Origin of the sequence: Corynebacterium pseudogenitalium (genome assembly GCF_024453815.1) — a bacterium.
GTDB classification, from domain to species: Bacteria; Actinomycetota; Actinomycetes; order Mycobacteriales; family Mycobacteriaceae; genus Corynebacterium; species Corynebacterium pseudogenitalium.
Genome location: NZ_CP072934.1, coordinates 1,144,370 through 1,605,742, shown reverse-complemented (window position 1 = coordinate 1,605,742; position 461,373 = coordinate 1,144,370). Strand labels below are relative to the sequence as shown.

The window sequence follows — 461,373 nt, the reverse complement described above, 5'->3', positions numbered from 1 at the left end:
CCTCGCGCTTGCCGGTCACCACGGTCCTGATACGTGGTTTCGTCACGTACTCGCAAACGCCCCACTGCTCCCACTCGGGGTCGCCCTTGCGAATACCTTGCTTGGACAGCGCCGCAGCCTTCTTACTTCCTACCTCGTTGTTCGTCACCACAATCGCGCTGCGCTTAGAGTGCGACCGCTCGTTTATCAACATGACGGCTTCCAGTGTGGAACCGGAGCCGCCGAAGAAGTCCAAGACCACGCCGTCTTTCGGGGTACAGACCTCAATCCAATCCGCAAGCACAGTGACGTCCTTCGGGTTGGGAAAACGGTTCTCCGCGAACACACCGCGCACCTCGCCCTTGTTGTTCCAGTGCAGGTGCCGCGAGCCGTGCGTTCGCTGCCGGTCAAACGTGGACATTGGGACGATTCCGCTGGAACGTTCCAAAGGGTTCTTCAACCTAATCGGCCTGCTGTGGTCTTTACGGAAGATAACCTGTCCCGCGTTAATGACTTCCCGCATACGCTCCGGGGTGGGGAAACGCCAGCCAAGGTCGGGAATGGGGACGGCACCTCCTGTATCTGGGTGGTACACGTCGTATCGGGGACCGCCAGATTTAGGCCACGAAATATCGGAATCGCAGCAAAGGGTTCCGTCGGGCAGGAAATAGTTGTACCTTCCGAACGTCTTTCGTATGCGGTCGTCAGTGGGGAACTGCCGGTAGAACGCACGCATACGCTGTTCTCCGTCCAGTTCCGCGCGTCGAAACAGTTGCTTCTGGTCGTCGGCGGGCAACGCCTCGTTAATCGACGCATACATAGTGTCGAAGTCGGTGTCGTCTCCCGCGCTCGCTAGGCGTGAGAACTCGGTGCTATCGGAGCCGAACTGTTGCTCAACCGCAGTAAGGCGTGCCTCGCGCCAGACCTCGGCGCCCTTCTCAAGCACGGCCTCGTATCCCTCTTTCGGGGCGCGCCAGCGGGCACCATTGGCCGCAATATCCGCTGCTGTTTCAAGACTGCTCACGTCGGGAGCGTCCTTGACTTTCACGCCCTCTTTAATCCACGCAGTCTTGTCGTTGGCGTAAATGAGCATGTAGTCCTCGCCATTGGAGACGAACCGGGAATCGTTCTTCCGCCCACCGTTCCAAGTGACGTTGGAGATGAAGTTCGACTCCCCAAACACATCGTCCATCAACATTCGCAGACGGTGTTGCTGCTCGTTTCCAATAGCCACGATGATGATTCCGGTCGGGCTAAGTAGGTTCCGTGCCACCCGCAGTCGCCGCTCCATGAACGCGAGCCACTTGGAGTGCCTGAATACGTCGTCTGCGTCAACGTACCGGTCACTGTAAATCCAGTCGTCTTTCCCGGTGTTGTACGGCGGGTCAATGTAAATGCAGTCGATGGAGTGGTAGTGCGTGTAGGTCAGCATTTTCAGCGCGTGGTAGTTCTCCGCGTTAATCACGCTGTGGAACGGCGCGCCGGAGTCCTCACTGCCAATAACCTCGCCGGTCTGCACCAGGCCGGGGTAAATCACATCGTCGTGTTCGGCGGTGACAACCAGGTCCACAACTGGCACAGCGTCCTGCGTCTCCGGCTGCTCGTCCACCTCCGGGTGGGCTTCGACCAGGCGGGCAACACGTTCGTCGTCGGTGCGGGTGATACCGGCAACGCGCCAAATGCGTGGGTCCGGCTTGTCGCCCGTCCCGCGCGGCGGGAGTACATGCACGTTGTCGCCGCGTCGCACTGGCCGGCCCGGTAACTCGACTTCTTCGGGTAGGTACTGCTCAAACACCAGCCCAAAGGTGCGCGAGGTCCGCGCGTGGAACTCTTGCTCTAGGGCAGCGCCAAGGCGCGGGTTTTCCTTCTTGGCCTGCGTAATCAGGTCGTTGAGTCGTGACATTGTGGTTGTTCTCGCTTAGTCGGTATCGGTGTCGCCGGAGCGGGCGGGGGAGGACAGTTCGGGGGACGTGACGGAAATCGGCCCGTTCCACAGCCGTCGGCCAGCCAGGTGCTCGAAGCGGGCGACGGTGACAGAATCGGGCCACACTTCGCCGCGTAGTACCTTGCTCAAGGTGGCTTTGGCTACGTCGGCGCGGCGAGCCAGTTCGGCCTGTGATACGCCGTGGCCTGCTTGTTCGTTCACGTACGCGGCCAGGTTGCGCACGAACACCTGCACCAGCGCGTGCGCACCAATGGCGGCGGGGTCCTCGGGCCATGCGGGGTACAGCGCGCGTGGTTTTTGCCGTGCCGCGCGCCCGTGAGTTGGCTTGGTTTCCGTCATGTCCCCAACACTACCGCTCGTGTCCCGAAAGAAACGGGGTGGCGGTTGTGGCGTGGCTGTGGGCAAGAGAAAACCCCGCTGCGTTGGGCGGGGCTGCGTTGCTCTAGTCGATTGGTGCTACTCGGAGGAGATTGCCGTCCGGGTCGGTCGCTACGAATGTAGTACCGAAAACTTCCTCGTACGGTTCGCGGACAATGGTGACTCCCTGCTCTTTCCATCGCTCGAACACGGAGGATACCTGGGCGGCCGGAACGTTCATGCACACTTCCGATGTGCGTCCTACCGCTCCCTCCAGGGCGTCTGCGTTGCCGGTCCACAACGCGAGCGACACACCATCGCCCAATGAGAACGTCACATAACGCGGAGAGACGAAGTCGGTCTTTAGTTCGAGTAGGTCGCTATAGAAACCGACGGAGGTGTCTATGTCTGATGCGTAGATGATAAAGACGGTTTCGCGGTTCATGTTTTCCTTATTTGAGTGTCGGGGCCGTGGGTGAAACCCAGGATAGGTCAGTTATGTAGCACAATGCTTTCCGGCTCGCCGGAAGGTGGTCGTGTGTGCTAGTTATCTCGCGGCTCGGCGGTCACTGTGGGGGTATGCGAAGTTTCTTCTCCCGAACCCGCCACAGGTGGTGGCCGGTGCCGTGCTCCAACTTGGCAAGCGTGAGCGTGCTCGGCCACGCAGCGCCGCGCACCACGCTCGATACGGTGGCTACCGGCACGTTGCACTTGCGTGCCACATCATTTGTCGAGGTCTGTAGTGTCAGCCGTTCCACAGCGCGGGCAAAGCGCTGTACGACCTCGTGGGCGGGGTTGGTCACGTGCTCGTCATGCGGCCACGCCGGGTACAGGGCGCGGGGTGACTTCGGTGACTCTGGCACGGCCACTGATTATGCCTCGGGGGACACGAAAACGACTGCCAACACGCCGAATCGGGTGCGAGTATGTCAGAACTAGGAACCCTGGAACAACAGGCCCGTCGTTACCGGCCACGGCGCAACAGGGTCACCGATGATGTGGCCGAGGTGATACAGCACGTGCTGCTGTGTGGTGTGGCCTTCGGGCATGACGGACCCGTACGGGGGATTGATACCCGCAAGCGGTTGCAAACCGTCGGTGGTTTGCTTGCGCGCTATTTGACCAGCGTGAAGCAGGTCTGGGGCAGTGTCAATGAGGGCGACGTACACGACCTGTTTGGCCACGACCTCGTGGACTGGTGGGTGGCCGAACAAGTGCGAGAACACCCAGCGTCGCGGCACGAGCGCTCCCTGCTTCGGTTGTGTTGGGCGTGGACATCGCCGGACCCGCGCATGGCAGCACGCGAGTTGTCGGAATTGCCGCGAACACGCCCGTTTCAGGTCCACAAGACGGTGCCAGAGTCGCGGCCGCTTTCGCCTGACGAGTTGCGCAAGGTCTGTGACTGGTTGGAAGTCGCACCGACGATACAGAGCCGCGAGCGGGCCACGTTTGCGGTGGCACTGACCATCGGCGCGGGCTTGCGGACCTCGCAGCGTAGAGCACTTAGGACCAGCGACCTCGACCCGCACGGCGAGTTCGTGCGCGTGGACGGCGAGCAGGTCCCGGTTCGTCCCGAAGCACGTGCGGCCGTGGCGAGTCTGTACGAGCGTGGGGTCAATGGTGCCAGCCAGGCGTTTCCATTTACGAACATGCAGCCACTCGGGTTCGACCTGAAACCGACAAGGCTCATTGACACGTGGGTGGTCATGCAGTTGCGCGATGGGGTGGAGGTTGCCGAGTTGGAACCGCGCTCGAACTACGCGCAGATTTGCCGGGCCGCGATTGTGGCCTTGCGATTCGACGCCGACTACTCCGGCATTGTCGTCCCGCCGTTGGAGGGCCACACGCGGCCCGGTTATGGGCACCTTCGCGTGGTCTCCGACACAGGGGAGGTTGGCAAGTGACCCCGTTGAGCAGGCATGTTCTAATCGGTGTTCGAGTAGGTCGTCCGGCGTCGGGGTTGCCGCGTAGTGTTTCTTTTAAGAAACGTTGCAGGGCAAGGGGAGTGACCAACATGGGAACTAGGGACGAACTACGCGACGCGGCGCTGCACTACACACCGCGCTCGATGAACAAGGACGACTGGGTACAGGTCCGCGACTTCACGCAGTCCGTGACCCTCGAACACGTGATACCAACCGAACCGGACCGGGCCACGCTGCGATTAACCATGCTGGCGGTGGCACAGGCAGCACACGTGACACTCAACCAGGTCGGTGGGGAACTGACCTACGCGGACGTGTTCGACCCGCTGGTGGTGGAATACGTCGTCTCGCAGACCGGATTGACCGACAGGGCCAAGGGCGTGCGCCGGTCCCTGCTGTACCGACTGGGCCGCGAACTCAACCCGAACTGGCCGTTTGACGACCGCACCACCAAGTACGGCTACAAAGCACCAGACGCGCCCTATACCGAGCAGGAACAGCACTTCCTGGCTCAATGGGCACAGGGGTTGTCCACTGACTACCAGCGCGCCGGTGCCACGCTCACGCTCGCACTCGGCCTGGGTGCCGGGCTTCGCGCCGGTGAAATGGCACGGCTGTGCGGGCGCGACGTCACCGTCCACAGCGACGGCGGTGTCACCATCACCGCCCACGGCTACCGCGACACCGCGCCGCGTGAGGTACCGGTGTTAGCCGAGTGGGAACAGGTCGTGCGCGACGCGGCGGGCAACGTCGGCGTGCACGGTCTGGTGCTCTGGCCGAACCGCGCGCACGCCACCACGGAGTCCGTGGCCGCGATTCTTGGCCGTATTGGCAAACCGCACGCGGTGGCACTGGATACGCGGCGGCTGCGCACAACGTGGATTGTCGGCCACCTCCACCACAACGTGCCCGAGGCCGTGGTCTGCCAGGCAGCGGGACTGACGGACCTACAGCACTACGCGCGGTGGTACCACACCGCCGAGGTGCCAGCCGAGCAGGCGCGTGCGCTGCTGCGGCGAACGCCGTACCCAAGCCTCCACATCGCCGAATAACCGAACACAGACCAGGGACGAACCACACAACCGAGGGAGGTGAACACCATGACAACGCACAACCCGGCAACCTACGAGGGCACCATTTCGCTCGATATGCTGAAAATTGCAACCGACGTGGTGGACACCTCCGGTGTGGTTGAGCAACTAGCCGAATGGGATAGCGCGGACCGCGCCGGGCGTGGCCTGGGTGGCCGACCCGCGCACATTCCGGTGCGCGCCGCGTTGATTCTGTTCATTCTCCCGGCACTGCTGGGTAAACCGATGTTCGTCCGCGAGTCCTCCGAGATTCTGCGCTACCGTCTCGACGGCAAGGCGTGGAATGCCCTCGACATTGACCTGCGCAAGTGGGACTCTCGCACTGCGACCACGTGGTACGACCGGCTCTGGCGGACCCTGCGATACCGCGTGCGCGACGTGATTGACCCGTTCCCGGAAACACCACACTGGCGCCGGTTGAGCAAGGAAGAATACGCCGAACTTGAGGCCAGCCGGGACCCCGAGTTTGTGGCGTCGCGCCACGCACGTACCTCGATTTTCATGTCCATGCTGGCACTGGCGAGTGCGAAGGTGCTCAACGAGAACATGTTTGACGGCTGGGACGGGGATATTGCCATTGACGGCACACCAATTGAAGTCACCGGCTACGGGCGCACCGCTCGTTCTCGCCGTGAACCGTCTACGCCGGAAGCAGGGTGGTATATCCGCAATGGCGACCACAAGGGCGATGGTGTTAGCGGTGTTGAGAACATCAAGAAGTCTGCCTGGGCGTTTGAGGCCACCGCCGTTGTTGCTGTCGGTGGGGAGTTCGGCAAATCCCTGCCAGCGCCTGTGGTCGGTCTGTCGTTGGATAGGCCGGGCTACAAGCCGGGCTACAACGCTCGTGTGGCGCTGGCCCATTTGGAAAGGACGAACCTGCCCCGGCGCTATGCAGTCACCGACATGGCGTATTACCCGCTGTCGAAGGCCGAGCATTACCAGATTCCTATGCGGGAGAAGGGCTGGAAATTGGTCGGTGAAGTACCAAACAGGGCGGAGACCAAGGGTGTGTCCGCTGCATATCGTGGCGTGACACTGGTGGACGGCACTGGGTATTGCCCGGCGATTGCCAAGCGCAAGGACCTACTCGACCCAAAAGGCGAGTTCGATAAAGGACACATTACAGAGGAACAGTTTGCGCAAGCACTAGAGCAGCGCAAGCGGTTGCAACTCGACATTAAGGAAGCCGAAAAAGACGGCACCGTGCGGTTTTCGTGTCCCGCATTATCTGGCAAGGTGGCGTGCCCGCTGCGTAAAAACGACGAGCAGGCGAAAAAGAACGCGGCACGAAAAGGTGCTGCCGGAAACCCGGCGCTACCACTGTCGGTACGCCAGGTACCAAGCCAAAAGTCATGCGGTGATGTGTGCCGTCAAAAGTCTGTCTCCGTAGGTGTCAACGACCCCGACGCCACGCGCTTTAACAAGTACCACCAGCAAGGACCTGCCGCGTATACCGAGGATTGGAGGGCACTGTACAAGGTCTACCGTGCAAGGAATGAGGCGGCGAACGCGTTTATCAAGGGCGAGTCGCACCTTGGCACAGGGGATAGAACCAAGAAGGCCATGCGTGGTTTTACAGGCGTGGCGCTGCGTACTGTGCTGGCGGTGGTGGCGTCGAACGTTCGTCTTTACATCAACTACCTCAAGCGGCTTCGTGACGGGCTTGTCACACCGCCACCGACAAATCCGGGCGGTGGCAAACCGTGGAAGAAACAGGCAGTGGACTTTATCTCCATTGCCGGACCTAACGCGCCGCCGAATCCAGGCCGAGAAGTTGCCTAAGACCGTCGCCCACTAAGGCCACGGTCTCGAAGTGCTGGCTAGGTACTGAAAACAGCCCGGTTCGTCCCAAAAACCTCCCCGTTTCCACGGCCAGAACACAAGAAAACCCCCGGTTTCCGTGTTGGATACCGGGGGTTTTGGTTTTCGGGTCAGTTTCGCAAATAACACCAGGTCAGTTACGCAAAAGTCCCTCAGAATCTAGCAGTCAAAGTACAGCTCAAACTCCAGCGGCGTCGGGCGCAGGCGTGCCGGGGTGATCTCACTGTCGTACTTCAGCTTCACGTACGTGTCGATGAGGTCTTCGGTGAAGACGTCGCCTTCGGTGAGGAATTCGTAGTCGTCCTGCAGCGCCTGGAGCGACGCCTCGAGCGAAGTCGGCGCCTGCGGGATGTCCTTGGCTTCCTCCGGTGGCAGCTCGTAGAGGTCCTTGTCCACCGGAGCGTGTGGCTCGATGCGATTCTTCACACCGTCGAGGCCTGCCATCATCATGGCAGCGAAGCCGAGGTACGGGTTGCCTGATGGGTCCGGTGCGCGGAACTCGATGCGCTTCGCCTTCGGGTTGGTGCCAGTGATCGGGATGCGGATCGCGGCAGAGCGGTTGCGCTGGGAGTACACCAGGTTGATTGGGGCCTCGAAACCTGGCACCAGGCGGTGGTAGGAGTTCAGCGTCGGGTTGGTAAACGCAAGGACAGCGCCGGCGTGCTCAAGGATGCCGCCGATGTACCAGCGGGCGATGTTGGAGAGCCCGCCGTAGCCGTTCTCGTCGTAGAACAGTGGCTTGCCGTCCTTCCAGAGGGACTGGTGGGCGTGCATTCCGGAACCGTTGTCACCGGCCAGGGGCTTCGGCATAAAGGTGGCCGTCTTGCCGTACTGGGTGGCGGTGTTCTTGACGATGTATTTGAAGTCCTGCAGGTCGTCAGCCGCGTGCAGCAGGGTGTTGAAGCGGTAGTTGATCTCCTGCTGGCCGCCGTTGCCTACCTCGCGGTGGAAGCGTTCGATTTCGAAGCCGGATTCGCGCAGGTTCTTGACCATGGCGTCGCGCACGTCGACGGTCTTGTCGTGTGGTGGGACGGGGAAGTAGCCGCCCTTGACGCGGTTGTGGTAGCCAAGGTTCGGGCCGCCGACTGCATCTGTTTCCTTGCCACGATTCCACCAGCCTTCTTCGGCGTCAATCTCGTAGAACGCGCGGTGGCCTTCGACCTCGTATCGGATGGAGTCGAAGAGGTAGAACTCGGCCTCGGCGCCAAAGCTACAGGTATCGGCGATGCCGGTGGAAGCCAGGTACTGCTCCGCCTTGCGCGCAACGTTGCGCGGGTCGCGGGAGAACGCTTCGAGGGTGAATGGGTCGTTGACGAAGAACTTCACGTTCAGGGTCTTCGCTGCGCGGAACTGGTCCAGCTTCGCGGTGGCGAGATCCGGCATGAGCGTCATGTCGGACTCTTCGATGGTGGTAAAGCCACGAATCGATGAGCCGTCGAAGGCGAGGCCTTCTTCCATGACGGTTTCGTCAAACATGGAGGCAGGGATAGAGAAGTGGTGCTCGATGCCGGGGACGTCGGTAAACCGGACGTCGACAAACTCCACGTTCTCGTCCTGAATGAACTTCTTTACGTCTTCGATAGTTTCGAAAGACACGACCTTTTCTCCTTCGGACGGCGTTGGGAACTTCGCACAATTCTAGCGTGTAGCTCCCGCTCTGTAACAGCTTTTCGGGAAAAGAGGATAGGCTATGTCGCATGTCTGCACCCCAAGGAAAACGATGGCTCGACGGCCCGGAGCTTCCCGGCCAGTTCAAAGGCGATGATGCGATCCCTGACTACCCGGGGCAGTTTCTTGGGCTGCCGAAGGAGGGCGCGGGCGCGCAGGCGTCGGTGGCGCGACGCATGGGAGGCGTCGCGATCGACTGGGCAATTGCCTGGGCGGCTGCAGCGATCATTCATGCCAACACCACCGTTTTCGGTGGCACGTCGACGTTGACGTATCTGTTGTGGATCGTGTTGGGCATCATTTGCGGTTGGCTATTTGCACGCACGCCGGGCATGGCGATCCTCGGGATGGGGGTGGCCCGCGTCGACGCGGAAGAGCCCGTCGGGCTGTGGCGCGCGGCAGTGCGCACGCTGCTCACTGCGTTCATTCTGCCCGCAGCGCTTGTCGACGCCGACGGCCGCGGCATGCACGATCGTGCGACCAACACGACCGTGATCCGCAGCTAGGGTTCCTCCAACGGGCGGAATTCCACGGTGCGCTGGAACGCCCAGTTCTTGTCAGTGAGCAGACGGGCCACCGTCAGGCCTCCAGAGAGGAACAATACCGTGAGCACGACGGCGGTAGTCGAGTCGATTGCCGCGGAGATATTGCCGTTCGTGATCTGGTGCAGCGCCGCGTAAATGGTGGGGCCGGGGATCATGACCACGGCTGCGGGGATGGTCACCGTGGTGCGCGGCACCCGAAAGTGCTGGCCCAGCCAGGACCCAAGAATGCCGATCACAAGGGTCCCCAGCAGGCAGGCGAGGAAGTATTCCACGTGGGCGTCGACAAGCATGAGACGCAACACATTGGCGACAGTGCCGAGCGTGGCTGCCAAAAGTGTCATCCTGCGTGAGGCATTAAACAAAATGGCGAACCCACCCACGGAGACGAAGCTGGCGAGCGCCGCAGCCCCGTAAAACGCAGGATCCGGGGTTGCGCTGACCGTACTGGGGGCGGGCGCATCGGTGACCATCGCGATGACCGCAACCGTCAGCATCATGGTGAGGACCACTTCGAGCGCGAAGAAGAGCCTCGGCAGCCCCGAGGTGAAGTCGAAGCGGGAGAGATCCATCAAAGAAACGAACAGGGGAAAGCCCGGCACCAGGTACAAAATAGCGGGGACGAAGCCCGCGGAGAGCTCAAAGTCGGAGTGGGGAAGCGCCCACGCGAGCGCCAAGAACAGCAGCGTCGAGACGAGCGCCGCAGCCATTACCACACCCAACTGCAGGAGGTGTTGACGCGCCAAGCGCAGCCGCACGTACTGGCCCACACCAGCCGCAATAATCACGAGCAGCGCGGTGAAGTAGGAAAAGTGGTTCAGCACCGCGAAGCCGCCACATGCAAGGCCAGCCGCGCAGCTGGAGGTCAGCGGACCCCAACGAGGGGTAGGGATTGCCTCAATCTCGTCGATGGCGGCGTTGATTTCTTCCGCGGTGGTGTAGCGGTGCATCTCGTGCTTGGTCAGATTCTCGAGCGCCTCGATGCGCGACGCGTTCACCCCTGGCAGCGGAAGATCAGCCACGAGCGTGCGGAAATTATCACCGCGGTGGACAGTGCACGTGATCGTGTCGAAGCCGACGACCACGTCGGCGTCGTCGAAGTGCATCGCGCGGGCACAACGCTTCACGGCCCGTGTGACGCGGTAGCCGGGAGCACCCGCGGACAACAAAAGAGCGCCGAGGCGCAGCGCGGTGCTGGCCTCGACGCCCATGTCGAAGGAAGACATACTTACTTGCCTTGACGCTGCTGCATTCGGCGCATACGGCGGTTCATACCCGCCATGTTCTGGGCCTGCTTCGGCAGCGGGCCGCCAGGCAGACCAGGCATCTGGCCAGGCTGCGTACGAGCGTCCATGGCCTCGAGCTTCGCGCTCATGGAGTAGACGTCATCCTTGCGGTAGTGGCGTGGCAGCTTCATCAAGTGCTTCTGCAGGTCACGTACTGCAACCTGGCCTTCGCCTTCGCCCACGTACACCTCGTGGATCGGCACGCCTGCCAGTAGGCGGTCCACGCGGCGGGACTCCTTCTTCATCAGGGTGCGCAGGCGGTTCTCGTTGCCCTCACCGACCAGGATGACGCCTGGTAGGCCAATCACGCGGTGCACGGTATCCATATGGGTGTTGGCCTGCACGCCGGTCTTGGTGATCCACACCATGCCGATGGTGTTGCGCAGGTTCTCCAACGTCCAACCAGCAACGCCCGGGGTGTCACCGACCTCGTCGTACATCGAGCGCTCCAAGCGGCGGGTGAACATCCACATCGCCAGCACGGTACCGAATGCCAAACCGAGCGCCAGCATGTACCACTGGCCGCCCCAAATGAGGCCGATCAAGAAGAAAAGCAGACCCATGCCAAGCAGGCAGGCCAGCATAATCGGGATGAGCTTCTTATCCCGCTTGCGCTGAATCTGAAACGCCTGCCAAATCTGGCTACGTGTCTGCTTTCCCTTTGCGCGCTTCGCGGCGCGCTCCTGCTTCTTCGCAGCCTTCAGGGCTGCCTTATCCTTCGACTGAGCCATGCCGTCAACTCTATGTCACGAACATGGCCGGACCAAAGTGGCCAAAGCGGGTTAGGAACGTGTTGCTACCGGGTGATCCTTCGAAGCACCGTACTTCTCCAGGAGCGTCGAGGCTTCCTGGGCAGTGTCGCCCTTCGAGGTTTCCGCCAGGTGGCGCAGGTTTTCCGGCAACTCCAGGCCGCGGTGCTCCATCGCCTCGACGTAGAGCTTGCCCGCGCGGTATGAGGAGCGCACCAGTGGACCCGACATGACGGCGCCGAAGCCCATCTCGTAGGCCGCGTCGCGGTACTCGATGAACTCTTCGGGCTTTACCCAACGGTCGATCGGGTGGTACATCGGGCCGGGGCGCAGGTACTGGGTGATCGTGATGATGTCGGTGCCGGCGTCAACAAGGTCTTGCAGCGCCTGCAAGACCTCTTCCTGGGTCTCACCCATGCCCAGGATCAGGTTGGACTTGGTGATCAAACCGAAGTCGCGCGCCTGGCGGATGACGTCCAGAGAGCGGTCGTAGCGGAACGCCGGGCGGATGCGCTTAAAGATGCGCGGGACCGTCTCCACGTTGTGCGCGAAGACCTCCGGACGAGCTTCAAAGACCTCCTGGAGCAGATCCGGCTTGCCGGAAAAGTCCGGGGTGAGATTTTCGACGCCAGTATGCGGGTTGAGCTCGTGAATCTTGCGCACAACCTCCGCATACAGCCACGCGCCCTCATCCTCGAGGTCGTCGCGGGTCACACCGGTGATGGTGGAGTAGTTCAGGTTCATCTCGCGAACTGACTCCGCCACACGCTGTGGCTCGTTGACGTCGAGCGGCTCGGGCTTCGCCGAGTTGATCTGGCAGAAGTCACAGCGACGAGAGCAGTTCGCGCCACCGATCAGGAATGTCGCCTCGCGCGACTCCCAGCACTCGTGAATGTTGGGGCAGCCGGCCTCCTGGCACACGGTGTGAAGGGACGCGCCCTTCACCTTCTTTTTCATGTCCTCGTACTCAGGGCCGATCTTGACCGCGTTGCGGATCCAACGCGGTTTCGACTCGATAGGGGTCTGGGCGTTGCGTTTTTCTACGCGAAGTAGTTTGCGTCCTTCTGGTGCAATAGTCACGCCGTCCACCGTAACGGACAGCCCCTCCAAAGTCGAGGTTTAATGGGAGGCTCGCCTTACATCTCGACGTTTGAGCCCCTTCGTCGGATCCGGTGCCGAACCAAAGCTGTGGTCGGCCACCACGAGCTCGCCTGCAAGGGCGCGCTTGAGGGCGTCGAGCAGCGGAGCGGTCATCTCCTCAGGTGTGACGTCGCGGCCGAGCTCCAGGCTCATCGTGGTCACGTCGGCGTCGTCGATGCCGCACGCAACGATGTGGCCGTAGTGCTCCAAGGTGTTGTCGCAGTTCAGCGCGAGCCCATGCATGGTCACTCCGCGGGTGATGCGGATACCCAGCGCCGCGATCTTCCTATCGCGGTGCGACGCCGAGCTATCCGCCGCGTCGACGGTTTTTGGCACCCAGACGCCGGAGCGGCCGTCGATACGCCCGGCGGCATGTACCCCCGCCTTGCGCACCGTCTCGATGATCGCCTCCTCCAGGCGGCGCACGTAGTCCACGACGTCTACCGGTTGGGCAAGTTTGATGATGGGGTAGAGGACAAGCTGGCCCTCGCCGTGCCACGTGATGCGTCCTCCGCGATCAACGTCCACGACCGAGACCGGGTACGACGGATCCGGCAAGTCCTCCGGCTGGGTTCGCTTGCCCGCGGTAAACACCGAGGGGTGCTGCAGCACCAACACCGTGTCCGGGATCTCGTCCGACGCACGCTGCTTGGCCAGCTCAGCCTGGAGGTGCCAGGCTTCCTCATAATCAACGAGCCCCAGCTCGCGCACATCAATAGGCGCGGCTGAGGCCCGAATGGATTTGTCGGCAGGGAAGAACGGATCGCGTGGAGCTGTCATGCCTGCCAACGATAGTCGCTAGTTTTCGACACCGTTAGCGGCAGCGTACTCGTCCGCCGTCATCAGCGGACCAACCTCCTCGACCTCAACCTCGAAGAGCCAGCCAGCACCGAACGGGTCCTCGTTGATGGCCTCGTAGGCGCCATCAATGTCCTCGTTGACCGCGGTCACCGTGCCAGTCACCGGTGCGTACAGGTCAGACACCGACTTCGTCGACTCGACCTCGCCACAGGTTTCACCCGCCGTGACCTGGTCGCCGACCTGCGGCAGCTCAGCGAACACGACCTCGCCGAGGCGATCCGCCGCAACGTTCGTGATGCCTACGCGCACCTTGGTGCCAGCAGCATCCTCAGGGCGAGCGTTGATCCACTCGTGGTCCTCCGAGTAGTAAAAATCAGGGTTCAAAGACATGATTACTTGTCCTTTCGGGAATAGAACGGTGTGTCCACAATAGTAAACGGATAGCGGCGCCCACGGATATCAATTTCCACATCCGTGCCAACCTCGGCGTGCGCTGGGTCGATGTGCGCGAGCGCCACCGGACGCTGCAGCGTGGGCGAAGGCTGCCCGGAGGTGACGACGCCGATGCGCGTATCGCCCAGGTAGATCTCGGCACCCTCGCGAGCGGCGCGACGCTGCTCCGACGACAGGCCGGCAATAACCACCGAGGGCTCGCGGCTGACAAGCGCGTCCTTGCCCACGAAGTCCGCCTCTTTCTTCGCAAACGCGCGGCCCATCCCGGCCTCGACCGGGGTGATCTCGCGGGAAAGCTCGTGGCCGTACAGCGGCATCGACGCCTCGAGCCGCAGGGAGTCGCGCGCAGCCAGGCCGCACGGCGTCGCGTTCGGTGCGAGCGCGTCCCAGATCGCGCGAACGCCCTCGCGGTCGCAGTAGAGCTCGAAGCCGTCCTCGCCGGTGTAGCCGGTTCGGGCGACCAAGACGTCGCAGTCACCGAAGCGCATCGGTGCCGCCGAGTAGTACGCCAAGGCGCCGGCGTCGCCGTCGAGGTGCGAAGCGATCGTCGATAAGGAATCAGGGCCCTGCACCGCAACAAGCGCGACGTCCGCGCTACGGTTCGTCAGCTCTACATCGAAGTTCGTTGCGCGCTTTTGGAATGCCTCCCACACCGCGGGCGTGTTGCCAGCGTTCGGCACGACCAGGAAGTGATCGTCTGCGAGGCGGTAGGAGATCAAATCGTCGATGATGCCGCCATCTTCGGCCACGATCATCGAGTACTTCGCCTTGCCAACACGCAACGTAGACAGCGTGGAAATCAACGTGTAGTCCAAAAACTCCGCAGCCTGGGGGCCGCGTACATCAATCTCGCCCATGTGGGAGAGATCAAAGATGCCGACGCGCTCCCGCACCGCACGGTGCTCCGCAAGCTCGTTGTCATACTTCAGCGGCATGTTCCAGCCACCGAAGTCCGTAAAGGAAGCACCAAGCTCCTCATGCGCTGCAAACAAAGGGGTCTCAGCCATCACAATCACTCCTTACTTTTCCGCACTCGCTGAACTCTCAGAAATATCAAACGCCTCCGGCGGCGGGCAGGAGCACACCAGGTTGCGGTCGCCGTACGCCTCATCAATGCGGCGCACAGGCGGGAAGTACTTCTCGCGCACCAAGCGCTCTACCGGGTAGGCGGCCTGCTCGCGGGAAAACTCGTAGTCCCACGCAGTGCTAGCGACGCTGTGCGCGGTAAACGGCGCATGGTGCAGGACGGAGGCCTCGTAGGATACCTTGCCGTCGATGATCTCCTGGATCTCCGTGCGGATGGAACGCATCGCCTCGATGAAGCGATCCAGCTCGTCCAGATCCTCGGACTCGGTCGGCTCCACCATCAGCGTGCCCGCCACCGGGAACGCCAGGGTAGGGGCGTGGAAACCGTAGTCCACCAGGCGCTTCGCCACATCCGCCGCGGTCACGCCCGAGCGGTCCGTCAGCTCGCGCAGGTCAAGGATGCACTCGTGGCCCACCAGCCCATGCTCGCCGGTGTAGAGCACCGGGAAGGAATCGTGCAGCTCGTGAGCCACGTAGTTCGCCGCCAGCACCGCATGCGCAGTTGCGGACGCCAACCCCTCCGCACCACTCATCGCGATGTAAGACCACGCGATCTGCAGCACGCCCGCCGAGCCGAACTTCGCCGCGGCAACCGGCACGCCCTCGCCAACTGGGGCAGGGAAGGCCGCATGCGTTGGGTCGACGTTCGGGTCCGTCGGCAGGAACGGAATCAGGTGCTCCGCCACACCAATCGGGCCAACGCCCGGGCCGCCACCGCCGTGCGGAATCGTAAACGTCTTATGCAGGTTCAGGTGCGATACGTCGCCACCAAAGTCACCCGGGCGCGCAAGCCCAGTCAGCGCGTTCATGTTCGCGCCATCGATGTAGACCTGACCGCCCACCGCATGCACCTTCTCCGCGACGGCCTGCACCGTGTCCTCATACACACCGTGCGTGGACGGGTAGGTGACCATAATCGCTGCGACGTGCTCGCCGTGCTGCTCAAGCTTCGCATCCAAGTCAGCCAGGTCGATCGAGCCATCCTCCGCAGTCTTTACGACGACCACCCGAAGGTTCGCCAGCGTCGCCGACGCAGCGTTCGTACCGTGCGCCGACGCCGGGATCAAGCAGATGTCACGGCCATGGTCACCACGGGAAACGTGGTAGCGGCGAATCGCCAACAGGCCAGCCAGCTCGCCCGTCGCACCCGAGTTTGGCTGCATAGATACCTCGGCGTATCCGGTGATTTCGACAAGCCAGGCGCGGAGCTCGTCGATAAGCTCCCTCCAACCAGCCGTGAAGCGATCCGGTGTGTACGGGTGCACGTTCGCGAATGCTGGCCACGTGATGGTCTCTAGGCCCGCGGTCGGGTTCAGCTTCATCGTGCAGGAACCCAGCGGGATCATCGTGCGATCCAGCGCGAGGTCCTTGTCGCCGAGCTTGCGGATGTAGCGCATCATCTGCGTCTCAGAATGCACCGAGTTGAAATTGGGGTGCGTCATGAACTCCGTTGTGCGGCGCAGCGCCTCGGGCAGCGCGGACGGCGCCTCGTGAGCAACCGTGTCGACACCGAAGCCAGCGAGCAGCGCCGCGAGGTCGTCCTCCGACGTGTCCTCACCGAAGGAGACACCCACCGTGGTCGCGTCAATCGGGCGCACCAGGTAACCGGCATCCGCCAAGCGCTCGCACACTGCCTCGGAGCTGTCCACGACGACGGCCACCGTGTCGAAGAACGCGTCGTGCTTGACCTCGATACCCGCGTCACGCAGGGACTTGGCGAAGCGCGCCGCCCAGTCATGCACCTGAGCAGCGATAGCCTCAAGACCGCGTGGGCCGTGGTACACGGCGTACATCGACGCTGTCACCGCGAGCAACGCCTGCGCGGTACAGATGTTGGAGGTCGCGCGCTCGCGACGAATATGCTGCTCACGGGTCTGCAGGGCCAGGCGGTAGGCAGGAGTGCCCTCCGCGTCCTTCGACACACCCACCAGGCGGCCCGGCAGCTGGCGCTTCATCTTCTCCTTGACCGCCATGTACGCGGCGTGCGGGCCACCGTAGAACAGCGGAACGCCGAAGCGCTGCGTGGACCCGATCGCGATATCCGCGCCAAGCTCACCAGGGGACTCCAGCAGCGTCAGCGCAAGAATATCCGCATCCACCGCGACCAAGCCCCCGCGCTCGTGCACCGCCTCGACCACCACGCGAGGATCAACCACGTCGCCCTCGGTGCCGGGGTAGGCCACGATGGCACCCACGAGGCCCTCTCCCACGACCCCCTCACGCAGGTCAACGACCTCCACCTCGAGGTCAAGCGTGCGAGCACGCTCCGACGCGACCCGCAACACCTGCGGGTGCAGGCGCGCATCCAGCAGCACCGTCCGACCCTTGCGCACTGCGCGAGCCATCAAGCCGACAGCCTCCGCAGCCGCCGAAGCCTCATCCAGCAGGGAAGCGTTCGCAATGTCCAGGCCGGTCAGGTCCTGCACCATAGTTTGGAAGTTCAGCAGTGCCTCAAGACGACCCTGCGAAATCTCAGGCTGATACGGCGTATACGCTGTGTACCACCCAGCATCCTCGACCACACCGCGCCGAATTACCGGCGGCGTCAACGTCGACGAGTACCCCTGGCCGTAGAACGCCTTGAGCACCTCATTTTTCGACGCCAACTCCCGCAACCGATCCTGCGCCTGGTATTCCGTGAGCGGGGCGGGAAGGTTGAGTGGCCCTTGAAGTAGCAGATCGGCGGGGATCGCGGCAGTGGTCAGCGCCTCGAGTGAGTCGTAGCCGACTTTCGCGAGCATCGCCTCCGTTTCCTGCGTGTCCGGACCGATATGGCGGGTGATGTAATCCAAGATCTACTCCTTTGGTAGTTCTGAACCTGATGTCGTGAATAGTCTACGGGGCAAAACTGGCCTGGGTCGGCCAGTCAGCTGAAAATATGCAGAGGTGAAAACAGCGGTGGCCCCAACACCGTATTGGCATTGGGGCCACCGCTAAGATTCCTCATCTTGACCTGTTTTAGAGGTCTAGGTCGTCTTCAAAGTCGCCGGTTTCGATGCGGTCCTTGATCGTGGTGACGAAGCGGCCTGCATCTGCGCCGTCGATCAGCTGGTGATCGTAGGTGAATGGCAGGTAGCACATCTGGCGGATCGCGATGGAGTCGCTACCTTCCTCTGTAACGATGACCGGGCGCTTCTCAATCGCCGCGGTACCCAGGATGCCTGCCTGTGGCGGGGTGAGCACCGGCGTATCCAGCAGTGCACCTTCGGAACCGATGTTGGTCACCGTGAACGTTGCACCAGACAGGTCGTCCGGGCGCAGCTTCTTGTTGCGTGCGCGGGTCGCCAGGTCGTTGATAGCTTGCGCGATCTGCGCCAGGTTCAGGTCCTGTGCACGCTTGATCACCGGCACGAGCAGGCCCTGTGGCGTATCCACTGCGACACCAATATTGACGTCCTCGTGGTAGGTGATCTCCTTCTTCTCCGCATCGTAGGACGCGTTGACGTTCGGGTGGGAGACCAGGGCCTCGGCCGTCGCCTTGATGAAGAACGCGAGGTAGGTGATGTTGGCGTCGTGCTTCTTGATGAACTCCGGCTTCACGCGCTTGCGCAGCTCTGCGATGCGGGTGACATCGACTTCCTGAACGTGCGTGAGCTGAGCCGTGGTCTGCAGCGACTCGACCATCTTCGCAGCGGTGATCTCGCGGATGCGATTGACCTTCTGGGTGGTGCCGATCAGCGACTGCTTCTCCGGATCCACGGACTTGGTGGACCAGTTGGAGCGTGCGCCTTTCTTTTCCTCGGACTTCGGAGCCGATGCCTCGGTCTTGTCGTCGGATCCACCCTTCGCCGCAGCGATCACGTCCTGCTTGCGGATTCGGCCACCAACGCCAGTGCCCTCGACCGTGGAAAGATCAACGCCGTGCTTTTCTGCCAGCTTGCGCACGAGCGGGGTGACGTACGGGAGGGAACCGTCGGACTTGTTCACCTTGGTCGAAGCCTGCGATGCAGGCTTCTCGTCCTTCGGCTTCTCCTCCTTAGGCTCTTCAGCCTTCGGGGCTTCCTTCTTTTCTTCCTTGGGTTCTTCCTTTGTCTCTTCGGCCTTTGGAGCTTCCTTTTCAGCTGGCTTGGCGTCAGCGTCGCCGATGCGGGCGATGACTTCGCCGACCTCGACGGTGTCGTCTTCCTCAGCGAGGATCTCTACGAGGGTGCCTGCGACAGGGGAAGGAATCTCGGTATCGACCTTGTCGGTGGAGACCTCGAGCAGTGGCTCGTCGACCTCGACGGTGTCGCCGACTTCCTTCAGCCAGGTGGTGATGGTGCCTTCGGTGACGGATTCGCCGAGCTCAGGCATGGAGACGTCGGTAGCGTCGCCGGAGGCTGGCTTGTCAGCCTTCTCTTCCTCCGGAGCTTCCTTCTTTTCTTCCTTTGGCTCTTCGGCCTTTGGAGCTTCCTTTTCAGCTGGCTTGGCGTCAGCGTCGCCGATGCGGGCGATGACTTCGCCGACCTCGACGGTGTCGTCTTCCTCAGCGAGGATCTCTACGAGGGTGCCTGCGACAGGGGAAGGAATCTCGGTATCGACCTTGTCGGTGGAGACCTCGAGCAGTGGCTCGTCGACCTCGACGGTGTCGCCGACTTCCTTCAGCCAGGTGGTGATGGTGCCTTCGGTGACGGATTCGCCAAGCTCAGGCATGGAGACGTCGGTGGCGTTGCCGGAGGAAGGCTTGTCAGCCTTCTCTTCCTCCGGAGCTTTCTTTGGCTCCTCTTCTTCCTGAGGCTCCTCGTCCTTTGCCGAGTCCGATGCCGGGGCTTCGCCTTCTTCGCCGATAATCACAATCACGTCACCGACATCAACGGTGTCGTCTTCCTCGGCCTTAATCTCGAGGATTACACCGGCGACAGGGGAAGGAATCTCCGTGTCGACCTTATCGGTGGAAACCTCCAGCAATGGTTCGTCGACCTCTACCTTGTCGCCGACTTCCTTCAGCCAGGTGGTGATAGTGCCTTCCGTGACGGATTCGCCCAGCTCAGGCATCTCGACAGAGTGCGCCATAATTTAGTCTCCTCGCAGATACATTTTCGTAGAAGCTATACAGGTCAATAGCGTACCTGTCACCGAAGACTTTCGTGCCTTTCGGGGGCAACTAATTTGTTGAAGGCCACCAAACGCAGAATTGGGGCGTCGAGAAATATCCGTATGATGAGAGAAGTGTTTAACCTGTTCGGCAAGCGGAAGAAGCAGACCACCTTCAAACCCCCACGCGCGCCCGGCGAAACCATCCGGCCGGAAGACGCTGCCTACCTCCAGGAATGGGTTGCGCAGCGTGCCTTCGTTGAGGGGTTTGTTGAGCCGGAAACGATGGTCAACGAGATGTCCGTCGTGCTTGTCGATGAAGAGGGCAACTACACCCGCCGGCGCATCGGAGGTCCCAAAGGTATCGACGCCGTCGCTACGCTGCTGAATATATCTCTTTATGACGTCGAAGAGACCGGGTACCCGGACCGGATGCGTCGCAAGATGGAGCAAGAACGCATCCTGCGGAAGCGAGCGGAACAGAAAGAACGCCGCGCCAAGTTTGAGCGCGGCGAACATCCCTTTTCCTAAATCCGGGGACTAGTTGGCTTCAGCAATGCTGCGAAGCGTTGCAACGATCGTGCGCAGCGGGGCGCCGGTCGCGCGCTTCGGCGTGTAGCCGCGTGGCGAGCCACCGTTCCACGCCGGGCCGGCGACGTCGATGTGCACCCACTCGGTGTCCTCGCCGACGAAGCGAGACAGGTACAGGCCAGCGAACAGCATGCCGCCGGTACGGGCATTGTGGACGTTGCGGATATCGGCGACGGGGGACTTCAGCTCTTCTTCCTGTTCCTCCAGCAGTGGCATCGCCCAGGCCTGCTCGCCAACCTCGCGGCCCAGCGCAGCGACGCGGTCGCGGAACTCATCAGAGCCCATGACGCCGGCAGTGCGGTTGCCGAGGGCGACGAGCTGAGCGCCGGTCAGCGTGGACGTCTCAATCATGAAGTCAGGGTTATCTTCAGCCGCGCGTGCAATCGCGTCTGCCAGCACGAGGCGGCCTTCAGCATCGGTGTTGAGTACCTCGCTGGTGATGCCGCCGTAGTGGCGAATCACGTCGCCTGGGCGGGTGGCAGTGCCGGATGGCATGTTCTCCGCGAGTGGCAGCCAGGCGTCGACCGCAACATCCAGGTTGAGGCGGGCAGCTGCAACAATTGCGCCGAACTGAGCAGCAGAGCCGCCCATGTCGGAAATCATGTCCTCCATCTTTGCACCCGGCTTGAGGGAGATGCCGCCGGTATCGAAGGTGATGCCCTTGCCAACCAACGCGACAGAGGACTTCGACGCGGAAGGCGTCCACTTCAGGTGCACTAAGCGAGGTGCGCGGGCGGAGCCTTTGCCGACCGCGAGGATGCCGCCGAAGCCCTGCTCCTCAAGCTGCTTTTCGTCGAACACATCGACCTCGAGTCCAACCTGCTTGCCGACGTTCTCGATGAGCTCCGCATACACGGCAGGGTAGAGGTGGTTCGACGGCGTGTTCACAAGATCGCGCGCCAGCATGACCGACTCGGCGAGAATCACTGCCTGGTCGAATGCTTCCTTTTCGTCGTCCTTGCCTACAACGGTGACGTCGGTAAGCCCGTGCTCGCCGTCGCAGCCGCACTGGCACGGGGCCTTGAAGCCTTTGTACTTGTACGCGCCGAGCAGCAGGCCCTCCACGACGGGGGCGACGCCGAACTCAGTCGAGATCACCGCAGACTCCGTGCCATACAGTGTGCGAGCCAGGGAACCGACAGCGCGACGGACAGTCTCGTCATCAATCTCATCGGCGTTGCCCAGGCCAAAGGCGATGACCAACTTCCCATCAACGACCACGCGGGTGATCTCGCCGGCGGTGCCCTTCGCGCCGACTGTCTCCAGCGCCTCGAGTGCACCCTTCGGTGCCAGTGAGGTCACTGGGACTTCAACCTTCGAGTCATCCGAGGTCACGGGTAGCAAGAGGGCAGCGGTGTCGCTCGGAGCGGACGTCGAAAAGTTGAGGGAGACGGAGTCGCCCCGGACCGGGAGCAGCGATTCAGGAACCGAAAAAGTCATGAGTACATGCGCCTTTCTTAAGATTATTGAACATCGCCAAGGGTACCTGGAATAAGGGACGCGTGGCGCGGGGCAAGCTATTTGTGCGTGGAAGAAAATATGGAATTCCGGTTCCAAAGAGTGGAATCGGGGAGTAGGGTGGTCTGCATGACTCAAGGCACACCATTTGAAATTATCCCGAATCCGAACAAGGCAACTGACGAAGAGCGCAATGCAGTGCTCGCAAACCCAGCCTTCGGGCAAGAGTTTACTGACCACATGGTCTCCATCGACTGGGACGAGGCCAACGGTTGGCATAACGCGCAGGTCCGCCCGTACGGGCCGATCTCGCTGGACCCGGCGACCAACGTCTTCCACTACGGGCAGGCGATCTTCGAAGGCCTGAAGGCATACCGTCACCACGACGGCTCGATCACGACGTTCCGCCCCGAGCAGAATGCGACGCGTTTTGCCCATTCCGCGCATCGCCTGGCAATGCCTGAGTTGCCGGAGGATCTGTTCATCGAGTCGCTGCAGCAGCTGGTGACGATTGATAAGGACTGGGTCCCCGAAGCTGGTGGGGAAGCGGCGCTGTACCTGCGTCCATTTATGATTGGCACCGAGAAGACGCTCGGGGTGAAGCCCTCGAGCACCTACACCTATTACCTCATTGCATCCCCAGCTGGCGCCTACTTCTCCGGCGGCGTCAAGCCCGTCAGCGTGTGGATCTCCGAGGAATACGTCCGCGCGGCGCCCGGCGGCACCGGTGACGCCAAGTTCGCTGGCAACTACGCGGGTTCCCTGCTCGCGCAGGCCGAGGCAGAAGAAAAGGGCTGCGACCAGGTTGTCTGGCTCGACGCCATTGAGCGCAAGTACATCGAAGAGATGGGCGGCATGAACCTCATGTTCGTCGAGGGCAGCGGGAAGGACGCGAAGTTGATCACCCCAGCACTGTCCGGTTCCCTCCTGGCGGGCATCACCCGCAAATCGCTGCTGCAGGTTGCGGAAGACCTCGGCTACAGCACCGAGGAGCGCAAGATCACGGTGGAGCAGTGGCACAAGGGCGCTGAAAACGGCACCATCAGTGAGACGCTTGCATGCGGTACCGCAGCGGTGATCACTCCGGTCGGGCGCGTGCTGAGCCGCCACGGTGAGTTCACCGTAAACAACAATGAGGCCGGCACCATCACCATGCAGCTGCGCGAGCGCCTGCGCGGTATCCAGGACGGCTCGGTCGAAGACGTCCACGGCTGGAACCACACGCTCGTCCCAGCCGAGAACTAGAGGGATCTCAGGCCGGGGCGCCCTCTGGGGCCTCCGGCCCGAGCACTGTAGTAACGAGCTCAGAAGCCAGGTTGATTTGCGGCAGCGCTGCGAGCGCGCCCACTCCCTGGTTGAGCGACAAGTCCAGTGCCAGCACCGGAATGATATCGAGGGCCTGGAGCGCCAGCATCTGGGCGGGCTCCGGACTGAGCTGGCCCGCCATGATCCACCGCTTCGTGCCGGGTGCGAGGCGCTCGGCGGCGTAGGCGGCGACGGTGGCGTAGAGGCCGTCGAAAAGTACGGGGGTTCGACGAACCGCGGCCTGCGCGAACATACCGACAAGGAACGCGAAATCTGGCCCCGAAAGCTCGGCAAGGACGCGGGGGACGTCGTCACTAAAGGTGCGCACCCGGAACATGGCGTCCCGAATTGCCGCAACTTTCACCTTCCAGACGTTGTCGTCGATGCCCGAGCCGCGCCCGATGACCTTGACCGGCTCGGTGCGCGACAGCGCGCCATAGACGGCGGCGGCGACCGTCGAATTGCCGACGCCAATGTCTCCAGGAATGAACAGGTCAACTCCACTGTCTACGCCCTGGTCAACGACGCGAGCACCGTGCGCGACTGCCTGCTCGAACGCCTCGGGCGTCATGGCGGCTTGCCGGTCTATCGCGCCTGTCGGCAGCGTTAAGTAGTCATTAATCTGAATAATCGACGCGCCCGCGGCTTCCGCAGCAACGCGAGCGACACCGCTACCTGCCGCAATCTGCTTTACAGCGGTCCAGGCGGCGTCGTGCGGCTGCGCGGAAATACCGCGTGCTGCAACACCGTGGTTACCGGCGACAAGCACGCACTGCGGCTGACGGAACGCAACCGGGCGCGTACGGTTTTGCACCGAGGCAGTCCATTCCGCAATCGTTCCCACGCGACCGAGACCGCGCCCCTCCGGGCTGCGCAGTAGTTCGCGGGCAAGCTCGCGGCGCAGGGTTTCGCTTGGATGCTCAATCGGGTCGAATGCAACAGCCATGAAACGTCCTTTGTCCGTTTAGTTCACGGTCTCGCCGATGCGCACCTGTGGCTTCGGCGAGCGCCACTTCCGCGGCTGCGACGCGCGCGAAAACGCGTACATACCAAGACCGAAACCGGTATCTGCAGTGCCCGGGAACTTCGCGCGCACAGCGTTGTTCGCACGCTTGCCGATCAGGAATGCCTCACCAAGAATCAGCACGATAAACACCATCGGCAAAATGGCGATGGCTCCGGCAATCTCGGGGTACCAAGAACCGATAAAGAGGATGAGGAACAGCAGGATCGCCAGAGGCATCGCGTAGTTGTTCATGAAGCGGCGAGAATCCACCCAGTCGCGGACGAAGCGGCGGGTTTCGCCACGGTCGCGGTCCATGAGGTAGCGCTCGTCGCCGGCGTCCATCTTGGCTTGGACCTCACGGTTGTGCTTCTTCGCCTCTTCGCGCTGCTGCTTCTTATAGGCTTTCCACTCCTCCTTCGACATCGACTTCTTTAACTCTTTGTTCTTCTGGTACTGCTGAGCAGGAGTCGTCGCGTTGGGGTCGCGCACTACGCCGCGCTTGATCTCCTGATCGATGCGCTTCGGCGTCGGCCGCCCCTTTGGAGGGGTGTAGCCCTTCGGGTACTTTTTCGCGGGTTCCGCGTCGGTTTCGGGAGTCTCCGCTCGATTCGCTGCGGCAGCAGCGGCGGCTGGAGCCTCATCAGATTTCTGCCAAGGAAGTTTCACGCTATACAGGCTACAAGGCCGTCCCCGAAAGTGGGGAATAAGCGCCCGCTCCCATACGCTGTAGACGATGACGGTGTGATGCGAGTACGCTAGTGCCACACTCCGAAGCACGCATCTTGCGTGAAGATATTCGCTAAGCAAGGAGAAAGAATGACTGCACCTACCTCTGCCACGGGCGTGACCCTTACTGAAGCAGCGGCTGCAAAGGCGAAGGCTCTGCTCGACCAGGAAGGCCGCGACGACCTTTCGCTTCGCATTGCTGTTCAGCCAGGTGGCTGCGCTGGCCTGCGCTACCAGCTGTACTTTGACGACCGCGAGCTCGACGGCGACAAGGCTGACGTTGTCGGGGGTGTGCGCCTCGTCGTGGACAAGATGAGCGTGCCGTACCTCACCGGTGCAACGATCGATTTCGCTGACACCATCGAGCAGCAGGGCTTCACCATCGATAACCCGAACGCTGGCTCGGCCTGCGCGTGCGGCGATAGCTTCAACTAAGCAGTAGCTTTTCGACGCCAACACCCCGCGCCCACCTCATGATTGAGGGGAGCGCGGGGTGTTTCGTCTGCGCGGACTATTTACAGCCGTACTCGGTGTCGAGCCACTGCTTGGCCTCCTCGAACGGCACATCGGTTTCGACGTCGGGCTGCACCGGATCTTCGGCGAACTCCTCGCCAGTGCGTGCCTTGTCCTTCGCGATAGTCAGCATCAGCAGGCTGCCGTCCGGGAAGTCGTACACCATGTTTGCCGACGCGTAGCCCGCAGTAGGGGACCCGAAACTGCGGGAGTGCTCGAGCCCCCGGAACGACAGCATCGTGGCCTCGCCCGACGAAGCAGTGTCGCCATCGACTAAGACCGCCACCGGCGCATCCCACTTCCCGCCAGAAGTCGTGATCGGGGTGCCGCCGCCGGTCACCGAGTTCCCCTCAACCGTGACCTGGGTAGTGTTCGTCCGAGAGACGAATTCGAGCACCGCGCCATCCGGCAACAGTGAGGAGAGGCCTGAGACCATTGGACCCATGTCGCCTCCGTCGTTGCCACGCAGGTCAACGACCGCCCCGCATGCCCCGGCATCACGTGCGGAAGCCAGACCTGTTGCGAGCGTGTCTGCGTAGCCCTGCACATCATCGTGCTGATCGACGCCAGGCACGGTTGCCACCGCAACGCGGCCCTCGACGCTGACTGCGGCTTCCGACTTCTCTTCCATAGTCCAGCCGAGGTTAGGGTTACCAGGTTCAATCAGACGGGAGTGCTTCCCGCCAGCAGCTTTGACTGCGTCCTCGAGGGCGGGGTAAACGTCGTGAAGCGTATCAGCCTGCTTTGCGGCCTCCTTTGCGCGGGCCTTCGCCTCCTCGAACTCTGTCGAGTCGGCGTAGATGCCCTGCTCGGCGAGCGCGAGCACCGTCGCGCTATACCGCTTCGGCGTCTGTGTCCCCGCGAAACGAGCGGTGCCCGTCAGCATCGCGGTGAGCGTCGGACCGTAGACGAACGCCACGGCGCCAACTGCAAGCAGTAACGCGCTGAGCATCGCAACGATGGTGGTCAGTACTCGTTTCTTGGTCCACATGAGCAGGTCCTCCTTAAAGCTGAACCGGGTATTCCTTGTGCTCGATGCCCGGATCAATGCGATGCTCGACAAAAATGCCGTGCCAGATCATAAACGCAAGCACCGTCCAAAGGCGACGCGAATGATCGGAAACACCGTCACGGTGCTCCTTGAGCATCTCCAGCACCTGGTCCTTGGCGAAGATATGGTCGGTCTGCGAATCACGGATCGTGTCCTGCGCCCAACCAAAGAGCTCATCGCCGGCCAGCCAGTGGCGCATCGGAACAGGGAATCCCAGCTTCTTGCGGTGGAGAACATGCGGCGGAACGATCTGCTCCATCGCCTTACGCAACGCGTACTTGGTGGTGCCGTGCGCGATCTTCTGGTCGTACGGGATCGTCTGCGCGACTTCAAAGACCTCTTTATCCAGGAACGGCACGCGCAACTCCAGCGAGTTCGCCATGTTCATCTTGTCCGCCTTGACCAAGATATCGCCGCGCATCCAGGTAAACAGGTCCAAGTTTTGCATCCGGGCAACTGGATCCATCTCTGTCGATGTGGCGTAAATCGGCGCGGTGACCTCGCGGTGGTCCCACTCATGCTTCGCCCACGGCAGCACACGCTGTAGTTGCTCGAAGTTAAAGGAACGAGCGTTACCGTAGTAACGGTCCTCCATTGGGGTCGTACCGCGTTCGAGTAAGCTCTTGCCCTTCATGCCTTCCGGCAGCACACGGCTTAGCCTGTTCAGTCCCCGTAGAAGAGGCGTCGGCAACTTCTCGAACGGCGCGAGCGACAGCGGTTCCTTATAGATGGTGTACCCACCGAACAGCTCGTCGGCACCCTCACCCGAGAGCACCACCTTGACGTGCTTGCGGGCCTCCTGTGCGACGAAGAACAGCGGGACAAGCGAAGGGTCCGCGACCGGATCATCGAGGTACCACATGATCTTCGGCACCGCGTCCGCGTACTCTTCAGGCGAGACAATCTTCACGATGTGCTCAACACCAATCGCCTCAGCGGACTCCGCAGCCACGTCTACCTCGGAGTAGCCCTCGCGCTCGAAGCCGGTGGTAAACGTCAGCAAGTTTGGATTGTGCCTCTTCGCCAGGGCCGCAATCGCTGTCGAATCAATGCCGCCGGAGAGGAAAGAACCGACGGTGACGTCCGCACGCATATGCTTCTCGACGGAGTCTTCGAGCGCCTGAGCGATCCTGTCGTAAAGCTTCTGTTCTTGACCTTGTGGGACTTGCTGTGGTTTGAAGTGTGGTTTGAAGTAGCGCTCCGATTTGACTTCACCGCCAGGCGTCAGTGACACCGTGCAGCCAGACTCCACGCGTCGAATGCTCTCGTGCAACGTTTCTGGTTCGGGAACATACTGCAGGTCAACGTAGTGCTCGATAGCTCGCCGATCTAGGTCGAGACCAATCTCCAGCTCTGGAGCCATTTCTAGGATGGACTTTTTCTCGGAAGCGAACACAGTGCCCACTGGGGTAGTAGCGTAAAACAAGGGCTTAATGCCGAATTGATCACGTGCCGCGAACATACGCTGTGTCTCGGTGTCCCAAATGACAAACGCGAACATGCCTCGCAGGTGTTCGACAACCCTCTCTCCCCAGTGGTGGAAGCCAACAACGATTGGCTCGCCGTCCCCCGAGGTATTGAAATCGTAGCCTGCCTCCTGCAGTTCCTCGCGAAGCTCGATGTAGTTATAAATCTCGCCGTTGAACGTCAGCGCGTAGCGCTCCGGATTCTCCTTCGGGCCCCAGCGTAGGGGTTGGTGAGAATGCTCGAGATCGATAATGGCAAGGCGGTTGAAACCAAAAACGGCGTGGTCGTCGTTCCAGGTGCCGGCGGCATCAGGGCCACGGTGATACATGCAGGGCAACGCACGTTCCGCGGCTTCCACGAAGCTTGCGGCATTGCTGTTTGTGGTGAGTAGAGCCAACAGGCCACACATAGACTTGAAAACCTCTCCTATATATAAGGTGTACGCAGCCGTGCGGAGTGCTGGGCCACGAAGCATTTCTTCCAATCAACAATAGGGTTTTCTGTAGGAGATGCGCGAACCAACGAAACCAGCGCCAAAATGCGGAAATTCTTCATCCTTTATTCGGTCCCCAAAAGGGGGCCAACTTATGGTTGAGCAATTTGAGTGAAAAATAAAGCTCTTACCAGGACGTTTGTACCGTTTTATGCAAAACCCGTTGAGTGCACGGCTTTTGCATACACGGTAAAAGATGTCAGCTGACCACGAATGCTTACCTCGACTCAAAATCAAAAGAATTCAGAGGCGATGCGCCCTATCCACTATTCTGACGGAGTAACAATGCTTGGGCGCACCTGTTTGTGCGTCCTGCCGTAAACAGCGAGTGTGGACAGGAAGGCAGACACACGTGGAAAAGGTAAAGGACCGCAACTTCGCGAAGAAAATCGCAGTTGCCGGATCGCTCCTGCTGGGCGGTCTCGCGCTGACGGGCTGTGAGGTTGCACCGCCAGAGGCGCTCTCGAAGGTGCTGGATATGGGTTGGCCAGATCCTGTTACCCCTGAGGGCGAGCAGATGTACAACTTCTGGGTATGGACCTGGGTTGCAGCATGGATTATCGGCATCATCATGTGGGGCTTGTTCCTCACCGCGATTTTCAAGTGGAACGCGAAGAGTCAGGAGAAGCGCGGCAAGTCTGAGTTTCCGAAGCAGCTCCAGTACAACGTGCCGCTGGAACTTGTACTGACGATCATTCCGATCGTCATTGTTATGGTGCTCTTCTTCTTCACCGTCCAGGCGCAGACGAAGACTACAGCCCTCGGCAAGGACCCGAAAGTGACGGTTGACGTAACCGCATACCAGTGGAACTGGAAGTTTGGCTACGCAAACGTTGACGGTGAGTTCACCTCGAACGGTCAGGCATATGACGGTGTTGACACCGAGCGTCAGGCCAAGGCTGAGGCAACGAAGTACGACGACGAGAATATTAAGAACCCGAACCCAATCCACGGCACTTCTACCGGTGACCTCTCGTACCTCAATTTCAATGAGATTGAGACTCTCGGAACCACCGAAGAGGTTCCGGTGCTCGTCCTGCCAACCGATCGTGCGATTGAGTTCCGTCTCGCATCCGGTGACGTGAACCACGCATTCTGGGTTCCTGAATTCCTCTTCAAGCGTGATACCTACGCTCACCCAGAGGTGAACCAGCAGCAGCGTGCATTCCAGATTGAGAAGATCGATAAGACTGGCGCATTCGTTGGTCGCTGTGCCGAGATGTGCGGTACTTACCACTCGATGATGAACTTCGAGGTTCGTGCCGTGACCCCAGAAAAGTTTGCTCAGTACATTCAGTTCCGTATTGACAACCCTGAGGCGCCAAACTCCGATGCGCTCGCATCCATCGGCGAAGCGCCGTACGCCACCTCCACACGTCCGTTCGTGTCTGACCGCCACGGCACCCGCGACGGCAACAACACCAACGACCCTAACGCGACGGTATAGAAAGAGAAGGCAGAGAAATGGCAACTGGTTCAAAAGTTTTCTACGCAATCGGTACCTTCCTGGCGCTGATGGCAGTCTTCTACATGATCAGCACAGCGTGGATTGGTGAAGATGCTTACCTCTACGGGCTCGAATGGGTCGGTGGCGTTGGCTTGGTTCTCGCTACTGCGCTCTGCTTCATGCTCGCTGTCTACCTCGACATCACCGAGCGTCGCATGGACGTTGTTCCGGAAGACTGGGAAGAGGCAGAGGTTGAAGATGGCGCAGGCGTGCTCGGCTTCTTCTCGCCAAGCTCCATCTGGCCGTTCGCAATGTCTGGTGCGGTTATGTTCCTCGGACTCGGAATTGCATTCTGGCAGCTGTGGCTCGTCGTGTTTGGCGCAGTATTCCTCGTGTGGACCACTACGCAGCTGAATCTGCAGTACGGTATCCCGCGCGAGAAGCACTAAAGATTCGCTGACCTCCCCGCCTTCGGGAGGTGTCGGCGAAAACTGATCCCCTTCAGCTAAGGCTGAAGGGGATTTTTGCTTGCTATTTTCATCCTTTCGGTTGAACTCATTCGTAACACTTGGGGGTCATACGAAAGTAGGTCTGCAGGCGGAAACGGCAGCGGTGGAATGTGAGTCCCATCACTATTGGGAACTTTTGAAACACCGCAAAGAATCGATGAAAAAGAATCCTGGATTGCCTAAAAATCAGCCGAAAGTGAGCTGAATGAAGTCGAGAAAGTTGTGACCTGCATTGATGTAGTCGGATGAGTGGCTAGAAAAGTTCCCGGTATTGCAGAAAGTTATTTCCTTCGAGCGCTATTAGGCCAGAAAAGGCAGGTTAGCGCGAAATCTGCCGAAAAGTTTGTGGGTGAAAGGAGATGACTTTGACCCGAAAACAGGGGATAATCACATGCGTGACGACCGCAATTTCTAACCAAGGTATGGCGACACCGCAGAATCGTGTCCCGGCGCTGAACCGACCAAACATGGTCAGCGTTGGCACGATCGCGTTCCTCGCCCAAGAGTTGATGTTCTTTGCCGGTTTGTTCGCGATGTATTTCACCTCGCGTGCAAACGGTATGACCGCAGGCGACTGGGATAACCAGACGGCACACCTGAACGTGATGTTCGGCTTGATCATCACGATCGTGCTCGTGTCTTCTTCCGTGACTTCTCAGTTCGGCGTATTTGCAGCAGAAAGGGGTGACGTTTTTGGGCTCCGCAAATGGTTCACGGTAACTATCGCGCTTGGCGTTGTCTTCCTCGGACTCGTGGCTTTCGAGTGGGGAGAAATGATCATGCACGGCGTGACCATTCAGGCGAGTGTCTTCGGGTCAGTGTTCTTCATCATCACTGGCTTCCACATGGCGCACGTGACCGCCGGCATCATTGCCTTCGTGGTTGTGCTGCTCCGCGTATCTAAGTCGAAGTTCACTCCGGCACAAGCTACTGCAGCAATGGTGACCTCTTACTACTGGCACTTTGTTGACGTAATTTGGGTCGGCGTCTTCATTACTCTGTATATCGTTCAATAGGTATCTGATACGTAGAGTCGCCGTCGAAATGACGGAAGGCCATTTATCTGTATTAGACACTGACGCTCAAAGGGAACAAGATGGAAAAATCACCTAAGAAAAAGCGCAGTCGGCGCAAGGCGCAGCGCACCTTTGCTGGTGCAGCAGCCTTGACGCTCGGCCTCACGGGTGCGGGTTTCCTCGCATCGGCGCTTGCCCCGAACGCGCAGGTCGCTACTGCGCAAAAAGATGACCAGGCAATGATTCAAGAAGGCAAGGACATTTACGACGTCGCTTGCATCACTTGCCATGGCGCAAACCTCCAGGGTGTTGAAGGCCGCGGCCCGTCCCTGATCGGCACCGGCGAAGGTGCTGTGTACTTCCAGGTCAACTCCGGACGTATGCCGATGATGTCGAATGACGCTCAGGCTGAACGCAAGCGTCCTCGTTACACCGAGTCTCAAGCACTGGCACTGGCTGCCTATGTTGCTGCCAACGGTGGGGGACCGGAGCTGGTGTACAACCCAGACGGATCACTCGCGAAGGAAGAGCTTCGCGGTAAGAACTACGATGGCCAGATTCAGGCTGGCGACGTCGCACGTGGCGGCGAGCTCTTCCGCTTGAACTGCGCGTCTTGCCACAACTTCACCGGCCGCGGTGGCGCACTGTCTTCTGGTAAGTATGCGCCGGAGTTGGACCCAGCGAATGAGCAGGAGATCTACCAGGCGATGCTGACTGGCCCGCAGAACATGCCAAAGTTCTCGGACCGCCAGCTCAGCGCCGACGAGAAGCGCGACATCATTGCGTTTATTAAGTCCTCGAAGGAAACCCCAAGCCCTGGCGGTTACGCCCTTGGTGGCCTTGGCCCAGTTTCTGAAGGTATGGCTATGTGGATGATCGGCGTAACGCTCGTTGCTGCCGCAGCTATCTGGATTGGATCGCGCTCATGAGTGAAGTAAACAAGAACTACACATCCCAAGATTTGGACCGCATGAATAACGCGGAGCTCGCTGCTCTGGGCACGGAACTCGACGACGTCACCGTTGCGTACCGCAAGGAGCGGTTCCCAGTTGATGGCGACCCACGCGAGAAGTCTTCCGAACTCGGAATCAACATTTGGTTGATTATTTCGGTGCTCTGCGGAATCGCGTTCCTCGGTGTCTACCTCTTCTGGCCATGGGAGCCACGCTTCCACGGCGATGAAGGACTTTGGGTTTACACGCTTTACACGCCACTGCTCGGCCTTACTTCTGGTGTCGGTTTTGCCGCCCTGGGTATCGCGATTGTCCAGTACGTGAAGAAGTTCATCCCTGAGGAGATCTCCGTACAGCGTCGTCACGACGGCCGTTCTTCCGAATTGGACCGTCGCACGACGACCGCTCTGCTGAATGATGCCTGGGAGACTTCCACCCTTGGTCGTCGTAAGGCAATGAAGGGTCTGCTTGGCACCGCTGGTGTTCTCGCCGGCCTCATGGTCGTTGCACCCCTCGGTGGCATGATCAAAAACCCGTGGAAGAAGCGCCACGACCTTAACTACTTAGGTGATGGCACGCTTTGGACACACGGGTGGACCATGCAGGAGAAGGGCGTCAAGGTTTACCTCGGTCGCGACACTGGCGCGATCGCCGAGCTGCACGAAGGCGTAGCTGGCTCGCACTACTCCACGGCAGGTGTTTCCCGCCTGGTGCGTATGCGTCCAGAAGACCTCGCTGCTGCTTCCATGGAGACGGTATTCCCGCTCTACCCGGAGGATGTCAACGATGGTGACATTTACGACCCAGAGCGCGACGTATACGAACACCACATGCACTCGCTGCATGGCCCTCGTAACGCAGTTATGCTGATCCGCCTTCGCTCTGAGGACGCACGCCGCGTCGTTGAGCGTGAAGGTCAGGAAGATTTCCACTACGGGGATTACTACGCATACTCCAAGATTTGTACGCACATTGGTTGCCCGACCTCGCTTTACGAAGCGCAGACGAACCGCATCCTTTGTCCGTGCCACCAGTCGCAGTTCGACGCACTGCAGTACGGCAAACCGATCTTCGGACCGGCTGCCCGTGCTCTGCCTCAGCTTCCTGTGACTGTTGACGAAGACGGTTACCTCATCGCCAACGGAAACTTCATCGAGCCCGTCGGCCCGGCATTCTGGGAGCGTAAATCCTAATGAGTACTAAACTTGCACAAGCCGCGGACAACGTTGATTCGCGGTACACGGTAGCCGGTTTCCTCCGGCCACAGTTGAATAAGGTCTTCCCGAGCCACTGGTCTTTCATGCTCGGTGAGATGGCGCTGTACAGCTTCATTATCTTGCTGCTGACAGGTATTTACCTCGCGCTGTTCTTTGACCCTTCCATTACGAAGGTGATCTACGACGGCGGGTACCTACCGCTCAACGGCGTGGAAATGTCACGCGCGTACGCCACGGCTCTGAATATTTCATTCGAGGTCCGCGGTGGCCTGTTCGTTCGTCAGATGCACCACTGGGCTGCGCTGATGTTCATGATGGCGATGTTCGCCCACATGATGCGTATCTTCTTCACCGGTGCGTTCCGCCGCCCACGTGAGGCTAACTGGGTCATCGGCGTTACCCTGATTCTCATCGGCATGGCCGAAGGCTTCATGGGTTACTCCCTGCCAGACGACCTGCTCTCTGGTGTTGGCCTCCGTATTATGTCTGCCATTATTGTTGGTATCCCGATCATCGGTACCTGGATGCACTGGGCAATCTTCGGCGGCGACTTCCCGTCTGACCTGATGCTGGACCGCTTCTACATCCTGCACGTTCTGATCCTCCCGGGCGTGATCCTGGCTCTGATCGCAGCGCACCTGCTGCTCGTCTGGTTCCAGAAGCATACCCAGTTCCCAGGCCCCGGCCGTACGGAGAACAACGTTGTTGGCATCCGCATTATGCCGGTCTTCGCAGTCAAGGCGATCGGCTTCATGATGGTTGTCTTCGGTGTCCTCGCTGCTATGGCTGGTCTGACCACCATCAACGGCATTTGGAACATCGGCCCATACAACCCGTCGCAGGTCTCCGCCGGTTCGCAGCCTGACGTTTACATGCTGTGGACTGACGGCGCAGCTCGTGTCATGCCAGCGTGGGAGCTCTACCTCGGCCCATACACCATTCCGGGTGCCTTCTGGGTTGCCCTCATGTGTGGCGTCATGGTCGTCCTGCTGATCAGCTACCCGTTCATCGAAGCGAAGGTGACCGGTGACACGGCGCACCACAACCTGCTGCAGCGCCCACGTGACGTTCCAGTGCGTACCGGCCTCGGTGTGATGGCACTCGTGTTCTTCCTGTTGCTGACCGTTTCCGGTGGCAACGACCACGTTGCTCACTTCTTCCAGATCTCGCTGAATGCGATGACCTGGTTCGGTCGCATCGGTCTCATTGTCTTGCCGCCGTTCGCATACTGGCTGACCTACCGTATTTGTGTTGGTTTGCAGCGTTCCGACCGTGAGGTTCTGGAGCACGGTATCGAAACGGGCATCATCAAGAAGCTGCCTAACGGTGCGTTTGTGGAGATCCACCAGCCGCTTGGCCCAGTCGACGAGCATGGACACCCAGTGCCACTCGATTACGCTGGTGCTCCGGTTCCGAAGCGACTCAACCAGCTCGGCTTCGCTGACTCCGAGACCATCGGTAAATTCAAGCCTGCTGAGCTTGGCGTTTCCGAGCGCGTCCGGGACGAGCAGCGCGAGAACCATCATGAGGAGATCGAGACGTTGCGCAAGCTCGAGGAAACCAAACACCTCGATGACCGCAATGCTTCTGAATAGGCTCTAACACACTAGCGGTCGCTCAAGGCGCCCTGGTTGGTTGTACGAGAGTACAGCTGGCCAGGGCGTTTTTGTATGTCCGGTCGGTCCACTTTTGGAACCCAGCACCTTTATCTCGCCCGTGCTATGACACGAGCCCACTTCTGGCTTCGTTCTGCTACGGCCCGCGGTATCAACGCGCCGCAATGGCTCACCGCTTCACGTCTGAAGTCGGAGGAATTTGGAGCCATTTCGAAGCGTTATGGAAGCGTTATACAGTAGAAGTGAGTAATGTCACATAAGAGTGATTTAGTGCATTCTTACCAAATTGGCGCTCTGGGCACAGGTGGGGAAGGTTGGCAAAAGAGCAGGTAGGGGGTCATTTGTCTGGTTGGGCACATTGTGGCGCTCGGCTTGCAGTTCTCAGGAACATTCGCGCGAAATGGGGGAGAGGAAAAATAACGGAACGATAACGGCCGTGTCGTTGGACAAAGATGTTTCCGTTTCGTAACCTAATCGAGACATTGCAGCAACAGCCGTTGAAAGCAAACAGTAAGTACATATAGCGCCTAATTCCCTGAGCCTTAGTGGCTTCAGGAAGCCGGGGACCCAAGCAGGATTTTCTCTCTGGGGTGAATGCGAACGAGAGCGGAGTTTTCCGTGGAAGTCGTAAGGCTGGTTCTCTAGCCCAACCCGTCAGCTAACTCGGTCGGCAAAAGAGAAGATATGGAGTTTTACAATTATGGCTAAGCACCGTCGTCAGGCACACAGCACTGCACGTAACGTCGCGGTAGTGACCGCAGCAGCTGCAGGTGCCTCGCTGCTCTCGCCAATCTCTGCAGAGGCGGCTGAGGTTCGCGTCCCGAACTCGCCGGTAGCTGTTCAGGTCCCAGGTATTGAGAACGTGCCGGGCATCGCTGCGATTCCTGGCATCGAGGCTTGGATCCCATCCCTGGCAGGTCAGAAGTCCAATGCTGATGTCCCTACGGCAATTGCGCAGGTTCGAGCGGTTCCTGGCGTCAACAACGTACCTTCGTTTGGTGCATGGCTGGCAAACGTCGAGGCTCAGTTCAAGGCGCCAGTCGCGAAGGCATACTCCGCAAACGTTGCTGCGCCGGCAGTTGCTCCAACGCCGCAGGTCTCCGCAGGTCAGCGCCTGGTCGATATTGCACGTACAAAGATTGGTGCTGCATACGTATACGGCGCTGCGGGCCCGAACGTGTTCGACTGCTCCGGTTTCACCTCCTGGGTATATGCGCAGGCTGGTAAGTCCATCCCTCGTACCTCGCAGGCGCAGGCGGCTGCGGGTACTCCGGTTCCGCTTGATCAGCTTCAGCCTGGTGACATCGTGGCTTACTACGGTGGCGCTTCCCACGTTGGTATCTACACCGGCAACGGCACCATCATTGATGCACTGAACACCAACGCACCGGTCGCTGAGCGTCCGCTGCACATGATGCCAGTGCACTCCGCTGTGCGCTTCTAAGCACGGTATTTATCGGCCGATCCAAACGATTGTGGTGGGGGTCGGCAGAAGAATTACAAGATTGTAACTTTAAGCCCCTCTCGCTATATTGGTGATAGTTTTTCTTGCCAGCGAAGGGGCTTTAAGTGGCTAAACACTCTTTACATGCGCGTCATGTTGCAAATGGGCGTTCCTGGGGGAAGCGCGTGGCGCTGGGTGCATCGCTCTCTGTCGTTGTGGGCAGTAGCGTTGCTGCTCCGTCCGCAGTAGCGGATGATGTCGAGGAACTGATTCATCAGGTTGATGAGCTTTCGCATGAGGTCACCGCAAAGGTAGAAGAGCTCAAGGGCGTCGAGGATGATATTGCCGCGAAGTCGGAGGAACTTGAGCGCCTGCAGTCTGAGGTGGCGGATGCACGTACCCAAGTCCAAGCTGCGACAATCGCTCGTGATGATCTCCAAAGGGAAGTAGACCGCCTCGCTGCGTCCCGGTACCGCAACGTCCAGGCCGATGTGATCCTTACAACGCTGGACTCTGGTAGTCCCCAGACTGCTATTGACCGTGCTGCGTACCTGGATTCGCTGTCCCGCAAGCAGCAAAGTGTGCTCCGCGAGTACGAAGGCGCTGCCCAGGACGCGGCAACGAAGGCGAATGCTGCAAACGTAGCCCTTGCGGAAGCGCAGTATCTCCGCAATGACCTTGATTCAAAGCGTTCGAAGCTCGAGCGTGAGCGCGAGGCGCTGCAGGGACAGATTGAGGAGATTGAGGCGCGCGTCGATAATTTGTCGCCGGAGGCGCGTTCGTTGTGGGAGGGACGTCTGCACCCCGTTGATGCTGGCTCGTTGCCTCCGGTGGGGGATGGGGTTGTCGGTGCCGCGCTCGCGCAGGTTGGCAAGCCTTATGGCTGGGGCGCGACGGGGCCGTCGGCGTTCGACTGCTCTGGGCTCATGGTGTGGGCTTACGGGCAGAACGGTAAGGCGATCCCGCGTACCTCGCAGGCTCAGCTTGCTGGTGGCATGCCGGTGAGCATGGGGGACCTGCAGCCAGGTGACATTGTCGGTTATTACCCGGGAGTGACGCACGTTGGCATGTATATCGGCGACGGCATGGTTGTGCATGCCTCTGACTACGGTATTCCGGTTCAGGTTGTCCCGTTGAATTCGATGCCGGTCCAGGGCGCTGTCCGTTATTAGGCACCATGACTGTTTTATTGGTGACGAATGATTTCCCACCGACTGTCGGTGGGATTCAGTCGTACTTGCGGGACTATGTGCAGGAAGTCGTTCACCGTCGGGGGGCGCAGAGCATCATTGTGTTTGCCTCGATGCAGGATAAGGCGGCTGCTCTCGCTTGGGATGCGGAACAGCCGTACACGATTATTCGCTGGCCCTTTCCAGTAATGTTGCCTACTCCTGCTGTCCGGAGGATGATGCAGCGAATTATCAGGCAGCAGCACGTCGATACGGTGTGGTTTGGTGCTGCAGCTCCTCTTGGAGCGATGGGGGGTGCTGCGAAGCGTGCGGGTGCTTCGCGGGTTGTGGCGACGACGCATGGCCATGAGGTCGGGTGGTCAATGTTTCGCGTTGGTCGTCGACTGCTGCGAACGATTGGCGGTAGTGCCGATGTAATCACGTACATTTCGGAGTACACACTGGGGCGATTCAAGGATGCATTTGGTCCGAATCCTCAGTTCGTTGCGCTTCCCTCAGGCGTATCGACGTCCCGCTACGCGCCCGCAACGCAGCAGGAGAAGTTGGAGACCAGAGCTTCGTTCCGAATCGGCGCGGAGTCTCCGCTGATTGTGTGTGCGTCGCGTCTGGTGAAACGCAAAGGGCAAGACCGGTTGATCCGCGTCCTGCCTAGGGTGCGCGAGCAGGTGCCGGGTGCACAATTGGTGATTGTTGGGGAGGGGCCGTATGCCCGTCGGCTTCACGCGATGGCGGAGGGCGTCGACGGTGTCAGGTTCACCGGGCGGGTCAGCGACGATGACCTGTGTCGAATCGTTGCGGCTGCAGACGTGTTCGCGATGCCGGTTCGTACCCGCGGCGGAGGCCTCGACGTTGAGGGTCTCGGGATTGTGTTTCTCGAGGCCCAGGCGTGTGAGGTGCCGGTGGTCGCTGGTGATTCGGGCGGTGCGCCGGAAACGGTGACGGACCACAGCGGAGTGGTCGTCGATAAGAATGATGATGCACTTGTCGCGGCGTTGGTGCGTCTGCTGCGTGATCCCCTGCTGCGGGAATCGATGGGGGAGGCCGGGCGACGCCATGTGCAGCGGGAGTTTTCGTGGCAGGTGTTGGGGGAGCGGTGTGAGAAATTATTATTTTCTCAGGCTCTCGGCGACTAGCATGGTCATGTATGTCTACTGAATCCAAGCTGACTGTCGGTTTTGATATCGGCGGGACGAATACTCGCGCAGCAGTGGTTGATGACTCTGGGCGCATCGTTGCATCGATATCTACTGGTACTCCGCAGACTGGTGATGAGCTTATCGACGGCATCGTCGATATGGTGCGGCAGCTGCAGCGGGAGTACGTGGTTGATGCTGTCGGCTTGGCTATCGCCGGCTTTCTTGACCCGGACTGCGAGATCGTGCGGTTCGCCCCGCATTTGCCGTGGCGCAACGACCAGCCGGTTCGGGCGCAGCTTGAGGAGGCTCTGGGGCTACCGGTCCGCCTTGAGCACGACGCGAACGCGGCAGCCTGGGGTGAATACCGATTTGGCGCAGCAAAGGATGCGGATATCTGGGTGTTCTTTGCCGTCGGTACCGGTATCGGCGCAACGCTGATGATTGATGGCAAGATTTACCGCGGATCGTTCGGCACTGCCCCCGAGTTCGGGCACTTGACTGTTGTGCCAGATGGGCGCGTGTGTTCCTGCGGTAAGCAGGGCTGCTTGGAGCGGTACGCCTCGGGCACGTCGTTGGTGGACTGTGCTTTGGAGGTCGCAGCGCACGGCGGTTTTAAGAAGTGCGGTTTGTACCGGAAGGTCGTCGATAAGCGGGCGACGGGCCATGACGTGATGGAGGCTGCACGCGAGGGCGATGAGCTTGGCGTGAAGGCGCTTGCCAGTTTTGCCGAGTGGTTGGGCCGTGGCCTGTCGATTGTGGCTGACGTTATGGATCCGGGCCTGGTGGTTCTTGGCGGTGGCGTGAGCGCCGACGCAGACCTCTTTATGGAAGATGCCAAGGATTCGTTGCGTCGTAACATGGTTGGCTCCGGGTACCGTCCTGTTCCGGAGATTCTATGCGCAGAGCTGGGCCCGCAGGCAGGTATGATCGGTGTCGCAGACTTGGCTCGTGAGGATCTAGCAGGGAGACAGCGTGCATAACAAGTGGTATTCGGCGTTTAAGGCGTTGCTAGGTCCAGCGCTGCTCGTGTGGAACCGTCCCACGATTGAAGGCGCGGAGCATGTGCCGGACGAAGGCGGCGTCATTCTTGTCTCGAACCACCAAGCGGTGATGGATTCGTTCTATCTGCCGCTGATGCTGCGTCGGCAAATCACGTTTCCGGCGAAGAGCGAGTACTTTACGCAACCTGGCTTGAGGGGCAGGTTCAAGCGGTTTTTCTTTACCGCTGTTGGTCAGATCCCTGTGCATCGCGGTGATTCGAATGCGGGCGCGAACCTGCAGCAGGCTGCGCGCGAGGTGATTGTTGATCGCAACGACGTGTTCGGTATCTACCCGGAAGGCACGCGTTCACCGGATGGTCGCATCTACAAGGGGCGCACCGGTATGGCTCGTGTCGCGATGGACACGGGAGCGCCGGTGATCTTGGTGGCCATGATTGGCACCCGCGAGGCGAACCCGATCGGGTCGGTACTTCCGCGCCCGGCGAAGGTCCGCATCAAGCTCAGCGAACCTATTGACCCGCACGCTTGGGCGACGGAGCACGGATTTGATCCGCACTCGCGGGAGGTGATGCGTCCGTTTACGGACTTCGTGATGCACAAGATGTCTGCGTTGTCCGGGTACCCGTACGTGGATGTGTATGCTTCGGACGTCAAAAAGCATCTGGAAGAGACGGGGCGCTACCCTGAGGGCGCCGAGCCCGAAGAGGATTAAGTAAGGACGTTTGATGGACCGGGACCTCGTTACTCGTATTGTGCTCGTGTGCTGCGCGGTGGGAGCGTATCTCGTCACGAGTGATCTTGAGATAGCCAGGAATGTGATTTCGCCGCTACTCGTACTGTTCGTTGCAGCGGTGATGTTTTGGCCACGCAAACCTGAGGGCCCGGAGGGTGAGGCGAACTAGTGCGTTACTTTTACGACACAGAGTTCATCGAAGACGGCTCGACCATTGAGCTAGTCTCCATCGGCATCGTCGCGGAGGACGGCCGTGAATACTACGCGGTGTCCAATGAGTTTGACGCCACGCGTGCGAACCAGTGGGTGCGCGACAATGTCTTGGATAAACTGCCCGGTGCGGGTCACCCCGCATGGAAGTCGCGGGAGCAGATCCGCAGCGAGGTCTACGATTTCTTGACGACGCCCCGCTCTGCCCCGGAGCTTTGGGCATGGGTGGGGGCGTACGATCACGTTGTGCTGGCGCAGCTGTGGGGTGACATGACCGGGTTGCCGAAGAACCTTCCGCGCTTTACTCGTGAGCTGAAGCAGTACTGGGAAATGGCGGGGCGGCCGAGGCTGCCACAGGTGCCGCGCGGGAACCACGATGCATTGGTAGATGCGCGCCATAACCTGAAGAAGTACCGCGTATGCGCGGAATATTTGCCGCTTGACCGGCTTGGCCGCGCGTCTAGATCGTGAGACGCGCGTTTCACACTTTGAGTCTGTGCAGGTATTCGCGCCGCAAAGTTGTGGTATTCGTCGCAGCTTCGTGCTAAACATTAAGTGTGAGTTGGACAGTAGATATCCCCAAAGAAGTTCTCCCCGATTTGCCACCGCTCCCGGGAGACCTCAATGCACAGTTCCAGGACGCGTTGTCGCGTGACGCGAAGCAGCAGCCGAGCTGGGACCGTCATGAGGCTGAGTATGTGCGGAAGATTCTCGAATCTGTACCGCCGGTAGTTCTTGCCCCAGAGGTTGAAGAACTCAAGCAGAAAATGGCGAAGGTCGCTAACGGTGAAGCGTTTTTGCTTCAGGGTGGTGACTGCGCGGAGACATTTGAGTCCAACACAGAGCCTCATATCCGCGCGAACGTGCGTACACTCCTGCAGATGGCGGCAGTGTTGACGTACGGCGCGTCGATGCCCGTAGTGAAGCTCGGGCGTATCGCCGGGCAGTACGCAAAGCCACGTTCATCCGATCTCGACGGCAACGGCTTGCCGAATTACCGCGGTGACATCGTCAATGGCGTCGAACCGACTCCGGAGGCGCGTCGCCATGATCCCGCTCGCATGGTCCGCGCGTACGCAAATGCGTCTGCGGCTATGAACCTGGTTCGTGCACTTACTGCGTCCGGTACCGCGGACCTGCACAACATCAACACTTGGAACCGCGAGTTTGTGACCAACTCTCCGGCGGGTGCACGCTACGAGGCGCTCGGCCGTGAGATTTCGCGCTCGCTTGCCTTCATGGATGCTTGTGGCGTGAGCGACGAACACCTCCGGACCTCGGAGATTTACGCCTCCCACGAAGCTCTGCTTGTGGACTACGAGCGCGCAATGCTGCGCCTCGCCGAAGACGATCAGGGGGAGACGCGGCTGTATGACCTGTCCGCGCATCAGCTGTGGATCGGCGAGCGCACCCGCGATCTCGATGACTTCCATGTGAACTTCGCCGCGATGATCGATAACCCGATCGGCATCAAGTTGGGGCCGACGACCACTCCGGAAGAAGCCGTGGCGTACGCGGATAAGCTCGACCCGAATTTCGAGCCTGGCCGTTTGACGATGGTGATCCGGATGGGGCACGACAAGATTCGCGAAGTGTTGCCAGGCATCGTCAACGCCGTCGAGGCATCTCGCCATAAGGTGATTTGGCAAAGCGACCCGATGCACGGCAACACGTTTACGGCGTCAAATGGTTACAAGACCAGGCACTTTGACAAGATTCTGGATGAGGTCCAGGGCTTCTTCGAGGTGCACCGTCAGTTGGGCACGCACCCGGGTGGCATCCACATTGAGCTGACCGGCGAGGCGGTCACCGAGTGCCTCGGCGGTGCGCAGGACATCACTGACGTTGACCTGCCAGGCCGCTACGAATCTGCCTGCGACCCGCGCTTGAACACTGAGCAGGCACTCGAGTTGGCCTTCCTCGTAGCGGAGATGTTGCGCTACTAAGATTGCGCGCGGCGGTGGCGCCTTAGGGCATCGGTAGGAGGATCTGCGGAATCTCGCCGTACATGCCGGACCCGAGCCACCAGCCGCCCACCGCAACCAAGCCTGTGCAGATTGCGCTGAACACTAGGAAAACTGCCAGGCCGATTCCCGAGCGGTTGCTCACCGGCTTGCGAGGTCGCGCCGGGGAAAGCGGGGCTTGCGGTGGAGCCGGGGCTGGCACCTGTGGTGGTGGCGGTGCAGGCGCCGGGGGCTGGACTGTCGGCGCATCCACACGTGTTCTCGGGGAATCATCTGTTGAATTCGGCCGGAGGCGAAACTGCGTGGGGTGAGCTGCGGCACGATTCGCTGCGGAATGCCTTGGTACGGGTACCGCGTAGGGTGGTAGCTCAAGCGCGTCCGCTACGTCGTTGAGCGCAGCGAGGAACTCCGATGCGTCATGGAAGCGGTCGTGGGGGTCGGTCGCGGTGGCGGTGGCCACGAGTTCGTCGAAAAGCTTTGGTACGCCTCCGATCCGAGAGCTGGGCGCGGGCACCACATCATGTAGCCGTGCGAAGGCGTGCGCGATGGGGGTATCGCCGTTGAAGGGCTGCTGGCCGGTGAGTAGCTCAAAGAGCACGATGCCTGCGGAATAGACGTCGGAGGCCTGCGTGATTGGTGAACCGTCCACTTGCTCGGGGGAGAGGTAGGCGACCGTACCTACGATCTGGCCGGTGGAATGCGTGATGTCTGAGACCGCACGCACAAGGCCGAAGTCCGCAAGCTTGACACTGTGATCGCTGTTAATCAGGATATTGTCCGGTTTGATATCGCGGTGCACCATTCCTTTTTGGTGCGCGACCGCGAGGCCAGTGAGCACAGCCCGCATTACCTCGGCGGCGGCGTGCGGCGGCATGGGACCGCGCTCGGCGAGCAGCTCACGCAGTGTTCCACCGGTGATGAGCTCCATGATTAAAAATACTTGGTTCGTGGGTTCGCCTTGGGCAGCGAAGTCGTACACGTTGACCAGGTTGGGGTGGGAAAGCTGGGCCATCGCCCGAGCTTCTCGACGAAACCTCTCACGAAACACGCTGTCATGCACATAGGACTCGTGCATCACCTTGGCGGCAACTTCACGGCCTAAACGCGTATCGACGCAGCGGTATACCGTCGCCATGCCACCGCGTGCGATGGGGCGATCGATGATGTACCGGTTGTCCAGCGTGTCTCCAACTGCGAGCTGTGCCATGCGCTCCAGTATGGCCCAAACGTGCTCTCGACGCGTAAACTGTCGGTCGTGAGTGCTCAACAGACTATTGATTCTTTGCTCGAACACGATGAACTGCTGACCTTTCCCGAAGTTGCGGAAACACTCGGCGTTCCAGTCACAAAAATCCACGACTATGTTCACGCCGACAAGCTCCTCGTTTACCGCAAGGACGGCGTGAATTACATTCCTGCGCTCCTGCTGGCGGACGGCGAAATGTCAAAGTTCATCAGCGGTGCAATCACCGTGCTTGCGGACGGCGGCTTTTCCCCCGAAGAGTCGCTCCAGTACCTATTCACCCCCGATGAATCACTGAGCGGCCGTCCAATCGACGCGCTGCACGGCCATGGTGCCCGCGAAGTTATTCGCCGAGCACAGGCGATGGCGTTTTAGCCTGCTTAAACGGCCACACCGCAAGCACTGCAGCAAAGGCCACGAACGGTGCCGCGACGAGGAACCAGGCATCGTAAAAGCGGTGGTTACCGCCGCCTGTAAACGCCAGCACGATGATCACGCTCGCACCCACGGCGACCTGTTGCACCCACCGCGGTGCCCGGAAAGTTCCCACGAGTGCCAAAATCGACGCGTAGTACCAGGGGAGCGTGACCGCATTCGTGATGAACGCGGCGACGTACGCGGCGGTCGTGCCCTGGACAGCGCGCACGTCGTTCGCTGCACCCGGTTTCGGGCGGAACCACCACCACACAACGGCTAACGCCACCAACATCAGGATGGAAGCGGCCGCGCGCACGACAACGAGCAGGCTGTTGTAGTAGAAGTGGTCGTCGAAAAGCTGGAACCCGGGAGTGAGTATCTCGGTGACCAGCGTGGGCCCTGCCAACGGGTTGATCACCTTCGAGTTGCCGGAGATCTCGGCCAGCCAGCCCCACGACGCGCCAGACGCCGCGGTGACAACATAAAGCACCCCGCCTGTCAGCGCGATAGACCAAGCCGTGGCAAGGATGAACACGCCGCACTTCTTAAGCACAGATGCTGATGCACCCGCGAAATGGGCAACCATCAGCCACACGATGAAAGGCATCGCCACGGCAGCCGTGGCCTTGAGCGAGACCGCAACAGCCACCACAGCGATGGCGCCACTAAAAGTGGCGAAGGTTGCTGGGCGGCGTAGTGCCCACACGATGCCGACGCTGACGAGCCCCACCATCACGGCCTCGTTGTGCATGCCGCCAACCATATGCAGCAGCATCAAGGGGTTCGTCGCTCCAATCCAGAGCGCAAATGCACTGTCGCCGCCGAGCTGCTGCGCAATTTTCGGGACCGTGATGATAATCAGCGCGAAACCCGCCAGCGCTAGGAGCCGATATGCAACGATGCCGGCGCCTACACTATCGCCAGTTACCAGTGTGATCAGCTTGCCTAACCCCAGGTGCAGCGGACCGTACGGGGTGGTGGTGTTGCGCCAGTCGTGCGAGACTTCCCACAGCAGCGGGCCGGGGTTGACGGCCGCACCTTCTGAGTATGGGTCGAAGCCGTCGCGAAGCATGGCGCCTTGCATCAGATAGGAGTACACGTCGCGCGAGAGCATCGGTGCGCTCAGAGCGAGTGGTGCGGTCCACAGCCAGGTGGTGCGCCGTACCGTATCGAAGGTGGGACGCGTACGCCACAGCCACAGCCAGGCAAGCAACAACAAAACGATGCCGACGCTCATCGTGATGTCCATGAGCGCACGCCCGTGCCCGTACGTCAGATTGTCGACACCCAACATACGCATCACGCCGCCACGGTTGCGGGTGGCGCCGGCCCCAAAGGAGCCAAGGGCCACCAAGATACTTGCCAGCAGCCCTAGTCGTGTCGGCGAAAGAGACTTCATTGCTACATACGCCTAGCCGTGGCTTTGATAGCTAAGTCACGCATGAACTGCGCAACTGCATCATCAATCCCTGCGTCCGAAAGGTGCTGCAGGCCTGATTCAGTGAGGCGGTCGATGCGCGCCTCTACTGCCTCGACGGCGCCACTTTCTTGAATAAGCTCTGCGAGTTCGGAAAGCTCCTCGGGCGATGCTGCGACGCCAATCCCGTCGCGAAGGCGTTGCGCTGCGGCAGGATCGGACGCGTCCAAGTTTGCCAGCGCAGTGGCGAACAAGACGGTGCGCTTGCCCTCACGGATATCGTCGCCAGCAGGCTTGCCGGTCACCTCAGGTTCGCCGAAGACCCCAAGGATGTCGTCGCGGAGCTGGTACGCAATGCCAATATCACGTCCGTAACCACGGAACGCGGCGATCGTTGCATCCGGTGCGCCGGCAATCGCGGCGCCAAGGTGGAGCGGCCGTTCAATCGTGTACGCAGCGGTCTTGTACCGATTCACCTTGTCTGCGAGCTCAACAGATTCGCTGCCCTTAGCCTCTAACATGATGTCCAGCAGCTGGCCGCCGATCACCTCAGTGCGCATCCCCACCCACGGCTTCGCCGCGCGGTCGAGGGCATCATTCGTGAGCCCCGAGTATCGCCACATGTCTTCTGCCCACACCAGCGCAAGATCGCCAATCAAAATGGCCGAGTGCTCGCCGAACGAAGCGGCGTCACCACGGTAGCCTTCGTTGCGGTGCGTAGCCTCAACCGCGCGGTGCACTGTTGGGTTGCCGCGCCGGGTGTCGGAGGCGTCGATAATGTCGTCGTGGATGAGCGCACATGCCTGAATGAACTCGAGCGAGCTCACTGCGCGCAGCACTGCGTCGGGGTTCTCCTGGCTGTGGTCAAGCCCTCCTGCGCCGATGAAGCCAGCCCAACCGTAGAGTGGCCGTATCCGCTTGCCTCCACCGAGGACAAACTTGCGCAGGTAAGAGACTGCGTCCTCCACCGGGGCACCAATTTCCGCGACTACCGATTCCTGGCCGTCGAAGAACACGCGAAGTTGCTCCTCAACAAGCGCGGGGATGGCCTCGAGCGTTGGCCCTTGTGAGGATACTTCAGACACGTTGTGCTCCATTCCAGAATCTGTCGTAGACGTATGCACCTAGAGACTACCGAGTTACCACGACAAACCTACAACATTGGTGAGGCGCTGAGTGGCAGCGATCGCCCAAGAATCGCAAATGGCCGCGGATCAGCGGGGTAGAGGTAGTTACGTGCGACGTCGGAGAACCCAAATTTGCGGTAGAGCTTGAACGCACCGTTGTCCTCGTGCTCGACCTCAGGGGTAGACAGTAGAGCAAATTTTGCCGGCGCAAGGCGCAGGAGCTCCCGGAGCAACCTCGCGCCGATACCTCTCCCTTGATAGCTAGGGAGCACATGGATTTCAGCGACCTCAAAGTAGCTTTGGAGTAACTCCTTTTCGCTTTTCGACGGCCCCCCTTGCATGGCAAGCGCCCGCCTGAGCTGCTGATCCCACCATCGTTCACGCTGTCCCAACATTCCGTATGCAATGCCGATGATCGTGTCGTCAGCAACTGCCGCGATTGCAGTGAAGCCTGGGGAGAGAGCCTCTTGGCGCCAGGAGGAGATGCGTTGTGCCCGAACATTGACCGGGTAGTCCATGGCTGCTATATAGAGGTCGACGAGTGCAGGCGTTGCAAGAAGGTACTCGGCCGATGTGAGTCGGCGGATTTCGGTCTTCATGCCTTTATCGAACCATGAGTCCGGGAAGTTTCGCCATATTCGAACAAATGAGCGAAGTTCTGGGGGGTTTGTCGGACCCATTTTCTATATTCATCTCAAATGTGAAAGGGAAATGAAGGAGAAATCAACATGAACAGCGTTATCTCTGCGACAACGAACGAAGTTTACGGTGCTCGCGTCCGTCAATCGAAGCGTGACCAGTTTCTTGAAACCGCCGATGGTTGCCTCACGTATGCCTATGAGCGATTTGAGGAGGGGGCGTACGACGAGGCTATGGAATATGCCTACCGTGCAGCGCTGCGGACTGCGGGTGCGGTGTGTTCCGATAGTCCGGTAATTCAGAAGCGAAAGCGGCTGCCAAGTAGCGCGTGGAAGAAGCTTGCACTCACGGGGAAGGGTGGTGAACGGTGGGCGAATGTGTTTGAGTCGTTCTCGCGGGAACGCGGCCGCGTTGCCTCGGGGATTGAGCATATGCCGCCAGCTGACAGGGTTGCGCAGTTGCTTGAGCAGGCGGAACAGTTCTACCTCGAGGCACTTCCTGCCGGAAATGGTGTTGCGGCTTAGCCTGGGCAATCTTGCCCTCGTCTCCCGGGGAACAAAGGCGCTAGGATGGCCGTTGTATGGATAGCAACGTCCGCTTTGGAGCTTGGGAGTAGAGCAGTGTCACTTTCTGAACAGGAGCAGCAAGCACTCCGCGCAATTGAGCAGTCACTCATGGCAGATGACCCTTCATTTGTGCAAAGCGTCGGCCGAAACGCCGACTATGCGGCTCCTTCGTCCACAGGCCGGATTACGATGCGCAGCGTTGCGTTAATGGTGCTTGGAGTGGTGTTGTTGCTCGGCGGTGTTGCGCTTGCCTCGCTTTCCATTTGGACAGTAATCATTAGCGTTATCGGGTTCGGCGTCATGATGGCTGGTGGAATCATGGCGTTGCGCACCCCAGCGCATGGCCCATCTGTATCGCAGTTGCGGAATGTTTCCCGGAACCAGCCGAAGTCTCCTCGAGTGAGCTCGATGGAGCAGAACTTTAAACGCCGGTTCGAGGATCGGCCTTAATCCTAAAAAGGACCACGCCCCCTTTACTGGGGGCGTTTTTATTGCCTGGGCGAAACGCCCCACTTTCACCCACAGTCTCCACTTTTGCCCACACATGTATGCGGAGATGGACTTTTGTGGGTATTTCTTTGCGTATCTAGTCGACTAGTGGGGTGATTGTGGCTATTGTGAAGCGCGAAAGGGGGAGGGAGCCCCACCGTTTTCTTACTTGTTGACCTGCGGTTATGTTGAAGTCGGTAATCTTTTTTGTGTGTGGTGTGGCATTTGTGGGGCACAGTGGGTTAAAGTGGGGCGTAGCGGAAGGCGCGGTGGTGTGCTGACTACACACCTTTGTCGCACGAAGCAGAGAAAACTACATACATCACGTGTCTGACGGCGTAGAGGAAGGTGGGTCGCCCGATGTTTCTGGGAACCTACACTCCCAAGCTTGATGACAAAGGACGCTTGACGCTGCCTGCGAAGTTCCGAGAGGACCTCGCGGACGGGCTGATGGTGACCAAGGGGCAAGATCACTCTTTGGCGGTCTACCCCCGTGCGGAGTTCGCAGCGCGAGCCAAAAAGGCTGCTGCAGCATCCCGTACGAACCCGAAGGCTCGAGCGTTCATTCGTAATCTGGCTGCCAGTGCGGATGAGCAAACGCTTGACGGTTCTGGTCGTATCACGTTGTCGGCGTCGCACCGGGAATACGCAAACCTTTCCAAGGAGTGCGTGGTTATCGGTTCTGTAGATTTTCTCGAGATCTGGGATGCACAATCCTGGGCTCAATATCAAGAAGAGACTGAAGCCGCCTTCTCGGCGGCGGATGACGACGACATACTCTCCGGTCTGCTGTAAGGCTGACTACCTGACAGTGGACATCGACTACTGACGGAGAGCGTGTACGGACTCTATCCCGGGCGTGAAGCGTTCTGGTGTACTTCCCCGACATCAGAGCAGCCGCCCGGGGTAGGGCTCTATACGCTCCCCAAACATGGGTGTAGGTAATTTTCAGAACAACGCAGTGAAGGGAGTGTGCCCGACAATGGTAGAAGCCGCGATGGACTTTGATCCGGTGGCAAACCGTGGCCACGTTCCCGTGATGCGTAACCGGATGGCGGAATTGCTCGCACCAGCAGTTGAGCAATTCGGCGATCGCGCAGTGATTGTCGACGGCACCCTCGGGGCAGGCGGCCACACTGAGTACTTTCTTTCTACATTTCCAAACGCGTACGTTATTGGAATCGACCGAGACCCAAACGCGTTAGCTGCGGCAACGCAGCGACTGGCTCCATTCGGCGACCGTTTTGTTCCGGTGCAAGCCCGTTTTGACGCAATTGGCGAAGTTGCGGCTTCTGACGAGCGGGTGCCTTTCGGCATCGTCCGCGAAAATGGAGTTGCCGGGGCGCTGTTTGACCTTGGCGTTTCTTCGATGCAGCTCGATCAGGAAGAACGCGGTTTCGCGTACAAGATTGATGCCCCGCTAGATATGCGGATGGATACGACGCAATCGCTCACTGCAGCTGACGTGCTGAATACCTACTCGCACGGTGACTTGGCACGCATTTTGAAGACGTACGGAGACGAGCGTTTTGCGGGAAAGATTGCTCGGGCGATTGTTCAGCAGCGTGAACAGGAGCCATTCACAACGAGTGCGCGTCTGGTGGAGCTGCTGTACGACACGATTCCGGCAGCCACACGTAGGTCGGGCGGGCACCCGGCAAAGCGAACGTTTCAGGCGCTGCGAGTCGAAGTGAACCGCGAGCTCGAAGCGGTCGAGCAAGTTCTCCCCGTCATTACTGACCTCCTAGGAGTTGGTGGCCGTGCGGTCTTCATGAGCTATCAATCGCTGGAAGACAAAATCGTCAAGGCGGCGTTTCGGGAACTCACGGAGTCGAAAACCCCACCGGGGCTCCCGATGGACTTACCCGGTACGCAGCCGCTGTTTCGATCTATCACAAATGGGTCGGAGAAGGCGTCGAAAACTGAAATTGACCATAACCCTAGAGCGGCGTCCGTACGGGTACGTGGTGTCGAGAAACTAGCACAAGGCAACTAAGGAACTGATCAATCATGGCAGCACGAGAGCACAGCGGATCGAACATGACGCTGACGCGCGGTGATCAGGCGCGCCCGCAGACGCGGCGCTCCGGTCAGCAGCGTAGCGCGAACACTCGGCTGCTCAATCCTGGAATTCGGCCACACGTCCCACACCCGCGTACTCACGGGCGGTTGGGGTCGAAGCAGATTGTGTCCTACCGCGGCAGGAGGATTGCGCAGCCGGCCGTCGCTAAGAAACAGTTGTCGCTGACGTTCACAGTGACGGTGGTACTGCTGGTATTCGGGGTTGTTGCTGCGATGGGGCTCAGCGCTTTGTCGACGACGCAAACGTTTACCATTCAGCGCCTTCAGGCGCAGGAGCGAGAGCTGACCAACCGTGTCGAATCGCTGACCCGCGACCTTGAGGACCGCAAATCATCCGCAGAGATTGCACAACGTGCAGGTGACGCAGGCCTGTTGGTTCCATCGGCTCCAGGAATCGTTGCGGTGCATGAAGATGGCAGTGTGCATGAGCAGCGCCCGTTCGATCCGAACGCAACTGTCGGTGTGGTGGACGTCAATGAGTCTCACGCACGATCTGGGCGCGCGTCGAGTGACCAGCAAGCAACCCGCGAAATCGGTGATTCTTTGACGCAGCTTCCTGGCAATAATGTGCTTGGCAGCACTTCTCGTTTGGACAACGTGGCGCCGTATGCGCCGAATGTCCCACCTACGCTCTAAGCTCTAAGGGCACGAATCGTTTCTTACCTGTTGAATGCAATTGAGTGAGGTGAAAATAGGGCAGTGGTCGAATCGCACCCGGACCGGAGAAAACGAACTGCTCGGCCTCGTGCCCTGCAAGCACCTCAAGCGCCTAAGACACGGCGAAGTGTGTTGCACCAGCGGTCCCAATGGGCAGTAATTCTGTTTCTTGTAGTCAGCGTATTTTTGGTCGGCAGGCTGTTTCTTGTGCAGGTGGTGTGGGGCCCACAGCTGCGCGAGCAGGCGCAGTCGCAGCGCGCCAGGATTTACACTGACCCCGCGCGGCGCGGTGAGATCGTGGACCGCGAAGGTAACCACCTTGCGTACACGATGCAGGCGCGGTCGTTGACTGTGTCGCCGGTGACGCTTCGTAAGGAACTGCGTGAGCAGGTCATGCTCAATGAAGACGTTCCGAATCTCGACGATGACGCGACGCGAGCCATGGTTGACGCGAGAGTCGAGGATATTCTGCGCACGATGGCCAACGAAATTCCCGTCATGATTGGCGAGGCAATGGGCGAAGAGGACGTCGATAGGCGACGAGACAATGACGATATGCGTAGTGTGGGCAAGGTCGACGCGCGCGATATCCTCGAGAAGCTGCACGCGGATTCGAACTACGAAGTGCTTGTCCGGAACGTGGACCCTGATGTGGCGTCGAACATTGCTGCTGAGTTCCACGGCGTGGCCTCGGACCACCAGGACATCCGGCAGTACCCGAACGGGGCGATTGCTGAAAACATCCTCGGCAAGGTGTCGATGGACGGGCAGGGACAGTTTGGGCTTGAAGCATCGAGTGATGCGGTGCTCACCGGGATCAACGGGCGCAAGACAGAGGACGTGTCGAACGACGGGCAGTCCATCCCCGGTACGCTGCGCGACGTTGTACCCGCGGTGGATGGCGCGAAGATCACCTTGACGATCGACCTGGACCTGCAGTCGTTTGTGCAGCAGACTCTGGAGAATGCGAAACGGAACTCGTTGGCAAAGGACGCCGAGGCAGTAGTGCTCGATGCCCGCAGTGGTGAAGTGCTAGCAATGGCGAATACCTCCACTATTGACCCGAACGGGGACATCGAGCGCCAGCTGCGCGAAGGGAAGGACTTCAGCAATAACGCGATCTCGCACCCGTTTGAGCCGGGTTCCGTGGCGAAGATTATCGCAGCGACTGCGGCAATTGAGGAGAAGGTGACTACTCCGGAAGAAGTACACCAAGTGCCGGGCTCTATCGACATGGCTGGTATTACTGTGCGCGACGCGTGGGAGCATGGCGTGATGCCGTACACCACAGCGGGCATCTTCGGGAAGTCCTCGAATGTGGGCACCTTGCAGATTGCGCAGAAGCTGGGCGAGGAGCGCTATTGGGATTACCTGCAGCGCTTCGGAATCGGAAACACAACCGGCATTGAGCTGCCCAACGAGTCCGCCGGTCTGTTGCCAGTGCTAGAGCAGTGGTCCGGAGGAACGTTTGCGAACCTACCAATTGGGCAGGGAATGAGCTGGACAGCGCTTCAGATGGCCAGCGTCTACCAAACGCTTGCCAACGGTGGCGAGCGGATTACGCCTCGCATTATCCGCAGCATTGAAAGTGCAGAGGGCACACCGCTGGAACAGCCCGAACCTGAGCGGCATCGTGTGGTGTCGGAGGCGACGGCACGCACAGTCGTGGACATGTTCCGGTCCACGTTCCAAAACGACCCGGCAGGGATCAACAACGGTACCGCCCAGAACAGCCAACTTCCTGGCTATCAGCTTTCGGGCAAGACTGGTACCGCGCAAAAGGTGAATCCTGAGACTGGCGCCTACTCGCAAAACCAGTTCTGGATTACGTTTGCTGGCATCGCGCCTGCGAACGATCCGCGATTTGTCGTGGCCGTCATGCTTGATGAGCCGCAGCGAGGTACACGAGAAGGCGGAGCCGGTGGACAGTCGGCAGGTCCGGTGTTTACTGAAATCGCCAGCTGGCTGATCAATAGGGAGAACTTGCCGCCTAGCCCAGAAGCGGACCAGTACGTTTTGCAAGCCCAGTAGGGAAGTTTCACAATGAATGACATGACGCAGACAACACCGAACTCGCCTACCCTGGAGGCGCTCGCAGCGCTGTCTGGTGGGACGCTCCACAACGCCCCAGATCAGCCGCTGCACATTGAAGAGATTGCACTCGATTCGTCGAAGATTGCCCCAGGCGGACTGTTCGCAGCTTTGCCCGGCACCCGCGTGCATGGTGCAACGTTTGCAAAGCAGTGCCCAGCGGGCGCCATCTTTACTGACAATGCAGGCGCGAAGATCCTCGAGGGCCAAGGGGAAACGCGGCCGGTGCTGGTCGTCGAAGACGTTCGCGAAGTTCTCGGCGATGTGTCAGCCGAGGTGTATGGTCACCCATCCGAGCACATGACGCTGCTCGGGGTTACCGGCACGTCTGGCAAGACTACCGTGACGTACATGCTGGAGAAGGGGCTTGAGGCAGCAGGAGCGAAGGTAGGTCTGATTGGCACCACCGGCACGAAGATTCTCGGCGAGTACGTTCCAACGTCCCTGACTACCCCGGAAGCCCCGACGCTGCAGGCTCTGTTCCGCCGCATGCTGCAGGCTGGAGTGACGCACGTAGTGATGGAGGTTTCTTCCCACGCGCTCATGCTTGGCAGGGTGAGTGGCACGTCTTTCGATGTCGCTGGGTTTACAAACCTGAGCCAGGATCACCTGGACTTCCATAAAACAATGGAGGAGTACTTTGAGGCGAAGGCGCTCTTCTTTGACCCGACGTCGCGCAGTGCCGCGAAACGCGCGGTAGTTTGCGTCGATGACGAGTGGGGCGAGCGCATGGCTGACCGGGCACAGCACCCGGTTCGCGTTGGCACCCACGGCCAGGTTGGGGTCGACGTGAGCGCGAAGCAGCTGTCCGCAGACAAGACTGGCGCGCAAGAGATTTCCTTATCGACGCCCACTTCGACTCACACGTTGACGCTGCAAATGCCGGGCGCGTTCAACGTGGCTAACGCTGCCTTGGCAACCGCTATGGCGTACACCGCCGACGTTGATGTAGATGCATTCATGAAGGGCCTATCAAAAGCGCAGGTCCCTGGACGTATGGAACGCATCGACTGCGGGCAACCGTTTGTTGCAGTCGTGGACTACGCGCATAAGCCTGCGGCCATCGCAGCCGTGCTGGATACGCTCCGAAAGCAAGTGGCTGGGCGCGTCGGCATTGCTGTTGGCGCCGGCGGGGACAGGGATGCGTCGAAACGCGTCATCATGGGCCGCGAATCTGCGCAGCGTGCTGACTTTGTGGTGGTGACTGATGATAACCCGCGTACAGAGGACCCAGCATCGATCCGCGCGGAGGTGCTGCGTGGTGCATTGGAACTCGCGGATGCTCCCCACCACCCGGAGGTGCGTGAAATCGGCGACCGCGCTGCGGCGATTGACGCTCTGGTGCAGTGGGCACAGCCGGGAGATGCGGTCATTGTCGTTGGCAAGGGGCATGAAGTCGGCCAGATTGTTGGCACTACGACGCACCACTTCGATGATCGGGAAGAGATGCGTCGCGCCCTAGAAACTTTCGCGAGGTAACAGTAGATAATGATTGCATGTTCGTTGGGTGAGATCGCCGAGATCGTCGGGGGAACGCTGTCGAAGGAGGCGGACCCCGAGGCGAAAGTATCGGGTGGCGTCGAGTTTGATTCGCGGAAGGTGTCTGAGGGCGACCTTTTCCTTGCGCTGAAAGGCGCGAGGGTTGATGGACACGACTTCGTCGGCACGGCATTGGAGCAGGGCGCGGTAGCCGCCATAACCACGCGCGACGTGGGTGCTCCTGCGGTGATCGTTCCGTGCGCCGAGATTCGGCCAGATGACAACTCTGACTTGGCTGCGAGCGACCCAACGGGCAGTGCACTCGGTGTTGTCGCGGGCCTTTCGAAGCTCGCAGCGCACGTGGCTCGCCGCCTAGTTCGCGAACACGGACTCACAATTGTCGGCGTGACCGGTTCGGCGGGGAAGACCTCGACGAAAGACCTGATCGCTGCGGTGCTTCGCCACAAAGGCGAGACCGTGGCTCCTCCGGGATCCTTTAATAACGAGATTGGTCACCCGTACACGGTGCTGCGCTGCACACAGGAGACGGCGTTTTTGGTGGCGGAGATGTCCGCGAGGGGCATTGGGCACATCGCGCATCTTGCAAAGATTGCCCCGCCATCAATCGGCGTGGTGCTCAACGTTGGCTCCGCACACCTTGGGGAGTTTGGCTCACGCGAGGCGATTGCTCAGGCGAAGGGCGAGTTAGTCGAATCACTCCCTGATGCGGATCACGGTGGAATCGCCATCTTGAACGCCGATGACCCATTTGTTGCAGGTATGCGCCCCCGCACAACTGCGAAGGTGTGGATGTTTTCGGCTGAGGGCTCGCCCGAAGCAGACTTTTTTGCCACAGACATCTCATTGGACGAGGTTGCCCGAGCATCGTTTGTGATGCACACGCCAGACGGGCAACAGCACAGAGTTCGCCTGGGCGTGCACGGCGCCCACCAGGTTGGCAACGCGCTTGCTGCGGCGGCAGTCGGTTTCGGTGCGGGCATGCAGCCTGAAGCGATCGCGGCAGCGCTGAGCCAGGCACGGACCGTATCCGTGAACCGCATGGATGTGCGCACCCGCGAGGATGGCGTGACTGTCATTAACGACGCGTACAACGCAAACCCTGAATCAATGCGTGCCGGTATCGCAGCGCTTGCGTCGACGGCTGCCGCACACCCGGGGGCGCGCTCGATAGCGGTGCTCGGTGAGATGGGCGAGCTCGGCGAGGAGTCCGCGTCAGCCCACGCTGAGCTCGCCGGAGAACTGGTAAAGCACAACATCACGGACCTCGTAGCAGTGGGGCAAAGTGACGCGATGGAATCGCTGGCGCAAGCGGCACAGCAGCAGGGCATCGCCACACAGTCTGTTGCCGATAGTGCCGAGGCAAGCAACGCTGTTGAAGCTACGATTGCCACTGCCACACCCCCGCCAGCAGTGGTGCTGGTCAAAGCGTCGAACGCCCAAAAGTTGTGGGTGGTGGCTGAACAACTCATGCGCACCCGTACGCTTGACAGTCAAAGTAAGTCAACCAATGAGAATGAAGCAAGGTAGCAGTCTCACATGATTCAAGTAATTGTCGCAGGAGTTATTAGCTTCCTCGTTTCCATTTTTGTCACACCTTTGTTGATTCGGTATTTCCACCGCCGCGAGATCGGCCAGGAAATTCGGGAGGACGGGCCGCAGTCGCACGCGCGGAAGCGCGGCACCCCAACGATGGGTGGCATCGCTATTTTGCTCGCGATCACGCTGGGCTACTTGGCTAGCTCGATTGTCGCGCTGGCCACTAACCACGCGGCGTTTACCGCGAGCGGCGTCATCGTGCTGGGCTTGACATTGGCGCTTGGCCTGGTCGGGCTTGCCGACGACGGTATTAAACTCTTCATGAAGCGCAATCTCGGTTTGAATAAGACTGCGAAGCTTGTGTCCCAGTTTGCAATTGCCATTGTTTTCGGCCTGCTGATCACGCGATTCCCTGACGAGAACGGCTTGACGCCAGGCTCGACCCTGCTCAGTTTTGTACGCGATATCGAAACGATTGACATCGCGGTCGGCGGCGGAATCCTTGGCGCAATTCTGTTCCTGATCTTTATCTACATTCTGCTGGCTGCTTGGTCGAACGCGGTGAACCTCACCGACGGGCTCGACGGGTTGGCCGCTGGTACGACTGCTCTGGTGATGGCCGCGTACACCATGATCACGTTCTGGCAGTTCCGGAACTCTTGCGAGGCAGCGCTGGCAGCGGGCTGCTACAACGTCCGTGACCCGCTTGACTTGGCGGTGCTTGCGGCTGCAGGCTTCGGTGCCTGCGTTGGATTCCTGTGGTGGAACGCGTCCCCGGCCAAGATTTTCATGGGTGATACGGGTTCGCTGGCGCTCGGTGGCCTCGTAGCGGGCCTGTCAGTGGCATCCAAGACCGAGCTTCTGATGATCATCATTGGCGCACTCTTCGTGCTCGAGGCAGCCTCGGTGGTCATCCAGGTGGCATCGTTTAAGTCCACCGGCAAGCGCGTGTTCCGGATGGCGCCGTTCCACCACCACTTTGAGCAAGGAGGCTGGGCGGAGACAACCGTGGTTGTGCGTTTCTGGCTCATCGCTGCGATGGCGGTCGCGCTCGGCACCGCAATTTTCTACGGTGAGTGGCTCACACAGAACGGAGTGACGCTGTCATGACCGATACGAGTATGATCCCCGCAGAGATTTCCCGCGGCGTGCTGCTGGCTGGTGCGGGCGTTTCGGGCCGAGGGGTGCTCGGCATGCTCCAGCAGGTCGGCGTTCCATGCATCGTCGCGGACGACAGCGAGGAAAACCGCGAGTTCGCTGAGCGCACGTGGGGAGTGCGGGCCGTCGATACGCAGCTGGCACACGAGTACTTCGGTGAGGTCGGGGTAGTAGTGACGTCTCCAGGGTGGAGGCCCGACACGCCGCTGCTTGTCGACGCCGCCTCGGCCCAACTCGATGTCATCGGTGATGTCGAGCTGTGCTACCGGTTGGATCGCGCGGGCGTGTTCGGGCCACCGCGCGAGTGGCTCGTTGTGACAGGCACGAACGGTAAAACCACCACCACTGGCATGCTCGCAGCCATGATGCAGGAGGCATCTGCCCGCACTGGTAAGCGTGCGCTGGCGTGCGGAAACATCGGTACCGCCGTGGCTGACGCGGTGGTGGCTCCCCAGCGTGTCGACGTGCTCGTGGCCGAGCTGTCCAGTTTCCAGTTGCATTGGTCGAGCCAGCTCGTTCCCAACGCGGCAGTTCTACTCAACCTTGCGGACGACCACATTGACTGGCACGGCTCATTCGAGGCGTACGCGGCTGCGAAGGCGAAGGTGCTCAAAGCTTCCAACGCCGTGGTCGGCATCGATGACGAGCACGTGCAAGCGATCGTGGCACAGAATGACCGCAAGCAATTCTTCGGTTTTACGCTCGGCCAGCCCGAAGAGGGCCAGGTCGGTGTTATCGACGGCAAGCTCGTTGCGCACCGCGACGGCTCGGTCCTTGAACTGGCAGATACGAATGGCATTGAACCCGCGGGTGCTGCAGGCGTGCTGGACGCAGGCGCCGCCGCTGCCGTGGCGTTGCTGTGTGGTGCGACACCCTCTGAGATTCGTGAAGCACTCGCAGGCTTCCACGTTGCGGGGCATCGCGGAGCCGTGGTCCACGAGGCGAATGGCGTTCGGTGGATCGACAACTCGAAGGCGACGAACCCGCACGCGGCTGATTCGGCGTTGACCGGGGCGGGCACCGTCGTGTGGGTTGCAGGTGGTCAGCTGAAGGGCGCTGCGATTGATGAGGTCGTCGAAAAACATGTGGGGCACATGCGTGCCGTAGCGCTGCTTGGGGTCGACCGCATGGAAATTTACGACGCCGTCAAGCGGCTGGCACCTGACCTGCCTATCTTTGCGACTGACTCGACTGACCCCGAGGTGGCAATGGACGCCGTGGTTCGCTTTGCTGGAGAGCATGCGCAGCCTGGCGATAGCGTTGTGCTGGCACCGGCTGCCGCGAGCCTGGACATGTATCCGGGTATGTCTGCGCGCGGCGACGCGTTTCGTGCGGCCGCCAGGCGACACTTTTCACTACAGTAACTTGAGACACAGCAGTGTTCGAAGCGAAGGGTAATGAGGTGCCATGAAGCGAAATCGTCGACAGCAACCGCCGGCGCGTGCGCCAAAGACTGGCACCCGCGACGTGCCTCAAAGCGCACTGGGCCGGGCACATACGTCGTTCATTGCGGCGCTTGAGCAGCGGCCCCTCATTGACTACACCGTGATTCGGACCGTGGTGCTGGTGCTGGCTGCGTTGGGCATCGTGATGGTGATGAGCTCGTCGATGGCGTCATCGTTCGCTGCTTCGAGTAGCGTGTGGTCGACTGCGCTTCGGCAATCCCTGATGGTGCTGGCGGGCCTTGTCTTGTTTTGGGTTTCGCTGTTGGTCCCGCCCGAGCGCATCCGGAAGCTGGCCACGCCACTATTCCTCTTCGCGGTGTTCCTGCTGGTACTGGTGCTGCTAATCGGTACCGGACGTGAGGAAGTCGGTTCGCAATCGTGGCTGATGTTCGGCTCGTTGACGATGCAGCCTTCTGAGTTCGCCCGTGTGGCTATTGCAATTTGGGGTGCTGCGGTGCTGTCGAAGAAGCAGCCGCCAGCATCGGCGCCTGCGTGGCAGTCGCCGACCGCACAGTTCTTGCTTGGAGCGGGCGTGTGCATCCTCCTGATTGCGAAGCAGGGTGACGCCGGCATGACCATGTCGTTTGCCGCCATCGTGATCTTTGTGCTGTGGTTCGCAGGCTTCCCGCTCAAGGCCATCGGCATCCTCTGCGGGCTCATCGGTGCCGCAGCGGTCATGTTGTTCCTGCTTGGCGGCTTCCGCTCGCAACGCTTCCACGTCTACTTCGAGGCGCTGTTCGGAAACTTCAGCGATACTCGCGGTGCTGCGTTCCAGACGCACCAAGGATTCCTTTCTCTTGCCGACGGCTCCCTCTTCGGCGTCGGCCTCGGACAGTCCCGCGCGAAGTGGTTCTACCTCCCAGAGGCTCGAAACGACTTCATCTTCGCCGTCATCGGCGAAGAGCTCGGTATGTGGGGCGGCATTATGGTGATCGCCCTGTTTGCTGCCCTTGGCTACTTCGGTTTGCGCACTGCGCAACGCGCACAGACATCGTTCCAGGGACTCGCCGCTGCCTCGTTAACAGCAGGCGTAGTTTCGCAGGCGTTCATTAACATCGGGTACGTCGTCGGCCTTGTGCCGGTGACGGGTATTCAGCTGCCGATGTTGTCCGCCGGTGGTACCTCGGCAGTGATTACCTTGTGGTCGATGGGCATGCTGGCCTCCATTGCCCGCCACGAGCCCGACGCAGTCTCGGCCATGCAGAACTACGGGCGCCCACGCTTCGACAGAATGCTGTTCGTCCCGGAGCCGAAGGCGACGGCACAGCTGCGCGCGACTCGCGCGGAGCGAACTCGTACACATGAGCAGTCACGCCGAGAGCAACGGTACGGAGTGCCTGTTGCTCACCGAGTTGCCCCAGACGACCGTGCTCAGCGGCACTCGCCCCGGCCCACCAGGAATGTCGAGGTAACGCAACGGAGACCACGACCGAACCAATCAGAGCGACGCCGGTACCGTTAGGTGGCCGTCGAAAAGGAAAGGACGGGATCCATCATGGACAAGACCCAGCACACAGTGGTGCTCGCAGGGGGAGGCACCGCGGGCCATATTGAACCGGCACTCGCGGTAGGCGAGGTGCTTCGCGAACAGTACGGCGCAAATGTGGTTGCGCTCGGAACTGAGCGTGGCCTGGAAACCACTATCGTCCCCGCGCGCGGCTTTAACCTTCAACTCATTGACCCTGTGCCGATCCCGCGCAAGAAGCCATGGAAGCTTCTTGGCGTACCGTTCAAACTTGCGCGTTCCGTGCACCAAACACGGAAGGTGATGAAGGATTCAAAGGCTGAGGCAGTCTTTGGTACGGGTGGCTATGTGTCGGCGTCTGCGTACCTTGCCGCGGCATCGTTGCGCCTACCATTTTTCGTCTTGGAAACGAACGCGTTGGCGGGTATGGCCAATAAGCTTGGCGTCAAGCTAGGTGGTGTCGGGATTAACGCCGTGGCGAACTCGGGGATGCCGGGTGATGTCGTGGGGATCCCGGTGCGTCCGGGAGTGGGCGTCGATACGGATGGAGCGAAAGCGCTGCGTGGGTACAAGATGTGGGACCTTGATCCGGACAAGCCGGTGGTTCTGATTACCGGTGGGTCCCAGGGTGCGGTGAGCATCAACCGGGCTGTTGCCGGGGCCATCGAGGACATCACGGCGCGCGGGTACCAGGTGCTGCACGCCTACGGCAGAAAGAACGACGCCCCGAAGCCACACGAAGGCTACACGGCGGTGCCGTACATCGACGACATGGAAGCTGCGTATGCCGTGGCGGACATGGTTGTGTGTCGCTCCGGCGCCATGACCGTGGCGGAAAACTCAGCCGCTGGCCTGCCAGCCGTTTACATCCCACTGCCGCACGGCAACGGCGAACAGGGGCTTAACTCGGCGCACCTGGTAGCTACCGGGGCGGCAATGCGTATCGATGACGCCGAGCTCACCCCAGACGCGCTTGCCCGCAGCGTCAACGAGATTTTGGGTCGGCCAGAGCACATGCAGCGCATGCGAGAAGCGCTCGAGCACTCTGGCGCGGGTAGTGTGGCAGAAGATCTCGCTGCACGGATCATTGCGACTATCACAAAGGAGTAACACCGTCATGTCTTCCGAACACACCACCGCGCCTGGTTCTGTGGATCTTTCCCGCGTACATCTGGTTGGTATCGGTGGCGCTGGCATGAGCGGTGTCGCCCACATCCTGCTTGACCGCGGGGCAGTAGTGACCGGGTCCGATGTGAAAGACTCCCGTCCAGTGCGTGCGTTGCGCTCGCAAGGTGCACAGGTCGCAGTTGGACACGACGCCGCGAACCTCGAGCTGACGGGGCAACTTCCGACCGTCGTGGTCACCAGCTTTGCTGCGATTCCGAAAGATAATCCGGAGTTGGTGCGTGCGAAGGAGGAGGGGATTCCTGTGATTCGCCGCTCAGATCTGCTCGGCGAGTTGATGGACGGTTACACGCAGCTCCTGCTAGCAGGCACGCATGGCAAGACGTCCACGACGTCCATGACCGTGGTGGCGTTGCAGGCTGCGGGGGAGGACCCTTCCTTTGCAATTGGCGGCCAGCTCAACAAGGCCGGCACCAATGCCCACCACGGTGCGGGCGATATTTTCGTGGCGGAGGCGGACGAGTCCGATGCTTCGTTGCTTCGCTACAAACCAAATATCGCCGTTATCACCAACATTGAGCCTGACCACCTGGACTACTTCGGCACGCGCGAGGCATACTTCAAGGTGTTCGACGACTTCGCCGATCGCGTGCAGCCCGGCGGTTTCCTCGTCGTTTGTATGGATGACGAGCACGCTGCAAGCTGTGGTGAGCGCGCATTGCAGCGCGGCATCAACGTCGTCGGCTACGGCACTGAAGCAGCGGCTGCAGCGCACCCAGACATTCCGGCAGGTGCAGTAGTTATAGAAGAGCGTATCGACGGCTCCTACGTCGACGTGCGTGCTCGACTCAACACCGGCGGCGCATCTGCTGAGTACTCCTACCGCCTGTCGATCCCCGGCCGGCACATGGTGCTCAACTCCCTGGCCGCGCTGTTGTCCTCGACGCTGGCGGGTGCGGAACCTGAACGGATTGCAGCGGGGCTGAGCGGGTTCTCCGGTGTCCGGCGCCGCTTCGAGTTTAAGGGCCTCGTAGAGGACGGGCCGTTCGCAGGTACCCGTGTCTACGACGACTACGCGCACCACCCAACCGAGGTCACCGCTGTGTTGACGGCGGCGCGGGAGAAAGTCGAGTCTGAGGGCAAGGGTGCGCGCGTCGTGGTGTGCTTCCAACCGCACCTGTACTCGCGCACACAGAACTTTGCCCAAGAGTTTGCTGACGCCCTCTCACTCGCGGATGTCGTCATGGTGCTGGACATCTTCGGCGCACGCGAAGCGCCCGTTGAAGATGTGACCAGCAGGCTCATTACTGACAAGATGGATAGCTCGGTGCCGGTAGTGCTTGAGCCCAATTTCCTCGCAGTACCGGTGACACTGGCATCAATGGTTCGTCCTGGGGACGTCATCCTAACGATGGGCGCTGGGTCGGTGACAATGCTCGCCGATGAGATCCTCGCGCAACTTCGGCAGACGGAGGTTTAGCGTGACAGAGCAGACAGAGCAGGAAGCCTTCGAGTCGGACCACCTCGACGAGTTTGGTGATGAGGACGCTCAAACGCGCAGCAAGAGCAAGCGCAAGCGTCGCTTCGCTATCGCGGGAGCTGTCATCGCTGGTCTCGCTGTGTGCGGAATTGCGTTGCCGTTTACACCGTTGATGCCGGTGAAGGGTGTGGTTGTTGATGGCAACGACGTGCTCACGCCCGAGGCGGTGCAAGCCCAGTCCGACATTGAGCTGGGCACGCCTATGGGGCTGGTCAAGGTGCGCCGTGCTGCTGAGAACATCGTGCAGGACCCGTGGGTGGACGTTGTCACGGTGCACCGCGACTGGCCAAGCACTGTGAGAGTTGACCTCAAAGAGCGTGTCGCAGTGGCGTACTTGCAGCAGCCGGACGGGGCGCATCTGATCGATACTGAGGGCAAGGATTTTCTGATCGCTGAACCGCCGGTTGGGGCGATGGAGCTCGTGGGGGTCGACGTCGAGAACAAGGAGCAGATGCGGGACGCTGTGGCGATCGCGGCGTCGATAAGCAGTGGTGCGCGTGCGCAAGTTGCCGCTTTGGAGGCGAATGGCCGCTACTCATTCGTGCTGCGGTTACACGACAACCGCCGCGTGGTGTGGGGCGCCTCAGAAGACAATGCGAATAAGTCACTGGCCTTTGAAACCGTTTTGCAACGCGAGGGCGCCGAGTTCAATATTTCTAATCCGGAGCTGATTACCGCGCGGTAGCGGTGTAAAACCCCAGGTCAAAACCCTAAAGTAAAGGTTTAGGGTCGAGACACGCCGAGGGAAACAATAAATTTTTTCGTGTTTTCGCCCATGATGGGATGCGTTACCGCAATTGTTGAAGTTCTAAGAAGTTTTGAAAGGCGAGACACTACCCATGACCTCTCCCGCAAACTACCTCGCCATGATCCGCGTCGTCGGTGTCGGTGGCGGTGGCGTTAACGCTGTCAACCGCATGATCGAAGAGGGCCTGAAAGGTGTGGAGTTCGTTGCGATCAACACGGACTCGCAGGCACTGCTCTTTACGGATGCAGACACCAAGCTCGACATCGGGCGTGAGGCGACTCGCGGACTTGGCGCCGGAGCAAACCCTGAGGTTGGCCGGACCTCCGCTGAGGATCACAAGCAGGAAATCGAAGAGTCGCTGAAGGGCTCGGACATGGTCTTCGTGACCGCTGGCGAGGGCGGCGGTACGGGTACTGGCGCTGCACCAGTTGTCGCGGGTATCGCGAAGAAGATGGGTGCGCTGACCATTGGCGTTGTCACCCGTCCGTTCACGTTCGAGGGCAAGCGGCGCACCCGTCAGGCGCTCGAGGGCATCGCGAACCTGAAGGAAGTGTGCGACACCGTCATTGTCATTCCGAACGACCGACTGTTGCAGCTGGGTGATTCGGACCTGTCCATGATGGATGCATTCCGCGCTGCGGATGAGGTGCTCTACAACGGTGTTCAGGGTATTACGAACCTGATCACCATTCCGGGCATGATTAACGTCGACTTCGCAGACGTGCGCTCGGTGATGGCCGACGCCGGCTCCGCCCTGATGGGCGTCGGCTCCTCCCGCGGTGAAAACCGCGTGATGAATGCGATGGAGCAGGCGATCAACTCGCCACTGCTGGAAACCACGATGGAGGGCGCGAAGGGCGTGCTCATTTCCGTTGCTGGTGGTTCCGATCTCGGCCTGAACGAGACGAGTGCCGCAGCGTCCATCGTCGAAGAGAAGGCAGACGACGACGCGAACATCATCTTCGGCACGATCATAGACGACAACCTCGGTGACGAGGTGCGCGTCACGATTATCGCAACTGGCTTCGACGAGAAGGCCAACGCTCGCCCGGATGCCCAGCAGCCGGTCGATGCTGCAGCCGCATCGGCGGAAGAAGGCGCGGCGCCGTCTCCATCGCGTGGTTCACTGTTTGAGGATCGAGCTCCGGAGACGGAACGCGACGACTCCTACCAGGCGCGTCACCGCTACGAGCCGCACCGCTCGGGCCTCTTCACCGGCGGGGAGTCCGAATCCTCCTATGAGCGTCGTGGACGCGAGGAGCGCGGCGGCGATGATTTTGACGTCGATGTCCCTGATTTCTTGCGTTAGTCTGGGAGCATGACTGACTCTCTTCTCGACGTAGAACAACGCCCCGTCCGCATGGTGTTTACAAGCCGTGCGGGCGGGGCGTCGTTGTCCCCATACGACTCTTTCAATCTTGCGCTGCACGTCGGGGATGACCCGGAGGCCGTACGCGCGAACCGCGCGCGGTTGGCGTCGCTGCTCGGGGTAGATGCGGGGCGCTTCGTGTGGATGGAGCAGCTCCACACGCCGAACGTGACGGTCGTGGACGGGCCGCAGTCTGAGCCTGTCGAGGCTTCTGATGCCATCGTAACCACGACCCCGAACCTCGCCCTGTGCGTGCTGGTCGCTGACTGTACGCCGGTGCTGTTGGCAGACCCCGTCGCTGGAGTGATTGCCGCGGTGCACGCTGGGCGTCTTGGGGCGCGAAACGGCATCGTGAAGAAGACCGTTGAAACAATGCGTGACCTGGGTGCTCAGCCTTCACAGATGCAGGCGCTGCTCGGCCCTGCAGCTGCGGGAGCGTCATACGAAGTGCCCGCTGATATGGCAGCGGATGTTGAGCGCAAGCTGCCAGGCTCCCGGACCACTACGCATGCAGGGACCACTGGGCTTGACATCCGTGCCGGTATCCGGCGCCAGCTCACGGAGCTCGGTGTGCAGCGAATTGACGTAGATCCGCGCGATACCATCGCGGACGAGGACTTCTTTTCGTACCGGAGAGAATCCACAACTGGGCGCCAAGCAGGCGTTATTTGGCTAACTGGAGTGAAATAAATGAGCACAACTGATATTGCAAGCAACCTTGCCAAGGTGCAGGAGCGTATCCGCTCCGCGGAGCGTGCCGCGGGTCGCGAGCCGGGAAGCGTGGAACTGCTACCAGTGACGAAGTTTCACCCGTGCTCGTCGATTGAGGTACTTGCCGCGGAAGGTATTCGCCTGGTGGGGGAGAACCGCGAGCAGGAAGCGAGCGCCAAGGTCGCGACTCTGCGCGAGCACGGGGTCGACTGTGGTATCGCGATGATCGGGCAGATCCAGTCGAAGAAGGCGAACGCAGTGGCGCGATGGGCGAGTGAGGTTCACTCGGTGGATTCCTTGAAGTTGGCGAAGGGACTCGAGCGTGGCATGGCGCTCGCCCTTGAGCGGGGTGATCGGACGTCCGAAATCCTGCCGTGCCTTGTTCAGGTTTCTGCAGACGGCGACGAAAGCCGTGGCGGTGTCGCGGTGGAGAAGATCGCCGAGTTGGTTGAAGCGCTCGAGGGGGCTGAGCACCTCCAGTTCGACGGGTTTATGGTTGTGCCACCGCTAGATGCAAACGCCAGCGAGGTATTCGACCAGGTCCGCGAGCTGCGAGACACCTACGCGGCCAAGCTTGGGCGGCCCCTGCGTTTCTCGGCGGGGATGTCCGCGGACTTTGAAGAAGCCATCGCGCATGGCTCGGATGTCGTGCGTGTCGGAACGGCGGTGATGGGGCCGAGGCCCGTAGTCTAAAAACCTAATCCGGAATTACATAGAGGTAATTTCTGCCCCGTCAGCACAGGCAACAAACGAGGAGCACCCAGATGTCTATTATCGGCAGCGCGAAAGAATTTTTCGGTCTTGGCCCGTTCAACGAAGATGACCCCTACTTCGATGAAGTGCAATACGACGAGCGCGAGAACACTCGCGAGGAATCGACGAGACCTTCGCGCACATCTGAGTACGGCAGCGAGGACCGCTACCGCTCCTCAGCTACCCGTGACTACGCGGATCGCGCACCGAAGTCCTACACTCCCCAGGTCGTGTCCACTGCTCCGCGCAATTACAACGATGCGAAGGATATCGGCGAGCCGTTCCGTGATGGCGATGCCGTGATTATGGAGCTGACGGATCTCGACCCCCACGATGCAAAGCGCATCGTCGACTTTGCCGCTGGTCTGTGCTTCGCACTTCGTGGCAACATGTACAACCTGAGCAGGGGCGTTGAGACCCGCCGACGAGTCTTCGCGATCGTTCCGGAAAACGCCCGTTTGACCGAAGTTGAGCTGCAGCACACAGCGCGTCTTCGCTAATCGACGTCCAGCTCTGCGAAACATCAAGAAGAACAGGTAGTGTGTGACCCGTGTCTTTATTAGGAGCAATTCTTTACGCTGCGCTTGGGTTGTACTCCCTGATTGTGGTCGTCCGCATCATTGTCGAGATGGTGCAATCCTTCTCGAAGCAGTTTGATCCACCAAGTTGGTTTATGGTCGTTGCGGAAGGCATGTTCGTGGTCACGGACCCGCCTGTGAAGTTCTTCCGCAAACTCATTCCGCCCATGCGTATGAGTGGCGGCGTTGGGATAGACGTCAGTGTGATCGTACTGTTCGTGGCGATTATGCTGCTCCAGATGCTGGTACGGGTCACCATGTTGTAATAGTGAGCTTGGATTGAGGCACCTACATTGGTAGGTGCCTTTTTGCTTAATTTTCCCGTAATTTATGCCCGGATCGACATCAATTATTGGGCATCGGGGGCAGAAAAGGGGTATAACTGGCGGTGATGCCTGGTGCGTGTGAACCTATGCGTTACTATGGATCGATAAAAGAATGACGAACTATTAGATTTTAGGGTTCGCTTCCCGTAGCGTGGGAGGCAATCTGTGTTCGCGACATTGCGGACACAATATCGACATCGAAGGGAACGCCAATGCCGCTGACACCAGCAGACGTGCACAATGTCGCTTTCAGCAAACCACCAATTGGTAAGCGGGGCTACAACGAGGACGAGGTTGACCAGTTCCTGGACCTCGTGGAAGACACGCTTGCGCAACTGCAAGATGAGAACGATGACCTTCGGGCCCGTGTCGAAGAGCTCGGTGCTGGTGGGTCTGCTGCCCCGGTTGCTCCTGCGGCCGCGTCCAGCGATGTCGACGAAGCTGAGATTGAAAAGCGAGTTGAGAAGAAGGTTCGTGCTGAGTACGAGCAGAAGCTCCGTGCTGCGCAGGAGGCAAAGGTAGCGGCTGAGAAGGATGCTCAGGCTGCGAAGCAGGAAGCGGCAAAGGCTCGCCAGGACGCGGAGCAGGCTGCAAAGCAGGCTAAGCAGGCGCCAAAGGCTGCCGCCGCACCGCAGCAGGCTGCGGCTGTCGACCAGAATGCAGCATCCGCCGATACGCACATGCAGGCGGCGAAGGTGCTTGGGCTCGCGCAGGAGATGGCAGACCGCCTCACCAACGACGCGCAGGCAGAGGCCCGCTCGATGCTCGACGAGGCCCGTGGTTCCGCAGAGCGTCAGCTGGCAGATGCCGAGGCACGCTCGAAGAAGCAGCTGTCTGAGGCAGAGACGCATTCCCGCGAGCAGATCCAGGCGGCTGAGCGTAAGGCTGCTGAGACGAAGCAGTCGGCTGAGGCTCGTGCACAGCAGCTCGTTGCAGACGCCGAGAAGAAGGCTGAGGAAACCACCAACGAAGCTAACTCGCGCGCTGAGGCGCAGATTCGCCAGGCTGAGGAGCAGGCAACGAAGCTGCGCACCGAGGCTGAGCGTAAGCACACCGAGATCATGAACACGGTGAAGCAGCAGCAGACCGCCCTCGAGAACCGCATCGCTGAGCTGCGCACCTTCGAGCGCGAGTACCGCACTCGCCTGCGCACACTGCTCGAGTCCCAGCTGGAGGAGCTTGAGACCCGTGGCACGTCCGCTCCGAGCGGCGACGCTGGCAATAAGTAGTTTCTTTCAAACATCAGCCACCATTCACTGCGGTGAGTGGTGGTTGTTGCCATTTCTGGGGGACAAAGGGCTAGAATGAGACAAGCTACGTGCTTCACCACCTGGTGGTGCGGTAGCGCGTGATGATCCGACCATCATCGGGGAGCGTTTCCGGAAGAACAGCTGTTGCGCTACAGCGCGCTATTGCTTAGTAGAACCGGACGTAATTAGGAAGCGTTATTTCTTTCACCGCAAATGAAGCGGAAGTTCGTCTCACGGCGGACTTCAAGCAGGGTGGTACCGCGTGGCGTTGTTCGCTGCGTCCCTGTGACAAGGTAAGCATTGTGCGTGAAGGAGAGACGGAGATGAGCAAGGTCGGAAGTGTCTACCCAAAGGTAGATCTGACCGGGGGAAGTGCCGCGTTTCCAAAAATGGAGGAGCAGGTACTGAAGTACTGGAACGAGGATGATACGTTCCAGGCATCGCTGAAGCAGCGCGAAGACTGCGAAGAATATGTGTTTAACGACGGCCCTCCGTTCGCCAACGGTTTGCCACACTACGGCCACTTGCTGACGGGCTACGTCAAGGACATCGTGCCACGCTACCGCACGATGGCTGGTTACTACGTTCCGCGCGTGTTTGGTTGGGACTGCCACGGCCTTCCCGCGGAGCTCGAGGCTGAGAAGCAGCTCGGCATCAAGGATAAGGCTGAGATCGAAAACATGGGTCTGGCACAGTTCAACGAGTACTGTGCCAAGTCCGTGATGCACTACGCCGATGAGTGGAAAGAGTATGTGACTCGCCAGGCTCGTTGGGTGGACTTCGATAACGGCTACAAGACGATGGAACTGCCGTACATGGAGTCCGTCATGTGGGCGTTTAAGACCCTGTATGACAAGGGGCTGATTTACCAGGGCTTCCGCGTGCTGCCGTACTCGTGGGCGGAGCATACGCCGCTGTCGAACCAAGAGACGCGTCTGGATGATTCTTACCGCAACCGCCAGGATCCGACCGTAACTGTAACGATGCCGTTTACGGGTGGGCGTGAAGGATTTGCTGCTGCGGAGACCTGGAAGCAGCACCCTGAGCTGCACGACGCAGCTGCGATCGCCTGGACCACTACGCCATGGACGCTGCCGTCGAACTTGGCGCTTGCGGTCCATCCGGACGTTGAGTATTCGCTGGTCCGTGTTGGTGCGGACGGTGAAGAGGTGGTCGTCGGCAAGAAACTGCTGCTGGCGACGGAGCTCATCGGCGCGTACGCGAAGGAGCTCGGCGAGGAGCGCGAGGTTGTCGCCACCTTCAAGGGCTCCGAGCTCGAGGGCTTGGAGTACGAGCCGGTCTTCGACTACTTCCGTGACCAGGAAAAGGCGTTCATGGTGTTGAACGCGGACTACGTGACCACCGAGGACGGCACGGGCGTTGTTCACCAGGCGCCTGCGTTCGGTGAAGACGATATGTACACCTGCCAGGAGTACGGGATCGACCTAGTCATCCCGGTTGATGCTGATGGTAAGTTCACCTCGCTGGTGCCGGAGTACGCAGGCAAGCTGGTTTTTGACGCGAACCGTGACATCATCCGTGACCTTCGTGCGAAGCACCGCGTGGTCCGTGACCAGACGATTGAACACTCCTACCCGCACTCCTGGCGTTCGGGCGAGCCGCTGATCTACATGGCGCTTCCGGCGTGGTTTGTGAAGGTCACTGAGTTCCGCGACCGCATGGTGGAGCTGAACCAGGAGATCGACTGGATCCCATCGCACATTCGCGACGGCCAGTTCGGTAAGTGGTTGGAAGGCGCGCGTGACTGGAACATTTCGCGTACCCGCTACTGGGGCTCACCGGTGCCGGCGTGGGTGTCGGATAACCCGGAGTACCCGCGTGTGGACGTCTATGGGTCGCTCGAAGAGCTGGAGAAGGACTTCGGCGTTCGCCCGAAGTCGCTGCACCGCCCAGACATTGATGAGCTGGTCCGCCCGAACCCGGACGATCCGACCGGGAAGTCGATGATGCGTCGCGTGCCGGACGTGTTGGACTGCTGGTTTGATTCTGGTTCGATGCCGTTTGCGCAGTACCACTACCCGTTTGAGAATGTTGAGGAGCACGACGCTCGTCAGCCTGCGGACTTCATCGTGGAGTACTCGGGCCAGTCGCGTGGTTGGTTCTACGTGCAGCATGTCTTGGCGACGGCACTCTTCGACCGCCCGGCGTATAAGAAGGTCGTTGCGCACGGCATCGTGCTGGGCAATGACGGTCTGAAGATGTCGAAGTCGAAGGGGAACTACCCGAACGTCAACGAGGTCTTCGACCGTGATGGTTCCGACGCGATGCGTTGGTTCCTCATGTCTTCGCCAATTCTTCGTGGCGGCAACCTCATCGTGACGGAGCAGGGCATCCGCGAGGGCGTGCGCCACGCGTTGCTGCCGATCTGGAACGCGTACACCTTCCTGCAGTTGTACTCCTCCGAGGAGGCGAAGTTCAGCGTCGATTCGCAGGATGTGCTGGACCGCTACATCTTGGCGAAGACGCATGACCTCGTGGCTGCGGTGAAGGAGGCGCTCGACGACACTCGCATCGCGGACGCCTGTGACGAGGTCCGTCGCTTCGCTGACTCGCTGACGAACTGGTACGTGCGCCGGTCACGCGACCGTTTCTGGGCGGGTCAGGAGGAGCATCCTGAGGCGTTTGACACGCTGTACACGGTCCTGGAGATCCTGACCCGTGTGACGGCGCCACTGCTGCCGTACATCAGTGAGGTCATCTGGCGTGGCCTGACCGGGGGTCGCTCGGTGCACTTGGCGGACTTCCCGTCCGCGGATGCAATCCCGGCGGACCCTGCACTAGTCAGCGCGATGGATGCAACGCGCGCGGTGTGCTCCGCTGCTTCGTCGGTGCGTAAGTCGAAGAAGCTGCGCAACCGCTTGCCACTGCCGAAGCTCACGGTGGCGCTGGCGGGCTCGGACCAGCTGCAGGACTTCGCGTCTGTGATCAAGGATGAGGTCAACGTGAAGGAAGTCGTGCTGACTGACGACGTCGACTCCGTTGGTTCCTTCGAGGTTGTGGTGAACGCGAAGGTCGCGGGTCCAACGCTGGGCCGTGACGTACAGCGCGCTATCAAGAACGTCAAGGCTGGCAACTACGTCCGTGAAGGCGAAAACGTTGTTGTCGACGGCGACATCGTGCTCACCCCGGAGCTCTACACCGAGCGCCTGGTGGCTGAGGACCCGACGAGTACCGCTCGGGTTGACGCTACCGATGCCGTCGTTGGCCTGGTCGTGCTTGATACGGAGCTGACCGAGGAGCTCGAGGCCGAGGGCTGGGCAGCAGACGTGATTCGTGGTCTGCAGGATGCTCGTAAGCAGGAAGGATACGAAGTCTCTGACCGCATCTCGGTACAGCTGTGCGTACCTTCCGACAAGGTCGAGTGGGCGCAGCGCCACGCTGAGCACATCGCGCATGAGACGCTCGCGACGTCCTTCGAGATCGTCGAGACGCTCAACGGCGAGGCGCACTCGATTCACGAAGGTGTGAGCGCAGCGATTGCTAAGCAGTAATTTGCGATGAAACGTTGGGTCCTGCACATCGACATGGATGCGTTCTACGCATCCTGTGAGCAGCTCACACGCCCAACGTTACGTGGACGCCCCGTCCTCGTTGCTGGTGTCAACGGGCGGGGCGTTGTCGCGGGCGCAAGCTATGAAGCCCGCAAGTATGGGGCGCGTTCCGCAATGCCGACCCACCAAGCTGCGAAGCTGGTGGGTCCGCGAGCGGTGCTCGTTGCCCCGCGGCGCCCGGTGTACAAGGTGGCGTCGCAACGCGTGTTTGAAATCATTGAGCGCAGGGTCAGCGTCGTGGAGCAGCTCTCTATCGACGAGGCGTTCATGGAGCCCGAGGAGCTCGCGGGAGCGAATCCGGAGACCGTGCTTGAGTGGGCCAACGAGCTACGTGGACGCATTAAGGATGAGACAGGCTTACCAAGCTCGATTGGTGCGGGCAGTGGTAAGCAATACGCGAAGACCGGCTCGGGCCTGGCAAAACCCGACGGGGTGTACATTTTGCCTCACGAACAGCAGGAAGCGCTGCTGCACCCTCTGAACGTCAACGAGTTGTGGGGCGTTGGGCCTGTCACTGAGGCGAAGCTTGCGCAGGCAGGGATTGAAACGATCGGGGACTTCGCGGCGCTGAGCGAGAAGGAAGTCGATATCGCGCTCGGAGGGGTCGTCGCGAAGCAGTTGTGGCAGCTGGCGCGGGGGCACGATGATCGTCCGGTGGCGCCGAGGGCCGTGGCGAAGCAGATTTCTTCCGAGCACACTTTTCCCCAGGACCTGACCACTGCGGCCGAGGTTGACGCCGCGGTCGAGCGCGCCGCCGAGGAGTCGCACAGGCGCTTGCTGAAAGATGGGCGCGGTGCGAGGACTGTGACGGTGAAGCTAAGGATGGCGGACTTCCGCATTGAGTCGCGTTCTGCGACGCTGCCTTACGCCACTGACGATGCGGAGACACTGCGCGCGACGGCGTTTCGCATCGTGCGCTACCCGGACGAGGTCGGCCCGATCCGGCTCGTAGGTGTGTCCTACTCAGGACTCGAAGATGCGCTGCAGGACGTGCTGTTTCCGGAGCTAGACCAGGAAATCATCCGGCCTGTACCCGCTGACAGTGATTACGAATCCGGGGTCAGCGACCACGTGGCCAGCAGCGATGTTGCAGTCGAGCTATACGACGGGCCTACCAACGGCGTGTGGCGCGCCACCCAGGACATTTACCACGAGGACTTCGGCCACGGCTGGGTCCAAGGCGCGGGCAAAGGCTGGGTGAGCGTGCGTTTTGAAACGAGGGCCACGGGACCTGGGAAGATGCACACATTGCGTATCGACGACCCCAAGCTCCAGCCAGCGGACCCGGTGGATTCCCTCGCGTGGCAGGACTGGCTCGACTCAGAACACTGACGCCGGATCCACGCCGTTGGCCAGCGCTGTCGCGAGCGCGATGCGCGCCTGACCAGCGCGTAGGAACCCCGCGGCGATCGCCCCTTGGGAGCCGAGGGTAGCGCCACCACCGGTGCCGCCGTAGGCGAAGGTGACCTCGCCGTAGGGTACGGAACTGGTGATTACGACGGGGATACCCGAATCGAGTGCGCGGGTGATTGCCTCACCCATGCCGGGGCCAACATTGCCGGATCCGAGCGCCTCGATCACGATGCCATCCGGGTTCATACTGGTCACGGCATCCACGATCTCGCCGTCCGCGCCGGGCCATGCGCGCAGGATGGGAATGTGAATGGCTGCCAACGGCGTGCAGGCAAGTGCTGCGGGGCGGGGAAGTGGGCGTTCGCTGCTCAAGGTGAAGGCTTCGAGGGCGTGTGTGTCGCGCTTCAACAGCCCGCGGGCGGGCAGGGTGGCGCCGCCGAAGTGGAGGAGTACGCCGTTGTTGCGTCGAAGCGGATCTGCGGCAGCGGCAATTGCGCCCGCGAGGTTCCCGGGGCCATCGGGGTGTTCGTGGTCGGCGGCGTGCTGGGCACCGGTAAGCACAATAGGGCGGGGGTCGTCGTGCACGATGTCGAGTGCGAATGCGGTCTCCGCCATGGAGTCGGTGCCGTGGCTAATTACGATGCCACTGATCTGCGGGTCTTGCAGTGCTTGTGCAGTGAGGGAGCGAAGCTTGTCGATGTCAGCGAAGGTGATCGCGGACGAGTCGAGACGCAGCGCGTCATACACGCGGACGGGCTCGGTGGTGCCACTGGAGTGGACGAGGTCTTCAGCGCTAAGGCTTGGAACGAGTGCGCCTTCAGAGTTTGCGGTGCATGCGATGGTGCCACCGGTGGCGATGAGCAGTACGAAAGATTCCATAACTCACAGCGTGCCAGAGTGGCGTATTGGTGCCAAGGTAAAAACGCCGGTAACGTTGGCAAGGTTAGAGCGGTGTCGGATCGCTAACTGTGACCGTGAGCCGCTGAAGACAATGCTTCAAGGAGAAATCGTGAAAGCAGCACCGATCGTAGCTGTCGCCGCCGCGCTGGGCCTCGGGCTCGGCGTGAGCGCATGCTCTGGAGACAACAGCCAGGATGATCCCGCGACCACGGCAACGCAGGCCACCAGCGAGTCTGTCGCGCCCGCCGCGCAGCAGCCAACCGCTGAGGAACTCAACGCAGTGCTCATGCGCGCAACTGATGCAAGCCTGCCGATTGAGGAGCGCGTGAACACGGTCCAGGGTGGAGAGAACGTCCCTGAACTGTTCGACGTGATGGCGCAGTCCCAGGAGGAGTCCGGCGCGAACTTCCAGGTCGTACCGCCTGTGCTCCCTGGCTACACCCCGGATACCGTTCTGGCAACGGTCAGCTTCACCCGTCCCGACTCCCAGCCGCAGCTCGCGGAGGACGTGGAATTCGTCTTCGAAGACGGCGTGTGGAAGCTTTCTCAGGTCTGGGCATGCACCCTGATCAACAACACCCTGCCGCCTGAGCAGGTGCCAGAGATGTGCAAGAGCTCCGCTCCGCAGCCGGCAGCCCCGGCTGAAGAGCAGCCAGGTGAGCAGCCTGCGGAAGGCTACCAGCAGGCGCCGAACCTCTAAGCAGACACTACTGCTTATCCGCGCGCCAGAGCTCCTCAGTCCACAACGTGGCGAGAGTCAGAGTTCTGGCGCGTGCGTCTTTCTTGGCCTGGCGCTCGTGCCACTGGCGGCGTACCCAACGGTCATGGCTGGTGATGATGACGGTGCCCTCGAATGCGAGCAAGGCGTGCTCCAGCTCTTCGGCCAGTGCAAGCGAGAGGTGGTTTGTCGGCTCGTCGAGCAGCAGCAGGTCAGGCGGGCACGCCAGGATGATACCGAGTGAGACGCGGCGACGCTGGCCGAGCGAGAGGTCGTCGAGCTTCTTCGCCGCCTGCTCCTCGGTCATCAGGCCCATTTCTACGAGGTCTGGCACACCCTCTGGGGTGAGCTCCGCGAACACTTCGGCCGCGGTTTTGTCGAGGTCAGTCCACGAGTCGTCCTGCTCGAGGCGTGCGACGGTCATCTCTTCCGGCATGATGATCTCGCCCTCGTAGTCGCGCAGCTGGCCGTCGATAATTTTCAGCAGCGTGGACTTGCCGGAGCCGTTGGGCCCCTCGACGAGGAGCTGCTGGCCGGGCTGCACTTTGATACTCAGTGGGGCGAGGCGGTCAGGCACGGAGAGGTTCTGGGTGACCAGCGCCGGGAGCCCAAGCGAGGTCGCGGTATGCGGCGGGAGGCCACGGAAGCGCAGCCGCGCCGGTGGCTCCGGAATCTCCGTTCGCTCCAGCGCTTCGAGGCGTTGCGACGCCGAGCGCCTGCGGTTGCCCACCGTCTTCGCCGCGCGGTCCGCCTGGTACTTTGCCGCCATTCGGATGTCAGAAGAAGCTTCTTGGGAGTGGAAGATGTCCTCGCCGGTTTGCTCAGCGGCCTTCTCAAGCCTGGCGCGCTCGTGCTCTTGCGCTGCGTAGTCGCTTTCCCAGCGGCGGCGTCGGTCCTCGCGGGCCTTGAGGTAGTCGCTGAACGCGCCACGGTAGCGGGTGCCCTGGCGGGTCTCCTCGCCGAAGCCGCCCTCGGCTCCAAGGCCGGGGTCGAGGTCGACGATGCCGTCGCAGGCGGTGTCGAGGAAGTAGCGGTCGTGCGACGCGGCGAGTACAGGCCCTTTGAATGCCTCGAGCTCGCCGATGAGGAAGTCGACGGCTTCGTCGTCGAGGTGGTTGGTCGGCTCGTCGAGGACCATGGCGTCCACCGGGTGTAGCAGCAGCGTGGCCAGTGCAAACCGTCGGCGTTGCCCGCCAGACATCTCGCCCAGTGGGGTGGCCAGGTCGACGTTCGCAAGGCCGAGGCCAGCCAACACGGTAGCGATGCGGGCATCTAACTCCCACACGCCGGAGTTTTCCGCGCGGGACAACGCCCGGTCGTATGCGTCGGCCGCCTCCTGGTCGTCTGGGTTGTCGACCATGCGCTGCGCAAAGGTTGAGATGTCTTCCTCGACAGCGCGAAGCTCTTTTACGGCTTCGTCGATAAGTGATTGGGCGGGCTCGCTGAACGGCAGCGAGGTTTCCTGCGGGATGAAGCCCGTGATCGGGGGCGTGATAAGCACCCCTGCGTCGGGTTTCAGCTCTCCGGAGATGATGCCGAGCAGCGTCGATTTGCCGGCGCCGTTCTCTCCGATGAGCCCGGTGACAGACCCGGATGGCACCGCGAAAGAAATGTCGGTGAGGACGCGGTGTCCGCCTGGGTACGAAAACGAAATGCCGTCAAGGCCAATATGCAGTGGGGCAGTCATGGGATGTTCCTCGTCATCAAATGTGGGCCGTCTCTTATACGTTATAGTCCACAACGCTCGTGGTGTCTTGGGCCACACGGGTATCGGCTTCGTCACTGCCGTAGACAAGCCGCGTAGCGGTAAGCACAGAACCGCCCACCGGAAGTGGCGAATGCAGGTCCACCGTCAGCGAGCCGTCCGAGTGCGAAGTGTTGCTCACCACGTGCAGCGTCGTGCCGTCTAGGGCGCCAGCGACCTCGTTATCAATCGTGATGGATCGCTTCAGCGGGCGTTCCTGGACATCTACTTTCAGCTCGAGTGTTGCGTCCTGTGCGGATTCCAGCGTGTACGTGGTGGTCCGTAGCATGTCCGAGGCACCAAGTCCTCGCTGCTCAACTTTCCAGGAGCCGCCTACGCCGACTGGCTCATCCGGGAAGACAACTTGCCACGACATCAATTCGAGCAAGTTCTGCTCGGCGATGGCCCGGCCTTCCTCATCGGAATCCGCCGTAGGCATCAGTTGTACCGCCGATACTGTGCCGTTAGGGTCGCTGTGCCAGCGCATCTGGAAGCCCTCGTTTGACGTCAAGCTGTTCTGCATCGCTAAATCCGAGTGCTCTAACCCTTCTGCGACAAGGTCTACCTGGCGCACAGCACCCTCGTTGTTGCTTTCTGAAGTGTGCGTCGAAACGGTCAGCGTGACTGTGTCGCGCTCGTGCTCGCGCGCGATGACCGGCTCCGAGCCCTCCTCGCCGGGGTACTGCGCAATCGCGTGCGACAGCGCGACCCGCTGCGGCGCCGTAGTTTCGCTGTCTGCTGATGCGCCGTCCTCGTACTTCCACACCTGCGGGTTTTGTCCTTGTGAAAGTACCTGCACGACTGGTGACTCAACGGCGAACTCGGGAATGTCAGCGAATGGATCCGGCTCCTCGGCGCTGCATGCAGTGAGCGCAAAAACCGCGGCGGTGATGGTCAGAGGGCTGAACAATGAACGTTTGGGATGAGCGGAGTACAACACAACTTCACAAGCTACAGCATTTGCATACTACAGTTATCTGCGATGGGTAATTCAAAGGAATCACGTGTGCGCGGCGGGGCGTCAGCGAAGCGTCGCTCGCTCGGTGTCATCGTCGGCGTCATGCTCGCTATTGCTGCTGTGGATCAAGTAGTCAAGCAAATCGTGGTGACATCCTTGACACCCGGTGAGCCCGTGCCAGTGATCGGTGATTGGGCTCGACTGTATTTATTGTTTAACCCTGGCGCGGCCTTTTCGATGGGGCAGAACTCGACGTGGCTGTTCACGACGATCCAGCTTGTGTTCGTCATCGGTGCGTTGATCTATGCCCCACGCCTTGCTGGCAGGTGGGAGACACTTGGGGTGGCGTTGATCGCGGGAGGGGCGCTTGGCAATCTCATCGATAGGCTCGCGCGCGAGCCGGGCTTTTGGTTCGGCCATGTCGTTGACTACATCTCCATCGGTTCGTTTGCAGTGTTCAACCTTGCCGACGCCGCCATCACCATCGGGGTGGCCGTCGTCGTCATCTCGATGTTTGCAAAGGAGGCGCGGTCGTGAGTACGGGGTTTCGCGCGCTTCCGGTGCCTGAGGGGCTGTCGGGGATGCGCGTTGACGCGGCAATTGCAAAGCTCTTTGGGGTCTCGCGCAGTGTTGCGGCAGAGATGATCGCCGACGGCAGCGTACTTATCGACGCCTCCCCAGTACAGAAATCCGATCGTGTTACTGCGGGCGCCCTGCTGGAGGCCACGCTGCCACCGCCGAAGCGCGCGCCGGAGCCTGTGGCCGAGCACGTCGACGGACTCGACGTGATCTACCACGACGCGGACGTCATCGCTGTGGACAAGCCGGTAGGCGTTGCCGCCCACCCAACACTGGGTTGGGAGGGGCCAACCGTGGTCGGTGGGTTGCAGGCGATGGGTTTTACACTGCCAGATGCTGGCCCCCCGGAGCGCAAGGGGATTGTGCAGCGATTGGACGTCGGCACGTCCGGAGTGATGGTTGTCGCAAATAGTGTGCGTGGCTATTCGGTGCTGAAGCGTGCGTTCAAGGAGCGAACGGTGCACAAGACGTACCACGCGGTGGTGCAGGGGCTGCCTGACCCGATTGTCGGCACGATTGACGCGCCGATCGGGCGCCATCCGTCGGCGGGGTGGAAGTTTGCTGTCACGGCGGATGGGCGCCAGAGTATTACGCACTACGAGGTGCTCGAGGCGTTTCGCCAGGCAAGCCTGCTTGAGGTCCATCTGGAAACAGGGCGCACACACCAGATTCGTGTCCACATGTCTTCGGTAGGGCACCCGTGCGTCGGCGACCCAATGTACGGGTGTGACCCGAACCTTGCCGCCAAACTTGCGCTCAACCGACAGTGGCTGCACGCCACCAGCTTGACGTTCGACCGCCCAAGTACCGGAAAGCCAATGACGGTGAAATCTTCCTACCCAGACGACCTGCAGCACGCCTTGGACATGTTGCGATCGGCGAACCGTGGCTAACCAGGCAAAGAGGTGGCGCGGCGCAATCGCGGCGTTGCTTGCCGGTGCTGTGCTTTACGGATGCTGCTACCTTGTTGGCGTCAATAATCCACCAGAGCAACCTGTGCTGCAAGGGGACGCTCTGGGGGCAGAACAAGGCGAGACTGCGCCGGAGTACGCGGCGCGCGCGGAGCAGAGCCTCGAAGAGGCATTGCAGGAAGGTGAACAGGCTCATTTCGCGCTTGTATCGTTTAGCCATCCTTTAAGTCCAGAAGAAGCAGACGCAGTACTACGCCCGATTGGGCGTGTGAATGCCGTGATCACCAAGTTAGGCGCGAATCCAGTCGGAGAGCCTGCGCCCGGAGCGTCGCGCGCCGAGATATTCCGAGGAGTCTCTGCACACATTGAAGGCGCAGTCGTCTACGACGCTGTTGCGCATTTGGCTGATGTGAACGATGTGAACGATGTGTTTGCTGTGGAAGTTTTACCAGCTGACGCGGTATGGGGCGCGTTCGCAATCCGGCCCGTAAGTTTCGTAGACGCACAGTGAAGGCGTGTATAGTTTTCCGGGATTGCACCTATACGCGCATCCAAAAGGTGCGCGGAAAACAACACGAGGAGAGACATTGGTTTCCGACCCTGGAGTCAACGCCCGAAGCCCGCAGCGTCAGCGATTTTCGAAGACACGAATTGCGGGGGTAGCGTTGGCTACCACCGCGGCGTTATTCGCTGCCTCGTGTGGCGCTATTGGCGGTGGTGATGATGGCGGGCACGATGGTTTGCTCGCCGGAGATTACACGATCGCTGCAGAGGAAAACCTCACCAATAGCATCGTGGTCAATGGCAACATTGCGCCGATTCGCTCAGTGAGCATCACGACCGCGCTGCAGTCCGAGGTCGAACGGCTCGCAGTGCAGCCAGGCGACCGCGTCGCTAAAGATCAGTTCTTGGTGCAGATGAACACCGACGCGCTGCAGCGCCAACTTGCCAAGCAAGAAAAGCAGCAGGCGAGTGCCCAGGCAGAAGCGATGCAGGGCGTCGAGCAGGCCAAGAGTCAGCTCAACGCGTACGACCAGGCGATGGCAAACGGCTCCAACCCGGCCGTGGCTCAGGCGCAGGCCCAGGTGGATCAGGCGCAGGCAGCGCTTGATGCTGCGCTTGCCGCGCAGGGTGGCGCACGGATGATCGCTTCGCCGAAGATCGCAGCCCACGTTCAAAAGATGGCCGGCGATTTGTCCTCCCGTCTGCCAGGCGGTTCCGGCCACGGCATCCGCACGGCACCTCCTGCAGCCCCGGCCGCGCCGGGTCAAGTTCCGGGTGGCGGCCAGGGTGCTGTCCCGATGCTGAGCGTGGAGCAGGCTCGAGCTGCACTTCAGGAGTCGCAAGCCGCGCTGGAGGCCGCCAAGGCGCAGGCCGGGCAGGAGCGGCAGCAGCTCCAGGCACAGGTTGATTCCGCGTGGCGCGCAGCAGAGAATGCTTCTGCCGCTGACGACGACGGTACGCTGCAGCTCCAAGTGCAGGAAGCAACGATTAACGCTCCAATGGCTGGCGTAGTCACAAACGTTGACGTGCAGGTAGGCGATATCCCGCAGGGTCGCGTCCTTGGCATCGCAGATGACTCCCGACTGTTGATCCGCGCTAACGTGCGCGAGGCGGACGTCCCGGCGATCAAGCAGGACAACCGCGTTGAGTTCACCTCGACTGCGACGGGTAAGAAGAAGTTCACTGGGCGCGTCACGCGAGTTTCCCCGGTCGGTTCCACAGGCGCGAGTGCTGGTAGTGGGGCAGAGGCTGCAGCCGCAATGTCCGCAGGTGGCAGCGGCGGAGGCTCCTCGGTGATGTTCCCCGTTGAGATCGAAGTCACCGGTGACAAGGAAGGCCTGCTGCTCGGTGGCAGTGTGCGTGCTGAAATTATCACTGAAGAGGCGAAGAACTCCATCAACATTCCTCGCGACGCCGTCTACGACGAGAACAAGATTTTGGTGCTCGCAACGGAGAATCCCGGCGACACCAGCGGCGTCGTAGAAGAGCGCACTGTCAAGACCGGTGCGAAGAATGACGTTGACGTCGCTGTCACGGGGGGCGAGCTCAAGCCAGGCGACATCGTGATCAACTGGCCTGAGAACTTCAAGGACAAGGTTGGCTCCACGGTGAAGGTCAACGATGAAAATTTTGATCCTGAGCAGGTAAAGGACGCAAAGGACAAGAAGCCGACAGGCAGTGCCGCTGCAACCACTCCGGCGACGTCTTCTGCAGCGCCGAAGTCTTCCGCGCCAGCGGAAAAGGAGGGGTAGGCGATGGCACGGAATCCCTTCCGAAAGCACTCCCGACAACGCGTACAGGACGATGCCACCGACGCAGAGTTCGACGAGTTGTTTGAGGCCGCCGAGCCTTCGACGGAGGAGCTCGAAGTACCAACGCCGACAGAGCCAGTTGCGCAACCTCAACCAGCACTGCACACACCTGCAGGGCAAGAGGCGATGTCGAAGAGTGGTCTGCTCATTGACATGCGCAGGATCGTCAAGACGTACAACGTCGGCGAGCCCAGCGAGCTGACCGTGCTGCATGGCATCGACTTCCATGCAGAGCAGGGCGAATTTGTCTCTATCGTCGGCCCGTCGGGTTGCGGCAAGTCGACGCTGATGAACTTGGTTGGCATGCTCGACCGGCCGACAGACGGCGCGTACGCGTTCAACGGCGAGCCGGTGTACGCCAAGTCGGACAACGAGCTGGCCGCGTACCGTAGCCAGAACATCGGCTTTATCTTCCAGAACTTCAATCTGATTGGTCGAATCGACGCGTTGCAAAATGTGGCGATGCCAATGATGTATGCGGGCGTCGATAAGAAAGAGCGCGAGGAGCGCGCCGCTGAACTTTTGAACATGATGGGCATGGGCGACCGCTTGCACCATAACCCGAACGAACTGTCGGGTGGGCAGAAGCAGCGCGTGGCAATTGCTCGCAGCCTTGCCAATGACCCTGACCTGTTACTCGCCGACGAGCCCACAGGCGCGCTTGACTCCAAGACGGGCCGCATGGTGATGGACCTCTTCCACGAGCTGCACGACGACCTTGGCAAAGCCATCGTCTTCATCACGCACAACCCTGAGTTGGCAGAAGAAACCGGCCGCATTGTAGAGATGATGGACGGGCGCATCGCGCAGGTTCGCGCCCCACTGGGGGCGAGGCCATGAACGTAGGAGAGTCAATCAAGCTTGCCTCCTCGTCGCTTCGGAAGAACAAGCTTCGCTCGTTGCTGACGCTGCTGGGCATCATTATCGGCATTATGGCAGTGGTCATTATTATGACGCTGGGTCGTGGTCTGGAGCGCCAGGTGATGTCGGGGCTTGAAGGCGTCGGCACTACGACGCACCCGGTGATGGTGCATGAGCGTCCCGATGACGCGGATGCATCCGAGGATCCCTTCGCGGCGTTTTCTTACGCGCCACCATCCGATGAGCGCAACGCAGTCACTCCCGAGCAGCTCGATGAGCTGCGTCAGGCATTTGGGGACCGTATCCAGGGCGTGGACATCGATGTTTCCACGAGTGGGGAAGTGGTCTCCGATGACACAACTGTGTCCACGAACGTCAAGCCGGTTCTTGCAGACTCGATGAAGGTGCGAAACATCGAAGTGCAGTTCGGCCGCGAGATTTCCCAGGATGACATCGATGGGCACCGACCGCTCGCAGTGGTGAGCCCCTCGCTTATCGACGCCCTCTTCGACGGCAACGCTCAAGCCAGTTTGGGCAAGCGCATCGATGTGGTCGTAGACGACCAGCCGGCAGTGTTCACTATCGTGGGCGTGCTCGATGGCGAGGAAGATTCCCGAGGCGGCGGAATGTTTGGTGCCGCAGAACAGTTTGCGGACATCTATATCCCGCTCACCGCTGCAGATCGCGTTGGGCTTGACAGCGACTGGTTCACGTCATTTTCGGTGCAATCGGTGCCGGATGAAGACGCGAAGACCTTCCAGGCCGACCTGCAACACTACATGGACCGTTGGTACGCCAATAACGAGGATTACACCATTGAGGTGGTGGATCTTTCCTCGAGCTTGGAAGAGCTGACGAGCGTATTCCGCATCATGTCGACGGTGCTTTCCGCGATCGGCGGTATCTCTTTGCTGGTCGGTGGTATCGGTGTGATGAACATCATGCTGATCACCGTCACTGAGCGCACGCGGGAGATCGGTGTGCGCAAGGCGCTGGGCGCCAAGCAAAGCGATATCCGTACACAGTTCATCGTCGAGGCGATGCTGGTGTGCCTGATTGGCGGCATCATTGGTGTAATTCTGGGCGGGGCGATTGGCATGATCGCGACGGCCGCGTTCGATGCCTTTACTTGGCCGCCGCTCGGCGCAATTGTGTTGGCGCTCGGGTTTTCGCTGGCAACCGGTATTTTCTTCGGTGCCTATCCGGCCGCGAAGGCTGCAAAGATGCAGCCTATTGATGCTTTGCGTTACGAATAAGTTCGCTGGTTGCTGGCTCTTTTGGCCGTGTCCGAAGTCTGGATAAGATGAAGCGCATGGCCAAAAAATCTTCCTTCGTCCACCTGCATAACCACACCGAGTTTTCGATGCTCGACGGCATGGCGAAAGTTGACATGCTTGCGGAGGAGGTTGTGCGCCAGGGAATGCCCGCGGTGGGCATGACTGACCACGGTAATATGTTCGGCTCGAACGCGTTTTACCGCCAGATGGTGGACGCGGGGGTGAAGCCGATCATTGGCATCGAGGCCTACTTGGCGCCGGAGTCGCGCCTGAATAAGAAGCGCGTGCTGTGGGGCACCCCTGACCAGAAGCGCGACGATGTGTCCGCCTCCGGTGCGTATCTGCACCAGACGATGCTGGCAGAAAACGCGACCGGCCTGCGCAATCTGTTCAAGCTCTCGTCGCTGGCTTCGTACGAGGGGCAGCTTGGTAAGTGGCCGCGCATGGATGCGGAGCTCGTCGCCGAACATGCCGACGGCATCATCGGCACCACGGGGTGTCCGTCGGGTGATGTGCAAACCCGTTTGCGGCTTGGCCAGTACCGTGAGGCCCTTGAGGCCGCGGCGATGTGGCAGGACATCTACGGCCGTGATAACTACTTCCTCGAGCTCATGGACCACGGTCTGGATATTGAGCAGCGCGTACGTAATGACTTGCTGCGCATCGGCAAGGAGCTCGACCTTCCGCCACTGGTGACGAACGACTGTCACTACGTCCTGGAGTCCCAGGCGCCGGCGCACGAGGCCATGTTGTGTGTGCAGACCGGCAAGACGCTGATGGACCCGGACCGCTTTAAGTTCGACGGCACCGGCTACTACATCAAGTCAGCTGAGCAGATGCGCGACCTGTGGGACTCTACGGTGCCTGACGCCTGCGATAACACCCTGTGGATTGCGGAGCGTGTCGGTGACTACAGCGAGCTGTGGGAGGAACATCCGCACGACCGGATGCCGGTGGCTGACGTGCCGGAAGGGGAGACCCCAACAACGTGGCTGCGCAAGGAAGTGATGCGTGGTTTGCAGGCGCGCTTCGAGGGCAGGGAGGTGCCGGAGGAATACATCGAGCGCGCGAACTACGAGATCGACGTCATCGATATGAAGGGCTACCCGTCCTACTTCCTCATCGTTGCCGAGCTGATCAAGCATGCGCGCGAGGTCGGCATTCGCGTCGGGCCGGGCCGTGGCTCCGCGGCGGGTGCGCTTGTGGCGTACGCGCTGACCATCACGAACATTGACCCGATGGAGCATGGCCTGCTCTTCGAGAGGTTCTTGAACCCGGAGAGGCCGTCGGCACCTGATATTGATATCGACTTCGACGACCGCCGCCGCGGGGAAATGATCACGTACGCTGCAGAGCGCTGGGGCGAGGACAAGATCGCACAGGTGATTACCTTCGGCACGATTAAGACGAAGCAGGCTATTAAGGACTCGGCCAAGGTGAACTTCGGCCAGCCCGGCTTCCAGATGGCGGACCGTATTAACGCGGCGCTGCCTCCTGCGATCATGGCGAAGGACATTCCGCTGGCAGGTATTACGGATCCGGAACACCCGCGTTATAACGAGGCAACCGAGGTGCGCTCCATGATTGAGACTGACCCGGATGTAGCCCGCATCTACGAGACTGCGCGTGGCCTTGAAGGTACTGTGCGCCAGGCAGGCGTGCACGCTTGTGCCGTGATTATGGCGTCGGTACCTTTGATGGACCACATCCCGATGTGGAAGCGGCCTGCCGACGGTGCGATCATTACTGGTTGGGACTACCCAGCGTGTGAGGCCATCGGCTTGCTGAAGATGGACTTCCTTGGCCTGCGAAACCTCACCGTGCTTGGCGACGCACTGGAAAACGTGAAGAAGAACCGCGGCGAGACCATCGACCTTGAGTCGTTGAGTACTGATGACCCGAAGGTATACGAGTTGCTCTCTCGCGGCGATACGCTTGGCGTGTTCCAGCTGGACTCGGGTGGCATGCAAGAGCTGCTCAAGCGCATGGGACCGACTGGTTTTAAGGACATCGTCGCTTCGCTCGCGCTGTATCGCCCAGGCCCGATGGGCATGAACGCCCACTGGGACTACGCGGACCGCAAGAATGGCCGCAAGCCGATTACGGCCATCCACCCGGAACTTGAGGAGCCACTGAAGGACATCCTGGACGAAACCTACGGTTTGATCGTGTACCAGGAGCAGATCATGGAGATCTCCCGAAAGGTTGCGAACTACACCGCTGGTGAGGCAGACGGCTTCCGTAAGGCCATGGGTAAGAAGAAGCCAGAGGTGCTGGCGCAGCAGTACGAGAAGTTCTGGTCGGGGATGCAGGACAACGGCTATTCCAAGAGCGCGATGGACGCACTGTGGCAGATTATTGAGCCGTTCGCCTCGTACGCGTTTAACAAGTCTCACGCTGCAGGTTACGCGCTAGTGTCCTACTGGACGGCGTACATGAAGGCGAACTACACCGCTGAGTACATGGCAGCGTTGTTGACCTCGGTGGGCGATAAGAAGGACAAGTCGGCGATCTACCTTTCCGACTGCCGCCACCTTGGCATTTCCGTGCTCCAGCCAGATATTAATGCTTCCGAAGAGAACTTTATGGCTGTTGGCGAGGACGTTCGATACGGCCTCGCGGCGGTGCGTAATGTCGGCGTCGAAGTTGTTGAGTCGATTAAGGAGACACGCCGGACGAAGGGCGAGTTCACGAGCTTCTCTGACTACCTCGACAAGATTGACCTACTGCCATGTAATAAGCGAATTACTGAATCTCTAATTAAGGCCGGTGCGTTCGACTCGCTTGGTCACCCGCGTAAGGGGTTGATGCTCATCCAGGAGGATGCCGTCGATTCTGTGCTTACCACGAAGAAGGCTGCTGACAAGGGGCAGTTCGACCTGTTCGCCTCCTTCGGAGGTGACGACGCTGTTGCTGCTGACAACGCGTTTGCGCTGCAGATCCCGGATGAGGAGTGGGACAAGAAACACAAACTTGCTCTCGAGCGTGAGATGCTGGGCTTGTATGTCTCGGGCCACCCGCTTGACGGCTTCGAGGAAGCAATTGACGCACAGACCGATACTCAGTTAACGACGATCCTCTCCGGCGAATTGCGAAACGGCGCCGAGGTAACGATTGGCGGTCTGATCTCTTCGGTCGATCGGCGTTTCTCGAAGAAGGACGGTTCCCCTTGGGCGATCGTCACGATTGAGGATCACCACGGCGCCTCCGTTGACGTGTTGCTGTTTAACAAGGTGTATTCGCTGGTTGCGCCACAAATTGTGGAAGACAATATCATCCTTGTGAAGGCGCACGTCTCGATCCGTGACGAACGCATGAGCCTGTTCGGCGACGACGTCAAAACGCCGGAGCTCGGGCCTGGCAACGGTGCTGGGCTGCCACTGCGTCTCACGCTGCGCACCGAGCAGTGCACTGTGGATAATATCCAGCGTTTGAAGGGCGTGCTGCAGAACAACCCGGGCGACTCGGATGTGTACCTGAACCTTGTACATGGCGACGAGACGCAAATGATGGTGTTAGGCGACCATCTGCGGGTGGAGCGTTCGGCGAGCTTGATGGGCGATCTGAAGGCGACGATGGGGGTTGGGATCCTCGGCTAGTGGAGGGGAGTGAATATATTCCCCGGTGTGAAAATAAGCTTGGCTACACTCTGTCGTTGGAATCAATACCAGCTAAGAGGCGAATGAGTGGAGCATAATATATGTCCGAGCACAAGATTTTGACAACACATGTTGGGTCCCTGCCGCGCACCCCTGAGCTGCTCGAAGCGAACCAACTTCGTTCGGAGCAGCAAATCAACGACGAGGACTTTAAGGAGATCCTTGAGCGCGCGATCGACGACGTGGTGCAGCGCCAGGTTGACCTGGGCATCGACATCATCAACGAGGGCGAGTACGGGCACATCACCTCTGGCGCGGTCGACTACGGTGCTTGGTGGAACTACTCTTTCTCTCGTCTTGGTGGACTGACCATGACCGACGAGGACCGCTGGGCCTCGCAGGAGATCAAGCGTTCCACGCCTGGAAACATTGAGTTGACCAGCTTCGCTGATCGCCGAGACCGCGCACTCTTTTCCGAGGCGTACTCCGACCCACACTCCGGCATTTTCACTGGCCGTGCGAAGGTTGGTAACCCGAAGTTCACGGGTCCGATTACCTACATTGGCCAGCAGGAAGTTGAGACGGACGTTGCACTGCTGAAGCGCTCCATGGATCGCGCCGGTGCCACGCAGGGGTTTGTCGCAGCGCTTTCGCCAGGCTCCGCCGCCCGTCTGAAGAATGAGTATTACAACACCGACGAAGAAGTCGTACAGGCGTGTGCTGCTGCGATGGCACACGAGTACAAGGCAATTACCGACGCCGGTTTGACCGTGCAGCTCGACGCACCTGACCTTGCGGAATCCTGGGATCAGATTAACCCCGAGCCGACCCTGGAAGACTACCGTGCGTGGCTGCGTATTCGTATCGACGCCATCAATGAGTCCATCCGCGACTTGCCGAAGGAACTGACTCGCCTGCACATTTGCTGGGGTTCGTGGCACGGCCCGCACGTTACCGACGTACCGTTCGGTGACATTATCGAGGAGATCCTGCGAGCAGAGGTTGGCGGCTTTTCCTTCGAGGGGGCGTCGCCACGCCACGCGCATGAGTGGCGCGTTTGGCAGGACCACGCGTTGCCAGAGGGCAGCGTTATTTATCCGGGCGTTATTTCGCACAGCACGAACGCTGTCGAGCACCCACAGTTGGTTGCGGATAGGATCGTTCAGTTCGCTGAGGTCGTCGGCCCAGAAAACGTTATCGCTTCGGCAGACTGTGGCTTGGGTGGGCGCCTGAACCACCAGATCGCCTGGGCGAAGCTGGAATCACTGGTGAAGGGCGCAGAGATCGCGACGCGCCATCTGTTTGGCTAATCGCAGTAGCCAAATGAGCTAAGGCCGGTGCCCACTCTGTGAAAGGAGGGCACCGGCCTTAGCGTTGTGTGCTACGCAGCTACTTAAGCATGGACTTCAGCTTGTCCTGCGCTCCAGGGATCGCCTTGATCGCCGCGGTGATCATCTGAATCAGCCCGACGAAGAGTGCGATGCCAGCCGAGATATAGCTGAAAATCTCGCGAGTTTCATCGGTCATGATGCCTTTGTTGATCGCTTCGGAGCTTGGGCCTTCAGCTTTTCGTGGCTCCGTGGTCTTTGGTACTGGCGAAGCGGTAACCGTCACGGTCACAGCAGGTGCTGTTTCTGTGGCAGTAACACGTGATTGCGTGGTCGGCGTGTCTTGCTTCTCTTGTGCCATCAGTGGGCTTGCCGTGAGGCATGCTCCGCCGAGTGCGGTAGTGATTGCAAGCGCGACCAGTGAGCGTGTATTCACGTTCAACTCCCTGTTTATCTGAAGTAGTGGTGAAGCTTAGAACACCTTCGGCACGTGGACGTGTCCGAGACCCAGGTGGAACTGCGCGTTTGCCATGTCGATGAGCTTGTTGAGGCCAGTCGGGTCGGACAGGACGATCAAGCCGGTGGTCAGGACCGCAGCGAGGATACCTGCGAAAGCGCCGAGGGCGTGGCCTTTGGAGCTGCCGGACGTCTTCGTGTTGTTGTTGGTGCCAGGATTCGTGTTGTTGTCGCCTGGTTTCTCGGTCTCGCCTGACTTTTCGGTCTCGCCTGGCTTCTCCTCGTCCTTCTTGTCGGACTCCTTGCCGGTGTCAGGGGTTTCCTGGGTGTTCTGATCCTTGGTGTCACCAGGGGTCTGCTCGGCGGTTGGAGCCGTGGTGTCCTTCGCTGGGGCGTTCTCCTCTGCGAACGCAGGGGCGACGGTCAACGAGATTGCGGTTGCGGCGGCAACGGCAACGGTGGAAATGCGCTTCATGAAATCTCCTGAAGTTGTTTGAAAGGATAGGAATTCGAGGCGAAACCACAGCAATGTCAATGAAATGCCACGGTCTCCACGAATTGTTGCTAGAAAATCTAGCAGATAATTGACGCTTTTAATAGTTAGAACGCCTGGACTGGCTACGGCAAAGTATCACCTAGACGTGGTGCAGCGGTATACACTTTGCTGTTATGAGTGAACAGGAACAGCCAGCTTTCCACGCGGTACACGCCGCAGACGTTCAAGCAGCGCAGTCGAAGATTTCTGCGGTGATTGAGCCGACACCGTTGCAGTACTGCCCCCGTTTGTCGCAGCAGTACGGTGCCGAGATTTTCCTCAAGCGGGAAGATTTGCAAGACGTTCGTTCCTACAAGATTCGCGGTGCGTATTACAGCATCTCACGGCTCAGTGACGAGGCGCGTGCAGCCGGCGTCGTTGCGGCGTCAGCGGGCAACCACGCTCAGGGTGTGGCCTACGCATGTCGGGCGTTGGGGATCCATGGCAAGATTTTTGTGCCGAAGCCAACGCCGAAGCAGAAGCGAGACCGAATCCTGGTGCACGGTGGCGAAAACATCGAGTTGGTCGTCGTGGGGGATACGTTTGACGCCGCTGCGGAGGCCGCCCGCAAGGACGCTGCTGAGCGCGGTGCAACCATGGTTGAGCCTTTTGACGCCCGTGATACCGTCATCGGGCAGGGGACAGTTGCGGCGGAGATCGTGTCGCAGTTGTCAGTTATGGGCCGCGAGCTGGACACCATCTTCGTGCCAGTCGGCGGGGGAGGCTTGCTGGCTGGCGTGCTTTCCTATGTGTCCGACATGGTGCCTGGCACTGCGGTCGTAGGCGTTGAGCCCGAGGGCGCACCGTCGCTTGAGGCCGCCCTGGAGGCAGGACATCCGGTAACGCTGAAGGAAATTGAGTCCTTTGTGGACGGCGCTGCTGTGAAGCGCACCGGCGATTTCCCGTTCGCTGTTATTGAGGAAAACCTTGCTCGCACGCACCTGCTGCGTTGCAAAGAAGGCGCGGTGTGCACGTCGATGCTGGAGCTGTACCAAAACGAGGGCATCATCGCGGAGCCTGCGGGCGCGCTGTCTGTGGCGGCACTATCGCAGATGAAGCTGCAGCCGGGCAGCACGGTGGTGTGCATCATCTCTGGTGGCAACAACGACGTGTTGCGCTACGCAGAGGTCATGGAGCGTTCGCTTGTGCACCGCGGACTGAAGCACTACTTTTTGGTGAACTTCCCTCAGGAGCCAGGGCAGCTGCGCACGTTCCTTACCGACATCCTTGGGCCTAACGACGATATCGCCTTGTTCGAGTACCTGAAGAAGAACAACAAAGAAACCGGTGCTGCACTGGTTGGCCTGGAGCTTTCTTGCGCTAGCGACCTCGAGCCGTTGCTTGAGCGGATGGAGGCGTCGGTCATTGATTGTCGACGCCTCCTGCCAGGCACACCAGAGTATGACTTTATTGTGTCGGCATAACCAGGGCGAATGCCCACGGTTCTAAGCGGGTTTCGTCGGCAGAGACCTCGGCGCCACCGAAGGTGTACAGCAGTGTTCCGCCCACTGGGGCGACGGTGCCCTCCGACCCAAAGTTTGCCACCAGCACTGCCTGGTCACCCATGGTTAGCCACGCGTCGTCTGCGCCCTGGGCTGGGCCGTGATCTACGGTCAGCTGGCGAAGGTCGTCGCGTGCCATCGGGTATTGCCGGCGCAGCTCGATGAGTTTCTTGTACGCCGCGAGGATCTCGCGTTGCTCCTCGTCGAAGTTCCAGTCGAGCTTCGCGGAGGTAAACGTTTCCTCCGCGGCAGGATCCGGGACGGCTGAGGAGTCCCATCCCATGCGGGCGAACTCGTTCATGCGCCCCTGGCGGGTCATTTCCAGGAGCTGTGGATCGCTGTGCGAGACAAAGAATGGGAACGGCGTGCGTGCACCGAACTCTTCGCCCATGAAAAGCATCGGGCTGAATGGAGATAGGAGTACGACGGCCGCCTTGAGGACCTGCTTGCGCGCACTGAGATACTGCGACGGGCGGTCACCCTTCGCGCGGTTTCCGGTCTGGTCGTGGTCGGTGGTGTAGGTGACCATCTGCCACGGTGCGACGCGGTCAAGGTCGAGCGCCTTGCCGTGGGTACGCTGGCGGTACACGGAGTAGTCCTCGCGGAAGCGGTAACCGTTGCGCAGTGTATCCGCCAGGATTTCGAGCGTGCCATAGTCGGCGTAGTACCCGGCACGCTCGCCGGTGACCAGCGTGTGGATCCCGTGGTGGACGTCGTCAAGCCAGTGTGCGTCGAGCCCGTAGCCGCCGCGCTCCGGGGACTCGAGGAGCCGTGGGTTGTTTTGCTCCGATTCGGCGATGATGGTGCGGGGGATGCCGGTGGAAGCTTCAACTTCGTTGGCAACGTTCTTGATTTCCTCCATGATGGAGAAGGCCAGGCGATCGTCGTAGGTCTGCACCGCGTCGAGTCGCAGGCCGTCGACGTGGAACTCGTCGAGCCATTGGAGCACGGCGTCGAGTACATATGCGCGGACCTCATCCGAGTGGGCACCGGACAGGTTGATCACGTCACCCCAGCCGGTGTGCCCTGCGGTTGTGTACGGACCGAAGTTGCCGTTGTAGTTACCTTCGGGGCCGAAGTGGTTGTACACCACGTCGAGGATGACGGCGATACCGCGGGCGTGAGCAGCGTCGATAAGGGTCTTGAGGCCCTCGGGGCCGCCGTACGATTCCTGCACGGCGAACCAGTCCACGCCGTCGTAGCCCCAGTTGCGGGCGCCCGCGAAGGGCTGCACCGGCAGCAACTCAATGGAGTTGACGCCAAGTTCGGCAAGATAATCAAGCTTTTCGACGGCCCCCTCGAACGTCCCCTGTGGCGTGAAGGTGCCCACGTGGAGCTCGTAGAGGACTTGGTCGCGAAGTGCGATGCCTCCCCACGAATCATCCGTCCAATCGAACGTGCTGCTGGTCACCTCTGATGGGCCGTGGACGCCCTCGGGCTGGAAGCGCGAACGAGGGTCGGGTAGTGGCTGTGACCACTCGCCGTCACGAAGCAAGGAGAAGCTGTAGCGCGCACCAATTTCGGGTTGGGCGACTTCGCGCGGAACCACCCACCAGTCCCGGCGGGTCTCGTCACGCTGCATCTCGAGCGTGCGGGGCCCTTCGCTGTCGTGGAGGTGCAGGCGCGCGCCGTGCGCGTTCGGAGCCCACACCCCAAATTGTTGGGGCATCGGAGTGTGCTTGCTAGACATACCACCAACTGTATGGAAGTACCATAACCGTCGCAATGGATTTAGAGTGGAAGCACTATGCGCACATCGTACGAACTGCCCGCCGCCGGTGACATCACCACTCACGAGATCGAGATCAAACGATCCCGATTCATCACTTGGATTGGCCGCACCCAGTCTGAAGCCGAGGCGCGGGCCCTGATCCAGCAGGCCCGTGAGACCTACACCGATGCACGTCACCATTGCTCCGCATATATTCTGCACGTCGACGACGCCCTGCCCGTCGAACGCTCATCCGACGATGGGGAGCCCTCCGGCACCGCAGGCAAACCGATGCTCGATATGCTGCACGGCTCCGAAATGCTTGACCTCACCGCTGTCGTGATCCGATATTTCGGTGGTATCAAGCTGGGTGCAGGAGGGCTGGTTCACGCCTACTCTGACTCGGTTGGGCAGACGCTTCCACTGGTACCGCGGGTGCTGCGTAGTACAAAGGAACTCGTGCGCGTCGATCTGCCGCACGCGGAGGCAGGTCGCATCGAGGCCGAGCTGCGCAACGCAGGCTTTGACATTGTCAACGTCGAGTACGGCGCCGCCGCCACGTACACGCTGGCGCACGACCCCGGACAACGCGAAGCACTCGACGCGCAACTCGCAGCGAGCACCCAGGGCCGAGCGGAGGCAGAAGAAGCAGGCCGCCAATGGATTGAATCTGCACGCTAAACTGTGAACCATGACTATGCAGCCTCGTCCATCGAATCCGATTGAATCCCGCAAGCAAGCGGTACGCCGTTACTCCAAGAACGCAGTCGTGTGGGCCGGCGGTGGCCTTGGCGCTGGTGTAGCGCTCGGCCTGATTGCCGGTTCGTGGCAACTGTTTATCGTGTGCCTTGTCATTGGCGTGGTTGGTGGCTATATCAACTGGAGCAAGGTGCAAAAGATCGTAAACCATCACGACAACTACTAAACAAGCAAGATGACTAGCCCAAATATCACCGCGACGAGGATCGACGTCTGGCTCTGGGCTGTCCGCATCTTTAAGACGCGCTCGTTGTCCGCAGAGGCGGTTCGCGCCGGACATGCCAAGCTCAATGGCAAAGCAGTCAAGCCCTCAGCACAAGTCGTGCCAGGGGATCGGCTCAAGGTGTGGAAGGACCACCGCTACCTTGACCTGGAAGTCACCCAGACGCTGCAGAAGCGCGCCGGGGCGAAAATCGCCACGGCCTGCTATGTAGACCACTCCCCACCTCCTGTGGCATCGGAGGTGTTAGGTGCGCTGCCCGTACGGGATCGTGGGGCAGGCCGTCCAACGAAGAAAGAGCGCAGGCAGCTCGACCGCCTGCGGGGGCGCAACAGTTTCTAGGCGTTCTCGCCCGAGTTTGTTTGCGGGGCGCCGCCCTCACGGAGTTGGGTGAGCCTGCGTGTAAGTTTGCGTTTGCGTAGTAATGGCCGGTTTCCGCTTTCCCACGTGCGGTTGATGTGCTCCTGCCCGTACTTGTTCAGCAGGAGGTCGTCGACAAGCCTGACTTGGCCTGGGGTGAACCGCGTCTGCAGCGTGTTCTGCACGGCTTCGATGTCTGCCGGGTTCGCTAACTCCGCGAGAGCAGAGACTGTCTCGATGCCGTCGGCGCTGAGTAGCTCGTGCAAGAATCTGTAATCATCAACGCGGGACAGGGGAAACGACGCCCCAAGGATCACGGTGAGCACGCCGGGGAGCGTCTCTGGTGCCAATGCCGCTGCGGTATCGGGAGCGCTCGGGCTCTGTTTTTGCGGGTTGGACAGCTCTGCGATTTGGTCGAACTGCTGATCCGCAAGTTCGATAAGCCCGGCTGCGAGCGTGAACGCGCGATCAATTTGTGGGTCCAGCTCGCCGTGGGAGCGCTTATATCGCACATCGTGCTCGAACTCCGCCCACGCGTGCTGTAGCACCGTCCGTACTTGCACCTCGAAGACTTGCCCGCGGTAGTGTTCGAGCTCCTCGTTATGCTCACCTACCTGGAGCACCAGGTGGTGCGAGCCGTATCCGAACGTGCCCGACACCCTCGTCTCTTGCGCCTTGTCCACGCTACGAAGCACGTCGAACTGATCCGCAAGCAAGCGAAGCACTGCTGGTATTTCGGTGGAATGCATCACGGTGATACGGGCCCCGATGAGGTCACGGATGTCGTTCCACGGGTCCGGGTACACAATCTTTCCACCACGACGCTTCTTCGCTTTTTCTTTCAGCGAAGGCCAGCTTTTGATGCGGACATCGACGCGGTCAAAGTTGATACCGGCGTCGATCATGAGCTCGTGGAGCGCATGACGAAACTCCTCGGCAACCCCTTCGTGTTGCCGCAGCCACGCGAAGTAGGTGTTGCCGAGTTGCGCGATTGTGTCATTGTGCTTCGTGTTCATCGGCACAACAGTGTACCGATTCTTCCTAGTCGAGGGCCTCTCGACGCTCCAACAGCGCAGTAGGAAGGTACTCGAGCAGGACACCGACCGGGACAGTGCCGTGAAACTCTCTACCGGTGAACCGCTCGAACCAGGAGCCCTGCGGCAACGTCAGTGTGGTGTCCTCCCAGCCACCCCGGCGCGCAAGTTCAAGGGGCTTTCGGGTTGCAACCGCAATCATGCCAATCTCGGCCGTATCCCGGTGCTCACGAGCGAATCCGACAAAGTGCTGCTGGGATGGGCCGACCGCAAACACCGCGCGGTGCTTCCCCTCGGTAAACAAGGTCGGCGTGGTCTTTCGTGCCGTAAAGCATTCACGGATAACCAGCTGCTTGGCGGCGTCAACAGACTCGGATAGGCCGGGCCAGGACCGGCCCGGCGAACCGTCTTGCTCGCAGCCCAAGAAGTCACCCAGATTGAACTGCGGTTGCTGCCGTGCATCGAGATACCGGTGCAGCGTTTGCGTGCGTGCGGTGTAGTCGATGAAGCTTCGGTTATCTGGGTCGACAAGCGTCGTTTCGAAGAACTCCATGCCCTGGTAGGTATCAGGGATGCCAGCGCCGGCAAGCTGGAGAACTTTACGCCCCAGCGTTACTGCGACCGCCCCCTCATGGATGGTTGACACGAAGTCCGTGATCAGTGACGTTGCAGGCCCCGCCAGCACTGCGTTTACCCAATCGAGCACCTGCTGCTCATACGCCTCATCAGCGTCGAACCAGCTCGTATGCAGCGCTGCCTCACGCACTGCTTTGATCGCGTAATCATGCAGCCGCTGCGAAAGCGACTCCGTAACAATCCCATCCGCAGGCCAAACCCCCACGATATTCTGCAGTAAGAAATGCGCCGTGGCGTGGTCTGGCGGAGGCAACAGCGCTGTCGTCGTGTTCACTAACTCCGCAAACGCGTTTGGTACTTCGGCGATCTCCAGCATCCGCGCGCGCGTATCCTCGGAACGCTTCGTGTCGTGGGTGCTCAACGTCGTCATCGTCTGCGGCCACAGCTCAGCACGCTCTTGCTGCAACAAGTGGAACTCTGCCGCACCAACCCCGAAACGGCCAGGAGCGCCGCCTACTTCCTGCAGCGCCACCAACCGGTTCGCCCTATAGAACAACGTGTCTTCGACCCCCTTCGCCATGACCGCACCACACACCTGCGCAAAGCGGGTGCTTGCCTCACCTTCAGCGAGCAGGGCAGCCGCGATGAGGTCGAGGGCGTCGCGCCGGGAAGGGAAGCGTTGTGCCATATCGGCCACCACGGTGGCCGTGATCCTCGACAGTGATCGGTAATCGGCGCGGTAGACGGGGATGGCTGCGACTAATGCAATGACGGTGTCAACGAGGATTTCGTCAGAGACGGCGGAGCCGGCCGTCGAAAAGTTATCGCGCCGAATAGCGCGCGTGAGACGGCGAACCTCCGCCTGAAGCTCGTGCGTTGCCACCTCACGCTTGAGCTGTAGCGCCGCGGCATCAAGCGCCGCCTGATCCCACGTGGAGCCCGATTGGCGCAGTGCGAGCATACTGAGTGTATCCTCGGCCGTCTGGTTGACGAAGATGCCGTCGAGCTCGCGAAGCGCGTCGTAGCCAGTTGTGCCGTTGACGCGCAGGCGTGGGTCGAGCGGCTCGTCGGCCTCCAAGATCTTCTCGACGACCAGCCAGCGATCGGGACCAACAACATCACGAAGCCGTGACAAGTACCCGAAAGGATCCGTGAGTCCATCCGGGTGGTCGACGCGGACGCCGTCAATCAGATCCTCAGCCACAAGCTGGCGGATGATCGCATGCGTGTGTTCAAAGACCGCGGGGTCCTCTTGTCGGATGCCCGCAAGCCCGTTGACAGAGAAGAATCGGCGATAAGAAATGATGCCGTCGCGCCAAAACATCAGCTTGTAGGACTGACGCTCGTAGACCTCCTTCGGATCGTCGTCGAGGGAAGAGCAGGTGCCTGGCTTGAGTGGGAATACGTTGTCGTAGTAGGCCAGCACGATGCCGCTTTCGGGGTTGTCCTGATCTAAATAGCGCAGCGTGAGAGCATCTTCGTCGTGTTCCTTCCCGAAGATCGGCAGGCCGAGCTTCCCGCCCGCCCCGTTGTCAGCGTGCCAATCGATATCGAAGTAGCGCTCGTACTCAGAGTCGCGACCATGCTTGAGAACGTCCCACCACCAGCTATTGAGCTGCGGGGAAGCGACACCCAGGTGGTTCGGCACGATATCGATTATCACGCCAAGGTTGAGTTTTCTGGCTGCCTCCACGAAGCGCCGGAAGCCTGCTAGTCCACCCAGTTCCGGGTTGACCACAGTCGGGTCAGTGACGTCATAGTTGTGATTCGATGTCGGCAGTGCCTGCAAGATAGGAGAGAGGTACACATGGGAAATACCGAGTGACTCCAAATAGGGCAGACACTGCGCTGCCTGGTCGAAGCCGAACGCGCGACCCGACGGATCGGCTTGTGGGCCACGCAGCTGGAGACGGTAGGTTGATGTAATTGGGGCTTGCAATACGTCCTCCTTGAAGTTACCAGCCACCCTAGTAGCTCAAGACGCACTTAGCTGCGGACGCGAGAATCACAAGAGAGAGGGAAGCCAACCGAATAGCGCATGACGTGCTCCGGATTGGCGAACGCCAGAACTTCCTCCAAGGTGGCGTCGAAGACGAAGAGTTCTTGCTGATCGCGGGAATAGAACAGCAATTCGTTGTGCGGCATGAGTACGCGATCAACGTGAGCATAGAGCGTCGAGAAGAGTTGCGGGTGAGCGAGCCAAGACGCCGCATACCCAGCAGAGCTTTGCACCTGAACTCCCTTCGGTGCTCCGAACCCTAGCGAATTTTCCGCTGGCAGGTAGTCCAAGATCACTCGGCCCTCGAGAAGATCGGTGCTCAGCATGCGCGCAGCTGAGTTCCACGCCTGGTGGACCGTCAAGCCCATCGCGCCAATGGACTGGTGCGTCAGGCCCTCCACCGAATCTGAGTCAAAGACGCACACCAACCCGGGCGCCAAACTGATGTAAGCGGTCGAAGCCCCGAAACCTGGCGTGAGCCACGCACGCGAAGAACTCGACGTGACTTCACAACGTCGGGCCAGACGGGGGAAAATGGGTACAAGCATTGAAGGGGCGCACGGAGCGGGCATATGAGTAGTCATATGTACTTAGACCGTTCAAACCCGCCGATGGTTCCCAAAAAGTTTTAAAACGGTGGCTGCTCGTTCAACCCCAAGGCGTCCAACAACTTGTCGGCCTTCCAGAGTGCTATGTCTTGGCCCTGCTCAATAAGCTGCCGAGCGCGTTTTTCCTTCGAGGTCATTGACCCCCATTCGCCAACAACGAGGATGGTGGTCTTCTTCGTCACGTTCTTGCCCACCTGGCCACCCTGAGCAGCAATGCCTTGCCACAGCGCACCCTTATCAAATGGAGAAAACTCACCGGTCAGCGTGACGTGCTGCCCAAACAATGGCGAGGAAGCATCAGCATCGAGCGCCGGTTCTGGCACCGTGTCCGGGGTTGCCACCGCTTGCCACGGAGCTGGCTTGCGACCCTTGCTCTGCTTCGGCGTGCTCTTTCTAGAGGGGCCCGCTTGGTTGCTTCCAGCAGGTGCAGGAACTGCAGCGGCAGCTGCCTGCATGCCTCCCTTGGCGATGCTTTCTGCTTGCAGTGCACGCCCCGCGCCGGATCGGTCCCTGAGCACTGGAGTCACCCGATGAGAATCGATCGAGCCCAAAGTGAAGCCAGCGTCATGGACAAACCCAACAAGTGAACCCTGGTAGTGCGCCCGACGGGCCAGGCCAACCATGATGCCCGCACAGGCTGCAGCATCCGCGCAGGCGTCGTGGTGCTGCTCCAGCGGCACGCCGAAGTGAGACGCCAAGGTGGGCAACTTGTGGTTCTCAACATCAAGGTCGCACGAGCGCGCCTGCGCCAACGAGCATGCGAAGAGCAACTGTGGCGCATCAATCCCGACTGCACCAGCAGCTTGAAACAGTGCAGTGCTATCAAAATGCGCATTGTGAGCCACAAGGGGGAGGGAACCAGCGAACTCGACAAGTTGCGCAATACAGTCAGCCACACTTGGTGCGTCTGCCACGTCCTCCCGACGAATCCCATGAATAGCGACGTTGTGGGGGTCAAACTCGGCCCACTGCTCCGGAGGCATACACAACCAAGAAACGCGGTCAGTTTCTACACCATCAATGACTTTCACTGCACCGATCTGACAGATAGAACCCCACCTCTGGTTGGCAGTTTCCACATCAAACGCAACGAAATCAAAGCCAGGAAAACCGCTTGAACCGCTTCGCTGCGCGTCCTGCGTCGGGGCGTCGCCACGCTGTGCAGCAGAAATAGCATCCTCGAGCTCGCGCATCGCAGCGCCCGCGCCAGGCGCAAAAACAACGTTTACAACGATGTCGCTACACGTGATACTGACGGTGCCCGTGCTCCAGTCATCGCCTTCGGTCAAGTCAACCTTTGTGATTGCCTCTATCGGAATGCGCGTGGGCTCGCTGGAGCCAGCCAGCGCCGCCTCCAAGGGGGTTGGGGTGACGACCAGCTCCGTATTCGAAACACTCAACGTCGCACGGCTAGCAGTAATCACAGCGTATGGCTCCAATCAAAAATCCGGTAGGCGGGTAGCACACATACTACTCACCCACCGGACATGAAACTGACGGCGGTCAAGCCCCTGGAGTTAGGCGTCCTCGCGAACCGGGGCACCTACCTGCTTCAGCACAACGGTAGAGCGCGCCGGGACGACTGTGGTCTCCGAGGCGCCGATTGTCAGCGTGCTCGCCGGGTAGCCAAGTTGCTCAGTTGTATCGATGAGCACCTCCCAGCTTGATCCGAACTCCTGTGGCAGAAGCGTGAATTCGATGTCTTCGTAGTGGGCGTTGAACATCAGAATGAACGAATCATCTCGCACACGCTGACCGCGAGCATCCGGCTCGGCGATAGCGTCGCCGTTGAAGTACACCATCAAGGCCTTGCCGAAGGCGAAGTCCCAGTCGGACTGCGTCATGAGTTCGCCGGAAGGAACTAGCCAAGCAATCTCGCGGTCGACCACATCCGCGCCAAGCGCACCGCCTTCCAAGAACCGACGCCTGCGGAAGACCGGGTGAGCCTTGCGGATCGCGATCAGGCGCTTTGTGAATTCGTGCAGCTGCTCGCTGTCGTCGAGCTGTGTCCAGTCCATCCACGCAATCTCGTTGTCCTGGCAATAGACGTTGTTGTTGCCACCCTGGGTACGTGCCAGCTCGTCTCCATGAGAGATCATGGGCGTGCCTTGGGAGAGCAGGAGCGTCGTCAAGAAGTTGCGACGCTGCTGGGCGCGCAACTGATTCACCTCGGGGTCATCCGTCGGGCCCTCGACGCCACAGTTCCAGGAACGGTTATGGCTTTCACCGTCGCGATTGTCTTCGCCGTTCGCTTCGTTGTGCTTGTGGTTGTAGGAAACCAAGTCATTGAGCGTGAAGCCGTCGTGTGCAGTGATGAAATTAATTGACGCAGTCGGGCGGCGATCGTTGTGCTGGTACAGGTCCGAAGAACCGGTCAGCCGCGATGCGAACTCACCAAGTGTCGCTGGTTCACCACGCCAGAAGTCGCGCATTGTGTCGCGGTACTTACCATTCCACTCGCTCCACAGCGCAGGGAAGTTACCAACTTGGTAGCCGCCCTCGCCGACATCCCACGGCTCGGCGATCAGCTTGACCTGGGATACAACCGGGTCCTGCTGGACCAGGTCGAAGAACGTTGCCAGACGATCGACGTCAGAGAACTCACGCGCAAGGGTCGAAGCTAGATCGAAACGGAAACCATCGACGTGCATCTCGGTGACCCAGTAACGCAAAGAGTCCATGATGAGCTGCAGCGAGTGAGGGTCGCGCACGTTGAAGGAGTTTCCGGTGCCTGTGTAGTCCATGTAGTGGGACTTGTCGTTGTTCACGAGGCGGTAATAGGCCTCATTGTCGATGCCGCGGAAAGCAATGGTGGGGCCGAGGTGGTTGCCTTCAGCAGTGTGGTTGTACACGACGTCAAGGATGACCTCCATGCCTGCTTCGTGGTACGCCCGCACCATGCCCTTGAACTCGGCGACGGCGTCGCTCGGCTGTGCAGCAGCTGCGTAGTTGTTCTCGGGGGCAAAGAAGCCAAAGGTGTTGTAACCCCAGTAGTTACGCAGACCAAGGTCGCGCAGACGCCCATCCTGCAAGAACTGGTGGACAGGCAGGAGCTCGACAGACGTCACACCCAGATCCTTGAGGTAATTGACCACTGCTGGGTGTGCCATGCCTGCGTAGGTGCCGCGGAGGTTTTCGGGTACGTCAGGGTGCGTCTGGGTCATGCCTTTGACGTGGCATTCGTAGATGACGGTTTCCTCATCCGGGATGCGTGGTGCGCGGTCATCGCCCCAGTCGAAGAACGGGTTGATGACGACAGAGAGCATCGTATGGCCCAGCGAGTCTTCTTCGTTGCGGCCCGTTCCGGGAGCGTCTGCGTTGATGTCATAGGAAAACAGCGAAGAATGCTGTGAGAACTCGCCGTCGAAAGCGCGCGCGTAGGGGTCGACGAGCAACTTGTTCGCGTCGCAGCGCTTGCCGTTCGCTGGATCCCACGGACCATGGACGCGGTAGCCGTAGCGCTGTCCAGGTGTAATTCCTGGAAGGTAGGCGTGCCACACGTGGTTGTCTACCTCTTCAAGTTCGATGCGAGTTTCGGCGCCTTCGTCGTCGATAAGGCAAAGTTCAACCTTCTCCGCAACTCCTGAAAAGAGCGTGAAGTTTGTTCCGGCACCGTCATAGGTAGAACCTAGCGGGTATGGGGAACCAGGCCACACGACGATATCGTTCGCGGGCTTTGGGGAAGTAGAGCTTTGAATCATAAGGAATCACCATAGTGCACCCCCGGGGGTTCCCGCATTGCGAAACCCTCACCAGCCTGGCAATCAGCAGCCCGCTTGCAGCCCCCGAATGATGAGATCGACGGAAAATGCGAACGAGTCGTCCCTCTCAATGGTCTGTGATTGTGGCAACGTTTCGCTTGCATTCGTAGCCGCTACCAGCTGGGATTCAGTTTGCTGGACGAAGGCACTGCCAAGGATCAGGTGTAGGAGAGCATCGGCGGTTGCGCGGAGCTGAGGTGTCGACGCCCCTTCGATTTCCATAGCCAATGATGTGATGAAAAAGCGCTGGAGTTGGGAGTGTATCGGAGACTCCGGATTGCCTACTGCTGTGACCGTCACCTCAGCGCCATCTCGAATGCTGAGCAGGCAGTTACGGAGCATTCTGGCTGCTTCACTCGTGGATGCGGCTGGTGAGGAGGGGGTTGTGAGCGGCGCAACGATGTGCTCTGCCAGGCGAGCCACAAGGTCCTGTTTGCTTGCCACATGCCAATACAGCGCTGACGGTGCGACGTCGAGCTCCTTGGCGATCCTGCGCATTGACACATCGGCTAAGCCATATGACCTGAGTAAATCCATCGCAGTGATCGTGATCTGATCCACGGACAGGTGCATGTGTGCCTATGTTACCTGTCTCACGGTGGAGAGGGGGTGGACGTTTACAACGAGTTCACAGAGAGTGTTCAGATACTTTGTACCGGAGCGTAATTGGGCCAGCAGAAACGAGTGGTTAAAATTGGCATCAACGATTTTTAACGTAACAGGCCGGGTACAACCGTTGTGCTGGTCGCTGTAAGGAGAGATACGTCGTGAGGATTTCCACCACTGGTTCCAAGGTTGCTGCAGCTGCAGTAGTTGCGTTGGCGATGTCATTGACTGCGTGTGGCTCTGATGACGAGACCGCGGGCGGCGGACTGTCCACCGCTGCCAGCGCTCCGAATTCGACGGCTTCCGAGAAAGATAAGTCCGAGAATTCGGCGAAGGAAGAGCCGAAGAAGGACGAAAAGGGCGAGAAGAAGTCCGACGACAAAAAGCAGACGGAGGCACAAGGGGAGCCTGGCGCGATCCCAACGATTGCGAACCCGTTTGAGGACGGAGAGTTCGCTGTTCCAACCTTCGAGCCAATCGAGGGCGGTAAAGAAGGCACCGAAGAGCAGCGCAAGGAAATGGAGGAAGTGGTTCGCAAGGTGACCAACCCGGAGTCCTTCGAAAAGTGGACGCGCGTCATCTTGGATAACTCCTGTAAGAAGATCACCGAACCCGCACTGGAAGAGATGGAGCGCCAAGGCGTTTCCCTCGAGGTGATTGAGCAGGCTGCCCGTATGCAGGAAGAGGCCGGTCAGGCGATTGAGATCCCGAAGACCGAAATTTCCCTGAGCGACGTCCGCGTTGATGGCAACCATGCTTCGGCGACAGTGAAGTCGAATAACTCCGAGGGCGAAAAGACCCAGACCCAGCTCTTCACGCACGAAGACGGTCGCTGGAAGCTGTGCAACTAGCACAGCGGCTCGACTCCAGGCCGCGCGCCACGATCCACGCTGGCGCCGGCCTGCTTTTCGTTGGGCTTGTCAGCGGTGTAATCGGTGGGGCAGCGTGGGCGTGGTTGCGTCCCCCGATAGTGACCGTTGTGTCGGATGGATCGTTCATGATCGATGAAACGGAAACGATCCAGAATGCGCAGTTTGCTGGGCTGGGCTGGCTAGCGGTGGTGTTGTTGGTAGTCGGGTTGGTTGTCGGTGCTGCGGGTCGAGCGCGTCAAGGCGGGGGCCAGCTCGCATGGTTTGTCTGGCTGCTCATCGTTGCCGCGCTCGCCGGATACGTTGTATTGGCGGTTGGCGGAATGGTCTCGGGCTGGCTCACAGCTTTGCCTGAGCATGCAGACGGCTTCCAGGACGGTCAACGCTTCAGCGTGTTTCCGATAGTTGCCCCGGGAGTGGCGTTGTGCCTTGCGCCATTCGTCACAGGACTCGTCGCGTGGTCGAGGATGGTGATCCGCGCAGTCGACACCCCCGAAATAGTGTGAACTACCTTATTCCCTTGGTGAAAGCTCTGGGGTGACGCCTTTTTTGGCCTGAACAGCTTTTTCGCGCCTGTCGGAGAATACAATGGCTGCGGTACGTATTGTGCTCATTTGTTGAATCTGGGAGACACGAAAATGCTGAGAGTTACCGACCTCCGGGGGACAACCCCAACGACCGCCGAACTTCGCAGGGCACTGCCACGTGGTGGCGTTGATGTCCATGCCGTGCTTCCCGCAGTTACGCCGATCGTTGAAGAGGTTCGCGTAGGCGGTGCCGAAAAGGCACTCGAATACGGAGAGAAGTTCGACGGGATCCGTCCAACATCCGTGCGGGTGCCGTCGGAGGTGATCAAAGAGGCCGTCGACAAGCTTGATCCTGCGCTGCGCTCCGCGCTTGAAGTCGCGATCGAGCGGATTCGCAAGGTACATGCTGAGCAGAAGCCGCAGCCACACACTACGACGCTTGCGAATGGCGCAACTGTCACCGAGACATTTATTCCTGTTTCGCGCGTGGGACTTTATGTTCCAGGTGGAAAGGCAGTGTACCCCTCGAGCGTGCTCATGAACGTGATTCCTGCGCAGGAGGCGGGGACGGACAGCATGGTGGTCTGCACTCCTCCTCAGGAGGAGTTCGGCGGCTGGCCGCACCCAACGACGCTCGCCGCGTGCGCGCTGCTCGGCGTCGATGAAGTGTGGGCAGTCGGTGGTGCCCAGGCGATTGCATTGCTGGCGTACGGCGATGATGCCCACGGCCTGGAACCAGTTGATATGGTGACCGGACCGGGGAACATCTACGTTGCTGCCGCGAAGCGCGTAGTCAACGGCACGGTGGGCATTGACGCGGAGGCCGGCCCAAGCGAGATCGCGGTTATCGCCGATGATAGCGCGAATGCGGAATACGTGGCGCTCGATCTGATTTCGCAGGCAGAGCACGACGAGCAAGCAGCTAGTGTGCTTATCACCGACTCAGAGGCCCTGGCGCAGGAAGTCGGCCAACTCGTTGAGCAGCGCTCGAAGGAAACGCTCAACGCTGAGCGCGCCTCTACTGCGCTGGGCGGTAAGCAGTCCGGCATCATCCTGGTCGATGATATTGAGAAGGCTGTCGCAGTCGCAGACGTTTACGCAGCAGAGCACCTGGAGGTGCACACGCGCGATGCTCGCGCGGTTGCGGAGCGAGTTCGAAACGCGGGCGCAATTTTCGTCGGGCCATACTCACCGGTCCCACTCGGTGACTATGCGGCTGGCTCGAACCACGTCTTGCCGACATCCGGGACGGCGCGCTTCAACCCCGGCCTGTCCACCCTGACGTTCCTGAAGCCTGTCAATCTCATCGAGTACGACAAGGCAGCGTTGGCGGAGATCGCTGAGGACATCATGGTGCTGGCTGCGGAAGAGCAGCTTCCTGCACACGGTGAATCCATTAAGGCACGAGGAAACGGAGCTAAGTAAGTATGTCTACTGATCCCTCGACGATCGCGAAGGGCGTCACGCTCGAATCGCTACCACTTCGCGACGAGCTGCAAGGAAAGAACCCATACGGCGCCCCACAGTTGAAAGTGCCTGTCGCGCTGAACACCAACGAGAATCCGTACCCGCCCTCTGAGGCGTTGATTCAGGACCTGGTTGCCGAGGTTGAAGCAGCGGCACGGTCGCTCAACCGCTACCCAGAGCGCGACGCCGTGTTGCTTCGGGAAGACTTGGCTGCATACGTGTCGAAGCAGACGGGCGTCCAGGTCAGCAAAGACAACATTTGGGCCGCAAACGGTTCGAACGAGATTTTGCAGCAGCTGTTGCAAGCTTTCGGTGGCCCCGGACGCAGTGCCATGGGGTTCGTGCCTAGCTACTCGATGCACCCAATCCTTGCGGCGGGAACGCAAACCGAGTTTATCCCGATTGATCGCAACGAATCTTTCGATATCGATGTGCAGCAGGCCGTGCAGGCCGTCGAAAAGCACGCGCCGGACGTCATCTTTATCACTACGCCGAACAATCCAACTGGCGGTGAGACTGCACTCGAAGACATCGAAAAGATTGTTCAGGCTGCACCTGGCATCGTGATTATTGACGAGGCGTACGCTGAGTTCTCGGATTCCCCGTCCGCAACGACGCTGCTGGCAACGTATCCAGAGAAGCTCGTTGTGTCGCGCACGATGTCGAAGGCGTTCGATTTCGCAGGCGCGCGCCTAGGGTACTTCGTTGCAGCACCGGCGTTTATCGACGCCGTCATGCTGGTTCGCTTGCCGTACCACCTCTCGGTGCTCTCCCAGGTCGCTGCACGCGTGGCGCTGAAGCACGCCGGGGACACGCTCGCGACGGTTGACAAGTTGGCGCAGGAGCGCGTGCGCGTGCAAGCAGCGCTGGAAGAGATGGGCTACAAGGTTGTGCCGAGCTCGTCGAATTTCATCTTCTTCGGCCCGTTTGGCGACGCCACTTCGACCCATGCAGCGTGGCAGCAGTTCCTCGACTGTGGCGTACTCATTCGTGACGTTGGCGTCGCAGGTCACCTGCGAGTGACGGTTGGACTTGATAGCGAAAACGATGCCTTCCTAGAGGCAGCAAGAAAGGTACTTCATGGCGAATAGGGTAGGGACCGCACACAGGAAGACGTCTGAATCCGACATCACTGTGTCCATCGATCTCGACGGCACAGGCGTGACTGACATTGACACCGGATTGCCGTTTTTCGATCACATGCTCACCGCATTCGGAGCCCACGGTGCTTTCGACCTCACGGTGAAGGCGAAAGGCGACACGGAGATCGATGCCCACCACACGGTGGAAGACACCGCCATCACGCTCGGGTGGGCGCTACTGGATGCGATCGGGGACAAGCGTGGCATCCGCCGCTTTGGCTCGATGCTGTTGCCGATGGACGAAACGCTCGTTGAGGCAGTTGTAGATCTGTCTGGGCGTCCGTACTTTGTGATGAACGGTGAGCCGGAGCATATGGATTGGCAGGTCATCGGCGGACACTACGCCACGGTGATAAACCGTCATTTCTTTGAGACGCTTGCGTATAACTCCCGAATGACCTTGCACGTGAATGTGCGCTATGGTCGCGATCCGCACCACATTACGGAAGCCGAATTCAAGGCTGTGGCCCGCAGTTTGCGAGCTGCAGTGGATGCAGACCCAAAGATTACGGGTGTGCCGTCGACAAAGGGTGCGTTGTAGGTGGGAGGCATTCCAGCAAGTATGGGAGTGCTTGGCCTCTTCGTGTTGGCGGGTGTGCTCGCAGGCGGAGTGTGGTCAACGTACCAGCGTGGATTGAGGGTGCCGACTGCAGTGTTAGCCTTGGCTACTGCGCTGGCGCTCGCATTCGCGATCATGGCAATGATGGAGGTTATGTAGTTTGAAGTTCTTCCCACCAACACCGCTTACTGTTGAGGAAATCAACTCGGTCTCGAGCGTTTGGAAGGCACGCGGCATGAAGCCCGTCCTGCTCGCGGTGATGGCAGCGTTCGCCGCATGGGCGGTGCTGCTACCGGTGATTCCTACGGCGGTGCTCGATGCAGGAGGAACCGAAACGCTGGCCGGGCTTACCACCGGCGTGTTCATGCTCGCTACAGTGCTTACACAGATGGCGACACCTGCGCTGCTGCGCAAGTTCGGGTTTGGCCTGATTATGGGGCTGTCTTCCTTGCTCTTGGGTGTTCCGGCGTTCGCCTACGCGTTGGGAATGGAAGCTGGAACAGTGCTGACTGTGAGCGCGATCCGCGGTGTTGGGTTTGGCGCGCTGACGGTAGCGGAGGCAGCCGTCGTCGCTGAGTTGGTACCGCGTCGCTTGCTGGGGCGGGCGACCGGCACGCTGGGCATCATGGTGGGCTTGTCTCAGATGGTCGGCTTGCCGACGGGCCTCGCCCTGGTCAACGTCATTGGGTATAACGCGGTGTATTACATTGCAGCGGGCGTAGGCCTCATTTCATTGGTGGCATGCATGTTCATCCCAGCTGTGCCACAAGCAGACCGCGACGAGCTGAGCGTGGCGCACGTCCACGTACCGATGTGGCGGCTTGTGTTTGTTCCGGGCATGGCCTTGATGTTCGTCACCTCAGCGTATGGCGCAATTACTAACTTCCTTCCCGCGGCGATGCGCGATCTCGATCCGGCCAAGGGAGCGGCGCTTGGCGGTGTGATGCTGGGCGTGATGAACTTCGCTTCTATGTTGTCGCGGTACGCAGCGGGTCAGGTCATGGACCGCAAGGGATACCCAGGCAGCATTCTCATTCCGTGCCAGTTCATTGCTGCAGGTGGTGTCTTTCTCATCGCGCTCATTCTGCTTCTTGATCTGCCGGTGTGGTGGATGGCGTTGGCAGCGTTGATCTACGGTGTTGGATTCGGCGCGGTACAGAACGAGGCGCTCACCCTGATGTTCTATCGCTTGCCCCGTTCGAAGAGCTCTGAGGCCTCTGCGATTTGGAATATCGCATTCGACGGAGGAACAGGTCTGGGGTCGACGATGTACGGCATGTTGCTGACAATGATGATGTTTACTCCGATGTTTGGTTTGGCGGCGGCCGTGATCCTTATTGGCGTAGTTATTACGTTGCTGGATAGGCAGCTGGGCAAGCACCGTGTCGTCGAAGTTAATAACTTGTCCGTGCGGCTGAAAAATGTTCAGCCCCCGCGCCTTTATCGGCGGAACGGGCGCTAGAATTAGTCTTCATGACTGCTAACGACATGCCACAACCCCATGTTGCGCTGCTCGACTACGGGGCAGGAAATATCCGATCCGCTCAGCGTGCGCTAGAACAAGTTGGCGCGCGCGTCAGCGTTACTGCCGATCCAGCGATCGCGGTGGAGGCTGACGGCCTGTTAGTGCCGGGGGTTGGCGCGTTTGATGCATGCATGCGTGGGTTGCAGGCGATGCAAGGGGGGCGCATCATCGGACAGCGTCTTGCAGGTGGTCGTCCTGTGCTGGGTATCTGCGTTGGTATGCAAATCCTTTTTGAGCATGGAGTCGAGCATGGCATTGATACCGCTGGATTAGCAGAGTGGCCGGGGACCGTTGAAAAGCTCCAGGCTCCTGTGCTTCCACACATGGGGTGGAACACCGTCGACATAGTTCGCGGCTCGCGCATGTTCGACGGCATTAATATAGACGAGCGCTTCTACTTCGTGCATTCGTACGGCGTTCGCGAATGGACACTGAAAGCGGATGAGTTCATTGCGCCGCCACTTGTGCACTGGTCGGAGCACGGTGGAGATAAGTTTGTGGCTGCCGTCGAAAATGGCCCGCTCTGGGCGACGCAGTTCCACCCCGAGAAGTCTGGTGACGCAGGACTTCATCTCCTGGAAAACTGGGTGAAGACTCTGTAGCGAGCGCCGAACCTGGCTGAGTTAGATTGGATAAGATGAGCACCATGACTTTTACCTTGTTGCCTGCTGTTGATGTTGTTGAAGGTCAGGCCGTGCGGCTGGACCAGGGGGAAGCTGGGACGGAGAAGAGCTACGGGGATCCCCTGGAGGCTGCTCGTCGCTGGGAAGAGCAGGGGGCGCAGTGGCTGCACTTCGTGGATTTGGACGCCGCGTTTGGGCGTGGCTCGAACCATGAGTTGATGGCGGATATCACTGCGAAGCTGGGTATCGCTGTCGAGCTCACGGGTGGTATTCGTGACGACGCCACGTTGGAGCGGGCCCTTGCCACCGGAGCGAAGCGCGTCAATATTGGTACCGCGGCGCTACAGGATCCGGAGTGGACCTGTAAGGCAATTGAGCGCTACGGCGACAAGATCGCGATTGATATCGCGGTGCGTGAAACTGATGGTGAGTGGCGTACGAAGGGGAACGGCTGGACGTCCGACGGCGGTGATCTGTGGGAGGTTCTGGAGCGGTTCGATGCCGCTGGCTGCAGCCGTTTCGTGGTGACCGACGTGAGCAAGGACGGCACGCTAGCGGGGCCGAATGTTGCACTGTTGCGGGAGGTCGCCGCAGCGACGGACGCTCAGATTACTGCCTCGGGCGGAATCGCGACTCTCGACGACGTCGTAGAAGTGGCCCGGTATACCGATGAAGGGATCGACTCCGTCATTATCGGCAAGGCTCTCTACGAGAAGCGCTTCACGCTGAGTGAGGCGCTGGAGGCCGTCGCAAAGGTATCGAAGGGCGAGTAAACAGCGTGCGGGATCTGCAGGCATACCGAGCTATTGCGTTAGAGGCGGTCGATGAAGCCGCCGAGCTGTTTCGAACACATATCGGTGCAGCTCCAGCGCTCTTTAAGGGCGAAGGTGACTTTGCCACGGAAGCGGATCTCGCCATTGAAACGTTGCTGAGGAAACGCTTGACGGAAGCGACCGGTATCCCCGTGTTCGGGGAGGAACACGGCGGGGACCTCAACGCTGAGGCGTGCTGGGTGCTCGATCCTGTCGACGGCACCTCGAACTACTCGTGTGGCAACCCGATGTGCGCGATCTTGGTAGCGCTCCTTATCGACGGCCAACCGGTCGTCGCGGTGACCGACATGCCTTTGCTGGGGCACCGCATGCATGCGATCTCGGGTGAGCCCGTTGTGCTTGATGGCGACCCATTGCCTGCGCTCCCACAGGGCGTTGATCCTTCGACGACGGCCGCTCAGGTAGGCGTTGCAACCGTTGGTTCGGATGATCGCGCTGCGTTTCCAGCGGAAGGCCGATTGGCCTTCGTCGGTGAATTGGCTGCCACCTCACTGCGACCACGCATGACTGGCTCAGTGGGCGTGGACTTGGCGTTTGTGGCGTCGGGTGTGTTCCAGGCCAGCGTGAGTTTCTCCCCGCACGTGTGGGATAACGCGGCCGGTGTCTTGTTCGGTCGCTGCGCGGGCGCGACGGTGACTGACGTGTACGGGCAGCCATGGGAGATGTCGTCGATGGGGGCTGTCATTGGTACGAATGCTGCCCATGCGACTGCGCTCGCGACGGTCCAACGGTGCTTTGAAAGCCCTGATAGGCAGAGTGCTTCGCGGTAGTATGTAGTTTCCGGAACGTATTTGCGGGCTGGAGTAGCGTGGCACAAAACATGTATGGAGGGTAATTACCTTGTCTGTTGCAATCCGTGTGATTCCTTGCCTCGACGTGGACGACGGGCGGGTAGTAAAAGGCGTAAATTTTGAAAACCTGCGGGACGCTGGTGATCCCGTAGAACTTGCTCAGCGGTATGGACTGGAAGGCGCTGATGAGCTTACGTTTTTGGACGTAACTGCGTCGCGTGAGGGCCGTGGAACGATGCTTGAGGTCGTCCGTAAGACCGCAGAGCAGGTATTTATCCCGCTGACCGTTGGCGGAGGCGTTCGAAGCGTCGAAGACGTCTCTGAGTTGCTGCGTGCTGGCGCGGACAAAGTCAGTGTGAATACAGCGGCGATTCACCGGCCAGAGCTACTGCGTGAGCTCAGCGAGAAGTTTGGAGCGCAGTGCATTGTCTTGTCTGTCGACGCGCGTCGCGTGCCGAATGGTGGGCTTCCGCAGCCGTCTGGGTTTGAAGTGACCACGCACGGTGGTACGCGTTCGGCTGGTCTCGACGCGGTGGAGTGGGCTCGCACTGGACAAGACCTGGGTGTGGGGGAAATCTTGCTGAACTCGATGGACGGAGATGGGACCAAGGAAGGGTTCGATCTCGAGCTGTTGGAGAAGGTTCGAGCAGCGGTAAGCATCCCGGTGATTGCTTCCGGTGGCGCTGGCAAGGCTGCAGACTTCCCGCCAGCAGTAAAAGCGGGCGCAGACGCCGTACTTGCGGCGTCGATCTTCCACTTCGGCGAAGTGAGCATCGCGGAAGTAAAGGATGCGCTTCGGAATGAGGGCTTTGAGGTTCGCTGATGACTGAACTACGACCAGAAGATGCCGTATTGGATCCTGCAATTGCTGCTCGGCTGAAGAAGAACGACCGCGGCCTGGTTCCCGCCGTGGTGCAGGCTGCTGACACCGGTGAGGTCCTCATGATGGCCTGGATGGATGAGCGGGCGCTGGCGTACACGCTGGAAACGCGACGAGGGACGTACTTCTCTCGCTCCCGTAACGAATACTGGGTAAAAGGGCTCACCAGTGGCGCTGCGCAAGAGGTCCGCGAGGTGCGCCTCGACTGCGACGGCGACACCTTGCTGGTGAAGGTGATCCAGACGGATGGTGCCTGTCATACGGGGGACCGTACGTGCTTCGATGCAGATCTGCTGTTGGAGGATATCTAGGTGAATACGGCGAACCGCGTCGGCGCACTGCTGGTGGGCGTCGGTGGCGCGCTGGCGTGGGTGGGGTCCAGGATGGACTGGTTTACTGTCGAAGTTTTCGACGACCGCGCTGGAGCCAGTACCACTACCGTCGATGGTTCAATGTGGTCTACGGAGATCGCGGCAGTGGCGCTCATTCTGATCGTTGCAATGATTGCGATATTCGCGCTGCGGCGAGTTGGGCGTCGAATAGTAGGTGTGGTGGCCGCACTAGGCGCTGTGGGCGCCGGCGTATCGGGCTTGCGAACCTTATTAGCTGAGCCTGACTTGGAGCGTTTGCACACACTGCTGAGTGCCGGAAGCGGGGAGCAGGGAGGAGCAGCCAGTGACGGGGCGATTGCCGCGTGGGCGGAGATCACACAGGTGCAGCAGCATAGCGCTGGCATTTACCTGGTCATCTTGGGGGCGCTCCTGGGGCTTATTGGAGCGCTCACGGTAGTAATGCGGCCCGGTGTAGATTCCGCGAAGCTCAACAAGTATGAGACAGAGGCTGTGCGCCGTGAAAAGCTCGGTGAAGATCTCGAAGCTCGGCCGGACTCTGGGCGCGTGATGTGGGATGCCTTGGACTCTGGAATTGACCCTACGGATGATGAGGCAGGCCGATAAATATTCGGTATACCCCCGTGAAATTTCATGAACTAAATACGCGCGGGCTACGCTGGCAACTGCAACAATAGGCTTTCACCTCGGAGTCACGCGGGAGGCGAGTATGTGTGCCACGGATGTACACAGCGATCTCTTCGCTGCAGTGCAGCGGCAGGTCGCGCGCCGTGAGTCCTTGGTGTCGTTCCAAGAGGTGAAGGATCGCTCGCGGGCAGCTGCATCTGCGCGCGACGCATACGCGGCCGTTGACTCAGACGGATGCGCAATTATTGCCCAGGTACAGTACAACCAGCACGGCGTCCGGACTACGCAGCAACGGATTCACCGAGCGGCACTTGCCGCAGTGGAGCTTGAGATGCAGGGGGCGCAGCTGCTCGCGTGTTCGGGTGCGCTGTTTGGCCGTGAGGTTGCGAACATTGAGATGGACGCAGCGAGGGCAGCAGTGCATATACCGGTGGTGAGCTTGGATACGATTGTTGATCCGTACCAAGTGCACGAGGCTCGCTGCTATGGATCCGATGCGCTTGTGCTTCGTGCAGATATTCTTGAGCAGCCGCGACTGGAGGCGTTGCTAGATAGAGCGGAGACGCTTGGCATGTCGGCCTTCGTACAAGTCGGAGACGCTGAGGAGGCGGCACGTGCGCTTCGGGCGGGCGCATCGGTGCTGGCTGTTGTGCCACCGAAACGTCCATCGGGGGAGACTGATCACTTCGCACTGGGTGAGCTTGTTGCAGGCCTTCCGAGCAAGATCCGCGTGGTGATGATGGCGGATGTGTTGACTCCGCGTGATCTGTTTAACGTCGCTGCCGCAGGAGCAGACGCCATTTTGGCGAATGCCGAAGCGGCTATTCCTTCACTTGCTACCGCCGGGCGACACCCCGCGTGCGCTTCCCGCCGATAATCAGGCACACTAGGGGGCGTGCAAACTACGATTCTGGCAAACATTCCCTCGCCACCACAGGGTGTGTGGCACATTGGCTGGCTCCCGGTGAGGGCGTACGCGCTGTGCATCATCACCGGCATTCTGCTTGCAATGTGGGTGGGCACGCGACGCTATCGTGCGCGTGGTGGTGATCCCGACGTGATTTGGGACGCGGCAATTGTCGCTATCCCCATGGGCATCATTGGCGGTCGGCTCTACCACGTGCTGACGGATCATGATAAATACTTCGGCCCCGGCAAAGATCCACTGCAGGCGCTGAACATTACTGCGGGTGGTTTGGGCATCTGGGGCGCAGTCGCACTGGGCGCGGCGAGCGTGTGGTTGCTGCTGCGGTGGAAGAAGATTGCTGTTGGGCCTGTTGCGGATGCGCTGGCGCCAGGCATCGTGTTGGCCCAGGCCGTGGGACGCCTTGGGAACTGGTTCAATCAGGAACTCTATGGTGCTGAAACGACGGTACCGTGGGCGTTGGATATCTACTACCGCGTTGACGAGCAAGGGGCGTTCGCTCCGCTGACAGGGCGTTCTACCGGTGAGGTCATCGCGAGCGTTCACCCGACGTTCCTCTACGAGTTGGTGTGGAATCTGCTTGTGTTTGCTTTCCTGCTTTGGGCAGATAAGCACTTCAGGCTCGGACACGGCAGGGTATTTTGGCTATACGTTGCTGGCTACACGATGGGCCGATTTGCAATCGAGTTGATGCGTACTGACGCCGCAACACTAATTTTGGGGTTGCGTGTGAACACGTGGGTTTCAGGCCTGCTTTTTGTTGTTTCACTTGGGATTTTCTTCCTATTGCCACGTGGGAGAGAAGCCGAGAAAGAACTCGTTCACAACGATAATGATGATACGAATCGTGATTCGGGGTAGGGTGGTATCCGAAGTGGAAGATAGGCCACACGATACGGCAGTGGAGAATTCACACACTATCTGGCCTTGAAACCACCGGTAATTGTTGAATCGCTACTAGGTTGGATCTCGTGGATAGAAGAACAAAGATCGTATGTACGCTTGGCCCTGCTGTGGCCAGCAAAGAAGCAATCCTCGGACTTGTGCGCGACGGCATGGATGTCGCCCGCCTCAACTTCTCCCACGGCGACTATCCGGACCACGAGCAGAACTACCGCTGGGTCCGCGAAGCCACCGATGAAACGGGACACGCAGTTGGCATCCTCGCCGACCTTCAGGGTCCGAAAATCCGTCTTGGGCGCTTTGAAGAAGGCGCCACCGTCTGGGAGACGGGCGAAACGGTCCGCATCACAGTCGATGACGTGCCAGGCACGCACGACCGAGTCTCGACGACTTACAAGAACCTCGCCAAGGACGCGAAGCCGGGCGACCGCCTGCTCGTCGACGACGGCAAGGTCGGTCTGGTCTGTGTCGAAGTCGACGGCAACGACGTTGTCTGCCGCGTGACCGAAGGTGGCCCTGTTTCCAACAACAAGGGTGTTTCCCTGCCGGGGATGGATATCTCCGTCCCGGCGTTGTCTGAGAAGGACAAGGCGGACCTGCGGTTCGCACTCAAGATGGGTGTCGACGTCGTCGCGCTGTCCTTCGTGCGCTCGCCGGCAGATGTTGACCTGGTTCATGAGATCATGGACGAAGTTGGCCGTCGTGTCCCAGTCATCGCGAAGCTGGAGAAGCCAGAAGCAGTCGACGCCCTGGAGTCAATCATCCTGGCATTCGACGCCGTGATGGTTGCCCGTGGCGACCTCGGCGTTGAGATTCCGCTTGAACTTGTTCCAGGTGTGCAGAAGCGCGTCATCCAGATCGCTCGTGAAAACGCGAAGCCAGTCATCGTCGCTACGCAGATGCTGGATTCGATGATTGATAACTCGCGTCCGACGCGCGCTGAGGCTTCCGACGTTGCGAACGCCGTGCTCGACGGTGCAGACGCCGTCATGCTCTCCGGTGAGACCTCCGTTGGCGTTGACCCGCACAACGTGGTCCGCACGATGAGCCGCATTGTCCGCTCCGCTGAGGCAATGGACAAGGTGCCGCCTCTGAACCACATCCCGCGTACCCGCCGTGGTGTGATCTCCTACTCGGCGAACGATGTGGCAAACCGTCTGCACGCACGCGCAATCGTGGCGTTCACCGCTACTGGCGACACCGCTCGACGCGTCGCGCGCCTGCGCCCAGACCTGCCGCTGCTCGTGTTTACTCCGAAGCAGGAGGTTCGCTCGCAGCTCGCACTGACCTGGGGCGTGGAGACCTTCCTGTGCCCTCCGGTGCACAGCACGGATGACATGATCGCCACCGTCGACAAGTACTTGCTGGCGATGGATGAGTACCAGGAGAATGACACCATGGTGATGGTTGCAGGTACTCCTCCAGGAGTTGCAGGTTCGACCAACACGGTCCACGTCCACCAGCTGGGCGAGGAGGCTTACTGGTCGAAGAAGAAGGAAGAGGAACAAGACTAAGTTCCAAATCGGAGAACACCCCGGGCAGCTGCTCCGGGGTGTTTTTCATCTCGGCTTGTAGCTCGCTAAATACATGGGGACATATAAAAGGCCTGCCGCGAAGCAACAGCGGCAGGCCTTTTGTAGTAGGAGCTACAGGCTAGTTAATCGGCGTCGGCTCGATCTTCCAGACCTCGTTCGCGTAATCGCGGATCGTGCGGTCAGAGGAGAAGCGACCGGATTCGCAGATGTTGATCCAGCACTTGCGTGCCCATGCATCTGGGTCCTCGTAGTACTCCTTGGCCATGCGGTCGCGGGTTGCGCGGTAGTCCGCGAAGTCGCCCAGCACGTAGTAGACGTCAGCTTCGTCGAAGCCGAAGCCCTCGAGCAGGGAAGCACGGATGTTGTGGAACGCGCCGGTGCCGCAGTCGTCCAGGGTGCCGTCGACCAGTGCGTTGAGCACACGGTGCAGGCCTGGGGTCTGCTCGGCGGTAGCCTTCGGGTCATAGGAGCGCTGCAGCTCAGGCAGATCCTCCTCGAGAGCGCCGAAGATGTAGGCGTTTTCTTCACCGACAGCGTCAACGATTTCCACGTTTGCGCCGTCCATCGTGCCCAAGGTCAGCGCACCGTTCATCATGAACTTCATGTTCGAGGTGCCCGACGCCTCCTTGCCGGCCGTCGAGATCTGCTCGGAAACATCCGTTGCCGGGATGATGTGCTCAGCAGGGGAGACGTTGTAGTTCTCCACGAAGACCACATGCAGGTACTTCGAGACGACTGGGTCGTTGTTCACCAGCTCGCCGATGGCGTTGATGAGCTTGATGATCCCCTTTGCCATCGTGTAACCAGGTGCAGCCTTCGCGCCGAAGATAAAGGTGCGCTTCGGTACGTCGGTCTCGCCGTCTTCCTTGATACGGAAGTACAAGTCGATGATGTACAGCGCGTTCATCAGCTGACGCTTGTACTCGTGCAGACGCTTGATCTGCGTATCGTAGACGGAGTCCGGGTCGATGACAGAACCCTGACGCTGCTCGATCCAACGAGCGAAGTCTTGCTTGTTAGCAGCCTTGATCTCCCGCAGTTCCTTGAGCACTGCAGGATCATCAGCGTACTTGCGCAGCTCCTTCAGCTTGGACAGGTCCGTGGTCCACTCATCAGAACCAGACAGGCGGTCGAGCAGGGATGCGAGACGCGGGTTGCACATACGCAGCCAGCGACGTGGGGTGACACCGTTGGTCTTGTTGTTGAAGCGCTCTGGATACATGGAGTACCAGTAGTTGAGCGTGTCGCGCTTCAGGATCTCGGTGTGCAGCGCAGCCACGCCGTTCACGGAGTACGAAGCGTAGCAGGCGATCCACGCCATGTGCACCTTGCCGTCGTGGACTGGGGAGTAGTGGTGTGCGTCCTCCGGGCCAATGCCACGGGACTCCATGTCGAGGCGGTAGCGGCGGTCAATCTCAAGGACAATTTCCCAGATACGCCAGAACAGCTGCTTGAAGATGGACTCGTCCCAGGTCTCCAGAGCCTCCTGGAGCACGGTGTGGTTCGTGTACGCGAAGGTCTGGGTGGTGACGTTCCACGCCTCTTCCCAACCAAGACCGTGCTCGTCCATGAGCAGGCGCATGAGTTCCGGAACCGCCAGCACCGGGTGGGTGTCGTTGAGCTGTACCGAGTTGTACTCGTGGAACTTGCTCAGATCCTCGCCGTGGTGCTCGATGTAGTTGTCGATCATCTCCTGCAGCGAAGCGGAAACGAAGAAGTACTGCTGGCGGACGCGCAGTACCTTGCCTGCGTACGTGGTGTCGTTCGGGTAGAGCACGCGGGTGATGTCGTGGACAGCCTCGCGCTCCAGGATGGCGTCGGAGAAACGCTGCGAGTTGAACGCATCGTAGTCGAACTCGTGGATTGGGGATGCGTCCCACAGACGAAGGGTACCAACGTTATCGGTGCCGTAGCCGGTAATCGGCATGTCGAACGGTACTGCTCGAACCGTCATGTCGTCGAACTTCACGATGCGCTGCTGGGAGGTGCGCTCAACAACGAACGGGTAGAACGATTCCTTCCAGGAATCTGGGTGCTCCTTCTGGAAGCCATCGACGAACTCCTGGCGGAACAGGCCGTAGCGGTAGAGCAGGCCATAGCCGGTGACCGGGTAGTCCTGCGTCACTGCGGAGTCCAGGAAGCACGCTGCGAGGCGGCCAAGGCCACCGTTGCCCAGCGCGGCATCGTGCTCTGCCTCGAGGACATCGGTCAGGTTGTGGCCGAGCTCTGCTGCTGCAGCCTCAGCCTCTTCCACCATGCCCAGGTTCGTGAGGTTGTTCAGCAGTGCACGGCCTTGCAGGAACTCTGCGGAGAAGTACGCCTGCTGACGAGTAGCCGAGTAGGCCTTTTGGGTTGCATCCCACTTGTCGGCAATCTGCTCCACAACGGCGGCCGAGAGGCCAGTCCAAAACTTGTTATTGGTGGATGCCTGCGGGCTGCGTCCAGAGAAACCACGAACATGGCCGGCGACAGTGTCCTGCAGTGCCGGTACCGATGTTCCTACAGTGTTCTTCATAAAAACCTCAGATCTCTTGATGTGTCGAATTGGAATGCGTCGTGCTCAGCCGGAACGGCGTTGCGCTATGGCTGAGCAAGATACGTCAGAACTGCCGTGAGTCCGGCATTGGTAGCTGCTTTCACCGTGGGTGCGTAGTCCGGCAAGAAGGTCGGCATGTGGTTGACTGGAATGTCTTCCGCGACTCTATTTGCCGCAACGGCTTCATCCCACTGTGCCTTCGGGGTGCACCCGATAAGCCAGTAGAAGTACGGCACGTCAAACGCCAGGGGGATGACTGGGAAGTCCTCAGACACTGTCTTTCGGTCGGCTTCAGCAGACTCATGCTTGAAAACCTCGTCGAAAGACTGGCGGACCTTTGCGTACACCTCGGCGTCATTGCTCATAAGTTCTCCGTGAGCGAAGTACTCGAACGTAGGCGCTTCGGTGGCACCCGATGCTTGCACCTCTGCGCGAACAACCCGCTCGATGGAGGCGTACATCTGCTCTTTTGTCTTGTTTTGATAAAAGCGACAGTTGAGTACGAGTTCCGCGGAGTCGGGGATAATGTTGTTCGTCGTTCCAGCGTGCAAACTGGCAACGGTGACGACTGCGAAGTCAGAAGGATCGACTTCCCGGCCCACGAGACCTTGCAGGCGGGCAATGATCATCGCTGCCGTAAACGTTGGGTCTATGGCGTTGTGTGGCATAGAGCCGTGCGCACTTCGCCCCGGGATCGTAATCCTGATGGAGTCACATGCCGCGAACTGGGGACCCGCTTTTGACATCACGGTTCCCGCAGGTCCGGGCATTACATGCTGGCCAAAGCAGACGTCAGGACGCGGGATGCGTTCCAGAAGTCCGTCATTGACCATCGCTTCTGCCCCTACCCCCAGCTCTTCTCCTGGCTGAAACAGCGCAATGAACGTCCCACGCCAGGCGTGGCGGGTGTTGTCCATAAAACTGCACATACTGAGAAGTGCCGTGGTGTGCATGTCATGGCCACAAGCATGCATAGTGCCGACGCTCGTGCCGTCCTCAAGACGCACCTTTTTCTTTGAAGCGTATGGAACTTCGGTAGATTCCGTAACTGGGAGCCCATCGAAGTCGGCACGGAACAGTACAGTTGGCCCGTCACCGTTGCGGAAGACCGCACAGATTCCGTAGCCCCCAATCGGTGCAATTACTTCGCAGTCGAACTGGGTAAGTTCGGCGAGGAGCCGTTGGTGCGTCTCCTCTTCTTGCATCGATAGCTCGGGCGTGGTGTGCATGAATTCGTAGAATGCACGCTGCCACGATTCGTCAACGACGTAACTGTTGAGAATATCGTTGATGTTGATCATGTACGTCCCTCTGTGCGTCACTCCGCACGTGCTTGCTTAACTACCATCACATTAAGTAATACCAGTCTTTTGGGAGGAAGGTATAAACAACTTTGGTCTAAAGGACTGGGTTGTAGAGGAGAGAGTTGCGTGACGGGGCACATTCTGTGGCAATACGCAGCGACTTTGTCACATTCCCGGCATCGCGGAGTCGGTAGAGTTTGTCCACCATTTTGTCACGAACATCAAACGGGGAAAGCGTATTGACGTAGATTTTAGTGCCGCCTTCGAACCCCGCGAGTGTAGAAATACGCCACTTAATGTTCACCCTCCATGGCATCGGAAGGTCCAGATCCACAGGCCGGTAGTGCCACTCCTCGTTGCACGCGACCTCAGGTCCCATCGCTGCGTGGATCGCGTGCACGAGGTCCGACAGACCGCGCACTTCCTGCTCCGACTGCTCCCAAGGTGCGCAGGTTGCGGACTTGGAATAGATGGAGACAGTGGGGTAGCGGTGCCCGATGCCTGCGATGGCGATTGCGAAGTCGTTCTCCGCGATCACCAGGTTGTGGTAGAACGCGTAGTTCACTCCCCATTCGTTGTACATGTTGATGTTCTGGCGCAGCTTTGCAATCTCCATCTCGGCCTGCACGCCACGCGCGTCGACGGTGACGAGCTGCTTGTGCAGGTGGTCGAAGGAGGCGCCAGCAGGCGCAAGCCAGTTTTGGAAGACCACGACGTACGGGGAGTAGGGATTCTTTACGACGAGGTCGTGGAGGGAATCAACTGTGAACTTGAAGAAAGCCCCGTGCTCGTCTTCGGTGAGTGTTCCGGAGCTTGCTAGCTGTGTGTCGTCGGTGGCGCCGTCGACGAAGTGGCGTCGAGCAATAATGACGTCGTGACCGCCGCCGAAATACGCGGGCGCGATCTCCAAGAGTGACGCCTCGTCGCGGTCGGGATTCTCTCCGGAGGCCTTGAGGCGGGTGCGAACGATGTCGAGGACGTGGGCCTTGCCAGCGGGGTCCGCGAGGTAGCGGTCCATGTGTTCCTGCTGGGACTGGGGCATGCTGTAGCCGTAGTTCTTTGCCCAGTAGTCGTAGGAGACTATCTCGAAGAGGTTCGGTACACGGCGGAACTCGGCGGTGGTGGCGTCGAGCTCTTCGGGCATCGCGTTGCGGACGATCTCCCAACCATCCCGGGTGCGAACCATGCGTGACTTCTCTGGTGGGGTGCGAAGCTGGTGGGCGTCACAGAAGTTGCAGTGCTCGTGAAAGTCGGAATCGCTGAGCGGGTGCGGGGTTCCTGAGGGGTGGGAAAGGGGCCGGTTTCCTCTGCCTGGGACCGTCCAAACCTCGGTGCCGGAAAATGGGTTGACTTGCTTGATCGTGCCGTCAGCCATGGTCGTCAGGGCGTCACGATACGAGTGCACTGGAAAAGTCATACCTGCTACGTTACTCCCCGGTGTATTAGCCTGTTCGTCATGGCGATCATTCAGTTCCATGTGCTGGCCCCCGATGCGTCGGCAGAAAAGTTGGCGGAGGCGTACCAGCGCGCAATCGATATTTTGGTGCGGCGCGAAAAACTCACTGCCGGAAATGTTGTGTACACCCCGCATGTAGCGTTGCCTAGCGAGGTCACCGAGGAACTGGAAGCAACATACGTGCAGGACAGGCAGGTCTCGGCTGAAGAAGAGGGTGCCGCCCTCCAGCGCTACGACATCGAAGTTGAAGGCGCGAGGAGTCTGAACAGCCTGGCGATGGGCCTGTCGCGGATTCTGACCCCGCGAGCGCAGCTTCCATCAGACCCCGTCGCGTTGGAGCAGCAAGACCAGTTTGAGACGCCTGCGCTTTACCCCTGGACCGTCGAGGTGTTCAGGTAGCGAATCGCCGCCTCGCGGCCTGCGCGGCGGAGTTGCTCACTGGTGTCAGCGATGTTTTCAAGGGGGACTGCGATTGCTTCACCAGCGGGTTCGGCGTCGAAGCTACCCGCCACAATTACGCAGACAGCACCCGCATCAGCGGCAAGGTCGCTTACCGTGCGGGCAACCTTGCCAGCGGCGGTTTGGGCGTCATAGCGTCCCTCGCCGGTGATGACGAGTCCGGACTGTGCGATAAGATCTGCGAGCCCGCTGGCGTTCGCGATGACGGGCGCACCGGGGGAGATGGAGACGTGGCTGGCATCGCCGTGCAGGAGCGTTGATAACCAGGTGATGCCGATCGCGATTCCGCCCGCAGCCCCGAAGGCCGCGGTAGTGGGGTCGAGACCTGCTACTTCGCACAGCCTGGCCAGCCCGCGGTCGAGCTTGGCCACGTCTTCTTCGGAAGCGCCCTTCTGAGGTCCAAATACAGCGGCGGAGCCTTCCGGTCCCGTGGCGGGCGAATCCACATCGGTGAGTAGTACCCAGTCGAGCGCGCCTGCGGGAATGTTGACCTTTGCGGTATCGAGGTCCGCGAGGCGCTCGAGGTCGCCGCCGCCAGGCTTGAGTTGATAGCCCTCAGCGTCGACGGGGTTCGCGCCAAAGGCTACGAGAATGCCGGTGCCACCATCGGTGGTTGCCGAGCCGCCCAAGCCGAGCACGATCCGTGTTGCGCCACGGGTTTGTGCGTCGGCGATGAGCACTCCGGTGCCGTAGGTATCGCCGGTCAACGGAACTGGTGAATCTGCGACGGCGGGTAGCCCAGAGGCGGCAGCGACGTCGATAAACGCTGTGGTTGAAGCGGCATCATAGGTGTAGGTAGCCTCCGTGAGGCGCCCCGCGGCGTCCGTGGTGGGCAGGGTGATGCGCTCGCCCTTGAACAGTTCGGAGGTGCCTTCGCCGCCGTCGGCCATTGGGGCGAGTTTGATGGTTGCGTCCTTTAATATCTCGCGGACGCCTTCTCCGATCCACGTTGCGGCCTGCTCAGCCGACGCCGTGCCTTTGAATGCGTCTGGGGCGATGGTGACTGTGGTTGGGGTACGCAATGCTTCATCCATGAGGGCAAAGTGTAGTGCATACCTTCCGTTGTGTTGCACACTCAGCGCAGTGGTTCTCGGGTACGATGACCGACATGTATCGCGTTTTTGAAGCACTTGATGAACTCGTCCAAATCGTCGAGCAGGCCTACGGCGTGCCAATATCAAGCTCTTGCCTCGTGCCGCGCAACGAAGTGCTTGCGCTGTTAGACGATATTCGTGACGCAATCCCGAATGAGATGGACGACGCTCAAGATGTCCTCGACCGGCAGGACGCTATCTTGCATGGTGCACAGGAACGCGCGGACGATTTGGTGGCTCAAGCCAATGCAGACGCGAAGCACATTATGGATGAGGCAAACGAGCAGTCTCAAGAAATGATTGACGACGCCCAGTCCCACGCGACCATGCTGGTGACCAACGCTGAAGAGGACTCCCGCGATATGGTCAGCCGCGCACGCGAAGACGCGGAAGCCACCGTGGCGCGAGCACAGGAAGAAGCTCAGCGCCTGGTTGAAAACGGTCAGAAAGAATACCAGCGCTCAATTGATGAGGGCTTGGCGCAGCAGGAACACCTTGTTTCCGAGGCAGAGGTCATGCGTCGCGCAGACGAGGAGGCGCACCGCCTGGTCGAGCAGGCGCACGCGGAGTCCTCGCGTCTGCGCGGGGAGTGCGACGAGTTTGTGGATTCCAAGCTTGCGGAGTTTGAGGAGTCACTTTCCGCAGTGCTTCGCACAGTATCTAAGGACCGTTCTGCGCTCCGGCGTGGCGCCGGCGTCTCAGGCGGCAGCCAACGCGCGGAGCGTTACGACTACGGCGAGCATTAGGAACGCACAAGAGAAAACCAGGTAGCACTTCCGGAAGAAAACCGATGTAGAGTTTGGGTTGCTATGGCTAAAAATCCTTTCATTATTCAAGTAGCTGACGCTCTGCACGGCGACGGCATGCCGGTAGTTGTCCACAACGTGGGCCCAGCTCCTTCCCGCATCGGGCCGGAGATGATCGCAATTCCGGAAGGCCAGGAGGTGGCCGTTGACGCTACCGTGACCCCGCTTGGTTCTGGCGTGATGGTCGACGCCACCGTGACCGCGGTACTGGAAGGGCAGTGCGTACGCTGCCTGCGCACCCTGCAGCCGACGGAAACGCTGCGTGTCTCCCAGGTGTTTTCTAACGGCGACGACTTCATCCAGGGTGATGAAGAAGTAGAGGAAGACGCAGGATCCGGGGATGAGATCATGCGCATCGTGGAAGAAACGGTTGATCTCGAGCAGGCCTTCGTCGACGAAGCTGGCCTCACACTGCCGTTTAACCCGACCTGCCAGCCTGCATGCCCCGAAGACAGCGACGTTCCGGCACCAGACGGCATCAGCGGCGAAGCAACCGACGCGGTGGATCCGCGCTGGGCTGGATTGGAGAAGTTCCTATGAGCCGGCGTTCAAAGAAGAATCGCGTCAGCGGCGAAGAAGCGTGGAACAGCGCGTTCTCCGAAGTAGACCATGCGCCTCTGCTCGAGTGGCTGGGTGTGGATCTGGACGACGAACTGTTGCGACTCGCCTTGACACATCGCTCCTTTGCCAACGAGCACGACTACCTGCCAAATAACGAGCGGCTTGAGTTTCTCGGAGACGCAGTGCTCGGTCTGACCGTAGCCACGAAGCTCTTCGAGATCTACCCTTCGAGCTCCGAGTCGGTGCTCTCCCCGATGCGGGCCTCAATTGTGTCACGCTACGGGTTGGCGGATGTCGCCCGTGGCATCGAGCTTGGTAAGTACGTGCTGCTTGGAAAAGGCGAGTTGCATACCGGTGGCAGGGACAAAGAGTCCATCCTCGCCGATACGACGGAGGCGCTCTTTGGCGCGATCTATCGGCAGCACGGATTCGAAGCAGCCCGCGACGTAATTCTTAAGCTCTTCCACGAGAAGCTCCACAACGCGACGGCACACGGCCACAGGCAAGACTGGAAGACTGTGCTGCAGGAACGCCTCGCGGAACGTGGCATCCCAATGGTCGAGTACGAAACGACGTCTGAAGGCCCCGAGCACGACCTCGAATTTACGTCGTACGCGATCATTCTTGGTGAAAACCGCGGACGTGGAGTGGCGCACAACAAAAAGCTCGCCGAGCAAGAAGCAGCCAGGGAAGCAGTGGCGTTCCTCCAGAAGCACCCGGAAGCGCTCGTTCTTGAGCAGCAGACCCAAGACAAGGCGTAGCTGATGCCCGAACTGCCGGAAGTTGAGGTCGTGCGTCGTGGCCTGAACGAGCACATTGTTGGCAGGACATTCGACAGTATCGAGGTCGCGCACCCCAGGGCGGTCAGGGAGAACACCGTCGATTTGGCAACAACTCTCCCCGGGCTCCGCGTCACGGGCACCGGACGCCGTGGCAAGTACCTCTGGCTGACGCTGTCCGACGGAGCCTGCCTCCTGGTGCACCTTAGAATGAGCGGCCAGATGCTCGTCGGCGCGCCGGGCAGCGTAGATAGCCCGCATGCGCGAATTCGCGCCAGAATGGGTGCCGTTGAGCTGGTATTCGTTGACCAGCGGACATTCGGCTCGTGGCAGTACTGCGAGCTTGTCGATGGCATCCCAGAACGTGCAAGCCACATTGCGATGGACCCGTTCGAGGAAGGCTTCGACGTTGATACAACTGCAGAGTTGATGCGGCACAAGCGATCTGCGGTCAAAACGGTGTTGTTGAATCAGGCCGTAGTCAGCGGTATTGGATCCATCTACGCTGACGAGGCAATGTGGGCGGCACGCGTCGCGCCGTGGCAGCGGGCAGATACGCTCAGCCAGGAAACTGCGGTTGAACTCCTCAACGCATCGCGTGCTGTCATGGAGCGTGCACTCGCCCAAGGCGGAACGAGCTTCGACTCCTTGTACGTGAACGTCAATGGTGCCTCGGGGTATTTTGCCCGCTCGCTGAATGCCTACGGGCGCGCGGGTGAACCTTGCGCCCGCTGCGGGGACGCCATTGTGAAGACGGTCGTGAACCAGCGGTCGAGTTATTACTGCCCAACATGCCAAGATCCTGAGCAAAATCGCGAATAATCCTGTCATTGCGACTAGGATTCTCCGCATGGAAAAAGCAACCGAGTTCATTGACGGAACTCTCAACGGCATCATCTGGGACATTGTCCCGTGGCTCCTTCTTGCTGCGGGTGTCTACTTCGGGCTACGTACCTTGTTCGTACAGGTCCGACTGCTTCCGGAAATGTTCAAGGCGGTCACTGAGACCCCGAAGGGCAAAGACCGCGACGGGCGCGATTTGGACGAAGAATACGGCGGTATTTCTGCGTTCAAGGCGTTTACCATTTCCGCTGCTTCCCGCGTGGGCACGGGCAACATCGCTGGTGTCGCTCTCGCGATCTCGGTTGGCGGGCCTGGCGCAGTGTTCTGGATGTGGATGATCGCCATTGTGGGTGGCGCCACCGCGTTCGTCGAGTCCACGCTGGCACAGCTGTGGAAGACGAAAGACGAAAGCGGCAACTACCACGGTGGTCCCGCCTACTACATGACGCGCGGACTCGGGTGGCGCCCGCTCGCCGTGATCTTCGCTGTTGCGCTCTCGTTCACCTATGGCTTTGTGTACAACGCAATTCAGACGAACTCCATCGTTGAGGCCGTCGGCGGTTCTGTTGGCTCCGACTCGATGACGCTGAAGCTGATTGTGGCAGTGATCCTTGCTGCCCTGACTTCTGCCATCATCTTCGGCGGTGTGACCCGTATCGCGAACTTCACGCAGGTCGTCGTTCCTTTCATGGCGGTCGCCTACATCCTGGTTGGCCTGCTGGTAGTCATTCTGAACATTCAGGAAGTTCCAGGGATGATCGCGCTGATCGTCGGCCACGCCCTGGGGCTGAAGCAGGTTGGTGGTGCGACGCTGGGTATGGCGTTTGTCTGGGGTATGCGCCGTGGTCTGTTCTCGAACGAGGCCGGCCAGGGGTCCGCTCCGAACGCAGCGGCTACTGCGACGGTATCGCACCCGGTGAAGCAGGGACTGGTGCAGACGCTCGGCGTGTACTTCGACACCCTCGTTGTGTGCTCGATTACGGCGTTCGTCGTGCTGCTCGGCCCTGAGATCAACTACGGCTTGGATGATGTACAGGGTGCATCGTTGACGCAGTCCGCCTTGGCGGCAACGGTGGGTGCGTGGGGCACGCACTTCATCACGTTCATTCTCTTCTTCCTCGCCTTCTCGTCAGTGATCGGTAACTACTACCTTGCGCAGGCGAATATTGAGTACCTCTCGGACTCGAAGACGGTGCTGAACATTTTCCGCTGCGGTGTCATCGTCTTTGTGTTCTTCGGAGCGTTCGGCTCGATTCCGCTGGTGTGGTCGCTTGGCGACACGATGGCGGGCACGATGGCCATCATCAACATCATCGCGATCGTCCCGCTTGCGGGTGTCGCCATCAAGCTGCTCAAGAACTACAACGAGCAGCGCGTCCAGGGCATCGACCCGGTGTTCCACCGCGACATGATGCCTGAGGTCAAGAACGTAGAGTTCTGGGACGGCTCCGACCCGGTCACGCGCCGCAGCCTGGAGGACCGCATCACGGCTTCCGAGGCCCGCGCCGTAGGTGAAGACAACGAGCAGGGCGGTTTGAAGTAGCCGATGGCCACCATTCGTATGACCGCGTTTGTGCACGGGCACGTTCAAGGCGTCGGGTTCCGCTGGTGGACCCGCTGCCGGGCCTTGGAGCTCGGCCTACAGGGGTATGCGAAGAATCTTGTCGACGGCCGCGTTGAAGTAGTCGCGGAAGGCGACGAAGGGGACGTCGATACGCTGAAGCGACTACTGGAAGAACAGCCCTCCTCAACGCAACGACCGGGCCACGTGGACATAGTAGTCGCGCAGTACGGTGAGCCTCGTGGGGCGGAAGGCTTCCACGAACGGTAAACTCACCACAATGCATTTGAAATCGTTGACGCTGAAGGGCTTTAAGTCTTTCGCTTCTTCAACGACGATGAAGTTCGAGCCCGGCATTTGCGCTGTTGTCGGACCGAACGGCTCAGGTAAATCGAACGTCGTCGACGCGCTTGCCTGGGTGATGGGGGAGCAGGGTGCGAAGAATCTACGCGGTGGGAAGATGCAGGATGTCATCTTCGCGGGAGCGGGGGACCGCAAGCCACTAGGGCGCGCAGAGGTAACACTCACCTTCGACAACAGCGATAAGCACCTTCCAGTGGACTTCACGGAGGTTGCGATCACGCGACGTATGTTCCGTGATGGAGCCTCCGAGTACGAAATTAACGGCTCGAAAGCCCGGCTGATGGACATTCAGGAGCTGTTGTCGGACTCCGGTATTGGCCGCGAGATGCACATCATCGTCGGGCAGGGCAAGCTGTCTGAGATTTTGGAGTCGCGCCCTGAGGAGCGCCGAGCGTTCATTGAGGAAGCCGCGGGTGTGCTGAAGCACCGACGTCGTAAAGAGAAGGCGCAACGCAAGCTGCAGTCGATGCAAGGCAACGTCGACAGGTTGCAGGATCTGACAGATGAGCTTGGCAAGCAGCTCAAGCCGCTGGAGCGCCAGGCCGAAGCCGCGAAGCGCGCCGCGACTGTGCAAGCCACGCTTCGCGACGCCCGGCTCCGCCTCGCCGGCCACCAGATGGTCACGCTGCAGGCAGCGCATGCACAAAGTGACGAGAGTGCGAAGCTGCTCGAAGAACAGGTTGAGACCGTGACCGCGTCGCTCGAGAGCGCTGAGGAACAGTACGCGCAGCTCGAGGAAGAACAACGGGAGGTACAGCCGCGTGCCCAGGAGTCACAGGAAACTTGGTTTGCACTGTCATCTCTCGAGGAACGGGCGAACGCGACGTTGCGCATCGCACAGGAACGCGCGCACAACCTGAACACGCAGACTGAGTACCACGGGCAAGACCCAGAGGAGCTGCTCGCTCGGGCAGCAGCAGCGGACGAAGAATATGAGGTGGCCATTGAGGCTGCCGAGGAAGCCGCGGAGCGACTTGAGGTTGTTCGGGAAGACGTTGCCGAATACCAGGTTGCGTTCGATGAAGCTGAACGCGAACACGTGGCGCAGATTCAGGCGGTAGCGGATCGCCGTGAGGGCGTTGTGCGGCTGGTGGCGCAAGAGGAGGCGCACCAGCAGGCCGTGCTCGGAGGTGAGCAAGAGGCAACCCGGCTTGAAGAGCAGCTTTCACTCAGCAGCGAGCGGGCCCACAGTGCCCGCGGCGAAGCCGAGGAGGTAGCTGAGAAGATTGCTGAGCTTGAAGCCCGCCGAGGGCCACTCGTCCATGAGTACGAGCAAGCAAGCTCAGAGCTCACTGCCGCCGAGCAGCGCTTTCAGGAGCTACAGACGCAGCAGCGCGAGCATGAGCGGGCGGTGTTTACGCTGCAGTCGAAGATAGAGACGCTGCAGCACCAAATGCCAACACGTACCGCGGAGGAGATGCTCGGGGGCTATCCCGCGCTTGCATCACTGGTGAAGGCTCCTGCTGACCTGGCAGGAGCGCTGGCTGCCGCGCTTGGTGGCTTCAGTGAGGCATTGGTGGGCGAGCGCGACTTGGACGTTGTGGAGCAGCTGCAATCCGCAGATCGTGCCAGCATCGTTGAGGCAGTCGGCGGCGCGCTGTGGCGTGTTGAAACCGACGGGTGCTATGACTGGCTCCTCGACCACCTCGACGTCGACGTTTCGGTCGCGGGCCCCGTGGCGCGCCTGTTAGCAGACGTTGTTGTAGTGGAGACGCCGCAGGAGGGCGTGGACGTCGTGAAGGCAGACCCACGACTGCGTGCTGTGACGCGAGAGGGGGCACTATTCGGCGAAGGCTGGATGTCGGTAGGCATCGCGAGCGCGTCTACGGTCGAGGTGAGTGCGCAGGTTGAAGTCGCACAGCGAGACCTACGCACCGCAGAGCACGCGTTGGCGGAGCTCTCGGGCACGTTTGAGGGAGCGCAGCTCGCAGCCGAGGACGCGCGGGTGAATGTTGCGGCGGCGAAGGCAGCGCTGCGCGAGCACGACACGGTGGTTGCGTCGTGGCAGCGTGAGCATCAGCGCTTGGCTGCGCAATCGGACACGGCCGAGCAAGAGCGCGTCCGTGCCGCGCAGCAGCTTGAGGAGGCAGAGCAGCGGCTCGCTCAGCGCCGTGAGCAACTGCTGGAAACCCAGGAGCGTCTTTCTCGCATCGACGACACTCCTGCTGCGGAAGGTCCTTCGCCCGAGGCCCGTGATGCTGCATCCCAGCAACTGACGCAGGCGAAGGCGATCGAACTGGAAGCGGTTCTCGCTGCTCGTGAGACGCAACAGCGCGCTCAGACAATTGCGGGGAAGGGCGATGCGTTGCGGCGCCAGGCGGAAAACGAGCGCCAGGCAAAAGCGCGTCATGACGCAGCCGTTGCACGTCGGCGGTCCCAGGCCCTGCTCGCCGGAGCCGTGAAGGAACATACGGAGGTTCTGATCTCGCGAGTCCAGGATGCATTACAGCGAGCCACCGCGCAGCGCGATGAGCTGCAGCGCACGCTTGCTGCGCTGCAGGGCAGGATTCAACAAGAGCGATCGCAGGTCAGCGCTGCTCGTCAGCAGCTGAATCGGTTGAGTGACCGCGCGCACGCCGCAGACATTGCAAGGTCGCAGGCGAAGGTGCGTCTTGAGGAAGCTCAGCAGAAGATCGTCGAGTCGCTCGGTATTTCGGTCGATGACTTGCTCGCGAACTTCACGCCGGGAGAAGACTTTGACGAGTCCACTGAGACCCAGCGACTGCGCCAGGCCGAAAAAGACTTGCGCTCTTTGGGGAAGGTGAACCCGCTGGCTCTCGAAGAGTTTAAGGCGCTTGAGGAACGCTATACGTTCCTCTCTACCCAGCTTGCCGATGTGATTCAGGCTCGAAAGGACTTGCTCGACGTCATCGAGGATGTCGACGCCCACATCCTGCAGCTCTTCACGGATGCATGGCACGACGTGGAGGAGGAGTTTCCACGTGTGTTCCATACGCTGTTTCCCGGTGGGGAAGCCCGCCTGATACTCACGGAACCAGATGACATGCTGCTCACCGGCATCGAGATTGAGGCGCGCCCACCGGGCAAGCGCGTCAAGCGGCTGTCACTGCTTTCAGGTGGGGAGAAGTCGCTGACTGCTCTGGCGTTTCTGGTGGCGATTTTCCGAGCGCGCCCGAGCCCGTTCTATGTGCTGGACGAGGTGGAGGCAGCGCTCGATGACGTGAATCTGCGCCGATTGATCGCGCTGCTCGAGGAGCTGCGGCAGGACTCGCAACTGATTGTGATCACGCACCAGAAGCCGACCATGAATGTGGCGAACGTGCTCTACGGTGTCACCATGCGCGGTGATGGTGTAACGAGGGTGCTCTCACAAAGAATGCGCCCGGCGGGGTCAGCTCCTGACTCCGATCCGGACGCGTAAATAGGGGTGCGGGGGTTAGTTCTTTACAACAAGCTCCAGTGTTCCCTCAGGACCAACTGCGAAGAGTTTATCCTGGCCGAGCACTTTCAGGCTCGTGGTCTGCTTCAGCAAGTCGCTGGTGGTATTTTCCCAGATGGTGTCCTCAGACGGGCATGCCTTCCTCGTCGTCGGCGTCTTGAACGTGGAGACCGCACCAGTTGCTTCGTCAATGGTGAAGCCGACGCCGTAGCCGTTGCATGGACCGCCTACAAGCACGTAGCCCTTATCTTCCTTGACAAATTGGACAGTAGCGCCGTCATACAACGGCAGCGGTGCCCAGGTGGTGTTCAGCGCGGTGGTGAGCGCCTCACCAGTCGCTGGCACTGCCTCCTTCGGCGCGTCGGTGCCAACGCTCGGCACGTCTACCTTTGAGCTGCCAAGCTGGCCACTTGAGGCAATGATGCCAAGTCCGACGGCCAGCGAAATCAGCGTTGTGAGGACTGGCAGGATCCATTGGGCAACGTCTTGTGGCAGATTCTTCAAAAATGGGGGAGTATTCATAAACCTTATTCAACCACGTTGTTGGCATAAATGGGGTATTCCACACAGTTATTGAGCGCCTTTGGCACTATGGAAGTCATGACTACGTACTCGTTATGGATTGCAATCGCAGCTGTGGTGCTCGTGATTCTCATTGTGGGCATCATCATTGTTGGCAATAAACGGAAATCGGCAAAGTCTGTTTCCTTTGAAAAGACCGAGGAGCCGAAAGAACTTACCCAGCAGGAGAAGTCTGGAAACTACCAGGCAAAGGGGGGGTTTAATTTCGCTCAAGCAGGAGTGAAGGAAAAGGAACCTATCCCGCGTGTCGACGCCCCCTCCGATCCGAAGCCCGCTCAGGCTGTGCCAATGCCGGAGCCTGAGCCGCTTGTAGAGGACGGGTCGGCGCCTGAGCCTGAGCCTGCGCCTGAGCCGGAGCCAGTTGAGGAAACTCAGTCCGAAAAGCCTGAGCCGGTGGTTGTACCGGAACCGCAGGCCGACCCTGAACCTGCAGTAGAACCGAAACCTGAGGTTGAGAAGGAGCCGGAACCGACACTGGTCGCGGAAGAGCCAAAGGCGCCCGCGCCTGCAGAACCCGCCTCCGACGAAGCAGACGTCGAACACCAAGACATCGAAGAAGCACAAGAGGCAGCGGACGCAGCCGCAGCAACGGTCGACGGGGCGGAACGTGCCCTGGAAGACGGCGCCGAACCGACCGAGGACGCAATTGTCAGCGAACCAGTCTCCTCCGAGCCTGTCGAGGCAATCGCGCCAGCCGCAGGCCGGATGGGCAAGCTGCGCGGGCGCCTGTCGCGCTCGCAGAACGCGATTGGCCAAGGGCTGCTTGGCATTCTTACCGCGGGCGACCTCGACGAGGACGCGTGGGAAGAGATCGAAGACACCCTCATCATGGCGGATATCGGTGCGGATCTGACCATGCGCATTACCGATGCACTGCGTCAGAAGATTGCCGAGCGAGGCGTGGCATCTGAGGCTGAAGCACGCGCAATGCTGCGGGAAACCCTGATCGAAGCCGCGAAGCCAGAGCTCGATCGTTCGATTCACGCAATGCCGAACGAAGGCAAGCCCGCTGTGATCTTGGTAGTCGGCGTCAACGGCACGGGTAAGACCACCACGACGGGCAAGCTTGCACGCGTACTCGTAGCGATGGGCCACTCGGTGGTACTTGGCGCTGCGGATACATTCCGCGCTGCTGCGGCAGACCAACTGGAGACGTGGGGGCGTCGGGTAGGCGCCTCTACGGTCCGCGGATCAGAAGGCGCGGACCCTGCCTCTGTCGCGTTCGACGCCGTGGCGACCGGCGTGCAAGAGGGTGCGGATGTCGTGCTTGTCGACACAGCGGGCCGTCTGCACACCTCGACTGGCTTGATGGATCAGCTGGGTAAGGTGAAACGGGTCGTCGAAAAGAAATCCACTGTTGATGAGGTGCTCCTGGTACTGGATGCAACGGTTGGACAAAACGGCATTGCGCAGGCGCGAGTGTTCCGTGAGGTCGTCGATATCACCGGTGTGGTGCTGACGAAGCTGGACGGTACCGCGAAGGGCGGCATTGTGTTCCAGGTACAAGAGGAACTGGGCGTGCCGGTCAAACTTGTGGGTCTTGGCGAAGGCGCCGATGACCTCGCGCCGTTTGAAGTAGAGAGCTTTGTGGATGCTCTGCTGGGATAGCCTGGCGTGATGTGAACAGTTGGGCGGAAAGGCGCTAGGCTAGGTGCGTTCTGTCTCATTACCGAAGAATGAATTAGTTAAGGGAGCAACGCACTGTGTTCGAGTCACTGTCTGACCGCTTACAATCAGCGCTTGGAGGCTTGCGCGGCAAAGGCAAGCTCACCGAGGCTGACATTAACGCCACAGCACGTGAGATTCGGATCGCGCTGCTGGAGGCTGACGTCTCGCTGACTGTCGTACGCGCCTTCATTAAGCGCGTGAAAGAGCGCGCTTTGGGCTCCGACGTTTCAGAGGCGCTGAACCCGGCACAGCAAGTGGTCAAGATTGTTGACCAGGAGCTGACCGCCATTTTGGGCGGAGAGACTCGACGCCTCAACTTTGCAAAGACACCGCCGACCGTCATCATGCTGGCAGGTCTACAGGGTGCTGGTAAGACCACCCTGGCAGGTAAGCTGTCCCGCCACCTGGCAAAACAAGGACACACACCGCTGCTGGTGGCCTGTGACCTCCAGCGCCCGGGCGCTGTGCAACAGCTCCAGATTGTGGGTGAGCGCGCCGAGGTTGCAACGTTCGCTCCGGATCCTGGCACGTCCATCGACTCGTTTGAGCACGAGATGGGCACTTCCCACGGCGACCCTGTCGCGGTAGCGCAGGCTGGTATTGAGCACGCGAAGCAGAACAAGCACGACGTGGTGATCATCGATACCGCGGGCCGTTTGGGTATTGACGAAACGCTGATGACGCAGGCCCGTAACATCCGTGATGCAGTCCAGCCTGATGAAGTCCTGTTTGTGATCGATGCGATGATCGGTCAGGACGCGGTCACGACTGCGCAGGCCTTCGCAGACGGCGTGGACTTTACCGGCGTTGTGCTGACGAAGCTCGACGGTGACGCCCGCGGTGGTGCAGCTCTGTCCATCCGCGAAATCACCGGCAAGCCGATCCTGTTTGCGTCCACAGGTGAGAAGCTCGACGACTTTGATGTCTTCCACCCGGAGCGCATGTCGAGTCGCATCCTAGGTATGGGCGACCTGCTCTCACTCATTGAGCACGCGGAGACCGTCTTTGACCAGAAGGAAGCTGAGGAGGCCGCGAGCCGACTCGGCACTGGGGAGCTCACGCTTGAAGACTTCCTGAACCAGATGCTGATGATCCGCCGCATGGGCCCGATCGGCAATCTGCTCAAGATGATGCCTGGCGGCAAGCAGATGAACCAGATGGCGGACATGGTTGATGAGAAGCAGCTGGACCGCATCCAGGCAATCATCCGCGGTATGACGCCTGAGGAACGCGCGAACCCGAAGATCCTTAATGCGTCGCGCAGGAAGCGCATCGCTGCTGGTTCCGGCGTGAAAGTCTCTGACGTCAACCAGCTCGTTGAACGCTTTTTCGAGGCGAAGAAGATGATGGGCGCGATGGCCAACCAGTTCGGCCTACCAGGAATGCCGGGCATGGGTGGCGGACGCTCTGCGACGAAGAAGAAGCCCAAGGGACGCAGGGGCAAGAACGGGAAGCGCAAGCCCGCGAAGCGCCGTGGTGGAGGCCCGAAGATGCCGGGCATGCCACAGATGCCGGGCATGCCTGGCATGGAGGATCTGCAGAAGATGCAGGAACAACTTCCTCCGGGTATGGAGGGGCTTGACCTCAACAATCTTGACTTCGGCGCAGCGATGAAGCGCATGGGCAAGAAGAAGTAGTCAGCAAAACACTGAAGGGCCGGTACGGGCATCCGTACCGGCCCTTTGCTATCGTGCTCGCACGCTACTGCGTAGCGGGTGCGTCCATCTCCAAGCTCGGTGTGGGATCCGTGGCGGGCCCCGGGAGCAGGCCTAGCTCTTCGAATATCGGCATCAGCTCAGCCCACAGAAGCGGAGCGAGCGTTGCTGCGTAGGCGTTCGAGATGTGGTTCTGGTCGCGGTAGATGTACACGTTGCCACGCTGTGGCGGGCAAAACTTGTCGTCGCAGAACCAGTCAGCGGTATCGATAGACCACTGGTGATTCTCGGGCAAGAGGTACGAGGTTGCTGGGTCCTCGGGCCCGTAGACTGTGCTGCGCAGTGCTGAGCAGTCGCGTTCGGAGGCACCAGCAACGATGCAGAGGTTCGGGTCCATAGGATCGCCTTCTGGGGTGAACATCCATGGGTTATCGCGCAAACCAACGAACGGGATGCCGTTGTAGGCGAAGTTCTGCCACAGGTTCGCGTAGGCGTCGGGGACCTTGTCCGTGGAAAACGCTGCACCGCCCGCGTGGCCCTCGGGGCGTGTGGAGTTTGAAATCACCAGGTCCGGGTTCATTTCGACGATGTTCTGGAACGCAAGCTCCGACCATTGAGCGCATACATCGCTGACGAACTCGTCTCTGTCGGCACCGCCGATGACAATCGGGCACTCCTGCCGGACGTACGGAATGACCCGGAAGTGGTGCTCTTTCCCGAGCTTGTCGAGGGGCACGACGTACGGCTCGATGTGGGACCCGCCGGTCATCACTACAGTGACGTCGGACTCGAGGTCGCCGTACTGGCAGTCGGGACGAGGCATGTCCGTTGCCGGCTGGGGGATCATGATCATGCACTCGTCTACGCCGATAGGTGGGTAGATGCCCGCAATCAGGGCCGGATCGGGCTGTGGCTTGACGTCTGGGACTTCAGCACCAGCAATGGCGAGGGCGCCCGGGTAAAGGTCCTCCGGAAGATCGCGGTCTGCGTCCTCGATGCGCTGATTCCAAAGCGGTTGGATTGCAAAAATAGTGGCAACGAGCACGGAAACCAGCACGCCGCCGCCTGCGCGGCCAATGCCGGTGCGGGTGCGCAGCGTCGAGCGGGCGTCGATAACCGGTGTATCGGTCGATTGCGGGCGCTTGCGGTGTTGACGCAGCGGGTCTTCTACCAGCAGGTGTGTGACGTGTGCGAGTCCGAGCGAAACCGCGATGACGAGGGTGCCAACCCACCACGGAGGAGTCCCGAACCCTCCAGCAAGAGTGACAATGATGAGCAACGGCCAGTGCCAAAGATAGAGGGAATAGGCGATGCTGCCTAGCCACGTCATCGGCTTCGACGCAAGAATGTTTGAGACCGAGTTCTGGTTGCCACTCATGACAATCAGCGCGGCGCCAGTGAGTGGCAGCAGCGTGACAGGGCCGGGGAACGCGAGTGAAGTGGTGACGACGATGCCGGTAATCGAAATCATCACAACGCCAAGGCCCGCAGTCCACGCGGCTGTGCGCTGTGGCAGGAAACGGCTGGTTGGAACGAAGGCAAGCAACCCACCGAGCGCGAGCTCCCACGCACGGGAGAAGGTGGAGTAGTAGTTCTGGCCCGTACCGACGAAGCCGAAGCGCGCAGCGTATGCGAACGAAGCAACGGTGATAATGGCGAGCAGCGTGATCGCGCCTCGCTTGGCGATGACAGCCGGGACTTTGCACTTCCAGATCAAGAAGGCCAGCAGTGTCCCCAACAAAATCGCGAAAACGTAGAACTGGCCCTGCACACTCATTGACCACAGGTGTTGCAACGGAGACGTGTCCTGGCTTGCCGCCGCATAATCCGCATCTTGGGCGATCAGCTCCCAGTTTTGGTAGTACAGCATGGAGGCGGTGAACTGCTTGGAGAGTTCCACGCCCATCAGCTCGGGGGCGAGCAGCATCACGCCAAGCATGGTTGCCAGGACAGTGAGCGCAAGTGCTGGAACGAGGCGTCGAATAGTGCGCCACAGTGGCCACCAGGGGTTGAGGCTTGGGTTTGGGCGCATTGCGTAGCGGATCTGGCCGCCGAGGAAGAAGTATCCAGACAGCAGCAAGAAGACGTCGACGCCGCCTGAGACTCGGCCGACGTAGACGTGGAACAAGACGACTAGTGCGATAGCAAAGCCTCGAAGCCCGTCAAGGTCGACGCGGTATGCGGTTGAGCGTTTCGTGCTCGGTGCAGGCATGCTGAAAAACCTCGTGTACTCTCAGATTGTTTCGCGCCCTCATTACGCTTCATGCTATTTTTCGGCGGGCAACTGAAAAGACGATACCCGCAACAGGCAGGCAAATGGTAACTATCTGCCTAGATAACAAGTCCTGTTTGGGAATTGGTTCGCTATGGGGTAACCTCTTTCAGGTTGATTATCTGTGTATGCAGGTTTTGAACAGGACCAAACTGCGTTCGCGTTGGACCCGTCACGTGCAGAGATGTGCGATGTCGCCCAACCAGTCACGCGCAGGGTAAAGAAGAAGGGTTGAACCGGCCCGCCTATCGTGTTGGCGGGTGTCTGTACTGCCCGGTGACCGTAAAGGAAGATTTTCATGGCTGTAAAGATTAAGCTGCAGCGCGTCGGTAAGATCCGTAACGCGCAGTACCGTGTTGTTATCGCTGATGCGAAGGCTCGTCGTGATGGCAAGGTTGTCGAGAACATCGGTATCTACCACCCGAAGCAGGAGCCTTCCCTCATCAAGATCGACTCCGAGCGTGCTCAGTACTGGCTCGGCGTTGGTGCGCAGCCGACCGAGCCTGTGCTCGCTCTGCTGAAGATCACCGGCGACTGGCAGAAGCACAAGGGCCTCGACGGTGCTGAGGGCACCCTCAAGGTTGCTGAGGAGAAGCCATCCAAGCTTGACCTGTTCAACAAGGCTCTCGAGGAGGCCAACAACGGCCCGACCGCTGAGGCGATCACCGAGAAGCGCAAGAAGGCGAAGGAAGAGGCTGAGGCCAAGGCTGCCGCAGAGGCTGAGGCAGCTGCAGCTGCTGAGGCTGCGGAGTCCGCTGAAGAGGAGTCCCCGGCTGAGGAGTCCGAGGACTAATCTGAACCTCGCAACGGCACGTTCCCGATCCGTGTGGTCGGAGGGCGTGCCGTTTTTTGTTTGCGAAGTGGGCGTCGAAAAGTAGGGTAATTGAGCATGGAGCTACTGATTGGTCGGGTCGTGAAGACTCACGGTATTAAGGGCGAAGTCGCGGTGGAAGTGCACACGGACCAGCCCGAGGTCCGCTTCGCGGTGGGCAGCAAGCTGCGTGGCACGCAAACGGGGAAGGAAATTGAACTCACCGTTGCGACGGCCCGCCCGCACAAAGGACGCCTGTTGCTCAGCTTCGAAGAGGTGCCGGACCGTACCGCCGCTGAGGGGCTGCGAGGGCTGAAGTTTTTCGCGACGCCGCTTGAACGCGGGGAGGACGCGGACCCGGATGAGTTCTACGATCACGAATTGATTGGACTGAATGTGCGTCTTGATGGGGAGGAGATCGGGCAGGTCACAGGTGTGATGCATACGCCGGGGCGCCAGATTCTGGAGGTTGAGTACGACGGCCGTGAGGTCCTCGTGCCGTTCGTGAGCGATATTGTGCCCGAAGTAGATCTGGAGAAGGGCTTCCTGTCCATCACCCCGCCTGAGGGTTTGCTCAATGTCTAGGCACACCTTGAGGCTCGACATTGTCACCATTTTCCCCGAATACCTTGAGCCGCTGCGCCACGCGTTGTTGGGCAAGGCGATTGAGCAGGGGATTGTGAGCGTCCGCGTGCATGATCTTCGACAGTGGGGGCTTGGTGTACATAAGTCTGTCGACGCCCCTCCGCTCGGCGGCGGGCCTGGTATGGTGATGCGCCCGGATGTGTGGGGCGAGGCGCTTGATGCCGTGGCAGCTGGCAACGAAGGTGAAGGGTTGCGTTCCGCCGCACCGCACCGCAATGACAAGGCCCGCCACGATGAGGTCCACGCCGTCGCGCCGCGGCCGTATGAAGTTAGTGATGTCCGCGAAGGCGAGTCTGCTGAGCAACCACTGTTGATTGTGCCTACTCCGGCGGGATCTCCGTTTACGCAGCAGGATGCGCAGGCGTGGTCGCGCGAGTCCCACATCGTGTTTGCTTGTGGCCGCTACGAGGGTATTGACCAGCGAGTCTTTGTTGACGCCCAGCAGCGGTACCGGGTGCGCGAGGTCTCTATCGGCGATTACGTGCTAATCGGCGGGGAGGTGGCTACGTTGGTGATCGCGGAGGCCGTCACCCGTCTGATCCCCGGGGTGCTGGGCAATACGCAGAGCCACGAGGACGATAGTTTTTCCGATGGGTTGCTTGAGGGACCGAGCTACACAAAGCCACGAACGTGGCGCGGGATCGGCGCCCCTGACGTGCTCTTTTCGGGTGATCACGCCAAGGTGGAGCGCTACCGACGTGATGCATCGCTGCTGCGCACGCAGCAAGTCCGCCCGGAGCTATTGGACGCCGCCGAGCTCGATGAGGATGACGAGTTTGCGCTGTACGGCCGCGACGTCGTGACGGCAATGCAGGTGCTCGTCGACGAGAAGCGCTGGCCGAAGGCGCGCAAGTCTTTGGCCCGTGCGTTGCGCAAGGCTGGCTACCGCGAGCCCAAAATCTCACTGGAGCCGATCGGCCCGCACTGCGAGGATGAGTCGATTCTTGAGACCGATTACCTGTTGAAGGAGGGGCATCCGCCTCTTGAGTCTTTGTGCAGGCTCGAGGTGCGCGGCCGCACCGCGCTCGAGCTGGACGCTGCGACGCAAGCGGTGGTCGCAGGCCTGCCCAGAGGCACCTACTGGTACGGATCGACCCGCCTCGTGGATGGGAACGCATAAGCATTAGAATGTCCGGAATGACGTTCATTGCTGAGACCATTGCATCGGAACTCCAGGTAGCGCCACGCCACGTTGAGGCTGCGCTGCAACTGTTGGCAGAGGGGAATACGGTCCCATTCATTTCTCGCTACCGGAAGGAAGCTACCGGTGGCTTGGATGACACACAGCTGCGCCACATTGAGCAGCGCAATGCGTATTTGATCGAGCTTGAGGAGCGCAAGGCTTCGGTCATTGAGGCGATCGAGGAGCAGGGCAAACTCACTGATGAGCTCAAGGCGCTCATCATGGGTGCGGATACGAAGGCGCGCGTCGAGGATCTCTACCTGCCGTATAAGAAGCGCAGGAAGACCAAGGCGGATATCGCGCGTGAGGCTGGTCTCGAGCCGCTCGTAGAGTTGCTTATTGACGCCCCTTCGGCCGACGCCGAGGCTGAGGCGGCAAGCTATGTCTGTGAGGGGTTCGCCGACACGAAAGCGGTGCTGGACGGTGCCCGCGCGATCTTGGTTGACAGGATTGCCACCGATGCGGATCTCGTCGGCGAGGTCCGCGACAAGGTGTACGAGTCCGGAACGATGCGTTCGAGCGTCGTCGAAGGCAAGGAGAACGAGGGTGCGAAGTTCCGAGACTATTTCGACTTCAGCGAGCCATTTGCCTCGTTGCCGTCGCACCGCATTTTAGCGCTGCTGCGAGGCGAGCAGGAAGGTGTGCTTTCGCTGGATTTGGACGCCGGAGATGATGCGGCGTACGAGGGGATGATCGCGAACCGTTTCGACCTTAACTGTGAAACGAGCCCGTGGTTGGCGAAGGCCGTGCGGTGGGCATGGAAGACAAAGCTGCAGGTCTCTTCTAATTTGGATACACGGATGCGTCTGAAGGAGCGCGCGGATGAGGCGGCTCTGGACGTCTTCAGTACGAATCTTCGCGATGTGCTGCTGGCCGCTCCTGCCGGTCAACGCGCGACCCTGGCGCTGGATCCGGGTTACAGGAACGGCGTAAAAACAGCGACCGTAGATGGCACGGGGAAGGTGCTCGCAACCGCGATCGTCTACCCACACCAGCCGCAGAACCAATGGCAGCAGGCGGTGCAGGTGCTCGCGAACACTGTGGCGGAACACGGCGTGGAGCTCATCGCGATTGGTAACGGCACGGCGTCGCGGGAGACGGAGAAGCTTGCACGAGAGGTCGCGGACATGATCGCAGCAGCGGGCGGGCGCAGGCCTGTTCCGGTGGTGGTGTCGGAATCGGGTGCGTCGGTGTACTCGGCTTCGGAAATCGCGGCTCAGGAGTTTCCGGACATGGATGTGTCACTGCGTTCCGCGGTCTCGATTGGGCGGCGCCTCCAGGACCCGCTTGCGGAGCTGGTCAAGGTCGACCCGAAGTCAATTGGCGTGGGGCAGTACCAGCACGATGTGAATCAGGCGGCGCTCGCGCAGTCGTTGGACGCCGTGGTGGAGGACGCGGTGAACTCAGTCGGGGTGGACGTCAATACGGCGTCGGTACCGCTGCTGGAACGAGTCGCTGGCGTGACGCCGACGATCGCAAAGAACATCGTTGCCTACCGCGATGAACATGGTGTGTTTGCTTCGCGCAAGGAGCTGAAGAAGGTGCCGCGACTTGGGCCGAAGGCCTTCGAGCAGTCGGCCGGCTTCCTACGCATCCAAGGCGGAGAGAATCCGCTTGATGGCTCCGCTGTGCACCCGGAGGCCTACCCCGTTGTGGAGCGCATCGCTCAGCAATCTGGGGTGGACACTGCGGCACTCGTTGGTAACAGCAGAGTGCTGTCGGGTCTACGTCCGCAGGACTTTGCCGACGACACCTTCGGCGTCCCAACCATCACGGATATCTTTGCCGAGTTGGAAAAACCAGGACGGGATCCGCGTCCGGAGTTTAAGACGGCCACTTTTAAAGAAGGCGTACACAAGGTGTCTGACCTCCAGCCGGGCATGATTCTGGAAGGGACGGTCACCAACGTCGCCGCGTTCGGCGCGTTTGTGGACGTCGGCGTGCACCAGGATGGCCTCGTGCACGTGTCTGCGATGAGCCATTCTTTTGTGAAGGACCCGCACGAGGTCGTGCGCTCGGGTGAAGTGGTGAAGGTGAAGGTCCTCGAGGTGGACGTGCAGCGCCAGCGAATTAGCCTCACGCTGCGCCTGGATGATGAGCCGGGGAGCGAACAGAAGCGTGAGTCTTCACGCGGGAAGAAGCCGCAGCAGAAGCCGAGCCGTCAGGGTGGGAAGCGCCAGCGAGGTCGCGCTGGAGGTGCGCCGCAGGGCGGTTCGATGGCGGATGCACTCAAGCGTGCCGGATTTGGGAAGTGACGTGCTCGCATGTAAAATCGTGCGGGTTATTGTAAGCGACATGAACCAGCCGAGCGTCCACCTGTGGAAAAAGCCGCTAGGGTCCTCTGTCCAGAAACGTAAAGGATTGCTTCAATGAGCAACGGCATTATTGATCTTGTAGACGCAGGCCAGCTGCGTGACGATATCCCTGACTTCCGTCCGGGCGATACCCTCGACGTACACGTCAAGGTTATCGAGGGTTCGGTCACCCGTACCCAGGTCTTCACTGGCTTCGTCGTTCGTCGTCAGGGTGACGGCATCCGTGAGACGTTCACGGTCCGCAAGGTTTCCTTCGGTATCGGTGTTGAGCGTACCTTCCCGGTACATTCCCCGAACCTGGAGAAGATTGAGGTCGTCCGCAAGGGTGACGTACGTCGCGCGAAGCTGTACTACATGCGCGACCTGCGCGGCAAGGCTGCCCGCATCAAGGAGCGTCGCTAAGCGCATACCCGCTTCTTGCGCAGCACCCCGCACACTTACGCTTCGTAAGGTGCGGGGTGTTTTGTTGCGCTGCTAGAGTGTTGCGGGTGAACGAAAAGAGCGCATCCGAAGAAAAATCCATGCCGTGGTACATCGAAATCCCGATGGTTGTTGTACTCACCTTGGTGTTCATCTTCATTATTCAGACATTCATTGGCCGCCTCTATGTGATTCCTTCTGCGTCGATGGAGCCGACGTTGCATGGGCAGGACGGCAAGGGTGATCGCATCTTCGTGGAGAAGGTGTCCTACTACTTTTCTGATCCGGAGCCGGGTGACGTTGTCGTGTTTAAGGGGACTGACTCGTGGAATACCGGCTTCGTCACTAACCGCTCCGACAACCCGGCCATTGCCGGTCTGCAGGAGGTGTCCTCCTGGGTGGGGCTGGTGCCGAAGGATGAGAACACGTTGGTCAAGCGCATCATCGCGAAGGGTGGCCAGACGGTGTCTTGCCAGGAGGGGGATCCGGCGGTGATGGTGGACGGCAAGCCAATCGACCAGTCGTACACGCTGCAGCCGAACTACTACCCGGTGGATCCTGAGACTGGGTCCGACGCTTGCGGTGGTAATTATTTCGGCCCGGTAACTGTCCCTGAGGGGAACTACTTCATGATGGGTGATAACCGCACGAATTCCGCTGATTCGCGCTACCACCTTGGTGATGAGTACCAGGGCACGATCCCGGAGGAGAACCTTCGCGGAAAAGTTCTTGCGATTGTGTTCCCACTCCAGCGTTTTGGTGGCGTCGACGACCCGGCGATCCAGCAGTAGCCCTACGCTTGGTGTGTGAGCTGTGGTGCGTCGTTTGAAGCAGCTTCGGACGTACGAGGTGGCGCTCGAAAAAGCAGGGCTCGGACCAGTCGTCGGGGTTGACGAGGCCGGCCGGGGCGCCTGCTTCGGGCCACTGACAGTCGCCGCGTGCGTGCTACCACCGCAGCCGATACGGCAACTTGAGGGGTTGACGGATTCCAAGCAGTTGACGGCGAAGCGTCGAGAAGCACTCTTTGACATCATTTGCCAGCACGCGCTCGCATATTCGATCGTGCACGTGCCTGCCAGCGAGATTGATCATCGCGGGGTGCAGCATGCCAACATTGACGGGGCCCGGCGCGCAGTTGCGCAGCTAGAGACGGAGGCGCGGTACGCGCTTGTCGATGCCTTCCATATCGCGGGTTTGCCCGTACCACAACTGCCGATTATCGGCGGTGACGCGAGTGCCCGGTGCATCGCCGCCGCCAGTGTGCTAGCTAAAGTGAGCCGCGACCGTCTCCTCGATGGCTACGCGGAGCAGTACCCGGGGTATGGCTTGGAGCGCCACAAGGGGTATGGCACGAAGGCGCACATGGATGCGGTGCGCCGCCACGGGGCGACGCCGCAACATCGTTATAGTTATGCCAACGTGAGAACTGCCGTTGAGATTTACGAAGGGGGCACCGCATGAGTGCTGAGGATCTGGACAATTACGAGGCTGACGTCGAGCTGTCGCTGTATCGCGAGTATCGAGACGTCGCGAGCCAGTTCTCGTTTGTCGTTGAGACGGAGCGTCGTTTCTACCTTGCGAATGCTGTCGAGTTGATCCCGCACAAAGACGGCAACGATGTGTACTACGAGGTCCGTATGTCGGATTGTTGGGTGTGGGACATGTACCGCGCGGTGCGTTTTGTTCGCTACGTCCGCGTAATTACGTACAAGGATGTCAATATCGAGGAGCTAGACAAGCCGGACATCACGTTCCCTAATTCGTAGTCTGCGTTTCGACGTCCCCTCCGCCCCTCCCGCGTGTTGCCTGTAAGGAACCGCGGGAGGGGTTTTTGCGTCTAAACACTTACGCCTCTGGTGCGTCTGGAGGTGTGTGCAAACGAACAAGGATGTGAAGAAGGGAACGAAGTTATGCAGAAACCGTGCATGGACCAGTACCAGCTTGGCCGTCTAGGGGAAGATGCCGTACTGGAGGAGTATTTAGCGTTGGGCTACACATGCCTTGGTAGGCGGGTGCGATTACGGCATGGCGAGATTGACCTGATTATGCAGGACTCTTACGGCACCGTGGTGTTCGTAGAGGTGAAAACTCGTCGTTTACCGGGGTTTGGTTCGGTTGAGGCGGTGCACGCGAAGAAGATGATGGCAATGCGTAACGCGGCTGCTGAGTGGTTGCGCAGCACTGAGGGGTTCTACGAAGTCCGGTTCGACGTCGTGGAGGCGATGTATCACGAGGACGGCTTCGAGTTTGAGTTCATCATGGGGGTCGAAGATGCCGCTTGCTAGTACGTTGAGTGCCACGGTTGAGGGCATTCGGGCGCGCATCGTACGCGTGGAGGCCAACGTCGGGCCGGGGTTACCAGGAATGCATATTGTTGGGCTCGCCGATGCTGCCGTGAAAGAATCCCGCGAGCGAATCCGTACCGCCTGCCGTAATAGTTCACTGCCGTGGCCGAAGACGAAGGCGATGGTGTCGCTGTCGCCGGCGCACCTGCCGAAGGCTGGTTCGCAGTTTGACTTGCCGATTGCGTTGGCGGTGATGGGGAGCCTAGATCCACGCGCTCAACGGGCACTATCGCGAACATTTTTTGTAGGAGAGTTGGCGCTGGATGGCAGCTTGCGGCCTGTACCGGAAGTGCTGCCGATGCTGCTGGCGGCCCAGGAGCTGCTTGTTCAGGAGGGTGGAATTGACCGCATTGTGGTTCCGCGCGCGAACGAGCACCAGGCACAGCTCGTGTCACGCGGAGACATCGTGCTGGCGGACTCGCTGGCGCAGGTGTGGGCGTGGCTGGTCGGGGAAGAGGTGCTTGAAGTAGCTTCTGTGGGTGCGCCAAGCATTGAGCAAGGACGACAGCCGGACTTCGCAGACATCGCAGGGCAAGGCCCCGAGCGAAGGATTATGGAAGTCGCCGCGGCCGGTGCGCATCACATGCTAATGATCGGACCACCCGGCTCAGGCAAGTCCATGCTTGCAGAGCGTCTCCCATCCATCCTCCCCGCAATGGACGTCGAAGAAATGGTCACGTCCACAGCGATTCACGCAGCTGCCGGGATCGCCGGGGGAGAGCTGATTGCGCACCGCCCGTTCATCGCGCCGGACCCGTCGCTTTCCAAGGCGCAACTCATCGGGGGAGGCAGCGGGATTCCTCGCCCCGGCGCGGTCAGTCAAGCCCATAACGGTGTGCTGTTTCTCGACGAAGCCTCTGAGATCGCGTCCGCTACCCTCGATGCGTTGCGCATTCCCCTGGAGAAAGGCGAGGTGCGCCTGCGACGCAGCAACCGCGACGTCATCTTTCCAGCCGACTTCCAGCTCATCCTCGCGATGAATCCATGCCCGTGTGGAAAACCAGCGAACCGCTGTCGGTGCTCCGGGGCGCAGCGTGCGCGGTATGCGCGAAGTATATCGGGTCCGCTGAGGGACCGCCTGGACATTGTCTGCAGGACTTCGCTGGATAACGCCGTGCTGAACCCAAACGGGGCAGAGTCTTCCACGGCCATCGCCCAGCGTGTGGCAGAGGCACGGGACCGTGCGGCACATCGGTGGCGGACGTGCGAGGAACACACGAACGGGGCGTTGACGAATGCGCGCGTGCCGGGGCCGTGGCTGCGTCGATACTTCCCGGCGGAAGATTCCGCGATGATGTTCCTCTCCTCGATGCTTGCGCGCGGGGAGGTCAGCCAGCGCGGTATCGACCGCATCCTGAAATTGTCGTGGACTTTGGCGGATCTCACTGGCGCACAATGCCCCCACCTCGGGCACGTCGCTGAGGCCGTCGATCTTCGAGACGACCAGACCTTGCTTTCAGCACGTGAGGAGGTATCGGCATGAGCGCGCTTGAATCATGGGCCTACCTCAACCGTGTCATCGAGGGTCCGTCGACGGCGCTATGGGCACTGCGAAACGAAGGCTATACCGCTGACGAAATCGCCGAAGGCGTGCGCACACGAGCGCCCTGGCTCGGTGACCTCGCCGCTGACACCGATGCGAGATACACCTGGGACCAGCCAGCAGAAGACCTAGCCACTGCAGCGGAGCATGGGTACACACTTATCACACCGGAATCGCCCGAGTGGCCTCGCGAACGGATTTATGACTCCTTCAATCTCGGCGCAAAGATGAGTCGGGATGGCGAAGGTGCTCCGATACGTGCAGACGGGGTTCCGCCACACGCCCTCTGGGTTCGAGGCAATACCAACCTGCCGGAGCTATTGGAAAACTCGATCGCGATCGTCGGCACACGAGCGCTGAGCGCATATGGGCATTCAGCCACCCTTGACATCGTGCATGGACTGAAGCGCTGGGGATACACCATCGTCTCCGGCGGTGCACTCGGTATTGATGCGGCAGCCCACGATGCGGCCCTCGAGGCGGGACTGCCAACTGTGGTGTTCGCCGCATGCGGGCCGGGTATCACCTACCCGAGGCGCCACAAACAGCTATTCGATCGCATCGTGGCGGCAGGGGGAGCGATCATCACCGAATACAGCCCTGGCATGGCCCCTGAGCGACACCGCTTCCTCACCCGAAACCGACTCGTCGCTGGGTTCACCCAGGCCACGCTAGTGATAGAAGCCGCCTACCGCTCCGGGGCGCTCAGCACGTTGCGCTGGGCGCAGTACTACCAACGCGGGACGCTCGCAGTACCAGGGCCGATAACCACCGCCGGATCTGTCGGCACCAACCTCGCCATCTATAAGGGGGAGGCCACGATGGTGCTCAACGCGACCTACGTCCACGAGGCGATCCGCCTCGAGAACGGACTGGATGCAGAACAAGAACTTGCGGACAACAATGTAGCTTCGCCCCTCCAGCTCCTGACCCGCACCGAGATGCGCATCTACGATGCCGCGCCAAAACATCATCGCGACGGGCTTGTAGCGGAGGAGATTGCAGGTGCCGCCGCGCTATCCCTCCAAGTCACCATCAACACGCTCATTGAGCTGCAAGGAAAGGGACTGATCCAGCGGGAAGGCCAACTGTGGCGACGAAGCGACACAGCCAAACCCTAAGGTACCGATACAATACGGGACATGAGTAGCAGCCACGATCAGTCGTCCACCCAGTTTCTCACCGCGGTGGACGACTTCATCGACTACTGCCAACACGTCAAAAACCGCGCCGCGGCGACCTGCAAGAGCTACAAATCGGATCTCACCACACTCGCGCCGTACACACCAGATCTCAACGCATTCACCATCGACGCTCTACGCCACTGGCTCGCCGACGCAGTCCAAGCCGGCAAAGCCCGCTCCACCATCTCGCGCCGCACCGCATCCGCGCGCGCCTTCTCCACCTGGGCTTATCAACACGGCTACATCGCAAAGGACGAAGCAGCCCGCCTGCGCACCCCGAAAGAACAGCGCAAACTACCCACCGTGCTCAGCGCCCCCGCTACCGAGGAACTCATCCGCCCCCACGGCGACACACCAGAAGACATCCGCGACACCGCCATCCTCGAACTGCTCTACGCCAGCGCAATCCGCGTCGGCGAACTCGTCGCCCTCAACATCGACGACCTCGACTTCCATACCAACACCGCAAAAGTCACAGGCAAAGGCAACAAACAACGCATCGTTCCCTTCGGAAACAACGCACACGAGGCACTCACCACATGGCTTCACGACGCCCGGCCAGCCCTCGCCAATAGTGCTAACGCGGGGGCCGAACCGCTGTTCGTTGGCACCCAGGGAAAGCGCATCGACCAACGCCAAGTTCGCCGAATCGTCGAGCGCGCCGGGCTGCAAGCGGGGCAGGCGAGTATCACGCCGCACTCGTTGCGACACACAGCGGCCACGCAAATGCTTGAAGGCGGCGCCGACCTACGAATGGTGCAAGAAATGCTCGGGCACTCTAGCCTGCAAACCACGCAGATATACACGCACGTCTCCTCACAGCGGCTCACGCAGATTTACACCCAAGCGCACCCCAGGGCATGAGCCTTTAACGGGTTGGCTTCAACCGAATGGTGGGCGTCGATAAGAGGGAAAGCGGATTGATGTAGGTGTCTTTCGCAATGAGTGCGCCCCAGTGCAGCCCGTCCTGGAGATGTGCCTGCGGCCCCGTCGGCCGTGCCAGCGTCCCAATCGCATCGCCGAGTTTAACTTCGTCGCCTTGCCGCACACGCGCGTGCACAGGCTGGTACGTCGTACGGATGCCATCTGGGTGATCAATACTGATAATGGGTGTGCCTGCTACCTTGCCCACGAAAGCGACTGTCCCGTTGTCTGCTGCTAGAACAGTGGCTCCGACGCGTAGCGCAAGATCAACCCCGCGATGCCCCGGCATCCAGTTCTTCTCCGGGATCTCTGCGGGCCGTGTAATCCGGGTTGCGTAGGGCAGCCCCGTGGTGGGGTCGACGTACGCAAGAGCCTGAGGCGCCAAGCACCACGTGCAAAGTAGGGGAGTAATGGCCGCGAGTAAGCGTGTGAACATGTGCATGTTGTCATTGAGCCCTGAAACCGCGGTAGTGGACAAGGCTGTGGGCATGCAGCCTGTGGAGAAAAACTGGCCTGTGGATAAAGCTCAGGGTTTGTGCAGGTCAAATTAGGTAATCGAGGGATAGTCGACTATGCTTGGCAAGGCAACTTTTCGAAGTTGACTACGCGCGCCGAATAACGCCAGCTCAGCGTTGGTCCCACAGTATGAGGGTGTTGAGCGGGTGCGGTGCTAGGGCGAGGGATAAAAACCCTTGCAGTACATGAACATTAACCGAACGAGATTACTCCAAAGGAGAAATTCCCATGGCAGTTGTAACCATGCGCGAACTCCTCGACGCAGGTGTCCACTTTGGCCACCAGACGCGTCGTTGGAACCCGAAGATGCGTCGCTTCATCTTCACCGACCGCAACGGCATTTACATCATCGACTTGCAGCAGACGCTGACCTACATTGACGAGGCTTTCGAGTTCGTCAAGGAGACCGTTGCACACGGCGGCACGATCCTGTTTGTTGGTACGAAGAAGCAGGCGCAGGAGCCTATTCAGGAAGAGGCTCAGCGCGTTGGTATGCCATACGTAACGCACCGCTGGCTCGGTGGCATGCTCACCAACTTCCAGACCGTTTCCAAGCGTATCGCCCGTATGAAGGAGCTCCAGGCTATGGACGCTGCTGAGAACGGCTACGCAGGTCGCGGCAAGAAGGAAGTTCTGATGCTGACCCGCGAGCGCCAGAAGCTCGAGCGTGTCCTCGGTGGCATCGCTGACATGACCAAGGCACCTTCTGCTCTGTGGGTTGTTGACACGAACAAGGAGCACATCGCGGTCAACGAGGCAGAGAAGCTGCGTATCCCGGTTGTTGCTGTTCTTGACACCAACTGTGATCCGGACGACGTCAACTTCCCAATCCCGGGTAACGACGACGCCATCGGCGCGGTCAAGATCCTGACCCACATCATCGGCGAGGCAGTCATCGCTGGTAAGCAGCAGCGCGAAGAGCGTCAGCTGGCTTCCGCACGTGAGGCTGCAGGCGACACCGACGCTAAGCACCAGGCAGAGGTTGCAGAGGCCGCTGCTCAGGCAGCCGCATCCGCTGAGGTTTCCGCTGCAGACGCTGCGAAGGCAGCCGCTGAGGCTGAAGCTGCTGCGCCACAGGAGGTTGCACCAGTCGAGCAGCCACACGCTGTTCGCGCTGCAGAGCAAGCTCAGCAGGCTAAGTAACTCCGCTCGCAGGACGCGCGAAACGTGTATCCTGCATAAGCGAGTGTGACACCCCGCGTCCTGTTCACGTCCTGGATTATGGGCGCGAATTGGGCGTGGGGTGTTTTGCTTGAAGCATAATTTTACGACGTATTTATCCACTACTGTACGAGGAGGATCGCCCGAATATGGCGAACTACACTGCTGCTGACGTAAAGAAGCTGCGCGAAACCACCGGCTCCGGCATGCTCGACTGCAAGAAGGCGCTGGAGGAAACCGGCGGCGACTTCGAGAAGGCTGTCGAGCTGCTCCGCATCAAGGGCGCAAAGGACGTGGGCAAGCGCGCAGAGCGCAATGCTCTCGAGGGCCTCGTCGCTGTCTCCGGCAACACTATCGTCGAGATCAACTCGGAGACGGACTTCGTTGCTAAGAACGACGAGTTCAAGACCATCGCTGGCAAGATTGCTGATGCTGCTGCAGCAGCGAAGGCAAACAGCCAGGAGGAGCTGGCAAACGCTGATGTCGACGGCGAGACCGCACACGACGTTCTTGAGCGCCTCTCCGCAAAGATTGGCGAGAAGCTGGAGCTGCGCCGTGCTGCCACCATCGAGGGTGAGCAGCTGGCGAAGTACCTGCACCAGCGTTCCGCTGACCTGCCACCAGCTGTCGGCGTTTTGGTTGCTTACAAGGGCGACAACGCTGAGGCTGCACACCAGGTTGCGCTGCAGATCGCCGCGATGAAGGCTCGCTACCTCAAGGAAGAGGACATTCCGGCAGAGGTCGTCGAGAAGGAGCGCGCTGTTCAGGAAGAGATCACCCGCAACGAGGGTAAGCCTGAGGCAGCTATCGAAAAGATCGTCCAGGGCCGCATGGGCGGCTTCTTCAAGGACGTTGTTCTTCTGGACCAGCCGTCGCTTGCTGACTCCAAGAAGACCGTGAAGCAGTTCACGGAGGAGAGCGGCATTGAGGTCACTGACTTCGTTCGCTTCGAGGTTGGCCAGGCATAAGCCTGATGCTTTTTACCGTCGGCGTTGAGGGGTTACCCTCCGCCGGCGGTTTCTTTATGCCCGGTTGCTACAAACCGGACTGAGATCGCTAAGATCGGTCGAGAACAGAATTGTCCTCTACGGCTCGAATTGGCCAACTCTCAAGGAGTGTCCTCACAGTGTCAGAACTTGCGTCTACCCGCACAGGATTCAAACGCGTCATGCTCAAGCTGGGCGGTGAAATGTTCGGCGGTGGAAAGGTTGGTATCGATCCGGACGTCGTCGAAAGCGTCGCTGCACAGATTGCCGAAGTCGCCCAGTCCGGAACCGAAGTAGCGGTAGTAATTGGCGGCGGCAACTTCTTCCGTGGTGCAGAGCTGCAAAAGCGTGGCCTTGACCGTGCACGCTCCGACTACATGGGCATGCTCGGCACGGTGATGAACTGCCTGGCGCTCCAGGACTTCCTGCAGCAGAAGGGCGTCGACTGCCGCGTTCAGACTTCCATCAATATGGCGCAGATCGCTGAGCCGTATTTGCCGCTTCGTGCAGTGCGTCACCTGGAGAAGGGGCGTGTCGTCATCTTCGGTGCTGGCATGGGCATGCCGTACTTCTCTACGGATACCACGGCCGCGCAACGCGCCCTGGAAATTGGTTGCGAGGTGCTCCTGATGGCGAAGGGGGTTGACGGAGTCTATGACGACGACCCTCGAACCAACCCAGACGCACAGCTCTACAGCGAGGTTTCTCCCCGCGAGGTGCTCGAAAAGGAACTCAAGGTTGCCGATGCCACCGCGTTTTCGCTGTGTATGGACAACAACATGCCGATCCTGGTGTTCAACCTGCTCAAGGAAGGCAACATTGCCCGCGCGGTATCCGGCGAGCAGATCGGTACCCTTGTTTCCTAAGAATTAATCGGGCAGCCCAAAATGTTCGACGGTGCGCGCTACCGAAAGTAGCGCGCGTCCGCCAACTGTGACTGACCCAAGGTGGAGCGCCCCGACTGCGACAGCGGGGCTGCCCATCACATTGAACAGCGTGCACCAGGGCGTCCACACTGTTTGTTGGTAAAAGCTCTCATCCGGGGCGAGGGAAGAGAAGTAGCCAATCGGTGGGGGATCAAATGCAATCGTGGGGGTGAGCACGATATCAACGTCCCACTCGTGTTGTACGTGTCTAAGTAGGTGCGCGAAGTGGTCATTCGCCGCAAATAGTTCTTCTGGGGTTACCTCGCAACCTTGTGTGTGCATCCATGCGAGGTAGTGATTGTCGAGCGGGTCTACGTTGCGGAAGCTGCTCGTGATGCGGTGTCTGAAGTGCTCAAACGTTGATTGTGCATCCGCATAGGGGCGAAGTGACACTACATCGTGGTGTTTCCCGAGCTCACGTGCAGCGGCCTCAAGGGCATCACCGCGGCTCGTTGAGACGGTGGTGTTGGCGAAGAGGCCGTCGATAAGTACTCCGATGCGCAGTTTGCGTACCGCGGTGGGGTGATGTCCGTACAACTCAAACTGGTCTGCGACGTTGCGCGTGATAAAACCATTCGCGACTGCCGCGCGTGTTCCCGGCTTGTAACCAACGGCACCGCAGGCTGCAGCCGGGACTCGCAAGGACCCTCCAGCGTCCGTGCCGTGTGCAGCACGGTATAGCCCACTGCCCACGAGCACTCCGGCGCCTGCCGAAGAACCGCCGGGCGTGCACCCAGGGAACATGGGGGACTCTAAAAGTGGAGAGTGGGCTTCTTCGGCGTAGCACGTCGCCCCAAGCTCGGCTGTCAGTGACTTTCCAGGGATGGCTGCCCCAGACTCAAGCAGTGCTGCGACGATTGGGCTGTGCTCTTCCGCGATGACGCTGCGTGACGGGTTGCCGTGCGTGGTGGGCATTCCAGCGACATCCGTTCCGTCTTTGATGGGGATTTGCCATGATGAAAGTCGGCCCTCAGCAGTGCGCAATGGAGTCGGGTGTGTATAGACCATCGCGGCACTGGCGGGGGAGTAAAGCATGGGGACAGTCTAGGCGTAACTTGCCTTGAATTCTGCCGTTCCCCGTCAAGCCACGACACGGCTGGGAGTGAAACGCTGGTAGATTGGTGTGCGACTTATTTGTCCCGAACGCTTTGTACAGAAGAAGTGGAGTAAAAATGATTGATGACGTGTTGCTTGATGCCGAAGAGCGTATGAGCGCTTCTGTCGATTTCACCCGCGATGACCTCGTAACGATTCGGACTGGTCGCGCTAACCCTGCCATGTTTAATGGCGTCATGGCTGATTTTTACGGTGCCCCAACCCCGATCAATCAGATGGCGACGATCTCTGTTCCGGAGCCACGCATGCTGCTGATCAAGCCGTACGACATGTCAACGCTCAAGGAAATTGAGACTGCCATCCGCAACTCTGATCTCGGCGTCAACCCGACCGATGACGGGCAAGTCATTCGCGTCACGATCCCACAGCTGACGGAAGATCGTCGCCGTGACCTGGTCAAGCAGGCCAAGCAGAAAGGTGAGGACGGCAAGATCGCTATCCGTAACGTCCGCCGCCACGGTATGGAAGCACTGAAGAAGATCCAGAAGGACGGCGACGCCGGCGAGGACGAAGTGCAGACCGCAGAAAAGGCACTGGACAAGACCACCCAGGGCTACGTGGCACAGATTGATGAGCTAGTTCAGCGCAAGGAAGCCGAGCTGATGGAGGTCTAAGCAGACCTTTCGATGAATAGAAAGCACCGCTACGTGAAACACTCGACAGATCAGTCAGGACCATCGGGCTGGCCCCGCATCGCGCCGCCCAAGCCGAAAAATGATGCGGGTCGCGACCTGCCAGCCGCCATCACGACCGGGGTCATCCTCGGTGCTGTGGTGATCGCTGCTGTGTGGGTTGGCCCTATGGCCTGGTATCCGCTTGTTGCCATCGCTGTAGCAGGTGGGATGTGGGAGGTGCTTACCCGTTTGCGGGAAGCGGGCTACCAGCAGCCGCGCACACTGCTGATCATCCTCGGTCAGATCATGGTGTGGTCCTCCGCTGCCTACAAAACCGCTGGCGTAGTTGGCGCTTTCGCGTTCACAGTGCTGTTCCTGATGTTTTGGCGGCTGTTCGACCACGGCAGGCACCAAACGCCAACCAACTATCTCCGCGACACCGCCGTGGGAGTGTTCGTCCTGGCGTGGATTCCACTGTTTGGAAGCTTCGCTGCGATGGTTTCGCTTATCGACGAAGGCTCCGTCAGCGGTTCAGCGTTCATTGTCGCGTTCATGTGCTGCGTGGTGGCGTCTGACGTTGGGGGATACGCTGCTGGCGTGATGTTTGGTGCGCACCCGATGGCGCCGGCTGTCAGCCCGAAGAAGTCCTGGGAAGGATTTGCGGGCTCGATGATATTCGGGATCATTGCAGGCGTCGCGGTGGTCACGCTACTGATCAAGGGCCCGTGGTGGATGGGGATCCTTTTGGGTGCCGCACTGGTTATGTGCGCCACTATGGGTGATCTCGTCGAAAGCCAATTCAAGCGCGAACTCGGTATCAAGGATATGTCCCAGATACTGCCTGGACACGGCGGAATCATGGATCGCTTAGATGGTATGTTGCCAGCAGCGTGCGCAACGTACATTCTGCTCAGCGCTTCCGCATTGATGAATCCGTTCTAACGTGCAAAGATGGGGCAATTATGACTGAGACCCCAACACTGCCACTTCTGACCCCAAAGTTTGGTATGCCACCGAAGCACTTCGCTGATTTGTCGAGCGAAGAGCGCATCGAGGCCCTGAAGTCCCTCGGCCTGCCGAAGTTCCGTGCGGACCAGATTGCGCGCCACTACTACGGCAAGTTTGAAGCAGATCCCCTCACAATGACGGATCTGCCTGCCGCACAGCGCGAGAAGGTAAAAGAGGCTCTTTTTCCGACGCTGCTGACCCCAGTACGTCGGGTAGAGACCGATGAGGGGGACACCACCAAGACGTTGTGGCGGCTGCATGACGGCATTCTCCTGGAGTCTGTGCTGATGCGGTACAAGGACCGCGCGACGCTGTGTATCTCCTCACAGGCGGGTTGCGGAATGGCTTGTCCGTTCTGCGCGACCGGTCAGGGCGGTCTCGACAGAAACTTGTCAACTGCGGAGATCGTCGATCAGGTGCGAGCTGCAGCAGCCATGATGCAGGAGGAAGGCTCCCGTCTTTCCAACATCGTCTTTATGGGGATGGGAGAGCCGCTGGCGAACTACAAGCGCGTGGTCAGCGCAGTACGCCAGATCACGAGTCCAGCGCCGCAGGGCTTCGGGATTTCTCAACGCAACGTCACTGTGTCAACGGTTGGTCTCGCGCCGCAGATTCGAATGCTTGCCGACGAAGGCCTCTCCTGCACGCTCGCGGTTTCCTTGCACACCCCTGATGACGAGCTGCGCGACACACTGGTGCCGATGAACAACAGGTTCTCCGTGCAGGATGTGCTGGATGCAGCCCGCTACTACGCGGATACAACAGGGCGCCGCGTATCGATTGAGTACGCGTTGATTCGTGACATCAACGATCACGATTTCCGCGCCGACATGCTCGGCAGGAAGCTGCATCAGGCGTTGGGGCCGCTGGTACACGTCAACCTCATTCCACTGAACCCAACTCCGGGTTCGAAGTGGGACGCGTCCCCGAAGGCGCGCCAGGATGAGTTTGTTCGTCGTGTGATTGCGCAGGGTGTGACGTGCACTGTCCGTGACACGAAGGGCCAGGAGATCGCTGCGGCCTGCGGGCAGCTCGCGGCGGAAGGCGAGTGACGTTGCGCCGAATTTAGGTGCGCGAAAACGGCGCCACCCTCAACCTGTGAGTGGGGTGGCGCCGTTTATTGCTATTCGGTGTAAAACGCGAAACTAGTGAATGCTCTGCTGCTGTGCACCGCGCAGTGAATTGAGACGCGCCGGATCGATGTTGAGGGCGCGCAGCTCGCGCTCATCGAGCTCGGCGTACGGGCCGGTCATCGTCTGCTGCGCGTAAATCCAGTCCGGCTCCTTGTGGCCAGCAGGCTTGTTGTGCGAGGTGACCGTGCGCACCTGGCTGAGCTTCGGCTGCAGTCCGTGGAAAATCAGTGCAACTGCAATCAAAACTGCAAATGCGAGCAGCCAAATCGTTTCTACGTGGCCGTGGTGGTTACCGAAGTTGTACGCGAGCAAGAAGATCACCGAGATCCACCCTGCGAGTTGAATCGTGCGCGGCTTGAACGCGCTCCACCCGAAGCGGGCGGAAGGGACGTCAGCTTCAGAAACGCCGTTATATACCTGTGGAGCTTTGTCCTGAGGGTGAGCCACTGCCATTCTCCTTGAGCTGTAGTCGTCCGCATCGGTTCGCATTATTGTGTATGCGCCCGACGGCGGACATGCTAAATCTGTGTGTACTGTGCATTATCTTTTCATATTGCAGGGCGCGATGGCACTGTGTAGCCCCCAATGAGTTCAAACTTTCGCACCATGTACGTGAGGGCGGCGGGGGAGGTGCGCCTGTGGGTGCGATGTGTGGTGATGGGAATGACAGAGTATCCCCACGGTCGTATGTGCACATCTTGTGTATGCACCACGACGAGCGGTGGTCAAAAATACTTTAAGGAGAAACTAAGTATCTATTTTTGCCGTGACGTGCCACAATGGAGGTTGTGAAAAAGGTTCTGATTCTTGGATCGACAGGCTCTATCGGCACACAGGCTCTCGATATCATTCGGAAGCACCCTGAAGACTTTGAGGTTGTCGGCATCGCGGCAGCAGGGCACAACCCTGAGCTTGTTATCCAACAGGCACAGGAGTTCAATCTGCGCCCAGAACAAATTGCAGTGCAGCAGCTCGACCCTGCGAAAGACGTTTCTCGCGCTGTGGGTGATGTCATTATCACAGGTGAGGACGCCGCTGCGGTTCTTGTTGAAATGCAAGATGCAGACATCGTGTTAAATGCGCTTGTCGGTTCCGCCGGTCTTGAGTCGACGCTTGCGACGCTTCGCAAGGATGGCGTGCTAGCTCTGGCGAACAAGGAATCGCTGGTCGCTGGCGGTCAATTCGTCATGGAGAAGGTGAAGCCTGGACAGCTCGTGCCGGTCGATTCTGAGCACTCTGCGATGGCCCAATGCCTGCGCGCAGGGAGCCGTGCTGACGTTTCACGGTTCGTCCTTACTGCTTCGGGAGGCCCGTTCCGGGGGTGGACCCGCGAGCAGATGATGGAGGCAACTCCGCAGCAGGCCGGGCAGCACCCGACGTGGTCGATGGGCACTATGAACACCTTGAACTCCGCCACGATGGTGAACAAGGGACTGGAGCTGATCGAGGCGACGCTGCTGTTTGGTATTGCGCCCGACATTATTGATGTCGTGGTGCACCCGCAGTCGATTGTGCACTCGGCTATCACATTTGCCGATGGAGCGACGATTGCACAGGCTTCGCCGCCGTCGATGATGTTGCCGATCTCCCACGCTCTTGCTTGGCCGGAGCGTATCCCGGGTACACAGCCAGCGCTGGACTTTTCGCAGGCGAGTGAGTGGACGTTTGAGCCGCTCGACGACGAAGCTTTCCCCGCCGTGCGTCTTGCTCGGGAAGCTTCAGCGATGGGGGACCCATACCCGGCGGTGTACAACGCCGCGAATGAGGTGGCGGTGGAAGCATTCCTTGCTGGCAAGATTCGTTTCCCGCACATCGTTGACGTGATTGGCTATGTCCTTGACGCGGCAGGGGCGTTTGCTTTTGCGCCGACATCTATCGAAGATATTCTTCACGTGGATGCTGGTGCACGCCGGGCGGCAAAGGAAGTAATCGCCCAGCTGTAAACCAGCCTGAAAGGCAAGGAGCAGCGAGTGGGCGTTGTAGGAATCATACTTTTTGCCCTGGGTATTACAGTCTCTATCGCGCTCCACGAGGCAGGCCACATGTTTACCGCACGCGCGTTTGGGATGCGCGTGCGGAGATATTTTGTGGGCTTTGGGCCGAAAGTGTGGTCCGTCAAGAAGGGGGAGACGGAGTACGGCATTGCGGCTCTCCCTCTCGGCGGATTTTGCGATATCGCAGGGATGACCGCGCAGGATCCTGTCACCGCTGACGAAGCGCCTGTTGCGATGTACCGCAAGCCGTGGTGGCAGCGAATTGCGGTGCTCAGCGGTGGCATCGCTATGAATCTACTGATCGGCGTTGTGGTGCTGTACTTCGTGGCGGTTTTCGCGGCGATTCCGAATCCGTACGCCGACCGGACACCAACCGTGGGTGAGCTGCAGTGCGCTCCCGACCAGATTGATGAGACTCATCTGGCAGAATGCACCGGTAATGGGCCTGGCTATGATGCAGGTTTGCGTGAAGGGGATAAGCTACTCGCCGTTGATGGGGAGGAGCTCACTACGTTTCCAGCGTTGAGGGATTATGTGATGCAGCGTCCGGGGGAAACAGTCACGCTTACTGTGATGCGTAACGAGCAAGAGCTTGATATTGCAGTTCCACTCGCGACCGTGTCTAGGATCGATCCAGCGACCGGTGTGTCCTTTGAAGCGGGGGCGATCGGTGTCACAAGCGCGCCAGTGGAAGACGCGATGCGCCAGTTCGGTCCGCTCGAGGCTGTGCCAGCTACGGCTGCGTTTACGGGCCAGATGCTGAATGCGACTGTCCAGGGCCTTATCGCGTTCCCGTCGAAGATTCCTGGTGTTGTGGCTTCAATTTTTGGTGCTGAGCGAGAGCTTGACGGTCCAGTTAGTGTCATCGGCGCTTCTCGCGCAGGCGGGGAGTTAGCGCAACAAAGCATGTGGTCGATGTTCTGGATGATGTTGGCGAGTCTCAACTTCTTCCTCGCGCTGTTCAACTTGATTCCCTTGCCGCCCCTGGATGGTGGGCATATAACAGTAGTCCTGTATGAGAAGATTAGGGATGCGCTTCGCAGGCTGCGGGGGCTCGAGCCTGGTGGCCCCGCGGACTACCGCAAGCTGATGCCGGTGACATACGCGATGGCCGCTGCACTGCTGACGATTGGCGTATTTGTGATGCTTGCGGATGTGGTCAACCCAATCAAGCTGTTTGGGTAGCAGTGCTAGAGTAAGCAACTATGAATCTTCCCATCGGTTTAGGCATTCCTGAAGGCCCAGCGCCAACGCTCGCACCTCGTCGAAAGACTCGTCAGCTGATGGTTGGCGGTGTGGGAGTTGGGTCGGATCACCCGATCACGGTCCAGTCCATGACCACGACGAAGACGCACGACATTAACGCTACGCTGCAGCAGATCGCGCAGCTGGCTACCGCGGGCTGTGACATTGTGCGCATTGCCTGCCCGAAGACCGTTGACGCAGATGCTCTTCCAGCGATTGCGGCGAAGTCACCTATCCCGGTGATTGCCGACATCCACTTCCAGCCGAAGTACATCTTCGCAGCGATCGATGCCGGGTGTGCTGCCGTGCGAGTGAACCCGGGCAACATTAAAGAGTTTGATGGTCGTGTGAAGGAAGTCGCTAAGGCTGCAGGGGACGCTGGTATCCCGATTCGCATTGGTGTCAACGGTGGCTCGCTCGATAAGCGCCTGCTGGAGAAGTATGGCCGGGCCACCCCTGAGGCGTTGGTTGAATCCGCGATCTATGAGGCTGGCCTGTTCGAGGAGTACGGATACGGCGATATCGCCATCTCCGTGAAGCACTCTGACCCAGTGCTCATGGTGGAGGCGTACCGCCAGCTCGCTGAGAAGACCGACTACCCGTTGCACCTCGGCGTGACTGAGGCCGGCCCGAAGTTCATGGGCACTATTAAGTCCTCCGTCGCATTTGGCGCGCTGCTCTCGCAGGGCATCGGCGATACAATTCGCGTTTCGCTCTCTGCGGACCCGGTGGAGGAGATCAAGGTCGGTGACCAGATTTTGCAGTCGCTGAACCTGCGCCCGCGAAAGCTTGAGATTGTCTCCTGCCCGTCCTGTGGCCGCGCACAGGTGGATGTGTACAAGCTCGCTGAGGAAGTGACTGCAGGCCTCGAGGGCATGGAGTACCCGCTGCGCGTAGCTGTCATGGGTTGCGTCGTCAATGGTCCTGGCGAGGCCCGCGACGCCGATCTGGGCGTGGCTTCCGGCAATGGCAAGGGGCAGATCTTCGTGAAGGGTGAGGTCGTTGAGACTGTTCCAGAGTCGAAGATCGTTGAGACACTCATTGCCCACGCTCAGCGTATTGCTGAGGAAGAGGGGCTCGAAGAGGTCGAGGGCGCACGCGCGGAAGTCAAGGTTACGCGCTAGATAGTCTGCTCGCGGGGAGTGGCGGAGGCGACGTTTCACTGTGGTCTTGGTACTTTAGGTCCATGCAACGTCTCCTCGCTTTGCTCCTAAGCGTAGTTTTTACGGGCGCGCTGGCCACTGCCTGCACACCACGCCCGAATGATGTTGAGCCCGTCGCTCGTGAGTTTCTTGACGCCCTCGTGAGCCTTGACGGGTCTAATTTTCAAGATCTTGTCGACGTCCCCTCCGACGCCAACGCATCATTCCAAGAAACGGTCGAAGGGCTCCAAGCTGAGGCGCTGGAGGCGACGATCAACGACGTCAATCAAAGTGACAACCTAGCTACCGTCTCGTACCACTTGAAGTGGGGTCTGCCGAAAGAACGCATGCTTGAGTATGACTCGCACATGACGCTGACCCAGATCGGCGAGAAGTGGACCGTTCGTTGGCAGCCCAGCATTTTGCACCCACGTCTTGGCGCGCAGCAACATCTGGAACTGCGCCCTGTGGCCGCATCCAAGGCGAGCGTTGTCTCCTCCGATGGGGTAGAACTCCTGCGGCCTGGTACTGCGTTCCGCATTCTGGTTGAGAAGCATGCCGTGCGTGACATTCCGGACACCGCACGCCGTATTTCGTCCTTCCTCCAGGATGCCCGTGGCAAATCTTCTGCCGTGGCAGACATTCCGGCCGACGAGCTCGAACAAAACCTCGCCCAGGCCCAGGGAACGTATTCGGTTGCGATGGTGCCTGCAGAGTTCGGTGACGCCGCTAAGGCGGCGTTTAGCTCCGTGCCGGGAGTGCGCATCAACGAAGAAGCGGCCATGGTCAACATCGAACCTGATTTTGCGCCGGATATGCTTGCCCGCGTTGGTGAGTTGGTTCGCGAGGACCTTATCGGCGATGACGGCTGGAGCGTGAGCGTGGTCAACGAGCACGGCGCCGTGTTGGAAGACGTTGAGCGACACGCACCTGCACCCGCTCCAACTATTGAGGTAAGCCTTGACCACAGCGTGCAATTGGCGGCTGAACGAGCGTTGGAGCCCTACGCGGGGCGGCAGGCAATGATTGTTGCTATCCGCCCGTCGGATGGTGCGGTGCTTGCTGTTGCACAGACTCGTGACGCTGACCGTGAAGGCAATCTTGCCACGATGGGCCAGTACCCACCGGGATCGACGTTTAAGATCATTACCGCCGCGGCAGGCCTCGAGCGCCAGGCCCTTACTCCGGGTAGTACCGTGCCCTGCCCGGGTACCATGAACCTCTATGGCAGGACCGTGACGAACTACGCCGGATTCTCTCTCGGCAACGTGTCGCTGCAGTCTGCCTTTGCACACTCGTGCAACACGACATTCGCCGACATTTCGACGAAGCTCGCCCCGGGTGAGCTTCGAGATATCGGCAAGCAGTTCGGGCTCGGGCTCGATATGAAGATTCCAGGCCTGGAGACGATCACCGGCTCCATCCCGGTAGGCGAGGAGCCACTCGACCGAACAGAGGCCGGGTACGGGCAGGGCCATGACCTTGCGAGCCCGTTCGGGATGGCACTCGTGGCTGCGTCTGCGGCGAATGGCTCAATGCCGATCCCCTACCTGATTAAGGGAGCGGAGACTGAGCTGAGCGAGTCTGCGCCGCGTATGCCGGATGAGGCATGGCACCAGCTCCAGGAAATGATGGCGGCGGTGACCGCCCCGGGTGGTACTGCGGCGGGGATGACCGCCGGTGGTGATATCCGTGGCAAAACCGGTGAGGCCGAAATCAACCAGGGGTCGCATTCGTGGTTCACCGGCTACCGTGTCGACGATGACATAGCATTCGCTGCTTTGGTCGTGCTTGGTGGTGGCTCGGAGGCTGCTGTCGCGTTGACGAATTCGATGTTGGTGAATCTTGACCAGTCGCGCGGGGGTTAGTCAGACCTCAGCCGGCAGGTACTACTATGGGGCGCATGAGCAAACGAGGAAAACTACAGCAAGAAGCGTCCACCCCAATCCGGAAGGTTCCGAAGGACATTGAGCGTCCCGAGTACGCCTGGAAGGGCGACGTACAGGAAAACATCGGCGAGCCGTACGTGCAGGACGCCGAGACGATCGAGAAGATGCGCGAGAGCTCGAAGATCGCAGCGAATGCACTGGCGGTTGCGGGCGCAGCAGTGAAGCCTGGCGTGACGACGGATGAGATCGACCGCGTGGCCCACGAGTACATGCTTGACCACGGAGCGTACCCGTCCACGCTCGGCTACCGTGGCTTCCCGAAGTCCTGCTGCGTGTCTTTGAACGAGATTGTGTGCCACGGCATCCCGGATAGCACTGTGATTGAGGACGGCGACATCGTCAACATTGACGTCACCGCGTATAAGAACGGCGTCCACGGTGATACAAATGCGACGTTCCTCGCTGGCGATGTCACTCAGGAGCATAAGGATCTGGTCCAGCGCACGTATGAGGCGATGATGCGGGGCATCAAGGTGGCGAAGCCCGGCCGTGAGATCAACGTGATCGGCAGGGTTATCGAGTCCTATGCGAAGCGCTTCGGCTACAACGTGGTGACCGACTTCACTGGTCATGGTGTTGGTCCTACGTTCCACAACGGACTCGTGGTGCTCCACTACGACTCGGATGCATACCGGGACATCTTGGAGCCAGGCATGACGCTGACGATCGAACCGATGATCAATCTCGGCGCACTGCCGTACGATATTTGGGATAACGGCTGGACTGTGCAGAACCGCGACGGCAAGTTCACAGCTCAGTTTGAGCACACCTTGGTGATTACGGAGGACGGCAACGAGATCCTCACCATTCCGGACAAGGATGTTGCGGAGGGGCAGCTGATGTTGGGAGTGTAACCAACTCTCAGATATAGCTGATTCGCTGTTGGTGTCGTTGTAAGGCACCAACAGCGATTCTTTTTACCCAAAAGAAAACTGCCCTGTCGCGTGTTGCGACAGGGCAGTGGCGTTTCCTAAGAGGCAGATCTTAGAGCTTGATCAGGCCGTTGTAGGAAGCGAAGTTGAAGCCAGCGATGATCAGGCCAACCAGTGCGCCGATAGAAGCGATGACAGTGCCGTCGATCCAAGCGCGTGCCCACTGAGGGACAGCCGCAGCGTCAGTCTCTTTACCGAACGCATCGGTGACGTAGAAAGGCTTGTCGGTGTCATCGTAGTAGTGGGAAGAACCCTTGCCGGAGAACAGGCCCTTGGTGCCCTCGGAGATGACCTTGCCGGCTTCCTTGTCGCCTTCCTGCTTGCCCGTGAAGATTACCTGGCGGTCAGCCTTAGGCTTAGGCGTCTCGGTGGCGGTTGGGACGGTCTCTGGCTTTGCAGGAGTATCGGTCTTCTCTGCTGCGGAAGCGGTGGCAATGCCACCAAGAGCGACAGTCAGTGCGGTTGCGGAAGCAACAGCTGCGGTGCGGAAGTTACGCATTGAGTTTCCTTCTTTCGAAATTTATTGATTCAGGTGCGGAAATCCGCGATTACTTACTTGGCTGCTGGCAGACCGTGAACAACGAAGTTGTATGCAGGTCCAACGATCAGGCCGACTGCAGCAGCAACGGAGGTGAACACGGTGAGGACGTAGCCCAGCTGTGCCCACTTTGGCTGCCCTTTAAAGTTATCCTTGGAGGAGCCGAAGATCTCGCGACCGTCTGCAGGGTTTGCCTGGACCTTGCCGTCCTTTTTCTCCCAGGCTTCAAGGCTGTGGCCGATCTTGGTGGAGGAGCCGCCCAGACCCTTGGAATCTTCAATCACCTTCGGGGCGTGGGTGGTGGTCGGAGCTGGTGTGCTCTCTTCAGCAATAGCGACGGTTGCGGAGCCGAATGCTACAGCGACAGCGGTAGCGCCTGCGAGGGCTGCCTTACGGAAATTACGCATGAAACGAAATCCTTCTCTGATAGATACTTACAAGACGTCCGGGTGGAAGTTCGGAGAAATCCAGAACCTGTGAAGGCCCTAGGACCGATAGCAAGCCCCATGTGGACTCTGCCCGGTGTCGGTGACCTACTTTAGACCAACGCGGGCAAGATTGCACAAGTTATCCCAAAAAATCCGTGAGAGAACTGTCAGTAAGCCCACGTATGGCCTGCTGCACCAACAGGGGAATCGTCGCGCGTGTCACGTGCGTTACACGTGGTGAAGTCACCTGGGAAAATGCCTGTAGCTATTAGGGGTGCCTTGCCTAAGCCTAGAGTCACCCCGTTTTGGGGTGGCGGCAAGTTTTACTCGCCGATAAATGCAAGGTCAAGACCAAGAATCGCGTTTTCGATGACTTCTGGCAGGGCGGGGTGGATCCAGTATTGCTTACGTACAACTTCTCGAAGGTCCATGTCGAACGCCATGATGGTGATCAGCTGCTGGACGAGCGTGGAGGCTTGTGGACCAATAAGATGGGCACCCAGGAGTCTCCCAGTTTTCTTGTCGGCGACAAGCTTTACGATGCCTGAGGTGTCCTCGAGTGCCCACCCGTAGGCGACGTCGCCGTAGTTCTGTTGTTTCACGGTGATGTCGTAGCCCGCCTTCTTTGCTTCCTCCTCTGTGAGGCCAACTGTGGCGATCTGTGGCTCGGTGAAGACGGCGAATGGGACATGCTCGTGTGGCATGGTGCGGTACTCGGATTCTGGGGCGCCATTCATCGCCGCCAGTAGGTTGTGGCGCACGGCACGCATCTCCGCGTTAGCTACATGCTTGAGTTGGTACGGAGAGGACACGTCACCGAGTGCCCACACGCCCGGGCAGGTGGTGCGCCCGTAACTATCGACGGCCACGCGACCGTCTTTTTCCATATCGATGTCCGATGCCTCGAGCGACATTTGGTCGCCGTTCGGGATACGGCCCATGCCAATCAGGAGGTGCTCGCTGGTGATGGTGGTGCCGTCGTCAAGAGTCAGCGCTATGCCGTCTGCGTTGTGCTGGGCGTCGCGGACGGTGCCGAAGTGGACGTCGAAACGCTCTTGGGCGAGTTCATTGAAGCGCTGGTTGATGTCCTCATCTAAGGTGCGCAGGAACGGTGAGCGGTTCACCACCGTGACTTTGGTGCCGAGTGCATCGAAGACGTGGGCGAACTCCATTGCGATGAAACCGCCGCCAACGATCGTCAGGGACTTGGGGAGCTCCGGCAGGCGCATGATGTCTTCGTTGGTGTGGAAGGGCACCGCTTTTGCCCACTCAGGGATGAAGGGGCGTGATCCGGCGGCAATCACGATCTGGTCAGCGGAGATTGTGCGCGCTTCGTTGCCGATGCCGGTGGAGATTGTCTTTGGGGCGACGAACCGCGCGTGTTGGTCGAAAACGGTGACGTTGGGGCACTCGTCGCCGCGGCGGTAGGCTTCGCCGCCCTCAGCAATCTTGTCGATGCGCTCGGTGAAGACACGGTCGATGATGGATGGCCAATCGACGCCTCGATATTCGAGGTCAACACCGAGCTTCTTGGAAGTGCGGGCCTGGTAGGCGGCGTCGGCGGCGAGGACGTACATCTTTGTAGGAATGCAGCCGACGTTAAGGCACGTGCCGCCAAAAGTACCTTCCTCGACGATGGCTACCTTTTTATCGTCGAAGTCTGGGGTGAGGATCGAGTTGCCGGACCCGGTGCCGATAATAATGAGGGCAAAGTGTTCGTCTACGTGAATGCTCATTGGTTACTCCTTAGGTGTTGTGAGGGTCTGCAGCCATTGGATGGAGGCACGGTAGGCAGCTGTGCGCGAGTAAGGCTCGGAAAGGAAGACGTCGTGGCGGGCGCCATCGATGGCGACGGTGGTGGTGTCGTCCGCAACGTGGGGTGCCCAGTAGCTGATCTGGTCGACGTCCAAGATGGTGTCCGCGGTATCGGCCGCCGGGGTGTATTCGTTTTTCAAAAAAGAATGCGAGGAATGCAGGACCAGGGTTGGAACACCAGCGTTGACTGTTCCCGAGTGAATCTTTGCCTGCGCCTGAAGTACAGCGCGCATCCAGCCGAAATATTTCCGATGCCCGGAGATCGGTTTCCACTGCTTGTTGAAGGACCATGAACCATGATCCTCGTAGTGGAGAGATTTACCGTAGGCGGTGAGACTTCCTCCTGGGAGTGGCAGCAGCGGAACAACTTTGCCGAGAGTATTGATGACTGGCTTGAACACCGTCGTCATTGATTTCGGAAACTGCAGGTCCAACCAGGGACTGTTCAGAATGATGCCGGCTACAAGTTCGTGGACTTCGGGGTTGTTGCGGCGCATCTCATCGGCCCACAGTGGCGCGATAAGCCCGCCCGTTGAGTGTGCGAGTAGTACTACCTGGCCGTGTTCCTGGGCTACGTACTGCACCGCTTTCGTGATTTCCGGGAAATAGTGGGACATATCCCGGGTGTAGTGCCAGCGCTCACCTCGCTGTCGAGAGCGCCCGCAGCGACGAAGGTCGAGTGCATAAAATGGATAACCCTGTTCGTGGAAATACTCGGCCGCATGATCCTGGAAAAAGTAATCGGACATGCCGTGAATCCACAGTAAGGCTGGTTGTCCAGGTTTGGACGGTGGCGCTGGGCTCGTTCTTACGAGTGTTGCTACGACCGGCTGGTGGGTATCAGGGTCTTCCCCGAGGGGGAGCGTAAGTTGTTCGAATCCGTCCCCCAATATGTCTGGTTGCCAGTGGTTGCTCCTAATTTTGGCCATGTAGGAATGGTAACGGACTGGCTAGGAACTTGCTTAGGCTGTGCAAGTAGCCATGTTTACCATTTGGTCTAGGGGGTGGGGGCGGGTGTAGGGGGTGGGGTGGCTGCAAGTATGAAGCAAAAACAAAATGTGGGCATAAGGGGTAACGTAAGGTGGAAACTGTTCAGCCAACAAGCGTATGGTTAGAGAGGTTACGCACCTGCCTGAGGTGTGCGTTGCACTCGTACAACGATATGGATCGAAGAGGGAATATTACTAATGTCTGAGACGGGCAACATCCAGTACGTTGATGAGGTTGACGTACTGCATATCGGCGCCGGAATTATGAGTGCCACGCTGGGAGCAATGATCCGGGAGCTTGAGCCGGAGTGGACTCAAGCGGTGTATGAGCGACTTGAGGGGCCAGCGCAAGAGTCCTCGTACCCGCTCAACAACGCGGGTACCGGGCACTCTGCGCTGTGTGAGTTGAACTACACGCCTGAAAAGAATGGGCAGATTCAGATTACAAAGGCGCTCGCGATTAATGAGAAGTTCCAGATCGCGCGCCAGTTCTGGTCCCATCAGATCGACAATGGCAAGTTGGGGGACCCAAGCGAGTTCATTCACCCAGTCCCACACGTTTCGTTCGCGCAGGGGCAGGACCAGATAGACTACCTGCGTCGCCGTTACGAGGCCTTGTCTGCGAACCACATGTTCCCGGGCATGGAGTTTTCGGCAGCGGAAGACAAGTTTGCTGAAAAGCTTCCGTTGATGGCGAAGGGCCGCGACTTCGGTGCTGAGCCGGTCGCGATCTCCTGGATGGATGCAGGCACTGACATTAACTACGGGGCGCTGACCCGCCAGTTTTTCGACGCCTCCGTGAAGGCTGGCACCCAGATCCACTATGGGCACGAGGTGCTCAACCTGAAGCGTGAGGGCAAGCTGTGGAATGTCACCGTCCGCAACGTTCGCACTGGCGATAAGCATGTTGCACGTGCACGCTTCGTGTTCGTGGGTGCAGGTGGCTACGCCCTCGACCTGCTGCGTAAGGCAGGCGTGCCGGAGGTGCACGGATACGCAGGGTTCCCGATTTCAGGTATGTGGCTGCGGACCAACAACCAGGAGCTCGTCGCGCAGCACCAGGCAAAGGTGTACGGCAAGGCAAAGGTCGGTGCGCCTCCGATGTCTGTCCCGCACCTCGATCTGCGCGTTGTTGACGGTGAGCAGTCCTTGCTGTTCGGCCCGTACGGTGGTTGGAGCCCGAAGTTCTTGAAGAAGGGTTCCTACCTGGACCTGTTCAAGTCGATTCGTCCCGACAACATTCCTTCTTACCTCGGTGTTGCGGCCTCAAACATCGGCCTGGTGAAGTACCTGGTGGAGGAAGTCTTCCGCGACTTCGACGGCAAGATCGACGTGCTGCGCCAGTACTACCCGGAGGTCAACCCGGCTGACTGGGATGTTGCAGTTGCTGGCCAGCGTGTCCAGGTGATTAAGCCAGCGCGCGCACCGAAGTTCGGTTCCCTTGAGTTCGGTACCGCGCTGGTCAACGACCAGGACGGCACGATCGCGGGCATCTTGGGTGCGTCGCCGGGTGCGTCGATTACCCCGGCTGCGATGATTGAGCTGCTGGAACGCTGCTTCGGCGAGCGCATGGTTTCCTGGGGCGACAAGCTGCACGAAATGTTCCCGACCTATGGCGTATCGCTGCGCGACGACAAGGCGGCGTATGAGAAGCAGTGGGAGTGGACGCAAAAGACGCTTGGTCTGCAGGCGTAGTAGCAGCTTGAAAGTATCGGCCACACGGCTTCCGGTTGTACCGGCGCCGTGTGGCTTTTACGTTCCGCAGAACGTCGTGAATGCGCCGTCAGGTTCCTTCTCGAGCATCCACGGCTCCCCGGCGTCCGGGTCGTATGGGTGGGTGACTGCCTGGAGCAAAGCGGTGAACGGACTGTAGTCGCCAACGTGCTCGACCGCGTCGAGTGCGTCTTGTAGCGCGAAGTTTTTCGGCACATACAACGGACCTGGGCGTCCGTTCACACCGTGTTTACGGTTGTAGGCGGCGAGGTCGTCGACACCTACTACCGCATCGAGGCCTTCCGGTCCGAACCAGCGCTTGGTGGCGCCCTCCCAGCGCTCAGGGATGGTGGCAAGGATCTCGTTGGTGACTGACTCCGGCATCAGTGGCAAGAGCGCTTCCGCGAGTCGGACCAGGTTCCATGCGATCACGTTCGGCTGGGCTCCGAAGCAGTAGCGCCCATGCCGATCGATGGATGAGAAGCATGAGTGCGGGTCAAACCCTTGGGTGAAGGCGCAGGGTCCGTAGTCGATGGTTTCGCTGCTGAGCGCGGTGTTGTCCGTGTTCATGACGCCGTGCACGAACCCGTAGCGCATCCACTGCGCTACCAGTTCAAGTTGCTTGTCGACGACCCCTTCCAGCAGCCTTTCCGCAGCATCGAAACCCGCGGCGTGCACGACGGCCTCCAAGAGTTCATGGGACTGAGTTGCTGCGTACTGCACCGAGCCAACGCGTAGGTGGGAGCGCGCGACGCGGACCACGATGCCCGCTGGAACGGGGCCGCTGCTGCGCATGACTGTCTCACCTGTGCTGATAACGGCGAGGGCGCGTGTGGTCGGAACTCCGATCGCGTGCATATGTTCCGAGACCAGGTACTCGCGCAGCATTGCGGTCAGTGGGCCTTGCCCGTCGGAGCCTGGGCGGGAGAAAGGGGTGCGCCCGCTTCCCTTGAGCTGGATCTCGTACCCGTTGCGGTCGCCGAGGAGGGTTGCGCGGCCGTCGCCAAGCAGGGGCACGAACGCGCCGAATTGGTGGCCTGCGTAGGCGGTTGCAACGCCGCCCGTCGCACCTGTCATCCAGGCGATGCCCTCATCGCTTCGGAGCCACTCCGTGTCGAGGTCGAGCTCGGACGCGACTGACTCGTTGAGGTAGCTCACCTGGGCGTTGGGGAAGTGCGTGGGCGCCACCGTGTCGGCCATGCCTGGGAGTGTTTCCGCAAAGTGTTGGTGGAGCTCGGGGTAATGCATGCCAACAGCCTAAACTGTCTGGGCAAGGAGCAAAAGGAGAGAACATGCAGCAGTACCTGGTGTTGACGCAGTGGGAGGTAAGTGGCCGTGCGCGCGCTTGACCGGCTGATCTGGGAGCAGGCGAGTGAACTCGAGGGGTTCGAGTCAGCCGACATCCTCAACGTGTGCAACGACCCGACCGGGGCGCTTGTGCGTGCCGGGGTGGAAAGCGGGAAGCGTGTCGTCGTCGCGGACACGGACTACTCCCGCTGCCGGCAAGCAGCAGCGTTGGGCGCAGAGGTCGTCGGTGATCAGCGCCTCGATGAGTACCTGGCGGGGTTGTCCGGTTCGTGCGTTGCGTTGGGAGAGATGCCGAAGTCGCTCGCGCGCCTTGACTACCTCGCGCGCAGTATCGCGGGTGCAGGGTTTACGCAGGCGGACGTCGTGTTGGGGGCGAACAACAAGCACCTGAGTCGGACCATGAACAGCGTGTTGGAGCAGTCCTTCGTTGAGGTGCACGCCACGCGGGGTAGAGGTAAATTCCGCTGCCTCGCGGCGCGTGGCCCAAAGCCTGTGTCCTACACGCCGGTAGAAGAAAACGGGTTCGTTGCCATCGGAGGCGTCTTCGCGGGGGCGCGGGCGGACTACGGCGGGCAGCTGCTGCTGTCGTGTCTTCCGGACGCCCCCGGCGCGCTATTGGACCTCGGTTGCGGTAATGGGGCTGTTTCGAAGGGGCTTGAGGGGGAGGTGTGTGCCACGGATGCTGATGCGGACGCGGTGCTTTCCGCCCGCGCGATCGGTATTGACGCGACCTGGGATGATGCCGGAAGCAAGTTTGCCGACGCCTCCTTCGACACCGTGGCGCTCAACCCTCCATTTCACGCGGGCACGACCGTGGACACGACGCTGGTGGAGCATCTGCTGAACGCATCGCATCGCCTGTTGAAACCGGGCGGTCAGCTCTTCATAGTGTTCAACTCGCACCTGCCGTACCGTGCCCAGGTCGCGAAGCGTTTTGCACAGGTGGAGCAGGTGGCGAGGAACTCGAAGTTTACGGTTTTGACAGCTCGTCGATAAGGCGTTGCTGTTCGTCGAGGTACTCCATGGCGGGCTCGCGGAACGTGAAGTTTCGCGTGCGCTTCACGCTGTCGCGCAGTGCGTCGACGTAGTGCTGGCAGCGGCCGACAAGCCCGCGGTCACCGGGGGAGCGCTCGAGCTCCTCGATGCCGGTGGTGAGCATCTCGAAGGTGACCTGTTGCGTGGGTTCGGTAAACCAGCACTCAGGCCCAAGACCGTAGATGCCGAGGGAATCGCGCACCGCAGGTGCGGCCTCTGCCTCGAGGCGCTGCGTGAACTTCGTGTTCGGCGCGTACTCGACGACGCGGGCAAGCCCCTCGGACACCATCACGGCGTTGACGAATTGGCCGTCGCGAAACACTCCGGCAAGTGTGCGCCCGTAGCGGTCGGTGCGCTCCTGGTCGTATTCGAGGCGTACGCCCGTGCCTTCGGGGAGGAGCTCCTCGAGTCGCCGGGTTGCGTCGTCAGCTAAGCACTCGCCGCGCTCCGGAGTATCAATCCCGAGCAGGCGAACGCGCTCTTGCCCAGCGGGGCCGTCGACAACGATCGTGTCGCCGTCAACAACCTGTGCGACGTGAAACTCAGCCTCCGGGGCGTCGACCTGCTGCCAGACCCAGCTACCGGCAGCGAGCAGCACAATCGCAGCGAGGAGCCCAAACACCTTTTTCATAGCATGGCCACCAGCACCGTGAAGAGCGTGTACACCACGACAGCGGCCAGCATCCGTACCAAGTACCGTTTGCCCAGCTGCTGCCCACGGTTGATGATGAGGCGAGTCGGCCGGGACGGAACTGAAATTGCGGCCATCGGATCGCTCGGGGCGTTGTAGACGCCTAAGAAGAATTCGTCATCAGCTCGGGCAATCTCCTCCGCATCGGGCTCGACCTTCTTCGAGGACGTCAGCCGCACCATCAGCACGAGACTGCCGACGACAACCAGGATGGTGAACGCCACCCAAACAGCGGGGGCCAACCACTGTATGTGAGCAAATGCTGGCAGGCGCGTTGTCACGTCGCTGACGAGAAACGCGACAGCAACCGCTACCGCGAACCATCCCAAGAAGCGCCACGTCAGGTGCACAACCTGTTCTACCCGCTGCGCAACACTCACCGAGTACGGTACGGAGGGACTCCCAGGGACCGGCTGTGGCTGTGCAAGTCCACGTGGAGGAAGGCACGCCAACATTAGCAGGGCAGTTCCTGCTGAATACAGCGGCATCATCAGCACGTGCCGTGGCGTCTTCGGCTCCCAACTGTCTGCCTGTCCCGCCGCGTCAAAATGCACCGCAATAGGGTCAGGAATACTGTCCCAGTACAGCAGCAACAGCGCCACGTGCGCTAGCAGCACAATGGCGGCAACACCCCACGGTTTCCAGTTCACCGGCGCACCCATCTACGTCCCTTCCACCACAAGCGTCAGCACCAAACCATTCACCTCGACAGCATAGCCCGCGGCCTCGGCAACCTCGGCGATTTCACTTATCGACGCCACCTCTGGCCCACACGCCAGCGCCCTGGCCAACAGCCCCTTGTAGTGCTTATTAAAGTGACTGACCACCTTGCGCGACCCATCCGGGGCAACGGACTCCACCCGGACCGTCACCGCGCCATCGACAGGCCCAAGCTTCTCGTAGGCACCAGAACGCATATCCACCACGAACGGCTCCTGCGAAAGCGCTGACGAAACCGCTGACCCCCAACGCGCCCGCATTGTCGGCAGTGACCCATCCGCAGCCGGAACCTTGGACGAGGCAGAGACCCGATAGCGCGGAATCATGTCACCAGCGCGCACAACACCGAACAGCGCTGAGCCAACCGCCAAACGGCGAATCGCATCATCCGGCAACGTCTCAGGATCAAGCGCGTCATACAACACCCCCGTATAGCGATAAATCGCAGGCATCACCGGACCCGACCGCAACGATTGATTCTCCACCGCCTCCTCCCGCTTCGTCTTCGGGATCTTCAGCAGCGCCATCATCTCGTCCACGTCCATTGCGGAGAGGTCGTCGAAAAGCGAAGCACGCACCGAATCCAGGGCAGGGAAGGAGACAGACATGGCGTCGCGCTCGCCGCCAGGCGCCTTCGTCTCGGAAGGAGGGAGCAGGATCAACATGCAACTCACCCTAGCGCTAAGATATGCCCCATGATTACACGCCTGTCAGAGCTCTTCCTGCGCACGCTGCGCGAAGACCCAGCCGATGCCGAAGTCCCAAGCCACAAACTGCTCGTCCGAGCAGGCTACGTCCGCCGCGCCGCGCCGGGCGTTTACAACTGGCTCCCACTTGGGCTTCGCACGCTGCGCAAGATCGAAGGCATCGTCCGTGAAGAAATGGACGCCATGGGCGCACAAGAGCTGTTGTTCCCAGCCCTTCTTCCACGCGAACCATACGAGCTCACCAACCGCTGGACCGAATACGGCGATGACCTTTTCCGCCTGCAGGACCGCAAGGGCGCCGACATGCTGCTTGGTCCGACCCACGAAGAGATGTTCACCGCGGCGGTCAAGGACATGTACTCCTCCTACAAGGACTTCCCGGTCACCCTCTACCAAATCCAAACCAAGTACCGCGACGAAGCACGCCCCCGCGCCGGCATCCTGCGCGGCCGCGAGTTCGTGATGAAGGACTCCTACTCCTTCGACATGTCGGACGAGGGCCTGGACAACGCGTACGCCAAGCATCGCGAGACTTACCAGCGCATTTTCAACCGCGTTGGCATCCGCTACGAGATCTGCAAAGCAACCTCCGGAGCGATGGGTGGCTCCGCATCCGAGGAGTTCCTTGCGTACTCCGAGAACGGTGAGGACACCTTTGCTGTGTCGACCGCGGGAGATTACGCCGCCAACGTTGAGGCAGTGACCACGGTTGCACCTGAACCACGCCCGATTGAAGGGCTGTCGGAGGCCGTCGAGCACGCCACCCCAGCTTCCGAGACCATCGCGGCACTCGTGGAGTGGGCACAGGAGGCAGGAGTGCTTATCGACGGCCGCCCTGCCGAAGCCTCCGACACCCTGAAGTGCATGATGATCAAGGTCGACGACCCACGCGTGCTCGACGACAACGGTAAGCCGGTCGGCCCGCAGCTCGTCGGCGTTGTGATCCCGGGCGATCGCGAGCTCGACGAAAAGCGCCTGGAAGCTTCCCTGGAACCAGCGACGTTTGAGCTGGCCAGCGACGAGGACTTCACCAAGAGCGACTTCCTGGTGAAGGGCTACGTCGGGCCACGTGCACTGCAAGCCAACGGTGTACGCGTCCTCGCGGACCCGCGCGTGGTGGAAGGTTCCGCGTGGATCACCGGTGCAGACGCTCCTCAGAAGCACGTCGTCGGCCTCGTTGCCGGCCGCGACTTCACCGTCGACGGGTTTATCGAAGCCGCCGAGATCAAGGAAGGCGACCCCTCACCGTCCGGCAACGGCACAGTGAAGCTTGCCCGTGGCATCGAACTGGGCCATATCTTCCAACTCGGACGCAAGTACACCGAGGCAATGGATGTGCAGATCCTGGACGAGAACGGCAAGCGTGCTGTCCCTACCATGGGTTCCTACGGCATCGGCATCTCGCGCATGATGGCCGTCGTCGCGGAGCAGAAGCACGACGAGAAGGGCCTCGTGTGGCCAGTTGCAGTCGCGCCGTACCAGGTACACGTTGCCGTCGCGAACAAGGACAAGGCAGCCATGGAGGCTGGAGACGCTCTCGTACAGGAACTCAGCGACAAGGGCATTGAGGTTCTTTACGACGACCGCCCAAAGGTGTCCCCGGGCGTCAAGTTCAAGGATGCCGAATTGCTCGGCATGCCGTTCGTTGTGATCCTTGGCCGATCGTTCGCCGACGGCATTGTTGAGCTTCGCATCCGCGGCGGCGAGACCCTTGAGGTCCCAGCTGGTGAGGTTGTGGCGAAGCTGCAGCAGCTCATCGCCGAAAGCTAATTCGGCAGTAGCAAGGAGCCTTATGCTTGCTGCGCGTGCGCGGCAAGCATAAGGCTTTGTTGTTTCCACTCGGAAGAGCTGGCCTGGGATACGGTTCCCCTCCAGGTGTTGGTGAGCTGGGCGGAGAGGGCGTCGACAAGCGCTTCGGCGTCTGCTGCATCATTGAGCGCATCATCGTGGGCGAGTTGATACCCAGCTGCTGCGACTGGAATCGAGTCAGCGTCGCGCAGTGCGGTGCGCAGGAACGCGACGCGCACATTGGAGGCGTCCTCCAACGCGGCGATACGCGCGTGCAGCGGCGCATCCGCATATGCCTTTGCCAGCCCCAGCCCATAGAGGAACTCGTACTCTGTATTGAGCGCCGCACTGGCAAGCTCGATATCGCCCTTGTTTTGCAGTGCGGCGACGTCCTCAGCGTCGAGTTCGGGGCCGATTGCCGCGATGATGTCGACGGCCTGCGCCGCAACTAAGTCTCGCGACTGCGCTGGAACCTTCTCCAAAGAAGCTGTCACGGACTGCTCGACGAACTCTTGCAGAGCTGCATCGCCGCTGACACCCACGGCTTCACCAGGACCGGTGGAAAACTCGCAGCTGCGCGGCAACTCCGCGTCAATGTTGCCGCAGAGTCGCGCAACCTCTCCAAAAAGCTCATCCGCCTGCTTGCCACGAAGCTCAGCGAGTGCTGGATCCGAAAGACTGCGCGCATCCGCAGTCGCCTGTTGCGCAAGGCCAAGCACTGCTTTGTCGGGGCGGGGCCCAACAACACCGAGAAGGTCGCACGACGAAAGCGTCAGCGACAACGGCACCGCAAGAACAGCAACCAGCAATTTTTTCACGGGGAAAACGCTAGCACGTTTGCGTCGCGCTATGGTGGGCACATGGCTTTTCCAACTCCCCAAGAATTAGAGACACTCATTGAGCCGCTGGCCCAACGCCACAACATGGACATCGAACACGTCAAGGCAGTGAAGGCTGGCAAGAAATCCCAGATTGTCATCGCGCTTGATGCCGATGCGCGTCCAACGCTGGACGAGCTCGAGGTAGTGTCCAACGAAATCGGGGAGTTCCTCGACGAGCAGGAAGAAGTCGGAGCGTTCTCATTCGGTGCTGGTTACACGCTGGAAGTTACGACCCCAGGCGTCGACTTACCGCTCACAGCACCGCGCCACTGGCGTCGTAACCGCGGACGGTTGGTGAAGCTCAACGACACCAACGGCCAGAGTTCTATCTGGCGCATTGGCGCGATGAACTCCGCGGAAACGAAGGTCGCGCTGATCGAGGCAGGGAAGAAGACCCCGGCGGTGCAAATCTTGGAAGTTTCCGAAATGCCGAAATCGGTGGTAGAAATTGAGTTCAACACGCCGCCCGCTGCTGAGCGAGAACTCAGCGAGGCGACGTTTGAAGAAGCAGAAGTAGCAGCAACCCTGTAAGGGATCCGGAGGAAGACAAGTGAATATTGACGTCCAAGTCTTGAAGAACATCGAAGCACAGCAAGGAATTGGGTTCGACGAACTACTCGAGACCATCGCCTCGGCGCTGCTCTTCGCGTACACGGACAACCTGGAGCACCCCCAGGATGAACACCACAAGGCGCGCGTCGACATCGACTCCGAAACCGGTGACGTTGCCGTCATGGTTTCTGAGCTCGACGCTGAGGGCGAAATTATCTCGGAGTACGACGCCACCCCGGTCAACTTTTCTCGAATCGGTGCGAGGGCCGTGCGCGACGCCATCAAGGGCAAGCTATTGGCCGTCGAAGCTGGTCGCGTGTACGAGGAGTACTCCGGCGCCGAAGGTACTGTTGTCTCAGGCATCGTGCAGCGGGACGCGCAAGCGGAAGCACGCGGAATCTCCGTGGTGCAGCTTGGAACCGAAGCCGATCCACAGGATGGCCTGCTCATCCCGGCAGAAAAGATCCCTTCCGAAACGCTCAAGCACGGTGACCGCATTAAGGCGTACGTAGTCGGCGTCAATAAGTCTGACCGTCGTGTGCAGGTAAGTTTGTCGCGCACGCACCCTGAGCTCGTGCGCGGATTGTTCGCGCTTGAGGTCCCGGAAATCGCAGATGGCACCGTTGAGATCGTGGGCATTGCCCGTGAGGCGGGGCACCGCTCCAAGATCGCTGTACGGGCGACGGTGAAGGGTGTCAACGCGAAAGGCGCTTGCATCGGCCCGCGCGGCTCGCGCGTCTCAAACGTGATGAAGGAGCTCGGCGGGGAAAAGATCGACATCATCGACTGGGCAGAGGATCCGGCTACGTATGTTGGAAACTCACTGGCGCCATCGAAGGTTGTCAAGGTCGAGGTCGTCGACCCAGTGGCGCAAGTAGCGCGCGTTACCGTGCCTGACTACCAGCTGTCACTTGCGATTGGCAAGGAGGGGCAGAACGCACGTCTGGCTGCCCGCCTTACCGGTTGGAAGATCGACATCCACTCCGACGCAGCCGCAGATTAACGACGCCACATCCTGGCCTCTGTGTTGGGAATTCACACAACGCTTATAAAAACTTGGCAAAGTGGCGTAGGCTGGTCCGTGGCTAATTTTCCCATCGTGGTGTTGGCCACGCGATAGCCGTTCAGCAATGTCGAGTATGTGGAAGAAGGGTGTGGATGACTTCAGCGAGCAAACGCTCAATCCGTCGTCGCACCTGTATAGCCACAGGCCGGAAACTTCCAGATAGGGAATTGCTCCGGGTTGTTGCTGACGGTACTGTTCCAGGTGTTGTTCTTGCAGATCCCACCCGATCATTACCTGGGCGGGGAGCGTGGATAACCCCTACATGGGATGCATTAAAGCTGGCGGAAGAGCGTAGAGCTTTCTCTCGCGCCCTCCGTCTGTCCGCTCCGGCGGACGTAGGTCATGTACACAAGTACCTCGCTGAAAAGGCGAAAGACCCAACAGAAGTAAGGAAGACCGAACACTGATGAGAACGCAACAATGAAGCAGCATCAGCGATGAAAGTCATAATCAACGTCTAGAGGCCGGTCGCCGTTTCCGGTGCCGCCCTCTAGCCCAACTAAGAGGAGACACGTGCCCGGAAAGCTACGCGTACACGAGCTCGCAAAACGACTCGGCGTAACAAGCAAGGAACTACTCGCCACTCTGAAGGAAGAGGGCGAATTCGTAAAGACAGCTTCCTCCACCATTGAGCCTCCCGTCGTCAAGAAGATGACGGCACTGTACGAGCAAAAGAATGGTGGCGGAGAAGAAGCATCCGCGAAGGATAAGGATGCAGCGAAGCCCGCTGGTAAGGCGTCGAAGCCTGCAGCAGCAAAGCCTGCGGCACCAAAGCCAAGTGCTGCAAAACCTGCAGCACCAAAGCCCGGCGCTGCCACACCAGCCGCTCCAAAGCCCGGCGCTGCTAAGCCAGCTGCCCCGAAGCCTGCAGCAGCAAAGCCTGCGGCACCAAAGCCAAGTGCTGCAAAACCTGCAGCACCAAAGCCTGCCGCAGCGAAACCTGCAGCACCAAAGCCGTCGGGTATGCCGCGGCCGATGCCGAAGCCGGGTGGCCGCCCACGGGTAGCCAACAACCCATTTTCTTCCAACACTGGTGGGGCACGACCAGCTCCACGTCCAGGTGGTCGCGGTGCACAGGGTGGCCGTGGTGGTCAGCCTGGTCGCGGTGGCCAAGGTGGCCCACGCCCAGGGCAGAACCAGGGCCAGGGTCGCGGGACTGGCGCGCAGCGTCAAGGTAGCCGTCGTCCGTCCCCAGCAGATATGGCAGCGGCACCGTCGCCAACGCAAATGCCACGCAAGGCGGCTGGGTCGGACAACCGTGGTGGTCGTGGGCACGGCCGCGGCCGTGGTGGACACGGCCCGGGCGGCCCACAGGGCGGCGGTTTCCGCGGTCGCGGTGGACGTCGTGGCGGAACCGCTGGTGCATTCGGCCGTCCAGGTGGCGCACCAGGGCGTCGTCGTAAGTCGAAGGGTCAGAAGAGGGCCGAGTACGAAGAGATGCACGCACCAAACGTTATCGGTGGCGTACGTCTTCCCGATGGCGGTGGCAAGACTGTGCGTCTGCGTCAGGGCGCGACCTTGGCTGACTTCGCTGACAAGATCGGTACCGAAGCATCGAACCTGGTGCAGGCGCTGTTCAACCTTGGTGAAATGGTAACGGCAACGCAGTCGGTTCCTGAGGAGACGCTGCAGCTACTCGGTGCCGAAATTAACTACGAGGTTAAGATCGTCTCTCCTGAGGACGAGGACCGCGAACTTCTCGAGTCCTTCGACCTCCAGTTCGGTGAGGATGAAGGCACCGAAGAGGACCTTGAACAGCGCCCACCAGTGGTGTCTGTCATGGGTCACGTGGACCACGGTAAGACCCGCTTGCTGGATACAATTCGTCGCGCCAACGTTGGGCGCGGCGAGGCCGGCGGTATTACCCAGGGCATCGGTGCGTACCAGACCACCGTTGAGCTGGAGGGCGTTGAGCGTAAGATCACCTTCCTCGATACCCCAGGTCACGAGGCGTTCACGGCAATGCGTGCCCGCGGTGCGAAGTCGACCGACCTCGCTATCCTCGTTGTCGCTGCTGACGACGGCGTGATGCCACAGACGGTTGAGGCTATCAACCACGCCAAGGCTGCAGACCTGCCTATCGTGGTTGCAGTGAACAAGGTGGATAAGCCGGAGGCTTCGCCGGAGAAGATCCGTGGTCAGCTGACCGAATACGGACTGGTTCCGGAGGAGTACGGCGGTGACACCATGTTCATCGACATCTCCGCGAAGCAGGGCACCGGCATCGACGAACTGCTCGAGGCAGTCTTGCTGACCGCCGACGCAGCTCTCGAGCTGCAGGCGAACCCGGACATGGATGCACAGGGCGTGGCTATCGAGTCGCACCTCGACCGTGGCCGTGGCCCAGTCTCCACCGTTATCGTGCAGCGCGGTACGTTGCGCGTCGGCGACTCCATCGTTGTGGGCGGCAACTTCGGCCGTGTCCGCCGAATGGTCGACGAGTGGGGCAACGACGTTGAAGAGGCTGGCCCGTCCCGCCCGGTACAGGTACAAGGCCTCAATGGCGTTCCTGGTCCAGGCGACAACCTCCTGGTAGTCGAGGACGACCGTGTTGCCCGCCAGATCGCTGCGCAGCGCGACGCTCGTCATCGCGCTGCTATGCAGGCACGCAACAAGAAGCGCGTCTCTCTGGAGAACCTGGATCAGGCGCTCAAGGAGACCAGCCAGCTCAACCTCATCCTCAAGGGCGACAACGCCGGTTCGGTGGAAGCTCTGGAGGAGGCGCTGCTCAAGATCGAGGTCGACGACGAAGTCGAGGTAAACATCATCGACCGTGGCGTCGGTGCTGTTACCCAGACCAACGTCGTGCTCGCGGCCGCTTCCGACGCTGTCATCGTGGCATTCAATGTCCGTGCTGAGGGCAAGGCTACGGAAGAAGCCAACAACGAGGGCGTCGAGATCCGTTACTACTCGGTGATCTACAAGGCGATCGAGGAAGTCGAGGCAGCCCTGAAGGGCATGCTGAAGCCGATCTACGAAGAGAAGGACCTGGGCAAGGCCGAGATCCGTCAGATCTTCAAGGCATCTTCTGTCGGCCTCATCGCAGGCTGCATGGTTACCGAAGGCAAGGTCAAGCGTGGAGCGAAGATTCGCCTCGTGCGCGACGGCAATGTTGTTACCTCGGACGCGACCATCGACTCGCTGCGACGCGAGAAGGACGACGCAACAGAGGTTGCAAAGGGCTACGAGTGCGGCATGGTGCTGTCCTACCCGGACATCCAGGTCGACGACATCATCGAGGCATACGAGATGGTGGAAGTCCCCCGCGACTAGTCGGTAGAGAGAAAACGGCCCTGCTCTTTCGCAAACGCGAAGTGAGCAGGGCCGTTTCTTTTCTTGAAGTAGTGGGCTGCGTCGTAGCAGGGTAGACTGTTCGGAGGTTTAGTGCCAATGAAGTAAAGGAGACGAAATGTCAGAGAACCCTCGCGCGCAGCGCCTGGCGAAGCAGATCCAAATGATCGTCGCTTCGGCGATAGAGCGTGAAGTGAAAGACCGTCGCCTCGAATTGGTGACTATTACGGACGTCCGGATGACCGGCGACCTACATGATGCGACTGTCTACTACACGGTCCGCGGAAAGAATATCGACGACGAGCCGGACTACGATCAGGCTGCAGAGGCGCTGCACCGTCACCGAGGGCAGATCCGCAAGATTGTTGGCGACCAGTTGAGCGTCCGCTTTACTCCTACGATTGAGTTCAAGCTTGATACGGTTCCGGAGTCCTCGGCGCGGATGGAAGAGCTGCTGGAAAAAGCTCGTCGTCGCGATGAGGAGCTGGCGCGACTGCGAGAGAACGCCCAGCCAGCAGGTGAGGAAAACCCGTATAAGACGATTGAAGAGTAGGCACTATGGCGTTGTTATTTCCCCAAGCAGAGGCCGAATTTAGCAAAGTTGCTGGCGCCATCAAGAGCGCATCGAATGTTGCGGTGCTGGCCCATATCAAGCCCGATGCTGATGCGATTGGATCGGCGTGCGCTCTTGTTCGCGGATTGCGGCAGATCGGAATTGAAGCCAGTGCTTACATCGGCCAGCCATTCCCGCACGCAAATAACCTGCGCTCTATTCCGGGGGTTGATGAGGTCGTCTATGGGGAAGCGTTACCAGCGGATGGGCTGATCGTCACGGTTGATTGTGCCTCGGTAGACCGAACGGGATGCTACCAATCTGAGCTTATGGCGCAGCAAGAGCGGGTGATCGTGCTTGACCATCACCGTTCGAATGACGGGTTCGGAGCGCGGAACCTCATTATCGATTCTGAATCGACGACGACTATCATCCGGGAGCTGTTCACGTACCTCGGCGTCGAGTTAGATGCTGAACTGGCCTACTGCCTGTATTCCGGGCTTGTCACCGACACAGGTAACTTCCGTTGGGGTTCCCCGAGAATGCATACGCTTGCTGGAGAGTTGTTGGAATTCGGGCTCAATCCAAGGAACATATCCCTGCAGCTTTCGGACGAGATGACGGCCGATGACCTACGTTTGATGGGTAGTGCATTAGCAAGCTTGGAATCACGCCAAGTCGATGATCTCACAGTTTCGTTCATGTGTATTGATGAAGCTGCGATGCAAGCGATGAGCCAAACTGCCGTTGAAGCCGTAATTGATTACGCGCGTGTCCTCGTTGGCAGTGACGTCGGGGTTGTACTCAAGCAGTTCCACCCGGAGCGGTGGGGGATTTCCTTGCGCTCGACAAAGGTAGATGTCTCCGTCGTTGCAAGTGCGCTCGGCGGGGGTGGTCACCGCCCGGCTGCGGGGTACTCAGCGCAAGGAACGAAAGAGCAGGTACAAGATCAGCTTCTGGCTGCATTGCATGACGCATACGTTGCGGAGTAAGGCTGCTCCTGTATGACGAATACGCATGGTGTGCGGGCGCGTGACATTTTTGCCCTGGCGCTACCGGCCCTCGGCGTGCTTGCGGCGAATCCTCTGTATTTGCTGCTGGATACTGCTGTGGTTGGAAGGCTGGGCACGGTTGAGCTTGCGGCGCTCGCTGCTGGTACTGCGGTGCAATCTACGGTGACCACGCAGCTGACGTTTCTTTCCTACGGCACTACCGCGCGTAGCTCGCGTCTTTACGGCGCAGGTCGGCGTGCTGATGCGGTCGCGGAAGGCGTCCAGGCTTCGTGGGTGGCAATACTCGTGGGCCTCGGATTGGCGTCGATTATTTGGCTGTTCGCCGAACCCATCGCGTTTGCGTTGACTCAGAATGCGGAAACGTCTGCTGACGCGGCGCAGTGGATGCATGTCGCGGCGGTCGCTATTCCGCTGACGCTGCTGATTATGGCAGGTAATGGTTGGATGCGAGGAGTGCAAAACACCAGGCTACCGTTTGTGTTGACGCTGTGCGGTCTTGTACCCGGGGCGGTTCTATTGCCTTTGCTTGTTGACCACTTTGGGCTGGTGGGCTCTGCTGTGGCCAACGTAATAGGAATGGGAATTACCGCTTCACTATTCGTTGGGGCGCTTGTAAAGGAACATCGAGGAGAGGGCGCTGTTTGGCGCCCACAGTGCAATGTCATTGCCCATCAGTTGGTGCTTGGACGTGACTTGATTTTGCGCTCCGCCTCCTTTCAGATTTCGTTGCTCGCCGCTACTGCAGTCGCTGGTCGTTTTGGTGTCTTCGCATTGGCCGCGCACCAGGTATTGCTGCAGTTGTGGAACTTCCTGAGCCTCGTGCTGGACTCGCTCGCAATTGCAGCTCAGACGCTTACAGGGGCTGCACTTGGGCAGGGAAACGTGGAGCGCGCAAGAGGGACAGGTGCAGCTGTTACGCGCTACGCTACGGTGTTTGCGGTTGTGCTCGCTGCGGTTTTTCTTGTGTTCGATGGGCCAATCCAGTCGATTTTTACGCATGATCCTGGCATGGCAGACGCGCTGGCTGTCCCTTGGCGGTGGTTGGTGGCGATGATCGTTGTGGGGGGTGCGGTGTTTGCGCTCGACGGGGTGCTGCTTGGAGCGAGTGACGCTGTCTTCCTGCGCAACCTTTCGATTGGCGCAATGCTCGGTGGATTTTTGCCTTTGACGTTGTTGTCCATGTGGCTGGGGTGGGGTCTCGCGGGTGTGTGGGCCGGCTATTTTGTCTCAGTCGTGTTGCGTCTGGTGGGAGTGCTGTGGCGGTTCCGTTCGATGAAGTGGGCGCGCACCGGGGTAGAGGAGTGAGTACGTCATGCTAGGTCCGACACTGTGGGCGGTCAGCGACCTGCATGCTGCAGTGAAGGCGAATCAGGCCAAGATCGACCTCATTCAACCGCGGCATGAGGGGGATTGGCTGATTGTCGCGGGTGATGTTGCAGAGAAATTTGAGCTGATAGTCAACGTGATGGGTGTACTTGCTCAACGGTTTGAGAAAGTCATCTGGGCCCCTGGAAACCACGAGCTGTTCTCTAGCGAGCGATCACGCTACAGAGGCCGTGATAAGTACGTTGCGCTAGTCCAGGCAATGCGAGAACTCGGCGTTGTAACGCCTGAGGACCCGTACCCGGTATTCCACGGCATTACGGTGGCGCCACTGTTTACTCTGTACGACTACTCGTTTCGCCCTCAGCATTTAAGTGTCGACGCCGCGCTGAAGAAAGCTCGCGACAACAACATTCTGATGACGGACGAGTTTGCTATCCGCCCATTTGTAGATACTCGTGCGTGGTGCTGGGAGCGCTTGGCGTACACAACGAAGCGCCTTTCTCGCGTGCACGGGAAGACGATCTTGGTCAACCACTGGCCACTGGTAAAGGAGCCAACGCACCGCCTGTTCTACGGGGACATTGCCATGTGGTGCGGGACCCGGCACACGCGCAGTTGGCCTAAGCGGTTCCAGGCACAGGCCGTAGTCTACGGACACCTTCATATCCCGGGGACCGTACATGTAGACGGCATTCCGCATATTGAAGTGTCGTTGGGGTACCCCAGGGAGTGGCAGCGCTGGCCAGAGGAACATCGTTGGCCGTACCCAGTCTGGGAGGTGAACCGCTAGTGCGCGATCTGTCATTATTCCCTCCCTCTGCGCGGTTCGTCTCTCTTCGAACCGATGACGGCCATAATCTCCGCAATTACGATAATCTCGACGAGCAGGAGAAAGGCGTTGTCCGCGGAGCGGTCGATATCCGGAAAGGGGAGTTCGGCGATGCCCGTTGGTGTGCGCACCGCGCCCTCGACGAACTAGGGGTCGAAGGTCCTCACCGCATCATGCGGGGCGAAGCTGGGATGCCGTTGTGGCCCGACGGCGTGTGCGGCTCCTTGACGCATACGGATGGTTTTCGTGCGGCGGTCGTTGCGCCACTCAACAAGGTGCGCTCTATCGGTATTGATGCTGAGCTGGCGGAGCCGCTTCCGGAAGGCGTATTGCCCCAAATCGCGTGCCCAACCGAGCTTGAGATGTTGGACGCACTTCGGGCAGAGGGCTGCTTCTGGGCTGATCGGCTGCTGTTCTGCGCGAAAGAGGCCACATATAAGTGTTGGTTCCCGTTGGCGCGAAAGATGTTGGAATTCGATCAGGCGGAAATCTATATCCGGCCGAACGGAACATTTGTTTCGTACATTCTCGAGCGGCCGACGCCCGCTCCGTTCTTTGAGGGGCGCTGGGTGCACCGGGCTGGCTACGTCATCACTTCTGCGTTTCTGTTGTAGCGACAAACGCGAAAAACGGCGTTAGCGCTGACTACAGCGTGGATGGGCGCGCGACAAACACCGTGGCAAGACGCTTCTTGGATTCTTTCACAAGGGCGACGACGCGGCCGTCGTCACGTTGTGCAGCGTGTACACCCGAAAGTCCGCGAGGTTCGAGCCATTTGCCCATAGCGAGGGCGTCGTATTCATCGTTGGTGACGGGCAGTACCGGCCAACAGGTAGCGCAGGCTTCGTCGAGGGTGAGGCTGAAGCGCGGGTGAGCCTGGATGTCTTCCAGCTCCAATGCGTGCTCGAGGTTAAAGGGCCCGACTGTGGTTCGGCGAAGCGCAGTCAGGTGCCCGCCGGTGTGTAGGGTCTCACCTAGATCGCGTGCGAGCGCGCGAATGTACGTCCCCGAGGAGCAGTGCACACGGACATCGACGTCAATCCAGGTATCGACGCGAGCGATGCCCAAAATGCTGTACTCATGAATTGTTACTGGTCGGGCTGGGATCTCGACATCGTGTCCTTCGCGGACGAGCTGATGTGCGCGCTTGCCGTCGATTTTGATTGCGGACACGCTTGAGGGGCGCTGCATGATATCGCCGCGGAAGCTGTCGATGGCGTCGATAATGTCGGCGTCAGTGACTGCATCGGTGGGGGAGGTGCTGACGACCTCGCCCTCGGCGTCATCCGTCGTGGTGGTGGCGCCGAGCCGAATGGTTGCCTCGTACGTTTTGGTTTCCGCGACGAGGTGGGCGAGGAGCTTTGTGCCGCGCTCGATACCGACAACCAGTACTCCAGTCGCCATCGGATCCAAGGTGCCGGCATGACCAACTTTGCGGGTCCCGAAAGCACGGCGAAGGCGTGCGACCACGTCGTGGCTTGTGAGACCTTGTGGCTTATCGATGACAACAATTCCAGATGTAGCGAGGGGATCACTCATAGCTCTTTAGTATGCCGTACGCTATTGCACGTGGATATTTTGCACGGTCTTAATGCTGTCCCGGAATCGTTTGGTGCCCTCGACGGCACCGTGCTGACGATAGGGGTCTTTGACGGAGTCCACCGCGGTCACCAGATGCTGATCAAAGCAGCTGTTGATGAGGCGAAGCGTCTCCAGGTGCCATGCGTGGTGATGACATTTGAGCCGCACCCGGTAGCAGTATTTCGTCCGGAAGCCGCACCCACGGCGCTGATGCCACTCGAGGAGCGGGCGCGGCTCATCGCTGAGCTTGGCGTGGACGCGCTGATTGTTATCGATTTCCGCAAAGAGCTTGCGGGGGAGAGTGCACAAGACTATTTCGACAAAGTAGTGATGGGCACCTTGCATGCTCGTCATGTCTTTGTGGGCGAGAATTTTACGTTCGGACGTAACGCTTCCGGCACGTCGCAGACGATGGTGCAGCTCGGTGAGCAGAATGGTGTTGATGTGACGGTAGTCCGCCTGCTGAAAGAGGGTGCGACAAGAATTTGTTCAACGGCGATTCGGGACGAGCTTGCGCAGGGCAACATCAGCGTGGCTAAGGACTACATGGGCAGGCCGTTCTCCGTTGTGGGTCCGATCGAGCGGGGTGCTGGGCGAGGAGGTCGCGAGCTCGGTTACCCGACCGCGAATCAGTATGTTGCTGATGTCTCTGCCCTCCCGAAGGATGGGGTGTACGCGGGGTGGCTCACAATTATCGACGATGCCCCCATCGGCGGGAACATGGTTCCGGGAAAGCGCTACCCGGCTGCGATTTCAGTCGGCACTAATCCGACGTTCGGTGACAAGCGGCGCAGTGTCGAGTCCTACGTGCTTGATAGAGATGCTGACCTTTACGATCGGATGGCCCGCGTCGAATTCGTGGCGAAGGTTCGCGACATGGTCAAGTTCGATTCCGTTGACGAGCTTCTGGAGCACATGGCTCGGGACGTTTCCCGGACCCGCGAGCTCTTAAGCGAGCCTGTTGCTGATTCCGTAGAATAAAGCCGTTGCTGATCTGTGTTGCTTGAAAGGTTTTTGCTGTGACCATCAAGATGATTCTCGACGTAGACACCGGTATCGACGACGCGTTGGCGTTGGCATATGCTATGGCTTCACCTGAAGTGGAACTTGTCGGCGTGACATCGACATATGGAAACGTCACGGTGGCTGATAGTGTTCGCAACAGTCTCGCGATTCTCGAGTTATTCGGGCGCACCGATATTCCCGTGTTCGCTGGCCCGACGCATGCTCGTGCCAAGGATAGCTTTGAAGTTCTGGAGATTTCGCAGTTCATTCACGGCGTAAACGGTATAGGGGAGGCGCAACTTCCGGATGCCCATCGCGCTGTCGAGGAAGCCTCCGCGGTGGACTTCATGGTCGACGCGTTCCACCGCTACGGCGACGAGTTAGTGGTTGTTCCTGTCGGGCCTCTGACGACGGTCGCAGCTGCCATGGAAGCCGATAAAGACTTTGCAGACAGTGCCAGGATTGTGATGATGGGCGGTGCGTTGACCGTGCCGGGAAACGTCAATACGTGCACTGAGGCGAACATCAATCAGGACCCCGAAGCTGCTGACTTTGTGATGCGCAGGGCACAGAACCTCACCATGATCGGGCTCGATGTCACTTTACAGACGTTGTTGACGTCGAAGGAAACCGCGGTGTGGAAGGAGTTGGGCACGTCTCAAGGCAACTTCTTGGCAAAGGCGACTGACTTTTACATCAAGGCATATGAAACAACTTCGCCGCATCTTGGTGGGTGCGGGCTGCATGACCCGTTGGCGGTAGCAGTTGCGATAGATCCCAGCCTGGTTGACTGCATTGGTATAAACCTGCGCACGGACCTCGAAGAGCCAACTCGTGGACGAACGATCGGGGACCCGGAGCGTCTGAATGACCCGAAGAAGACGAGTCAGGTTGCAGTTGGTGTCGACGTTGATCGATTCCTCGATGAGTTCATGACACGTTTGACCAACCTGGCGCGCAGCAGCTAAAGTAGTCCAGGCTTTGTGCGAGTTGAGACTGTGGTTCGCAGCAGTTGCAGCACAAAGTGGTCAAAGTATATGCGGACTGAAACAAATGAGGAGTTTTTCATGGCGCTGAACGCTGAGAAAAAGGCAGAGATTCTGAAGACCTACGGTGTGCACGAGACTGACACCGGTTCCCCGGAGGCGCAGGTTGCGCTGCTCACCGAGCGCATCAACAACCTGACTGAGCACCTGAAGTTCCACCAGCACGACCACCACTCCCGTCGTGGCCTGCTGCTGCTGGTTGGTCGCCGTCGTGGTCTGCTGAAGTACCTGCGCGAGAACAACGTGGAGCGCTACCGTGACCTGATTGCTCGTCTCGGCCTGCGTCGTTAAGACAATCACGTCATAAGGCTTCAAACCCCCGCTCTGGCTTTCAGGGCGGGGGTTTAGCTGTGTCTGGAGCGTGGTGAAATCCCTGGCAGGGTGGTAGAGTGTGCTTCGTTCTAAATGACACAAAAGCGGCGACATCGATGATCGCCCGGAGATCCAAGGAGAGGGATCAATTGAGCAGTTTTAAGCCGAGAAATTCGTACGAAATCCACGTTGATGAAGAGTATGGGGTTACCGAAGCAGTAGCGTCGCTCGACAATGGTGATTTCGGTTCTCGCACCATTCGTTTTGAGACGGGCCAGTTGGCTCGCCAGGCAGATGGCTCGGTGACGACCTACCTGGACGATGACACCATGATGCTTGCGACGACGACGGCGTCGAATAACCCCCGCGAAGGCTTTGATTTCTTCCCTCTGACCGTTGATGTCGAGGAGCGAATGTATGCCGCGGGCCGTATCCCGGGCTCGTTCTTCCGCCGCGAAGGCCGCCCATCCACCGAGGCGATCCTGGCTTGCCGTCTCATCGACCGCCCACTGCGCCCAACCTTCGTGAAGGGGCTGCGCAACGAGGTTCAGGTCGTGATTACCGTCCTGTCGATCGCCCCGGAAGAGTACTACGACGTTGTCGCTATCAACGGAGCTTCCGCGGCAACGCAGCTTTCTGGCCTGCCGGTTTCCGGCCCCGTTGGTGGTGTGCGTATGGCATTGATCGCTGACGATAAACACCCAGAAGGCCAGTGGGTTGCATTCCCGAATCACGAGCAGCACCAGCGTGCCATCTTCGAGATGGTTGTTGCGGGCCGCATTGTTGAGCGCAAGCGTGGCCGTAAGACGGAAGCGGATGTTGCAATCATGATGGTTGAGGCAGGAGCTGGCGCGAACGTCGTCAAGCTGATCGCTGACGGCGCACCTGCACCTACCGAGGAAACCGTCGCAGACGGTCTGGAGGCTGCGAAACCGTACATCAAGACGCTGTGTGAGGCGCAGCGCGACCTTGCAGCTCAGTTCGACAAGGAACGCAAGGAGTTTCCGCTATTCCCGGCATACACCGATGAGGTGTTTGAAGCAGTGGAGAAGAAGGCATCGAAGAAGCTCGCTTCCTTCCTGACCATCGCTGGCAAGCAGGAGCGCGAAGAGAAGATCAACGCGTACATCGAGGACATCGAAGAAGATGTGCTTGACCGCCTCGACGTCGACGAAGATGACGACGATGTTGCTGCTGTGGTGAAGGAGATTCGCGCGGCGTACAACGCACTGCAGAAGGAGATTGTTCGAGGCAAGATCCTGAAGGATGGCTACCGTATCGACGGTCGCAGCGTGACCGCGATCCGTGACCTTGGTGTTGAAGTCGAACTCGTCCCGCGTGCGCATGGTTCGGCACTGTTCGAGCGCGGCGAGACCCAGATCCTTGGTGTGACGACGCTTGACATGCTGAAGATGGAACAGCCAATCGATTCGCTGAGCCCTGAGACTTCGAAGCGTTACATTCACCACTACAACTTCCCACCGTATTCGACTGGTGAAACAGGTCGTGTTGGCTCCCCGAAGCGCCGCGAAATCGGTCACGGTGCGCTTGCAGAGCGCGCGTTGTTGCCAGTGATACCTTCGCGCGAAGACTTCCCGTACACGATTCGCCAGGTTTCTGAGGCGCTGAGCTCCAACGGTTCGACGTCGATGGGCTCCGTGTGCGCATCGACGTTGTCGCTGTACAACGCTGGTGTGCCACTGGCTGCTCCGGTCGCGGGTATTGCGATGGGCCTTGTGTCGGGTGACGTCGATGGTGAGACGAAGTACGTCGCTCTGACGGACATTCTGGGCGCGGAAGATGCGTTCGGCGATATGGACTTCAAGGTGGCAGGCACCCGCGAGTTCATCACCGCCCTGCAGCTTGATACCAAGCTGGACGGCATTCCTTCTGACGTGCTCGCTTCGGCTCTGAAGCAGGCGCATGATGCTCGAGAGACCATCCTGGACACGATGGCAGAGGTCATTGATTCGCCGGATGACATGAGCTCGTTGGCGCCGAAAATCACCACGGTGAAGGTTCCTGTTTCCAAGATTGGTGAGGTCATTGGCCCGAAGGGCAAGATGATCAACTCGATTACCGAGGAAACCGGCGCGGACATCTCGATTGAAGAGGACGGAACCGTGTACGTCTCGGCAACCAGTGGCGAAGCAGCAGACGCCGCGATCGACAAGATCAACGCAATTGCTAACCCACAGTTGCCGAAGGTAGGCGAGCACTACCTGGGTACCGTGGTCAAAACCGTTGCATTCGGCGCGTTCGTTTCGATCGTCCCGGGAACCGACGGCCTGATTCATATCTCGAACTTGGGTGGCAACAAGCGCATCGAGAAGGTCGAGGACGTTGTCAACGTCGGTGACAAGATCGAGGTCGAGATTCGTGATATTGATAATCGCGGCAAGATCTCCCTTGTTCCTGTTGAGCAGGACAAGTAGTCTCACCGCTTAAAGAAGTGGCCAGGGCATTTACGCCCTGGCCACTACGCGTTTGCCGAGCTAACGGTGGACGTCAATAACTAGCCGTGTTGGACTTTCCAACACCGTGGCCTCAAACGAACGCTGCCGGTCGAGTCCGATGAAGAACTGCGACTGGTTCTCAAACGTGCCGCCGTTGGTGATCCCAGCGACGTTGCCGGTTGCCAGCTGATATGGGCCAGCGGAGATAAGGTCAGGGTTGCTCGGGAGTCGATCCATCGGTGTGCCGTCGATGAGCACCTCCAAGATATTGTTACCGGTGACCGCGAGCTCGTGGCCGGAGGCCTGCTGGAGTGCCTTATCGGTGTACTGAATTCGGTATCCAGGTAGGCCATTGCCTGAGAACTCGAAGACGACGCGGTCATAAGTCTCATGGCTACCGACTCGAACATCCTGGAGCGTTAGCTCAGGGGCACCTTCGGGCGGAGCGAAAGCGTTGAGAGCGACTGGGGCTGCGGGAGATGCGGCAGCCGACACCGTTGACTCCGTAGCAGATGCGTCTTGCGTAGTGGTAGCTGTAGCGCTTTCAGTGGACGCGGTTGCTGTGGACGGCTCTGTCACTTCGGAGCCCGTGCCGCACGCGGTGAGCAGTGCAGCCACGGTGAGGACACCGGGGAGGATCAAGCTTCTCTTCATGCTTTTCGAGTGTACCGAACCACACCTGCCTCACGGCGCGCTACAGTGACAGCAGTAGATCGAATGTAACTCGTATGTAGAGAATTGAGGAATGAAAATGTCAATCAAAGTCGGTGTATTAGGGGCGCATGGGCGCGTTGGTACCGCAGTTGTAGCGGGCGTGCGCGCTGCTGATGATCTTGAACTTGTCGCCGAAATTGATAAAGACGACAGCTTAGACAAACTTCTGGACGCTGGCGCCGAAGTTATCGTTGACTTCACCACTCCTGACTCCGTTATGGGCAACCTCGAATTCTGCATCAAGCACGGTATCTACTGTGTTGTCGGTACAACAGGCTTTGACGACGATCGCTACGACCAAGTACGCAGCTGGTGTGCTGCTTCGCAGGGCACTGGCGTTCTCATTGCGCCTAACTTCGCCATCTCAGCTGTATTGACGATGTCCTTTGCTCGCCAGGCGGCCAAGTTCTTCGAGTCAGCCGAGGTAGTTGAGTACCACCATCCGAACAAGCTGGATGCACCGTCCGGCACTGCGGTAAAGACAGCGCAAGGGATTGCAGAGGCCCGAAAGGCCGCCGGAATGCAACCTTGTCCGGATGCCACTGTGCAGGAACTCGATGGAGCGCGCGGCACAGATATCGATGGTGTCCGAGTCCACGCTGTGCGTATGACCGGAATGGTTGCGCATGAGGAAGTTATCTTCGGCACCGTCGATCAGTCGTTGACTATCCGCCAAGATTCCTATGGGCGTGATTCGTTCGTACCGGGTGTATTGCTCGGCGTACGAAACGTCATGGATCATCCAGGCCTCACGATTGGCCTTGACAAGTTCCTCGGGCTGTAACAGATGCAGCCGCAGCGCCAACTCAGCATCCAGCTCGTGGCAGCATCAACGTTCGAACCGCCAGCCGGATTGGGCTGGTGGCCTTCATCTGGTGCAGCGACGGCGGATGCTGTCGTCGAATTTGCAGGCAGGGCAAGCTATGACTCCTTCGGCGACAATGAGTCTCACACTTCGAGCACGGACGCCTTCCTGCATCACATCATTGATGCCGGCAACCTCTCGCTGCTCGAGCATGCAAGCGTGACGCTGTATATTCAGGGAATCTCAATGGCCACCAGCCATGAGATATTGCGACACCGAGACTTTTCAGTCAGCGAGCTTTCACAGTACTCCTTACCTGAAGAGCAAAGAGGAGTCGTGGTTCCTAGCGTTGTGCAGCGGGACGAGCAACTTCAACGGTTTTTCGAGCACGCGATTGAAGACGCTGCGTTTGTGCACGACGAATTGCATAACGCGGTGGAAGCAAGTCTGACGGATGAGAAGAATGTGTTACTGCGCAAGCAACAGGTACGCGAGGCAGCTATGGCACTTGCTCCGGCTGCGAGAGAAACCCGACTTGTTGTCAGCGGCAACCTCCGGACTTGGCGGAATTTTGTTGCGACCAGGGCAGCTGAGCACAGTGGGGAGGAACTACGAGCAGTCGCCGTGAGGTGTCTGGAACTTTTGAGTGAGTGCGCACCCGTCTTGTTCGAGGACTTCGTTGTCACAACGCTGCCGGACGGGACTAAGAAGGCAACAACCCAGTACAAAACGTAGCGGTGGAGTTACATTCAGCCAGCAAAAAGGGTACGCTCTTTTGGCATGGGCACTTCTATGAAAGCTAGTATCGGTGCTGACGTTTTCGGCACAGTCTGCGTCGCAATGGTCACGCCGTTCGATAAGCATGGCGAGCTAGACGTTAAGGCAGGACGAGCATTAGCTGCCCACCTTGTCGGCAATGGCATTGATGCCCTCGTGCTTGCGGGCACGACGGGCGAATCGCCAACGACAACCAGTGAAGAGAAAGTCGCGTTACTGAAAGCGGTGCGTGAAGAAGTTGGCGATAGCGCCAAACTTATCGCCGGAGTAGGCACGAACGATACCCGAAAGTCCGTCGCATTGGCGAAGGAAGCTGCTGAGGCAGGGGCTGATGGCCTCTTGGTTGTCACGCCGTATTACTCGAAGCCGTCTCAAGACGGCGTGTTTGCGCACTTCCGGGAGATCGCGTCTGCAACTTCGTTGCCGATCTGCCTCTACGACATTCCAGGACGCTCTGCGATTCCGATTGCTTCGGACACCATTGCGAAGTTGGCGGAATTGCCAACCGTAGTTGCGATGAAGGACGCGAAAGGCGACTTCTTCCAGGCAGCACCGTTGATCCAATCAACAGGTCTGGCATGGTATTCGGGGGACGACCCTCTGAACCTGCCGTGGCTGGCCATGGGGGCAACCGGTGTGATCTCGGTTGTAGGCCACGCAGCACCGCAAGCATTGCGCGAGCTCATCACAAGCTTCGAGGAAGGCGACCTCGTCCGTGCGCGGGAAATTAACGCCAACGTCATCGATGTTCTCGCACATCAACAGGCGATTCTCGGTGGCACAACATTTGCAAAGGCTGCCCTGCGTCTGCAGGGCATTGAAGTAGGCGAACCACGCCTGCCAGTGGTCGGAGCGACCTCTGAGCAGGTAGAGGTTCTCAGAGAAGATTTGAAGAAGGCTGGAGTCCTTTAAGTATGAACGAACCCCGTACACGCTCACGCAAAGTGACGCGTAAAGCAGGGCCACCTGAGGCCACTGAACAGAAGCCGGTGTTTCAGGCACCGAAGCAGGCCGCAGGAACTGCAAGTAATGAAGATGACAAGGGCTCTGAGAAGTCACAGCGGGATAACAAGTCCCGGAACTCGAACGGAAATGGCGGTAACGGCAGGAATCGCCGCCGCGGCCGTGGACGCGGTAACAACGGCGGTGGCCGCCGTAACCCGGTGAAGTCGATGCAGGGCGCAGACTTGACGAAGCGCCTCCCGGCTCCTCCGAAGGCACCGAAGGGAACCCTGCGTATTTACGCCTTGGGTGGTATTTCCGAAATCGGTCGTAATATGACGGTGTTTGAATACAACGGACGCCTGCTCATCGTTGACTGTGGTGTGCTGTTCCCGAACTCCGGTGAACCAGGCGTTGATCTTGTGCTGCCTGACTTTGGTCCGATTGAAAAGAAGTTGGACAAGGTCGAGGCCCTGGTTGTCACTCATGGACATGAAGACCACATTGGCGCAATCCCGTGGCTGTTGAAGCTGCGCCCGGATATCCCGATTTACTCGTCGCGTTTCACCAATGCGCTGATTGCTGCGAAGACGAAGGAGCACCGTCAGCGTCCGAAGTTGCATGAGGTGAACAAGGATTCTTCCGTCAACTTGGGCCCATTCCACGTGCGTTTCTGGCACGTGAATCACTCCATTCCGCAGTGTCTCGGCCTGTCTATTAAGACCGGCGCGGGTCATGTTGTGATGACTGGTGATGTCAAGGTGGACCAGACTCCGTACGACGGAATGCCGACGGACCTGCCGGCGCTGTCGCGTTACGGTGACGAAGGCGTCGATCTGTTTATGTGTGACTCCACGAACGCTACGGTGCCGGGTATTTCTGCATCCGAGGCCGGTATCGAGGAGACACTGACGCGTTTGGTGAGCCAGGCGAAGCAGCGCGTTGTGATTGCTTCGTTTGCTTCCAACGTTGCTCGCGTCCAAATGGCAGTCAACGCGGCTGTAGCGAATGGTCGCAAGGTTGCCTTCAACGGCCGCTCCATGTTGAGAAATATGGAAATCGCCGAGAAGATGAGCCTGCTGAAGGCTCCGAAGAACACGATTATCCCTATCGAAGAAGCTGCCAAGATGGCGCCGCATAAGGTTGTGCTGATCACAACGGGTACGCAGGGCGAGCCGATGGCTGCGCTTTCGCGTATGTCGCGCCGTGAACACCGCCAGATCACCATCCGCGACGGTGACATGATCATCCTGTCGTCTTCCCTGATCCCAGGTAATGAGGAAGCTGTGTTCGCGGCGATCAACAACCTCGCACAAATCGGTGCGACTGTGGTGACGAACTCCGAAGCTCATGTCCACGCTTCTGGCCACGGCTACGCCGGTGAGCTTCTCTTCCTGTACAACGCAGCACGCCCGACTTGCGCTATGCCTGTGCACGGTGAGTGGCGCCACATGCGCGCGAACAAGGAGCTCGCTATTGCGACCGGTGTGAAGCCGGAGAATACCGCACTTGCTCAAAATGGTGTTGTGGTTGACATGACGAAGGGCAAGATCAAGGTTGTTGGCCAGTACCAGGTCGGACAGCTTTATGTTGATGGCGCGACGATGGGCGACGTAGACCCGGACGTGCTGGCAGACCGCAGCTCGCTTGCCTCAGGTGGCGTTGTCTCGATTACCTGCGTGATCGACGACCGCACGAGTAGCCTCATTGAGGTACCGCGCGTCTCCACCACTGGTTTCTCTGAAGACGACCGTGACTTCAATAAGAAGGTCGTCGAGCGTGTCCAGGAAGTTATGGGTGATTTGGCTGCAGAAGGGGAGAATGACCCGTACCGCATGGTGCAGCAGCTTCGTCGTCAGCTCTCGCGAACGATTGAGCAGAAGTACAAGCGTGAGCCAGTCATTCTTCCAACCGTGGTTCCAACCGCGGCGGATATTGGACCGGCAGAAGACGCTGATGTTCAAGCAACACGAGAGTCGCTTTAATACCTGACACTTTTGTGAGCAGAACTATGGGCCCTGGCACTATGCTAGGGCCCATGTCATTTGCAAAGACTGAACGAAATCAACTCGCTGAACTGTTACTCGAAGTCGGGCCTGAAGCACCGACGCTGTGCGAGGGCTGGAACACTCGCGATTTGGCGACGCACCTCTATATCCGTGAACGAAGGCCATTAGCTGCCATCGGAATATTCGTAAAGCGAGCGAGGAAGTTTTTGGAGGCGGAGGAAGCCCGACTTGCATCATGGTCGTACGAGGATCTTGTGCGTCTCTGGGCCATCGGTCCGCCTTCGCTTTTCAAGCCGAGTGACGACACGTTAAATACAGCCGAGCACTTTATTCACCACGAAGACGTTCGTCGAGGTAGAGGTAAGGTCGAGCCTCGGCAGTTTAGTGCCGTCACCAACAAAGAACTTTTGAAGCTTGCGAAGCGGTTTGGTTCAGTCACGCTGAAAGGTGTTGCGGTACCTGTGATTTTGACGCCCCCGGACTTGCCTCCTGCGGTCATTGGCGAAGGCGTCGGCGTTTCAAAGCAGGGCGATAACGTCGTCCGCGTATATGGCGAACCCGGGGAACTATTGTTGTGGGCCGCCGGTCGCAGCGCGGTCGAAGTGGATGTAACCGGTGCGGTTGAAGCTCTTGCTGGAGTAGATATCAAGTTGTAGTACTTGATTCATTCGCCTGTAACAATATCTGTGGTTTTAGAGTGGCGGATGGTAATAATGGTGCGCAAGGTACTAATGTGTAGCACATGTCTGCCAGGAAACCAGCGCCACGAAATACGCGAGCTTCGACAGGCCCGCGGGACCGTGCACGTTCAACGACGAGCCGTTACGGTGCCCCAGCGTCGATGACGCATCCACCGACCTCGTCCATGGTCGCGGCAGAGACTGCCGATGAACGGGTCGGGTCCGCGACGAGAGTCGTCGGAAGCTCAATTGGCAGTGCAGTTCGCGGAGCTGGTTCGTTGCTTACCAAACTTCGACCACGCCGTAAGGAGAGTTTTGACAGCGTGCCCGACGCAAACGGATACGATGACGAGGACGACAACTTCGATTTTCTTGACGACGGCCCCTCTGCTGAGGCGCCGCAACGTGAAGAGCACTCACGAAAGTCCAGTCGCTCGTTGGGCATCTCGCGTGGCAACGTTGACGCGTACGGTTTAGTGCTCATTGGCCTTGCCGCGATCCTGGGCGCCTCCGTGTGGATGGATATCGCTGGCCCGATAGGCAACGTCATTGCGCAGGGTGTTCACTGGGCAATTGGTGCTGGTGCGCTCCTGCTTCCTGTGATTTTGGTCTGCATCGCTATCGCTCTCATGCTGAACGTGAAGGCAGAACCGGCAGTACGTGCCAGGGTGGCGTCGGGCCTGTTGATTATTGGTATTGCGATGCTTGGCATGATTCATGTCTTCGCTGGCAACCCTGCCGATTGGGAATCTCGCAAGATCGCCGGTGGGGTAGTGGGCACGTTCACCGGTGGCTTGCTCGCCGCTGGATTCTCCTCATATGTGGCAGTTCCGCTGCTGGGACTTGTCATTGTTTATGGTGCGCTTCGTACAACCGGTATTACTGTGCGTGAGGCGTATGATTTTTTCACTGCGTGGCTTAGCTCGGTATTCCAGCGGCCCGAGACTGACGATGAGTCGGATCCTTACAGTGATGTAGGCCGGGACATTGACGCTATCGCAGAGGGGTGCCCGCGCACGTCGGCAAAGCGCTCGCGGGTTGAGCCTGAATCGAGGAGCCCACGTACCGGTCTTTCTCCACGTACAGCGGCAAAGAAACCAAGGGTTTCTGGGTTTTCGTCTTTCTCGGAGAAGTTGCGAAAGGCCTCCACGCCACTGGATAACTACCCGGCGAAGCCAGCATCAGCGCCTCAAACATCGGGTGATGAGACAGAGGTTATCGATTTCGGTGAAGACTTCGACACGCAGGAAGGCAGCGACGCCACTGCGGTCATTGAACGTCCTGCGACGAAGGCGGCGTCGAAACGTCAGCCTGCGCAACCCGAGGAGACGAAGATTCTGCCTCGACCTACGCTCGAGGAGGCTCAAAGGGATGCCGTCGATCAGTCGCGAGACGCAGTTCGCCAGGCGGTCGTAGCGCGTTCAGGGAAGGACCCAAGCACAACTCCACCTGAGGCGCCGAAGGATGGCCACGCGAAGAAGATCGACAGGAATTCCACCTACGTCGTTCCAACAACCGATTTGCTGCTCGCTGGCCAAGCGCCGAAGACACGCACCGAAGCTAACGATCGCATGATCGAAGCCATCACAGAGGTCTTCGAGGAGTTCAAGGTCAATGCTATGGTGACGGGCTTCTCCCGTGGTCCGACCGTGACCCGCTACGAAGTAGAGCTTGGGCCCGGCGTCAAGGTGTCGAAGATTACCAACTTGCAGTCCAATCTTGCCTATGCAGTCGCGACCGATAACGTTCGTTTGTTGACGCCAATTCCCGGCAAATCTGCCGTCGGCATTGAGGTGCCGAATCAGGACCGTGAGATGGTTCGTCTGCGCGATGTCCTCGAAGCGCCGAATGTTGCTGCGGACGATGACCCTATGCTCATCGGCTTAGGCAAGGACATCGAGGGCGACTTTATTGCATCTTCGGTGCAGAAGATGCCGCACTTGCTTGTTGCGGGTTCTACGGGCTCCGGTAAGTCGGCGTTCGTGAACTCGATGTTGGTTTCCTTGCTGACGCGCGCAACACCTGAAGAAGTACGCCTGATCCTCATCGACCCAAAGATGGTGGAGCTCACTCCGTACGAGGGGATTCCACATCTGATCACGCCAATTATCACGCAGCCGAAGAAGGCATCAGCGGCACTGCAGTGGCTGGTGGAGGAGATGGAGCAGCGGTACATGGACATGAAGACCGCTCGTGTCCGCCACATCAAGGACTTCAACAAGAAGGTGAAGAGCGGTGAAATCACTGCTCCTGCAGGCTCTCAGCGCGAGATGCGACCCTACCCGTTCATCGTCTGTGTCGTCGACGAGCTTGCCGACCTCATGATGACCGCGCCGAAGGAGATCGAGGACTCGATCGTCCGCATTACGCAGAAGGCCCGCGCAGCAGGTATCCACCTTGTCTTGGCTACGCAGCGACCTTCGGTGGACGTCGTCACGGGCTTGATCAAGACGAACGTGCCGTCCAGGCTCGCGTTTGCAACATCCTCGCTTACTGACTCACGCGTCATCCTCGACCAGGGTGGCGCGGAGAAGCTCATTGGCATGGGCGACGGTCTCTTCATCCCGCAGGGCGCCGGCAAGCCGCAACGCATGCAAGGTGCGTTTGTGTCTGACGCTGAAATCCAAGCCGTCGTGGACGCTGCCAAGAGCCAGGACGAACCACAGTACGTCGAGGGCGTTACGGAAGAGAAGGAGTCCGAGAAGAAAGTTATCGACGACGACATCGGCAAGGACCTGGACGACTTGCTGGAAGCCGTTGAACTCGTTGTTACGGCGCAGCTCGGATCGACCTCCATGCTGCAGCGCAAGCTGCGTATCGGTTTTGCAAAGGCCGGCCGACTGATGGATTTGATGGAGTCCCGTGGCATCGTTGGGCCATCGGAAGGCTCCAAGGCCCGTGAAGTGCTGGTGAAGCCAGAAGAGCTCGAGACCATTCTTTGGATGCTCAAGGGTGCGGATCCCGCGGACGCACCGAAGGACGTCGACGCGCAACTTGGTGATGACGCCACTGCAGATGAAGATGACGTGAAGACGGTCGAAGCAACCTACAATCCCACCGGTGGAGCCGTATAACTGGTAGCGACTCCCCCTGATGGTGTAGCCTGGCATTCGCATTGGAGGGGAGTACCCCGCAAGTGCCTCAGATCGTCAACACGGAACAAACGTATCCCGGTTGAGGCAGCCGCGTAGCTACGTGGTGGGGGAGACCTCCGGTCTTTCTTTGTCCTATGCAACGACCGGAGGTAACCACGTTGAGTGTCCCCCTATGGATATGGCTGCTCACTGCAGCAATCATTCTGGGCTTTTTCGCCTTTGACTTTCTTACTCACGTTCGCCAGGCCCACGAGCCAACTATCAAAGAATCGGGCTTTTGGACGCTGTTCTACATGACGATGGCAGCGATCTGTGGCGGTGCGATCTGGTGGGAGTGGGACGGCGAGCACGGCGTCCAGTTCTTCACTGGCTACATCACTGAGCTTGCGCTGTCCGTGGACAACTTGTTCGTCTTTGCGCTGATCATGGGTGCGTTCAAGATTCCAAGGAAGTACCAGCAAAAGGTGCTGCTCTTGGGCATTGTTATCGCGTTGGTATGCCGCCTGCTGTTTATTCTGCTCGGCGCAGCACTTATCGAGGCGTGGAGCGACGTCTTCTACATCTTCGCAGCGTTCTTGATCTACACGGCTGTCAAACTCGTTTACGACGAGGCGACTGATGCACCTGAAACAGATCCGAACGATATGGCTGTCGTGAAGGCACTCCGTAAAGTCGTCCCTGTCACGAGCTCCTACCACGGTGACAAGCTGTGGTCGAAGACGAAGGAAGGTAAGACCGCAGCGACCCCGCTGTTCGTCGCACTGCTCTCCATCGGGTTTATCGACGTAATGTTTGCGTTTGATTCGATCCCAGCAATCTACGGTATTACCTCTGAGGCGTACATTGTGTTTACCGCGAATGCGTTCGCGCTCATGGGCCTTCGCCAGATGTTCTTCCTGCTTTCTGGCTTGTTGGACCGTGTGGTGTATCTGCCGTACGGGTTGGGCGTGATTCTTGGCTTTATCGGCATCAAACTGTTGCTTCACGCGCTACACGAGAACAACCTGCCGTTTGTCAATGGCGGTGAGAATGTGAGCGTACCGGAGGTTGGCACCGTTGCATCGCTCGGCTTCATTGTGGCAGTACTGGTGATTACCGTGCTGTGCTCCTTGGTGAAGGACCGAGCGGATATCAAGGCAGGGCGGCGGGACCCAAACGGTCCGAGCTGGCACATCGACTACGACGACCACGGGAACCGTCGCAAGGTCGATAACCAGGGCCACCACATCGAGTGGATTGATGACCCTGCAACGTCGGGCAAGGGCGACCACACCGCCACTGGTTCCCGCGAGACGGATCACCTCCATGTGCAGCGCGGGAGGAAGTAGAACTTCCGCGGTTTAAGGGAACACCCGGGAGACCGGGTTCCACTCGTGGACCTCGCGGCTGAGTAGGGCGTTGTTCTGCCAGTAGGGGTCCTGGTTCATGAGTGATACTGCCTCCGCAGCGTCGGCAGTATCTGGTAATTGCACGATGATGAGGGCCTTGCCGGCGTCGACTAGCGGGCCAGATCCGACAATCCTTCCGAGCTCTATCTGCTTCGCGATGAACTCGCGGTGTGCGGGGCGCGTAGCATCTACGACGTCCGTATTATCTGAGTACGTGTAATGGAATGCAAAATATTTCATAACACGCAGTCTAAGGGAAAGCATGGGATAGGTAGGGTAGAGGGCGTGACTGAAAAACCATCGAACTGGAACGTACCCAACGTCTTGACGTCGTTGCGAATCATTTTTATCCCCGTCTTCGCATGGTTGGCACTGGACCAGCGATGGGGTGCGGCGTTCGGTGTGTTCGTTGCGCTGATGCTCACGGACAAGCTAGACGGAACAATCGCCCGTACCTACAACCTGATTACCGACTTCGGGAAAATTGCGGACCCGATCGCGGACAAGGCCCTGATGATTACGGCACTTGTAGTACTCAACGTGGCGTCCAACCTTCCTGTGTGGATGACTATCGTCATCGTGGTCCGCGAGCTCGGCATCACCATGTGGAGAATGTGGATGCTGCGCAACGACCATGTCGTTCCCGCGTCCAAGGGTGGCAAGGTGAAGACGGTGCTCCAGACCGTCGGCGTTGCTCTCTACCTGTGCCCGCTGCCTTCCTGGATGGACGCGCCTTCCTACGTTGTAATGGTGTTGGCCGTAGTCGTCACCGTGGTGACCGGCGTGCAATACCTTGTCGATGCTCGCAAGGTGAATAACTAATGCGAGGTACTGCATCCGATGTGATTGCGGAACTTACTAAGAGGGGTGCAACAGTTGGGCTTTGTGAATCGCTCACTGCCGGTTTGGCAAGTGCCGCACTCGCAGGCGTTCCGGGTGCCTCCGCAGCGCTACGAGGCGCGATGGTGACTTACGCGACTGAGTGCAAAGTTACCTTGGCCGGCGTTCCCCAGGACGTCATCGATGAGTTTGGACCTGTTTCTCCGGTGACCGCGAAAGAGATGGCGAAGGCGGCAAAGCGGAAGCTCGACGCGGACTGGGGCCTTTCGCTCACTGGTGTGGCCGGGCCCAGTGAACAGGATGGCCACCCTGTTGGTGAGGTCTGGGTAGGGATCGCCTCAAGTGATGGTTGTGAAGCAGTTCTCGCAGGCGACATACTTTCCGACGCCCCTCTCGTACGCGGAACCATTCCAGGATTCAGACAGGCCCGAAACTTGCTACAGGCGCCGCGCAACGAGGTACGCGAGTGGGCTGTTGAAGCAGCGCTTCGCGTCCTGTTGCATGCCGTGCGGGAACAAAAACACGTTGAGGGGAGTTATACCAAGTGATGACTACGACACTTCTAATCGATACGCCGCTTGAGCCCTCGTTCGATGCACAGGATGAGGTCGCTTTTCCATTTCGCGAGTCTGGAACCCGCCAGAAAGAACCGCTGCTGAGAGAGGCGCTAGGAATGTCACTGCGAGCTTTCCGGGCGGATAAAGGCGTGACGTTGCGATCTCTTGCTGCTCAAGCCCGCGTTTCTTCTGGTTACCTCTCTGAGCTGGAGCGTGGGCGCAAGGAAGTTTCCTCAGAGCTGCTCGCATCGATTTGCGAAGCACTGGACACAACGGTTTCAGAAGTTGTTCTCGAGGCTGTTGCGAACCTTTCACTGCAATCGATGAACGATGAATTCGCTACGGCTGATGCGATTCACGCATAGCGGAGCAGCGCTGTAACAGATAGAATACGAAACAGTTTGGCCGTGGACACGGCCAATTTCAATGCTCAGCGAAAGGTAAAACGCAACACTATGGCAAACCCGTTTTCAAAATTCTGGAACTACCTGATGGCACTTTTCGACAACAAGATCGAGGAGAATGCTGATCCAAAGATCCAGATTGAGCAAGCAATTTCCGAGGCTCAGCGCCAGCACCAGGCGCTTTCGCAGCAGGCAGCCGCCGTTATCGGTAACCAGCGTCAGCTGGAAATGCAGCTGAATCGTCGCTTGGAGGAAGTCGAGAAACTTCAAGCGAACGCTCGCCAGGCGCTCCAATTAGCAGATAAGTCCCGCTCCAACGGTGACGCACAGAAGGCGACCGAGTATGAGAACGCTGCTGAGGCGTTCGCGGCGCAGCTTGTTACCGCAGAGCAGGGCGTTGAAGACACGAAGGCGCTGCACGACCAGGCACTCCAGCAGGCAGCACAGGCAAAGCAAGCTGTGGAGCGCAACGCGGCACACCTGCAACAGCAGGTCGCTGAGCGCTCGAAGTTGCTGTCGCAGCTTGAGCAGGCCAAGATGCAGGAGAAGGTTTCCGAGACCATGCGCTCGATGAACTCGTTGACCGCCTCCGGCCCGAACTTGGACCAGGTTCGCGACAAGATTGAGCGCCGCTACGCGAACGCACTGGGTGCTGCAGAGCTCGCGGAGAACTCGATCCAAGGCCGCATGGCTGAGGTGGAGCAGGCTGGAATCCAGATGGCAGGCCACAGTCGGCTCGAGCAGATTCGCGCAGAGATGTCTGGCGAGTTGACCTCGGGAAAGGAACAGCAGTCGATTGAGCAGGGCAAGACCGGCGCCCCGCAAGCAAGTGAGGACGCCGTCGCACGTCGGATGCGTGAGCTCCGCGGCGAAGCCTAAAGCGTGGTAAAAAAGCTCCAGGATTTCTATAGAAACCTGGAGCTTTTTGCTTTGCCCTGCGAAGGATTGAACGCGGTTAGTCGAGCGCGCCACGAGCGACAAGTGCATCGCCGATCTGTTCCGCCCTTCGGATACTTCGCACGATGAGCGGTACGCCAAACGCGAGGGGAGAAAATCCCAGTCCTCGGGCCTTGCGGGCGTCGAGAACTTCCTGCGACGTCTGCAAGATGAGCGGAATGAGACGGAGCGTGAGGGCGATGGCGAGGCTGATTTTCTCAGTTGATATTCCGAAACGGCCGAGCGGTTTGAGGCCCTCCTCGAGCGATACAAGGAGCGCTTCAACTGTTGTGGTCAGAGTAAGAAGGTTTGCGGCGAGAATCGTTGCGAACAACGTAATCAGCGTGACGCCAGCAAGTCCGATGCCATTTTGCCAAACAAGGAAAGCGCCCAGCATTGCGAGCAAGGGAAGAATTGGCACGAGCTGATTGGCAACGATTCGGATCGGAATTCTTGCCACGATGTACAGAACGAAGATCAAGCCTAGCAACGCGAGCGCGATTGGGAACGTACGCCCGAAGTTGGTCGCTATGAGGATATACAGTATGAGCAGTACGAATTTCTTCTTTGGGCTCATACGGTGGAGCAGCGTTTTGCCTGGGATGTACACGCCCATTGGTAGCGAGTCAATCTTCACTGTTCGGCTCCATTAGCTGAGTGTAGAACTGAATCGTGTCTGCTGGTGTGCCGTCGTATGCAATGACGCCGTCGTTGACACAAATTACTCGGTCGAAGTCACTGAGTAGCTCTAGATCATGGGTCACCACGATTGTTTGTTGATCAAGCGAGTTCAATTCAGCGATTATTCGCCGACGGTTTCGCAGGTCAAGCAATGTTGTTGGCTCGTCTGCGATGATGGTGGTCGGTTCAGTCACCAGTACCGCGGCCAGCGCGAGAAGCTGTTTTTCACCGCCAGAGAGCGTATGAGGTGATTGTTCTGCCTTGTGCAAGAGTTTGAAGCGTTCCAGTACCTCATCGACGCGTTGCTCTTTCTCTGCCTTAGAGAGCTTGAACTTCTTCAATGAAAACGCCACGTCATCGTGGACTTGGGGCATGACAATCTGGCTTTCTGCGTCGGAGAACACGAACCCGACACGTCGGCGGACTTCAGAGCTACGAGTTGCAAGCGAAATCCCGTCGTAGAATACCTCGCCTGTGCTCGGCTCTTCGAGCCCATTGATAAGCCGGACGAGCGTTGACTTACCAGAACCGTTCGAGCCAATGATGCCGATCCGATGTTCCTGCAACGTAAGTGAAAATGGTTGGAGCAGTGTGTTGTCATTACGTACGACGCTCACGTCGTTGAAGCTGATCTGCGGCATGGAAATAATCCAGTTTATGCGCGACGGAGTGAGGGGAGTGCAGCGCGAACTGCGAATGCGATGAACACAATCACTAGCACCTTGGCGGTGTCAGGGATGACAAACGGTAGCTGTGCTGCCCATGCAGCGCCAAAGGTCATGTTTGCGCGTGCCATCAATCCAAACACCCCAAAGAAGTACTGCAGGAACAGGCCAGCGAACCCGGCTCCAAGAAGGAGGGCGATATTCACGAAAGAGCTCTTGCTGGAAGCGCGGTAGGCGATGAGACCTGCAACAAATGCGCTTGCGATGTAGCCAACCAGATATCCGATTGTAGGGCTTCCCAGGGCATAGACGACGGTGCGTCCACCTGCGAGAACGGGAAGAGCAAGTCCGATGAGGAGGAACAATAGCACTGTGTAGGTTCCCCGTTTAGGGCCGAGCACGAGCGCCGCGAGAATACAAGCAGCGTTCTGCATGACGATTGGAACGCCGGCAGCGCCGACTGGAATAGAGACAAACCCGAGTACGATGATCACCGCCGCGAACACGGCGATGTATGCGAGGTCTTGGGCTTCAATCTTTGATTGCGGAATGCTTTTTGACATAGCGAGAATAGTACTTGAACAGTGTTCAGTTCGCTATGAAATCGTATTGATTTTTCTGCGCGTATATTTGAGGCCATGCGATTAACGGAGTTTCACCAACTCGTCCAGGATGAATTTGGGTCTGATCGGGCGTCATGGATTATTGAGGCGCAACTTTTGCCTCGTCATGGGTGTACCGCCGCAGAGGTTATCGAAAATGGAGGCGATTTGCGTCAAGCCTGGGACGAACTTTGTGACGCCTTTGATGTTCCAGAGGCGCGTCGCCTTGGCGTAGATCGGCCGGGTTTCTAGCTGCTCTCGCCGTTTTGCACTTTTAATTCGAACATGTATGCGTGTACACTCTGGTGATGTCTCGGCACTTGCCTATAGTCAGATCCAGATTTAGAAGTCATCGGGAACCGTAACCCTCGAAGGTGAGTCTAAACATGTGTGTGGGCGATGGCGTATGCAAAAACGCCGCCGCCGAACTCGAACAGAATGAACATTAAGGAGAACATGTAAATGGCTGCGAAAAAGAAAACCGCATCAGCCGCGAAAGATCGCCAGAATGCGCTAGATGCTGCACTCGCAATGATCGAGAAGGATTATGGCAAGGGGGCTGTGATGCGTCTCGGTGATGAGAACAGGCCTCCAATTCAGTCGATTTCATCTGGGAATACGGCTATTGACGTCGCTCTGGGGATCGGTGGGTGGCCACGCGGCCGCATCGTTGAGATTTACGGACCTGAGTCTTCCGGTAAGACAACTGTTGCGCTTCACGCCATCGCTTCCGCGCAGCGGGCCGGCGGAATCGCAGCTTTTATCGACGCCGAGCATGCTCTGGACCCGGATTATGCCCGCAAGCTGGGCGTCGATACTGATAACTTGCTCGTTTCTCAGCCAGATACAGGGGAGCAAGCACTGGAGATCGCGGACATGCTTGTCCGATCTGGCGCGATTGACATCATCGTCATTGACTCGGTTGCCGCACTGACGCCTAAGGCTGAAATTGAAGGTGAGATGGGTGACTCTCACGTTGGCCTCCAGGCTCGGTTGATGTCGCAGGCACTGCGGAAGATGACAGGTGCGCTGTACAACTCCGGCACTACAGCGATTTTTATTAACCAGCTGCGTGAGAAGATCGGCGTCATGTTCGGTTCACCCGAGACAACTACGGGCGGTAAAGCGCTGAAGTTCTACTCCTCGGTTCGTTGTGATGTCCGACGTATCCAGACGTTGAAGGACGGACAGGATTCCATCGGAAACCGAACCCGCCTCAAAGTAGTGAAGAACAAGGTTTCGCCACCATTCAAGATCGCAGAGTTTGACATTATGTACGGAGAGGGCATCTCTCGGGAATCGTCCATTATTGACATGGGCGTAGAGAACGGCTTCGTGAAGAAGTCAGGTTCCTGGTTTACCTACGAAGGCGATCAACTTGGACAGGGCAAGGAAAAGGCGCGCAATTTCCTGAAGGAGAACCCGGACCTTGCGGACGAGATCGAGCAAAAGATTTTCCGTGCATTGGGGGTTGGCGAATTTGCCGATGATGATGCGCTGACTGATGACCCAGTAGACATGGTGCCAAACATTGACTTCGACGACGAGGAAGAGCCAGCGAAGGCGAAGTAATACGTGGCAACACCAGATCCGGAAAAGATTCAACGCCTGCAGGACGCACTTGCCGAATGGGAAGCTACCGGTGGGAATGGAGAACTCTTCAACTACGAACGTGAAGAAGCCCTCGCTCCAGTACGGCGGCGTGCATTAAGGTTGCTGGATCAGCGACCGCGATCAGAGCATGAACTCAGGGAGCGTCTTGTCAAGGCTGAGTTCCCAGCGCCTCTCGTTGATGAGGTACTGGCGTCTCTTCGCGCGTCCTCGCTTCTCGACGATCGGCGCTTCGCCCATGAATGGGTTCGACAGCGGGCGAAACGTCGAGGAAAGTCGAGAAGCTTTCTGGACCGCGAGCTCAGGGAAAAAGGAGTCTCAGAAACAGATCGGCGCGCCGCGCTCGCACAAATCAGTGACGAGGACCAACACGCAATTGCTGAAGCCCTCGCGGAAAAGAAGGCGCGAGAAGTGAAAACACCACCAGCGGGGCACGCGGAGTACACCCGCGCGCTGCGCAGGGTTGTCGGAGTGCTGGCGCGTCGAGGCTTTCCACAAGGTATGTGCATGTCTATCGCAAGAACTGCACTAGATACAAGGGTTGAATCACTTCGAGAGACTTCCTAGGGAGCAATTTGCGGCGTTTGGGCGGGGTAGTTGGCAGTGGCTAGAATGTTCAGCCGTGCCTGCGTAGGCCCGCGTAATCAACCAGGAAAGGCGAACCAGATGGCTGCATCAAGGACATACGAAGTACGAACCTTCGGATGCCAAATGAACGTTCATGATTCGGAGCGGTTGTCGGGTCTGCTGGAAGATTCGGGGTACGTGGCAGTTGAAGATGGGCAGGCCCCAGACCTCATCGTTTTCAACACCTGTGCCGTGCGTGAAAACGCAGACAAGCGTTTGTACGGAACGCTTGGACATTTGAAAAAGGTTAAGGAATCGCAGCCTGATTTGCAGATTGCGGTTGGTGGATGTCTGGCGCAGAAAGACAAAGACCACGTTATCCAGAGAGCACCGTGGGTAGACGCGGTCTTCGGGACCCACAATATGGGCTCACTGCCGGTACTGCTGGAACGTGCACGAGTACAGGGCGAGGCGCAAGTTGAAATTGCAGAAGCGCTCGAAGTATTTCCTTCTGTTCTTCCAGCGAAACGTGAAAGTAGCTATGCGGGCTGGGTTTCGGTGTCTGTCGGGTGCAATAATACGTGTACATTCTGTATCGTTCCGAGTCTGCGTGGCAAAGAAGTTGATCGCCGTCCGGGCGATATCCTCGCCGAGGTACAGGCGCTCGTGGATCAAGGCGTCTTAGAAGTCACTTTGCTTGGCCAAAACGTCAATGCTTACGGTGTGCATTTCGTTGACGAGGAAATGGAGCGAGATAGGTCCGCGTTTTCAAAACTGCTACGAGCGTGTGGCGAGATCGAAGGCCTCGAGCGTGTTCGCTTCACCTCCCCGCACCCCGCAGAGTTTACATCTGACGTCATCGACGCAATGGCAGAAACCCCGAACGTTTGCCCGCAGCTACATATGCCGTTGCAGTCGGGGTCTGACAAAGTACTCAAGGACATGCGCCGTTCGTACCGATCCAAGAAGTTTTTAGGCATTTTGGATGAGGTCCGTGAGAAGCTTCCTGAGGCTTCGATCACCACCGATATCATTGTCGGATTCCCAGGCGAGACGGAAGAAGACTTCCAGGCAACGCTTGATGTAGTTGAGAAGGCACGATTCACGTCCGCCTATACATTCCAGTACTCACCGCGCCCTGGGACCCCGGCGGCTGAAATGGAAAACCAGGTTCCGAAAGCTGTGGTGCAGGAGCGGTTCGAACGACTGCTTGAACTCCAGGAACGAATCAGCCTGGAAGAGAATGAAAAGCTCATTGGATCTGTGCAAGAACTCCTTGTTCAGCAGGACGAAGGTCGAAAGCACGAGACGACTCACAGAATGTCAGGACGCGCTCGCGACGGCAGGCTCGTGCACTTTGCTGTCGATGAGGCCAATCGATCTGCCATCCGTCCGGGTGACATTGTTACCGCTCGTATCACCGAAGCAAAGTCATATTTTCTGATCGCGGATTCTGGTGTGCTTTCACACCGACGCACACTCGCGGGTGATCACGCTGAGGCAGGCGAGGTACCAACGACTGCACCTGTTGGGGTGGGACTTGGAATTCCTACGGTTGCACGTCCAGACATCGTTCCAGTGACTAACGTAAGCAACACTGGCTGCTGCACGACTCCTGAAGCGTAAACCACGCGACTACTGGAAGGGAGACTTCAATGAAAATGGAATTAGGATCCGCGCGCTGGGTACTCGGTATTGCAAGTATTGGGTGGCTTGTTGCGCTGTTTTTGCCCTTCGTTGGTGACATTCCCGGATGGCAGGTGCTCGCGGTGGGCGAAGGCGCCCGCAGTGCAGATACCAAGATCACGGAGTACGTATTTGTATGGCTAGGCTTCTTAGGCGTAGGCGTTTGCACGTCGCTAGTGACGGTTTCGCGACGTTTCGGAATGGCCACAGCCGCGTGGATGATTTCAACAGTTGCCCTGGTTAGCTCGTTGCTGGCAGTGTGGCTGCGGAAGTCGAGTACCGGTGTTGCAGGAACGTTTCAGCACGGGCCCGGGTTTTACCTAGAAGTTGTCGCGGTACTCCTGGTCGTGTTGACGTACATTCCGCTGTTCGTGCGAAAGACAGCGGTTGCCCCGGAACTGCTCCGGAATCAGCCAAGCGAAATCGACGCGGATATCGCGGATGCGCAATTGAATGCGACGCGGACTCATCAGGAGCAAGAAACGAACCCACTGCTTGTCGATGACCGACGAGCGAACGCGGCACGACGCCACAAAAGAAGCAACTAGCTATCGAGCTTTGGTACGCCCTTCTGCCAGGCCGTCGCCTGGCTTATCCCGGTTGGGGCATAGTGGTCGAGAATGTGGCTCGCACCCGGCTGCGGGTTGGGATAAGAAGCGTAGATCTGCTTCGTTTGTGGCCAAATCGAGAGCGCGGCTGATATCGCAGAAGCCAAGGCGCGCTTGCCTAAACCGAGTCCCCGGCTTGCCTCCCGTACGTACACCAGCCCGATTTCTGCAACAGAATCTGCGTCATTCTCGAATTTTGCTACCTCTGCAAGCCCGACCGGTTTCCCTGAGACATCACGGGCAATGGCGGTGATCTGGGAACCGCCGCGGTCCTTGAGACGTGCAGCAGCGTCCTGAAGACGGGACGCAGACCACTGGACAGGCTCGAGCGATAGTGAACCACGAGGGTATTTCGCTGCGGACTCCTGGAGAGTAGCTAAGAAGGAGGGCAGATCAGTAGGGTCGAATGCCATGTCTTCAATCACGTCGCACCTATCATTCTGGTCAGGCGCCACGATAGCGTCCGCGTTGATAATTGCCTGTCGCTCACAGTGCGCCGGCGTGTAGCCGTCAGCGCGAAGGAATGGGTGCTCCGGTGCCCCCAATGGCTCCGTGATCCAAATCTGACGGATGGGACGGTGCAACTCTGCAGAAAGCGCGTCAATCAGCGCGAGCGCACTTCGCCACACGTGCGCCGGCTGCTCCTCCCCGGGAAGAGGAGCGATGGAGGCGTCGATAGTGACGTTCGCTTCTAACACATCGACGTCCTCAAGTAGAGGAAGCGATATGAGCACCCAGCCTTCGACGTCGTACAGATCATCCTCAGTCAGCACTGGGTAACCGAACGCTCCAAGGGACCGTGGCGCTGGTTTGCTACACAGCGCGAAGAGAAGCGCTAACGATTCTTCGGATCCCTCCAGGCGTTTCGCGAGATGGGCTGCACTCACTCCGGAGTGCGCTTCTCCCGTAATGTCCTGGATAGCAAGCGTGACTGAGAATGCGTAGGAGGAGACTGCGGCGTGTGACGGGTCGGCACTCCCTACGATCAAGGGATATAGCACTACTGCTCGTCGACGGCCTTCGCTGCGACGTTGGCAAACTCCTGCCACTGCTCAGCCTGTTCACGGAGCTTCGCCGCCTTGGAGGAATTCCCGGCTGCCTCAGCTTCCTGAGCCTGCTGCAGGAAGTGATCAGCTTTCTCCTGGAACTGATTCACCCGCGCTTGTGCCTCAGGGTCTGCTTTGCGCCATCGTGATTCCTCTGCATCCGCTACGCGCTGTTCCAGCCGAGCAATCTTGTCTTCGTACGTACGGACCTTGTTGCGAGGCACAAATCCAATTTCGTCCCACTTCTCCTGGAGCTCACGCAGCTTGGCACGTGCCGCACCTAGACCCTTCTCTGGAGTGATGAGCGCATCGTACTCATCTATAAGTGCGTCCTTAGCTGCAGCATTTGCTTCAAATTCGCGGTCGCGCTCCGCGTTTACGGCGTTGCGGGCGGCGAAGAAGTGATCCTGAGCAGAGCGGAACTGTGCCCACAGCTCATCGTCGACGCCACGTGGGGCGCGTCCGGCTGCTTTCCACTCATCCATCAGAGAGCGGTAGGCACGGGCGGTGGCGTTCCAATCCGTTGAGTCCTGGATTGCCTGCGCGCGGGCGATGATATCCTCCTTGATACGACGAGCCGTTGCGCGATTCCTATCGAGCTCAGCGAAGTGAGCCCCACGACGGCGATTGAAGGCATCGCGTGCACGCGAGTAGCGCTTCCAGAGCGCGTCGTCGGTTGTGCGATCGATACCGCGGATCGTCTTCCATTCTTCGAGGATCGCTCGAATCCTGTCCCCGGCAGCCTTCCAGTCCGTAGACTTCTCGGCGATCTCCTCAGCCTCGGCCGCTAGACTTTCCTTTTTGGCAATTGCGTTAGCCCGTCGGGTCTGCTTGAGTTCCTTTGCTTCGTGTTCCGCAACCTCTGTTTTGCGCAGTAATTCTTCTAGGCGTGCCTCGAGCGCTGCGAAGTCGCCAATTGCGGCGACGTCTTTCAGCGAGTCTTTCAGCTCAGTCACGCTGCGATGCAGAGTGTGTGCGTCCTCTGGGTGTGCAGTGAGTCGCGCCTCCAGGACTTCAGTTTCGACGATGAGGTCGTCGAAACGCTGCCCGTAGTGGCGAAGTCCTTCCTCGGGAGACCCGGCCTGCCAAGATGCGATCTGACGCTCAACGCCGTCACGGGTGACAAAAACATTGCCGGCATCATCGACGCGCCCGAACTTCGACGGATCAGTGTTCGCTGATGACGACTGAGCATGCGCGAGTGGAACAACCCGCTGTGAAGGAACAGACTGTGCCGCACCTGGACGAGGTCCGGGCTTCGGCGTTTGCTTCGGCATGGCAGCCGGGTTCGGACGTCCAGCTGGTGGCTGTGGCTTTGGAGTCGAGGAAGTCATGAAACAGTCCTTTCACAAATAGCTGTGCCGCGCGTCACGGCGCCGAGATACATAATCGACGGCATTCTCGTCTTCATAACTCTAGCGTGTTGCAGACGAACATGCGTCATGTGTCATGGTTTCAACTCCGAGAAAACCCCACTATGGTGGGCGAGGTGAATGAAGCCCGTGCCTGCCTACTTGTCATGCCTGGTTCGCCAGCTCTCGTGCGAGAACTCGCACCTGCTGACGAACCGTCGCAGCGTTTGCTGAACTCAATTAGAGAGACAGCCGGAAAACTGACGAAAACTATTGACATTGTGTGCAGCCACGACAGGAGATGGGCAACGCACCTTGCTGGCTCGTTTGCTGCCTGGGGAGCACCACACGTCGAAGTAGGAGGTGGGCACGTATTAGGCGAACTTGTCGCCAGATACTGCCTTCACGGGGCTACGGTGCGTGAGAGTCGTGAGCACCTGTTGCCGTTAGATCCTTCAGTGCTCACAGTGTTGGTAGTCGATGGACCTGCAGGGCTGACAACTCGCGCCCCGCTAGCGTTAATCCCTGCGGCTGCTGATACGAACGACAAACTCCAGGCTTTGTTGTCAGGAAAGCAAAGCTCCCTGATCCGTGAGCAGGAAATGCGAGACGCAGGAGTACTGGAACCAGATATTTGGCTTGAGCTACAAACACTGCAGCCAACGAAGGCCACACTCGTAGACGTAGACGACACGTTGGGCGTTGGTCGGTATGTTGCTTACTGGGAGGTAGAGCAGTGAACAAGGAGATCGGACACCAACCAGTAGCAATCGTCGGCCCGACGGCTTCAGGTAAGTCCTCGCTGAGTCTCGCGCTTGCGCACGAACTCGATGGTGAGATTGTCAACGTTGACTCGATGCAGCTTTACCGCGGGATGGATATCGGCACTGCCAAATTACCTCTCGCGGAGCGACAAGGAATACCGCACCACCTGCTTGATATCTGGGAGGTTACGAAAACCGCCAGTGTCGCAGAGTATCAGCAACGAGCGGTGGAGACCGTTGAGGAGATCTCCAATCGAGGAAAGCTGCCGATTCTCGTTGGTGGGTCCATGCTGTACATGCAGTCACTTGTCGACGCTTGGCAGTTCCCGCCAACCGACCCCGAAGTCCGCGGGCGCTACGAGTCTCTATTGAAGGAAATCGGAATAGATCGCCTTCATGCGCAGCTAGCTGCAGTTGACCCTGTGGCGGCGTCGATAATTGAAGACCGTGACCCCCGGCGCACAGTGCGTGCACTCGAAGTCATTGAGCTTACTGGTAAGCCTTTTCAGGCATCTCAACCCCCCAAAAACGCCCCTACACGCTGGGGTACGCGCATGATTGGGCTGGAGACAACCCCAGAGTGGCTCAACCCGCGGATTGCGCAGCGTACTGATGCGATGTTCGAGCAGGGGCTCATCGATGAGATTCATCGGTTGGTGGGCCAGGGATTAGCGAAGGATTCGACTGCTGGCAGGGCTATCGGATACGCCCAAGGACTTGGAGTTATCGACGGCCACCTCACCATCGACGAAGCCTGCGAGGACACCAAACTGCGAACGCGGCGCTATGTGCGGCGTCAGAAATCCTGGTTTAGGCGCGACAAACGAATCACTTGGATTGACGCGGCGAACTATGACGTTGCGGAACTAGTAGCACAGCTTGGTTGATTACGACGGACCAATTTCTCGAGCAGCGTTACGGGCAGCCACCCAGGCGTCCTCAAGCTCGAGGGCGCGCTCGTCCGCAATTCGAATGAGTTTTTCAAGGTGGACGCGTTCCAAGTCCGGTGACTGCAAGTAGGTGTCAACGCGCGCGAGAAAGCGCTGTGCCGCACTGTACTTGAGATGAAATTCGCTGATTTCTGGTACAGAAAGATCGGTGTTCGCAAGCGCGGGAAAATGAAGCGTGCGGTCGGCCAACGCCTGCGTCGAGCTACCATGTTGCAAGTTATCAAATGCTTCAACGATGTCGCGGATGTCATCGCACGCAATCAGAAGCGATGAGCGAAGCGACTCTACTTCCGGGTTAGGAATAAAACGCCTGCGGGTCAAAAGCGCCGTGACACCAATCAGCCCGGCGATGATGGCGCCAGGAGTCTTGAGGAGCAGCACAAGCAGCACCATGACGGCGAAGATCAGGGCGCCCCACAGTGCTATGGAAAGATCACGACGTGCTGGATCCATGAGTAGTGCCTAGTTCCTAGCAGCCGCCACCGCAACCGCAGGAGCCACCACAACCACCACATCCGCCACCTGTAGGCACCGGGATGGTACCGACCATGACGGCGTTGCCTGCGATGACTTGGTCGCGTTGGGGGAGATCGCCATCAGGTAAGCAAACGTCGAATGGAAACGCCCCGTCGACTGAAACATGAATGAAGCGGTCACCCGTCAACTCCGACGTGCGGTATTCAGCTTCCAGCACGCGTGCGGAAAAAGTGGCTTTTGCATCGGGGGAGGAGGCTGCCCCAGTTGCAATCGCTTCGGCTCCTGCAGAAATGACTGTGCCAACCGTGCTACCAGGGTGCTCCTCAAGATAAGCAGAGGTGGATTCGTACGTGCTCACATCGAGTGCAAGGGCGGTCACGCTGAGCTCTTGCCACTGGATTGTGGGCTCATCGACGATCAATGGCTCCTGCGCCAGGTTTAGCGTCAGAGATCCGATTGGATTCCCATGTGGATCCACAACCTCAGCAAGCGCAACCACATCGGTTGCCGGGGTGATGTGCGCGTTTGTGCGTGTGATGCCCTCAAAGCCGGCAAAGGTGGCGAAAGGCTCAACTGCCAAGATATTCAGCTGCGCACCAGAGTGGTCCTGGTATTGGACCATTTGGCCGCCACGTACCTCACCGATAACACCGAGGCGACCGGATGCGATTGCAGCTTCTACCGCGTCTTGCCACTTAGGAAAGCTCAGGCCGATCGCTGCCAGATCCTTGTTTTCAGTCAGAGGTTGTTGGTTCATAAATGTGAAGCCTAGTCGAATGCGCTCTGAGGTGAAGAAATGTGGTGGAAGAAAAATGGGTGGGCTACCGTTGAGCAAGGAAGAAAGCGAAAAAAGTTACGTATACCCACTATTTTTGAAAGCTTGCATGAATTCGAAATCAACCACTCCTGATTCGCATGAGGCGTTGCTGGATGAAGCGTTTCGCCATAACGCACAGACGCGCACCGAAACCTCGGGAACAGACCTATCGACGCCAACACAGGGCGCACTCGACCTAGAGGAACGAAACTCGTTTCGTCGCGTAAACACCACGACAGAGCTGCGCAACGAAGACCGGGAAGACATCTACGAAGTCGAGTACCGTAAACTGCGGCTCGAGCGCGTCATCCTTGTTGGAGCATGGACTGAAGGTTCCACTGCCGAAATGGAAGCAAACATGCGGGAATTGGCAGCACTGACCGAAACCGCAGGCGCTGAAGTTATTGACATGCTCTATCAAAAACGAGATAAGCCGGATCCAGGGACATACATTGGTTCCGGAAAGGTGAAAGAGCTGCGCGAGATTGTCGACGCCAGTGGAGTGGACACCGTCGTATTCGACGGTGAGCTATCCCCTGGTCAAATGGTGGCGCTAGAGGAAGCCCTCAACTCTAAAGTGATCGACCGAACGATGCTCATTCTGGATATCTTTGCTCAACACGCAAAGAGCAAGGAGGGCAAAGCACAAGTTAGCCTCGCGCAGATGGAGTATCTCTACACCCGTACCCGTGGTTGGGGCGGCAACCTTTCGCGCCAGGCCGGTGGTCGTGCGGGTTCGAATGGCGGCGTTGGTTTGCGCGGTCCTGGTGAAACCAGAATTGAGGCAGACCGGCGAAGGTTGCGCTCAGAGATGGCAAAGCTGCGTCATCAATTAGCAGACATGGAGACTGTTCGTCAGATTAAGCGCGCGAAGAGGCAGAGCTCGACGACACCCAAGATTGCGATTGCCGGATACACGAACGCAGGGAAGTCCTCACTCATTAACGCAATGACGGACGCCGGCGTGCTTGTGGAAGACGCATTGTTTGCAACGCTTGACCCATCCACGAGACGCGCAACGCTGGCTGATGGGCGAAACGTCGTTTTGACGGACACAGTTGGTTTCGTTCGGCACCTGCCGACCCAGTTGGTCGAGGCGTTTAAGTCGACGCTGGAGGAAGTGAGCAATGCAGACCTTTTGCTACACGTCGTTGATGGAGCAGACGAGTTCCCACTCAAGCAGATTGCTGCCGTGAGCGAGGTGCTGGCAGAGATCACGCGAGATAAAGATTCCGAATTGCCTCCGGAGATTGTGGTCGTCAACAAGATTGACTCCGCTGACCCTGTGGTTTTGGCAGAGTTACGCCACGTGTTTGACGCGACCGGTCGGGAAGCGGTGTTTGTCTCAGCGCTCACGGGTGAGGGTATTGCTGAACTCGAGGGAAAAATCGAGATGTTCCTGAACACGCTCGATGAGCATGTAGTCATGCTGATCCCCTACACCCGAGGAGATGTTGTCTCACTCGTCCATGAACACGGGACGATTCGCTCCGAAGAATATGAAACCGACGGCACCAGGATCGATGTCCGCTTGCCACGAGTTCTGGCGCGCCAGTATGACGAGTTTGTCCAGCAGGTCTACTAGAGACTGCTGGAGTGGTGAATTAACGCCAGTAGGCGTCGATCTCCTTGTAGAACTCCACATCGCCGAGGCCGGATGCTGCGGCTTCGTCGAGTAATATGCACACATCGTTGTGCATTTGCAGCGATGAGGCAGGGCAGAAAGAGCTCAAGGGCCCTTCGATCATTGCTTGGACAGCCTCGGCCTTCGCTGCACCGGTAGCGATGAGGAGGATCTTCTTCGCTTCCAAGATGGTGCCGATGCCCTGTGTCATTGCCTGGCGAGGCACTTCATCTTCTGACTCGAAGAAGCGTGCGTTGTCAGCAATGGTCCGCGGGCGTAGATCAATCAGTCGGGTCCGGGAACTCAGCGAGCTGGTCGGCTCGTTGAAAGCGATATGGCCGTTCGCGCCGATGCCGAGCAGCTGAATGTCGACACCACCGGCGTCTTTCATCATGGACTCATACGTCGCAGCCTCTTGCTCCGGATCGGCCGCTGAGCTGCTAAGCGAGTGCACGGCCGCGTCATCGATATCGATTGATGCCGTCAGCTCGCGTCGGATTGTGGACCAGTATGACTGCTCGTGGTGTTGATCGATTCCGTAGTATTCGTCGAGCAAGAATGCGTCACAGTCGGCGAAGCTGAGGCCTTCCTCGCGGTGCTTTCGGATTAGTGCCTGATACGTTGGACTCGGTGTCGAGCCAGTAGCAAGACCAAGCGTTGCACCTTGCTTGACGAATGGTTCAATCATGTTTGCAGCGAAATCGCCAATTTCGTCTGCCGTGCGGCGAATGAAAATCTCCATGCGTATTACGCTACTTTGCCCAATTCGCTTTCGGCAATTATCTAGCGACATAATATGAGCCTGTGAGTAAAACTATTGGATGGACCTTGCATGGCGACGGGCGCCGCGTTCTGCCCGGCGCGGTGGTCGCCCCTGATGAACGCCTTTCTTGGCCTCGAACAATTGGCATCGGCATGCAGCATGTCGTAGCAATGTTCGGAGCCACACTTCTCGTTCCAACGTTGACGGGATTCCCTGTAAACACAACGCTGCTGTTTTCAGGACTGGGAACCATCATCTTTTTGCTGATTACCCGTAATAAACTGCCTAGCTACCTTGGCTCGTCATTCGCTTTCATCGCGCCGCTGTCTGCGTCGTCCCAGTACGGAATCGGCTCTCAGTTGGGCGGGGTACTCATCACGGGTCTGACGTTGATTGCAGTTGGCTTTGTTGTTCAACTTGCAGGCAAGAAAGTTATCGACGCCGTCATGCCTCCCACGGTCACTGGTGCCATCGTCGCGTTGATCGGTTTCAATCTTGCGCCGACTGCCGTTTCTAATGTGGAAACTCAGCCCGGGGTCGCGTTTGTCACGCTCGGCACGATTGCTCTGCTGACTGTCGCTGCGAGGGGAATGCTGTCTCGTCTGAGCATTCTGATCGGCGTCATCGTCGGCTGGGTGTTTGCGGCGCTCACTGGCGGGTTATCGGATGATGCACTGGACACAATTGGCGCTAGTCCTTGGATCGGCTTGCCGCAGTTCCATACGCCAGAGTTCCACCTCTCAGCGATTTTGGTGACGCTTCCTGTCATCGTCGTGCTGATCGCGGAGAATATTGGTCATGTCAAGGCAGTTTCTGAGATGACGCAACGCGACCTGGACCCATACCAAGGCAGGGCGTTGATCGGTGACGGTATCGCGACGACATTGGCTGGTGGCTTTGGCGGCTCTGGTACAACGACTTATGCGGAGAACATTGGCGTGATGGCTGCTACCAAGGTTTACTCGACGGCTGCGTATTGGGTCGCATCGTGTTTCGCGATCGTTTTGGCGTTCATCCCGAAGTTCGGCGCAGTCATCTTCACAATCCCAGCCGGTGTGCTGGGCGGAGCGTGCCTGGTTCTTTACGGCCTGATTGGAATGCTTGGTGTACGTATTTGGCAGGATAACAAGGTAGATTTCACGAACCCGGTGAACCTAACAGTTGCGGCTGTGGCACTCATTGTTGGTATCGGCAACCTGTCGTTCACTGTCGGTCAGGTGACGCTTGAGGGCATTGCCCTGGGGTCGGTCGGCATCATCGTGTTCTATCCTCTGTTGAAGTGGATTTACAACACAGTGGGTGAGGGGCAGTTCAACGCTGCATCTCGAAAATAGCTCGAACAAGCAAAAGCCCGAGCGCTCAGATGTAGCGCCCGGGCTTTTGTTGTGGGATTTACTCTTCGTCGAGGTTCTTCTCGATCAATGCGGCAATCTTTTCAACTGCCTCACTGTTGTCAGAGGTAACGGTGACCTCATCACCGAACTCGGCGCCCATTGCCATGATCATCAACGAGGAAGCAGCATCCGTCTCTTCCTCGTCCTCGTCACCGACAAGGGTCAGGATGACCTCGTCATCGTATTCACCGGCGGCGTCAGAAATAATGGTTGCTGGACGTGCGTGCAGTCCAACGGTGGATCCGACTTTAACTGTCTTTGAAGCCATGTGCTTCATCCTTTCTGCTTTGAAAGTATCTATCGAGTTTCTGTATTCAGTTTAGGGGCCTGTGTCCTTAGTTCGCCACCGCTGCAGGTTCTGCTTGGGCAGCGACCTTCTGGATCTCCTCGTTTGGCCAGAACTGCTTAGCGACGATGACCGCTACAGTTGCGACCGCCACGCCTGCAATGAGCGCGACGAACAGTCCCCACCAAGGCTCGTAGGCAAAGAGCACGAAGAGACCACCGTGTGGAGCCTGCACACCAACATTGAGTGCCATGCTGACCGCGCCAGCAGTGGCGCCACCGAGCATCATCGAAGGGATAACGCGGAACGGGTCAGCTGCAGCAAACGGGATTGCGCCCTCGCTGACAAACGACAGTCCGAGGAGCCATGCGGATTTGCCGTTCTCTTGCTCCGCCGGGGTAAACAATCCTTTGCGGAGGAACGTCGCGATTGACAGTGCGATCGGGGGAACCATGCCAGCAATCATTACAGCCGCCATAATTTGGAAGCTTGCCTCCGTTCCCGCAGACAGACCAGCGGTTCCGAAGAGGTACGCCGCCTTGTTGACTGGGCCACCTAGGTCAAAGCACATCATGAGCCCGATGATGACGCCGAGCAGGACCGCAGAGGATCCGCTCATCGACTCAAGCCAGCCCTGCAGTCCCAGCATGAGAGACTCAAGCGGACGCCCCAACAGTAAGAACATGATGAGGCCGATAGCAAGGGAAGTCAGCAGCGGGATGATGACCACTGGCATCAGGGACCCGAGCCAGCGCGGAACCTTCCATGTCTGGATCCAGTATGCGATCAAACCAGCCAGCAGACCTGTGACAAGGCCGCCGATAAAACCTGCGCCAACCATGACGGAGATAGCACCGCCGATAAATCCTGGCGCGATACCTGGACGTCCTGCAAGGCCATACCCGATGTAGCCGGAGAGCGCCGCAACAACGAAGCCCATGCCCATCTGGCCTGTCGCGAACATGACAGCACCGAGATACAGAAGCCAGCCGGAACGGCGGAACGTCATCATTTCACCGTCGACATCGATTGTATGTCCAGGCAGGTGGGTCGGGGAGAAGTTCGTGACGAGGGACTGCCAGCCATTCGCCATGTCGTATCCGCCGAAGAGGAAACCAAGCGCGAGGAGCAGGCCGCCTGCTGCAACGAAAGGCACCATGTACGACACACCGGTCATTACAGCTTGCTGGATCTTCTTTGGCCAGCTTTCACCAGAGGAAGCGGAGTCTTCTCGCTGCTCCGATCCCGCCGTGGTGACTCTTGGTGCATTCGGATCGTTTGCAGCGGCAATGGCCTCGTCGATCATCTTGTTTGGCTCGTTGATGCCACGCTTTACTGGACTATCAACGACCGGCTTGCCTGCAAAACGTGCTTTGTTACGCACAGCAACATCATGGGCGAAGATTACGGCGTCAGCACTGTCGATGTAGGCCTGATCCAGAGGATCGCCGCCGGAAGAACCTTGCGGCTCCACCTGAAACTCGACATCATCGCGAGCCTGCGCAGCTTGTGTCAGAGCGTCGGCTGCCATGTATGTGTGGGCAATGCCGGTCGCGCACGATGTAACAGCTGCAATCCTAAACTTTTTCACGCCATCGGTCTTGCCCGTCGCAGCGGGAGTAGGTGCTGCGGCAGTTTTCTTCTTAGGAGCAGCGTTGACGACGTCCAGCACCGCGTTGACGACCGTTTGCTCATCCTTTGCCTCGCGGAGCTGAGTTACGAAGTCGCCGCGTACCAAGGCACGTGCGAGCTTGGAAAGGATCTTCAAATGCGCCTTACCGCCGCCTTCAGGAGCAGCGATCAAAAATACAAGCTCTGCGTCTCCATCTGGCCCCGAGAAGTCAACGGGCCGCTGTAACCTGGCAAAAACCAACGTTGGGGTTTCGACTGCTTCGGTGCGGCAGTGGGGGATTGCAACACGGCCATTCACACCGGTGCCAGCTTTCTGCTCACGGGCGTAAGCTGCGTCGGCTAGCTTCAAGCTGTCGCTTGCTCGGCCTGCGTCCTGGGCTTGCTGCGCGAGGTGTTCGATGACCTCTCTTGGCGTCGACCCGTAGTCCACATCGAGACTAACGAGTTGTGGAGTGATGATGTTGTCACTCATGGTGGACTCCTGTTCTCTTAAATTATGAATCGATTTCTACGACTTGGGTTTGTTCCAAGTTGATGTCGTCAGGGCTTGGAATCCCGGTACCTGGTAGGCCTGCTGCAGCAGAGCCATAGGCGACCGCGGTTTGGAGGCACTGGTCCAACGGCAGGCGTTGAGTGCGAGCCATAACATATCCAGCAAGTGAGCTGTCGCCTGCTCCAACGGTAGATTTCACAACAGTCGGTGGGGGCGTTGCTGCCCAGGCAGAGTCTGCGGTGACCAGGCAAGCACCTGCGCCACCGAGGGTGACGAGAATTTCTTTAGCCCCTCGCTGAATCAAGCGTTTCGCTGCCTGAACAACCTCGGAGTAGTCTCCGGCTGAAGCGCTAGTCTCTAGTACATGCCCATCGGCTCCCACCAATTGCGCTAATTCAAAAGCGTTGGGTTTCAGGATATCGGGGGCTGCAGATTCAAGCTGATCTCCCAGCTTTACCAGGGGTTCGTCTGATGTGTCGACGGCCACCAGTACGTCTTCGGCGAGCCTCAATCGGATTTCTCGGGTCAACGTTGCGTAGAGATCCGCCGGGGCTCCACTTGGCAGCGACCCTGCCATGACGACGGCCTTACATTCGCTGCTATGCGAATCAAGCGCGTCGAGGAACCCCTGCTGGACATCAATGGTGTATTGAGGGCCAGGCTCATTGATTTTGGTAGTCGTACCGTCGGATTCAGTAATCGCAGTATTGGTACGGATATTGCCCTCAACCGGGATGAAAACAAAAGGAAAACCGAGTCGGTTAGCAGCGAACTTGAAAGGGTCGCTTTCCCCGCAGGGAACTACAGCGAGTGCCGCTCTTCCAGCCTTCGCTACGGCGTGGGCCACGTTGACGCCTTTTCCGCCAGCTTCTCGCGTAGCGGTAATGGCACGGGCGACTTCGCCGCGACGCAACGTTGCTACAGAAAGCGTTGCATCTGTACTTGGATTCGGAGTGAACGTCAGAATCATGTGGCGCATCCTTAGAGTAATTGGTGCTCTGTGGGGTAGCGCCTACCGAAAGTCTGTTGTGCAGCTGCAGTATCGAAAAGCGCTACTAAAGCCATAATGCCCGATTATGTCCGTTAATGCAATAGAACGGGCACAATCGGGCATTTGATTCCTTTTGTTTCACTCTTCGGCAAGGACGACCTTGATTCCACGCTCCCGCAATTCGCTGACAAAGCTCTCTGGTGCGTCTGTGTCGGTAACAACGACGTCAATTGCGTCTAGCGGCGCAAAGCTAACTAGATAATCATTGCCGAGCTTCGTGGAGTCGCAGAGCACAACTACCTTGCGTGCATTGGTGACCATTGAAGATTTGACCGCAGCCTCTTGGGCGTCGGCGGTAGAGAGGCCGTGGTCAATAGTCAAGGCATTCGTGCCAATAAAAGCAACATCTGCACGCATAAGCGCGAGAGTGCGTAATGCCGTATCGCCTACAACAGCTTGGGTGATTGCACGGACTGTCCCCCCGAGGAGCTGAACGTCTGTAAGCCCGCAGGATGATAGGTCTAGCGCGATCGGGAGGGAGTTCGTAACTATAGACCAATGTTGTGTTTTTCCTGCTGCGGCAATAAGATCGGCCAGTCCATTGATGGTGGTGCCGGCGTCGAGAAAGATGCCAGCGCCAGGATCCTCTGGGAGAAACTGTGTCGCAGCGCGCGCGATCGCCGATTTGGCGGTCGGTGCCGACCGGAACCGGGCATCAAGAGAAAACTCTGTGGTGAGAAATGATTGGCTAGCGACGGCTCCGCCGTGAACGCGGTGGACAATTCCTTCATTATGGAGAATTGCCAAGTCCCGCCTGATGGTCTCGGCTGTTACATCAAACCGTTCGGCCAGCTCCGTAACATTCACGCGTCCTTCGACTGCGGTAAGTGACGCGATCTGCCTTCTTCTCTCTTCGGCGTACATACAACTCCTCCGTGGGGCAACCACGAATCAGCAGGGTTCAAAAATTAGGTTGCCCCTATTGTTGCAAAACCGTGCGCCCGAATGCTTTTACATGTGTTTGATAGCCCCCGGTTGGGGGCGAAATGGCGAAAAATGGCTACAGGGTCCGGAAAACAGAGACCACTTTGCCCATAATCTCGGCGTCGTTGCCTTGTATCGGAGAAAAGGCATCGTTATGAGGAATGAGCCATACTCCGGAAGAGTCCTTATGAAACTCCTTGACAGTTGCCTCCCCGTCAATTAGCGCTGCTACGAACTCGCCCTCTTCGGCAACATGTTGTGAGCGGATGACTACCCAGTCACCATTGAGAATGCCTGCATCGCGCATTGATTCTCCAACCACCTGAAGCATGAAGAGGTCGCCGCTATCGAGTAGTTCTTCCGGCAGGGGGTAGTAGTGTTCAATGTTTTCCTCTGCCAGGATCGGAGTTCCAGCGGCGATTTGGCCGAGGACAGGGATCATCCGTGCTGGAGAAGTTCCATCAATGTCCGCATCGTCTTTCGGTGTAACCGAACCTCCCATAGATTCTGGCAGGTGGCGGAGGTCTACGGCTCGTGGCTTGTTTGGGTCACGGCGAAGGAACCCTTTCTTTTCGAGCTCCTTCAGCTGGTAGGCGACAGAAGAAGTTGATTGGAGTCCTGCGGCGTCGCCGATCTCTCGAATGCTTGGTGGATAGCCACGTAATACGACGGCGTCGCGAATGACTTGAAGGATTCGCTTTTGTCTGTCTGAAAGTACGCTCATATCGAACTTTTCACTGGTTGTGTTCTTGCGTGCCATGGGTCCTCACATTGAGTCTCGATAGTGTCTTCTGTACAGAATATATCAAAGAGGGCAAATATGTTCGATAGTTGGGGGGGTTGTGGGGATCTGATATGAGATGGTATAAATCGAACATAGAAGTTAAATCGAACAAATACGCTAAAAATGTTTCGCGTGAGATGAGAAACCTTCGAATTCGCGAAATGAAGTAAGGGGCATTTTATGAGCATCATTGACCAGGCGAAAATAATTTCTACTCGTGCTGATATGGCGGGAGCTCCACTTGCACCACGGTCTTCAATGCCAGCTGAAGTGTGGGATTTTGTACCCATGCGGGGTGATCGAGGGGGTGAGCCGTCACGCCACGAGCAGGTTATCAACCAGAACTTTCGTTGCCGCTGGGCGGCTGCAGATGCTCCCGAGCCAACCGTTTATTCTTCCGCCGAGCCTCAAGAGCAGCGAGCAAACGTTCTAATGGGAGCCCTTCTTGGGGTAACTATGTTCGTCGCTGTACTTATCTCGGGCGATTTCGGTAATAGCGAGTGGGACTCGGTGTCGCGGGACGATTCGAACGTTGCTCATAGCTATGAAGTCGCTTCTGCAGCGCAACGTTAACCCGCTAATGTAGGGGGTGATAACTGTTCTCCGAGAAAGTGGGGTGTAGATGTACTGTCCGTTTTGTCATCACGAACAATCGCGAGTTACAGATTCTCGTGTTGTAGACGGGGGCTCTGCTATCCGGCGGCGGCGAGAGTGCACATCGTGCGGGGGCCGATTCACAACGATCGAGAAGGCCGTGCTGACCGTTGTGAAGCGCAATGGAGTAACTGAACCGTTCGACAAGGAAAAGTTGATCGTTGGTGTTCGGCGTGCTTGTCAAGGCAGGAACGTTAGCGACGACGCATTGAAGCGGCTAGCGCAGCAAGTAGAGGAGACGGTTCGGGCCCAAGGAAGTTCTCAAGTTGCGGCAAATGACATTGGACTGGCGGTATTGGAACCGCTTCGCACACTGGACGAAGTTGCGTACCTGCGATTTGCCTCGGTGTACAAGTCTTTTGAAAGCGCCGAAGATTTTCAGTCGGAAATCCGCTTGATGAAACGACGCGAGCGAGAGGGACTGGAATAAAGTCCGAGGCTCACTAGCGAAGTTTATCGACCATTTTTTCAATACGACGCACGCTCACAGGCTTTTGGGTGCCAAGGTGTTGTGCAAACAAACTCACTCGCAGCTCCTGAATTCGCCACATCACGTCCTTGTATGCGCGTGTCTTCCTGCGTTGGGCAGGGAGCTGTTCCAATCGTCGCTCTAGGTAAGCCTTAGCATTTGCTACTTCAGCCTGCCGCTCTTCGTCACGTTCCGGTTCCGCTTCTAGATGCTCAAGCCGTATCTGGATTGCCTCTATGTAACGGGGGAGGTGCTGTAGGTGTTGCATGCCATGAACCGTGATAGCGTTCGCGGGCAGCATGAATGCTAGTTGCTCCCGAATATCGTCAATCGCAGGACCAGACCAATTCTTGAGCTCTTGCATCAAATCTGAGTATGCAGCGAGACCTGGCGCGATCGATACAATTGATCGTCGGACAGCTCCCGGAATAGTCGGTTTAATTTTCGCACATAGTGCGTCGAAATCAGCAGGTGACCTCACAGGGCCGCCGGCTTGAATCATCGCGTCGCGGATTGCTGCAACGCGAGCGTCTTCGACAAGGCCGGAAGCCCCGCCATGTGGATACCTATCAACAGCGACACGTTGCTGTAGTGGCAGTCCCTTCGTCATCTGAGTATCGGAAACCTCGATTGCCCGCAGCAGCAACGTGAGCGTTGCCGTCATCATTGATGCATCAGCACTCGCCCGGGTTGGATGCACAGCAACGCGAACGCCTTTGGGAGTCACCTCGAGCGCAGGATAGGCCTCGACTTTGTTGCCATCAATGGTTGTGGTCGTACTTTCGGGAATATCGCCGAGTGTGTCTTCGGTCCATACAGGAACTTCGGCAGTTTCAGAGTGGCGGCTTGCTTTCGCGACTGAAGAACGAATCTGTGTGGCCCGACGCTTCTTCAAAGCAAGGAGACTCTTGTCTGAGTCGACAATCTTCCCACGTTTATCAATGACTGCAAACGTTATGAGCAAGTGCGGTGGCAGCAGGTGCGTGCGGAAATCATGCCCGCTAATGCCGCTGGCACCCAATTCAGTGAGGGCCTGAGCCAGTGCTTCGGTAACCGACGTGCGTGGATCGAACGTCATACGCTCAAGTGCACGGTCAGCGAAGTCTGGAGCGGGGACGACGCCCTTGCGTAGTGGTTTCGGCAGTGAACGAATGAGTTCAGTCAGCAACTCTTTACGTAGCCCAGGTACAAGCCAGTCAAATCCGACTGATTCAACGCTGGCCAGTAGAGGCAGGGGAATTGCGATGGTAACGCCGTCGTAGGCGGTTCCAGGCTCGAATTTGTACGACACATCGAACCGCATCGACCCTTGTGACCATGACATTGGAAAGTCTTCTGCAGAGATAGTCTGGGCAGAATCGTCAACGAGTTTACTTGGATCAAAGTGAAGATATCCGGGATCGAGCTGCTGTTGCTTCTTCCACCAACTGTCAAAATTGTTCGCTGTTGTGACTGAATCCGGCAGTTTCACGTCGTAGAAATCGAATAGAGTGTCTTCGTCAACGACGATGCCCCTACGCCGTAGCTTTTCTTCAACTTCTGCGGCTTCGCTTAGCAACAAGCTGTTGTGTTCGAGAAACTTATGAGTCCTCGTCCAATCGCCGTCAATGAGTGCGTGACGAATAAACATCTCGCGCGCAGCCGTAGGATCAACGCGGTGGTAGGGGATAAGTCGGTCTCGCACGATAGGGATGCCGTACAATAACGATTTTTGATGGACCATTGCGCATGCGCGTTTCCGTGACCAGAACGGTTCTGAATAGACATGTTTCAGGAGTGATCCTGCCGCGTGCTCGATCCATGAGGATTCTACTTTTGCCACGTCTCTGGCCCAAAGCCGCGAGGTTTCTACAAGCTCGCTTGCCATCAAAAACTCTGGTGGGGTCTTGGCCAGCGATGACCCTGGGAAAATCAGGAAACGGGTACCACGAGCACCTTGGTATTCCTTGCTGTTTCCGTCGCGAGCACCGATATTCGAAAGTAAGCCAGTGAGCAATGCTCGATGAATCGAGTCAGCGTCACGTTTCGTTGTCATTGTCATTGCTTTGTCGACGTCCCAGCCCAGTCGACGTTCGACGTCGCGGAGCTGACGAACGAGGTCGTGCCATTCACGAATTCGCATATAGTGCAAATACTCACGCTTCATGCGCTTTCTGAACTGATTGCCTGAAAGCTCTTCACGGAGACCTCCGACGTAATCCCAGAGCTTGAGCGCTGAAAGAAAGTCGGATGTCTTGTCTTTGAAGCGTGCATGGGCTTGGTCTGCTTGTGCCTGAAATTCCAGGGGGCGTTCGCGCACGTCTTGAATCGACATATGGGCGACAACTGCGGTGACATCCTCCAACACCCGGTAGCGTTCGGCCTCGACGAGCATGCGAGCCATCTTGGGGTCGACTGGGATTTTCGCAAGCGTATGGCCAATTTTCGTGAGTTTTGGAAGTTCACCCTTTGGTATTGCTTTGATTGCACCGAGCTCGTACAAGAGCGTAAGGCCATCGCGAATAGCTTTGTCGTCTGGGGATTCCACGAATGGAAAGTGCCGCATGTCGCCGAGATTGAGAGAAATCATTTGCAGGATCACACTTGCCAAGTTGGTCCGCAATATTTCAGGGTCAGTAAATTCCGGGCGTGAATTAAAGTTCTCTTCCGAGTACAAGCGGATAGCGATACCGTCAGCAACACGTCCACAACGGCCCGAGCGCTGGTTTGCTGAGGCTTGGGATATTTCCTCAATCGGAAGACGCTGTACTTTAGTCCGCGTTGAATACCGTGAAATGCGAGCGAGGCCAGTGTCCACAACGTAGTGAATTCCCGGCACTGTGAGCGAAGTTTCGGCGATGTTCGTAGAGAGGACGATCCTACGCCCGCTATGTGGGGAGAAGACGCGGTGCTGTTCTGCGTTCGAAAGGCGTCCGAAAAGTGGCGCGACTTCAACATTCTTCCAATGCTGCTTTTCAATTGCTTCCATGCAGTCACGGATGTCACGTTCTGAGGCGAAAAAGCAGAGGATGTCACCGTCGCCTTCTGCCATCAACTCCTTGATGGCGTTGATAACACCGTCAATCATGTCAATATCAATTTCACGATCGCCGGCATTTTCGACGAGCGGACGGTAGCGCACCTCAACCGGGTAGGTACGACCTGAAACCTCAATAATCGGGGCGGGGTTGCCTTCTTCGTCACAGAAGTGCTGCGCGAAGCGTTCGACGTCAATGGTGGCGGACGTGATGATGACCTTCAGGTCGGGGCGTTTGGGGAGAAGCTCCTTGACGTATCCAAGCAAAAAGTCGATGTTCAGGGAACGCTCGTGCGCCTCATCGATAATGATGGTGTCGTACGCGTTGAGGAACCGATCACGCTGAATCTCCGTAAGGAGAATTCCGTCTGTCATGAGCTTCACTGAGGTAGTGGTGCTGACCTTGTCGTCGAAGCGAATGGCGTAGCCGACCGATTCTCCAATGCTCTGACCTAATTCGTCTGCTATGCGTTCAGCGACAGTTCTAGCAGCGAGACGGCGCGGCTGAGTATGCGCTATACGTCCTCGTCGACCGCGGCCGAGCTCGAGCAGCATCTTAGGAATCTGGGTGGTCTTGCCGGATCCAGTTTCACCAGCAATAACAGTCACTTGGTGGTTCGCGACAGCTTCTAAGATGTCATTCTTGCGTTGAGAAACCGGGAGTGCATCTGGGTACTCGATGTTCGGAATGAGTTCATCCCGCGCCCGAACTACGTGCAAGCTTCGGGCAATTGCCTCTTCAACTTTGTTAAGTTCCTTGCCGTTCTTGGCCTGTCGAATGCGACGGCGAAGACGTCGGACGTCGCGTAGTTCCACGTTGTCTAGTTGGCGGAAGAGTTCTTTCTTAGGTGTTTGTTCCTGGTCCTTCATAACTAGCGTCCCAGTTTAGCGGGACAGAATCGCATCACTGGTTTTCGCTACCTCTTTGTACGCCTTTCTACACAACGCTCCAAGTTCCTCAAACTCATGGATGCGGGAAGAAGAAGAGCGGTAGGCCAGTCCAATTGTACGCTTCGCGTCGACACTCTTCTGGAAGGTAGAAAGCCCCAAACCAGGACGTGTGCACTCAGCTGCAATAGCTGACTTGGGAACGAGGGTTGATCCAAGGCCAGCAACAACCAGCTGCATGATGGTAGTCAGTGACGCAGCCCGTGTATCTGATTGGCTTGAATTTGAGGGCGTGGTTTGAACGTTCTTGCAAAGATCAACTATTTGGTCGCGCAGGCAGTGGCCGTCGTCGAGAAGAAGCAAATCGAGTTCTTCCAGGACATCGAGGGTAAGGTTTTGGAGCCCAGACAACTTGTGTTTCTCATTCGTTACGACGATGAAGTCTTCGTCATAGAGTTCCAGTTCACTGACTCCAGGCGCGTGCGTAGGAAGGGCTAGCAGCGCCACATCGACGTTGCCGTCGCGCAATTTAGCGAGTAGGTGTTTGGTGGGCTCTTCGATGATTCGAGGAGTTAAATCGGGGAACTCGCTCTGAATCAGTTGTAAAAGGGTGGGCAGGATATACGGTGCGATGGTGGGGATGATGCCGATATTGAGAGGCCCGGAAAGGACCCCATGTGCACCGCGGGCATGTGCAACAAAAGCATCGGCTGCTTCAAGCGTTGCTTTCGCATAGGGGAGGAGCGCCTCCCCAGTTGGAGTGACGATGACCTTTCGGGTGGATCGCTCGATAAGTTGAATCCCTAAACCGGTCTCTAGCGCGACCAATGCCTGGGATAATGACGGTTGAGAAATGTTGAGCTTGCTCGCAGCAGTGCCGAAGTGCCTATTCTCGGCGATGGTCACAAACGTACGAAGTTGGGCCAAGGTTGGTTTATATTCTTTATTGTTCATTCTTATAACCATACGGCATTGCAATAGGTTTTGCTGTTGAAATTGCGCGGCGTTTCTGGCACAATGTTTGTCAGAGTGCGAGCGATTGCATTCCAAGACCGTATATATACGACATCTCACATTCGGAGGTTAAGCTATGGCAATTCTGACTGTAGGCGAGCGTTTCCCTGAGTTCGATCTGGTAGCGCTGAAGGGTGGCGACCTTCATGAGGTCGACGCAACAAGCCCAGAGGACTACTTCGAGAATGTATCCCTGGAAAAGTACGAGGGTAAGTGGAAGGTCGTTTTCTTCTACCCGAAGGACTTTACGTTCGTCTGCCCAACCGAGATCGCAGCGTTCGGCAAGCTGAACGAAGAGTTCGAAGATCGCGATACGCAGGTCCTTGGTGGCTCCACTGACAATGAGTACTCCCACTTCAACTGGCGTGCAACGCACCCAGATCTGAAGACCGTTCCGTTCCCAATGTTTGCTGATGTCCGCCACGACTTGATCCGTGCACTGGGCGTTGAAAATGAGGCAGGCGTCGCTGATCGTGCAACGTTCATCATCGACCCAGACGGCGTCATCCAGTTCGTGTCTGTCACCCCGGATGCTGTTGGCCGTAACGTCGAAGAGGTCCTTCGCGTTTTGGATGCTCTCCAGTCCGAAGAGGTCTGCGCCTGTGACTGGCAGAAGAACGACCCAACGAAGAATATCGACAAGTTGGCTGTCGTTCAGGAATCCCTGAAGTAAATGAACTCCGAGTCCCCGTCACTAGTTCAATACTCAGTGACGGGGATTTATTAATAAACAATAGAGAGGAAAGAGAAAAGAGATATGTCGATCGATAACCTGCGCAGCGCTTTGCCTGAATATGCAAAAGACCAGAAGCTGAACCTTGGCTCCTTGACACGCTCTACAGAGCTGAACGAGCAGCAGCTGTGGGGCACTCTCGTTGCCTCCGCTGCAGCGACAAAGAACCCCACCGTGATCTCTGAGATTACGGACGAGGCCAAGGAGCACCTGTCCGAAGAGGCTCTCGATGCCGCTTTCGGCGCAGCAACTGTTATGGCAATGAACAACGTTGCCTACCGCGCAAAGGGCTGGCTCGGCGATGACTTTGCACAGGTAAAGTTTGGCCTTCGCATGAACATCATCTCGAAGCCTGGCGTCGAGAAGGCAGACTTTGAGCTGTGGTCGCTCGCAGTATCTGCTGTCAATGGCTGCGAGCATTGCGCTGTAGCACACTCCAACGTCGTGCGCGAAGAGGGCCTGACCAAGGAGCAGGTCTGGGAGGCAGTAAAGATTGCTGCTGTTATCCAGGCCATTGCGCAGACCGTAGTGGCAGAAGACGCACGCTAACTGTTACGTCTTCTGCACGATAGTCGGCTGAGGGACTACATCTGGACAACGTCCAAGTCCCTCAGCCGAACTTCTCCCGCCTCATCAGAGGCATCGAGATCGACGACGCCGTGGAATTGGAAGCTGCGGTCCCCGTCTGGATCTTTCACGATCTGTACGACTTCCCAGAGCCGCGAGCTTTCATCCTTAACTCGGAAATACTCTGGCCCGCGAGCATCTGCGTCTATCATGACATCGTCGTACTCGTCGAAGTAGTCGTCGAGAAGCGAGGGCCAGTCGGGCCGAACATCGGGGTCGAGATATTCAAGCATCGACTCCAGGGCTTCTTCCTTTTCGAACGCAAACAGTTCGACAAGCCTAAAGAAGTAGTTGCGAACCATGATTTTGAACGCCCTGCGGTTCGCTGTGAGCGCCGTAGGATCCTCAACACCGAATGCAAGCTCGCGGTCGAGAACGTCCTGGGAGATTGGGGCGTCGTCATCAGCTAGCGTCGCCCATTCGTCAATGAGCGACGAGTCCACCTGACGGATCAGTTCGCCTAGCCATACGATGATATCTTCGAGCTCTTCAGTCATGTATGCCTCGGGCACAGAGTGGGAGAGGGTGCGCCACGCATCGGTAAGGTAGCGGAGCACCACACCCTCAGAGCGGGATAGCCCGTAGGTTGCGATGAGATCCGAAAACGTCATCGCATGCTCGATCATGTCGCGTACCACCGACTTTGGCGAAAGCTGCCACTCTTTCGCCCACGGGTTACTGGAGCAGTAGGTTTCAAATGCATCTTCCAGTTCCTCCGCGAGCGGCTGAGGGTACGTCACATCTTCGATGAGTGCCATGCGCTCCGTGTAGTCGACGCCCTCTGCCTTGAGAGCTGCGATCTCCTCGCCGCGAGCTGCTGACTGCTGAGCTTGCAGCACCTGACGGGGGTCATCCAAGATTGCCTCAAACGCTGAGATTACATCCAACGAATACGTTGAAGACTCGGGGTCAAGCACCGTGAGAAATGCCAGCGCGAACGGGGAAAGCGGTTGGTTGAGCGCAAAGTCCCTGTCCAGCTCTCGCGTGAGAGTATAGGGGCGATACGCTGGAGAATCAGGAGTGCGTTCTACAATGTCAGCCTGGATGAGCCCGCGAAACAGATCGACTGCCGTAAGAATGTCACGGTTCTGCTTAGCGCGTGTGTCATGGTTGCTCCGAATCAAGTGCTTCATGTGCTCGTAGCCGTCACCCGGGCGAGCAATAACATTGAGCAACATGGAATTCGATACTTGGAACTGGCTAGTGAGTTCCTCCGGTTCTGCCGTTGTGAGGCGCTGGAAAGTTTTTTCGGACCAGGTAACTTCGCCATCACGAGCTGACTTCTTGTTGAGCTTCTTAAGCCGCTTCGGATCGTCGCCGACGCGACGCCGAAGCTTTGCATTCTCAATCTCGTGTTCTGGCGCTTCGACGACGACCGTGCCCTCGGTGTCGTACCCAGCTCGCCCCGCGCGGCCGGCGATTTGGTGAAACTCCCTCGATTTAAGGATGCGTTGTTTCGTCCCGTCATACTTTGCCAGGCCGGTAATCAGCACAGTACGAATTGGCACATTGATACCGACGCCGAGGGTGTCCGTTCCGCAGATCACCTTTAAAAGCCCTGTTTGAGATAGTTTTTCGACGAGCCGTCGATACTTCGGCAGCATTCCGGCATGGTGAATGCCAATGCCTTTTCGAAGTAACCTCGACAACGTTTTACCGAAGGTAGTCGTGAACCTAAAATTCCCGATCTCCTCGGCGATACGTTGCTTCTCCTCTGCGGTGATGATTTTCATACTGGTCAGTGCCTGCGCGCGCTCTGCTGCCTCGCGTTGTGAGAAGTGCACAACGTAGATCGGCGCTTTGTTATCCGCCAGTAGTTCTTCGATCGTCTCATGGACGGGGGAGAACACGTAACTGAAATCGAGTGGCACGGGACGCTCCGACCCACCAACATACGTGGTTGGGCGGCCAGTGCGCTCGGTGAGATCCTTTTCTATCCAGGCAGTTTCTCCAAGCGTGGCAGACATCAAAAGGAACTGGGCCTGGGGGAGTTCCAGTAGCGGCACCTGCCATGCCCATCCGCGGTCCGGCTCCGAATAGTAGTGAAACTCATCCATGATGACCTGCTGAATCTTCGCGTGCTCACCTTCTCGCAGCGCAATATTCGCGACGATTTCAGCGGTGGCTGCGATAATAGGGGCGCCGCTGTTCACTGTGGCATCACCGGTCATCATCCCTACGTTTTCTGCTCCGAAGATCTCACACAGTGCAAAGAACTTTTCGCTCACAAGCGCCTTAATTGGGGCAGTATAAAACGAGCGCTGCCCTCGAGCCATGGCAATGAAGTGCGCAGCGTTTGCCACCATCGACTTTCCCGAACCGGTTGGCGTCGCCAGGATCACATTATCCCCAGCAAGCAACGCAAGCGAAGCTTCTTCCTGAGCTTCATAAAGCGAGATTCCACGACTCTGTGTCCACGCAGTGAAAGAGTCCCAGACGGCCTCTTCAAAAAGGTCTGCTGGAACGTCGTCAAGGTCTGCCAAATACGTCGAAAGAGTCACGCCAACTACCGTAGCCGAGTTCGTCGCGAAAAGCCGCTACTCGTCTTCCTCATCGGTTGGCTGAGCTGGGTCAATATAGTAAAAATCCTGCAAAGCCTGACTGAGATCATCGCCAAAAGGCAGTCCCCGTTGTCCGTCGACAAGCGGACGACTCTGCTGGTCCTCGATCGCCGTGAGATAGTTCTCGAAGGCTTCGCTGATCTCATCGCCGGAAGGAACCTGTGCCTCACCGGGCATCTTTGCGTTGGGATTGTTCCTGCGGTACTCCTCAACTTCACGGTCGTAATGCTGTTCGAGAGCCGAGACGACTTGCGCGATCTCCTTTGACGCAGCCGTTTGCTCTGCTAATTGACGCTGAACACTTGTTATCTCTTGCTCGAGCGCGCGGAGTGGCAACTGAAGATTTGCTGTATCCTCGAGCGCCTGCATGAGCTGGAACGCCGCCATCGGGTAAGGAGAGTTTGCAATGTAATGAGGTACATGCGCAGTAAAACCAGCGACCTTTTCGCCTCGCTTATCTAGCTCTCGCTCGATCATGATGGAGGCAGCCCCGGGCACAGTAATAATTCCGTCGAAGAGATACTTGTCTTTCACCAAGCTCTCATCATTTCCGTGTGTGGAAACCACTACTGGGCGGGTATGGGGAGCGGCAACAGGGGCAGCGTAGAGGCACAGCGTTTGCTGAACTCCAAACTGCACTGCAAGGTCAGCCACAGACTTGCTAAATGCCTCCCAACGCAGATCAGGCTCTGGCCCGCTCAGCAGCAGAAACGGCATATCCTTTGTGTCGCGGACAACACGCAGCTCAATGCCGATCTCTTCGACGTCGGCCACCGTGTGATTCGCCAGGGTTACAGCAGGCCTGCGAGAGCGGTAGTCAATGAGTTCATCGTTATTGAAGGTGGCTAAAGTGCGGGTTTCCAACGCCGCGTTGAGATGATTCGATACCCCTTCAACCGCATGGCCCGCATCTGCGTAACCCTGTAACGCAACGACGAGCGTTGGCCCCTCAGGAGATTCGCCAAGACTCGAGGGAGACGGGTACTCAAGTTCATACATGCGATTATTCGTTGGCATGACCGCTCCTAGGATAATTTGAAAGGATCTAACTTTGTACTTACCCACAACGTCTGGGGTGAAGAAATATTCCTGCTGAAAATAAGGAATTCTAGCAAAGCGGGAACCGATGCTGTGTTGGCTACGTCTAAACTGTATGAAAATAAATGCAGCTAATTCATCACTTTTTGGACCATCAGATATCATCGCAGCCCTGCCCGGGGTTCTAGGGTTTTATCCTCAAGAATCGGTCGTGGTGCTCGGCATCATTCCGGACAGCGAAGGAACACGTGGGCTTCAACTTGGACCTGTAGTTCGCGTTGACCTCACGCGCCTTGAAGCATTCATAGAAAGCCTCAAGACCGACGTGACGCAATACCTACTGGGGGATGACGTCATCGCGTACCTTGCAGTCATTGTGAGCCGTATTCCGAACTCAGAGCTCGTCAAAGACGCAGTTGATCGCTTGCAGTTCCTCGAAGAAGAAACCGGTTTCAAAGTCGACCTGTGCTGGCATGTTTCCGAAATTGCGCAGGGTACCCCATATACATTGCTTTTTGGACCGCCATTGAATGCGGCCGAAGAATGCGATCGCGCGTCCTCCCTCATTGGTGGCTGTGTATCGTCAGTGATTTCCTCTCCATCGATGCGCCCATACGTTGAGCAGGGGATACTCCCAGAACTCGATAGACAAGACACGTTTAGCTATTTTGAGCCGGTCGATTCGGAGTCCGTCCAACTGGCGCAACAAATCCAGGCACAGACACGCAAAGACGGGTTGCAGCTACTGAAAGACTTGTGGGGCGGTAGCCACGCTGGGGAGGAGGAACACCCGGCAAAACTGGCGAAAGAAGAAATTGAAAGCATTATCGAGGTTCTGCTTTGCTTGCCCGAGACTTGCCTCATCGGCCAGCGCGATGCTAATCCAATCGGCGAAATCTCGAATGAAATGAGAATCGCGCTCGAAGGCTTGACGGCTCTGCTCACCCATGCTCTACTGCGGGATACACTTATCCCCACGATTATGCAGAACCCAAAGCGACTTGCTGCTCCACTACTATTCTTGTCGCGCCATGCTGTGGGGACAGTGCGGGCAAACGCGTTAGCGTTGTGGGCTGTGATCGCTGTGCGGTGCGAGATCGGGTCTTGGGCAGGGGTCGCACTACAGTGCGCGCTGCAAGAAATGCCGGACCACTCATTAAGCGACGTGCTCCTGCAGTTACTCGCGATCGGTCAATATGAGGGTCTCCTGCACGCAGTTGAAGAAGGCGGGGAAGCAGTCTGGATGGAGCTAGAGATGCTTGCAGGTTCCTAACAGCAGATCGGCTCTACTGAAGCTCAATGCGCACGGCATGCGCGAGGTCATCAGGAATGACGAAATCTTTTTGGCCAGGAAGTGATAGCTGTAGCCCCCCATCATCCGGAAGGCTCACTATGACTTTTTGGCCGACGATATCGCCTAGGCCTGCCAGCTCCGGCAAGCGCTCTGCTTCGAGCTGCAGAATCTCACTGATTTGGACCACTACAGCTTCGCGGCCCTCGGAGAGATCTAAGTCCGTTGCGCGAGTGCCAAGCTCAGGCTTAGCAACATTTGAACCGCCAATTTCATCCAACGCAGGGATGGGGTTGCCAAACGGAGATACCTGAGGGTGGTTGAGTACCTCGTATACGCGCTTTTCCACGGCTTCACTCATCACGTGTTCCCAGCGACATGCTTCGTCGTGCACTTGTTCAATATCCAACTTGAGGATGCTGGTGAGAAGGCACTCTGCGAGGCGGTGCTTACGCATCACCGCAGTCGCACGGGCGCGTCCCTCGTCGGTAAGGGAGAGCGAGCGATCTGTTTCAACAACAATCAGGCCGTCGCGCTCCATGCGGGCGACGGTCTGGGAAACTGTCGGGCCAGACTGCTCGAGCCGCTCTGCGATTCGTGCGCGGAGCGGCACAATGCCTTCCTCCTCAAGTTCGTAAACTGTACGTAAATACATTTCTGTTGTGTCTACGAGATCACGCACGTGGAACTCCCTTGCCTAAAAGTCGCTCTGAAGCGTTGAGGCTGCATCAACATTCAACGCAGTCCAAGAATCGACGCCTATTAACGATTGCTATGGTAACCCAAAAAACTATTAGTTGCGGAACGCTTCGTCGCGGTTGTTACATTGCGTAATCCCTAAGGCGCTCTGCCCGGTCACCTACGCGAAGCTTCGCCATGACCTCTCGTTCGATTTGGCGAACGCGCTCACGAGACAAGCCGAATTTACGCCCAATCTGGTCCAATGTGCGGGGAACACCGTCGGTCAGCCCATAGCGCATACGGATGACGTCCTGCTCGCGCTGCTCCAAACCGTTGATGACATCTTGGATGTCATCGTGACGGAGCACGGATACCACCGCGTCTTCGGCGTCTGTAGCTTCTGCATCTTCAATGAAGTCCCCCAGGGGGGCCTCTTCATCCGCTCCGACCGGCATGTCAAGACTCACGGGGTCTCGGGATTGACGCAGGAGGAGCTCAATCTTGTCCTCTTCGATGCCAGACTCCTCTGCCAACTCCTCATTCGTTGGTTCGCGGCCAAACGACTGGTACATCTCGCGGCGAATTCGGGAGAGTTTATTGACTTGTTCTACAAGATGCACAGGGAGACGGATAGTACGAGACTGGTCTGCCATGCCGCGAGTAATGGCCTGGCGAATCCACCACGTCGCGTACGTTGAGAATTTAAAGCCCTTGGCATAGTCAAATTTCTCCATCGCGCGGATCAGTCCGAGGTTGCCCTCTTGGATCAGATCGAGCAGTGGCATCCCGCGTCCTGTGTAGCGCTTTGCCAACGACACAACCAGACGAAGATTTGCCTCGAGGAGGTGGGCGCGAGCTTTCCGTCCTTGCTTCGCCAGAATTTTATAGTCACGTTTCTGGGCTCGGGTGAGCTTGCAGTCTGGATCATCAAGAAGCTGCTGGGCATAGAGTCCAACTTCGATCTGCTGGGCTAGTTCGACCTCTTCTTCTGCATCGAGCAGGGCAGTCTTGCCAATGCCATTGAGATACACGCGAACAAGGTCAGCCGATGGATTGTCGTTCGTTTGATTGCGACGACTACCGCGGTCAACTTTTTCTTCGTTGTCCGCTGTTAAGGTCTGACTCTTCGACGTCATTGAGCACTGCCTCCTTGGACGAGTGGAACAGGTAATCTTCTACACCCTCAACGATCTTGGACACATTTTTGTTCCCAATGATCAAAAGAGTGCTAGGCCTCGACAATCACCGTGAATGGGCCGTCGTTGATGCTCTGCACCTTCATATGGGCACCAAACTTTCCTTCAGCGACCGTGATGCCCCGGTCCCGGAGGTAGGCTGCGATTTTTTCAATGATGGGTGCTGCTTCATCTGCGGGGGCTGCGTCACTCCATGATGGCCTCCGTCCTTTTGCCGTGCGACCCATCAACGTGAACTGACTCACAAGCAAAACAGGGGCTTGTGCGTCCACTACAGACTTTTCGCCCTCCAGGATTCGCAGTTCCGCGATTTTGCGAGCAACCGTTTCCCAAGCGTCGTCGCTATCCTTACGTCCTGCTCCGACAAGGGCCAGAATTCCACCAGTCGCCTCGCAGTCGATTGCTCCGACGACTTCACCGTCGACGGTGACGCTCGCGCTCGTAACTCTTGTCAATACAGCCTTCATTCCTACTCCACCTCTGCAATTTCCGACGGCAGCACGATGCCGTGGCGGATAAGATCCACAACAGCTGCAACCGTTTGGTTTTCCAATTCTTCAAGGGCCTGCTGGTCGTCGACACCTCGAGATGCTGCTAGGATGCCCACCACGTCACGCAGTGGCAAGCCGGCGGGATGCAATCCTGCAAGGACGGTTTTCAACGCCTCATCCAATGAATGAGAGAATCGTGGGCCATCCATTCGAGTAATGCGCAGCTCTTCGCGCGTGAAACCCAGCCCCTCTTCAGTATTTGGCACAGCGATGTCTTCGATCGCGACTGTGGGCCGGACCAGGAACGAACTATCTAAGAGTTCCTGGACGGATTTTTGCCGTAGCCACGCCTGCCGTAGATAGTATTCTTCGACCTCAGGCCCAAGCGGGTCCGTGAACGGGTGTGTTAATTCTTCCGCAGTAATCTCGGAGGGCTGGTCGCCGATGTGTTGCATGAAAATCCAACCGAAACCAATAGCGTGAACACCCGCGGCTTGGAAGTAATCGAGCCACTGTTGTGTGCGGGCTATGCCGCTTTCAGTCCTGAGGTCGACTGATTCATCTTTCAGCCACGTGGCGACGTAGGTCTCGGGGTCAACCACTTCTCGTTGAAGCACCCATGCGCTGACTCCTTGCGAAGGGACCCAACTCGCAACTCGCGACTGCCACGCCTCACCATCAATATGGGCCCATGAGCCCAGCATGCACAGCATCCCACCTTCTGCGAGATATTCAGGTGCGTGCTCTGCCACGAGGCGACTTGCTTCATCCAGTGGCATGCCGGAGTCGCGGTAAACATGCCCCACCTCCGGAATGCCGACTACAAACGGCGGGTTGGCAACGATCCTGTCAAACTGCTCGCCCGCGACAGGCTTAAACCAAGATCCTTCGCGGAGCTGAACGCTAGTGATGCCATTCATCTCGAGCGTGGCCTGAGCCAACTCGATCGCTCGATGATGAATGTCAGTACCGACGATCTGATCGGCAAGGCCAGATTGTGCTACCGACAGCACCCCTGAACCGGTTCCAAGGTCCAAAACCGTTCCAGTCGGTGACTGCGGGATCGCGTGCAACAGGGATTTCGACGCCGCTCCGACTCCAAGTACGTGATCTTTGCCGGGAACGATTGCAGACGTAGAGGCGTCGAGATCTGCAACTATGAGGTGATGCTGTTGAGACAACAAATGAGGCCGGATGTCGTAAGCAACCTCGTAGCGTTGCTCTTTGGTCTGGTGAAAGACACCTGCGCTGATGAGTTTCTCAGCAAGGGACGAGCCAAATAACGCCTCGAGCTCGTTTTGGGAAGTCGGGCGCCGCAACAACAAAGTGGATATGGCCGATCCGATAACGTCTTCTGAATGGCAGCGACGCAGGACGGCTCCCACCTCGCCCCGGTAGAGAGCCTGGTATGCATTTGGCCCAAGATAACTTCCAATCGAAGATGTGGTGTAGGGGAGCGCGCGCAATCGTTCACCGAGCTCCCGCGCAAGTCCAGGGTGTAATCCAAATGCTGTAGATGATAAATCTGTCATGCTGCTACTCCGAGTGGGATTCGTGATCGATAACGGTCGGCGTCGTATCTGTTGAAGCCTGGTTCGAGGATAGTTGTTGCCTCGACTGCTCCTCCAACGCGGCATAGGCACGACTCAGCGCAGGCTTGTAGACATTCTTTTCACGCGGATCACGCGACTCTCCTTTCGCGTTGCCCAACATCACTGCGACCCAGGGGAGCGGTACGGAAACAATAAAGAGCAACGTCGCAATCCACCAGTTTCCGAGCCACCACGCAGATGCGATCGAAAGCAAAATGAATGGGATTCGAAGCGCCTGCAACCAAAGGTATTGAGCCTCTCGGCTCTGCAGGTTTTGCTCCGGCGTCTGCTTCGCATCCGTAATGAGTGCACGGTGTCGTTTTGAGCGGAAATGACGAAAAAGGAAATGCTTATCGTCGTGGACTTCGACTTCCGCATCAATCGAGACGTGCTCTTGTGCCTCGTCCTCTCTCTCGTTCATAAATACACAGGTTAGCGCCTCGGCTTAAAAACTTTGCCAAAGTGGGGCATGATGGGAGTCGTGAATACGACGACGAAGACTCTTGAGCGCACAGACCTTCGGGAAGACACATCGTCAACAAATGATGATGGAACCCCCAAGTTTTTCCACTATGTGAAGAAGGATCAGATTTTCGATTCTGCGATTTCTGGAAAAGTCGTAGTCGCACTCTGTGGCAAGACATTTCCGGTGAAGAAGCAGGCGAAGCCTGGGTCGCCAGTATGTCCTGACTGCGAACGCATCTATAAGGGGTTGCGTCGGAAGTGACGGCTCCAGGTACGTCGGCCGGGCCTCAGCTGCGCGCATGGCAGCAAGAGGCCCTCGATTCGTTTATGCGCACCAAACCTCGAGACTTTCTCGCTGTAGCAACTCCTGGTGCGGGTAAGACGACGTTTGCACTGACACTAGCCAGCAAACTGCACGCATCGAAGGCAGTGCAGCGCATCATCGTCGTCGTACCAACAGAACACCTAAAACACCAGTGGTCCCAATCAGCAGCGAGGTTCGGCCTTTCGCTAGACCCAAACTTCACAAACTCATCTGCGGTAAACCCTGCCTATGACGGCATTGTCGTGACGTATGCGCAAATCGGTATGCACCCGTTCAAGCATCATGCGGTGGCCACTGCGAAGCGCAGTTTGGTGATTCTTGATGAGATTCACCATGCTGGTGACGCCAAAAGTTGGGGGGATGGAGTCTACGAGGCTTACAACGATGTCGAACACCGCTTAGCGTTGACAGGTACGCCGTTTCGCTCTGATGATTCCCAGATTCCGTTCGTCCGATACGTCGAAGACGGCGATGGGCACCTCGTTTCACAAGCGGACTACACCTATGGGTACTCCCACGCCTTGGCCGATGGCGTCGTCCGCCCAGTTGTATTCCTGGCATATTCCGGCGAGGCACAGTGGAAAGACTCCGCCGGGGAAGAGTATTCCGCAAGGCTTGGTGAGCCACTGAATGCCGAGCAGACCGCGCGTGCCTGGAAAACTGCCCTAGATCCGAAAGGGGACTGGATCAAGGCAGTCCTCCAGGCGGCACATACAAGGCTGAAAAAACTTCGTACGAATATGCCGGATGCCGGAGGCCTCGTCATCGCTACGAACAAGACGACAGCACGCGCCTACGCCAAGATCCTCTCCAGCATTTCGAGCACGCCCGTTACGGTCGTGCTCTCAGACGAAGCCGGGGCATCCGACCGCATCGACGAATTCTCCGCGTCCACCGACGAATGGATGGTCGCAGTCAGAATGGTCTCTGAGGGAGTCGACGTTCCTCGCCTCGCTGTCGGAGTATATGCAACATCAGCATCGACACCACTGTTTTTCGCGCAGGCAATCGGACGATTCGTACGCTCACGCATGCCAGGCGAATCCGCCTCCGTTTTTCTCCCGTCGGTCCCGGTTCTGCTCCGCCTCGCGGAAGAAATGGAGGTGTCACGCGACCACGTTTTGGGCAAACCACACCGAGAATCAGGGTGGTCCGACGAACTACTAGCCCAAGCAAACCAAGTTCAAAACGAACCAGACGACAACCCTTCGTACGAAGCCATCGGCGCATCAGCCGAGCTAGACTCTTTAATTTTCGACGGCTCCACCTACGGCACACCCACCGTCGCAGGATCCGCAGAGGAACAAGACTTCCTAGGCCTTCCAGGGCTGCTTGACGAAGAACAGGTCAAGACTCTGCTCCGCAAACGCCAAAGCGACCAACTAGATGCCCGAGAAGCAGAAGAAAAAGCGCGAAAGGCTGCCGAGCGCCAAGCACGCGAGCGTGCTGAAGTACTAGGAGAGCACTTGGCTCCCACTCAGCCGTCCAAGCAAACCTCCGCGCCGGGTAGCAGCGAGGAGGCATCAGTGGCGGCTGATGAGATTCCCCAGTTGAGAAAGGAACTCAACGCTCGCGTTTCAATCGTCGCTGGAAAGACGGGTCGCCCGCATGGTGCGATCCATACGGAAGCGCGTAAAGCGTGTGGTGGTCCGCCGACCGCGCTGTGCAATGCGGAACAGCTGCGGGCGCGTATTGCGTACTTACGAGATTGGTAATACACGAAACCGGTAGGAGAGTGGACCTCCTACCGGTTATTGCTTACTACGTAGAAACGCATTTAATCGAGGTAATCGCGCAGCACCTGTGAACGCGACGGGTGGCGAAGCTTCGACATCGTCTTGGACTCGATCTGCCGGATGCGTTCGCGTGTCACACCGTACACCTGGCCGATTTCATCTAGCGTGCGAGGCATGCCATCGGTCAAGCCGAAGCGGAGCCGCACGACGCCGGCCTCACGCTCGGAAAGTGTGTGGAGGACATCCTGAAGTTGGTCCTGAAGAAGCGTAAAGGAAACAGCGTCGACTGCCACAACGGCTTCGGAGTCTTCGATGAAATCACCGAGTTGGCTGTCGCCTTCATCGCCGATCGTCTGATCCAATGAGATCGGCTCACGGGCGTACTGCTGGATCTCCAACACCTTCTCTTCGGTGATGTCCATCTCTTTTGCGAGTTCAAGCGGTGTAGGTTCGCGTCCAAGATCTTGTAGAAGCTCACGCTGGATACGGCCAAGCTTGTTGATGACCTCGACCATGTGCACCGGGATGCGAATGGTTCGAGCCTGGTCTGCCATGGCACGTGTAATTGCCTGGCGGATCCACCACGTTGCATAGGTGGAAAACTTGTAGCCCTTGGAATAGTCGAACTTTTCAACTGCACGGATGAGACCGAGGTTGCCCTCCTGGATGAGGTCCAAGAAGGCCATACCGCGACCGGTGTAGCGCTTTGCCAGCGAAACCACGAGTCGAAGGTTAGCTTCGAGCAGATGGTTCTTCGCCTTGCGACCGTCTCGGGCGACGGCGCGGAAGTCGCGCTTAACCGCAGGGGTAAGGCGTGCTTCCTTGTCTCCCTCCTCAGCTGCACGGGCCATCTCGTCGAGTCGGTGTTGCGCGTAGAGACCAGCTTCAATGCGCTTCGCGAGAGAAACCTCCTGCTCAGCATCGAGCAGAGCAACCTTACCTATTTGCTTCAAATACGCACGGACAGAGTCCGCAGATGCGGTGAGCTGAGCGTCCTTGCGGGCTTGGCGAAGTGCAGCAGATTCCTCGATATCCCAGACAGAAGATCCGTCGTCTTCCTCGTCTTCTTTTTCCTCGTCGTCATCACCAAGATGCTCGTCAAATTCTTCGTCATCTTCTTCAGCCGTCAGCGGGTCGAAGTCCTGCTCCTGGTCAGAATCGTCGAGCGATTCGTCCGTTTCTTCCAGCGCGGAGTCGTCGCTGGTGACCTCATCAGTTGCGGGTGAAGCAGCCTTCTTTGCGGCGGTTTTCTTTACTGTCTTCTTCGCTTTCTTAGCTACCTTTGACGCCTTTTTCGCGGTTTTGCGTGCTGTTTTCTTCGCAGTCTTCTTGGCGGTCTTTTTGGCAGCCTTTTTGGCGGTTTTCTTGGCTGCTTTTTTGGTGGCTTTCTTGGCGGTCGTTGTGCCGTCGGTTACGCCGCCGGAAGTGCTCTCTGCCGCATCGTTGACGGAGTTTTTGCCTGAAGCTTCGCTGGCTACCACGTACGCCCTTTCGCCTTTGTGAACTGATTGATGCTTTTGCGGACACCGAGACTTCCTCCAACAATGGATGGAAAGAAAGTCACTCTGGTGAAAGCAGACCAGCAAACGCCGGTCTGCCTTCCTAGCGTACGCAAACTGTGCTGATTTTTCAGAACGCCTATCTTAACAGCATTGTCAAGCTGCTTTGTGTTAGACGCCGAGTCTCGCTAGTTACGGTGCGAGGTGCTCATTGGCCGCCATCGCTGCTCCGACAATGCCTGCTCGGTTGCGAAGAGTGGCCACGACGACAGGAGTGTCGACAGTCAATAGAGGGACCCATTTGTCAGATTTCCGCGAGATGCCACCACCGACGACGAAACACTCTGGATTAAACAGTCGCGCGTATTCGTGCAGCACCTTATCAACTCGCTTCGCCCACTTCTTGAAGCTCAGGTCTTCCCTCTGCTTTACAGCTGAGGAGGCGACGTGCTCTGCTTCCTTCCTATTGACGATTAAATGGCCAATTTCTGTGTTAGGGAAGAGGTGCCCATTAACCAGGAACGCTGAACCAATACCAGTGCCAAACGTGAGGAATATGACAGAACCGTTTCGGGCTCGTTCATTGCCAAAGGCAACTTCAGCAAGCCCCGCGGCGTCGGCGTCGTTTAATACAGTGACAGAGCGCTCAGGGAGATGCTGCTCAAAGAGCTCATGCACATCGGTGTCGATCCACGACGGGTCGATGTTAGCTGCGCTCTTTGCGATCTGATGCTGAATCACCGACGGCAGCGTTACTCCCACAGGGCCGTCCCATTCGTGGAGACGGACGATCTCTGCGACTGTTGATGCAACAGCTTCAGGTGTAGCTGGCTGAGGAGTTGCGATCTTGATCCTGTCGCCGACGAATTCTCCGGTTTTGAGGTTGACGATGGCGCCCTTGATTCCAGAACCGCCGACATCGACGCCCATACCATAGTGCTCTTGGGCACCATCAATTCCACTTGTTGTAGTCATAACATTGAGCATACAAAAGGTGTGCTCATTGCGCATGTAGGAAAATATTTAGGAGCGCGGTACCTAGAACGAGCGGGTTGACGTCGCTGTACTTTAATTAGCTATAAAGCCTTTGATGTGTAGGGAACCCGTGGGTATTGGCCTGCTGACCTTGTAATATGACATATAGCTTTGTGTGCTTTATTATTCGGCTCCAAACCAATAAAAAGGCTGAGGCTCATCTATAGGAAGCGTATCTCCTCAACGGGCCTAGGCATTGCTGAACTTGACTACTCCTGGAGGCACCACCACCATGGCGACCGATTACGATGCACCGCGTAAGCGCGCAGAAGACGAGCTTGAGACTGACTCCCTCGAGGGCTTGAAGGCTGCGGAGGTTGCGGGCAGCAGCATGGATGATGACGGTGAAATCGTTGAACCGTTTGAACCGCCACTTCAAGATCTGTCTGGTGAGGAACTGAACGTTGAGGTAAAGCCTCGCCAAGATAACGAATTCACTTGTGCGTCTTGCTATTTGGTTCAGAAAAAGAATCGGCTGGCTTACGAAACCGAAGACGGCCAGAAGATTTGCCTCGACTGCGAGTAGTAGCGAGCAACGCAGTCGCGCGATCCCTAGGCGGTCCGCTGCTCAGGCAAAAACATTCCGAGGATTTTCTCCGGTTCTTTCGCAGCAATTAGCCAGTAGGGGGTTGGGTCCTGAGGATCGTCCAAGACAAGCAGAATATGTTCTTTCACCCAACCATGCGATACCAAGAAAGCAGCTGGGTCTAACTGTCGTCCGAGAGCATTTCGCTTCGCTGATGCAGGGACAACCATAGATCTGCTGACAACGGTGTTGGGTAAGTTGGCGTCGTCAACGACGAGCCAACGAGTGCCGTCGCTGTCTTGCTCGACCGCAATTGTAGTTTTCGAAAGCCATGTCAAGAACCAAAAAACTAAACTTCCGATAACGAGCACGGGGATAATAAACCACCAAATATTGCGGTTGAGCGTAAGTTGTGCCCCGATGAGCAGCGTTAATGCTGCACCGATGATCCACCAGTACCAAGGCACCCATTGACGCTCCGTATATAAGACTTTGGAACCACTGGATGCCGGTGCGTTTTGGTTGCTATTCATACCCTCATCAACTCGTCAATTCGATGTACTCCCGAATACGTTACCCAATAACACTAGGCGAAATTATCTTAAGAATGCACACGCAATGGAATCCCGTAAGGTGTATGAAGTGACCTCTCTTGAACCAATTTCAGTAAAACGTCTTGATCCAGACATGCCGCTTCCTAAACGAGCGCATGAAGGTGACGCCGGGGCGGACCTTTACTCCTCGGAAACACGGACATTGGCTCCCGGCGAACGGGCGCTCATCGGCACCGGAATTGCTGTCGCGTTGCCCATGGGAACTGTCGGGCTCATTCATCCTCGTTCGGGACTCGCTGCCAAACACGGGATTTCTATTGTGAACACGCCAGGCACCATTGATGCCCAGTATCGAGGGGAGTTGAAGATTTGCCTTCTTAATACCGACCGTGAATGTTCGTTTACAGTTGAACGAGGAATGCGGATTGCTCAACTAGTGGTGCAAAAAGTCGAGTTGGTTGACTTCGTCGAAGTTTCCGAGCTTGACGATACCCAGCGTGGTGCCCAAGGATACGGATCAACGGGGCTCGCCTGAGGCCACATTGGGCCCGTACTAGAGTAATTCTCACCCGAAGAAACTTTTTTGAAATACACAACTTCACTCGAAAGGTGATCACCCATGGCATGGTGGCCATTTGGTAAAAAGAAGAAAGACCAGCAGAAGGAAGACGCTGCCCCCGCTCAGACGGAGGCAGAGACCAACGACGATCTAGAGGTCACAGCACCAAAGTCTCAGGACACGGGGATTGCAGCGGATACTGATCCATCCCAGACTCCATCAGCCACTGGTACTCTTGCCGATTATGATCCAATCAGTGGATCTACCGGTCCGTTCGACGGCGACAACGTCGACATTGAGGAGTTCGATTTTTCTGACTTCTCCCAGGTGAACCTCAACCTCGGATCAATGCAGATTCCGCTGCCAAAGGATTCGCAGGTGCAGGTTGAAATGGGCGAGAACGGCCCGAAGATGGTGCACATCGTTACCAGGTACGGTCGCATCACTCCGGTTGCTTTCGCTGCACCGCGTAACGGCGGCCTGTGGGCCGAATCGGCAGAAGAAATTGCCGAGGGCATGAAGAACGAGGACATGCCTGTCGAGTTTGAAGAGGGCCCCTGGGGAACCGAAATCGTTGGTACTGGCGCTAACGGTGTGATCCGCATCATCGGTGTTGAGGCGCCTCGATGGCTGTACCGTGTCACGTTGGCCGCTCCGGCGGGAATGGAAGAACAGCTTGCTGAGCTCGGGCGGGAAGTCGTAGCACGCAGCTTTGTTTACCGCGGTCCGGACCCAATTTTGGCGGGTAACTCTTTGCCAGTCGTCCTGCCTGCGCAGTTGGCTCGGCAGGTGCAGCAGGCTGTACAGGAGCGGGCTGCGCAGGAGTCGCAGCAGCAGAGCCCACAGGCTGGAAACCCGAACGCCCTGAGTGACGCGCTGAAACAGATCATCGCACAAAACAACGAAGCGAATAAGAATAATTAATGAGTGCCCAACCATCGCTGACACCAGGCGACAGCATTCAAGTCACATTCCACGCCTTTGCTCACGGCGGTGAGGCTATTGCCCTTGCCAATGACGGACGAGTTGTCTTCGTGCAAGGCGCTCTACCTGGAGAAACAGCGACCGTCAAACTGCTGAAAGTGAAAAAGCGGTGGGCTCGCGGTGAACTGCTCGAGATACAACAAACTTCACCAGATCGAGTGAAGGTAGGATGTCCTGCTGCTGCGGCAGGTGCGGGCTGCTGCGACTTTGCGCATATGAGTGAATCTCTGCAGCGGGCCGCCAAAACAGAGGTACTTGTTGGACAGCTTGAAAAAATGGCACGTCCATCTGGTGTGCTTGATGGCATTGATCTCACCGCCATTTCGGTTCAGGCTTTAGCGCCTACGACCGGATGGCGGACGCGTATCCGACTCGGCACTGATGCGCAGGGGCGTGCCGGTTTCAGGAAAGCACGTTCCAATGACGTCGTCGCCGAGCGTTGTACTCAGGCGATGCCGGAACTGTTTGACGGGATTGTTGGCGATGGGGCACGACGATTTACTCCTGGGTCTGAGATAGTCGTCGTCATCGATTCTCTCGGGAACCGGCATGTCGTTGAAACGAGCAAAGTCCAACGCGGACGGCGCGTGGAACGAATAGACCGTACGGTTGAAGGCTCCGGCAACATCGTAGAAATGGTCGGAAACGATAGGTTTGAGTTTCCGGCGACTGCGTTTTGGCAGGCGCACCGTAGTGCACCGTCGGCATATGCAGATCTGGTGCGTGAGTGGTCCCTTGCGGGGAGGCCTTATCAGAACAATTCCGGTTGGGACCTCTATGGCGGAGTAGGGCTCTTTGTTCCATCCATGTCCGCGGCACTCGGTGGTGGTCCGGTTGCAACCGTCGACTATTCGAAGTCCGCGATGGCGCATTCTCAGCCTGCACTTGCAAGCCTCGACGTCAACAAAGTCAACTCCCGGGTAGAAACAGGAATTCGATCCTTGCCCCCCGCGGGCCTGGTTGTGCTCGACCCTCCTCGAACTGGTGCTGGAGACAAAGTGATTCATGATATCGCAGCGGCGAGTCCGCAGCGAGTGATTCACATTGGGTGCGATCCGGCAACATTTGCTAGAGATTTAGCAAGTTGGGGAGCATGCGGATATCACGTAACTGAGATAAAAGTCATCGATGCATTTCCAGGAACGCATCACTTTGAAACGCTTGCATGCCTGGAGCCTCTGCGTCCTCATTAGGAATGGGGCGTGCGCCCCGCAAGGTGTAAACTAGCGTCAACTATTGCTTGTTCTAAAGGAGAAGTAGAGGACCGTGGGACTGATAGGTAAACTCAATTCGCCAGCGGATTTGAAGTCGTTGGCGCCTGGGGAATTATCAGATCTCGCTGATGAAGTACGCCAGTTTTTAATTGAGAAGGTGTCAGCAACGGGAGGTCACCTGGGGCCGAACCTCGGCGTTGTCGAGTTGACAATTGCACTGCATTACGTATTCGACTCGCCAACGGAACCGGTCGTTTTTGATACCTCTCACCAGTCGTACGTGCATAAAATTCTGACCGGGCGTGCTGGTCAGTTTGATTCCTTGCGTCAGAAAGACGGTCTTTCTGGCTATACCTCGCGCTCGGAGTCGGAACATGATTGGACTGAGTCATCGCACGCGAGTGCTTCGCTTTCAATTGCAGATGGCTTAGCGAAAGCCAAGTACATTCAGGGCAAGGGCGACGAAAATGTTGTCGCCGTCGTCGGTGACGGTGCACTGACAGGTGGGATGTGCTGGGAAGCGCTGAACAACATTGCAGCCGCAGAACGCAACGTAGTCATAGTCGTAAATGACAATGGTCGCTCGTATTCGCCAACTATTGGTGGTTTTGCGAACAACCTGACTCGCCTTCGTGATCAGCTCGCAGCTTTGCGCATGAAACCCGGCTACGACGACGTAATGGAATCCGGTAAGAAGACCCTCAAGTCGATGGGTTGGGTCGGAGAACGGACGTTTGAAGCGCTTCATGCGCTGAAAGAAGGAGTGAAGGCCCAGGTTATCCCAACAGAGATGTTCCCGGAGCTGGGGATGAAGTACGTTGGGCCAGTAGAAGGTCACGACCTCACGGCGTTGCTAAGCGCTTTCGAGTACGCGAAGACCTACGAGGGGCCCTTGATTGTGCACGTTGTGACTGAGAAAGGCCACGGCTTCGCCCCCGCAGTTAACAACATCGCCGACCAAATGCACTCCACTGGTGCGATTGACCCTGTTACAGGAGAAACTCTGAAGAAGTCCAAGCCAGGGTGGACATCAATTTTCACCGAGGAACTTCTCGACGCCGCTAGGACTCGACGTGACATTGTCGCAATCACGGCCGCTATGGCTGGGCCGACAGGCCTTGCACCGTTCGCAGAGGAATTCCCTGATAGATTTTTTGATGTCGGTATTGCGGAGCAGCATGCGATTGCCTCTGCCAGCGGGCTTGCTCTCGGGGGACTGCACCCCGTTGTCGCGGTCTACTCCACATTTTTGAACCGAGCTTTCGATCAGCTCCTGATGGACGCAGCACTTATCAAGCAGCCGTTGACTGTAGTGCTCGATAGAGCGGGCGTCACTGGTACGGACGGCGCAAGCCACAACGGCGTGTGGGATATGGCGCTGACGTCAATCGTCCCAAATATTCGTGTCGCGGCGCCTCGGGATCCGCAGCAGCTAAGGGAACTGTTTAGGGAAGCTCTGACTGTTAAGGACGGGCCAACTGTCGTCCGCTTCCCTAAGGGGAACGTCGGCGAGAACCGAGCAGCTATTAAGCGGCTTCCAGGAGGCGTCGATATTCTTCGAGAGCCATCATCGACTGCGCAGAATGATGAAAGTGACCAGACAGTTGATGTGTTGATTGTTGCAGTGGGAGTTTTTGCGGATTCGGCACTACGGGTCGCTGAACGATTGGAATCGGACAATGTTCGAGTTACCCTGGTAGATCCTCGTTGGGTTGTGCCTGTTTCCCCTGATATTCTCGAGCTTGCGGTTGGGTCCGACCTTGTCGTGGTGTATGAAGACGGGATCGTGCATGGAGGCGTTGGTTCAGCAATTGCAGAAGCGTTGTCCTACGCTGAAATCGACACACCGCTGCGGCATATTGCATTTCCTCAGGTGTTCCCAGAGCACGCTTCCCGGGAACAGATCTTTGAAGAATTCGGTATGGACGAGTCAGCTGCGACGAAAAAGATTCGCGAGTGGGTACGCGGCCTTGAGGACCGCGATCAATAAGGCACTCGCTGCCTAGCGGCGAGGTTCCGGCTGTTCCGCCACGAAAATAGGTGCTAGGAAGTCTATTTGCCATTCGCGCAGTCCCATCTGCTTGAGCAGGGGACGGGTGTATTCCATTGGCCAATCTAGACGTTCGTGGAAGGCGGTCCATATGGTCCGTTCGAGGACCTTGTTCGTCAAAATCAGCTCTTTGCGGATCTTAAGAGTCTCGGCGATTTCGGCGACCCGATTGTTTATGTTTTGTCGCGTACGTAGCGCCACTTTGTTGTGCCTTGTCCACTCCCAAATGCTTTTCCTAGTAGGTAAGCGAAGTTGTTCCCTCAGTGCGGTTTCAAATGGGGATAACAGCGCATCATGGATTGTCTCGAGCCAGAAGTATGGATAGGTGGTGAGCGCATGGGTTGCACCGTCAAACGCCAGCAATTCGTCAACGGTCGTTGGGCGGGACTGAGCCAGTGGTACCAGCATCTTGTTCGGAAGTACTAATCCCGGAGCTATGTCTTGGTCGTAGGCAAAACAATCGCGAGCATCCCAAAGCCACTTCGTCAAAGTGAGCTCGAGATCCGACAATTTGTCCGAAACCTGGGGTATATCGAGCCAAGAATGTTTCTTTACCCCCGGGTTTGAACGCGTAGCTACCAAATGAGCAAATTCTTGATTCGCGTATTCAAGTTTGCCTTGCATATCGAGGAGGTGTACTAAGGCCTGTTCAAGGTGGGGCAGGTAAATAACGTCCTGCGCTGCGTACTCGAGCATTGAGTCGGTCAGTGGTGTCTGTGACCAATCGGCATCGCCGTGCTGCTTGGGAAGTGAGACTTGGCAAAACTCCTTTACCAACACGCCAAGTTTGGTTGCTGGGTAGCCTGCAAATCGTGCTGCAAGTTCGGTATCGAAAATAGTGGACGGGCGTAATCCTAATTGCGCGAGACACGGTAGATCCTCTCTCGCCGCGTGTATTACCCACTCCTGATCATTGCAGACTGGTGCAAAGTACTGTTCGAACTCGTCTCGATAGTGCTCAGGGGCAATGAGGAACGTTCCCGCGTCTTTGCGGTAGATCTGTACGAGGAATGCTCGGTCATCGTAGCGGTACGCGCCGGCTCGTTCGGTATCGATACAAAAAGGACCAAGTCCTTCGGCTAATCGATCAGCTACCTCGGCAAACTGCGATGGATGATCGACAAAGGTGTAGGACAAATTCACTTCCATGCGTACACATACTAATGCTACGAAATGGTTCGCACACCTTCGGGTGGCAGACCCGCCACTAAACTGAGGACATTTGCAAACGCTTCCACATGTGATGACAGATCAATTCCTTCAGCTGTCCAAGATGCGCGCATCTCCAATTGGTACGCCCGCGGAGGGCCGCCAATCTCCCCGTAGCGGACGGAAGCTGTGGAGGTTACCGTACCTCCAAGGTTGGTAAACCCGGCCCCATTGCCATCGAGCGACTCGTTAAGCCACTGCCATGCCACATCGGGGAGAAGTGGATCCGCCGCGACAGCATCGTCCATATCTGCCTGGATATAGGCGACTAGTCGCATTGAACCCTCCCAGGCCTCTTCGGCGTCGGGGGAATGAAGCAGGATGAGGCGACCGAACGCGTCACCTTGGTCTGGCTTGGTCTGGATAACCTCAAGCCCAACGGCGTGGCTAAACGGTGCAGGCCGCTGAGGAGGCCGAATGGTACCGATGGAGATTTCTGGGCGCACTTGAGCCTTATGCATCGATTCGACCGCTGCGGTGAACTCCGCAGGAGTCGACGCGCTCTCGCTTGGGGAGGTGGTATCCGAGTTCATCACGCCAACCAAGCTAATGAGGATGCGGCTTTGAGGGGGCGAGGCGCGCCGTATATTGGTTGGCAAGATTCAGCGTTTGCAGCGAAGTGTACACTGAACTAGTACTTTCGTTTGATGTATGTTTTTATAGCGACGGTTGGTCGCCTTGGCATCCAACGTGTTTCCGTGAATCTCAGAAGGAGAGTTTAAATGGCGAAGCTTGACTACGAAAAGCTGAACGCAACCCAGCGCTACCTGCAGTACGCGGTATTTCGTGCGATCCCAGGTGCACTTGGTACCGAGCGCGACGAAGTTATCGCAGAAGCGGAAAAGTTCTTTGAGCAGCTCAAAGAGGAAGGGAAAGTTGTCGTACGTGGTATCTATGACAACACTGGTATTCGGGCTGACGCGGACTTCATGATCTGGTGGCATGCGGAGGAATTCGAGTACATCCAGGATGCACTCGCGCGATTCCGCCGTGACACCGCGTTCGGTCAGCTGTTGGAGGTTTCGTGGCTCGGTAATGGAATTCACCGCCCTGCGGAGTTCAACAAGTCGCATCTTCCGAGCTTCATCATGGGGGAGGATCCGAAGGACTGGATTACGGTGTACCCATTCGTTCGTTCATACGACTGGTACGTAATGGAGCCTGAGAAGCGTCGCAAGATCCTAATGGAGCATGGCATGGCAGCACGCGACTATGCAGACGTTCGTGCCAACACCGTCGAGGCCTTTGTCCTTGGCGACTATGAGTGGATGCTTTCGTTCGAGGCGGACACGCTGGAGCGTATTGAGTCACTTATGAAGACGATGCGCTACACAGAAGCGCGCCTTCACGTCCGAGAAGAAATCCCGTTCCAGACCGGTCGCCGCGTCGCAAGCATTGCTGACGTCATAAAGGTTCTGCCGTAGCTGGCATTGCGAAATCAAAAACTCCCTCAGCGCATCTCGGCGCTGGGGGAGTTCTTTAATCGTCCTTTCTTGGGGCATCAAACTTCAGAGAAATTGAATTGATGCAGTATCTCTGATCGGTTGGTGTGTTGAAACCCTCACCCTCGAATACATGCCCCAGGTGGGAATGGCATTGAGCGCAAAGCACCTCAGTTCTTACCATTCCGAGAGAGTAATCGGCTCGCTTGATGACGGCGGCTTCGCTATCAGGAGCGTAGAACGCTGGCCACCCGCAGTGGGCGTCGAACTTCGTTGTAGAGCGGAACAACTCTGCGCCGCATGCACGGCACACGTAGATGCCTTCTTCGAAATGGTCGGTGTACTCACCAACTCCAGGTGCTTCGGTGCCGGCTTGCCGAAGTACACGGAATTCCTCAGGGGCGAGGTGAGCTTTCCACTCTGCTTCCGTCATCTGCTGAAAACGATTCTCTGTCATGAGGGTCTCTTTCGCCTTTCTTTGTTGTGAACACTGTTGTGAGTACCCAGGTGGCCGTCGATACGATGAACACAGCCCAACCCAATGTGGGGAGGAATGTAGTAATCCAGTTCCCGATGAGAGGGTTTCGAAGTGTCGTCCATTGTAACGGTGCAAGGCAGAAAAATAGTCCGATCCAGGGGCCGCTGGTGTGCATTGGGCTTCGTGCTGAAAGTACAGTGAAAGCCGCCGGGAAGAGCATCATCGAGTAGTAAGCCTGGCCGAGGGACGAGAGCAAACATACACCCGCGAGTAACACCGTGGAGCTAAACGTGAGCCATAGGAGCTCGTCTGACCAGCGCCAGCGGGCAAGCCCTAGGACCGCTATAGCGACAGTGATGCCGAAAAAGACGAATAGTGCGTCGTAGAACTGCGCTGGAAGTCCAAAGTAAGTCGTGAAGCCGGCAAGCGATGAATTGGCATAGTCGCGGGTGATCTTTAGGTAGGGGACGACGACATCGATGTAATCGCGGGCGCCCGGTGTCATTGGCCATGCGACAACGTTGAAGAGCACGGGAACTAGGACACTCGGTACGACGCAACGCCAGCGGAGTTGCATGAGTGGCAACACCACCAAGGGGGCAAACATCGGCTTGACCAGTATGGCGAGGCCTAGGCAGACGCCGGCTAACACAAAGCGCCTGTGAGTATAGCTATAGAGGAATACGGTAAAGAGGAGCAGCAATACACCATTGATGTTCGAAAAGACGAGTGTGTTCACAACTGACTCGGTGCAGAAACTGAGCACGATGCTGATAGGTAGCATCGGGTGGCTCAGCGGTTTTCTACTGAGCTTCGTGAGGATTCCAAGTGCCGCAAGAATGGCGGCGGTGTTTACTAAAACAAAGAGTGGACGGATCAGCGAGGCGTCGTCAAACAGGCCCAAAGGTGAGAGCAGTAGCGTAGCTCCAGGATTGTAAAGATAGTGCGGATCGACGTGGTGATACACCTCGTTGTAGACGGGGACGCGCTCGACGAAGCGACGGGTGGCAGCCCACACGGTGGTGAAGTCGTCGGTCTGGGAGCCGTGCCTTGCAAGAACGGCAACGCGGTGGATGATGAGCAGAAGTGCCAGTGGCCAGGCAGCTGCGTTAGCGGCGGTTTGTAGCGTGCGCGTTGCCGCTGTGGTGTGCGAGCCATTCTGTGGGGCAGGAGCGGTCCAGATGTTGTTCAGGCGCTGCGCCCAGGCGGGGGGAGTGTCTTGTGCGTTTGTCACTTGCATAACAGTACCGAATGCAGTTACCCCTCGTGGGAAGCAGCAGTGCCCCACAGACGGTAGCGCACGAACATCGTCGAGTCCTCGCTCACCCGCACGTCTTCGAGCTCGAGCGGGGTGGCATAGTCTCCACCTCCGCCGAAGAGGGGCTTTTCTACCTTGCCTTGCAACGTAGGGTCGATGGTCAGGTGCAAAATGTCACCGAGCCCAGCAGTCAGGAGCATGTCGTAGAGTCCAGGTCCGCCCTCGCAAACGATGCGGTTAAAGCCCTGGGCGTGCAGGGCATCGATAATTGAGCGTGCAGTGCCATCGCCAGTGGACAGAATGCGGCCGCCCGCGTGCAGGAGTGCTTCTCGACGCTCGGCGAGCTCCGGATCGTCGACGTGGTGCTCCGGAGCGAGGAAAAGCGGAGGCACCTCCGTGTCGTAAAACAACTGTGTGTCCACGTCAAACTCGAAGCTTTCGGTGATGATCGCAAGCGGTGGGACCTCCGCCTGCCCGCGGGACCGACGTTCGGCCTTGTCCTCGTCGGTGCACTTGACTCCGAAGTAGTTTTCCGCCCGCGCGGTGCCTCCACCGACTAAGACAGCGTCGGACCACACACGCAGCAGGTTGAGCAGCGCGGCATCGATGGCGTTGCCAAGGGAGCGGGAGGTGCCATCGAGAGATGCCGCGCCGGAAAGTGTCATGACCGCAAGCAGACGCAGTTCCGGGACTGAAGCGGGCAGCACAGTGCCCAGCAATTCAGCTGGTTCGAAAGTGCGGCTCGCGTCTATCATGGCGTCAAGCGTACACATCTGACTGCCAGGATTTTAAAAGGAGACAGCACGTGCTCGATCGTTTTCCGCTCGTGGAAGAGGCGCAGCGGGTATGGATAGGTGGCGAACACCCTGACCGGCTCTTCGCAGCGCTCTTTGACTCAGACGTGGCAGATGCCGACTGGAAACAGCAGGTCTGCGTACTTGCAGACGCGGTGTTTGGTGAGACCGTCTACCGTGAAATCGATGCGTTTGAAGCGATGTTCAACGCCGTGACCGACGCAACGTGGAAGGCACGTGAGCGCTGCCTCGGTGAGCACAACGAGGAATGGCTTCGGCTGTTGCCGGAATGGGCAAGGCAGTCTCGCACTGCAGAGTTCGCGCTCATCCTTATCGAGCTGCAACTCCATCGCTTCAACTTCGACCACGATGGCATCCGGCGCGTACTCGATATGGCGAACGATGCGCCCCTGCGCTTCCACAACCTGTCGGTGACCGTCAACCTCAACCAGGTTTTTCTCACCTTCGCCAGGCTGCTCTCGGGTCGTAGGATTGACCCGCAGCACGTCTTCGACGCCGTGGGAGCCCCACCCAGCGACGGGAACGAGCATGCCGTTTCTCAGCTGGAACAAGTGCCACTGAAGCTCAAACATCTCATGCTCCACGGGTTGTGGCTCTACCCAGACACCGAGTATGGGGAGCAAATACTCGCCTTCTCTGAGGCAATCTTGCGCTATCACTCGCCAAACGACTACATCGCGCACTACCGGCGTGCCGAGGGATACCGCCGCATGGCAGCCATCGAAGCAGCACCACGCTCCGACGTGTTCTCGGGACACACGGTTCGTTCCCGGGACGACTTTTACGCCGAGGCACTTCACTCTGTGCAGATGGCCATTAAGAACCTACCCGCGGATGCCACAGCGCTGCACGGGGAGTTCGTCTCCTACCGGATGATGATTGCCACCGAACGGCAGGTACAAAACTCCATTCAAGGACGTGTAGATGCAGAGCTTGCGCACGTCGGCGCCGAAGTAGAGCGGATGTCGGAGAGGATTGAAGCAGAGTCACGCAACAGTCTCTTACGGAGCATAGAGATTCTGTCTGTCTTCCTCGCTGTCATTGGGGTGCTGTCTTTCAACATCTCGCTCGCAGGGCTAGAACAGATTGGCACCTTTGAACGCTTCGGCCTGATCCTTACCGCCGGGGTCATCCTGGGCGCATTCTCCTGGATGGTGCACGTGGCGGTCTACCGCCATACGCACGCCGAACCGGTGGTGATGAAAACGCGACGGAAACAAATACGAGAGCTGCAGCAGCGAATTGCAGCGCTTGAGGAAAGGACGAAAATTGGCTGTGACGGATAAAGGCTGCGAATACGTCGCCGACGAGCGCAGCATCGAGCCAGGTACATACGAGATCACCGAATATGCGCCAGCTAAACACGCTGTCGTCGACTACCTGCGTGCACGCCTCACAGCGGTGCTCGGGCGCTGGCCGGGGCGCCCCACTCTCATGCTCTCCGGCGGCGTCGACTCGATCCTCATCGCCGCGGTGCTCGCCCAACTGCGTACCGACGTCCTCGCGGTGACGTTCAGTCAAGACTCCTCGCAACAGGCAGCGGAGGAGACCAAGGTGGCGAGTGAGGTGGCCCGCGCACTCGGCTTCGAGCATCACGTCGTCGCCCCACGCGGGGAAGCGCTGGAGACGCTGCTCAAGGAAACCATCGAGCGCCTCGACACCGTGGAACCTTGGGAAGTGCTCTCTGGGGCCATTTTGGTAGCCATCGACACGTACAGGCAGGAGTATCATGCCGACGGCGCACTCATCACAGGGGCAGGTGCGGACGCACTGTTTCTCGGCGGAAAAACCATCGATACAGCAGCCAACAATTACCTCCAACTGTGGGATGACCAGGTACGCCGAGGGATCAAGGCAAACTTCACCAGGCAACGTTTCATCCCGGACTTCTACGAGCGCCTCATCGCAGACCCCGAGCGCCACATTCAGGTTTGGCAGACACACGAGGCAGTCGATCTCGCACTGCGCATCCACCCACGAGTCATCCGTGGGGCCGACATCGCACAAGACAAGGCGCTCTTCCGTCGCATCGCTGCAGACATGGGAATCAGTCCGGAACTCGTGCAGACCACGAAAAACCCGATGCAAGTCTCATCAGGAGGCGTAGACGCCATTGTCACGCTCGTACGGGAACAGCTGACGCGCCGGGCGGGGGAGAAGACGTACTCCGACCCGATGAGGGAACCGTTGGAGTTTACGGTGGCTCGCATGTTCCTCGAACAGCTGAAAACCCAGGCGCGCGGTGAGTAGGAGGCCCCCGTCCCTAGATATATGTGGGCCAAGGCACACTGAAACCGCGGCGTCCAACCGATATGAGAAAACTCACGCCCTCGGGAATCCCGAGGGCGTGAGCCTATGTGGAGCGGATGACGAGACTCGAACTCGCGACCCTCACCTTGGCAAGGTGATGCGCTACCAACTGCGCTACATCCGCATGCACATTTTGAAAAGAGCTGTGCGGCTCTGTGCGCGATACTGGGATCGAACCAGTGACCCCTACCGTGTCGAGGTAGTGCTCTACCGCTGAGCTAATCGCGCGAGGTTGGAGGTGGATACGGGAATCGAACCCGTGTACACGGTTTTGCAGACCGTTGCCTAACCACTCGACCAATCCACCGTGAGTACCTCCGAAGTACTGAAAGTACTTGGAGCGGATGACGAGACTCGAACTCGCGACCCTCACCTTGGCAAGGTGATGCGCTACCAACTGCGCTACATCCGCATGCACATTTTGAAAAGAGCTGTGCGGCTCTGTGCGCGATACTGGGATCGAACCAGTGACCCCTACCGTGTCGAGGTAGTGCTCTACCGCTGAGCTAATCGCGCAGAGTGTCTAAAGACACTTGGAGCGGATGACGAGACTCGAACTCGCGACCCTCACCTTGGCAAGGTGATGCGCTACCAACTGCGCTACATCCGCATGCTCTCCGGAAGCGGAACCTCCGTTGTGCGTGAACAAACATTATCTGTTGGCTCTAAGTTTTCCAAATCGCCAGCACAGGGCCGGTCTTGGCAGGTGCGTACGATGGTGAGGCGCTGGGTTGGCAGGGAAATTGCTGTTACTCGGTGAAAGTGTTGCTGTACTGCGGATTCGTTGAAGGAGTGGAGGGGGTGTAAAGTAGTTCGCGTTCGGTCCTATGGCTCAGTGGAAGAGCGTTCCGTTCACACCGGAAAGGTCGCTGGTTCGATCCCAGCTAGGACCACTGAATGCCCGCCTTGCGGGCATTTTCGCTTTCTATGGTCCGGCACTGGGCATGCTGGGGAACTAATCCGCCATTCGTTACGACTAATGTTGTACTGGTTTACAGTCAGTTCATTTTGTAGGAGGGATCCGAATGTCCAAAGCAGGACAAAGGGTACAGCGAACGGCATGGGCTATATTGAGTGCCGTATGTGTAGCTTCTGCGTTGGCCGGATCAGCGGAGGCACATGATGCCGTTATTGGGGGAGATCCATCAAACGGGTCCGTGGTAGCCGAGTTTCCGAAAGAGCTGTCGTTGGAGTTCTCGGGTCAACCCCAGGAAGGCTTCAACACGTTCGCGCTGTCGCGGGTATCGGACAACGAGATCCTCTTTACTGGAGAGCCAGTGCTCGACGGACGATTTGTGTCCCTTGAACTTCCAGAGAAAGTTCGCGAATCTGGTGACAAAGTGCCAGGAGAGTACCGGATCGGATTTCAGATTGTCTCTTCAGATGGGCACGCCACTAAAGGGATGACAACGTTTACATATGCGCCGGAAGGTTCACAAGTTGTCGATGAAACTATGGAAGATTCCGTGCCAACCGGAGAAGTGAGCGGTTCTTCATCCAGTTCCTTTAGCTGGCTTTTTGTCGGCGGACTAATCCTGCTTCTTTTCGGTGCTGTAACGGCACTTTTACTGCGTCGCGGCTCCTTGAGCAAAGATTGAGCCAGTACATACACAAGTTTTTAGCAACGACTAAGGAGAAATATGAAAAACATTTGCACTGCAGCTATTTCGGCACTTGGTGTCGCCGCTCTTGCCCTGACGGCTTGCTCGCCATCGCAGGAAAACCCGTCGACATCTGCGCCAACCGCTGCAGAGACAACAACCGTGGAGTCCACTACGACTGCTGCTCCAGACAATGACAAGCTTCAGGGCGAAGGCGATATCCGCGTTGAGTCCGCGGCTATTCGTGCGAAAGCAGAAGCAGGCGCGGAAGACGGAAAGTCCATGACCGGGTTCTTCGGTACGCTGCACAACACCTCTGACAAGGACATTCACATCGTTGGCTTCACTACGTCACTCGGCGACGCCACCTACGAGATCCACGAGGTGGTAGATGGAGTCATGCGCGAGAAAGAAGGCGGCATCGAGATCCCCGCCGGTGGGACATATGAGCTCAAGCCTGGCGGTGACCACTTCATGATCATGGGCTTCGACCCTGCAATTCCGGCAGGCGACGTGGTCGATGTAACGCTTGAGTTCGCCGACGGAACCGAGGAGCAGATTCCAGACGTAGCCGTTCGCTCTATGCTTCCGGGTGACGAAGACTATGGTGAGCACGGGGAGCTCCAGGGGCACCAACATGGGTCCATGGGGGAAGGCCACAACCACTAATTGAAGGAAAGTCGAATGCCTGTCAACCGTCGTCATTTTCTCGCCGGGACTCTGAGTGTTGCTGCCGCCGGGGCAGCCACAGCTTGCGCGGAAAGCCGCGATGCTGTGGTGAATGCTCAGCAAGAGCCTGCGATAGACCTTGCCACAGCAACGGTTCCGTTTGACGGCATACACCAGGCAGGCATTTCGACGCCTCAACAGTCCTCACTAAATCTGATTGGTTTCAATTTTAAAGATGGCGTCGATAAGCCTGCGATTGCTCGATTGATGCGACTGTGGACTGAGGATGCCCGTGCGTTGACAGCCGGCGAAAACCCGTTGGCCAGCCTGGAACCAGAGATGACGGAACACCCCGCAAACCTCACCATTACCGTGGGGTTGGGAGAGAAGTTTTTTGATATCGCCGCGCCTGAGAGCAAACCGTCGTGGCTCCACGACATTCCGGCGCTCTCGCGAGACGAGCTTTCACGGAAGTGGGGCCAGACTGACGTGGTGTTGCAGATTTGCTCAGATGACCCACTGATGTGCGCATGGGCGATGCGTCATATGGTGCGAGCTGGCGTCGATTATGTAGCTACCGCGTGGGTGCAGCAAGGGTTCATGAATAACCCTGCTGTACACCGCGAAGGAACCACGCCACGGAATCTCTTTGGACAGATTGATGGCACGGTAAACCCTCACACTGATGAGGAATACGACGCCCAGGTGTGGGCAAAAGGCGCTGCAGAGTTTGAAGGTGGAACGTCGATGGTGGTTCGTCGAATAGCGATGAACCTTGACACCTGGGAAATGCTCGACCGGACATCCCGTGAAGAGGCCGTCGGGCGCAGGCTAGACAACGGAGCACCCCTTTCGGGCGGCGAAGAGTTCACTCCGGTAGATCTGGAAGCGCGGGACGAATATGGCCTGCCAAAGGTCGATAGAAACTCGCACGTTGCCAGGTCAATGGCGCCTGAAGGGCACCCGGAGCAGAAATTTAAACGGCGCCCTTATAACTACAATTTGCCGCCTGAGCCTGGGCAAGAACAGCTGTCCAACGCTGGCTTAGTGTTCATTGCATTTCAGGAAAACCCAGATACGCAATTCACTCCGGTCCTCAAAAGGCTCGATGAGGCTGACCGACTGAATGAATGGATCACGCACATTGGTTCGGCGGTGTACTGGATACCACCGGGCACGCAGGCGCAAGATGGTGCTCCGAGTTTCTGGGCCGAGTCACTACTCGCGTAGTGAACGCGGTATGATTTTTGCCATGTTTGCCGACCTCAATATTTAAAGGTTCCGGCGAGCTTGTACGAATCCAGCTGGGTGCGTCCAGGTATGACGTACCTCATTGAAGCGCAAAGGAGCGCACGAACATGACGAATAACGACCAAACCCACCATGCAGCCCAGGCCTTTACGGTCCCGGCGAACACTCCTGCCGGGGTTGCGATGCGCGAATTGTCGCTGCCGAATAAGGGCCCGGAGGCGGTTGTCTGCGTGCAGTCTGAAGACGGGTCGTTGAAGGACCTGTCATTTACGCCGGATGTAGACACCACAGTAACTCCAGTCACCGCGAACACTGAGCTGGGTCGGTCTGTGATTCGCCACTCGTGTGCTCACGTGTTGGCGCAAGCAGTGCAGATTGAGTTTCCGGGGACGAAGTTAGGCATTGGGCCAGCCATTGAGGGTGGCTTCTACTACGACTTCGACGCAGCTGAACCGTTCACACCAGAAGACTTGAAGCTGCTCGAGCGCCGAATGAAGAAGATCATCAAGCAGGGCCAGAAGTTTGTTCGTGGAGTCTACCCGTCGGCTGAAGCGGCAGCAGAGGACCTAGCTGATGAGCCGTACAAGCTTGAACTCGTGCAGGACAAGGGAAACGTGGACCCTGACTCGGACGAAGCAACTGAAGTCGGCCACGGGGAACTCACCCACTACGACAATGTGAATCCACGGACGAATGAAGTCGAGTGGCGCGATTTGTGCCGCGGGCCTCACGTGCCAACTACTAAGTACATTCCCGCGTTCGCACTGACACGTTCGTCAGCTGCGTACTGGCGTGGCAACCAGAATAACGCCGGGTTGCAGCGTATTTACGGCACCGCCTGGGAGTCGAAAGAAAAGCTCGATGAGCACATGTTGATGCTTGCAGAAGCAGAGAAGCGCGACCACCGTCGTCTTGGCAATGAGCTCGATCTTTTCTCCTTCCCGGAGGAAGTTGGGTCTGGCTTGCCGGTATTCCACCCGGATGGAGGAATTATCCGGATGGTGATGGAGGAACACTCCCGCCAGCGTCACCTCGAGGCAGGTTATTCATTCGTCAACACCCCACACTTGACGAAGGGTGAGCTGTTCGAAAAATCTGGACACCTGGACTGGTACGCCGACGGCATGTACCCACCGATGCAGCTCGACGGCGAGACCGACGACGAAGGCAATGTGACCAAACAGGCAGTCGATTACTACGTCAAGCCTATGAACTGCCCTATGCACAACCTCATCTTCGATTCACGTGGACGCTCGTACCGTGAATTGCCACTGCGACTATTCGAGTTTGGTACCGTGTACCGCTACGAAAAGTCCGGCGTGGTGCATGGCCTGACTCGTGCACGCGGTTTTACTCAGGACGATGCCCATATCTACTGCACCGAGGAACAGCTTGAAGACGAGCTGACGAGTGTGTTGGAGTTCATTATTTCCCTGCTCAGGGACTATGGGCTTGATGATTTCTATCTGGAGTTGTCCACCAAGGATCCCGAGAAGTACATCGGTGATGATGATATCTGGGAGCGTTCAACGAGCATCCTAGAATCAGTTGCTACCAAGTCTGGGCTCGAGCTTGTTCCGGACCCAGCAGGTGCAGCGTTCTACGGGCCAAAGATTTCCGTACAGGCTCGCGACGCCATCGGTCGTACCTGGCAGATGTCCACGGTTCAGCTCGACTTCAACCTGCCTGAGCGTTTCGGTCTTGAGTACACATCCTCAGACGGAAGCAAGAAGCGACCAGTCATGATTCACCGTGCACTCTTTGGATCAATTGAGCGATTCTTCGGCGTGCTGCTTGAGCACTACGCCGGTGCATTCCCGGCTTGGCTGGCACCGCACCAGGTTGTAGGTATCCCCGTTGCTGACGATTTCGCTGGTCACCTTGACGGCATCATCCAGCAGCTGCGGGCACGCGGCATCCGAGCTGAGGTCGACCATTCCGATGACAGGATGCAGAAGAAGATTCGGACGCACACCACTCACAAGGTTCCGTTCATGCTGCTCGCTGGCGCGCGTGATGTGGAGGCAAACGCTGTAAGCTTCCGCTTCCTCGACGGCACCCAAATTAATGGAGTCGGCGTCGACGAGGCTGTCGAGCTTATCACCAACTGGGTGGACGAAAAGTTCAACGAACAACCAACGAAAGAGCTGGTTGAACAGCGCCAGGCTGACCAGTAGAAGTAGAGAGGCGCTCAGAAATGTATGAGGACATTGGAGTTGGTACTCCAGACAGACTTCAGCGTCTTTGGGCGCCGTACCGTTCGAAGTACATCGCGTCAACGCCACGCGATGAGAAGGGGTCAAGTGATCCTTTCGTGCAGATTCCTTCGATGAGCGATGAAGAGGGGCTCATCGTGGCTCGAGGGGAGACCGTCTACGCGGTGCTGAACCTTTATCCGTATAACGCTGGGCATATTTTGGTCGTGCCGTACCGTAAGGTGGCGGAGATTGAAGCCCTGACTGCGGGGGAATCAGCCGAGCTTATGAGGTTCGTAACGCTCGCAGTGAAAACGCTCAAGGCGGTATCAGACCCCGAAGCGATAAACGTTGGCATGAATTTAGGCAGGGCCTCCGGAGGCTCTATCGGAGATCATCTACACGTGCATGTGGTCCCGAGGTGGGCAGGGGACTCAAATTTTATGACAGTCATCACTGGCACCAAGGTGCTTCCGCAGTTGCTGCGTGAAACGCGCCAGCTACTAGCAGAGAGCTGGAAAGAAGTGTCGGCTCAACAGACTGGAGGGGAGTAGGCAGATGCTCAGTGTTCATGGACGAAAGCCTGCCGCCGTTGTCGTAGAACCGGTCGCCACTGCATTGCTTAAAGCTGGTCTAACACCGAATTGGACAACGCTTGGTGGAACAGCGCTCACTGTGTTGGTAGCCGTCGTGCTCATTCCAACTGACCATCTTGTTTTGGCAGCTATTCTGAGTGGTCTTTTCGCGGCTTTTGACATGGTGGATGGCACGATGGCCCGTCTCCGCGGGGGAGGGACTGCTTTCGGAGCTACGCTTGACGCAAGTTGTGACAGGATTACTGACGGAGCGCTCTTCGGTGCCATCGTGTTCTGGCTGGTGTACGTAGATCAAGCTTCTCCGGCGCATGTCGCAGTTTGCCTTGCGGTACTAGTACTCTCCCAGGTGATTAGTTACGTTAAGGCGCGCGCGGAGGCCGGGGGTATCAAGATTGTCGGCGGGCTGGTTGAGCGGCCTGAGCGTCTTCTCATCGCGCTTGTCGCGCTGGGATTTGAAGGCTTCGGTGTGCCGTACGCCATTGAATGCGGGCTTTGGCTGCTGTTTTTCGGCTCGATATATACGGTTGCGCAGCGACTCGTTATTGCAGCGAAGGATCCTGCATCAAAGCGGCAGATTGCCGCGCCAGCAGGAGCTAAAACGCTTGGGTCGCGCTAGGACCGAAGCGCGCATGCAAACGTTCAAGGATGAGTGCGTATATCGCAGCTACTGGATGGGGTGGAAGCTGCTATCAATGCTGCCTTACAGTATCGCCTACTGTCTGATGATGTTCGTTGCCGACATTTACTCTCGCAATGGCAAGTTACCGGAGCAACTTCGTAAGAATCTCTCGCGTGTGGTTGGACCTGAGAACGTCACGCGTTCGCTTGTGAAGAACTCGATGCGGTCATACATGCGGTATTGGCTCGAGGTCTTTTGCCTGCAGAAAGTAATCTCGAATGAACGGTTTCATGAGCAATTCTCTGCATCGATACAAGGGATTGAGCATCTGGAGTATGCGATTCAACAAGGCAAGGGCGTAGTGCTTGCGTTGCCACACTCGGGGAACTGGGATCTTGCGGGTGCATGGCTTGCTCACCGATACGGGAGCTTTTCGACGGTCGCGGAGCGGGTAGAGCCCGAAGAGCTCTACGATGCGTTTTTGGAATTTCGACGTGGGTTAGGAATCCAGGTGATTCCTTCGCGTGGTGCGTCGAGACCTCCAATGCAACTCCTCGAGGAAGCTCTGTACAAACAAGGGATTGTCTGTTTGTTGGCAGATCGTGATCTCGGTGGGCACGGGGTGCCGGTAGCATTTTTTGGAGAGCAGACGACAATGCCCGCCGGTCCGGCAGTATTAGCGGAGAAGACTGGTGCGACACTGCTCGCAGTACACAATGCCTTTGAGAGTTCAGGCAGCATGGATGGGTGGGTGACTAGCGTATCGCCGCCGATTGTTGCAGATTCCGTAGAAGGTAAAGTGGAAAAGCTTGCGGGCTGGTTTGAGCGCGGAATCAAAAAGCACCCACAAGACTGGCATGTGCTTCAGCCGTTTTGGATCGCAGACCGGAAGAAAAAGGTAGCGAAGGGATGAAAATTGGTATCGTGTGCCCGTATTCTTTCGACGAACCAGGCGGGGTTCAAGCGCACATCCTTGATTTAGCTGAATCACTTTTGCGCCAAGGGCATGAAGTGAAAGTGCTCGGGCCTGCGCGTGATGACACGCCTCTTCCCGAGTTTGTAAAGAAAGGTGGGCGTTCGTTACCTATTCCGTATAACGGCTCTGTCGCGCGCCTGGCGTTCGGCCCTAAAGTTTTTACGACTACTCGCGAATTCCTGTGTGATGGCGAATTTGATGTATTGCACATCCATGAGCCCAATTCTCCTAGCTATTCGCTCGCAGCGCTTATGTTGGCTTCGGGACCGATCGTCGCTACATACCACACGTCTACAACTGGGTCTCGCATTTTGCAGCTTGCACTGCCGTTTTTGCGGAAATATTTGGAAAAGATCCGCGGGGGTATCGCAGTAAGCGAGCTTGCTCGGAGGTGGCAGGTTGAACAGATCGGAGCCGATCCGATCGTTATCCCTAATGGAGTGGACACTCGGAAGTTCGTAGCCGCCCGGAAGCTAGCGCCGTTGAGCTCCGTCGGGCCTGTTCGAATCGCATTCTTGGGGCGTATCGACGAGCCAAGAAAGGGGCTAACGCTGCTTCTTGAAGCGTTCGATCACCTTGAAGGACGAGTCGAACTCACGGTGATCGGAAGCGGGGAGCCTCGGCAGATTCCAGGAGTGAACTTCGTCGGTCGCGTAAGCGAGGAGGAAAAGGCGAGATTGCTGGGGGCGTCGGATATATTTGTCGCTCCGAACACTGGGGGCGAATCGTTTGGCATCATTCTCGTGGAAGCGATGGCTGCGGGCTGCGCCGTTGTGGCCAGTGATCTAGAGGCCTTTTCGCTGGTATGTGATGCAGAATCATCTGACCCTGCCGGGATTCTTTTTCCTGTAGGTGATGTTGCCGAGTTGACAAAGGCGTTACAGGCTTTGATTGACGACGCTGCTTTGCGCCTGGAGATGGGCAGAAGAGGGCAACTGCGAGCCGCGCAGTATGACTGGTCGACAGTGACTGCTCAGATTATGGCTGTATACGAAGCAGTAAGTGTTGGTGAGAAGGTGACACTCGCATGACAACTATTGCCCTAGTGGTGTTCGCAGCGGTAATCACGTTGCTGTTTGCCTGGGCATATTTCACTGCGCAACGGCTACACCGCCTCCATATCCGTCTCGACCGTTCACGCGACGCACTTCAAGCTGCGCTCGACCAACGCTGTGCTGTCATTGCCGCACTGTATCCGGAAATGCGCGAGGAGTGCCGGATCATCGAATCATTGCGTTTGACTCCAGTTGACGTAGAGGAACGACTTCAGTCCGAACAAGAAATGCGGAAACACATCGAGAGACAAGGGACGATGCTTCCCGCTGATATTGACGCTGCAGATACTCGTGTGGCAATTGCACTGCGGTTTTATAACGACGCTGTCAGGGATGTTCGTTCGCTACGGCTACGGCCCGCCGTAAGGCTTCTTCGATTGGGTGGGACCGCAGCCCTGCCAGCCTTCGCTTCGCTTTCCCTTTAGCGGCTGAACCTTGCTCGCGGTTCTGCAGCTCAACCTGTTCGGGCGTATAGTAGGTTGACGTTCAATTACCAATAGTCAACCGTTTTAAGCGAAGGGATACCGGATGTCTGGCCACTCAAAGTGGGCTACTACTAAACATAAGAAGGCCGCGAACGACGCAAAGCGTTCCAAGCTCTGGGCGAAACTGATCAAAGATATCGAGGTTGCAGCTCGCACTGGTGGCGGCGATCCAGCAGGAAACCCGACGCTTGATGACATGATCAAGAAGGCGAAGAAGGCGTCGGTCCCGAACGACAACATCGAACGTGCGCGTAAGCGTGGATCGGGCGAGGAAGCCGGCGGCTCTGACTGGGAGTCGGTGATGTACGAGGGGTACGGCCCGAACGGTGTCGCTCTGTTGATCGAGTGCCTGACGGATAACCGTAATCGAGCAGCGACTGAGGTTCGTACGGCAATGACCAGGAACGGTGGCAATCTTGGTGAAACCGGTTCTGTGGGCTACATGTTCAATCGCGTCGGTGTCGTCACGGTGGCGAAAGGGGAGCTCACCGAGGACGATGTGTTGATGGCGGTACTTGACGCTGGTGCAGAAGAAGTTAACGATCTTGGCGAAGAGTTTGAAGTTACCTGTCAGCCGACCGACCTTGCCGCAGTCCGCGAGGCGTTAGTGGAGGCTGGTATCGAGGTTGAGGGCTCTGAGCAGGACTTCCGTGCTGACGTGGAAGTTGAACTGGATGCATCTGCAGCTGAAAAGAATCTGAAGCTGATTGATGCCCTCGAAGACTCTGATGATGTACAGAATGTGTACTCGAACATGTCTATTCCTGACGAGATCGCAGCCGAGCTCGACTTGTAAGGCGTAGTCTGTTTTTCAACCACCATTCGTTGCAGCGAGTGGTGGTTCTTTTTCAGACTATGGTAGAACATATGTGCCAGTACAATATTCGGCGGAAGGAAGCGCGGTGAACCTCCAAGGTCTGAGGGTAATGGGCATAGATCCTGGTTTGACCCGATGCGGCCTTTCGGTAGTTCAAGCGGGGAGAGGACGTCAGGTCATACCGATTGCCGTCGGTGTAGCGCGCACTCCTTCCGATGTGGAACTATCGGAGCGTTTATTGCGGATCTCGAAGTCGGTAAGCGACTGGATGGATGAGTATAAGCCCGACGTGGTTGCGATGGAGCGAATTTTCGAACGCAGTAACGTATCTACCGTGATGCATACTGCCCACGCCGTCGGGGTAATGGTCCTCGCCGCTGCAGAGCGCGATATACCAGTGCACATGTATACGCCCTCAGAGGTAAAAAAGTCGGTTTCTGGTAATGGGCGCGCTGATAAGAAACAGATGACTACGATGATTACACGTATTCTTGGTCTGAGCGAGCCACCAAAGCCAGCAGATGCTGCAGACGCGTTGGCCATCGCTGTTTGCCATTGCTGGCGAGCCCCGTTGCTTGCCCGAGCTTCCGCTATTGAAAAACTGAGAAAGAACTAGTTCATGATTGATTCCCTCCACGGTGACGTCCTTTCGATTGGCCTCGATCATGCTGTTATCGGCTGCGGGGGCGTTGGCTATCGCTTCTTGGCGACGCCACCAACGCTCAGTCGCCTAACTCGTGGTGAGCATGCGGATGTAGTCACCAGTCTGGTGGTCCGCGATGACGGTATGACCTTGTATGGGTTCGCGGATGAGGACTCGCGGACTATGTTTCACAAGCTTCAAACCGTGAGTGGGCTAGGGCCAAAGCTGGCGATGGCAGCACTGGCAGTCTTTGGGCCTGGGGAACTGGCCGAATTGATTTCCAGTGGTGACGCGAAGAAGATTCAAACGATTCCTGGCGTCGGTAAGAAGATGGCAGAACGAATCGTGTTGGAGCTGAAAGATAAGGTTGTCGGCTTGTTTGAAACGGGCAGCGAAGCGAGCCACGGTGCAACGGCTCCGGCTGCTTCAGGCTCAGGTATCAGTGAGCAGATCGTAGAAGCACTGGTTGGGCTTGGATTCACCGAGCGTAGTGCGCGGACTGTCGTCGAACCTCTCGTTGCGGAACAACCGGATACTGATCCATCGAATCTGTTGCGCGAAGCGCTGAAGACGCTATCGAAAAAGTAGGTGGGGTTCATGTCAGACGTTGAAAAAACCGTATTCCAGTTGCCGGATGATCTTTCACGTCCCGATGGGGCTCCCGTCAGTGTCAATGCGCATAGTGATGAACACGATATTGAGAGGTCTCTTCGTCCGAAGTCGCTTGATGAGTTCATCGGACAGCCGAAAGTGCGTGAGCAGCTCAGTCTTGTACTTGCGGGTGCTAGTCAACGCAGCGTCACACCGGACCACATCTTGCTTTCCGGTCCGCCAGGGCTAGGAAAGACAACGATGGCGATGATCATCGCGCAGGAACTCGGAACTTCCTTGCGGATGACCTCTGGGCCTGCGCTTGAACGTGCTGGTGACCTCGCTGCGATGCTTTCGAATCTTATGGAAGGCGATGTCCTCTTTATCGATGAGATTCACCGTATTGCGCGGCCTGCGGAGGAAATGCTGTATATGGCAATGGAGGACTTCCGTATTGACGTCATTGTTGGAAAGGGGCCCGGGGCGACGTCAATTCCACTTGAGATTCCACCGTTCACCCTGGTCGGTGCAACGACTCGCGCTGGTATGCTCACTGGTCCGTTGCGGGATCGTTTCGGTTTTACGGCACAGATGGAGTTTTACGAGGTTACTGACTTGAGGCACGTGGTCGAACGTGCTGCGGAGATCTTGCAAGTTGAGATCGACAAGGACGCAGCAGTCGAAATCGCTTCACGTTCACGGGGAACTCCGCGTATTGCGAATAGATTGCTGCGACGTGTTCGTGATTGGGCAGATGTGCATGGCAGCGGACGAATCGATATTCAGGCGGCGCGTGCTGCGCTGGAGGTGTTTGACGTTGACGACCTCGGGCTTGATCGGCTCGACAGAGCGGTCCTGAATTCGCTCATTCGTGGCCACGGTGGGGGACCTGTTGGCGTCAATACACTGGCAATTGCTGTAGGGGAGGAACCGTCTACAGTCGAAGAAGTATGCGAGCCTTACCTGGTGCGAGCAGGATTGATGGCACGAACTGGTCGTGGCCGCGTTGCTACGGCGGCTGCCTGGCAGCACCTTGGAATTGATCCGCCACCGGATGCTCCAGGACAGGCGCTCGTTTCAACATAATTGGGAGTATGTCAATATAGAGCTATGGAAATCATCCTTATTTTGCTCGTCCTATTGGTGTTCATGCTTCCGTCAATCTTGATGATGCGAAGCCAGAAGAAGCGTCAGCAACAGGTACAGGAGATGCAGTCCTCTATTCAGCCCGGTGACCATGTTGTGACGGTTTCTGGCCTTCATGGAGACGTTGTTGACGCAGATAACGCTACGCTTCGAATTGAAATTGCCCCTGGTGTTGTCGTCAAGATGGAGACCGCCGGAATTATGAAGCGAGAGGCAGTCGAGTCCGCGGTTCAGGAACCTACAGTAGACGATTCGGAACAACGTCCGGAATAGTCCATCTCAGCGTTACGGCAAATGCTGTCTAGCTGTCTTTACCGATATGACAGTTGATGACGTACGATAAATCGATGTGCACCACACCCCGCTTTACCCAAAGTTTCGGGCAAAGCGGGGTGTGGCAGTGAAATAACGTAGAAATAGAGGAGTTAGCTCGGTGTCCAAGAACACTCAGCGTTCCGGCGAGTTGAGATCAAAGCGGAAGTGGCCTGCGCGCGCGCTGGCGCTTTTTGCGCTCATCGTCATTGGCGTGTACTCATTAGTATTTTTCACGGGCGATAAGTCCGCAACCCCGAAGCTTGGTATCGACCTGCAGGGCGGTACTCGCGTGACCCTCGTTCCGCAGGGAGACGAGCCAACTCGCGATCAGCTCGACGAAGCGCGAAACATTCTTGAGAAGCGTGTGAACGGCATGGGTGTTTCCGGCGCGACTGTCGTCGTTGACGGCAATACCCTAGTGATCACTGCCGCGGGCGACGACACATCGGAAGTACGTAATATTGGGCAGACTTCGCAGCTGCTGTTCCGTCCGGTAATGCAACCGCCTGCACCTTCCGCGGATTCGATTGGTGAGGTCTTCGCAAAAACCGCGAACGATTGGATCCGGTATGGGGTTTTGACCGCGGATCAAGCCAAGGCGATTGGCGATCAGGTGAAGAAGCAGGTTGCCGAACAGGGGCAAACCGTTGAGATTCCTGCTATTGATGCGAAACCGTTGCCTGAGCCGAATGGTCCTGTGGAGTCCTCGGAGCGCAGGGCTGACCAGGCTGAGATGCTCAAGGCTACTCGTCAGTCTGAAGACCCTACCCAGCAATTCGTTGCTATGTCGATGCTGAGCGCGTTGTGTGCCGTGCAACCTACTGATCCATTGGCCGGCACCGATGATGAAGCAGCACCACTTGTAGCCTGTGACCCTTCATCTGGCCAGGTACTGCTCCTCGGCGAGGTGCCATTGCTCGCAGGCGTTACTGATACGGACGGCCCGCGTCTCACCGGTGAACAGATCGACACTGGTCGCTCGATCACTGGTGGATTCAACCCGCAGTCGAGCCAGATGGAGATCAACTTCGCTTTCAGCCAGGCAGGCGAGTTTAATGGCTCGTCTACCTGGGCGCAGCTGACGAGTGAGATGATCGGGCAGCAGATCGCGATCACACTGGACTCACAAATTATCTCCGCACCTGTCATTCAGGGCGCAACCCCAGTCGGTTCCGCAACCTCTATTACAGGCAACTTCACTCAGGAGGAAGCTGAGAGCCTCGCAAACAACCTGCGTTACGGTGCGCTGCCGCTTTCTTTCGCGGGTGAGAATGGCGAACCTGGTGGAACTGCGATGACAGTGCCGCCGTCACTTGGTCTGGCATCCTTGCAGGCTGGCTTCTATGCGGGCATTGTCGGTCTGATTTTGGTCGCAATTTTCGTGTTCTTCTACTACCGGCTCTATGGTCTTATTTCCCTGGCTACGCTTTTCTTTGCGGGTCTTCTCGTTTACGGCTCGCTAGTTCTGCTGGGGCGCTGGATCGGCTACTCGCTGGACCTCTCCGGCGTCGCCGGTTTGATCATTGGTATTGGTACTACTGCGGACTCCTTCGTTGTCATCTACGAACGCATCAAGGACGAAGTTCGTAAGGGCAAGACTTTCCGCTCTGCATCTGCCTCCGGCTGGGATCGAGCGAAAGATACAATTATTACCGGTAACATGGTGACCCTGATCGGCGCGGTCATTATTTACTTCCTTGCGGTTGGCGATGTGAAGGGCTTCGCATTCACGATGGGCCTTACGACCGTATTTGACCTGCTAGTGACGTTCTTGGTCACTGCTCCGCTCATGGTGTTCGCTTCCCGGTCCCGGTTCTGGTCGAAGCCAGCTGTCAACGGTATGACCAAAGTGTTTGCTGCAGCGCAGCATGACAAGGACGTGAGCGAGGAAGCTCATCAAGGCGTGGCTGCAGAAGCCGCGTCGGAAAGTATTGAGGTGAAGTAGCAATGTCGTCATCGCAAATTGAAACCGTTGCTTCCGTCGTACCAACAGTCAAGGAGCCTGGCCGTTGGGAGCGTCTGTACACCGGCGATGCAGCGATCGATTTCGTCGGTCGCCGTAAGCTCTGGTACGGGATCACCATGGCACTGGTAGTTATCTCGCTGCTTGCGATGCTGGTTCGTGGATTCAACCTTGGTATCGACTTCGAAGGCGGTACCAAACTCTCGATGCCGGCCGATGATCTCGTTGCCGAAGAAGTCGAGGAGACATTTATCGACGCGACTGGCGTCACTCCTGAACTGACTCAGATTATTGGTGCTGGTGATGCCCGGACACTTGAGATTAATGCTGAGCATCTGAGCCAGGAACAAATCGACCAAGCGCGGCAGGCGATCTTTGAGAAGCATCACACCAAGAATGCTGAAGGGGAAGTGTCTGCCGACGCAATTGGTGATTCGACTGTTTCCGAATCGTGGGGTGACACAATCACGAAGCGGATGTTGATGGCGATGCTGGTCTTCCTCGTCGCTGCAGCCGTGTACGTGGCTGTCCGCCTGCAACGAGAGATGGCCATCGCGGCGATGGGTGCATTGATCATTGACGGCATATTGATTGTAGGGTTCTATGCACTCTTCGGGCTGGAAATTACCCCAGCCATGATTATCGGTCTGCTTACCGTTTTGACGTTCTCCATTTATGACACCGTGATCGTCTTCGACAAGGTGAAGGAGAACACTAGCGGTGTATTGGACTCGCGTCGTTCGACCTATGCTGAAGAAGCGAACCTGGCAGTGAATCAAACGGTCATGCGCTCGATTTCAACTTCCGTCATTTCTGCACTCCCGATCGTCGCGCTGATGATTGTGGCTGTTTGGATGCTCGGTGTGGGTACACTCCGGGATCTCGCCTTGATCCAGCTGATCGGCGTCATTGAAGGTATCTTCTCCTCGCTATTCCTCGCGACTCCGCTGCTGGTAACGCTTATGGAGCGCAAGCGCGCTTACAAGGAACACAACGTTGAAGTAGAGAAATACCGCGCCGGTGAGATCGTCGACCACGACGATGAAGCCACTGTAAAGCCAAAGCGCACCGTGGATACACCGGTTCGTAGTGCTGTGGAAGGCAGCGATGGAGACCAATCGCCGGCAATGAGCACTTGGCGGCCGTCGACACGCTAGGTAAACCAAGTATGAGTAGCGTATTTTCACGCGCCGTTGCTGCGTGTTCTGTCGTGTTTTTAGCAACGGCGTGTTCCGACGGTGGTGCAGCGTCGAACTCTAATAGCGAAGAGTTTGGCTATCAGGTACAAGCACCACTGGTCACAGTGAACGCGGGTAGCGCTGAGGGGCACTCGACGTTGGCGCAAGAACTATCTGGTCGTTTGTACCCCGGAGTTTACGTTCCGGGCCCCAACGGACAAATGATCCCCAATACCGACTTGGTAGAGACGCAAGTGCTGCCCGGCGACAGGCGTCAGGTGATTTACACCATCTCCGATGCGGCAGTGTTCTCCGACAATACCCCAGTAACGTGTAATGACTACCTGTTGACGTTCACAGCTGGGAAGCTACCAGAGCTCTTCGATTCTTGGATGCCTCTTTTCGACGACGCTGATACATTGGCATGTCAACCCGGATCAAAAACTTTCACTCTCACAATGAAGGAGAACCGTGGCGCCCGTTGGCGCGATCTTTTTGAACCCGGAACAGTTTTGCCGTCACACGCAGTTGCAGCGCGTGTCGGAATGTCGGCGGAAGAGCTCGTCGATGCGCTTACTGCACGTGACCCAATGAGCCTTCGAAGCATCGCAGATATTTGGCGTTACGGTTTTGATCTGAAGCAGTACGATCCTGAACTTCAAGTATCGTTCGGACCGTACAAGATTGAGAGTGTTGGCAAAGAAGGCGAAGTAGTCCTCGTCGCTAATGATTCCTATTACGGTGATGCTCCAGCGCTGCAGAAGATCGTGGTCTGGCCAGGGAATGCAGATTCCGGTGAACTAGTTGCCTCCGGCGGATTGAAAATCGGCAACCTCGAAGAACCCGCACCAGACTGGTACGACGTAAACGCAGAGAGAGAACCAGTTGATGTGACGAGCGTTGTGGGGGAACTCACTGACGCGTTGGTCATGGCCAAGTCAGGCCCCTGGGCAGAACCAGAACGGCGCAGAGCGCTTGCTCACTGTGTGAATCCGTCTGAAGTTGCACAAACTTCCTCGAAGATGTCGGGCCTAGAGGTTGCAGCTGCTCCAGTACAAGTAGTTGCGCACAGTGACCCGCTGGCGTCGAAAATTGAAAGTGTCGGTGAGACGGCAACTGAGTATGACGTCGAAAAGGCACGTGCTGCAAGTGGCAGTGTTTTGCGGATCTCGACGCCGATGCGGTCGGCACGGATCTCCGCAATGATTCAGACGATCCGAGCACAGTGCGAACCGGCGGGTATTGAAGTTCTCGACCAGTCGGAGAATCTGGCGACGTTGGCCGAGTTGCCGGGCTATGCCATGGACGAACAAGGCCAGATCGTAGAGAAAGAGGGCACCGTCGATGCGCTTTTGATGCCAATCGATTCTCAAGTTGAGTACCCAGCTGCGAACAATCGGGTGCAGGAACTCGACGCATTGCGGAGTCAAGAGAATTGGCTTTGGCGGGAGATTCCGATTCTGCCACTTTCAGCACAGCCTCGCTCGTTCGCGATTGATCAGCGAGTTGAAAACGTTGTTATGTACACAGGCTTGTCGGGAATTGGCTGGAATATGGATCGATGGTCCGTTGATGAGTAAAGAAATGAAGCTATCCAAGGAGAAACCCATGGGCGATTCGAAGGACACGTTTGAAAGCGCAAAGGAAGCGCTTCGAGAAAGGATCCGTAAAGTACCAGGTTTTCCCGAAAAGGGCGTGTTGTTTGAAGACCTCACACCGGTGCTTGCAGATGCACATGCCTTGCGGGTTGTTATCAAAGAAATGGCGCGTGTATCTGAGAATCTTGGAGCAGACCTTGTTGGCGGCCTGGATGCCCGTGGTTTTCTCCTGGGCTCAGCTGTTGCATACGAGATGGGCGTAGGCATCCTCGCCATCCGTAAGAAGGGGAAGCTCCCTCCGCCGGTGATTACACAGGAATACAAAACCGAGTACAGCACTGCAGCTTTGGAAATCCCGGCGTCGGGAATTGACCTCGACGGTAAGAAGGTTGTTCTCGTTGACGATGTACTTGCTACAGGCGGAACTCTTTCCGCAGCAACCGATTTAATCCAACGCGCAGGTGGTAGCGTTGTTGGATACGTAGTAATGCTCGAGGTACAAGGACTGGACGGTAGAAGCCGCTTAGGAGATGTTCCCGTGGTAGTGCTCGACCAATAGGAGAGTTTGGAGGCGGACTGTGACTCAAGAGAAAGCACCGAAGAGGAATACACCCTCGATGCGAAGTGTGTCCGCAATACTTGCTCGTTCGCTCACTGGCGGTGTGCGGGTCCGTAGCAATCCGGTCCTGGACCCGCTGTTATCGATTCATCGACGGCACCATCCGAAGTGCGACGTCGCATTATTGAATCGTGCCTATGAGACGGCTGAGCAGCTTCACGATGGCGTGTTCCGGAAATCAGGCGACCCATATATTACGCACCCGCTTGCCGTAGCCACGATCTGTGGTGAAATTGGTATGGACACCACAACGTTGGTGGCAGCACTGTTGCATGACACCGTTGAGGACACTGACTACACCCTGGATGAACTTACTGCCGACTTCGGGCCTGAGGTGGCACGAATCGTCGATGGCGTAACGAAGTTAGACAAGGTTGCGCTTGGGGCGTCGGCAGAGGCAGAAACGATCCGGAAAATGATCGTTGCCATGGCGGAGGATCCCCGGGTACTTGTGATTAAGGTTGCGGATAGGCTCCACAACATGCGCACGATGCGCTTTCTTCCTCCTGAGAAGCAAGCGAAGAAGGCGCGCGAAACCCTTGATGTGATTGCACCGCTTGCACACCGCCTCGGGATGGCGACAGTGAAATGGGAGCTTGAAGATCTCGCGTTCGCGATCCTCTACCCGAAGAAATACGAAGAGATCGTGAGGTTAGTTGCTGACCGAGCGCCCTCGCGGGACAGAGCTCTTGCAGAGATTATTCGTGAGTTGCAAACCGAACTGAAGAAAAACGGTATCGACGCAGAGGTGATGGGGAGGCCGAAGCACTATTGGTCCATCTACCAAAAAATGGTTGTTCGAGGCCACGAGTTCGACGAAATCTTCGACCTCGTTGGCGTTCGCGTGCTCGTCGATAATCTCCACGACTGTTACGCAGCGGTCGGCGTCGTCCATGCTATGTATTCTGCAATGCCGGGCCGATTTAAGGACTATATTTCGAATCCGCGATTCGGTGTGTATCAGTCGCTGCACACGACGGTGATGACGAACAGCGGGCGAGCTCTCGAAGTACAGGTACGTACGCACGAGATGCACTACAACGCCGAGTTCGGTGTTGCAGCTCACTGGCGGTACAAAGAGACGAAAGGATCGCATAAGGGAGATCAGGCTGAAGTAGATCAGATGGCGTGGATGCGCCAACTGCTTGACTGGCAAAAGGAAGCTTCAGACCCAAATGAGTTTCTTGATTCACTGCGCTACGACCTGACAAGCAAGCAGATTTTCGTCTTCACGCCACACGGCGATGTTATCAATCTTCCTGCCGGTTCGACTCCTGTGGACTTTGCCTACGCGGTGCACACTGAGGTAGGCCACCGATGCGTGGGGGCAAAAGTTAACGGCAAACTGGTTGCTCTGGAGTCACAGCTGCAAAATGGTGACCGCGTCGAGATTTTTACCTCGAAGGACCCAAATGCCGGGCCTTCTCGTGACTGGCAAGACTTTATTGTTTCACCGCGTGCGAAAACAAAGGTGCGTCAGTGGTTCGCGAAAGAACGGCGCGAGGAACACCTCGAAGTCGGACGCGATGCGCTGGCAGCGGAAGTACAGCGGAGCGGACTTCCACTTCACCGGCTATTTACGCCTGAGTCAATGCGTGATATTGCACGCAGACTGCGTTACTCCGATGTAGATGCCCTGTACACGGCTATCGGCGCTGGGAATGCTTCGTCCCGGCATGTTGCAAAAATGCTGGTCGACCAGTTTGGTGACGTCGAAGACGCCGCAGATCTTCTGGCGGATCGGACGCCCCATTCAAAGATCATCCGACCAGAACCCTCGGGCGATGGCCCTGTAGTCTTGGTGCAGGGCAGCCCGGATGTAATGGCCAAATTTGCCAACTGCTGCCAGCCGGTTCCTGGCGACGATATCTTCGGGTTCGTAACCCGCGGTGGAGGGGTTTCGGTGCACCGCACAGATTGCACCAACGCGAACAAGCTCAGGCAAGAGCCAGAGCGGTTGATCGAGGTTTCGTGGTCCGGCGCTGGCGGCTCTGCGGGTACCTCTATCGTGACCGTTCAGGTGGAAGCTCTTGACCGGCACGGCCTCCTCGCGGAACTCACGGGGGTAATGTCTGAACAAAAATTGGCGATTCTATCGCTTTCCTCACAAGCGAAGGAAGACCGTATTGCCACGATTCGATTCAGCTTCCAGGTTTCGGATACGAAGCAGCTCGCTTCTGTGATGAATCTGATCCGGAATGTTGAAGGGGTATTCGACGTCTACCGCGTCGGTGTATAGAAAAGTGGGGTAACCCGATCACGGGTTACCCCACTTGGGTGCGCTAGTGGGAGATGCCAGTGTGGCACCTAGCCAGCGGTCTACTTGCGCAGGTACTTGTCCAGGAATGCGAACAGGGTACCGAGCGCACCGATGACGGCGGTGAACACTGCGATCCAGTCACGGATTTCAGATGGGGACATGTCCTTGACGGAGGAGCCCTCGTCGCTCGACTGATCCTTAGGAGCCTGCTTCGTGGTGGACTTCTTGGAGGTGGTGTTCTTCACCGTCGGGGCCTTCTCAGTCTTGGTGTTCGAAGCTGGCTTGGCCGTGGTGGTTGGGGTGGTGCTTTCTGCAGCCTCAGCAGCAGCAACGCCAGAAGTTGCGACAGCTACAGCAGTGGCTGCTGCAAGAATACTTTTACGGAAGTTCATGAATTTTCCAATCTGACGGGATTGACAAATGTACGAGTGCAAACTCTAGTTGGCTATCAGACGTTTTGCAAGACTTTGAATAGACTGAAAACTGCTCCTGTGCAGCTGAGAGGCAACTGTGTAGTTACTTTACGGTTGCCGATTTGATGCGTACCTCTTCGGCTGGTGCGCCGTCTTGGCCGCCGCCTTCGACGCCCTTTTCAGCAATCTTGTCAAGTGTGTTCAAACCTTCTTCAGAGATTTGACCGAAGTAGGTGTACAGCGGAGGCAGCACTGAATCACCGTAGTTCAGGAAGAACTGGGACCCATTGGTATCCAAACCGGCGTTCGCCATAGCGATGGTGCCGCGCGCGTACTTCTGAGGGTTCTGCTGGAGCTCCATCTGCTTCATTTGCTCTGCTTCCTCGGGGGACACTCCGTCAGGAGCAGGCGCGTCCTTGAGCGCCTTGAGCGCTTCGTCAGTCGGGAACTCATTTGCGAACTGGAAGCCAGGACCACCGCTGCCTACGCCGGTCGGGTCACCGCACTGCAGTACTTTAAGGCCGTCGCCATCGGTGAGACGGTGACAGACGGTATCGTTGAAGTAGCCAGCAGAGGCGAGGTGTTCGATCGCATTCACAGTGCACGGCGAGACAGAGCGGTCGAGCTCCATACCAATCGGCCCTGCACTGGTGTCGAGCTCGACGTTGACGGTCCCTGTCGTAGAGACGTTGTCGGTCTTCGGCAGGTCTGCTTTCTTGTCACCCTGTGCTGTATCGGGGGTGTATTCACACGAGACTGAGGCGGGGAGTGCTTCGGCACGCTTCGTCGCGATTGCCTCGTAGTTGTTGGCGTCGAACTCGCTTGGGGCGGTGGTTTCTTCAGCCGAGCTTTGTGCTTCGCTGGTGCTGTCGCCGTCCTGGTTCGCCAGGAAGTAGATGCCGCCGCCTAGCGCCACGATTACAACTGCGGAAAGCGCCGCGATCGACCAGGGCTTTGAGTTCTGCTTTCGATCGCGTGAATTCAATTCACGCTCCAGATGTTTAAGGGCTTCTTGACCGCGCTCTTTATTGCTCACCGTAGTACCTCTATTCTAACTAGTTGATTGGGAAATATTAGCAGGTGTAACTGTACCCGTCGTATTTTGCTGTGTTTTGTGCGACTGCTTGCTACCGATAGTTCATGTAGGGTCGTGGGCATGGCAAAGGTATTTTTTCAAGGTAATGAATCGCAAACATCTGGATCTCTTCCGAAGGTAGGCGACGCCCTTCCTGACGCCGTGCTAGTCGCAGGCGATCTTTCGGAAAAGAAGTTGACCGATTACGAGGGGAAGCGCCTGGTACTGAACGTTTTCCCATCGCTAGACACTGACGTGTGCGCAAAGTCTGTGCGAGCGTTTAATGAGCTCGCGGGATCTGCAGAAAACACTGCAGTGCTTTGTATCTCGAAGGACTTGCCGTTTGCTCAGCAGCGTTTCTGCGCGGCAGAGGGCATCGAGAATGTAGAGGCCCTCTCTGCATTCCGCTCTGATTTCGGCACGGTGTTCGGCCTCACGCTTGACGGAACGCCACTCAAGGGATTGCTTGCACGCGCGGTCATCGTGACTGACGCCGATCATCGCGTGGTGCACGTCGAGCTGGTCGAGGAGATCACCAACGAGCCCAACTACTCGGCTGCCGAGGCTGCCCTTTCCTAGTCGGAGAGATTTAGGTAGACAGCGAGGTAGGCATTGCGAATCTTAGGTTTTACGTCGGGACCGTTTCAGACGAACTGCTACGTCATTATCGATGATTCTGCGAAGCTAGCCTGCCTCGTCGATGCCGGCATGGGAACACACCAGGTCGTTTCTGCGTTTCTCAAGGAAGAGGGGCTGCAACTTGTAGCCATCTTTCTTACCCACGGCCATATTGACCATACGAGAGATGTTGCGCGGTACCAGGTTCCCGTATTTATTCACGCAGCTGACGCGTTCATGCTTGATCATGGACGCGGTCTTCCTGCCTCAACACTCGAGCTTTTCGACGCCGCTTCGATGGAGGCCGTATCGGACCTCCGCACGTTTGACGCAGATGGGCCACTTGAAATCGGCAGTTTTAGGGTTGATGTAACTCATACTCCAGGCCATTCTCCCGGCAGTGTCCTCTATCAGATGGGCGACGTCATGTTTTCAGGTGACGTGCTGTTCGCGGGGTCCGTCGGCCGGACTGACCTGCCACACTCCGATCCAGAGGCAATGAAAACCTCTTTGTGTGGACCGGTTTGGGCGATTCCTGACGAGACAACGTTGTTGCCTGGACACGGACCCGGTACAACCATGGCGCACGAACGGACCACGAACCCGTTTCTCCTTGAGGCTCGTAATCAGTAGCCATGGCTGCGGTAGCGACTGAGAACAGCTAGACTCAGTCCCCGTGAGTGATACGAAGAAACCCCAAAAAGAAAAGTTCAAGGCACTGAGCGCTCCAAAGGGAGTGCAGGAGTACGTGCCCCCGGCGTCGTCGAAGTTCCTTTATGTCCGCGATGAGTTCGTGCGACAGGCGCATGTTGCGGGTTTCCAACACATCGAGCTTCCGGTTTTCGAAGACACAACTCTTTTCGCCCGTGGTGTCGGTGAATCTACCGATGTTGTGTCGAAGGAAATGTACACGTTTGCCGACCGTGGCGGGCGTTCTGTGACCTTGCGTCCAGAGGGGACTGCAGGCGTAATGCGTGCAGTGATCCAACACAACCTTGACAGGGGTTATCTGCCGGTGAAACTGAACTACGCCGGTCCGTTTTTCAGATACGAGCGTCCGCAAGCTGGCAGGTACCGCCAGTTGCAGCAAGTTGGTGTCGAGGCAATTGGCGTCGACGACCCCTTGCTTGATGCGGAGATTATCGCACTTGCAGATCGTTGCTACCGGAGCGTTGGGTTGAAAGGCTTTCGCCTCGAGCTGACAAGCCTTGGCGATCACACCTGCAGGCCCGCATACCGGGAAAAGCTCCAAGCTTTCCTCAAGAAGCTCCCGTTAGACGAGGAGACGCAGCACCGCGTGGAAATCAATCCGCTTCGTGTTCTGGACGACAAGCGTCCGGAGGTACAGGAGCTTCTAGCCGATGCGCCGTTGATGCTGGACCACCTCTCAGATGCGTCTCGCGAGCACTTCGAGACTGTTACCGGGACGCTGAAGGATATGGGGGTTCCGTTTGTGATTAACCCGCGGATGGTGCGAGGCCTTGACTACTACACAAAGACTACTTTCGAGTTTGTGCACGATGGTCTTGGGGCTCAGTCGGGAATTGGCGGAGGTGGACGTTACGATGGCTTGATGGCGCAGATCGGTGGCCAAGATCTGTCAGGCATCGGATTCGGGCTTGGCGTTGATAGGACAGTGCTCGCGTTGGAGGCTGAGGAGGTGGCGCTCCCGAATCTGGATCGTCGCGTTGAGGTGTTCGGCGTAGCAATCGGTGAGGAGGCTCGCCGCAAGATGAGCTCGCTTATCGACGAGCTCCGTGCCGCAGGAATTTCAGCTGACATGGCGTACGGTGGTCGCGGTTTGAAAGGCGCAATGAAAGGCGCTGACCGGGCGGGTGCGCGCTTTGCTCTCGTGCTCGGGGACCAGGAGCTGGCGAACGGGGAAGTGGCGGTCAAGAATCTGGAGAGCCACGAACAAGTTGCCGTTCCGCTTCAGGCTACGGCCATTATTCAGGCAGTGAGCTAGCCTGATTTAGCACTCAGTGATGTTGACCGGGAGGCCAAGCTGTACAGCGAGGCCTCCCATTGACGTCTCTTTGTACTTGCTCATCATGTCGTGGCCTGTCGCTGCCATCGTTTCTACTACATCATCGAGCGTGACTTTATTGGTTCCATCACCAAGCTTGGCTAGGCGGGCCGCGTTGATTGATTTCACCGCTCCGATGGCATTTCGTTCTATGCAAGGAATCTGCACAAGGCCAGCCACTGGATCACATGTGAGTCCGAGGTTGTGCTCGAGGCCAATCTCGGCAGCGTTCTCTATCTGCTGCGGAGTGCCGCCCAGAATTGCGCACATACCGGCTGCGGCCATGGACGATGCGGACCCTACCTCGCCCTGACACCCAACTTCGGCACCGGAAATGGAGGCGTTCGTCTTAATGATGGCGCCGATCGCTCCAGCGGTCAGCAGGAACTGATGCGCAGCATCCCGGTCGAAGTCGTCGGTAAAATCCCGGCAGTAGTGCATGACGGCCGGGATAATCCCCGCCGCACCATTCGTCGGGGCGGTCACGATGCGCCCGTGCGCGGCGTTTTCCTCATTGACAGCGAGAGCGTACAAGTTGACCCATTCCATCGCGTCAAGGCCGCGAGATGCGGAGGCCTCGTATTCGGCCGTCAATAAGCGATGTAGCCGAGGAGCGCGGCGACGAACTGATAGTCCACCTGGAAGCTCACCTTCCGTTTTTAGGCCGTGGGCGACGCACTCTTGCATGGTGTCCCAGACCGCGTCGAGGTGAGCATCCAGGACGTCCTTGCCGTGTATCGCTTCTTCGTTCGCACGCATGAGTTCTGCGATAGATAGCTGATGAGTTTCGCACTGGCGCATTAGGGACGCACCATCGGAAAATGGGTAGGGGACGTTAACCGCATCGCGTACGGTGGCGACGCCCGCCTGGTCGCGGTTTGCTTCCATCTGCGTGCGGTCGAGGATAAAACCACCGCCAACGGAGTAGTACTCTTTACGGGAAGCGATGCGCACGCCCTCGGCGTTCCACGCATCGAAAATCAGGCAGTTTGGGTGCTTAGCGACGGGCACCGGGTTCATCGCGACTTCATAGTCGAGTTCACGCTCTGGACCTTGGATGTGCCCTCGTTCTGGAATGAGCTCACCAGGAAGCGGCCGGGTGTCCGCAGAAGTAGTAAGTGGGGTATAACCGACAAGTCCCAGTAGCACAGCTCGGTCGGTTCCGTGGCCCACACCCGTTGCCGCCAAGGAGCCTCGCAGCTCAACCTTGACTGCGGCGGGCGCTTCACTCAAATCCTCGATAAATGCAAGCGCGGCACGCATAGGGCCCACCGTATGAGAAGACGATGGGCCGATTCCGATGCTGAACAAATCAACGACGCTGACTGCATTGTGTGACATGCGCGCGATGTTACATCACCAGAAAGATTTAGCCCTTGTAGACGCCACGGTTGAGAGTGTCGCAGGCGGACATTTTGCCGGTCCTGTACCCGGACATAAACGCAGTCTTTCGCTGCTCAGAAGAACCATGTGTCCAGGTATCAGGGTTGACGTCGCCGCCCGAGCGGCGTTGGATGTTGTCGTCCCCGATAGCTTGTGCGGTCTCAATTGCAGCGAGGACGTCGTCTTCAGTTAGCGGCTCAAGCAATGCGTTGTCACCCTTGTCCGCGTAATGCGCCCAGATACCCGCGTAGCAGTCGGCCTGCATTTCGATAGCTACGGCAGCAGAATGCTCACCAGGATCGTTATAGTTGCTGAGACCGAGGGTGCCCTCAATCTGCTGCACGTGGTGTCCAAACTCGTGAGCCGTCACATACATTTGCGTGAACGGGGCGTCGTTCCCGCCGAGTGCATTGAGCTGCTCAAAAAACGTGGTGTCAAAGTACGCTGTTTGGTCGGCGGGGCAATAGAAAGGACCGGTAGCTGAGGAAGCGTACCCGCAGCCAGTCTGCGTCGCGTCCCGGAACAAGGTGAGGCCTGGTTCGGTGTAGTCAAGGCCAGCTTGCTCTGGCAAAAGCGTTTTCCAAACACCGTTGACGGATACGCCGGCTGCCTCGACCCGGCAGTCGTCATATTTGTTTGCAGCGTTGTCCTCGTTGCAATGCTCCAAGGAGTAGCTCGAATCCGACTCTGTGCCGGATGGAGATTGCTCGATGAGATCAGCCGGATTTCCGCCCAGTGCGATAAAGAGGACTATGAGTACAAGTCCGCCAATACCACCGCCTGCGGCGATTGGGACGCCACGCCGCCCACCCGAACCAGTCTTTGCGTAGCCACTTCCGCGCTGATAGTTGCTGTTAAACGTCATGAGACAAGCATGCCATAGGCGCATGCGTTTATGGGGAATTGGTACGGTCTTCGGACCCGTCCCTTCGCATGCGAGACAAAGGGAGTACACTTTCAACAGTTAATGTTGTACCTCACGTGGAAGGACGTGGAACAGACTGTGCTGCGCACTCATCTCGCGGGCGAGCTCCGCAAAGACCTCGAAGGACAAACCGTCACGCTGGCAGGTTGGGTAGGCCGTAGGCGCGACCACGGTGGCGTTATTTTTATCGACTTGCGTGACCGCTCTGGCTACGCGCAGGTGGTTTTTAGGGATTCGGAAGTCGCTGAAGCTGCGCACGATTTGCGTAGCGAGTACTGCATTCAGGTAACTGGTGTTGTTGAACCACGCCCAGAGGGCTCGGCTAACCCGAACCTGGCGTCGGGTGAGATCGAGGTCAACGTTTCTGAGCTGAAGGTGCTCAACAAGGCTGCTGCGCTGCCGTTCCAGATTGAGGACGCCTCTTCGAACGAGGTAGGCGAAGAGACTCGCTTGAAGTACCGCTACCTTGACCTTCGTCGCGAGCGACAGGCCGCAGCACTTCGCCTCCGCGCAGCGGCGAATCGCGCAGCACGTAAGGTGTTGGATGCGAATGATTTCACGGAAATTGAAACGCCAACGTTGACCCGTTCTACCCCTGAAGGTGCGCGTGATTTCCTGGTGCCGGCCCGTTTGCGCCCTGGTACCTGGTACGCATTGCCGCAGTCGCCACAGCTGTTCAAACAGCTTTTGATGGTCAGCGGCATGGAACGCTACTACCAGATCGCGCGCTGCTACCGCGACGAAGACTTCCGTGCGGACCGCCAGCCGGAGTTCACACAGCTCGATATCGAGGCCAGCTTTATCGACCAGGATGACATCATCGCTCTCGCGGAGCAGATCGTTGTTGAGTTGTGGAAGCTGATCGGCTACGAGGTCTCAACTCCGATCCCGCGCATGACATACAAAGACGCGATGGAGAAGTACGGCTCGGACAAGCCGGACCTTCGTTTCGATATTCAGCTAGTGGACTGCACTGAGTTTTTCAAAGACACGACTTTCCGCGTCTTCCAGAATGACTACGTTGGTGCCGTTGTCATGGATGGTGGCGCTTCTCAGCCCCGCCGTCAGCTTGATGCCTGGCAGGATTGGGCAAAGCAGCGCGGCGCGAAGGGCCTGGCGTACATCTTGGTGCAGGAGGATGGCGAGCTCGGTGGTCCTGTTGCGAAGAACATCACTGAGGAAGAGAAGGCCGGCATTGCAGCACACGTCGGTGCGAAGCCTGGTGACTGCATCTTCTTTGCAGCAGGTGACGCGAAGAGTGCCCGTGCATTGCTCGGCGCAGCGCGAGGGGAAATCGCTCGCAAGCTTGGCCTGATTAAGGAAGGCGATTGGGCGTTTACTTGGGTGGTTGATGCTCCGATGTTCGAGCCGTCCGCTGACGCTACTGCCTCCGGAGACGTTGCGCTTGGCCACTCGAAGTGGACCGCTGTGCACCACGCGTTTACCTCGCCGAAGCCAGAATTCAAGGCAGACTTCGAGAAGAACCCAGGCGAAGCTCTGGCATACGCATACGACATTGTCTGCAACGGCAACGAAATCGGTGGCGGATCCATTCGTATTCACGAGAGAGACGTCCAGCAGCGTGTCTTCGAAGTCATGGGCATCACCGAGGAAGAAGCCAAGGAGAAGTTTGGCTTCCTGCTTGAGGCATTTGCTTACGGTGCGCCACCGCACGGCGGCATCGCATTCGGCTGGGACCGCATTGTGTCCTTGCTTGGCGGGTTTGACTCCATTCGTGACGTCATTGCCTTCCCGAAGTCCGGCGGCGGCGTAGACCCACTGACGGATGCGCCTGCGCCTATTCCAGACGAGCAGCGTAAAGAGACTGGCGTTGATTTTAAACCGAAGAAGTAGCGTCGACATTGCGCACGGATGAGCCGGCGCAATGAAACAAACGCGTGCCGGAGCGTCGGCAACCGTGTAGGTTGTTGGGGCTCCGGCTTTTCTCACAGGTGGTCGGCCTGCCGGGACTGAGCGGTAGTTTTTGAGGAGAGTAAACATGTCGCAGGGTGATCTATTCGGTAACTCCTTACCGACTAGTGGCCAGCAGACTGCCAATGATGGTAGCGCACAACGTGGCTCAGACTTTTTTGCAGCAGGTCACGGTGCACCACTCGCTGCCCGAATGCGCCCTCAGAGTTTGGATGAAGTTGCTGGGCAGCAACACCTTCTTTCCGAGGGCAAACCTCTACGCCGACTTGTAGAGGGATCGGGTGCAGCCTCAGTGATTCTTTACGGTCCACCCGGTACTGGTAAAACAACCATCGCTTCGTTGATCGCTAAAACAATGGGGCAAAACTTCGTTGGTCTTTCTGCACTGTCTTCAGGGGTGAAGGAGATCCGCGCGGTCATCGATGCAGCGCGTAGAGATTTGATCTCGGGTGAGAGCACGGTCCTGTTTATTGACGAGGTTCATCGGTTTTCTAAGACTCAACAGGATGCGCTGTTAGCTGCCGTCGAGAATCGCACGGTGTTGCTTGTAGCGGCTACGACGGAGAATCCCTCATTTAGCGTGGTAGCCCCGCTGCTTTCACGCTCGTTGCTTCTGAAACTTGAATCCTTATCGGCTGAAGACCTCGGCGTGGTGATTGATCGAGCGATACAAGACGAACGTGGGCTCGCGGGTTCCGTGAAGCTTGCCGACGACGCGCGAGCGCAACTCATAGCCTTGGCGGGTGGAGATGCACGCCGCAGTTTGACGTACTTGGAGGCAGCTGCAGCATCAGTCGAACCGGGGGAGACAATCACTCTTGATGTCGTGAGGGAAAGCGTGAACCGTGCGGTGGTGCGTTACGACCGGGACGGCGACCAGCACTACGACGTAGTTTCCGCATTCATCAAGTCGATTCGAGGCTCAGATGTCGACGCAGCGTTGCACTATTTGGCACGGATGATTGAAGCTGGTGAGGATCCTCGCTTTATAGCCCGCAGGCTGGTCATTCATGCTTCGGAGGACATTGGTATGGCCGATCCATCAGCGTTGCAAACTGCAGTTGCCGCAGCGCAGGCGGTACAGCTGATCGGGATGCCTGAGGGTCGACTGACACTTGCACAAGCGACGATTCATTTGGCTACCGCGCCAAAATCGCCAGCAGTGATTCAGGCGATTACCCGCGCCCAGGAGGACGTGCGCGCGGGAAAGATTGGCCCGGTTCCAGCGCATTTACGGGACGGGCATTATGAGGGCGCGAAAGCGATGGGCAATGCAGTCGGTTATGTCTACCCGCATGATGACCCGAAGGGGGTAGTACAACAACAGTACATTCCCGACGGCTTAGAGGATGCGGTCTACTACACACCAACGGACCACGGTGACGAGCGAAGAATTTCCGGGTTCTTGGGTAGGCTGCGTAGGTTAGTACGTGGTTGAGGGGTAGAGTAGTTCGAGATTGATTCGAACTTGAAAGGAAACTACTCCGTGCAAACCCATGAGATTCGTGAGCGCTTTACGCAGCACTTCGTTCGTGCAGGACATACACCAGTTCCGAGCGCATCGCTTATCTTGGACGATCCGACACTGCTGTTCGTGAATGCGGGCATGGTTCCGTTCAAGCCGTATTTTCTTGGCCAACAGAACCCTCCCTTTGAACATGGGAAAGCGACTTCGATTCAAAAGTGCGTGAGAACGCTTGATATTGAAGAAGTAGGTATCACGACTCGCCACAATACGTTTTTCCAGATGGCCGGCAACTTCTCCTTCGGCCAGTATTTCAAGGAAGGCGCGATTACTCACGCATGGGAGCTGCTGACGGGCAGCGTAGAGGATGGCGGTTACGGCCTCGACCCAGAGCGGCTGTGGGTGACGGTGTATCTGGATGACGACGAGGCTGCTTCGATTTGGGAAAACAAGATCGGGGTAGATCCGTCGCATATCCAGCGAATGGGCATGGAGGACAACTTCTGGTCCATGGGTATTCCTGGGCCATGTGGTCCGTGCTCGGAGATCTACTATGACCGTGGCCCTGAATACGGTAAAGAGGGCGGGCCAATCGCTGACGATAACCGCTACATGGAGATCTGGAACTTGGTTTTCATGGAGTCGATTCGCGGTGAGGGCGACAAGAAGGGCAACTTTGAGCTCGTCGGAGAGTTGCCAAAGAAGAACATCGATACCGGGCTAGGCATCGAACGCGTTGCCTGCCTGCTGCAGGGCGTCGACAATGTGTATGAAACAGATCTGCTCCGCCCGGTTATTGACGCGGCAGTTGAGCTTACCGGCACTAAGTACGACGCAGGAGTGCACGAAGATGATGTAAGGTTCCGCGTGATTGCGGACCACTCGCGTACAGGCATGATGATCATTCTCGATGGTGTTACGCCGTCGAACGAGGGGCGCGGTTACATTCTGCGCCGCTTGCTGCGCCGAATTGTTCGCTCTGCACGTCTCCTAGGCGCAACTGGGAACGTGCTTGAGGTCTTTATGAACACCATTATGGATACAATGACGCCGTCGTTCCCGGAGATCGCGAAGAACCGGGAACGTATCCTGCGGGTTGCTTTGGCTGAAGAGCGTGCCTTCTTGAAGACCCTCGAATCCGGTACACACCGATTCGACGAAACAGTCGAGCAACTGCGTGCATCCGGAGCGAAGACTCTGCCTGGCCAGCAGGCATTCGAACTCCACGACACGTACGGTTTCCCAATTGACTTGACGTTGGAGATGGCGCATGAGGCCGGACTTGACGTCGATATGGACGCATTTAACTCCGCCATGCAGGAGCAGCGAGCTCGGGCGAAGGCTGACAATAAAGCGAAGAAGCACCGTAACGTTGATGAATCGCTCTATCGGGAGTGGGTGGACAATCACCCGACCGAGTTTGTGGGGTATTCAGAACTTGAGCATGATGCCCGAGTTCTCGGACTCGTCCGCGACGGTGACAAGGTGAACGAGGCTGCGGAAGGCGATGAGGTCGAGGTTATTCTCGACGTCACTCCGATGTACGCCGAAGCCGGCGGCCAGATGGCCGACCGCGGTCTGATTCGCGTCGGCGATACGATGTTGCAAGTTCATGACGTGCAGAAGATCGGCAAGAAACTGTGGGTGCACAAGGCAACCGTGGAACATGGCGGCATTGGCCTCGGCGATCAGGTACAAGCTGAAGTTGATGAGAAGTGGCGTCATGGGGCGCGACAGGCGCATACCGCTACCCACCTCATTCACGCTGCGCTACGTCAGGTGCTCGGCCCAACCGCTGTCCAGGCTGGTTCGATGAACAAGCCTGGCTACCTGCGTTTCGACTTCAACTACACCGAACAGCTGACTGATGCTCAGCTCCAGGAGATTGCAACCATTACGAACCAGGCGGTGGACGCAGACTTCGCGGTTAACACCATCGAAACGTCGCTATCAAAGGCGAAGGAAATGGGCGCGATGGCGCTATTCGGCGAGAACTACGGTGACCAGGTGCGGGTGGTAGAGATCGGCGGGCCGTTCTCTATTGAGCTGTGCGGTGGTACACACGTTGAGCACTCGTCACAGATTGGACCTGTTGCTGTGCTCGGCGAGTCTTCTGTTGGCTCTGGCGCACGCCGTATCGAGGCGTACTCCGGCATGGACTCCTTCCAGTACTTTTCGAAAGAAGCTGCACTGGCCTCGGGGCTCGCTGCTGAGCTCAAGACTCCAACAGGCCAGCTGCCGGAGCGCATTGCGCAGCTCACAGAGCGGCTCCGAGCTGCTGAAAAAGAGATTGAGAATTTGCACCGTCAGCAGTTGCTGTCGAAGACTGGCGAGTTCTTGGACCGCGCAGAGACCATTGGTGCGTACACGGTGATTGCTGCGAAGCTGCCCGACGGTATCGAAGCTGGCGATGTTCGCACCTTGGCGAACGACCTTCGCGGAAAGCTGGAAGGTGAGGCCGCGGTCATTGCGCTGGCCTCTGATAACGGCGGCAAGGTGCCGTTCGTGTTTGCGGCTACCAGTGCGGCGGTAGAGAGCGGGATCAAGGCTGGCGAACTTGTGAAGTCCTTCGGTGAATACGTCAACGGGCGCGGTGGCGGCAAGCCGAACCTTGCTCAGGGCTCCGGCTCTTCCGCTGATGGTATCGATGCCGGCTTCAAGGCAATCCGCGACGTACTTGGTGCCTAAGCCCCGTAAGCACGGATCAATAGTGCGACACGCCGCATTTGGATATCCGTTGTCCCAAAAAACCAGTAGGTTTTAAGGGAAGGCACAGAGTAAACGGTTGGAGTGATGGTATGACGGTGCAGCCCGATCGCCCCGGGGTTCAAGATCCCGGGCCGGGACGTCGCCTCGGAATTGACGTCGGTACAGTTCGTATCGGTGTCGCATCGTCAGACCGTGATGCAAAGCTAGCGACTCCACTTGAGACTGTTGCCCGTGTTACAGGATTTAAAGATCGCGACGGAGCAGATATCGATAGAATCATCGACATCATCGACGAGTACAAGATCGTTGAAGTTGTTGTTGGTCTGCCACGCGATTTAAAAGGTCACGGCTCACGTAGCGTCAAACACGCGAAAGAGATCGCGTTCCGGATTAGGCGACGATCTGGGCTTCCCGTAAGAATGGCTGATGAACGTCTAACAACTGTTGCTGCAGCTCACGCCTTGCGTGCGAGCGGCGTGAACGAGCGCGCTGGTCGTAGTGTGATTGATCAAGCTGCGGCGGTTGAGATTTTGCAATCCTGGCTGGACGGCCGAACGAATTACTTCAAGGAGAATCAATCGTGACGACCCCAACAACCTCGAAACGACGTACACGGGGCACGGCGGTGCTCGTAACGTCGATCTTGCTGATCATTGGATTGATTGCCTGGATCGCGGTGATGCGTAACGGCACAAACGCCGATTTTAACGGTACGGGCAATGGTGAGGAACAAGTCGTCGAGATCCCCGAGGGCTCGAACATTTCGTCGCTGGGTCCTGAGCTTGAAGAACGTGGCATTGTTGCTTCGAACGGAGCGTTCCAGACTGCAGCTGCGAATAATGCGGACTCGGACAACATTCAGCCTGGATTTTACCGCTTGGAAGGTGAGATGAGTGCGGACAGTGCCGTGGCTGCGCTGCTCGACCCATCCAAGCGCGTGACGCCACTACAGGTTTATGGGGGTGCAACGCTCATGGATGTCAACGTCGTTGGTGGGCAACGGCGTCTTGGTATCTTGTCCATGATTCAGCAAGTTTCTTGTGGTGAGGAAGTTAAACCTGGTTGCGTTACTGTTGAAGAGCTGCACCACGTTGCGGCCGATGCGGATCCGGCGAGCCTCGGCGTTCCAGAGTGGGCACTCGAGGTAGTGAACGCTCGAGCGGGAGACGCGAAACGTCTTGAAGGACTTATTGCTCCGGGTGAGTACATCGTGGATCCAGGGGCGTCTGCCGAGGCCGTGCTCACTGATTTGATTACGCGATCTGCAAAGCAGTATGAAGCGACAGACATAGTCACGAGGGCAAAGTCAGTTGGATTGACTCCGTACGAACTCGTCGTAGCTGCATCTCTGGTTGAGCGTGAGGCTCCTGCCGGAGAGTTCGATAAGGTGGCTCGAGTTATCCTGAACCGTCTCAAAGAGCCTATGCGTCTCGAGTTTGACTCGACCGTCAACTATGGGTTGCCCTCTGTTGAGGTTGCGACGTCACGTGAGGACCGTGAGCGGGTCACTCCTTGGAACACGTACGCGATGGATGGACTACCGCAAACGCCGATTGCATCACCATCGATGGAAGCAATTGAGGCGATGGAGCGGCCTGCAGAAGGTGATTGGCTGTTCTTTGTGACCATCGATAAGGATGGCACGACAGTCTTTAACCGCACTTTTGATAAGCATTTGGAGGATACGCAGCGCGCGTATGACTCTGGCATTCTCGATTCTCAGCGCGAAGGAAGCCGGGAGCAGTAATGTACCAAGCAGCCGTCCTCGGTTCCCCGATTAAGCATTCACTCTCACCGGTCTTGCACCACGCTGGGTATAAGGCTCTGGGGCTCGATGATTGGCGTTACACAAGGATTGAGTGCGTCGAAGCAGACCTTCCCAGGGTCGTGCTTGAGGCGGACGAGAGTTTCCAAGGGTTTTCAGTTACGATGCCCGGCAAGTTTGCTGCGTTAAAGGTCGCGGATCGGGCAACCGATCGGGCAATTGCGATCGGGTCCGCGAACACCCTGGTCCGCACACACCAGGGGTGGCGGGCGGATAACACTGACTGCGAAGGAGTGCTGTACGCGCTTCGCCGTTTGCTTGGCGGAGCAGATATCCAACGAGCGGTCGTGATCGGCGCCGGCGGTACTTCTCGGGCTGTGATTTGGGCCCTTCGGGAACGAGGGGTTGAGGAAATTACTGTTATCAATCGTTCAGATAGGAGCGGCGAGCTTCGAGGATTGACGGAAGGCATTAGGTGCAACTTCGTATCTTTTGACAGTGATCTTTTCAAAGTTACGGCTGCTGCTGACGTGGTTGTTTCGACTGTCCCCGCAGATACGCTGCGGCCCTATGTTCAGCAGCTGGCTCACGCCCCGTTGCTCGACGTCATATATGATCCGTGGCCGACTCCGCTGGTATCCCAATCTGCCGCGAACGGTTACAAAGCAGTCGGGGGGCTGACGATGCTAGCGGGGCAGGCGTTCTCACAGTTCGAACAGTTCACGGGACGCAATGCGCCGCGTGAAGAAATGGAAACGGCGCTCGTGGAGCATTGGACCGCGTTAGAGCAGCAAAGTCACTAGAAGATGGCGGGGGGAGCTGTTTGGGGCGCGGTCGCTCTGGGGTTGGCCTGGTCGATACTGACATGCTGGTACGACCTGAAATACACGCGGTTGCCTAATTGGCTCACGTTGCCACTGTGCGTTGTAGCTGTCATTGCCGTCGCGTTCGAGCCCTTCTTATCTGTGGGTATGCTTTGGCCTGCTACCTATTTGCTGTTTGGACAGGGCATTGGTGGCGGTGACATCAAACTCGCGCTTCCACTGGGCGTTGCTTCAGCAGCGGCTGGGGGATTCATCGGTGTTATTGCGGCGTTGTTTATAAGCAGCTTCTGCACGGTATGTTTCGCGTTACTCGTGAGGTCTCGCCGTGTTCCACATGGCCCGTCGATGGTGTTGGCGAGTTGGGCAGTAATTGGAATCTATGCCGGAAACTGCATCTTCTCATGAGAAGTGTGACAGAATAGCCATCATGTTTCGCTGGACCACTGCCGGAGAATCCCACGGCCAAGCCCTGATAGCACTTGTTGAGGATATGCCTGCTGGCGTGCCAATTACTGAGCAGGAGATCGCACATCAGCTCGCTCGTCGCCGTCTCGGGTATGGACGCGGCGCGCGGATGAAGTTTGAGCAAGACAAGCTGGAGCTGCTCGCTGGAGTTGTGCACGGCACCACGATTGGTAGTCCGATCGCGATTCAGATCGGCAATACCGAGTGGCCAAAGTGGACGACGATTATGTCTCCGCATCCGTTGGATACTTCGAATGAAGATGTGCAGAAGGCCATGTCGTCTGGGCGTGGTGCAAAGTTGACTCGTCCGCGACCAGGGCATGCGGATCTTCCAGGCATGATCAAATACGGATTCGATTCGGCACGACCTGTGCTTGAGCGTTCGTCAGCACGTGAAACGGCTGCGCGAGTCGCCGCAGGAGCGGTTGCACGTGCACTTTTGCGTGAGGCCCTGGGCGTTGAGGTGTTTTCGCACGTGGTTTCAATTGGGGACTCAGTGCCTGATCGTGACGTGTTGCCTTCGTTTGCTGACATTGATGCTATCGACGCCTCTCCGGTACGTGCCGCGAGCAAGGAAGCAGAAGCCTCGATGGTTGCGTGTATCGAATCCGCAAAGAAAGCAGGGGACACCTTGGGTGGAGTCGTCGAGGTAATTGTCGACGGCCTCCCTATCGGCCTGGGCTCCCACATCTCTGGGGAAGCACGCCTCGACGCTCAGCTTGCGGGCGCCTTGATGAGCATTCAATCCGTGAAGGGCGTCGAAATCGGAGATGGTTTTGAGACTGCTACGCGCAGAGGGTCGCAAGCGCACGACGAGATTACGTTGAAACATGGCCGGGTTCAGCGGCTGTCTAACCGAGCCGGTGGCCTTGAGGGTGGTATGACCAACGGTGAGCAGCTTCGTGTGCGAGCTGCCTTCAAGCCGATTTCTACGGTGCCTCGCGCGCTGCAATCTATCGATATGGCTACCGGCGCGGAGGCCACGGGTATTCATCAGCGATCCGATATCTGTGCTGTCCCAGCGGGAGGCGTGGTCGCAGAGGCGATGGTGGCACTTGTGCTTGCGGAAGCGACATTGAAAAAGTTCGGTGGGGACAGTCTCGACGAGTTGAGGCGTAACATTGCGTCGTATCAGCAATACGTTGCGCAGCGCTTCCGTTTTGATGGGGAGTAGTCCGCAAAGAAAGGATGACTGTGAACGCAGATACAGGTTCCCGACCAGCCGTAGATGAGGTTCTAGGGTCGTGCGAGTCCGGTATTCCAAAAGTCGTGCTTGTTGGCCCTCCAGGCGCTGGGAAGACGACGATTGGGCGTCGATTAGGGAGGGCATTGAACCTTCAGTTCGTGGATTCTGATTCGATAATCGAACAAGCTGAGTGTAAACCGTGCGGTGAAGTCTATGCATCGTTGGGGGAGGATGCGTTTCGTGATCTTGAGCATGAGGTTGTGAAGCAGGTATTAGGGTGCAAGGGCGTTGTGAGCCTAGGCGGTGGCGCTGTGGTTCGGCCTGAGACGAGAGCCCTGTTAGAAAACCACCTTGTCGTGTGGGTTGACGTCGGGGTGAAAGAGGGCACTCGACGGACTGCAGGAGACGGGACTCGTCCAGTGCTGGCAGCAGAAGACCCTGAAGCGCGTTACCAGGCGTTGCTTACTGAACGTGAGCCTTTCTACCGCGAGGTTGCTGACTACCGCGTCCGCACTGACGATCGTCCGCCACAGCGCATCGTTGCTGAAGTGTTAGGCGTCATCGATAGCGAATAGAACGATTCCTAGAGACAAGAGAGGCAAGTCATGGCAGTAGTGGATGTTTGTGGGCCCCAGCCGTATCAGGTCTTCATCGACCACGACACAACTATGATGGTCGGTAATCACGTGCAGGCGCTCGGGGCGAGAAAGGCTCTGATCGTGCATCAGCCTCCGCTAGCTGCCGTTGCACGAAGTATCGCGCAAGACTTAGAAAACAATAACATTGACCCCCACCTGGCGGCCGTCCCTGATGCGGAGGACGGCAAGAGCATTGCGGTTGCAAGTGAACTTTGGGATGTTCTTGGGCGTGCCGGTTTCTCGAGGCAGGACGCCGTGGTCACTGTGGGCGGCGGTGCAGCAACTGATATGGGTGGATTTATCGCTGCTACTTGGATGCGTGGCATTGACGTCGTGCATGTCCCAACTACATTGCTAGCAATGGTGGACGCCGCAGTAGGCGGGAAGACTGGGATGAACACAGCGGAAGGTAAGAACCTGGTCGGTGCATTTCATGAGCCGAAGGGCGTCTTCATCGACTTGGAACGCGTGTACACCCTTCCAGAAGAAGAGATCGTGTCTGGCTCCGCGGAGTTGATCAAGACGGGTTTTATCGCTGACCCAAAGATTTTGGATCTATTTCAGGAGGGTGCCTCTCGTCACTGGCCTGAGCTCATCGAGCGCTCTGTCGCTGTCAAAGCAGGCGTTGTCTCCAAGGACCTCAAAGAGTCGGGGCTCCGTGAAATCTTGAACTATGGGCACACGCTTGGTCATGCAATCGAGCGACGCGAGCAGTATCGTTGGCGGCACGGAAATGCTGTTGCTGTGGGAATGATGTTCGTTGCGTACCTTGCGCTGCAGCGAGGACTTATCGACGAATCGGTTGTTTCGCTACACCGTACGATCCTTGAAGCGGCTGGGTTGCCAACGCGCTACGAACATGGCGTGTTCGATGAGCTCTATGAGGGAATGACCCGCGATAAGAAGAATAAGAACGGGCACATTCGGTTCGTGGTACTCGATGGTATCGGTTCTTGTACACGAATCGAAGATGCCACCAAAGAAGAGATGCGTGCTGCTTACGAAGCCATGATGGGGGACTAGCGCGATGATGATCCTTGTTCTCAACGGACCAAACTTGGATAGACTCGGCAAGCGGCAGCCCGAAATCTATGGCGCCGAAACCTTGGAGACACTCACACAGCGGCTGCAGAGCAAGGCTACAGCGGCAGGCGTGGATGTTGAGGTTCGTCAGTCCAACCACGAGGGCGACTTGATCGATTGGGTGCACGAGGCGGCTGACAATAAATGGCCTGTCATCATTAATCCGGGCGGTTTTACGCATACATCAGTGGCGCTGCGCGATGCTGTTGTTGAGTTGGGAGACGGTCCGGGGTTTGTGGAGGTGCACATTTCGAATATTTTCTCGCGTGAGGCCTTCCGACATCATTCGTATTTGTCGCCGTTAGCGCGTGGCGTAATTGCCGGTCTTGGTCTGGAAGGTTACGAGCTTGCAATGCAAGTATTTATCAACGACTTGAAGGAGTCCCAATGGGTTTAGCAGATACTCGATTTGAAAACCGGCGCCGTAAGCTGGCGTCTCTTTTAGCTGGTCACCGGATCGACGACATGTTAGTAACCCATTTGACGCATGTCCGTTACTTGTCTGGGTTCTCTGGTTCCAATGGTGCGCTATTGATCTCCAAAGACTGCTCAGCTCGTATCACAACAGACGGGCGATACGCGACGCAGGTCGCAGAAGAAGTTCCTGATATCGAGGCAACTATCACTCGAAAAGTCGCCACCGAACTGCTGAGCGTAGTTGTGGAGGGCCACCGCGTTGGGTACGAAGCAGACTATGTCAGTGCATCGCAGCTTGAGGCTCTGAAGCAGGCTTGTCCTGAAGGAGTGACGTTGGTGCCTGTCGCGCAACAAATCGAGGGAATTCGGTTAGTGAAAGATGAACTGGAGCTTCAACGCTTGGCTGAGGCCGCGGAGCTGGCATCGACAGCGCTTCGCGAACTAGTTGACGCCGGTGAGCTCGCAGCAGGACAGTCAGAGCGCCAAGTCGCTGCCAACTTGGAATACCGGATGCGATTGCTTGGCGCTGATCGCCCGAGCTTTGACACGATTGTCGCGTCGGGTTTGAATTCGGCTAAGCCGCACCATGGTGCCTCTGATCGCGTGATCGAAGACGGTGACTTTGTCACGATTGATTTCGGAATGTACCGTGCAGGGTTCAACTCCGACATGACAAGAACATTTGCGGTGGGGGAACCTTCTGCGTTTCTCCGCGAAATCTACGAGGTTACTCGTGAATCCCAGCAAGCAGGTGTCGAGGCGGCTGTTGCAGGTGCGAAGTTAGTCGACGTAGACAAAGCATGTAGAAGCATCATTGAAGACGCGGGCTACGGCGAATACTTCGTGCACTCGACGGGTCACGGTATCGGGTTGGATGTGCACGAGGGACCATACGCGGCGCTGACTGGCACTGGAGAGCTAGAACCATCGATGACCTTGACCATCGAACCGGGTATTTACGTTCCTGGGAAGGGAGGTGTCCGAATTGAGGACACCCTGATTATCACCAGCGGTGCACCACGTATTATCACCCAGTTCCCCAAGGAACTCATCGTGCTGTAGCATAATTGTGATTGCGAGAGCACATCTATTGTTAGAAAGAAGGAAGGCTTCAAGTGGCAACTACTGCTGATTTTAAAAACGGTTTGGTTCTGTTGGTAGATGGGAAACTCCAGCAGATTGTTGAGTTCCAGCATGTGAAGCCCGGTAAAGGCCCAGCTTTCGTTCGTACTAAGTTGAAGGATGTTGTCTCCGGCAAAACCGTGGACAAGACCTGGAACGCTGGCGTTAAGGTTGACACGGCAACGGTTGACCGCCGTGACATGACCTACCTGTACAACGACGGAACCAACTACGTGGTCATGGACGACAAGACCTTTGAGCAGTTCGAGCTTCCAGAAGAGAAGTTCGGTGATGCCGCAAAGTTCCTGCTGGAAAACATGCATGTCCAGGTCTCGTTCTACGAGGGCGACGCACTGTTTGCAGAACTACCGATCTCGGTCGATCTCAAGGTTGAGCACACCGAGCCGGGTCTGCAGGGCGATCGCTCCACCGGTGGCACCAAGCCTGCAACCCTGGAGACCGGCGCCGAAATTCAGGTCCCACTGTTTCTTGAGACCGGTAATGTAGTGAAGGTTGATACGCGTACTGGTGAATACCTTTCGCGTGTGAACAACTAATGGAGAATTTCAAACGCCATGGCGCACGATACCGTGCGCGTCGTAGAGCCGTCGATATCCTCTTTGAAGCCGAAGCTAGAGACATCGACCCGGTTGCTATTGTCGAAGACCGAGAGACGCTGTCTCAGAACCCGCTGAATCAAATTGCCCCGGTGGCTCCGTATACCCGGACCATCGTGGAGGGCGTGGCCCTTCAGCTCGATGATATTGACGACGCAATCGAGAAGTTTCTCAGCAGCGATTGGGAGTTGGATCGAATCCCCGCAGTGGATCGGCAGATCTTGCGCGTAGGTATCTGGGAGATCCTGTTCAACGCAGAGGTTGATGCCCCAATCACGATCTCGAATGCGGCTGAATTAGCTACGCAGTACTCAGGCGCGAAAGCGGCGCCGTATATCCACGCGGTGCTCGACGGAGTAATTCAATCGCAATCTGAAAATGCTCCAATGTCTCAGACTCACGCAGAAGAACCTGCTGACGGTCAGGAGGGCGAGGAAGCTTAACGAGTTTTCCGTTGTAAAAAGTGGGAGGCAACGAATCAACGCGTTGCCTCCCACTTTTTAGTTTCCGCGTTGAGCGGCTTCAGCGATCGTTTCTGATAGCACTTTCATCATATTTTGTGCATAGAGCACCTGGTCGACACTACGGCGGAGAGCACTCGAAAGTTGTTCATCGGTCATGCCCGCGGCAACGTGTATCTCGCTTTCAGAACGGACAACTAGTGTCTCCCCTCTGTTTGCCACAACCGCGCGGCAACCGAGCAGCGAAGAGTTCGTCTGGTTCGCGGCGAGATAGAGTGAGGGATCTGTGGAGTCGGAAGGAACGTCTGTTTCGGCATCGGCGCGGACGATCAACACGGTGTCCAGGAGTACAAACAAGACATGGAAATCATTCAGGTTTGCATGCGCGACGCGCCCTGTCGGATCATCGGACAGTTCGATGCCGTGACCCCGCATTTGTTCAATGATGCGTTCGATCGTTACCTGGGGTGTAGAAGTACTAGTGCTCAACGTGGGGGTCCTTCCAGTTCACTAACGTGGGAAATGACGTTTCCAGAAAATCAAAAGCCTGCAGTGTTGATTCGATCGATGTGACGATAAATGCGCCCAATTGATCTGGTGTTAACCCGTTTGTGACGTCTGTCGTACGGATTGCGCTCACCGCCAGCGATGGTGCATCGCTTCCTGTTTCGTTTTCGAAGAAACGCAAGGTTGGCGCAAAATGGGTTTGGTTATGTTCGTTCATTGCCAAGAGCAAGTGTGAAGCCATTTCTTGTGGCACAGCACCGCGCCAAATGGATTCGAAAATCAGATAACTATCATCCAAAGCGCACACAGTCGCGCAGTTGACGAATCCGCTTCGCAAAATATTTTCTTCAATGCGGTACTCAAGGTCCTCATTTTCAAAAATGGCTGCAACATCTGCAAGCGAAACCGGACTGGGCTGGTCAGGGATTTGTTGCGTCGTCATTGTTCCAACCCTACCAATCATTCGTCGGCCAACTACCTATGCGGAATCCTCAGAAAACTTGGCGGGTACACCTGTATAGGGGAAGCGAGCAATCTAGTGAAGAGAATTATTGACTGATATAGCGAGACGCCTTTGTGAAGGTGCTAAAATTCTGACCAGTCTCAGCATAGACAAATACCAATTTCGACATCCTTTAAATTCCGCACAGCGAGGCGGGGAAGGAGGTTCGATGAGTGACAAGCAACGCGTGACGTCTGCGCTATTAAATGAGCGTGACGTTGAGCGAACAATTGCACGCATCGCGCACCAGATCATTGAAAAGAATGCGCTTGATTCGGAGTCTTCAGACACTCCAGTCCTATTGGGTATTCCTTCGGGGGGAGTGCCACTAGCAGAGCGGATCGCGGATGCGATTCAGTCTTTTACCGGGATCACCGTCCCCGTAGGCAGCCTGGATATTACGCTGTACCGAGACGATCTCCGAGACAAGCCTCATAGGGCGCTAATGCCGACGAACATTCCGGTTGAGATCAATAACGCAACGATAATCCTCGTAGATGATGTTTTGTTTTCCGGTCGGACCATCCGCGCGGCACTCGATTCGTTGCGAGATCTTGGTCGACCACGCACTATTCAGCTTGCAGTCCTAGTTGATCGTGGACACCGCCAACTACCAATTCGCGCCGACTACGTTGGCAAGAACATTCCAACCGCCATTGCTGAAGATGTCACGGTGTCTCTGACCCCAATTGATGACATCGATGCGGTGACGCTGACCAAGGAGGTCACCACCGAATGAAGCACCTGATTTCGATCGACGATCTCAGCGTTAACGACATTCACCTCATCATGGATGAGGCAGATCGGTTCCGAGAAACCCTCGAGGGTCGCGAGATTAAAAAGCTACCAACGCTGCGTGGACGTACGATCTTCACGCTGTTTTACGAGAATTCAACGCGCACGCGCTCCTCATTCGAGACTGCAGGTAAGTGGATGAGCGCTGACGTCATCAATATTTCTGCGTCCTCTTCTTCCGTGAAGAAGGGCGAGTCGCTGAAGGATACGGCCTCGACGATCGCTGCAGTCGGCGCTGACGCCATTGTCGTTCGCCACCCATCGTCTGGAGCAGCGAAACTCATTGCTGACTGGGTTCCTAATGTATCTGTCGTCAATGCGGGCGATGGCCAGAACCAGCACCCGACGCAGGCGCTCCTTGATGCGGTAACGATGCGTCAGAAGATTGGTGAAATCGCCGGCAAGAAAATCATCATTGTCGGCGATATTTTGCATTCAAGGGTCGCACGCTCCAACGTGCAACTGCTGTCGAAGCTTGGCGCGGATGTCGTACTCGTTGCACCACCAACCCTGTTGCCAGTTGGGGCGGAGTACTGGCCATGCCGTATCAGCTACGACTTTGATGCCGAGATTCCAGACGCGGACGTTGTAATGATGCTGCGCGTTCAGGCAGAGCGTATGCATGGCGGGTTTTTCCCATCGCACCGCGAGTACGCCACGCTGTTCGGACTCAGCAAACAGCGAGCACAGCAAATGAAACCTGGCGCCATCATCATGCACCCGGGCCCAATGCTGCGCGGTATGGAAATCAACTTTGATGTTGCAGACCGCGAAAATACTGCTGTACTGCAGCAGGTCTCAAATGGTGTTTATACGCGAATGGCTGTGCTGTTCGCTTTGTTGGCTGGAGAGGATAGCTAGAAATGTCAGTAATTGCATTGACAAACGTTCGGCCATACGGCGAATCCACCGTAAACGTCCTGATCAAAGATGGGCAGATTGCTTCGGTAGGGGAAGACGTCGATACCTCGAAGGCTGACGAAGTACTAGATGGTCAGGGTTGGGTGCTGCTGCCTGGCCTGGTGGACATGCACGTCCACCTCCGTGAGCCGGGCAGGGAAGATACGGAAACCATCGCCACAGGTTCCGACGCAGCTGCGAAGGGCGGTTTTACAGCCGTGTTTACGATGGCTAATACGCGGCCGGTGATTGACCAACCATTCCTTGCTGAAGCGGTGTGGAACAAGGGGCAAAGCTACGGTAAGTGTGACGTGTACCCGGTTGGATCTATCACGCAAGGGCTTGAGGGCAAGCAGCTCACCGAGATGGGATTGATGTCGAAGTCCCATGTTCGTATGTTCTCGGACGACGGAAAATGCGTGAACGATCCACAAATCATGCGGCGCGCAATTGAATATGCGAAAGCATATGATGTGCTGCTCGCACAACACGCCGAGGATCACCGTCTGACTGAAGACGCCAGCGCTCACGAAGGGCCAATGGCTGCGAAGCTGGGCCTTCGTGGATGGCCGCGCGTAGCTGAAGAATCGATTGTCGCCAGGGATATGATCATGTCGCGCGATTACGGCGGACGTCTCCACGTCTGCCACGCTTCGACGGAAGGAACTGTTCAGCTCTTGCGCCTGGCGAAGCAGCATTCCTCAAAGATTACGGCGGAGGTTACACCGCACCATCTGCTGTTGACAGATGAGAAGCTGGAAACGTTTAACGGAAACTTCCGGGTAAACCCGCCGCTGCGTGAGCACAGAGACACAATTGCGCTTCGTGACGCTTTGCTGAACGGGATTATTGACGTAGTTGCGACGGACCATGCCCCGCACGGTTCGGAAGAAAAGTGTGTGGAGTTTGAACACGCGAAGCCAGGCATGCTGGGGCTCGAGACATCGCTGGCAATCATCGCGCGTGTCTTCGTTGAAGCGGGGTTGGCGGACTGGCGGTTCGTCGCAAAGGTAATGAGTGAGAGACCAGCTGAGATTTTGAGGCTGGAGGACCAGGGGAGACCGATTACTGCTGGCGAACCAGCAAACCTCACCTTGGTCGACCCGAATTCGCCGTGGACGGTAGAGCCGGAAGAGTTGGCGTCGAAAGCCTCGAACACACCATACGAGGGAATGCAGTTCAATGCGCAGGTCAAAATGACGATGCTGCGTGGAGCTATTACGTACCAAGCTGATAACGAGTAAAGGAACTAAACAATATGGTTAATGAACGTATCCCAGCGCTTCTCGTGCTTGGCGACGGAAAGGTTTTTCGAGGCTTCTCATTTGGGGCGAAGAAGCAGGTCTTCGGAGAGGCAGTGTTTAGCACCGCGATGACGGGCTACCAGGAAACGATGACTGACCCGTCCTACCACAAGCAGATCGTGACCCTTACAGCCCCACAGATCGGCAACACCGGTTGGAACGACGAAGATAATGAGTCCCACGACAACAAGATCTGGGCTGCTGGCCTTGTGATCCGCGATCCTTCCACCGTGCACTCGAGCTGGCGCGCAAAACGCAGCCTTGCAGAACAGATGGAAAACGAAGGTATCCCGGGCGTCTACGGGGTGGACACTCGTACTCTGGTGCGTCATCTCCGCAATCACGGCTCTATTGCGGCAGGAATTTTCGTCGGTGGAGACACCGAGCGTCCAGTCGATGAGCTAGTGAAGCTGGTGAACGAGCAGCCTGCGATGGCTGGGGCAGACCTCAGCGAAGAGGTCTCGACGAAGCAGCCGTACACTATCCCCGCTGAAGGCGAGAAGCGTTACACCGTCGTCGCCTACGACATGGGCATTAAGACTGCTACGCCGATGCAGTTTGCACAGCGGGGCATTGAGACCGTCGTGGTGCCGGCGAATACTCAGCTAAAGGATATTGAACAGTACCGACCGGATGGTGTGTTCGTCTCGAACGGTCCAGGAGACCCATCCACAGCAGACGAGATGGTGGCGATTGTTCGCGATATTATCGCTGCTGAGATTCCATTCTTCGGGATCTGCTTCGGTAACCAAATCTTAGGTCGTGCGCTTGGCCTCGAGACGTACAAGCTGCGCTACGGCCACCGGGGAGTCAACGTTCCGGTGAAGAACCTGCGCACGGGAAAGATTGATATCACGAGCCAGAATCACGGTTTCGCCCTCCGCGGCAAGGAAGGCGACACATTCGAGACAGATTTCGGCCCGGCTTCCATCACACATGTCTGCCTCAACGACGGCACCGTCGAAGGCGTGGCATTGGACAACAACATGGCGTACTCCGTGCAGTATCACCCCGAATCAGCCGCCGGACCGCACGATGCGAACCCGCTGTTTGACCAGTTCATCTCGTTGATGGACTCGAAAAGCCCGAACAACCAGTAACCAGCATTAGAGGAGATTCACACAATGAAGCGCGAAGATATCAACCATGTGATGGTTATTGGCTCCGGGCCAATCGTTATTGGCCAGGCGTGCGAGTTTGATTACTCGGGGACGCAGGCTTGTCGCGTCCTGAAGGAAGAAGGGCTACGAGTCACGCTCATTAACTCGAACCCGGCAACGATCATGACGGACCCGGAGTTTGCGGATCACACCTATGTTGAGCCGATTGACCCAAGCTACATCGACATGATCTTGGCCCGTGAAGCAGAGCAGGGGCATCCAGTCGATGCGATTCTGCCAACGCTCGGCGGTCAAACTGCCTTGAACGCAGCGATCCAACTTGAGCGCCAGGGTATCCTGGCAAAGCATAACGTGGAGCTTATTGGCGCAAACATCGATGCAATTGAGCGCGGTGAGGATCGGCAGAAGTTCAAGGACATCGTCGAGAAGATCGGCGGTGAATCTGCCCGCTCACGTGTGTGCTACTCGATGGATGAAGTCCACGAGACTGTCCAGGAGCTTGGGCTTCCGGTCGTTGTCCGTCCTTCCTTCACCATGGGCGGTCTTGGCTCTGGTCTTGCGTTCACTATGGAGGACCTTGACCGCATCGCAGGTGGGGGACTTGATGCCTCCCCGGAGGCAAATGTGCTGATCGAGGAGTCTATTCTCGGCTGGAAGGAGTTCGAGCTTGAGCTTGTCCGCGACCGCAATGACAACGTCATCGTGGTCGCCTCAATCGAGAACGTTGATGCGCTTGGTGTCCACACAGGTGACTCTGTCACCGTCGCGCCGGCTATGACGCTGACGGATCGGGAGTTCCAGACCATGCGTGATCAGGGTATCGCCATTATCCGCGAAGTGGGCGTCGATACGGGTGGCTGCAATATTCAGTTCGCGGTGAACCCTACTGACGGGCGCATCATCACAATTGAGATGAACCCACGTGTCTCTCGCTCTTCGGCTCTTGCGTCGAAGGCGACGGGCTTCCCGATTGCAAAGATCGCCTCCAAGCTGGCTATTGGCTACACGCTGGATGAGATTCAAAACGACATCACCGGGGTGACCCCAGCCGCGTTTGAGCCGACGCTCGACTACGTCATCGTCAAGATGCCTCGCTTTACGTTCGAGAAGTTCCCTGGATCAGACGAGACGTTGGGCACCTCGATGAAGGCTGTTGGCGAAGCGATGGGCATTGGGCGCAACTACATCCAAGGCTTGAATAAGGTCATGCGGTCAATGGAAGAGAAGCCGAACGGTTTCTGGACGAAGCCGGATAGCTACTTTGCTGAGGGTCGTGAGAATGATGTGGATGCTGTCCTCCAGGATCTGCGCGTCCCGACCGACAAGCGCATGTACGATGTTGAACTCGCGCTGCGCTTGGGCGCGAGCATCGAGCAGGTCTACGAAGCTAGTGGGATTGACCCGTGGTTCCTCGCTGAGTTGGCAGCGCTCGTTGAGTTCCGCCAGGCGCTAATCGACGCCCCCGTTCTCGACGCTGAGCTGCTCCGTGAAGCGAAGGTTTTCGGGCTCTCTGATGCACAGATTGCTGCCCTTCGCCCTGAGCTAGCCGGCGAAGATGGCGTACGATCACTCCGGTGGTCTCTTGGCGTCCACCCTGTATACAAGACCGTTGATACTTGCGCGGGTGAGTTCGAAGCACAGACGCCGTATCATTACTCCGCTTACGAATGGGATCCTGAGGCAGAGTCTGAGGTTGCCTCCTCCGATAAGGAGAAGGTGCTGATCCTGGGCTCCGGCCCGAACCGCATCGGTCAAGGCATAGAGTTTGACTACTCGTGCGTCCACGCCGCGCTGGAGCTCTCGCGGGTTGGCTACGAGACAGTGATGATCAACTGCAACCCGGAGACCGTTTCCACTGACTACGACACGGCTGACAGGCTCTACTTCGAGCCTCTGACATTCGAAGATGTCATGGAGATCTATCGCGCTGAGTCTCTGTCTGGCACGGTTGCAGGCGTTATCGTGCAGTTGGGTGGTCAGACGCCACTCGGGCTCGCGCAGCGACTCGCCGACGCCGGGGTGCCGGTAGTCGGAACTAGCCCCGAAGCCATCGATTCCGCGGAAGACCGGGGCGAGTTTGGCAAGGTGCTCGACGCTGCCAAACTGCCTGCGCCAGCGTACGGTACCGCCGTTTCTTTCGAAGAGGCACGTCGAGTAGCAAATGAGATTGGATACCCCGTCCTTGTTCGTCCTTCCTACGTGCTGGGCGGTCGAGGCATGGAGATTGTCTACGACGAGCAAAGCCTTGAAGACTATATCAATCGCGCGACCGAACTCTCGCCGGATCACCCTGTGCTTGTTGACCGCTTCCTGGATTCCGCGATTGAGATCGACGTCGACGTGCTCTCGGATGGTAAGGACGTCTACCTCGGTGGCGTCATGGAACACATCGAGGAAGCCGGCATCCACTCCGGCGATTCGGCCTGTGCACTGCCTCCGATGACCATTGGGCCAGAGGACATTGAAAAGGTGCGTCGTTCTGCAGAGGCGTTGGCGCACGGTATCGGCGTTACTGGTCTGATGAACGTACAGTTCGCGTTGAAAGACGACATCCTCTACGTCATTGAAGCCAACCCGCGTGCGTCGCGAACCGTTCCTTTCGTGTCGAAGGCGACCGGCGTACACCTAGCCAAGGCGGCTGCTCGTGTGATGATGGGTGCGACCATCGCAGAGCTGAAGGCCGAAGAGATGATCCCGAGTGACTACGACGGTGGCTCGCTGCCACTTGATCACCCAATCGCAGTGAAAGAGGCCGTGTTGCCGTTCAACCGCTTCCGTCGGCCGGACGGAGCGATGCTCGACACCATCCTTGGTCCAGAGATGAAGTCGACTGGCGAAGTGATGGGCTTAGCGCCGTCGTTCGGAGTTGCCTACGCGAAGGCTGAGGCAGCAGCCTTTGGCGCACTTCCGACGGAAGGCACAGTATTCGTTTCTGTCGCTAACCGTGACAAGAGAACCCTGATTTTCCCAATTCAGCGCCTTTCCACAATGGGATTCAAGATTCTGGCTACAGGCGGCACAGCCCAAATGCTGCGAAGGAATGGGATCCCTTGCGAGATCGTATTGAAGGCCTCAGACGTCCGAAACGGGGCGGAAGGCAAATCGATCGTCGACTGCATTAACGATGGTGAGATTGACCTGATTCTGAACACGCCCGCAGGATCTTCAGGTGCACGCCACGACGGATACGATATCCGCGCCGCAGCCGTTGCACACGGCGTACCACTCATGACGACAGTTCAGGGCGTTACCGCCGCGGTCCAAGGTATCGAAGCGCTTCGTGACAATGAAATCGCTGTCATGAGCCTTCAGGAACTTGAGTCCGAAACTCGGACTGAGAACGGAGATAAGTAGCCGTGTCCTTTGCGCTCGACTTGCACAGTGCTGCCCGTGAACACGGGCAGCTGTGTGTGGGCATCGACCCGCATGCACAGATCCTTGAACAGTGGGGTCTCCCAGATACCGTAGATGGCCTTGCCGCGTTTTCCGATGCCTGTGTTGAGGCGTTTGCTGGCCATGCAGCTGTGGTCAAGCCACAGGTCGCGTTCTATGAACGATTTGGATCCGCAGGCTTCCGCGTCCTAGAGCGACTCATTCAACGCTTCCGGGAGTCACGAACGCTTGTGATAGCAGATGCGAAGCGAGGGGATATCGGTTCGACAATGCAAGGGTATGCCGACGCTTGGCTTCGACCGGGATCGCCCCTAGAAGTGGATGCCCTCACGCTGACTCCGTTTCTTGGCGTTGGTTCCCTTGCCCCTGCAATCAACACTGCCTTCGAGTATGGGAAAGGAGTATTTGTTATGGCTGCTAACTCGAACCCGGAGGCGCTGGAGTTCCAATCTCAACAGATAGACGGTGTAACAATTGCGCAGCAGATGGTTGATGCCTGTGAGGCGCTGAATAGCACGCACCGTTCAGATGTGGGGATTGTGGTGGGGGCGACGCTCTCATACGCGCTTGATCTTTCGAGGTTTACTGGGCCAGTCCTTATGCCAGGCGTTGGCGCACAAGGGGCTAGCTTTAACGACGTTCGTGAGATCGCGGGGAAGAGAATTGGGCAGTTTTATCCCAATATGTCACGTGGGATTCTTACTGCTGGTCCGGACCCAGATGAACTGCGAAAACGTGCCGTTGACCAGGCGAATTGGCAATAGAGATAGCTCGTATTTACCAGATTGCATAATTGCTGGTAGTTTAGTTGCGTCGATGCGTTGACGTGGCTAAACGCCATGCAATACATCATGAAGAAAACTTCCTAGTGCTACACTGGCTCGGAGCCGCTTGCTTAGTCCGGTACTATCGGGGCTGGTAAATCGCGGTCCGGTGCCAAAGCACTGGAGCAATAGAACTACTATCTACATGGAGGAAACCGTGGCACTTCCACAGTTGACCGATGAGCAGCGCAAGGCAGCACTTGAGAAGGCAGCAGAAGCGCGTAAGCAGCGTGCAGAGCTGAAGGCTTCGCTGAAGCGCGGCGACACGAACCTCGCTGAGGTTTTGGAGAAGGCAGCTACCGATGAAATCATCGGTAAGACCAAGGTCTCTGCGCTCCTGGAGGCTCTGCCAAAGGTTGGCAAGGTGAAGGCTCGCGAGATCATGGAAGAGCTTGAGATTGCACAGACGCGTCGTCTGCGCGGTCTGGGTGACCGTCAGCGCCGTGCCCTGCTTGAGCGCTTTGGTTTCTCCGAGGACTAATCCAGTGTCGACTCCCACTTCACGCGGTAATCTCGTAGTTCTGGCCGGCCCGTCAGCGGTAGGGAAGTCAACCGTTGTGCAGCGCTTGCGCACAGAAGTTCCTGAACTGTACTTCTCTGTCTCAATGACAACGCGCGCACCTCGGCCGGGCGAACAGGACGGCAAGGATTACTTCTTTGTTACGCCTGATGAGTTCCAACAGAAGATTGATTCGGGCGAGATGCTTGAGTGGGCAGATATCCATGGAGGGCTCCAGCGCTCCGGTACTCCAGCTTCTCCAGTGCGCGAGGCGTTGGAGGCTGGTCGGCCAGTCCTCGTCGAAGTCGACTTGGTTGGAGCTCGAAACATCAAAGGCTTGATGCCAGAGGCGGCCACCGTTTTCTTGGCCCCGCCGTCGTGGGAAATTCTTGTAGAGCGACTCACTGGCAGGGGCACGGAGACGCAAGAGGTGATCGAGCGTCGTCTGGAAACTGCCCGCAACGAGATTGCGGCGCAGGACGAATTCGACAACGTCGTGGTCAATGACAACATCGATGACGCTGTCGCTGCTATAGTGGACCTTCTTGTGGGGTCTGACGGCCGAGACACTGACAATTAATTGAAGTACAACGAGAAGTAGGTTGAATTGAGCACGATCAACAGCGATCTGTTGCAAGATGGCCCTGCGGGCGACGCGGAAGAAAAAGCATACGACACCCCTGATGGTATTACCGCACCCCCGATTGATGAGCTACTGACGAAGGTTTCGTCGAAGTACGCCTTGGTAATCTTTGCGGCCAAGCGCGCCCGCCAAATCAACAGCTACTACCAGAACTCAGACGAGGGCGTTTTTGAGTTCATCGGGCCATTGGTGACGCCGGAGCCGGGTGAGAAGCCGCTTTCGATCGCGCTTCGTGAGATCAACTCGAGTTTGCTCGAGCACGAAGAGGGCATGTAACTCCCCGCACCCTCATATCACACACTTGCCCCGCAGCGGCTCCCTAATGGAAGCGGCTGCGGGGTTTTGCGTACACTCTTTTGCTATGAACGAAGTGAGCAAGGTAGTCGTTGGCGTTTCGGGCGGTATCGCAGCGTACAAAGCCTGTCAGATTGTTCGCGGATTTCGCGAGCAAGGGGTTGAAGTACGGGTTATTCCGACAGAAAACGCCTTGAAGTTTGTAGGTGCGGCCACTTTTGAGGCGCTGTCTGGCGCTCCGGTAGACACTGATGTTTTTTCGCGCGTTGATGAGGTGCAGCACGTACGAATCGGGCAGGATGCGGACGTCATTGTGGTGGCTCCTGCTACTGCAGACTTTCTGGCGCGCGTGGCTAGTGGGCGCGCTGATGATCTCTTAACTTCCACACTGCTCATGGCAACGTGTCCTGTCGTGCTCGCTCCGGCAATGCATACTGAGATGTGGGACAATCGCGCTACGCAACACAACGTGTCGGTCCTTCGCTCTCGGGGGTACACCGTACTGGAGCCAGCGCATGGGCGGCTGACGGGCAAGGACAGTGGGGCAGGTCGGCTTCTCGACCCCTCGCAGATTGTCAAGCTGACAGAGACCGTGGCTGCTACCGGGCCAATTGAGCAAACGCTCAAGGGCAAAAGAGTGTTGATCAGTGCCGGAGGCACTCGGGAGCCACTTGATCCTGTCCGATTCTTGGGGAATCATTCCTCCGGCAAGCAAGGTTTTGCTCTGGCAGAGATTGCAGCACAAAGAGGTGCCCATGTTGATATCGTCGCGGGTGCCATTGACCACTTGAGCATCCCCGCTGGTGCCGAGATACATCGTGTCACTACTGCTCTCCAGATGAATGAGGCGATGCGCAGCCTTGCTCCACAAGCCGACATCATCGTTATGGCTGCTGCTGTAGCTGATATGAGGCCACGGCATGCGGCGCAGAAGAAACTGAAGAAAGATGATAACAGTCAAGAGCTTTCTCAGGTGGACCTGGTTGCAAACCCCGATATTTTGCAGGGACTTGGTGAGATGAGGAAAGAGGGGCTTACCTCTGCGACGATTGTTGGGTTCGCTGCGGAGACCGATAACGAACTTGAGAACGCCCGGCGCAAGCTGCAGCGCAAGGGAGTGGACGGTCTGATGGTGAATTCGGTGGCGCAGGGAGCTGTCTTCGGTCAGGCACACAATCAGGGGTGGTTCCTTGATAGTTCGGGTCGGGAACAGGCGATTCCGCATGGTACAAAGCTGGAAGTTGCAGTGCACCTGCTGGATAAGGTTGAGTCACTCCACATGTAGAAACGACGTTTGAGTTATTAGACCGAGTGGTCTACTCTAAAGTGCATTGCATCAACGGTTGGCGATGGTACGTCTTCGCTGGCCATTCTCTGTAGGAACGAAAGAGCAAAAGGAAGACCGCTTTGTCTACACGTGATACTGGTACGTACTACCGTTTATTCACCAGTGAATCGGTGACTGAAGGTCACCCCGATAAAATCTGCGACGCAATTTCGGACGCGATTTTGGACGACATGCTCAAGCAGGATCCGTCCTCGCGTGTCGCTGTAGAAACCTTAGTGACGACCGGTCAGGTGCACGTGGTGGGTGAGGTACAAACCGAGGCTTACTCAAACATCGCCAAGATTGTCCGCGACAAGTTGGTCGGAATCGGGTTTTCTTCGTCGGAGGTGGGCTTTGATGGCCGTACGTGTGGAGTGAACATCGCCATCGGCGATCAGTCTGCTGAAATTTCGGACGGCGTTAGTTTTTCTCAGGAGTCGCGCGAGAACGACACCATCGAAGCGCTCAACCAGACAGGTGCTGGTGATCAGGGGCTGATGTTTGGTTACGCTACGAATGAAACCGAAGAGTACATGCCGCTACCAATTGCGCTTGCGCACCGACTTGCGCGACGCTTGACCGAGGTGAGAAAGATGGGCACCGTCGTGGGCTTGCGCCCGGACGGTAAGACTCAGGTGACGTTCGCTTACGACGGCGACACCCCAGTGGCACTGGATACCGTGGTTATTTCCACGCAACACGACCCGGACTTCGTCGGAGAGGAACTCGAGAACGCGCTCCGTACCCATGTGCTCGAGTGGGTAATCGCTGACGCTGGGTTAGAGGAGTTCTACACGGATGACACCAAGCTGCTGATTAATCCCTCGGGTTCGTTTGTGCTTGGGGGCCCGATGGGAGACGCCGGGTTGACTGGGCGAAAGATCATCGTAGACACATATGGTGGCATGGCACGGCACGGCGGTGGTGCGTTTTCCGGCAAGGATCCATCAAAGGTTGACCGCTCTGCTGCGTACGCAACTCGTTGGGTTGCCAAGAATATTTGTGCAGCTGGTTTAGCAGACCGCGTCGAGGTGCAGGTAGCGTACGCGATTGGGCGAGCAACCCCGGTTGGCCTCTACGTTGAGACGTTTGGCACCGCAGCTGAAGGACAGACGAACGAGTCAATTCAGCAGGCTGTGGAGAAGGTCTTTGACCTTCGTCCGGCTGCAATCATCAAAGAACTTGACTTGCTTCGCCCAATTTATGCCCAAACGGCTGCGTACGGTCACTTTGGACGCACGGATGTCGACTTGCCGTGGGAGCGTTTGGACAAGGTAGATGACCTGCGCGCTGCAGCAGGGGTATAAGGCACGGCTGAATGTCGAAGCAGCCCGCAACCTTCCTTCCTGTCGCCAAGGTGCTACCCCAGCTTGGGTTGGCACATCTAGACCGCACCTTTGACTACTACGTAGCTGAGGAGCAGTCAGAAGATGCGCAGCCGGGAACGCGGGTGCGGGTGCGGTTCGCTGGTCGACTTGTTGATGGGTTGATTCTTGGCCGGACGGAGGCCCCTGAGCATGTAGGTAACTTGCGGTTCCTCGAGCGCGTGATTTCATCGGAGGTCGTCGCTCCAATCCAGTTACGCCAGCTTGTCGACGCACTCGCTGAGCGCTATGCCGGCGTCAGGTCTGATATCTATCGCTCAGCGATCCCTCCTCGGCATAAGAAAGCTGAAGAGACAGACACTTCTACACCTTGGGCGGAGCTTGGTGCGGCCACCGAGCCAGATCTTTCGGGATGGAGTACATATCAATACGGTGAATCATTCGTCGATGCTGTGCTTGCCAGAAAGCTAGTGCGAGCAGCGTGGCAGGTTGCACCAGGTGCTCCGTGGGCAGGTCCTGTTGCTGCTTTGGCTGCAAAAGTCGCGCTTGACGGTGGCGGAGCACTCATCGTCGTACCGGACCAGCGAGATGTAGATAGCCTCGAAGCACAGTTGAAGAAGGTGGTCGGGCCTCGGCAGATAAGCACGCTCACTTCTGCACAGGGTCCGCAGGCAAGGTATTCACGATATCTTTCGGCATTGCATGGGCAGGCCCGAATCGTGGTGGGGACTCGCTCTGCCGCGTTTGCGCCGGTACAGGATCTTCGACTGCTTGTGCTCATGGATGACGGCAACGACAATCTTGTTGATCCGCGTGAGCCGTATGTGCATGCTCGCGAGGTCTTGACGACGCGCTCCGCGCTTGAGCACGTCCCTTTAATCATCGGTGGTGTCGCAAGAACTGCAGAAACCCAAATGCTGGTCGAATCGGGTTGGATGCATGGGTTGGAGGCGTCGAAAGGCACGATTCGAGAGCGGATGCCGCGGATCTATGCAGCGGGGGATTCCGACATCGCACTAGAACGTGACCCACGTGCAAGGCAAGCAAGGCTTCCTTCTGCGGCGTTCCAAGCAGCAAAGCGGGCTCTTGAGCGTAATCGCCCGGTGCTGTTTCAGGTGCCTCGTGCTGGATACATTCGTGCGCTGGCTTGCGGTGGTTGCCGCACTCCGTCGCGGTGTCGTGCGTGCAATGGACCGCTCGAGTTGCCACAAAGTGGGGATGCCTCCGCACCAACCTGCCGGTGGTGTGGCCGCATAGATCCGTCTTATAGTTGTGTTGCATGTGGTTCGCGAAAGCTGCGCGCAGTGGTATTGGGCACAGACCGGACGGCAGAGGAGCTTGGCCGAGCATTTCCTCATGTTCGTGTGCGGAACTCCTCGGGCGAGAAGGTACTCGCTGAGGTTGAGCCTCAGGCACAGCTTGTTGTAGCCACGCCCGGCGCGGAACCCGTAGTGGAAGGCGGGTACGGAGCAGCGGTGCTGATGGATGCGTGGGCGCTGCTGCAACGTCCAGACTTGCGAGCAGCTGAAGAGACATATTCGAGATGGATAGCGGCTGCAGCGCTGGTTGAGCCCCATGAACGCGGCGGGGAGGTCGTCGTGACCGCTGATCCGGGAATTGCGGTTGTGCAGTTCTTCCTGCGCTGGGATCCGTCCGGCTATGCGGCGCTTGAGCTTGGACATCGAAGAGAGGTTTCGTTTCCGCCAGCTGCTCACGTAGCAGTGGTGGACGCACCACGTGTCGCTTTGGAAGATTTTTTCGCACATACGACGCTTCCTTTAGCTGCTGAGTTATTGGGGCCTGTCGACTTACCGAGCGGGGTCTCATTACCTGGCACTTGGGACGAGCAGCAGTTCGGCCCTGCGCAGCGCATGCTGGTGAGGTGCGCAGTGCAAGAACGGAATGAGCTAGGTCGTGCTTTACGGGCTGGAGTGATCAGTAGAGCGACGCGCAAGCAGGATTTACCGCTGCGGGTGCAGGTTGACCCTCTGCATATTGGATAGTGTTGCGCCCGTGGAGCCGAGAGGTGGGTAGACTATCGATCCATGACAGTTCGCAGGCTTCGATTGCTCGGGGATCCTGTGCTCAATGAAGTAGCTCAAGAGGTTACTGAGTTTGGCGCTCGGATTCGCACGCTGGTCAATGACATGTTCGACACAATGGATAACGCAGGTGGTGTTGGCTTGGCTGCAAATCAGATTGGCCACAGCCAGAGGGTGTTCGTCTTCGATTGCCAGGGGCTTCGGGGACACATTGTGAACCCGTCGTGGTCGCCGCTTTCTGGGGATAGTCAGCTGGGTACTGAAGGGTGTCTGTCCATTCCCGGTGTTAGGGCCGATGTGGAGCGATATCGCTCCGTAGTCTGCAACGGTGTCGACGCAGAGGGACATCCGTTGTCGATTCTGGGAACAGGACTCCTCGCGCGGTGCATTCAGCACGAGACTGACCACCTTGACGGCGTTGTGTTCTTGGAGCGTCTGTCTGCGGAAGAAAAGAAACAAGCTATGTCACAAGTTCGAACATCAACGTGGTGGAAGGAACGGTAATGCGTATTGTGTTTGCTGGGACGCCAGAACCTGCAGTCGTGGCGCTGGAGGCGTTGCTTCATTCAGAGCATGAAGTAGTTGCGGTGCTCACGCGCCCTGACGCGCCGAAGGGGAGGGGGCGGACGCTTCACCCGTCGCCCGTTAAGAAAGTTGCGCTTGAGCATGGCATTGAAGTACTTGAGCCGAAGACATTGCGTGGTAATGCAGAAATCGTCGAACGTCTACGTGCGATTGCTCCAGATGCGATTCCCGTCGTAGCGTACGGCAACCTTGTTCCGCCTGAGCTGCTCGACTTGCCTCAGCACGGGTGGGTGAACCTCCACTTCTCGCTTTTGCCTGAGCTCCGGGGAGCGGCTCCAGTCCAGGCTGCAATCTTGTCGGGATTGACGACGACCGGTGCCACGACATTCCGCATCGATGAGGGACTCGATACAGGTCCAGTTCTGGCTACGTTTGAGGAAGCGATTTTGCCTACCGATACCGCGGACGATCTCTTGACCAGGCTTGCGTACAAGGGTGCTGACTTGCTTGTTGCCACGATGGATGGTCTCGCCAGTGGCAGCATAGTACCGGAACCCCAGCCCATGGATGGCACGTATGCCCCGAAAATTCAGAGCAAGGATGCTCGGATTCAGTGGGATTGTGACGCCGAAGTAGTTGATCGTACGATCCGCGCATACACGCCAGGACCTGGTGCGTGGACAATGCTCGGTGAGCAGCGTGTCAAAATCGGGCCGGTGTCGATTGGTGACTCGGATACGCTTGGCGCGGGCGAAGTGGCCGTCGAAAAGAATCGGGTGCGAGTTGGGACTGGGACAGTCGATGTGATCTTGCAAGAGATACAACCGCCTGGGAAGAAGCGTATGGCTGCAGATGCGTGGGGGCGCGGGCTCGCAACCGAGACTATTGAGGCAGGGGTGAAGTTTGTATGAGCGGAGGGTTCCGATCCCGGTCTGCGGGGCGTCGTAAGCCTGCCGCGGTAAGCAAGAAGACGGCGAAGGTTGCGCAAAAGCGAACCAACCAGCAAGCGCCAAAGGTTGATATTGGTGACCCTGCTCGTGAGGCAGCGTGGTCGACGCTGATGCGCGTCGACATAGACGGGGCGTTCGCGAACTTGGTCTTGCCAGGAATACTCCGTGAACACAAGGTGCGCGGCAAGGATGCTGCATTTGCCACGGAGCTGACGTATGGAGCACTGCGATCGCTCGGAGTGATTGATGCAGTTCTTCAGGAGTGCTCGAGCCGCGCTATTGCTGATCTCGATGCTGAGGTACGCGCAGCTCTGCGATTAGGCGCTTACCAGTTGCTGTACACCAGAGTCGGGCAGCATGCCGCGGTTGATACTTCTGTGCGCTTGGTTATCGGCGCTGGGAAACAGGGCGCGAAAGGTTTTGTTAATGCGGTGCTGCGAACGATGAGTCGGCAACCCTCGAAGCACTGGATAGACACCTGCAAGCCCAATGAGCCACTGGAGCGCATCGCGTTCGAGCACGCGCATCCTGTTTGGATTGCTCGTTCTTTTGCAACGGCGTTAGGGGTTGAAGCAGATGATCCGGAGCTGGCCGAGGCCCTCGAAGCTGACTCGGAGCGTCCCATCGTGCATCTTGTCGCACGGCCCGGCGAGATCTCCGCGGAGGAGTTGGCACTCATCACTGGTGGCGACATTGGCAAGTACTCCCCGTATGCCGTGTATTTGCCTGAGGGGAACCCAGGTGAGCTGCAGCCGGTACGTGATGGTTTCGCAGCGGTACAAGACGAAGGCTCTCAGTTGATAGCACGGGCACTTGTCCAAGCGACCGTCGCTGACGACCAGGGACGCTGGTTGGACCTCTGCGCAGGCCCGGGTGGCAAGGCTGCATTCATCGGTTCCTTGGCGGCAATTGATGGTGCACGCGTTGATGCAGTCGAGGTTGCGCCTCACCGTGCGGAGCTTGTGCAGAAGGCGACGAAAGGTTTGCCGGTCAGTGTTCGCACAGGGGACGCGACAACCATTGAGCTCGAGTCTGGATACGACCGAGTGCTTGTCGACGCCCCCTGTTCCGGCCTCGGATCGTTGAGGCGTCGGCCTGAAGCACGCTGGACGAAGCACGAGTCAGATATCGCTTCGCTCACCCAGCTACAGCTCAAGCTGCTCAACACAGCCATTACTGCGACAAAACCTGGTGGCGTAATCGTGTACTCGACATGTTCGCCAGATATTCGGGAGACCAGAGGCATCGTTGACGCTGTGCTGGCCACAGGCGAAGTCGAGGAGTGCGACGCACAGCAACTTGTTGCGCCAATGGAAAACGTCGGTCCACATCGTAGTGTGCAGATGTGGCCACACCGCCACGGAACTGACGCAATGTTCTTCGCAGTTCTTCGCAAGAAAACACTAGGGTAGAGGCATGATTTATATTGCGCCGTCCATCCTCGCCGCGAACTATGCAGCTCTCGGCGAAGATGTTGAGAAAGTTCCGAACGCCGACATGCTCCACGTAGACATCATGGACGGTCATTTTGTGCCGAACCTTTCTTTTGGTCCGGATGTGACCAAAGCAGTCAACGGGGTGACCGACCAGTTTCTCGACATGCACCTCATGATCGAGGAACCTGAGCAGTGGTTCGAGACCTATGCCAACGCTGGTGGTGATCGAATGATTTTCCACGTCGAGGCAACGAATGACCACGTCGCTGCTGCGAAGCAGTGCCGTGAATTAGGCGTGCAGGCGGGATTTGCTATTAAACCGGGCACACCAATCGAGCCATACCTCGACGATCTTGAGCATTTCGAGGAAGTGCTCGTGATGAGTGTGGAGCCCGGTTTTGGCGGACAGAAGTTCATGCCGGAAGTGCTCTCGAAGGTGTTTACCCTGCGTGACCACATTCGCGCTGCTGGCTTGTCCACGGTAATTGGGATCGATGGTGGCATCGCCAACTCCACAATTGCTCAGGCGGCCGAGGCCGGTGTGGACGCCTTCGTGGCTGGATCCGCAGTATTCGGCGCAGATAATCCCGCTGAAGCAGTAGATACGCTGCGTCGGATGGCAAAGGAAGCGGCTGGCGTCGCGTGATCGAAGCAGCTATCGCAGCAGGGGATGCAGTCCGCGGGACTACGAGTCCCAATCCACCAGTTGGATGTGCGTTGTATAGCCCAGACGGAGTTCTAGTCGCTACCGGTGCGACGGCCCCCGTCGGCGGGCCACATGCGGAGGTTCAAGCACTTCGTAAGGCAGGAGCTCGTGCAGAAGGCGCTACAGCCGTTGTCACGTTGGAGCCGTGTAACCACACTGGACGAACTGGCCCGTGCACAGAGGCACTGATTTCTGCGGGTGTTGCCAAGGTTGTGTATCTCACGGCTGACCCGAATCCTCTCGCTACAGGCGGTGCTCAGCGGCTTGAAGCCGCGGGTATCGACGTCCGCTTCGAGCCTTACCGCGTTGAAGCCCTTCAGCCTTGGATTTCCTCCATACGCCACAATCGGGTCAGCGTGACCGCGAAGTTTGCGATGACGTTGGATGGGTTCACCGCAGCGATTGACGGCTCCAGCAAGTGGATTACCGGACCTGAGGCGCGCCAGTTCGTGCACCGTGACCGCGCTCAACGCGACGCCATCATCGTTGGGACCGGAACCGCGATCACTGACAATCCTTCGCTCACCGCGCGTAGACCGGATGGAAGCCTGTATCCGCACCAGCCTCGCCGCGTTGTAATCGGCACGAGAGAAGTGCCCGAAGGAAACTTACGCGAGCTAGGCTTTTTGCAGTATCCGACCCCTGAGGCAGCATGCGCAGAACTTTGGGAACTTGGCTGCCGTGACGTACTTGTTGAGGGTGGAGCGAATCTCCTCAGCAGCTTCTTTACCCGCGGTGTTGTCGACCGGGTGCAAGCATATATTGCGCCAAAACTGCTAGGCCAAGGTCGCTCGGTGCTGGACGCTGCACTGGCGCGTACGATAGGCGACGCATTCGAATTTAAGATCTGCGACGTGCACCAACTTGGCGAGGACGTATTGATAGAAATGGAGACTGCATAGTGTTTACAGGACTGGTTGAGGAAGTTGGTTCGGTGGCGTCAATCGAGCCACTCGACGACGCAGTTCGGATCCGTATCGGCGCAGAGACCGTACTTGCAGGAGTGGAACTTGGAGACTCGATTGCTGTCGACGGGGTGTGTCTCACAGTAGTTGAGGCCACAGAAAATTCTTTTACTGCAGACGTCATGCTTGAAACTTTGCGTCGTTCCCGTATCGGTGAATACAAGGAAGCAACCCTGGTCAATCTTGAGCGCGCACTAGCAGTGGGAGACCGACTTGGTGGTCACATTGTGCAGGGGCACGTCGATGCAGTGGCGACACTTCAACATCGCTCGCCTGGTGAGCACTGGGACGTACTGCGGTTTTCGCTCCCTGAAAAAGTACGAAAGTACGTGGTGGAAAAGGGCTCTATCACGATCAGCGGGATCTCGTTGACCGTCTCTGCAGTAGGAGATGGTTGGTTTGAAGTCTCGCTCATCCCTGCGACCCTACAGGCGACGACCGCAGGTTCATGGAAATCAGGCGATTCGGTCAACATCGAAGTCGATATCATTGCCAAATACGTTGAGAACATGGTGAGGCACTAACATTGGGTTCCATGAATGCTCCTCAGGACTCCGTTGGACGTAATTCGCAGCTAGACACCGTCGAAGATGCAGTAGCAGCTATTGCTCGCGGTGAAGCAGTCGTTGTTGTTGACAACGAGGATAGGGAGAACGAGGGGGACCTCATCTTCGCCGCCGAGTTCGCAACCCCAGAGCTCGTAGCGTTTATGGTGCGATACACCTCCGGATACATTTGCGTCCCGCTCGAGGACGAGCGCGCAGATGAACTGCAGTTGCCACCGATGGTGGCGCACAACGAAGATGCACGAGGTACCGCCTATACGGTCACTGTCGATGCAGCGACAGGATCGACAGGTATTTCCGCAACATCGAGAGCTGAGACTATTCGACGCCTCGTCGATACGAAGTACGGGCCGCACGACTTCACTCGTCCGGGCCATATCGTGCCTCTGCGCGCACGCAAGGGAGGGGTGCTCACGCGGGATGGACATACCGAGGCCTCAATCGATCTCGCGCGCTTGGCAGGACTTACTCCGTGCGGTGTGCTCTGCGAAATTGTGTCCGAGGAGGATCCGACGGATATGGCGCGGTTTGATGAACTGCGCAAGTTCAGCGACCGGCACGGTCTCAAGATGATCTCCATCGAGCAGCTTATTGCGTATCGACGTCGCCACGAGATGTCAGTCGAACGCACGGTAGAAACCACACTTCCAACAGAGTTCGGGACGTTTTCCGCGTACGGCTATCGGAATCGCATTGATGGTTCCGAGCACATAGCGTTGGTGGTTGGGGACGTCGCGAACTGTGACGATGTACTTGTGCGGGTTCACTCCGAGTGCTTAACGGGGGATGCCTTTGCGTCAAAGCGGTGTGACTGTGGTCCGCAGCTCCATGAGTCCATGCGCCGGATTCAGGAAAAGGGTTGTGGTGTGCTCGTGTATGTTCGCGGGCACGAGGGGCGCGGTATCGGACTCCTCGCCAAGCTCGAGGCCTATCGCCTGCAAGACCAGGGCCTTGACACCGTTGATGCCAACCTTGAGCAGGGGCTGCCCGTCGATGCCCGAGAGTATTCGGTTGCCGGACAGATTTTGAAAGACCTTGGTATCATTTCGTTTACACTGTTATCCAATAATCCGGAAAAGGTGGAAGCGCTCAGCGGCTTCGGTCCGATCGTGAAAGAGCGGGCTCGAATCGAAATTGTGCCTACTCACGAGAACATCCGGTATTTACAAACCAAGCAGTTGCGCATGGGGCATGATCTCCCGTTGGCTGCTTCGTGGACTGAGCAGGAGGACGATTAGATGGCAAGTGTCGGTGCACCTGATGCGCAGACGATAAGTGGCGAGGGCTATACAGTCGCCATTGTTTCGACACTGTGGAACCAGAAAATCGTGGAGCGTCTCCGGGACCGGGCGATCTCGACTGCCCGAGAAATGGGTGCTAAGTATGCGGAATTTACCGTCGCTGGCGCGTTAGAATTGCCGGTTGTGGTGCAGGCCTGTGCTCAGCGTTACGACGCTGTCGTAGCGCTAGGGTGCGTAATTCGAGGTGAGACGGCGCACTTTGAGTACGTTTGTGACTCGGTGACCGCAGGGTTGACCCGCATCGCACTCGACGAATCAACGCCCGTCGGAAACGGAGTACTCACCGTCGAAGAAGAAGACCAGGCCTACGAGCGTGCTGGTGGAGAGGACGCGAAGGAAGACAAGGGCGCGGAAGCCGTGCAGGCAGCAATCGGTGCCCTCATCGAGCTTGAAAAAGTCCGAGCGACCCCGAAGAAACATTCATAACTGAAAGAACGTAGCGTGTGCTACGGCAGCGAGGAGTAAAGAGTAGTGAGCGAAGAACAGTCGGTTGCACGCAAGATTGATGAAGCGGAGCTTGCATACCTCAACGCACTAGACCCACACGCTTCGATCTCGACTAAGCCGTGGGAGCTGACGATTCGGTCCCCATTTCTGAAGAAAGTCGCAGCTGTATGCATTCTTGTGCTGATGGCCGTGCACATCTTCATGGCCGCCGTCGTTGACGTGGAATTTTCGGGCCTCACAATTACGTGGCTCGACAAGTTTGCTTTCGTTGGAGTCGGTATCATCCTCTCGATTCTGACCTGGCTCGTGTTGACGCGGCCGTGCGTCCAGGTCAATGAGGATGGTGTCGAGGTAGCCAACATTATCGGGACGCGATTTTACCCCTGGCTAGTTATCTATGGGCTTTCGTTCCCAAAGGGCGCCCGAATGGCCAGGCTAGAGCTTCCAGACTTTGAATACGTTCCACTGTGGGCGATTCAGGCTGCAGATAAAGAGCTAGCGTTGCATGCAGTTGCGGAGTTCCGCGAGCTCGAAGCTAAGTACATGCCGTCAGAATAGGGAGCGCGGAGCGTTTTGGCTGATCCCACTTCCTACCGTCCGGCTCCAGGGACGATCCCCACCGACCCAGGTGTTTATAAGTTTCGCGACCCTCATGGTCGCGTCGTCTACGTCGGTAAGGCGAAGAACCTGCGAGCTCGACTCAGCAACTATTTCCAGCCACCGGCGCAGCTCCATCCGCGAACGCGCCAGATGGTATTTACCGCCAGCTCCGTGGAGTGGACGGTTGTAGCGAGCGAAGTTGAGGCGCTGCAGCTTGAGTACACGTGGATCAAGAAATTCGATCCCTGGTTCAACGTCATGTACCGGGATGACAAGACGTATCCCATGCTCGCTGTGAGCGTGAAAGAGCGCTACCCCCGGGCATTCTTCTACCGGGGGCCGAAACGAAAAGGTGTCCGCTACTTTGGGCCGTTCTCGCACGCGTGGGCCGTACGCGAAACGCTTGATCTATTGACGAGAGTGTTTCCGATTCGTACCTGTTCGAACGGTGTGTTTAATCGACATGAGTCGCTCGGGAGACCATGCCTGTTGGGCTACATCGATAAGTGTTCGGCACCGTGCGTACAACGTGTTGATCAACAGGAATATGACGAGATTGTTGCCGGGTTCCTCTCGTTTATGGGCGGACGAACAGAGCACGTTGTCAGATCCCTCAAGCAGCAAATGGCTACTGCGGCAGAAGAACTCGAGTTTGAAAAGGCAGCGCGTCTTCGCGATGACCTTGGCGCACTGGACAAAGTGATGGAGCGCCAAGCCGTAGTGCTCAGCAGCGATACGGATGCTGACATCATTGCTATCGACAGCGATGAGCTGGAAGCAGCTGTGCAAATCTTTAACGTTCGTGGTGGTCGCATTCGTGCCCAGCGAGGCTGGGTCGTTGAGAAGACCGGCGACGAACCCGGCAGTTTGGACCGGTTAGAAGAGGGGGAAAAGGACCCTGCAGTTCCCACACTGATGCAGGACTTTCTGGTTCAGTACTACTCAGATGCCGTTGAGCGTGACGCCCAGGAGCGAAAAGAAGACCTACAGATTACAGAGCAATTCCGACGAAGGGGCGTCGATAAGCAATCGCATCGCGAAGCGGTGCCGAGTATTCCGGTGCCGCGTGAAATCCTTGTTGCGGAACTTCCAGAAGAGTTGGCCGACGTCTCTACGCTATTGACACAGCTTCGAGGTGCGCAGGTTGACATCCGCGTGCCGCAACGTGGCGACAAAGCAGCGTTGCTGGAGACAGTCCACCGCAATGCCGCTGAAGCACTCCATCAGCACAAGCTGAAACGCGTAGGCGATCTCACTGCCCGTTCACAGGCATTGCAGGATATTCAGTCGGCGCTTGGCATGGATGAAGCTCCGTTACGAATTGAGTGCACCGACATTTCTCATATTCAGGGCACAGACGTTGTGGCGTCGCTGGTTGTGTTTGAAGATGGTCTGCCGAAGAAGAACGATTACCGGCGATACCAAATTAAAGAAGCAGCCGGCGATGGGCGCTCCGATGATGTTGGATCGATAGCTGAGGTCACTCGACGGAGGTTTAAGCGCTACCACGAGGACAAACTCGCCAATCCCGACGAAGAAGTAAGCAAGATGATGTTTGCGGAGGAGGCGAGTGAGGTCGCTTCCACCGGCAATCAACGATTTGCCTATCCACCACAATTGTTTATCGTCGACGGCGGAAAACCACAGGTAAACGCAGCGCAGGCGGTATTTGATGAGCTTGGTATCGTGGATGTGCAGCTCATCGGGCTGGCAAAGCGACTGGAAGAAATCTGGGTTGCCGATGACGATGAACCAATCATTTTGCCCAGAAACTGCGAGGGTATGTACCTGCTGCAACAGATACGAGACGAGGCTCATCGCTTCGCGATCACCTATCACAGACAGCAGCGTTCGAAACGGATGAGAGCATCAGTACTGGACAACGTACCGGGGCTGGGGCCTGCTCGGAGAAAAGAACTGGTGAAGCATTTCGGCAGTGTCAAACAGATTCGCAAGGCTTCGCTTGAGCAATTGCAGCAGGTAGCGGGGGTCGGGCCGAAGTTGGCAGAGACGATTTTCGAGCACCTACACAAGGACGTCGAAGCCTAGCTAGTATGGGCCTATGACTTCGCCTTTATTACCTGCATCCGAATCTCGTCGCCCTGTGATAATCACCGGGCTTTCTGGTGGTGGTTTGTCGACTGCCGCGAAAGTTTTTGAAGATAAGGGGTACTTCGTTTCCCAGAATCTGCCTCCGCAGCTCATTCTCGATCTTGTCGAGATGTCAACTGCGGACGATTCCCCCGTTGACCATCTCGCTGTAGTCACTGATGTACGTGCCAGGATGTTCAATGGCTCGTTAATGGAGACGATTGAGGCGATTGAGGCAAAAGGCCTATCTCCGTTCATCTTATTTCTCGACGCCCGCGATGAAGTCCTTATCCGCCGATTCGACAGTGTGCGACGTACGCACCCGTTGCAGGGCAATGACACGCTGAAAGAGGGGATCGAACGGGAGCGAAAGGAGATCGCCCCGGTTCGGGAGCGTGCAGATCTCATTATTGATACGACACACCTCTCAGTTCACGACCTGCGTCGGTCGATTGAGGCCTCTGTTGGCGACCTCTCTGCACCGAAACAGCACGTCACCGTGGAGTCGTTTGGGTTTAAACACGGGACCCCTCGTGATGCGGATTTAGTGTTGGACGTACGGTTTTTGCCAAATCCGTTTTGGATCCCCGAGCTTCGGGAGTTTCGAGGTATCGATGCACCAGTCGCAGACTATGTTCTGTCGCAGCCTGGAGCGAAGGCATTCGTCGATAACTTCTTGACAATGCTGAAGGATATGCTCAAGGGCTACCGTCATGAAGGTAAGGACTTTATCACTGTTGGGATCGGCTGCACTGGCGGGCACCACCGGTCAGTCGCAATTTCGGAGGAGATTGTACGCAGGCTTCGAGAGTCCGATGACGTGGACGTCAACGTCTTGCACCGTGACTTGGAACGCAACTAGCTGCTCTTTATCGTTGGAAAGAAGCACTGATTAAATTATGGGACCTGCATTTACTTGCCTTGGGGGAGGGCACGGTTTATACCAAACACTATTGGCGGCGCGGGCGGCTGAGGCTCGAGCCATCCACGCCGTGGTAACAGTTGCTGACGACGGAGGCTCATCCGGTCGGCTACGCCGTGAGATGGATATCATTCCGCCTGGTGACCTGCGGATGGCGCTCTCAGCCCTGACCGCGGATGACGAAGATGGCGCTCTGTGGAGAGATACATTACAACACCGATTTGGCGGAAATGGAGCGATGGCAGGGCACGCAGTTGGCAATCTGCTCCTTGCCGGACTAAGCGAGGAACTCGGCGATATTCAGCAAGCGTTGGACGTCATCGGCTCATGGACAGGCGCACAGGGCAGGGTTGTTCCTATGAGTCCTATGCCTCTCGACATTGAGGCCGATGTCGCGGGGTTAGACGACGACCCCCGTGTTTTGCGTTCTGTTCGCGGTCAAGTTGCCGTTGCCACCACACCCGGAACTGTGCGACGCGTCCGCCTTTTGCCCCACAATCCTCCCGCAACCGACGAAGCAGTGCAGGCGATCATGGACGCAGAAGTGGTGACAATCGGGCCTGGATCGTGGTTTTCGTCGGTGATTCCGCATCTACTCGTTCCGGACATTGTCCGCGCGTTGAATGAGACGTCCGCGTTGGTAGTTGTAGTGCTGAATCTTTCTCCGGAGGCAGGAGAGACACCGGGATTTAGCACGGAACGCCATATTCATGTCTTCGAGCAGCACGCTCCGAACCTGCATGTTGATGTGTTCCTGGCTGATAACTCAATTAGCCCGACGGAGGGCGAACGCGTTCATCTTGGGCGCGCCGCGGATCGAGTTGGTGCAACTGTACTGTTCCGAGATATTCATGAAGTTGATGATCAGCACCGCAACACAAACCGGCATGATCCACGCAAGCTTGCACATGAGCTGCTATCTCTCGTTCGTGATTTTCACGCATAACGTGCGCTACACTAATCCACCGATGTTTTTGTAGAAAGGATCACTCGGTGTCGCTGACCGCCAAAACCAAAGAAGAGCTGCTTCGAACTCCAATAGGAGCGAAGTCTGCCGCGGCCGCCGAGGCATCCGCGTTAGTTCGGTTTGCAGGAAAACTTGACGCCTCAATCCACGGGGTAACTATGATTGCGGATTTCGCGGAAGAGGCGGTGGCACGTCGCTTAATCCTGATTCTTGAAACTCTTTTCATGAGCTCACCAAAGTTCGCCGTGGTTTCACCTGGCTCGGCGACAAAGGAAACGAAATACGAAGTACGTCTAGATACTGGTGTTGAAGCGCTGTATCGGCGTCTAAATCTTCGGACGCAGTCTGGTCATCTCGTGGTAGGTATGCCCCCGCAAATCGTTTCGGGAGAAATTGCTGAAGTTGAAGCCGCGTGGCGGGGTGCGTTCCTCGCTAGGGGAGCGCTCACAGAGCCGGGCCGAACTGCCGCTTTAGAGGTCGAGTGCCCATGCGAGGAAGCTGGGCTTGCCCTAGTGGGGTTAGCGCGTCGTCTTGGGTGCCACATCAGAATGCGGGAGACTCGCGGTGTTGAGCGTGTACATGTCCGTGATGCGGAGACGATAGGGGTGCTTCTCAGTCGAATGGGTGCGCCTCTTGCTCGCCTGGAGTGGGACGCAAAACTTCGGGAGAAGCAAGCGCAGATGCGTGGCGGTCAACGGTTGGCAACTTTTGACGACGCCAACACCCGCAGAAGCGTACATGCTGCGACGGTAGCCGCTCAGCGTGTGGAACGTGCGATGGAGATCCTCGGCGACGATGTGCCTGAGCATCTCGCCGAAGCCGGATACCTGCGTGTTGAGCACCGGCAAGCCTCGCTTGAAGAACTTGGCCGGTTGGCTGACCCACAGATGACGAAGGATGCGGTCGCTGGGCGAATTCGTCGGCTGTTGTCCCTTGCTGACAAGCGGGCTGCTGAGCTCGGTATAGCGAACACTCGCGGTAAAGACACGAAGGCAACATAGAGCGTTCTGGGGCGCTCCCAGACCGTCCTGTGTGCAACATCACAATTCCGGGGGATAGCGCACAAGCAGCTTCGCCAGATACGCCCCGCGGGGGTAAAAGAGATTACCTTTGTCGTTGTTTGAGTCGCATTAGGTGTGGCTTTGGCGGTAAACAGACATTCATGCTTGGTGAAATTATGAGACGATACCCCCGGTTTCGCCGTCTCTTTGGTGATGCACCTTTAGGGCGTCTCTTGCGGCATCGTGGCCATGCACATGTTGAAATCTCTCGCTAAACTGATGAGCAACGGGCTGAACCAAGGAGCTCACCGAGAACGGAAAGAGATTGGTACCGGCCCATCAGCAAGTCTCAACAATTTCCGACATAGAGGAGTAAAGACTGTGACTATTCGTATTGGCATTAATGGCTTTGGTCGTATCGGCCGCTCGGCATTCCGCATCATCCTGGATCAGTACTCGAGCGACCTTGAGGTCGTGAAGATTAATGACCTGACCGACAACAAGACTTTGGCCCACCTTGTCAAGTACGACACAGCGTATGGCCAGCTCGGCCGCGACGTTGAGTACGACGAGTCCTCCATCACCGTTGATGGTCACCGCATCGAGGTTACCGAAGAGAAGGACCCATCCAAGCTCGCATGGGGCGACGCAAACGTCGACATCGTCCTTGATTGCACCGGCCGCTTCACCGATGGCAATGACGCAAAGGCTCACATCGAGGCTGGCGCTAAGAAGGTCATCATCTCCGCACCGGGTAAGAACGTCGATGGCACCTACGTCTGGGGCGTCAACCACACCGACTACAGCAATGATCAGCAGATTATCTCCGCTGCATCTTGCACCACGAACTCCCTTGCACCAGTCGCGAAGATTCTGGAAGAGCAGTTCGGCATCAAGTCCGGTCTGATGACCACCATTCACGCTTACACTGGCGACCAGCGCATTCAGGACGCACCTCACAAGGACCTGCGTCGTGCCCGTGCAGCAGCTCAGAACATCGTCCCAACGACGACGGGTGCTGCTAAGGCAGTTGCCCTGGTTCTGCCTGCACTTGAGGGCAAGCTGGATGGCTTCGCAATGCGCGTGCCAACGATCACCGGTTCCGCAACCGACCTGACCGTCGAGCTGAGCAAGGACGTCACCGTTGATGAGGTGAACGCAGCAATCAAGAAGGCTGCTCAGGACCCAGAGTTTGGCAAGGCGCTTGAGTACACCGAGGATCCAATCGTTTCCTCCGACATCATCGGCAACACCCATGGTTCCATCTTCGATGCTGGGATGACCCGCGTCATCGACGGCAACCTGGTCAAGCTGATTGCTTGGTACGACAACGAGTGGTCCTACACCTCTCAGTTTGTCCGCATGACGAAGCACGTCGCGGATAACTTGGCATAAGACCTAGAACGGCCCGGGTGTGCAGTACGCACACTTCGGGCCATTTCTTTCGCTACTGTTTGAAAAGAAAACTACTGCAAACAACAGTCAACTGAGGAGAGTCCCATGACAATGAAAACGCTGCAACAGCTTCTGGATGAAGGCGTCGAAGATCGCCACATCCTGGTCCGTTCTGACTTCAACGTTCCGCTTGATGAGGACGGCAATATTACCGATGCTGGTCGTATCGACGCATCACTGCCAACTTTGAAGGCGCTCTTGGAAGGTGGCGCGAAAGTCATTGTCATGGCTCACCTCGGCCGCCCAAAGGGGGAAGTGAACCCTAAGTTCTCCTTGAAGCCAGTGGCTGAAGCCCTAAGTGAGCGCCTAGGTCAGTTCGTAGCGCTCGCCGGTGATGTTTCTGGTGAGGATGCACATGAGCGGGCAAATGGGCTTACCGGTGGCGAGATTCTGCTTCTCGAGAATGTACGCTTTGACCCACGCGAGACCTCGAAGGACGAGGCTGAGCGCACTGAGTTCGCAGCTGAGCTTGTAGCACTAGCTGCGGACAACGGCGCGTTTGTTTCTGACGGTTTCGGTGTAGTACACCGCGCTCAAACCTCCGTCTACGACGTTGCTAAGAAGCTTCCTGCCTACGCTGGTTACCTCGTCGAGAAGGAAGTCAAGACTCTGAGCAAGGTGAAGGATGCTCCAGATCATCCATACGTTGTTGTGCTTGGCGGTTCGAAGGTTTCCGACAAGTTGGGAGTCATCGAGGCACTTGCGGCGAAGGCCGACAAGGTAATTATCGGTGGCGGCATGTGCTACACCTTCCTGGCTGCACAGGGCTACAACGTTCAAAACTCTTTGTTGCAGGAAGACATGATTGAGACCTGCAAGGACCTCATCGGCCGTTTCGGCGACAAGCTGCTATTGCCTGAGGACCTGATCGCAGCGTCTGAGTTTGCAAAGGATGCAGAGAAGCAGACCGTCGCGGCCGACGCTATTCCGGAAGGCTGGATGTCTCTCGACATTGGCCCGAAGACTGCCGCGCGTTATGGTGAGGCGCTGAAGAGCTCGAAGACCGTGTTCTGGAACGGGCCAATGGGCGTTTTCGAGTTTCCAGCGTTCGCCTCTGGCACAAAAGCCGTTGCTGAAGCAATGATCGCTGCTACGAAGGACAACGGGTCCTTCACGGTGGTCGGTGGCGGCGATTCCGCAGCATCTGTTCGCATTCTGGGCCTCGATGAGGCTGGGTTCTCCCACATCTCTACGGGCGGTGGCGCATCGCTCGAGCTGATCGAGGGCAAAGAGCTGCCCGGCGTTGCTGTACTTGGACAGTAGTCGTTGTTGAAAAGGAGTATGAATATGTCTCGCAAACCACTGATTGCTGGTAACTGGAAGATGAACCACGACCATCTCGAAGCAATCGCTTCGGCCCAGAAACTCGCGTTCGCTTTCCCGAAGGACGGCTATGAGTTCGTGGACGTTGCATTGACCGTGCCGTTTACCGACCTTCGTTCTATCCAGACTCTCGTTGAAGGCGACAAGCTGCAGATCACATATGGTGCACAGGACGTGTCAGCACACGATGCTGGTGCCTACACTGGTGAAGTTTCGGCCACAATGCTGGAGAAGCTTGGCTGCACGTGGGTAGTTGTCGGCCACTCAGAACGCCGTGAGTACCACGGTGAGGACGATGAGCTAGTTTCCCGCAAGGCAAAGAAGGCACTTGAGCACGGCATGAACCCAATCGTGTGTGTCGGTGAGCCGCTAGACATTCGCGAACAAGGCACCCATGTCGACTACGTCGTAGAGCAGACGAAGAAATCCCTGGACGGTTTGAGCAACGAGGAGTTGGAGAAGACCGTCATTGCATATGAGCCGGTATGGGCTATCGGCACTGGCAAGGTTGCCTCTGCCTCCGATGCGCAGGAAGTGTGCCAGGCTATTCGCGGCCTGATCTGTGACTTGGCCGGTGATGCGGTTGCTGATGGCATCCGTATTTTGTACGGCGGATCCGTAAAGACGGAAACTGTCGGTGAGATCATCGCTCAGCCTGATGTTGACGGTGGTCTTGTCGGAGGTGCGTCTCTTGACGGCCAGGATTTCGCGAAATTGGCTGCTGCGGCTGCCCAGGCAGTACAGTAGATTTGCAAGACATGTCGCTCGGACCAGAGCGCGTCGAATAACACCATTCGGTGACTTCGTGTAGTCTGGTCCGAGTTACATCAATGTAGGTTTTATAGTGAGGATTTACCACCATGACGTTGGCTCTTGAGATCGTGCTCGTAATCGCTGCGGTCTTGATGACAGTGTTCGTGCTGCTTCACAAAGGCAAGGGAGGCGGGCTTTCGAGCCTGTTCGGTGGTGGCGTGCAGGCTAACCTGTCCGGCTCCACTATCGTGGAGAAGAACCTCGACCGTTACACGGTTATCATTACGCTCATCTGGCTTGTATGCATCGTGGGCCTGAATCTTATTCAGACTTTTGCTGCTTAGCCGCTAGCAAAAGGCCCGCCTGGAGCAATAAGCTTCCGGCGGGCCTTTTCGTTGGTCAGAAATCCGAATCTGCGGGAATCTAACGTGGTGCCGCGTCCTCGGTGACCCACAAGATCGTTTCTTCCTTGCCGACAGCACCGGCCGCTGGCCAGTCAAGATACTCTGCCCGGTTTGCAACTGCGGACGCAGCTTCTGCCTTCTCTGCACCAGAAACAAGAAGCCAGACCTTTTGTGCTTTCCGAACAGCAGGTAGTGTCAACGAAACACGTTCCGGAGGTGGTTTTGGTGAATCCGTTACAGCAATAACCAGAGCGGCGTCCTCTCTCACAGCAGGCGTATGTGGGAATAGCGAATTAATGTGGCCTTCACCGCCCATTCCCAGTAGATGGAGGTCGAACCCCTCAGGCGCCTCAACTTTCAGGTGCGCTTCATAACGAGTGACAGCGGGCTCCATCGTCCCTCCGTCCAACCCATACCCGAAAATGTTTCCTTCTGGGATATCTATATGATCGAGCAACGCTGCCCGGGCCTGGCCTTGATTCGAATCAGGATGGCTGACGGCTACGTTGCGCTCGTCGCCAAAGAATAGCTTCACCCTGGACCAGTCGATATCTGATGAAACTAGGGCTGCAAGGAACCGGATTCCGGCTGTTCCGCCAGTAAGCACAACACGTGCGGTTCCGTCGCCGTTTACACCACCGGTAGGGGAGCTGTGGATCTCTGAAATCAACGTTTGGAATGCGGAGGTGGAGACGTCGATAAGCTGTTCGAGGTCTGCAAATGTTTTGGTCTTGACTGTGTTGGACATCCGTTGACCCTCTTTCGGTGCGAAGTTAAGGGAGGTTATGTAACAATGCCCGAGCATACATGGCGTCAGGATCGAGGTGGCGTAGCTCCTCAGCGAGGCATTCTGCGTCCGAGCGAGCACTCAGTGCAACAAACGCATCAGGGTATCCCGGTACGGAAACTCGCACGGTGTGCTCATCAACAATTTGTACCTGCACAGAGCCTTGTTCGCAGTCCAGCGATAGGTGTTGGATTGGGGAGCCAGGAATGGCGTCGGCGCCTGCTACGTTTTGCACGGTTACCTCAACGCCAAAGCAGGCATCGAGCCAAGAGGCTGCGATTTGTACGCTTGGATGCTCGGTAATACCGCTGAGCAAGATCCGGCGTGGTTGCTGTTTATAGCGGTCGAAAGCTGAGGCGACAACGCCGCGCCATGGCGTGATTTTAGACCACATCATGTCCGAATCACCTGGGACGTACGCCTTTGCCAGCTGCTCTATGCATTCTGCCTCCATAGTGCGCCACGCGTTCGTGATTCTGCGGTGCGCGATATTACCAAGCTCTGCTTCTGCAGGAACATCTGGCACAGTTGTGGGCCACCAAGCAACGATAGGGGTATCGGGCAGCAACAGCGGGGTGACCACCGCGTCAAGATGCTGGGTAAGTTCACCGTGGAGAGTCATGACAACCATCTCAGAGGCGCCAGCGTCCGCCGCGACGATTACCTCTGCATCCATCCAGGTTTGCTCGCTCTGGCAGTCGAGCAACAAGACGAGAACTCGAGCCGGGTGCTCCATGGTCGCGTTCCGGACCGTCTCCAGAATAGAATCGACATCATCCTCGGCATGTGCAGCGACCAAGAGTGTGAGCACGCGCCCAGTCGCCAACGAGTAATTTTCACGAGCCTCTAGGAGCGCTGTGGACACATCGCGGGTGGTCGTGTCGGGAAGAGTGACAATCAAGGATTAAGCCTCACGTTCGTTGTTTGCACACATTATGGACGACGCCATTGGCGGCCGTCCTTGGCCAGCATCGCGTCTGCTGATGCGGGCCCCCAAGTGCCCGCACGATATTCATCTGGATGTCCGTGCGACTCCCAGTAGTTGAGAATTGGATCGAGGATTTCCCAGCTCCGCTCGACTTCCGCATTGGTTGGAAACAAGCTAGATTCGTCGAGTAGTGCATCGAGGATGAGCCGCTCGTATGCTTCGGGAGACTGTTCCGTAAATGCCTCCGCGTACGAGAAATCCATGTTGACATCCCTAACTTCAAATGCAGTTCCAGGCACCTTGGAACCAAAGCGCATCAGCACGCCTTCGTCCGGCTGCACGCGGATAACGACTGCATTGTTCGTAAGTAGTTTTGTCTGATCGTCTTCGAACGGCTGGTACGGAGGACGCTTAAAGACCAGGGCAATCTCAGTCACTCGACGCCCGAGGCGCTTACCAGTGCGAAGGTAGAAAGGAACACCTGCCCAGCGACGCGAGTTTATCTCTAACGTACAGGCCGCATAGGTTTCGGTTGCAGAGTTGGGGTCAAACCCGGACTCCTCCCGGAGCCCGATTACGCGTTCAGAACCTTGCCAGCCCGCTACGTATTGGCCGCGTGCGGTCGTCTCATCGAACGGCTCGACGGGAGTCGTAGCGCGGAGGACCTTGAGTTTCTCCGCACGAAGACGCCCCGGGGAGAACGACGTCGGCTCCTCCATAGCGATCAAGGCGAGCAGCTGAATCAGGTGGTTTTGGATGACGTCTCGTGCTGCACCAATACCGTCGTAATAGCCTGCGCGGCCGCCGAGCCCAATATCTTCAGCCATCGTGATTTGTACGTGGTCGATGTAGTGCGAATTCCACACTGGTTCAAACATCTGGTTTGCGAAACGCAGAGCCATAATGTTCTGCACGGTTTCTTTGCCGAGATAGTGATCGATTCGGAATACGGATCGCTCAGGGAACACTGAATTCACTACTCGGTTTAGCTCTTTGGCGGATTCCAGATCATGCCCGAATGGCTTCTCGATGATCACTCGGCGCCAGCCGTGGTCTTGAGGCTGTGCCATTCCACTGCGGTCCAGCTGGTGGACAACGCTCGAAAAGTGCTCGGGCGGCACAGAAAGGTAAAAGGCCCAGTTTCCGTTCGTCCCCCGTGTTTCATCGGTCGAGCGCAGTGTATTGGCTAAGGCGTCGAACGCGGCGTCGTCATTAAACGAGCCCGAGACGAACTGCATACCTTCTGCGAGCCGGTCCCAAACGTTCGTATTAAACGCGGTGCGGGAAGATGCTTCAACGGCTTCACACACATAGTCCTCAAAATCTTGTTTAGACCAGTTTCGACGCCCAAACCCGACGAGAGCAAAGCCCGGTGGGAGGAGACCCCGGTTCGCGAGGTCGTAAATTGCCGGCAGGAGCTTTTTCCGAGCTAGATCTCCAGTTACACCGAAGATCACCATCCCAGACGGACCCGCAATGCGGGGAAGCCGCTTATCCTCGGGGGACCGAAGCGGGTTCACCCAATGCGTGCTCTCGTCACTCACATGTACTCCTTTTTATTGCAGCTTTTCCGACATGGAATTTAGCAATTCTTGCCACGCATCAACAAACTTATCGACGCCCTCCTGCTCGAGGACTCGCACGACATCAGACAAGTCGATTCCTGCAGCGGTGATAGCGTCAAACGTCTTCTGCGCGTCGTCAGCACTGGCAGACAAAGTATCGCCGTGAAGACTGTCGCTAGCCAGGGTGGCGTCGATAGTTGATTCCGGCATGGTGTTGACCGTGTTTGGGCCAGCCAGCTCAGACACATACAACGTGACAGGGTACTCAGGGTTCTTTACACCAGTCGAGGCCCACAGCGGGCGTTGAACGTTGGCACCAGCTGGAAGGTCATCCAACGAAGAAAATTCCTCAAGGAACAAGCGGTATGCCAGTTGAGCGTTTGCGACGCCTGCTTTGCCTCGCAACGCAAGTGCTTCAGAAGTAGCAATTTGCTCAAGGCGAGCATCGACTTCGGTGTCCATGCGAGACACGAAGAATGAGGCAACAGAATGAATGGTTGAGACATCGTGGCCGTTGGCTGCAGCCTGCCGAATACCTTCCTTGTACGCGCGAATGACCTCGCGGTAGCGCTCCACAGAGAAGATCAGCGTGACATTCACTGAAATACCAGCTGCCAGTGCTGCTGTGACTGCTGGCAACGAGGCGTCTGTGGCTGGAATCTTGATCATTGCATTCGGTTTACCCACGCGTGCCCACAGCTCTTTCGCTTGAGCGATCGTCTTCGCTTCGTCGTGAGCATAGCGGGGGTCAACCTCGATGGAAACGCGACCATCAAGGCCGTCGGTCGCATCGTAGATGTCCTGGAAGATGTCGCACGCGTCGCGGACGTCGTCAATGCTCATCGCGTAAACCGCCTCGTCGGGGCTGGCACCTGACGCTCTCAACTGTTGGATTTGCTCGTCGTACGCGCTTCCAGTCGACATTGCTGAAGCAAAAATTGCAGGGTTGGTTGTCACGCCAACGACCGACTTCTCACGTTTGACTGCTTCTAGATTGCCAGTGGCGATGCGCTGGCGAGAGAGATCATCCAGCCAAGTGGACGTGCCGAGCTCCCGAAGCCTTTCAACTGTGTTCATGCTCAGATTCCTTTCTAAAAAATGGGCCTGGCCAAGCTAGGGGAGGGCTTGACCAGGACAACTCTTCAACTATCGCTGCACTGCTGCTACAGACGCGCGTCCGGCTGCTGCAACGTTGTCTGCTGTAAAGCCGAACCGCTCGAAGAGCTCTGGACCTGGTGCGGAGGCACCAAAGTGCTCCAAGGAAACACACTGACCGGCGTCGCCTACAAAACGATGCCATGGCATGGACAGACCGGCCTCGACAGAGACCCTTGCTCGAACCTCTGCAGGAAGTACCGATTCAATGTACTCCGGCGATTGCTGCGTAAACCACTCCATGCAAGGCACCGAGACAACTCGAGTTCCGATACCTTCGGCTTCCAAGGACTTCGCAGCCTCAACAGCAAGCTGCACTTCCGAGCCAGAAGCCATCAGAATCAAATCAGGCGTCGGGGTAGAGGAGTCCACGAGTACGTACGCACCGCGAGCAACACCTTCGAATGCCTTTTCCTTTGTGCCCTCAAGCACAGGGAGGTTCTGACGGGAAAGCGCCAGTGCCTTCGGCATCGGCGTAGCCTCCAGCGCAGACTTCCACGCAGCAGACGTTTCATTCGCGTCGGCCGGTCGGATCACCGCCATATCCGGGATGGCTCGAAGCGCAGTGAGCGTTTCAACCGGCTGGTGGGTCGGACCGTCTTCGCCCAGGCCGATCGAGTCGTGCGTGAAGACGTAGTAGCCGTCGATACCTGAAAGTGCTGCGACGCGAATTGCCGGGTAGAGATACTCGGAGAAGATCAGGAACGTACCGCCGTAAACTCGTGTGTTGCCGTGCAGTGCAATGCCGTTCATGATCGCGCCCATGGCATGTTCGCGGATGCCGAAGTGCAAATTGCGACCGTACGGCTCAGCGCTGAACATATCGGTAGAAATCGCCTGAGGCCCGAACGATGCAGCCCCCTTGATAAGGGTGTTATTGGAGCCTGCAAGGTCTGCGGAGCCACCCCAAAGCTCTGGAAGGGCCGCAGCCGCAGCCTGGATTACTGCTTCAGAAGCCTTACGGGTAGCAAGGCCCTTTTCGTCAGCGTCCCAAGTTGGGAAGTCCTGCGACCAGTTGGATGGGAGCTCTCGAGCCGTCAATCGGTCAAACAGGGCCTTCTTCTCTGGGTTGGCCTCAGCCCAAACAGCAAACGTCTCGTCCCACTGTTTACGCTTCGCAGCACCACGGTCCCGGAGCTTTCGAGTATGGATGATAACGGACTCTTCCTCCGGGAAGTGAATCTCCGGATCAAAGCCGAGAATCTTTTTGACAGCTGCGATTTCTTTCGCACCGAGAGCTGCGCCGTGTACTGCACCCGTGTTTTGCAGCGTAGGAGCAGGGAAGCCGATGACCGTCTTTACCTGAATGATCGTTGGGCGATTGGTGTCGGACTGTGCTTCCTTGATCGCTTTCTCAATCGCGACGACGTCTTCGCCGGACTCAACCGTTAGTGTTTGCCAGCCGTAGGCCTCGTAGCGCTTCATAACGTCTTCAGTGAACGCGATCTGGGTATCATCCTCGATCGAAATCCTGTTGTCATCCCAGAATACAATCAGGTTTCCGAGCTGCTGCGTCCCTGCGAGAGATGAAGCCTCCGATGTGACACCTTCTTGAAGGCAACCGTCTCCAGCCACGACGTAGATGAAATGATCGAACGGCGATTCGCCAGCCGGAGCCTCAGGGTCAAACAGGCCACGTTCCCGGCGCGAAGCCATCGCCATACCAACTGCTGATGCCAACCCCTGGCCGAGCGGGCCAGTTGTAATCTCTACGTGGTCCGTGTGGTTGTACTCAGGGTGACCGGGAGTCTTAGCACCCCAGGTACGAAGCTGCTGGAGGTCTTTGAGCTCAAGTCCCATGCCCCCCAGGTAGAGCTGAACATACTGTGTCAGGGAAGAGTGGCCGTTTGACAATACGAAGCGATCGCGCCCTGCCCAATGTGGGTCAGCGGGGTCTACATTCATCACCCGCTGGTAGAGCGTATATGCAAGAGGTGCGAGCGACATCGCGGTGCCTGGGTGCCCAGAGCCGCAGTTTTCCACGGCGTCAGCCGCGAGGATTCGGGCTGTATCAACTGCCCGCGTATCCACGTCGGTCCAGTCTTCGGGATAGTTACGTACAGTTTTTGCTTGAAGTTCAGCTGAAAGCGTCACAGAATCCTCGATTCATGCTATGGAAACAGAACAGGACCCAGCCTAGTGTAAAACTCGCTTTGTGGTGGTGACACCCAACGGTGTTGTGCGAAGAAAACTCGCGGGTGTAGCCGCCACGTTAATTCTGACAAATTGGTGAGCGGAGGCTAACATCACCGGGAGGGTCAAAGTATAAGAGGGCTGAAAAGATCATCGTGTAATGCGTTGCGGTACCATATCAGCCGAAATGCTCGACACCTGAACGCGAACCAATGTTGCGTAAGAGTTCTAGCCGAACGGTTGAAGTTTGATGTGGAGGAGAAGTATTGGAGACCATCAAGGCATACTTCGCGCTTACGAAGCCCAGGGTCATTGAACTTCTTCTAGTAGCAGCTATCCCCGCAATGTTGCAAGCAGACCGTGGCACTGTGCACGTGTGGCTCATTCTTGCAACGCTGTTCGGTGGTTGGATGGGGGCCGGTGCGGCAAATGCATTTAACATGGTCGCCGACTACGACATTGACCAGAAAATGGGGCGAACGCGTGCACGGCCACTTGTCCGGGCAAAGGTCACCAAACAGAAAGCCGCCGTATTTGCTTGGGCGCTTCTCGTCACGAGTGTGCTTTGGCTTGGATTCCTGTGTAAGTCGTGGCTCGCGGCGTTCTTTATCATTCTGACCAACTTCTTCTATATCTACGTGTATACAAAGTGGCTGAAGAGGCGAACATGGCAGAATGTCATCTGGGGCGGCGCAGCAGGTTGCATGCCCGTGATGGTCGGTTGGGCGGCAATTAGAGATAATGTCACCGACGGCTCCAAGGATGCGTGGTGGCAGGCGATCGTGATGTTCATGATCATCTTCTTCTGGACGCCACCGCACACTTGGGCGCTGGCAATGAAGTACCGAGCGGATTACGCCCGCGCTAATGTCCCGATGCTGCCGGTGGTAGCTTCCCCGGCGGAGACAACCCGTCAGATTCTCATTTACTCATGGTGGACCGTCGGGGTGTCCCTGCTCCTGGTTCCTGCCACCTCGTGGATCTATCTTACAACCGCGCTGATTTCGGGTGCATTGTTCCTCGCCGTTGCCACACAGCTGCATGCTGGGGTAAAGCGCGGGGAGAAGGTGAAACCGCTCAAGCTGTTTATTCTCTCGAACAACTATCTTGCGGCGTTGTTCTTGGGGCTTTCCGTTGATGCGGTGCTCGGTTGGACTCCACTATTCGCTACCTTCTTCTAGCTCGTGGATTCTTGGAGCTTGATGGCTCCAAGGTCATTGCCACAAACCTCCGAAGTTTCGGAACCCAGTAGCGAGCTGGCGTCATCTATCGATTCACACACGTGAACTGGCGGTTCCCATCGTGTTTCTTCGAGCACTCTGGTAACGGTCTGTGCATGCTTACGGAAGCCGTTGGCATCCATTCGTATCGACGCTAAGTCCTCATAGCAACACGTACGCGCAGAGCTGCGCCCAACTTCGTGCGCAAAGCCATTTTTGAAGTCAGAGCGTGCCAGCACAACTGCATCCACCCCGATCCCATCATTGAGCGCTTTGATCTGTGCAGCAGTACCTGGCTGGCCACTGAATACGGCTGTGGCTCCAGCCTCATCTGCTGCTACTCGGCCTTCCTCGCTTTCCGAAACGGCATACACGATGATGTCCTTCTCTCGAGCGATTGCAATCATGTACAACCCAATTGCGGAACCTGCATTCGTGACGACGACAGCTTCACCTTGCACAAGCTTCAAAACTTCGAATAGCGAATAACTTGCGGCCATTCCCGGCCTCAACATTGAAGCACCAATGCGTGGGGCGATCAGGTCCGATACAGCGACTACCCGGCTTCGGTCAACGACAACCTGCTCGGCGATGGGGCCGGTGGCATCGCTCCACGCAACCACAGTTCCTGGCGCAACCTCGTCGAGGGGGTCTTTCAGGACACGACCGCATCCTTGGTTGCCGAAGGAGGTGTCGTGAAGAAAAAACCCAGCGTAGAGGACTTCGACTAGAAGTTCTCTATCGCTGGGGAACGGTGAAGCGATATCAATGCAACGCACCTGCTGCGCGTCGAACTCAATCGCTTTCATACTTTCTCAGGCTACATGGTGTTTGCGTCTAGCGATACAGCAACTCACGACGCACAGCGTGCGCGTACAAGAACGCCGTGAACGCTACAACTAGAGAAGACAGCCCAATATGGATCGGAATCGTCCAACGCGGCACGCCCATGTAGTACTGGCTTAAACCTACTGCCCACTGAACCACGATGAGTCCAAGAAGAATCCAGGAAGTTTTCTGCGCCGCATGCGGGGCCTTCGCTCTACGTAGCAGGAAAAATGTGAACACTGTAAGAAGTAGATACGCGTACATGCACCCTGCGTGAATATATGCCAACAACGCTGTGTCAATCGCAAGTCGACCTTCCATACCGACGCTTGCGTCACCCGAGTGCGGGCCGGACCCTGTCACCATCGTTCCTGTCACAAGTACACAGCTCAACGCAACGGCAGCGATCACGGCGATCACTCGGATGTGCCCGGGGTAGCGGTCTTGAGCAACCGTGGACTCGTCTTCTGCCATACGCATGTACAGCAATGCAGCGACCCACACGAGCACCATCGAAGGCAAGAAGTGCACGGCGACCGCCCACCACTGCAAATCAAGGCGAACAGAAATACCGCCGATAATCGCCTGGACAACCACGCCGACGAGGGAGAACCATGCCAAGAATTGGGCATCTCGACCGCGGGATGCGCGGTAGACAGCCCAAAGCACGGCGATCGCGGCAGCCGCGACCACGAAAGCAAGCAGGCGGTTTCCAAACTCAATGGCTTGGTGAATCCAAGGTGCGGCACCAGCGACGGGGACAAGCGAACCTTCATGGCAAAGTGGCCACGTATTGCAACCAAGCCCCGAACCGGTCACTCGCACCAACGACCCTGTTACGGTGATCCCGCCTTGGCAGAGCAAGAGAATCATGGCTAGAGTTCGTTGCAACTTCAGACTGGGGGCTTGCTTTTTATCCTGATGCGTCATCGGCGCACCGGTCTGTTGTAAAGTCATGCACTTTCCTTGGACGTATAAAACACGTTCGACTATTCAGGCTCGAATCTTAGTCGATGAGCGCATGGCCTTAATCATCGAAACGGAAGAAGCGAACGCTTGAGCCAACGCCGACGATGAGCCACGCTAGCAAGCTAAGCAACGCAGGACCATTCGCAGTCAGCGCGAGTGCATCAGAAATACCAGCTGCCAGCGAAACCGTGGGTACTAGGTTCCACCAACCAGCGTGGCTAAGGTCGCCAGAATAGACGACCCAACCCACGATTCCCATCATGATTACCCACATTAAATTCGAAATGGCAAGGACCATCTCGGAACTTAGCGAGCCGCCCATGAGCAAGCCCAAGGAAGTAAAGCACGCAACCCCCAGGAACAAGACGCAGGCACCAAGCACCGCGCCAACGACTGAGGGGCGCCAGCCAAGGAAACCTGCAACGGCCCCTAGCACCGCAATCTGGACGCAGACCATCGCGACCACGCCAAGGATTTTTCCGACGATGATCGTCCACGGTGGGACTCCGGAAGCACCGGTCCGCTTCAGCGCACCGTATCGGCGGTCAAAGGCGAGCGAAATCGCCTGGCCCGTAAATCCAGAGCTGGTCGCCGCGACGGCAAACACCATCGGCACCAGGGTGTCGAGGCTGTAGTCATCCCCAAAAACAGGCAAATACACTGATGCGATGAGCAACGCTGCCGGGATGAAGATGCTGAGCACCAACTGTTCGCCGTGACGGAGCATCAGCTTGCTTTCGATGAGTCCCTGAGCGCTGGCCATCGCAAACTTCGAAGACCGTTGCGGGGCGGGCGTAAAGGTTCCTTCCTTGATGTGCACCGCTAGCTCCTTAATTCCTTACCGGTGATGTTCAAAAACACTTCTTCCAACGCCATGTGGCTTACTTGCATATCCCGAATCAGCACGGATTGGCGAAGTGCTTCTTCGGTAATACAGGCGACGAGTTCAGGAGAAACCGAACCGTTGACTACGTAGCGCATTGGGCGAACTTGGGTCACAGCTGTATCGATCTGACACAAAGCCACGTGCTGCTTCAGCTTCTCGAGGTCGAGTGGTTGCGCCGTACCGAACGTGATTTGCTGCTCAAATGATCCGCTGGTCAGGTCCGCCGGTGTGCCTTCGGCGACAACCTTTCCATGATCCATGATCACAATGTCATCGGCGAGCGACTCCGCCTCGTCCATCAGGTGCGTAGTCAGGACGATCGTGGTTCCGTCACGTTTTAGCGCAGAAACAATATCCCACACAGCGTTGCGGGACTGTGCGTCCATGCCAGCGGTTGGCTCATCAAGAAAAACCAGCTCCGGACGACCTATAAGTGCAAGCGCCAGGGACAAGCGTTGCTTTTGCCCTCCGGAGAGGCGTCGATACGTGGTATTGGCGACTCCCTCGAGCCCTAGGAGGGCCATGAGCCACTCAGGGTCGTGAGGGTTCGCGTTGTATGAAGCCGAAAGCTTCAGCATTTCTCTGACTTTGACGCCCGAATATGATCCGCCACCCTGCAGCATGATCCCAATTCGGTCTCGCACACGCTGAGGGTGGGTTGCAGGGTTTTCGCCTAGTACCGTGATTGTCCCTGAGGTTGGCCGGGTGAATCCTTCACACATCTCGATGGTCGTTGTCTTGCCGGCTCCATTCGGACCGAGCAAGGCCAGCACGGTTCCTTCTTTTGCGGCAAACGATGCTCCATCTACAGCAGTAACGTCCCCAAAAGTTTTCTTCACATTGTCAACTGAAAGAACAGGCGCGTTCATGGATAGCTAGTGTAGCCTGCCGGCACCAAAGCGCCGATACAACAGGAAACTGAGCCCAACAAATACGACAAAACAACAGGCTGAGACACCGTAAATAGTGAAAACTGTCTTTGCTTGCAGGCCGAGACCACGCGGTAGCACCAGAAAACTAAACACAGCAGAGTACACAGCCACCCCGGCTCGGAAAAAGAACCTATTTGCCCATGCAGCAAGGGGATAAATAGCCCACAGAGGGTACCAAGGGTGTACAACTGGGAAGAATATAACAAGCACGAGCGTTGCGACGCCAAGTCCACCTGCAGGGTGAATGGCTCCCCGCAACGTAGCCCACAGTAGGCGAACCAGAAACGCCACCGCGATGGCCACTCCAATCCCGCGGGTGACAATGAGAACTGCGTCAATGTGGTCGCCGAGACCAAGCAGCATTCCTAGAAAGCCGCTGATTACGCCCACGTCTGTTGAGATCGAGAGCCAGCTACGAATCGATGCTGCTCCGCCTTGACCAGTGACCCATCCGAGCCCAATGCTTGTTATAAGTGAAACGGCGGCAGTAGTGACAATGAGAATAACTGTCTGAAAAAGCACCGCGATGCTAAGGGCTGTAGCTTTGCGCTGGCGTTGCCCAAGCACACGAGCGATTGCCATGCCTATAAAACCGAGACCGAGAAAGCCTGTCACTTTGACTAGTCCTCCGCAGGTAATGGTGATCGCGGAGAGAGCCAGGTAACCCCACGCTTGCGCTGAACTGATGGTCCTCAACCTGTCGGCCCCGCGAAGTCCTAGCTCAAACCCGACTAACACCAATCCGAGCATGATCGCTTCATTATGGATGCCACCAATGAGATGCAGAATCGTTAGCGGATTGAGCACCCCGAGCCACAGTGCGGCAGTCTCTGGTACGCCACAGCGGCCGGCAATCTTTCGGATCCCCCACGCTGCGGCGAGCACTCCGACGAGTGATACGACGCGGTGCGCAATCACCCCGAGCACAATAGAGTCAGCAGTAATACGAGAAATTGCCGCTGCAATACCTAACGCGACAGGCCCGTAGGGGCTTGGAGAATGCGCCCAAATAAACGGGACCGAGCGCGCTAGATGGTGTTCTGGCCCGAGAAGCTCGACTGGTCCAGCGGAGTACGGGTCAAGACCAAACCGGACAATTGCACCATTAGCTAAGTATGAATAGATGTCTTGGGTAAAGAGGGGAGCGGTAATCACCAGAGGAGCAACCCATACAACGAATGTTCGCATGAGAAGCGGCGTCGAAACGCGGGGCCTCTGGCCACTTACGCCAACGAAGGGGCCCATACACAGCCAAGCGGAGACCAAGAGTCCTACTCCGAACAGAACTATGGAAGACGACGCTTGCATCATTCGGCCAAGCAAGGCCCCGCCAGGCAGAGAGAACCAAGGATTATCGACGACCGGCAAGGCCCCGCCCCCGAGGCCTCCCAAGCCAATGAGAAGTGTGCCGACCAAACCCAGCCATCGAAGTACGGCGAACCGGTTCTGCTCAGCGTAGTTGGTTGAACGAAAGTCTTGTCCTCGCCAAACCTCTTTAGAGACTCGGTGGAGCCCAGCCGACCGTGATCCAGGCTTGCCGATGCGAGGAAACGCATCAAGCAAAGACTTTATCGGTGAATCCTGGAACAACACAGGCAAGATTGTAGCCGAACGACCGGGTTAAACGTGCACATTGAATTAGGACACAGTAGTGTTGTGTAAAGGCCGGTCGGTGTACAGCCAATCGGTTGGAAAGTCAGAGATCAAAGCAGATCGAAGCGAGGTGAGCCAGTGCTGAACCAAGCGCGGTCAGTTGACGGTGGCACTCGCAAGCGAGTGATGGCGCTCTTGCTGAAAAGCGGACCGGTGACTGCATCAACACTTGGTGAGCAAACTGGAATTTCAGCTGCCGGTATCCGTCGGCACCTGGATAAGCTCACTGAGGCTGGACTCATTGAGACGTGTGAGCCACTGCCGGTTGCTGGAGAAGAGCCACCGCGAGGCCGTCCCGCGAAGCACTACTGCTTGACGGAAGAAGGCCGAGAAAGCTTCGGTAGCAACTATGAGAATATGGCGCTTGATGCAATCGAAGCTCTTGAAGAACTTGGCGGCCATGAAGCAGTCAAAGAGTTCGCCAAAACTAGGATTGAACGCATCCTTGAAGAAGTGGAGCCGATTTCGGAGCGATCAAGCAGTGGCGACCTTGAATCAGTCGTGCTCGAAGTCGTGTCCGTTTTAGAGCGTCACGGCTATGTTGCCTCGGTGACTCAGGCAGGGACTGGAATTCAAATTTGTCAGCATCACTGCCCGGTGTCACAAGTAGCGTCTGCGCATCCCGAAATTTGCGAAGCAGAGCAAGAAATGATCGCTAAGATCGTAGGCCGACATATCCAACCACTTGCCTCCATTACAGAGGGCAATGGTGTCTGCACAACAAACATTCCACTCGCTGCTGTTCACGGGCCGAAAAATAACGTATCTGAAAGGAGCGGAAAATAATGACGAAAGCTAATCCCGCACCCGGTTTAGAGAAACCAATGAACGACGAAGAGATTATCGAGTCAATCGGTAGCTACAACTACGGGTGGCACGACCCAGACGCTGCCGGGCAGGCAGCAAAGCGTGGTCTTAACGCTGGGGTAGTCAAGGACATTTCTGGCATTAAGGAAGAGCCAGAATGGATGCTGGAACAGCGCCTCAAGGCTTTGGACATTTTTGAAAAGAAGCCACTGCCGACTTGGGGCGCAGACCTGAGTGGCATCGACTTTGACAACATTAAGTACTATGTCCGCTCTACGGAGCAACCAGCTACGAGCTGGGATGACCTTCCTGAAGACATTAAGAATACGTACGACAAGCTTGGCATTCCTGAGGCAGAAAAGCAGCGCCTAGTCGCTGGTGTTGCTGCGCAGTACGAATCTGAGGTTGTCTACCACCAGATTCGTGAGGATCTCGAAAAGAAGGGTGTCATCTTCGTAGACACTGACACCGCGCTTCGCGAGCACGAGGACATCTTTAAGGAGTACTTCGGCTCGGTCATCCCCGCTGGCGATAACAAGTTCTCAGCTCTGAATACGGCAGTATGGTCAGGCGGTTCGTTTATCTATGTTCCGCCGGGCGTCCACGTCGATATCCCGCTCCAGGCATACTTCCGTATTAATACCGAGAACATGGGCCAGTTCGAGCGCACGCTCATCATCGTTGATGAGGACGCCTACGTCCACTACGTAGAAGGATGCACCGCCCCGATTTACAAGTCCGACTCGCTTCACTCCGCGGTCGTTGAAATCATCGTGAAGAAAGGTGGCCGCTGCCGGTACACCACGATCCAGAACTGGTCGAACAACGTTTACAACCTCGTCACCAAGCGCGCTAAGGCCGAAGAGGGCGCAGTGATGGAGTGGGTCGACGGCAATATCGGTTCAAAGGTGACGATGAAGTACCCAGCAGTCTGGATGACTGGCGAGTATGCCCGTGGCGAAGTGCTTTCCGTCGCATTTGCTGGTGAAGGACAGTTCCAGGACACCGGTGCCAAGATGACACACATGGCTCCGCACACCTCGAGTTCAATCGTTTCAAAGTCAGTTGCGCGCAGTGGCGGACGCGCGGCCTACCGTGGCCTGGTACAGATCAACGCAAACGCGCATGATTCCGCCTCGAACGTTGAGTGCGACGCGTTGCTTGTCGATGACATTTCTCGTTCTGACACTTACCCGTACAACGACATTAGGAACGATCGGGTTACGCTCGGACACGAGGCGAAAGTCTCCAAGGTCTCTGAAGAGCAGCTGTTCTACCTGATGTCCCGCGGTATTGCCGAAGAAGAAGCTATGGCGATGATTGTCCGTGGCTTCGTCGAGCCTATTGCCAAGGAGCTCCCGATGGAGTACGCCCTGGAGCTCAACCGTCTGATTGAATTGCAAATGGAAGGATCAGTGGGCTAATCACCATGACTTCAACGATTAATCCCGTATCGAATGCAACTCCTCACAACAACAAGGGAGATCTGTTTTCGTCGTTCAATGTTGAGGATTTTCCCGTTCCACGTGGACGTGACGAAGTCTGGCGGTTCATTCCACTTCGCCGCATCCGAGGTCTGCACAACGGGGAGTTCCCGCAACAGGCTGACGCCCAGATCACGATTGATGCGCCAGATGAGGTCGTCGTCACGGAGCTTGACGCAGCTGACGATCAGCTCAAAGTAGCCGGCGCGCCCGTAGACCGCGTTGCTGCACAAGCATGGTCGAGCGCGAAAACCGGCACCTTGATTACCGTGCCTGGTAACAGCAAGTTGTCCAAGCCCATCACCGTCACCATCACTGGTGCCGGCGCCGACGTGACATCCTTTGCAACGATCCTTTTTGAAGTTGGGACCCATGCAGAGGCTGACATCGTTGTCAAGTACACCGGCACAGGTGTGCATGCAGACAACGTCAATTGGCATATCGGCGCAGGCGCGCACGTACGCGCAGTCGTAGATACGGACTGGGACTTGGACGCAGTACACATTGGTCAACAGTCCATCTTGATGGAGCGCGATTCGGTACTGCGCCACAACGTCGCAGCTTTCGGTGGCGAGATCGTGCGCATCACCCCACGCGTAAAGTTCCAAGCTCCGGGGGCAGACGTCGAGCTCAACGGCGTTTACTTTGCGGACGCGGGTCAGTACATCGAAAACCGTATGCTGGTCGACCACAGCGTTCCGAACTGCCGGTCGAACGTGCTGTACAAGGGTGCGTTGCAAGGCGACAAGGCGTCGGATCTGCCAGAAGCACGAACCTGCTGGGTCGGTGATGTGCTGATTCGCGCAGGCGCGCACGGCACAGATACATATGAAACGAACCGGAACCTGGTCTTGACGGATGGTGCTCGCGCTGACGCAATTCCAAACCTCGAGATCGAGACTGGTGAAATCGCTGGAGCCGGCCATGCCGCAACCGTTGGTCGGTTCGATGACGAGCAAGTGTTTTATCTCCGGTCCAGGGGCATCCCTGAGGACGAAGCCACGCGCTTGATCATTCGCGGATTCTTTAACGAGGTCCTCAATCAGGTCCCGCTCGAAGACCTCCGTGAAGAACTCGTTGCACGTGTGGCCGGAGAGCTCGAGCAAACGAACCAGTAAAACGAAAAGGAATCAGTAAAACAATGTCTACCCTGGAAATCAAGAACCTCCACGCAAACGTCCTGCCGACCGAGGAAGGTCAAGAGCCAACGCCGATTCTCAAGGGCGTAAACCTCACTATTAAGGGCGGAGAGACTCACGCCATCATGGGGCCGAATGGTTCCGGTAAGTCCACGCTTGCCTACACGCTCGCTGGTCATCCACGCTACGAAGTTACTGAAGGCGAAGTACTCCTCGATGGTGAGAACATCCTCGAGATGGATATCGACGAACGCGCTCGCGCCGGACTCTTCCTAGCAATGCAGTACCCAGTTGAGGTGCCGGGCGTCTCTTCTTCGAACTTTATGCGCTCTGCTGTGACTGCTGTTCGTGGGGAAGCGCCGAAGCTTCGCGATTGGGTTCGTGAACTCAATGATGCTCGCGACTTGTTGAAGATGGACTCTTCCTTCACTGAGCGTTCGGTCAACGAAGGCTTTTCTGGCGGTGAGAAGAAGCGACATGAGGTCATGCAGTTGTCGTTGCTCAAGCCGAAGTTTGCTGTGATGGACGAAACGGACTCCGGCCTTGACGTCGATGCGCTGCGAATCGTATCCGAGGGGATCAACCGCTACCAGGAAGAAACCAACGGCGGTGTCCTAATGATCACCCACTACAAGCGGATCCTGGAGTATGTGAAGCCTGACTTCATTCACATCTTCTCGGATGGCAAGGTCATCCAGACTGGCGACGCATCGTTGGCTGATGTTCTCGAGGCAGAGGGATACGAAAAGTTCATCTAATGGGATACTTACATTCCGATGGAACACTGAACACAGACGCGATTCGCGCAGAGTTCCCGATCCTGAGTCGGACCGTGCGTGATGGGAAGCCCCTCGTCTATTTGGACTCCGGGGCTACGTCCCAGCGTCCGCAGTCTGTGTGGAACGCTGAGCAAGAATTCGTCCTGAACACATTTGCACCAGTCCATCGCGGCTCCTACCAACTGGCTGAGGAGGCGACAGACGCTTATGAAACTGCCCGTGAGCGTATCGCTAACTTTGTTGGTGCTGACGGGGAGGAGATTGCATTCACGAAGAACGCTACTGAGGCTCTGAACCTCGTCGCATATGTTCTTGGTGATGATCGTGCCGGTAAGCACCAGATCAAACGCGGAGACACGATTGTTGTCACTGAACTGGAGCACCACGCGAACCTCGTGCCTTGGCAAGAACTGGCCCGCCGCACTGGAGCAACGCTCAAGTGGTACTCGATGACTGCTGATGGACGCATCGACCTTGACAGCCTGGAACTTGACGATACTGTAAAAGTTGTTGCGTTCACGCACCAATCAAACGTAACTGGTGCAGTAGCGGACGTTGATGAAATCGTGAGGCGTGCTCGTGCAGTAGGAGCACTCACGGTCCTTGATGCGTGCCAATCTGTTCCGCACATGCCTGTCAACTTTCACGAGCTTGGCGTCGACTTTGCAGCGTTCTCAGGGCATAAGATGTGTGGACCTTCTGGTGTGGGCGCCGTCTACGCGAGAAAGTCGATCTTCAGGGAGCTTCCACCATTTTTGACAGGTGGATCCATGATCGAGATCGTCAAGATGGACTCTTCGACGTATGCGCCGACGCCCCAACGCTTCGAAGCTGGCACGCAGATGACAAGCCAGGTCGTTGGCCTTGGTGCTGCCGTCGAGTTCTTGGAATCCATCGGAATGGAAAATGTCCAACGCCACGAGCATATGTTGACGGAGTATGCCCTGGAAAGAATGCAAGAGATTCCAGGATTAGTGATCGCTGGTCCTAAGGTGGCTGAACAGCGCGGCGGTGCGATCGCTTTTACCGTCGACGGCGTGCATCCGCATGATTTAGGACAGGTGCTTGACGCTCACGGTGTTGCTATCCGCACCGGCCATCACTGTGCGTGGCCTGCTCACAGAGAACTCGAGGTGCAGGCAACCTCTCGCGCTAGTTTCTACCTGTACAACACCAAAGAGGAAGTAGACGCGTTGGTTGAAGCCATTCGCGAAGCGCGCCGCTTCTTCGGAGTCGAGGAGGATTCCTAGACGATGAACCTAGAGTCGATGTACCAAGAAGTAATCTTGGACCATTACAAGAACCCACGGCATAGGGGGTTGCGCGAACCATACGAAGCGGAGGTGCACCACGTCAACCCATCTTGCGGCGACGAGCTGACGCTGCGTGTGCACCTGTCTGCCGACGGAAAAACGGTTGAAGACGTCTCTTACGATGCTCAAGGTTGCTCGATCTCCCAAGCCTCAACCAGTGTGATGACAGAAGAACTGGTGGGGCTACCTGTTGCGGATGCGATGGAAAAGTTGCACTCGTTTGAGGAAATGATCACCTCTCGCGGGACCAAAGAAGGGGATCCGGAAGCCATCGGTGATGGCATTGCGTTCGCAGGTGTTTCTAAGTTCCCAGCTCGCGTCAAGTGCGCGTTGTTGGGCTGGAAAGCATTTGAAGCCGCCACGTCCGAGGCGTTAGACAAATAGAAAGGCGAAAATATGGTGGATAACGATCACACTTCGAACCTTGGCGATGGCGACGAGCGGCCAACACAGACCGAGGAACAGCTCAAAATCTGTGGTGAAGTAGAGGAGTACCTACACGACGTCATTGACCCCGAGTTGGGTATCAATGTTGTTGACCTTGGACTTGTCTATGACGTGTGGGTAGAAACTAACGATAATGTCCACCGAGCAGTCGTCAACATGACGTTGACTTCGCCGGCTTGCCCGCTTACCGATGTCATCGAAGAACAAGCTGATCACGCTATCACGACGAATACTGTGTGTGATGAAGTCGTCATCAATTGGGTGTGGATGCCACCATGGGGGCCGCAGATGATTACGGAAGAAGGGCGCGAGCAGTTGCGTGCACTAGGTTTCGCTGTTTAGACCACGTTTTCGTCTACTCACGCGGCCTTGTAGAGTAACCCTTTGTGATTGTTACTAATGATCTCGAAGTCCGTGTAGGAGCCCGGACGCTTCTCGAAGCGCCTGGGCAGCATCTCCGTGTTCAACCTGGTGACAGAATCGGTCTCGTCGGCCGAAATGGTGCCGGGAAGACTACTACGATGCGAATCCTCGCAGGAGAAACAGAACCCTACGCGGGCACGGTTACTCGTACTGGCGAGATCGGATACCTGCCACAAGACTCCAAAGAAGGCAATATCGAGCAGAGTGCCCGAGATCGCGTTCTTTCGGCGCGAGGCCTTGATCAGATCCAACGCTCGATGGATCGGCAGCGTTCCATCATGGAAGAGTCAGATGGTGCGACCCGTGATAAAGCAATCGAGAAGTTTTCCCGGCTCGAAGAGCAGTACCACGCGCTAGGCGGTTACGAGGCGAACGCAGAGGCTGCGCAGATTTGTGACAACCTCGGGCTTCCAGCACGAGTGCTCGACCAACAGCTCAGTACCCTCAGCGGTGGTCAACGCCGTCGCGTGGAGTTGGCACAGATCCTTTTCGCCTCTCGGGCGGGTTCTGGAAAGTCCCAAACCACACTGCTTCTCGACGAGCCCACTAACCACCTCGACGCGGACTCTATTACATGGCTGCGTTCGTTCTTGAGCAAGCACGATGGTGGCTTGATCATGATTTCGCACGATGTTGAGTTGCTTGAGGCAGTATGCAATAAGATTTGGTTCCTTGATGCAGTGCGCGCTGAGGCTGATGTCTACAACATGGGCTTCAAGAAGTACCAGGATGCCAGGGCACTCGATGAAGCACGACGCCGCCGTGAACGCGCTAATGCGGAAAAGAAAGCTTCCGCACTGCAAAAACAGGCGGCCAAACTCGGAGCGAAGGCGACGAAGGCTGCAGCTGCTAAACAGATGCTTGCTCGCGCTGAGCGCATGATGGGTGAACTTGATGATATCCGTGTGGCGGATAAGTTCGCCTCCATTAAGTTCCCAGAGCCCGCCCCCTGTGGGAAGACCCCGCTCTACGGCAAGGGACTAACCAAGATGTACGGTTCTCTTGAGGTGTTTGCCGGCGTTGACCTGGCTGTAGACAAAGGCTCCCGCGTCGTAGTACTCGGCACCAACGGTGCTGGCAAAACTACGCTGTTGAAGCTACTCGCTGGCGTCGAACGTACTGATGGGGAAGGCGGTTTGGTCACCGGTCACGGACTTCGCATCGGCTACTTCGCGCAGGAGCATGACACCATCGACGGTGCCAAAACGGTGTGGGAAAACACGATCGAGGCATGCCCTGATGCCGGGCAGCAAGATTTACGCGGGCTGCTTGGCGCGTTCATGTTCTCGGGCGACAAGCTAGACCAACCGGCCGGAACGCTATCGGGTGGTGAGAAAACGAGGCTGGCATTGGCAACGCTTGTTTCCTCACGGGCGAATGTCCTTCTTCTTGACGAGCCGACGAACAACTTGGACCCGCAGTCCCGACAACAGGTGTTGGATGCACTGAAAACCTATTCCGGCGCTGTCGTCCTTGTCACGCATGACCCTGGAGCCGTCGAAGCGCTTGAGCCTGAGCGAGTGATTATCATGCCTGAAGGCGATGAAGATCTATGGAGCGACGAGTATATGGAGATCGTCGAATTGGCTTAAAACTACCTGCAAAATGTTAGTGGTCTTGTTGTCCACCAGCTACGAGATCGAGGACTAAAACGGAGATTCGAGTTACCAGATTACCGCTAATGCGCCCTCGATCGGCCGCAAAATATTTATGGACGAAGAATCGCCGACAATCAATCAGTGAGGCTGCTGGAGCACGTGATAACACCAGGCAGCTCGCTTATTGAGGCGCCGCCTGACTCCGAAAGCACTGTGGTTACGCTTGTCCTGACTAGCGTGTGACTCAACGGTGTGGTGATCGGCACACCGCGCAATAACGTACTGTTCTAACCGACGCGTAGACTGACCACATGGCCAACAACGAAAACCTGAAGTTCCTGCGTGACGCATGGAATAGCATGTCAACAGACCAAAAAACTATCGTAGGAGTGCTTGCGGCGATGGATACAGTCGGCAAAGCAGTTGCGCTGCGCGACCTCGCAAGGGCCGAAGACAGCAAATTGCGTGGCCCCAAGTGGCTGTGGACGCCGATCATCGGCGTGGTAAACACCTTTGGCTGGGTGTCTTACTTCCTTATCGGGAAGAAGCGCTAGATTCACGTGCACCCCCGGCGTAGTAACGGATTTGAGTCACTGGTTGCATCCGGGGTCGCTGCCAGGGGTAGCGATCACCGGCGACGTCGATCGCCTCGCTGAGATCTAGAAGCGTGTCGGTGCCACCTGCCCCGCCTACAGTGAGCGTCTCGCCGTCAATAGACACCTCGGACGCAAACGTTCGTTGGTGGTGTTTTTGCTTGATGAGCGAGGACGGGATTTCGGCAAACACTAGCTTGCCGCGGCGCAGTACTGTTACGTCATCGGCAACGTAGCTCGGCCGAATGCGTTCGCTGCCGATCAGCGAGGCGACGTACACAACGCCCCAGATGGACAGCAGCAGCGCAATTAACCGCACCGTGCTTTCGGGTAGGAGCAGGTGAACCACCACCATCTCAATGCACAAGACCGAAACCACGCTCACGAGCATCTGCAATCGCCCTGGCGGGTGGGGGAGGACCTCCGCATCCTCTGGCACGAGCCGGTGGCCGCGAATCCACCGCAGTAAATCGAGGTACAGTTCGAGCTCGTAGCGTGCAAGACGGAAGCCTGGATGCCTCTTCCACAGTGAGAGGACCTTATCCATCGAAGCCCTCCGCCAACGCCTGCAGCACGACTCGTTGCGCGCCACGGGTCGGCACATCGTGTACACCGAGTGGTACGTCACCAGGCTGGAGGGTAGAGAGAACGCCCCGGAGCAGCCCGTGGGGGAGGAGCTCGCGAAAGCGCGCGGCGGTTTCGGCTACGTTGCTGTCCCGCGGCCGCATTTCCCCCAGGTCGTCCCAGAGTTTCTCGGCGGCGCGGGCTGCCTTGACGCACTCCGGATCGTTGAGGTTTGTACGTAGCTGGTCCCACGTGGCGGCAGTGGTAACCCCGGTCAGCGCCATGAGATCCCACGCGTCCAGCTCGCGCTGGAGCGCCTGCGGGTCGGTGAATACTCCACCCAGTGCTTGGCGGATATCCTCCGGCGCGCCAGAAGGATTGGACGCAAGCCTGGCCAGCCTTTTTCGCTGCTGCTGCAGGTGGGCAATGCGGCTATCCAGCTGGTCTAGAGCATGCTCGACCACAAGCGCTGTGTCTTTTGCTGCGACGTCGGCGATGGGCACGCCGGCGTCGATAAGCGCACGAGCCCGGACCACAGCAGCGAGGTCGCTGATCGTGTACTCCCGGTAGTTGCTACTCGTGCGAGCGGGCTCTGCTACGGCTCCGCTTTGGTGCAGGTGGCGCACTGAACGTACGGAGCAACCTGCGGCCACGGCAACATCTGAAATCTTCACGCCTTCAAACCTAAACCCTCACACAATGTGAGGGTCAAGGAAAGCACGCCTAGTTCCTAAACCCGTGCACAGGTGCCGGAATGAAGCCGCCGCGCTGGATCATCTCCGCGCTGCTCTTCGTATTGACCGGGATGACCGGCGCGTAGCCGAGCAGGCCGCCGAAGTTTACCTCGTCACCTGGCTTGGTGTCGGGGACGGGGATGAGGCGCGCTGCGGTGGTCTTATGGTTCATGACGCCGATTGCAGCCTCATCAGCGATCATCCCCGCGATGGTCTCCGCGGAGGTGTCGCCAGGAATGGCGATCATGTCAAACCCGACAGAGCAGATCGACGTCATCGCTTCGAGCTTGTCCATACTGATGGATCCAGCGCGGACCGCATCAATCATGCCCTTATCTTCCGAAACCGGAATAAAGGATCCAGAAAGCCCTCCGACACGGGAGCATGCCATCATGCCGCCCTTTTTGACGGCGTCGTTAAGAAGCGCGAGCGCAGCCGTCGTGCCGTGCGTGCCGACCTGCTCTAGCCCCATGTGCTCGAGGATATGCGCAACGGAGTCACCAACCTCAGCAGTCGGCGCCAAGGAGAGATCGACGATGCCAAATGGCACTCCGAGACGTTCTGAAGCAAGGTTGCCAACCAGCTGGCCTGCGCGGGTGATCTTGAACGCAGCCTTCTTGATCTCTTCAGCTACCTCGTTCAAGCTGGCTTTTCCGAGCCGCTGGATCGCATTGTCGACGACACCAGGGCCTGATACACCAACTGAAACAACCGCGTCAGGCTCCTCAATGCCATGGAACGCTCCGGCCATAAATGGGTTATCACCCACAGCATTTGCGAACACAACAAGCTTTGCGCACGCAATCGAAGAACGGTCTTTGGTCAGCTCCGCTGCCTCTTTCACGACGCGCCCCATCTTCGCGACAGCATCCATGTTGATACCAGCACGGGAAGTAGCGATGTTCACCGAGCCACACACGTTCTCCGTGACGGTCAATGCCTCCGGAATGGACTCGATGAGACGCATATCAGAGGTGGTTGCCCCCTTTTCAACGAGCGCCGAGTAACCACCTACGAAGTTGACTCCCAGCTCACCCGCCGCTTTGTCAAGCGCTTTTGCAATGTCGACCGGATTGCCGTCCACCCCAGCTGCGACCAAAGCAATGGGAGAAACGGAGACTCGCTTGTTCACAATGGGAATACCGAGCTCGCGTTCAATGTCCTGGCAAACTTCTACCAGACGGGCTGCCTTCGTCGTCACTCTGTCGTAGACCGCCTGGCACGTTGCATCCATAGTGGGACGTGTACAACCGATGAGTGAGATTCCCATTGTTACAGTACGAATGTCCAGCCGGTAGTCCTCAATCATCTTGATGACGTCAAGAATGTGTTGGGACTTGAAATCAAAATCAACAGCCACAGCAACCCCTCCCTAGATTTCGTTCATGGCGGTGAAAAGGTCCTCGGACTGGATCCGAACAATGACCCCCAAAGATTCACCAGCTGCTGAAAGGTGAGTTTGCAGTAATTCCATGTTTACATCGCCTTCGGGAAGTTCCACACGCATGATCATGGTGAAGAAGTCATCCATGAGAGTTTGGGAAACATCTACGATATTGAGGTTTACCTCAGCCGCGGCGATCGCAACTCCTGCGATGATGCCTACACGGTCTTTACCTGTGGTTGTGATGATTGCATGCATAAGTAGGAATTCTAGCTACCAGAAACAAGTTGTTTCTACTCAACCCACGCAGTATTGCGTAAATGATTGTAAAATTCTGTTTGCCCACGAAACATCGTGAAGAGGCAGCCCCTTTACGATCTTGTCGTAGTCTTCCGGAGAGAAGTACCCATAGTTAGCGAAGAAGTCCATACGAGTCTGCATTGCTTTGGCATCCATCTCCGCATGAAATTGCGTCGCCCAAACATGATCACCGTACCGAATCATCTGAACCGGACAACTATTCCCAACTGCCAATATCTCAAGTGAGGGCGGGAGGGTGGACTCGTCAGGATTCTCGGTATGTCCGGTCAGCGCTGTGAAGTTCCCTGGGAACCCCTGAAGCAGTACGTCACGTTTACCGGCGTCTGAAAGCGAAACCTGTGTCGGGCCAGAGTCCTCTGGATGCGTGTGAACGATGTTTCCTCCGAGGTAGTGCACCAGCCAGCTCGTTCCGAAACAAACGAAGAACACGGGTTTTCCAGATTCCACAACCTCAGTGAGCACAGCATCTACATGCTGCGCCCACGCTGAGGTATGTGCATCTGAAACGTTTAAAGAACAACCTCCAACGATCACGCCTTCAACTGAATCCAGTGACTTCAGCTGGGCGTGCTCGTCAGAGATATGACAGAGCTCTATAGCTGTCTGATCCATCTTCGTCGCTTTGAGTACGTCGTTGTACTCGGCGTGAGCAACGTCAGCACCGATCTCACCATTTCGCAGCGACACCATAAGCAACTTAGACATGACGAACAGTCTATATCGCCCGGTAGCTAGCTAGAAACCGAAGATCGAACAGACTGCTCGACAACGTCTAGCATTGCTTCCAGCTGCTCTGGTGGCTCACCTGCGGCCAATTTGATTATGAACCCTTCCAGAACTGTCTCTAGATAGGTCTGCATTACTTCAATTGGCACATCTTGCCGCATCGCCGTATTCGATTCCAGCCGTTTCCGCACAGCCTCATCAAGTACTTCCTGGTGCTTCCTCCACCGAGCTTCAAATGCAGGATCTGTGCGGAGCTTTCGAACAATCTCAGAACGCGTCACGAACCAGTCATTTTCTTCCGGATGTTGCAAGAGGTCGTGCATAACTTCTACGAGCCCCTGTCGGCTAACTACCTCAGCTTGGCGTTCAGCGTCCTCGCTGGCGATGGCGAGAAACAACGTTTCCTTGTCTACGAAGTGATGAAAAATAGCACCACGCGTTTTGCCAGTGGCCTTTTCCAAACGAGCTACGGTAGCTCCTTCAAACCCATACTTGGCGAAGCATGCTCTCGACGCATCCAAGATTTCTTTGCGACGCCGCGCGAGCTCTGCATCACTAATGATCGGCATAGTCAGGCGCCCAACCTTTCGAGCTACTTAATAATTGCATTGGAGAAAAAGAAAGACTTAAGGGGTCACCACATACCGCGGAGACCCCTCAAGCGTGTTACGTAACTACGGTGTTAGTTCTTGACCATCTGGCGAAGAACATACTGCAAAATACCACCGTGACGGTAGTATTCAGCCTCACCTGGTGTATCTACGCGGACTACAGCGTCGAATTCTACGGTCTCGCCGGAATCCTTCGTTGCGGATACACGGACGGTCTCAGGGATCGTTCCGTTCTCATTGAACGCTGTGATGCCGCTAATGGAGATCGTCTCTGTGCCGTCGAGCCCGAGCGATGCGTGAGACTTTCCTTCTGGGAACTGCAGTGGAAGCACGCCCATGCCGATGAGGTTCGAACGGTGAATACGCTCGAAGGACTCAGCGATGACAGCGCGGACGCCGAGCAGCTTCGTGCCCTTTGCAGCCCAGTCGCGGGAAGAACCAGTGCCGTATTCCTTGCCTGCCAGGACGACAAGCGGAATACCAGCGGCCTGATAGTTCTGCGCAGCATCGTAGATGAATGCCTGCGGTGCACCTTCCTGGGTGAAGTCACGAGTGTAGCCACCAGCGTCCTCAACAAGCTCGTTGCGGAGACGGATGTTGGCAAAGGTACCGCGAACCATGACCTCGTGGTTACCACGACGCGAGCCGAAGGAGTTGTAGTCCTGGCGCTTGACGCCGTTTGCATCGAGGTAGTTTGCTGCCGGCGTACCTGGCTTGATGGACGAAGCAGGGGAGATGTGGTCCGTCGTTACAGAGTCACCCAACTTGGCAAGGACGCGAGCACCATCGATGTCCGAAACGTCGTTTGGCTCAGCTGGCATTCCGTCAAAGTACGGGGCCTTGCGGATGTACGTGGAATCGTCGTTCCACTCGAATGTCTTGCCGGTTGGGATATCCAGATCCTGCCACTGCTTGTCACCCTTGAAGACGTCGGCGTAGTCAGCCTCGTACATTTCACGGGAGATTGTGCCAGCAATGGTGGATTCAATTTCCTCAGTTGATGGCCATACATCCTTCAGGAAGACGTCGTTGCCATCCTGGTCCAGACCAAGTGGCTGGGTCTCGAAATCGAAGTCCATCGTGCCAGCGATGGAGTAGGCGATGACGAGCAGAGGCGAAGCCAAGTAGTTCATCTTGACGTCAGGAGAAATGCGGCCCTCGAAGTTACGGTTGCCAGACAGGACTGCGGTCGCGGTCAGGTCGTATTCGTTGATAGCGTCGGAGACCTCTGTTGGCAGAGGACCAGAGTTACCGATGCAGGATGCACAGCCGAAGCCGGTGAGGTAGAAGCCAACAGCCTCGAGGTCCTTCCAGAGATCGGCGCGTTCGTAGTAGCCGTCGACAACCTGGGAACCCGGTGCCATGATTGTCTTAACCCATGGCTTCGCCTTCAGACCCTTTTCCGCAGCCTTGCGTGCGAGCAGAGCAGCGCCAACCATGACCGATGGGTTGGAAGTGTTGGTGCAGGAAGTAATAGCTGCAATCGCAACCATGCCGTGATCCAGGGTGTACTCGCCACCCTGCGGCGACTCAACGATAACGGGCTTCGAAGCACGACCCTCTGCGCCGACCGCTGCAGATTCTCCATTTGCAGGCCAGGACTGATTGAAGTCAACTGTCTCAACCTTCGCCGCACGAACTGGCTCGAAGGTCTCGTTGCCAGCATCGTTGTAGTCCGGCAGCTGCTTACGGAAGGTGTCCTTGGATTCGGACAGGAGGATGCGGTCCTGCGGACGCTTCGGGCCAGCGATTGACGGAACGACCGTTGAGAGATCAAGCTCCAAGTATTCGGAGTACTTCGCCTCTGGAGCGTCCTGCTCAAGCCACATGCCCTGAGCCTTCGCGTATGCCTCCACACGGTCGATGTCCTCCTGGGAACGACCGGTAAGGTGCAGGTAGTTGATGGTCTCTTCATCGATTGGGAAGATCGCACAGGTGGAGCCGAACTCAGGCGACATGTTGCCGATCGTCGCACGGTTTGCAAGTGGGATCTGCTTTACACCATTGCCGTAGAACTCGACGAACTTCTGAACCACGCCGTGCTCGCGCAGCATCTCGGTAATCGTCAACACAACATCGGTAGCGGTGACGCCGGCAGGAATCTCACCGGTGAGCTTGAATCCGACAACGCGTGGGATCAACATCGAAACTGGCTGGCCAAGCATTGCAGCCTCAGCCTCAATACCGCCAACGCCCCAGCCCAGGATGCCAAGGCCATTTTCCATGGTGGTGTGGGAGTCGGTACCAATACAGGTGTCTGGGTATGCAACGCCATCGTTATCGAATACAACACGGGAGAGGTACTCAATGTTGACCTGGTGAACGATACCGGTCCCCGGTGGCACAACGCGGAAGTTCGAGAAGTTCTCAGCACCCCAACGCAGGAACTGGTAGCGCTCCTCGTTGCGTTGGTACTCGATTGCGACGTTCTTGTCGAGAGCGTTGGTGGAACCGAACGCCTCGATGATCACAGAGTGGTCGATGACCATCTCGGCTGGGTTCAGCGGGTTGACCTGATCAGGATCACCGCCGAGTGTGGAAACTGCCTCACGCATGGTGGCCAGGTCCACGACACAAGGAACACCGGTAAAGTCCTGCATAAGGACGCGGGCAGGGGTGAACTGAATTTCTACAGATGGCTCGGCATCTGGATCCCAGTTCGCAATAGCCTCGATGTGTTTCTTGGTCACGTTCTTGCCATCCTCAGTGCGGAGGAGGTTTTCACCAAGAACCTTGAGGGAGTATGGAAGTTTCTCCATGCCTTCAACCGCATCAAGTGCGAAGTAGTCATAAGACTTCTCGCCGACCTGAAGCGACTTCTTGGCGTTAAAGGAGTTCTTGCTTTCGGTCACAGTAAGCTCCGTTTCTCGTCGTAAACCAGATAAATTGGAACAAGGTCCAAACGGTCAACCTCAAAGATATGCGATTAACCGCCTATGCGTAGCAATGATAACAGTACGGATGTAATGTTTGTTGTCCAACAGGGAAGATTTGAGAAAAAATGGAGCTAAACCCCCCATTTGGGGCACAACCCAACAATCTCCGCAGTTAAGGCCAACTGTACGGGGGAGTACAAGGTGATTATCGCCATACAGGATAGAATGAGGGGCCCATCGACCACAGAGGAATGTAGCCGCGACATGCAATACCAAAATCCAGATCCACGATTCGATAGCCTTGTAGATCAGCTCAATATTGACGGTATCGCATTCGAGACTGCCAATGAAGGCACCGGCAGCCTGGAACAGTCACTATCTTCCACCTTGTCGAGCGCGCATGATCATTCTGGCCTTAATGTGGGGCTCGTTTTTCTCGACTCGACGCCTCCCCACATTCCTGAGCTAAGAGATCTGGCGCAAGACCTCAATCTTGCCACCGGAATCGAAACTATCTATATCCGAACGCCCGATGTCGCCATTGCTACATCAGAAAAGTTTCCACGCTCCTCAATCGAGGCTGGCCAGCTCGCCTCTGTACGGGCCTCAAGCTACGAAGACGGGGTGGCGCAGTTTCTGCAAGGGGCATCCTCTAGGCAGCTTGATTGGATTTCGGTATTGATTGCGGTTGCAGTAGTCCTCATCGTCACGTGTGGAGCTACCGCTATCCAGAATTGGCGTCAGGCGTAGAGCCTTGACGTTTCGATTGGCGACTTTTAAGTGACAATAATCACACTGCTACTTTTGTGCCTACATAATCCAAGGTTAGAGCTCTCGTCGTCAAGTGAAAATCCTTAACTTCTGTTACTGAAGATAAAGTTTGTGTAACAAATCAGTTAAGTGTCGTATGGTTTGTTTGTTGCCTCATGAGCTGAGGTGTGTTGCAAACGTGCCAGAGCTTTCCTCTAGTCAAGGAAGTTGCACTGACTTTTGACACGTGTGGTCCAGTCAAACCACGTCTATGTTTGCGTCGTACACAACCGTGAGGCTGTTTTCAGTAGTCGATTTAACAGAGCCGTACTCGTCTCAGCACGCGGAGTCTTCACAGGTCGGGTTTGCCTGACAGCGAGCTAGTCACTCGCTTGCTTGCCCGGCGTGAGACTTTGCATGAGTTGATGTTGGGTGCGGCGTGAGGAGCACCTTCGTGGTTACCCCGTCGAAGAGCACGCGAACGCGTGCTCGCCAGGTTTGGTCCAGCACCCTTGCTTGTTCAACCAGTTTCGCGTTGGCTTTTTCGTTGAGCTCTCCTGTGGGCCCTGCTGTTGCTGCTCCCGCAGCGCAGTCAACCGCGTCTGCTCTAGTAGCCAAGCTTTCAGCATCGCAAGCTGAGATCGCCGAACTAGACCTGAAAATTGGTCAACTGCGGGAAGCGGCAAATCGTGCTTTTGTAGACCTCCATGATGCTCAGTCTCGTTCTGAGCAGGCACGCCGCGGTGCTGAGGAGGCGAAGCGTCGTCTGGAGGAATCGCAGGCGGCAGTTGAGAAAGCTCGTGCTGAGCTATCCGCAGTGACTCGGTCGCAGTATCGCAACTCCGCTGGTGGAAGCCCGATTCAGGCACTCGGTGGAGAGCAATCGCAAAAGGATGTACTTGACCGTTCACTCTTTCTCCGCCAACGAAGCGAGGAAAAACAGCAAAAGCTCGCCGAAGTTGAGCAAGCTCGCCTCGAGGCTGCGAACGATGAATCTCTGCAGCGCCAGGCCAGTGAAGTTGCGCAGCAGGCTGCGGACGAAGCTGTGGCCGCAGAATCCGCTACGCGTGATGAGCTTGCCTCTCTGTCTTCACAACTAGACGATGTCATTGAGCAGCGCGAGGCTGCATCTGCGGAGTTGAACAGCATCGAGAGCGACGTCGCGCAGGAACGTGGTATCTCAAATAGCCCTGCGCCGCAGTCAGCTGAGGTTCAGGAGACTCCAGCTGAAACGTATGAGGTTTCGCCTGAGCTTCTTGACGCCGTCGAAGAACGAATGAACGAAATTGCCCCTGGAGCTGAGGTTCCAAATGAACAAGCACTAGTACAAGCCGTGAATACGGCGCAGCGTACAGGTGGATATGTGGAGGTCTCCAACCAGGCAGATACGCCGCGGCTCGAGTACTCCGAGGGGAGCGATGTCACTGACTTGCTGACCCAAGCGGCAACCATCGTCGCTTCTGAAGCCCTCGTTGGTTCCTCTCAGCCTGATCACAGCGAAACAGCGAACCCCTATGGAGGCTCGAGCACAAGTGACGTCATTGCTGCTTTCGCACAGGGGCTCAATAGTGTTCTGGCTGCTGATTCCTCCGCTGGTCAGCCTGACTCTGCTACTTCCGATCTGTCGCAGGTCGTTCCTGCAGTTGGCACTTTCGAGTCGATTACGAATGAAGTTCGGTCTGCCTTAGCACCGTCGGCAAATTCCTCGTCTGTAGAGACAGTAATCGCACGTGCCGAAGCGATGATCGGTACGCCGTATGTTTGGGGCGGTGGTGACGCGAATGGTCCAACCGTGGGTGTGAATGGCGGGAGCATGTCTGGATTCGATTGCTCTGGGCTTGTACTCTACGCCTTTGCTGGCGTAGGAATTTCGCTGCCGCACTACACGGGCTACCAGTACCAGCGAGGAACTCCAGTTGCGCCGAGTGAAGCACAACGTGGCGATCTCTTGTTCTGGGGCCCTGGCGGCAGTCAGCACGTGGCAATTTACCTCGGCGACGGCATGATGATCGAGGCTCCCCAAGCTGGCCAGAATGTTCAGATTGCTCCAGTTCGTTGGTCTGGTATGTCAGCGAATGCAGTCCGTCTGCTTTAGTTCATTAGAATCGTTCCCCATGGCATTCAAAAATTTCGATGCGTTGCTCGTGCTCTCTTTCGGTGGACCAGAAGGGGAGGACGAAGTAATTCCATTCCTCGAAAATGTCACACGCGGCAGGGGCATCCCGAAAGAGCGGTTGAAAGTAGTTGGTGAGCACTATTTCCACTTCGGTGGAGTGAGCCCAATTAATGGCCAAAATCTAGAAATTATCGAGCAGCTTCGTGCCGAGCTGAGTAGGCGGGGGCATAATCTTCCGGTCTATTTCGGAAATCGGAATTGGCATCCTTTCGCAGAAGATACCGCACGCGAAATCTCAGAAGCTGGGCATCGGAACATCCTCGTTTTCGCTACGAGCGCTTGGGGCGGTTACTCCGCTTGCCGTCAGTATGATGAGGATATTGCTCGGTTGCACCAGGCACACCCTGAGCTGCATTTCACAAAACTGTGGCAGTTCTACGGGCACCCAACGTTTGTCCGGCTCATGGGTGATTCGTTGAAGCAAGCAATGGAGTCAATCGATGACAAGGCTTTGCGAACGACCCGGATCCTCTTCTCGGCGCACTCAATTCCCACAGCTGCAGATGCCGCCGCTGGCGGCCACGAGGACGCACATCTTTACTCGCGACAGGTCCTTGAGGCTTCGCGCCTCGTCGCAGAGCATGCAGGAGTAGAGACTTACGAAAACGTTTGGCAATCGCGTTCCGGCAACCCGCAGACTCCGTGGCTAGAGCCCGATATTATCGACCGCGTCAAGGAGCTCCATCAACAGGGAGTCACTCACATCGTTTGCGTGCCGATCGGGTTCTTGACTGACCATATGGAAGTTGTGTGGGATCTCGATACCGAATTGAAGGCTGAGTGCGACAAGCTCGGCGTTGAATTCACCAGGGTCCCGACTATCGGTCTCGAGCCGCGGTTCGCATCGATGATCGTTGACATTGCAGAATGCATTAGCCGCGGCACGACGCCTCCTACGCTGTCCACGATTTCGGTGCAGGGCTGCACCGAAAATGGTGTTCCTTGCCACACTGATTGCTGCGCTCCGATTCGTCCGCGCGTTACCGAGTAGCCCGAAAATCGCGAACGGCTTCCGCAACGCCTGCTGTTCGCGCTCTTCGGATGCTCCTTCCCAATACGAGCAAGTGCTGATCAAAAGAGTGATCTCCCAGCCGGTCTGTCACCGTCTCGACGATCGCCGAGACTCTATCCGCGCGCGCAAAAATCTGAGCTGCCCTTGGCGTGGTGGCAATTGGCAATCCTGGGGTGTCATAGAAATCGGTGATATGGCCGACCGTGAGTCGGGGTGAGGACAGCGTTTCGTTGGGCTGGGCGACGGCCTCAATCATCATCGCAGCTTGATCTGTTGCGTTTCTCAGCATTTGGTCGGCTTCACCAGGAGATAGCCAGTCTGGTTCGGGTGGGCGTCGATAATCCTCGAACCAACGCCAGTGCACGCCGTCTGTTTCGAAGCTCGGAATGAGAATGTGATAGAGCCCTTCTGCCCCGATGATGATCAAGGCTCCTGCATCCGTCATTGCTTCCGCCGCTGCTGTGTGAGCCCACAGCGCCGGAGTGTCGCCCGCTCCACCTAGGACTAGCCGCACGACCGGCTCGCGGGACTCAAGATTAGCTACCCTGCGAATTTCGGTGAGTAATTCTACGCCCCCACCGGTGCCATAATGGTGGCCTCCACCGAGCTCGTCAAGTGCTGCGAGCGTTTCGTCTGTCGACGTCACGTGATACAACCACGCTGCGATCCACACCGCAGTGTTTTGCAGTGGCGAGTAAACATGCGCGCGAAGATTCATTCGTCTGATGGTAACCGATAGACTAGTGCCACTATGACACCGGATAATCGTTACAGCGGAGATATTTTCCAAGGGCATTCGCGCAACAAGAAGCCCAAGTATCCCAGCATCCCCGCAGAGCCGGGCATCATCGTTGAGATTGTGGGCGACGAATTCGTGGGAGCCGTAGTTGGTTTTGAGCGTACGTACGACGGTGATTTCGTTCGTCTTGAGGACAGGCACGGGCAACAACGCCTTTTTAAGATGCTTCCCGGAGCCTTCGAAGTAGAGGGACAGCGAGTCTCCTTACACCGCTATGTCGCTCCGCAGCAGGAATCGAGCACCCACTCAAACTCCGGTTCACGGAAAGTAGCTAACGCGAAAGCGAAAGTTGCGCAGCCAAGCCGAATTTGGGTGGAAGGTATTCACGACGCCGCTATCGTACAGAAGGTATGGGGGCACGACCTCAAAGTCGAAGGTGTCGTCGTTGAGTATCTTGAGGGGCTTGACAACTTGAGCGACAGGCTGGAGGAGTTCCACCCGGGACCGGGGCGACGCATCGGTGTGCTTGCTGACCACCTCATCGAAGGCACAAAAGAGTCCCGCCTCGTCGAGGGGGTAGGTCCACACGTACTTGTCACAGGCCACCCATACATCGACATCTGGGAAGCCGTAAAGCCGGAACGAGTTGGGTTGAAGAACTGGCCAAAGGTGCCTTACGGAGAGGATTGGAAGACAGGGGTATGCCAACGTGCCGGGTGGGGCAGTCCGAAGGATGGCTGGCGGCGTGTCTACGATGCTGTCGAGACATACCGAGATCTTGATTCCACCCTTATCGGCGCAGTTGAGCGACTCGTGGATTTTGTCACCAATCCGCAGCTTAAGAAATCCGACTGCTGACCGAATCGTTTTTGTATAGTGAAGCCGTGGGTAGTCTTATTTGGCTAGGCATTGCCGTAGCATTCGCAGTTGCTGAACTCGCCGTAGGGGAGTTTACGTTCCTCATGATTGCAGCAGGGGCGCTTACTACGTCTGCTATTGCGCTTGCCGGGGTGCCTTTGGGGGTTGAAATCGGGGCGTTTGTAGTTGCTTCGGCCGGTTTCTGGTTCCTCCTCCGGCCTTACTTGCACAGGCGCTTGCGCCGCCCATCTACGGTGGGGGAGCTTGGCCAATCACTCATTGGCACGAGTGCACAAGTGGTTGAGGAGATCACGCCGAGCAGCGGTCAGATTCAACTGGACGGATCGCTTTGGTCCGCGAGAGCAATTGATCCAAGCCACACCATTAAGTCTGGTTCCACAGTCATCGTTTCAGATATTGACGGCCCAATCGCTGTCGTATGGAAGGAGTCGCCATAATGGCCTTGGTAATACTGGGGCTGCTGCTCATCTTGGTAATCGCGGTGCTGCTCGCATCTGTGAAGCTAATCCCGCAAGGTGAGTCAGCAGTTATTGAACGTCTGGGGTCCTATACACGGACCGTTTCCGGTGGGCTAACACTACTGGTGCCGTTTATTGATCGTGTTAGAGCGCGCGTTGATACGCGCGAGAGGGTCGTTTCGTTTCCTCCGCAAGCAGTAATTACGCAGGACAACCTCACCGTCGCAATTGATATTGTGGTGACGTTTCAGATTAACGATCCGGCAAAGGCTATTTACGGCGTCGATAATTACTTGGTAGGTGTTGAGCAAATATCCGTCGCGACGTTGCGTGATGTCGTCGGCGGGATGACGCTTGAGGAAACGCTGACCTCGAGAGAAACTATTAACAGGCGCCTGAGGGGTGAGCTTGACGCTGCTACCGCCAAGTGGGGACTGCGTATTAGCCGCGTTGAGCTGAAAGCGATTGATCCGCCACCATCGATTCAGCAATCGATGGAAATGCAGATGAAAGCCGACCGCGAAAAGCGCGCCATGATCCTTACCGCTGAAGGTAAGCGCGAGTCGGACATCAAGACTGCCGAAGGTGAGAAGCAGGCGCGAATCCTCTCTGCTGAAGGCGAGAAGCACGCTGCTATTCTCGCGGCTGAAGCTGAGCGCCAGGCGATGATTCTACGCGCGGAAGGCGAGCGTGCGGCGAAATATCTTGAGTCGCAAGGTGAAGCGCGAGCCATTCAGAAAGTCAACGCGGCGATCAAGTCCTCAGAGGTGACGCCGGAGATGCTTGCGTACCAGTACCTGGAGAAGCTGCCTAAGATCGCGGCCAATGAAGCATCAACGATGTGGATGATTCCGAACAGCTTTGGCGATTCTTTGGAGCAGTTCGCCAAGGCGTTCGCTGGCAAGGACAGCGACGGAGTGTTCCGCTACGAACCCCAGCGTGCAGATTCACAAACGCGCGCTATGGCCGGCGAAGACGACAGCACGGACCAGTGGTTTGATACCTCCACTGATCCTGAACTTGCTCGGGCACTTGCAGAGGCGCGTGCCGTCGCGAACAAGCACGTCGACGACCCGGATCCGACAAGCGCATTCGACGAAGTCTCTACCCCGACCGAAACGCCGCAAGTTGCCCAAAAGGGCGAACACCGGGCAATTGAATCTAATGACTCGCGCGACGCATAAGGTGTAGCGCGAGTTTCCAGCCAGCCTGCTCGGCCTGCCACCCGGCGGCCTGCAGGCGCTGGCTCATTGCCTGTTTAGAAATACCTAGTTGCGCTGCGGCTTCATTTTGGTTGAGCCCAGAGCGCACGAGCGATGTGGCTTCGCGGCCTTCAAACGTTCGCTTATGCAGAATGTGCGCCAGCAGGGCAAACGTCGCTGAGATATCTTCTGCCTCGGTGTCAGGCGCATGAGCATCCGTGATAACTTTCACTTGCGCTGCACGTGTGCCGACAGCCTCAGTGGCGGCAAACTGCGCACGTCGCCTGCGCGTGATTCCCAGGCCGACAGCCCAATTACCATCTGACAGCAGCGCCATAATGAGGTTAAGTGCTGTCTCCGGCCCATCCACTGTTGTGCGGATATCCTCAACGCCAATGACTTCGAACGGCGAAACACCCGGAAGCGTCGAGAGCGCGTGAGCCGAGGACTCGACGAACGCGGCGCGACCTTTTTCGCGACCACGGTAACGTGCATGCACAGCAATCATGCGTACATACTAGCGTGCTTCAAGAAAGTACACGCTCGAGCCTTTACTCTTCTATTCGACGCGGCTTCGCCGGGTGGCGCGCGTCGATAATCAGTCCTGTCACGCCAAGAACAGACAGTGCAAACACGGCGCCGAGAAGCACTGGGTTTGCATCTCCGCTCAACGTGTCTCCGAACAATGCAACGAGAATCGTGTTAGGAGCCGAGCCGATGAGCGTTGCCCCCATGAACGGCAAAAGCCGGACTCGACTTAGCGCTGAAGCGTAGTTCATGACCGAGAAAGGGATACCGGGGATGAGTCGCAGGCTCATTACAGCCAGCCAACCGCGCTGTTCCAACCGCTCATTAATCATGTGAAGCTTGGGGTGAGAAATTTTGCTCTCAACCCAGTCACGTAAAAGAAACCGCACAACGGTTAGCGAAAGACCTGCTGAGGCCGTCGTTGCGGTGATAGCGAGCAGAATCCCGAACCAACCACCGAAGAGAACACCGGAGGAAATGGTGAGCAACGTACGGGGGATCGGGAACTGCGTGATGAGTACGTAGAGCAACCAAAAAACGACTGGAAACCAGGCTCCCGTACTATCAGCCCACTCGCGAAACGTCGACAGCGAAGGTATTTCAAAGAAGCGCCACACCCACAGTGCAATTGCGAGAAGTACCAAAATGAGCATCACGCGTAGTGGTGACTGTTGGCGCATCCGTTTGCCCTTCGTCTTTAAGTGCGGCCTAAACAAAAAACCGGCTTCCTGGAGGAAGCCGGTCATTGTGCCCGGAGGGGGACTTGAACCCCCACGTCCGTTAATAGGACACTAGCACCTCAAGCTAGCGCGTCTGCCATTCCGCCACCCGGGCTGGGTGTTTTGCTTTCAACCTCTCGGCTGGGCACTTGCACTACTATAGAGTGACGTTGATTCAAGATGCAAATCGCCAGTACAAATGCCCAAACGTAGGCCACTAGGCTAGTCGGAGCTCAAGGCGATCCAGGGGAGTTCGGAGCCAACAGCATCTGTAATATTGGAAAGTCCATGGGCTTTAAGTTGCTCCTGCAAGCCCTTGTGAATTCGGTAGATCCACCCCGGACCACCGTAAATAAACGGCGTATACCCCTGGAGAAGGCTTGCGCCGGATGTAATACGCTCCCATGCCTGCTCTGGTGTCGAAATGCCACCGGAACTGACAAGTACGAGTTGGTCGCCGACTCGCGCATGGAGACGTCGCAAAACCTCCAGTGCGCGGCTGTTGAGCGGCGCGCCGGAAATACCACCCGCCCCCATGGCTTCCACTTCGGCAGCATCGGTTCGAAGGCCTTCGCGGGAGATGGTCGTATTGGTCGCCACGATGCCGGCAAGGTTCAATTCGACGGCCAGGTCTGCAACTGCGTCGATATCCTCGTCGCTGAGATCAGGAGCAATTTTTACCAGCACAGGCGTCGTAGTTGCCGTAGTAACCACGTCAAGGATTGGCCTCAACGATTCAACTGACTGAAGGTTGCGAAGCCCAGGGGTGTTTGGGGAAGAAACATTGACAACAAGGTAGTCCGCCAGAGGGCCGAGCACAGTCGCGGTAGCTCGGTAGTCTCCAACTGCGTCCTCGGAGAGCTTATTTTTCCCGATGTTGATTCCAACGATCTCAGGAGTCTTCCGTGCTCGGAGACGCTCTGCAATGCTCAGCGCGCCATCGTTGTTGAAGCCCATTCGGTTGAGGATCGCTTTGTCCTTCGGCAAGCGATAGAGCCGTGGACGTTCGTTTCCGGGCTGTGCCTTCGGGGTCACAGTTCCTAATTCCGCATAACCGAAGCCGATCGCCGACCACGTGTCCGGAGCTTCCGCGTTCTTATCGAATCCTGCAGCGAGACCCACCGGGGCGGGGAAACGCACGCCGAACAACGTCTGCTCGAGAAGCGGGCCGTCGACACGTACGACACGAGTCATAGCTCGGGTGAGGGGAGTTAGGCGTTGTAGGGTTTTCAGCCCGCCCATGATGATGTCGTGGATGCGCTCAGGCGGAATTGTAAACATTCCCCGAAGTGCGAGCCCATATACCGTGTCGTACAAATTGCGTTGATTCATTTCTATTTGGCCTCAATGCTTTCAGTGGAAATTATTTGCAGGCCACTACCTGACGCAGATCCGATAATGAGTGTTCCGTCAGAGAGCGCTGCAATACTTTGTGCATCTGGAACTGTACTGACCTGAGCACGTTCAACGGGGACGCCGTGGGAAATGTCATAGGCAGTCGCCAGGTTCCTTTCGGTTGAAGTCACCCACGCGAGCTTATTAGCGCTATCCCACGCGACGTCCCACGCTCCGGAGGGCACAGGCACACTCTGCTGGAGACGAATGACTTCATTGGTGGTGTACACGAGTAGCTGGTTACCCGTCGCATCCGCAGCGAGCACCAGACCGTGCTCTCCAGCAGCAACCTTGCCGACGCCAAGCCCAGCGCGCAACGTTGCCCCCTGACGTCCAGTGCCCCAATCAAGGTCCTGAATGGTGGTGTCAAATGTGTTCACGCGCACCACGGAATCGGCACCACCATCTACCGGAACAGCCTGCAGCTGGTCAGTTTCGCGCGCGACAGAAAACTCCTTTTTGAGCTCACCGTTGCTATACAACCACACTGATTTCGCACTGTCGCTTCCGGCTAAAACACTGCCGTCCGAGGCGACAGTTGCCACAGTCACCGGGTGGTCGGTAGCAACTTTTTGAAGCCCCTCTTTGTTAATGATGACAATGAAATCTCCGCACCCTACCGCAAACTGACCAGCGTTTGCCGAGACTTCACCGCAAGCATCCTCCAACTTGAACTCTTCTACTCGGTTTTCTTCGAATTGTGCGCTGGTCCCAACGTAAAGCGCATCCGGGGTGCGCACACCAATCAAGTCGTTCGTTTGATCCACATCGACGATGGTGTCAAATTGAAGCAACTGGCCGTCAGGATGTGCCGAAGGGGGTGACGCAACTGGTTCAGCGCTACCCATACTTATGGCGTCATTTGGGTCAACGACATCGGGGGTACACGCCGCAACAGCCAAAGCTACGGCCATAATGGGCAGCATTAAGGCGACTTTTCGTTTTGTTCTCACGGAGGTCAACCTTATCAATGCTGTACGCATGTGGGGATTTTTCTCCGCACGGGTAAGGTTTTCCAACATGATTGCCGCCTCTCAGTTAGCAGAGTCAATGACATGGGCTCAAGTGATTGTCCTCTCGGTCGTCCAAGGTTTAACCGAGTTCCTTCCAGTCTCATCGTCAGGACACCTCCGCATTGTGTCCGAGCTTTTGTGGGGCGAGGACGCTGGCGCGAGTTTTACCGCTGTCATTCAGCTCGGCACCGAACTCGCTGTGCTGGTCTTCTTTGCGAAGGACATTTGGAGGTTCCTCTCTGGATGGTGTGTCGGACTGTTTGATAAGACGAAGCGCGGGTTCGATTACCGGATGGGATGGATGGTCATCGCTGGCACTATTCCAGTCGGGGTGCTTGGCTTTGCTCTGAAAGACTTGATCCGTGAGAACTTCCGCAACCTTTGGATTACTGCAACGGTTCTCATTTTGTTTTCGTTCGTGTTCATCTTGGCGGAAAAGCGCGGGACGAAAAAGCGTAGCTTCGAGCAGCTGACAGTAAAAGATGCCATCGTGATGGGCCTGTGGCAGTGTCTAGCTCTCATTCCGGGTGTTTCGCGTTCGGGCGGCACTATTTCGGGCGGTCTCTTTTTGAACCTTGAGCGGGAAGTAGCAACTCGTTTTTCGTTCCTCTTAGCTATCCCGGCAGTGCTCGCATCAGGCATCTTCTCACTACCGGATGCGTTTGATCCGCAAGCAGGGCAAGCAGCAACAGGTCTGCAGTTGCTCGTCGGAAGCGCTATCGCATTTGTTTTGGGATATATTTCCATTGCTTGGCTGCTGAAGTTTGTTTCGCACCACTCATTCTCCTGGTTTGCTGCGTACCGCATACCTCTTGGCATCATCGTGATGGTGCTGCTGGCTACCGGAGTTATGCAACCGGTGTAGGCAATGCTTGCCTTTGAACGCCGGTAACCGCGCATGATGAGCATGCCGCGGTATGGTGGTCACTATGCATTCTTGGCCACAACCTGTAGTCCCTGCTGTCTCTGGTACTCCGGTGCCGCTGTCTCTGTATGACACCGCAGATAGGGTGGTAAAGCCCGTTAACACAGCTGCCCATCACTCGGGGAAGGTGGGGATGTACGTCTGCGGCATCACCCCATACGACTCCACTCACCTTGGACACGCAGCTACGTACCTCTCCTTTGATCTCGTCTATCGTCAGCTCCTTGCTAACGGCCACGACGTTCATTACGTGCAGAACATCACCGATGTCGACGATCCATTGTTCGAGCGCGCGGAGCGAGACGGCGTCGATTGGCGCGAGCTGGGAACGGAACAGATCAACCTTTTCCGCAGCGACATGGAAGTGCTCTCAGTCATACCGCCTCAGGACTATGTTGGCGCGATGGAGACTGTCGATGAGGTCATTGAGATGGTGCAGCGCTTGCTCGACGTCGGCGCAGCGTACCGCCTAGACCACGGTGATATTTACGCTGATATCACCGCAACCAAACAGTTTGGATACGAGTCAAACATGACGCGCGAGCAGATGGAGCATTTCTTTGCCGAGCGCGGGGGAGACCCTGACCGTGAGGGGAAACGAGACTCACTCGATGCGCTGGTGTGGCGTGGACACAGGGAAGGGGAGCCCGCGTGGGATTCTCCCTTCGGCCCCGGCCGCCCAGGTTGGCACGTCGAGTGCTCTGCCATCGCTGCGAACCGTCTCGGCGTACCGTTTGCAATCCAAGGCGGAGGCTCGGACCTAGCGTTTCCACATCACGAGTTTTCTGCCGCGCATGCTGAGGCTGCGACTGGAGAACAACGGATGGCACACCACTACGTGCACGCGGGAATGATCGCGCTTGAGGGAGTGAAGATGTCGAAATCTCTCGGCAATCTCGTCTTTGTGCACAAGCTAACAGAACAGGGACACTCAGCGTCTGCGATTCGCCTTGCCGTCTTCTCCGGCCACTATCGCCAAGACCGCGATTTCTCCTACGAGGCACTCGATCAAGCAGAGCATCGACTCAAGTCGTGGCACACAATTCTTTCTCAGACAGATCAGCAGTCTCGCGTGGAGCAAACAATTCAAGATTTGCGCCAGGCCCTTGCTGACGACCTCGACACACCAACTGCGATTCAAATTATCGACGCCGCCAAAGGCGATTACAACGGGTTACTTCGACAAGCTATCGAAGGCTTACTCGGTGTAAAGGTAGGCAGCAACGATGAGTAGTCTCCGATCCACATTCCAATCCGATGTCGACGAGTTCATCGAGGATTTGAGGGTGTTTGCATCCGGTGAATATTTGCAAGAGCAGGACCTCGAACTCTGGGAAGCCCCATTTGACCCTGCCGTATTACCTGAGCTCCGTGAAATCCTCGAGATTTTTCTCGACACTGCGTCGCTCGTCGCGCAGCCGGTTGACGACGCCACCATCAGCGACCTCTACACGGGCCTCATTGCCAATCTTGAAGAGTTCAACGCTAAGCATCAATATGCCGTGCTCGAGCCAGAGGAGATGTCGGACATCGAGGGAATTTTCGCGAAGGTCTCGGCACAGATTGGCGCGGATCCATCCGTCGTCCAGGAGCTGTTCAATCGTGAGTAGGGTTCGCGCTCCCCAAGCTGTGCTGTGGGATATGGATGGGACGCTCATCAATACCGAGCCGCTTTGGGCGCAAGCAACCTTTGAGCTGTCTGAGTTTTTGGGCAAGAGGCTTTCTGCGGAGGAGCGTCGAAAAGCGGAGGGCGTCAGTTTCCCCACAGCGTTGAGCATCATCACTACTTGGACCGGGTATTCCTTGCAGCCCGGAGATACAGAGCGGCTGAAGCGGTGGATGCAAGAACGGATGCAGCAACTCCTAGGGCAAGGTATTGAGCTGAACCCGGGAATACGCCACGTCCTTGACATACTGCGGGACCATGGCATTCCGATGGCCATTGCGACGAACACAGAACGCGCGCTCGCTCAAACCTGCATTGACTTCATCGGCAACGATTACTTTCAAGCAACCGTGACTGGAGATGAGGTATCCAACCCAAAACCAGCTCCGGATATGTATCTGAAAGCAGCGCAGTTGGTTGGTGCTGAGCCGTCGCGCTGTATCGCAGTTGAAGACTCTCAGGCGGGAATGCAAGCAGCGATTAGGGCAGGTGCACGGGTGCTCGGCTTGGCCGACTATGTCCCGAAGCCGGCCACAAGAATCACCTTCAGCGATTTACAGTCTGCGACACTTCATGATGTTGCAAGGTGGTATTCCGCGCCATAAACCGCGCTCAAAGCTCTTCTGTTTCCGCTAAGGTGTTGTGCGTGAAGGACTTCGATCAACTTTTTGCTCAGCTCACTGAAACTGCCGACTCCAAGCGCCCTGACTCAAGCACGGTGCAAGCGTTAGAGAAGGGCGCCCATTTCATCGGCAAGAAAATCATCGAAGAAGCTGGTGAAGTGTGGATCGCTGCCGAGTATCAGTCTGACGAGGAGCTGGCGGAGGAAATGAGCCAGCTGATGTACTGGACCCAGGTAATGATGCTGCAACGAGGTCTTACCCCTGATGACATCTATAAATACCTCTAAGGATTTCGCCTGATGATTAAGTTTGCGGTTCCAAATAAAGGCTCTTTGTCAGAGAAGGCGCTCCAGATTCTCAAAGAGGCCGGTTACAAGGGGAGGGGCACGTCAAAAGCCCTGAATATCTGGGATGAAGAAAACGGTATTGAGTTCTTCTTCCTGCGCCCAAACGACATCGCTATTTACGTTGCTCAAGGCCACCTTGACCTGGGTATCACTGGGCGAGATTTGGCACTCAATTCCCATGCCGAAGTAGAAGAAGTACTTCCGTTGAGCTTTGGTGCATCGACATTCCGGTTTGCTGCCCCGCAGTCTGAAACGTGGGCGGTGCCTGATTTGGAAGGTAAGCGGATAGCAACTTCATACCCGCACCTCGTGATTGACTATCTTGACGGGCTCGGCATCACTCCGAAGGAAGTCATTGAGCTTGACGGCGCTGTTGAGATTTCGATCAAGTTGGGCGTCGCGGACGTTATTGCTGACGTCGTATCCACTGGTACGACGCTACGACAACATGGGCTGGCACCATTTGGGGAGCCCATTCTTGCCAGCGAAGCCGTCGTCATCAAGCGTAAGGGCGTAACGCTAGCAAACGAACATGAGGTAGTGCTTCAGCGTATCCGCGGCATCTTGAACGCAGAGAACTTCCTGATGCTCGATTACAACATTTGCAGAGATGACCTCGACAAAGCCAGCGAACTTACACCAGGCATGACGGGGCCGACTGTCTCGCCGCTGTCGCGCGACAACTGGGTCGCGGTGCGCGCTATGGTTCCGCGAACCCAAGCGAATGCGGTTATGGACGCTCTCTCTGAAATTGGCGCGGAAGCCATTTTGGCCACTCAGCTGCGCATTGCACGCCTATAGGATTTTCAATTAATCACCGATAAGTCACCCCTATCCCTATTATTGGGGTGATTAGGTGGCCCAAAAGTTGTATAGCGTCGAATTTGCGTACAATCAGTGGCATGAGTAATCGAATTGAAGAAGATCTGCTTGGCACACTCGAAGTGCCCTCCGACGTCTACTACGGCATCCACACCCTGCGTGCCGTCCACAACTTCCCGATCTCCGGCCAGACCATCAATGACCTGCCAGAGTTCATTCGTGGCATGGTGGAAGTAAAGAAAGCCACCGCACTGGCCAACAACCGCCTCCACGTTCTGCCAAAGAAGAAGGCGGACGCCATCGTCAAGGCCTGCGACGAGATCCTCGACAACGGTCGCTGCATGGACCAGTTCCCAATCGACCAGTTCCAAGGTGGCGCTGGCACGTCCCTGAACATGAACACCAACGAGGTTGTCGCAAACCTCGCTCTTGAGATCCTCGGTGAAGAAAAGGGTAGCTACGACATCATCAACCCGAATGATGACGTCAACATGTCCCAGTCCACCAACGACGCATACCCGACCGGCCTTCGCCTCGGTGTGTACTACGCCGTCCAGGGCCTGCTGACCGAGCTTGAGGAGCTCACCAAGGCGCTCAACGCTAAGGGTGAAGAGTTCGACGACATCATCAAGATGGGGCGCACCCAGCTCCAGGACGCAGTCCCGATGACGCTCGGCCAGGAATTCACTGGCTTCGGCGCACTGCTTGAGGAGGAACTGGACGTCATCAAGTCCGCAGCACAAGCACTGCTGACCGTCAACCTCGGTGCAACCGCAATTGGTACCGAGCTCAACACTCCAGACGGCTACCGTCAGAAGATCGTTGAGGCTCTCGCGGAAGTCACCAAGCTGGATATCAAGGGCGCACCGAACCTGATTGAGGCAACGTCCGATACCGGCGACTACGTATGGATGCACTCCGCACTGAAGCGCGCCGCGATGAAGATCTCTAAGGTATGTAACGACCTGCGCCTGCTGTCCTCCGGCCCACGTGCTGGCCTGAACGAGATCAACCTGCCGGAAATGCAGGCTGGCTCTTCGATCATGCCTGCGAAGGTGAACCCTGTCATCCCTGAGGTTGTAAACCAGGTGTGCTTCAAGGTCTTCGGCAACGACGTTGCCGTCCTGACCGCATCTGAGGCTGGCCAGCTCCAGCTCAATGTCATGGAGCCGGTAGTTGCCGAGGCCCTGTTCAATTCCATCCGTCTCCTCACCAACGCAGTCCGTACGCTGCGTGAGAAGTGCATCGTTGGCATCACCGCTAACAAGGATGTGTGTGAGGCCTTTGTGAACAACTCCATCGGCATCATCACATACCTGAACCCAGTGATCGGCCACCACAATGGTGACGTCATCGGTAAGGAAGCTGCTGCTACGGGTAAGAGCGTTCGTGATCTTGTTCTCGAGCGTGGCCTGCTCACGGAGGAGGAGCTGAAGGTTGTGCTGGGCAAGGACAACTTGATGCACCCAGAGTACCGCGGCGAATTTTTCGACGAGGACTAATCAACCAAAAGTAGTAAATCTCACACTCCCCTGATTCGGTAGTTATCGCCTCTTAGTGCGATAATGGAAGCGAATACTAATTCGACCGAATCAGGGGAGTTCCTGTGTTACTTGTGGTACAACTCATCATCCTGTTCGGCGCCATTGTGCTCGGCGCCCGGATGGGTTCCATTGCTATCGGTTTTGCCGGTGGCCTTGGCGTTTTGCTTCTCGGACTCACTGGCATGTCCGTAACTGCCGATGACATCCCCTTTGATGTCATCGGCATCATCATGTGTGTGATCGCTGCTATTTCTGCAATGCAGCTGGCGGGGGGCATGGACTACCTCGTTTACCTCGCTGAGAAGTTCCTACGCCGCAATCCAAAGCGCGTCACAGTGTACGCGCCAATCGTTACTTGGTTGATGACCGTGCTGGCAGGCACTGGCCACACCGCTTTTTCCACTCTTCCAGTTATCGTTGAGGTTGCTAAGGAGGGCGAAGTTCGCCCGTCCCGCCCGCTTTCGGTCGCAGTCATCGCATCACAGATGGCAATTGTTGCCTCGCCGATTTCTGCTGCAGTCGTCTTTATGGCCTCCGTACTTGAGCCACTGGGCGTCGGATACCTGCAGTTGCTCGGCGTCATGATTCCTGCGACCTTCCTCGCGATCTTCCCAACCGCTTGGGTTTCAAACAAGCTTGGTAAAGACCTTGTTGACGACGAGGTGTACCAGCGTCGCCTCGCAGACGGATTGGTTGCAAAGTCCACGACTACTTCGAGCAGCTACCAGCCGAAGGACGGCGCGAAGGCATCCGTGTGGATCTTCCTTGTCGCAATTGTCATCGTTATGTTCTACGCGACGATCATCTCCGATCAGATCGGTCTCATCGAGAACCCAACCGTCCCTCGTAACGAGGCAATCATGGCGATCATGCTTTCGGCTGCCGCTGCGATCCTGCTGATTACGAAGTCCCGCGCAGCTGAGGTCTTGAACACCCAGGTGTTCCGCTCCGGTATGTCCGCGTCAGTTTGTGTGCTCGGTGTTGCTTGGCTGGGTACCACCTTCATCAACCATTACATTGAGGACATTCAGAACATCGCTGGCGACGTCTTGACGGCACAGCCGTGGCTGCTTGCTGTCGTCCTGTTCTTCGCAGCGTCGCTGCTGTACTCGCAGGCCGCTACCGCGAAGGCACTTATCCCAGCTGCTCTCGCTATTGGCGTCAGCCCGCTCACCGCTGTTGCAGCATTCCCAGCAGTGTCCGCACTGTTCGTGCTGCCGACGTACCCAACCCTGCTTGCAGCAGTGGAGATGGACGACACGGGCTCGACCCGAATCGGCAAGTACGTCTTCGACCACCCATTCATTCTGCCGGGTATCGTCTGCATCGCAGTCTCGGTAATTCTCGGCTACCTCATTGGGGCGGTGCTGATTTAAAGCTAGACTGGGGGCATGTCTACACAACATCACGACAGCCCCAAGTCCGAAGTTCTAACTGATGTGGAGATCGCTCAAGCGCATACGCTTGAACCGATCTCCACTATTGCGTTCAAGGCCGGTATTTCCGAAGATGCGCTGATTCCATATGGCAAGTACATGGCCAAGGTCGACCCCTCGCTTGTCAAGGACGATAAACAAGGCAAGATTATTCTTGTCACAGGTGTTTCTCCAACCCCAGCGGGGGAGGGGAAGTCGACTACCCTGATTGGCCTTACCGATGCGTTCACGAATCTTGGCAAAGACGCCATCGTTGCACTCCGTGAACCGTCGCTCGGCCCTGTGATGGGTTTGAAGGGCGGCGCGGCAGGTGGTGGCTACTCGCAGGTGGTTCCGATGGAGAACATTAACCTCCACTTCACTGGGGACTTCCACGCGATTACCAGTGCGAACAATACGTTGGCTGCGATGATCGACAACCACATTCACCAGGGCAACGAGTTGAATATCGACCCGCGGCGTATTACGTGGCAGCGGTGCTTGGACGTCAACGATCGTTCCCTGCGAAACGTAGTAACTGGTCTGGGGGGACCAGCCCACGGAGTACCGACGGAGACTGGATTTACGATTACCGCGGCTTCGGAAATTATGGCAATCCTCGGTCTTGCGAACGACCTTGACGACCTCCACGAACGCCTGGCACAAATCACTGTCGGTTTTACCTACGATCGCAAGCCGGTGACTGCGGGTGAGCTTAATGCAGCCGGGGCTATGACAGCGCTGCTAAAAGACGCATTGAAGCCGAACCTTGTGCAGACCATGGGTGGCACTCCTGCATTTATCCATGGCGGTCCGTTTGCAAACATTGCCCATGGTTGCAACACCTTGATTGCCACGAAGACAGCACAGAAGTGTGCTGACTACGTCTTTACGGAAGCAGGATTCGGGGCTGATCTCGGCGCGGAAAAGTTCTTCGATATCAAGTCACATTACGGTGACCTCGACGTGGCTGGCGCGGTAGTGGTCGCCACTATCCGTTCTATCAAGTACAACGGTGGTGTTGACCGCTCCGATCTCAAGTCTGAAAACCTGGATGCGCTGGCGAAGGGCATTGTGAACCTTGAGCGGCACGTCGAAAACCTTCGTAAATTTGGTGTCCGCCCTGTCGTGGCACTCAATCTGTTCACTTCTGACACGGATCGTGAGCGCGCTTGGATGGCAAAGTGGGCGAAGGATTTCGGTGTTGCACTGGAAGAGGCCGAGGTATGGGCGAAAGGCGGTAAAGGCGCCGAGAAGCTGGCAAAGACGGTCCTCGACAATCTGGTCGAAGGTGCTTCGTCGTCGCTGTACAACCCGGAGGAAGGTGTCGAGCAGTCAATCGAGACGATTGCCCGCGAGGTATACCGCGCGGCAGATGTTCAGTACTCGGATGCGGCGCGGAAAGACCTCGAGAACTTGCGTGCGAGTGGTGCAGATGCCCTACCGGTATGTATCTCAAAAACGCAGTACTCGTTTAGCGACGACCCCTCTCGCCTCGGAGCGCCTGAGGGGCACACACTGCATGTGCGTCAGCTCATTCCGCGTACGGGTGCCGGATTCGTACTAGCACTCACTGGTGCTGTAATGACGATGCCTGGCCTGCCGAAAAATCCAGCAGCCAACAACATTGATGTTGACTCGAGTGGCAACATCAAGGGGCTATTCTAGTTTTAGCCTGCAGTGGTCCGTCGCGGTGTTTACTCCACATCCGCCGCGGACCCCGGCCACCCAGGGTACTGCGGTGGCGTCCCGCCGAACTCCGGGCAGTACGCCTGAAACGCACACCAATCACAGAGCCTGGAACGTTTTGGTCGGAACTGTCCGGTTTCACCGTCACGGGTAATTTTGGCCCAAAGTTCACCGAGGTCGCGCTCGAAGTACTCGAGTTCTTCACTTGAAGGGGTAAGGAAGAGTGAGTCTGCCACCTTGAGATACATGAGCCGCAGTTGATCAGGTATTTCGTTGAAAAGCCGCCAGTACACCAGTGCGTAGAACCGCATCTGGAACTTCGCGTCGTGTGAGAACCTTGGCTGTGGTTTCTTGCCGGTCTTGTAGTCAACGACCCTGATTTCACCAGTTGGCGCGACGTCAACGCGGTCGATGAAGCCTCGCACGGGCACACCGTTAGGCAGCACAGTATTGACGTACATTTCTTGCTTGTGTGAGTCAAAGCCAAGTGGGTTTTCCATCTGGAAATATCCGCGTAGGAGCGTGCGGGCGTCGATAAAAAGCAGTTGTTCGTCCTCGATGGGGTCTGCAACGCTGGGGTCCTGTTCGCACATCTTCTGCCATGCGGGGACGATGAGTTTGACCGCCGCAGGGTAGGTGCGTTGTTCGCGTTCCATCCCAAACAGTTCCTCGAGGACGGCATGCACGAGGGTGCCTTTGACCTGGGGCTCAGTTTTGGGTTCTTCGATTTTGTCGATCGCTCGCAGCCTGTAGAGCAGTGGGCATTGCTGGTAGTCGGACGCGCGCGAGGGGGACAGGGCTAACGGTTTCGCTTTCATATTCGTCCTATCCTAGTGGTTTCTCTCGAGCTAGACTCGCACGTATGACTACATCGATTGATTCGTTTCTTCGATTTCTTAGTGCGAGCCCGAGCGCGTTCCACGCAGCTAACCAAGTTCGCTCGTTGCTCGTAGGCAAAGGATTTCTTGACGACGCCAGCTCCACTGCATCTCCCACAACTCCGGGTGGCCATGTGGCCGTCGAAGGAGGGGCAGTCGTAGCGTGGTGGATACCCGAAGAGTTTGACTCCGAGACCAGCCGATTTCGGATTGTTGGGTCACATACGGATTCCCCGGGGCTTATGGTGAAGCCGAGGCCTGACGTTGAGGGAGAGGGGATACATCAGGTGGCAGTTGAGGTCTACGGCGGGCCGATTTTGCAGAGTTGGTTCGACCGTGACCTTGCCTTTGCGGGGCGTGTGGTTGACTCGAGTGGGAAGACCCACTTGGTAAATTCTGGTCCGATTGCTCGGGTCCCGAACCTCGCAATTCACTTGTACCGAGCGGATACGCCTCCGGTTGAGCGCCAACAACACACGCAGCCGGTGCTCGGCGTGGATCGTCCGCTCTTGGAAGTCATCGGTGAGCAAATTGGGTTGGGTGGCGAGTCAATTGCTGCGCACGAGCTGATTACGGTAGATACGCAGCCTGGTGCAGTGATTGGTAACATGCTGATGGCTGGTCGGCTTGACAACCTTACCAGTGTGTGGGCGAGCCTAGAAGCGCTGATTGAAGCCCAACGTGAGGCAACACATTCCGATGTATTGGTTCTCGTCGCGTTCAACCACGAAGAGGTCGGTTCAAACTCACCGACGGGCGCAGCAGGCCCACTACTCGAGCGATTCCTACGACGAATCGCGTCCGGGCTGGGGGTCAATGACTTCCTGAGCCTCTGCGCTAGGTCTTCGATGATCTCAGCCGACGCTGCTCACGCGGTGCACCCGAACTATGCAACAAAGCACGATCCTTCGCATCGCCCTTTGCTGAACGCCGGGCCTGTCCTGAAGGTGAACGCAAATCAGCGCTACGCCTCCGACGCGGAAACTGAGGCAACGTGGCTTCGCGCTTGCGAGGCGGCGTGTGTGCCGAACCAGGTGTTCGTCGGAAACAACGACGTCCCTTGCGGTTCGACGATCGGACCTATCGCCGCGACGCGCCTTGGCATCCCTACCGTGGATGTTGGTGTTCCGTTGCTCTCGATGCACTCCGCCCGTGAAATGTGTGGGGTAGAGGATATGAAGTGGTTTGTACAGGCGCTCCACGCCTTTTACACGGATGCGCGAGTGTAAGGCATACTGAACAACATGTATTCAGGTCCATTTCGCGTTGGCGATAAAGTCCAACTCACGGACGCAAAGCGTCGCCACTTCACCATCCAACTCGTTGAAGGAGGGCAGTTTCACTCACATAAGGGGATTGTCAGCCACGACGACATCATCGGCGCGCACGAAGGCTCGGTGGTGAAGTCCACCTTGGGTGCGGACTATCTCTGTTTCAGGCACCTTCTCGTTGATCACGTGTTATCCATGCCGCGCGGCGCCGCGGTCATTTATCCAAAGGATGCCGCTCAGATTCTCGTCGAGGGTGACATTTTTATGGGTGCGCGCGTGTTGGAGGCCGGCGCAGGTTCCGGTGCTCTCACGATGTCGCTCTTGCGTGCTGTCGGGCCCGATGGCCATGTGTTTTCCTACGAGATTCGCGATGATCATCTGAAGTTCGCGAAAGACAACGTAGAGGACTACTTCAATGGTCGCCCTGATTGGTGGACACCGCGTCTGGGAGATTTCGGTGAGGTCACTCAAGAGGACCTTGGCGGACCAGTTGACCGCGTGATCTTGGACATGGTTGAGCCGTGGCACTTCATCGACACCGTTAAGAATGTGTTGATCCCCGGTGGCGTTTTCATGACGTACGTGGCAACAGTCCCGCAGCTGATGAACATTATGGAGGGCATCCGCGAGGCAAAGTGCTTTACGGAACCTCGCGCATGGGAAACCCTGCTGCGTGAATGGAAGGTCGAAGGTCTGGCAACTCGACCAGAACACCGCATGAACGCGCACACTGCATTTCTCGTGTGGACGCGCCGACTCGCGGACGGAGTGACACCACCTCGTCCGCAACGGCGCGCGCGTCGCTAAGATTCCTTGTATGACTGAACGCTTGCCCGAAGTCCAGGTACTCACACGCGACAACCAGCAGCTCCGCGCGCGCAATGCACAGCTTGCGGACATGCTCAAAACCAGTCGGGACAAGCTGCAAGAGCTCTACGAACAGGTCGAGTCCCTCGGCGACCCAGCTTCGACGTACGGCCTGTTCCTTGCGTCCACTGGCAATGGGACAGACGCTGAAGTCTTTACAAGCGGTCGGCATATGCGTGTCAAGGTCGCGCCAACGATCGCGATCGACCGAGTGAAGCCGGGGTCGCTGGTGAGGCTTGGCGATGGCAGCGTGGTACTCGAGGTCTGCCAATATCCTGCTGTGGGCCAGCTAGCTACGCTCGTTGAAAAGCTGGACGCCGGTCGCGCTATTGTGCAAGACATCCAGGGAACGGAGCACGTCGTACGGCTTACAGACGAGCTACAGCGTGAAAGCCGTGCCGGTGACACGTTGCTTACTGATGTGCGCGCACAGTTCGCGTTTGAGCGCATTGCAAAGACCGAGGTGAACCAGCTTTCACTCGAAGAAGTACCCGACGTGACGTATGAGGACATCGGCGGGCTCCAAGAACAGATTGAGCTCATCCACGATGCGGTTGAGCTGCCGTTCGCGCACCCTCACCTTTACCAGCAGTATGACTTGAAGCCCCCGAAGGGCCTGCTACTGTACGGCCCGCCCGGGTGCGGTAAGACGCTGATTGCGAAAGCGGTCGCGAATTCGTTGGCGCACCGGCTTGGTCATAGTGCGTCGGCGCACTTCATCAACGTGAAGGGCCCCGAGCTGCTGAATAAGTTCGTGGGAGAGACCGAGCGTAGAATCCGGCTGATTTTCGAGCGTGCGAGGGAGCTCGCCTCGGAAGGTCGCCCCGTGATCATTTTCTTCGATGAGATGGAGTCGATCTTCCGTACCCGCGGTTCGGGGGTGTCCTCCGATATGGAAACGACAGTTGTGCCGCAGCTGCTCACAGAGATTGACGGCGTAGAAGATATTTCGAACGTCATCGTCATCGGCGCGACGAATAGGGAAGAGCTCATTGACCCTGCGATTCTCCGACCTGGACGCCTCGATATCAAGGTGCGGATTTCACGCCCGACTAAAGCTGAGGCCCTCGATATCTTCGGCCGGTACTTACGCCCTGAAGTCCCTCACGCAGCTCCTATCGAGGAGCTTTCTGAGATTGCCGTCGAGGAGTTGTTTGCGCCGCGGCCTTTCGTCCGTCTCCGGTTGATTGATGGCTCTGAGGAGACGTTGCATTACTCTGACTTTGTGTCTGGTGCGATGATCGCGAACATTGTCAGCCGCGCCAAAAAGCTTGCTATCAAGGCCGCTATTTCCGGCGAGTCAGATACCGGCGTTACTGCGGAGCACCTGCGTGCGGCGGTTCGCGCGGAGCAGCAGGAAAATGAGGACCTGCCAAATACTGCCGACCCAGATACTTGGTCGCGCCTAGCCGGTCGACATGGCAAGCAAGTGGTCGCTGTGGAGGTCGTCGCTAGGTCAGCATCCTAGAAACTCAGCGAGGGAGCGCGTTGCGGCATCAAAGTCTTGGTCGCTCAGCGTTGAGAAACTGAGTAGTGCAAAACAGTCTTCGCCAGCGCCAGTTGAATCACCGGTCGCGCAAACGCAGCCAGCGCGTTTCAGCTGCTCCCTGAAGCGCTGCAGATCGCGTTGATGAGAAAACTCAACGATAATGTCAGCGCTACTCGTGTTGCTCATAGCAGCGTTGCTCGCACCACTGACTTCGGCAATACGCTCGAGGAGTGGGGTTACTTGTCGACGCCGCTTCGCAAGCCTAGTGTGAAACGCCTTGGTGCTTTTCCGGACGGTGCCATCAGTCAGTAGGTGCGCGATCGCGTGTTGGGTAACTGTCGACACCGGCATTCCTAGCACTTCCCGGGTCTCTTGCACCGAGGAAAACGTATCCGGTGTGGTGACGATGTAGCCGGCGGAAAGCTGCTTGTGCAGCAGCGTTGTGAAAGTACCGAGCGTGAGCACATTGCCTGAGTTCGGTAGAGCACTCAGTGTCGGTTGGGGAGCGGTTCGGTAGCGCAGTTCTGTGTTGAAGTCATCCTCGATGAGCAACGTACCCGTTGCCGATGCCCATTCGAGTAACTCAACGCGTCGGCGTACTGTCATGACACCGCCAAACGGCGGCACGTGTGCTGGCGTGATGAGCAGTGCGTCGATGTCGCATGGAAGCTGCGAGACCAACACGCCTTCGTCGTCACATTGGCAGGGCACCGTCGCATGGCCTGCGAGAGCGATCACGGAACGAAGCCCGCTAGACTCCGAAGTTTCAACACCAACCCGGACGCTGTTGCCAATAGACATCAGCGTGAGCAGTAGTCCTTCGCGGGTCCCACCGGTGACGATGACCTCCTCCGGAGCAACGTGAAGCCCACGAGCTACTCGCAGGTGCTCGGCGATTGCAGTCCGTAGTTTCGGCTCGCCTTGTGGGTCGGCCTGTTTCGGCACGCAATATGAGGCTTCGCGCCATGCACGGTGCCAGGCTGCCGGGCGGATCATGCCGTCGATACCTGATGTTGGGACCAGCGAAAGTACTGCAGGTGTTGACGCCTCGTTGGATGCTCTTTGCCTCCGTTGTATCGACTGCTTCGGTACTCGGAGCTCAGGATGAATCCTTGTTGGTGCTCCCTGCGTGGTATCCAGATAGCCTTCGCTGATGAGCTGATCGAACGCGCTGACCACGGTCCCACGCGATACGCCGAGTTGGGCAGCAAGCTCGCGGGTAGATGCGATGGTGTCTCCGGGTCGCAGTGTGCCTTCGGCAACTGCGGTTCGGATTTGCGCTGCGATTTGGGCAGGAAGTGAAAGTGATGCGTTACGCGAGACTGGAAAGAACATACTCACCAACTGGTACAAAATATTGCTGTAAAACTGGACCTCGTAATCGTCCAGATCGTACCGCATGATGGAACCCATGACTGATTTTTCGAAACATGCAGAGTTGACCAATAGCTTGCGCGGCGGCGTCATCATGGACGTCGTGACCGCAGAGCAGGCGAAGATTGCGGAGAATGCCGGCGCCGTTGCCGTCATGGCACTTGAGCGAGTCCCGGCAGACATCCGTGCCCAGGGAGGGGTGGCGCGTATGTCCGACCCCGACCTCATCGAAGAGATCCTCGACGCGGTGGAAATTCCAGTCATGGCAAAGGCGCGCATCGGACACACGGTCGAGGCCGCGATCTTGGAGCATCTCAAAATCGATTACATCGATGAGTCCGAGGTGCTCAGCCCAGCTGACTATGTCAACCACATCGATAAGAACGCATTCGACACCCCCTTCGTGTGCGGTGCGACAAACTTGGGTGAAGCACTTCGCCGCATCAATGAAGGCGCGTCCATGATTCGTTCCAAAGGCGAGGCTGGTACTGGTGATGTCTCCGAGGCCACGAAACATATCCGCACTATCAAAGCCCAAATCGCACAGCTGCAGGCTACGGTAGCGTCTAACCCAGATGAGCTCTACGTCGCGGCGAAAGAGCTGCAAGCCCCATATGATCTGGTGAAGTACGTTGCTGAACACGGCGAGCTTCCCGTTGCCCTGTTCACCGCTGGTGGCGTTGCAACACCAGCTGACGCAGCTCTGATGATGCAGCTTGGCGCTGACGGCGTCTTCGTTGGCTCGGGTATCTTTAAGTCCGAGCATCCAGAGAAGCGCGCGGAAGCTGTCGTTCGTGCAACCCGCAACTGGCAAGACATCGCCGAAGTCACAGCAGCTTCACGCGGCCTTGGCGAGGCAATGGTTGGCATTAACGTAAGCGATCTGCCTGCGCCGCATCGCTTGGCTGAGCGCGGCTGGTAAATGCCAGCACGGGAGGTAGCGTCGCGGTACAGTCGTGAGCCATGGGACGTTTCATGGGAACAGAAACTGAGTATGGCATCACGACTCCGAGCGACCCGACGCTCAGCCCGCTCATAACCTCGACGCATGCTGTCGTGGCATACGCTGCGATGCATACGAGTGCTCGAAGCCGATGGGACTACGCGGAGGAACACCCGCTGAAGGATGCTCGCGGATACGACCTCCAACGCTATCGGACGGTTCCTGTTGTCGACCCAAACGCGATTGGCGTGGCTAATGTGGTGACTACTAACGGTGCTCGGTATTACGTCGACCACGGCCATCCTGAATACTCCTCCCCGGAAGTTGATAACGCCTGGGATGCCATGCTGTACGACGCCGCTGGTGATCTCTACCTGCGGCAGTCCATGGACGACATCCGCGATCTCTGGGACGAAGGTATTTCGGTGCTTGACGGCGCTGCACCATGCCCACCCATTAAGTTCTACAAGAACAACGTCGATGGCAAGGGCCAGTCGTACGGTAGTCACGAAAACTACCAGTACTCACGCCACACTGACTTCGCAGCGGTGGTAGAGGGGCTCATTCCGTTCTTCGTCACTCGGCAGGTCATCGTTGGCGCCGGACGAGTCGGCATCGGGCGCGAAAGTGAACATGCCGGTTTCCAGATTTCACAGCGCGCAGACTACTTCGAGCAGGAAATCTCACTCGAAACGACACTGAACCGAGGCATCATCAACACGCGCGACGAACCACACGCTGACGCTACACAGTTTCGACGCCTCCACGTCATCATCGGTGACGCCAACATGAGCCAGTACTCCAACTTCTTGAAGATGGGCATGGCCAAACTCGTGCTCGACGCAATCGAAGTTGGAGTGGACTTCTCGGACCTCACCATCCAGGACCCGGTTGCTGAGCTGCAACGCATCTCCCACGACCCAACGTGCACACACAAACTACTTCTTGCCAACGGTAGGCGCTGCACAGCAATCGAGGTGCTCCGGGAAATCCGAGATCGGGTGCAGGGGCTGCCAAACGAAGGGGACGTCGATAAGCGAGTGCTCGCTCTTTGGGCTGAAGTGCTCGATGATCTCGCAGTCGACCCACTGCGCACCGCGGATCGCCTTGATTGGACGGCCAAGTGGGCGCTTGTGCGCTCGTTCATGGACCGAGGAGTAGCCGCGGACGACCCAAAGTTGAAAATGATCGACATCCAGTACGCTGACATAGATCCTGCGAAATCGCTGTATCACGCACTCGTCCGAAAAGGATCGATACGGACGCTAGTAGGCGATGAGGAGATTGCTCACGCAGCAAAGAACCCGCCGAGAAACTCCCGCGCGTACTTCCGTGGCAAGGTAACCGAAAAGTTTGGGGAAGAGATCGCGGCATCGAGTTGGCAGTCCATCGTTTTCAGGATTGAGGATCGAATGGTCCGCGTGCCGCTCGACGATGTCAATGGCTGGACGGATGAGCAAACTGCCCAAATCATCAACCGCGCTACAACGGCATCGGAGCTGCTAAACGCGCTAGGGTATAAGCATGTCTAAGCAGCAACAAATGTTCGGTGGAGGAGACACCCCGGAACCGCAGAATGAAGAAGGCAGCAACGCCCAAGCCCAGGTCGAGGTGACAGGCACTGACGATTTACTCGATGAGATTGATGCCTTGCTTGACACGAACGCTGAGGAGTTTGTGCGCTCATTCGTTCAAAAAGGTGGCCAATGAGTTCCGAACACCCTGCGCTGTATGCGCGCCGAATCATGGGGGTAGAGACGGAGTTTGGGCTCGCCGCCTACGCACATGGGCAATCCATCCTTGGCCCGGAAGAGCTTTCGCGCTACTTGTTCCGGCCGGTAGTTTCGCGCTATCGGTCGTCGAATATCTTCACCCAGAATGGCTCTCGGCTCTATCTCGACGTAGGTGCGCACCCTGAAATCGCGACGCCAGAGTGCGACTCACTGATGCAGCTCTTGCAATACGACAAGGCTGGCGAGATGCTCTACCACCAGCTTGCGCTGCATGCAGAGGAAGCCCTTGCACAGGAGGGGACTCCGGCCCAGGTGTACCTGTTTAAGAACAACGTCGACTCACAGGGCAACTCTTACGGTGCACACGAGAATTATCTAGTGAGTCGAGAAATCGTCCTGAAGTCATTCAGCAAGCAGCTCCTGCCTTTTTTGATTACGAGACAGCTAATATGCGGCGCAGGAATGATCAATAAGGGCAAGTTTGTGCTGTCCCAGCGCGCCGACCAGGTGTGGGAAGGGGTTTCATCTGCCACCACGCGCACGCGTCCCATTATTAACACTCGAGATGAGCCACACGGAGATTCTCATCGATTCCGCCGAATGCACGTCATCGTCGGTGACTCCAACATGTCGGAAACTACGTTCGCGCTCAAGGTAGGCGCGACGCAGCTGGTCATTGAGATGCTCGAGGCTGGCTTCCCGATGCCGAACGTGGAGCTCGAAGATCCGATCAAGCATATTCGAGCGATTGCGCTCGACCCGACTGGCCAAACGCTCCTTACTTGTAAAGATGGTTCAACTGTTACAGCACTCGCGGTGCAGCAACAGATTCTTGACGCCGCCACAAAATGGCTGACACAACGGCCAGACGAGGGAACCTCAAACGAGGAACTCGGTCGGGTAGTGGAGCTATGGCAAAGAGTGCTGACTGCAATCGAGACGCAGGATTTCTCTGCGGTTGACACAGAGATCGACTGGGTGATCAAACACAAGCTCTTAGAGCAGGTTCGTGAAAAACTAGACACGGACTGGTCACATCCGAAATTGGCACAGATTGATTTGACCTATCACGACATCAACCCGGAGCGTGGTCTGTTCTACCTGCTGCAACGCAAAGGCCTCGCGGCGCGTTGGACTACCGACACGGACATTCGAATGGCTGCTGAGCAGCCTCCTGCCACGACTCGCGCCGCGCTGCGGGGCAGGTTCCTCTCAGCTGCTCGGGGCTACAACGCGGAGCACAACGTCGACTGGGTGCACCTGAAAGTAAACCGTCCAGAGCCTCGAACGCTCAAGCTTCTCGATCCCTTCGAAACCGAGAACGCTGACGTCGACGCCTTGATCCAATACATCGTGGACAACCATCAGCAGGAGCATCATGACACGTAGTGATGTAATGACTTCCCGGCAGCTGAACTTGGCGTTCGCGTTACTGGGGTCACCGCGTCCGAGGACACAGCAGTGGATTGCCAAGCACGTCGACGGATACGCTGATCGAACTCCAGAGGCCCTGGAAAAACTGATTAAGCGCGACGTCGACGACCTTCGCCGTGTTGGCGTGCCCGCAGAAACTCGAGCAGGCGAGGCATGGATCGAACACGATAAGTACGAACTCGAGCCGCTCAACCTCACTGTTGAGGAGGCAACGGCGCTTGGCCTCGTAGTTGATCTCAGCCAGGCGGGACGCCTAGGCGCGTTTGCGCGATCCGGTTGGACAAAGATCGCGGCATCTGGCGTTACCAGGATGTTTGATAGCCCAACCATTGCGTTCGTCGACAACGACATCATCAACCTCGACCCTGATGTACTCAAGGCGGCCTTGGCTTGCGCACGCACCAAGACCCGCATGACGTTCGATTTTCAGCCAGCTCCAGGTACGTCGCTCCAGCGCCGAACGCTCGACCCGTGGAGCGTCGTACCTCTCAATAACAAGACTTACCTTGTTGGTTGGGACTGCGATCGCGGCCAAGAGCGCGTCTTCAGACTGATGAAGGTGAGCAACATCAGGAAGTCGAAGAATCAGACATCGTTTCACGACGCCACCAAGGACCCGCGTGACGTACTTCAGAACGTACTTCGTGGCCCGCTTGCCGATGCCGTGGTGGAAATTTCAGCTGGTGTAGGCGAGGAGCTATCGCTGCAAGGAGAGCGCTCAGAAGGCTCTGCAGCGGGTCTGGACCGGATAGCTGTCAGTGGGGTCGAACGCGACTGGCTCGTGCGCACTCTCGCGAGCCTTGCTCCGCATGTGCGCTCAATTACGCCGCCCGATATCCACGAAGAGGTATCTGCGCTCTTGCGCAAACAGCTTCGAGGACAGGAACGAGTTGAAGCATGAAGCAAAACACTGCAGTCGAACGCCAGGTGCGTCTGGCACGGCTTTTAAACCTGTTGTCATACCTGTCGCAGCACCCAGATCGTTCACCAATGGAAATAGCGCGGGACATCGGAACTGACGCGGAACAGGTGAAAAGCGACTTGGCGATGCTCCATTTGTCGGGAGTTGGCAATGGCCCCGGGGAGATGATTGATCTCAAACATTCGTGGACCGAGGTGACCGTCATTGACGACCAAGGTTTGAGTCGGCCCTTGCGTCTCACACCAACCGAGGCAAACACATTGTTACTACTGCTCGACTCATTCGAGACCATGCCAGGCCTGCTCGACCAAGCGGCGCTGAGTTCTGCAGCAGAGAAGTTGCGAGCTGTAGTTGGCAGTACCTCCGTGCTTGACGCGGATGGGGAGCAAAGCGATCAAGAATCCATCCTGGGGATACTTCAAAGTGGTTTGCAGCAAGGCGTTCAAGTGCAGGTGACATACTTTTCGCCTTCCTCCGATACGCTTCGTGAGCGCCAGTTGACCGGTATTCGGTTCTTTCACCAAGGTGGTCACACCTATTTCACGGCGCTGGATAGAGGAGAGGAGAAGAGCTTCCGAACTGACCGAATTCGTGAAGCTCGGTTGACCGAAGTTCCAGCCGACCGTTCTGCGGTGGGCAAGACGTTTGACGGCTCCGACCCGTTTGGCTTCGACTCCGAAAACATCGCTAACCTACTCGTATCTTCCGATGCGACATGGCTTGCGGACTACTGGGAAATCGAAATCGGTGATGCCTATGATGACGGACGGATTGAGGCAACCATGGTCTACGGGTCCGCGGACTGGCTTATCCGTTTCTGCCTTAGCCAAGGAGACCGCATCGAACTCATCGGTCCGCCAGAGCTGGCTGATGAGGCACGCCGTCGTGCGTTTTCCGGCTTAGAGGCATTAGAATAGCGGAGGACTCTACCCAAGCAGTGTGAAAGGAATCCAATGCCGAATTTAGGTTGGATGGAAATCCTCATTATTTTGGCCATCGTGCTGTTATTGTTCGGGGCAAACAAGCTTCCCGACTTGGCACGTTCGATGGGTCGCTCCGCCCGTATCTTCAAGTCTGAAGTCAAGGAGCTGCGCAACGACGACGAGACGCAAGCTACTCCGCAGCAGCCTGCGCAGAGCCAGGAACCTAAAGAAATCGCTCCTCCATCGAATCCACAGCAGCAAACAGGCCCTAACGCTCAGCAAAGCTTTTGGGACGCGCCTGAGAACCAGCACCGCCAGTAGCGTTTGTTGTTAAGGAATTCTTGGAGGTCGTAGTTCAGTGGGGCAACAGCAAGTTCCGCCTGCACAAAAGGCAGGTCGTCGATTTCGTCGGAAGCCAAAGAATGCTACCGGCGAGATGACGCTCGTTGAACACCTGAAAGAGCTACGACGCCGCGTCATCGTCTCGCTCGTCGCAGTGTGCGTCGGCACCGTTGTGGGATTCATTTGGTATCAGTCTGCGCCTTTTCACTGGTACCCACTCGGCGAAATCATTCGAGGCCCGTACTGCAACCTCCCGACTGAGCTTCGAGCAGACTTCACAGGTGATGGCAATTGTCGTCTCTTAGCGACGGGCCCCTTCGAAATGTTCATGCTGCGGCTGAAGGTAGGCGCGCTCGCTGGGCTCGTCATGGCATCACCAGTGTGGCTGACCCAAATTTGGCGATTCATCACGCCGGGGCTCCACAAGAATGAAAAACAGTACACATTCACGTTTGTGACGCTTGCGGTACTGCTCTTCGTGGCCGGGGCGATGCTTGCGTACTTTGTTTTGGACAAAGGACTGTACTTCCTGATGACGATGGGCAGCGAGGTGCAGATTGGCGCACTGTCTGGTGGAAGCTACTATAACTTTTTGCTCGGGCTCATCGTCGTCTTTGGTGTGAGCTTCGAAGTCCCCCTCATCATCGTGATGCTCAACGTCGCGGGCATCATTCGTTATGAACAGGTAAAGGATAAGCGCCGGATCATCATCGTTGGGATCTTTATCTTTGCGGCGTTTATGACACCCGGCCAGGACCCGTTCTCGATGGTCGCGCTGGCGCTCTCCATCACACTCCTCGTCGAGTGCGCATTCCAGTTCTGCAGGATCAATGACAAGCGCCACGCCAGGAACAGACCGGACTGGCTCGACCTCGACGACGACGAGTCCTCAGGACCTATCGACGCAGCTTCGCCCATCGAAAAGGCAGCACCGATTGGTAACGTAGCGGCCGTAGAGAAGCCAAAGCCCGTGCACACGTTTACCGAGGATCCCTTCAACGACGTACTGTAGGGGCATGTCCGCTTCCTCTGACTCGTTTCTCGCACAGTTTCAAGCCTCGAAGGATTTTCCGCTCGACCCATTCCAAATTGAAGCTTGCCAGGCACTCGAATACGATCGGGGCGTGCTCGTCTGCGCCCCAACGGGATCCGGGAAAACCGTAGTCGGTGAGTTCGCCGTTGCGCTGGCGCTCTCGCGAGGCACAAAGTGCTTTTACACCACACCAATTAAGGCGCTGAGCAATCAGAAGTACCACGACTTCGTCGCGGCATACGGCGAAGAATCCGTTGGACTGCTGACAGGCGACGTGACCATCAACGGTTCGGCGGACATCGTCGTGATGACGACAGAGGTGCTCCGAAACATGGTGTACGCGGAAGCACCTCGCCTGGACCGACTAACCCACGTGGTAATGGATGAAATCCACTTCCTCGCAGATCCGGAACGTGGACCTGTTTGGGAGGAGATCATTCTCAACTTGGACGACTCCGTCCAGATCGTTGGGCTTTCGGCGACTGTGTCGAACTCGGAAGAGTTCGGTGAATGGCTCAACACTGTTCGTGGCGATACGACCGTGATTGTTTCCGAAGACCGTCCGGTTCCGTTGAGTCAGTACATGATGGTTGGCAAGAAGGTCCTTCCATTGTTCGAGCCTGCCAACCCATCCTCCGAGCCCGAACTTAACAGGGCTTTGGCGCATCAGATCGCCCGTATCGAGTCTCGAACGACGGAAGAAGGCGCGGATGACTTTCACGAAGGTCGCGGGTTCCGTGCCCGCTCGAGTGGACGTCGCCATGGGAGGACGCGCCAACAAGACCGCTACCGCCCGGTTGGGCGGCCGGAAGTTGTCGAGGTGCTCGATGGGCTAGAGATGCTTCCGGCAATTGTGTTCATCTTCTCTCGAGCGGGATGCGATGGCGCTCTCTACCAATGCCTCCGTTCGCGGAAGGAACTCACGACAGAAGAGGAACGTGCACGTGCCGCCGAGATCATCGACGCGGGTGTTGAAGGCATCCCGGAAGAGGATCTCAAAGTACTGAACTACCGGCAGCTTCGCAGCGCGTGGCTGAGGGGGTTCGCTTCGCACCACGCAGGGCTATTACCCGCGTTCAAGCACATCGTCGAGCAGTTATTTGTGGAAGGGCTCGTCCGGGTGGTGTTTGCGACGGAAACGCTGGCCCTGGGCATCAACATGCCGGCCCGAACCGTCGTGCTGGAGAAGTTGGTCAAGTTCAACGGCGAGGGCCACGTAGACCTCACACCAGGGCAGTACACCCAGCTCACGGGGCGCGCCGGTCGGCGAGGGATCGATGTGCTCGGCAACGCTGTTGTGCAGTGGGCGCCAGCGATGGACCCGCAGTATGTAGCTGGATTGGCGTCGACAAGAACGTATCCTCTCATTTCACCGTTTGCTCCCGGCTACAACATGGCTATCAACATGCTTGCCATGAATGGTTTCGACGACTCCATTCGACTTATCGAGCAGTCATTTGCTCAGTTCCAAACCGACCGATCCGTAGTTGGCGAGGTGAGGGACCTAGAGCGGCTGGAAGGCAAAGTTGCTCGACTTCGCGCCCAATTATTCCGCGATATCTCTTCGTACGCGCCACCATCAGACCACGCGATTGAGGACCTGTTGGAGTACCTGGACATCCGACATGCTCTCAGCGTGGAGGAGAAGAAAGCACGCAGAGACGCGCTCGACAACCGGCACACCGAGGTCGCCCGCGTGCTGGCCCGACTGGAAGTCGGCGAGATCATCGCGCTTCCTGGTAAACGTCAACCGGAGCTCGCGGTGGTGGTTCAGCCCGCCGGCAGACACGACGATCCGCGCCCCTGGGTCACCACCGAGCGTGGCTGGTCGAGCCGCATCAACGCTGATTTTTTCAAGAACACTCCACTCGTCGTAGGACGAATGAAAGTTCCACGGCATACGCGGGACCAACCACGCAAATTTGCGAAAAAGATCGCAAGCCAGCTCCGCCACGCCCCGGTGCATGCACCAAAGCGACTGCGTGAGAAGGCCCGGTATCGAACTCCAAAATCCGTCACCAAACTTCGCGAGCAACTTCATGCGCACCCCGTCCACTCATGGCCGGCCACGGACCGCGAAATGCTGGCCCGAGTAGGCGAGAAGCTTGCCCGTGAGCAGCGCGCACTTGACCGGCTGAGCAGGCAAGTAGACAACGCCACCGACACACTCGGCAGAACATTCGAGCGCCTGATCGGGCTACTGCAAGAACTCGACTACGTGGAGCTCGTGGGGGGCGAATTCCAAGTAACTGATGAGGGCGAGCGTTTAGCAAAGCTGCACAATGTTTCGGACCTCCTCGTTGCGCAGTGCCTAAAACGCGGGATCTGGGACGAGTTGGACCCCGCAGAGCTCGCCGGTGTCGTCTCGATGGTCGTGTTTGAGAACCGCCGTACCACGGGAGGCTCCCCGGAGGCCGCTACAGAGCCAATGGCCCACGCAATGAATGAAACGATGCGTGTGTACGGCGAACTCGTTTCCGATGAGCAGCGCCACAATCTTCCACTCACCAGAATGCCAGACCCACATTTCTCACTCGCGTTGCACCAATGGACCGCCGGCGCACCGCTTGGGTACGCGCTTGCAGCCGCGGCAGAATCTGGCGCGGAACTGACCGCGGGCGACTTTGTCCGATGGTGCCGGCAGGTGATCGACCTGCTAGAACAGGTGAAGAAGGTCGGCTACAGCGATGAGATTCGCAACAATGCGAACCGCGCGATAGAAGCTATTCGACGCGGTGTAGTGGCAATCGGGAACTAGTGCGAGTACTAGTGCGCCTACGATGGGCGTATGACTTTCTTCGGAAGCGATACATTTGAACGTCGACGCGCAGCAGCCTGCAAATTTCTTGCGGCAAATCACCTGCGCGCCGTGATCATCGGCCCTGGTCCGGAATTTGAATACCTGACCGGTACACAAATCGATACGCACGAGAGGCTCTCCGCTATCGTGCTCACCGATGAAGGAAGCGCTACCGTTGTCCTCCCCAACACCGACGCTGGTTCCTTCCCCTCAGACGACCCGGCGCTCATCCCCATTGGGTGGCGCGATGGCGAAGACCCCTATGAAATTATTTATAAACTCATCGCATCGCCTGCCGACAGCGCAACGCCTCCGATCGTTGGCCTGGGCAGCACGCTCACCGCGGATCACGTGCTGGCTTTGCAGCGATACCCATTCAAGACCTGTCTTGCGCAGGACGCATTGTCTAGTCTGTTTATGGTCAAGGATGATGACGAGATTGCGCAATTGGCTCAGGCCGCCGAAGCAATCGACCGCGTTCATGCCCTCGTTCCCTCGCTACTTACCCCAGGTATTACCGAGCGCACTGTGGCCGACGCACTGCACACGGCGATCCTGGAGGAGCACACTGCAGTAGACTTCATCATCGTTGGTTCTGGCCCCAACGGCGCAAACCCTCATCACGACTTCTCCGATCGAATCATTGAAGCAGGGGACATCGTCGTCGTCGATATCGGAGGGACGATCGCGAGCGGCTACCACTCCGACTGCACGCGAACGTATCTTGTCGAAGGAGCACCGGGTAGCCAAGAGCAGCTCGATGCCTACGAAGTGCTTTTGCAAGCGCAACAGGCAGCTTGCGACGCCGCTCGGCCTGGAATGCGAGCAGAAGAGCTCGACGCGGTTGCGAGGAACATTATCTCCGAGCACGGGTACGGCGAGTGGTTTACGCACCGAATCGGGCACGGCATTGGGTTGGCTGGCCACGAACCGCCGTTCCTGGTCACCGGCAATGATCTCGTCCTAGATGAAGGAATGGTCTTTTCCATCGAACCAGGAATTTACAAACCAGACAGCTGGGGAATGCGTATCGAGGACATAGTGCATCTCCAGGCAGACGGTGCACACGCGCTGAACACCAGGCCAAAGACCTTGCAGCCCCACCCGCGAGACACTCCGAGGATCTAGGAAAGCACGTACATGGAGTTCGGCTTAACTCTTCGCACACTGCTGCCGCTTAGCGTTGACCTCACGCATTCACATCCGCTCACAGATGCGGAGTACGGCAAAGCAACTTGGGCAGTCGGCGCTCGTCCTGGCACACTGCTGCAAGCAACGCCGATTCGTCCTATAGGGCTGCAGTACAGGCTCAATCGTGCCAACGCATTCAGAATTGAATACACCACGACCGACGAGCGGGAACGCGTGATGTCTGCTACCGGCGCGGTGTTCCTCAGCAAGCGTCCCTGGCACGGCAATGGACAGCGTCCAACCGTCGCGTTCGCCCCGTCCACCCAAGGCGTTGCCCCGGCATGTGACCCTTCTTACTCCTGCACTGTGGGACTTCGACTTCGACGTAAACCACTGGACCTTATCGCTGCCTACGAGCAGCCTGCGATCAACATGTTGCTCGCCGCGGGAGCGAATGTCGTGTTGACGGACTATCCACGAGATCCCGAAGACAATGTGCAGCTCTATTGCTTCCACCGCGCAGCAGCCCACGCACTCGCCGATGCAGTTCGCGCCAGCGTAGGCCTAGGCTGCAGCGTCGAAAAGCTTGGTCTCTGGGGTTTTTCTCAGGGCGGGGGAGCCGCAGCTTCATGGTTAGAGCAACCCGAGTACGCGCCGGAACTACATCTGCGCGCCGCAGTCGTCGGAGCACCACCTGCAGATCTGCTTGCGATGCTCGACCGCATCGATGGGACGCTTCCGTCCATCATGATTCTTTACGCAGTCGCCGCCCTTCTAGCATCCGACCCAGAGATCACGGAAGAGCTGATGCCCCACCTCAGCCCCGTTGGTATGTCCGCTGTCATCCTTGATGCGAACATCTGTGCAGTGGGCGCGGTCCTCCGACATGCTTGGGCAAGCACCGTACACTGGACGGCAGCAGGTATCCCAATGTCTACGCTCCTCGAGGATCTTCCGAAAACAGCCGCAGCGCTCGACGATCAAGCATTAGGTACTCGTACACCACTCGATATCCCACTCAGACTGTGGGGCAGTAAGCACGACGACATCGTCCCGTGGCAAGTGGTCGCCGAACTAGGGGAGAGGTGGGATAGACCCGTTCAAATGCGAAAACTTCCCAAGCTTCCGGGAAGAACTGGCATCAACCACTTCGCCCCATACTTCCAGCACCTCCGAAAGGACGTCCTGTGGCTATTAAGCCAGCTAGAATCCTCAGGCAAGTAACCGTGTAGTCCGGCTAAGATGGTCGGCATGGCAATCTACATTTTGACGTATTTCCTCGTAGAAGCGCTGGCGTTTTTCCTTGTCGCGAAGTCAATCGGCGTTGGCTGGGCTTTGCTGGCAATCTTCGCGCTGATGGTGCTAGGCGGTGCACTGGCGACGCTCACGCTCCGCGGCGAACTCGCAAAGGCGGCACGTGGCAAAACATCTGTAGGGAAGCTAGCAGGCGACTCTGCGCTTCTAATGGTTGGCTGGGCTTTTTGCATTATCCCGGGCTTCGTTTCTTCAATCCTGGGGTTCTTCTTGGTCTTCAGCCCTACTCGCTCGATACTCCGAAACCACCTTTCACGCTCTCTGCGGCAACGCGTGGAAAATGTTGGAATCAGGATGTACGAATCGACGCCGATGTCCCGAAACTCTGCTTCCTACGGCTCGTTCACGCGGCCAACTCCTGAGCGTGGGGCCAGCGACGATGAGCACCCCGTCATTGACACGGATGAAATTGAAGACTGGCTCTACGAAGAGCACAAACGCCGATCAGAAGGTGGGGAAGAGGGACCACGGTCGTGAATGCGTCACTCCGACTTGTCCTCGCGGTACTTTCCGGCGTTGCGGTTGCGTTCTCCTATGAGCCGTTCGGGTACTGGTTCCTCGCAGTACTCGGCGTTGGTGCGTTCTACCTCGCTCTGATGCCGTGGCAACGTTTTGCTACAGCAGCGAAGCCATCGCCAAGTGCAACATTTGGCTGCTTGCTCGGGTTTGCCCATGCCGCCACGTGCTACTTGATCCTCCTGCCCTGGATCGGAGCATTCGTCGGCGCGATGCCCTACGTGGCGCTCGCTATCACGCTGGCGCTCTCAGCGCTTATCACTGGCGCGGCTGGCGTCCGCATTGCCCGTTGCCAGTATGGGTTCCTTGCTTTTCCATTTGTGTATATCGCGGTGGAGTTCCTCCGCTCGTCGCTTCCATTCGGCGGATTTTCCTGGGTCCGGCTGGCATGGGGGCAGGTCAATGGGCCTCTGGTGTGGCTATCTTCAATTGGTGGTCCAGCGCTAGTTTCTCTCGCCGCCTGTCTCGCTGGTGTAAGCCTCGTGACGTTTCTCATCACGCGTGGGAGAACCCGCAGGGTAGCTGCGTTAGGTTTCGCGCTCCCGATCGGGCTCGGAGGACTTATCAGCCCGAGTTTCGATGGCGAGGGGACAGAGGCTCAGACGGCACAGGGCAACTCCGTACTGGTCGCAGCGATTCAAGGCAATGTGCCGCGCCTCGGGCTTGACTTCAACGCTCAGCGCAGAGCCGTGTTACAAAATCACGTCGATGAAACTGTTCGCGCAGCGAATGATGCCCAAAAACAAGGTGAAAAGCTTGACCTCGTTATTTGGCCGGAGAACTCGTCGGACGTGAACCCGTTTCAAGATCCTTTGGCGGCGTCGTCAATCGAACGCGCTGTGAGCGCAGTAGGGGCACCGGTGCTGGTGGGGACGCTGACGCGCGACGAGGTCGGTGCGCGCAACACGATGGTCGTGTTTGACCCGGAAACAGGGCCAGGCGAGACGCATCATAAACGCTTTTTGCAGCCGTTTGGCGAGTACATGCCAATGCGCGACTTCTTCCGGAAAATCACGGACCTCGTGGACCTCGCCAGCGATTTCAAGCCCGGCAATGGCCCAGGTGTCGTCCACATGGGAGGCATCCCTGTTGGGGTTGCCACATGCTATGAAGTGGCAGAAGACCCGGCGTACCGGATGGCAATTAATAATGGTGCGCAAATTCTCGCTACACCGACGAACAACGCGACTTTCGGGTTTAGCGATATGACCTATCAGCAGCTGGCGATGAGCAGGCTGCGTGCCATTGAAACGGATAGGGCAGTGGTTGTTGCAGCTACTTCAGGTGTGTCAGCAATCGTGCACCCTGATGGAACGGTGAGCCAGGAAACTTCTATATTTGAAGCTAACCACCTGATTGAACGCCTGCCACTACATACAACGCGGACATTTGCTGTACGTTTTGGGGACTACCTCGAGGCTGCGTTCGTTTGGCTTGGGTTCATGCTCATACTAGGTGCAGCAGTCCGCCGACCCAGGGAGTATGCTAGACAACATTTGAACAACGGCGAGAAACGTTGCTGGAAAAGGAGCAGCCACCGTGGCGAATTCGACATTAGTGATCATCCCGACGTACAACGAGATTGAGAATCTTCCCCTCATTGTTGGCCGGGTTTTCGATGCAAACGATGATGTAGACATCCTTATTGTCGACGACAATTCTCCTGACGGAACGGGGCAGAAGGCCGACGAACTGGCAGAAGCGAATGATCGCCTGCACGTCTTGCACCGTGCTGGCAAGGAAGGGCTACTCGCCGCGTACCGCGACGGTTTCAACTGGGGACTCGAGCGTGACTATGAGGTTATCTGCCAGATGGACGCCGATGGCTCGCATGCACCTGAGGAGCTTCACTGCTTGTTGGAGGAGATCGAAAGCGGCGCAGACGTCGTAATCGGTTCGCGGTATGTGGACGGCGGGGAAGTTAAAAATTGGCCCAAGCAGCGCTACTTGCTTTCCAAGCTGGGAAACGCCTATGTTTCCCTTGCGCTGGGTGGCGATGTTCGCGACATGACCGCAGGTTACCGCGCTTTTCGACGCGAAGTCCTCGAGACCATCGATCTCCAGGAGTTGTCCAACAAGGGCTATATTTTCCAGGTCGATATGGCGCACAAGGCCGAGCTTGCCGGTTTCGACGTTCGCGAAGTACCGATTACATTCGAGGACCGCACGTTGGGCGAATCTAAGCTAGACGCAAGCTTCGCGACAACTTCTCTCTGGGAAGTCACCAAGTGGGGTGCCACCGAAAAGTTTGGCACCGCACGGGAGATGGCGAAAGAGGGATTCCGAATGCTCAGCTACGAGGCCAAGCGCTCTAAAGCAAACGAGCTGCTGAGCAAGGCGAACGACCTGCCTCAGCTCGCGGGCAACGTCGTAGAGGTTGCCAAGGAATTCATCGCTTCGAAGCGTAAGTAACTTCGCGTTGACAGTTAGACGAAAGGCGAGAAGCTACAGAATATGTGGCCTCTCGCCTTCGGGCTATAACTAGCTCTTACTTCTTGTTTTCTGCTGCTTGTTCTTTCGCCAAGCGCGCAGCAGCGCGACGACGTTTCCGCAGCTGTTCAAGGCGCTCTTCAAGCAGCACGTCGAGCTCTTCGATAGTACGGCGTTCGCGAAGCATATCCCAGTGAGTACGGGGTGGCTTCGTCGGCTTCGACTCGACGCCTTCGCCTTCCATAAGGGTGCCGAGCTGGACGTTCTTGCACATCCATTCCTCTGGAATCTCTGCATCATCTGCGAACGGCACTTCGAAAATCTCGCCGTTCGGAGTGCGGTATCGCGCTTGCTGCCGAGGCGCGAGATCATGGTCTCGGTCCGTCTCGTAGCTCACAGCGCCCATTCGACTTCCGCGAAGAACACGATCAGCCATACTCAATTGTCCCTTCTAAACACATTTAAATGCAGTCGCCCTATTATAACGTTCACCTTTTAGATTTTGTTCCCGCAGTATTGAACCGGACATGCATTCCGTTCAAGGTGTGTATTATGCTGACCCGTATGCCAGAAAGTGATGTGTACGCGAAGAGCGAATCGCCTACGTGTCAGTGGTGTGGCAAAGAAATGGCTCGTCAGCAGGGAAGAGGACGCCGCCGAAAATATTGCAGCCAGTCATGTAAGCAGCGCGCGTATGAACAGCGTAACTTTGTAGCCGGCACTGCGATTGATGAAGGGGCAGCCATCCTTAAACCGGAAACTGTGTCGATGCTCCGCGACAACCTTTTCGTTTTGCGTTGTACAGCGGAAGATATCCGGACAGCGGTGGATGAAGGTGCAAACCCGGATGAATTACGTAACATGTGTGACGAATTAATTGAATTAGCGCGAACAGTTGAGAAGTTGAGGTAAGTACCCATGAAGGAAGTGCAAGCTCCCAGCGCCCGCAAGAAGAAGCTCTTGATGGTCATAGTTGCGGGAATTGCGGTGCTCGCGGTCCTGATCGCGATGATCCCATTGCTGCTCAACATGTTTGGTGGCGGTGGAGTCAAGACAGAAGGAATTGATACAGACCGACTTAAACCGGCGGACACTGACATCAACGGCGTTTGGAAGATCCAAAAGCGTCCTGGCGTCAACTCGACGTCCGTTGGGTTCACGTTCGATGAAGTTCTTCCTGGTGAAGCAAAGACGACCTCAGGATCGACGACAGGCGTTGAAGGCGAAGTACATATTGAGTCGGGTGTACTGCAATCTGGCGAAATCGTAGTCGACATGACGAATTTGACTACAGACAGCGATGTTCGAGACAACAACGTACGCCGGAAGATTCTTCACACGGATCAATACCCGACGTCAAGCTTCACGATCACCGAGCCGATTGATCTATCCAAGGTTCCATCAGACGGTTCCGCTGGAACCGTGAACGTGGTCGGAGACTTGACCATCCATGGCGAGACGAATCGCGTCACAGCACCTTTTGACGTAGCCCTGTCTGGCAGCCATCTCATCGTCGCGGGCGATGTACCGTTTGATAGAGCTGACTACGGCGTTGAGACGCCTGAATTTGTCGCAGCGAAGATTGCCGAGAGCGGGCTACTCAATATTCGCCTCAATATGACCAAGTAGACTGTCCAGAATTACCCGCCCAATTACGTCACGTTACGTTATTGGGCGGGCTTCCGCTATCTATATGCAAAGTTGTGGAAATGTCCGATAATGTACATTATGTCAACTAAGGCACTTGACCCTTGCTTCTTATCGGCGCCCACCCCGGTGCTTCCGTACCAATACCGCCTGTGCCAGATCCAAGCCCCCTACTGATGCAACTGCTTCGCGAACCGCAAACTGCCAGAGCCATAGTCGGCGAAATACTTCGTCATAGCCATCGGCCGCGGCTTCACGGAGCCGCCCTTCAAACATTTGACGCTGCAAACGAATCGACAACCGAAGATGTTCCGGCGCACGGCTAATACTGATCGCTTGGAGATGCGTTTGCTGTTCAACTAGCTTCAGAAAATCGACTTCATATTGATACTCCATACCTGGCCATACATACGCACCAAGCACCTGAAGCGCACTCCGACACGCTCGGTTCACGGATTTTGATTGCACGCGACGTGCCATCACCGATTGCACACCGATACGCCCGCCTGGAAGTAGCATGCGGTCCATCGTGCGAAGGTACTGCACTTTATCGCGTTTCGGGCATGATTCAAGCTGACTAAATGAAACGATTGCATCATACGGCCCATGCTGCTGGGCCCATTGAGCGTCACCAAGTTTGCCCACGGCAACGCGCACATCGTTCGCAGCGCCATTAAGAATGAGGTATTCCCGAAGATGAGCGGCACTGTCATGGCTAATTGCGAGAGTATCAACCACCACTCCGCGCCCTATCGCGGCCAGAGCCACAGCACCTCCCGAGTTCGGATACTCGAGCATTCTCGTACCGCGCCCTGCACCGACTAGGTCCAGCAACTGCTGAGCGCTCCGCGCCTGTATATCACCCAAGTCGGCTCGATCCGCATCGAGCGGTGCTTCGTAGGTGGTCACATCGATATAGCGGCGCTTCGCGCCACGCTGTTTGGCACGCTGCTCCGGGTAGGACTTGGTCAGTTTGCGCTCGGTAGTTGCGACACCTGTAGCGAAATGACCCTGGAAAGCACTCACACGATCGCCCGAAAAGTGCTGTACGAGAGAACTCGGCAGCATCGCTCCAACAGTTTCCGGCCGTGGCTTCCACGATGTACGGCGGGGTACGTAGCCCTGCCCCAGCAGCTTCGCAATGACTTCAACAAGTACATCCGATGAGGTCACTGACCACTCGCCTGCCATGTACCCCTCTGCCAGGCCTGTCCAGCCAGCAGCCGCGATTCGTTCAAAAAGCCGCTCATGGTTCACGAGAATGTCGGCGTCGTCACCAGAAAGCGTTACACCCGCGGCGTCACAGGCTCGAGCAAACTCGGCCTCTGCAAGCCTGGCGCGAGTTTTCAGAGCAAACCCATCCAACGGCTGCACTAGCCGTGGCCACTTTGTGGCGTCAACAGTGTGTAAATGCGTTGGTACTGGTTCAGGAATCGGCACGCTTCCCCACCTTACTTGGTCAAACTTTCAGCGGAGTTTTCGACGCTTCATCTCCAAAACCATACCGTTCTAACATTATGGGCGTACTATAAAGGGAAGAAAATTCAAACAGCTTTCCCAAGGAGCGACACTTTTATGACTCAGACACCATACCGCCCCGCTGGAAACCGCCATCACGTCGTGATCGTAGGTGCGGGGTTTGGTGGCATTAACGCTGCTCATGCACTCGCGGATGCAGACGTAGACATTACGATTATTAACCGCACAAACCACTTCATCTTCGCCCCTCTGCTCTATCAGGTAGCGACCGGTCTTCTGTCTGTCGGCGAAATTGCCTCTTCGGTTCGCCAGATTTTGGCAAGCCAGGACAACGTTCGCGTTGTGCGCGGCAATGTTGACGAGATCGATACCGCGAATCAGATCGTCACTGCTTCCGATGATGGTGCGTCGTCACAGTATGCCTACGACTCATTGATCCTCGCAGCGGGTGCAGGCCAGTCCTACTTCGGCAACGATCACTTTGCGGAGTTCGCACCTGGTTTGAAAACAGCCGATGACGCGCTCGAGGTGCGCGCGCGCATTCTTGATGCCTTCGAGAAAGCTGAGCTAGCTACTTCCGCTGAAGAACGCGAACGGCTGCTCACTTTTGTGCTCGTCGGCGCCGGTCCAACTGGTGTTGAGCTCGCTGGACAGATCGCCGAGTTGGCGCACCGCGCATTTGCTGGAGGCCAGTACTCGTTCTCACCAGATCAGACCAAGATCCTTCTTATCGACGGCATGCCACAGGTTCTGCCACCATTTGGAAAGCGTCTTGGCCGGAAGGCGCAGCGCGAGTTGGAGAAGGCAGGCGTTACTGTCATCTTGAATGCCATTGTGACTAACGTCGACGCTGAGAGCGTCACGTACAAGAACACCAAGACCGACGAAGAGACCACTGTCTACACTCCAACGAAGATTTGGTCTGCTGGTGTCCAGGCTTCCCCGCTGGGCAAGCAGGTCGCCGAGCAAGCTGGTGTAGAGGCTGAACGTAACGGCAAGGTGCCGGTGAACGCCGACCTGTCCGTTGGCGAACTGTCGAATGTATTCATCGTGGGCGACATGATGAGCCGCGACCGCTTGCCAGGCGTCGCCCAGGTTGCAATCCAGTCCGGTGAATATGTCGGAAAGATCTTGAAGGCACAGGTTGAAGACGAGATTACGCCGGAACAGCGCGAGCCATTCTCCTACTTTGACAAGGGATCGATGGCTATCGTCACTCGCTTTAACGCTGTCGTGAAGATGGGCAAGGTCGAAATCGCTGGATTCTTGGGTTGGTTGATGTGGCTCTACGTCCACGTCTCATTCCTCACTGGACTGCGCAACCGCACTGTCACAGCGTTGACGTGGGTTTACAACGCTTTGAGCTCGAAGCGATACAACCTTCCGACGACACCCGGCCAACGCCACGCGAAATCCGAAAACTCAGAGAACTAAATGACTCTGCTGACGCGCCTCTCCCCTTTGTATACGGTTGGAGAGGCGCGTTCGTGTTCCGTTCTCGAAGGGCGTAGTATCTCGAGCGTTGTTATATCCCTCGCCCTTGATTGGCGTGACGCAGGTAGTAAAGGGGGCCACTATGCCACCAAGGATCCCGTTGTCGAGGAAGTCGTCGAAAAGCACGCTTCAACCATCGCGCATACCGGTGAAGGTCCCTCTGGAACGCTCGATCGACTTTTGCAAAGTATTTGTCGACGGCAAGCGCGTCCCTGGCAACTATCGGATTCCACAGGCACTGCAGGTCGCACGGGAGCACGATAACGCGTTTGTGTGGGTCTCGTTGAAAGGTCCGACAGATGAGCAGATGACGAAGATCTCGTCGTTTTTCGACATTGACGATCTGATCGTTGACGACGTAGTCGATGCCCACCAGAGGCCAAAGGTTGAGCGCTACGATGAGCAGCTGTTCATGGTCGTGCGCTCGGTGTATTACCGCGACGATGAGGAAGTTGCGGATGCCCGTGAAATCATTTCCACTGGTGAAGTCCAAATTGTGACCGGTCCGAACTTTGCGATCACAATCCGGCACGGCGCACCACTGCCTGATTTGACTGGCAAACTAGAGAGCGAGGAGGAGCTTGCGGTGCTTGGCCCAAGTGCCGTCGCATGGGTGGTGTCCGACTACATCGTCGATAACTATTTGAAGGTCGCAGACAACCTGAGCCGCGACGTCGATGAGCTGGAAAACGAAGTGTTTACGCCTCGGCGAGACATTAACATTGACAAGATTTACAACTACAAACGTGAGATCTTGGAGATGCGCCACGCGATCGATCCACTTGCACCGGCGTTAAAGAATGGGTTGACCAACAACCGTGATCTGATGCGGAAAGCGCTCAGATCTTACTTCCGTGACGTGCAGGACAACGCGACGATCGTGAGTGACCACCTCTCAGGCTTCGATGAACGCCTTTCCTCCCTGCTTGACGCCTCGGTTGCGAAGGTTTCGATGCAACAGAACTCCGATATGCGTACGATATCTGCAGTAGTTGGTATGGCTGCGGCCCCGACCATGATTGCCGGTGTTTATGGCATGAATTTCGAGAATATGCCGGAATTGGCTTGGAAGTACTCCTACCCGGTGGTGCTCGGCGTAATGATCCTGACCATGGCACTGATGTATTGGTGGTTCAGGAAGAACCGCTGGCTTTAGGGTACGAGGAGCTTCAGATTCGTCAGGGCCACTAACTTGCCTTCGTGATGCATTTCGATGCGCCAGAGGTGGGTTCGCCGCCCGACATGAACTGGGCGCGCGGATGCTTCGATTCGCCCGTCACGGACGCTTCGTAGGAGGTCGGTGTTGTTGTTCATGCCGACAGCAGGTCTGCCAGCTGTCGCCATCGCTGCAACGGAACCTACCGTCTCTGCGAGACCGGCATAGACTCCCCCGTTGACGATCCCGGCAGGCTGAAGATGCTGGGGTCCGACGTCTATATGTGCAGTTACGCACTCTGGGCTACACGCCGTGATCACCATTCCGATCGTGTTGGCGTAACCGTTGTTGTATTCGTTGAGGGTCCGCAATTCTTCCTCGTTGAGCTCGCGATCAACTTTTTCGAATAGAAAACTCATTCCGTTCTTTCCTCTCAGCAGCGTAGTATTGTCTGCATGACTACCACCGAGCATGATACGAATCAGTCCCAGACTCATCTCGCCCAGATCGGCGTTGTCGGTATGGCGGTGATGGGTTCGAACCTAGCACGTAATTTCGCCCGCAACGGACATACGGTTGCTATCTACAACCGGTCCCCTGAGAAGACTCGCGCCGTAATGGCCGAGCACGGGGATGAGGGCTCGTTTATCCCATCTGAAACGATTGAGGACTTTGTTGCCTCGCTGGAGCGTCCACGCCGTGCTGTCATCATGGTCCAGGCTGGCAAGGCTACGGATGCAGTGATCAATCAGCTCGTCGAAGCGATGGATGAGGGCGATATCATCATCGATGGCGGTAACTCGTTGTTCACCGATACGATCCGCCGTGAGAAAGAAGTCGCTGAAAAGGGGCGCCACTTCGTCGGCGCAGGTATCTCTGGCGGCGAGGAAGGTGCACTGCTTGGTCCTTCGATCATGCCTGGTGGTCCTGTCGAGTCATGGGAGGCGCTTGGCCCACTCCTTGAGGATATTGCCGCGAAAGTCGATGGCGTTCCGTGCGTGACCCACATTGGCCCAAATGGTGCCGGACACTTCGTCAAGATGGTGCATAACGGCATCGAGTACGCCGATATGCAGGTCATCGGCGAGGCATACCATTTGCTTCGCTACGCAGCTGGGTTGGAGCCGGCGGAGATCGCTGAAATCTTCTCCGAGTGGAATGAGGGTGACCTGGATTCCTACCTGATCGAGATCACCGCTGAGGTACTGAAGCAAGTCGATGAGCAAACAGGCAAACCGTTTGTCGACGTCGTTGTGGACGCGGCTGGCCAGAAGGGCACGGGTCGCTGGACTGTGAAGGAGGCCCTAGACTTGGGCGTCCCAGTCACTGGCATCGGCGAAGCAGTGTTTGCTCGTGCGCTTTCTTCTTCTACTGCGCAACGCACCGCGGCCTTGGAGGCCAACCTCCCTAGTGGCGTAGAAGCTTCGTTCGCTGACCTTGGTCTGGACAAGGCGCAGTTCGTCGAGGATGTCCGGCGTGCTCTGTACGCCTCAAAGCTCGTTGCGTACGCGCAAGGCTTTGATGAAATTGCTGCGGGTTCCGAGGAGTACGACTGGGGTCTGAAGCCTGGTGAGCTGGCGAAGATTTGGCGTGGTGGCTGCATTATCCGCGCGAAGTTCCTCGACCGCATCACCGAGGCGTATGAGAAAAACCCTGAGCTGCCATCACTGTTGCTCGACCCTTACTTCCGCAATGAGCTGGAGGGCGGCGTCATTGATGCGTGGCGTCGCGTCGTCATAACGGCTACGCAGCTCGGGCTTCCGGTTCCGGTATTCGCGTCCTCGCTCTCCTACTACGATTCCTTGCGTGCAGACCGCTTGCCTGCGGCGCTGATTCAGGGACAACGTGATTTCTTCGGTGCGCACACCTACAAGCGCGTCGATATGGACGGCACGTTCCATATCGCGTGGTCTGGCGACCGCAAGGAGCTTCGTTACTAAGCGTGGCGATAGCACCTGACCGCAAAAAGGCACTAGGGTGTTTGCAATGAAAAGTTTTGCCGATCTCGGCCTTCCCCACCCCCTGGTGCGCGCGCTCAACGCAGAAGGAATTACTCGGCCGTTTCCAATTCAGGAAGCGGCTATTCCTGATGCCCTAGCAGGCAGAGACGTGCTTGGGCGTGGTCCGACCGGCTCCGGCAAGACTTTTACGTTTGGTTTGCCGATGTTGGCGCGTCTGAGTGGTGCACCAAGTCAGCCTGGACGGCCCCGTGGACTTGTGCTCGCACCGACGCGTGAATTAGCAAGCCAGATTCAACAGCGATTGAACAGCCCTGCGAGCGCACAAGGCCTTCGCGTGCTGGATGTAGTTGGTGGCGTCAATATCAACACGCAGATCCGCGCTTTGGCGGCACCAGTCGACCTCTTGGTGGCGACACCGGGCCGTGCAGAGGATCTATTGCAGCGTGGCGTCCTCGATTTTCGGGCTCTGGAGATCGTCACGCTTGATGAAGCCGACCAGATGGCCGACATGGGCTTCATGCCTCAGGTCATCAAGCTTGTCGACCGAGCGCCAAAGGATTCCCAGAAGTTACTGTTTTCTGCAACGCTCGATGGCGATGTACAGAGAATCGTTGACAGGTACATGCATAATCCGGTTACGCACTCCACAGCTCCAGCGAAGTCAGCTGTAAAGACCATGAAACACTTCGTCCTGTTGTGTGGCAGTCGCGAGTCGCGCAATGCTCGAGTGCTGGAAATCGCCGCACGCGAAGGCAAGACGATCATGTTTATGCGCACGAAGCATGGTGTGGACAGGCAGGTGAAGAAGCTTCGTCGCGCCGGAGTTCACGCGCAGGGAATTCACGGTGACAAAGGTCAAGGTGCTCGAACTCGCGCACTAGAGGGGTTCGCTGATGGTTCAACTCCAGTCTTAGTTGCGACGGACATCGCAGCACGCGGAATCGACGTTTCGGGAGTCTCACTCGTTGTCCACATCGACCCGCCTGCAGAACACAAGGCATACTTGCACCGCGCGGGGCGTACAGCGCGTGCGGGCACTGAGGGCAACGTTGTTACGTTGGTCATGGATGAACAGCGTAAGGAGGTTCGCTCGCTTCTAAACAAAGCTGGAGTGCGAGCGACCGAAGTCCGGGCGCAGGAGCTTACACCTGAGGTCGTTGAGATCACCGGAGCTCGGCAGCCGTCTGGGAAGCCCCTGCCACCGCCTGGTGGCCAGCCACCACATCAGCGAAAGAACCACAACGCAACCAGGCGTTCGAAACGCCCCAGTGCGAATGCTCAACGACGACGGTCGACGGGAAGGAGCGGTAGGCGTCGGACGCCTCGGTCATAGTCGATGGATATAGTCATTTCAATCTTTGCTCTTTTGGGCTTCATCTTGTTGACGGCCTCAACGGGCCTGTTCGTTGCAATCGAGTTTGCAATGACAGGACTCGAGCGCTCAACTATCGATGAGCACGTCCGGGAGGTCGGCGACCGCACGGCGAAAGCCGTCGCTCGAGACCACGCGAACCTTTCGTTCGTGTTGTCAGGCGCGCAACTCGGTATTACCGTGACGACGCTCGCAGCTGGCTTCCTCGCCGAGCCGGTGTTGGGGAAGTTCTTCACCCCCCTGCTTGAGCTCGTTGGTCTGAGTGAAGCGGCCTCAACGACAGTAGCGCTGATCCTTGCGTTGGCGATTGCGACATTGCTCTCGATGGTTTTTGGCGAACTTGTTCCAAAGAACATGGCGATTACGGATCCGCTGAAGACTGCGCGGGTCGTGGTACCTCCTGTGAATGCGTTTAATACCGCAGCTGGTTGGTTTATTAAGTGGCTCAATTCTTCGGCGAACTGGGTTGTGCGAAAACTCGGGATTGAGCCAGCAGATGAGCTAGCCTCCGCTCGTTCTGGCCAAGAGCTGGGTGCGGTGGTCCGAAACTCGATGGAGTCTGGAGACCTTGACGCAGATACCGCAGCGGTGATCGACAGATCGCTGCAGTTCGGAGAGACCACCGCCGAAGCCGTGATGACGCCACGTTCAACCATTAATGCGCTTGACGCTGAGGACACCGTAGCGGATTTGATTGCGTTTGCACGTGAGACAGGCCATTCGCGCTTCCCCGTCCGCCGCGGTGACTTGGACGACACAATAGGCGTGGTCCACATCAAAGACGCCTTTTCGGTAGATAAGAAGCAGCGTGCAACCACCAAGCTGTCAACGCTGGCCAAGCCAGTTCCGTTTATCCCGGGGACGCTTGACGGCGATGCGGTGCTCAACAGGGTTCGTTCCGCGGGCTCACAGGTAGTGCTGGTTGCGGATGAGTTCGGCGGAACGCAAGGTCTGGTCACGATTGAGGACGTAGTCGAGGAGATCCTCGGTGAGGTGTACGACGAGTACGACGACCGCGAATCCGAGCGGGACTTTTTACACGTCGGAACGTCGTGGGAGATTTCTGGTTTGGTGCGGCTCGATGAACTGCAGGAGGAGCTCGGTTATGTTGCACCCGAGGGGCCTTACGAAACTCTTGGAGGACTGATTATGTCAGCACTTGGACATATCCCGACAGTTGGCGACAAAGTAGTGCTCCCCTCCGGCACAGCCGATTTCCAGGAACAGTTTGAAACAGGCAGCGCTGGCCACTGGCTCGCAAGGGTTTCCACAATGGATGATCGCAGGATCGACAGGGCAATTTTGAGTCCGATTTCTCCAGAGGAAGCAATCGAGTTTCAGAGGAGGTCAGCACAGTGAATATTTGGGTAGCATTCCTTCTCATTTTGGTCCTGCTGGCGCTCAACGCGTTCTTCGTTGCGTCCGAGTTCGCACTCGTGTCCTCCAGGCGCGATCGATTGGAGTCAATGCAGGCACAAGGCAAGACAAATGTTACTGGCGTGCTGTACGCGACGGAACACCTCTCGATTTACCTCGCAGGTGCCCAACTGGGCATCACCATCGCGTCGCTCGTGCTCGGTAAGGTCGCTGAGCCTGCGGTTGCACACTATGTTGAAGTTCCGTTTCTCGCGATGGGGTTGCCGGGTGAGTGGCTGCATCCTGTTTCCTTCGTGATTGCGCTGGCGTTCATCTCCTTCTTGCATATTTTGTTCGGCGAGATGGTGCCGAAGAACATTGCGATTGCCGGACCAGAGTCAACTGCTGTTTGGCTTACCCCCGCTATGACGCTTTGGATGAAGGCCACGGGGCCGTTTATTCGCTTCTTGAACTGGGTAGCGCGTAAGACGCTGGCTCTGTTTGGTATTGAACAACGCGATGAGCTTTCATCCACTGTGGACCAGAAACAGCTGGCAAACATGATTCGTGAATCACGCGAAGAGGGTCTTCTTGACGCTGAGGAAACAGCTCGCCTTTCAAAGGCGCTGCGCTCTGAGTCGAGGAACCTCAAAGAGGTAATGATCCCGCTCGATCGTCTGACAACCATCCCCTTTTACCCTGAGGGCGTCGCGCTTTCGATAATCGAGCAAGCTGTACGTGAAACCGGATATTCGCGCTTCCCCGTTGCTAGGCCTTCCGGCATTCTCGTTGGATATATTCACGTGAAGGACATTTTGGACCTGATGGAGTCCGATGAGGATGATCCACTGGTACCGGTGAGCCGCATCCGCCCATTGATGGTGATTGATGGCTCTGAGTCGCTGGATAGTGCGCTGACGTCGCTGCACCGTCGCTCTGCACACATGGCTCAGGTCCGCGATCAAGGTCGCCTCGTTGGCGTACTTGCTCTTGAGGACGTCATTGAGGAGTACGTGGGCACGGTCGCAGACTGGACCCACGAGAATTCATGATTCGTACGTTCCTGGAGTCAGCCGAATACGAGGCTCGGATCGCGTCGCATGAGGAACGTGCGGCCGGATTCGTCGAGCCACACCTAGCTCGCCGTCGTCGCGCACAGAAGCACCCGGTGTGGGACTTCCTGTTCGACTACTACAGGTTCCGCCCCACACACCTTAAGAAGTGGCATCCTGGCGCAAATACAGTGCTTCTCGACGCCTCTACGCTTCCTCAAGCTTCATGGCGCGACTACCAAGTTGTAGACAGCAGGCACGTGTGCGCAAACATCGCGTCGTTTCTTGAGCACCGTGAACAAGACGTTCGGGAAATTGACGAACTACTTCGCGCGACAGCCTCTCGTTCGGCGCACTTTGACTGCTTCGGTTTGCATGAATGGGCAATGTTGTACCGCGAGGAACGCCCTCGTCATGATCTTCCGCTTCGTCTCGGAGCAGACGGCACGAACTCAGTGGTTGAATCTCATCAGCTTCGATGCAGCCACTTCGACGCGTTTCGTTTCTTTACTCCCCCAGCTCGCCCCCTCAACGTTGTGGCGTTGCGGAGGGAAGACCAGGTATCGAGGGAACAACCAGGCTGTGTGCACGCCACCATGGATCTGTTTAAGTGGGCTTTGAAACTGGGCCCATTGGTCCCTGGTGAGCTCCTCCTTGACTGTTTCGAATTGGCCAAGGACGCGCGTCGCCTCGATATGGAGGCATCCCCGTACGACTGCCGGGAACTCGGCTTCGACATCGTTCCTGTGGAGACTACCGAGGGAAAAGCCACGTACGTGCAGCGCCAACGAGCGCTCAGCGCGCGTGGAGAAGAATTACGCTCCCGGCTCGTCGCTCTCCTCGACGTAGTTCTAGGGCGATAGACTGTGTGACAACGCTAGACGGGTTGTACACGAAGTAAGGACGGTATTGGCATGGGCCGACATTCTGATGGCAAGAGTAACTATCGCTTGTCCGGTGGAGCGATCCTGGTCATTCTGGTCGCGCTCGCTGTGATTTTGAGTGCCATTTTGATGATGAAGCTGAAGCCAGAACAGTCCGATGATGCTTCTGAAGCACAGTGCGTGTCTGGAGAACTCTCACTGCCAGTAGCGTCTACGGAACGATCGGTCGGTGAAGCGATCGTAGCCGCGTACAACGAGTCGCACCGTGTTGTGCGGGACTACTGTATGCAGGCAGAGCTCGTCGATAAGGTCGAGGACGCAGCTATCCTTCTCGCTCCGGAAACCGCGAACCCAGACGCCGTACTTAGGAACGCAAAACGCTCGGCGGCGGTACCTGACCCACAGATTGTTTACGCAGCACCTCTCGGCGTGGAGGGGCAAACTTCTACTGATCCAGCGACACTTAAGCTGGAGTCAGTGCGATTTGTGTTGCCTGAACGCTCGGATGCCTCTGTTGCTGTTGCGTCATTGCTTGCCAAAGATGAGGCAGGCGCCGTAGATGTCCTACAACAGCAGGCAGTGGAAGATATAGAGTCAATCCAAGATGAACAGAGTCTATACGCAGCAGCTATTGAACAAGCATCCGGTGACCGGGTTTTCACATCGCTAGATGCAGTTTTGAACTACGTCGGTATCCCGCTGAACAGTACTGATAACGTCGATGAGAATAAGTCTCGCGCCGGGCAGGACCTCATGAAGTACGCGGCGTCAACGTTGAAAACTGATAGCAAATCACAGGTGGTTGATGTCCCTGATCAGGTTTGGTCCCAGGTGGCAGAAATTCCGGTCGATGAAACAGAAAAGGAACAGAAAGAAGTTGGTTCCGAAAACCAACAGCAAGCTCTGGACACGTTATTCCTGTACGATACGTCAGATGCGATGCAGCCTTTCAAGCCAGCAGTCGACACCGCGATACGCGATGCTGCATACCGTGTCACCGAATCTGGCCATCAAGTAGCGCTTTGGAACTACTCTTCCCCACTGAACCCTGGTGTAACGAAGGGTTGGCGCAGCAACATTGCTATGACCAGTGATGCCGAGGACGTCGCATACACCGCCAGCTTGCTTGGCACCGGTGGTGCTCCGCAGACTCGTGAAGCGCTCTTCGCTGCTGCCGATGCCATGCGTGAGCTCGATCGCGATATTCGCATCGTGTTGATTACCACCGGCACCGCCGATGATGATGGTTCACCACAGGCGGCAGCAGCACTGCAGGACCGGCTCGGTGAGCGAATCAAGCTTGACGTCGTTCGTGTAGGCGATAGCCCTGCAGATACGGCTGTGACAGATGTCGCATCCGTGGTGAAAGAGGCTCCATCCGCTGAGCAGGTCAGTGCCGCTCTGACCGCCGTTGTGGACTAACCACTTGCGCTAGACCCACAGCAGTACGAAAGGCTGCAGCCCCGCCGGGGAGTAAACGGCGGGGCTGCAGCCTTTCAGAACTCTCTAGGAAGACTTACGACGGCGACGATCTGCGAGTTCATCAAACCCGGCAGGCTGAGGGTCATTGAGTTCGGGATTGATGGTTTCTGCTGGGAAGTCAGCAATAGTGCCAGTGAGATCCTTCATAATCTGCGGGACCGCGATACCAAAGACACCCTGGCCGCCGCCGAGAAGGTCAATGACCTCCTCGTTGCTGCGGCACTCGTACACCGTAGCGCCATCAGAGACCAACGTGATCTCGGCGATGTCATTCACACCCCGGTTACGGAGCTTATCCACGGCCAGGCGAATGTTTTGCAGTGAGATCCCGGTATCCAAGAGACCTTTCACGATCTTCAAAACCAGAATGTCCTTGAAGGAGTAGAGACGCTGGGAGCCGGAGCCCTTTGCGCCACGGATTGAAGGCTTCACCAAGTCAGTGCGCGCCCAGTAATCGAGCTGGCGGTACGTGATGCCTGCTACCTGGCATGCAATCGGAACTCGGTACCCCACTTCGTCAGAAGGCCCGATATCAAACAGCGTTTCCTGAACAGGCCCTTCCACTGCGGAAAGTTCAAGCTCTTGTTGCAGATCGCTCATTTTCCATACTCCCGTTTTCTATTGTCTCGGCTAACAGTATTTGTACCGATAGCTTAGGCATTTGACTCTATCAGCTCGGGCCGACACGCCGAAGTCTCAACCTTTACTTTACATTGAGGGAGGTTTAGTTGGCAGCCCCGTCTCCATCTTCATCATCGGAAGTAAAAAGATCATCCGCGCCAAGGCTCTTCATCAGCTGCTCAAAATCGCGGTCTGCTTCTGGGTCACCGCTTGCGGAAACACTTCCGTCTTCAGCGTCCCCTTCGACAACTGGAAGATCAAGGTCAAAGATACCTTTCGCATCTGCCGCGGAAATCCGTATGCCGGCTTGCCGCAAAACCTGAGGGTCAACCTCGAGAGCAATATCCCCTGTCCAAGCCAAAAGCAGCGCGTCGGACATGCTCGTGTCTACTTTGCTGCCAGTACTCAGCAACACCTCGGCATGAAACACGCCTTCGTAATAGCTCGCAATGCGCACGGCCTGCACTTGAGCGCCGAGATCCTTTAGCGTTTCCAAATACGTTTCGTAAATACTCGGGTTCAGGGGGCCTACATCATCAATGAGTGCGGCCAGCTTGCCTCCAGAAAATGGAGAAAGCCAAATTGGCAGGAATAGGTTCTGCTCTGGTGCGTGCAGCAACGCGCACAGAAAGTGTTCCGGGCCGACCGGGTAGACCCCGAGCAAATTCAGCGACCGCATCTCAGCGCCCAGAATTTCGCAGCTCGTTCTTGAGCAGCGAAGCGTGCAATGATACGACCAGGGCGGAAAGCTGCTGCCCGAGTTCTTCCGCTTGCTGTGCTGAATTTTCCTTACCGGACTTCGCAACGGGTTCCGTTACTTGAGAGATGAGATCAGCCTGGCGACGAGCCATAGTCCGCAGCGTCTTGAGGTGGCGAGAATCCAAACCGAATTCCGCTAGCGCCATGGCTGCAGTAACCACGCGGACGTCGTCGGCGGTGAAATGACCAGCCACATCAGGGACGATCAATCCATCACGCACGAACTCGTCGACAAGTTCTTGGTCTGCTTGAGCCTGCTCGGCAACGTCTCGGTCGCTCAAGTGTGTCGAAGTTGGTGCTCGGAAGCTATCTGGAGAAACTAGTGGATCAGCTTCGCTCACGCTCATGATCGCGGTGACCTGACCGGAATCCATGGCCTCGAGCTGCTCGCGGATCACCTTTAAAGGAAGGTAATTGTCTCGCTGGGTAACCAAGATGTAGCGAAGTCGCTCGACATCATCACTTGTAAAGCGCCGGTATCCGGACGCAGTGCGCTGTGGAGTGATCAGGCCTTCGGACTCAAGAAAGCGAATCTTCGACACAGTCACATCAGGGAACTCTTCCCGCAACTGTTTCAGGACAACACCAATAGACATGGTCTTTGTCCCTGACGGGGCGACGGTGGCTCCCATTTGCTCTGTAGCAGCTCGACGTATTGCACTCACGGTGATGATTAATCTCTTCTAATGGGCAGGGGCAGACAAACGGACAATACTATTTTTCGTCGGCGATAAAGACCAGGCGGAATTTACCAATCTGAATCTCATCCCCGGAGGAGAGAACCTGCGAGTCCTTTGGCTCTCGGTTCACATAAGTGCCGTTCAGTGATCCCACGTCAACGACTTCGAAAGAGTCACCATCGCGGCGGAACTCAGCATGGCGGCGGGACACCGTGACGTCATCAAGGAAAATGTCGGCCTCAGGATGGCGACCTGCGGTGGTTGCGTCCTGGTCCAACAGGAACCTTGCACCAGCGTTCGGTCCGCGCTTCACCACGAGCAACGCAACACCATCCGGCAAATTCTCCGTGCTGGTGACGTTATCGTTGGCTGCAGCAGCGCCGTTCTCCATCTCCTTCAAAAGGTCAGCGCGAAAGACGGAGGTCGTTTCGACCTGGACGATGTCTGCATCTTTGTTTTCGGCCATTCCAAACTCCTGACGGTGTTTTTGAAAGTCAATAAATTCTAAATCGCAATATTACCCAATTGTGGGTCAGCGTGCTGTTGCGGTTCTAGTGTAACGCTCTGAACCTCAACATGAGGATTAACGGAAAATATTTCCAATCCCGGAGATCACCGAGTTCCCCGAACCCGCCAACGGATTATCCGACACCATGTAGGTCCACGTCGCACTCGGGCGCTTCCAACCAGCGTCTTCGAGGTGTGCTCCATCGTTATCAATCACGACTTTCCTGAAAGTATCGACGGCCTGATCTACGGCACGATTCGCTAGTTCTTTAAATTCACGAATGGCGATTCGATGGTATTCGTCGATTGGCGTTTCACGGGCGATGGCGCGCAGGTGGATCGATTCGCGAACATCGTCCATGAGCGCGAGGTACTCAGACCACTCATGGTCCAGGTGGTAGAGCATTATCTCACGAGCTGCCTGCCGTAGTTTGTCAGCATCGATGGCATCCAGCTCGGTGGCGCGCTCCGGTGCTCGTTCGCTAAGCTCACGCCACGCCGCGTCGGTATCGAGCAATGACGCTCGCCGCTCATCAAGGATTGTACGGTGATCCGAGATGAGCTTGTTGTATTTCCACGTTTGCGAGTGAATTTCTAGCAGCTGGCCCTCTGTAACGCGCTGGCAGTGGTCAACAAACTGCTGTGCACGCGAGGATTCGATCCGTCCCGACGCGTCGGGATGTACGGTGATGCGCTCATCCTCTCCCCCGGTAACAACAATGTCGTCTTCCAGGGAAACAAAGAACAGGCTCAGGCCAGGGTCGCCCTGACGCCCTGCACGTCCGCGCAACTGATTGTCGAGCCGCGCTGTGCGATGGCGTGCTGTACCGATAACGGCGAGACCACCCAGCTTCGCAACCTTGTCGTGATCTCCTTCGTCAGCGCCACCTAGACGAATATCGGTACCGCGGCCTGCCATTTGTGTAGACACGGTCACCCGCCCTAAATCTCCAGCCTCAGCCACAATGCGTGCTTCCTCAGCGTCATTCTTCGCATTGAGCACGTTCACGCTGATCCCACGCTCGTTCAATGCCTCTGCGAGAGCCTCAGACTCTGCAACGTCATGAGTCCCTACAAGAACAGGTTGACCATTCGTGTGAAGCAGCGCGATCTCTTCGACGATCGCTTGGTTCTTCTCCTCCATCGTTGCGTAGATCCGGTCGGCTTCATCAAATCGCTGCAACGGATTTGCGCGGTCAATAACAGATACGTGCAGGTCGTAAAATGAACGCAGTTGATCGGTGGCTTCTACGGCGGTTCCAGTCATGCCACAGACCGTCGGATAGCGACGCATAAGTGCTTGCAGCGTGATCGAGTCGAGAATTCGGCCCCCCTCGGAGACCTTCAGTCCCTCTTTTGCCTCGACTGCTGCCTGCAATCCGTCAGGCCAACGCTGCAGTTCAGCGACGCGGCCGCGGGAGGCGTCAACAAGCGCCACCTTGCCGTCCTCGACGATGTAATGTACGTCGCGGATCAGCAGTGCTCGAGCGTGTAACGCAAGGTTGACCCGGACAAGTGTGGTGCCAATGTGCTCATCAGAATAGAGCGAGTCGATACCGAGCAAACGTTCAACTTTCTTCGCCCCCTCCTCGGTAAGGAAGACATTGCGACCATCGGCATCAGTTTCGTAGTCCTTCTCCTCGTCAAGGTGCGAGACCGCTTCGGTGATCTTGCCTGTGGGCTGCTGCGTACCTTCAGAACCAGCCAGGACGAGCGGGACGAGGGCTTCGTCGACAAGGACACTATCGGCCTCATCGACAAGAGCAACCTCGGCTGGTAACTGAACGGTTTGAGAGCGGTGCGTGATCTGATTATCACGAAGGTGATCAAAGCCGATCTCGGTCACCGGAGCATAGACGACGTCACATCGGTATGCCTCTACACGCTGTTCACGTGGCGTCGATTCCGTTACAGCGGCAACGCTGAGCCCAAAGAACTCGACAAGCGGCCGCATCCACGTGGCATCGCGCTCAGCGAGATAGTTATTCACGGTGATGAGGTGCACCCGCTTACCAGTGAGCGCAAAACCGGTCGCAGCGATAGCTCCAACGAGCGTTTTGCCCTCGCCGGTGGCCATCTGAATTACATCGCCTTCGAGTAGGCGCAAAACCGCCTGGTTTTGAACGTCGAACGGGGTCATCCCAAGGGTTCGAGTGGCGGCAACCGACAGAATTGCGAGGAAGCGAGGCTTGTCGACGACCTCTCCGTCACGCACGGTGTCACGCACAGCGGCGCTCAGCGCGGCGTCGTCAAGAGCTTCGAACTCTCCAATGAGCTCGTGGGCTTTCGCCACGATCCCCTTCGACTTCTTGTTGTTGCGTTCGGACGTTGCACCCATTGCTTTCCAAAACCAGCCAAATGCAGCCATTCCTCATACGACCTTTCGTCACGGCAAAAGTGGCCTTTTGCCTCTCGCACTACCTGGCCTACATGGTAAGTGCTTCTCACTCGTTCACGTCAATGTACTCTATCCTTGTTCAAGCAAAGACCACCGAATGCGTCCCCGTTCTCAGGAGGAAAGCCCACATGTTATCGCTGAACGTGAAGGTGCCGTCGTCGACGGGCAAGATGATGGCCGGAACGATTGACCGGCCTGACGGGCCGGCGAAAGCCTACGCGATTTTCGCACACTGTTTTGCGGGGTCCAGACATACTCCTGGTGCTTCGCGAATCTCCAAGCGGTTAACAGAGTTCGGCATTGCAACGCTCAGATTTGATTTTCCTGGTCTCGGACAATCTGAGGGTGACTTCGCCGATACTTCGTTCTCACAAAACGCTGACGACATCGTGGCTGCAGCAAAGTGGTTAGCCAAAGAGTTCAAAGCGCCACAGCTCATCATGGGCCACTCGCTCGGGGGCGCTGCAGCACTGAAAGCGGCGACCCATCCCGATCTCAAAAAGACGCTCAAAGCCGTAGCGACAGTCGGTGCGCCGTTCGACCCTGCTCACTCGGTGTTGCACTATGCGGATAAGATTGGTGACGCGGACCGCGACGGCTATGTCCCCGTCATCCTCGGCGGCAGGGAGCTCATCATTTCACGCGACTTCCTTGAGGATCTCGCCGACACGAACCCCGAAGAATACCTGCCGAAACTGCGCAAGCCACTATTGCTGGTCCACTCGCCTATCGATGTGACGGTAGGCATTGATAACGCCCAGTCAATTTTTAGCCTCACCCGCTACCCGAAGTCACTCATGGCGCTGGACAAGGCCGATCATTTATTGACGCGCCAAGGCACCGCACAGCGTGCGGCCGACATTATCGGCTCGTGGGTCATGCAATACATCACCCCCGAATTTGTCCCGGATGCCACCGGCGACTCCAACGCAGTCTCCTACTCCGCCCGCGGGACGAAGTATGGCGACGTAGTTCGCACCTCCAATCGTGCGATCGCAACTGACCGGGCTAAGAATGCTGGCGGCAAGGGCCAGGGCGTGACGTCGACAGGCTTGTACATGTCCGCGTTGGCAGTATCTTGTTCCCAGGCAATTCGTTCCGCCGCGAAAGGACTTGCGCTCAACGACGTGCGCGTGGAGGTCACACATCTCGGCGAGGGGCACTTCACACGTGACATCACGTTATTCGGCGACCTCAGCGACGCCGAGGCCCAGACGCTCATGGAGGCCGGCAAACGCTCAACCGTCGACGGCTACGTTCACAGCGCCTCGGTGCAGACAACCATCGACGTGGTGCGGTGACGTGAAACGCTGCCCATGTGGCCTCGATCGCCCATACCCCCTGTGCTGCGGCGCCCTGCACGCAGGCAAACCTGCTCCCACAGCAGAATCGCTCATGCGGGCACGCTACAGTGCGTTCGTCGTCGGCGATGCGGATTACTTGCTGCGCACCTGGGCTTCGAGCACACGACCGGCATCGTTGGAGCTTCCACCAGGTGGCGAACCATATATTGCGCTGCGAGTTCTCCACTCCGAACAAGGTGGCCCAACGGATACCTACGGAGAGGTCCGCTTCGAGGCTCTTCACCCGAGTGGCACCCAGCGAGAACATTCCCGTTTCATTCGCGAGGGCGGCGCATGGGTGTACCTCAACGGCACTGCCTTCTAACAGCTGGTTTCATAGTTGAAGTAACTGTGCGCTAAACTATCGGAGCTGTTCCGGTATTCGCCGGATGAAGGCAACGGGCTGTGGCGCAGTTTGGTAGCGCACCACACTGGGGGTGTGGGGGTCGCAGGTTCAAATCCTGTCAGTCCGACAACTATCAACAAAAACCCCGCTTGACCAGGTGAAACTCCTGGTTGAGCGGGTTTTTGTTTTCGTAAGCTACTCAGTTGCAGCGCGTTCTACCGGTACCAACCCACTCGCCGCGCGCTTCCCCAGCTCAACATAAAACGCTGCGTGGCGTTCACGTGCCGAGTAGGTTGACTCCTCAAGCTCACGCTTGACCTTCGCCGGCACTCCCGCGGCAAGCGAGAACTCTGGGATCACTTGCCCTTCGAGCACCACTGCGCCACCGGCGATGATGCTCCCCTTGCCAATGTGAGCCCCGGACAGCACGGTCGCGTTCATACCGATTAGGCACCCAGGTTCAATATGGCACCCGTGCACCATAGCAAGGTGGCCAATGGTCACGTCGGCTTCGAGAATGGTCTTCCCGTTCTCATCAACGTGCAGCACTGATCCATCTTGCACGTTGACCCTTTCACCGATTCGAATCGCGCCAACATCACCACGAATCACCACTCCGGGCCAAATATTGGCATCCTCGGCAATTTCGACATCACCGATAATCGTGGCTTCATCGGACACGAATGCGGACGGATGAATCTTCGGGGTTTTACCTTCAAATGAGTAGATCATGTCGCCATTATGCCGAAACCCTATTGGCCCTGCAGCGGAATCTATCGCATCAGCACCAACGCTTGTGGGATCACCCGGATAGTTGCTGCTTCGATCGACCCGATAGTGTCGCCATCAACTTCGAATACTTCGGGAGCGGCGAAAGCAACGCTTATCGTGTGTCCTTTGAAATAGTCCATCTGCGGAGCTGGAATACCCTGCCACCCGCCACCGAGGAGTGCACGCAGAGTGTTAAACACGATGCGTAGGCCAATAAGCAACCATCCGATAAGTCCACGCGGAGACATCGCCACGACATCAATTTCGCCATCGTCGGGGAGTGCATCGGGGAACAGCGGGATTTTATTCACCAAGTCACCGCAATTGCCGAAAATCATGGTGTGCAAGCGATGCCTGTTCGAAGGTTGGCCGTCGACAGTTACGGTAGCCTCCACACTGTTACCACCGCCTAGCGATCGTGCGATCCCTCCGATGTATGCCAACGGGCCTATGCGTCGCTTTAATTCCTCCCTGGTACGTTCAACCATCTGCGCATCAAGGCCCACTCCAGCCATGACTGTGAACCCATAAGTCTCCTGCGAGCCGTCGCGCCGAGTGACTGTGGCTTCGCAAAGGTCCACAGCGTGCTCTTCTCCAGTAAACGCACGGCGTATCGCACTCTCAGGATCCAATGGCAAGCCAAGATTTCGCGCAAGTAGATTACCGGTCCCAACTGGGATAATCCCCATCTTGATGCCAGTGTCTGCTAAGACGTGAGCGATGCGGCGGACAGTACCGTCACCTCCCGCGACGAGTACCACGTCCACGTCCTTGGTGAGTGCAGTCGCGAAGCCAGCAAGTGCCGTGTCCTCTTTTGTAGTGGGTACCCAGCAAATTTCGCGGCGAGGGTCAGCGTAGAGTTCGACAAAGCGCTCCAAAACCGCAGCGCGAATCTTCGTCGGGTTATACACCACCACAGCGGTGCGATGAAACAACTTTTCCGAAGTCACTTTTGCACCCCTATTCCGAAGAATTCCAGTACTGCTTCACTGGCAAAACCGATCGGCAAATTCGATGCCGACGAAGTACCAGGCCCAAGCCATTCGTGCTTGCCGCCATCCACTTTGTAATGCACAAGCCCCGCATCACAGCCGACCCATTCAGCTTTTGCTACACCGGGCAGTGCTTCTGACCACTCTGGTTTCGGCGCCTCCTCGTCAGTGGCTTTGCAGTGGTTGCGTCGAGCTTCTCGCTCAACGTCTTGATAGGCACCAGCGTAGTGCGTCTTGTGCCGGGTTCCTCCGCTGTAGTCAATGACGCTGTCAGCGGTCCCGTGAATGTCGATGCGTTTGACGGGGATCGCCGAGCACCCCTCAAGCACCGCGTCATAGACGGCGGCTGACACAGTCGCCACTGCGGTGTAATCCTGTGGTCGCTGGCAGCTCAGGAACTCCGCGAACCCTCCTCCATTTGAAAAGCCTGCGGCGAATGTACGAGCAGGTTGGGTGTGAAACTCTTGTTGTAGCTGCGCCCGCACGGCGTCAGCGAATGCCAGGTCCTGACGTGCATTCGTATTTGCATACGGTGCCGGCGCCCACGCCTTGTTCACACCTTGCAAGTACGCCACAACCGCGTCCGCGTTGTTAAAGCCCGTCGTGCGCTGCATCGACGCAGCTGTGCTCGTGTAACCGTGGAATACGAGTATGAGTGGCAAACCTTCTCGCTGCTGTGCACCCTTTGGTAGCGAGAGTATGTACTCGCGCTGCAGTCCCCCAGCCGGGATCGTCCGTGACTCGACTGATGCAGAGCTCCACGGTTCGACTTCCGCAACCGTGTCAGGCCGACTACCGTTTTCCACTGTACGCAGGGGATTCGGCAGCGCATCGGCTGCCTCCGGCTCCTCGTTGTCTCCACTACAGCCAGCCATGACTGCGCAGCCAAGCAGCACAGCGAGCAGCACCGTACGCAACGACCAGCGCCGGTTCATCGTGTTGGAAATGTTCACTCGCGGATTCTCCTGACAGTCACAGGTTGTTAGGTTAGTTGATTATGAAGCCAAGCGGAAAGCACCAACCACTGTTTCACAGCAGTGAGCACCGGCTGAATTCGTCACGCGCGTTCACAGTCGGCGCAGACACTTATGATGCGGTCAGACCGTCATATCCGGACTCAGTAGTTGAGCTACTTGCCGGTCGCGGAGTCGTCCGCACTGTCTTAGATGTTGGTTCCGGTACCGGAATTTTTGCTGCACAACTGCACGCCGCCGGGCACCGAGTTGCTTGCTGTGAACCCTCACCAGACATGGCGAATACACTGCGCGCCCGACACCCAGAGCTTCCAGTATGGCGCGCAACCGCCGAGTGCACCGCATCAGCACCCAAGCATTTCGACGCCATCACCTTCGCCCAAGCGTGGCACTGGGTCGACCCACACCTCGCTAGCGCAGAAGCTGCCCGAATCAGCAAAGATGACGGCGAACTTCTCTTATGCTGGAACACCCTCGAGGTGGAGCATCCGTGGGTACTACGTCTGGCAAAGATTATGCACTCTGGCGATGTGCTTACCAAAGGCTTCTACCCCACTGTCTTCGAGCCTTGGCACCTCAAGCGGGAACTACGAACAACGTGGATTCAACCGATCCGGACGGATCAGCTATTCACGCTCATGGCGACCCGTTCCTATTGGCTTCGCGCAAACCAGCGCACTCGGGACAAAATGACGAACAACCTCACCTGGTACCTGCATGAGCGCCTCGGATTCGATCCTGGCCAACTTATACCACTGCCGTACAGGACCGACGCGTTCCTGTACGGCCGTAGATAATGCTACTTACGACGCCGCGGGTTACGTTCACGCACACGAACTGCGATCCGAATCGGCGTGCCGTGGTAGCCGAACTGCTCACGGAACTTTCGCTCCAAGTAGCGGCGGTAGCTGCCGTCTAGGAACCCCGTGGTAAACAGGACGATTGTCGGTGGGCGCGTGCCAACCATGGTGGCAAACAAGACCTTCGGCAACCGGTTGTTCTTCATCGGCGGTGGGTTTGCGGCAATCGCATCGCGCAGCCAGTTGTTCAGCTGTCCCGTGGTGATTCGACGATCCCAGTTCTCAAGTGCTTCCTCCATCGCCGGCTCAAGGCGGTGCAGCCCGCGCCCAGTGTCTGCCGAGATATTGAGTTTCGTCACCCACGGGAGGTGCCCGACCATCTCATCAAACTCGCGGTCGAAGTAGTAACGACGGTCCTCATCCATCAAGTCCCACTTGTTGAAGCAAATGACCATCGCCTTGCCTGCTTCAAGCACCATGGAGATCACTCGCTGGTCCTGCTCAGAAATCTCCTGGGAGGCGTCGATAAGCACGACGCACACCTCCGCTGCCTCGATGGTGCCTCGGGTACGAAGGCTGGCGTAGTACTCGTGCCCCTGCGCATTCTTGACTTTCTTCCGCAGCCCGGCAGTATCGATGAACTTCCACAGTTTGCCGTCGAGCTGGATCAGTTCATCAACAGGGTCAACAGTGGTACCTGCAACGTTGTCGACTACGGCGCGCTTCGATTTGGAAAGCTTGTTCAGCAAACTCGACTTGCCCACATTTGGGCGTCCAACCAGCGCAACTGCGCGTGGGCCATCTGTGATGGAGTCCTTCGCGCGCGGCTCATCCGGAAACAGTCGCAGAATCTCGTCGAGTACATCCGCGCCGCCGCGACCGTGCAATGCTGAGACTGGCCACGGGTCCCCGAGGCCGAGCGCGTACAGCTCAGCAACGTCGCCCCATTGCGACTCGGACTCAAACTTGTTCGCGACCAAAATGACTGGAACTTCGGAACGCTGCAGATTGCGAGCCATCGCCTCATCTGACATCGTGATGCCGGTGTGGGAATCGACCACAAAAACGATGACGTCTGCAGTTTCCATAGCAGCTTCCGACTGGTGCGCGATAGCCGCGTTGATGCCTTTCGCGTCTGGGTCCCAGCCACCAGTGTCTTGCACCCAGAAACGTCGCCCTCCCCAGTCAGTAATGTAACTGATCCGGTCGCGAGTCACACCAGGGTGGTCTTCGACCACGGCTTCACGACGCCCAATAAATCGATTTACCAGTGTGGACTTGCCCACGTTTGGGCGTCCAACGATGGCCACCGTCGGTAGGGCCTCTTCGATGTAGTCAGGATTGAAGATGCCGAACGCTTCCTCAACGGCTGCCCACTCTTCCTCGGTGTACTCCTCAGCGGAGTTGAGATCTCCGAAGTCCGCCTCACCGAAATCCGCATCGTTGAAGTCAGCTTCATTGAAATCCTGTGGAAAGGAATCTCCTGTGGTCATTTGCTGCTCCTTTCAATCACGTCGACGAGGGCCGCCAGCACCTGTTCAGGAGCCATCTCAGAGGTGTCTACGATCAATGCGTCATCAGCTGGCTTCAGTGGGCTGGTCTCACGGGAGGAGTCAAGGGCATCACGACGTTCCACGTCTGCTAGCACCTTTTCAAACTCTACTTTGCGGCCTGCTGCTGTGTCCTGGTCGAACCGGCGCTGTGCACGCACCTGGGCTGACGCCGTCATGTACACCTTGGCCGGTGCATCTGGCAAAACTACGGTGCCAATGTCCCTGCCCTCAACGATGGCGCGATGCGCCTCAGAGGCGAGGCGACGCTGCAGGGCCACCAAATTTTCACGGACCTCTGGGATCGCGGCAACAGCAGAAACTGCACGGGTAACTTCCGCCCCTCGGATCACGTTGGAGACGTCCCGGCCGCCCAAAATAACAGCCTTGTCATCGGGGTCGTCGGAAACCTCCATCGGCAGATCAGCAGTAGCAGCGATGACTGCACTAGTGTCTTCCGGATCCACGCCGGCGTCCAACACCGCCAACGTCGCAACTCGATACATCGCGCCCGTGTCGATGTACTTTGCGTCAAGCTTCTTGGCTAACGCTCGGCAGATTGTCGACTTGCCAGTACCCGACGGCCCATCCACTGCGAGCAGCAGACCATTATCTGGCTGGTTACTCAACATCGTTTCCTCCATTTACATCCCCACCGCCTTGAACAGTGATGCCAACTCAGATGAGTTAAGTGCGCGCATCGATCCTGGCTTCATATCGCCGAGCTGCACCGTGTGCACTTTCGTTCGCACCAGACGCTGTACCGGGTAACCAGCTGCTTTCAGCATCCGACGGACAATGTGCTTGCGGCCTTCGTGTAGTTCGACGCGAACAATCGACTGACCATTGTGCACATCGACGATCTGCACGTAGTCTGCCTTCGCCACACCATCATCGAGCTCAATACCGTCGCGCAACTGCTTAGCATCAGCGGATTTAAACTCGCCGAGTACCGTGGCCAAGTACGTTTTTCGAACTTCGTAGCGCGGGTGCATGAGGCGGTTTGCAAGCTCGCCGTCGTTGGTAAGCAGCAAGAGCCCTTCAGTGTCGGCGTCGAGACGCCCGACATGGAACAGACGCTGACCTGCAGCGACTCTCTCAGCAACAAAGTCACCAACAGAGGCGCGATCATGCTCATCTTGCATGGTTGTGTGTACTCCGCGCGGCTTATTAAACGCGAAATACTCCAAGTCCTCATTTACATTGATGCGTGCACCGTCAACTCGAATCACGTCGACGTTCGGATTCACACGGGTGCCCTGGACGGTAACGATCTTCCCGTTGACCTCAACGCGCCCCTGATCAATCATAATCTCAGAGTGCCGTCGCGACGCGACGCCTGCTTGTGCGAGCACTTTTTGCAGACGGATCCCGTCGGTGTTCTTCTTGCGCTGCTTTGTTTCTTCGTCGTCCCACCAGTTGTCATCGAGTGGGTTCGGAGCCTCATTGGCAGCCTTGGCGCGCTTGTCACGCTTGACATGTTGTTTACGTGCCGGTTTCGCATACGAAGGATAGAACGGCTCGTTCTTTCCTTGTTCCGGTATGCCATCTCGGCGAGCGGGAGGATTCATCTTGAGTCCTTTTCTCTTTGCGAGTTATACAGTTCTTCGAACGACCGCAAGTGTAGCAGCCTTTACCATGCTTCCTCGATATCGTCGATCTCAGGCAACAATGGCGCCAGGTTCGGCAGTCGCTCAAGTGAATCTATGCCCAGCAACTCAAGAAAGAGCTCGGTAGTGACGTAGCGGTGCGCGCCGGTCGACTCGTCTGGATCAACCTCGGCAATGAGCCCTCGCAGCGTCAGCGTTTTCATCACACCATCAACGTTGACGCCGCGTACTCCGGAAACCTGCGTGCGTGTCACCGGCTGGCGATATGCAACCACCGCAAGTGTCTCCATTGCCGCGCGGCTCAGCTTCGTCTGTGCACCATCAAGCAGAAATGCCTCCACGGCGTCTGCGTATTCTGGTCGCGTGTACAGTCGCCACCCCTCAGCTGTCCGCCGAACGTCGATCCCGCTGCCGCGCAGTTCGCATTCCTCGGACCAGTCCTCGAGCTGCTTCTCGACGTCTCCCAGCTCCGCCCCCAGTGCCGACGCTAATGCATCTACCGTGACTGGATTGTCCGCGACCAGCAAAATCGATTCGATACGTGCGCGAAGCTGCGAAACCATTTGGGGAGCATTCATGGTCTGGCATTCTATCGCTATTCCCAGTTGCTTGACGCAACCACAGCAGGATCGACGTTGATTCCTGTCCAGGAAACCTCCAGGCTACCGAGGGCTTCTGGCTGCTCGGTCTCCACCGCGCGAGCCTTGTACAACTCCAACAACGCCAAGAAGCGCCCCACGAGTTCCATGGAGGAACTACAGTCCTTCGTGAGCACCTCAAATGCGACCCACTGCTCCGCACCAAGGAGATGCAGCGCGCTCAGTAACTTCCCGGCCTGCTCGGGCACCGAAACGCTGACCGCGTGCAAGTGGTCCGTCCGCACTTCCTCCGGTGGGCGGGGCCGAAACACAGCAGCGGCCAACTCCGCAAAGGAATCAAGCGTGTGCCCCAGCTGCACAGGTGGAAGCAACGCAGCGAATCGGTCTTCGATTGAGACCGCACGCGGGTATCTCCGCTTCGCGTTGCGTTGCCAGGCCACGAACTCGTCAGCGACCTGCTGATACGCACGGTACTGGAGGAGACGCGCAAAGAGCAGGTCCCGGGCCTCCAGGAGCTCAAGATCTTCAATCTCTGTATCTCCGTCGCGCGGGAGCAATCGTGCAGTCTTCAGATCCAGCAGAGTGGAAGCCACAAGAAGAAATTCAGTGACTTCGTCAAGTTGCGCTGCTGCACCTAGCGCACGTGTGTATGCAATAAACTCGTCGGTCACCTCGGCTAGTGCAACTTCGGTCACGTCCAGCTTCTTGGAGTGGATGAGGTGCAGGAGCAGATCAAACGGCCCCTCAAAGTTCTGGAGGGCCAACGTAAAACCGGTGATCTCGGGCTGGACTCCCGTGGTGGCGTCCTCAGACACGGTGCAACAAACTACTTATCAATGCGCTCGAGCAGCTCAAGCGCCAACTGCCGGTACTGCTCTGCGCCTTGGGAGTGCGGCGCCCAAGTAATGATCGGTTCACCGGCAACCGAGGTCTCCGGGAATCGAACCGTTCGGGTAATCACCGTGTCAAAAACTCGCTCGCCGAATACCTCAACGACTCGATCCATCACTTCTCGCGCGTGTGTAGTGCGGCGGTCGAACATCGTGACCAGGATGCCTACGATGTCAAGGTCGAAATTGATGCGGTCTCGCACCTTTTCCACTGTGTCAGTCAACAGCGCAAGACCACGGAGCGAAAAGTACTCGCACTCCATCGGAATCATCACGCCCGCCGAGCACGCCAGCGCATTGACGGTCAACAGGCCGAGCGAAGGGCCACAGTCGATGATGATGATGTCGTACTCGTTGCGCACAGGGCGGAGCGCACGGGCCAATGTGTGTTCACGGCCGACTTCATTGACCAGTTGAATCTCCGCAGCAGAAAGGTCAATGTTCGCGGGGACAAGGTCCAGCCCCGGCATATTCGAGTGCCGAATGGCCGCGTGGATCGACGCAGTGTTGTCAAAAAGCAAGTCATACACGGTGACTTGCTCTTCATCATGGGACACTCCAAGACCGGCAGAGAGCGCTCCCTGCGGGTCGAGGTCAACAAGCAGCACCTTGCGCCCTTGCTCTGCGAGACATGCACCCAGGTTGATTGTCGACGTCGTTTTGCCGACGCCACCCTTCTGATTCACCATCGATAGGATGGTCGCCGGGCCGTGGTGCTCGAGCGGTTCAGGCTGAGGGAACTCGCGGAATGGACGTCCCGTGAGAAACTTCTTTTCTTCAGCAGCGTCAAACAATGCGTTGCCTGCCATTGTCATCCCTTCCGTCCAATGCGCGTCACGTGTAAGCCCTTGACGCAATCATCTTACAATGCCATACCTAGTTATGTGCCTGTCGCCTCTTTCGAATCAGGAACACGATGAGCAGCAAGGCCACCAGTACCGCAATTCCTGCGATGCCCAGGGCAAGAAGGCCGTCATTCGCCCTCGATTCGTCAAGTGTTTCCACTTGACTGTCGCCTCCCTGGGCATTTCCATCCTTTGGTGCAGCAGTCGGAGCGTTCTTTGACGTTATCACCGCGATGAACTCCGCCGCCGATCCATCCCGGACAACCTCCATGATGAACGGGTTATCCGGCGTCTGTCCCTCCGGGTACGTTAATGTCAGTGTGCGCGACGCTACGTCCACGTCACGCTTCACACCTTCAATGATATTGCCGTCCACGTCTACGTAACGAAGCGTGGCGCCTTCCTTATCGGTCTTAGCGTACTTCATCAGCTGTCCGGCCTTACTCAGTGGCACCTTCACCACAATGCTGTTGTCCTCGATGACGCCCTCGAACTCCAGGCGCTTCGCGTTCGTGGTATCCACCTCCTTGGCTGGGACACGGTGGGCCTGTGGCGCAGCAGGCGCGTCGTGCACACGTTGATCTGAGCCTGAACCAGTCTCGGATCCGTGTCCTTCCCTGTTTGAGTCATCAACGCTATCGCCATGTGGCTTGCCAGCACCATCATTGTTTTCAGGCTCCGCAGCGCTCTCAGGTGGAGCATCAACGGTCTCACCACCGCCCACTGCGACGAGATTCACGGTCGCCGAGTATCCCCCAGCGGAGACCGGAACGCTCACCGTTGCACCTGGAGTATCAGGAGCAGTCACGGACACAGAAGTGCCAGATGATACAACGGTCCAGCCACCCGAACTGTAATTGAGGCTCAGCGGAACACCGGTGTCGACAGTCGTAGTCTGCCCGGCCTGCACGTGGATCTCGGAAGGGATGGCCTGCTGGATCGCGGCAGGATCAAGCCCCTCCGGCAACTGCGCATACGCGTTCATATCAACTCCCGAGGTGCTCAGCCCGAGAGCGCATGTAGCAGCAGCGACAGTTGCGAGAACGTGGGGTCGTCGAAAAGCCATGTGGCAAGAATCCTTCCGGTCGTGCATCAGAACATGTCAACCCTACATACCTATGCACGAGGGTGCGTAGCGTGCCAGACTTCCCGAAGGCTTTCCGCAGTAACGTGTGTGTAAATTTGGGTAGTCGTCACAGATGCGTGCCCAAGCAGTTCTTGCACTACTCGTACATCGGCGCCGCCGTCGAGCATGTGTGTTGCAAAAGAATGCCGCAACGTGTGAGGAGAAACATGCTTGGTGATCCCGGCTCGCTCAGCGGCCCGTTTGATGACCGTCCAAGCACTTTGCCGAGACAAGCTGCCGCCACGTGCGTTCAGGAACAGCGAATGAGAGCGCCCTTTGGCCAGCGCTGGGCGTCCGCGCACCAGATATTTTTCGACGGCCTCCTTCGCCATCGACCCCACCGGCACGATGCGCTGCTTATTGCCTTTGCCTGTCAATGTCAGCACCGCGTGCTGTTCGCCTTCGAGTGCCATGAAGTCATCGACGTAGAGCGCCAGTACTTCCGACACACGCGCCCCCGTGGCGTAGAGCAACTCCAGTAACGCTTTGTCTCGTAACCCAATCGGCTCCTCCGTGGGGCACGAGTCCAGCATCTTGCCGACCTCTTCGATACTTAGCGTATCGGGCAGCTTCTTACCAGGCGAAGGTGGAGCTACTTGGGCTGATTCATCACCTGCAAGTACGCCCTCAAGCACCCCAAACTTGTGTAGTCCGCGGGCAACCACAAGTGCGCGCGCAGCCGAAGATGCCGCCAACGGCGCAGCCCCATCAACTCCACGCCGTAGGTCCGCCAGGTACGCCTCGATGTCTGCAGCGGTCACCTCAGACAAGTTAGCTTTGCCGTTGGCATGCAGCCACGAGGCATACCGTCTAAGGTCCCGACGATAGTTGCTCAATGTGTTTGCTGAAAGACCTCGTTCAACTGCAAGGTGCTCGAGCCAACGCCTAACAAGCTCATTGACGTCCAACTAGATCCTCTTCATATCGGGCGTGACGCCTTGCGCTGTGCGTCGCTCTGCTAGCGATCTTGGCCGCAGGTCAAAGGGCTCGGTTACATCACGCGGCTCTACCTCGCCTTCTAGCACTCGCGCCGCTGCCATCACTCCGGCAATCGCAATCGAGTTCACGATGTCACCGCGAAACACCATCGATTGTGCCTCTTCAATTGGCACCCATTCCAGCACCATATCGGCTTCTTCGAACTCGGCTTCACCACGAGGGGCCTCACGGAGATCCGAAGCCAGGTACACACGCACCGCTTCTTCTGCGAAACCCGGGGACGTCACCAGATCCAGCAACAATGCCCACTTCTCAGCAGCCAAACCAGCTTCCTCGGCCAACTCACGCTGAGCGCACACAAGCGCGTCTTCCTCGCTGACGTCGAGAAGTCCAGCAGGAAGTTCCCACAACCGGCGCCGAACGCTGTGCCGGTACTGGCGGACCATCGCAATCCTTCGTTTGGAATCGACGGCCACCACTGCAACCGCACCGAAGTGCTCTACGATCTCGCGTGCCGCGGAAGCGCCCCCCGGCATCGAAACAATATCTTTGCGCACCGCGATAATCGGTGCATCCAGCAGCAGCTCCGACTGTTGAACTTCAAACTCGTGCATCATTCGACCGCCAATTCTTCCGCAAGCGAAAGCACCGCCGACACCCTGCCTGCTTCCGTATCAACAAACCCACCGTCTTCATCTGGCGCCGCATACACTGCCGCAGCTAAGTCATTGAGCTCCGCGGTCATGTCTGTCAACAGTTGTGTCCCGAAAGAACGCTCCCCGCCGGTATCACCGGCGCCGATCACAACAATCGCATCAGCAGGCGCTGAAACATCTGTGTCGTCTATAAAACCGCCTCCATGCAGCGCCTCTATAACGAAATTACGATCAGATTCCGGAGCCACCGGTTCACCAGTCGCTGGATCCTTGAGCAGAACGCTCCCCAGCGACTGACCAGCATGTGTGCCAGGCGCGCGTCGATCAACGGAAAGCTGCGCTCCTGCCGGCAGGGTGTTCGCGATGATCGTACTCAATGCATCAGCCGACTCCTGCTGGGTAAACTTCTCGCCCAACGTAATCTGGCCCGCTTCTGATGCCCCTGCGGTGCGAAGCAGCCACGTTACAGCATCGACATCTTCTGCTGACGCATCGTGCGTGCGAAGCACCATCACTGACTTACCATCCAGCGTGTTCGCAACAAGCTCGGCCGAATGCTGAGCTATCACTGCATCGGAAAACTCAAATTTTGTCCCCTGCGAGGCGTCAGCCGACTGTTGCGACTCGCCTAACTGCGACGACGTTGAAAAATCAAGCGTGCCCATTGCTGGCGCAATCACCAGCATTCCTGCTGCGACACCAAGTGCAATGCCCCAGCCCAGACCTGCTGCAACATAACCTGCCGAACTACTTCCTGAAGACATCAAAACCACCTACTCCCTATTAGCTCCACAGACTCTGCAGCTGTGTAACTATCGTGTTCCACGTATCCGCCAGGTTCGTGCTAAACGGCCCACTCCCGCCAAGCCCGACGATGAGTACAATCGTCGCCGCAGCAACAAGCAATCCCAAAATTGCCCATGCCCAGGCGACTCCCCGACCAGTCGTCAGATTGTACAAATCAGCTATCACTGTGGAATCCACCAGTTTTTGACCCGCTTTCAAACGAGTGAGCAGTGCTGCCGGCGAGCTTTCGTCTGATTCGGTAAAGATACGGTCCAGGTTCACGGGCTGCTCAACCATCACGATCATTTCTGCATCGTGGAACACGCTCAGTAACACCGCCAGGTCTGTTGCAGATTCGGTCGCGGCGGGAAACGTCATCGCGCCTACTCCAAGATCCTGGATGCGCTCCAGACCAGGCGCGTAGCCGTCGGGGTCCGCTGGCAAAATCACCCGCGCGTCGCTTCGCAAATTTTCTTCAGCCACGTCGCCCGGGTCGCCCACGATAAAGTCGGGCGCGTACCCCATCTCCGCCAAGGTATTCGTCGCCTTGCCTACGCCAATCAGCACAGGTGTGAACTCACGGATGAAATTGCGCAACGATTCGATACGTTCTCGGAGATCTGGGCACGGGCTCGCGATAATAACTTTTCGGTCCGCAATCACGTCACCTAACTCAGGCGCGCCAACACCATCGATAAGCAGCGGCGATTCGGAGTGAATAAATTCGATCGTGTTTCCGAAGTACGCCTCCATGTGATCTACGAGGTGACGCTGTGCTTCAATAAACGTCGCGTCAACATCAGCGCGCACCACTGGTGAAGCAGAACCGACTTCCTTGCGCCCAACCTTGATCTCACCCGAAGCCGTTACGGATGTCTTCTTGCCATCGCGTATCGACGCCCGCATCTCCGCACCGGCAGCTTCAAACAGTGGAATGCCGGCGTCGAGAAGCAAGTGCGGGCCGTAATTAGGCACAGCCCCAGTGCTAAATCGTGCAATATTGACAACCGCCGCCGGTGCCGCGTTGATCAACATCTCAGCTTCCCTACGGCTGATATCTGGAGCATCAACGAAGGCAATATCCCCAGAACGAAGACGGCCGCGCCCCTTGCCTTGCGGCGTGCAATCACGCAGCGGTCCCTGCAACGGCGCGCTAGTCGATTCAGAAGTTGCAGAAGTTTCAGTCATATGTTGAATTCTGCCTGCATCGCACGCCAAGTACTGCTAGGCGCGCGGGCTATCGACGAAACTCTTTTGTTTCGCGCTGTGCCTGCTCCAGTAGCTCCGCCGCGTGCGCCTTTCCTGTTTCCGAGTTCGCCATCCCAGCCATCATGCGAGCTAGTTCCTCCACGCGCTCGGCATCGTCAAGCACAAGCACTCCTGATGTCACGGTTTCATCGCCAACGTTCTTCGCAACGTGTAAGTGTCTGTCCGCGTAAGCCGCAACCTGTGGCAGGTGCGTCACCACAATTACCTGATTGTTTACTGCGAGCCGTGCAAGGCGACGCCCTATCTCCACCGCGGCCTGACCACCGACACCAGCATCAACCTCATCAAAGACGAATGTCGCACCGTGCGTTGACCCGGCAAGGATCACTTCAATCGCGAGCATGACGCGTGAAAGCTCACCTCCTGACGCGCTGGTTGCCAATGGCTTTGGCTCTGACGCAGCGTTAGGCGACAGACAAATCTCGACAGCATCAGCGCCATCACGGCCGTAGTCTGCCCCCTCAACGCGGACGCTCAGCACAGCCTTAGGCATCGCCAGCCCATGCAACTCCTGTGTCACCGCCTCAGAGAACCGTCGTGCAGCATCGCGACGAATGCCCGTCAACTCCTCAGCGTGCTGCTTCATCTCGGTCGCAGCGTCATCAACCCGCAGTTGAAGCTCCGCGAGGGCCTCATCCGACGTATCAATTGACGCCAACCGTTGCTGCGCCTCGTCCCTCCAACGCAGCACACCATCAATGTCCGACGCGTACTTTCGGGTCAGCACTTTTAACGACTGTTGCCTCTGAAGCATGTTCTCGAGCGCATGCGGATCCGCATCCAACGAAAACAAATACGTTCCAAGTTCCGAAGAAACATCCGAAAGCACAGTGGCGGCTTCTTCTAGTCGACGCCCCAGCTCCTGCAGCTGCGTATCAGTGGATGCACCAAGTGCACTCGCAGCCTGCCCTACCAAATCTGAAGCGGCGGACGCCTCGTCATACTCACCAACCGCCTCAGCGCCATCGATTGCAACCATCGCCTCTTGAACCGCGGAGCGCAATCCATCAACATCTTGCAGGCGCTGAATCGCAGAGACGAGCTCAGCGTCTTCACCTGGCTCGGGTGCGACCTCGTCGATCTCGTTGACAGCAAACAGGAGACGGTCCTGTTCCATCGCTAATTCTCGACGCCGCTTTGTCCGCTCCTCTAAATCTCTCTTCGCAACGCGCCAGCGCTTCCACGCTTCCTGATACGCACGGAGAACCTTTGAAGCAGCAGGATCGAAGCGGTCCAACGCATGTAGTTGCTGTTCTGGCGACATCAAACGTAGCTGATCGTTCTGGCCATGAATCGTAAGCAGGTGCGAGGAGACTTCGCTGAGTGTCGCAGCCGGTACCGCCCGGCCACCAAAGTGTGCCTTCGACCTGCCTGTCGATTTTACGGAACGGACTACGACGTACTCACCGTTTTCATCGAGGACCGCGCCAGCGTCCGCCGCGATCTTCGCAATAGCCTCGCGACTGTCCTCGTGGATTCCTGTTACCGCGAACGCGCCCTCCACCACCGCTTCCGGCGCTCCCGTCCGAACACGAGAAGCATCAGCACGACCACCAGTCAACAGCCGCAAACCCGTGACCACCATCGTCTTACCGGCGCCAGTTTCACCCGTAAGGACTGTCAAACCTTCCGAGAGCTCCGCGCTAGCGTGAGGGATCACACCAAGGTTCCTGATAGCAATTTCCGACAGCACGCCGATCTACCTCTCTTTGTCTGGGCCACGCCACCCAGATACCGGAAGCTGAAACTTCTCCACCAGGCGGTCGGTAAACGGACGCTCATCAAGCCGAACCCAGCGCACCGGGCGGCGACCACGCGTCACTTCGACCCGTGCACCTGGCGGCATCATAATCCTACGAACCCCATCCATCACGACAACAGCGGAGCTGGTCGTCGAAAAGGACTCAACCGCTACCGTCGACAATGGTGAAACAACCATTGGCTTCGCGAAGAGGGCATGCGCATTATTCGGAACCACCAAGATGGCATCGAGCTCAGGCCACATCACCGGACCACCAGCCGAAAAAGCATACGCGGTTGATCCAGTAGGCGTAGATACCAGCACACCATCACAACCGAACGAAGACACCGGCCTGTAATCAATCTCTAGAAACGCATCAAGCACTCTTGTACGATCCGAGTTCTCAATGCTGCATTCATTCAGCGCCCAACTTTCGCCAAGCACTTCACCCGTCGCATCCAAAACCCGCACGTCAAGTGTCATGCGGTCTTCAACCCGATATGAGCGCGCTATCACCGAGGACAGCACATCTTCCAGGCTTTCCGCTTCGGACTCTGCCAAGAATCCCACATGGCCGAGATTCACCCCGAGCACTGGAATGTCCTGAAGGTGCGCAAAGTTTGCTGCGCGTAAAAACGTTCCATCGCCTCCAAGCACAAATACAAGCTCGCAGCCTCGGCCAGCCTCGGCCCCTGGGCTTACGTGCTCGAGCTTCTGCAATACTGGATCCTCTTCAGCGGGACTTGATTCCCCCGCAGAAAGCAACTGCACCTCAATGCCAGCCTGCTGCAGCATCCGGGCAGAATTCGCTGCAGCCTCAATATTGTCGGGCCTGTAAAAATGGGGCACCAACAAAATGCGTCGCCGATCATCTACAGACATGTCTACGCTGGCCCTTCCTGCACCGCCTGTGCTGCCATCTCTTCGACGGCCTCGACAGATTGTTCCTGCGCATTTGCTGTCTTACGCAGCCACAGAAAGTATTCTACGTTACCACTCGGACCTGGCAACGGAGATGCAACCATTGATTTCACCTCAAGCCCCAGCGACTGTGCGAACAATGCGACATCTACCACTGCTTCTCGACGCAGCTCTGCCGAACGAACGACACCCCCGTGACCAACGCGGTCTTTACCAACCTCAAACTGTGGTTTCACCATCGGCAGGAGGTCCGCCTCGTCCTCAAGCGCTGCTACCAGCGCAGGAAGCACAAGCTTCAAAGAGATAAACGATAAATCACCCACCATGCAATTGGCCGACTCGCTCAGCATGTCGGCAGTCAACGACCGTATATTCACACGGTCCATCACCGTCACACGCGGATCGTTTTGCAGCCGCCAAAGTAATTGCCCGTAACCGACATCTACCGCAAAGACCCGGCGGACACCTCTTCGTAGCAAAACGTCAGTGAATCCCCCCGTTGACGCTCCCGCGTCAATCACCGTCCTATCCTTGACCGTAAACCCAAGCTTTTCGAAGTGCTCTAGTGCCCCCAGAAGTTTGTGCGCGCCACGGGAAGCCCAGTCATCGGTGTTATCAACATCGACCTTGATGGAAACATCGGGTTCGACAACTGTAGCTGGCTTTTTTGCAGGAAACCCTCCGACCTCAACGCGTCCTTCAATAATCCATGTCCGGGCCTGCTCCCGTGAACGAGCGATCTTTCGTCGAACAAGTTCTGCGTCAAGGCGTCGCCGACCAGGTGCCACCCGTACTCCTCTCCTACGGCGATGCTCAGTCTTTTAGCGCTTCTGCTAAAACGTCATGAGCCTCAGCCAACTGTTCAAGTTCATCCCTTATCGTAGACGGCATCCGCGCCAGCACACTATCTACCTTCGAACGCAATTCTTCCGGTGAAATGCCGACTCGCCTTGGATCGTGGGGTTTCGGGGCGTGCCCTACCACCACGACTCCACAGCCTTCTGCGCCCACTGCGATACCGGCTCAACCACTCGTACTTCGGCCTCTGCAGACCACGCAACAGCCAGAGCCGTTCGCAAGGCCTCCGTAGGCGAAGAAGATGCAGCACCACCGTTAAGCAGGAGCGTATCTCCTTGCAGCTTCGCCACGAAACCGCCCTGTGCTCCCGGCCGCAAGCTCTCCGCATCTGCCAAGAGGCTACGCAAGTCATCACCAATATATGTCGGGCGCTCCACCGGCTTAGCCGCCAACAAAGCATAAGGACCAGACACACCTGTAAGTACCTGCAACGTATCCATCCCCGCACGATTTCCACCGGCAATATCGGTATCTAAACGGTCACCGACCGCCAACGCTCGCGTAGCACCCGACAGCTTCACAGCCTGATGGAACATAGCCGGTTCTGGCTTTCCGGCCGCCTCTGGGACAACGCCGGTTGCTGACGTCACCGCCGCCACCATCGAGCCGTTACCGACCATAAGCCCCCGCTCCATCGGCAAGGAAGTATCAAGGTTTGAAGCCAAGTAGACCGCCCCGTTGTGAATCGCCAACGCTGCTTCAGACAGCTCACGCCACCCAGTTTCCGGGCAGTGCCCTTGTAACACCGCAACTGGTGCGTCGTCAGCACTAGAGACTACGCGATAACCGGCCCCAGAAACCAAGTCTTTGAACGACTGCGCACCAAGAACAAGGATGGGATCATCCTCTTTCAACAGGGGTCGCGCTAGCTCCAAAGCTGCCTCTGCTGAGGTAATAATCTCCTCACTCGAGCACTCTAGCCCAATATCACCAAGCATTTCGGCGACGAGGGCCGAAGGCCGGGATGCATTATTCGTGATGTAGAAAGGTGTCACACCACATTCGATGATGCTGGAAACCGCATTGTCTAACGCGCGGCCGCCCTCCCAAACCGTGCCGTCTAAGTCAAAGAGCAACACGTCATATTGATGAGCAAGAGAACCCAAAGCCACTACTCCGTCTCTTCCAAACGCTGCTTCGCATCCGTCAACATCTCCGGATCCAACTCAATAACATGCTTGAACCAGTCAGCCGCTTCAGCCTTTCGGCCAGCAGCCAGCAATGCGTCGGCGTAGGCGTAAGACAAACGCATTGCAGAGACGTCCCGCTCGTCCTTGTTCGGACGTACACGTTCCAACGTCGCAATCGCAGAATCAACCTGGCCCAGATCGCGACGCGCACCAGAAAGAACGATGGCAAGCTCAATACGTCCCTCACGATCGAGGTCTCGCGCCTCAGGACTCCGACCAAGCTCCAACGCCTTCTCGGGACGACCAAGTCCGCGTTCAGCATCAGCCATCACAGCCAAAAGCCCAGGGCCGCCACTCATGCGCCGGGCAGCTCGCAGCTCAGAAAGTGCCTCTTTCCACTCACCTGCGTGGTAAGCGATTACACCATTCGTTTCACGAACAACCCCAACACGTCCGGCACGATTCTTTGCTGCCCTAGCATGCCGCAAGGCAAGCGCCGGGTCGTCGTCGAGCAGCTCTGCAGCCATAATCATGTGCTTCGCGACGCGAGTTGCGTTGTCATGTGACAACACCTTCAAATCTTGCAGCACGGACGGGTCGAGAACACTGATGTCAAGATCGGAAGGCAGGTCGGGTTCAGAAAGCTTTTGAGCCATCCTATCCTCGCGGTAGCCCTGCCGACGAGGCTGCGAGCGATTGTGACGATTGTTGAATTTGCGTTCTTCATCGCCGCCAGGACGAGCGTTTCTGCTCCTACCACGGCCGTCACCGCTGCGATCATTGCGACGATCCCTACTGTCGTCGCGCCGACCTTTCCGGCCCCCATTGCCTGGCCGCCCGTTCCGCCCCTTGGAGGAAGAAGAACCGTGGTTGCGACGTGGTCTCTCGTTAGAGCGATCGGACATGAAACACCTTTCTATTGGAACAAGTCATTATAAACAGGAATGTCCGAAAATAAGAACTTATTGTGCACCTGTTGAAACAAATTCCCAATCATCCGGTCAGCCAGAGTTGCACCTCTGAGTCTACAAACAAGGAGCGCTGGCGTCATCAGACTTCGTAGAGACGGCCCTCGTTGTTTGTTGTGGGGGTGCACAAAAAAGAGTGTGGTGGGTACCACCACCCCCACAACGGGAATAATGGAACCCACCACACACAAGAAAATGAAGTTATAGGCCGGCGGTAACCTACTCTCCCACACCCTCCCAGGTGCAGTACCATCAGCGCGGGCGGGCTTAGCTAACCGGGTTCGGAAAGGGACCGGGCGTTTCCCCGCCGCCATCAACCACCGACACGACCAAATAATCGTGCCAACACAATACTGTTGATAACAACGACAATATTCAAATAATCAGCACAGGCATGTCATGCCAGACACTGCACAGTGGACGCAAACACTCTCTTCTCGCGGAAGAACACTCATTAATTTGACCATAAACAATGCACACCATGTGTTTGTTTTAGTCTCGGTGTAATTAGTACCAGTCACCTTACACACCTCACAGTGCTACCAGATCCGGCCTATCAACCCCATCATCTCTAGGGAACCTCAAACGAAACCTCATCTCAAAACAGGCTTCCCGCTTAGATGCTTTCAGCGGTTATCCCTCCCGTACGTAGCCAACCAGCCCTGCTCCTGGCGGAACAACTGGCACACCAGAGGTACGTCCGTCCCGGTCCTCTCGTACTAGGGACAGCCTTCTTCAAGTTTCAACGCGCGCGGCGGATAGAGACCGAACTGTCTCACGACGTTCTGAACCCAGCTCGCGTGCCGCTTTAATGGGCGAACAGCCCAACCCTTGGGACCTACTCCAGCCCCAGGATGCGACGAGCCGACATCGAGGTGCCAAACCATCCCGTCGATATGGACTCTTGGGGAAGATCAGCCTGTTATCCCCGGGGTACCTTTTATCCGTTGAGCGACACCACATCCACAAGTAGGTGCCGGATCACTAGTCCCGACTTTCGTCCCTGCTCGACTTGTAAGTCTCACAGTCAAGCTCCCTTGTGCACTTACACTCACCACCTGATTGCCAACCAGGCTGAGGGAACCTTTGGGCGCCTCCGTTACATTTTGGGAGGCAACCGCCCCAGTTAAACTACCCACCAGGCACTGTCCCCAACCCAGATCATGGGCCAAGGTTAGACATCCACTACGGTCAGAGTGGTATTTCAACAACGACTCCACAATCACTAGCGTGACCACTTCACAGTCTCCCACCTATCCTACACAAACCGCACCGAATACCAATACCAAGCTATAGTGAAGGTCCCGGGGTCTTTTCGTCCTGCCGCGCGAAACGAGCATCTTTACTCGTACTGCAATTTCACCGGGCCTGTGGTTGAGACAGCAGGGGAGTCGTTACGCCATTCGTGCAGGTCGGAACTTACCCGACAAGGAATTTCGCTACCTTAGGATGGTTATAGTTACCACCGCCGTTTACTGGGGCTTAAATTCTCCGCTTCGGACATGAGTCCTAACAGGTCCTCTTAACCTTCCAGCACCGGGCAGGCGTCAGTCCGTATACATCAACTTAACCGTCTTCGCACGGACCTGTGTTTTTGATAAACAGTCGCTCCCCTCTATTCTCTGCGACCCCCACCAGCAACACACCGAAAAAGGTATGCAACCAGCAAGGGCCCCCCTTCTCCCGAAGTTACGGGGGCAATTTGCCGAATTCCTTAACCACAGTTCACCCGACCGCTTTAGTATTCTCTACCTGACCACCTGTGTCGGTTTCGGGTACGGGCCATACACACACATCGCTAGAGGCTTTTCTCGACAGCAAAGGATCACCACCATCACCCACAATTGGGCTACGCATCACGCCTCACACAAAATATCGACCGCATTTCACAAGTCGACGTGCCACACGCTTACACCAAGTAATCCAACACTTGGCGCGGCTACCTGACTGCGTCACCCCATCACTGAACTACCACGGATCAGGCCCCACGCATCACCAACAACCACACACCACAAGTGGTGCGCATGTTGCCAGTTCAGGGTGGTTAGTATCACCGCTTCACTCTTTGTCGCATGCATACGGGTACGGGAATATCAACCCGTTGACCATCGACTACGCCTGTCGGCCTCGCCTTAGGACCCGACTCACCCTGGGAAGACGAACTTGACCCAGGAACCCTTAGTCATCCAGCGGATACGATTCTCACGTATCTCTCGTTACTCATGCCTGCATTCTCACTCGCACACAGTCCACCACCCCTTACAGTATGGCTTCACCCCATGCACGACGCTCCCCTACCCATAGTAAAAACTATGCCGCGGCTTCGGCGGTGTACTTGAGCCCCACTACATTGTCGGCGCAGAACCACTCGACCAGTGAGCTATTACGCACTCTTTCAAGGATGGCTGCTTCTAAGCCAACCTCCTGGCTGTCTTCGCGATCCCACATCCTTTTCCACTTAGTACACCCTTAGGGGCCTTAACCGGCGATCTGGGCTGTTTCCCTCTCGACTATGAAGCTTATCCCCCACAGTCTCACTGCTATAGAACACTTAACCGGCATTCGGAGTTTGGCTGATGTTGCTAAGATGATAGTCCCGCTCAACCAACCAGTAGCTCTACCTCCGGCAAACTACTATAACGCTGCACCTAAATGCATTTCGGGGAGAACCAGCTATCACGGAGTTTGATTGGCCTTTCACCCCTACCCACAACTCATCCCCTCAGTTTTCAACCTAAGTGGGTTCGCGCCTCCACAACCTCTTACAGCTGCTTCACACTGGCCATGGGTAGATCACCCCGCTTCGGGTCCAGGACATGCCACTTACAACACCCAATTAGGATTCGCTTTCGCTACGACTACCCCACACGGGTTAACCTCGCGACATGCCGCTGACTCGCAGGCTCATTCTTCAAAAGGCACGCCATCACACACACGCGGTGCTCTGACGGATTGTAAGCGCACGGTTTCAGGAACTCTTTCACTCCCCTCCCGGGGTACTTTTCACCATTCCCTCACGGTACTTATTCACTATCGGTCACACTTAGTATTTAGGCTTACCGGGTGGTCCCGGCAGATTCACAGCAGATTCCACGAGCCCACTGCTACTCGGGCAAACAATCACCACAACACGACACGCCTTCACGTACAGGGGCTCTCACCCTCTCCGGCACACCATCCCAGGTGACTTCCGCTAACACGCCGCATCATAGGGGTACATGGCAGCATACCCACAATCATCGCCCACAACACCACACGCGCAACCCCTGCCAGGTATCACACACGCATGGTTTAGCCTCATCCACGTTCGCTCGCCACTACTAGCAGAATCACAATTGTTTTCTTCTCCTACGGGTACTGAGATGTTTCACTTCCCCGCGTAACCCCCACACAGACTATACATTCATCTGCAGGTAACACTCCATAACAAGTGCCAGGTTTCCCCATTCGGACATCCTCGGATCAACGCTTTGTTGGCAACTCCCCGAGGCATAACGCAGCCTCACACGTCCTTCATCGGCTAAGCATGCCAAGGCATCCACCGTACGCCCTTGTAACAAAACAAAAACACACAACAAACAAACAACAAACAACCACCACACACAAACAGCATGACAATCACTTGTTGTTAGGCAAACTTACAATCAAAAAATTCTTCCACAAGAATAAAGATGCTCGCGTCCACTATACAGTTCTCACACAACACACCCCACACACCAACCACCAACCAAACCAGTCAGTGATCAACACGCGGAATCATTCAAGACAACACAACTGCTGCCTCAGACACCCAACAGTGCACCAACACACAATAATTAACACTTCTTTTTGACTACAAAAACCCGGCCACACTGCAACCACAACCACAACCACCACACGAATGCATGACAGTCCGTGACTGGTGTGTCTCCACCCGGAAACAACAATTGGCAGCCACACCCACGGTGACTCAACCAACAAACAAGCCCACAACTGTGAGCCACAATAAAAAACTCCTTAGAAAGGAGGTGATCCAGCCGCACCTTCCGGTACGGCTACCTTGTTACGACTTCGTCCCAATCGCCGATCCCACCTTCGACAGCTCCCATGACAGGCCACTGGCTTCGGGTGTTACCAACTTTCATGACGTGACGGGCGGTGTGTACAAGGCCCGGGAACGTATTCACCGCAGCGTTGCTGATCTGCGATTACTAGCGACTCCGACTTCATGGGGTCGAGTTGCAGACCCCAATCCGAACTAAGGCCGGCTTTGTGCGATTAGCATCCCCTCACAAGGTAGCAAACGCGCTGTACCGACCATTGTAGCATGTGTGAAGCCCTGGACATAAGGGGCATGATGATTTGACGTCATCCCCACCTTCCTCCGAGTTAACCCCGGCAGTCTCTCATGAGTCCCCACCATTACATGCTGGCAACATAAGACAAGGGTTGCGCTCGTTGCGGGACTTAACCCAACATCTCACGACACGAGCTGACGACAACCATGCACCACCTGTATAGCGACCACAAGGGAAACCACATCTCTGCGGCGATCCGCTACATGTCAAGCCCAGGTAAGGTTCTTCGCGTTGCATCGAATTAATCCACATGCTCCGCCGCTTGTGCGGGCCCCCGTCAATTCCTTTGAGTTTTAGCCTTGCGGCCGTACTCCCCAGGCGGGGCGCTTAATGCGTTAGCTACGGCACAAATCCCGTGGAAGGGACTCACACCTAGCGCCCACCGTTTACGGCATGGACTACCAGGGTATCTAATCCTGTTCGCTACCCATGCTTTCGCTCCTCAGCGTCAGTTACTGCCCAGAGACCTGCCTTCGCCATCGGTGTTCCTCCTGATATCTGCGCATTTCACCGCTACACCAGGAATTCCAGTCTCCCCTACAGCACTCAAGTTATGCCCGTATCGCCTGCAGTCCCACAGTTAAGCTGTGGACTTACACAAACGACGCGACAAACCACCTACGAGCTCTTTACGCCCAGTAATTCCGGACAACGCTCGCACCCTACGTATTACCGCGGCTGCTGGCACGTAGTTAGCCGGTGCTTCTTCTCCAGGTACCGTCACAAAAAGCTTCGTCCCTAGCGAAAGGAGTTTACAACCCGAAGGCCTTCATCCCCCACGCGGCGTCGCTGCATCAGGCTTGCGCCCATTGTGCAATATTCCCCACTGCTGCCTCCCGTAGGAGTCTGGGCCGTATCTCAGTCCCAATGTGGCCGTACACCCTCTCAGGCCGGCTACCCGTCGACGCCTTGGTAGGCCATTACCCCACCAACAAGCTGATAGGCCGCGAGCTCATCCCATACCGCAAAAGCTTTCCACAACAATATCCAAAAAGTTGTCCTATCCGGTATTAGACCCAGTTTCCCAAGCTTATCCCGAAGTACAGGGCAGATCACCCACGTGTTACTCACCCGTTCGCCACTCGAGTACCAGTGCAAGCACTGGCCTTTCCGTTCGACTTGCATGTGTTAAGCACGCCGCCAGCGTTCATCCTGAGCCAGGATCAAACTCTCCACAAAAACTATTTCAGAAAGAAACAAGGCCGTGAAAAGCCCAAAACCTAACCAAAAACAAACCAACCACCAACAACAGTCAGTGTCTGGCAAAATCCTAAAATTACAAAAAAGTAAAGTACAAACAACACCGGTCCCAACCCGACGGGGCAAAACAGGACCAGTCACAACCACATCAACCAATAAAGTCAACGCGACCATGCATCTGCACCAACCAGTGACACCCAATCATAGGTTCAAGCATCACCGCCGGCACACACCAAAACATGGCACACAGCACGCAACCAAAAGTCAATGCAATCAAAAAAATAAAAAGTACATTGGCACACTATCGAGTTCTCAAACAACAACCGCACACCCAAACACACCACAAAACACAGTGGCGCATTCAAAGCGACGAAGATTGACACTAACAAAACATTCTCAACAACGCAAACACGCGCCGCATCACAGAACCTATTTTGTTATGTCGGCCAGCGGTAGTTTTCCTAACCGCCATCTCACCAACCAACTCTTTACCGAGTCTGTCTGGCGGGGCGTTGTCGGTCTCGCTGACTCACATAAAGTTACACACACACCAACAACAACACAAATTGGCTGGTAGAAGTAGTTTATTGAGAAGGCGCTAACGGATCAGATTGCGTTCCCCTAACGCCTTCTCAAGGAGTTAGAAAAGGACAAAGATCAGAAGCGTGATTAGGAATGCCGCCACGGATTCTATGGTCTGCTGCAGCGTCCAAGTTTTCAGTGTGGTCTTGACGTCCATCCCAAAAAGACGGCCCACAAGCCAGAAGCCGGAGTCGTTCACTAGAGAGCAGCAAACCGAACCGGCCGCACACGCCAATGTAATTGCGACGATCTGAATTTCCGAGTAGCCGCCAGCCAGTACTGCTGGAGCCATCAATCCGGCCGTGGTTGTCAGCGCTACAGTTGCAGATCCCTGCGCAACGCGCATGATCACCGCTACCAAGTACACAGCGAGGATGACTGGAATTCCTAGTCCTTGCATGAGATCCGCGATGGCATCGCCGATACCAGACGCACGAAGAACTCCGCCGTACATGCCACCGGCACCAGTAATGAACACAACGGATGCAATTGGCCCTAACGCCGAATCGACGAGTTTTTCCAGCGCCGAACCCTTCACCCCACGTGAGGTCCCGAGCACTGGAAGCGCGACGAGAACCGAAATCAACAGCGCAATACCGGACTTTCCAAGGAATGTGAACGCCTGCGCCCAGGTTTCGTCACCTGTAATTGCGCCAGATTTCGTCGCAAAGTCGACACCCGTGTTCAGGAATATCAACAGCATCGGGAGTAGCAGAATCGTAATGACAGTGCCTGTTTTCGGCAATGACTTAATATCGCTGTCGTCCGAGTTGAAAACGGCGTTTGCTACTGACGTAAACGGGAACTTCTTTGCGCAATACTTACCCCACAAAAGGCCCGAAACATAAAACGTTGGAACTGCAACAATCAAGCCAAAAACGATCAGCAGACCAAGGTTTGTGTCGAAGAATGTCGAAGCAGCGACTGGTCCTGGATGCGGAGGCACGAAGACGTGCATGACAGAGAATGCAGCAACCGTCGGAATTGCGTAGAGCAAGATTGGTCCACCGATACGAGCGGCAACTGCGAAAATGATCGGCAGCATGACAACGAGGCCGGCGTCGAAAAACATTGGGAAGCCAAGCAAGAGCGAGGCCACACCAAGCGCCATCGGCGCTCGCCGCTCGCCGAACCTATCGATCATCGTGTTGGCGAGGACTCTAGCGCCACCGGAGTACTCAATAAGTTTGCCAAGCATCGCGCCCAAACCGACAAGAATACCGACGTCGCCAAGTGTGGATCGGAAGCCGCCCATCACAACGTCATACAGTTCTCCTGTTGGAATGCCTGCCGCGATAGCGGTCAAGACAGACACAAGAATCAGCGTGACGAACGCATGGACCTTGAACTGAATAATGAGCAAAAGAATGAGGGCAATGCCGACCGCAGCGATCCCCATTAAGGGGCCGGCCGACAACGTCTGTTCCCAAGTTTCCATGAGCTATCCTGTCTCTTCTCAAGCGAGGCTTCAAGGCCGTATCGACGCACCGATCTACGGGGCGTCAATACGGAAAACTGGCTATAGCGTTAGAATACACATACTTCAGTGGGCGATCGTGCACTGCATCAATGTCAGGGCGACGCTTTCTTTAGCTACCCCCACTCGTGAAGCATCAAGGAGGGAAGAACATGCATGAAGCAGAGAAGCTACCCCCGGCGCACCTCATCCTTATGGGAGTGTGCGGAAGTGGAAAGACCACCATCGCCGAGATTCTTGCGCAGAGATCCGGCTTTGAACTCGTCGAGGCTGATGAGTTTCATCCGGCGGAAAACGTCGAAAAGATGAGTCAGGGCCAACCTCTCACCGACGAGGACCGCTGGCCGTGGCTTGAGAAACTCTCGAACTGGCTTCAAAAGCAAGACAGTGCTGGAAAGCGAACCGTCGTTACATGTTCAGCGCTGAAACGCATTTATCGCGACAAGCTCCGACTAGCCGACGTACCCCTTATATTTGTGCACCTAGACGGGCCGCGTGAGCTACTGCTGAAACGGCTGAGCCACCGTACGGATCACTTCATGCCTGCTTCAATGTTGGATTCCCAGCTAGATACGCTTGAATCGCTCCAACTGGACGAGCTGGGTTTCGCTGTGGATATCGATGACACTCCCGAGGGCATCGCAGCAACCATCATGGAAAGACTTAACGCGGTGGCATAGGCTTCTGCTCTACCACCGCGTTGCTTTCAGATGCTGTCACCTGCGCCTAGCTGCGCTTCACGCCTGCGAATGTCTTCTTACCACGACGCAGCACGAGCCAGGTTCCATGCAGAAAATCATCCACGGATGGAACCCAGTTCTCATCTACTACACGCTCGTTGTTGGCGTAAATGCCGCCTTCCTTCAGCGATCTACGGGCAGCACCCTTCGAGTCGGCCAAGCCGGAGCCGACCAGCATGTCCACGATGCTGACTTCAGCTCCAGCCGCGACCTCGAACACATTCGTCTCGGCAACAGCGCTGGCCAAGGTACGCTCATCGAGATCAGTCAGATCTGCTTTACCGAATAGCGCCTGGGACGCTAACTCAACGGCCTCACGAGCTTCGCGGCCATGGACGAGATCTGTCATCTCTTGCGCCAACCGCTTCTGTGCCTCTCGCTTAAATGGTCGCTCTTCGACCTCGACGGCAAGAGCATCCAGCTCTTCCTTATCGAGAAACGTGAACCACCGCAGGTACCGGATCACATCGGCGTCCGCCGCATTAACAAAGTACTGGTACCAGGTGTACGGGCTGGTCATTTCTGGGTCAAGCCACAACGAACCACCGCCGGTGGACTTGCCAAACTTCTTGCCCTCGGAGTCCGTCACAAGCGGAACGGTCAACGCATGCACGCGCTCCGAATCCATGCGTCGGTTCAGATCAACACCAGCAACCAGGTTGCCCCACTGGTCGCCACCACCAACCTGCAGCACACAATTGTGCGTACGACGCAACTGTACAAAGTCATGTGCCTGCAACAGCATGTACGAAAACTCGGTAAAAGAAATCCCGTCGTTTTCCAGGCGACGCTTCACGGTATCACGACTCAGCATTGTGGAGAGCGAAAAATGCTTGCCGACGTCGCGAAGGAACTCAATGACCTTCCAGTCCTTAATCCAATCATTATTATTCAGCAGCAGCGCACCGTTCTCACCGTCAAAATCGACGAACTTTGACAGCTGGCTTCCAATTCGCTCGGCCCAATCTGCCACAGTGTCATCGGAATTCATCGTGCGCTCGCCCACGTCACGCGGGTCGCCTATCTTGCCGGTAGCACCACCTGCTAGCACAATTGGCCGGTGTCCAGCGAGTTGGAACCTGCGCAGCATCAGCAGCGGCACCAGGTGACCTGCATGTAGTGAAGGGCCTGTCGGGTCGAAGCCACAGTACAACGTGATAGGCTTCTGCGTTTCTTCACGCAACGCCTCCAGATCCGTGTGCTGATTGATCAGGCCACGCCACTCGAGTTCGTCGATAATGTTTGCGTTAGTCATGAAATTCCTTTCAGAGAGTCGTCTTCCCAGCGTTGTTACTTGTGGGTGTTTGTATAGGGAACTGCTTCATCGATTAGCAGGACCGGAATACCATCGTCGATCCGATACGCGACACCAATGCGTTCATTCACCAGCAACTGTTCGTCTTCCTTATACTCAAGCGGCCCTTTGTCTTGCGGGCACACCAGTACGTCGAGAAGTTTGGGATCAAGACTCATGCAGTTGAGCTTACCTCACCCTTGTTAGTCACTTATCGACGCCACCACTACAAAAAGTTGAAACGCCCACCGAAAGGTGGGCGTCGCAAATGCGGTACCGATGTTAACCCCGCACAGGCTTCTCTGCCCACGCTCGATACTTACTATTTGCCTCCGCTACGCGTACACGCTGTTCTTCTACCCGTGGACCGGCGGTTCCGCCGCGTGTATCGCGCGAGCTCACAGCACCCTCAATCGTGAGCACGTCACGGACTCCTGCGTTAAGTCGAGGGTCTACGCTCGCGAGCTCCTCATCTGTCAAGTCAATAAGGTTGACGCCTCGGGACTCCGCGATGCGCACGCATGCTCCGGAAGCTTCGTGCGCCTCTCGGAATGGCACGCCCTGGCGAACCATCCACTCTGCCAAATCGGTAGCAAGCGTGAATCCCGCAGGTGCAATCTCACGCATTCGATCACCATGGAACTTGAGAGTCGAGACCAACCCGGTAAACGCTGGCAGAAGAATGTTGAGCTGGTTTACGGAATCGATTACCGGCTCCTTGTCTTCTTGCAAATCGCGGTTATACGCGAGAGGCTGCGCCTTAAGAGTGGCCATCAATCCGGTAAGGTTGCCGATTAACCTACCTGACTTGCCTCGGGCAAGCTCCGCAACGTCTGGGTTCTTTTTTTGCGGCATGATCGAAGAACCAGTCGACCATGCGTCGTCCAACGTGACGTAACCGAACTCTGGCGTCGACCAGGCGATAATTTCTTCCGCAAAGCGGGACACATCCACTGCAATCTGGGCTAGAACGTAGGCCGCTTCGGCTGCGAAATCACGCGAAGCTGTGCCGTCCAGTGAGTTGTCGGTTGCTTCATAGAAGCCAAGTTCTTCCGCAATCGCCTCCGGGTCTAGGTGCAACGAAGAACCCGCCAAAGCGCCAGAGCCGTACGGCGACACAGCCAACCGCTTGTCCGCATCCTGAATCCGCTCCAAGTCACGCAACAGCGGGTGTGCGTGAGCGAGCAACGAGTGTGCGAGCAAAATAGGCTGCGCAGCCTGGAAGTGGGTCTTACCCGGCATGATGATATCGGGATGTGCAGCCGCCTGTGCAACGAGAGCATCGATGAGATCCGTAATGTGCAGAGCAACACCGCGCAGGGCATCACGAACCCACATCCGGAACATCGTTGCCACCTGCTCATTCCGCGAGCGCCCTGCACGCAGGCGCCCTCCTACCTCAGGACCTACTCGGTCGATCAGGCCGCGCTCCATTGCGCCGTGAACATCTTCGTCCGTCGGTTCGGGAACAAACGCACCACTTGCAACGTCTGCGCCGAGTTGCTCAAGCCCCTCGAGCATGGTCTTCAGGTCTTCGTCCGAAAGAAGTCCTGCACGGTGCAAGACTTTTGCGTGAGCTTTCGATGCCAATACATCATAAGGCGCAAGCACCCAATCGAAGTGCGTCGATACGCTCAGCGCGAACATCGCCTCAGAAGGGCCGCCAGAAAACCGACCGCCCCACAGCGCGCCTTCATTCGTCTTATGCTGCTGCATAACTTCCAAAGCTCCCTGCTATTTCGCTTCGCGATCGCGCTTGTTCGCGATCTGCGATGACAAACCATGCAAACGGACGAAGCCCTTAGCGTAGGTCTGGTCGAAAGTGTCGCCTGTGTCGTACGTCGCGAGGTTGAAGTCGTACAGGGAGTGGTTGGAGCGGCGGCCATTGACCACTGCCTTACCTGCATGCATTTCCATGCGGATGTCCCCAGTGACGTGCTCCTGTGTCGACTCGATGAACGCATCCAGGGAGCGCTTGAGCGGACCGAACCAAAGACCGTCGTACACTTCCTCCGACCAGCGCGCGTCGATAAGTCGCTTGTAGCGAGCCAGCTCGCGCTCAATCGTAACGTCCTCGAGCGCCTTGTGCGCCGTAATCAGAGCGACCGCACCTGGCGCTTCGTAAATCTCACGGGACTTAATGCCAACCAAGCGGTCTTCGACCATATCCAGACGACCGATGCCCTGCGCACCAGCGCGACGGTTCATCTCTTCGATTGCTTCCAACATCGTTACCGGGCGGCCGTCGATTGCAACCGGCTTGCCTCCCTCGAACGAGATAATGACTTCGTCAGGCGCATTGCCCATCGAAGGGCTTTCCGTGTAAGCGTATAGATCCTTCGTCGGCGCGTTCCAGAGGTCCTCCAAAAAGCCTGTCTCTACCGCGCGCCCCCAAACGTTTTGGTCAATCGAGAATGGCGAAGCTGCCGACTGCTCAATTGGCAGGTCCTTTCCTTCTGCGTACGCAATCGCCTTATCGCGTGTCCACGCAAAATCGCGAGCAGGCGCAACAATTTCCAGATCTGGGTCCTGGTTCAGGAATCCAACCTCAAAACGAACCTGGTCATTGCCTTTACCGGTGCAACCGTGTGATACGTGAGTGCCACCGTGCTCCTGTGCGGCCTTCACAAGGTGCTTTACGATCAACGGGCGGGAAATTGCTGACACCAACGGGTACTCACCCATGTACATACCGTTCGCCTTGATGGTTGGCAGGCAGTAGTCCTCAGCAAATTCATCTTTCGCATCGATAACGATGGATTCCACAGCACCGCAATCTAATGCGCGCTGACGTACGGACTCCATATCTTCGCCGCCCTGGCCAAGGTCGAGTGCTACTGCAATGACTTCGCCATTAAGCATTTCGCCGAGGTAGGAAATCGCAACAGAGGTATCGAGCCCGCCTGAGTATGCGAGTACAACACGGTTAGTCATGGATCAAAGCTCCTTGTGTTTCTAGATCATATTCTGCACTGCGGTACATAGTATACCTAGCGCGGGGTTTGTGCTTGCTTCGGCGTCACTTACGCCTTTGTATTGCGTCCAAATACCTGCTGGGCTAGGTCACCGCCCTTAAGCGGATCTCGGGCGAGAACAAAAATCGTATCGTCACCAGCGATACAGCCTACTACCTGCTCCAAACCGACTCTGTCTATATAGCTAGCCAGATATTGTGCAGCTCCAGGTGGAGTTCGCAGTACAGCCATATTCGCAGAATGGTCAACAGAGACGACGAGTTCCTCGATCATTCGACGAAGTTTCTCACGTGGGCCTGTATGCAAGGCATCAAAAGCCTCGGCATCGGAGTTCACCGTGTAATATGCACGGCCTCCGTCGCTTGGCCGCACTTTCTTTGCTCCCAGCTCATCAAGATCACGGGACAGGGTTGCCTGCGTAATCTCGATACCCTCGTCTTGCAAAAGCTCGGAAAGCTGGATCTGAGAAGACACTCGCGTGCTCACAAGTATCTCCAGAATCCGAGCTTGTCGCGCAGTTCTTGAGACAGTTTGGGTCATTATTGGTGCTCCAACAACCAGGTCAACAACGCCTTTTGGGCGTGAAGACGATTTTCAGCTTCATCGAAGACTCGCGACTGCGGCCCATCGATTACTTCTGCGGTCACTTCGTTTTCACGATACGCCGGTAGGCAGTGAAGAAATATCGCATTATTACCGGCCATTTGCATAATTCCACTATTTACTTGGTATGGCAAGAACGGAGTGCGTCGATCTTTTCCATCTCCCTCCATGCCCATTGACACCCAAGTATCCGTGATAACCACGTCTGCTCCAGCTACCGCAGCAACATCGCTGGTAACCGTGACTGTCGCACCTGTCTGGCTTGCACGATCACGCGCACGGTCCACAAACCGCTGCTCCGGATGAAACTCCGGAGGCGCGATGATCGCGATGTCTACCCCCGCAGTTGCGAACCCAATCATGTAGGAGTTGGCCATATTGTTAGCGCCATCTCCCAAATACACAGCTTTCAGGCCGTGGAGTCCCGCCGGCCCCTGCTCAGGACAAAAGGTTTCGACGATTGTTTGCAGATCCGCAAGAATTTGGCACGGGTGCAGGTCATCGGAAAGCGCGTTAACAATCGGAACCTGTGATGTCTCCGCCATCTGGAGCAAATTGTCGTGGGCATACGTCCTCCAAACGATTGCTTCGACGTATCGCGAAAGCACCGCCGCCGTATCTTGGTAGGACTCACCCTTGCCCATTTGTGCATTCTGAGTTTCGACAACAATCGCGTGCCCACCCAGCTGTGCAATCCCTGTATCGAAGGAGAACCGCGTGCGCGTGGAGGTCTTGTCGAAAAGTACCGCAACAGACTTCGGCCCTTCGAGAGGTCGGTGCGCATAAGGGTTCTTTTTCATCTCTGCGGCAAGCGTGAGCACTTGCGCTTGTTCCTCTGGCGTCAAGTCATCGTCTGCGAAAAAGTGCCGAACTGAGTTCACCATGCTGTTTACTTCCTATTTCTGCGTTATGATTGCTGCAAAATATGCGGACGTCTCCCCTATTGTATTTTCAAAGCCTCCTGGACGTTCGCTTTTCGACGCCCACTTTCCCCTTACATAGGCTCCAAAAGCGTCCGCACTGTTGCTGTACCGACGCCACGAGTTCCTAGATCCAGCGTAATAGTCACGTGTTCGTCGTAGTCAAGCACCCGGCTTGTCAAGAGCGGAGTGATTCCCTGGCAGAGCTGTGTTCCATTGACGTTGATCTCCAGTGCCTCAGCATCTAGGCACACTTTTGTCTTCCCCGCAATCGCGAGTGCGCGTGGCCAGTCCGGAGCACCACTGAGTAGCGACTCTCGAAAACGTCCGTCACATGCTACGGCTTGTGCTGCGATGCGTGCCTCTTCATCATTTGCAGCGCCAGCTACGGCAAGCGTCAATTTCTTGGTCGCGCTTCCCTGGTTGACCAACAAAAGCTGCTCCACCAATGCCTCGCAAACCGCAAGCACTGCCTCATCCAACTGAGTTTGGTTGGGGGTGACCTGGCTCGCACCAGATGCGAGCAACAACACCGTATCGTTCGTTAGCGGGGCTGTAGATCGATCAAGCGTATTGAACGTAGTTTCCATAGCCCGTCGCAATGCCTTTTCGAGTGAAAAGGCCGGTACAAGCGCATCTGTGGTGAGGCACCCCAGTACTGTGTCTAGTGTTTCCTGTGAATTTCCAGCCCCCTGGGAAATGCCCCCAACACTCCAAGCTCCACAGCTCACGCCTGCTTGATTGATCGTTCCTTGGGTTGACGCTATTGCGGCCGCAGCCGATTCAGCGTGCGCAGGGGTATCTCCCAGATCCGTGGCGAGTTTGGCTAACCCAGTTTTCACACGCTCCATTGGCAAAGGCACTGCGAACTGTCCCTTCGCGCAGACTGCGACCCGGTCTTCTGGGACTCCAATCTCTTGGGATACGCGCTTCTGAATCTCACGAGTGTCCGCATCCCCCGTTGAACCGTTGAACGCATTAGCGTTGCCTGATGTTAAAACAACTGCGTTCACAGCATGCGAGCGCATAACTTCGCGCGTAGCTCGAACAGGCGAGGCGCAGACCCGACTATCTGGAAACACCGCTGCTGCGTTCCAAGCAGGTCCCTGATTAACAATGAGCGCCAGATCATGCCCCTCGCCTTCGCGTATTCCCGCATGAAGACCTGCAGCCACAAATCCCTTAGGGGTGAGAACGGTCTGTTGTGGCATGGTTTTATGGCTCCTTTACGGGTGTAGACGCTTGTGGCTACGGAGTCCCATCCTGCCAGACAAATGGCAAGCTCGTGCCGATTCAAGATACATGCATTCCTAAAACGACAGCAGGCAGGACGCCGCTCACTGCGATGTCCTGCCTGTCAGCAGCAAAAGTAACCTACGCCCTCATCGTGGCATTAAATTCCTGTTTCGCTGCCTCAGCCGCAGCTAAACGCCCTTCCGACGCTTCGTCTTCAGTGAGCGTTCGGTCATCCGCACGGAACAAGAGTCCAAATGCGAGCGACTTCTTGCCTTCGCCGAGGGACTCAGAACGATAGACGTCAAACAGCGTTACATTTTCCAATAACGGCCCGGCGTGTTCTGCTACGGTCTTTCGCACGCTTTCGGCCGGTGTCGAGTCGTCCACGACCAATGCAAGGTCCTGGTGAACTGCCGGGTACGCAGACAGCTTCGGAGCGGGCAGGTGAGCACTCTGTGGCAATGCCGAAAGGTCCATCTCCATTGCGCAAACTCGTGCAGGTAAGCCACATTCTTCCAGAATCTGCGGGTGTAGTTCACCTGCGTGACCAACAACTTGGCCGTCGACCAGCAACTCTGCGCAGCGTCCCGGATGCCATGGTAGGTAGTCTGCTGCCCGGACCTCGAGCTCTATCCCGGCTGTCCGCGCCACTATCTGCGCAGATTCAACAGCATCAGCCCACGAGTACATTCGCGAATCGCCCCAAGGCCCCTCTACTTCGGCATCTCCGACGCCAACAGTTGCAACATGCAGCGGCTGCTTCGGCAATGAGTTCACCACTGCTGCCAGGGTCTCTTCGTCCGGGCGGTGATCAACGCTTGGCATTGGTGTTTCAGCTTCCCCGCCGATAGCTACCTGTGCAACTGAGTAAATCGACACGTCATGCTGACCGCGGGCCGCATTTTTCGCTACTGCCTCGAGCATTGCGGGCAAGAGTGTCGTAGCGAGTACGGCATAGTCGCTATCCAGAGGATTCTGAACCGACACGGTTGCGCGGCGGGCATCGTCCTTGCTCAGGCCCCAGGCGTCGAAAAGACCCGTGGCCATAAACGGTGTAGGAATAATCTCTGCGTAACCTGAGTACGCAAGAGCATGCGTCACTGCACGACGACGCTTTTGCGTTGCAGTCAGGCCACGTCCCCCCTTCGGCGTCGGAAGAATCGATGGAATAGCGTCAAGCCCTTCGAGCCGAACAATCTCTTCTACAAGCTCTACTGGGACCGTAAGGTCATTCCGCCAGGAAGGTGGCGTCACAATGAAATTGCCACCACTTTCTTCAACGCCGCACCCGACTTCATGTAGCCGCTGAGAAATGGTCTCTTCAGAGTACTTGACGCCGATCAATGCCGAAGGGAACGTTTTCGCCATAGAGATCTCAGTTCGCTGATGCACCTCACCCACCAACGTACGACCTGCTGCAACCTTGCCCCCGGCAAAGCTCGTCAGCAGCTCACAAGCTACATCCAACGCTACCTCCACCAGTGCCGGATCGACTCCACGCTCAAATCGACGGGAGGCTTCTGAGCTCAGTTTGTGGTGACGAGCAGTACGCGCAACCGTAAGTTCATCCCAAGTTGCTGCTTCGAAGTAAACATTCTTCGTGGTTTCCGAAATTTCTGAGGTCGTGCCACCCATGACACCAGCCAGAGACTGAATTCCAG

Annotated in this window: 429 protein-coding genes, 9 tRNA genes, 3 rRNA genes, 2 pseudogenes and 1 riboswitch (2 of these 444 only partly in view); of the genes and pseudogenes, 281 read left to right on the top strand and 162 right to left on the bottom strand. The window is 57.5% G+C overall.

The window, feature by feature from the left end:
- The 4 genes from KBP54_RS07710 to KBP54_RS07695 form a co-directional block, all read right to left on the bottom strand.
- Positions 1–1,882, bottom strand: the 5' portion of a protein-coding gene (locus tag KBP54_RS07710; protein WP_256005229.1) for a site-specific DNA-methyltransferase. It extends 401 nt beyond the left edge of the window; only the first 1,882 of its 2,283 coding nucleotides appear in the window; it begins with the start codon at positions 1,880–1,882; its stop codon lies off the left edge, out of view.
- Between the two features lie 15 nt (positions 1,883–1,897).
- Positions 1,898–2,263 carry a helix-turn-helix domain-containing protein gene (locus tag KBP54_RS07705; protein WP_256005228.1) on the bottom strand — a complete coding sequence of 122 codons (366 nt, stop codon included), beginning with the start codon at positions 2,261–2,263 and terminating at the stop codon, positions 1,898–1,900.
- 103 nt (positions 2,264–2,366) lie between these two features.
- Positions 2,367–2,726, bottom strand: a complete 360-nt coding sequence (locus KBP54_RS07700; protein ID WP_256005226.1) for a VOC family protein — start codon at positions 2,724–2,726, stop codon at positions 2,367–2,369.
- 121 nt (positions 2,727–2,847) lie between these two features.
- Positions 2,848–3,144 (bottom strand): helix-turn-helix domain-containing protein, encoded by a 297-nt coding sequence (locus tag KBP54_RS07695; RefSeq protein WP_256005225.1) that lies wholly within the window; start codon positions 3,142–3,144, stop codon positions 2,848–2,850.
- Positions 3,145–3,207: 63 nt separating this feature from the next.
- On the opposite strand from KBP54_RS07695, the gene KBP54_RS07690 reads away from it, so the two are divergent.
- The 3 genes from KBP54_RS07690 (at position 3,208) to KBP54_RS07680 (ending at position 7,079) form a co-directional block, all read left to right on the top strand.
- Positions 3,208–4,185 carry a site-specific integrase gene (locus KBP54_RS07690; protein ID WP_256005223.1) on the top strand — a complete coding sequence of 326 codons (978 nt, stop codon included), beginning with the start codon at positions 3,208–3,210 and terminating at the stop codon, positions 4,183–4,185.
- Positions 4,186–4,295: 110 nt separating this feature from the next.
- On the top strand, positions 4,296–5,258 hold the full coding sequence (locus KBP54_RS07685) for a site-specific integrase (protein WP_070596488.1): 963 nt from the start codon (positions 4,296–4,298) through the stop codon (positions 5,256–5,258).
- A 48-nt stretch (positions 5,259–5,306) separates the two neighbouring features.
- Positions 5,307–7,079 (top strand): hypothetical protein, encoded by a 1,773-nt coding sequence (locus KBP54_RS07680; RefSeq protein ID WP_256005221.1) that lies wholly within the window; start codon positions 5,307–5,309, stop codon positions 7,077–7,079.
- 198 nt (positions 7,080–7,277) lie between these two features.
- Here the strand turns inward: KBP54_RS07680 and glnA are convergent, their stop codons facing one another.
- The gene (gene glnA, locus KBP54_RS07675; protein WP_252932147.1) at positions 7,278–8,714 is read right to left on the bottom strand and encodes a type I glutamate--ammonia ligase; all 1,437 of its coding nucleotides are present in this window, start codon (positions 8,712–8,714) and stop codon (positions 7,278–7,280) included.
- Between the two features lie 101 nt (positions 8,715–8,815).
- Between glnA and KBP54_RS07670 the strand changes: the two genes are divergently transcribed.
- Complete coding sequence (locus tag KBP54_RS07670) at positions 8,816–9,292, top strand: RDD family protein (RefSeq protein ID WP_070362177.1); 477 nt, start codon at positions 8,816–8,818, stop codon at positions 9,290–9,292.
- On the opposite strand, the gene KBP54_RS07665 is transcribed toward KBP54_RS07670, so the two are convergent.
- From KBP54_RS07665 to sucB, 8 genes are all read right to left on the bottom strand, one after another.
- Positions 9,289–10,554, bottom strand: coding sequence for a threonine/serine exporter family protein (locus tag KBP54_RS07665; RefSeq protein WP_256005219.1), 1,266 nt, complete (start codon positions 10,552–10,554; stop codon positions 9,289–9,291). The genes KBP54_RS07670 and KBP54_RS07665 overlap by 4 nt on opposite strands.
- A 2-nt stretch (positions 10,555–10,556) precedes the next feature.
- Positions 10,557–11,345 carry a DUF4191 domain-containing protein gene (locus tag KBP54_RS07660; protein ID WP_070362178.1) on the bottom strand — a complete coding sequence of 263 codons (789 nt, stop codon included), beginning with the start codon at positions 11,343–11,345 and terminating at the stop codon, positions 10,557–10,559.
- A gap of 51 nt (positions 11,346–11,396) precedes the next feature.
- Positions 11,397–12,443: a lipoyl synthase gene (gene lipA / locus KBP54_RS07655; RefSeq protein WP_256005218.1), complete on the bottom strand. Its 1,047-nt coding sequence runs from the start codon at positions 12,441–12,443 to the stop codon at positions 11,397–11,399.
- Between the two features lie 39 nt (positions 12,444–12,482).
- Positions 12,483–13,283, bottom strand: a complete 801-nt coding sequence (gene lipB, locus KBP54_RS07650; RefSeq protein WP_071572439.1) for a lipoyl(octanoyl) transferase LipB — start codon at positions 13,281–13,283, stop codon at positions 12,483–12,485.
- An 18-nt stretch (positions 13,284–13,301) separates the two neighbouring features.
- The gene (gene gcvH, locus KBP54_RS07645) at positions 13,302–13,694 is read right to left on the bottom strand and encodes a glycine cleavage system protein GcvH (protein WP_083290837.1); all 393 of its coding nucleotides are present in this window, start codon (positions 13,692–13,694) and stop codon (positions 13,302–13,304) included.
- Positions 13,695–13,696: 2 nt separating this feature from the next.
- Complete coding sequence (gene gcvT, locus KBP54_RS07640) at positions 13,697–14,764, bottom strand: glycine cleavage system aminomethyltransferase GcvT (RefSeq protein WP_256005216.1); 1,068 nt, start codon at positions 14,762–14,764, stop codon at positions 13,697–13,699.
- A 12-nt stretch (positions 14,765–14,776) separates the two neighbouring features.
- Positions 14,777–17,635 (bottom strand): aminomethyl-transferring glycine dehydrogenase, encoded by a 2,859-nt coding sequence (gcvP, locus tag KBP54_RS07635; protein WP_256005214.1) that lies wholly within the window; start codon positions 17,633–17,635, stop codon positions 14,777–14,779.
- Between the two features lie 166 nt (positions 17,636–17,801).
- Entirely contained in the window at positions 17,802–19,835 is a 2,034-nt protein-coding gene (gene sucB / locus KBP54_RS07630) for a 2-oxoglutarate dehydrogenase, E2 component, dihydrolipoamide succinyltransferase (RefSeq protein ID WP_256005213.1), read from the bottom strand.
- A 156-nt stretch (positions 19,836–19,991) separates the two neighbouring features.
- On the opposite strand from sucB, the gene KBP54_RS07625 reads away from it, so the two are divergent.
- The gene (locus KBP54_RS07625; RefSeq protein WP_070363466.1) at positions 19,992–20,387 is read left to right on the top strand and encodes an oxidoreductase; all 396 of its coding nucleotides are present in this window, start codon (positions 19,992–19,994) and stop codon (positions 20,385–20,387) included.
- A gap of 9 nt (positions 20,388–20,396) precedes the next feature.
- Here the strand turns inward: KBP54_RS07625 and KBP54_RS07620 are convergent, their stop codons facing one another.
- Positions 20,397–21,887 (bottom strand): leucyl aminopeptidase, encoded by a 1,491-nt coding sequence (locus KBP54_RS07620; protein WP_071572445.1) that lies wholly within the window; start codon positions 21,885–21,887, stop codon positions 20,397–20,399.
- A 147-nt stretch (positions 21,888–22,034) separates the two neighbouring features.
- Here KBP54_RS07620 and KBP54_RS07615 point away from each other — a divergent pair, with 147 nt between their 5' ends.
- Positions 22,035–23,150 carry a branched-chain amino acid aminotransferase gene (locus KBP54_RS07615; protein WP_070362184.1) on the top strand — a complete coding sequence of 372 codons (1,116 nt, stop codon included), beginning with the start codon at positions 22,035–22,037 and terminating at the stop codon, positions 23,148–23,150.
- 7 nt (positions 23,151–23,157) lie between these two features.
- Here the strand turns inward: KBP54_RS07615 and KBP54_RS07610 are convergent, their stop codons facing one another.
- Positions 23,158–24,156: a nicotinate-nucleotide--dimethylbenzimidazole phosphoribosyltransferase gene (locus KBP54_RS07610; protein WP_256005210.1), complete on the bottom strand. Its 999-nt coding sequence runs from the start codon at positions 24,154–24,156 to the stop codon at positions 23,158–23,160.
- Positions 24,157–24,174: 18 nt separating this feature from the next.
- Complete coding sequence (locus KBP54_RS07605; protein ID WP_083433138.1) at positions 24,175–24,882, bottom strand: DUF3043 domain-containing protein; 708 nt, start codon at positions 24,880–24,882, stop codon at positions 24,175–24,177.
- Positions 24,883–25,032: 150 nt separating this feature from the next.
- Between KBP54_RS07605 and KBP54_RS07600 the strand changes: the two genes are divergently transcribed.
- Positions 25,033–25,377, top strand: coding sequence for a HesB/IscA family protein (locus KBP54_RS07600; protein ID WP_070362187.1), 345 nt, complete (start codon positions 25,033–25,035; stop codon positions 25,375–25,377).
- A gap of 76 nt (positions 25,378–25,453) precedes the next feature.
- Here KBP54_RS07600 and KBP54_RS07595 read toward each other — a convergent pair whose 3' ends face one another.
- Positions 25,454–26,446: a S41 family peptidase gene (locus tag KBP54_RS07595; protein WP_071572448.1), complete on the bottom strand. Its 993-nt coding sequence runs from the start codon at positions 26,444–26,446 to the stop codon at positions 25,454–25,456.
- A 13-nt stretch (positions 26,447–26,459) separates the two neighbouring features.
- Positions 26,460–28,382: an asparagine synthase (glutamine-hydrolyzing) gene (asnB, locus tag KBP54_RS07590; RefSeq protein ID WP_256005208.1), complete on the bottom strand. Its 1,923-nt coding sequence runs from the start codon at positions 28,380–28,382 to the stop codon at positions 26,460–26,462.
- Positions 28,383–28,818: 436 nt separating this feature from the next.
- On the opposite strand from asnB, the gene ctaC reads away from it, so the two are divergent.
- From ctaC to KBP54_RS07520, 14 genes are all read left to right on the top strand, one after another.
- Complete coding sequence (ctaC, locus tag KBP54_RS07585; protein ID WP_070362189.1) at positions 28,819–29,913, top strand: aa3-type cytochrome oxidase subunit II; 1,095 nt, start codon at positions 28,819–28,821, stop codon at positions 29,911–29,913.
- 17 nt (positions 29,914–29,930) lie between these two features.
- The gene (gene ctaF / locus KBP54_RS07580; RefSeq protein ID WP_070362190.1) at positions 29,931–30,362 is read left to right on the top strand and encodes an aa3-type cytochrome oxidase subunit IV; all 432 of its coding nucleotides are present in this window, start codon (positions 29,931–29,933) and stop codon (positions 30,360–30,362) included.
- A 455-nt stretch (positions 30,363–30,817) separates the two neighbouring features.
- Entirely contained in the window at positions 30,818–31,438 is a 621-nt protein-coding gene (gene ctaE / locus KBP54_RS07575) for an aa3-type cytochrome oxidase subunit III (RefSeq protein ID WP_176754846.1), read from the top strand.
- 80 nt (positions 31,439–31,518) lie between these two features.
- Positions 31,519–32,367 carry a cytochrome bc1 complex diheme cytochrome c subunit gene (gene qcrC, locus KBP54_RS07570; RefSeq protein WP_070362191.1) on the top strand — a complete coding sequence of 283 codons (849 nt, stop codon included), beginning with the start codon at positions 31,519–31,521 and terminating at the stop codon, positions 32,365–32,367.
- The gene (gene qcrA / locus KBP54_RS07565) at positions 32,364–33,584 is read left to right on the top strand and encodes a cytochrome bc1 complex Rieske iron-sulfur subunit (protein ID WP_070362192.1); all 1,221 of its coding nucleotides are present in this window, start codon (positions 32,364–32,366) and stop codon (positions 33,582–33,584) included. Before qcrC ends, qcrA begins: the two co-directional genes overlap by 4 nt.
- A complete protein-coding gene (gene qcrB, locus KBP54_RS07560) occupies positions 33,584–35,203 on the top strand; it encodes a cytochrome bc1 complex cytochrome b subunit (protein WP_256005206.1) in 1,620 nt (539 codons plus the stop codon). Before qcrA ends, qcrB begins: the two co-directional genes overlap by 1 nt.
- A 535-nt stretch (positions 35,204–35,738) precedes the next feature.
- A riboswitch (cyclic di-AMP (ydaO/yuaA leader) is annotated at positions 35,739–35,912 on the top strand.
- A gap of 12 nt (positions 35,913–35,924) precedes the next feature.
- Positions 35,925–36,668, top strand: coding sequence for a C40 family peptidase (locus KBP54_RS07555; RefSeq protein WP_256005205.1), 744 nt, complete (start codon positions 35,925–35,927; stop codon positions 36,666–36,668).
- Positions 36,669–36,793: 125 nt separating this feature from the next.
- Positions 36,794–37,840 carry a C40 family peptidase gene (locus tag KBP54_RS07550; RefSeq protein ID WP_256005203.1) on the top strand — a complete coding sequence of 349 codons (1,047 nt, stop codon included), beginning with the start codon at positions 36,794–36,796 and terminating at the stop codon, positions 37,838–37,840.
- 5 nt (positions 37,841–37,845) lie between these two features.
- Positions 37,846–38,991, top strand: coding sequence for a glycosyltransferase family 4 protein (locus KBP54_RS07545; protein ID WP_256005202.1), 1,146 nt, complete (start codon positions 37,846–37,848; stop codon positions 38,989–38,991).
- 11 nt (positions 38,992–39,002) lie between these two features.
- Positions 39,003–39,974: an ROK family protein gene (locus tag KBP54_RS07540; RefSeq protein WP_256005200.1), complete on the top strand. Its 972-nt coding sequence runs from the start codon at positions 39,003–39,005 to the stop codon at positions 39,972–39,974.
- Positions 39,967–40,707 carry a lysophospholipid acyltransferase family protein gene (locus KBP54_RS07535; protein WP_070362198.1) on the top strand — a complete coding sequence of 247 codons (741 nt, stop codon included), beginning with the start codon at positions 39,967–39,969 and terminating at the stop codon, positions 40,705–40,707. The genes KBP54_RS07540 and KBP54_RS07535 overlap by 8 nt, the downstream gene beginning before the upstream one ends.
- Before the next feature lie 13 nt (positions 40,708–40,720).
- The gene (locus KBP54_RS07530) at positions 40,721–40,897 is read left to right on the top strand and encodes a hypothetical protein (protein ID WP_168156176.1); all 177 of its coding nucleotides are present in this window, start codon (positions 40,721–40,723) and stop codon (positions 40,895–40,897) included.
- Positions 40,897–41,409 carry a polyadenylate-specific 3'-exoribonuclease AS gene (locus KBP54_RS07525; protein WP_070362199.1) on the top strand — a complete coding sequence of 171 codons (513 nt, stop codon included), beginning with the start codon at positions 40,897–40,899 and terminating at the stop codon, positions 41,407–41,409. Before KBP54_RS07530 ends, KBP54_RS07525 begins: the two co-directional genes overlap by 1 nt.
- 86 nt (positions 41,410–41,495) lie before the next feature.
- Positions 41,496–42,884, top strand: a complete 1,389-nt coding sequence (locus tag KBP54_RS07520; RefSeq protein WP_070362200.1) for a class II 3-deoxy-7-phosphoheptulonate synthase — start codon at positions 41,496–41,498, stop codon at positions 42,882–42,884.
- Between the two features lie 37 nt (positions 42,885–42,921).
- On the opposite strand, the pseudogene KBP54_RS07515 reads toward KBP54_RS07520, so the two are convergent.
- Positions 42,922–44,109: pseudogene (locus KBP54_RS07515) on the bottom strand (protein kinase domain-containing protein); the annotation flags it as partial.
- A 48-nt stretch (positions 44,110–44,157) separates the two neighbouring features.
- Here KBP54_RS07515 and KBP54_RS07510 point away from each other — a divergent pair.
- On the top strand, positions 44,158–44,520 hold the full coding sequence (locus KBP54_RS07510) for an Rv2175c family DNA-binding protein (RefSeq protein ID WP_240492798.1): 363 nt from the start codon (positions 44,158–44,160) through the stop codon (positions 44,518–44,520).
- Here KBP54_RS07510 and KBP54_RS07505 read toward each other — a convergent pair.
- The 3 genes from KBP54_RS07505 to KBP54_RS07495 are packed head-to-tail and all read right to left on the bottom strand — an operon-like array spanning position 44,489 to position 47,705.
- A complete protein-coding gene (locus KBP54_RS07505; protein WP_070976531.1) occupies positions 44,489–45,961 on the bottom strand; it encodes an alpha-(1->6)-mannopyranosyltransferase A in 1,473 nt (490 codons plus the stop codon). The genes KBP54_RS07510 and KBP54_RS07505 overlap by 32 nt on opposite strands.
- A 2-nt stretch (positions 45,962–45,963) precedes the next feature.
- Positions 45,964–47,076, bottom strand: coding sequence for a polyprenyl synthetase family protein (locus tag KBP54_RS07500; RefSeq protein WP_070362203.1), 1,113 nt, complete (start codon positions 47,074–47,076; stop codon positions 45,964–45,966).
- A gap of 56 nt (positions 47,077–47,132) precedes the next feature.
- A complete protein-coding gene (locus KBP54_RS07495) occupies positions 47,133–47,705 on the bottom strand; it encodes a GNAT family N-acetyltransferase (protein WP_256005196.1) in 573 nt (190 codons plus the stop codon).
- 129 nt (positions 47,706–47,834) lie between these two features.
- Here KBP54_RS07495 and KBP54_RS07490 point away from each other — a divergent pair, with 129 nt between their 5' ends.
- The 22 genes from KBP54_RS07490 (at position 47,835) to KBP54_RS07385 (ending at position 74,038) form a co-directional block, all read left to right on the top strand.
- Positions 47,835–48,269: an SAV_6107 family HEPN domain-containing protein gene (locus tag KBP54_RS07490; protein ID WP_256005194.1), complete on the top strand. Its 435-nt coding sequence runs from the start codon at positions 47,835–47,837 to the stop codon at positions 48,267–48,269.
- Positions 48,270–48,365: 96 nt separating this feature from the next.
- On the top strand, positions 48,366–48,761 hold the full coding sequence (locus KBP54_RS07485) for a DUF3040 domain-containing protein (RefSeq protein ID WP_070362206.1): 396 nt from the start codon (positions 48,366–48,368) through the stop codon (positions 48,759–48,761).
- 399 nt (positions 48,762–49,160) lie between these two features.
- Positions 49,161–49,595 carry a division/cell wall cluster transcriptional repressor MraZ gene (mraZ, locus tag KBP54_RS07480; protein WP_070362207.1) on the top strand — a complete coding sequence of 145 codons (435 nt, stop codon included), beginning with the start codon at positions 49,161–49,163 and terminating at the stop codon, positions 49,593–49,595.
- Between the two features lie 202 nt (positions 49,596–49,797).
- A complete protein-coding gene (gene rsmH, locus KBP54_RS07475; protein WP_256006635.1) occupies positions 49,798–50,796 on the top strand; it encodes a 16S rRNA (cytosine(1402)-N(4))-methyltransferase RsmH in 999 nt (332 codons plus the stop codon).
- A gap of 14 nt (positions 50,797–50,810) precedes the next feature.
- Complete coding sequence (gene ftsL, locus KBP54_RS07470; protein WP_070362209.1) at positions 50,811–51,518, top strand: cell division protein FtsL; 708 nt, start codon at positions 50,811–50,813, stop codon at positions 51,516–51,518.
- A 114-nt stretch (positions 51,519–51,632) separates the two neighbouring features.
- Positions 51,633–53,570: a peptidoglycan D,D-transpeptidase FtsI family protein gene (locus tag KBP54_RS07465; RefSeq protein ID WP_369822174.1), complete on the top strand. Its 1,938-nt coding sequence runs from the start codon at positions 51,633–51,635 to the stop codon at positions 53,568–53,570.
- A gap of 21 nt (positions 53,571–53,591) precedes the next feature.
- A complete protein-coding gene (locus tag KBP54_RS07460; protein ID WP_256005192.1) occupies positions 53,592–55,109 on the top strand; it encodes a UDP-N-acetylmuramoyl-L-alanyl-D-glutamate--2,6-diaminopimelate ligase in 1,518 nt (505 codons plus the stop codon).
- A gap of 9 nt (positions 55,110–55,118) precedes the next feature.
- On the top strand, positions 55,119–56,657 hold the full coding sequence (locus KBP54_RS07455; protein WP_256005191.1) for a UDP-N-acetylmuramoyl-tripeptide--D-alanyl-D-alanine ligase: 1,539 nt from the start codon (positions 55,119–55,121) through the stop codon (positions 56,655–56,657).
- Positions 56,658–56,666: 9 nt separating this feature from the next.
- Positions 56,667–57,776, top strand: a complete 1,110-nt coding sequence (gene mraY, locus KBP54_RS07450; protein WP_070478780.1) for a phospho-N-acetylmuramoyl-pentapeptide-transferase — start codon at positions 56,667–56,669, stop codon at positions 57,774–57,776.
- A complete protein-coding gene (gene murD / locus KBP54_RS07445) occupies positions 57,773–59,188 on the top strand; it encodes a UDP-N-acetylmuramoyl-L-alanine--D-glutamate ligase (protein ID WP_256005189.1) in 1,416 nt (471 codons plus the stop codon). Before mraY ends, murD begins: the two co-directional genes overlap by 4 nt.
- A 43-nt stretch (positions 59,189–59,231) precedes the next feature.
- Positions 59,232–60,731 (top strand): FtsW/RodA/SpoVE family cell cycle protein, encoded by a 1,500-nt coding sequence (locus KBP54_RS07440; protein ID WP_256005187.1) that lies wholly within the window; start codon positions 59,232–59,234, stop codon positions 60,729–60,731.
- A 33-nt stretch (positions 60,732–60,764) separates the two neighbouring features.
- The gene (gene murG / locus KBP54_RS07435; RefSeq protein WP_256005184.1) at positions 60,765–61,844 is read left to right on the top strand and encodes an undecaprenyldiphospho-muramoylpentapeptide beta-N-acetylglucosaminyltransferase; all 1,080 of its coding nucleotides are present in this window, start codon (positions 60,765–60,767) and stop codon (positions 61,842–61,844) included.
- A gap of 7 nt (positions 61,845–61,851) precedes the next feature.
- The gene (gene murC, locus KBP54_RS07430; protein WP_070478786.1) at positions 61,852–63,339 is read left to right on the top strand and encodes a UDP-N-acetylmuramate--L-alanine ligase; all 1,488 of its coding nucleotides are present in this window, start codon (positions 61,852–61,854) and stop codon (positions 63,337–63,339) included.
- Between the two features lies 1 nt (position 63,340).
- Positions 63,341–64,084 (top strand): cell division protein FtsQ/DivIB, encoded by a 744-nt coding sequence (locus KBP54_RS07425; protein WP_168156177.1) that lies wholly within the window; start codon positions 63,341–63,343, stop codon positions 64,082–64,084.
- Between the two features lie 154 nt (positions 64,085–64,238).
- Entirely contained in the window at positions 64,239–65,456 is a 1,218-nt protein-coding gene (ftsZ, locus tag KBP54_RS07420; RefSeq protein ID WP_070362217.1) for a cell division protein FtsZ, read from the top strand.
- A 9-nt stretch (positions 65,457–65,465) separates the two neighbouring features.
- On the top strand, positions 65,466–66,206 hold the full coding sequence (gene pgeF, locus KBP54_RS07415) for a peptidoglycan editing factor PgeF (RefSeq protein ID WP_256005182.1): 741 nt from the start codon (positions 65,466–65,468) through the stop codon (positions 66,204–66,206).
- Complete coding sequence (locus KBP54_RS07410) at positions 66,207–66,920, top strand: YggS family pyridoxal phosphate-dependent enzyme (protein WP_070362219.1); 714 nt, start codon at positions 66,207–66,209, stop codon at positions 66,918–66,920. It begins immediately after the preceding gene.
- Between the two features lie 71 nt (positions 66,921–66,991).
- Complete coding sequence (locus tag KBP54_RS07405) at positions 66,992–67,480, top strand: cell division protein SepF (protein ID WP_070362220.1); 489 nt, start codon at positions 66,992–66,994, stop codon at positions 67,478–67,480.
- Positions 67,481–67,530: 50 nt separating this feature from the next.
- On the top strand, positions 67,531–67,824 hold the full coding sequence (locus KBP54_RS07400) for a YggT family protein (protein ID WP_252930752.1): 294 nt from the start codon (positions 67,531–67,533) through the stop codon (positions 67,822–67,824).
- A gap of 272 nt (positions 67,825–68,096) precedes the next feature.
- Positions 68,097–69,113, top strand: a complete 1,017-nt coding sequence (locus tag KBP54_RS07395; protein ID WP_070478792.1) for a DivIVA domain-containing protein — start codon at positions 68,097–68,099, stop codon at positions 69,111–69,113.
- Between the two features lie 344 nt (positions 69,114–69,457).
- Positions 69,458–72,646, top strand: a complete 3,189-nt coding sequence (ileS, locus tag KBP54_RS07390; protein ID WP_256006633.1) for an isoleucine--tRNA ligase — start codon at positions 69,458–69,460, stop codon at positions 72,644–72,646.
- A gap of 6 nt (positions 72,647–72,652) precedes the next feature.
- A complete protein-coding gene (locus KBP54_RS07385; protein WP_256005180.1) occupies positions 72,653–74,038 on the top strand; it encodes a DNA polymerase IV in 1,386 nt (461 codons plus the stop codon).
- Here KBP54_RS07385 and KBP54_RS07380 read toward each other — a convergent pair.
- The gene (locus KBP54_RS07380) at positions 74,027–74,938 is read right to left on the bottom strand and encodes an asparaginase (RefSeq protein WP_256005179.1); all 912 of its coding nucleotides are present in this window, start codon (positions 74,936–74,938) and stop codon (positions 74,027–74,029) included. The two genes, KBP54_RS07385 and KBP54_RS07380, sit on opposite strands and share 12 nt — an antisense overlap.
- A 130-nt stretch (positions 74,939–75,068) precedes the next feature.
- Here KBP54_RS07380 and KBP54_RS07375 point away from each other — a divergent pair, with 130 nt between their 5' ends.
- Complete coding sequence (locus KBP54_RS07375; RefSeq protein WP_070363472.1) at positions 75,069–75,659, top strand: WKL family lipoprotein; 591 nt, start codon at positions 75,069–75,071, stop codon at positions 75,657–75,659.
- Positions 75,660–75,666: 7 nt separating this feature from the next.
- Here KBP54_RS07375 and KBP54_RS07370 read toward each other — a convergent pair whose 3' ends face one another.
- On the bottom strand, positions 75,667–77,364 hold the full coding sequence (locus tag KBP54_RS07370; RefSeq protein WP_070976578.1) for an ABC-F family ATP-binding cassette domain-containing protein: 1,698 nt from the start codon (positions 77,362–77,364) through the stop codon (positions 75,667–75,669).
- 34 nt (positions 77,365–77,398) lie between these two features.
- Positions 77,399–78,331: a DUF6263 family protein gene (locus tag KBP54_RS07365; protein ID WP_256005177.1), complete on the bottom strand. Its 933-nt coding sequence runs from the start codon at positions 78,329–78,331 to the stop codon at positions 77,399–77,401.
- Positions 78,332–78,403: 72 nt separating this feature from the next.
- On the opposite strand from KBP54_RS07365, the gene lspA reads away from it, so the two are divergent.
- From lspA to KBP54_RS07325, 8 genes are all read left to right on the top strand, one after another.
- The gene (gene lspA, locus KBP54_RS07360) at positions 78,404–78,916 is read left to right on the top strand and encodes a signal peptidase II (protein WP_256005175.1); all 513 of its coding nucleotides are present in this window, start codon (positions 78,404–78,406) and stop codon (positions 78,914–78,916) included.
- Positions 78,917–78,960: 44 nt separating this feature from the next.
- Positions 78,961–79,851 (top strand): RluA family pseudouridine synthase, encoded by an 891-nt coding sequence (locus KBP54_RS07355; RefSeq protein WP_256006632.1) that lies wholly within the window; start codon positions 78,961–78,963, stop codon positions 79,849–79,851.
- Positions 79,844–80,380: a hypothetical protein gene (locus KBP54_RS07350; RefSeq protein ID WP_256005174.1), complete on the top strand. Its 537-nt coding sequence runs from the start codon at positions 79,844–79,846 to the stop codon at positions 80,378–80,380. The genes KBP54_RS07355 and KBP54_RS07350 overlap by 8 nt, the downstream gene beginning before the upstream one ends.
- A 76-nt stretch (positions 80,381–80,456) precedes the next feature.
- Positions 80,457–82,124 (top strand): efflux RND transporter periplasmic adaptor subunit, encoded by a 1,668-nt coding sequence (locus KBP54_RS07345; protein ID WP_256005172.1) that lies wholly within the window; start codon positions 80,457–80,459, stop codon positions 82,122–82,124.
- A 186-nt stretch (positions 82,125–82,310) separates the two neighbouring features.
- Complete coding sequence (locus KBP54_RS07340) at positions 82,311–83,024, top strand: ABC transporter ATP-binding protein (protein ID WP_070478973.1); 714 nt, start codon at positions 82,311–82,313, stop codon at positions 83,022–83,024.
- Complete coding sequence (locus tag KBP54_RS07335) at positions 83,021–84,301, top strand: ABC transporter permease (RefSeq protein ID WP_256005171.1); 1,281 nt, start codon at positions 83,021–83,023, stop codon at positions 84,299–84,301. Before KBP54_RS07340 ends, KBP54_RS07335 begins: the two co-directional genes overlap by 4 nt.
- Positions 84,302–84,357: 56 nt before the next feature.
- Positions 84,358–87,921, top strand: a complete 3,564-nt coding sequence (dnaE, locus tag KBP54_RS07330; protein ID WP_070362233.1) for a DNA polymerase III subunit alpha — start codon at positions 84,358–84,360, stop codon at positions 87,919–87,921.
- A 101-nt stretch (positions 87,922–88,022) separates the two neighbouring features.
- Entirely contained in the window at positions 88,023–89,231 is a 1,209-nt protein-coding gene (locus KBP54_RS07325) for a cobalamin-independent methionine synthase II family protein (RefSeq protein WP_256005169.1), read from the top strand.
- Between the two features lie 79 nt (positions 89,232–89,310).
- On the opposite strand, the gene KBP54_RS07320 is transcribed toward KBP54_RS07325, so the two are convergent.
- Together KBP54_RS07320 and KBP54_RS07315 are read right to left on the bottom strand one after the other, a co-directional pair.
- A complete protein-coding gene (locus KBP54_RS07320) occupies positions 89,311–89,685 on the bottom strand; it encodes a hypothetical protein (protein WP_070362235.1) in 375 nt (124 codons plus the stop codon).
- A gap of 36 nt (positions 89,686–89,721) precedes the next feature.
- On the bottom strand, positions 89,722–90,180 hold the full coding sequence (locus KBP54_RS07315) for a hypothetical protein (RefSeq protein ID WP_070362236.1): 459 nt from the start codon (positions 90,178–90,180) through the stop codon (positions 89,722–89,724).
- 194 nt (positions 90,181–90,374) lie between these two features.
- On the opposite strand from KBP54_RS07315, the gene ilvA reads away from it, so the two are divergent.
- On the top strand, positions 90,375–91,664 hold the full coding sequence (gene ilvA, locus KBP54_RS07310) for a threonine ammonia-lyase IlvA (RefSeq protein WP_256005167.1): 1,290 nt from the start codon (positions 90,375–90,377) through the stop codon (positions 91,662–91,664).
- Here the strand turns inward: ilvA and treZ are convergent.
- On the bottom strand, positions 91,648–93,432 hold the full coding sequence (gene treZ, locus KBP54_RS07305) for a malto-oligosyltrehalose trehalohydrolase (RefSeq protein ID WP_256005164.1): 1,785 nt from the start codon (positions 93,430–93,432) through the stop codon (positions 91,648–91,650). The two genes, ilvA and treZ, sit on opposite strands and share 17 nt — an antisense overlap.
- Before the next feature lie 57 nt (positions 93,433–93,489).
- On the opposite strand from treZ, the gene KBP54_RS07300 reads away from it, so the two are divergent.
- The 3 genes from KBP54_RS07300 to KBP54_RS07290 are packed head-to-tail and all read left to right on the top strand — an operon-like array spanning position 93,490 to position 94,774.
- Positions 93,490–94,134: an IMPACT family protein gene (locus KBP54_RS07300; protein WP_256005162.1), complete on the top strand. Its 645-nt coding sequence runs from the start codon at positions 93,490–93,492 to the stop codon at positions 94,132–94,134.
- Between the two features lie 10 nt (positions 94,135–94,144).
- Entirely contained in the window at positions 94,145–94,378 is a 234-nt protein-coding gene (locus KBP54_RS07295; protein ID WP_070362240.1) for a hypothetical protein, read from the top strand.
- A gap of 9 nt (positions 94,379–94,387) precedes the next feature.
- On the top strand, positions 94,388–94,774 hold the full coding sequence (locus KBP54_RS07290; RefSeq protein WP_256005161.1) for an RNA-binding S4 domain-containing protein: 387 nt from the start codon (positions 94,388–94,390) through the stop codon (positions 94,772–94,774).
- On the opposite strand, the gene KBP54_RS07285 is transcribed toward KBP54_RS07290, so the two are convergent.
- The 6 genes from KBP54_RS07285 to KBP54_RS07260 all read right to left on the bottom strand — a co-directional run bounded on the left by KBP54_RS07285 (position 94,771) and on the right by KBP54_RS07260 (position 103,343).
- Complete coding sequence (locus KBP54_RS07285; RefSeq protein WP_070362242.1) at positions 94,771–95,808, bottom strand: GTP pyrophosphokinase; 1,038 nt, start codon at positions 95,806–95,808, stop codon at positions 94,771–94,773. The genes KBP54_RS07290 and KBP54_RS07285 overlap by 4 nt on opposite strands.
- Before the next feature lie 25 nt (positions 95,809–95,833).
- Complete coding sequence (treY, locus tag KBP54_RS07280; protein ID WP_256005159.1) at positions 95,834–98,341, bottom strand: malto-oligosyltrehalose synthase; 2,508 nt, start codon at positions 98,339–98,341, stop codon at positions 95,834–95,836.
- Between the two features lie 47 nt (positions 98,342–98,388).
- Positions 98,389–98,802 (bottom strand): hypothetical protein, encoded by a 414-nt coding sequence (locus KBP54_RS07275; RefSeq protein ID WP_252930768.1) that lies wholly within the window; start codon positions 98,800–98,802, stop codon positions 98,389–98,391.
- A gap of 227 nt (positions 98,803–99,029) precedes the next feature.
- A complete protein-coding gene (locus KBP54_RS07270; RefSeq protein WP_256005158.1) occupies positions 99,030–100,433 on the bottom strand; it encodes an exonuclease domain-containing protein in 1,404 nt (467 codons plus the stop codon).
- Between the two features lie 93 nt (positions 100,434–100,526).
- Positions 100,527–102,710 (bottom strand): glycogen debranching protein GlgX, encoded by a 2,184-nt coding sequence (gene glgX / locus KBP54_RS07265; RefSeq protein ID WP_256005156.1) that lies wholly within the window; start codon positions 102,708–102,710, stop codon positions 100,527–100,529.
- Positions 102,711–102,773: 63 nt separating this feature from the next.
- On the bottom strand, positions 102,774–103,343 hold the full coding sequence (locus tag KBP54_RS07260; RefSeq protein WP_256005154.1) for a TetR family transcriptional regulator: 570 nt from the start codon (positions 103,341–103,343) through the stop codon (positions 102,774–102,776).
- Positions 103,344–103,537: 194 nt separating this feature from the next.
- On the opposite strand from KBP54_RS07260, the gene KBP54_RS07255 reads away from it, so the two are divergent.
- The 16 genes from KBP54_RS07255 to pyk all read left to right on the top strand — a co-directional run bounded on the left by KBP54_RS07255 (position 103,538) and on the right by pyk (position 116,911).
- Entirely contained in the window at positions 103,538–104,227 is a 690-nt protein-coding gene (locus tag KBP54_RS07255) for a hypothetical protein (protein ID WP_256005153.1), read from the top strand.
- Positions 104,218–104,751 carry a hypothetical protein gene (locus KBP54_RS07250; RefSeq protein WP_256005151.1) on the top strand — a complete coding sequence of 178 codons (534 nt, stop codon included), beginning with the start codon at positions 104,218–104,220 and terminating at the stop codon, positions 104,749–104,751. Before KBP54_RS07255 ends, KBP54_RS07250 begins: the two co-directional genes overlap by 10 nt.
- Positions 104,752–104,883: 132 nt before the next feature.
- Positions 104,884–106,197, top strand: coding sequence for a histidinol dehydrogenase (gene hisD / locus KBP54_RS07245; protein WP_070362248.1), 1,314 nt, complete (start codon positions 104,884–104,886; stop codon positions 106,195–106,197).
- Positions 106,198–106,199: 2 nt separating this feature from the next.
- Positions 106,200–107,330 (top strand): histidinol-phosphate transaminase, encoded by a 1,131-nt coding sequence (locus KBP54_RS07240; RefSeq protein ID WP_256005149.1) that lies wholly within the window; start codon positions 106,200–106,202, stop codon positions 107,328–107,330.
- A complete protein-coding gene (gene hisB, locus KBP54_RS07235; RefSeq protein ID WP_070478835.1) occupies positions 107,320–107,922 on the top strand; it encodes an imidazoleglycerol-phosphate dehydratase HisB in 603 nt (200 codons plus the stop codon). Before KBP54_RS07240 ends, hisB begins: the two co-directional genes overlap by 11 nt.
- Positions 107,923–108,099 carry a hypothetical protein gene (locus tag KBP54_RS07230; protein ID WP_168156151.1) on the top strand — a complete coding sequence of 59 codons (177 nt, stop codon included), beginning with the start codon at positions 107,923–107,925 and terminating at the stop codon, positions 108,097–108,099. It begins immediately after the preceding gene.
- Positions 108,100–108,175: 76 nt separating this feature from the next.
- Positions 108,176–109,402, top strand: a complete 1,227-nt coding sequence (locus tag KBP54_RS07225; protein ID WP_083290931.1) for an MFS transporter — start codon at positions 108,176–108,178, stop codon at positions 109,400–109,402.
- An 11-nt stretch (positions 109,403–109,413) separates the two neighbouring features.
- A complete protein-coding gene (hisH, locus tag KBP54_RS07220; protein WP_256005147.1) occupies positions 109,414–110,067 on the top strand; it encodes an imidazole glycerol phosphate synthase subunit HisH in 654 nt (217 codons plus the stop codon).
- Positions 110,068–110,111: 44 nt separating this feature from the next.
- Positions 110,112–110,861 (top strand): bifunctional 1-(5-phosphoribosyl)-5-((5-phosphoribosylamino)methylideneamino)imidazole-4-carboxamide isomerase/phosphoribosylanthranilate isomerase PriA, encoded by a 750-nt coding sequence (gene priA, locus KBP54_RS07215; protein ID WP_071572488.1) that lies wholly within the window; start codon positions 110,112–110,114, stop codon positions 110,859–110,861.
- Between the two features lie 5 nt (positions 110,862–110,866).
- Positions 110,867–111,691 carry an inositol monophosphatase family protein gene (locus tag KBP54_RS07210; protein WP_071572489.1) on the top strand — a complete coding sequence of 275 codons (825 nt, stop codon included), beginning with the start codon at positions 110,867–110,869 and terminating at the stop codon, positions 111,689–111,691.
- Positions 111,692–111,761: 70 nt separating this feature from the next.
- Positions 111,762–112,535 (top strand): imidazole glycerol phosphate synthase subunit HisF, encoded by a 774-nt coding sequence (gene hisF / locus KBP54_RS07205; RefSeq protein ID WP_070478840.1) that lies wholly within the window; start codon positions 111,762–111,764, stop codon positions 112,533–112,535.
- Positions 112,535–112,903 (top strand): phosphoribosyl-AMP cyclohydrolase, encoded by a 369-nt coding sequence (hisI, locus tag KBP54_RS07200; RefSeq protein ID WP_256005146.1) that lies wholly within the window; start codon positions 112,535–112,537, stop codon positions 112,901–112,903. Before hisF ends, hisI begins: the two co-directional genes overlap by 1 nt.
- Positions 112,904–113,548 carry a TIGR02234 family membrane protein gene (locus KBP54_RS07195; RefSeq protein ID WP_256005144.1) on the top strand — a complete coding sequence of 215 codons (645 nt, stop codon included), beginning with the start codon at positions 112,904–112,906 and terminating at the stop codon, positions 113,546–113,548.
- Between the two features lie 103 nt (positions 113,549–113,651).
- Positions 113,652–114,446 (top strand): indole-3-glycerol-phosphate synthase TrpC, encoded by a 795-nt coding sequence (locus KBP54_RS07190; protein ID WP_256005143.1) that lies wholly within the window; start codon positions 113,652–113,654, stop codon positions 114,444–114,446.
- An 18-nt stretch (positions 114,447–114,464) separates the two neighbouring features.
- Positions 114,465–115,355, top strand: a complete 891-nt coding sequence (lgt, locus tag KBP54_RS07185; RefSeq protein WP_256000302.1) for a prolipoprotein diacylglyceryl transferase — start codon at positions 114,465–114,467, stop codon at positions 115,353–115,355.
- A 110-nt stretch (positions 115,356–115,465) separates the two neighbouring features.
- Entirely contained in the window at positions 115,466–116,911 is a 1,446-nt protein-coding gene (gene pyk, locus KBP54_RS07180) for a pyruvate kinase (RefSeq protein ID WP_070478976.1), read from the top strand.
- A 139-nt stretch (positions 116,912–117,050) separates the two neighbouring features.
- Here the strand turns inward: pyk and KBP54_RS07175 are convergent, their stop codons facing one another.
- The 3 genes from KBP54_RS07175 to KBP54_RS07165 all read right to left on the bottom strand — a co-directional run bounded on the left by KBP54_RS07175 (position 117,051) and on the right by KBP54_RS07165 (position 122,189).
- Positions 117,051–119,447 (bottom strand): glycogen/starch/alpha-glucan phosphorylase, encoded by a 2,397-nt coding sequence (locus tag KBP54_RS07175; protein ID WP_070362258.1) that lies wholly within the window; start codon positions 119,445–119,447, stop codon positions 117,051–117,053.
- 65 nt (positions 119,448–119,512) lie between these two features.
- The gene (locus KBP54_RS07170) at positions 119,513–120,769 is read right to left on the bottom strand and encodes an amidohydrolase (RefSeq protein WP_070362259.1); all 1,257 of its coding nucleotides are present in this window, start codon (positions 120,767–120,769) and stop codon (positions 119,513–119,515) included.
- A gap of 97 nt (positions 120,770–120,866) precedes the next feature.
- Positions 120,867–122,189, bottom strand: a complete 1,323-nt coding sequence (locus tag KBP54_RS07165) for a DUF4921 family protein (protein ID WP_176754849.1) — start codon at positions 122,187–122,189, stop codon at positions 120,867–120,869.
- Positions 122,190–122,228: 39 nt separating this feature from the next.
- Between KBP54_RS07165 and KBP54_RS07160 the strand changes: the two genes are divergently transcribed.
- Positions 122,229–122,627, top strand: coding sequence for a hypothetical protein (locus KBP54_RS07160; RefSeq protein ID WP_070362260.1), 399 nt, complete (start codon positions 122,229–122,231; stop codon positions 122,625–122,627).
- On the opposite strand, the gene KBP54_RS07155 is transcribed toward KBP54_RS07160, so the two are convergent.
- Positions 122,597–123,721 carry a glycerate kinase family protein gene (locus KBP54_RS07155; protein ID WP_205634848.1) on the bottom strand — a complete coding sequence of 375 codons (1,125 nt, stop codon included), beginning with the start codon at positions 123,719–123,721 and terminating at the stop codon, positions 122,597–122,599. The two genes, KBP54_RS07160 and KBP54_RS07155, sit on opposite strands and share 31 nt — an antisense overlap.
- Before the next feature lie 74 nt (positions 123,722–123,795).
- Between KBP54_RS07155 and KBP54_RS07150 the strand changes: the two genes are divergently transcribed.
- From KBP54_RS07150 to smc, 7 genes are all read left to right on the top strand, one after another.
- Positions 123,796–124,527, top strand: coding sequence for a DivIVA domain-containing protein (locus KBP54_RS07150; RefSeq protein ID WP_070363481.1), 732 nt, complete (start codon positions 123,796–123,798; stop codon positions 124,525–124,527).
- Between the two features lie 63 nt (positions 124,528–124,590).
- The gene (locus KBP54_RS07145; RefSeq protein ID WP_070362261.1) at positions 124,591–125,127 is read left to right on the top strand and encodes a YceD family protein; all 537 of its coding nucleotides are present in this window, start codon (positions 124,591–124,593) and stop codon (positions 125,125–125,127) included.
- On the top strand, positions 125,124–125,909 hold the full coding sequence (gene rnc, locus KBP54_RS07140; RefSeq protein ID WP_070362262.1) for a ribonuclease III: 786 nt from the start codon (positions 125,124–125,126) through the stop codon (positions 125,907–125,909). The genes KBP54_RS07145 and rnc overlap by 4 nt, the downstream gene beginning before the upstream one ends.
- A gap of 3 nt (positions 125,910–125,912) precedes the next feature.
- Positions 125,913–126,749, top strand: a complete 837-nt coding sequence (mutM, locus tag KBP54_RS07135) for a bifunctional DNA-formamidopyrimidine glycosylase/DNA-(apurinic or apyrimidinic site) lyase (protein WP_070362263.1) — start codon at positions 125,913–125,915, stop codon at positions 126,747–126,749.
- Positions 126,750–126,777: 28 nt separating this feature from the next.
- Positions 126,778–128,313 carry an alanine/glycine:cation symporter family protein gene (locus KBP54_RS07130; RefSeq protein ID WP_256005139.1) on the top strand — a complete coding sequence of 512 codons (1,536 nt, stop codon included), beginning with the start codon at positions 126,778–126,780 and terminating at the stop codon, positions 128,311–128,313.
- Between the two features lie 3 nt (positions 128,314–128,316).
- Positions 128,317–128,601 (top strand): acylphosphatase, encoded by a 285-nt coding sequence (locus KBP54_RS07125; protein WP_071572497.1) that lies wholly within the window; start codon positions 128,317–128,319, stop codon positions 128,599–128,601.
- 10 nt (positions 128,602–128,611) lie between these two features.
- Positions 128,612–132,076: a chromosome segregation protein SMC gene (smc, locus tag KBP54_RS07120; RefSeq protein WP_256005137.1), complete on the top strand. Its 3,465-nt coding sequence runs from the start codon at positions 128,612–128,614 to the stop codon at positions 132,074–132,076.
- Positions 132,077–132,091: 15 nt separating this feature from the next.
- Here smc and KBP54_RS07115 read toward each other — a convergent pair whose 3' ends face one another.
- Positions 132,092–132,616, bottom strand: coding sequence for an META domain-containing protein (locus tag KBP54_RS07115; RefSeq protein ID WP_070362267.1), 525 nt, complete (start codon positions 132,614–132,616; stop codon positions 132,092–132,094).
- 78 nt (positions 132,617–132,694) lie between these two features.
- Between KBP54_RS07115 and ftsY the strand changes: the two genes are divergently transcribed.
- Entirely contained in the window at positions 132,695–134,284 is a 1,590-nt protein-coding gene (ftsY, locus tag KBP54_RS07110; RefSeq protein WP_256005136.1) for a signal recognition particle-docking protein FtsY, read from the top strand.
- A gap of 95 nt (positions 134,285–134,379) precedes the next feature.
- Positions 134,380–135,981, top strand: coding sequence for a signal recognition particle protein (gene ffh / locus KBP54_RS07105; protein ID WP_256005134.1), 1,602 nt, complete (start codon positions 134,380–134,382; stop codon positions 135,979–135,981).
- Between the two features lie 64 nt (positions 135,982–136,045).
- On the opposite strand, the gene KBP54_RS07100 is transcribed toward ffh, so the two are convergent.
- Positions 136,046–138,211 carry an acyltransferase family protein gene (locus KBP54_RS07100; RefSeq protein ID WP_256005133.1) on the bottom strand — a complete coding sequence of 722 codons (2,166 nt, stop codon included), beginning with the start codon at positions 138,209–138,211 and terminating at the stop codon, positions 136,046–136,048.
- A gap of 358 nt (positions 138,212–138,569) precedes the next feature.
- Here KBP54_RS07100 and rpsP point away from each other — a divergent pair, with 358 nt between their 5' ends.
- The 12 genes from rpsP to KBP54_RS07040 all read left to right on the top strand — a co-directional run bounded on the left by rpsP (position 138,570) and on the right by KBP54_RS07040 (position 149,581).
- Positions 138,570–139,064 (top strand): 30S ribosomal protein S16, encoded by a 495-nt coding sequence (rpsP, locus tag KBP54_RS07095; RefSeq protein ID WP_070362270.1) that lies wholly within the window; start codon positions 138,570–138,572, stop codon positions 139,062–139,064.
- Between the two features lie 90 nt (positions 139,065–139,154).
- Positions 139,155–139,667 (top strand): ribosome maturation factor RimM, encoded by a 513-nt coding sequence (gene rimM / locus KBP54_RS07090; protein WP_336296755.1) that lies wholly within the window; start codon positions 139,155–139,157, stop codon positions 139,665–139,667.
- Positions 139,660–140,847, top strand: coding sequence for a tRNA (guanosine(37)-N1)-methyltransferase TrmD (gene trmD, locus KBP54_RS07085; RefSeq protein ID WP_256005131.1), 1,188 nt, complete (start codon positions 139,660–139,662; stop codon positions 140,845–140,847). Before rimM ends, trmD begins: the two co-directional genes overlap by 8 nt.
- Positions 140,848–140,864: 17 nt before the next feature.
- A complete protein-coding gene (locus tag KBP54_RS07080; protein ID WP_256005128.1) occupies positions 140,865–143,165 on the top strand; it encodes a Tex family protein in 2,301 nt (766 codons plus the stop codon).
- 114 nt (positions 143,166–143,279) lie between these two features.
- A complete protein-coding gene (gene rplS / locus KBP54_RS07075; RefSeq protein WP_070362274.1) occupies positions 143,280–143,627 on the top strand; it encodes a 50S ribosomal protein L19 in 348 nt (115 codons plus the stop codon).
- 119 nt (positions 143,628–143,746) lie between these two features.
- Positions 143,747–144,436 carry a signal peptidase I gene (gene lepB, locus KBP54_RS07070; protein WP_083433161.1) on the top strand — a complete coding sequence of 230 codons (690 nt, stop codon included), beginning with the start codon at positions 143,747–143,749 and terminating at the stop codon, positions 144,434–144,436.
- 25 nt (positions 144,437–144,461) lie between these two features.
- Positions 144,462–145,106: a ribonuclease HII gene (locus KBP54_RS07065; protein WP_256006628.1), complete on the top strand. Its 645-nt coding sequence runs from the start codon at positions 144,462–144,464 to the stop codon at positions 145,104–145,106.
- Positions 145,103–145,411: a DUF2469 domain-containing protein gene (locus KBP54_RS07060; RefSeq protein WP_070362276.1), complete on the top strand. Its 309-nt coding sequence runs from the start codon at positions 145,103–145,105 to the stop codon at positions 145,409–145,411. The genes KBP54_RS07065 and KBP54_RS07060 overlap by 4 nt, the downstream gene beginning before the upstream one ends.
- Positions 145,412–145,555: 144 nt before the next feature.
- Positions 145,556–145,930, top strand: a complete 375-nt coding sequence (locus KBP54_RS07055; RefSeq protein ID WP_083329535.1) for a YraN family protein — start codon at positions 145,556–145,558, stop codon at positions 145,928–145,930.
- A complete protein-coding gene (locus KBP54_RS07050; protein WP_256005126.1) occupies positions 145,917–147,473 on the top strand; it encodes a YifB family Mg chelatase-like AAA ATPase in 1,557 nt (518 codons plus the stop codon). The genes KBP54_RS07055 and KBP54_RS07050 overlap by 14 nt, the downstream gene beginning before the upstream one ends.
- Entirely contained in the window at positions 147,470–148,654 is a 1,185-nt protein-coding gene (locus tag KBP54_RS07045) for a DNA-processing protein DprA (protein ID WP_256005125.1), read from the top strand. The genes KBP54_RS07050 and KBP54_RS07045 overlap by 4 nt, the downstream gene beginning before the upstream one ends.
- A 21-nt stretch (positions 148,655–148,675) precedes the next feature.
- Positions 148,676–149,581, top strand: a complete 906-nt coding sequence (locus KBP54_RS07040; RefSeq protein ID WP_256005123.1) for a tyrosine recombinase XerC — start codon at positions 148,676–148,678, stop codon at positions 149,579–149,581.
- 4 nt (positions 149,582–149,585) lie between these two features.
- On the opposite strand, the gene KBP54_RS07035 is transcribed toward KBP54_RS07040, so the two are convergent.
- Entirely contained in the window at positions 149,586–150,077 is a 492-nt protein-coding gene (locus KBP54_RS07035; RefSeq protein ID WP_256005122.1) for a M23 family metallopeptidase, read from the bottom strand.
- Between the two features lie 308 nt (positions 150,078–150,385).
- Between KBP54_RS07035 and rpsB the strand changes: the two genes are divergently transcribed.
- The 3 genes from rpsB (at position 150,386) to pyrH (ending at position 153,170) form a co-directional block, all read left to right on the top strand.
- Positions 150,386–151,300 carry a 30S ribosomal protein S2 gene (gene rpsB / locus KBP54_RS07030; RefSeq protein ID WP_070362281.1) on the top strand — a complete coding sequence of 305 codons (915 nt, stop codon included), beginning with the start codon at positions 150,386–150,388 and terminating at the stop codon, positions 151,298–151,300.
- 167 nt (positions 151,301–151,467) lie between these two features.
- Positions 151,468–152,286: a translation elongation factor Ts gene (tsf, locus tag KBP54_RS07025; protein ID WP_070362282.1), complete on the top strand. Its 819-nt coding sequence runs from the start codon at positions 151,468–151,470 to the stop codon at positions 152,284–152,286.
- A gap of 200 nt (positions 152,287–152,486) precedes the next feature.
- Positions 152,487–153,170, top strand: a complete 684-nt coding sequence (gene pyrH / locus KBP54_RS07020) for a UMP kinase (protein ID WP_070362283.1) — start codon at positions 152,487–152,489, stop codon at positions 153,168–153,170.
- A gap of 3 nt (positions 153,171–153,173) precedes the next feature.
- Here pyrH and KBP54_RS07015 read toward each other — a convergent pair whose 3' ends face one another.
- Positions 153,174–154,265 (bottom strand): amidase family protein, encoded by a 1,092-nt coding sequence (locus KBP54_RS07015; protein WP_256005120.1) that lies wholly within the window; start codon positions 154,263–154,265, stop codon positions 153,174–153,176.
- A 137-nt stretch (positions 154,266–154,402) separates the two neighbouring features.
- Here KBP54_RS07015 and frr point away from each other — a divergent pair, with 137 nt between their 5' ends.
- From frr to rlmN, 3 genes are read left to right on the top strand one after another with little or no spacing between them, the layout of a single operon-like run.
- Positions 154,403–154,960: a ribosome recycling factor gene (gene frr, locus KBP54_RS07010; RefSeq protein WP_070362284.1), complete on the top strand. Its 558-nt coding sequence runs from the start codon at positions 154,403–154,405 to the stop codon at positions 154,958–154,960.
- 12 nt (positions 154,961–154,972) lie between these two features.
- Complete coding sequence (locus KBP54_RS07005; protein ID WP_083433144.1) at positions 154,973–155,902, top strand: phosphatidate cytidylyltransferase; 930 nt, start codon at positions 154,973–154,975, stop codon at positions 155,900–155,902.
- Between the two features lie 20 nt (positions 155,903–155,922).
- Positions 155,923–157,020: a dual-specificity RNA methyltransferase RlmN gene (gene rlmN, locus KBP54_RS07000; protein WP_070478868.1), complete on the top strand. Its 1,098-nt coding sequence runs from the start codon at positions 155,923–155,925 to the stop codon at positions 157,018–157,020.
- Positions 157,021–157,113: 93 nt separating this feature from the next.
- Here rlmN and KBP54_RS06995 read toward each other — a convergent pair whose 3' ends face one another.
- A complete protein-coding gene (locus tag KBP54_RS06995; RefSeq protein ID WP_070362286.1) occupies positions 157,114–157,554 on the bottom strand; it encodes a DUF2631 domain-containing protein in 441 nt (146 codons plus the stop codon).
- A 326-nt stretch (positions 157,555–157,880) separates the two neighbouring features.
- On the opposite strand from KBP54_RS06995, the gene dxr reads away from it, so the two are divergent.
- The 5 genes from dxr to map all read left to right on the top strand — a co-directional run bounded on the left by dxr (position 157,881) and on the right by map (position 164,285).
- Positions 157,881–159,044, top strand: a complete 1,164-nt coding sequence (dxr, locus tag KBP54_RS06990; protein WP_256005118.1) for a 1-deoxy-D-xylulose-5-phosphate reductoisomerase — start codon at positions 157,881–157,883, stop codon at positions 159,042–159,044.
- 27 nt (positions 159,045–159,071) lie between these two features.
- Entirely contained in the window at positions 159,072–160,280 is a 1,209-nt protein-coding gene (locus KBP54_RS06985) for a M50 family metallopeptidase (RefSeq protein WP_256005116.1), read from the top strand.
- Between the two features lie 20 nt (positions 160,281–160,300).
- Positions 160,301–161,464 carry a flavodoxin-dependent (E)-4-hydroxy-3-methylbut-2-enyl-diphosphate synthase gene (ispG, locus tag KBP54_RS06980; protein ID WP_070362289.1) on the top strand — a complete coding sequence of 388 codons (1,164 nt, stop codon included), beginning with the start codon at positions 160,301–160,303 and terminating at the stop codon, positions 161,462–161,464.
- Between the two features lie 62 nt (positions 161,465–161,526).
- The gene (locus tag KBP54_RS06975) at positions 161,527–163,350 is read left to right on the top strand and encodes a penicillin-binding transpeptidase domain-containing protein (protein ID WP_256005115.1); all 1,824 of its coding nucleotides are present in this window, start codon (positions 161,527–161,529) and stop codon (positions 163,348–163,350) included.
- 35 nt (positions 163,351–163,385) lie between these two features.
- Positions 163,386–164,285: a type I methionyl aminopeptidase gene (map, locus tag KBP54_RS06970; protein WP_256005113.1), complete on the top strand. Its 900-nt coding sequence runs from the start codon at positions 163,386–163,388 to the stop codon at positions 164,283–164,285.
- A 130-nt stretch (positions 164,286–164,415) separates the two neighbouring features.
- Here the strand turns inward: map and KBP54_RS06965 are convergent, their stop codons facing one another.
- The 4 genes from KBP54_RS06965 to KBP54_RS06950 all read right to left on the bottom strand — a co-directional run bounded on the left by KBP54_RS06965 (position 164,416) and on the right by KBP54_RS06950 (position 168,073).
- Positions 164,416–164,862, bottom strand: coding sequence for a hypothetical protein (locus KBP54_RS06965; protein ID WP_256005112.1), 447 nt, complete (start codon positions 164,860–164,862; stop codon positions 164,416–164,418).
- Positions 164,863–164,915: 53 nt separating this feature from the next.
- A complete protein-coding gene (locus KBP54_RS06960; RefSeq protein WP_070362292.1) occupies positions 164,916–165,308 on the bottom strand; it encodes a hypothetical protein in 393 nt (130 codons plus the stop codon).
- A 344-nt stretch (positions 165,309–165,652) separates the two neighbouring features.
- Entirely contained in the window at positions 165,653–167,065 is a 1,413-nt protein-coding gene (gene mtr, locus KBP54_RS06955; protein ID WP_256005110.1) for a mycothione reductase, read from the bottom strand.
- Positions 167,066–167,068: 3 nt separating this feature from the next.
- Entirely contained in the window at positions 167,069–168,073 is a 1,005-nt protein-coding gene (locus KBP54_RS06950) for an alpha/beta hydrolase (protein WP_256005109.1), read from the bottom strand.
- A 258-nt stretch (positions 168,074–168,331) separates the two neighbouring features.
- Here KBP54_RS06950 and mqo point away from each other — a divergent pair, with 258 nt between their 5' ends.
- Positions 168,332–169,828 (top strand): malate dehydrogenase (quinone), encoded by a 1,497-nt coding sequence (gene mqo / locus KBP54_RS06945; RefSeq protein WP_256005107.1) that lies wholly within the window; start codon positions 168,332–168,334, stop codon positions 169,826–169,828.
- Between the two features lie 57 nt (positions 169,829–169,885).
- On the opposite strand, the gene KBP54_RS06940 is transcribed toward mqo, so the two are convergent.
- Positions 169,886–171,094: a protein adenylyltransferase SelO family protein gene (locus KBP54_RS06940; RefSeq protein WP_256005105.1), complete on the bottom strand. Its 1,209-nt coding sequence runs from the start codon at positions 171,092–171,094 to the stop codon at positions 169,886–169,888.
- Positions 171,095–171,181: 87 nt separating this feature from the next.
- Here KBP54_RS06940 and KBP54_RS06935 point away from each other — a divergent pair, with 87 nt between their 5' ends.
- A complete protein-coding gene (locus KBP54_RS06935) occupies positions 171,182–172,150 on the top strand; it encodes a class I SAM-dependent methyltransferase (protein WP_256005104.1) in 969 nt (322 codons plus the stop codon).
- Here the strand turns inward: KBP54_RS06935 and KBP54_RS06930 are convergent.
- The 3 genes from KBP54_RS06930 to yaaA are packed head-to-tail and all read right to left on the bottom strand — an operon-like array spanning position 172,125 to position 174,265.
- Entirely contained in the window at positions 172,125–172,820 is a 696-nt protein-coding gene (locus KBP54_RS06930) for a thermonuclease family protein (protein ID WP_256005101.1), read from the bottom strand. The genes KBP54_RS06935 and KBP54_RS06930 overlap by 26 nt on opposite strands.
- Positions 172,817–173,542: a DUF1648 domain-containing protein gene (locus KBP54_RS06925; protein WP_256005100.1), complete on the bottom strand. Its 726-nt coding sequence runs from the start codon at positions 173,540–173,542 to the stop codon at positions 172,817–172,819. Before KBP54_RS06925 ends, KBP54_RS06930 begins: the two co-directional genes overlap by 4 nt.
- The gene (yaaA, locus tag KBP54_RS06920; RefSeq protein WP_256005098.1) at positions 173,543–174,265 is read right to left on the bottom strand and encodes a peroxide stress protein YaaA; all 723 of its coding nucleotides are present in this window, start codon (positions 174,263–174,265) and stop codon (positions 173,543–173,545) included.
- A gap of 30 nt (positions 174,266–174,295) precedes the next feature.
- Between yaaA and KBP54_RS06915 the strand changes: the two genes are divergently transcribed.
- The gene (locus KBP54_RS06915) at positions 174,296–176,077 is read left to right on the top strand and encodes a proline--tRNA ligase (protein WP_256005097.1); all 1,782 of its coding nucleotides are present in this window, start codon (positions 174,296–174,298) and stop codon (positions 176,075–176,077) included.
- 20 nt (positions 176,078–176,097) lie between these two features.
- Here KBP54_RS06915 and KBP54_RS06910 read toward each other — a convergent pair whose 3' ends face one another.
- The gene (locus KBP54_RS06910) at positions 176,098–176,913 is read right to left on the bottom strand and encodes a DUF4439 domain-containing protein (protein ID WP_256005095.1); all 816 of its coding nucleotides are present in this window, start codon (positions 176,911–176,913) and stop codon (positions 176,098–176,100) included.
- Positions 176,914–176,955: 42 nt separating this feature from the next.
- Between KBP54_RS06910 and rimP the strand changes: the two genes are divergently transcribed.
- The 9 genes from rimP (at position 176,956) to KBP54_RS06865 (ending at position 186,220) form a co-directional block, all read left to right on the top strand.
- Complete coding sequence (rimP, locus tag KBP54_RS06905) at positions 176,956–177,507, top strand: ribosome maturation factor RimP (protein ID WP_256005094.1); 552 nt, start codon at positions 176,956–176,958, stop codon at positions 177,505–177,507.
- Between the two features lie 19 nt (positions 177,508–177,526).
- Positions 177,527–178,531 (top strand): transcription termination factor NusA, encoded by a 1,005-nt coding sequence (gene nusA, locus KBP54_RS06900; protein WP_070478894.1) that lies wholly within the window; start codon positions 177,527–177,529, stop codon positions 178,529–178,531.
- 155 nt (positions 178,532–178,686) lie between these two features.
- Entirely contained in the window at positions 178,687–179,001 is a 315-nt protein-coding gene (locus tag KBP54_RS06895; RefSeq protein ID WP_256005092.1) for a YlxR family protein, read from the top strand.
- Positions 179,002–179,107: 106 nt separating this feature from the next.
- On the top strand, positions 179,108–181,867 hold the full coding sequence (infB, locus tag KBP54_RS06890; RefSeq protein ID WP_070478896.1) for a translation initiation factor IF-2: 2,760 nt from the start codon (positions 179,108–179,110) through the stop codon (positions 181,865–181,867).
- 136 nt (positions 181,868–182,003) lie between these two features.
- Positions 182,004–182,438 (top strand): 30S ribosome-binding factor RbfA, encoded by a 435-nt coding sequence (gene rbfA / locus KBP54_RS06885; protein WP_070362305.1) that lies wholly within the window; start codon positions 182,004–182,006, stop codon positions 182,436–182,438.
- 5 nt (positions 182,439–182,443) lie between these two features.
- Positions 182,444–183,430, top strand: a complete 987-nt coding sequence (locus KBP54_RS06880) for a DHH family phosphoesterase (protein ID WP_070976709.1) — start codon at positions 182,444–182,446, stop codon at positions 183,428–183,430.
- A gap of 12 nt (positions 183,431–183,442) precedes the next feature.
- Positions 183,443–184,756 carry an MATE family efflux transporter gene (locus tag KBP54_RS06875; protein WP_070976712.1) on the top strand — a complete coding sequence of 438 codons (1,314 nt, stop codon included), beginning with the start codon at positions 183,443–183,445 and terminating at the stop codon, positions 184,754–184,756.
- Between the two features lie 7 nt (positions 184,757–184,763).
- Positions 184,764–185,567, top strand: coding sequence for a metallophosphoesterase family protein (locus KBP54_RS06870; RefSeq protein ID WP_070478902.1), 804 nt, complete (start codon positions 184,764–184,766; stop codon positions 185,565–185,567).
- The gene (locus KBP54_RS06865) at positions 185,567–186,220 is read left to right on the top strand and encodes a 4'-phosphopantetheinyl transferase family protein (protein ID WP_070362309.1); all 654 of its coding nucleotides are present in this window, start codon (positions 185,567–185,569) and stop codon (positions 186,218–186,220) included. Before KBP54_RS06870 ends, KBP54_RS06865 begins: the two co-directional genes overlap by 1 nt.
- A gap of 31 nt (positions 186,221–186,251) precedes the next feature.
- On the opposite strand, the gene truB is transcribed toward KBP54_RS06865, so the two are convergent.
- The gene (gene truB / locus KBP54_RS06860) at positions 186,252–187,145 is read right to left on the bottom strand and encodes a tRNA pseudouridine(55) synthase TruB (RefSeq protein ID WP_252930809.1); all 894 of its coding nucleotides are present in this window, start codon (positions 187,143–187,145) and stop codon (positions 186,252–186,254) included.
- Positions 187,146–187,175: 30 nt separating this feature from the next.
- Between truB and KBP54_RS06855 the strand changes: the two genes are divergently transcribed.
- The 4 genes from KBP54_RS06855 (at position 187,176) to KBP54_RS06840 (ending at position 191,985) form a co-directional block, all read left to right on the top strand.
- Positions 187,176–188,168: a bifunctional riboflavin kinase/FAD synthetase gene (locus tag KBP54_RS06855; RefSeq protein ID WP_252930810.1), complete on the top strand. Its 993-nt coding sequence runs from the start codon at positions 187,176–187,178 to the stop codon at positions 188,166–188,168.
- A gap of 38 nt (positions 188,169–188,206) precedes the next feature.
- Entirely contained in the window at positions 188,207–189,160 is a 954-nt protein-coding gene (locus tag KBP54_RS06850; protein WP_256005089.1) for a nucleoside hydrolase, read from the top strand.
- 99 nt (positions 189,161–189,259) lie between these two features.
- Complete coding sequence (gene rpsO, locus KBP54_RS06845; protein ID WP_070362312.1) at positions 189,260–189,529, top strand: 30S ribosomal protein S15; 270 nt, start codon at positions 189,260–189,262, stop codon at positions 189,527–189,529.
- A 137-nt stretch (positions 189,530–189,666) separates the two neighbouring features.
- A complete protein-coding gene (locus KBP54_RS06840; RefSeq protein WP_070362313.1) occupies positions 189,667–191,985 on the top strand; it encodes a polyribonucleotide nucleotidyltransferase in 2,319 nt (772 codons plus the stop codon).
- Positions 191,986–192,045: 60 nt separating this feature from the next.
- Here KBP54_RS06840 and KBP54_RS06835 read toward each other — a convergent pair whose 3' ends face one another.
- Positions 192,046–192,660 carry an AMIN-like domain-containing (lipo)protein gene (locus tag KBP54_RS06835; RefSeq protein WP_141742246.1) on the bottom strand — a complete coding sequence of 205 codons (615 nt, stop codon included), beginning with the start codon at positions 192,658–192,660 and terminating at the stop codon, positions 192,046–192,048.
- A 97-nt stretch (positions 192,661–192,757) separates the two neighbouring features.
- Here KBP54_RS06835 and dapB point away from each other — a divergent pair, with 97 nt between their 5' ends.
- From dapB to KBP54_RS06810, 5 genes are read left to right on the top strand one after another with little or no spacing between them, the layout of a single operon-like run.
- Positions 192,758–193,504, top strand: coding sequence for a 4-hydroxy-tetrahydrodipicolinate reductase (dapB, locus tag KBP54_RS06830; protein ID WP_070478907.1), 747 nt, complete (start codon positions 192,758–192,760; stop codon positions 193,502–193,504).
- A gap of 36 nt (positions 193,505–193,540) precedes the next feature.
- Positions 193,541–194,260 carry an FAD-dependent thymidylate synthase gene (gene thyX / locus KBP54_RS06825; protein WP_246814941.1) on the top strand — a complete coding sequence of 240 codons (720 nt, stop codon included), beginning with the start codon at positions 193,541–193,543 and terminating at the stop codon, positions 194,258–194,260.
- A 45-nt stretch (positions 194,261–194,305) separates the two neighbouring features.
- Positions 194,306–195,214 (top strand): 4-hydroxy-tetrahydrodipicolinate synthase, encoded by a 909-nt coding sequence (gene dapA / locus KBP54_RS06820; protein ID WP_070478911.1) that lies wholly within the window; start codon positions 194,306–194,308, stop codon positions 195,212–195,214.
- A gap of 2 nt (positions 195,215–195,216) precedes the next feature.
- Complete coding sequence (locus tag KBP54_RS06815) at positions 195,217–197,229, top strand: ribonuclease J (protein ID WP_070478912.1); 2,013 nt, start codon at positions 195,217–195,219, stop codon at positions 197,227–197,229.
- 53 nt (positions 197,230–197,282) lie between these two features.
- A complete protein-coding gene (locus KBP54_RS06810) occupies positions 197,283–197,909 on the top strand; it encodes a TIGR03085 family metal-binding protein (protein ID WP_083290919.1) in 627 nt (208 codons plus the stop codon).
- Positions 197,910–198,075: 166 nt separating this feature from the next.
- On the opposite strand, the gene KBP54_RS06805 is transcribed toward KBP54_RS06810, so the two are convergent.
- Positions 198,076–198,222 carry a hypothetical protein gene (locus tag KBP54_RS06805; RefSeq protein ID WP_246814942.1) on the bottom strand — a complete coding sequence of 49 codons (147 nt, stop codon included), beginning with the start codon at positions 198,220–198,222 and terminating at the stop codon, positions 198,076–198,078.
- A gap of 34 nt (positions 198,223–198,256) precedes the next feature.
- Here KBP54_RS06805 and KBP54_RS06800 point away from each other — a divergent pair, with 34 nt between their 5' ends.
- Positions 198,257–201,007: a DNA translocase FtsK gene (locus KBP54_RS06800; RefSeq protein WP_246814943.1), complete on the top strand. Its 2,751-nt coding sequence runs from the start codon at positions 198,257–198,259 to the stop codon at positions 201,005–201,007.
- A gap of 179 nt (positions 201,008–201,186) precedes the next feature.
- A complete protein-coding gene (locus tag KBP54_RS06795; RefSeq protein WP_070977164.1) occupies positions 201,187–202,356 on the top strand; it encodes a TerC family protein in 1,170 nt (389 codons plus the stop codon).
- 12 nt (positions 202,357–202,368) lie between these two features.
- Here the strand turns inward: KBP54_RS06795 and KBP54_RS06790 are convergent, their stop codons facing one another.
- Complete coding sequence (locus KBP54_RS06790; protein ID WP_256005085.1) at positions 202,369–202,656, bottom strand: YciI family protein; 288 nt, start codon at positions 202,654–202,656, stop codon at positions 202,369–202,371.
- A gap of 45 nt (positions 202,657–202,701) precedes the next feature.
- Here KBP54_RS06790 and pgsA (KBP54_RS06785) point away from each other — a divergent pair, with 45 nt between their 5' ends.
- From pgsA (KBP54_RS06785) to KBP54_RS06770, 4 genes are all read left to right on the top strand, one after another.
- Positions 202,702–203,238, top strand: coding sequence for a CDP-diacylglycerol--glycerol-3-phosphate 3-phosphatidyltransferase (gene pgsA, locus KBP54_RS06785; RefSeq protein ID WP_255366188.1), 537 nt, complete (start codon positions 202,702–202,704; stop codon positions 203,236–203,238).
- Complete coding sequence (locus KBP54_RS06780) at positions 203,238–203,804, top strand: CinA family protein (RefSeq protein WP_070976737.1); 567 nt, start codon at positions 203,238–203,240, stop codon at positions 203,802–203,804. Before pgsA (KBP54_RS06785) ends, KBP54_RS06780 begins: the two co-directional genes overlap by 1 nt.
- Complete coding sequence (locus tag KBP54_RS06775) at positions 203,804–204,178, top strand: helix-turn-helix domain-containing protein (RefSeq protein WP_083290921.1); 375 nt, start codon at positions 203,804–203,806, stop codon at positions 204,176–204,178. Before KBP54_RS06780 ends, KBP54_RS06775 begins: the two co-directional genes overlap by 1 nt.
- A gap of 90 nt (positions 204,179–204,268) precedes the next feature.
- The gene (locus KBP54_RS06770) at positions 204,269–205,096 is read left to right on the top strand and encodes a PspA/IM30 family protein (protein ID WP_070977168.1); all 828 of its coding nucleotides are present in this window, start codon (positions 204,269–204,271) and stop codon (positions 205,094–205,096) included.
- A 76-nt stretch (positions 205,097–205,172) separates the two neighbouring features.
- Here KBP54_RS06770 and KBP54_RS06765 read toward each other — a convergent pair whose 3' ends face one another.
- Genes KBP54_RS06765 through KBP54_RS06755 form a run of 3 tightly spaced genes read right to left on the bottom strand, consistent with a single transcriptional unit; the run spans position 205,173 to position 207,062 of the window.
- Positions 205,173–205,790, bottom strand: a complete 618-nt coding sequence (locus KBP54_RS06765) for an energy-coupling factor transporter transmembrane component T family protein (RefSeq protein WP_336296753.1) — start codon at positions 205,788–205,790, stop codon at positions 205,173–205,175.
- Entirely contained in the window at positions 205,780–206,475 is a 696-nt protein-coding gene (locus KBP54_RS06760) for an energy-coupling factor ABC transporter ATP-binding protein (protein ID WP_070478922.1), read from the bottom strand. Before KBP54_RS06760 ends, KBP54_RS06765 begins: the two co-directional genes overlap by 11 nt.
- Before the next feature lie 14 nt (positions 206,476–206,489).
- The gene (locus tag KBP54_RS06755) at positions 206,490–207,062 is read right to left on the bottom strand and encodes a biotin transporter BioY (protein ID WP_070362325.1); all 573 of its coding nucleotides are present in this window, start codon (positions 207,060–207,062) and stop codon (positions 206,490–206,492) included.
- A gap of 75 nt (positions 207,063–207,137) precedes the next feature.
- Between KBP54_RS06755 and KBP54_RS06750 the strand changes: the two genes are divergently transcribed.
- From KBP54_RS06750 to KBP54_RS06730, 5 genes and pseudogenes are all read left to right on the top strand, one after another.
- The gene (locus KBP54_RS06750; RefSeq protein ID WP_083290922.1) at positions 207,138–207,353 is read left to right on the top strand and encodes a DUF3046 domain-containing protein; all 216 of its coding nucleotides are present in this window, start codon (positions 207,138–207,140) and stop codon (positions 207,351–207,353) included.
- 210 nt (positions 207,354–207,563) lie between these two features.
- Positions 207,564–208,673 (top strand): recombinase RecA, encoded by a 1,110-nt coding sequence (recA, locus tag KBP54_RS06745; RefSeq protein ID WP_071572547.1) that lies wholly within the window; start codon positions 207,564–207,566, stop codon positions 208,671–208,673.
- Positions 208,674–208,676: 3 nt separating this feature from the next.
- Positions 208,677–209,279 carry a recombination regulator RecX gene (gene recX / locus KBP54_RS06740; protein ID WP_071572548.1) on the top strand — a complete coding sequence of 201 codons (603 nt, stop codon included), beginning with the start codon at positions 208,677–208,679 and terminating at the stop codon, positions 209,277–209,279.
- 45 nt (positions 209,280–209,324) lie between these two features.
- The gene (gene miaB, locus KBP54_RS06735; RefSeq protein ID WP_141742252.1) at positions 209,325–210,905 is read left to right on the top strand and encodes a tRNA (N6-isopentenyl adenosine(37)-C2)-methylthiotransferase MiaB; all 1,581 of its coding nucleotides are present in this window, start codon (positions 209,325–209,327) and stop codon (positions 210,903–210,905) included.
- Between the two features lie 20 nt (positions 210,906–210,925).
- Positions 210,926–211,513: pseudogene (locus KBP54_RS06730) on the top strand (Rv2732c family membrane protein); the annotation flags it as partial.
- Here KBP54_RS06730 and KBP54_RS06725 read toward each other — a convergent pair.
- On the bottom strand, positions 211,510–212,562 hold the full coding sequence (locus KBP54_RS06725) for a GNAT family N-acetyltransferase (protein WP_240492804.1): 1,053 nt from the start codon (positions 212,560–212,562) through the stop codon (positions 211,510–211,512). The pseudogene KBP54_RS06730 and the gene KBP54_RS06725 overlap by 4 nt on opposite strands.
- Positions 212,563–212,573: 11 nt before the next feature.
- Entirely contained in the window at positions 212,574–213,953 is a 1,380-nt protein-coding gene (locus tag KBP54_RS06720) for a DUF349 domain-containing protein (RefSeq protein ID WP_418904452.1), read from the bottom strand.
- A 155-nt stretch (positions 213,954–214,108) separates the two neighbouring features.
- Here KBP54_RS06720 and KBP54_RS06715 point away from each other — a divergent pair, with 155 nt between their 5' ends.
- Both KBP54_RS06715 and miaA read left to right on the top strand, forming a co-directional pair.
- Complete coding sequence (locus tag KBP54_RS06715; protein WP_256005081.1) at positions 214,109–214,711, top strand: hypothetical protein; 603 nt, start codon at positions 214,109–214,111, stop codon at positions 214,709–214,711.
- A complete protein-coding gene (gene miaA / locus KBP54_RS06710) occupies positions 214,708–215,622 on the top strand; it encodes a tRNA (adenosine(37)-N6)-dimethylallyltransferase MiaA (RefSeq protein WP_240492805.1) in 915 nt (304 codons plus the stop codon). Before KBP54_RS06715 ends, miaA begins: the two co-directional genes overlap by 4 nt.
- On the opposite strand, the gene KBP54_RS06705 is transcribed toward miaA, so the two are convergent.
- Both KBP54_RS06705 and KBP54_RS06700 read right to left on the bottom strand, forming a co-directional pair.
- A complete protein-coding gene (locus KBP54_RS06705) occupies positions 215,623–216,138 on the bottom strand; it encodes a hypothetical protein (RefSeq protein ID WP_070362331.1) in 516 nt (171 codons plus the stop codon). It abuts the gene before it with no gap.
- Positions 216,139–216,154: 16 nt separating this feature from the next.
- On the bottom strand, positions 216,155–216,919 hold the full coding sequence (locus tag KBP54_RS06700; RefSeq protein ID WP_070976745.1) for a hypothetical protein: 765 nt from the start codon (positions 216,917–216,919) through the stop codon (positions 216,155–216,157).
- A gap of 127 nt (positions 216,920–217,046) precedes the next feature.
- On the opposite strand from KBP54_RS06700, the gene hflX reads away from it, so the two are divergent.
- On the top strand, positions 217,047–218,564 hold the full coding sequence (gene hflX, locus KBP54_RS06695; protein ID WP_070362333.1) for a GTPase HflX: 1,518 nt from the start codon (positions 217,047–217,049) through the stop codon (positions 218,562–218,564).
- A gap of 19 nt (positions 218,565–218,583) precedes the next feature.
- Here the strand turns inward: hflX and nagB are convergent, their stop codons facing one another.
- Positions 218,584–219,345 (bottom strand): glucosamine-6-phosphate deaminase, encoded by a 762-nt coding sequence (gene nagB, locus KBP54_RS06690; RefSeq protein ID WP_070362334.1) that lies wholly within the window; start codon positions 219,343–219,345, stop codon positions 218,584–218,586.
- A 62-nt stretch (positions 219,346–219,407) separates the two neighbouring features.
- Here nagB and KBP54_RS06685 point away from each other — a divergent pair, with 62 nt between their 5' ends.
- Positions 219,408–220,700, top strand: a complete 1,293-nt coding sequence (locus tag KBP54_RS06685; protein WP_070362335.1) for a uracil-xanthine permease family protein — start codon at positions 219,408–219,410, stop codon at positions 220,698–220,700.
- A 58-nt stretch (positions 220,701–220,758) separates the two neighbouring features.
- Here KBP54_RS06685 and KBP54_RS06680 read toward each other — a convergent pair whose 3' ends face one another.
- From KBP54_RS06680 to lexA, 5 genes are all read right to left on the bottom strand, one after another.
- Positions 220,759–221,028: an HPr family phosphocarrier protein gene (locus KBP54_RS06680; protein WP_070363496.1), complete on the bottom strand. Its 270-nt coding sequence runs from the start codon at positions 221,026–221,028 to the stop codon at positions 220,759–220,761.
- A gap of 67 nt (positions 221,029–221,095) precedes the next feature.
- Complete coding sequence (locus KBP54_RS06675; protein ID WP_070362336.1) at positions 221,096–223,150, bottom strand: PTS fructose transporter subunit IIABC; 2,055 nt, start codon at positions 223,148–223,150, stop codon at positions 221,096–221,098.
- Positions 223,151–223,172: 22 nt separating this feature from the next.
- Entirely contained in the window at positions 223,173–224,141 is a 969-nt protein-coding gene (locus KBP54_RS06670; protein WP_070362337.1) for a 1-phosphofructokinase family hexose kinase, read from the bottom strand.
- Between the two features lie 159 nt (positions 224,142–224,300).
- Positions 224,301–225,086 (bottom strand): DeoR/GlpR family DNA-binding transcription regulator, encoded by a 786-nt coding sequence (locus KBP54_RS06665; protein ID WP_070478936.1) that lies wholly within the window; start codon positions 225,084–225,086, stop codon positions 224,301–224,303.
- 136 nt (positions 225,087–225,222) lie between these two features.
- Positions 225,223–225,906 carry a transcriptional repressor LexA gene (gene lexA, locus KBP54_RS06660; protein WP_070976759.1) on the bottom strand — a complete coding sequence of 228 codons (684 nt, stop codon included), beginning with the start codon at positions 225,904–225,906 and terminating at the stop codon, positions 225,223–225,225.
- A 204-nt stretch (positions 225,907–226,110) separates the two neighbouring features.
- On the opposite strand from lexA, the gene KBP54_RS06655 reads away from it, so the two are divergent.
- Positions 226,111–226,503, top strand: a complete 393-nt coding sequence (locus KBP54_RS06655) for a hypothetical protein (RefSeq protein ID WP_143000867.1) — start codon at positions 226,111–226,113, stop codon at positions 226,501–226,503.
- Positions 226,504–226,552: 49 nt separating this feature from the next.
- The gene (nrdR, locus tag KBP54_RS06650) at positions 226,553–227,014 is read left to right on the top strand and encodes a transcriptional regulator NrdR (RefSeq protein WP_070362341.1); all 462 of its coding nucleotides are present in this window, start codon (positions 226,553–226,555) and stop codon (positions 227,012–227,014) included.
- Positions 227,015–227,027: 13 nt separating this feature from the next.
- Here the strand turns inward: nrdR and hrpA are convergent, their stop codons facing one another.
- Both hrpA and KBP54_RS06640 read right to left on the bottom strand, forming a co-directional pair.
- Positions 227,028–230,939, bottom strand: coding sequence for an ATP-dependent RNA helicase HrpA (gene hrpA, locus KBP54_RS06645; RefSeq protein ID WP_256005079.1), 3,912 nt, complete (start codon positions 230,937–230,939; stop codon positions 227,028–227,030).
- A gap of 15 nt (positions 230,940–230,954) precedes the next feature.
- Positions 230,955–231,911: a hydrogen peroxide-inducible genes activator gene (locus tag KBP54_RS06640; RefSeq protein ID WP_070479000.1), complete on the bottom strand. Its 957-nt coding sequence runs from the start codon at positions 231,909–231,911 to the stop codon at positions 230,955–230,957.
- Positions 231,912–232,047: 136 nt separating this feature from the next.
- On the opposite strand from KBP54_RS06640, the gene KBP54_RS06635 reads away from it, so the two are divergent.
- Both KBP54_RS06635 and ahpD read left to right on the top strand, forming a co-directional pair.
- Positions 232,048–232,644 carry a peroxiredoxin gene (locus KBP54_RS06635; protein ID WP_070362343.1) on the top strand — a complete coding sequence of 199 codons (597 nt, stop codon included), beginning with the start codon at positions 232,048–232,050 and terminating at the stop codon, positions 232,642–232,644.
- Positions 232,645–232,728: 84 nt separating this feature from the next.
- Positions 232,729–233,253 (top strand): alkylhydroperoxidase, AhpD family, encoded by a 525-nt coding sequence (gene ahpD, locus KBP54_RS06630; protein WP_070976764.1) that lies wholly within the window; start codon positions 232,729–232,731, stop codon positions 233,251–233,253.
- A 35-nt stretch (positions 233,254–233,288) separates the two neighbouring features.
- Here the strand turns inward: ahpD and KBP54_RS06625 are convergent, their stop codons facing one another.
- Together KBP54_RS06625 and KBP54_RS06620 are read right to left on the bottom strand one after the other, a co-directional pair.
- Positions 233,289–235,832: a DEAD/DEAH box helicase gene (locus KBP54_RS06625; RefSeq protein WP_070362345.1), complete on the bottom strand. Its 2,544-nt coding sequence runs from the start codon at positions 235,830–235,832 to the stop codon at positions 233,289–233,291.
- Positions 235,833–235,868: 36 nt separating this feature from the next.
- A complete protein-coding gene (locus tag KBP54_RS06620; RefSeq protein ID WP_083290923.1) occupies positions 235,869–236,909 on the bottom strand; it encodes a PAC2 family protein in 1,041 nt (346 codons plus the stop codon).
- Between the two features lie 136 nt (positions 236,910–237,045).
- On the opposite strand from KBP54_RS06620, the gene KBP54_RS06615 reads away from it, so the two are divergent.
- Positions 237,046–238,203, top strand: coding sequence for a DUF4192 domain-containing protein (locus tag KBP54_RS06615; RefSeq protein WP_168156179.1), 1,158 nt, complete (start codon positions 237,046–237,048; stop codon positions 238,201–238,203).
- Between the two features lie 13 nt (positions 238,204–238,216).
- Here the strand turns inward: KBP54_RS06615 and KBP54_RS06610 are convergent, their stop codons facing one another.
- From KBP54_RS06610 to KBP54_RS06590, 5 genes are all read right to left on the bottom strand, one after another.
- A complete protein-coding gene (locus KBP54_RS06610) occupies positions 238,217–238,903 on the bottom strand; it encodes a metal-dependent transcriptional regulator (RefSeq protein WP_070362348.1) in 687 nt (228 codons plus the stop codon).
- A gap of 139 nt (positions 238,904–239,042) precedes the next feature.
- On the bottom strand, positions 239,043–240,038 hold the full coding sequence (locus KBP54_RS06605) for a sigma-70 family RNA polymerase sigma factor (RefSeq protein ID WP_070478945.1): 996 nt from the start codon (positions 240,036–240,038) through the stop codon (positions 239,043–239,045).
- Between the two features lie 92 nt (positions 240,039–240,130).
- On the bottom strand, positions 240,131–240,565 hold the full coding sequence (gene dtd / locus KBP54_RS06600; RefSeq protein WP_256005076.1) for a D-aminoacyl-tRNA deacylase: 435 nt from the start codon (positions 240,563–240,565) through the stop codon (positions 240,131–240,133).
- A 2-nt stretch (positions 240,566–240,567) separates the two neighbouring features.
- The gene (locus KBP54_RS06595; RefSeq protein WP_256005074.1) at positions 240,568–242,121 is read right to left on the bottom strand and encodes a DUF7782 domain-containing protein; all 1,554 of its coding nucleotides are present in this window, start codon (positions 242,119–242,121) and stop codon (positions 240,568–240,570) included.
- Positions 242,122–242,125: 4 nt separating this feature from the next.
- On the bottom strand, positions 242,126–242,602 hold the full coding sequence (locus KBP54_RS06590) for a DUF3099 domain-containing protein (protein ID WP_256005073.1): 477 nt from the start codon (positions 242,600–242,602) through the stop codon (positions 242,126–242,128).
- 51 nt (positions 242,603–242,653) lie between these two features.
- Here KBP54_RS06590 and KBP54_RS06585 point away from each other — a divergent pair, with 51 nt between their 5' ends.
- Positions 242,654–242,908 carry a DUF3039 domain-containing protein gene (locus tag KBP54_RS06585; protein ID WP_070363499.1) on the top strand — a complete coding sequence of 85 codons (255 nt, stop codon included), beginning with the start codon at positions 242,654–242,656 and terminating at the stop codon, positions 242,906–242,908.
- Positions 242,909–242,973: 65 nt separating this feature from the next.
- Positions 242,974–244,686 carry a DEAD/DEAH box helicase gene (locus KBP54_RS06580; RefSeq protein ID WP_070363498.1) on the top strand — a complete coding sequence of 571 codons (1,713 nt, stop codon included), beginning with the start codon at positions 242,974–242,976 and terminating at the stop codon, positions 244,684–244,686.
- A gap of 62 nt (positions 244,687–244,748) precedes the next feature.
- Here the strand turns inward: KBP54_RS06580 and KBP54_RS06575 are convergent, their stop codons facing one another.
- Positions 244,749–246,188, bottom strand: a complete 1,440-nt coding sequence (locus tag KBP54_RS06575; RefSeq protein ID WP_070478953.1) for an RNA polymerase sigma factor — start codon at positions 246,186–246,188, stop codon at positions 244,749–244,751.
- A 210-nt stretch (positions 246,189–246,398) separates the two neighbouring features.
- On the bottom strand, positions 246,399–247,181 hold the full coding sequence (gene ppgK, locus KBP54_RS06570) for a polyphosphate--glucose phosphotransferase (RefSeq protein ID WP_070363500.1): 783 nt from the start codon (positions 247,179–247,181) through the stop codon (positions 246,399–246,401).
- A gap of 292 nt (positions 247,182–247,473) precedes the next feature.
- Here ppgK and KBP54_RS06565 point away from each other — a divergent pair, with 292 nt between their 5' ends.
- Positions 247,474–247,767 carry a DUF4193 domain-containing protein gene (locus tag KBP54_RS06565; RefSeq protein ID WP_070363501.1) on the top strand — a complete coding sequence of 98 codons (294 nt, stop codon included), beginning with the start codon at positions 247,474–247,476 and terminating at the stop codon, positions 247,765–247,767.
- A gap of 26 nt (positions 247,768–247,793) precedes the next feature.
- Here KBP54_RS06565 and KBP54_RS06560 read toward each other — a convergent pair whose 3' ends face one another.
- A complete protein-coding gene (locus KBP54_RS06560; protein ID WP_070362354.1) occupies positions 247,794–248,300 on the bottom strand; it encodes a DUF3093 domain-containing protein in 507 nt (168 codons plus the stop codon).
- Positions 248,301–248,385: 85 nt separating this feature from the next.
- On the opposite strand from KBP54_RS06560, the gene dut reads away from it, so the two are divergent.
- The 4 genes from dut (at position 248,386) to dxs (ending at position 253,068) form a co-directional block, all read left to right on the top strand.
- Complete coding sequence (gene dut, locus KBP54_RS06555; RefSeq protein ID WP_070362355.1) at positions 248,386–248,856, top strand: dUTP diphosphatase; 471 nt, start codon at positions 248,386–248,388, stop codon at positions 248,854–248,856.
- A gap of 84 nt (positions 248,857–248,940) precedes the next feature.
- On the top strand, positions 248,941–249,804 hold the full coding sequence (locus tag KBP54_RS06550; RefSeq protein WP_070478954.1) for a DUF3710 domain-containing protein: 864 nt from the start codon (positions 248,941–248,943) through the stop codon (positions 249,802–249,804).
- The gene (locus KBP54_RS06545; RefSeq protein ID WP_083290926.1) at positions 249,804–251,057 is read left to right on the top strand and encodes a class I SAM-dependent RNA methyltransferase; all 1,254 of its coding nucleotides are present in this window, start codon (positions 249,804–249,806) and stop codon (positions 251,055–251,057) included. Before KBP54_RS06550 ends, KBP54_RS06545 begins: the two co-directional genes overlap by 1 nt.
- Before the next feature lie 73 nt (positions 251,058–251,130).
- The gene (dxs, locus tag KBP54_RS06540; RefSeq protein ID WP_256005070.1) at positions 251,131–253,068 is read left to right on the top strand and encodes a 1-deoxy-D-xylulose-5-phosphate synthase; all 1,938 of its coding nucleotides are present in this window, start codon (positions 251,131–251,133) and stop codon (positions 253,066–253,068) included.
- 12 nt (positions 253,069–253,080) lie between these two features.
- On the opposite strand, the gene KBP54_RS06535 is transcribed toward dxs, so the two are convergent.
- Both KBP54_RS06535 and KBP54_RS06530 read right to left on the bottom strand, forming a co-directional pair.
- A complete protein-coding gene (locus tag KBP54_RS06535; protein WP_070478958.1) occupies positions 253,081–254,277 on the bottom strand; it encodes an HRDC domain-containing protein in 1,197 nt (398 codons plus the stop codon).
- A gap of 17 nt (positions 254,278–254,294) precedes the next feature.
- Positions 254,295–254,870, bottom strand: a complete 576-nt coding sequence (locus tag KBP54_RS06530; RefSeq protein WP_070362359.1) for a DUF3000 domain-containing protein — start codon at positions 254,868–254,870, stop codon at positions 254,295–254,297.
- Between the two features lie 189 nt (positions 254,871–255,059).
- Between KBP54_RS06530 and hemQ the strand changes: the two genes are divergently transcribed.
- The gene (gene hemQ, locus KBP54_RS06525; protein ID WP_070362360.1) at positions 255,060–255,761 is read left to right on the top strand and encodes a hydrogen peroxide-dependent heme synthase; all 702 of its coding nucleotides are present in this window, start codon (positions 255,060–255,062) and stop codon (positions 255,759–255,761) included.
- Between the two features lie 55 nt (positions 255,762–255,816).
- Here hemQ and msrB read toward each other — a convergent pair whose 3' ends face one another.
- The 3 genes from msrB to KBP54_RS06510 are packed head-to-tail and all read right to left on the bottom strand — an operon-like array spanning position 255,817 to position 258,270.
- Positions 255,817–256,236 carry a peptide-methionine (R)-S-oxide reductase MsrB gene (msrB, locus tag KBP54_RS06520; RefSeq protein WP_070976779.1) on the bottom strand — a complete coding sequence of 140 codons (420 nt, stop codon included), beginning with the start codon at positions 256,234–256,236 and terminating at the stop codon, positions 255,817–255,819.
- Positions 256,175–257,491, bottom strand: a complete 1,317-nt coding sequence (locus tag KBP54_RS06515) for a glycosyltransferase family 87 protein (protein WP_256005068.1) — start codon at positions 257,489–257,491, stop codon at positions 256,175–256,177. Before KBP54_RS06515 ends, msrB begins: the two co-directional genes overlap by 62 nt.
- A 23-nt stretch (positions 257,492–257,514) precedes the next feature.
- Positions 257,515–258,270, bottom strand: coding sequence for a pyrimidine reductase family protein (locus tag KBP54_RS06510; RefSeq protein ID WP_070479004.1), 756 nt, complete (start codon positions 258,268–258,270; stop codon positions 257,515–257,517).
- A gap of 50 nt (positions 258,271–258,320) precedes the next feature.
- On the opposite strand from KBP54_RS06510, the gene KBP54_RS06505 reads away from it, so the two are divergent.
- A complete protein-coding gene (locus tag KBP54_RS06505) occupies positions 258,321–259,616 on the top strand; it encodes a hypothetical protein (protein WP_256005067.1) in 1,296 nt (431 codons plus the stop codon).
- Positions 259,606–260,580: an asparagine synthase-related protein gene (locus KBP54_RS06500; protein WP_070976789.1), complete on the top strand. Its 975-nt coding sequence runs from the start codon at positions 259,606–259,608 to the stop codon at positions 260,578–260,580. The genes KBP54_RS06505 and KBP54_RS06500 overlap by 11 nt, the downstream gene beginning before the upstream one ends.
- 108 nt (positions 260,581–260,688) lie before the next feature.
- On the opposite strand, the gene KBP54_RS06495 is transcribed toward KBP54_RS06500, so the two are convergent.
- From KBP54_RS06495 to KBP54_RS06470, 6 genes are all read right to left on the bottom strand, one after another.
- A tRNA-Gly gene (locus tag KBP54_RS06495) sits at positions 260,689–260,764 on the bottom strand.
- A 32-nt stretch (positions 260,765–260,796) separates the two neighbouring features.
- Positions 260,797–260,868 (bottom strand) — tRNA-Val (locus KBP54_RS06490).
- A 5-nt stretch (positions 260,869–260,873) separates the two neighbouring features.
- A tRNA-Cys gene (locus KBP54_RS06485) sits at positions 260,874–260,947 on the bottom strand.
- Positions 260,948–260,976: 29 nt separating this feature from the next.
- Positions 260,977–261,052, bottom strand: a tRNA-Gly gene (locus KBP54_RS06480).
- Between the two features lie 32 nt (positions 261,053–261,084).
- Positions 261,085–261,156: transfer RNA gene (locus KBP54_RS06475), tRNA-Val, on the bottom strand.
- Between the two features lie 18 nt (positions 261,157–261,174).
- Positions 261,175–261,250: transfer RNA gene (locus KBP54_RS06470), tRNA-Gly, on the bottom strand.
- A 211-nt stretch (positions 261,251–261,461) separates the two neighbouring features.
- Between KBP54_RS06470 and KBP54_RS06465 the strand changes: the two genes are divergently transcribed.
- The 20 genes from KBP54_RS06465 to KBP54_RS06370 all read left to right on the top strand — a co-directional run bounded on the left by KBP54_RS06465 (position 261,462) and on the right by KBP54_RS06370 (position 281,196).
- Positions 261,462–261,533: transfer RNA gene (locus tag KBP54_RS06465), tRNA-Val, on the top strand.
- Positions 261,534–261,665: 132 nt separating this feature from the next.
- Positions 261,666–262,238: a copper resistance CopC family protein gene (locus KBP54_RS06460; RefSeq protein WP_070362364.1), complete on the top strand. Its 573-nt coding sequence runs from the start codon at positions 261,666–261,668 to the stop codon at positions 262,236–262,238.
- A gap of 42 nt (positions 262,239–262,280) precedes the next feature.
- Positions 262,281–262,910 carry a copper chaperone PCu(A)C gene (locus tag KBP54_RS06455; protein ID WP_252930848.1) on the top strand — a complete coding sequence of 210 codons (630 nt, stop codon included), beginning with the start codon at positions 262,281–262,283 and terminating at the stop codon, positions 262,908–262,910.
- Between the two features lie 15 nt (positions 262,911–262,925).
- The gene (locus tag KBP54_RS06450) at positions 262,926–264,140 is read left to right on the top strand and encodes a Dyp-type peroxidase (protein ID WP_256000240.1); all 1,215 of its coding nucleotides are present in this window, start codon (positions 262,926–262,928) and stop codon (positions 264,138–264,140) included.
- 128 nt (positions 264,141–264,268) lie between these two features.
- Positions 264,269–266,338: a threonine--tRNA ligase gene (gene thrS / locus KBP54_RS06445; RefSeq protein ID WP_256005064.1), complete on the top strand. Its 2,070-nt coding sequence runs from the start codon at positions 264,269–264,271 to the stop codon at positions 266,336–266,338.
- A gap of 20 nt (positions 266,339–266,358) precedes the next feature.
- Positions 266,359–266,910, top strand: coding sequence for an ATP adenylyltransferase (locus tag KBP54_RS06440; protein ID WP_256005062.1), 552 nt, complete (start codon positions 266,359–266,361; stop codon positions 266,908–266,910).
- A 4-nt stretch (positions 266,911–266,914) separates the two neighbouring features.
- Positions 266,915–267,568 carry a phosphatidylinositol phosphate synthase gene (pgsA, locus tag KBP54_RS06435; protein WP_256005060.1) on the top strand — a complete coding sequence of 218 codons (654 nt, stop codon included), beginning with the start codon at positions 266,915–266,917 and terminating at the stop codon, positions 267,566–267,568.
- A 13-nt stretch (positions 267,569–267,581) separates the two neighbouring features.
- A complete protein-coding gene (locus KBP54_RS06430) occupies positions 267,582–268,484 on the top strand; it encodes a phosphatidylinositol mannoside acyltransferase (protein WP_256005058.1) in 903 nt (300 codons plus the stop codon).
- A complete protein-coding gene (locus KBP54_RS06425; RefSeq protein ID WP_256005057.1) occupies positions 268,481–269,578 on the top strand; it encodes a glycosyltransferase family 4 protein in 1,098 nt (365 codons plus the stop codon). Before KBP54_RS06430 ends, KBP54_RS06425 begins: the two co-directional genes overlap by 4 nt.
- Positions 269,575–270,027: a hypothetical protein gene (locus tag KBP54_RS06420; protein WP_070976797.1), complete on the top strand. Its 453-nt coding sequence runs from the start codon at positions 269,575–269,577 to the stop codon at positions 270,025–270,027. The genes KBP54_RS06425 and KBP54_RS06420 overlap by 4 nt, the downstream gene beginning before the upstream one ends.
- Before the next feature lie 103 nt (positions 270,028–270,130).
- Complete coding sequence (locus KBP54_RS06415; protein ID WP_070362373.1) at positions 270,131–270,883, top strand: YebC/PmpR family DNA-binding transcriptional regulator; 753 nt, start codon at positions 270,131–270,133, stop codon at positions 270,881–270,883.
- Between the two features lie 106 nt (positions 270,884–270,989).
- Entirely contained in the window at positions 270,990–271,520 is a 531-nt protein-coding gene (gene ruvC / locus KBP54_RS06410; protein ID WP_070362374.1) for a crossover junction endodeoxyribonuclease RuvC, read from the top strand.
- 3 nt (positions 271,521–271,523) lie between these two features.
- Positions 271,524–272,135, top strand: a complete 612-nt coding sequence (ruvA, locus tag KBP54_RS06405) for a Holliday junction branch migration protein RuvA (RefSeq protein ID WP_070362375.1) — start codon at positions 271,524–271,526, stop codon at positions 272,133–272,135.
- A gap of 9 nt (positions 272,136–272,144) precedes the next feature.
- Complete coding sequence (gene ruvB / locus KBP54_RS06400) at positions 272,145–273,224, top strand: Holliday junction branch migration DNA helicase RuvB (protein ID WP_070363504.1); 1,080 nt, start codon at positions 272,145–272,147, stop codon at positions 273,222–273,224.
- Between the two features lie 24 nt (positions 273,225–273,248).
- Positions 273,249–273,557: a preprotein translocase subunit YajC gene (yajC, locus tag KBP54_RS06395; RefSeq protein WP_070362376.1), complete on the top strand. Its 309-nt coding sequence runs from the start codon at positions 273,249–273,251 to the stop codon at positions 273,555–273,557.
- A 160-nt stretch (positions 273,558–273,717) separates the two neighbouring features.
- On the top strand, positions 273,718–275,544 hold the full coding sequence (gene secD / locus KBP54_RS06390) for a protein translocase subunit SecD (RefSeq protein WP_083433150.1): 1,827 nt from the start codon (positions 273,718–273,720) through the stop codon (positions 275,542–275,544).
- Between the two features lie 2 nt (positions 275,545–275,546).
- Positions 275,547–276,719: a protein translocase subunit SecF gene (secF, locus tag KBP54_RS06385; RefSeq protein ID WP_256005054.1), complete on the top strand. Its 1,173-nt coding sequence runs from the start codon at positions 275,547–275,549 to the stop codon at positions 276,717–276,719.
- Between the two features lie 11 nt (positions 276,720–276,730).
- Complete coding sequence (locus KBP54_RS06380; protein ID WP_256005052.1) at positions 276,731–278,320, top strand: ABC transporter substrate-binding protein; 1,590 nt, start codon at positions 276,731–276,733, stop codon at positions 278,318–278,320.
- 28 nt (positions 278,321–278,348) lie between these two features.
- Complete coding sequence (locus KBP54_RS06375; protein WP_256005050.1) at positions 278,349–278,897, top strand: adenine phosphoribosyltransferase; 549 nt, start codon at positions 278,349–278,351, stop codon at positions 278,895–278,897.
- A 19-nt stretch (positions 278,898–278,916) separates the two neighbouring features.
- Positions 278,917–281,196 carry a RelA/SpoT family protein gene (locus KBP54_RS06370; protein ID WP_256005049.1) on the top strand — a complete coding sequence of 760 codons (2,280 nt, stop codon included), beginning with the start codon at positions 278,917–278,919 and terminating at the stop codon, positions 281,194–281,196.
- Positions 281,197–281,276: 80 nt separating this feature from the next.
- Here KBP54_RS06370 and KBP54_RS06365 read toward each other — a convergent pair whose 3' ends face one another.
- Positions 281,277–281,609, bottom strand: coding sequence for a hypothetical protein (locus tag KBP54_RS06365; protein ID WP_070976807.1), 333 nt, complete (start codon positions 281,607–281,609; stop codon positions 281,277–281,279).
- 124 nt (positions 281,610–281,733) lie between these two features.
- Positions 281,734–282,666: a peptidylprolyl isomerase gene (locus KBP54_RS06360; RefSeq protein ID WP_256005047.1), complete on the bottom strand. Its 933-nt coding sequence runs from the start codon at positions 282,664–282,666 to the stop codon at positions 281,734–281,736.
- A gap of 120 nt (positions 282,667–282,786) precedes the next feature.
- On the opposite strand from KBP54_RS06360, the gene tpx reads away from it, so the two are divergent.
- From tpx to hisS, 3 genes are read left to right on the top strand one after another with little or no spacing between them, the layout of a single operon-like run.
- Positions 282,787–283,284 carry a thiol peroxidase gene (gene tpx, locus KBP54_RS06355; RefSeq protein WP_070362381.1) on the top strand — a complete coding sequence of 166 codons (498 nt, stop codon included), beginning with the start codon at positions 282,787–282,789 and terminating at the stop codon, positions 283,282–283,284.
- 33 nt (positions 283,285–283,317) lie between these two features.
- The gene (locus KBP54_RS06350; RefSeq protein ID WP_070362382.1) at positions 283,318–283,956 is read left to right on the top strand and encodes an MBL fold metallo-hydrolase; all 639 of its coding nucleotides are present in this window, start codon (positions 283,318–283,320) and stop codon (positions 283,954–283,956) included.
- 43 nt (positions 283,957–283,999) lie between these two features.
- Complete coding sequence (gene hisS / locus KBP54_RS06345) at positions 284,000–285,289, top strand: histidine--tRNA ligase (RefSeq protein ID WP_070362383.1); 1,290 nt, start codon at positions 284,000–284,002, stop codon at positions 285,287–285,289.
- 6 nt (positions 285,290–285,295) lie between these two features.
- On the opposite strand, the gene KBP54_RS06340 is transcribed toward hisS, so the two are convergent.
- Both KBP54_RS06340 and ypfJ read right to left on the bottom strand, forming a co-directional pair.
- A complete protein-coding gene (locus KBP54_RS06340) occupies positions 285,296–286,690 on the bottom strand; it encodes an L-serine ammonia-lyase (RefSeq protein WP_070362384.1) in 1,395 nt (464 codons plus the stop codon).
- Positions 286,691–286,718: 28 nt separating this feature from the next.
- Positions 286,719–287,597 (bottom strand): KPN_02809 family neutral zinc metallopeptidase, encoded by an 879-nt coding sequence (ypfJ, locus tag KBP54_RS06335; protein ID WP_256005045.1) that lies wholly within the window; start codon positions 287,595–287,597, stop codon positions 286,719–286,721.
- A 138-nt stretch (positions 287,598–287,735) separates the two neighbouring features.
- Between ypfJ and aspS the strand changes: the two genes are divergently transcribed.
- The 14 genes from aspS to nusB all read left to right on the top strand — a co-directional run bounded on the left by aspS (position 287,736) and on the right by nusB (position 302,323).
- The gene (gene aspS / locus KBP54_RS06330; protein ID WP_070977190.1) at positions 287,736–289,511 is read left to right on the top strand and encodes an aspartate--tRNA ligase; all 1,776 of its coding nucleotides are present in this window, start codon (positions 287,736–287,738) and stop codon (positions 289,509–289,511) included.
- 145 nt (positions 289,512–289,656) lie between these two features.
- Entirely contained in the window at positions 289,657–291,027 is a 1,371-nt protein-coding gene (locus KBP54_RS06325) for a replication-associated recombination protein A (protein WP_256000221.1), read from the top strand.
- Positions 291,028–291,075: 48 nt separating this feature from the next.
- Positions 291,076–293,742 carry an alanine--tRNA ligase gene (alaS, locus tag KBP54_RS06320; RefSeq protein ID WP_070362387.1) on the top strand — a complete coding sequence of 889 codons (2,667 nt, stop codon included), beginning with the start codon at positions 291,076–291,078 and terminating at the stop codon, positions 293,740–293,742.
- A gap of 110 nt (positions 293,743–293,852) precedes the next feature.
- Positions 293,853–294,347 (top strand): Holliday junction resolvase RuvX, encoded by a 495-nt coding sequence (gene ruvX, locus KBP54_RS06315; RefSeq protein WP_070362388.1) that lies wholly within the window; start codon positions 293,853–293,855, stop codon positions 294,345–294,347.
- Positions 294,344–295,510 carry an endolytic transglycosylase MltG gene (gene mltG / locus KBP54_RS06310; RefSeq protein ID WP_070362389.1) on the top strand — a complete coding sequence of 389 codons (1,167 nt, stop codon included), beginning with the start codon at positions 294,344–294,346 and terminating at the stop codon, positions 295,508–295,510. Before ruvX ends, mltG begins: the two co-directional genes overlap by 4 nt.
- Positions 295,510–296,331, top strand: coding sequence for a shikimate dehydrogenase (locus KBP54_RS06305; protein WP_070362390.1), 822 nt, complete (start codon positions 295,510–295,512; stop codon positions 296,329–296,331). Before mltG ends, KBP54_RS06305 begins: the two co-directional genes overlap by 1 nt.
- Before the next feature lie 3 nt (positions 296,332–296,334).
- Positions 296,335–296,757 carry a prepilin peptidase gene (locus KBP54_RS06300; protein ID WP_084028576.1) on the top strand — a complete coding sequence of 141 codons (423 nt, stop codon included), beginning with the start codon at positions 296,335–296,337 and terminating at the stop codon, positions 296,755–296,757.
- Positions 296,758–296,779: 22 nt separating this feature from the next.
- The gene (gene aroC / locus KBP54_RS06295; protein WP_070362391.1) at positions 296,780–297,991 is read left to right on the top strand and encodes a chorismate synthase; all 1,212 of its coding nucleotides are present in this window, start codon (positions 296,780–296,782) and stop codon (positions 297,989–297,991) included.
- 83 nt (positions 297,992–298,074) lie between these two features.
- Positions 298,075–298,578, top strand: coding sequence for a shikimate kinase (locus KBP54_RS06290; RefSeq protein WP_070363510.1), 504 nt, complete (start codon positions 298,075–298,077; stop codon positions 298,576–298,578).
- A gap of 30 nt (positions 298,579–298,608) precedes the next feature.
- Complete coding sequence (gene aroB, locus KBP54_RS06285; protein ID WP_070362392.1) at positions 298,609–299,664, top strand: 3-dehydroquinate synthase; 1,056 nt, start codon at positions 298,609–298,611, stop codon at positions 299,662–299,664.
- A 4-nt stretch (positions 299,665–299,668) separates the two neighbouring features.
- On the top strand, positions 299,669–300,121 hold the full coding sequence (gene aroQ, locus KBP54_RS06280; protein ID WP_070362393.1) for a type II 3-dehydroquinate dehydratase: 453 nt from the start codon (positions 299,669–299,671) through the stop codon (positions 300,119–300,121).
- Complete coding sequence (locus KBP54_RS06275; RefSeq protein WP_070362394.1) at positions 300,112–301,203, top strand: aminopeptidase P family protein; 1,092 nt, start codon at positions 300,112–300,114, stop codon at positions 301,201–301,203. The genes aroQ and KBP54_RS06275 overlap by 10 nt, the downstream gene beginning before the upstream one ends.
- 53 nt (positions 301,204–301,256) lie before the next feature.
- The gene (gene efp, locus KBP54_RS06270; protein ID WP_070362395.1) at positions 301,257–301,820 is read left to right on the top strand and encodes an elongation factor P; all 564 of its coding nucleotides are present in this window, start codon (positions 301,257–301,259) and stop codon (positions 301,818–301,820) included.
- Positions 301,820–302,323, top strand: a complete 504-nt coding sequence (gene nusB / locus KBP54_RS06265) for a transcription antitermination factor NusB (protein WP_070362396.1) — start codon at positions 301,820–301,822, stop codon at positions 302,321–302,323. The genes efp and nusB overlap by 1 nt, the downstream gene beginning before the upstream one ends.
- 57 nt (positions 302,324–302,380) lie before the next feature.
- Here nusB and KBP54_RS06260 read toward each other — a convergent pair whose 3' ends face one another.
- Complete coding sequence (locus KBP54_RS06260; RefSeq protein ID WP_070362397.1) at positions 302,381–302,830, bottom strand: YbjN domain-containing protein; 450 nt, start codon at positions 302,828–302,830, stop codon at positions 302,381–302,383.
- Entirely contained in the window at positions 302,820–303,290 is a 471-nt protein-coding gene (locus KBP54_RS06255; RefSeq protein ID WP_070362398.1) for a type III secretion system chaperone family protein, read from the bottom strand. Before KBP54_RS06255 ends, KBP54_RS06260 begins: the two co-directional genes overlap by 11 nt.
- A 229-nt stretch (positions 303,291–303,519) precedes the next feature.
- On the opposite strand from KBP54_RS06255, the gene pyrR reads away from it, so the two are divergent.
- The 29 genes from pyrR to secG all read left to right on the top strand — a co-directional run bounded on the left by pyrR (position 303,520) and on the right by secG (position 334,169).
- Entirely contained in the window at positions 303,520–304,089 is a 570-nt protein-coding gene (gene pyrR / locus KBP54_RS06250; RefSeq protein WP_070362399.1) for a bifunctional pyr operon transcriptional regulator/uracil phosphoribosyltransferase PyrR, read from the top strand.
- The gene (locus tag KBP54_RS06245; protein WP_070362400.1) at positions 304,086–305,006 is read left to right on the top strand and encodes an aspartate carbamoyltransferase catalytic subunit; all 921 of its coding nucleotides are present in this window, start codon (positions 304,086–304,088) and stop codon (positions 305,004–305,006) included. Before pyrR ends, KBP54_RS06245 begins: the two co-directional genes overlap by 4 nt.
- Before the next feature lie 2 nt (positions 305,007–305,008).
- The gene (locus tag KBP54_RS06240) at positions 305,009–306,289 is read left to right on the top strand and encodes a dihydroorotase (protein WP_070362401.1); all 1,281 of its coding nucleotides are present in this window, start codon (positions 305,009–305,011) and stop codon (positions 306,287–306,289) included.
- Between the two features lie 14 nt (positions 306,290–306,303).
- Positions 306,304–307,449 (top strand): glutamine-hydrolyzing carbamoyl-phosphate synthase small subunit, encoded by a 1,146-nt coding sequence (gene carA, locus KBP54_RS06235; RefSeq protein ID WP_256005040.1) that lies wholly within the window; start codon positions 306,304–306,306, stop codon positions 307,447–307,449.
- Positions 307,450–307,473: 24 nt separating this feature from the next.
- Positions 307,474–310,824: a carbamoyl-phosphate synthase large subunit gene (gene carB / locus KBP54_RS06230; RefSeq protein WP_256005038.1), complete on the top strand. Its 3,351-nt coding sequence runs from the start codon at positions 307,474–307,476 to the stop codon at positions 310,822–310,824.
- 2 nt (positions 310,825–310,826) lie between these two features.
- A complete protein-coding gene (pyrF, locus tag KBP54_RS06225) occupies positions 310,827–311,627 on the top strand; it encodes an orotidine-5'-phosphate decarboxylase (RefSeq protein WP_256005037.1) in 801 nt (266 codons plus the stop codon).
- Between the two features lie 217 nt (positions 311,628–311,844).
- A complete protein-coding gene (gene mihF / locus KBP54_RS06220; protein WP_070363511.1) occupies positions 311,845–312,168 on the top strand; it encodes an integration host factor, actinobacterial type in 324 nt (107 codons plus the stop codon).
- Positions 312,169–312,172: 4 nt separating this feature from the next.
- Complete coding sequence (gmk, locus tag KBP54_RS06215) at positions 312,173–312,766, top strand: guanylate kinase (protein ID WP_070362405.1); 594 nt, start codon at positions 312,173–312,175, stop codon at positions 312,764–312,766.
- Positions 312,767–312,802: 36 nt separating this feature from the next.
- Positions 312,803–313,105 carry a DNA-directed RNA polymerase subunit omega gene (gene rpoZ / locus KBP54_RS06210; protein WP_256006621.1) on the top strand — a complete coding sequence of 101 codons (303 nt, stop codon included), beginning with the start codon at positions 312,803–312,805 and terminating at the stop codon, positions 313,103–313,105.
- A gap of 85 nt (positions 313,106–313,190) precedes the next feature.
- Positions 313,191–314,408 (top strand): bifunctional phosphopantothenoylcysteine decarboxylase/phosphopantothenate--cysteine ligase CoaBC, encoded by a 1,218-nt coding sequence (gene coaBC, locus KBP54_RS06205; protein WP_256005035.1) that lies wholly within the window; start codon positions 313,191–313,193, stop codon positions 314,406–314,408.
- A gap of 122 nt (positions 314,409–314,530) precedes the next feature.
- The gene (gene metK / locus KBP54_RS06200) at positions 314,531–315,757 is read left to right on the top strand and encodes a methionine adenosyltransferase (protein ID WP_070362408.1); all 1,227 of its coding nucleotides are present in this window, start codon (positions 314,531–314,533) and stop codon (positions 315,755–315,757) included.
- 11 nt (positions 315,758–315,768) lie between these two features.
- Positions 315,769–317,778: a primosomal protein N' gene (locus KBP54_RS06195; protein WP_256005033.1), complete on the top strand. Its 2,010-nt coding sequence runs from the start codon at positions 315,769–315,771 to the stop codon at positions 317,776–317,778.
- A 42-nt stretch (positions 317,779–317,820) separates the two neighbouring features.
- Positions 317,821–318,321 carry a peptide deformylase gene (def, locus tag KBP54_RS06190; protein WP_070477062.1) on the top strand — a complete coding sequence of 167 codons (501 nt, stop codon included), beginning with the start codon at positions 317,821–317,823 and terminating at the stop codon, positions 318,319–318,321.
- Entirely contained in the window at positions 318,321–319,253 is a 933-nt protein-coding gene (gene fmt / locus KBP54_RS06185; protein WP_256005032.1) for a methionyl-tRNA formyltransferase, read from the top strand. Before def ends, fmt begins: the two co-directional genes overlap by 1 nt.
- On the top strand, positions 319,250–320,704 hold the full coding sequence (locus tag KBP54_RS06180) for an RsmB/NOP family class I SAM-dependent RNA methyltransferase (protein WP_070362412.1): 1,455 nt from the start codon (positions 319,250–319,252) through the stop codon (positions 320,702–320,704). The genes fmt and KBP54_RS06180 overlap by 4 nt, the downstream gene beginning before the upstream one ends.
- A 4-nt stretch (positions 320,705–320,708) precedes the next feature.
- Entirely contained in the window at positions 320,709–321,374 is a 666-nt protein-coding gene (rpe, locus tag KBP54_RS06175; protein ID WP_070362413.1) for a ribulose-phosphate 3-epimerase, read from the top strand.
- Entirely contained in the window at positions 321,374–322,336 is a 963-nt protein-coding gene (gene ribD / locus KBP54_RS06170) for a bifunctional diaminohydroxyphosphoribosylaminopyrimidine deaminase/5-amino-6-(5-phosphoribosylamino)uracil reductase RibD (RefSeq protein ID WP_143000882.1), read from the top strand. The genes rpe and ribD overlap by 1 nt, the downstream gene beginning before the upstream one ends.
- Positions 322,336–322,923 carry a riboflavin synthase gene (locus tag KBP54_RS06165; protein WP_070362415.1) on the top strand — a complete coding sequence of 196 codons (588 nt, stop codon included), beginning with the start codon at positions 322,336–322,338 and terminating at the stop codon, positions 322,921–322,923. Before ribD ends, KBP54_RS06165 begins: the two co-directional genes overlap by 1 nt.
- An 11-nt stretch (positions 322,924–322,934) precedes the next feature.
- Complete coding sequence (locus KBP54_RS06160; protein WP_070363512.1) at positions 322,935–324,203, top strand: bifunctional 3,4-dihydroxy-2-butanone-4-phosphate synthase/GTP cyclohydrolase II; 1,269 nt, start codon at positions 322,935–322,937, stop codon at positions 324,201–324,203.
- The gene (gene ribH, locus KBP54_RS06155; RefSeq protein WP_070362416.1) at positions 324,204–324,692 is read left to right on the top strand and encodes a 6,7-dimethyl-8-ribityllumazine synthase; all 489 of its coding nucleotides are present in this window, start codon (positions 324,204–324,206) and stop codon (positions 324,690–324,692) included.
- A 45-nt stretch (positions 324,693–324,737) separates the two neighbouring features.
- The gene (locus KBP54_RS06150) at positions 324,738–325,271 is read left to right on the top strand and encodes a PH domain-containing protein (protein WP_070362417.1); all 534 of its coding nucleotides are present in this window, start codon (positions 324,738–324,740) and stop codon (positions 325,269–325,271) included.
- Positions 325,272–325,286: 15 nt separating this feature from the next.
- Complete coding sequence (gene uvrC / locus KBP54_RS06145) at positions 325,287–327,362, top strand: excinuclease ABC subunit UvrC (RefSeq protein ID WP_070362418.1); 2,076 nt, start codon at positions 325,287–325,289, stop codon at positions 327,360–327,362.
- A 13-nt stretch (positions 327,363–327,375) separates the two neighbouring features.
- Positions 327,376–328,266, top strand: a complete 891-nt coding sequence (rapZ, locus tag KBP54_RS06140; protein ID WP_070477070.1) for an RNase adapter RapZ — start codon at positions 327,376–327,378, stop codon at positions 328,264–328,266.
- A gap of 37 nt (positions 328,267–328,303) precedes the next feature.
- Positions 328,304–329,272 carry a gluconeogenesis factor YvcK family protein gene (locus tag KBP54_RS06135; protein WP_070477072.1) on the top strand — a complete coding sequence of 323 codons (969 nt, stop codon included), beginning with the start codon at positions 328,304–328,306 and terminating at the stop codon, positions 329,270–329,272.
- A gap of 47 nt (positions 329,273–329,319) precedes the next feature.
- Positions 329,320–330,294, top strand: a complete 975-nt coding sequence (gene whiA, locus KBP54_RS06130; protein ID WP_070362421.1) for a DNA-binding protein WhiA — start codon at positions 329,320–329,322, stop codon at positions 330,292–330,294.
- Positions 330,295–330,675: 381 nt separating this feature from the next.
- Positions 330,676–331,689, top strand: coding sequence for a type I glyceraldehyde-3-phosphate dehydrogenase (gene gap / locus KBP54_RS06125; protein WP_070362422.1), 1,014 nt, complete (start codon positions 330,676–330,678; stop codon positions 331,687–331,689).
- A 105-nt stretch (positions 331,690–331,794) separates the two neighbouring features.
- Entirely contained in the window at positions 331,795–333,012 is a 1,218-nt protein-coding gene (locus KBP54_RS06120) for a phosphoglycerate kinase (protein ID WP_070362423.1), read from the top strand.
- Positions 333,013–333,036: 24 nt separating this feature from the next.
- Entirely contained in the window at positions 333,037–333,819 is a 783-nt protein-coding gene (gene tpiA / locus KBP54_RS06115) for a triose-phosphate isomerase (RefSeq protein ID WP_070362424.1), read from the top strand.
- Between the two features lie 113 nt (positions 333,820–333,932).
- On the top strand, positions 333,933–334,169 hold the full coding sequence (gene secG / locus KBP54_RS06110; protein ID WP_070362425.1) for a preprotein translocase subunit SecG: 237 nt from the start codon (positions 333,933–333,935) through the stop codon (positions 334,167–334,169).
- A 79-nt stretch (positions 334,170–334,248) separates the two neighbouring features.
- On the opposite strand, the gene pgl is transcribed toward secG, so the two are convergent.
- The 5 genes from pgl to tkt all read right to left on the bottom strand — a co-directional run bounded on the left by pgl (position 334,249) and on the right by tkt (position 340,758).
- On the bottom strand, positions 334,249–334,977 hold the full coding sequence (gene pgl / locus KBP54_RS06105) for a 6-phosphogluconolactonase (protein ID WP_256005028.1): 729 nt from the start codon (positions 334,975–334,977) through the stop codon (positions 334,249–334,251).
- A gap of 25 nt (positions 334,978–335,002) precedes the next feature.
- Complete coding sequence (locus KBP54_RS06100; RefSeq protein ID WP_256005026.1) at positions 335,003–335,917, bottom strand: glucose-6-phosphate dehydrogenase assembly protein OpcA; 915 nt, start codon at positions 335,915–335,917, stop codon at positions 335,003–335,005.
- 32 nt (positions 335,918–335,949) lie between these two features.
- The gene (gene zwf, locus KBP54_RS06095) at positions 335,950–337,488 is read right to left on the bottom strand and encodes a glucose-6-phosphate dehydrogenase (RefSeq protein WP_256005025.1); all 1,539 of its coding nucleotides are present in this window, start codon (positions 337,486–337,488) and stop codon (positions 335,950–335,952) included.
- A 12-nt stretch (positions 337,489–337,500) separates the two neighbouring features.
- Positions 337,501–338,586 carry a transaldolase gene (gene tal, locus KBP54_RS06090; protein WP_256005023.1) on the bottom strand — a complete coding sequence of 362 codons (1,086 nt, stop codon included), beginning with the start codon at positions 338,584–338,586 and terminating at the stop codon, positions 337,501–337,503.
- A 69-nt stretch (positions 338,587–338,655) separates the two neighbouring features.
- Positions 338,656–340,758: a transketolase gene (tkt, locus tag KBP54_RS06085; protein ID WP_256005022.1), complete on the bottom strand. Its 2,103-nt coding sequence runs from the start codon at positions 340,756–340,758 to the stop codon at positions 338,656–338,658.
- 305 nt (positions 340,759–341,063) lie between these two features.
- On the opposite strand from tkt, the gene KBP54_RS06080 reads away from it, so the two are divergent.
- Positions 341,064–341,978 (top strand): heme o synthase, encoded by a 915-nt coding sequence (locus tag KBP54_RS06080; protein ID WP_256005020.1) that lies wholly within the window; start codon positions 341,064–341,066, stop codon positions 341,976–341,978.
- On the opposite strand, the gene KBP54_RS06075 is transcribed toward KBP54_RS06080, so the two are convergent.
- From KBP54_RS06075 to mptB, 5 genes are all read right to left on the bottom strand, one after another.
- Positions 341,975–342,826 (bottom strand): MDR/zinc-dependent alcohol dehydrogenase-like family protein, encoded by an 852-nt coding sequence (locus tag KBP54_RS06075; RefSeq protein WP_256005019.1) that lies wholly within the window; start codon positions 342,824–342,826, stop codon positions 341,975–341,977. The genes KBP54_RS06080 and KBP54_RS06075 overlap by 4 nt on opposite strands.
- 28 nt (positions 342,827–342,854) lie before the next feature.
- Entirely contained in the window at positions 342,855–343,802 is a 948-nt protein-coding gene (locus tag KBP54_RS06070) for a COX15/CtaA family protein (protein WP_256005017.1), read from the bottom strand.
- 70 nt (positions 343,803–343,872) lie between these two features.
- Positions 343,873–344,634, bottom strand: a complete 762-nt coding sequence (locus KBP54_RS06065) for an ABC transporter permease (RefSeq protein WP_369822163.1) — start codon at positions 344,632–344,634, stop codon at positions 343,873–343,875.
- A 2-nt stretch (positions 344,635–344,636) separates the two neighbouring features.
- The gene (locus tag KBP54_RS06060) at positions 344,637–345,569 is read right to left on the bottom strand and encodes an ABC transporter ATP-binding protein (protein ID WP_256005015.1); all 933 of its coding nucleotides are present in this window, start codon (positions 345,567–345,569) and stop codon (positions 344,637–344,639) included.
- A gap of 6 nt (positions 345,570–345,575) precedes the next feature.
- Positions 345,576–347,225, bottom strand: a complete 1,650-nt coding sequence (gene mptB, locus KBP54_RS06055) for a polyprenol phosphomannose-dependent alpha 1,6 mannosyltransferase MptB (RefSeq protein WP_418904451.1) — start codon at positions 347,223–347,225, stop codon at positions 345,576–345,578.
- A 138-nt stretch (positions 347,226–347,363) separates the two neighbouring features.
- On the opposite strand from mptB, the gene KBP54_RS06050 reads away from it, so the two are divergent.
- From KBP54_RS06050 to KBP54_RS06010, 9 genes are all read left to right on the top strand, one after another.
- Positions 347,364–348,071 carry a helix-turn-helix transcriptional regulator gene (locus KBP54_RS06050; RefSeq protein ID WP_071572611.1) on the top strand — a complete coding sequence of 236 codons (708 nt, stop codon included), beginning with the start codon at positions 347,364–347,366 and terminating at the stop codon, positions 348,069–348,071.
- Positions 348,071–349,516: a Fe-S cluster assembly protein SufB gene (sufB, locus tag KBP54_RS06045; RefSeq protein WP_070362436.1), complete on the top strand. Its 1,446-nt coding sequence runs from the start codon at positions 348,071–348,073 to the stop codon at positions 349,514–349,516. Before KBP54_RS06050 ends, sufB begins: the two co-directional genes overlap by 1 nt.
- Positions 349,517–349,521: 5 nt before the next feature.
- On the top strand, positions 349,522–350,694 hold the full coding sequence (sufD, locus tag KBP54_RS06040) for a Fe-S cluster assembly protein SufD (protein ID WP_070362437.1): 1,173 nt from the start codon (positions 349,522–349,524) through the stop codon (positions 350,692–350,694).
- Between the two features lie 23 nt (positions 350,695–350,717).
- Positions 350,718–351,473 carry a Fe-S cluster assembly ATPase SufC gene (sufC, locus tag KBP54_RS06035; protein ID WP_070362438.1) on the top strand — a complete coding sequence of 252 codons (756 nt, stop codon included), beginning with the start codon at positions 350,718–350,720 and terminating at the stop codon, positions 351,471–351,473.
- Positions 351,473–352,744: a cysteine desulfurase gene (locus KBP54_RS06030; RefSeq protein ID WP_256005013.1), complete on the top strand. Its 1,272-nt coding sequence runs from the start codon at positions 351,473–351,475 to the stop codon at positions 352,742–352,744. The genes sufC and KBP54_RS06030 overlap by 1 nt, the downstream gene beginning before the upstream one ends.
- Positions 352,745–352,747: 3 nt before the next feature.
- Positions 352,748–353,191: a Fe-S cluster assembly sulfur transfer protein SufU gene (gene sufU, locus KBP54_RS06025; RefSeq protein ID WP_256005012.1), complete on the top strand. Its 444-nt coding sequence runs from the start codon at positions 352,748–352,750 to the stop codon at positions 353,189–353,191.
- Between the two features lie 12 nt (positions 353,192–353,203).
- Positions 353,204–353,596 (top strand): metal-sulfur cluster assembly factor, encoded by a 393-nt coding sequence (locus KBP54_RS06020; RefSeq protein ID WP_256005009.1) that lies wholly within the window; start codon positions 353,204–353,206, stop codon positions 353,594–353,596.
- Between the two features lie 44 nt (positions 353,597–353,640).
- Complete coding sequence (locus KBP54_RS06015) at positions 353,641–355,269, top strand: ABC-F family ATP-binding cassette domain-containing protein (RefSeq protein ID WP_070477088.1); 1,629 nt, start codon at positions 353,641–353,643, stop codon at positions 355,267–355,269.
- A 317-nt stretch (positions 355,270–355,586) separates the two neighbouring features.
- Complete coding sequence (locus KBP54_RS06010) at positions 355,587–355,829, top strand: PLDc N-terminal domain-containing protein (protein ID WP_070477090.1); 243 nt, start codon at positions 355,587–355,589, stop codon at positions 355,827–355,829.
- Here the strand turns inward: KBP54_RS06010 and KBP54_RS06005 are convergent.
- From KBP54_RS06005 to acnA, 7 genes are all read right to left on the bottom strand, one after another.
- Positions 355,810–356,415, bottom strand: coding sequence for a hypothetical protein (locus KBP54_RS06005; protein WP_070477092.1), 606 nt, complete (start codon positions 356,413–356,415; stop codon positions 355,810–355,812). The genes KBP54_RS06010 and KBP54_RS06005 overlap by 20 nt on opposite strands.
- Complete coding sequence (locus KBP54_RS06000; protein ID WP_071572614.1) at positions 356,408–357,106, bottom strand: MerR family transcriptional regulator; 699 nt, start codon at positions 357,104–357,106, stop codon at positions 356,408–356,410. The genes KBP54_RS06005 and KBP54_RS06000 overlap by 8 nt, the downstream gene beginning before the upstream one ends.
- A gap of 49 nt (positions 357,107–357,155) precedes the next feature.
- Complete coding sequence (locus tag KBP54_RS05995) at positions 357,156–358,526, bottom strand: PFL family protein (RefSeq protein ID WP_071572615.1); 1,371 nt, start codon at positions 358,524–358,526, stop codon at positions 357,156–357,158.
- 12 nt (positions 358,527–358,538) lie between these two features.
- On the bottom strand, positions 358,539–358,808 hold the full coding sequence (locus KBP54_RS05990; RefSeq protein WP_070477096.1) for an ACT domain-containing protein: 270 nt from the start codon (positions 358,806–358,808) through the stop codon (positions 358,539–358,541).
- A 39-nt stretch (positions 358,809–358,847) separates the two neighbouring features.
- On the bottom strand, positions 358,848–359,576 hold the full coding sequence (locus KBP54_RS05985; RefSeq protein ID WP_070362445.1) for a glutamine amidotransferase-related protein: 729 nt from the start codon (positions 359,574–359,576) through the stop codon (positions 358,848–358,850).
- Between the two features lie 26 nt (positions 359,577–359,602).
- On the bottom strand, positions 359,603–360,166 hold the full coding sequence (locus KBP54_RS05980; protein ID WP_070362446.1) for a TetR/AcrR family transcriptional regulator: 564 nt from the start codon (positions 360,164–360,166) through the stop codon (positions 359,603–359,605).
- 113 nt (positions 360,167–360,279) lie between these two features.
- Complete coding sequence (acnA, locus tag KBP54_RS05975; protein ID WP_070477099.1) at positions 360,280–363,060, bottom strand: aconitate hydratase AcnA; 2,781 nt, start codon at positions 363,058–363,060, stop codon at positions 360,280–360,282.
- A gap of 288 nt (positions 363,061–363,348) precedes the next feature.
- Here acnA and KBP54_RS05970 point away from each other — a divergent pair, with 288 nt between their 5' ends.
- The 3 genes from KBP54_RS05970 (at position 363,349) to KBP54_RS05960 (ending at position 367,001) form a co-directional block, all read left to right on the top strand.
- Positions 363,349–363,834: an Rv1476 family membrane protein gene (locus tag KBP54_RS05970; protein ID WP_256005005.1), complete on the top strand. Its 486-nt coding sequence runs from the start codon at positions 363,349–363,351 to the stop codon at positions 363,832–363,834.
- Between the two features lie 547 nt (positions 363,835–364,381).
- Positions 364,382–365,929, top strand: coding sequence for an NlpC/P60 family protein (locus KBP54_RS05965; protein ID WP_256005003.1), 1,548 nt, complete (start codon positions 364,382–364,384; stop codon positions 365,927–365,929).
- 19 nt (positions 365,930–365,948) lie between these two features.
- On the top strand, positions 365,949–367,001 hold the full coding sequence (locus KBP54_RS05960; protein ID WP_256005002.1) for a ferrochelatase: 1,053 nt from the start codon (positions 365,949–365,951) through the stop codon (positions 366,999–367,001).
- On the opposite strand, the gene KBP54_RS05955 is transcribed toward KBP54_RS05960, so the two are convergent.
- Positions 366,991–367,740, bottom strand: a complete 750-nt coding sequence (locus KBP54_RS05955; protein WP_256005000.1) for a hypothetical protein — start codon at positions 367,738–367,740, stop codon at positions 366,991–366,993. The genes KBP54_RS05960 and KBP54_RS05955 overlap by 11 nt on opposite strands.
- Positions 367,741–367,773: 33 nt before the next feature.
- Here KBP54_RS05955 and KBP54_RS05950 point away from each other — a divergent pair, with 33 nt between their 5' ends.
- Genes KBP54_RS05950 through KBP54_RS05940 form a run of 3 tightly spaced genes read left to right on the top strand, consistent with a single transcriptional unit; the run spans position 367,774 to position 370,282 of the window.
- Positions 367,774–368,619, top strand: coding sequence for a DUF3097 domain-containing protein (locus KBP54_RS05950; protein WP_070477105.1), 846 nt, complete (start codon positions 367,774–367,776; stop codon positions 368,617–368,619).
- Between the two features lie 26 nt (positions 368,620–368,645).
- Entirely contained in the window at positions 368,646–369,077 is a 432-nt protein-coding gene (locus KBP54_RS05945) for an NfeD family protein (protein WP_070477107.1), read from the top strand.
- Positions 369,077–370,282, top strand: a complete 1,206-nt coding sequence (locus KBP54_RS05940) for an SPFH domain-containing protein (RefSeq protein WP_176754853.1) — start codon at positions 369,077–369,079, stop codon at positions 370,280–370,282. Before KBP54_RS05945 ends, KBP54_RS05940 begins: the two co-directional genes overlap by 1 nt.
- Here the strand turns inward: KBP54_RS05940 and KBP54_RS05935 are convergent.
- The 5 genes from KBP54_RS05935 to KBP54_RS05915 form a co-directional block, all read right to left on the bottom strand.
- On the bottom strand, positions 370,260–370,808 hold the full coding sequence (locus KBP54_RS05935; RefSeq protein WP_070477109.1) for a MarR family transcriptional regulator: 549 nt from the start codon (positions 370,806–370,808) through the stop codon (positions 370,260–370,262). The genes KBP54_RS05940 and KBP54_RS05935 overlap by 23 nt on opposite strands.
- Positions 370,809–370,851: 43 nt before the next feature.
- On the bottom strand, positions 370,852–371,508 hold the full coding sequence (locus KBP54_RS05930) for a TVP38/TMEM64 family protein (RefSeq protein WP_070477203.1): 657 nt from the start codon (positions 371,506–371,508) through the stop codon (positions 370,852–370,854).
- Positions 371,509–371,576: 68 nt separating this feature from the next.
- Positions 371,577–371,662 (bottom strand) — tRNA-Leu (locus tag KBP54_RS05925).
- A 107-nt stretch (positions 371,663–371,769) separates the two neighbouring features.
- The gene (locus KBP54_RS05920) at positions 371,770–372,879 is read right to left on the bottom strand and encodes a quinone-dependent dihydroorotate dehydrogenase (protein WP_070477111.1); all 1,110 of its coding nucleotides are present in this window, start codon (positions 372,877–372,879) and stop codon (positions 371,770–371,772) included.
- Between the two features lie 2 nt (positions 372,880–372,881).
- Positions 372,882–373,964, bottom strand: a complete 1,083-nt coding sequence (locus tag KBP54_RS05915) for a YncE family protein (protein WP_256004997.1) — start codon at positions 373,962–373,964, stop codon at positions 372,882–372,884.
- On the opposite strand from KBP54_RS05915, the gene KBP54_RS05910 reads away from it, so the two are divergent.
- From KBP54_RS05910 to KBP54_RS05870, 9 genes are all read left to right on the top strand, one after another.
- Complete coding sequence (locus KBP54_RS05910) at positions 373,963–374,820, top strand: undecaprenyl-diphosphate phosphatase (RefSeq protein ID WP_070363518.1); 858 nt, start codon at positions 373,963–373,965, stop codon at positions 374,818–374,820. The two genes, KBP54_RS05915 and KBP54_RS05910, sit on opposite strands and share 2 nt — an antisense overlap.
- 64 nt (positions 374,821–374,884) lie before the next feature.
- Positions 374,885–376,114: a cysteine--1-D-myo-inosityl 2-amino-2-deoxy-alpha-D-glucopyranoside ligase gene (mshC, locus tag KBP54_RS05905; RefSeq protein WP_256004995.1), complete on the top strand. Its 1,230-nt coding sequence runs from the start codon at positions 374,885–374,887 to the stop codon at positions 376,112–376,114.
- Complete coding sequence (locus KBP54_RS05900) at positions 376,107–376,490, top strand: hypothetical protein (RefSeq protein ID WP_070477117.1); 384 nt, start codon at positions 376,107–376,109, stop codon at positions 376,488–376,490. Before mshC ends, KBP54_RS05900 begins: the two co-directional genes overlap by 8 nt.
- Positions 376,483–377,151: an HAD family hydrolase gene (locus tag KBP54_RS05895; RefSeq protein ID WP_246814877.1), complete on the top strand. Its 669-nt coding sequence runs from the start codon at positions 376,483–376,485 to the stop codon at positions 377,149–377,151. Before KBP54_RS05900 ends, KBP54_RS05895 begins: the two co-directional genes overlap by 8 nt.
- Before the next feature lie 41 nt (positions 377,152–377,192).
- The gene (locus tag KBP54_RS05890) at positions 377,193–377,456 is read left to right on the top strand and encodes a phosphoribosyl-ATP diphosphatase (protein WP_070362457.1); all 264 of its coding nucleotides are present in this window, start codon (positions 377,193–377,195) and stop codon (positions 377,454–377,456) included.
- Between the two features lie 12 nt (positions 377,457–377,468).
- Positions 377,469–378,317: an ATP phosphoribosyltransferase gene (gene hisG / locus KBP54_RS05885; RefSeq protein WP_070362458.1), complete on the top strand. Its 849-nt coding sequence runs from the start codon at positions 377,469–377,471 to the stop codon at positions 378,315–378,317.
- A gap of 101 nt (positions 378,318–378,418) precedes the next feature.
- Positions 378,419–379,840: an aspartate ammonia-lyase gene (gene aspA, locus KBP54_RS05880; RefSeq protein ID WP_070362459.1), complete on the top strand. Its 1,422-nt coding sequence runs from the start codon at positions 378,419–378,421 to the stop codon at positions 379,838–379,840.
- A 104-nt stretch (positions 379,841–379,944) separates the two neighbouring features.
- Positions 379,945–381,258, top strand: coding sequence for an anaerobic C4-dicarboxylate transporter (locus tag KBP54_RS05875; RefSeq protein ID WP_071572620.1), 1,314 nt, complete (start codon positions 379,945–379,947; stop codon positions 381,256–381,258).
- Positions 381,259–381,273: 15 nt separating this feature from the next.
- Positions 381,274–382,965 carry a formate--tetrahydrofolate ligase gene (locus KBP54_RS05870; RefSeq protein ID WP_256004992.1) on the top strand — a complete coding sequence of 564 codons (1,692 nt, stop codon included), beginning with the start codon at positions 381,274–381,276 and terminating at the stop codon, positions 382,963–382,965.
- Positions 382,966–382,994: 29 nt separating this feature from the next.
- On the opposite strand, the gene KBP54_RS05865 is transcribed toward KBP54_RS05870, so the two are convergent.
- Complete coding sequence (locus tag KBP54_RS05865) at positions 382,995–383,804, bottom strand: RecB family exonuclease (RefSeq protein WP_070362462.1); 810 nt, start codon at positions 383,802–383,804, stop codon at positions 382,995–382,997.
- Positions 383,805–383,848: 44 nt separating this feature from the next.
- On the opposite strand from KBP54_RS05865, the gene KBP54_RS05860 reads away from it, so the two are divergent.
- The 3 genes from KBP54_RS05860 to arc are packed head-to-tail and all read left to right on the top strand — an operon-like array spanning position 383,849 to position 387,470.
- Positions 383,849–385,093 carry a M18 family aminopeptidase gene (locus tag KBP54_RS05860; RefSeq protein ID WP_256004990.1) on the top strand — a complete coding sequence of 415 codons (1,245 nt, stop codon included), beginning with the start codon at positions 383,849–383,851 and terminating at the stop codon, positions 385,091–385,093.
- A gap of 15 nt (positions 385,094–385,108) precedes the next feature.
- Complete coding sequence (locus KBP54_RS05855) at positions 385,109–385,942, top strand: tRNA (adenine-N1)-methyltransferase (protein WP_070477125.1); 834 nt, start codon at positions 385,109–385,111, stop codon at positions 385,940–385,942.
- 10 nt (positions 385,943–385,952) lie between these two features.
- Entirely contained in the window at positions 385,953–387,470 is a 1,518-nt protein-coding gene (gene arc, locus KBP54_RS05850; RefSeq protein WP_256004988.1) for a proteasome ATPase, read from the top strand.
- Here the strand turns inward: arc and pdxR are convergent.
- Complete coding sequence (gene pdxR / locus KBP54_RS05845; RefSeq protein ID WP_256004986.1) at positions 387,459–388,892, bottom strand: MocR-like pyridoxine biosynthesis transcription factor PdxR; 1,434 nt, start codon at positions 388,890–388,892, stop codon at positions 387,459–387,461. The two genes, arc and pdxR, sit on opposite strands and share 12 nt — an antisense overlap.
- 10 nt (positions 388,893–388,902) lie before the next feature.
- On the opposite strand from pdxR, the gene pdxS reads away from it, so the two are divergent.
- From pdxS to KBP54_RS05775, 14 genes are all read left to right on the top strand, one after another.
- Entirely contained in the window at positions 388,903–389,787 is an 885-nt protein-coding gene (gene pdxS, locus KBP54_RS05840) for a pyridoxal 5'-phosphate synthase lyase subunit PdxS (protein ID WP_369822092.1), read from the top strand.
- A gap of 41 nt (positions 389,788–389,828) precedes the next feature.
- A complete protein-coding gene (gene dop, locus KBP54_RS05835; protein WP_256004985.1) occupies positions 389,829–391,340 on the top strand; it encodes a depupylase/deamidase Dop in 1,512 nt (503 codons plus the stop codon).
- Positions 391,333–391,518, top strand: coding sequence for a ubiquitin-like protein Pup (locus KBP54_RS05830; RefSeq protein WP_252930888.1), 186 nt, complete (start codon positions 391,333–391,335; stop codon positions 391,516–391,518). The genes dop and KBP54_RS05830 overlap by 8 nt, the downstream gene beginning before the upstream one ends.
- Entirely contained in the window at positions 391,515–392,930 is a 1,416-nt protein-coding gene (pafA, locus tag KBP54_RS05825) for a Pup--protein ligase (protein ID WP_256004984.1), read from the top strand. The genes KBP54_RS05830 and pafA overlap by 4 nt, the downstream gene beginning before the upstream one ends.
- Positions 392,920–393,876 (top strand): helix-turn-helix transcriptional regulator, encoded by a 957-nt coding sequence (locus KBP54_RS05820; protein ID WP_070477132.1) that lies wholly within the window; start codon positions 392,920–392,922, stop codon positions 393,874–393,876. The genes pafA and KBP54_RS05820 overlap by 11 nt, the downstream gene beginning before the upstream one ends.
- Positions 393,873–394,814 (top strand): helix-turn-helix transcriptional regulator, encoded by a 942-nt coding sequence (locus KBP54_RS05815; RefSeq protein ID WP_070362471.1) that lies wholly within the window; start codon positions 393,873–393,875, stop codon positions 394,812–394,814. Before KBP54_RS05820 ends, KBP54_RS05815 begins: the two co-directional genes overlap by 4 nt.
- Positions 394,815–394,850: 36 nt before the next feature.
- Positions 394,851–395,141: a Sec-independent protein translocase subunit TatA gene (tatA, locus tag KBP54_RS05810; RefSeq protein WP_070362472.1), complete on the top strand. Its 291-nt coding sequence runs from the start codon at positions 394,851–394,853 to the stop codon at positions 395,139–395,141.
- 115 nt (positions 395,142–395,256) lie between these two features.
- Positions 395,257–396,174, top strand: a complete 918-nt coding sequence (gene tatC, locus KBP54_RS05805; protein ID WP_070362473.1) for a twin-arginine translocase subunit TatC — start codon at positions 395,257–395,259, stop codon at positions 396,172–396,174.
- A gap of 4 nt (positions 396,175–396,178) precedes the next feature.
- Complete coding sequence (locus KBP54_RS05800) at positions 396,179–398,953, top strand: DEAD/DEAH box helicase (RefSeq protein WP_256004981.1); 2,775 nt, start codon at positions 396,179–396,181, stop codon at positions 398,951–398,953.
- A gap of 30 nt (positions 398,954–398,983) precedes the next feature.
- On the top strand, positions 398,984–400,123 hold the full coding sequence (locus tag KBP54_RS05795) for a M24 family metallopeptidase (RefSeq protein ID WP_256004980.1): 1,140 nt from the start codon (positions 398,984–398,986) through the stop codon (positions 400,121–400,123).
- A gap of 12 nt (positions 400,124–400,135) precedes the next feature.
- Positions 400,136–401,350, top strand: a complete 1,215-nt coding sequence (locus KBP54_RS05790) for a lipase family protein (RefSeq protein WP_256004978.1) — start codon at positions 400,136–400,138, stop codon at positions 401,348–401,350.
- Positions 401,351–401,377: 27 nt separating this feature from the next.
- Complete coding sequence (locus KBP54_RS05785; RefSeq protein WP_256004976.1) at positions 401,378–401,917, top strand: FxsA family protein; 540 nt, start codon at positions 401,378–401,380, stop codon at positions 401,915–401,917.
- Positions 401,914–403,542: an apolipoprotein N-acyltransferase gene (gene lnt, locus KBP54_RS05780; protein WP_256000179.1), complete on the top strand. Its 1,629-nt coding sequence runs from the start codon at positions 401,914–401,916 to the stop codon at positions 403,540–403,542. Before KBP54_RS05785 ends, lnt begins: the two co-directional genes overlap by 4 nt.
- Positions 403,496–404,368 (top strand): polyprenol monophosphomannose synthase, encoded by an 873-nt coding sequence (locus KBP54_RS05775; protein ID WP_256000178.1) that lies wholly within the window; start codon positions 403,496–403,498, stop codon positions 404,366–404,368. Before lnt ends, KBP54_RS05775 begins: the two co-directional genes overlap by 47 nt.
- Positions 404,369–404,444: 76 nt before the next feature.
- On the opposite strand, the gene KBP54_RS05770 is transcribed toward KBP54_RS05775, so the two are convergent.
- Positions 404,445–404,822 carry an RNA polymerase-binding protein RbpA gene (locus tag KBP54_RS05770; RefSeq protein WP_256004975.1) on the bottom strand — a complete coding sequence of 126 codons (378 nt, stop codon included), beginning with the start codon at positions 404,820–404,822 and terminating at the stop codon, positions 404,445–404,447.
- Between the two features lie 116 nt (positions 404,823–404,938).
- Between KBP54_RS05770 and KBP54_RS05765 the strand changes: the two genes are divergently transcribed.
- A complete protein-coding gene (locus KBP54_RS05765) occupies positions 404,939–405,298 on the top strand; it encodes a hypothetical protein (RefSeq protein WP_256004973.1) in 360 nt (119 codons plus the stop codon).
- 15 nt (positions 405,299–405,313) lie between these two features.
- On the top strand, positions 405,314–406,015 hold the full coding sequence (locus tag KBP54_RS05760) for a YceI family protein (RefSeq protein ID WP_256004972.1): 702 nt from the start codon (positions 405,314–405,316) through the stop codon (positions 406,013–406,015).
- Between the two features lie 129 nt (positions 406,016–406,144).
- Here the strand turns inward: KBP54_RS05760 and KBP54_RS05755 are convergent, their stop codons facing one another.
- Entirely contained in the window at positions 406,145–407,473 is a 1,329-nt protein-coding gene (locus KBP54_RS05755; protein ID WP_256004970.1) for an SAM-dependent methyltransferase, read from the bottom strand.
- Positions 407,474–407,608: 135 nt separating this feature from the next.
- Between KBP54_RS05755 and KBP54_RS05750 the strand changes: the two genes are divergently transcribed.
- The gene (locus KBP54_RS05750; protein WP_070362480.1) at positions 407,609–408,946 is read left to right on the top strand and encodes an NAD(P)/FAD-dependent oxidoreductase; all 1,338 of its coding nucleotides are present in this window, start codon (positions 407,609–407,611) and stop codon (positions 408,944–408,946) included.
- Positions 408,947–409,088: 142 nt separating this feature from the next.
- A complete protein-coding gene (locus tag KBP54_RS05745; protein WP_070362481.1) occupies positions 409,089–410,162 on the top strand; it encodes a magnesium and cobalt transport protein CorA in 1,074 nt (357 codons plus the stop codon).
- On the opposite strand, the gene KBP54_RS05740 is transcribed toward KBP54_RS05745, so the two are convergent.
- Positions 410,159–410,581, bottom strand: a complete 423-nt coding sequence (locus tag KBP54_RS05740; protein WP_070362482.1) for a PaaI family thioesterase — start codon at positions 410,579–410,581, stop codon at positions 410,159–410,161. The two genes, KBP54_RS05745 and KBP54_RS05740, sit on opposite strands and share 4 nt — an antisense overlap.
- A 36-nt stretch (positions 410,582–410,617) precedes the next feature.
- Between KBP54_RS05740 and gndA the strand changes: the two genes are divergently transcribed.
- From gndA to KBP54_RS05710, 6 genes are read left to right on the top strand one after another with little or no spacing between them, the layout of a single operon-like run.
- Positions 410,618–412,102: an NADP-dependent phosphogluconate dehydrogenase gene (gndA, locus tag KBP54_RS05735; protein WP_070362483.1), complete on the top strand. Its 1,485-nt coding sequence runs from the start codon at positions 410,618–410,620 to the stop codon at positions 412,100–412,102.
- Between the two features lie 46 nt (positions 412,103–412,148).
- Complete coding sequence (locus KBP54_RS05730) at positions 412,149–413,456, top strand: DEAD/DEAH box helicase (RefSeq protein WP_070477214.1); 1,308 nt, start codon at positions 412,149–412,151, stop codon at positions 413,454–413,456.
- 3 nt (positions 413,457–413,459) lie between these two features.
- Positions 413,460–414,854: a hemolysin family protein gene (locus KBP54_RS05725; protein WP_070477150.1), complete on the top strand. Its 1,395-nt coding sequence runs from the start codon at positions 413,460–413,462 to the stop codon at positions 414,852–414,854.
- On the top strand, positions 414,851–415,903 hold the full coding sequence (locus KBP54_RS05720) for a hemolysin family protein (protein WP_070477152.1): 1,053 nt from the start codon (positions 414,851–414,853) through the stop codon (positions 415,901–415,903). Before KBP54_RS05725 ends, KBP54_RS05720 begins: the two co-directional genes overlap by 4 nt.
- Positions 415,900–416,766, top strand: a complete 867-nt coding sequence (locus KBP54_RS05715; protein ID WP_256006599.1) for a 3-methyladenine DNA glycosylase — start codon at positions 415,900–415,902, stop codon at positions 416,764–416,766. Before KBP54_RS05720 ends, KBP54_RS05715 begins: the two co-directional genes overlap by 4 nt.
- Positions 416,767–416,817: 51 nt before the next feature.
- Positions 416,818–418,209: a hypothetical protein gene (locus KBP54_RS05710; RefSeq protein WP_070477156.1), complete on the top strand. Its 1,392-nt coding sequence runs from the start codon at positions 416,818–416,820 to the stop codon at positions 418,207–418,209.
- An 84-nt stretch (positions 418,210–418,293) separates the two neighbouring features.
- Here the strand turns inward: KBP54_RS05710 and KBP54_RS05705 are convergent, their stop codons facing one another.
- From KBP54_RS05705 to secA2, 5 genes are all read right to left on the bottom strand, one after another.
- Positions 418,294–418,869 (bottom strand): MerR family transcriptional regulator, encoded by a 576-nt coding sequence (locus KBP54_RS05705; RefSeq protein ID WP_070362489.1) that lies wholly within the window; start codon positions 418,867–418,869, stop codon positions 418,294–418,296.
- Positions 418,870–418,993: 124 nt separating this feature from the next.
- Entirely contained in the window at positions 418,994–419,569 is a 576-nt protein-coding gene (locus KBP54_RS05700; RefSeq protein WP_070477158.1) for a bifunctional nuclease domain-containing protein, read from the bottom strand.
- Position 419,570: 1 nt separating this feature from the next.
- A complete protein-coding gene (gene ftsR, locus KBP54_RS05695) occupies positions 419,571–420,314 on the bottom strand; it encodes a transcriptional regulator FtsR (protein WP_413774860.1) in 744 nt (247 codons plus the stop codon).
- A gap of 49 nt (positions 420,315–420,363) precedes the next feature.
- Positions 420,364–420,795: an oxoglutarate dehydrogenase inhibitor Odhl gene (gene odhI / locus KBP54_RS05690; protein ID WP_070362492.1), complete on the bottom strand. Its 432-nt coding sequence runs from the start codon at positions 420,793–420,795 to the stop codon at positions 420,364–420,366.
- Between the two features lie 117 nt (positions 420,796–420,912).
- A complete protein-coding gene (gene secA2 / locus KBP54_RS05685) occupies positions 420,913–423,204 on the bottom strand; it encodes an accessory Sec system translocase SecA2 (protein WP_256006595.1) in 2,292 nt (763 codons plus the stop codon).
- Between the two features lie 158 nt (positions 423,205–423,362).
- On the opposite strand from secA2, the gene KBP54_RS05680 reads away from it, so the two are divergent.
- From KBP54_RS05680 to KBP54_RS05670, 3 genes are all read left to right on the top strand, one after another.
- The gene (locus KBP54_RS05680; RefSeq protein WP_256006593.1) at positions 423,363–424,535 is read left to right on the top strand and encodes a bifunctional alpha/beta hydrolase/OsmC family protein; all 1,173 of its coding nucleotides are present in this window, start codon (positions 423,363–423,365) and stop codon (positions 424,533–424,535) included.
- 1 nt (position 424,536) lies between these two features.
- The gene (locus tag KBP54_RS05675) at positions 424,537–424,902 is read left to right on the top strand and encodes a YchJ family protein (RefSeq protein ID WP_070477164.1); all 366 of its coding nucleotides are present in this window, start codon (positions 424,537–424,539) and stop codon (positions 424,900–424,902) included.
- Positions 424,903–424,976: 74 nt separating this feature from the next.
- Positions 424,977–425,050 (top strand) — tRNA-Pro (locus tag KBP54_RS05670).
- Between the two features lie 68 nt (positions 425,051–425,118).
- Here the strand turns inward: KBP54_RS05670 and KBP54_RS05665 are convergent.
- The 3 genes from KBP54_RS05665 to KBP54_RS05655 are packed head-to-tail and all read right to left on the bottom strand — an operon-like array spanning position 425,119 to position 427,639.
- On the bottom strand, positions 425,119–425,655 hold the full coding sequence (locus KBP54_RS05665; protein WP_256006591.1) for a gamma carbonic anhydrase family protein: 537 nt from the start codon (positions 425,653–425,655) through the stop codon (positions 425,119–425,121).
- Positions 425,656–425,696: 41 nt separating this feature from the next.
- Positions 425,697–426,644: a diacylglycerol/lipid kinase family protein gene (locus tag KBP54_RS05660; protein WP_256006588.1), complete on the bottom strand. Its 948-nt coding sequence runs from the start codon at positions 426,642–426,644 to the stop codon at positions 425,697–425,699.
- The gene (locus tag KBP54_RS05655) at positions 426,641–427,639 is read right to left on the bottom strand and encodes a CE1 family esterase (RefSeq protein ID WP_256006586.1); all 999 of its coding nucleotides are present in this window, start codon (positions 427,637–427,639) and stop codon (positions 426,641–426,643) included. The genes KBP54_RS05660 and KBP54_RS05655 overlap by 4 nt, the downstream gene beginning before the upstream one ends.
- Positions 427,640–427,683: 44 nt before the next feature.
- Between KBP54_RS05655 and KBP54_RS05650 the strand changes: the two genes are divergently transcribed.
- Positions 427,684–428,457: a class I SAM-dependent methyltransferase gene (locus tag KBP54_RS05650; protein WP_256006584.1), complete on the top strand. Its 774-nt coding sequence runs from the start codon at positions 427,684–427,686 to the stop codon at positions 428,455–428,457.
- A gap of 2 nt (positions 428,458–428,459) precedes the next feature.
- On the opposite strand, the gene der is transcribed toward KBP54_RS05650, so the two are convergent.
- The 19 genes from der to KBP54_RS05555 all read right to left on the bottom strand — a co-directional run bounded on the left by der (position 428,460) and on the right by KBP54_RS05555 (position 449,864).
- On the bottom strand, positions 428,460–429,953 hold the full coding sequence (der, locus tag KBP54_RS05645) for a ribosome biogenesis GTPase Der (RefSeq protein ID WP_070362498.1): 1,494 nt from the start codon (positions 429,951–429,953) through the stop codon (positions 428,460–428,462).
- Positions 429,950–430,642 carry a (d)CMP kinase gene (gene cmk / locus KBP54_RS05640; RefSeq protein WP_256006582.1) on the bottom strand — a complete coding sequence of 231 codons (693 nt, stop codon included), beginning with the start codon at positions 430,640–430,642 and terminating at the stop codon, positions 429,950–429,952. Before cmk ends, der begins: the two co-directional genes overlap by 4 nt.
- A gap of 12 nt (positions 430,643–430,654) precedes the next feature.
- Positions 430,655–431,581, bottom strand: coding sequence for a pseudouridine synthase (locus tag KBP54_RS05635; RefSeq protein WP_070362499.1), 927 nt, complete (start codon positions 431,579–431,581; stop codon positions 430,655–430,657).
- Between the two features lie 62 nt (positions 431,582–431,643).
- Positions 431,644–432,198, bottom strand: a complete 555-nt coding sequence (scpB, locus tag KBP54_RS05630; RefSeq protein ID WP_070362500.1) for an SMC-Scp complex subunit ScpB — start codon at positions 432,196–432,198, stop codon at positions 431,644–431,646.
- A 17-nt stretch (positions 432,199–432,215) separates the two neighbouring features.
- Positions 432,216–433,034, bottom strand: coding sequence for a segregation and condensation protein A (locus KBP54_RS05625; RefSeq protein WP_070977091.1), 819 nt, complete (start codon positions 433,032–433,034; stop codon positions 432,216–432,218).
- 11 nt (positions 433,035–433,045) lie between these two features.
- On the bottom strand, positions 433,046–433,918 hold the full coding sequence (locus tag KBP54_RS05620; protein WP_070362502.1) for a ParA family protein: 873 nt from the start codon (positions 433,916–433,918) through the stop codon (positions 433,046–433,048).
- Between the two features lie 67 nt (positions 433,919–433,985).
- Positions 433,986–435,020: a hypothetical protein gene (locus KBP54_RS05615; protein ID WP_256006580.1), complete on the bottom strand. Its 1,035-nt coding sequence runs from the start codon at positions 435,018–435,020 to the stop codon at positions 433,986–433,988.
- Positions 435,021–435,070: 50 nt separating this feature from the next.
- A complete protein-coding gene (xerD, locus tag KBP54_RS05610; protein WP_256006579.1) occupies positions 435,071–435,988 on the bottom strand; it encodes a site-specific tyrosine recombinase XerD in 918 nt (305 codons plus the stop codon).
- Complete coding sequence (locus tag KBP54_RS05605; RefSeq protein ID WP_070362505.1) at positions 435,989–436,636, bottom strand: NUDIX domain-containing protein; 648 nt, start codon at positions 436,634–436,636, stop codon at positions 435,989–435,991.
- Positions 436,633–437,439, bottom strand: coding sequence for a copper transporter (locus KBP54_RS05600; protein WP_083329555.1), 807 nt, complete (start codon positions 437,437–437,439; stop codon positions 436,633–436,635). The genes KBP54_RS05605 and KBP54_RS05600 overlap by 4 nt, the downstream gene beginning before the upstream one ends.
- A 19-nt stretch (positions 437,440–437,458) precedes the next feature.
- Positions 437,459–438,649: a putative cytokinetic ring protein SteA gene (gene steA, locus KBP54_RS05595; RefSeq protein ID WP_256006577.1), complete on the bottom strand. Its 1,191-nt coding sequence runs from the start codon at positions 438,647–438,649 to the stop codon at positions 437,459–437,461.
- Between the two features lie 49 nt (positions 438,650–438,698).
- Entirely contained in the window at positions 438,699–440,423 is a 1,725-nt protein-coding gene (recN, locus tag KBP54_RS05590) for a DNA repair protein RecN (RefSeq protein ID WP_256006576.1), read from the bottom strand.
- A 6-nt stretch (positions 440,424–440,429) separates the two neighbouring features.
- Positions 440,430–441,353, bottom strand: coding sequence for an NAD kinase (locus KBP54_RS05585; RefSeq protein ID WP_070977101.1), 924 nt, complete (start codon positions 441,351–441,353; stop codon positions 440,430–440,432).
- A 2-nt stretch (positions 441,354–441,355) separates the two neighbouring features.
- The gene (locus KBP54_RS05580; protein WP_070477182.1) at positions 441,356–442,180 is read right to left on the bottom strand and encodes a TlyA family RNA methyltransferase; all 825 of its coding nucleotides are present in this window, start codon (positions 442,178–442,180) and stop codon (positions 441,356–441,358) included.
- Between the two features lie 189 nt (positions 442,181–442,369).
- Positions 442,370–443,362 (bottom strand): HAD-IIA family hydrolase, encoded by a 993-nt coding sequence (locus tag KBP54_RS05575; protein WP_083433158.1) that lies wholly within the window; start codon positions 443,360–443,362, stop codon positions 442,370–442,372.
- Positions 443,362–444,036 carry a hypothetical protein gene (locus KBP54_RS05570; RefSeq protein ID WP_240492714.1) on the bottom strand — a complete coding sequence of 225 codons (675 nt, stop codon included), beginning with the start codon at positions 444,034–444,036 and terminating at the stop codon, positions 443,362–443,364. The genes KBP54_RS05575 and KBP54_RS05570 overlap by 1 nt, the downstream gene beginning before the upstream one ends.
- Before the next feature lie 518 nt (positions 444,037–444,554).
- Positions 444,555–444,673 (bottom strand): 5S ribosomal RNA (gene rrf / locus KBP54_RS05565).
- Between the two features lie 161 nt (positions 444,674–444,834).
- Positions 444,835–447,912: ribosomal RNA gene (locus KBP54_RS05560) — 23S ribosomal RNA — on the bottom strand.
- 436 nt (positions 447,913–448,348) lie between these two features.
- Positions 448,349–449,864: ribosomal RNA gene (locus KBP54_RS05555) — 16S ribosomal RNA — on the bottom strand.
- Together the 16S, 23S and 5S rRNA genes form the textbook arrangement of a ribosomal RNA operon.
- 25 nt (positions 449,865–449,889) lie before the next feature.
- Between KBP54_RS05555 and KBP54_RS05550 the strand changes: the two genes are divergently transcribed.
- Complete coding sequence (locus tag KBP54_RS05550) at positions 449,890–450,462, top strand: hypothetical protein (protein ID WP_256006574.1); 573 nt, start codon at positions 449,890–449,892, stop codon at positions 450,460–450,462.
- Positions 450,463–450,525: 63 nt separating this feature from the next.
- Here the strand turns inward: KBP54_RS05550 and KBP54_RS05545 are convergent, their stop codons facing one another.
- Positions 450,526–451,905: a GntP family permease gene (locus KBP54_RS05545; protein ID WP_256006572.1), complete on the bottom strand. Its 1,380-nt coding sequence runs from the start codon at positions 451,903–451,905 to the stop codon at positions 450,526–450,528.
- Positions 451,906–452,096: 191 nt separating this feature from the next.
- Between KBP54_RS05545 and KBP54_RS05540 the strand changes: the two genes are divergently transcribed.
- The gene (locus KBP54_RS05540) at positions 452,097–452,624 is read left to right on the top strand and encodes a gluconokinase (protein WP_256006570.1); all 528 of its coding nucleotides are present in this window, start codon (positions 452,097–452,099) and stop codon (positions 452,622–452,624) included.
- 46 nt (positions 452,625–452,670) lie between these two features.
- Here KBP54_RS05540 and tyrS read toward each other — a convergent pair whose 3' ends face one another.
- The 8 genes from tyrS to pheT all read right to left on the bottom strand — a co-directional run.
- Entirely contained in the window at positions 452,671–453,939 is a 1,269-nt protein-coding gene (gene tyrS, locus KBP54_RS05535) for a tyrosine--tRNA ligase (RefSeq protein WP_070362514.1), read from the bottom strand.
- A 35-nt stretch (positions 453,940–453,974) separates the two neighbouring features.
- Positions 453,975–454,157, bottom strand: coding sequence for a Trm112 family protein (locus KBP54_RS05530; RefSeq protein ID WP_070362515.1), 183 nt, complete (start codon positions 454,155–454,157; stop codon positions 453,975–453,977).
- A 103-nt stretch (positions 454,158–454,260) separates the two neighbouring features.
- Positions 454,261–455,694: an argininosuccinate lyase gene (argH, locus tag KBP54_RS05525; RefSeq protein ID WP_256006567.1), complete on the bottom strand. Its 1,434-nt coding sequence runs from the start codon at positions 455,692–455,694 to the stop codon at positions 454,261–454,263.
- A gap of 18 nt (positions 455,695–455,712) precedes the next feature.
- Positions 455,713–456,912, bottom strand: coding sequence for an argininosuccinate synthase (locus KBP54_RS05520; RefSeq protein WP_070479104.1), 1,200 nt, complete (start codon positions 456,910–456,912; stop codon positions 455,713–455,715).
- 89 nt (positions 456,913–457,001) lie between these two features.
- Entirely contained in the window at positions 457,002–457,493 is a 492-nt protein-coding gene (locus KBP54_RS05515) for an arginine repressor (protein ID WP_070362518.1), read from the bottom strand.
- Positions 457,493–458,440: an ornithine carbamoyltransferase gene (argF, locus tag KBP54_RS05510; RefSeq protein ID WP_070362519.1), complete on the bottom strand. Its 948-nt coding sequence runs from the start codon at positions 458,438–458,440 to the stop codon at positions 457,493–457,495. The genes KBP54_RS05515 and argF overlap by 1 nt, the downstream gene beginning before the upstream one ends.
- 110 nt (positions 458,441–458,550) lie before the next feature.
- Positions 458,551–459,687, bottom strand: a complete 1,137-nt coding sequence (locus KBP54_RS05505; RefSeq protein WP_256006565.1) for a bifunctional ornithine acetyltransferase/N-acetylglutamate synthase — start codon at positions 459,685–459,687, stop codon at positions 458,551–458,553.
- 163 nt (positions 459,688–459,850) lie between these two features.
- Positions 459,851–461,373: the 3' portion of a phenylalanine--tRNA ligase subunit beta gene (gene pheT, locus KBP54_RS05500; protein ID WP_256001388.1), read on the bottom strand. The gene runs 985 nt beyond the window's last position; 1,523 of the gene's 2,508 nt are visible here — the last part of the coding sequence; its start codon lies off the right edge, out of view; the stop codon is at positions 459,851–459,853.

Excerpts from the sequence above, each read along its gene's own strand:
- KBP54_RS06510 (WP_070479004.1), bottom strand. The coding sequence starts at position 258,270 with ATGATAGACGCGAGCCGCACTTTCGAACCAGCTGAATTGCTGGGCACT.
- tal (WP_256005023.1), bottom strand. The coding sequence starts at position 338,586 with ATGAACACAGTTGAAAGGCTTCGGGAGCTCGGCACGTCCACTTGGCTG.
- KBP54_RS07175 (WP_070362258.1), bottom strand. The coding sequence starts at position 119,447 with ATGAAGAACACTGTAGGAACATCGGTACCGGCACTGCAGGACACTGTC.
- rimP (WP_256005094.1), top strand. The coding sequence starts at position 176,956 with ATGGCTTTTCCAACTCCCCAAGAATTAGAGACACTCATTGAGCCGCTG.
- KBP54_RS06275 (WP_070362394.1), top strand. The coding sequence starts at position 300,112 with ATGGGTTTAGCAGATACTCGATTTGAAAACCGGCGCCGTAAGCTGGCG.
- KBP54_RS06180 (WP_070362412.1), top strand. The coding sequence starts at position 319,250 with ATGAGCGGAGGGTTCCGATCCCGGTCTGCGGGGCGTCGTAAGCCTGCC.
- def (WP_070477062.1), top strand. The coding sequence starts at position 317,821 with ATGACAGTTCGCAGGCTTCGATTGCTCGGGGATCCTGTGCTCAATGAA.
- secG (WP_070362425.1), top strand. The coding sequence starts at position 333,933 with ATGACGTTGGCTCTTGAGATCGTGCTCGTAATCGCTGCGGTCTTGATG.
- msrB (WP_070976779.1), bottom strand. The coding sequence starts at position 256,236 with ATGACAGAGAATCGTTTTCAGCAGATGACGGAAGCAGAGTGGAAAGCT.
- mshC (WP_256004995.1), top strand. The coding sequence starts at position 374,885 with ATGCATTCTTGGCCACAACCTGTAGTCCCTGCTGTCTCTGGTACTCCG.
- KBP54_RS07050 (WP_256005126.1), top strand. The coding sequence starts at position 145,917 with ATGCCGCTTGCTAGTACGTTGAGTGCCACGGTTGAGGGCATTCGGGCG.
- KBP54_RS07055 (WP_083329535.1), top strand. The coding sequence starts at position 145,556 with ATGCAGAAACCGTGCATGGACCAGTACCAGCTTGGCCGTCTAGGGGAA.
- KBP54_RS05770 (WP_256004975.1), bottom strand. The coding sequence starts at position 404,822 with ATGGCTGATCGTGTTCTTCGCGGAAGTCGAATGGGCGCTGTGAGCTAC.
- KBP54_RS06075 (WP_256005019.1), bottom strand. The coding sequence starts at position 342,826 with ATGAAAGCGATTGAGTTCGACGCGCAGCAGGTGCGTTGCATTGATATC.
- KBP54_RS07530 (WP_168156176.1), top strand. The coding sequence starts at position 40,721 with ATGGACCGGGACCTCGTTACTCGTATTGTGCTCGTGTGCTGCGCGGTG.
- KBP54_RS07385 (WP_256005180.1), top strand. The coding sequence starts at position 72,653 with ATGAAACGTTGGGTCCTGCACATCGACATGGATGCGTTCTACGCATCC.
- KBP54_RS07685 (WP_070596488.1), top strand. The coding sequence starts at position 4,296 with ATGGGAACTAGGGACGAACTACGCGACGCGGCGCTGCACTACACACCG.
- truB (WP_252930809.1), bottom strand. The coding sequence starts at position 187,145 with ATGAGTGATCCCCTCGCTACATCTGGAATTGTTGTCATCGATAAGCCA.
- KBP54_RS06615 (WP_168156179.1), top strand. The coding sequence starts at position 237,046 with ATGAAAATAAATGCAGCTAATTCATCACTTTTTGGACCATCAGATATC.
- rpe (WP_070362413.1), top strand. The coding sequence starts at position 320,709 with ATGATTTATATTGCGCCGTCCATCCTCGCCGCGAACTATGCAGCTCTC.
- miaB (WP_141742252.1), top strand. The coding sequence starts at position 209,325 with ATGTTCAGCCGTGCCTGCGTAGGCCCGCGTAATCAACCAGGAAAGGCG.
- KBP54_RS07290 (WP_256005161.1), top strand. The coding sequence starts at position 94,388 with ATGACTAGCCCAAATATCACCGCGACGAGGATCGACGTCTGGCTCTGG.
- KBP54_RS07150 (WP_070363481.1), top strand. The coding sequence starts at position 123,796 with ATGTATCGCGTTTTTGAAGCACTTGATGAACTCGTCCAAATCGTCGAG.
- ftsY (WP_256005136.1), top strand. The coding sequence starts at position 132,695 with ATGACTACGTACTCGTTATGGATTGCAATCGCAGCTGTGGTGCTCGTG.
- KBP54_RS05930 (WP_070477203.1), bottom strand. The coding sequence starts at position 371,508 with ATGCGCCAACAGTCACCACTACGCGTGATGCTCATTTTGGTACTTCTC.
- KBP54_RS06915 (WP_256005097.1), top strand. The coding sequence starts at position 174,296 with ATGATTACACGCCTGTCAGAGCTCTTCCTGCGCACGCTGCGCGAAGAC.
- aspA (WP_070362459.1), top strand. The coding sequence starts at position 378,419 with ATGAGTAATCGAATTGAAGAAGATCTGCTTGGCACACTCGAAGTGCCC.
- KBP54_RS05635 (WP_070362499.1), bottom strand. The coding sequence starts at position 431,581 with ATGAATCCTCCCGCTCGCCGAGATGGCATACCGGAACAAGGAAAGAAC.
- KBP54_RS06460 (WP_070362364.1), top strand. The coding sequence starts at position 261,666 with ATGTCCAAAGCAGGACAAAGGGTACAGCGAACGGCATGGGCTATATTG.
- argH (WP_256006567.1), bottom strand. The coding sequence starts at position 455,694 with ATGCAGCAGCATAAGACGAATGAAGGCGCGCTGTGGGGCGGTCGGTTT.
- KBP54_RS07495 (WP_256005196.1), bottom strand. The coding sequence starts at position 47,705 with ATGAAGACCGAAATCCGCCGACTCACATCGGCCGAGTACCTTCTTGCA.
- KBP54_RS05950 (WP_070477105.1), top strand. The coding sequence starts at position 367,774 with ATGACACCGGATAATCGTTACAGCGGAGATATTTTCCAAGGGCATTCG.
- KBP54_RS06440 (WP_256005062.1), top strand. The coding sequence starts at position 266,359 with ATGTATGAGGACATTGGAGTTGGTACTCCAGACAGACTTCAGCGTCTT.
- KBP54_RS06420 (WP_070976797.1), top strand. The coding sequence starts at position 269,575 with ATGACAACTATTGCCCTAGTGGTGTTCGCAGCGGTAATCACGTTGCTG.
- KBP54_RS05785 (WP_256004976.1), top strand. The coding sequence starts at position 401,378 with ATGGCAATCTACATTTTGACGTATTTCCTCGTAGAAGCGCTGGCGTTT.
- frr (WP_070362284.1), top strand. The coding sequence starts at position 154,403 with ATGATTGATGACGTGTTGCTTGATGCCGAAGAGCGTATGAGCGCTTCT.
- hisG (WP_070362458.1), top strand. The coding sequence starts at position 377,469 with ATGATTAAGTTTGCGGTTCCAAATAAAGGCTCTTTGTCAGAGAAGGCG.
- KBP54_RS06680 (WP_070363496.1), bottom strand. The coding sequence starts at position 221,028 with ATGGCTTCAAAGACAGTTAAAGTCGGATCCACCGTTGGACTGCACGCA.
- murG (WP_256005184.1), top strand. The coding sequence starts at position 60,765 with ATGGACAAGACCCAGCACACAGTGGTGCTCGCAGGGGGAGGCACCGCG.
- tatA (WP_070362472.1), top strand. The coding sequence starts at position 394,851 with ATGCCGAATTTAGGTTGGATGGAAATCCTCATTATTTTGGCCATCGTG.
- ftsZ (WP_070362217.1), top strand. The coding sequence starts at position 64,239 with ATGACCTCTCCCGCAAACTACCTCGCCATGATCCGCGTCGTCGGTGTC.
- KBP54_RS07315 (WP_070362236.1), bottom strand. The coding sequence starts at position 90,180 with ATGAAGCGCATTTCCACCGTTGCCGTTGCCGCCGCAACCGCAATCTCG.
- KBP54_RS05650 (WP_256006584.1), top strand. The coding sequence starts at position 427,684 with ATGAAGCCAAGCGGAAAGCACCAACCACTGTTTCACAGCAGTGAGCAC.
- KBP54_RS06530 (WP_070362359.1), bottom strand. The coding sequence starts at position 254,870 with ATGAACTCGGATACCACCTCCCCAAGCGAGAGCGCGTCGACTCCTGCG.
- KBP54_RS06675 (WP_070362336.1), bottom strand. The coding sequence starts at position 223,150 with ATGAGTGACAACATCATCACTCCACAACTCGTTAGTCTCGATGTGGAC.
- KBP54_RS05820 (WP_070477132.1), top strand. The coding sequence starts at position 392,920 with ATGACACGTAGTGATGTAATGACTTCCCGGCAGCTGAACTTGGCGTTC.
- KBP54_RS06545 (WP_083290926.1), top strand. The coding sequence starts at position 249,804 with ATGAGTGCCCAACCATCGCTGACACCAGGCGACAGCATTCAAGTCACA.
- hisB (WP_070478835.1), top strand. The coding sequence starts at position 107,320 with ATGGCGAATAGGGTAGGGACCGCACACAGGAAGACGTCTGAATCCGAC.
- hemQ (WP_070362360.1), top strand. The coding sequence starts at position 255,060 with ATGGCGAAGCTTGACTACGAAAAGCTGAACGCAACCCAGCGCTACCTG.
- KBP54_RS06245 (WP_070362400.1), top strand. The coding sequence starts at position 304,086 with ATGAAGCACCTGATTTCGATCGACGATCTCAGCGTTAACGACATTCAC.
- KBP54_RS07455 (WP_256005191.1), top strand. The coding sequence starts at position 55,119 with ATGATTGCATGTTCGTTGGGTGAGATCGCCGAGATCGTCGGGGGAACG.
- KBP54_RS07165 (WP_176754849.1), bottom strand. The coding sequence starts at position 122,189 with ATGACTTTTCCAGTGCACTCGTATCGTGACGCCCTGACGACCATGGCT.
- KBP54_RS06595 (WP_256005074.1), bottom strand. The coding sequence starts at position 242,121 with ATGACAGATTTATCATCTACAGCATTTGGATTACACCCTGGACTTGCG.
- KBP54_RS07440 (WP_256005187.1), top strand. The coding sequence starts at position 59,232 with ATGAAGCGAAATCGTCGACAGCAACCGCCGGCGCGTGCGCCAAAGACT.
- KBP54_RS06640 (WP_070479000.1), bottom strand. The coding sequence starts at position 231,911 with ATGAACAATAAAGAATATAAACCAACCTTGGCCCAACTTCGTACGTTT.
- KBP54_RS07705 (WP_256005228.1), bottom strand. The coding sequence starts at position 2,263 with ATGACGGAAACCAAGCCAACTCACGGGCGCGCGGCACGGCAAAAACCA.
- tatC (WP_070362473.1), top strand. The coding sequence starts at position 395,257 with ATGACGCTCGTTGAACACCTGAAAGAGCTACGACGCCGCGTCATCGTC.
- KBP54_RS06300 (WP_084028576.1), top strand. The coding sequence starts at position 296,335 with ATGGCGGGGGGAGCTGTTTGGGGCGCGGTCGCTCTGGGGTTGGCCTGG.
- ileS (WP_256006633.1), top strand. The coding sequence starts at position 69,458 with ATGAGCAAGGTCGGAAGTGTCTACCCAAAGGTAGATCTGACCGGGGGA.
- KBP54_RS07610 (WP_256005210.1), bottom strand. The coding sequence starts at position 24,156 with ATGGCTGTTGCATTCGACCCGATTGAGCATCCAAGCGAAACCCTGCGC.
- secA2 (WP_256006595.1), bottom strand. The coding sequence starts at position 423,204 with ATGGCTGCATTTGGCTGGTTTTGGAAAGCAATGGGTGCAACGTCCGAA.
- KBP54_RS05920 (WP_070477111.1), bottom strand. The coding sequence starts at position 372,879 with ATGAATCAACGCAATTTGTACGACACGGTATATGGGCTCGCACTTCGG.
- KBP54_RS07285 (WP_070362242.1), bottom strand. The coding sequence starts at position 95,808 with ATGAACACGAAGCACAATGACACAATCGCGCAACTCGGCAACACCTAC.
- KBP54_RS06835 (WP_141742246.1), bottom strand. The coding sequence starts at position 192,660 with ATGAAGAGAAGCTTGATCCTCCCCGGTGTCCTCACCGTGGCTGCACTG.
- KBP54_RS07325 (WP_256005169.1), top strand. The coding sequence starts at position 88,023 with ATGTCCGAGCACAAGATTTTGACAACACATGTTGGGTCCCTGCCGCGC.
- KBP54_RS06415 (WP_070362373.1), top strand. The coding sequence starts at position 270,131 with ATGTCTGGCCACTCAAAGTGGGCTACTACTAAACATAAGAAGGCCGCG.
- pyrR (WP_070362399.1), top strand. The coding sequence starts at position 303,520 with ATGAGTGACAAGCAACGCGTGACGTCTGCGCTATTAAATGAGCGTGAC.
- qcrB (WP_256005206.1), top strand. The coding sequence starts at position 33,584 with ATGAGTACTAAACTTGCACAAGCCGCGGACAACGTTGATTCGCGGTAC.
- KBP54_RS07155 (WP_205634848.1), bottom strand. The coding sequence starts at position 123,721 with ATGGATGAAGCATTGCGTACCCCAACCACAGTCACCATCGCCCCAGAC.
- smc (WP_256005137.1), top strand. The coding sequence starts at position 128,612 with ATGCATTTGAAATCGTTGACGCTGAAGGGCTTTAAGTCTTTCGCTTCT.
- KBP54_RS05665 (WP_256006591.1), bottom strand. The coding sequence starts at position 425,655 with ATGATCTACTCATTTGAAGGTAAAACCCCGAAGATTCATCCGTCCGCA.
- KBP54_RS07595 (WP_071572448.1), bottom strand. The coding sequence starts at position 26,446 with ATGTGGACCAAGAAACGAGTACTGACCACCATCGTTGCGATGCTCAGC.
- mutM (WP_070362263.1), top strand. The coding sequence starts at position 125,913 with ATGCCCGAACTGCCGGAAGTTGAGGTCGTGCGTCGTGGCCTGAACGAG.
- ctaF (WP_070362190.1), top strand. The coding sequence starts at position 29,931 with ATGGCAACTGGTTCAAAAGTTTTCTACGCAATCGGTACCTTCCTGGCG.
- KBP54_RS07060 (WP_070362276.1), top strand. The coding sequence starts at position 145,103 with ATGAGTGCTGAGGATCTGGACAATTACGAGGCTGACGTCGAGCTGTCG.
- KBP54_RS06960 (WP_070362292.1), bottom strand. The coding sequence starts at position 165,308 with ATGCGTAATTTCCGTAAGGCAGCCCTCGCAGGCGCTACCGCTGTCGCT.
- ftsL (WP_070362209.1), top strand. The coding sequence starts at position 50,811 with ATGGCAGCACGAGAGCACAGCGGATCGAACATGACGCTGACGCGCGGT.
- KBP54_RS06775 (WP_083290921.1), top strand. The coding sequence starts at position 203,804 with ATGACTACGACACTTCTAATCGATACGCCGCTTGAGCCCTCGTTCGAT.
- odhI (WP_070362492.1), bottom strand. The coding sequence starts at position 420,795 with ATGGCCGAAAACAAAGATGCAGACATCGTCCAGGTCGAAACGACCTCC.
- rnc (WP_070362262.1), top strand. The coding sequence starts at position 125,124 with ATGAGCCGGCGTTCAAAGAAGAATCGCGTCAGCGGCGAAGAAGCGTGG.
- KBP54_RS06325 (WP_256000221.1), top strand. The coding sequence starts at position 289,657 with ATGTCGCAGGGTGATCTATTCGGTAACTCCTTACCGACTAGTGGCCAG.
- qcrC (WP_070362191.1), top strand. The coding sequence starts at position 31,519 with ATGGAAAAATCACCTAAGAAAAAGCGCAGTCGGCGCAAGGCGCAGCGC.
- KBP54_RS06925 (WP_256005100.1), bottom strand. The coding sequence starts at position 173,542 with ATGGGTGCGCCGGTGAACTGGAAACCGTGGGGTGTTGCCGCCATTGTG.
- ahpD (WP_070976764.1), top strand. The coding sequence starts at position 232,729 with ATGTCGATCGATAACCTGCGCAGCGCTTTGCCTGAATATGCAAAAGAC.
- KBP54_RS05795 (WP_256004980.1), top strand. The coding sequence starts at position 398,984 with ATGACTTTCTTCGGAAGCGATACATTTGAACGTCGACGCGCAGCAGCC.
- fmt (WP_256005032.1), top strand. The coding sequence starts at position 318,321 with ATGCGTATTGTGTTTGCTGGGACGCCAGAACCTGCAGTCGTGGCGCTG.
- KBP54_RS06010 (WP_070477090.1), top strand. The coding sequence starts at position 355,587 with ATGGCCAACAACGAAAACCTGAAGTTCCTGCGTGACGCATGGAATAGC.
- carB (WP_256005038.1), top strand. The coding sequence starts at position 307,474 with ATGAAGCGCGAAGATATCAACCATGTGATGGTTATTGGCTCCGGGCCA.
- KBP54_RS05715 (WP_256006599.1), top strand. The coding sequence starts at position 415,900 with ATGATTCGTACGTTCCTGGAGTCAGCCGAATACGAGGCTCGGATCGCG.
- KBP54_RS07300 (WP_256005162.1), top strand. The coding sequence starts at position 93,490 with ATGCGCACATCGTACGAACTGCCCGCCGCCGGTGACATCACCACTCAC.
- nrdR (WP_070362341.1), top strand. The coding sequence starts at position 226,553 with ATGTACTGTCCGTTTTGTCATCACGAACAATCGCGAGTTACAGATTCT.
- KBP54_RS05710 (WP_070477156.1), top strand. The coding sequence starts at position 416,818 with ATGGGCCGACATTCTGATGGCAAGAGTAACTATCGCTTGTCCGGTGGA.
- KBP54_RS07690 (WP_256005223.1), top strand. The coding sequence starts at position 3,208 with ATGTCAGAACTAGGAACCCTGGAACAACAGGCCCGTCGTTACCGGCCA.
- ruvX (WP_070362388.1), top strand. The coding sequence starts at position 293,853 with ATGACGGTGCAGCCCGATCGCCCCGGGGTTCAAGATCCCGGGCCGGGA.
- KBP54_RS07500 (WP_070362203.1), bottom strand. The coding sequence starts at position 47,076 with ATGGAGCACAACGTGTCTGAAGTATCCTCACAAGGGCCAACGCTCGAG.
- KBP54_RS07380 (WP_256005179.1), bottom strand. The coding sequence starts at position 74,938 with ATGGAATCTTTCGTACTGCTCATCGCCACCGGTGGCACCATCGCATGC.
- KBP54_RS06810 (WP_083290919.1), top strand. The coding sequence starts at position 197,283 with ATGTCATTTGCAAAGACTGAACGAAATCAACTCGCTGAACTGTTACTC.
- KBP54_RS07340 (WP_070478973.1), top strand. The coding sequence starts at position 82,311 with ATGTCGAAGAGTGGTCTGCTCATTGACATGCGCAGGATCGTCAAGACG.
- KBP54_RS06750 (WP_083290922.1), top strand. The coding sequence starts at position 207,138 with ATGCGATTAACGGAGTTTCACCAACTCGTCCAGGATGAATTTGGGTCT.
- asnB (WP_256005208.1), bottom strand. The coding sequence starts at position 28,382 with ATGTGTGGCCTGTTGGCTCTACTCACCACAAACAGCAATGCCGCAAGC.
- gcvT (WP_256005216.1), bottom strand. The coding sequence starts at position 14,764 with ATGGCTGAGACCCCTTTGTTTGCAGCGCATGAGGAGCTTGGTGCTTCC.
- KBP54_RS07045 (WP_256005125.1), top strand. The coding sequence starts at position 147,470 with ATGAGCGCGCTTGAATCATGGGCCTACCTCAACCGTGTCATCGAGGGT.
- mraY (WP_070478780.1), top strand. The coding sequence starts at position 56,667 with ATGATTCAAGTAATTGTCGCAGGAGTTATTAGCTTCCTCGTTTCCATT.
- KBP54_RS06940 (WP_256005105.1), bottom strand. The coding sequence starts at position 171,094 with ATGCATTACCCCGAGCTCCACCAACACTTTGCGGAAACACTCCCAGGC.
- trmD (WP_256005131.1), top strand. The coding sequence starts at position 139,660 with ATGTCTAGGCACACCTTGAGGCTCGACATTGTCACCATTTTCCCCGAA.
- gcvH (WP_083290837.1), bottom strand. The coding sequence starts at position 13,694 with ATGTCTTTGAACCCTGATTTTTACTACTCGGAGGACCACGAGTGGATC.
- KBP54_RS06950 (WP_256005109.1), bottom strand. The coding sequence starts at position 168,073 with ATGGCCAAAATTAGGAGCAACCACTGGCAACCAGACATATTGGGGGAC.
- ribH (WP_070362416.1), top strand. The coding sequence starts at position 324,204 with ATGGCAAGTGTCGGTGCACCTGATGCGCAGACGATAAGTGGCGAGGGC.
- KBP54_RS05730 (WP_070477214.1), top strand. The coding sequence starts at position 412,149 with ATGAAAAGTTTTGCCGATCTCGGCCTTCCCCACCCCCTGGTGCGCGCG.
- der (WP_070362498.1), bottom strand. The coding sequence starts at position 429,953 with ATGACCACAGGAGATTCCTTTCCACAGGATTTCAATGAAGCTGACTTC.
- KBP54_RS07100 (WP_256005133.1), bottom strand. The coding sequence starts at position 138,211 with ATGCCTGCACCGAGCACGAAACGCTCAACCGCATACCGCGTCGACCTT.
- carA (WP_256005040.1), top strand. The coding sequence starts at position 306,304 with ATGGTTAATGAACGTATCCCAGCGCTTCTCGTGCTTGGCGACGGAAAG.
- KBP54_RS05815 (WP_070362471.1), top strand. The coding sequence starts at position 393,873 with ATGAAGCAAAACACTGCAGTCGAACGCCAGGTGCGTCTGGCACGGCTT.
- KBP54_RS05705 (WP_070362489.1), bottom strand. The coding sequence starts at position 418,869 with ATGAGCGATCTGCAACAAGAGCTTGAACTTTCCGCAGTGGAAGGGCCT.
- KBP54_RS06305 (WP_070362390.1), top strand. The coding sequence starts at position 295,510 with ATGTACCAAGCAGCCGTCCTCGGTTCCCCGATTAAGCATTCACTCTCA.
- tpiA (WP_070362424.1), top strand. The coding sequence starts at position 333,037 with ATGTCTCGCAAACCACTGATTGCTGGTAACTGGAAGATGAACCACGAC.
- sufC (WP_070362438.1), top strand. The coding sequence starts at position 350,718 with ATGTCTACCCTGGAAATCAAGAACCTCCACGCAAACGTCCTGCCGACC.
- KBP54_RS05700 (WP_070477158.1), bottom strand. The coding sequence starts at position 419,569 with ATGCGGTCGCTGAATTTGCTCGGGGTCTACCCGGTCGGCCCGGAACAC.
- KBP54_RS06635 (WP_070362343.1), top strand. The coding sequence starts at position 232,048 with ATGGCAATTCTGACTGTAGGCGAGCGTTTCCCTGAGTTCGATCTGGTA.
- KBP54_RS06135 (WP_070477072.1), top strand. The coding sequence starts at position 328,304 with ATGGGACCTGCATTTACTTGCCTTGGGGGAGGGCACGGTTTATACCAA.
- KBP54_RS06060 (WP_256005015.1), bottom strand. The coding sequence starts at position 345,569 with ATGAACGCGCCTGTTCTTTCAGTTGACAATGTGAAGAAAACTTTTGGG.
- lspA (WP_256005175.1), top strand. The coding sequence starts at position 78,404 with ATGGGTAATTCAAAGGAATCACGTGTGCGCGGCGGGGCGTCAGCGAAG.
- KBP54_RS06670 (WP_070362337.1), bottom strand. The coding sequence starts at position 224,141 with ATGATTCTGACGTTCACTCCGAATCCAAGTACAGATGCAACGCTTTCT.
- KBP54_RS05870 (WP_256004992.1), top strand. The coding sequence starts at position 381,274 with ATGTCTACACAACATCACGACAGCCCCAAGTCCGAAGTTCTAACTGAT.
- dnaE (WP_070362233.1), top strand. The coding sequence starts at position 84,358 with ATGGCCAAAAAATCTTCCTTCGTCCACCTGCATAACCACACCGAGTTT.
- KBP54_RS06340 (WP_070362384.1), bottom strand. The coding sequence starts at position 286,690 with ATGTCACACAATGCAGTCAGCGTCGTTGATTTGTTCAGCATCGGAATC.
- KBP54_RS06450 (WP_256000240.1), top strand. The coding sequence starts at position 262,926 with ATGCCTGTCAACCGTCGTCATTTTCTCGCCGGGACTCTGAGTGTTGCT.
- nusB (WP_070362396.1), top strand. The coding sequence starts at position 301,820 with ATGGAGAATTTCAAACGCCATGGCGCACGATACCGTGCGCGTCGTAGA.
- KBP54_RS05740 (WP_070362482.1), bottom strand. The coding sequence starts at position 410,581 with ATGAGTTTTCTATTCGAAAAAGTTGATCGCGAGCTCAACGAGGAAGAA.
- KBP54_RS05725 (WP_070477150.1), top strand. The coding sequence starts at position 413,460 with ATGGATATAGTCATTTCAATCTTTGCTCTTTTGGGCTTCATCTTGTTG.
- pgsA (WP_256005060.1), top strand. The coding sequence starts at position 266,915 with ATGCTCAGTGTTCATGGACGAAAGCCTGCCGCCGTTGTCGTAGAACCG.
- ilvA (WP_256005167.1), top strand. The coding sequence starts at position 90,375 with ATGAGTGAACAGGAACAGCCAGCTTTCCACGCGGTACACGCCGCAGAC.
- KBP54_RS05605 (WP_070362505.1), bottom strand. The coding sequence starts at position 436,636 with ATGATGCACGAGTTTGAAGTTCAACAGTCGGAGCTGCTGCTGGATGCA.
- KBP54_RS05935 (WP_070477109.1), bottom strand. The coding sequence starts at position 370,808 with ATGATTGCTGTGCATGCACGTTACCGTGGTCGCGAAAAAGGTCGCGCC.
- KBP54_RS05545 (WP_256006572.1), bottom strand. The coding sequence starts at position 451,905 with ATGGAAACTTGGGAACAGACGTTGTCGGCCGGCCCCTTAATGGGGATC.
- KBP54_RS05790 (WP_256004978.1), top strand. The coding sequence starts at position 400,136 with ATGGAGTTCGGCTTAACTCTTCGCACACTGCTGCCGCTTAGCGTTGAC.
- dapB (WP_070478907.1), top strand. The coding sequence starts at position 192,758 with ATGTCAATCAAAGTCGGTGTATTAGGGGCGCATGGGCGCGTTGGTACC.
- KBP54_RS06020 (WP_256005009.1), top strand. The coding sequence starts at position 353,204 with ATGGTGGATAACGATCACACTTCGAACCTTGGCGATGGCGACGAGCGG.
- KBP54_RS06550 (WP_070478954.1), top strand. The coding sequence starts at position 248,941 with ATGGCATGGTGGCCATTTGGTAAAAAGAAGAAAGACCAGCAGAAGGAA.
- KBP54_RS07225 (WP_083290931.1), top strand. The coding sequence starts at position 108,176 with ATGAAGCCCGTCCTGCTCGCGGTGATGGCAGCGTTCGCCGCATGGGCG.
- pgl (WP_256005028.1), bottom strand. The coding sequence starts at position 334,977 with ATGTCCAACACAGTCAAGACCAAAACATTTGCAGACCTCGAACAGCTT.
- rpsO (WP_070362312.1), top strand. The coding sequence starts at position 189,260 with ATGGCGCTGAACGCTGAGAAAAAGGCAGAGATTCTGAAGACCTACGGT.
- KBP54_RS07035 (WP_256005122.1), bottom strand. The coding sequence starts at position 150,077 with ATGTTCACACGCTTACTCGCGGCCATTACTCCCCTACTTTGCACGTGG.
- ispG (WP_070362289.1), top strand. The coding sequence starts at position 160,301 with ATGAATCTTCCCATCGGTTTAGGCATTCCTGAAGGCCCAGCGCCAACG.
- hisD (WP_070362248.1), top strand. The coding sequence starts at position 104,884 with ATGCTGAGAGTTACCGACCTCCGGGGGACAACCCCAACGACCGCCGAA.
- KBP54_RS07600 (WP_070362187.1), top strand. The coding sequence starts at position 25,033 with ATGACTGCACCTACCTCTGCCACGGGCGTGACCCTTACTGAAGCAGCG.
- sufB (WP_070362436.1), top strand. The coding sequence starts at position 348,071 with ATGACGAAAGCTAATCCCGCACCCGGTTTAGAGAAACCAATGAACGAC.
- KBP54_RS06560 (WP_070362354.1), bottom strand. The coding sequence starts at position 248,300 with ATGAATAGCAACCAAAACGCACCGGCATCCAGTGGTTCCAAAGTCTTA.
- treZ (WP_256005164.1), bottom strand. The coding sequence starts at position 93,432 with ATGTCTAGCAAGCACACTCCGATGCCCCAACAATTTGGGGTGTGGGCT.
- KBP54_RS06030 (WP_256005013.1), top strand. The coding sequence starts at position 351,473 with ATGGGATACTTACATTCCGATGGAACACTGAACACAGACGCGATTCGC.
- KBP54_RS05540 (WP_256006570.1), top strand. The coding sequence starts at position 452,097 with ATGCATGAAGCAGAGAAGCTACCCCCGGCGCACCTCATCCTTATGGGA.
- hrpA (WP_256005079.1), bottom strand. The coding sequence starts at position 230,939 with ATGAAGGACCAGGAACAAACACCTAAGAAAGAACTCTTCCGCCAACTA.
- KBP54_RS06430 (WP_256005058.1), top strand. The coding sequence starts at position 267,582 with ATGCAAACGTTCAAGGATGAGTGCGTATATCGCAGCTACTGGATGGGG.
- KBP54_RS07700 (WP_256005226.1), bottom strand. The coding sequence starts at position 2,726 with ATGAACCGCGAAACCGTCTTTATCATCTACGCATCAGACATAGACACC.
- secF (WP_256005054.1), top strand. The coding sequence starts at position 275,547 with ATGTCGTCATCGCAAATTGAAACCGTTGCTTCCGTCGTACCAACAGTC.
- KBP54_RS06755 (WP_070362325.1), bottom strand. The coding sequence starts at position 207,062 with ATGTCAAAAAGCATTCCGCAATCAAAGATTGAAGCCCAAGACCTCGCA.
- mraZ (WP_070362207.1), top strand. The coding sequence starts at position 49,161 with ATGTTTCTGGGAACCTACACTCCCAAGCTTGATGACAAAGGACGCTTG.
- KBP54_RS07405 (WP_070362220.1), top strand. The coding sequence starts at position 66,992 with ATGTCTATTATCGGCAGCGCGAAAGAATTTTTCGGTCTTGGCCCGTTC.
- rapZ (WP_070477070.1), top strand. The coding sequence starts at position 327,376 with ATGACTTCGCCTTTATTACCTGCATCCGAATCTCGTCGCCCTGTGATA.
- KBP54_RS06240 (WP_070362401.1), top strand. The coding sequence starts at position 305,009 with ATGTCAGTAATTGCATTGACAAACGTTCGGCCATACGGCGAATCCACC.
- KBP54_RS07670 (WP_070362177.1), top strand. The coding sequence starts at position 8,816 with ATGTCTGCACCCCAAGGAAAACGATGGCTCGACGGCCCGGAGCTTCCC.
- mqo (WP_256005107.1), top strand. The coding sequence starts at position 168,332 with ATGTCTGAGACGGGCAACATCCAGTACGTTGATGAGGTTGACGTACTG.
- KBP54_RS05600 (WP_083329555.1), bottom strand. The coding sequence starts at position 437,439 with ATGTCTTCAGGAAGTAGTTCGGCAGGTTATGTTGCAGCAGGTCTGGGC.
- KBP54_RS07160 (WP_070362260.1), top strand. The coding sequence starts at position 122,229 with ATGGCGATCATTCAGTTCCATGTGCTGGCCCCCGATGCGTCGGCAGAA.
- KBP54_RS05750 (WP_070362480.1), top strand. The coding sequence starts at position 407,609 with ATGACTCAGACACCATACCGCCCCGCTGGAAACCGCCATCACGTCGTG.
- mtr (WP_256005110.1), bottom strand. The coding sequence starts at position 167,065 with ATGAGCATTCACGTAGACGAACACTTTGCCCTCATTATTATCGGCACC.
- KBP54_RS07490 (WP_256005194.1), top strand. The coding sequence starts at position 47,835 with ATGAACAGCGTTATCTCTGCGACAACGAACGAAGTTTACGGTGCTCGC.
- yaaA (WP_256005098.1), bottom strand. The coding sequence starts at position 174,265 with ATGTTGATCCTGCTCCCTCCTTCCGAGACGAAGGCGCCTGGCGGCGAG.
- KBP54_RS06790 (WP_256005085.1), bottom strand. The coding sequence starts at position 202,656 with ATGAAATATTTTGCATTCCATTACACGTACTCAGATAATACGGACGTC.
- KBP54_RS05900 (WP_070477117.1), top strand. The coding sequence starts at position 376,107 with ATGAGTAGTCTCCGATCCACATTCCAATCCGATGTCGACGAGTTCATC.
- KBP54_RS07190 (WP_256005143.1), top strand. The coding sequence starts at position 113,652 with ATGTGTGCCACGGATGTACACAGCGATCTCTTCGCTGCAGTGCAGCGG.
- KBP54_RS07370 (WP_070976578.1), bottom strand. The coding sequence starts at position 77,364 with ATGACTGCCCCACTGCATATTGGCCTTGACGGCATTTCGTTTTCGTAC.
- KBP54_RS07680 (WP_256005221.1), top strand. The coding sequence starts at position 5,307 with ATGACAACGCACAACCCGGCAACCTACGAGGGCACCATTTCGCTCGAT.
- KBP54_RS07015 (WP_256005120.1), bottom strand. The coding sequence starts at position 154,265 with ATGCTTTACTCCCCCGCCAGTGCCGCGATGGTCTATACACACCCGACT.
- steA (WP_256006577.1), bottom strand. The coding sequence starts at position 438,649 with ATGACTGAAACTTCTGCAACTTCTGAATCGACTAGCGCGCCGTTGCAG.
- dxr (WP_256005118.1), top strand. The coding sequence starts at position 157,881 with ATGGAGGTTGTGAAAAAGGTTCTGATTCTTGGATCGACAGGCTCTATC.
- KBP54_RS07620 (WP_071572445.1), bottom strand. The coding sequence starts at position 21,887 with ATGACTTTTTCGGTTCCTGAATCGCTGCTCCCGGTCCGGGGCGACTCC.
- KBP54_RS06930 (WP_256005101.1), bottom strand. The coding sequence starts at position 172,820 with ATGAAAAAGGTGTTTGGGCTCCTCGCTGCGATTGTGCTGCTCGCTGCC.
- KBP54_RS07355 (WP_256006632.1), top strand. The coding sequence starts at position 78,961 with ATGCGCGTTGACGCGGCAATTGCAAAGCTCTTTGGGGTCTCGCGCAGT.
- KBP54_RS07545 (WP_256005202.1), top strand. The coding sequence starts at position 37,846 with ATGACTGTTTTATTGGTGACGAATGATTTCCCACCGACTGTCGGTGGG.
- aroB (WP_070362392.1), top strand. The coding sequence starts at position 298,609 with ATGGCAGTAGTGGATGTTTGTGGGCCCCAGCCGTATCAGGTCTTCATC.
- KBP54_RS07145 (WP_070362261.1), top strand. The coding sequence starts at position 124,591 with ATGGCTAAAAATCCTTTCATTATTCAAGTAGCTGACGCTCTGCACGGC.
- KBP54_RS07540 (WP_256005200.1), top strand. The coding sequence starts at position 39,003 with ATGTCTACTGAATCCAAGCTGACTGTCGGTTTTGATATCGGCGGGACG.
- sufU (WP_256005012.1), top strand. The coding sequence starts at position 352,748 with ATGAACCTAGAGTCGATGTACCAAGAAGTAATCTTGGACCATTACAAG.
- KBP54_RS05745 (WP_070362481.1), top strand. The coding sequence starts at position 409,089 with ATGCCACCAAGGATCCCGTTGTCGAGGAAGTCGTCGAAAAGCACGCTT.
- KBP54_RS05620 (WP_070362502.1), bottom strand. The coding sequence starts at position 433,918 with ATGGCAGGCAACGCATTGTTTGACGCTGCTGAAGAAAAGAAGTTTCTC.
- sucB (WP_256005213.1), bottom strand. The coding sequence starts at position 19,835 with ATGGCGCACTCTGTCGAGATGCCTGAGCTGGGCGAATCCGTCACGGAA.
- pdxR (WP_256004986.1), bottom strand. The coding sequence starts at position 388,892 with ATGCGGTACGATCTGGACGATTACGAGGTCCAGTTTTACAGCAATATT.
- KBP54_RS07125 (WP_071572497.1), top strand. The coding sequence starts at position 128,317 with ATGGCCACCATTCGTATGACCGCGTTTGTGCACGGGCACGTTCAAGGC.
- KBP54_RS06590 (WP_256005073.1), bottom strand. The coding sequence starts at position 242,602 with ATGAACGAGAGAGAGGACGAGGCACAAGAGCACGTCTCGATTGATGCG.
- glgX (WP_256005156.1), bottom strand. The coding sequence starts at position 102,710 with ATGATTCAAAGCTCTACTTCCCCAAAGCCCGCGAACGATATCGTCGTG.
- KBP54_RS07130 (WP_256005139.1), top strand. The coding sequence starts at position 126,778 with ATGGAAAAAGCAACCGAGTTCATTGACGGAACTCTCAACGGCATCATC.
- tyrS (WP_070362514.1), bottom strand. The coding sequence starts at position 453,939 with ATGACTAACGCAAACATTATCGACGAACTCGAGTGGCGTGGCCTGATC.
- dop (WP_256004985.1), top strand. The coding sequence starts at position 389,829 with ATGGGACGTTTCATGGGAACAGAAACTGAGTATGGCATCACGACTCCG.
- KBP54_RS05505 (WP_256006565.1), bottom strand. The coding sequence starts at position 459,687 with ATGCCACAACAGACCGTTCTCACCCCTAAGGGATTTGTGGCTGCAGGT.
- KBP54_RS06700 (WP_070976745.1), bottom strand. The coding sequence starts at position 216,919 with ATGAACCAACAACCTCTGACTGAAAACAAGGATCTGGCAGCGATCGGC.
- KBP54_RS06705 (WP_070362331.1), bottom strand. The coding sequence starts at position 216,138 with ATGGATCCAGCACGTCGTGATCTTTCCATAGCACTGTGGGGCGCCCTG.
- KBP54_RS06195 (WP_256005033.1), top strand. The coding sequence starts at position 315,769 with ATGTCGAAGCAGCCCGCAACCTTCCTTCCTGTCGCCAAGGTGCTACCC.
- KBP54_RS06720 (WP_418904452.1), bottom strand. The coding sequence starts at position 213,953 with ATGACTTCCTCGACTCCAAAGCCACAGCCACCAGCTGGACGTCCGAAC.
- KBP54_RS05515 (WP_070362518.1), bottom strand. The coding sequence starts at position 457,493 with ATGACCCAAACTGTCTCAAGAACTGCGCGACAAGCTCGGATTCTGGAG.
- map (WP_256005113.1), top strand. The coding sequence starts at position 163,386 with ATGAGCAAACGAGGAAAACTACAGCAAGAAGCGTCCACCCCAATCCGG.
- rplS (WP_070362274.1), top strand. The coding sequence starts at position 143,280 with ATGAGCAACGGCATTATTGATCTTGTAGACGCAGGCCAGCTGCGTGAC.
- pafA (WP_256004984.1), top strand. The coding sequence starts at position 391,515 with ATGAGTTCCGAACACCCTGCGCTGTATGCGCGCCGAATCATGGGGGTA.
- KBP54_RS06965 (WP_256005112.1), bottom strand. The coding sequence starts at position 164,862 with ATGCGTAACTTCCGCACCGCAGCTGTTGCTTCCGCAACCGCACTGACT.
- hisI (WP_256005146.1), top strand. The coding sequence starts at position 112,535 with ATGACTGAACTACGACCAGAAGATGCCGTATTGGATCCTGCAATTGCT.
- KBP54_RS05955 (WP_256005000.1), bottom strand. The coding sequence starts at position 367,740 with ATGAATCTTCGCGCGCATGTTTACTCGCCACTGCAAAACACTGCGGTG.
- KBP54_RS06880 (WP_070976709.1), top strand. The coding sequence starts at position 182,444 with ATGGCGTTGTTATTTCCCCAAGCAGAGGCCGAATTTAGCAAAGTTGCT.
- pdxS (WP_369822092.1), top strand. The coding sequence starts at position 388,903 with ATGACTGATTTTTCGAAACATGCAGAGTTGACCAATAGCTTGCGCGGC.
- lexA (WP_070976759.1), bottom strand. The coding sequence starts at position 225,906 with ATGGCACGCAAGAACACAACCAGTGAAAAGTTCGATATGAGCGTACTT.
- ruvA (WP_070362375.1), top strand. The coding sequence starts at position 271,524 with ATGATTGATTCCCTCCACGGTGACGTCCTTTCGATTGGCCTCGATCAT.
- KBP54_RS07555 (WP_256005205.1), top strand. The coding sequence starts at position 35,925 with ATGGCTAAGCACCGTCGTCAGGCACACAGCACTGCACGTAACGTCGCG.
- dut (WP_070362355.1), top strand. The coding sequence starts at position 248,386 with ATGGAATCCCGTAAGGTGTATGAAGTGACCTCTCTTGAACCAATTTCA.
- KBP54_RS05585 (WP_070977101.1), bottom strand. The coding sequence starts at position 441,353 with ATGTCTGTAGATGATCGGCGACGCATTTTGTTGGTGCCCCATTTTTAC.
- KBP54_RS06455 (WP_252930848.1), top strand. The coding sequence starts at position 262,281 with ATGAAAAACATTTGCACTGCAGCTATTTCGGCACTTGGTGTCGCCGCT.
- thrS (WP_256005064.1), top strand. The coding sequence starts at position 264,269 with ATGACGAATAACGACCAAACCCACCATGCAGCCCAGGCCTTTACGGTC.
- KBP54_RS05765 (WP_256004973.1), top strand. The coding sequence starts at position 404,939 with ATGCTGACCCGTATGCCAGAAAGTGATGTGTACGCGAAGAGCGAATCG.
- yajC (WP_070362376.1), top strand. The coding sequence starts at position 273,249 with ATGGAAATCATCCTTATTTTGCTCGTCCTATTGGTGTTCATGCTTCCG.
- KBP54_RS06380 (WP_256005052.1), top strand. The coding sequence starts at position 276,731 with ATGAGTAGCGTATTTTCACGCGCCGTTGCTGCGTGTTCTGTCGTGTTT.
- KBP54_RS07040 (WP_256005123.1), top strand. The coding sequence starts at position 148,676 with ATGAGTAGCAGCCACGATCAGTCGTCCACCCAGTTTCTCACCGCGGTG.
- KBP54_RS06425 (WP_256005057.1), top strand. The coding sequence starts at position 268,481 with ATGAAAATTGGTATCGTGTGCCCGTATTCTTTCGACGAACCAGGCGGG.
- nagB (WP_070362334.1), bottom strand. The coding sequence starts at position 219,345 with ATGGAGATTTTCATTCGCCGCACGGCAGACGAAATTGGCGATTTCGCT.
- KBP54_RS06535 (WP_070478958.1), bottom strand. The coding sequence starts at position 254,277 with ATGGAAGTGAATTTGTCCTACACCTTTGTCGATCATCCATCGCAGTTT.
- KBP54_RS06815 (WP_070478912.1), top strand. The coding sequence starts at position 195,217 with ATGAACGAACCCCGTACACGCTCACGCAAAGTGACGCGTAAAGCAGGG.
- KBP54_RS06120 (WP_070362423.1), top strand. The coding sequence starts at position 331,795 with ATGACAATGAAAACGCTGCAACAGCTTCTGGATGAAGGCGTCGAAGAT.
- dtd (WP_256005076.1), bottom strand. The coding sequence starts at position 240,565 with ATGAAGGCTGTATTGACAAGAGTTACGAGCGCGAGCGTCACCGTCGAC.
- KBP54_RS05830 (WP_252930888.1), top strand. The coding sequence starts at position 391,333 with ATGTCTAAGCAGCAACAAATGTTCGGTGGAGGAGACACCCCGGAACCG.
- KBP54_RS07260 (WP_256005154.1), bottom strand. The coding sequence starts at position 103,343 with ATGCACCTGTCCGTGGATCAGATCACGATCACTGCGATGGATTTACTC.
- KBP54_RS05915 (WP_256004997.1), bottom strand. The coding sequence starts at position 373,964 with ATGTTGGAAAACCTTACCCGTGCGGAGAAAAATCCCCACATGCGTACA.
- KBP54_RS05860 (WP_256004990.1), top strand. The coding sequence starts at position 383,849 with ATGACTACATCGATTGATTCGTTTCTTCGATTTCTTAGTGCGAGCCCG.
- murC (WP_070478786.1), top strand. The coding sequence starts at position 61,852 with ATGTCTTCCGAACACACCACCGCGCCTGGTTCTGTGGATCTTTCCCGC.
- KBP54_RS06255 (WP_070362398.1), bottom strand. The coding sequence starts at position 303,290 with ATGACGACGCAACAAATCCCTGACCAGCCCAGTCCGGTTTCGCTTGCA.
- KBP54_RS06995 (WP_070362286.1), bottom strand. The coding sequence starts at position 157,554 with ATGGCAGTGGCTCACCCTCAGGACAAAGCTCCACAGGTATATAACGGC.
- KBP54_RS07410 (WP_070362219.1), top strand. The coding sequence starts at position 66,207 with ATGAGCACAACTGATATTGCAAGCAACCTTGCCAAGGTGCAGGAGCGT.
- pgeF (WP_256005182.1), top strand. The coding sequence starts at position 65,466 with ATGACTGACTCTCTTCTCGACGTAGAACAACGCCCCGTCCGCATGGTG.
- rsmH (WP_256006635.1), top strand. The coding sequence starts at position 49,798 with ATGGACTTTGATCCGGTGGCAAACCGTGGCCACGTTCCCGTGATGCGT.
- KBP54_RS06895 (WP_256005092.1), top strand. The coding sequence starts at position 178,687 with ATGACTTCAGCGAGCAAACGCTCAATCCGTCGTCGCACCTGTATAGCC.
- KBP54_RS06565 (WP_070363501.1), top strand. The coding sequence starts at position 247,474 with ATGGCGACCGATTACGATGCACCGCGTAAGCGCGCAGAAGACGAGCTT.
- KBP54_RS06975 (WP_256005115.1), top strand. The coding sequence starts at position 161,527 with ATGCAACGTCTCCTCGCTTTGCTCCTAAGCGTAGTTTTTACGGGCGCG.
- KBP54_RS05865 (WP_070362462.1), bottom strand. The coding sequence starts at position 383,804 with ATGAAAGCGAAACCGTTAGCCCTGTCCCCCTCGCGCGCGTCCGACTAC.
- KBP54_RS06840 (WP_070362313.1), top strand. The coding sequence starts at position 189,667 with ATGATCGCCCGGAGATCCAAGGAGAGGGATCAATTGAGCAGTTTTAAG.
- KBP54_RS06160 (WP_070363512.1), top strand. The coding sequence starts at position 322,935 with ATGAATGCTCCTCAGGACTCCGTTGGACGTAATTCGCAGCTAGACACC.
- rpsP (WP_070362270.1), top strand. The coding sequence starts at position 138,570 with ATGGCTGTAAAGATTAAGCTGCAGCGCGTCGGTAAGATCCGTAACGCG.
- tpx (WP_070362381.1), top strand. The coding sequence starts at position 282,787 with ATGGCAAAGGTATTTTTTCAAGGTAATGAATCGCAAACATCTGGATCT.
- KBP54_RS07660 (WP_070362178.1), bottom strand. The coding sequence starts at position 11,345 with ATGGCTCAGTCGAAGGATAAGGCAGCCCTGAAGGCTGCGAAGAAGCAG.
- KBP54_RS07240 (WP_256005149.1), top strand. The coding sequence starts at position 106,200 with ATGTCTACTGATCCCTCGACGATCGCGAAGGGCGTCACGCTCGAATCG.
- KBP54_RS05570 (WP_240492714.1), bottom strand. The coding sequence starts at position 444,036 with ATGGCTCAAAAGCTTTCTGAACCCGACCTGCCTTCCGATCTTGACATC.
- KBP54_RS07505 (WP_070976531.1), bottom strand. The coding sequence starts at position 45,961 with ATGAAGTCTCTTTCGCCGACACGACTAGGGCTGCTGGCAAGTATCTTG.
- KBP54_RS06760 (WP_070478922.1), bottom strand. The coding sequence starts at position 206,475 with ATGCCGCAGATCAGCTTCAACGACGTGAGCGTCGTACGTAATGACAAC.
- KBP54_RS07665 (WP_256005219.1), bottom strand. The coding sequence starts at position 10,554 with ATGTCTTCCTTCGACATGGGCGTCGAGGCCAGCACCGCGCTGCGCCTC.
- KBP54_RS05985 (WP_070362445.1), bottom strand. The coding sequence starts at position 359,576 with ATGTCTAAGTTGCTTATGGTGTCGCTGCGAAATGGTGAGATCGGTGCT.
- argF (WP_070362519.1), bottom strand. The coding sequence starts at position 458,440 with ATGGTGAACTCAGTTCGGCACTTTTTCGCAGACGATGACTTGACGCCA.
- arc (WP_256004988.1), top strand. The coding sequence starts at position 385,953 with ATGACTGAACGCTTGCCCGAAGTCCAGGTACTCACACGCGACAACCAG.
- coaBC (WP_256005035.1), top strand. The coding sequence starts at position 313,191 with ATGAACGAAGTGAGCAAGGTAGTCGTTGGCGTTTCGGGCGGTATCGCA.
- gndA (WP_070362483.1), top strand. The coding sequence starts at position 410,618 with ATGACTACCACCGAGCATGATACGAATCAGTCCCAGACTCATCTCGCC.
- KBP54_RS06620 (WP_083290923.1), bottom strand. The coding sequence starts at position 236,909 with ATGCCAACGAATAATCGCATGTATGAACTTGAGTACCCGTCTCCCTCG.
- rlmN (WP_070478868.1), top strand. The coding sequence starts at position 155,923 with ATGACTGAGACCCCAACACTGCCACTTCTGACCCCAAAGTTTGGTATG.
- KBP54_RS07335 (WP_256005171.1), top strand. The coding sequence starts at position 83,021 with ATGAACGTAGGAGAGTCAATCAAGCTTGCCTCCTCGTCGCTTCGGAAG.
- KBP54_RS05980 (WP_070362446.1), bottom strand. The coding sequence starts at position 360,166 with ATGCCGATCATTAGTGATGCAGAGCTCGCGCGGCGTCGCAAAGAAATC.
- KBP54_RS05855 (WP_070477125.1), top strand. The coding sequence starts at position 385,109 with ATGTATTCAGGTCCATTTCGCGTTGGCGATAAAGTCCAACTCACGGAC.
- rbfA (WP_070362305.1), top strand. The coding sequence starts at position 182,004 with ATGTCAGAGAACCCTCGCGCGCAGCGCCTGGCGAAGCAGATCCAAATG.
- KBP54_RS07615 (WP_070362184.1), top strand. The coding sequence starts at position 22,035 with ATGACTCAAGGCACACCATTTGAAATTATCCCGAATCCGAACAAGGCA.
- KBP54_RS05615 (WP_256006580.1), bottom strand. The coding sequence starts at position 435,020 with ATGGCTTTTCGACGACCCCACGTTCTCGCAACTGTCGCTGCTGCTACA.
- KBP54_RS06875 (WP_070976712.1), top strand. The coding sequence starts at position 183,443 with ATGACGAATACGCATGGTGTGCGGGCGCGTGACATTTTTGCCCTGGCG.
- KBP54_RS07005 (WP_083433144.1), top strand. The coding sequence starts at position 154,973 with ATGAATAGAAAGCACCGCTACGTGAAACACTCGACAGATCAGTCAGGA.
- KBP54_RS06870 (WP_070478902.1), top strand. The coding sequence starts at position 184,764 with ATGCTAGGTCCGACACTGTGGGCGGTCAGCGACCTGCATGCTGCAGTG.
- tsf (WP_070362282.1), top strand. The coding sequence starts at position 151,468 with ATGGCGAACTACACTGCTGCTGACGTAAAGAAGCTGCGCGAAACCACC.
- aroC (WP_070362391.1), top strand. The coding sequence starts at position 296,780 with ATGTTTCGCTGGACCACTGCCGGAGAATCCCACGGCCAAGCCCTGATA.
- pyrH (WP_070362283.1), top strand. The coding sequence starts at position 152,487 with ATGCTCAAGCTGGGCGGTGAAATGTTCGGCGGTGGAAAGGTTGGTATC.
- KBP54_RS06375 (WP_256005050.1), top strand. The coding sequence starts at position 278,349 with ATGGGCGATTCGAAGGACACGTTTGAAAGCGCAAAGGAAGCGCTTCGA.
- KBP54_RS06665 (WP_070478936.1), bottom strand. The coding sequence starts at position 225,086 with ATGTACGCCGAAGAGAGAAGAAGGCAGATCGCGTCACTTACCGCAGTC.
- KBP54_RS05990 (WP_070477096.1), bottom strand. The coding sequence starts at position 358,808 with ATGCATGCAATCATCACAACCACAGGTAAAGACCGTGTAGGCATCATC.
- KBP54_RS06070 (WP_256005017.1), bottom strand. The coding sequence starts at position 343,802 with ATGACTTTACAACAGACCGGTGCGCCGATGACGCATCAGGATAAAAAG.
- KBP54_RS07115 (WP_070362267.1), bottom strand. The coding sequence starts at position 132,616 with ATGAATACTCCCCCATTTTTGAAGAATCTGCCACAAGACGTTGCCCAA.
- KBP54_RS06605 (WP_070478945.1), bottom strand. The coding sequence starts at position 240,038 with ATGACGTCGAAGAGTCAGACCTTAACAGCGGACAACGAAGAAAAAGTT.
- rpsB (WP_070362281.1), top strand. The coding sequence starts at position 150,386 with ATGGCAGTTGTAACCATGCGCGAACTCCTCGACGCAGGTGTCCACTTT.
- hflX (WP_070362333.1), top strand. The coding sequence starts at position 217,047 with ATGAATTCGAAATCAACCACTCCTGATTCGCATGAGGCGTTGCTGGAT.
- KBP54_RS06655 (WP_143000867.1), top strand. The coding sequence starts at position 226,111 with ATGAGCATCATTGACCAGGCGAAAATAATTTCTACTCGTGCTGATATG.
- hisH (WP_256005147.1), top strand. The coding sequence starts at position 109,414 with ATGACTGCTAACGACATGCCACAACCCCATGTTGCGCTGCTCGACTAC.
- KBP54_RS05910 (WP_070363518.1), top strand. The coding sequence starts at position 373,963 with ATGATTGCCGCCTCTCAGTTAGCAGAGTCAATGACATGGGCTCAAGTG.
- lipB (WP_071572439.1), bottom strand. The coding sequence starts at position 13,283 with ATGACAGCTCCACGCGATCCGTTCTTCCCTGCCGACAAATCCATTCGG.
- KBP54_RS06005 (WP_070477092.1), bottom strand. The coding sequence starts at position 356,415 with ATGGATAAGGTCCTCTCACTGTGGAAGAGGCATCCAGGCTTCCGTCTT.
- lepB (WP_083433161.1), top strand. The coding sequence starts at position 143,747 with ATGCCGTGGTACATCGAAATCCCGATGGTTGTTGTACTCACCTTGGTG.
- ruvB (WP_070363504.1), top strand. The coding sequence starts at position 272,145 with ATGTCAGACGTTGAAAAAACCGTATTCCAGTTGCCGGATGATCTTTCA.
- KBP54_RS06780 (WP_070976737.1), top strand. The coding sequence starts at position 203,238 with ATGCGAGGTACTGCATCCGATGTGATTGCGGAACTTACTAAGAGGGGT.
- KBP54_RS06585 (WP_070363499.1), top strand. The coding sequence starts at position 242,654 with ATGGGAGTCGTGAATACGACGACGAAGACTCTTGAGCGCACAGACCTT.
- KBP54_RS05680 (WP_256006593.1), top strand. The coding sequence starts at position 423,363 with ATGTTATCGCTGAACGTGAAGGTGCCGTCGTCGACGGGCAAGATGATG.
- KBP54_RS07170 (WP_070362259.1), bottom strand. The coding sequence starts at position 120,769 with ATGATCAACATCAACGATATTCTCAACAGTTACGTCGTTGACGAATCG.
- KBP54_RS07295 (WP_070362240.1), top strand. The coding sequence starts at position 94,145 with ATGACTATGCAGCCTCGTCCATCGAATCCGATTGAATCCCGCAAGCAA.
- recA (WP_071572547.1), top strand. The coding sequence starts at position 207,564 with ATGGCTGCGAAAAAGAAAACCGCATCAGCCGCGAAAGATCGCCAGAAT.
- murD (WP_256005189.1), top strand. The coding sequence starts at position 57,773 with ATGACCGATACGAGTATGATCCCCGCAGAGATTTCCCGCGGCGTGCTG.
- KBP54_RS06365 (WP_070976807.1), bottom strand. The coding sequence starts at position 281,609 with ATGAACTTCCGTAAAAGTATTCTTGCAGCAGCCACTGCTGTAGCTGTC.
- ppgK (WP_070363500.1), bottom strand. The coding sequence starts at position 247,181 with ATGACTACAACAAGTGGAATTGATGGTGCCCAAGAGCACTATGGTATG.
- qcrA (WP_070362192.1), top strand. The coding sequence starts at position 32,364 with ATGAGTGAAGTAAACAAGAACTACACATCCCAAGATTTGGACCGCATG.
- KBP54_RS05940 (WP_176754853.1), top strand. The coding sequence starts at position 369,077 with ATGGCCTTGGTAATACTGGGGCTGCTGCTCATCTTGGTAATCGCGGTG.
- KBP54_RS06580 (WP_070363498.1), top strand. The coding sequence starts at position 242,974 with ATGCGCACCAAACCTCGAGACTTTCTCGCTGTAGCAACTCCTGGTGCG.
- KBP54_RS07395 (WP_070478792.1), top strand. The coding sequence starts at position 68,097 with ATGCCGCTGACACCAGCAGACGTGCACAATGTCGCTTTCAGCAAACCA.
- KBP54_RS05520 (WP_070479104.1), bottom strand. The coding sequence starts at position 456,912 with ATGACTAACCGTGTTGTACTCGCATACTCAGGCGGGCTCGATACCTCT.
- KBP54_RS05970 (WP_256005005.1), top strand. The coding sequence starts at position 363,349 with ATGCAATACCAAAATCCAGATCCACGATTCGATAGCCTTGTAGATCAG.
- scpB (WP_070362500.1), bottom strand. The coding sequence starts at position 432,198 with ATGAATGCTCCCCAAATGGTTTCGCAGCTTCGCGCACGTATCGAATCG.
- KBP54_RS05530 (WP_070362515.1), bottom strand. The coding sequence starts at position 454,157 with ATGAGTCTTGATCCCAAACTTCTCGACGTACTGGTGTGCCCGCAAGAC.
- cmk (WP_256006582.1), bottom strand. The coding sequence starts at position 430,642 with ATGTTGAGTAACCAGCCAGATAATGGTCTGCTGCTCGCAGTGGATGGG.
- aroQ (WP_070362393.1), top strand. The coding sequence starts at position 299,669 with ATGATGATCCTTGTTCTCAACGGACCAAACTTGGATAGACTCGGCAAG.
- ypfJ (WP_256005045.1), bottom strand. The coding sequence starts at position 287,597 with ATGACGTTTAACAGCAACTATCAGCGCGGAAGTGGCTACGCAAAGACT.
- priA (WP_071572488.1), top strand. The coding sequence starts at position 110,112 with ATGACTTTTACCTTGTTGCCTGCTGTTGATGTTGTTGAAGGTCAGGCC.
- KBP54_RS05960 (WP_256005002.1), top strand. The coding sequence starts at position 365,949 with ATGGCATTCAAAAATTTCGATGCGTTGCTCGTGCTCTCTTTCGGTGGA.
- KBP54_RS07080 (WP_256005128.1), top strand. The coding sequence starts at position 140,865 with ATGACGTTCATTGCTGAGACCATTGCATCGGAACTCCAGGTAGCGCCA.
- sufD (WP_070362437.1), top strand. The coding sequence starts at position 349,522 with ATGACTTCAACGATTAATCCCGTATCGAATGCAACTCCTCACAACAAC.
- KBP54_RS05800 (WP_256004981.1), top strand. The coding sequence starts at position 396,179 with ATGTCCGCTTCCTCTGACTCGTTTCTCGCACAGTTTCAAGCCTCGAAG.
- KBP54_RS06770 (WP_070977168.1), top strand. The coding sequence starts at position 204,269 with ATGGCAAACCCGTTTTCAAAATTCTGGAACTACCTGATGGCACTTTTC.
- dapA (WP_070478911.1), top strand. The coding sequence starts at position 194,306 with ATGGGCACTTCTATGAAAGCTAGTATCGGTGCTGACGTTTTCGGCACA.
- KBP54_RS07460 (WP_256005192.1), top strand. The coding sequence starts at position 53,592 with ATGACGCAGACAACACCGAACTCGCCTACCCTGGAGGCGCTCGCAGCG.